The 461,373-nt window shown below is 42.3% G+C and carries 410 protein-coding genes, 1 tRNA gene, 12 pseudogenes, 4 riboswitches and 1 other annotated feature (2 of these 428 running past the window's edge); of the genes and pseudogenes, 352 read left to right on the top strand and 71 right to left on the bottom strand.

The genetic code is table 11. From position 1 onward, the window contains the following. From AC04Q4_RS12400 to dnaA, 14 genes are all read right to left on the bottom strand, one after another. A protein-coding gene (locus AC04Q4_RS12400; protein WP_173756251.1) for an isopeptide-forming domain-containing fimbrial protein crosses the window boundary here: on the bottom strand, positions 1-127 show its start. Its footprint begins 1,487 nt before the window's first position; 127 of the gene's 1,614 nt are visible here — the first part of the coding sequence; the start codon lies at positions 125-127; its stop codon lies off the left edge, out of view. Between the two features lie 72 nt (positions 128-199). Continuing rightward, positions 200-4,132: a SpaA isopeptide-forming pilin-related protein gene (locus AC04Q4_RS12395; protein WP_476389050.1), complete on the bottom strand. Its 3,933-nt coding sequence runs from the start codon at positions 4,130-4,132 to the stop codon at positions 200-202. Between the two features lie 170 nt (positions 4,133-4,302). Beyond that, complete coding sequence (locus AC04Q4_RS12390; protein WP_173738014.1) at positions 4,303-5,595, bottom strand: UDP-N-acetylglucosamine 1-carboxyvinyltransferase; 1,293 nt, start codon at positions 5,593-5,595, stop codon at positions 4,303-4,305. 185 nt (positions 5,596-5,780) lie between these two features. After that, on the bottom strand, positions 5,781-6,287 hold the full coding sequence (locus AC04Q4_RS12385; protein ID WP_195456352.1) for a shikimate kinase: 507 nt from the start codon (positions 6,285-6,287) through the stop codon (positions 5,781-5,783). Positions 6,288-6,346: 59 nt separating this feature from the next. Further along, positions 6,347-6,928, bottom strand: a complete 582-nt coding sequence (locus tag AC04Q4_RS12380) for a flavin reductase (protein WP_476389049.1) — start codon at positions 6,926-6,928, stop codon at positions 6,347-6,349. A 13-nt stretch (positions 6,929-6,941) separates the two neighbouring features. Next, complete coding sequence (locus tag AC04Q4_RS12375) at positions 6,942-8,612, bottom strand: putative manganese-dependent inorganic diphosphatase (RefSeq protein WP_173738011.1); 1,671 nt, start codon at positions 8,610-8,612, stop codon at positions 6,942-6,944. 53 nt (positions 8,613-8,665) lie between these two features. Continuing rightward, on the bottom strand, positions 8,666-9,571 hold the full coding sequence (locus tag AC04Q4_RS12370; RefSeq protein WP_476389048.1) for a S1 RNA-binding domain-containing protein: 906 nt from the start codon (positions 9,569-9,571) through the stop codon (positions 8,666-8,668). A 532-nt stretch (positions 9,572-10,103) separates the two neighbouring features. Beyond that, positions 10,104-10,571: a DUF1002 domain-containing protein gene (locus AC04Q4_RS12365; RefSeq protein WP_173738009.1), complete on the bottom strand. Its 468-nt coding sequence runs from the start codon at positions 10,569-10,571 to the stop codon at positions 10,104-10,106. 405 nt (positions 10,572-10,976) lie between these two features. Continuing rightward, positions 10,977-11,852 carry a 16S rRNA (adenine(1518)-N(6)/adenine(1519)-N(6))-dimethyltransferase RsmA gene (rsmA, locus tag AC04Q4_RS12360; RefSeq protein ID WP_195456354.1) on the bottom strand — a complete coding sequence of 292 codons (876 nt, stop codon included), beginning with the start codon at positions 11,850-11,852 and terminating at the stop codon, positions 10,977-10,979. A gap of 33 nt (positions 11,853-11,885) precedes the next feature. Then, positions 11,886-14,654 carry a tetratricopeptide repeat protein gene (locus AC04Q4_RS12355; protein ID WP_476389047.1) on the bottom strand — a complete coding sequence of 923 codons (2,769 nt, stop codon included), beginning with the start codon at positions 14,652-14,654 and terminating at the stop codon, positions 11,886-11,888. 55 nt (positions 14,655-14,709) lie between these two features. Continuing rightward, positions 14,710-15,801 carry a DNA replication/repair protein RecF gene (gene recF / locus AC04Q4_RS12350; RefSeq protein ID WP_173738007.1) on the bottom strand — a complete coding sequence of 364 codons (1,092 nt, stop codon included), beginning with the start codon at positions 15,799-15,801 and terminating at the stop codon, positions 14,710-14,712. A gap of 4 nt (positions 15,802-15,805) precedes the next feature. Beyond that, positions 15,806-16,012 (bottom strand): RNA-binding S4 domain-containing protein, encoded by a 207-nt coding sequence (locus AC04Q4_RS12345; RefSeq protein WP_021650164.1) that lies wholly within the window; start codon positions 16,010-16,012, stop codon positions 15,806-15,808. Between the two features lie 243 nt (positions 16,013-16,255). Next, positions 16,256-17,371: a DNA polymerase III subunit beta gene (gene dnaN / locus AC04Q4_RS12340; protein ID WP_173738006.1), complete on the bottom strand. Its 1,116-nt coding sequence runs from the start codon at positions 17,369-17,371 to the stop codon at positions 16,256-16,258. A 277-nt stretch (positions 17,372-17,648) separates the two neighbouring features. Further along, on the bottom strand, positions 17,649-19,016 hold the full coding sequence (dnaA, locus tag AC04Q4_RS12335) for a chromosomal replication initiator protein DnaA (protein WP_173738005.1): 1,368 nt from the start codon (positions 19,014-19,016) through the stop codon (positions 17,649-17,651). Positions 19,017-19,591: 575 nt separating this feature from the next. On the opposite strand from dnaA, the gene rpmH reads away from it, so the two are divergent. The 13 genes from rpmH to AC04Q4_RS12270 all read left to right on the top strand — a co-directional run bounded on the left by rpmH (position 19,592) and on the right by AC04Q4_RS12270 (position 33,445). After that, entirely contained in the window at positions 19,592-19,726 is a 135-nt protein-coding gene (gene rpmH, locus AC04Q4_RS12330) for a 50S ribosomal protein L34 (RefSeq protein ID WP_005423866.1), read from the top strand. 82 nt (positions 19,727-19,808) lie between these two features. Next, entirely contained in the window at positions 19,809-20,171 is a 363-nt protein-coding gene (rnpA, locus tag AC04Q4_RS12325; RefSeq protein ID WP_119240151.1) for a ribonuclease P protein component, read from the top strand. After that, the gene (yidD, locus tag AC04Q4_RS12320; RefSeq protein WP_173738004.1) at positions 20,149-20,361 is read left to right on the top strand and encodes a membrane protein insertion efficiency factor YidD; all 213 of its coding nucleotides are present in this window, start codon (positions 20,149-20,151) and stop codon (positions 20,359-20,361) included. Before rnpA ends, yidD begins: the two co-directional genes overlap by 23 nt. An 87-nt stretch (positions 20,362-20,448) precedes the next feature. Beyond that, the gene (locus AC04Q4_RS12315; protein ID WP_476389046.1) at positions 20,449-21,771 is read left to right on the top strand and encodes a membrane protein insertase YidC; all 1,323 of its coding nucleotides are present in this window, start codon (positions 20,449-20,451) and stop codon (positions 21,769-21,771) included. Between the two features lie 21 nt (positions 21,772-21,792). Further along, the gene (jag, locus tag AC04Q4_RS12310) at positions 21,793-22,803 is read left to right on the top strand and encodes an RNA-binding cell elongation regulator Jag/EloR (protein ID WP_476389045.1); all 1,011 of its coding nucleotides are present in this window, start codon (positions 21,793-21,795) and stop codon (positions 22,801-22,803) included. A gap of 170 nt (positions 22,804-22,973) precedes the next feature. Then, entirely contained in the window at positions 22,974-23,522 is a 549-nt protein-coding gene (locus AC04Q4_RS12305; RefSeq protein WP_195456370.1) for a hypothetical protein, read from the top strand. A gap of 399 nt (positions 23,523-23,921) precedes the next feature. Then, positions 23,922-25,298 (top strand): tRNA uridine-5-carboxymethylaminomethyl(34) synthesis GTPase MnmE, encoded by a 1,377-nt coding sequence (gene mnmE / locus AC04Q4_RS12300; protein WP_476389044.1) that lies wholly within the window; start codon positions 23,922-23,924, stop codon positions 25,296-25,298. Positions 25,299-25,398: 100 nt separating this feature from the next. After that, on the top strand, positions 25,399-27,285 hold the full coding sequence (gene mnmG / locus AC04Q4_RS12295) for a tRNA uridine-5-carboxymethylaminomethyl(34) synthesis enzyme MnmG (RefSeq protein WP_173738000.1): 1,887 nt from the start codon (positions 25,399-25,401) through the stop codon (positions 27,283-27,285). A gap of 58 nt (positions 27,286-27,343) precedes the next feature. After that, positions 27,344-28,063, top strand: coding sequence for a 16S rRNA (guanine(527)-N(7))-methyltransferase RsmG (gene rsmG, locus AC04Q4_RS12290; protein WP_119240157.1), 720 nt, complete (start codon positions 27,344-27,346; stop codon positions 28,061-28,063). A 292-nt stretch (positions 28,064-28,355) separates the two neighbouring features. Beyond that, on the top strand, positions 28,356-29,414 hold the full coding sequence (locus AC04Q4_RS12285; RefSeq protein ID WP_119240158.1) for an ABC transporter ATP-binding protein: 1,059 nt from the start codon (positions 28,356-28,358) through the stop codon (positions 29,412-29,414). Continuing rightward, positions 29,411-30,274, top strand: a complete 864-nt coding sequence (locus tag AC04Q4_RS12280; RefSeq protein ID WP_173737998.1) for an ABC transporter permease — start codon at positions 29,411-29,413, stop codon at positions 30,272-30,274. The genes AC04Q4_RS12285 and AC04Q4_RS12280 overlap by 4 nt, the downstream gene beginning before the upstream one ends. A gap of 13 nt (positions 30,275-30,287) precedes the next feature. Then, complete coding sequence (locus AC04Q4_RS12275) at positions 30,288-31,820, top strand: Gldg family protein (RefSeq protein ID WP_476389043.1); 1,533 nt, start codon at positions 30,288-30,290, stop codon at positions 31,818-31,820. Further along, complete coding sequence (locus tag AC04Q4_RS12270) at positions 31,820-33,445, top strand: DUF4340 domain-containing protein (protein WP_476389042.1); 1,626 nt, start codon at positions 31,820-31,822, stop codon at positions 33,443-33,445. Before AC04Q4_RS12275 ends, AC04Q4_RS12270 begins: the two co-directional genes overlap by 1 nt. A 157-nt stretch (positions 33,446-33,602) precedes the next feature. Here AC04Q4_RS12270 and AC04Q4_RS12265 read toward each other — a convergent pair whose 3' ends face one another. Beyond that, positions 33,603-37,352 (bottom strand): YhgE/Pip family protein, encoded by a 3,750-nt coding sequence (locus AC04Q4_RS12265; protein WP_476389041.1) that lies wholly within the window; start codon positions 37,350-37,352, stop codon positions 33,603-33,605. 447 nt (positions 37,353-37,799) lie between these two features. Between AC04Q4_RS12265 and AC04Q4_RS12260 the strand changes: the two genes are divergently transcribed. After that, entirely contained in the window at positions 37,800-38,390 is a 591-nt protein-coding gene (locus tag AC04Q4_RS12260; RefSeq protein ID WP_173737994.1) for a TetR-like C-terminal domain-containing protein, read from the top strand. Positions 38,391-38,826: 436 nt separating this feature from the next. On the opposite strand, the gene AC04Q4_RS12255 is transcribed toward AC04Q4_RS12260, so the two are convergent. Both AC04Q4_RS12255 and AC04Q4_RS12250 read right to left on the bottom strand, forming a co-directional pair. Continuing rightward, entirely contained in the window at positions 38,827-39,780 is a 954-nt protein-coding gene (locus AC04Q4_RS12255; protein WP_173737993.1) for an alpha/beta fold hydrolase, read from the bottom strand. Between the two features lie 685 nt (positions 39,781-40,465). Beyond that, positions 40,466-40,897: an SseB family protein gene (locus tag AC04Q4_RS12250; RefSeq protein WP_173737992.1), complete on the bottom strand. Its 432-nt coding sequence runs from the start codon at positions 40,895-40,897 to the stop codon at positions 40,466-40,468. Between the two features lie 3,180 nt (positions 40,898-44,077). Here AC04Q4_RS12250 and AC04Q4_RS12245 point away from each other — a divergent pair. From AC04Q4_RS12245 to AC04Q4_RS12170, 16 genes are all read left to right on the top strand, one after another. Further along, positions 44,078-44,845, top strand: coding sequence for a ParA family protein (locus tag AC04Q4_RS12245; protein WP_173737991.1), 768 nt, complete (start codon positions 44,078-44,080; stop codon positions 44,843-44,845). After that, a complete protein-coding gene (locus AC04Q4_RS12240; protein WP_173737990.1) occupies positions 44,845-45,774 on the top strand; it encodes a ParB/RepB/Spo0J family partition protein in 930 nt (309 codons plus the stop codon). Before AC04Q4_RS12245 ends, AC04Q4_RS12240 begins: the two co-directional genes overlap by 1 nt. A gap of 8 nt (positions 45,775-45,782) precedes the next feature. Then, the gene (locus AC04Q4_RS12235; protein WP_173757536.1) at positions 45,783-46,304 is read left to right on the top strand and encodes a DUF4446 family protein; all 522 of its coding nucleotides are present in this window, start codon (positions 45,783-45,785) and stop codon (positions 46,302-46,304) included. A gap of 45 nt (positions 46,305-46,349) precedes the next feature. Beyond that, on the top strand, positions 46,350-47,645 hold the full coding sequence (gene serS / locus AC04Q4_RS12230; protein WP_119240211.1) for a serine--tRNA ligase: 1,296 nt from the start codon (positions 46,350-46,352) through the stop codon (positions 47,643-47,645). A gap of 33 nt (positions 47,646-47,678) precedes the next feature. Continuing rightward, a complete protein-coding gene (locus AC04Q4_RS12225) occupies positions 47,679-48,551 on the top strand; it encodes a DUF3881 family protein (RefSeq protein WP_476389040.1) in 873 nt (290 codons plus the stop codon). Between the two features lie 438 nt (positions 48,552-48,989). Next, a tRNA-Arg gene (locus AC04Q4_RS12220) sits at positions 48,990-49,063 on the top strand. A 489-nt stretch (positions 49,064-49,552) separates the two neighbouring features. Beyond that, positions 49,553-49,849: a hypothetical protein gene (locus tag AC04Q4_RS12215; RefSeq protein WP_119240213.1), complete on the top strand. Its 297-nt coding sequence runs from the start codon at positions 49,553-49,555 to the stop codon at positions 49,847-49,849. A 7-nt stretch (positions 49,850-49,856) separates the two neighbouring features. Next, entirely contained in the window at positions 49,857-50,261 is a 405-nt protein-coding gene (locus AC04Q4_RS12210) for a hypothetical protein (RefSeq protein ID WP_173737989.1), read from the top strand. A gap of 134 nt (positions 50,262-50,395) precedes the next feature. After that, a complete protein-coding gene (gene bsh / locus AC04Q4_RS12205) occupies positions 50,396-51,373 on the top strand; it encodes a choloylglycine hydrolase (protein WP_005347230.1) in 978 nt (325 codons plus the stop codon). A 38-nt stretch (positions 51,374-51,411) separates the two neighbouring features. Beyond that, positions 51,412-52,092 (top strand): GTP pyrophosphokinase, encoded by a 681-nt coding sequence (locus AC04Q4_RS12200; protein WP_117525961.1) that lies wholly within the window; start codon positions 51,412-51,414, stop codon positions 52,090-52,092. Between the two features lie 35 nt (positions 52,093-52,127). Further along, positions 52,128-53,687, top strand: coding sequence for a cardiolipin synthase (cls, locus tag AC04Q4_RS12195; protein WP_014080824.1), 1,560 nt, complete (start codon positions 52,128-52,130; stop codon positions 53,685-53,687). 198 nt (positions 53,688-53,885) lie between these two features. Beyond that, positions 53,886-55,319, top strand: a complete 1,434-nt coding sequence (locus AC04Q4_RS12190; RefSeq protein WP_055249576.1) for a phospholipase D family protein — start codon at positions 53,886-53,888, stop codon at positions 55,317-55,319. Positions 55,320-55,337: 18 nt separating this feature from the next. Further along, on the top strand, positions 55,338-56,009 hold the full coding sequence (locus tag AC04Q4_RS12185; RefSeq protein ID WP_003698938.1) for a response regulator transcription factor: 672 nt from the start codon (positions 55,338-55,340) through the stop codon (positions 56,007-56,009). After that, positions 56,009-57,052, top strand: coding sequence for an ATP-binding protein (locus tag AC04Q4_RS12180; RefSeq protein ID WP_476389039.1), 1,044 nt, complete (start codon positions 56,009-56,011; stop codon positions 57,050-57,052). Before AC04Q4_RS12185 ends, AC04Q4_RS12180 begins: the two co-directional genes overlap by 1 nt. A 33-nt stretch (positions 57,053-57,085) precedes the next feature. Beyond that, positions 57,086-58,150, top strand: coding sequence for an FUSC family protein (locus AC04Q4_RS12175; RefSeq protein ID WP_173757517.1), 1,065 nt, complete (start codon positions 57,086-57,088; stop codon positions 58,148-58,150). Next, positions 58,140-58,712 carry a CDP-alcohol phosphatidyltransferase family protein gene (locus tag AC04Q4_RS12170; protein ID WP_055057096.1) on the top strand — a complete coding sequence of 191 codons (573 nt, stop codon included), beginning with the start codon at positions 58,140-58,142 and terminating at the stop codon, positions 58,710-58,712. Before AC04Q4_RS12175 ends, AC04Q4_RS12170 begins: the two co-directional genes overlap by 11 nt. Positions 58,713-58,889: 177 nt before the next feature. On the opposite strand, the gene AC04Q4_RS12165 is transcribed toward AC04Q4_RS12170, so the two are convergent. Further along, a complete protein-coding gene (locus tag AC04Q4_RS12165; RefSeq protein WP_226815871.1) occupies positions 58,890-59,063 on the bottom strand; it encodes a hypothetical protein in 174 nt (57 codons plus the stop codon). Continuing rightward, positions 59,056-59,763, bottom strand: a complete 708-nt coding sequence (locus tag AC04Q4_RS12160) for a S24 family peptidase (protein WP_044924547.1) — start codon at positions 59,761-59,763, stop codon at positions 59,056-59,058. The genes AC04Q4_RS12165 and AC04Q4_RS12160 overlap by 8 nt, the downstream gene beginning before the upstream one ends. 184 nt (positions 59,764-59,947) lie before the next feature. Between AC04Q4_RS12160 and dinB the strand changes: the two genes are divergently transcribed. The 3 genes from dinB (at position 59,948) to AC04Q4_RS12145 (ending at position 62,249) form a co-directional block, all read left to right on the top strand. Continuing rightward, positions 59,948-61,198 carry a DNA polymerase IV gene (gene dinB, locus AC04Q4_RS12155; RefSeq protein ID WP_173737985.1) on the top strand — a complete coding sequence of 417 codons (1,251 nt, stop codon included), beginning with the start codon at positions 59,948-59,950 and terminating at the stop codon, positions 61,196-61,198. A 5-nt stretch (positions 61,199-61,203) separates the two neighbouring features. After that, positions 61,204-61,449, top strand: coding sequence for a hypothetical protein (locus AC04Q4_RS12150; protein WP_330594857.1), 246 nt, complete (start codon positions 61,204-61,206; stop codon positions 61,447-61,449). 236 nt (positions 61,450-61,685) lie between these two features. After that, positions 61,686-62,249, top strand: a complete 564-nt coding sequence (locus AC04Q4_RS12145; protein ID WP_005421571.1) for an ArpU family phage packaging/lysis transcriptional regulator — start codon at positions 61,686-61,688, stop codon at positions 62,247-62,249. Between the two features lie 74 nt (positions 62,250-62,323). Here AC04Q4_RS12145 and AC04Q4_RS12140 read toward each other — a convergent pair whose 3' ends face one another. The 3 genes from AC04Q4_RS12140 to AC04Q4_RS12130 form a co-directional block, all read right to left on the bottom strand. Beyond that, positions 62,324-62,533, bottom strand: coding sequence for a DUF6219 family protein (locus AC04Q4_RS12140; protein WP_005421572.1), 210 nt, complete (start codon positions 62,531-62,533; stop codon positions 62,324-62,326). Positions 62,534-62,718: 185 nt separating this feature from the next. Beyond that, positions 62,719-64,014 carry a tyrosine-type recombinase/integrase gene (locus AC04Q4_RS12135; protein ID WP_008400148.1) on the bottom strand — a complete coding sequence of 432 codons (1,296 nt, stop codon included), beginning with the start codon at positions 64,012-64,014 and terminating at the stop codon, positions 62,719-62,721. 86 nt (positions 64,015-64,100) lie between these two features. Further along, positions 64,101-64,730: a helix-turn-helix domain-containing protein gene (locus AC04Q4_RS12130; protein ID WP_118280429.1), complete on the bottom strand. Its 630-nt coding sequence runs from the start codon at positions 64,728-64,730 to the stop codon at positions 64,101-64,103. 171 nt (positions 64,731-64,901) lie between these two features. Between AC04Q4_RS12130 and AC04Q4_RS12125 the strand changes: the two genes are divergently transcribed. The 4 genes from AC04Q4_RS12125 (at position 64,902) to AC04Q4_RS12110 (ending at position 68,321) form a co-directional block, all read left to right on the top strand. Further along, on the top strand, positions 64,902-65,132 hold the full coding sequence (locus tag AC04Q4_RS12125; protein WP_004843519.1) for a helix-turn-helix domain-containing protein: 231 nt from the start codon (positions 64,902-64,904) through the stop codon (positions 65,130-65,132). 140 nt (positions 65,133-65,272) lie between these two features. After that, on the top strand, positions 65,273-65,587 hold the full coding sequence (locus AC04Q4_RS12120) for a hypothetical protein (RefSeq protein WP_006859028.1): 315 nt from the start codon (positions 65,273-65,275) through the stop codon (positions 65,585-65,587). Positions 65,588-65,914: 327 nt separating this feature from the next. Continuing rightward, entirely contained in the window at positions 65,915-67,636 is a 1,722-nt protein-coding gene (locus AC04Q4_RS12115) for a MobA/MobL family protein (RefSeq protein ID WP_373219539.1), read from the top strand. After that, the gene (locus AC04Q4_RS12110) at positions 67,614-68,321 is read left to right on the top strand and encodes a DUF6040 family protein (RefSeq protein WP_118178320.1); all 708 of its coding nucleotides are present in this window, start codon (positions 67,614-67,616) and stop codon (positions 68,319-68,321) included. Before AC04Q4_RS12115 ends, AC04Q4_RS12110 begins: the two co-directional genes overlap by 23 nt. Positions 68,322-68,396: 75 nt before the next feature. Here the strand turns inward: AC04Q4_RS12110 and AC04Q4_RS12105 are convergent, their stop codons facing one another. After that, positions 68,397-68,723, bottom strand: a complete 327-nt coding sequence (locus AC04Q4_RS12105) for a helix-turn-helix transcriptional regulator (protein WP_118178321.1) — start codon at positions 68,721-68,723, stop codon at positions 68,397-68,399. A gap of 197 nt (positions 68,724-68,920) precedes the next feature. On the opposite strand from AC04Q4_RS12105, the gene AC04Q4_RS12100 reads away from it, so the two are divergent. The 4 genes from AC04Q4_RS12100 (at position 68,921) to AC04Q4_RS12085 (ending at position 72,283) form a co-directional block, all read left to right on the top strand. After that, entirely contained in the window at positions 68,921-69,604 is a 684-nt protein-coding gene (locus AC04Q4_RS12100; protein WP_118178322.1) for a response regulator transcription factor, read from the top strand. Between the two features lie 79 nt (positions 69,605-69,683). After that, on the top strand, positions 69,684-70,598 hold the full coding sequence (locus AC04Q4_RS12095; protein WP_476389038.1) for an ATP-binding cassette domain-containing protein: 915 nt from the start codon (positions 69,684-69,686) through the stop codon (positions 70,596-70,598). Beyond that, positions 70,591-71,346, top strand: a complete 756-nt coding sequence (locus AC04Q4_RS12090) for an ABC transporter permease (protein WP_118178324.1) — start codon at positions 70,591-70,593, stop codon at positions 71,344-71,346. The genes AC04Q4_RS12095 and AC04Q4_RS12090 overlap by 8 nt, the downstream gene beginning before the upstream one ends. 19 nt (positions 71,347-71,365) lie before the next feature. Continuing rightward, a complete protein-coding gene (locus tag AC04Q4_RS12085) occupies positions 71,366-72,283 on the top strand; it encodes a sensor histidine kinase (RefSeq protein WP_118178325.1) in 918 nt (305 codons plus the stop codon). A gap of 265 nt (positions 72,284-72,548) precedes the next feature. Here AC04Q4_RS12085 and AC04Q4_RS12080 read toward each other — a convergent pair whose 3' ends face one another. Further along, entirely contained in the window at positions 72,549-72,785 is a 237-nt protein-coding gene (locus AC04Q4_RS12080) for a DUF6061 family protein (RefSeq protein WP_118178326.1), read from the bottom strand. A 304-nt stretch (positions 72,786-73,089) separates the two neighbouring features. After that, positions 73,090-73,692, bottom strand: coding sequence for a Type 1 glutamine amidotransferase-like domain-containing protein (locus AC04Q4_RS12075; protein WP_173737984.1), 603 nt, complete (start codon positions 73,690-73,692; stop codon positions 73,090-73,092). 332 nt (positions 73,693-74,024) lie between these two features. Between AC04Q4_RS12075 and AC04Q4_RS12070 the strand changes: the two genes are divergently transcribed. From AC04Q4_RS12070 to AC04Q4_RS12005, 14 genes and pseudogenes are all read left to right on the top strand, one after another. Beyond that, on the top strand, positions 74,025-74,396 hold the full coding sequence (locus AC04Q4_RS12070; protein WP_118050740.1) for a hypothetical protein: 372 nt from the start codon (positions 74,025-74,027) through the stop codon (positions 74,394-74,396). 276 nt (positions 74,397-74,672) lie between these two features. Beyond that, a complete protein-coding gene (gene rd, locus AC04Q4_RS12065; RefSeq protein WP_173737983.1) occupies positions 74,673-74,837 on the top strand; it encodes a rubredoxin in 165 nt (54 codons plus the stop codon). A 76-nt stretch (positions 74,838-74,913) separates the two neighbouring features. Continuing rightward, positions 74,914-75,348 carry a bacteriohemerythrin gene (locus AC04Q4_RS12060; protein WP_106492463.1) on the top strand — a complete coding sequence of 145 codons (435 nt, stop codon included), beginning with the start codon at positions 74,914-74,916 and terminating at the stop codon, positions 75,346-75,348. Positions 75,349-75,609: 261 nt separating this feature from the next. Next, positions 75,610-75,759 (top strand): hypothetical protein, encoded by a 150-nt coding sequence (locus tag AC04Q4_RS12055; RefSeq protein ID WP_173684846.1) that lies wholly within the window; start codon positions 75,610-75,612, stop codon positions 75,757-75,759. Positions 75,760-75,938: 179 nt separating this feature from the next. Beyond that, positions 75,939-76,151, top strand: a complete 213-nt coding sequence (locus AC04Q4_RS12050; protein ID WP_005421604.1) for a DUF6219 family protein — start codon at positions 75,939-75,941, stop codon at positions 76,149-76,151. A gap of 3 nt (positions 76,152-76,154) precedes the next feature. After that, positions 76,155-76,610 (top strand): thioredoxin-dependent thiol peroxidase, encoded by a 456-nt coding sequence (gene bcp, locus AC04Q4_RS12045; RefSeq protein ID WP_476389037.1) that lies wholly within the window; start codon positions 76,155-76,157, stop codon positions 76,608-76,610. Then, positions 76,610-77,356 carry a peroxide stress protein YaaA gene (gene yaaA / locus AC04Q4_RS12040; RefSeq protein ID WP_055066634.1) on the top strand — a complete coding sequence of 249 codons (747 nt, stop codon included), beginning with the start codon at positions 76,610-76,612 and terminating at the stop codon, positions 77,354-77,356. The genes bcp and yaaA overlap by 1 nt, the downstream gene beginning before the upstream one ends. 89 nt (positions 77,357-77,445) lie before the next feature. Continuing rightward, positions 77,446-77,646, top strand: a pseudogene (locus tag AC04Q4_RS12035) (rubrerythrin family protein); the annotation flags it as partial. A 184-nt stretch (positions 77,647-77,830) separates the two neighbouring features. Continuing rightward, positions 77,831-78,205, top strand: coding sequence for a desulfoferrodoxin family protein (locus AC04Q4_RS12030; protein ID WP_476389036.1), 375 nt, complete (start codon positions 77,831-77,833; stop codon positions 78,203-78,205). 94 nt (positions 78,206-78,299) lie between these two features. Continuing rightward, a complete protein-coding gene (locus AC04Q4_RS12025) occupies positions 78,300-78,458 on the top strand; it encodes a rubredoxin (RefSeq protein ID WP_005339874.1) in 159 nt (52 codons plus the stop codon). A 160-nt stretch (positions 78,459-78,618) separates the two neighbouring features. After that, positions 78,619-79,365, top strand: a complete 747-nt coding sequence (locus tag AC04Q4_RS12020) for an SDR family NAD(P)-dependent oxidoreductase (protein WP_005421611.1) — start codon at positions 78,619-78,621, stop codon at positions 79,363-79,365. A gap of 92 nt (positions 79,366-79,457) precedes the next feature. Next, complete coding sequence (gene trxA / locus AC04Q4_RS12015; protein WP_118062274.1) at positions 79,458-79,763, top strand: thioredoxin; 306 nt, start codon at positions 79,458-79,460, stop codon at positions 79,761-79,763. Positions 79,764-79,774: 11 nt separating this feature from the next. After that, positions 79,775-80,095 (top strand): rhodanese-like domain-containing protein, encoded by a 321-nt coding sequence (locus AC04Q4_RS12010; RefSeq protein WP_005421613.1) that lies wholly within the window; start codon positions 79,775-79,777, stop codon positions 80,093-80,095. 1 nt (position 80,096) lies between these two features. Further along, on the top strand, positions 80,097-81,788 hold the full coding sequence (locus tag AC04Q4_RS12005; protein ID WP_476389035.1) for an FAD-dependent oxidoreductase: 1,692 nt from the start codon (positions 80,097-80,099) through the stop codon (positions 81,786-81,788). A gap of 120 nt (positions 81,789-81,908) precedes the next feature. Here the strand turns inward: AC04Q4_RS12005 and AC04Q4_RS12000 are convergent, their stop codons facing one another. Next, positions 81,909-82,592 (bottom strand): Crp/Fnr family transcriptional regulator, encoded by a 684-nt coding sequence (locus AC04Q4_RS12000; RefSeq protein ID WP_044924567.1) that lies wholly within the window; start codon positions 82,590-82,592, stop codon positions 81,909-81,911. 166 nt (positions 82,593-82,758) lie between these two features. On the opposite strand from AC04Q4_RS12000, the gene AC04Q4_RS11995 reads away from it, so the two are divergent. From AC04Q4_RS11995 to AC04Q4_RS11900, 20 genes and pseudogenes are all read left to right on the top strand, one after another. After that, positions 82,759-83,082: a thioredoxin family protein gene (locus AC04Q4_RS11995; protein ID WP_055057012.1), complete on the top strand. Its 324-nt coding sequence runs from the start codon at positions 82,759-82,761 to the stop codon at positions 83,080-83,082. A gap of 15 nt (positions 83,083-83,097) precedes the next feature. Then, positions 83,098-84,021: a thioredoxin-disulfide reductase gene (trxB, locus tag AC04Q4_RS11990; protein ID WP_005421617.1), complete on the top strand. Its 924-nt coding sequence runs from the start codon at positions 83,098-83,100 to the stop codon at positions 84,019-84,021. A gap of 134 nt (positions 84,022-84,155) precedes the next feature. Then, positions 84,156-84,542 (top strand): annotated as a pseudogene (locus AC04Q4_RS11985) (YaaA family protein); the annotation flags it as partial. 132 nt (positions 84,543-84,674) lie between these two features. Further along, positions 84,675-85,082: a Fur family transcriptional regulator gene (locus AC04Q4_RS11980; protein WP_117450067.1), complete on the top strand. Its 408-nt coding sequence runs from the start codon at positions 84,675-84,677 to the stop codon at positions 85,080-85,082. Further along, positions 85,075-85,733, top strand: a pseudogene (locus tag AC04Q4_RS11975) (flavin reductase). Before AC04Q4_RS11980 ends, AC04Q4_RS11975 begins: the two are co-directional and overlap by 8 nt. Positions 85,734-85,792: 59 nt before the next feature. Then, a complete protein-coding gene (locus tag AC04Q4_RS11970; RefSeq protein WP_118062272.1) occupies positions 85,793-87,334 on the top strand; it encodes an ASKHA domain-containing protein in 1,542 nt (513 codons plus the stop codon). Between the two features lie 80 nt (positions 87,335-87,414). Further along, on the top strand, positions 87,415-87,645 hold the full coding sequence (locus AC04Q4_RS11965; RefSeq protein WP_173719879.1) for a hypothetical protein: 231 nt from the start codon (positions 87,415-87,417) through the stop codon (positions 87,643-87,645). A 92-nt stretch (positions 87,646-87,737) separates the two neighbouring features. Further along, positions 87,738-88,328, top strand: coding sequence for an HD domain-containing phosphohydrolase (locus tag AC04Q4_RS11960; protein WP_476389034.1), 591 nt, complete (start codon positions 87,738-87,740; stop codon positions 88,326-88,328). Between the two features lie 202 nt (positions 88,329-88,530). Then, positions 88,531-88,695 (top strand): type II toxin-antitoxin system antitoxin, encoded by a 165-nt coding sequence (locus AC04Q4_RS11955; RefSeq protein ID WP_118062271.1) that lies wholly within the window; start codon positions 88,531-88,533, stop codon positions 88,693-88,695. A 573-nt stretch (positions 88,696-89,268) separates the two neighbouring features. After that, on the top strand, positions 89,269-90,522 hold the full coding sequence (locus AC04Q4_RS11950; RefSeq protein WP_117606939.1) for an ATP-binding protein: 1,254 nt from the start codon (positions 89,269-89,271) through the stop codon (positions 90,520-90,522). A gap of 241 nt (positions 90,523-90,763) precedes the next feature. Then, positions 90,764-91,207, top strand: coding sequence for a GNAT family N-acetyltransferase (locus AC04Q4_RS11945; RefSeq protein ID WP_476389033.1), 444 nt, complete (start codon positions 90,764-90,766; stop codon positions 91,205-91,207). Positions 91,208-91,326: 119 nt separating this feature from the next. After that, a complete protein-coding gene (locus tag AC04Q4_RS11940) occupies positions 91,327-91,539 on the top strand; it encodes a PF20097 family protein (RefSeq protein ID WP_005360889.1) in 213 nt (70 codons plus the stop codon). 268 nt (positions 91,540-91,807) lie between these two features. After that, a complete protein-coding gene (locus tag AC04Q4_RS11935) occupies positions 91,808-93,148 on the top strand; it encodes an MATE family efflux transporter (RefSeq protein WP_476389032.1) in 1,341 nt (446 codons plus the stop codon). Positions 93,149-93,170: 22 nt separating this feature from the next. Then, positions 93,171-94,502 (top strand): MATE family efflux transporter, encoded by a 1,332-nt coding sequence (locus AC04Q4_RS11930; RefSeq protein WP_117854925.1) that lies wholly within the window; start codon positions 93,171-93,173, stop codon positions 94,500-94,502. Positions 94,503-94,515: 13 nt separating this feature from the next. Beyond that, a pseudogene (locus tag AC04Q4_RS11925) lies at positions 94,516-94,707 on the top strand (LysR family transcriptional regulator); the annotation flags it as partial. Positions 94,708-94,818: 111 nt separating this feature from the next. After that, positions 94,819-95,229, top strand: a complete 411-nt coding sequence (locus AC04Q4_RS11920) for a LysE family transporter (RefSeq protein ID WP_278286633.1) — start codon at positions 94,819-94,821, stop codon at positions 95,227-95,229. A gap of 286 nt (positions 95,230-95,515) precedes the next feature. Next, positions 95,516-95,692, top strand: coding sequence for a helix-turn-helix domain-containing protein (locus AC04Q4_RS11915; protein WP_005423637.1), 177 nt, complete (start codon positions 95,516-95,518; stop codon positions 95,690-95,692). Positions 95,693-95,811: 119 nt separating this feature from the next. After that, complete coding sequence (locus AC04Q4_RS11910; RefSeq protein ID WP_117529026.1) at positions 95,812-96,801, top strand: helix-turn-helix domain-containing protein; 990 nt, start codon at positions 95,812-95,814, stop codon at positions 96,799-96,801. A gap of 1 nt (position 96,802) precedes the next feature. Continuing rightward, positions 96,803-98,323 carry a tyrosine-type recombinase/integrase gene (locus AC04Q4_RS11905; RefSeq protein ID WP_476389031.1) on the top strand — a complete coding sequence of 507 codons (1,521 nt, stop codon included), beginning with the start codon at positions 96,803-96,805 and terminating at the stop codon, positions 98,321-98,323. A 72-nt stretch (positions 98,324-98,395) separates the two neighbouring features. Further along, entirely contained in the window at positions 98,396-99,151 is a 756-nt protein-coding gene (locus AC04Q4_RS11900; protein ID WP_476389030.1) for a 4Fe-4S binding protein, read from the top strand. A gap of 134 nt (positions 99,152-99,285) precedes the next feature. Here AC04Q4_RS11900 and AC04Q4_RS11895 read toward each other — a convergent pair whose 3' ends face one another. Then, positions 99,286-99,639 carry a cupin domain-containing protein gene (locus tag AC04Q4_RS11895; protein WP_004614173.1) on the bottom strand — a complete coding sequence of 118 codons (354 nt, stop codon included), beginning with the start codon at positions 99,637-99,639 and terminating at the stop codon, positions 99,286-99,288. A 634-nt stretch (positions 99,640-100,273) separates the two neighbouring features. Here AC04Q4_RS11895 and ltrA point away from each other — a divergent pair. The 9 genes from ltrA to AC04Q4_RS11850 all read left to right on the top strand — a co-directional run bounded on the left by ltrA (position 100,274) and on the right by AC04Q4_RS11850 (position 106,307). Further along, on the top strand, positions 100,274-101,539 hold the full coding sequence (ltrA, locus tag AC04Q4_RS11890; RefSeq protein ID WP_476389029.1) for a group II intron reverse transcriptase/maturase: 1,266 nt from the start codon (positions 100,274-100,276) through the stop codon (positions 101,537-101,539). A gap of 145 nt (positions 101,540-101,684) precedes the next feature. Continuing rightward, the gene (locus tag AC04Q4_RS11885; protein ID WP_008373705.1) at positions 101,685-102,017 is read left to right on the top strand and encodes a winged helix-turn-helix transcriptional regulator; all 333 of its coding nucleotides are present in this window, start codon (positions 101,685-101,687) and stop codon (positions 102,015-102,017) included. Positions 102,018-102,160: 143 nt separating this feature from the next. Further along, positions 102,161-102,598 carry a radical SAM mobile pair system MarR family transcriptional regulator gene (locus tag AC04Q4_RS11880; RefSeq protein ID WP_005608418.1) on the top strand — a complete coding sequence of 146 codons (438 nt, stop codon included), beginning with the start codon at positions 102,161-102,163 and terminating at the stop codon, positions 102,596-102,598. Continuing rightward, entirely contained in the window at positions 102,595-103,284 is a 690-nt protein-coding gene (locus tag AC04Q4_RS11875) for a radical SAM mobile pair protein A (protein ID WP_173756981.1), read from the top strand. The genes AC04Q4_RS11880 and AC04Q4_RS11875 overlap by 4 nt, the downstream gene beginning before the upstream one ends. After that, a complete protein-coding gene (locus tag AC04Q4_RS11870; RefSeq protein WP_173756983.1) occupies positions 103,272-104,180 on the top strand; it encodes a radical SAM mobile pair protein B in 909 nt (302 codons plus the stop codon). The genes AC04Q4_RS11875 and AC04Q4_RS11870 overlap by 13 nt, the downstream gene beginning before the upstream one ends. 274 nt (positions 104,181-104,454) lie before the next feature. Continuing rightward, positions 104,455-104,925 (top strand): LURP-one-related family protein, encoded by a 471-nt coding sequence (locus AC04Q4_RS11865; protein ID WP_476389028.1) that lies wholly within the window; start codon positions 104,455-104,457, stop codon positions 104,923-104,925. 45 nt (positions 104,926-104,970) lie between these two features. Next, a complete protein-coding gene (locus AC04Q4_RS11860; RefSeq protein ID WP_173738223.1) occupies positions 104,971-105,189 on the top strand; it encodes an aspartate dehydrogenase in 219 nt (72 codons plus the stop codon). A gap of 78 nt (positions 105,190-105,267) precedes the next feature. Further along, positions 105,268-105,954, top strand: a complete 687-nt coding sequence (locus AC04Q4_RS11855; protein WP_173738236.1) for an MBL fold metallo-hydrolase — start codon at positions 105,268-105,270, stop codon at positions 105,952-105,954. Continuing rightward, positions 105,951-106,307, top strand: a complete 357-nt coding sequence (locus tag AC04Q4_RS11850; protein WP_173738222.1) for a VOC family protein — start codon at positions 105,951-105,953, stop codon at positions 106,305-106,307. Before AC04Q4_RS11855 ends, AC04Q4_RS11850 begins: the two co-directional genes overlap by 4 nt. 139 nt (positions 106,308-106,446) lie before the next feature. Here the strand turns inward: AC04Q4_RS11850 and AC04Q4_RS11845 are convergent, their stop codons facing one another. Together AC04Q4_RS11845 and AC04Q4_RS11840 are read right to left on the bottom strand one after the other, a co-directional pair. Beyond that, complete coding sequence (locus tag AC04Q4_RS11845; protein ID WP_117944082.1) at positions 106,447-107,283, bottom strand: AIM24 family protein; 837 nt, start codon at positions 107,281-107,283, stop codon at positions 106,447-106,449. Between the two features lie 712 nt (positions 107,284-107,995). Beyond that, the gene (locus AC04Q4_RS11840) at positions 107,996-108,511 is read right to left on the bottom strand and encodes a helix-turn-helix domain-containing protein (RefSeq protein WP_117628015.1); all 516 of its coding nucleotides are present in this window, start codon (positions 108,509-108,511) and stop codon (positions 107,996-107,998) included. A 171-nt stretch (positions 108,512-108,682) separates the two neighbouring features. Between AC04Q4_RS11840 and AC04Q4_RS11835 the strand changes: the two genes are divergently transcribed. The 3 genes and pseudogenes from AC04Q4_RS11835 to AC04Q4_RS11825 form a co-directional block, all read left to right on the top strand. Further along, entirely contained in the window at positions 108,683-108,868 is a 186-nt protein-coding gene (locus tag AC04Q4_RS11835; protein WP_173738220.1) for a hypothetical protein, read from the top strand. Positions 108,869-109,272: 404 nt separating this feature from the next. Beyond that, the gene (locus AC04Q4_RS11830; protein WP_173773708.1) at positions 109,273-109,623 is read left to right on the top strand and encodes a hypothetical protein; all 351 of its coding nucleotides are present in this window, start codon (positions 109,273-109,275) and stop codon (positions 109,621-109,623) included. Positions 109,624-109,648: 25 nt separating this feature from the next. Then, positions 109,649-110,011, top strand: a pseudogene (locus AC04Q4_RS11825) (site-specific integrase); the annotation flags it as partial. Positions 110,012-110,046: 35 nt separating this feature from the next. Here AC04Q4_RS11825 and AC04Q4_RS11820 read toward each other — a convergent pair. Beyond that, a complete protein-coding gene (locus tag AC04Q4_RS11820) occupies positions 110,047-110,499 on the bottom strand; it encodes a hypothetical protein (RefSeq protein WP_173738218.1) in 453 nt (150 codons plus the stop codon). Next, the gene (locus AC04Q4_RS11815) at positions 110,480-110,650 is read right to left on the bottom strand and encodes a hypothetical protein (protein WP_173738217.1); all 171 of its coding nucleotides are present in this window, start codon (positions 110,648-110,650) and stop codon (positions 110,480-110,482) included. The genes AC04Q4_RS11820 and AC04Q4_RS11815 overlap by 20 nt, the downstream gene beginning before the upstream one ends. 92 nt (positions 110,651-110,742) lie before the next feature. Here AC04Q4_RS11815 and AC04Q4_RS11810 point away from each other — a divergent pair, with 92 nt between their 5' ends. The 18 genes from AC04Q4_RS11810 to AC04Q4_RS11725 all read left to right on the top strand — a co-directional run bounded on the left by AC04Q4_RS11810 (position 110,743) and on the right by AC04Q4_RS11725 (position 128,543). After that, entirely contained in the window at positions 110,743-111,891 is a 1,149-nt protein-coding gene (locus AC04Q4_RS11810) for an SLC13 family permease (RefSeq protein ID WP_118254229.1), read from the top strand. A gap of 289 nt (positions 111,892-112,180) precedes the next feature. Then, positions 112,181-112,834 carry a hypothetical protein gene (locus AC04Q4_RS11805; protein ID WP_476389027.1) on the top strand — a complete coding sequence of 218 codons (654 nt, stop codon included), beginning with the start codon at positions 112,181-112,183 and terminating at the stop codon, positions 112,832-112,834. 276 nt (positions 112,835-113,110) lie between these two features. Then, a complete protein-coding gene (locus AC04Q4_RS11800; RefSeq protein ID WP_476389026.1) occupies positions 113,111-113,536 on the top strand; it encodes a GNAT family N-acetyltransferase in 426 nt (141 codons plus the stop codon). Next, positions 113,499-113,882 (top strand): SDR family oxidoreductase, encoded by a 384-nt coding sequence (locus tag AC04Q4_RS11795; protein WP_476389025.1) that lies wholly within the window; start codon positions 113,499-113,501, stop codon positions 113,880-113,882. The genes AC04Q4_RS11800 and AC04Q4_RS11795 overlap by 38 nt, the downstream gene beginning before the upstream one ends. A 343-nt stretch (positions 113,883-114,225) precedes the next feature. After that, positions 114,226-114,690 carry a DUF4869 domain-containing protein gene (locus AC04Q4_RS11790; protein WP_476389024.1) on the top strand — a complete coding sequence of 155 codons (465 nt, stop codon included), beginning with the start codon at positions 114,226-114,228 and terminating at the stop codon, positions 114,688-114,690. Next, positions 114,668-115,648 (top strand): P-loop NTPase family protein, encoded by a 981-nt coding sequence (locus AC04Q4_RS11785; RefSeq protein ID WP_173738214.1) that lies wholly within the window; start codon positions 114,668-114,670, stop codon positions 115,646-115,648. Before AC04Q4_RS11790 ends, AC04Q4_RS11785 begins: the two co-directional genes overlap by 23 nt. 910 nt (positions 115,649-116,558) lie before the next feature. Beyond that, positions 116,559-117,455, top strand: a complete 897-nt coding sequence (locus tag AC04Q4_RS11780; RefSeq protein WP_476389023.1) for a ParB/RepB/Spo0J family partition protein — start codon at positions 116,559-116,561, stop codon at positions 117,453-117,455. A gap of 345 nt (positions 117,456-117,800) precedes the next feature. After that, positions 117,801-118,154 carry a helix-turn-helix domain-containing protein gene (locus AC04Q4_RS11775; protein ID WP_476389022.1) on the top strand — a complete coding sequence of 118 codons (354 nt, stop codon included), beginning with the start codon at positions 117,801-117,803 and terminating at the stop codon, positions 118,152-118,154. Continuing rightward, a complete protein-coding gene (locus tag AC04Q4_RS11770) occupies positions 118,154-119,716 on the top strand; it encodes a DNA cytosine methyltransferase (protein ID WP_476389021.1) in 1,563 nt (520 codons plus the stop codon). Before AC04Q4_RS11775 ends, AC04Q4_RS11770 begins: the two co-directional genes overlap by 1 nt. A gap of 205 nt (positions 119,717-119,921) precedes the next feature. After that, complete coding sequence (locus AC04Q4_RS11765) at positions 119,922-120,152, top strand: hypothetical protein (protein WP_476389020.1); 231 nt, start codon at positions 119,922-119,924, stop codon at positions 120,150-120,152. A 14-nt stretch (positions 120,153-120,166) separates the two neighbouring features. Next, positions 120,167-122,113, top strand: a complete 1,947-nt coding sequence (locus AC04Q4_RS11760) for a hypothetical protein (RefSeq protein ID WP_476389019.1) — start codon at positions 120,167-120,169, stop codon at positions 122,111-122,113. Then, complete coding sequence (locus AC04Q4_RS11755; protein ID WP_476389018.1) at positions 122,100-122,957, top strand: hypothetical protein; 858 nt, start codon at positions 122,100-122,102, stop codon at positions 122,955-122,957. The genes AC04Q4_RS11760 and AC04Q4_RS11755 overlap by 14 nt, the downstream gene beginning before the upstream one ends. A gap of 10 nt (positions 122,958-122,967) precedes the next feature. Continuing rightward, positions 122,968-123,951 carry a DUF6339 family protein gene (locus AC04Q4_RS11750; RefSeq protein WP_476389017.1) on the top strand — a complete coding sequence of 328 codons (984 nt, stop codon included), beginning with the start codon at positions 122,968-122,970 and terminating at the stop codon, positions 123,949-123,951. Positions 123,952-124,257: 306 nt separating this feature from the next. Continuing rightward, positions 124,258-125,022 (top strand): HNH endonuclease, encoded by a 765-nt coding sequence (locus tag AC04Q4_RS11745; protein ID WP_476389016.1) that lies wholly within the window; start codon positions 124,258-124,260, stop codon positions 125,020-125,022. 4 nt (positions 125,023-125,026) lie between these two features. Further along, entirely contained in the window at positions 125,027-125,482 is a 456-nt protein-coding gene (locus AC04Q4_RS11740; RefSeq protein ID WP_476389015.1) for a very short patch repair endonuclease, read from the top strand. Positions 125,483-125,497: 15 nt separating this feature from the next. Continuing rightward, complete coding sequence (locus AC04Q4_RS11735; RefSeq protein ID WP_476389014.1) at positions 125,498-126,469, top strand: WYL domain-containing protein; 972 nt, start codon at positions 125,498-125,500, stop codon at positions 126,467-126,469. Positions 126,470-126,526: 57 nt separating this feature from the next. Next, positions 126,527-127,369, top strand: coding sequence for a hypothetical protein (locus tag AC04Q4_RS11730; protein ID WP_476389013.1), 843 nt, complete (start codon positions 126,527-126,529; stop codon positions 127,367-127,369). A 19-nt stretch (positions 127,370-127,388) separates the two neighbouring features. Next, positions 127,389-128,543, top strand: a complete 1,155-nt coding sequence (locus tag AC04Q4_RS11725) for an AAA family ATPase (RefSeq protein ID WP_476389012.1) — start codon at positions 127,389-127,391, stop codon at positions 128,541-128,543. Between the two features lie 164 nt (positions 128,544-128,707). On the opposite strand, the pseudogene AC04Q4_RS11720 reads toward AC04Q4_RS11725, so the two are convergent. Then, a pseudogene (locus AC04Q4_RS11720) lies at positions 128,708-129,274 on the bottom strand (transposase); the annotation flags it as partial. Between the two features lie 125 nt (positions 129,275-129,399). On the opposite strand from AC04Q4_RS11720, the gene tnpA reads away from it, so the two are divergent. From tnpA to AC04Q4_RS11675, 9 genes are all read left to right on the top strand, one after another. Further along, complete coding sequence (gene tnpA, locus AC04Q4_RS11715) at positions 129,400-129,741, top strand: IS66 family insertion sequence element accessory protein TnpA (RefSeq protein ID WP_476389011.1); 342 nt, start codon at positions 129,400-129,402, stop codon at positions 129,739-129,741. 68 nt (positions 129,742-129,809) lie between these two features. Continuing rightward, on the top strand, positions 129,810-130,214 hold the full coding sequence (locus tag AC04Q4_RS11710; RefSeq protein ID WP_476389010.1) for a hypothetical protein: 405 nt from the start codon (positions 129,810-129,812) through the stop codon (positions 130,212-130,214). 31 nt (positions 130,215-130,245) lie between these two features. Beyond that, entirely contained in the window at positions 130,246-130,461 is a 216-nt protein-coding gene (locus tag AC04Q4_RS11705; protein WP_195456481.1) for a hypothetical protein, read from the top strand. A gap of 18 nt (positions 130,462-130,479) precedes the next feature. Continuing rightward, positions 130,480-130,890 carry a peptide deformylase gene (locus tag AC04Q4_RS11700; protein WP_119240895.1) on the top strand — a complete coding sequence of 137 codons (411 nt, stop codon included), beginning with the start codon at positions 130,480-130,482 and terminating at the stop codon, positions 130,888-130,890. A gap of 56 nt (positions 130,891-130,946) precedes the next feature. After that, on the top strand, positions 130,947-131,315 hold the full coding sequence (locus AC04Q4_RS11695; RefSeq protein WP_119240894.1) for a VOC family protein: 369 nt from the start codon (positions 130,947-130,949) through the stop codon (positions 131,313-131,315). A gap of 10 nt (positions 131,316-131,325) precedes the next feature. Continuing rightward, complete coding sequence (locus AC04Q4_RS11690) at positions 131,326-131,781, top strand: YaiI/YqxD family protein (RefSeq protein ID WP_119240893.1); 456 nt, start codon at positions 131,326-131,328, stop codon at positions 131,779-131,781. A gap of 1 nt (position 131,782) precedes the next feature. Further along, positions 131,783-132,124 carry an ArsC/Spx/MgsR family protein gene (locus tag AC04Q4_RS11685; RefSeq protein ID WP_476389009.1) on the top strand — a complete coding sequence of 114 codons (342 nt, stop codon included), beginning with the start codon at positions 131,783-131,785 and terminating at the stop codon, positions 132,122-132,124. Positions 132,125-132,524: 400 nt separating this feature from the next. After that, a complete protein-coding gene (locus AC04Q4_RS11680) occupies positions 132,525-132,752 on the top strand; it encodes a helix-turn-helix domain-containing protein (RefSeq protein ID WP_476389008.1) in 228 nt (75 codons plus the stop codon). Between the two features lie 16 nt (positions 132,753-132,768). Continuing rightward, complete coding sequence (locus tag AC04Q4_RS11675; protein ID WP_173738210.1) at positions 132,769-133,959, top strand: phosphopentomutase; 1,191 nt, start codon at positions 132,769-132,771, stop codon at positions 133,957-133,959. A gap of 319 nt (positions 133,960-134,278) precedes the next feature. Here AC04Q4_RS11675 and AC04Q4_RS11670 read toward each other — a convergent pair whose 3' ends face one another. Together AC04Q4_RS11670 and AC04Q4_RS11665 are read right to left on the bottom strand one after the other, a co-directional pair. Further along, positions 134,279-135,478: an MFS transporter gene (locus AC04Q4_RS11670; protein WP_476389007.1), complete on the bottom strand. Its 1,200-nt coding sequence runs from the start codon at positions 135,476-135,478 to the stop codon at positions 134,279-134,281. A gap of 72 nt (positions 135,479-135,550) precedes the next feature. Beyond that, a complete protein-coding gene (locus AC04Q4_RS11665; protein ID WP_476389006.1) occupies positions 135,551-135,685 on the bottom strand; it encodes a hypothetical protein in 135 nt (44 codons plus the stop codon). A 163-nt stretch (positions 135,686-135,848) separates the two neighbouring features. Between AC04Q4_RS11665 and AC04Q4_RS11660 the strand changes: the two genes are divergently transcribed. The 5 genes and pseudogenes from AC04Q4_RS11660 (at position 135,849) to AC04Q4_RS11640 (ending at position 141,479) form a co-directional block, all read left to right on the top strand. Further along, complete coding sequence (locus AC04Q4_RS11660; RefSeq protein ID WP_243097328.1) at positions 135,849-136,700, top strand: AraC family transcriptional regulator; 852 nt, start codon at positions 135,849-135,851, stop codon at positions 136,698-136,700. Positions 136,701-136,734: 34 nt separating this feature from the next. Then, positions 136,735-136,896, top strand: a pseudogene (locus AC04Q4_RS11655) (DUF6440 family protein); the annotation flags it as partial. Positions 136,897-137,190: 294 nt separating this feature from the next. Next, positions 137,191-137,934, top strand: coding sequence for an MBL fold metallo-hydrolase (locus tag AC04Q4_RS11650; protein ID WP_476389005.1), 744 nt, complete (start codon positions 137,191-137,193; stop codon positions 137,932-137,934). Further along, complete coding sequence (locus tag AC04Q4_RS11645) at positions 137,921-139,288, top strand: MATE family efflux transporter (RefSeq protein WP_119240418.1); 1,368 nt, start codon at positions 137,921-137,923, stop codon at positions 139,286-139,288. The genes AC04Q4_RS11650 and AC04Q4_RS11645 overlap by 14 nt, the downstream gene beginning before the upstream one ends. Before the next feature lie 172 nt (positions 139,289-139,460). Next, complete coding sequence (locus AC04Q4_RS11640) at positions 139,461-141,479, top strand: ATP-binding protein (RefSeq protein WP_476389004.1); 2,019 nt, start codon at positions 139,461-139,463, stop codon at positions 141,477-141,479. A gap of 81 nt (positions 141,480-141,560) precedes the next feature. Here the strand turns inward: AC04Q4_RS11640 and hcp are convergent, their stop codons facing one another. Further along, positions 141,561-143,141, bottom strand: coding sequence for a hydroxylamine reductase (hcp, locus tag AC04Q4_RS11635; protein WP_173738207.1), 1,581 nt, complete (start codon positions 143,139-143,141; stop codon positions 141,561-141,563). Positions 143,142-143,290: 149 nt separating this feature from the next. Here hcp and AC04Q4_RS11630 point away from each other — a divergent pair, with 149 nt between their 5' ends. The 16 genes and pseudogenes from AC04Q4_RS11630 to AC04Q4_RS11555 all read left to right on the top strand — a co-directional run bounded on the left by AC04Q4_RS11630 (position 143,291) and on the right by AC04Q4_RS11555 (position 159,507). Further along, complete coding sequence (locus tag AC04Q4_RS11630) at positions 143,291-143,983, top strand: Crp/Fnr family transcriptional regulator (RefSeq protein WP_173760561.1); 693 nt, start codon at positions 143,291-143,293, stop codon at positions 143,981-143,983. 109 nt (positions 143,984-144,092) lie between these two features. Next, the gene (locus tag AC04Q4_RS11625; RefSeq protein ID WP_173738205.1) at positions 144,093-144,782 is read left to right on the top strand and encodes a Crp/Fnr family transcriptional regulator; all 690 of its coding nucleotides are present in this window, start codon (positions 144,093-144,095) and stop codon (positions 144,780-144,782) included. 20 nt (positions 144,783-144,802) lie between these two features. Further along, the gene (asrA, locus tag AC04Q4_RS11620) at positions 144,803-145,801 is read left to right on the top strand and encodes an anaerobic sulfite reductase subunit AsrA (protein WP_173738204.1); all 999 of its coding nucleotides are present in this window, start codon (positions 144,803-144,805) and stop codon (positions 145,799-145,801) included. A 1-nt stretch (position 145,802) separates the two neighbouring features. After that, the gene (gene asrB / locus AC04Q4_RS11615) at positions 145,803-146,591 is read left to right on the top strand and encodes an anaerobic sulfite reductase subunit AsrB (RefSeq protein WP_173738203.1); all 789 of its coding nucleotides are present in this window, start codon (positions 145,803-145,805) and stop codon (positions 146,589-146,591) included. A 16-nt stretch (positions 146,592-146,607) separates the two neighbouring features. Continuing rightward, complete coding sequence (gene asrC / locus AC04Q4_RS11610) at positions 146,608-147,573, top strand: sulfite reductase subunit C (RefSeq protein WP_173738202.1); 966 nt, start codon at positions 146,608-146,610, stop codon at positions 147,571-147,573. A 318-nt stretch (positions 147,574-147,891) separates the two neighbouring features. Beyond that, complete coding sequence (locus AC04Q4_RS11605; protein ID WP_173738201.1) at positions 147,892-148,362, top strand: GNAT family N-acetyltransferase; 471 nt, start codon at positions 147,892-147,894, stop codon at positions 148,360-148,362. Positions 148,363-148,730: 368 nt separating this feature from the next. Next, positions 148,731-150,086, top strand: a complete 1,356-nt coding sequence (locus tag AC04Q4_RS11600; protein ID WP_173738200.1) for an MATE family efflux transporter — start codon at positions 148,731-148,733, stop codon at positions 150,084-150,086. Positions 150,087-150,230: 144 nt separating this feature from the next. Continuing rightward, positions 150,231-150,321: riboswitch (cyclic di-GMP riboswitch) on the top strand. 208 nt (positions 150,322-150,529) lie between these two features. Beyond that, entirely contained in the window at positions 150,530-153,724 is a 3,195-nt protein-coding gene (locus AC04Q4_RS11595) for a response regulator (protein WP_173738233.1), read from the top strand. A 352-nt stretch (positions 153,725-154,076) separates the two neighbouring features. Then, positions 154,077-154,214 (top strand): annotated as a pseudogene (locus AC04Q4_RS11590) (arsenate reductase family protein); the annotation flags it as partial. Between the two features lie 151 nt (positions 154,215-154,365). Next, a pseudogene (locus tag AC04Q4_RS11585) lies at positions 154,366-154,575 on the top strand (arsenate reductase family protein); the annotation flags it as partial. Between the two features lie 19 nt (positions 154,576-154,594). After that, a complete protein-coding gene (locus AC04Q4_RS11580) occupies positions 154,595-154,816 on the top strand; it encodes a hypothetical protein (protein ID WP_173738199.1) in 222 nt (73 codons plus the stop codon). A 232-nt stretch (positions 154,817-155,048) separates the two neighbouring features. Next, positions 155,049-155,564, top strand: a complete 516-nt coding sequence (locus tag AC04Q4_RS11575) for an O-acetyl-ADP-ribose deacetylase (RefSeq protein WP_173738198.1) — start codon at positions 155,049-155,051, stop codon at positions 155,562-155,564. A gap of 78 nt (positions 155,565-155,642) precedes the next feature. Then, positions 155,643-155,855: a hypothetical protein gene (locus tag AC04Q4_RS11570; protein ID WP_173738197.1), complete on the top strand. Its 213-nt coding sequence runs from the start codon at positions 155,643-155,645 to the stop codon at positions 155,853-155,855. A 168-nt stretch (positions 155,856-156,023) separates the two neighbouring features. After that, the gene (locus AC04Q4_RS11565; protein ID WP_173738196.1) at positions 156,024-156,746 is read left to right on the top strand and encodes an AzlC family ABC transporter permease; all 723 of its coding nucleotides are present in this window, start codon (positions 156,024-156,026) and stop codon (positions 156,744-156,746) included. Positions 156,747-156,782: 36 nt separating this feature from the next. Next, the gene (locus AC04Q4_RS11560; protein WP_173738195.1) at positions 156,783-157,106 is read left to right on the top strand and encodes a branched-chain amino acid transporter permease; all 324 of its coding nucleotides are present in this window, start codon (positions 156,783-156,785) and stop codon (positions 157,104-157,106) included. 883 nt (positions 157,107-157,989) lie between these two features. Then, positions 157,990-159,507 carry a CoA-acylating methylmalonate-semialdehyde dehydrogenase gene (locus tag AC04Q4_RS11555; RefSeq protein ID WP_173738194.1) on the top strand — a complete coding sequence of 506 codons (1,518 nt, stop codon included), beginning with the start codon at positions 157,990-157,992 and terminating at the stop codon, positions 159,505-159,507. A gap of 148 nt (positions 159,508-159,655) precedes the next feature. On the opposite strand, the gene AC04Q4_RS11550 is transcribed toward AC04Q4_RS11555, so the two are convergent. Further along, entirely contained in the window at positions 159,656-160,420 is a 765-nt protein-coding gene (locus tag AC04Q4_RS11550; protein WP_173738193.1) for a DeoR/GlpR family DNA-binding transcription regulator, read from the bottom strand. A 467-nt stretch (positions 160,421-160,887) separates the two neighbouring features. Here AC04Q4_RS11550 and AC04Q4_RS11545 point away from each other — a divergent pair, with 467 nt between their 5' ends. The 5 genes from AC04Q4_RS11545 (at position 160,888) to AC04Q4_RS11525 (ending at position 165,342) form a co-directional block, all read left to right on the top strand. Then, a complete protein-coding gene (locus AC04Q4_RS11545; RefSeq protein ID WP_173738192.1) occupies positions 160,888-161,304 on the top strand; it encodes a Fur family transcriptional regulator in 417 nt (138 codons plus the stop codon). Next, complete coding sequence (locus AC04Q4_RS11540; protein ID WP_173738191.1) at positions 161,304-162,254, top strand: metal ABC transporter substrate-binding protein; 951 nt, start codon at positions 161,304-161,306, stop codon at positions 162,252-162,254. Before AC04Q4_RS11545 ends, AC04Q4_RS11540 begins: the two co-directional genes overlap by 1 nt. Before the next feature lie 63 nt (positions 162,255-162,317). Next, positions 162,318-162,980, top strand: a complete 663-nt coding sequence (locus tag AC04Q4_RS11535) for a metal ABC transporter ATP-binding protein (protein ID WP_243251562.1) — start codon at positions 162,318-162,320, stop codon at positions 162,978-162,980. Further along, positions 162,977-163,774, top strand: a complete 798-nt coding sequence (locus tag AC04Q4_RS11530) for a metal ABC transporter permease (RefSeq protein WP_173738190.1) — start codon at positions 162,977-162,979, stop codon at positions 163,772-163,774. The genes AC04Q4_RS11535 and AC04Q4_RS11530 overlap by 4 nt, the downstream gene beginning before the upstream one ends. Positions 163,775-163,869: 95 nt before the next feature. Then, a complete protein-coding gene (locus tag AC04Q4_RS11525) occupies positions 163,870-165,342 on the top strand; it encodes a S1C family serine protease (protein ID WP_173738189.1) in 1,473 nt (490 codons plus the stop codon). Between the two features lie 81 nt (positions 165,343-165,423). Here the strand turns inward: AC04Q4_RS11525 and AC04Q4_RS11520 are convergent, their stop codons facing one another. After that, a complete protein-coding gene (locus tag AC04Q4_RS11520) occupies positions 165,424-166,182 on the bottom strand; it encodes a helix-turn-helix transcriptional regulator (RefSeq protein ID WP_173738188.1) in 759 nt (252 codons plus the stop codon). Positions 166,183-166,557: 375 nt separating this feature from the next. On the opposite strand from AC04Q4_RS11520, the gene AC04Q4_RS11515 reads away from it, so the two are divergent. The 6 genes from AC04Q4_RS11515 to AC04Q4_RS11490 all read left to right on the top strand — a co-directional run bounded on the left by AC04Q4_RS11515 (position 166,558) and on the right by AC04Q4_RS11490 (position 171,662). Continuing rightward, the gene (locus AC04Q4_RS11515; RefSeq protein WP_173738142.1) at positions 166,558-166,728 is read left to right on the top strand and encodes a hypothetical protein; all 171 of its coding nucleotides are present in this window, start codon (positions 166,558-166,560) and stop codon (positions 166,726-166,728) included. A 12-nt stretch (positions 166,729-166,740) separates the two neighbouring features. Beyond that, entirely contained in the window at positions 166,741-168,357 is a 1,617-nt protein-coding gene (locus tag AC04Q4_RS11510; RefSeq protein WP_476389003.1) for an amidohydrolase family protein, read from the top strand. 12 nt (positions 168,358-168,369) lie between these two features. Further along, entirely contained in the window at positions 168,370-169,851 is a 1,482-nt protein-coding gene (locus AC04Q4_RS11505) for an aldehyde dehydrogenase family protein (RefSeq protein ID WP_296048220.1), read from the top strand. A 27-nt stretch (positions 169,852-169,878) separates the two neighbouring features. Beyond that, positions 169,879-170,163, top strand: coding sequence for a cytidylate kinase family protein (locus tag AC04Q4_RS11500; RefSeq protein WP_178774444.1), 285 nt, complete (start codon positions 169,879-169,881; stop codon positions 170,161-170,163). A gap of 117 nt (positions 170,164-170,280) precedes the next feature. Beyond that, positions 170,281-170,490, top strand: a complete 210-nt coding sequence (locus AC04Q4_RS11495) for a carbon-nitrogen hydrolase family protein (protein WP_243251564.1) — start codon at positions 170,281-170,283, stop codon at positions 170,488-170,490. A 59-nt stretch (positions 170,491-170,549) separates the two neighbouring features. Then, positions 170,550-171,662 (top strand): 4-hydroxybutyrate dehydrogenase, encoded by a 1,113-nt coding sequence (locus AC04Q4_RS11490; RefSeq protein WP_119240513.1) that lies wholly within the window; start codon positions 170,550-170,552, stop codon positions 171,660-171,662. A 105-nt stretch (positions 171,663-171,767) separates the two neighbouring features. Here the strand turns inward: AC04Q4_RS11490 and AC04Q4_RS11485 are convergent, their stop codons facing one another. Next, complete coding sequence (locus tag AC04Q4_RS11485) at positions 171,768-172,775, bottom strand: LacI family DNA-binding transcriptional regulator (RefSeq protein WP_119240512.1); 1,008 nt, start codon at positions 172,773-172,775, stop codon at positions 171,768-171,770. Between the two features lie 248 nt (positions 172,776-173,023). On the opposite strand from AC04Q4_RS11485, the gene AC04Q4_RS11480 reads away from it, so the two are divergent. From AC04Q4_RS11480 to AC04Q4_RS11460, 5 genes are all read left to right on the top strand, one after another. After that, positions 173,024-174,424, top strand: a complete 1,401-nt coding sequence (locus tag AC04Q4_RS11480) for an L-fucose/L-arabinose isomerase family protein (RefSeq protein ID WP_119240511.1) — start codon at positions 173,024-173,026, stop codon at positions 174,422-174,424. Positions 174,425-174,522: 98 nt separating this feature from the next. Continuing rightward, complete coding sequence (locus tag AC04Q4_RS11475; protein ID WP_119240528.1) at positions 174,523-175,353, top strand: transketolase; 831 nt, start codon at positions 174,523-174,525, stop codon at positions 175,351-175,353. 2 nt (positions 175,354-175,355) lie between these two features. Continuing rightward, positions 175,356-176,288 (top strand): transketolase C-terminal domain-containing protein, encoded by a 933-nt coding sequence (locus tag AC04Q4_RS11470; protein ID WP_178774448.1) that lies wholly within the window; start codon positions 175,356-175,358, stop codon positions 176,286-176,288. Between the two features lie 10 nt (positions 176,289-176,298). Beyond that, positions 176,299-177,819, top strand: coding sequence for a glycerol kinase GlpK (locus AC04Q4_RS11465; protein WP_476389002.1), 1,521 nt, complete (start codon positions 176,299-176,301; stop codon positions 177,817-177,819). Between the two features lie 303 nt (positions 177,820-178,122). Beyond that, on the top strand, positions 178,123-178,680 hold the full coding sequence (locus tag AC04Q4_RS11460) for a TIGR00730 family Rossman fold protein (RefSeq protein WP_476389001.1): 558 nt from the start codon (positions 178,123-178,125) through the stop codon (positions 178,678-178,680). 138 nt (positions 178,681-178,818) lie between these two features. Here AC04Q4_RS11460 and AC04Q4_RS11455 read toward each other — a convergent pair whose 3' ends face one another. After that, positions 178,819-180,231 (bottom strand): alanine/glycine:cation symporter family protein, encoded by a 1,413-nt coding sequence (locus tag AC04Q4_RS11455; protein WP_178774450.1) that lies wholly within the window; start codon positions 180,229-180,231, stop codon positions 178,819-178,821. A 1-nt stretch (position 180,232) separates the two neighbouring features. Further along, a riboswitch (glycine riboswitch) is annotated at positions 180,233-180,340 on the bottom strand. Positions 180,341-180,726: 386 nt separating this feature from the next. Here AC04Q4_RS11455 and AC04Q4_RS11450 point away from each other — a divergent pair. The 4 genes from AC04Q4_RS11450 to AC04Q4_RS11435 all read left to right on the top strand — a co-directional run bounded on the left by AC04Q4_RS11450 (position 180,727) and on the right by AC04Q4_RS11435 (position 186,406). Then, positions 180,727-181,368 (top strand): YczE/YyaS/YitT family protein, encoded by a 642-nt coding sequence (locus tag AC04Q4_RS11450; RefSeq protein ID WP_173738180.1) that lies wholly within the window; start codon positions 180,727-180,729, stop codon positions 181,366-181,368. Positions 181,369-181,836: 468 nt separating this feature from the next. Beyond that, complete coding sequence (locus tag AC04Q4_RS11445; RefSeq protein WP_173738179.1) at positions 181,837-183,132, top strand: aminotransferase class V-fold PLP-dependent enzyme; 1,296 nt, start codon at positions 181,837-181,839, stop codon at positions 183,130-183,132. 216 nt (positions 183,133-183,348) lie between these two features. Next, positions 183,349-185,364 (top strand): beta-galactosidase, encoded by a 2,016-nt coding sequence (locus AC04Q4_RS11440; RefSeq protein ID WP_476389000.1) that lies wholly within the window; start codon positions 183,349-183,351, stop codon positions 185,362-185,364. 169 nt (positions 185,365-185,533) lie between these two features. Beyond that, on the top strand, positions 185,534-186,406 hold the full coding sequence (locus AC04Q4_RS11435) for an alpha/beta hydrolase (protein WP_173738177.1): 873 nt from the start codon (positions 185,534-185,536) through the stop codon (positions 186,404-186,406). A gap of 157 nt (positions 186,407-186,563) precedes the next feature. Here AC04Q4_RS11435 and AC04Q4_RS11430 read toward each other — a convergent pair whose 3' ends face one another. Continuing rightward, the gene (locus AC04Q4_RS11430) at positions 186,564-188,795 is read right to left on the bottom strand and encodes a hypothetical protein (protein WP_476388999.1); all 2,232 of its coding nucleotides are present in this window, start codon (positions 188,793-188,795) and stop codon (positions 186,564-186,566) included. A gap of 193 nt (positions 188,796-188,988) precedes the next feature. Here AC04Q4_RS11430 and AC04Q4_RS11425 point away from each other — a divergent pair, with 193 nt between their 5' ends. The 9 genes from AC04Q4_RS11425 to AC04Q4_RS11385 all read left to right on the top strand — a co-directional run bounded on the left by AC04Q4_RS11425 (position 188,989) and on the right by AC04Q4_RS11385 (position 197,671). Beyond that, the gene (locus tag AC04Q4_RS11425) at positions 188,989-189,324 is read left to right on the top strand and encodes a hypothetical protein (RefSeq protein WP_173738176.1); all 336 of its coding nucleotides are present in this window, start codon (positions 188,989-188,991) and stop codon (positions 189,322-189,324) included. Between the two features lie 25 nt (positions 189,325-189,349). Beyond that, a complete protein-coding gene (locus AC04Q4_RS11420) occupies positions 189,350-189,871 on the top strand; it encodes an isochorismatase family protein (RefSeq protein WP_476388998.1) in 522 nt (173 codons plus the stop codon). A gap of 451 nt (positions 189,872-190,322) precedes the next feature. Then, positions 190,323-190,802 (top strand): PTS glucose transporter subunit IIA, encoded by a 480-nt coding sequence (locus tag AC04Q4_RS11415; RefSeq protein ID WP_195456513.1) that lies wholly within the window; start codon positions 190,323-190,325, stop codon positions 190,800-190,802. 111 nt (positions 190,803-190,913) lie between these two features. Next, entirely contained in the window at positions 190,914-192,386 is a 1,473-nt protein-coding gene (locus AC04Q4_RS11410) for a PTS transporter subunit EIIC (protein ID WP_476388997.1), read from the top strand. Positions 192,387-192,580: 194 nt separating this feature from the next. Then, positions 192,581-193,681 (top strand): YibE/F family protein, encoded by a 1,101-nt coding sequence (locus AC04Q4_RS11405; protein WP_178773790.1) that lies wholly within the window; start codon positions 192,581-192,583, stop codon positions 193,679-193,681. Next, positions 193,678-194,457 carry a YibE/F family protein gene (locus tag AC04Q4_RS11400; RefSeq protein ID WP_173756682.1) on the top strand — a complete coding sequence of 260 codons (780 nt, stop codon included), beginning with the start codon at positions 193,678-193,680 and terminating at the stop codon, positions 194,455-194,457. Before AC04Q4_RS11405 ends, AC04Q4_RS11400 begins: the two co-directional genes overlap by 4 nt. A gap of 342 nt (positions 194,458-194,799) precedes the next feature. Next, on the top strand, positions 194,800-195,237 hold the full coding sequence (locus tag AC04Q4_RS11395; protein WP_476388996.1) for an Hsp20 family protein: 438 nt from the start codon (positions 194,800-194,802) through the stop codon (positions 195,235-195,237). A gap of 395 nt (positions 195,238-195,632) precedes the next feature. Beyond that, the gene (locus AC04Q4_RS11390) at positions 195,633-196,595 is read left to right on the top strand and encodes a nucleoside hydrolase (RefSeq protein ID WP_178645067.1); all 963 of its coding nucleotides are present in this window, start codon (positions 195,633-195,635) and stop codon (positions 196,593-196,595) included. 113 nt (positions 196,596-196,708) lie between these two features. After that, complete coding sequence (locus tag AC04Q4_RS11385) at positions 196,709-197,671, top strand: exonuclease domain-containing protein (protein WP_476388995.1); 963 nt, start codon at positions 196,709-196,711, stop codon at positions 197,669-197,671. Here AC04Q4_RS11385 and AC04Q4_RS11380 read toward each other — a convergent pair. After that, positions 197,642-198,946: a serine hydrolase gene (locus tag AC04Q4_RS11380; protein ID WP_476388994.1), complete on the bottom strand. Its 1,305-nt coding sequence runs from the start codon at positions 198,944-198,946 to the stop codon at positions 197,642-197,644. The genes AC04Q4_RS11385 and AC04Q4_RS11380 overlap by 30 nt on opposite strands. A gap of 685 nt (positions 198,947-199,631) precedes the next feature. Here AC04Q4_RS11380 and ileS point away from each other — a divergent pair. Then, complete coding sequence (gene ileS / locus AC04Q4_RS11375; protein WP_476389095.1) at positions 199,632-202,796, top strand: isoleucine--tRNA ligase; 3,165 nt, start codon at positions 199,632-199,634, stop codon at positions 202,794-202,796. Further along, positions 202,796-205,258: a glycogen/starch/alpha-glucan phosphorylase gene (locus AC04Q4_RS11370; protein WP_173738165.1), complete on the top strand. Its 2,463-nt coding sequence runs from the start codon at positions 202,796-202,798 to the stop codon at positions 205,256-205,258. The genes ileS and AC04Q4_RS11370 overlap by 1 nt, the downstream gene beginning before the upstream one ends. Before the next feature lie 99 nt (positions 205,259-205,357). On the opposite strand, the gene AC04Q4_RS11365 is transcribed toward AC04Q4_RS11370, so the two are convergent. Beyond that, positions 205,358-205,852, bottom strand: coding sequence for an HD domain-containing protein (locus AC04Q4_RS11365; protein ID WP_173756667.1), 495 nt, complete (start codon positions 205,850-205,852; stop codon positions 205,358-205,360). A 286-nt stretch (positions 205,853-206,138) separates the two neighbouring features. On the opposite strand from AC04Q4_RS11365, the gene AC04Q4_RS11360 reads away from it, so the two are divergent. Both AC04Q4_RS11360 and AC04Q4_RS11355 read left to right on the top strand, forming a co-directional pair. Then, positions 206,139-206,702, top strand: coding sequence for an HD domain-containing protein (locus tag AC04Q4_RS11360; protein ID WP_173756666.1), 564 nt, complete (start codon positions 206,139-206,141; stop codon positions 206,700-206,702). A gap of 251 nt (positions 206,703-206,953) precedes the next feature. Then, positions 206,954-210,220 (top strand): Ig-like domain-containing protein, encoded by a 3,267-nt coding sequence (locus AC04Q4_RS11355; RefSeq protein WP_476388993.1) that lies wholly within the window; start codon positions 206,954-206,956, stop codon positions 210,218-210,220. Between the two features lie 71 nt (positions 210,221-210,291). Here the strand turns inward: AC04Q4_RS11355 and AC04Q4_RS11350 are convergent, their stop codons facing one another. Further along, positions 210,292-210,837, bottom strand: coding sequence for an NADH peroxidase (locus tag AC04Q4_RS11350; protein WP_173738161.1), 546 nt, complete (start codon positions 210,835-210,837; stop codon positions 210,292-210,294). 106 nt (positions 210,838-210,943) lie between these two features. Beyond that, a complete protein-coding gene (locus AC04Q4_RS11345; RefSeq protein WP_173738160.1) occupies positions 210,944-211,348 on the bottom strand; it encodes a Fur family transcriptional regulator in 405 nt (134 codons plus the stop codon). A gap of 254 nt (positions 211,349-211,602) precedes the next feature. Between AC04Q4_RS11345 and AC04Q4_RS11340 the strand changes: the two genes are divergently transcribed. The 10 genes and pseudogenes from AC04Q4_RS11340 (at position 211,603) to AC04Q4_RS11295 (ending at position 220,226) form a co-directional block, all read left to right on the top strand. Continuing rightward, positions 211,603-212,196, top strand: a complete 594-nt coding sequence (locus AC04Q4_RS11340; RefSeq protein ID WP_173738159.1) for a DUF3793 family protein — start codon at positions 211,603-211,605, stop codon at positions 212,194-212,196. A gap of 30 nt (positions 212,197-212,226) precedes the next feature. Then, on the top strand, positions 212,227-212,652 hold the full coding sequence (locus AC04Q4_RS11335) for a flavodoxin (protein ID WP_110103074.1): 426 nt from the start codon (positions 212,227-212,229) through the stop codon (positions 212,650-212,652). A gap of 252 nt (positions 212,653-212,904) precedes the next feature. Then, positions 212,905-213,660 carry a threonine/serine exporter family protein gene (locus tag AC04Q4_RS11330; protein WP_173738157.1) on the top strand — a complete coding sequence of 252 codons (756 nt, stop codon included), beginning with the start codon at positions 212,905-212,907 and terminating at the stop codon, positions 213,658-213,660. A gap of 145 nt (positions 213,661-213,805) precedes the next feature. After that, positions 213,806-214,252, top strand: coding sequence for a threonine/serine exporter family protein (locus tag AC04Q4_RS11325; RefSeq protein WP_173738156.1), 447 nt, complete (start codon positions 213,806-213,808; stop codon positions 214,250-214,252). 381 nt (positions 214,253-214,633) lie between these two features. After that, entirely contained in the window at positions 214,634-216,649 is a 2,016-nt protein-coding gene (gene metG, locus AC04Q4_RS11320) for a methionine--tRNA ligase (protein WP_195456522.1), read from the top strand. Between the two features lie 2 nt (positions 216,650-216,651). Next, complete coding sequence (gene moaC / locus AC04Q4_RS11315; RefSeq protein WP_173738154.1) at positions 216,652-217,131, top strand: cyclic pyranopterin monophosphate synthase MoaC; 480 nt, start codon at positions 216,652-216,654, stop codon at positions 217,129-217,131. Continuing rightward, positions 217,128-218,117, top strand: a complete 990-nt coding sequence (moaA, locus tag AC04Q4_RS11310) for a GTP 3',8-cyclase MoaA (protein ID WP_476388992.1) — start codon at positions 217,128-217,130, stop codon at positions 218,115-218,117. The genes moaC and moaA overlap by 4 nt, the downstream gene beginning before the upstream one ends. A 6-nt stretch (positions 218,118-218,123) precedes the next feature. Beyond that, positions 218,124-218,612: a molybdenum cofactor synthesis domain-containing protein gene (locus AC04Q4_RS11305; RefSeq protein WP_476388991.1), complete on the top strand. Its 489-nt coding sequence runs from the start codon at positions 218,124-218,126 to the stop codon at positions 218,610-218,612. 405 nt (positions 218,613-219,017) lie between these two features. Then, positions 219,018-219,425 (top strand): annotated as a pseudogene (locus AC04Q4_RS11300) (MOSC domain-containing protein); the annotation flags it as partial. A gap of 24 nt (positions 219,426-219,449) precedes the next feature. Continuing rightward, positions 219,450-220,226: a TatD family hydrolase gene (locus AC04Q4_RS11295; protein WP_476389094.1), complete on the top strand. Its 777-nt coding sequence runs from the start codon at positions 219,450-219,452 to the stop codon at positions 220,224-220,226. An 86-nt stretch (positions 220,227-220,312) separates the two neighbouring features. Here the strand turns inward: AC04Q4_RS11295 and AC04Q4_RS11290 are convergent, their stop codons facing one another. From AC04Q4_RS11290 to AC04Q4_RS11260, 7 genes are all read right to left on the bottom strand, one after another. Continuing rightward, positions 220,313-221,536, bottom strand: coding sequence for a CDP-glycerol glycerophosphotransferase family protein (locus AC04Q4_RS11290; protein WP_173756654.1), 1,224 nt, complete (start codon positions 221,534-221,536; stop codon positions 220,313-220,315). Positions 221,537-221,539: 3 nt separating this feature from the next. Then, a complete protein-coding gene (locus AC04Q4_RS11285) occupies positions 221,540-222,565 on the bottom strand; it encodes a zinc-binding dehydrogenase (RefSeq protein WP_119240310.1) in 1,026 nt (341 codons plus the stop codon). Continuing rightward, complete coding sequence (locus tag AC04Q4_RS11280) at positions 222,566-223,279, bottom strand: IspD/TarI family cytidylyltransferase (protein ID WP_173738143.1); 714 nt, start codon at positions 223,277-223,279, stop codon at positions 222,566-222,568. A 177-nt stretch (positions 223,280-223,456) separates the two neighbouring features. Then, positions 223,457-224,620, bottom strand: a complete 1,164-nt coding sequence (locus AC04Q4_RS11275; protein ID WP_476388990.1) for an RNA-guided endonuclease TnpB family protein — start codon at positions 224,618-224,620, stop codon at positions 223,457-223,459. Further along, positions 224,583-225,227, bottom strand: coding sequence for an IS607 family transposase (locus AC04Q4_RS11270; protein WP_476389093.1), 645 nt, complete (start codon positions 225,225-225,227; stop codon positions 224,583-224,585). The genes AC04Q4_RS11275 and AC04Q4_RS11270 overlap by 38 nt, the downstream gene beginning before the upstream one ends. Before the next feature lie 99 nt (positions 225,228-225,326). After that, positions 225,327-226,454, bottom strand: a complete 1,128-nt coding sequence (locus AC04Q4_RS11265; protein WP_476388989.1) for a CDP-glycerol glycerophosphotransferase family protein — start codon at positions 226,452-226,454, stop codon at positions 225,327-225,329. A gap of 182 nt (positions 226,455-226,636) precedes the next feature. Beyond that, on the bottom strand, positions 226,637-227,725 hold the full coding sequence (locus AC04Q4_RS11260) for a pyridoxal phosphate-dependent aminotransferase (protein ID WP_173757398.1): 1,089 nt from the start codon (positions 227,723-227,725) through the stop codon (positions 226,637-226,639). 194 nt (positions 227,726-227,919) lie between these two features. Between AC04Q4_RS11260 and AC04Q4_RS11255 the strand changes: the two genes are divergently transcribed. The 12 genes from AC04Q4_RS11255 (at position 227,920) to tuf (ending at position 241,066) form a co-directional block, all read left to right on the top strand. Then, the gene (locus AC04Q4_RS11255; protein ID WP_173739073.1) at positions 227,920-228,864 is read left to right on the top strand and encodes a ketopantoate reductase family protein; all 945 of its coding nucleotides are present in this window, start codon (positions 227,920-227,922) and stop codon (positions 228,862-228,864) included. A gap of 194 nt (positions 228,865-229,058) precedes the next feature. Further along, positions 229,059-229,625 carry a LemA family protein gene (locus AC04Q4_RS11250; RefSeq protein ID WP_476388988.1) on the top strand — a complete coding sequence of 189 codons (567 nt, stop codon included), beginning with the start codon at positions 229,059-229,061 and terminating at the stop codon, positions 229,623-229,625. Beyond that, entirely contained in the window at positions 229,622-230,596 is a 975-nt protein-coding gene (locus tag AC04Q4_RS11245; RefSeq protein WP_476388987.1) for a TPM domain-containing protein, read from the top strand. Before AC04Q4_RS11250 ends, AC04Q4_RS11245 begins: the two co-directional genes overlap by 4 nt. Before the next feature lie 229 nt (positions 230,597-230,825). Next, positions 230,826-231,506, top strand: a complete 681-nt coding sequence (locus AC04Q4_RS11240) for a TMEM165/GDT1 family protein (RefSeq protein ID WP_476388986.1) — start codon at positions 230,826-230,828, stop codon at positions 231,504-231,506. Between the two features lie 108 nt (positions 231,507-231,614). Then, positions 231,615-231,869, top strand: coding sequence for a sporulation transcriptional regulator SpoIIID (spoIIID, locus tag AC04Q4_RS11235; RefSeq protein ID WP_178773248.1), 255 nt, complete (start codon positions 231,615-231,617; stop codon positions 231,867-231,869). A gap of 99 nt (positions 231,870-231,968) precedes the next feature. Further along, a complete protein-coding gene (locus AC04Q4_RS11230) occupies positions 231,969-232,373 on the top strand; it encodes an amino acid-binding protein (protein ID WP_476388985.1) in 405 nt (134 codons plus the stop codon). A 510-nt stretch (positions 232,374-232,883) separates the two neighbouring features. Continuing rightward, on the top strand, positions 232,884-235,421 hold the full coding sequence (locus tag AC04Q4_RS11225; RefSeq protein WP_476388984.1) for a YfhO family protein: 2,538 nt from the start codon (positions 232,884-232,886) through the stop codon (positions 235,419-235,421). 150 nt (positions 235,422-235,571) lie between these two features. Further along, complete coding sequence (locus tag AC04Q4_RS11220) at positions 235,572-236,201, top strand: hypothetical protein (RefSeq protein WP_476388983.1); 630 nt, start codon at positions 235,572-235,574, stop codon at positions 236,199-236,201. 284 nt (positions 236,202-236,485) lie between these two features. Then, positions 236,486-236,905 carry a 30S ribosomal protein S12 gene (gene rpsL / locus AC04Q4_RS11215; RefSeq protein ID WP_119240298.1) on the top strand — a complete coding sequence of 140 codons (420 nt, stop codon included), beginning with the start codon at positions 236,486-236,488 and terminating at the stop codon, positions 236,903-236,905. 229 nt (positions 236,906-237,134) lie between these two features. Further along, complete coding sequence (gene rpsG / locus AC04Q4_RS11210; RefSeq protein WP_207660371.1) at positions 237,135-237,605, top strand: 30S ribosomal protein S7; 471 nt, start codon at positions 237,135-237,137, stop codon at positions 237,603-237,605. A gap of 18 nt (positions 237,606-237,623) precedes the next feature. Continuing rightward, positions 237,624-239,747: an elongation factor G gene (gene fusA / locus AC04Q4_RS11205; RefSeq protein WP_274602634.1), complete on the top strand. Its 2,124-nt coding sequence runs from the start codon at positions 237,624-237,626 to the stop codon at positions 239,745-239,747. Positions 239,748-239,872: 125 nt separating this feature from the next. Further along, on the top strand, positions 239,873-241,066 hold the full coding sequence (gene tuf / locus AC04Q4_RS11200) for an elongation factor Tu (protein ID WP_118515188.1): 1,194 nt from the start codon (positions 239,873-239,875) through the stop codon (positions 241,064-241,066). Between the two features lie 258 nt (positions 241,067-241,324). Here the strand turns inward: tuf and AC04Q4_RS11195 are convergent, their stop codons facing one another. After that, positions 241,325-241,807 carry a helix-turn-helix domain-containing protein gene (locus AC04Q4_RS11195; RefSeq protein WP_015541737.1) on the bottom strand — a complete coding sequence of 161 codons (483 nt, stop codon included), beginning with the start codon at positions 241,805-241,807 and terminating at the stop codon, positions 241,325-241,327. A gap of 232 nt (positions 241,808-242,039) precedes the next feature. On the opposite strand from AC04Q4_RS11195, the gene AC04Q4_RS11190 reads away from it, so the two are divergent. From AC04Q4_RS11190 to AC04Q4_RS11125, 14 genes and pseudogenes are all read left to right on the top strand, one after another. Next, positions 242,040-242,234 (top strand): hypothetical protein, encoded by a 195-nt coding sequence (locus AC04Q4_RS11190; protein WP_055258613.1) that lies wholly within the window; start codon positions 242,040-242,042, stop codon positions 242,232-242,234. An 11-nt stretch (positions 242,235-242,245) separates the two neighbouring features. Further along, a complete protein-coding gene (locus AC04Q4_RS11185; protein ID WP_055258611.1) occupies positions 242,246-243,331 on the top strand; it encodes a site-specific integrase in 1,086 nt (361 codons plus the stop codon). 169 nt (positions 243,332-243,500) lie between these two features. Further along, a complete protein-coding gene (locus tag AC04Q4_RS11180) occupies positions 243,501-244,577 on the top strand; it encodes an AAA family ATPase (protein WP_055258609.1) in 1,077 nt (358 codons plus the stop codon). 67 nt (positions 244,578-244,644) lie between these two features. Continuing rightward, positions 244,645-244,884 (top strand): hypothetical protein, encoded by a 240-nt coding sequence (locus AC04Q4_RS11175; protein ID WP_055258607.1) that lies wholly within the window; start codon positions 244,645-244,647, stop codon positions 244,882-244,884. A 174-nt stretch (positions 244,885-245,058) separates the two neighbouring features. Further along, positions 245,059-245,286 carry a DUF5348 domain-containing protein gene (locus tag AC04Q4_RS11170; protein ID WP_055258605.1) on the top strand — a complete coding sequence of 76 codons (228 nt, stop codon included), beginning with the start codon at positions 245,059-245,061 and terminating at the stop codon, positions 245,284-245,286. 235 nt (positions 245,287-245,521) lie between these two features. Beyond that, positions 245,522-246,940 carry a plasmid recombination protein gene (locus AC04Q4_RS11165; RefSeq protein ID WP_117639954.1) on the top strand — a complete coding sequence of 473 codons (1,419 nt, stop codon included), beginning with the start codon at positions 245,522-245,524 and terminating at the stop codon, positions 246,938-246,940. Between the two features lie 4 nt (positions 246,941-246,944). Beyond that, complete coding sequence (locus AC04Q4_RS11160) at positions 246,945-247,319, top strand: TnpV protein (protein ID WP_055258600.1); 375 nt, start codon at positions 246,945-246,947, stop codon at positions 247,317-247,319. A 132-nt stretch (positions 247,320-247,451) separates the two neighbouring features. Beyond that, the gene (locus AC04Q4_RS11155) at positions 247,452-247,775 is read left to right on the top strand and encodes a PadR family transcriptional regulator (protein WP_055056227.1); all 324 of its coding nucleotides are present in this window, start codon (positions 247,452-247,454) and stop codon (positions 247,773-247,775) included. After that, positions 247,772-248,359 (top strand): DUF2812 domain-containing protein, encoded by a 588-nt coding sequence (locus AC04Q4_RS11150; RefSeq protein WP_055056226.1) that lies wholly within the window; start codon positions 247,772-247,774, stop codon positions 248,357-248,359. The genes AC04Q4_RS11155 and AC04Q4_RS11150 overlap by 4 nt, the downstream gene beginning before the upstream one ends. 220 nt (positions 248,360-248,579) lie before the next feature. Then, a pseudogene (locus AC04Q4_RS11145) lies at positions 248,580-248,699 on the top strand (helix-turn-helix domain-containing protein); the annotation flags it as partial. Positions 248,700-248,919: 220 nt separating this feature from the next. Further along, the gene (locus tag AC04Q4_RS11140; protein ID WP_476388982.1) at positions 248,920-249,612 is read left to right on the top strand and encodes a response regulator; all 693 of its coding nucleotides are present in this window, start codon (positions 248,920-248,922) and stop codon (positions 249,610-249,612) included. Beyond that, entirely contained in the window at positions 249,609-250,640 is a 1,032-nt protein-coding gene (locus tag AC04Q4_RS11135) for an ATP-binding protein (protein ID WP_476388981.1), read from the top strand. Before AC04Q4_RS11140 ends, AC04Q4_RS11135 begins: the two co-directional genes overlap by 4 nt. Positions 250,641-250,817: 177 nt before the next feature. Beyond that, complete coding sequence (locus tag AC04Q4_RS11130; RefSeq protein WP_476388980.1) at positions 250,818-251,483, top strand: ATP-binding cassette domain-containing protein; 666 nt, start codon at positions 250,818-250,820, stop codon at positions 251,481-251,483. Between the two features lie 14 nt (positions 251,484-251,497). After that, positions 251,498-253,876 carry an ABC transporter permease gene (locus tag AC04Q4_RS11125; protein ID WP_055201186.1) on the top strand — a complete coding sequence of 793 codons (2,379 nt, stop codon included), beginning with the start codon at positions 251,498-251,500 and terminating at the stop codon, positions 253,874-253,876. A gap of 224 nt (positions 253,877-254,100) precedes the next feature. Here the strand turns inward: AC04Q4_RS11125 and AC04Q4_RS11120 are convergent, their stop codons facing one another. Then, a complete protein-coding gene (locus AC04Q4_RS11120) occupies positions 254,101-255,141 on the bottom strand; it encodes a hypothetical protein (RefSeq protein WP_476388979.1) in 1,041 nt (346 codons plus the stop codon). A 302-nt stretch (positions 255,142-255,443) separates the two neighbouring features. Between AC04Q4_RS11120 and AC04Q4_RS11115 the strand changes: the two genes are divergently transcribed. The 12 genes from AC04Q4_RS11115 to AC04Q4_RS11060 all read left to right on the top strand — a co-directional run bounded on the left by AC04Q4_RS11115 (position 255,444) and on the right by AC04Q4_RS11060 (position 268,317). Next, positions 255,444-255,668, top strand: a complete 225-nt coding sequence (locus AC04Q4_RS11115) for a helix-turn-helix domain-containing protein (RefSeq protein WP_005362423.1) — start codon at positions 255,444-255,446, stop codon at positions 255,666-255,668. 145 nt (positions 255,669-255,813) lie between these two features. Continuing rightward, on the top strand, positions 255,814-256,017 hold the full coding sequence (locus AC04Q4_RS11110) for a hypothetical protein (protein WP_004614949.1): 204 nt from the start codon (positions 255,814-255,816) through the stop codon (positions 256,015-256,017). A gap of 284 nt (positions 256,018-256,301) precedes the next feature. Beyond that, positions 256,302-256,619, top strand: a complete 318-nt coding sequence (locus tag AC04Q4_RS11105) for a DUF3847 domain-containing protein (RefSeq protein ID WP_019162597.1) — start codon at positions 256,302-256,304, stop codon at positions 256,617-256,619. A 2-nt stretch (positions 256,620-256,621) separates the two neighbouring features. Next, positions 256,622-258,094: a MobQ family relaxase gene (gene mobQ, locus AC04Q4_RS11100; RefSeq protein WP_072850453.1), complete on the top strand. Its 1,473-nt coding sequence runs from the start codon at positions 256,622-256,624 to the stop codon at positions 258,092-258,094. Between the two features lie 47 nt (positions 258,095-258,141). Continuing rightward, the gene (locus AC04Q4_RS11095) at positions 258,142-258,882 is read left to right on the top strand and encodes a CHC2 zinc finger domain-containing protein (RefSeq protein ID WP_044997810.1); all 741 of its coding nucleotides are present in this window, start codon (positions 258,142-258,144) and stop codon (positions 258,880-258,882) included. Continuing rightward, the gene (locus tag AC04Q4_RS11090; RefSeq protein WP_117994939.1) at positions 258,767-260,107 is read left to right on the top strand and encodes a virulence-associated E family protein; all 1,341 of its coding nucleotides are present in this window, start codon (positions 258,767-258,769) and stop codon (positions 260,105-260,107) included. The genes AC04Q4_RS11095 and AC04Q4_RS11090 overlap by 116 nt, the downstream gene beginning before the upstream one ends. A gap of 270 nt (positions 260,108-260,377) precedes the next feature. Beyond that, positions 260,378-260,563 carry a hypothetical protein gene (locus AC04Q4_RS11085; protein ID WP_004849804.1) on the top strand — a complete coding sequence of 62 codons (186 nt, stop codon included), beginning with the start codon at positions 260,378-260,380 and terminating at the stop codon, positions 260,561-260,563. A gap of 107 nt (positions 260,564-260,670) precedes the next feature. After that, positions 260,671-262,293: a recombinase family protein gene (locus tag AC04Q4_RS11080; protein ID WP_476388978.1), complete on the top strand. Its 1,623-nt coding sequence runs from the start codon at positions 260,671-260,673 to the stop codon at positions 262,291-262,293. 102 nt (positions 262,294-262,395) lie between these two features. Continuing rightward, positions 262,396-263,280, top strand: coding sequence for an XRE family transcriptional regulator (locus tag AC04Q4_RS11075; RefSeq protein WP_250841508.1), 885 nt, complete (start codon positions 262,396-262,398; stop codon positions 263,278-263,280). Between the two features lie 961 nt (positions 263,281-264,241). Next, the gene (locus tag AC04Q4_RS11070; RefSeq protein WP_195456120.1) at positions 264,242-264,940 is read left to right on the top strand and encodes a hypothetical protein; all 699 of its coding nucleotides are present in this window, start codon (positions 264,242-264,244) and stop codon (positions 264,938-264,940) included. Between the two features lie 201 nt (positions 264,941-265,141). Beyond that, positions 265,142-266,608, top strand: a complete 1,467-nt coding sequence (locus tag AC04Q4_RS11065; protein ID WP_195456121.1) for a HEPN domain-containing protein — start codon at positions 265,142-265,144, stop codon at positions 266,606-266,608. A 263-nt stretch (positions 266,609-266,871) separates the two neighbouring features. Next, entirely contained in the window at positions 266,872-268,317 is a 1,446-nt protein-coding gene (locus AC04Q4_RS11060) for an ATP-binding protein (RefSeq protein WP_476388977.1), read from the top strand. A gap of 44 nt (positions 268,318-268,361) precedes the next feature. On the opposite strand, the gene AC04Q4_RS11055 is transcribed toward AC04Q4_RS11060, so the two are convergent. Further along, the gene (locus AC04Q4_RS11055; RefSeq protein WP_476388976.1) at positions 268,362-269,750 is read right to left on the bottom strand and encodes an ATP-binding protein; all 1,389 of its coding nucleotides are present in this window, start codon (positions 269,748-269,750) and stop codon (positions 268,362-268,364) included. Between the two features lies 1 nt (position 269,751). After that, on the bottom strand, positions 269,752-270,465 hold the full coding sequence (locus AC04Q4_RS11050) for a response regulator transcription factor (RefSeq protein ID WP_118608968.1): 714 nt from the start codon (positions 270,463-270,465) through the stop codon (positions 269,752-269,754). 334 nt (positions 270,466-270,799) lie between these two features. Between AC04Q4_RS11050 and AC04Q4_RS11045 the strand changes: the two genes are divergently transcribed. The 14 genes from AC04Q4_RS11045 to AC04Q4_RS10980 all read left to right on the top strand — a co-directional run bounded on the left by AC04Q4_RS11045 (position 270,800) and on the right by AC04Q4_RS10980 (position 282,875). Further along, complete coding sequence (locus tag AC04Q4_RS11045) at positions 270,800-271,729, top strand: ABC transporter ATP-binding protein (RefSeq protein ID WP_195456124.1); 930 nt, start codon at positions 270,800-270,802, stop codon at positions 271,727-271,729. Position 271,730: 1 nt separating this feature from the next. Next, entirely contained in the window at positions 271,731-272,483 is a 753-nt protein-coding gene (locus tag AC04Q4_RS11040) for an ABC transporter permease (RefSeq protein ID WP_195456125.1), read from the top strand. Between the two features lie 3 nt (positions 272,484-272,486). After that, entirely contained in the window at positions 272,487-273,221 is a 735-nt protein-coding gene (locus tag AC04Q4_RS11035) for an ABC transporter permease (RefSeq protein ID WP_195456127.1), read from the top strand. Between the two features lie 306 nt (positions 273,222-273,527). Then, complete coding sequence (locus AC04Q4_RS11030; RefSeq protein WP_347708324.1) at positions 273,528-273,824, top strand: hypothetical protein; 297 nt, start codon at positions 273,528-273,530, stop codon at positions 273,822-273,824. Positions 273,825-273,839: 15 nt separating this feature from the next. Then, a complete protein-coding gene (locus tag AC04Q4_RS11025) occupies positions 273,840-274,382 on the top strand; it encodes a hypothetical protein (RefSeq protein ID WP_476388975.1) in 543 nt (180 codons plus the stop codon). Between the two features lie 155 nt (positions 274,383-274,537). Further along, complete coding sequence (locus AC04Q4_RS11020; protein ID WP_195456129.1) at positions 274,538-275,233, top strand: DUF6198 family protein; 696 nt, start codon at positions 274,538-274,540, stop codon at positions 275,231-275,233. Positions 275,234-275,572: 339 nt separating this feature from the next. Beyond that, on the top strand, positions 275,573-276,361 hold the full coding sequence (locus AC04Q4_RS11015; RefSeq protein WP_476388974.1) for an electron transfer flavoprotein subunit beta/FixA family protein: 789 nt from the start codon (positions 275,573-275,575) through the stop codon (positions 276,359-276,361). 13 nt (positions 276,362-276,374) lie between these two features. Then, the gene (locus AC04Q4_RS11010; protein WP_476388973.1) at positions 276,375-277,565 is read left to right on the top strand and encodes an FAD-binding protein; all 1,191 of its coding nucleotides are present in this window, start codon (positions 276,375-276,377) and stop codon (positions 277,563-277,565) included. A gap of 3 nt (positions 277,566-277,568) precedes the next feature. Then, entirely contained in the window at positions 277,569-278,987 is a 1,419-nt protein-coding gene (locus AC04Q4_RS11005) for an FAD-binding oxidoreductase (RefSeq protein ID WP_021976221.1), read from the top strand. Positions 278,988-279,005: 18 nt separating this feature from the next. Beyond that, positions 279,006-280,175 (top strand): YkvI family membrane protein, encoded by a 1,170-nt coding sequence (locus AC04Q4_RS11000; protein ID WP_476388972.1) that lies wholly within the window; start codon positions 279,006-279,008, stop codon positions 280,173-280,175. Between the two features lie 170 nt (positions 280,176-280,345). Then, positions 280,346-280,870: a sigma-70 family RNA polymerase sigma factor gene (locus AC04Q4_RS10995; RefSeq protein WP_476388971.1), complete on the top strand. Its 525-nt coding sequence runs from the start codon at positions 280,346-280,348 to the stop codon at positions 280,868-280,870. Beyond that, positions 280,854-281,606, top strand: a complete 753-nt coding sequence (locus tag AC04Q4_RS10990) for a zf-HC2 domain-containing protein (RefSeq protein WP_476388970.1) — start codon at positions 280,854-280,856, stop codon at positions 281,604-281,606. The genes AC04Q4_RS10995 and AC04Q4_RS10990 overlap by 17 nt, the downstream gene beginning before the upstream one ends. A gap of 64 nt (positions 281,607-281,670) precedes the next feature. Continuing rightward, entirely contained in the window at positions 281,671-282,024 is a 354-nt protein-coding gene (locus AC04Q4_RS10985) for a Spx/MgsR family RNA polymerase-binding regulatory protein (protein ID WP_476388969.1), read from the top strand. Then, complete coding sequence (locus tag AC04Q4_RS10980) at positions 282,021-282,875, top strand: YitT family protein (RefSeq protein ID WP_173738329.1); 855 nt, start codon at positions 282,021-282,023, stop codon at positions 282,873-282,875. Before AC04Q4_RS10985 ends, AC04Q4_RS10980 begins: the two co-directional genes overlap by 4 nt. Before the next feature lie 62 nt (positions 282,876-282,937). Here the strand turns inward: AC04Q4_RS10980 and AC04Q4_RS10975 are convergent, their stop codons facing one another. Beyond that, positions 282,938-284,320 (bottom strand): NCS2 family permease, encoded by a 1,383-nt coding sequence (locus tag AC04Q4_RS10975; RefSeq protein WP_173738330.1) that lies wholly within the window; start codon positions 284,318-284,320, stop codon positions 282,938-282,940. 213 nt (positions 284,321-284,533) lie between these two features. On the opposite strand from AC04Q4_RS10975, the gene AC04Q4_RS10970 reads away from it, so the two are divergent. Both AC04Q4_RS10970 and AC04Q4_RS10965 read left to right on the top strand, forming a co-directional pair. Further along, the gene (locus tag AC04Q4_RS10970) at positions 284,534-285,022 is read left to right on the top strand and encodes a DUF1648 domain-containing protein (RefSeq protein WP_173738331.1); all 489 of its coding nucleotides are present in this window, start codon (positions 284,534-284,536) and stop codon (positions 285,020-285,022) included. Between the two features lie 145 nt (positions 285,023-285,167). Beyond that, positions 285,168-285,440: a hypothetical protein gene (locus tag AC04Q4_RS10965; protein ID WP_118512776.1), complete on the top strand. Its 273-nt coding sequence runs from the start codon at positions 285,168-285,170 to the stop codon at positions 285,438-285,440. Positions 285,441-285,550: 110 nt separating this feature from the next. On the opposite strand, the gene AC04Q4_RS10960 is transcribed toward AC04Q4_RS10965, so the two are convergent. Then, positions 285,551-286,576 (bottom strand): LacI family DNA-binding transcriptional regulator, encoded by a 1,026-nt coding sequence (locus tag AC04Q4_RS10960; RefSeq protein WP_173738332.1) that lies wholly within the window; start codon positions 286,574-286,576, stop codon positions 285,551-285,553. Positions 286,577-287,027: 451 nt separating this feature from the next. On the opposite strand from AC04Q4_RS10960, the gene AC04Q4_RS10955 reads away from it, so the two are divergent. From AC04Q4_RS10955 to AC04Q4_RS10890, 14 genes are all read left to right on the top strand, one after another. After that, positions 287,028-288,404, top strand: coding sequence for an extracellular solute-binding protein (locus AC04Q4_RS10955; protein WP_173738333.1), 1,377 nt, complete (start codon positions 287,028-287,030; stop codon positions 288,402-288,404). A gap of 110 nt (positions 288,405-288,514) precedes the next feature. After that, a complete protein-coding gene (locus AC04Q4_RS10950) occupies positions 288,515-289,393 on the top strand; it encodes a carbohydrate ABC transporter permease (RefSeq protein WP_118512744.1) in 879 nt (292 codons plus the stop codon). Between the two features lie 15 nt (positions 289,394-289,408). Next, the gene (locus AC04Q4_RS10945; protein ID WP_173738334.1) at positions 289,409-290,230 is read left to right on the top strand and encodes a carbohydrate ABC transporter permease; all 822 of its coding nucleotides are present in this window, start codon (positions 289,409-289,411) and stop codon (positions 290,228-290,230) included. Between the two features lie 31 nt (positions 290,231-290,261). After that, positions 290,262-292,646, top strand: coding sequence for a TIM-barrel domain-containing protein (locus AC04Q4_RS10940; protein WP_476388968.1), 2,385 nt, complete (start codon positions 290,262-290,264; stop codon positions 292,644-292,646). 64 nt (positions 292,647-292,710) lie between these two features. Next, positions 292,711-293,169: a spore coat protein gene (locus AC04Q4_RS10935; protein ID WP_476388967.1), complete on the top strand. Its 459-nt coding sequence runs from the start codon at positions 292,711-292,713 to the stop codon at positions 293,167-293,169. Positions 293,170-293,277: 108 nt separating this feature from the next. Continuing rightward, positions 293,278-293,457: a DUF6472 family protein gene (locus AC04Q4_RS10930; RefSeq protein ID WP_015526328.1), complete on the top strand. Its 180-nt coding sequence runs from the start codon at positions 293,278-293,280 to the stop codon at positions 293,455-293,457. A gap of 317 nt (positions 293,458-293,774) precedes the next feature. Continuing rightward, entirely contained in the window at positions 293,775-295,055 is a 1,281-nt protein-coding gene (locus AC04Q4_RS10925; RefSeq protein WP_476388966.1) for a 2-hydroxyacyl-CoA dehydratase, read from the top strand. Then, complete coding sequence (locus tag AC04Q4_RS10920) at positions 295,052-296,749, top strand: acyl-CoA dehydratase activase (RefSeq protein WP_476388965.1); 1,698 nt, start codon at positions 295,052-295,054, stop codon at positions 296,747-296,749. Before AC04Q4_RS10925 ends, AC04Q4_RS10920 begins: the two co-directional genes overlap by 4 nt. 136 nt (positions 296,750-296,885) lie before the next feature. After that, positions 296,886-298,391 carry an arabinosylfuranosidase ArfA gene (gene arfA / locus AC04Q4_RS10915; protein ID WP_476388964.1) on the top strand — a complete coding sequence of 502 codons (1,506 nt, stop codon included), beginning with the start codon at positions 296,886-296,888 and terminating at the stop codon, positions 298,389-298,391. Positions 298,392-298,460: 69 nt separating this feature from the next. Then, the gene (locus tag AC04Q4_RS10910) at positions 298,461-299,450 is read left to right on the top strand and encodes an aldo/keto reductase (RefSeq protein ID WP_476388963.1); all 990 of its coding nucleotides are present in this window, start codon (positions 298,461-298,463) and stop codon (positions 299,448-299,450) included. 89 nt (positions 299,451-299,539) lie between these two features. After that, positions 299,540-299,642, top strand: a riboswitch (TPP riboswitch). Between the two features lie 340 nt (positions 299,643-299,982). After that, positions 299,983-300,537 carry an energy coupling factor transporter S component ThiW gene (gene thiW, locus AC04Q4_RS10905; protein WP_015526323.1) on the top strand — a complete coding sequence of 185 codons (555 nt, stop codon included), beginning with the start codon at positions 299,983-299,985 and terminating at the stop codon, positions 300,535-300,537. Then, positions 300,500-301,402, top strand: a complete 903-nt coding sequence (thiM, locus tag AC04Q4_RS10900; RefSeq protein WP_173738341.1) for a hydroxyethylthiazole kinase — start codon at positions 300,500-300,502, stop codon at positions 301,400-301,402. The genes thiW and thiM overlap by 38 nt, the downstream gene beginning before the upstream one ends. 16 nt (positions 301,403-301,418) lie before the next feature. Beyond that, the gene (thiE, locus tag AC04Q4_RS10895) at positions 301,419-302,060 is read left to right on the top strand and encodes a thiamine phosphate synthase (RefSeq protein ID WP_173756093.1); all 642 of its coding nucleotides are present in this window, start codon (positions 301,419-301,421) and stop codon (positions 302,058-302,060) included. Positions 302,061-302,632: 572 nt separating this feature from the next. Next, positions 302,633-303,577 (top strand): hypothetical protein, encoded by a 945-nt coding sequence (locus AC04Q4_RS10890; protein WP_178775468.1) that lies wholly within the window; start codon positions 302,633-302,635, stop codon positions 303,575-303,577. A 16-nt stretch (positions 303,578-303,593) separates the two neighbouring features. Here the strand turns inward: AC04Q4_RS10890 and AC04Q4_RS10885 are convergent, their stop codons facing one another. Continuing rightward, positions 303,594-304,040, bottom strand: a complete 447-nt coding sequence (locus AC04Q4_RS10885; protein WP_173738344.1) for an Lrp/AsnC family transcriptional regulator — start codon at positions 304,038-304,040, stop codon at positions 303,594-303,596. Positions 304,041-304,382: 342 nt separating this feature from the next. Here AC04Q4_RS10885 and AC04Q4_RS10880 point away from each other — a divergent pair, with 342 nt between their 5' ends. The 8 genes from AC04Q4_RS10880 to AC04Q4_RS10845 all read left to right on the top strand — a co-directional run bounded on the left by AC04Q4_RS10880 (position 304,383) and on the right by AC04Q4_RS10845 (position 317,006). Further along, entirely contained in the window at positions 304,383-305,813 is a 1,431-nt protein-coding gene (locus AC04Q4_RS10880; RefSeq protein WP_476388962.1) for an aspartate ammonia-lyase, read from the top strand. Between the two features lie 212 nt (positions 305,814-306,025). Next, the gene (locus AC04Q4_RS10875; RefSeq protein ID WP_178775472.1) at positions 306,026-307,345 is read left to right on the top strand and encodes an extracellular solute-binding protein; all 1,320 of its coding nucleotides are present in this window, start codon (positions 306,026-306,028) and stop codon (positions 307,343-307,345) included. Positions 307,346-307,418: 73 nt separating this feature from the next. After that, positions 307,419-308,303 carry an ABC transporter permease subunit gene (locus AC04Q4_RS10870; protein WP_178643285.1) on the top strand — a complete coding sequence of 295 codons (885 nt, stop codon included), beginning with the start codon at positions 307,419-307,421 and terminating at the stop codon, positions 308,301-308,303. Beyond that, positions 308,304-309,116: a carbohydrate ABC transporter permease gene (locus AC04Q4_RS10865; RefSeq protein ID WP_119239492.1), complete on the top strand. Its 813-nt coding sequence runs from the start codon at positions 308,304-308,306 to the stop codon at positions 309,114-309,116. It begins immediately after the preceding gene. Positions 309,117-309,123: 7 nt separating this feature from the next. Then, positions 309,124-310,926 carry a histidine kinase gene (locus tag AC04Q4_RS10860; RefSeq protein ID WP_476388961.1) on the top strand — a complete coding sequence of 601 codons (1,803 nt, stop codon included), beginning with the start codon at positions 309,124-309,126 and terminating at the stop codon, positions 310,924-310,926. Positions 310,927-310,987: 61 nt separating this feature from the next. Beyond that, positions 310,988-312,442, top strand: a complete 1,455-nt coding sequence (locus AC04Q4_RS10855) for an AraC family transcriptional regulator (RefSeq protein WP_476388960.1) — start codon at positions 310,988-310,990, stop codon at positions 312,440-312,442. Beyond that, positions 312,345-313,496 carry a family 43 glycosylhydrolase gene (locus AC04Q4_RS10850; protein ID WP_476388959.1) on the top strand — a complete coding sequence of 384 codons (1,152 nt, stop codon included), beginning with the start codon at positions 312,345-312,347 and terminating at the stop codon, positions 313,494-313,496. Before AC04Q4_RS10855 ends, AC04Q4_RS10850 begins: the two co-directional genes overlap by 98 nt. Positions 313,497-313,634: 138 nt before the next feature. Next, positions 313,635-317,006, top strand: coding sequence for an SNF2-related protein (locus AC04Q4_RS10845; RefSeq protein ID WP_476388958.1), 3,372 nt, complete (start codon positions 313,635-313,637; stop codon positions 317,004-317,006). Positions 317,007-317,128: 122 nt separating this feature from the next. Here the strand turns inward: AC04Q4_RS10845 and AC04Q4_RS10840 are convergent, their stop codons facing one another. Further along, positions 317,129-318,502 carry a sodium-dependent transporter gene (locus AC04Q4_RS10840; RefSeq protein ID WP_476388957.1) on the bottom strand — a complete coding sequence of 458 codons (1,374 nt, stop codon included), beginning with the start codon at positions 318,500-318,502 and terminating at the stop codon, positions 317,129-317,131. Between the two features lie 386 nt (positions 318,503-318,888). Between AC04Q4_RS10840 and AC04Q4_RS10835 the strand changes: the two genes are divergently transcribed. Continuing rightward, the gene (locus AC04Q4_RS10835) at positions 318,889-319,140 is read left to right on the top strand and encodes a hypothetical protein (protein WP_044961921.1); all 252 of its coding nucleotides are present in this window, start codon (positions 318,889-318,891) and stop codon (positions 319,138-319,140) included. Positions 319,141-319,145: 5 nt separating this feature from the next. Here the strand turns inward: AC04Q4_RS10835 and AC04Q4_RS10830 are convergent, their stop codons facing one another. Further along, entirely contained in the window at positions 319,146-320,282 is a 1,137-nt protein-coding gene (locus AC04Q4_RS10830; RefSeq protein ID WP_476388956.1) for an FAD:protein FMN transferase, read from the bottom strand. Between the two features lie 212 nt (positions 320,283-320,494). On the opposite strand from AC04Q4_RS10830, the gene AC04Q4_RS10825 reads away from it, so the two are divergent. The 10 genes from AC04Q4_RS10825 (at position 320,495) to AC04Q4_RS10780 (ending at position 338,281) form a co-directional block, all read left to right on the top strand. Beyond that, a complete protein-coding gene (locus AC04Q4_RS10825) occupies positions 320,495-321,373 on the top strand; it encodes a Cof-type HAD-IIB family hydrolase (protein ID WP_178775485.1) in 879 nt (292 codons plus the stop codon). Between the two features lie 157 nt (positions 321,374-321,530). Then, on the top strand, positions 321,531-322,160 hold the full coding sequence (upp, locus tag AC04Q4_RS10820) for a uracil phosphoribosyltransferase (protein WP_173738390.1): 630 nt from the start codon (positions 321,531-321,533) through the stop codon (positions 322,158-322,160). Positions 322,161-322,213: 53 nt separating this feature from the next. Continuing rightward, positions 322,214-322,350, top strand: a sequence feature (ribosomal protein L10 leader region). A gap of 52 nt (positions 322,351-322,402) precedes the next feature. After that, a complete protein-coding gene (rplJ, locus tag AC04Q4_RS10815; RefSeq protein ID WP_021652200.1) occupies positions 322,403-322,912 on the top strand; it encodes a 50S ribosomal protein L10 in 510 nt (169 codons plus the stop codon). 75 nt (positions 322,913-322,987) lie between these two features. Next, entirely contained in the window at positions 322,988-323,362 is a 375-nt protein-coding gene (gene rplL / locus AC04Q4_RS10810; protein ID WP_015526302.1) for a 50S ribosomal protein L7/L12, read from the top strand. Positions 323,363-323,498: 136 nt separating this feature from the next. Further along, on the top strand, positions 323,499-326,246 hold the full coding sequence (locus AC04Q4_RS10805) for a right-handed parallel beta-helix repeat-containing protein (RefSeq protein ID WP_195456180.1): 2,748 nt from the start codon (positions 323,499-323,501) through the stop codon (positions 326,244-326,246). Positions 326,247-326,472: 226 nt separating this feature from the next. Further along, entirely contained in the window at positions 326,473-330,330 is a 3,858-nt protein-coding gene (gene rpoB / locus AC04Q4_RS10800) for a DNA-directed RNA polymerase subunit beta (RefSeq protein WP_173738351.1), read from the top strand. A gap of 17 nt (positions 330,331-330,347) precedes the next feature. Continuing rightward, positions 330,348-334,046: a DNA-directed RNA polymerase subunit beta' gene (gene rpoC / locus AC04Q4_RS10795; RefSeq protein WP_173738352.1), complete on the top strand. Its 3,699-nt coding sequence runs from the start codon at positions 330,348-330,350 to the stop codon at positions 334,044-334,046. Positions 334,047-334,148: 102 nt separating this feature from the next. Further along, positions 334,149-336,149: a protein kinase domain-containing protein gene (locus AC04Q4_RS10790; protein WP_476388955.1), complete on the top strand. Its 2,001-nt coding sequence runs from the start codon at positions 334,149-334,151 to the stop codon at positions 336,147-336,149. A gap of 32 nt (positions 336,150-336,181) precedes the next feature. Next, positions 336,182-336,997, top strand: coding sequence for a PP2C family protein-serine/threonine phosphatase (locus tag AC04Q4_RS10785; RefSeq protein WP_173738354.1), 816 nt, complete (start codon positions 336,182-336,184; stop codon positions 336,995-336,997). Between the two features lie 57 nt (positions 336,998-337,054). Beyond that, positions 337,055-338,281, top strand: a complete 1,227-nt coding sequence (locus tag AC04Q4_RS10780) for a hypothetical protein (protein ID WP_173738355.1) — start codon at positions 337,055-337,057, stop codon at positions 338,279-338,281. A gap of 70 nt (positions 338,282-338,351) precedes the next feature. On the opposite strand, the gene AC04Q4_RS10775 is transcribed toward AC04Q4_RS10780, so the two are convergent. Then, a complete protein-coding gene (locus AC04Q4_RS10775; RefSeq protein ID WP_476388954.1) occupies positions 338,352-339,533 on the bottom strand; it encodes a serine hydrolase in 1,182 nt (393 codons plus the stop codon). Between the two features lie 18 nt (positions 339,534-339,551). Further along, positions 339,552-340,580: an N-acetylmuramoyl-L-alanine amidase gene (locus AC04Q4_RS10770; protein ID WP_243251491.1), complete on the bottom strand. Its 1,029-nt coding sequence runs from the start codon at positions 340,578-340,580 to the stop codon at positions 339,552-339,554. A 176-nt stretch (positions 340,581-340,756) separates the two neighbouring features. On the opposite strand from AC04Q4_RS10770, the gene AC04Q4_RS10765 reads away from it, so the two are divergent. From AC04Q4_RS10765 to AC04Q4_RS10675, 19 genes are all read left to right on the top strand, one after another. Continuing rightward, positions 340,757-341,077, top strand: a complete 321-nt coding sequence (locus tag AC04Q4_RS10765) for a PadR family transcriptional regulator (protein ID WP_173738357.1) — start codon at positions 340,757-340,759, stop codon at positions 341,075-341,077. Further along, positions 341,074-341,787 carry a DUF1700 domain-containing protein gene (locus tag AC04Q4_RS10760; RefSeq protein ID WP_173738358.1) on the top strand — a complete coding sequence of 238 codons (714 nt, stop codon included), beginning with the start codon at positions 341,074-341,076 and terminating at the stop codon, positions 341,785-341,787. The genes AC04Q4_RS10765 and AC04Q4_RS10760 overlap by 4 nt, the downstream gene beginning before the upstream one ends. After that, positions 341,780-342,790: a DUF4097 family beta strand repeat-containing protein gene (locus tag AC04Q4_RS10755; protein ID WP_173738359.1), complete on the top strand. Its 1,011-nt coding sequence runs from the start codon at positions 341,780-341,782 to the stop codon at positions 342,788-342,790. Before AC04Q4_RS10760 ends, AC04Q4_RS10755 begins: the two co-directional genes overlap by 8 nt. A 167-nt stretch (positions 342,791-342,957) precedes the next feature. Beyond that, complete coding sequence (cysK, locus tag AC04Q4_RS10750) at positions 342,958-343,890, top strand: cysteine synthase A (protein ID WP_015526291.1); 933 nt, start codon at positions 342,958-342,960, stop codon at positions 343,888-343,890. Between the two features lie 424 nt (positions 343,891-344,314). After that, entirely contained in the window at positions 344,315-344,749 is a 435-nt protein-coding gene (locus tag AC04Q4_RS10745; protein WP_021977005.1) for an RrF2 family transcriptional regulator, read from the top strand. Positions 344,750-344,904: 155 nt separating this feature from the next. Next, complete coding sequence (locus AC04Q4_RS10740) at positions 344,905-345,768, top strand: substrate-binding domain-containing protein (RefSeq protein WP_476388953.1); 864 nt, start codon at positions 344,905-344,907, stop codon at positions 345,766-345,768. 123 nt (positions 345,769-345,891) lie between these two features. Beyond that, complete coding sequence (pstC, locus tag AC04Q4_RS10735) at positions 345,892-346,749, top strand: phosphate ABC transporter permease subunit PstC (protein ID WP_173738361.1); 858 nt, start codon at positions 345,892-345,894, stop codon at positions 346,747-346,749. Then, positions 346,739-347,653: a phosphate ABC transporter permease PstA gene (gene pstA / locus AC04Q4_RS10730; RefSeq protein ID WP_173738362.1), complete on the top strand. Its 915-nt coding sequence runs from the start codon at positions 346,739-346,741 to the stop codon at positions 347,651-347,653. The genes pstC and pstA overlap by 11 nt, the downstream gene beginning before the upstream one ends. Positions 347,654-347,662: 9 nt before the next feature. After that, a complete protein-coding gene (gene pstB / locus AC04Q4_RS10725) occupies positions 347,663-348,421 on the top strand; it encodes a phosphate ABC transporter ATP-binding protein PstB (protein WP_119239473.1) in 759 nt (252 codons plus the stop codon). Between the two features lie 4 nt (positions 348,422-348,425). Then, positions 348,426-349,109 carry a phosphate signaling complex protein PhoU gene (phoU, locus tag AC04Q4_RS10720; protein ID WP_265190844.1) on the top strand — a complete coding sequence of 228 codons (684 nt, stop codon included), beginning with the start codon at positions 348,426-348,428 and terminating at the stop codon, positions 349,107-349,109. A 34-nt stretch (positions 349,110-349,143) separates the two neighbouring features. Continuing rightward, on the top strand, positions 349,144-350,826 hold the full coding sequence (locus AC04Q4_RS10715) for a sensor histidine kinase (RefSeq protein WP_330594762.1): 1,683 nt from the start codon (positions 349,144-349,146) through the stop codon (positions 350,824-350,826). A 262-nt stretch (positions 350,827-351,088) separates the two neighbouring features. Then, positions 351,089-352,417, top strand: coding sequence for a hemolysin family protein (locus AC04Q4_RS10710; protein WP_243873826.1), 1,329 nt, complete (start codon positions 351,089-351,091; stop codon positions 352,415-352,417). Between the two features lie 155 nt (positions 352,418-352,572). Continuing rightward, positions 352,573-353,133 carry a TetR/AcrR family transcriptional regulator C-terminal domain-containing protein gene (locus tag AC04Q4_RS10705; RefSeq protein WP_173738365.1) on the top strand — a complete coding sequence of 187 codons (561 nt, stop codon included), beginning with the start codon at positions 352,573-352,575 and terminating at the stop codon, positions 353,131-353,133. 198 nt (positions 353,134-353,331) lie between these two features. Continuing rightward, positions 353,332-353,886: an HdeD family acid-resistance protein gene (locus AC04Q4_RS10700; protein ID WP_173738366.1), complete on the top strand. Its 555-nt coding sequence runs from the start codon at positions 353,332-353,334 to the stop codon at positions 353,884-353,886. 56 nt (positions 353,887-353,942) lie between these two features. Then, positions 353,943-355,319, top strand: coding sequence for a radical SAM/SPASM domain-containing protein (locus AC04Q4_RS10695; RefSeq protein WP_173738367.1), 1,377 nt, complete (start codon positions 353,943-353,945; stop codon positions 355,317-355,319). Between the two features lie 207 nt (positions 355,320-355,526). Further along, positions 355,527-356,975: a uracil-xanthine permease family protein gene (locus AC04Q4_RS10690; protein ID WP_118752848.1), complete on the top strand. Its 1,449-nt coding sequence runs from the start codon at positions 355,527-355,529 to the stop codon at positions 356,973-356,975. A gap of 517 nt (positions 356,976-357,492) precedes the next feature. Then, positions 357,493-357,978, top strand: a complete 486-nt coding sequence (locus AC04Q4_RS10685; RefSeq protein WP_173738368.1) for a DUF3990 domain-containing protein — start codon at positions 357,493-357,495, stop codon at positions 357,976-357,978. Beyond that, positions 357,959-358,408, top strand: coding sequence for a hypothetical protein (locus tag AC04Q4_RS10680; protein ID WP_173738369.1), 450 nt, complete (start codon positions 357,959-357,961; stop codon positions 358,406-358,408). The genes AC04Q4_RS10685 and AC04Q4_RS10680 overlap by 20 nt, the downstream gene beginning before the upstream one ends. 83 nt (positions 358,409-358,491) lie before the next feature. Further along, entirely contained in the window at positions 358,492-358,620 is a 129-nt protein-coding gene (locus AC04Q4_RS10675) for a DUF3990 domain-containing protein (RefSeq protein WP_416385779.1), read from the top strand. A 48-nt stretch (positions 358,621-358,668) separates the two neighbouring features. Here AC04Q4_RS10675 and AC04Q4_RS10670 read toward each other — a convergent pair whose 3' ends face one another. Then, positions 358,669-358,857, bottom strand: a complete 189-nt coding sequence (locus AC04Q4_RS10670) for a hypothetical protein (protein ID WP_110103587.1) — start codon at positions 358,855-358,857, stop codon at positions 358,669-358,671. 141 nt (positions 358,858-358,998) lie between these two features. Beyond that, entirely contained in the window at positions 358,999-359,862 is an 864-nt protein-coding gene (locus AC04Q4_RS10665; RefSeq protein ID WP_173738370.1) for a class I SAM-dependent methyltransferase, read from the bottom strand. A 442-nt stretch (positions 359,863-360,304) separates the two neighbouring features. Here AC04Q4_RS10665 and AC04Q4_RS10660 point away from each other — a divergent pair, with 442 nt between their 5' ends. From AC04Q4_RS10660 to AC04Q4_RS10640, 5 genes are all read left to right on the top strand, one after another. Beyond that, the gene (locus AC04Q4_RS10660) at positions 360,305-361,588 is read left to right on the top strand and encodes an aspartate aminotransferase type Ic (RefSeq protein WP_173738371.1); all 1,284 of its coding nucleotides are present in this window, start codon (positions 360,305-360,307) and stop codon (positions 361,586-361,588) included. A gap of 92 nt (positions 361,589-361,680) precedes the next feature. After that, complete coding sequence (locus AC04Q4_RS10655; protein ID WP_195456225.1) at positions 361,681-363,081, top strand: L,D-transpeptidase family protein; 1,401 nt, start codon at positions 361,681-361,683, stop codon at positions 363,079-363,081. Positions 363,082-363,148: 67 nt separating this feature from the next. After that, complete coding sequence (locus AC04Q4_RS10650) at positions 363,149-364,189, top strand: D-alanine--D-alanine ligase family protein (protein WP_119239516.1); 1,041 nt, start codon at positions 363,149-363,151, stop codon at positions 364,187-364,189. Between the two features lie 60 nt (positions 364,190-364,249). Beyond that, the gene (locus AC04Q4_RS10645; RefSeq protein WP_476388952.1) at positions 364,250-365,635 is read left to right on the top strand and encodes a UDP-N-acetylmuramoyl-tripeptide--D-alanyl-D-alanine ligase; all 1,386 of its coding nucleotides are present in this window, start codon (positions 364,250-364,252) and stop codon (positions 365,633-365,635) included. Positions 365,636-365,823: 188 nt separating this feature from the next. Further along, a complete protein-coding gene (locus AC04Q4_RS10640; RefSeq protein ID WP_173756052.1) occupies positions 365,824-366,423 on the top strand; it encodes a hypothetical protein in 600 nt (199 codons plus the stop codon). A gap of 385 nt (positions 366,424-366,808) precedes the next feature. On the opposite strand, the gene AC04Q4_RS10635 is transcribed toward AC04Q4_RS10640, so the two are convergent. Continuing rightward, positions 366,809-368,077, bottom strand: a complete 1,269-nt coding sequence (locus AC04Q4_RS10635) for a Glu/Leu/Phe/Val dehydrogenase dimerization domain-containing protein (RefSeq protein ID WP_476388951.1) — start codon at positions 368,075-368,077, stop codon at positions 366,809-366,811. A gap of 232 nt (positions 368,078-368,309) precedes the next feature. Between AC04Q4_RS10635 and AC04Q4_RS10630 the strand changes: the two genes are divergently transcribed. Continuing rightward, on the top strand, positions 368,310-369,173 hold the full coding sequence (locus AC04Q4_RS10630; protein ID WP_119239464.1) for a MurR/RpiR family transcriptional regulator: 864 nt from the start codon (positions 368,310-368,312) through the stop codon (positions 369,171-369,173). Positions 369,174-369,244: 71 nt separating this feature from the next. On the opposite strand, the gene AC04Q4_RS10625 is transcribed toward AC04Q4_RS10630, so the two are convergent. Continuing rightward, entirely contained in the window at positions 369,245-369,511 is a 267-nt protein-coding gene (locus AC04Q4_RS10625; RefSeq protein ID WP_173738377.1) for a hypothetical protein, read from the bottom strand. Between the two features lie 227 nt (positions 369,512-369,738). On the opposite strand from AC04Q4_RS10625, the gene AC04Q4_RS10620 reads away from it, so the two are divergent. The 9 genes from AC04Q4_RS10620 (at position 369,739) to AC04Q4_RS10580 (ending at position 394,945) form a co-directional block, all read left to right on the top strand. Next, a complete protein-coding gene (locus AC04Q4_RS10620; RefSeq protein WP_476388950.1) occupies positions 369,739-371,997 on the top strand; it encodes a hydratase in 2,259 nt (752 codons plus the stop codon). Between the two features lie 227 nt (positions 371,998-372,224). Beyond that, complete coding sequence (locus AC04Q4_RS10615) at positions 372,225-373,157, top strand: hypothetical protein (protein ID WP_476388949.1); 933 nt, start codon at positions 372,225-372,227, stop codon at positions 373,155-373,157. A gap of 406 nt (positions 373,158-373,563) precedes the next feature. After that, positions 373,564-373,669, top strand: a riboswitch (cyclic di-GMP riboswitch). Positions 373,670-373,781: 112 nt separating this feature from the next. Further along, on the top strand, positions 373,782-376,988 hold the full coding sequence (locus AC04Q4_RS10610) for a response regulator (RefSeq protein ID WP_476389092.1): 3,207 nt from the start codon (positions 373,782-373,784) through the stop codon (positions 376,986-376,988). 58 nt (positions 376,989-377,046) lie between these two features. Beyond that, positions 377,047-378,891, top strand: coding sequence for an extracellular solute-binding protein (locus AC04Q4_RS10605; RefSeq protein WP_476388948.1), 1,845 nt, complete (start codon positions 377,047-377,049; stop codon positions 378,889-378,891). A gap of 146 nt (positions 378,892-379,037) precedes the next feature. Then, a complete protein-coding gene (locus AC04Q4_RS10600; RefSeq protein WP_173738381.1) occupies positions 379,038-381,188 on the top strand; it encodes an ATP-binding protein in 2,151 nt (716 codons plus the stop codon). Between the two features lie 327 nt (positions 381,189-381,515). Further along, positions 381,516-382,523 (top strand): hypothetical protein, encoded by a 1,008-nt coding sequence (locus tag AC04Q4_RS10595; RefSeq protein ID WP_476388947.1) that lies wholly within the window; start codon positions 381,516-381,518, stop codon positions 382,521-382,523. A gap of 11 nt (positions 382,524-382,534) precedes the next feature. Then, positions 382,535-393,112: a hypothetical protein gene (locus AC04Q4_RS10590; protein ID WP_476388946.1), complete on the top strand. Its 10,578-nt coding sequence runs from the start codon at positions 382,535-382,537 to the stop codon at positions 393,110-393,112. A gap of 11 nt (positions 393,113-393,123) precedes the next feature. Continuing rightward, positions 393,124-394,254: a hypothetical protein gene (locus AC04Q4_RS10585; protein WP_476388945.1), complete on the top strand. Its 1,131-nt coding sequence runs from the start codon at positions 393,124-393,126 to the stop codon at positions 394,252-394,254. Positions 394,255-394,282: 28 nt separating this feature from the next. Next, entirely contained in the window at positions 394,283-394,945 is a 663-nt protein-coding gene (locus tag AC04Q4_RS10580; protein WP_476388944.1) for a hypothetical protein, read from the top strand. Positions 394,946-395,217: 272 nt separating this feature from the next. On the opposite strand, the gene AC04Q4_RS10575 is transcribed toward AC04Q4_RS10580, so the two are convergent. Next, complete coding sequence (locus AC04Q4_RS10575) at positions 395,218-395,985, bottom strand: hypothetical protein (RefSeq protein WP_476388943.1); 768 nt, start codon at positions 395,983-395,985, stop codon at positions 395,218-395,220. Between the two features lie 358 nt (positions 395,986-396,343). Here AC04Q4_RS10575 and AC04Q4_RS10570 point away from each other — a divergent pair, with 358 nt between their 5' ends. The 18 genes and pseudogenes from AC04Q4_RS10570 to AC04Q4_RS10485 all read left to right on the top strand — a co-directional run bounded on the left by AC04Q4_RS10570 (position 396,344) and on the right by AC04Q4_RS10485 (position 413,787). After that, the gene (locus tag AC04Q4_RS10570) at positions 396,344-396,655 is read left to right on the top strand and encodes a hypothetical protein (RefSeq protein ID WP_476388942.1); all 312 of its coding nucleotides are present in this window, start codon (positions 396,344-396,346) and stop codon (positions 396,653-396,655) included. Then, positions 396,621-397,100 (top strand): annotated as a pseudogene (locus tag AC04Q4_RS10565) (IS607 family transposase); the annotation flags it as partial. The gene AC04Q4_RS10570 and the pseudogene AC04Q4_RS10565, both read left to right, overlap by 35 nt. A gap of 187 nt (positions 397,101-397,287) precedes the next feature. Then, the gene (locus AC04Q4_RS10560) at positions 397,288-397,446 is read left to right on the top strand and encodes a hypothetical protein (protein WP_476388941.1); all 159 of its coding nucleotides are present in this window, start codon (positions 397,288-397,290) and stop codon (positions 397,444-397,446) included. 1,367 nt (positions 397,447-398,813) lie between these two features. Beyond that, positions 398,814-399,512, top strand: a complete 699-nt coding sequence (locus AC04Q4_RS10555; protein ID WP_476388940.1) for a pseudouridine synthase — start codon at positions 398,814-398,816, stop codon at positions 399,510-399,512. 140 nt (positions 399,513-399,652) lie between these two features. Beyond that, positions 399,653-400,750, top strand: coding sequence for a substrate-binding domain-containing protein (locus AC04Q4_RS10550; protein ID WP_173738382.1), 1,098 nt, complete (start codon positions 399,653-399,655; stop codon positions 400,748-400,750). A gap of 270 nt (positions 400,751-401,020) precedes the next feature. After that, complete coding sequence (locus AC04Q4_RS10545; protein WP_173738383.1) at positions 401,021-401,329, top strand: hypothetical protein; 309 nt, start codon at positions 401,021-401,023, stop codon at positions 401,327-401,329. Between the two features lie 16 nt (positions 401,330-401,345). Then, positions 401,346-403,352, top strand: a complete 2,007-nt coding sequence (locus tag AC04Q4_RS10540; protein WP_476388939.1) for a V-type ATPase 116kDa subunit family protein — start codon at positions 401,346-401,348, stop codon at positions 403,350-403,352. Between the two features lie 4 nt (positions 403,353-403,356). Then, positions 403,357-403,827 carry a V-type ATP synthase subunit K gene (locus AC04Q4_RS10535; protein ID WP_015526259.1) on the top strand — a complete coding sequence of 157 codons (471 nt, stop codon included), beginning with the start codon at positions 403,357-403,359 and terminating at the stop codon, positions 403,825-403,827. Between the two features lie 20 nt (positions 403,828-403,847). Next, positions 403,848-404,441: a V-type ATP synthase subunit E gene (locus tag AC04Q4_RS10530; RefSeq protein WP_173738385.1), complete on the top strand. Its 594-nt coding sequence runs from the start codon at positions 403,848-403,850 to the stop codon at positions 404,439-404,441. Between the two features lie 30 nt (positions 404,442-404,471). Beyond that, on the top strand, positions 404,472-405,443 hold the full coding sequence (locus AC04Q4_RS10525; RefSeq protein WP_173738386.1) for a V0D/AC39 family V-type ATPase subunit: 972 nt from the start codon (positions 404,472-404,474) through the stop codon (positions 405,441-405,443). Continuing rightward, positions 405,436-405,756 (top strand): V-type ATP synthase subunit F, encoded by a 321-nt coding sequence (locus tag AC04Q4_RS10520; protein WP_119240455.1) that lies wholly within the window; start codon positions 405,436-405,438, stop codon positions 405,754-405,756. The genes AC04Q4_RS10525 and AC04Q4_RS10520 overlap by 8 nt, the downstream gene beginning before the upstream one ends. Before the next feature lie 24 nt (positions 405,757-405,780). Further along, positions 405,781-407,550, top strand: a complete 1,770-nt coding sequence (locus tag AC04Q4_RS10515) for a V-type ATP synthase subunit A (RefSeq protein WP_476388938.1) — start codon at positions 405,781-405,783, stop codon at positions 407,548-407,550. Position 407,551: 1 nt separating this feature from the next. After that, entirely contained in the window at positions 407,552-408,925 is a 1,374-nt protein-coding gene (locus tag AC04Q4_RS10510) for a V-type ATP synthase subunit B (RefSeq protein ID WP_118061791.1), read from the top strand. Positions 408,926-408,939: 14 nt separating this feature from the next. After that, the gene (locus tag AC04Q4_RS10505; RefSeq protein WP_119240458.1) at positions 408,940-409,614 is read left to right on the top strand and encodes a V-type ATP synthase subunit D; all 675 of its coding nucleotides are present in this window, start codon (positions 408,940-408,942) and stop codon (positions 409,612-409,614) included. Positions 409,615-409,881: 267 nt separating this feature from the next. Further along, positions 409,882-410,430, top strand: coding sequence for a phosphatase PAP2 family protein (locus AC04Q4_RS10500; RefSeq protein WP_476388937.1), 549 nt, complete (start codon positions 409,882-409,884; stop codon positions 410,428-410,430). 223 nt (positions 410,431-410,653) lie between these two features. Further along, entirely contained in the window at positions 410,654-411,310 is a 657-nt protein-coding gene (locus tag AC04Q4_RS10495) for an IS607 family transposase (protein WP_178774460.1), read from the top strand. Further along, positions 411,240-412,403 (top strand): RNA-guided endonuclease InsQ/TnpB family protein, encoded by a 1,164-nt coding sequence (locus AC04Q4_RS10490; protein ID WP_173772930.1) that lies wholly within the window; start codon positions 411,240-411,242, stop codon positions 412,401-412,403. The genes AC04Q4_RS10495 and AC04Q4_RS10490 overlap by 71 nt, the downstream gene beginning before the upstream one ends. A gap of 193 nt (positions 412,404-412,596) precedes the next feature. Then, the gene (locus AC04Q4_RS10485) at positions 412,597-413,787 is read left to right on the top strand and encodes a pyridoxal phosphate-dependent aminotransferase (RefSeq protein ID WP_476388936.1); all 1,191 of its coding nucleotides are present in this window, start codon (positions 412,597-412,599) and stop codon (positions 413,785-413,787) included. An 85-nt stretch (positions 413,788-413,872) separates the two neighbouring features. On the opposite strand, the gene adhE is transcribed toward AC04Q4_RS10485, so the two are convergent. Together adhE and typA are read right to left on the bottom strand one after the other, a co-directional pair. Then, entirely contained in the window at positions 413,873-416,509 is a 2,637-nt protein-coding gene (adhE, locus tag AC04Q4_RS10480) for a bifunctional acetaldehyde-CoA/alcohol dehydrogenase (protein ID WP_476388935.1), read from the bottom strand. A gap of 817 nt (positions 416,510-417,326) precedes the next feature. Further along, positions 417,327-419,159, bottom strand: coding sequence for a translational GTPase TypA (gene typA / locus AC04Q4_RS10475; RefSeq protein ID WP_119240476.1), 1,833 nt, complete (start codon positions 419,157-419,159; stop codon positions 417,327-417,329). Between the two features lie 206 nt (positions 419,160-419,365). Between typA and AC04Q4_RS10470 the strand changes: the two genes are divergently transcribed. The 16 genes from AC04Q4_RS10470 (at position 419,366) to AC04Q4_RS10395 (ending at position 436,872) form a co-directional block, all read left to right on the top strand. Next, positions 419,366-419,992: a single-stranded DNA-binding protein gene (locus AC04Q4_RS10470; protein WP_173738767.1), complete on the top strand. Its 627-nt coding sequence runs from the start codon at positions 419,366-419,368 to the stop codon at positions 419,990-419,992. Between the two features lie 132 nt (positions 419,993-420,124). Next, positions 420,125-420,631, top strand: coding sequence for a cob(I)yrinic acid a,c-diamide adenosyltransferase (locus tag AC04Q4_RS10465; RefSeq protein WP_173738768.1), 507 nt, complete (start codon positions 420,125-420,127; stop codon positions 420,629-420,631). A 35-nt stretch (positions 420,632-420,666) separates the two neighbouring features. Further along, positions 420,667-421,563: a 4-hydroxy-tetrahydrodipicolinate synthase gene (gene dapA, locus AC04Q4_RS10460; RefSeq protein ID WP_119240464.1), complete on the top strand. Its 897-nt coding sequence runs from the start codon at positions 420,667-420,669 to the stop codon at positions 421,561-421,563. Positions 421,564-421,599: 36 nt separating this feature from the next. Beyond that, positions 421,600-422,355: a 4-hydroxy-tetrahydrodipicolinate reductase gene (dapB, locus tag AC04Q4_RS10455; protein ID WP_173738769.1), complete on the top strand. Its 756-nt coding sequence runs from the start codon at positions 421,600-421,602 to the stop codon at positions 422,353-422,355. Between the two features lie 182 nt (positions 422,356-422,537). Beyond that, a complete protein-coding gene (locus AC04Q4_RS10450; protein ID WP_476388934.1) occupies positions 422,538-423,014 on the top strand; it encodes a hypothetical protein in 477 nt (158 codons plus the stop codon). A gap of 129 nt (positions 423,015-423,143) precedes the next feature. Continuing rightward, the gene (hisA, locus tag AC04Q4_RS10445; protein ID WP_173738771.1) at positions 423,144-423,914 is read left to right on the top strand and encodes a phosphoribosylformimino-5-aminoimidazole carboxamide ribotide isomerase; all 771 of its coding nucleotides are present in this window, start codon (positions 423,144-423,146) and stop codon (positions 423,912-423,914) included. Positions 423,915-424,105: 191 nt separating this feature from the next. After that, positions 424,106-424,633, top strand: a complete 528-nt coding sequence (hpf, locus tag AC04Q4_RS10440; RefSeq protein ID WP_173738772.1) for a ribosome hibernation-promoting factor, HPF/YfiA family — start codon at positions 424,106-424,108, stop codon at positions 424,631-424,633. A 162-nt stretch (positions 424,634-424,795) separates the two neighbouring features. Then, positions 424,796-427,693 carry a transglutaminase domain-containing protein gene (locus AC04Q4_RS10435; RefSeq protein WP_476388933.1) on the top strand — a complete coding sequence of 966 codons (2,898 nt, stop codon included), beginning with the start codon at positions 424,796-424,798 and terminating at the stop codon, positions 427,691-427,693. A 118-nt stretch (positions 427,694-427,811) separates the two neighbouring features. Further along, entirely contained in the window at positions 427,812-427,964 is a 153-nt protein-coding gene (locus AC04Q4_RS10430) for a hypothetical protein (RefSeq protein WP_476388932.1), read from the top strand. A 220-nt stretch (positions 427,965-428,184) separates the two neighbouring features. Further along, complete coding sequence (gene secA, locus AC04Q4_RS10425; RefSeq protein ID WP_476388931.1) at positions 428,185-430,764, top strand: preprotein translocase subunit SecA; 2,580 nt, start codon at positions 428,185-428,187, stop codon at positions 430,762-430,764. A gap of 111 nt (positions 430,765-430,875) precedes the next feature. Continuing rightward, on the top strand, positions 430,876-431,706 hold the full coding sequence (locus AC04Q4_RS10420) for a nitrilase-related carbon-nitrogen hydrolase (protein ID WP_476388930.1): 831 nt from the start codon (positions 430,876-430,878) through the stop codon (positions 431,704-431,706). 101 nt (positions 431,707-431,807) lie between these two features. Next, a protein-coding gene (gene prfB, locus AC04Q4_RS10415; RefSeq protein ID WP_118061801.1) for a peptide chain release factor 2 occupies positions 431,808-432,927 on the top strand; the annotation gives its coding sequence in 2 pieces (ribosomal slippage) (positions 431,808-431,882 and positions 431,884-432,927; 1,119 coding nt in all). Positions 432,928-433,099: 172 nt separating this feature from the next. Further along, positions 433,100-433,552, top strand: a complete 453-nt coding sequence (locus AC04Q4_RS10410) for an ACT domain-containing protein (RefSeq protein ID WP_173738776.1) — start codon at positions 433,100-433,102, stop codon at positions 433,550-433,552. Between the two features lie 4 nt (positions 433,553-433,556). Continuing rightward, positions 433,557-434,768 carry a homoserine dehydrogenase gene (locus AC04Q4_RS10405; RefSeq protein ID WP_476388929.1) on the top strand — a complete coding sequence of 404 codons (1,212 nt, stop codon included), beginning with the start codon at positions 433,557-433,559 and terminating at the stop codon, positions 434,766-434,768. Between the two features lie 22 nt (positions 434,769-434,790). Beyond that, positions 434,791-435,999 carry an aspartate kinase gene (locus tag AC04Q4_RS10400; protein WP_476388928.1) on the top strand — a complete coding sequence of 403 codons (1,209 nt, stop codon included), beginning with the start codon at positions 434,791-434,793 and terminating at the stop codon, positions 435,997-435,999. A gap of 93 nt (positions 436,000-436,092) precedes the next feature. Further along, positions 436,093-436,872, top strand: a complete 780-nt coding sequence (locus tag AC04Q4_RS10395; RefSeq protein ID WP_178774242.1) for a DUF975 family protein — start codon at positions 436,093-436,095, stop codon at positions 436,870-436,872. Positions 436,873-437,496: 624 nt separating this feature from the next. Here AC04Q4_RS10395 and AC04Q4_RS10390 read toward each other — a convergent pair. Beyond that, on the bottom strand, positions 437,497-437,985 hold the full coding sequence (locus AC04Q4_RS10390; RefSeq protein WP_476388927.1) for a Gx transporter family protein: 489 nt from the start codon (positions 437,983-437,985) through the stop codon (positions 437,497-437,499). 4 nt (positions 437,986-437,989) lie between these two features. Next, entirely contained in the window at positions 437,990-438,364 is a 375-nt protein-coding gene (locus tag AC04Q4_RS10385; RefSeq protein WP_476388926.1) for a NusG domain II-containing protein, read from the bottom strand. Positions 438,365-438,810: 446 nt separating this feature from the next. On the opposite strand from AC04Q4_RS10385, the gene AC04Q4_RS10380 reads away from it, so the two are divergent. The 19 genes from AC04Q4_RS10380 to AC04Q4_RS10290 all read left to right on the top strand — a co-directional run. After that, on the top strand, positions 438,811-439,398 hold the full coding sequence (locus tag AC04Q4_RS10380; protein WP_476388925.1) for an FMN-binding protein: 588 nt from the start codon (positions 438,811-438,813) through the stop codon (positions 439,396-439,398). Next, positions 439,395-440,168 carry a 4Fe-4S binding protein gene (locus AC04Q4_RS10375; protein WP_476388924.1) on the top strand — a complete coding sequence of 258 codons (774 nt, stop codon included), beginning with the start codon at positions 439,395-439,397 and terminating at the stop codon, positions 440,166-440,168. The genes AC04Q4_RS10380 and AC04Q4_RS10375 overlap by 4 nt, the downstream gene beginning before the upstream one ends. 3 nt (positions 440,169-440,171) lie before the next feature. Further along, a complete protein-coding gene (locus tag AC04Q4_RS10370; protein ID WP_173738784.1) occupies positions 440,172-441,236 on the top strand; it encodes an FAD:protein FMN transferase in 1,065 nt (354 codons plus the stop codon). Between the two features lie 127 nt (positions 441,237-441,363). After that, positions 441,364-443,574 carry a penicillin-binding Tp47 domain A-containing protein gene (locus AC04Q4_RS10365; RefSeq protein ID WP_476388923.1) on the top strand — a complete coding sequence of 737 codons (2,211 nt, stop codon included), beginning with the start codon at positions 441,364-441,366 and terminating at the stop codon, positions 443,572-443,574. 115 nt (positions 443,575-443,689) lie between these two features. Next, positions 443,690-444,097 (top strand): hypothetical protein, encoded by a 408-nt coding sequence (locus tag AC04Q4_RS10360; protein WP_476388922.1) that lies wholly within the window; start codon positions 443,690-443,692, stop codon positions 444,095-444,097. Beyond that, a complete protein-coding gene (locus AC04Q4_RS10355) occupies positions 443,980-445,263 on the top strand; it encodes an FMN-binding protein (protein ID WP_476389091.1) in 1,284 nt (427 codons plus the stop codon). The genes AC04Q4_RS10360 and AC04Q4_RS10355 overlap by 118 nt, the downstream gene beginning before the upstream one ends. Positions 445,264-445,675: 412 nt before the next feature. Then, positions 445,676-446,623 (top strand): L-lactate dehydrogenase, encoded by a 948-nt coding sequence (locus tag AC04Q4_RS10350; protein WP_173738787.1) that lies wholly within the window; start codon positions 445,676-445,678, stop codon positions 446,621-446,623. Between the two features lie 72 nt (positions 446,624-446,695). After that, on the top strand, positions 446,696-448,852 hold the full coding sequence (locus tag AC04Q4_RS10345) for a Tex family protein (RefSeq protein WP_173757131.1): 2,157 nt from the start codon (positions 446,696-446,698) through the stop codon (positions 448,850-448,852). A 217-nt stretch (positions 448,853-449,069) separates the two neighbouring features. Then, positions 449,070-449,933, top strand: a complete 864-nt coding sequence (locus AC04Q4_RS10340) for a mechanosensitive ion channel family protein (RefSeq protein WP_347521500.1) — start codon at positions 449,070-449,072, stop codon at positions 449,931-449,933. Between the two features lie 348 nt (positions 449,934-450,281). After that, a complete protein-coding gene (gene panD / locus AC04Q4_RS10335) occupies positions 450,282-450,674 on the top strand; it encodes an aspartate 1-decarboxylase (protein WP_021652727.1) in 393 nt (130 codons plus the stop codon). A gap of 158 nt (positions 450,675-450,832) precedes the next feature. Then, a complete protein-coding gene (panC, locus tag AC04Q4_RS10330; protein ID WP_173738789.1) occupies positions 450,833-451,672 on the top strand; it encodes a pantoate--beta-alanine ligase in 840 nt (279 codons plus the stop codon). A 3-nt stretch (positions 451,673-451,675) separates the two neighbouring features. Next, complete coding sequence (locus tag AC04Q4_RS10325; RefSeq protein WP_476388921.1) at positions 451,676-452,662, top strand: bile acid:sodium symporter; 987 nt, start codon at positions 451,676-451,678, stop codon at positions 452,660-452,662. 201 nt (positions 452,663-452,863) lie between these two features. Further along, on the top strand, positions 452,864-453,892 hold the full coding sequence (locus tag AC04Q4_RS10320) for a helix-turn-helix domain-containing protein (protein WP_476388920.1): 1,029 nt from the start codon (positions 452,864-452,866) through the stop codon (positions 453,890-453,892). 105 nt (positions 453,893-453,997) lie between these two features. Then, positions 453,998-454,246 (top strand): hypothetical protein, encoded by a 249-nt coding sequence (locus AC04Q4_RS10315; RefSeq protein WP_476388919.1) that lies wholly within the window; start codon positions 453,998-454,000, stop codon positions 454,244-454,246. Between the two features lie 475 nt (positions 454,247-454,721). Then, on the top strand, positions 454,722-456,026 hold the full coding sequence (gene thiC, locus AC04Q4_RS10310; RefSeq protein ID WP_022426187.1) for a phosphomethylpyrimidine synthase ThiC: 1,305 nt from the start codon (positions 454,722-454,724) through the stop codon (positions 456,024-456,026). Positions 456,027-456,372: 346 nt separating this feature from the next. Continuing rightward, complete coding sequence (locus AC04Q4_RS10305) at positions 456,373-457,692, top strand: ABC transporter substrate-binding protein (RefSeq protein ID WP_173757138.1); 1,320 nt, start codon at positions 456,373-456,375, stop codon at positions 457,690-457,692. Between the two features lie 83 nt (positions 457,693-457,775). Continuing rightward, positions 457,776-458,636, top strand: coding sequence for a carbohydrate ABC transporter permease (locus tag AC04Q4_RS10300; RefSeq protein WP_119239679.1), 861 nt, complete (start codon positions 457,776-457,778; stop codon positions 458,634-458,636). Between the two features lies 1 nt (position 458,637). Further along, on the top strand, positions 458,638-459,468 hold the full coding sequence (locus AC04Q4_RS10295) for a carbohydrate ABC transporter permease (RefSeq protein ID WP_148445223.1): 831 nt from the start codon (positions 458,638-458,640) through the stop codon (positions 459,466-459,468). A gap of 199 nt (positions 459,469-459,667) precedes the next feature. After that, on the top strand, positions 459,668-461,373 hold the 5' portion of the coding sequence (locus AC04Q4_RS10290; protein ID WP_476388918.1) for a histidine kinase. The gene runs 109 nt beyond the window's last position; the window shows 1,706 of its 1,815 coding nt (coding positions 1-1,706); it begins with the start codon at positions 459,668-459,670; the stop codon falls past the right edge of the window.

Here is a 461,373-nt window from a genome sequence, read left to right as displayed (position 1 = left end):
TAACTGTGATAGTTGCTCTGTCAGCATCCGTAGGTTCCTGCCCATCTGCAAACGCTGCCGTACACAGCGACAGCACCATAACTGCCGCTACCAGTAATGCCCCAAGCTTCTTAAACAGATTCTTCATATGACTGCTCCTTTCTTTCTCTGCATTTTTTCTTTTCCATTCCTTCGTATTATCATATTTACAATTAATGGGTTACGACCTTTCAGCTTCTTCCTCCTTTCGTTTACTGTTTATAAACAACAGGAATGCAGTTGCAAGAATCGCTGCACCACTGATTGTAAACCCATAGATACCAGGGCCACCGGTACTTGGTAACGAATATAGTTTTGAATTTTTGATTGTCTGTACTACATCCAACAACTGACCTTCATCATTTCCAAGAGTTACCTGAATTACATTACCCGTAATAGAATACCCATCCGGAGCTTTAATCTCTGTAATTGTATAAATTCCCGGCTCCAGTCTGTCAAATTTCGCTCTGCCATTGGAATCAGTTGTTACTGTAATTACATCTCCAGATTCATCCTTTAGATCCTGTCCATCCTTCTGAAGTTTGAACTCTGCACCTTCAAGAAAGATTTTTTGATCTTCACTGTCAATCTTAATGATTGTTATGGATCCATACCTCTTATTTGTAATTGTAATATTTTTCTGTGTTGCATCACTTTCATCGACTGCCAGATCACTGTAGTTTACTTCATACTCGATATCTCCGATCATCATTGCTGAGTCAGTTTTTACATATCCTGTTTTATCTGTGCCGATAATAAAATCCGCTGTTTCCAGCTCTGCTGCCGGTCGAAGCTCTTTTACAACATATTCAATTGCAGGATCCAGTCTATCAAATATTCCGGAATACTTATTCGTTTCATTGAGTTCCAGATATTTATCAGTTACCGGTGTTAATATCTCTACGTCACCTTTTACTGTTTTCTGATACAGACCTGCATAAACAGGAACTGCTCCGGCTATTTCAGAAGATCCGGCCTTCCATATCTTATTCACTTTAATCTTGCTATATGGAGTATTCGTAACGGTCATCTCTGCATTGTAATACAGTTTAATAATTCCCTCATTTCCAACTGCAGAAGTTTCGTTTTGATGTCCTGTATCTCCTTCCATTACCTTATTTTTAATCTCATATGAAGGATCTTTATATTTATTCTGTGTATCAAGTTCTTCCTCTGTTACCCTGTAATAAGTGCCTGAAATAATTTCGGTAATTGCAACTGTATAATCTTTTCTGATTCCTGGAATAATTCCATTGTCAGTCGTTCCGCATACAGCAGGACTTTGTCCTTTATTTACAAGATCCTGATTCTCATCATAAGCATAATAATTTCCTGCCCTATCTCTCAGATAATATTCTCCTACATAAGGCTGTAAATGATCTTTATCAGGACCAAGCTCTATTTTGAAAGAAAACGTATCATCCGTGTTCACATCCGGATTCATCCTCTTGGTGATCCGAAGCTCTCGCCTGTTTGCTGCTGAACAGTTATTTGTGTAAACTACAACAGGTCTTTCACTGACCTGTTTCGTATCAGTCATAATATCTTTTACTTCACCTGTCTGTTCATTGTTTTCATCAAACTCTGTATAGCTGGTATTATTGATCGTAATCTGATCATACTCTTCCGATCTTACTCCAACCTCTTTTACATAATATTTTCGGTTGGCCTTCAGGCCTGTAAAAATTGCAGATTCATCGGGTTTTAAATAAAACACACCATCATACGTTTTTCCATTAACATTCTCTCCGTCAAAAAAATCAATCGGAGTTCCAGTCGGCTTACCCGCATTTCCTTTTACTGCACTCTTTAAAAGCTCATATTCACTATCTGAATATATCTCATTTCCATTTGTATTCGTGCTCAGAATTTTCTGCGCATATACCTGGAATGCAAACTTTACATTGCTGTATTTTTCCTTGTCAGTGTTGCTGAGCTCTTTTCTTACTTCAGCCTGTCCGCTCGGAATGACCTGAATGTTAAATTTCACATGAAGATTAGAAGCTCCTGCACCTCGCTCCATATAAAACATCTTGAATTTATGAGTCGTATAATCCTTAAATGTATTTCCTGTGAAATAATTTTTAACAAGATCATCATTCCAGTCTGTTCCATCCGGGAATACTCTCGCTGCCTGAAATATTGCTTTCAGTGTAGTCTCAGATGAAACAGGTGTCTGTCCGGTTTTACAGTCCTTCCAGCTTACAACACCTGTATTGAAATTAATCTTACCGGAATGAGCATCATGTACACCACCAATATCAAGAACCAGTACACCATCAATGTAAATCCACATATCATCATCGCCATTGAACTCATAAATCATGTCCTGCCTGGTTGCTCCATCCGGAAGCGTAGCTTTACCGTCTTTTGGCTGAAGAAAATTTGCTCCCATGTACATACCGAAATAATAATCATTTGTTCCCTGGGTCAGATAAAGTTCTTTACCTTTTGCCTGCTCTTTATTACTTAATGCCCGTCCATCTTCATCATATAAATTCGTATTAGTTGAAAAACCTCCGTTCGCGATTGCATTATATGGCATGAAATTTCCACGTTGATAAAAATACCTGTTTTCATTACTCGGGGTTCCAATTACATCATAAACCGTAAAGTCGGAATTATCTCCCAGATAAGCATAATTTCTGAAACTGCTGTACTCATAATATCCTGTCGCATCATAAACAGATTTCAAAAATAAATGATTCACTTCTTTTCCATTAAATAATGACTCCAGGCTTTTTCCATTCTTCACTGTTGTTGGATATTCAGATGATTTCGGTATTTTGTTATTCAATAAATTCTTTTTTATACTTCCATCACCATATGATCCCCCTATATCTATTAAGGAGTTCATGCTCTCACCTATTGCACGTACTTCTGAAATATTATCTCCTACCAGGTTTTTCATTCTCATTGTAATTCCATCCCCGGTATGATCCACTGTTTCAACTGTTTCCATATTCTTCGCATAAATGAAATATACGGTACCATTGACATTATTCCAGTTACCATTGGAATCTGCACTGTTGTATTGATTACTTCCACCGGAATAACGAAGTCTCTTGATTTCAGTTCCCTCATCCGTCGCTGTTGAGCTTATCTTTGCTTTATAAAAAGAATATCCTGTAACTGCCGGAGCTATTGAACTTACCTTAACCTCATTATTGCTTTTCAGGTTTTGGGATTGATTATTTCCGAGTGAAACTCCTGCCGTATTGATCAGTTGAATTCTCAATGTATTGGAACTGCTCTTCCATGTAATCGTAAATACAGAAAAGCTCTCCGTCTCAAACTCAGCTTTCTGAACTTCCCCCTCTGTATTAGCCTCCACATTTGCTGTTCCGTCCTGGGTCATGTCTACAACAGATTGTACATTTCCATTCTCATCTTCAACCAGATGCATTACTGCAATGTCAAATGCCTGCTGTGCTTCATTCACTTCCTCCGGTTCCGCTGATTCCTGATATTCCATCGAAATCTTAACTTTTCCATCTTCCGGATTGATCTTCTGTCCGTCGCTGCCTGCAAAATAGATATCATAAGCCAGAAATCCTGCGATGGAATACTCTTCGTTCTCAGCTTTGTTTTCAAGCTGTGCCGCTACTTCGGAATACTGTTCTGATTCTTTTTCAACCGATGTTACCACAAACTCTGCGTCTTCCGGAATGACTCCGCTGGCAGCAGTTGCTGTTACAATCACATTATCCACAGTCCTTGTATAAGTAACTGGTTCTTCCTGCTCCATATCCGTTGCTTCTTCAGCTAACTCTTCAACCTCCTCAGAATCCTGATAACTTTCTTCCTCTGCTTCATCAGGATCTTTCTCCAGATTCTCTGCTGCTTTTTCTTCTTCCCGCCTGTCCGGATTCTCCACCGGCTGCTCTTCCTGCTGCTCTGTTTCCCGACCTTCACTGTTTTTTACATCAGGTGTGATTTCTTCAGCGGTCCATACGGAAGTATCTTCATCATCTGAAAACAACTCCTCCGTCTCATCTCCCAATATTTCATCCGCGGAGATTGTGTATGCGCTTGGCATACAGGACACCATCAACGCCAAAGACACCATAAATGCCAGGATTTTTCTCATCTTAACATTCTTCAATCTCTTCATACCTTGCCCGCTTTCCTGTGTGTGCATTAACGTGTACTATATTCTTTATTACCTTCCTTCTTTTTTTATTCCTTTCTTTTTTAAGAACTTCCGTTGTATCAAAAAAAGAGCCTCCGGACCCTAAGGCCCAAAAGCTCTCTTCCAAATATTCACATATTCAGTTCAAAATCTCATCCAACACGAAGACGGAATTTCTGGATCTCTTTTTCACTGGAAACTCTCTCAATCTCAGCACCGAGACTTCTCAGCTTCTCCTCAAAATTCTCATATCCTCGCTGAATATAAACGATATCATCAACAACCGTTACACCCTCTGCTGCCAGGCCTGCAATAACAAGTGCAGCACCTGCGCGAAGATCCGGAGCACTGACACGCGCACCGGTAAGCTTCTTCACACCATCAATGATAGCAGAATTCCCCTCTACCTTGATATTTGCTCCCATACGGGAAAGCTCATCTGCATATTTGAAACGGTTCTCAAAAATACTCTCAGTAACAATACTTGTACCCTCAGCAAGTGCAAGGGTAACTGCGATCTGTGGCTGCATATCTGTAGGATATCCAGGATATGGCAGAGTTTTTACATGAGTACGATGAAGTGTATGTGGCGCACGTACACGAACTGCATCATCAAACTCCTCAACCTCACAGCCGATCTCCTCAAGCTTCGCTGTTGTAGCTTCAAGATGCTTCGGAATAACATTGCGTACTGTAACATCACCGCCTGTAGCTGCTGCTGCAAACATAAAAGTACCAGCCTCGATCTGATCCGGAATAATAGAATACTCTGTACGATGAAGAGTCTCAACACCACGGATGCGGATCACATCAGTACCTGCACCCTTGATATTAGCACCCATACTGTTCAGGAAATTGGCAACATCAACAACATGCGGCTCTCTTGCAGCATTCTCGATAATTGTACGGCCTGCTGCCATGGAAGCTGCCATCATGATATTGATAGTCGCACCGACAGAAACCACATCCAGGAAGATATGACTTCCATGAAGATTCTCAGCCCTGGCAACGATAGCACCATGGAGAATATCCACCTCAGCACCAAGAGCACGAAATCCTTTCAGATGCTGGTCGATCGGTCTGCTGCCGATATTACATCCGCCCGGAAGCGGAACTTCTGCATGTTTATACTTTCCGAGCAATGCACCCAGAAGATAATATGATGCGCGGATCTTCTTGATAAATTCATAATCCACACTGAGATTGCCGATGGTAGAACCGTTGATCTTTACAGTAGATTTATCTACACGTTCTACCTGAGCACCGATCTCAGAGATTGCTTCAAGAAGAACATTGATATCTCTTACGTCCGGCAGATTCTCAATTAATATAGTTTCATCAGTCATAATGGCTGCTGATAATATTGCAAGAGCAGCATTTTTCGCACCTGCAATATCCACTTCTCCAACAAGAGGATTGCCGCCTTTAATCACATACTGTTCCATAACACACCTCTATTATTTACTCCTCTATGAGCAGAAAATTTGCTGCTGTTCATTGTATGAGCAGCACTGAAATTTTCCCGCAACTTATAGTTATTTTCATCACTTAGTATAAATGGAAACACACGTTCCCTGAACCCGTCTTTTAGGTCAGTTGTATATTATAACACATATTTCGCATTTGTAAACTACTTCTCTCCCCGTTTCAGTGCCTGAAGCACCAGCTGAAGGCTTCCCTCCAGATCTTTATCCTCTTCATCAACAATGATATCTGCATACTTTTCATATAAAGATACACGTTCTTCATACAGACTTTCAAGCGTCTGTCCCTCTTTCAGGAGAACTCCACGTCCTTTAAGATCCCCAAGACGTTTAGACAGAAGCTTCAGTGAAATCTTGAGATAAACAACAACTCCCTCTGATTTCAGATGCTGCATTGCCTCATCACAGTACACCACACTTCCACCTGTGGCAATTACTGTATTCTCAACCTGAATGGACGCATTCACACGGTTCTCAACCGCCTTGAATCCCTCCGGTCCATCCTGTTCAATGATCTCACTTAATGTTCTCTTTTCTTCCTTCTGGATGATCAGATCAGAATCAATAAACTGGTATCCCAGTACCTTGGCAAGCACAACGCCGATGCTGCTTTTTCCAGCACCCGGCATTCCAATCAGCGTAATATTATTCATACTGTGTCCTTTCATTTTAGCATAACTGCAATTAAATCTCAACGATCGTCACTTTACCTTTATTTCTTCCGTTTATTCGTTTTCTTCTTCACACTGTAGCCGAAAGTTCCGACTTTCCGGCCACCTGCAAGATATTCCCCATGAGAATAAACCAGAAGCCCTGCATCGTTAAGATGAAATTTATTACTTTTATCCATGTATGCTTCGTCTGCATGAACCGCAAGTACATCTGCCAGAAACATGTCATGGGATCCCAGTTCTTTTATTTCCCGTACTCTGCACTCAATAGAAACCGGTGCTTCCCCGATCAGCGGTGCAGAAACATACTGTGCTTTCTCTTTTGTAAGATTCAGCTTCTGAAATTTGTCAACATCGCGTCCTGAACGCACTCCGCAGAAATCCGTTGCAAAAGCCAGTTTTTCTGTTGTCAGATTGATAACAAATTCTCCCGTTTTTTTGATCATGTCATATGAATAACGGGAGGGTCGGACTGAAATATAAGCCATGGCCGGATTCGTACACACAGTTCCTGTCCACGCAACTGTAATGATATTATCGTTGCCTTCACCATCTGTAACACTGACCATCACAGCCGGCAGCGGATAGATCATATTTCCCGGCTTCCAGATCTGTTTCGCCATTTCTCCGGCCTCCTTATGCGTAATCGCTGTTCATAAGCTGAGCAGCCTCCATCATAGCCGGGATCAGCTGTTTCTTTCTGGATACCACGCCTTTCAGGCAAAAAGTATCTCCATCCGGTTTCCGTTCAAAAGCGATCTCAGCCATCTGCTGGCTTCCCTCTCCATAGAAAAGAAGCTCTGTGGATTCTTCCAGGATATTAGTCAGCATAAAGTAAACTCTTGTGATATCATGGCGTCCGCATTCACTTACCATAAACGGCATCAGCTTCTCCTTGATTTCCTTCAGCTCCTCGCTATCCATGGAACTGATCTGTCCCACGCCAAAGGAAACATTGCCTTCACCGATAAATTTCTTATAATCCTGATAAAAGATCTCCTCAGGAGACTTATCTTTCAGATTACTTCCTGCTGAGAACATTTCTCTTGCAAATTTCTCAATGTTGATTCCTGCGATCAGGGCAAGCGCACTGGCAGCGATCTTATCCTTCTGCGTGCAGGTCGGTGAACGGAACATAAGCGTATCAGAAATGATCGCAGCGCAGAGAAGTCCGGCAATCTTTTCCGGAATCTCCAGTCTCTGCTCACCATAGATCTCATAAAGGATCGTTCCTGTGCATCCAACCGGCTCATTACGGAAAGCAACAGGTGTCATAGTCTGCAGAGTTCCAAGCTTATGATGATCGATGATCTCAAGAATTTCAGCCTTCTCAATATTATCAACTGCCTGATCCACCTCGTTATGATCAACAAGCACAACCTTCTTCTTGTGCATATCCAGGAAATTACGTCTGGAAATCGTTCCGATACATTTGCCATGAGGATTGATGACAGGAAATGCCCTGTGACGGTTTTTTATCATAACCTCCTGAATATCATCAGTGAAATCCTCAGTGTTAAATGTAACCATGTTATCACGTTTCATAACATAATTTACCGGAATACTCTGATTGATCAATCGCGCAATATTGAACGTATCATACGGTGAGCGGATGATCACGATACTTTTCTCATGTGCAAGCTTCACTACTTTCTCGGAAACTACAATATTCAGTCCTACAATAATACAGCTTACATTCTGGCTGATAGCCTGAAGATGATCTTCCTCACGGTCTCCCATGATGATCATATCATTCTCTTCAATATAGCCCTCCATCATCTTCGGATTGGCTGTTCCAACGAGAACTTTTCCCTTAACAAAATATCCGTGGCTGTTTCCCTCTACAACCTCGCCTCCTACAGTCTCAGCAATCCTCTGATACTGTGTCCTCGCATTGGAAAGGAGGTAGCTATCTGTTGTATCCATATAGGTCTTGGCAATATCTCCGATGGTCACAAGACCTTCCAGGCAACCATCTTTATCGCGGATCGGAAGAGATACGATGCTGTTCTCCTGCATCATATCCCAGGCATTCTTCAGAGACATGCTCTTATCTGCCGGTGGGCTGATACGGATATCCATATCTTTAACCTGGGTTCCGATATTTCCGAGATAAGCCGGAGGCTGTACGCCAAAACGGTTCAGCACATATCTTGTCTCTTCATTGATCTGGCCTGCTCTCTTCGGGATATATTTCTTGTTCTGTGTGGTTCTGTTTTTAATGTCAGCATAGGCAATGGCCGAACAAATGGAATCCGTATCCGGATTCTTATGTCCGATTACAAATATTCTCTCCTGATTTTTCATTCACATCCATCCTTTTTCATCCAAGTGTCGTTGCTATGTAGTGTGAACATTTCTCAGTCCAGCTTGATATTTGCAAAAAGTGAACCAAGGGATGTTGTTGCCTCTTCACCGGACTCAGGAAGCTCAAAAATCTCCTCCTCAACTTCCTTCGCCATCAGATCAGATGCTTCTTTAATGCTTAAGCTCAGTTTTCCGTCCTTGATGGCAATAACTTTAACTTTGACCTTGTCGCCTACATTTACTGCCTCTGAAGGCTTCTTAATCCTTTTTTCGCAGATCTGTGAAATATGCACCAGCCCGGAAATTCCATTTCCGAGATCAACGAAAGCACCATACGGTTGCAGACTCTCAACAGTTCCTTCTGTTACAAAACCAACCTCAATATTGGATATCTTGTTTCTGCGGTCCTCGTCCGCCTTCTCACGAAGAAGCTCTTTCGCAGAAAGCACAAGTCTCTTCTTCGCTTTATCAACATCAATAACCCGCACGGTAAGCGGTTTATTCAGATACTCTTCCGTATCCTCAACGTAGCTCAGAGCCAGCTTGGATGCCGGGATAAAACCACGTACGCCTTCCACATAGGCAATAGCTCCGCCGTTTACGATTCCCTTCACAACAACCTCCAGTGCTTCTCCTGATTTCTGAAGTTCAGCAAGTTTATCCCATGCCAGAACCTCTGCTGCCTCCGCTCTGGAAAGCAGGATATTGCCCTGGCCATCGTCTTTACGGAGAACAGTTGCCTGGATCTCCTCGCCCGGCTGTACTGCCTCTTTCAGATTAAACCCCGGCTCCCTGGAAAATTCCTCTGCCGGTATGAATCCCTCTGTATAATATTTAAGATCAAGAACAACACCTGTCTCATCAACACTTACAACTGTACCGGTGATAATGTCACCTTCATCAATTTTTTTAAAAGAAGCCTCGAGCTCCTGCTCAAAATCTTTCATAGACTCCGCCATTTCCTGACCTCCTGTTCACCTTTATCTATTTATCATTTACTGCCAGCCGACGCTTTATGCCTGCTGCCGATTTTATCCTCATCTTAGTTATTATAGCATGAGCCATCAGCCCGCGCCATGTTTTTTTAGTACATCATAAACCAAAAAAGCCCCTGCATTCCTGCAGAAGCTTATTTTTTTAATATTTAAAGTATTTTTTTCCATAAAACGAGGAGTGCCCCGGTAGTGGCTTACCGGGGCGATTATTATGAAAAAAATTGTATGTGTAATGATACAGATACACACCATTACAGCGTCTTTCGTAGTGTTCTTTCGAACTGTTATTATAGTAGCAGACAAATATGAACATTTTATGAACAGCTCGTGAACTTTTAGCTTATTTGCACAATTTTCTTCGTCATTTTCCTCTTTTTTTATAAAAACGCCACATTCATGTTTCTATCTCAAGTCCTAAATATTGTACATTTTGTACATTTTGTATAAAACCAGTAATAATAGTCCTAATAAAAGTGACATTTAAAACACCTGCCTCTTACTGACGGGAAAGCATTCCCTTAACAAACTGAATTGCTTTCTGGAAAATATTCTTCACATCTGATTTTGTGACACCCATATCTTTCAGAGTGCTGTATGCATCATTTACATATTTCTTGATCTGGTCATCGCTGACATCAATTCCGCGGAACTTGCTGATTATATTTACCAGTGAGCTCTTATCATCATCGGAAAGTGACACTCCATAATAATCTGCTGCTTCATCGATTCCCTGTGAGATCTCATCGTCTGTGATCTGATTGGAATCAAAAAGTCCTTTCACATAAACAATGATATCGCTTACTTTGTCCGGGTCAGCTGCAAGAGATTCAACTTCGTTATTTTTAAGAATTTCCTCAGCCTGGCTCATAACTGAACCGGAATCAGATGCCATAACCATCATCGGTGAAGTACAGGAGATAATACCTGCAACAACCAGTGCTGTGATCCTGTTCATTTTTTTCATAATATTCATCCTCCATATAGGCATCTGCCTGTATACCTAAACTATAACTATTCTCTGTTTCAATAAATTTGTTTCCTTTTGACGCTCCCCAGTATAACACACCTCCCCCACACCTTGTAAAGCCAGCTTTTCCTTTTTTCACAATTTCCAGGTCAGACTTTATGTTGTGCCGGAAAATATATTCACAATATTTTCATATTTCCAACAAACTTTCCTAACATTTCTTTCTTATAATAAATATTGTAAATTTTTCATTACTTACTTGTGTCTGACAGATCAGGCACAACCTCCTTTCTATGACAAGTTATATATGTGCGTATGGATTCCTCTCCAACGTCCATACGCACCACGCAAAAAGAACCCGGAACAGCTGCCCGGGTTCTTTTTGTATCTTAAAACGTTTGTTTATTTTTTCATTTCATAAATACAGTTGGCAAGCATTGCAAACTGTTCCAGAGTCAGTGCCTCTCCTCTGATATTCAGCGGAAGTCCGCACTTTTCGAACACATTCTCAATTTCTTCCTTACTCAGGGCAAAATCTCCGGAATTTTTGATTCCGTTTACAAGAGTCTTTCTTCTCTGGTTAAAAGATGCGCGGATCAGCCTGAACATGAGACGTTCATCATAAACATCCACCGGCGGCTTCTCATAACGCGTCAGTTTAATAACTGCACTCCCAACCTTAGGACGTGGCATGAAACAATTCGGCGGCACATTGGCCACGATCTCCGGTTTCGCATAATATTGCACAGCCAGCGAAAGTGCTCCATAATCCTTGGTGCCAGGTCCAACCTGCATACGGTCTGCAACCTCTTTCTGCACCATAACAGTGATGGAATCCACCGGAACATTCTTCTCAAAAAGTCCCATGATGATCGGAGTTGTAATGTAATACGGCAGATTCGCCACTACTTTTACCGGTTTACCGCCATTCTTTTCATCTGCGATCTTTTTAATATCCGTCTTAAGGATATCATTATTGATCACAGTTACATTATCCCAATCCTTCAAAGTATCTTCAAGGATCGGAATCAGGGAACTGTCGATCTCTACAGCAGCAACCTCTCTTGCTGCTTCCGCAAGATACTGGGTCATGGTTCCGATTCCGGGACCGATCTCCAGTATAAAATCATCCTTCGTGATTCCTGAAGAATCTATGATCTTCTCCAGAACATGTTCATCGATCAGAAAGTTCTGACCAAACCTTTTCTGGAAAACAAAATGATACTTTTGAAGGACTTCAATGGTATATTTCGGGTTGCCCAGATAAGGTCTGGTCATATTTCTTTACCTCTGCTTTTCTGTTTATTATTATCAGCTGAAATCCTTTTCAAGAAGTACAGTATAACCATCACGGTCCACTCTCTTCTTGGATCGTTTAAATAATCCGCCCTGTGCTTTTGCCATTGCGTTATCAAGCATTGTCTTCACGGTTCCGATGCACATCGGCTGGTCTTCTTTCTGGTTGATTCCAATCAGATTGTACAGCGCAAGCATGCCCATCTGGTCAATTCGGAATCCGTTTTCCATTGTATAGACCTTCGCAAAATTAACAAGCTCATCATTTGTAAATACAGGTATATTGATCATGGATGTAAACTTCTTCGCAAGCTTCGGATATCTTGCGATCAGCTTACGCATTCCGATCTTTTCATCCTCAAGAATAACGATCATACCCTTCGTATTTCCGTTCATCACTTCATCAAGCTCATCTGCTGTTTCCTGGGAAAGCTGGTTTGCATTCTCAATAACAAGAAAACCTCCTGCAAGCTTGGATACAATATCTGACATGCTTTTGCCGTTAAGATCTTCTGCGAATATATAAGCAACCTTGGATGCCTCAATATTCAGTTCTTTACAGATTGCCGGGATCAGACTTGAGATCAGCCTTGTTTTTCCTGTTTCCCTGCCACCCATAATGATCACATTACCTGTCTGGGAAGTCTTATCAGCAGCACCCTTCTGTACATCACAGAGCACATCAAGCAGCTGCTCTTTCATTCCTGGAACTGCTACAAAATATGTGAAAAGCTGCTTTTCTTCATCAGTGAGCTGTTTCTTTCTGGAAATGATCTTATTCGGATCCCTCTCCGGCTGGATGGTCTCGATGAATTTCTCAAGCTGCTCTTCCTCGCTGAGTTCTTCTTCCTCATCATCCTCTTCCATAGCTCTGTTATCCAGAAGGCTGGCAATGAAATCATCTTCTTCATCTTCATCGTCCTCGTCTTCCGGCTCTGCTTCAAATTTATCCGCAGAACTGAAATCCTCTGCACTGTATTCCTCTTCCTCATCAAGAGGAGTTTCTTCCTCCGTAACAATTGCTGTATCGTCTGTGATACCATTTTCTGCTGCAATTCCCGGTGCTTCTTCAGTTTCATCTTCTTCTAATTCCAGAGAAGGGATCTCATCGAATCCATCATCCTCTTCATCCAGATCTGCATCTGGCTCGTCCGGCTTCTGCACTCCGGCCGGTCCATTGAGAAATTCAGCCTCTGCAGCCTGCAGATCCTCCTCTGTAACAGGCTCTTCGTCCTCATCAAACACAACATCCGGAACACGGTTAAGTGTATGTTCTTCCGTATCTGCTTCCTGCTGTGCGGAAATCTGCGCCATGATATCCTCGATATCTGCTGCATCCGGCTCCTCCGGAACAAATGGATCCTCTGCAAGGTCAAGATCATTCTCTTCCTCAGCAGATGTAACTTCTGCAGTCTGTGCATCCTGAGTTACATCTTCTTTTGGAATTTTGATTCCCTGCTCTGTTGCAGCTGCAAGAATCGTATCTTCCAGATTAAATCCTTTATCAGAATCTTTTTTCTCGCCTACTGAAGCAGCAATATCATCAATGTTTCCAAAAATTCCTGACGCATCCGGAATATCAGCAGCACTGCTTGCATTCTCCGGATCTACATTTATCATAGATTTCGGAATCTTCAGCTCAGGCATGCGCATTGTAGCGGAGAAATCCGGCTGGTCTTTCTCTGCCTTCTCTTCTTCTTTATCCTGCAGTTCTTCCGTCTTAAGCTGTACCGTTCCCCCTGACAGATTATCAATACCCGATACCAGCATTTCCTCACCGTCTGCGATTTCCGGCTCTTCCTCGGACGCCTCTTCCGAATCCTCCTCAATTTCTGCCTTTTCAGTTTCTTCTGCGGCAGCAGCCTCAGCTTCCGGTGTATCTTCTTCTGTATCCGAATCCGAAACATTCAGATCCTGCTCATTCTCTTTTTCTTCATCTGCAGTATTTTCTTCCAGTTCCTCAGATTCTTCGGACTTCTTATGTCCACCGAAAATATCCCGGAAACCTTTTGAAATTTTTTCCTGTAATGTCTCTGCACTGCTCAGATCACGCTCATCATCCACCTGAATCGTATCTGTGACCGGTCTGGCCTCTTCATATTCTGTATCAGCAGCTGCTGTTTCCTTACTCTCCCTGATCTCCTGGGCTTTTTCCGGCGGAATCAATTTCGGAATAAACTGCTGCTCATATTTCTCTTTCTCCTCACCAGTAAGAACACCCATTCTCTGCTTCAGGTCAAGAGCCTTCATCACATAATTGCCATCATTAAACCAGAGAACCATCTCATTGCATAGATCCAGACATTTCTGCTTGTCTCCTGCTTTATAATAAAGCTTAGCCAGCTCATATGACCAGCGTTCTGTGAATTCCTTCTCCTTGTATTCCTCAAGAATACGGATCTGCTCATTCAGAGATGCGTTCTTCGCTCTGGCAATCTTATATTTCAGTATATACTGGCTGTTGTCACTGCCTGCCACTTCTCTGTATTCATCAAAGAATTCTGTGGCTTCACTGATCTGTCCCATCTTAAGTGAAACTTCTATCAGACGGTAAAGAATATTCTTACCGATCGGTGCTCTGTGATACGCAAGAAGAAAAATTTCCTTGCTCTCCTCATAGCGCTTGTTGGCAGCGTAAATCTCGCCTACAACGCAAAGGGTACGGACATTCTTCACACGACGCCATTCAATGCTGTCAACAATCTGCATGGCACCTTTGTAATCCTGGGCTTCAACCAGTTTATTAATCTGACCCAGCTTGACGCGAAACTCCTCTTTATCCAAAATATTCACCAACTTTCCATATTCAGAATCAGTTTAACATATGCCTACGGCCTTGTCAAAACCCTTTAGGCATATAAACGTGCCCTTTTACCACCTGAAAAACCTTGTTGATCTCAAACTGATGACTGACAAAATCATCCAGACCTGTACAGGTGATAAGTGTCTGTATATCATGTATACTTTCCAGAAGATATGTCTGCCTGTTACTATCCAGTTCCGAGAGCACATCATCCAGCAGAAGCACCGGCGTATCCCTGATCTTTTTTTTGACCAGATATATCTCCGAGAGCTTCAGTGAAAGTGCTGCTGTCCTCTGCTGTCCCTGCGAACCATACTTCCGGATATCAATACCATTTACCTTCACGCAGAAATCATCTCTGTGCGGTCCCACGGAAGTAAGCTTCATCCTCAGATCCCGGTCTCTGTTCTGCACAAGCTTCTGCTCAAAATCTCCTGCTGTCACACTTGGCTCATACAGGATCTCAAGCTCCTCCAAACCTCCTGTCAGACCCTTGTGGAGGCCTTTTGCAATCTCATTAAGTTCTTCAACGAATTCCTCTCGTTTCTCAATGATCTTCCTTCCATAACCAAGCATCTGTGTATCCCAGATATCTAGTGTATCTTTCAGTCCCGGATTTGCATAACAGTCTTTGAGAAGACGGTTTCTCTGGTTCACAATGTGATTGTAGCTGGCCAGCTCCGTGATATAAACACCATCCAGCTGACAGAGCTCCGAATCCAGAAAACGTCTTCTCTCTCCCGGTCCATTCTTGATAATATTAAGATCCTCCGGAGAAAAAAACACAAGGTTTACCACTCCCAGAAGCTCCCTTGCCTTACGGATCGGCAGCCCGTTGATGGCAACTCCTTTCGCTTTGTTTTTCCGGAGGTGCATGTCTATTTTGTATGAAAGATCGCCCTTTTTCACCATCATTCGGATGTGGGATTCCTCATTCTCGAAGCGGATCATCTCCCGGTCCTTGCTCCCCTTATGGGATTTACTTGTCCCGGCCAGATAAACAGCTTCCAGAATATTTGTTTTTCCCTGGGCATTATCGCCATAGAGAATATTGGTCCCCTGATCAAAATTCATCTCCAGCAATTCATAATTCCTGAAATTATTCAGTCTGATGGATTCAATGTACATTCCTTCACCCAATCACATAAATATCTTTTCCATCGTAGGAAATGGTATCTCCCGGATGGATCTTGCGGCCGCGGCGGTTTTCAACCTCGCCGTTTACCAGAACAAGGCCGTCATTGATAGCATATTTCGCCTCAACACCGTCTTCCACAACCCCCGCCAGCTTCAGTGCCTGACCAAGCTTAATAAATTCATCTTTAATTCTGATTTCCACTTCTTTTTCCTCTCAAAATATCAGGCAGATTTTAAATATCTGCCCTGCAATAAATTACCGCCAGTAAAAAATCCTCTATATTGATCAGATTTGGGGGCAGTTTTAACTACCACCTTCAGACTTTTTTCAAAAAGGGGTAGTTTTAAAATACCACCTGGCAGCTATATTTTCAGTTACATATGCTTCAATAATGCTGTTTGCGTGTACGTGTCACGCGGACATATACATTATAATGCACAATTACTATCTTCCCTGATTCTGGTTGATGTTTACCGGAAGGATCAGATAAGTATAATTCTCCTCATCATCACGGATAAAGCAAGGTGCTTTCGGGTTTACAAGGTAAATTGTAACGGTCTCATCATCAATAACACGAAGAGCATCGATCAGGAATTTCGGGTTAAAGCCGATCATAATATCTTTACCCTCTTTCTCAATATCGATCTCCTCATTCATGGAACCCATTGCAGAATCAATACGCAGCTCCATATCATCATCTGTGATGTTGATAATGATTGGTTTTTTATCAACCTCGCGGACAAGAAGTGTCGCACGATCGATACAATCCAGGAACTCTTTTTTGTTAATTTTCAGTTTTGTTTCATAATCACTGGAAAGCATCTGATCAATTCTGAAATATTCGCCCTCAATCAGTCTGGAAACTACCATAGTCTGATCAAATTCAAAGAGAATGTGGTTTTTTGTAAAGTAAATACTTACCTGATCATCCACTTCTCCGGACAGGATCTTGCTTACTTCACTTAAAGTTTTTCCCGGAACTACCACTTTCCGGTCAGAATACTCTTTTTTAAGTGGCATTTTTCGGATCGCAATACGGTGGCCATCCAGAGAAACTACTTTCAAACAGTTATCCTTGATCTCAAAAAGTTCACCTGTCATCAGCTTGTTGTTTTCATTCACAGCAATAGAAAAAATGGTCTGTCTGATCATTTCTTTCAACGTATACTGAGAAATTGTAAGTGGTTCATCCTTCTCGATCATTGGTAAATAGGCAAAATCTTCTCCGGATTTTCCTGGAATATTGAATTTTGCTTTTTCACAGGTGATGGTTGCTGTATATTTATCATCAGTTTTAATAGTAATATCATTATCTGGAAGTCGTCTGATGATTTCATAAAAAATCTTTGCATCAAGAGCGACCATTCCTTTTTCTTCAATAATACCATCAACGATAGTTTCAATTCCCAGTTCCATATCATTGGTGGTAAATTTAATTTGATTTGTTGTTGCATCCATAAGGATACATTCAAGTATTGGCATGGTGGTTTTTGATGGAACTGCTTTGAGTGCGATACTTACACTTTTTAACAGACTTGATTTGGAGCAGATAATTTTCATAATGTGTATAACTCCTTTTTTGGATAAATTGTGGTTTTTATAAATATATTTATAGAAAAAATCCGCCGTAACCGCCGTAGGGGGACAGATTTTGTGAAAAACTCCCGTAAGGCTGATGTTTTCAAGGGTTTTCAGGTGGGATAACTTTGTGTAAAAGTGGTAGTTTCGGATGTGAATAAACCGGGGATAAAATTACCGCCGCTTTTTTGCAAAAAAGTTGTACACATCCTTCCACATACAATCAACACGTTATACACCAGTAATGTGGAAAACTTTCCTAACCTTGTGGATTAATCTTCTTTTTCAATATATCTATGGTATTTTTTAAGTTATCGTCGTTCTGCAATTCGTTTTCGATCTTTTCAATGCCGTGCATAACTGTTGTATGGTCACGGTTTCCAAGTGCTTTTCCGATATTTTTCAGTGGTGTGGAAATAATTTCACGGCAAAGATACATGGCAACCTGGCGAGGCATGACGATTTTTGAGTTTCGTTTGTTTCCGCTTAAGTCTGCTGGTGTTACTCCGTAATGTTCGGAGACAACAGAGATAATATATTCCGGTGTGATCACTTTTTTCTCATCTGGAGAAATAATATCTTTCAGTGCCTGCTCGGCAAGTTCAAGAGTGACCTCTTTTTTCTCAAGTTTAGCTCCGGCCATAACCTTATTGAAGGCACCTTCCAGCTCTCGAATGTTGGATTTGATGTTGGTTGCAATGTATTTGATGACATCTTCACTGATGTTGTAACCGTTCATCTCCTCATTTTTATGAAGAATTGCCATTCGTGTTTCATAATCCGGCAGTGTAATGTCTGCGATCAGACCCCATTCGAATCTTGAACGGAATCTTTCTTCCAGAATCTCCATATCTTTCGGTGGTTTATCTGAAGATATGATGATCTGCTTCTTGGCACTGTGGAGACTGTTGAAAGTATGGAAAAATTCCTCCTGTGTGGATTCCTTTCCTATAATAAACTGAATATCATCGACGAGAAGAACATCAATATTTCTGTATTTTTCACGGAATTTACTCATTGCAGTATTGTTTCCGTTTCGAATGGTTTCGATCAGTTCGTTGGTAAATTCCTCACTGGTTACATAGAGAACCCGGCTGTTCTGGTCGTGTTCCAGTATGAAATGAGCGATGGAATGCATAAGATGAGTCTTTCCAAGTCCGGCTCCTCCGTAAATAAAGAGCGGATTGTAAGTATCTCCCGGTGATTCCGCAACTGCCAGAGCTGCTGCCTGAGCGAATTTGTTGTTGCTTCCTACAACGAATGTGTCGAAAGTGTATTTTGGATTTAAATGTGCTTCTTCGTAACGTGTATCCTGAACCTGTTTATCATAGGAAGTATTTTTTTCGTTTTTCTTGGGGAGATCTTTTTCCAGGACGAAGCGAACCTCGCATTCTTCCATGCCTGTGAGTACACAGATCGTAACCTGAAGTGGTATTTTATAACGTTTACTGATGTAATTAACACCGATGCCTGCCTGCTCAGAGGGAACAATGACTGTTATCAGATTTCCGTCAACCTCATAGACTTTCAGCGGTTTAAGCCAGGTATTAAAAGGGACATCAGTCACCTCATATTCAGATTTGACAGTGTTAAGGATCTCCTCCCATTTTTCAATAACAGTGTTCATTTTTTCCTCCCATGAGTATTATAATAACCCCAGCCTGTGGCTGGAGACAGATATCCTTTTATATATTACACTGAAAATGGGGTTTTCGCAATGGAAAACGTTGAGATTTTGGGGAAAACATTGTGGATATCCTGGGGAAATTGATGTGGATTAGGGTGGAAAACTGTGGATAACAGGTGAATTGGTTTCCATAAGTAGAAACTGCGTGGATAATGTGGAAGAATTATGTGTATAAAATAATCCACTGTCAAAATACCGCATATAAAGGCTTTTTTTGACATCAAGGTGAAAAAATGTTTGAAAAAAGTGGATAGTTTTCCCGGTAATCCACTAGTTATCCACAAGTTATCCACAAAATGTGGATAATGTTACGTAAACCATATGCACTTTCCACATAAATGTAAAAATAAAAAACCGCGAGATGGTGGTAGTTATAAGAATGCCTGATTTTATAGGTTTTTTCGCATTTTTTACTTGACGAAAAGGAGGTTTATTTATATAATTGAAACGATGTTCTGAATGATAAGTTATTTCATAACAATTAATTAAGAATAGATAAAGGAGGTGCTTTACCTATGAAGATGACATTTCAGCCAAAAAAGAGATCCAGAGCTAAAGTTCACGGCTTCAGAGCTCGCATGAGCACAAAGGGCGGACGTAAAGTATTAGCTGCAAGAAGATTAAAAGGAAGAAAACAGTTATCAGCATAAGCTGCAAGACCGCATTTATGTGGTCTTTTCTTCTATCCGGAGAAATATCCGTGCAGACGGAATTTAATTAAGGAGGATTCGTTTGATCAGATCAGAGTCCTTAAAGAAGAATAAAGATTTTAAAATTGTATATCAGAACGGAACATCATACGCAAATCGGCTTCTGGTGATGTACGTGCTGAAGAATCAGCACAAGAAGAATCGTCTGGGAATATCTGTAAGTAAAAAAGTAGGGAATAGTGTGGTTCGCCACAGACTCACCAGACTGATAAGAGAAAGTTATCGTCTCAACGAAACAGATTTTGACAGTAACCTTGATATTGTAGTAGTAGCGAGAGCTTCTGCCAAGGGCAAAGGCTTTCACGAGATCGAGAGTGCTTTTCTGCATCTTGCAAGAAAGCATCACATAACAGGGAATGAACATGATAAAGAAATTTCTGATTAAGATGATAAGACTCTATCAAAAATATATATCGCCGATGAAGAGAACGAAATGTCCTTATATTCCCACATGTTCTCAATATGGTTTGGAAGCAATCGAAAAATATGGCGCATTCAGGGGAAGCCTTCTTGCGGCATGGAGGATTCTGCGATGCAATCCTTTTTCCCATGGAGGCTATGACCCTGTGCCATGAATTATTTTGGACTGCCTGGCCTCTTTTTCCCAGGGGTGGAGCAGTTACCATTGGACTTTTACAATTGAATAAGAAGTCTAGGAGGAAATGAATTTGGAACTGTTTTTAGCAACAAAAACCGGAACTCCTATTATCGGACAGATCGCGTCTGTGATGGGATGGATCATGGATGGCATATATAAGATGCTTGACGGCCTGTTCGGAATCCAGAACATTGGTCTTTGTATCATTATCTTCAGTATTCTTATCTTTGCCTTTATGACACCGCTGCAGATCAAGCAGCAGAAATTTTCCAAGTTAAGTGCGATCATGCAGCCTGAGATCCAGAAGGTCCAGAAGAAATATCAGGGTAAAAAAGATCAGGACTCCATGATGAAAATGAATGAAGAAACCCAGGCTGTTTATCAGAAATATGGTGTTTCTCCCACCGGTAGCTGTGTACAGTTAGCCATTCAGATGCCTATTCTGTTTGCACTGTATCAGGTTATCTACCGAATTCCTGCTTACGTTGGAAGTGTAAAGAGCATTTTTACTGGTGTAGTTGACAAGCTGGTAGCTGTAAACGGATACACGGATATCCTGCAGCAGTTTATTACAGATAATTCCATGACACGAGTACGTCTCGTTATGGACAGTGCCGGAAATGCTACAAGTAACTCTATTGTTGATTTTCTGTATGCACTTTCTCCTGAACAGTGGAAAGAGCTGGCCAAGATGGATCAGTTTTCAGGCTTTTCTGATATGATCACAAGTACTTCTCATGAGATTTCCAAGATGCAGGGATTCTGTGGACTGAATATCGCAGACCAGCCACTGTACTATATCATGGAGTTCCTCAAAAATCATGGTTCTCTGTTACTTGCGATCATAGCACTTCTGATCCCGGTTCTTGCATGGGCAACTCAGATGCTTAACCTGAAGCTTATGCCACAGGCAGCAACACAGCCGACAGACGGAAATGATCAGGCCAGTGCAATGGCAAGCTCCATGAAGACCATGAACATGGTTATGCCGCTGATGTCTGCATTCTTCTGCTTCACATTCCCGGTTGGTCTTGGTATCTACTGGATCGCCAGTGCTGTTGTACGAAGTGCTCAGCAGTTTGCGATCAACCGTCATCTTGATAAGATGAACATTGATGATCTGGTTAATGAGAATATGAAGAAGATCGAAGCGAAGCGTGCGAAGGAAGGACTTCCGCCTCAGAAGATCACAAATCAGGCTCATCAGTCCGCCAAGAATATCAATAAACCTGTAATTGATAAGGGTAACAGCGGAAACAATGGTGCTTCAGACAGAGCACGCAAGGTTGATGAAGCTTATGCGAAGTCAAGAAATGCAAAAGCAGGAAGCATCACAGCCAAAGCTAATCTCGTAAGAGACTTTGACGAGAGAAATAAGAAGAAATAATCAGGAACGGAGGGGTTCGTAATGGAGGATTACATTCAGTTTTCAGCAAAAACAAAGAATGAAGCTATCACAAAAGCGTGTCTTGAGCTTGGAACTTCCAGTGACCAGCTTGATATTCAGGTTATCAGTGAAGGCAGCTCCGGATTTTTCGGAATCGGCAGCAAACCTGCCGTGATCAAAGTTCGCAGAATCGAGCCAGTTTCTGATATGCAGGAAATCGATGCTCTGGTAGAGTCCGTGAAACTGGATGCTGTTAAGGATGAGAAGGAATTAGACAAGCCGTTTACTCCGAATGTTAAGAAAGAATCTGCACCGAAAGTAGCTCCTGTAAAGGAGAAGAAACCGGTGAAGACAGAAACTGTACAGATGGAGAAAACAGTTGAGAAAGCACCTGCAAAGGCTGCAGCACCGAAGGAAAAACCGGTAAGAGATTTCCAGGGCAAAGCCAAGCCTGTACGTGAGAAACAGCCAAGAGCTCCTAAGGAGCGTCAGCCAAAAGAAACACGTGAAAAGGCACCGAAGCAGGGAAGACCGGTGGAGATCCTTACAGATCCGCAGAAGATCAAAGAGGTTGAGGAGAGAGCAGTTGTATTTCTTCATGATGTATTTGGTTCCATGGATCTTGGAGAAGTGGAGATTACATCCAAATATAACACTGCAGATGGCTCTCTTGATGTAGATTTTGAAGGTGAGGATATGGGTATCCTCATTGGAAAAAGAGGACAGACACTGGATTCTCTTCAGTATCTGACAAGCCTTGTGGTAAACAAAGGAGAGTCTACTTATATCCGAGTAAAACTTGATACAGAAGATTACAGAAGACGCCGTAAAGAAACTCTGGAAAACCTTGCAAGAGGAATTGCTTTCAAGGTGAAGAAAACCAGAAAACCGGTAGTTCTGGAACCGATGAATCCGTACGAGAGAAGAATCATCCACGCATCTCTGCAGGGCAACCGCTATGTAGAGACAGTCAGTGAGGGTGAAGAACCTTACAGACATGTAGTGGTAAAACTGAAAAGAAATAATTACTGATTCAGTGGTAAAAAATATAAGCCGTAATCCGGAGCGAAAGCTCTGTGGATACGGCTTTTTTTACTGATAAACTGCGAAGTGGTTTATCGGTGCAGAGCCAGGTGGCGAATATGGATTGCGAATATCCGCTTGATTAGTGTGCCTGACGGGCACGAGAGAGGCAGGTCATCATTATGAAAATTGAAAAATTTGTAAAGCTTATGACGGGACATTTTGATAATAAAGAGCAATTTACAGAAATGAAAGAAGCCGGGAAAATATTTCCGTATGCACAACATGTAAATACAGTATGCAATGATAAAATAAAAAATATTCCTGAAGATTTTACTGGAATATTTATTGTAGAAGAAAGCTATTATGAGACGGCCGGAAGACGTCACGCATCACCACATCTATTTCTTATTACAGATAATAACGATAAAATTATGCTGTCTTCCTATGAAATTCCGGAAGGAGAAGATAAAAATACGTTTTCTTATAATTCTATGAAGATCGTAGATTATAGTGAACTCAGAAAATCTGTGAAGTTTACACCGGCATTATACCAGGAAAAGGATGGTTTTTGGGAAGGCGGCAGTGTGAGCCAATTTACTCCGGTTGTGACATTCAGACTGTGGGAAAAATTCTCAGATGCGTGTCTGGAGGTATCGGAAAGTATGGAAGTGAATGGAAAGAGAACCTTCGGATATGATGTTCCGATTATTTACAAAAGGGTATAACAGCTATTAAATCTCTTAAAACAGGTGAAAGCTTAATGGGAAATTAAAAATTATCATTGCAATCTCCACAGCAATTCTTTATAATCATTGAAGAGAAATAATAAAAAATATTTCGTTACTGTTTACATTGTTCTCAGTTTTTCTGTGACCTTTGCTTACGAAGAAAGATAGGGAAACATTATCAGTGAACAGTAACGATATTTCTGTATTTCTGCAGCGGACATCCGGAATGCAGAGATCACATTTATAAATATAGAAACTGACAGAAGATGTTATTCTAGGTGAAAGCGTGAATAATACGTGTTTTTTGCGTGTAAAAAGCTTTTCCGGAATAACTTTTTTTGTGCCGGGATTATGGAGCAATCCTGTTGGCAGGAACTTTTGAGAGGAGAGTGAATAATGGAAGAGACAACGATTGCTGCGATTTCCACAGCTATGAGTGCATCGGGAATCGGAATTGTCAGGATCAGCGGGCCGGAAGCTTTTGAGACTGCATCAAAAGTGTACCACTCCAAGGGTGGAAAAAAATCTCTGGAGAATGTCCCAAGCCATACGATTCATTACGGATATATATATGATGGCGAGGAAATGATAGACGAGGTATTGGTCATGGCCATGCGAGGTCCACGGACATATACAGGTGAAGATACAATAGAAATTGACTGTCATGGAGGCGTTCTGGCAATGAAAAAAGTACTGGAGACAGTACTGAAAAATGGTGCCCTAATTGCCGAACCAGGAGAATTTACCAAGCGAGCGTTTCTCAATGGAAGGATCGATCTGTCTCAGGCAGAAGCTGTTATGGATGTAATACAGTCCAAAAACGAGTACTCATTAAAAAATTCTGTAGGCCAATTAAAAGGCTCAGTCCGAAAAACAGTACAGAAAATCAGAGAGAAATTACTGTACCATATTGCGTACATTGAATCGGCATTAGATGACCCGGAACATTATGATCTGACAGGATATTCTGAAGAATTAGAGAAAATCGTGTCAGAAGAAAAAGAAAAAATACAGGGACTCCTGAAGACAGCAGAAGACGGAAAGATTATGCAGGAAGGTATCCGAACAGTGATACTGGGCAAGCCAAATGCAGGAAAGTCATCATTGCTGAATCTGCTTCTGGGAGAAGATAGAGCCATCGTAACAGATATTGCAGGAACCACCAGAGACGTACTGGAAGAGTATATAAACCTGAACGGAATCACATTAAAGATCGCAGACACAGCCGGTATTCGTCAGACAGAAGACATCGTGGAAAAGATCGGCGTATCCAAGGCAAAAGAAATGGCAGCAGATGCAGATCTGATACTTTATGTAGTAGATTCCTCAGTACCATTGGATGAAAACGATGAAGAGATCATAAAAATTTTGCAAGAGAAAAAGACAATTGTCCTCTACAGTAAGACAGATCTTAAATCGGCTATAGATATAGAATATTTAAAAAGTAAAATAGACCAGCCAGTGATACCGATTTCGGCAAAAGAAGAAACCGGAATTACAGACCTGGAAGAAAAAATCCGGGAAATGTTCTTCAGTGGAGAGATCAACTTCAATGATGAAGTTTATATCACAAATGAACGGCATAGGCAGGAGCTTTTAAAAGCTGTGGAAAGTCTTTCTCTGGTAGAAAATAGTATAGAAAGCGGAATGCCCGAAGATTTCTATTCCATAGATCTGACAGATGCCTATGAGAGTTTGGGAAGGATCCTTGGAGAATCACTGGGGGAAGATCTTGTTAATGAGATATTCTCTAAATTTTGTATGGGAAAATAGTGTCCATATAAAAAAATAAGCATCCTGTCAGGGGAAAATAAACTAATCAAATTTATAAAGAAATAAAGAAAAAATAAAAATATATACGAGGAGAAAAAGCATGAAAAATCTGGAACAGTTTTTCGACATCATAGTAGTAGGCGCAGGCCACGCCGGCTGCGAGGCTGCATTAGCAAGTGCCCGTTTGGGTCTGCAAACCGTTATGTTCACAGTCAGCGTAGACAGCATTGCTTTAATGCCTTGCAACCCCAACGTAGGAGGCAGCTCCAAAGGTCATCTTGTCCGTGAGCTGGATGCTCTCGGCGGTGAAATGGGCAAAAATATAGACAAAACATTTATTCAGTCCAAAATGCTCAATCAGTCTAAAGGACCGGCAGTTCATTCTCTCCGTGCACAGGCAGACAAACAGGCCTACAGCACAGAAATGAGAAAAACGCTGGAAAACACAGAGAATTTAACCATTCGCCAGGGCGAAGTAACCGAACTTCTGGCAGAAGACGGACACATCACGGGCGTAAAAACCTTTTCAGGAGCTACTTATCATGCAAAGGCAGTCGTTCTCTGTACAGGAACCTACCTCAAAGCCCGCTGCATCTACGGCGATGTAAGCAACTATACGGGACCAAACGGACTTCAGGCAGCCAATTATCTCACTGATTCCCTGAAAAAACTGGGAATCGAAATGTTCCGTTTCAAAACAGGAACACCGGCCCGAATCGCCGGAAACACCATTGATTATTCCAAGATGGAAGAACAGTTCGGAGACAAAAAGGTAGTTCCGTTCTCCTTCTCAACAGACCCGGAATCCGTACAGATCGAGCAGAAATCCTGCTGGCTGACCTATACAAACGAAAAAACACACGAAATCATCCGTGCAAATCTGGACAGATCCCCGCTGTACTCCGGTATGATTGAAGGAACCGGCCCAAGATACTGTCCGTCCATTGAGGATAAAGTAGTACGTTTTGCAGATAAAAAACGTCATCAGGTATTCATCGAGCCGGAAGGTCTTTACACTAATGAAATGTACATTGGTGGAATGTCAAGTTCCCTTCCGGAAGATGTTCAGTATGAAATGTACCATTCTGTACCAGGACTGGAACATGCCAGGATCGTAAAAAATGCCTATGCTATCGAGTATGACTGCATCAATCCACGCCAGCTCTATCCAACACTGGAGTTCAAAAAGATCAAAGGACTTTTCAGCGGCGGACAGTTTAACGGAAGCTCCGGATACGAAGAAGCAGCCGCTCAGGGCCTTATCGCAGGAATTAATGCAGCAATGGAAGTAAAAGGAAAAGAACAGCTCATTCTGGATCGTTCAGAAGCATATATCGGTGTTCTTATCGATGACCTTGTAACAAAGGAAAATCATGAGCCATACAGAATGATGACAAGCCGTGCAGAGTACCGTCTGCTTCTTCGCCAGGATAATGCAGATCTCCGTCTCCGCAAAAAAGGCTGGGAGGTAGGCCTGATCGACGATGAAACCTATCATAAATTACAGGAAAAAGAGCGTATGATCCGGGAAGAGATCGAGAGGGTAGAACATACAACTGTAGGTGGTTCTGCAGAAGTACAGAGTCTTCTGGAATCTCAGGGAAGCACACTTCTGAAATCCGGAACTACTATTGCAGAACTGATCCGCAGACCTGAGCTTAATTATCATGTACTTGCGCCAATTGATAAAGAAAGGCCGGAACTTCCGGAAGATGTATGCGAGCAGGTAGAAATTAACATCAAGTATGACGGTTACATTCGCCGTCAGATGAAGCAGGTAGAACAGTTCAAAAAACTGGAGCAGAAAAAAATTCCGGAAGATATTGATTATGAAGATGTAGGAAGTCTTCGTATCGAAGCCCGTCAGAAACTGGAATCTTACAGACCGATCTCCATTGGACAGGCATCCCGAATCTCAGGTGTATCCCCTGCTGATATCTCCGTACTTCTTGTATATCTGGAAAGCAGATCAGGACATAAGCATTAAGAACAAAGATATATCTTATCAGAACAACAAAAACATAAAGAAATAGAGAGGAAACTACATGTACAATTTAGAAATCCTGGAAAAAGGCTGTGAAGAACTTGGAATTACTCTAAATGACACACAGAAACACCAGTTTATCCGGTTTTACGAATATCTGATAGAAAAAAATAAAGTCATGAATTTAACCGGAATCACAGAATTTGATGAGGTTCTCGTGAAACATTTCCTGGACAGCCTCTGCTGTGTCAAGGCTGTAGATATGAGCCAGGTAAAAACTGTCATGGACATTGGAACAGGAGCAGGATTCCCGGGTGTTCCATTGAAGATCGCTTTTCCGGAGGTGGAAGCCTGCCTTCTGGATTCCCTGAACAAACGGGTAAAATTCCTGGAGGAAACCTTCGAACTTCTCGGACTTAACGGAATTTCCGCCATCCACGGAAGAGCAGAAGAATATGCCAAAAACAAATCCTACAGAGAAAAATATGATCTCTGCGTATCCAGAGCAGTATCCGGCCTGGCAACCTTATCCGAATACTGTCTCCCATATGTAAAAGTCGGAGGAGTTTTTGTGTCCTATAAATCCGGTTCCGTAAAGGAAGAAGCAGAAGCAGCAGAGAAAGCAATAAAGATTCTCGGCGGAAAGATTCGTGACATCCGGTACTTTGACCTTCCGGGCTCCGAGATCAGCCGCTCTCTGGTAATTATCGAAAAAGTAAAGAATACACCTGGCAAATATCCAAGAAAAGCCGGTACACCGCTCAGAGAGCCACTTGCATGATCGCTGAGTTCAGATGAATATATACAAGTCGAATTTGCTATGCAGTTCTGTACCGAATAACTGCAAGGAATTATTCGGTTAAATTGAAATCTCCTGTCGAACAACAATGAAATTTGTACGACAGGAGATTTTTTTGTCCAGCAGTTTCACAAAATTATCACAAAGTTATCCTACTTTTATCACAAATTACTTTTACACTATACAATGATAGAGATGCCCCTGGATTCCCCCATTCTCTGTTTCATCCAGGGGCATTTTCTATTGAAAAAGATGTTTAAAGGAGGAGAGTAAAGTGATTGAAGTAAGTAATCTGGTCAAAAAGTATGGCGACCATACCGCTGTTGACCACCTTTCCTTTCAAATCGAAAAGGGGAAAATTTACGGATTTCTGGGTCCCAACGGAGCAGGAAAATCAACAACAATGAACATGATCACAGGATACATTGCATCCACAGAAGGAAAAGTAATGATCGATGGTCATGATATTCTGGAAGAACCGGAAGCAGCTAAGAAATGTATCGGCTATCTGCCGGAAATGCCGCCACTCTATTTTGATATGACAGTTCTTGAATATATGAAATTTGCGGCTGATCTGAAAAAAATCCCAAGAAACCAGAAAGAAAAACAGATTAAAGAAGTCATGGATATGGTAAAGATCACAGACATGAAAGACCGTCTGATCAAAAATCTTTCCAAAGGTTATCGTCAGCGAGTAGGTCTTGCACAGGCGATCCTGGGCTATCCTGAAGTTATTATCCTGGATGAGCCGACAGTTGGACTTGACCCGAAACAGATCATTGAGATTCGTGACCTGATCAAGAGTCTGAAGAAAAAACATACCGTTATCTTAAGCTCCCACATTCTTTCCGAGGTTAGAGCCGTATGTGATTACGTCCTCATTATTTCCCATGGAAAACTGGTGGCCAGCGATACACCGGACAATCTGGAACGTCTGGCAGCAGGTTCAAACAGCCTTCTTATGAAAGTAAAAGGCGAAAAAGATACGATCCGCAAAAATCTGGAAACCATTGAAGGTGTTACAGGTGTGGAAATGTCCTGCGACACAGATGAGGAACTGTGGAAAACAAAGGTCTCCATTGAAGAAAATGTGGATATCAGGGAAGAAGTATTCTATGCCATGGCGAAAGCAGACTGTCCGATCTACGAGATGCAGGTTAAGAGAGTATCTCTTGAGGATGTCTTCCTTGAACTCACTGAAGGTGAAAAGAAATCTTCAGCGAGCAAGAAGAAATCTCAATGGAAGCCGATAGAAGACGAACATAAAGACGAAGAAACAAAATCTGAGGAAACGGAGAAAGCTTCAGACGAGAAAGAGGGGGATCAGTCATGACAGCGATTTTTAAAAGAGAACTGAAAAGCTATCTGACCTCCATGGTTGGATATCTCTTTATATTTTTTGTCCTGGTGCTGACGGGAATTTATTTTTCCGCATATCAGCTTTCAGGCGGCTACTCAAAATTTGAATATACGTTAAGTGCACTGACATTTGTGTTCCTGATCGGTGTGCCGATCCTTTCCATGCGTGTACTTGCAGAAGAACGCAAGCAAAAAACAGATCAGCTTCTTCTAACCGCACCGGTATCTGTATGGGATATCGTATTGGGAAAATATTTTGCACTGGTTGCAGTATTTGCAATCCCGGTTGTGATCATGTGTTTTTATCCACTGATCATGAGTAAATTCGGAACAGTTTCCTTTGCTTCAGCATACACCGGAATCCTGGGATTTTTCCTTTTGGGATGCGCCAATCTGGCCATCGGTGTATTTATGTCAGCACTTACAGAAAGCCAGGTAATTGCAGCAGTACTTACGTTTGTATTTCTGTTTGCTTTTTATATGATGAACGGAATTTCTTCATTCTTTTCACAGACATCCATGTCAACAGCAGTTGCATTCGGACTTCTGATCGTGGCTGTTGCGATTATCATTTATACCATGATAAAAAATATTCTGATCTCTGCAGTGATCGGAGCAGCAGGAGAAATTGCCCTTGTTATCGTATACGTTGTGAAATCCAGTATTTTCCAGGGAGGAATCCAGAAAGTGCTGAATGTATTCAATCTGAGCGGACATTATGACAACTTTACAAACGGCGTGTTTGACGTGACAGGAATTGTTTATTTTATTTCTGTTGTTGCGATCTGCCTGTTCCTTACTATGCAGTCCATTCAGAAGAGACGCTGGAACTAGGGGGTGAATGGAAATGAAATTCAGTGATAAATTCAAGAAAAATAAAGGTGAGGCAGCAATAAATGAAGCTGCACAGGAAGAATCTGAAAAGAAAAAACATAAACCAGATCCGAAAAAACTGGTAGGAACCATCAGTAAAAAACATATCAAAAACGGCTCCTACAGCATGGCAATGGCAGCGATCTTTATTGTGATCGTAGTTGTGATCAATATGATCGTAGGTGCGATCCCATCCAAATATTCACAGCTTGATGTAAGCTCATCCAAGCTTTACACTATTGGCGATGAAACAAAAAAAGTGCTGAAGGCACTGGATAAAGATGTTACTATCTACCAGATTGCACAGAGCGGTTCTGAGGATGACACCATTTCAAATCTTCTGAAACGATATAAAGATGAATCTAAACATATCAAAGTTGAAGTAAAAGATCCGGTTGTAAATCCGAAATTTGCTTCGGAATATACAACAGATGATCTTGCAGCAAACAGTCTGATCGTAGTTTGCGGAGACCGGAACAAGGTTATCAGCTATAATGACATGTATTCTACTTCTGTAGATTACAATACCTGGCAGCAGACAACAACAGGTTTTGACGGTGAAGGACAGATTACAAGTGCCATCGGATATGTAACTTCCGAGGATCTTCCGATCATGTACACCTTATCCGGACACGGTGAGAAAGATCTGGATTCCAGCTTCAAGGAAGACATCCAGAAAGCCAACATTGATATCAAAGAGCTGAATCTTCTCACAGAAGGAAAAGTACCGGATGATGCAGACTGCCTGATGATCGTATCCCCGACAAGTGATATTTCCGAAGAGGAAAAAACAGAGATCCTGGATTATCTGGAAGCTGGTGGAAAGGCAATGATCTTCTCTGACTACACACAGGATGATCTGCCGAATTTTGATGCTGTTCTTGCCAGCTATGGCGTTAAACGTGCAGAAGGAATCGTATTTGAGGGTGACAGCCAGCATTACGGAATGCAGATGCCATATTATCTGGTACCGACTGTAAACAGCACAGATGCAAGCTCTGAGACAGCTTCAGCAGGATCTTATGTACTTGCACCGTATGCACAGGGAATCCAGAAAACAGACGATGTAAGAGATACAGTAACTATTGACAGTATCCTGACAACTTCTGACCAGGCTTACTCTAAGACTAACATGCAGAGCAGTCAGATTGAAAAAGAGGACGATGATGTTAATGGACCGTTTGATCTTGGCGTAGCTATCACTGAAAAACTGGATGATGACAAAGAAACACAGATCGTTTATTATTCCACAGCAAACCTGATGGAAAGCCAGGTAAATCAGATGGTATCCGGTGGAAATGAGAAACTTCTTCTGGAGTCTTTAAGCTGGATGACCAGCACAGATGAAAGCAGCTCTGTTTCTATTTCATCCAAGAGTCTGCAGTCTACAAGCCTGACAGTTACTGATTATGATGCGGCATTCTGGAAGATCTGCACCATTGGTCTGATTCCTGGCGTATTCCTTGTTGCAGGATTCCTGATCTGGCTCAGAAGGAGAAAAGCATAATGAAAAAATCGACAAAACTTGTTTCGGCAGTTGTTGTTCTTGCAGTTCTTGGAGGTGTTTACGTAGGATTAAACACCTACGTGACAAAAGAAGAGAGCACAGAGAGCAGCAGTGAAGAGGGAAGCAAAACAGAAGTGTATTCTGCGAAAACGGATGATATCAAATCCCTGGAATTTATCATAGACAAGAAGGATACGGTCTTTGAGAAAAAAGATGACTCCTGGGTAAAAAAAGATGAGACTGCTTTCCCTGTAAATCAGACAACGCTTGATTCCGCAGCCTCCGCTCTGGAAAAGGTGGAGGCAGACAGAGTTCTTGAAAACGTGGATGACCTCACGGAATATGGATTGGATTCTCCGTCCAATTCCGTGACTGTTACAACAGATGACGGAACAACGAAATTCAACATCGGAGATGAAAATACTTCTACGAATCAGTATTACATTGCAAAGGATGATGAAGACAGTACCGTTTATGTGGTAAGTTCAAGTACAGTAACGCCGTTTATGAATTCTCTTTATGACTATGCACAGGGAGAAGATTTCCCAACCATTGATTCTTCTACAGTGAAGAAAGTACAGGTCAGCCAGGATGAAGATTCTTATATCCTTGAGGAAAATTCTGATGGAGCTACCTGGGATGTTTCTACAGATGGCAGCGATAAAGAAACAGCAGATACAACTGCAGCCGGAAATGTAACATCCGGACTTGGAAGCCTGGCATATGATCAGTTTACAGACTACAATGCCGAAGATCTTTCCAGGTATGGCCTCGATAAGCCGTATGCGACCATTACAGTGGATTATCAGGAAGAGGCGGAGAACGACAGCAGTGATGAGTCTGAAAGCGATTCTGAGGCGTCTGAGAGCGTTACAGAGGACAATACAGATTCCGCTGAAGATAATTCCGGTGACAGCATTGACAGTACAGCATCTGATGATAGCAGTTCCGGTGATAGTTCTGAAAGTGAAGATGCTGCGGACAGTTCAGATACTGGAGACTCCACTGAGACAACAACAGTAGATAAACAGCTTGTGATCTGCGTAGGTGACAATGCAGATGATGGCAGCAGGTATGTAACAATAGATAACAAACAGGTTTACACAATGTCTACCGACACATTAAGTGCAATAATTGACAAAAAAGCTTCCGACCTCTGGTCACTGATTGTAAATTATCAGTCAGTAAAAACTCTGGATCAGCTCCAGGTTACTTACGCAGGTGATACACACACTGTAAATGTTTCACGTGAAACATCAACAGACGATGGTGGAAATGAAACAGAGACAACAACCTATAAGCTTGATGGAAATGAGGTTGACAGCACAACATTTACAACTTTCTACAACAAGCTTGTAAACATGGCGGGTCAGAAACGTTTGACTGAAAGCTATACACCGGCTGCAGACGCAGAAATGAAAGTTGTTTTCACAGATACAGATAACAACCAGACAACCGTTACCTTCTACTCATATGACACAAACTATTATGCAGCTGTCGTTGACAACAAAGTATTCCTTGTAAATAAAATGACAGTAAAAGAAATGTTCACAGCATACGAAACTCTGGTAAACGGTAACGCGGAAGCAACGGAAACACCAACCACAACTGCTGAGGCAGAATAAAAGAAATAATAAAAAAGCATTACCGATGGAAACGATAATACGTACTGTTGGTAGTGCTTTTTTATGGATAAAAAACCTGTACAGTGGCTTTCACCACCATACAGGTTTTGTTATATCTAACAGAAGGTTCGGGGGAGCTTCTGTCAGTTACATGTTATTAAGCAAGACCTCTTTCTTCAAGCCAGTCGAAAAGAACAACTTTGTTTTCTTTCTTTCTCTTGGCCATGTGATTGAACTGGAGGATTGTCAGGATCGTGAAGATCACAAACAGTACAGCCAGAACAACAACGGAAGTGGTAATGCTTCTGCCACCGCTGATCGTTGCACGGAATGCATCAACAGTGTAAGTGAATGGCAGGTATGCGTGGATCTTGGAAACAAATTCGGGAGAAATCTCAACCGGATAAGTTCCGGCAGAACCAGCAAGCTGAACTACCATGAATACCAGCATCAGGAAACTTCCTACCTTGCCAAATGTAATGTTGAAGAAGTACATCATAGATGTAAATGTCATTGCTGCCAGGCAGGCGAAGAGAATTGTATTTCCCATCTCAGCCGGCGTAAATCCGTTAAACTGATGTAACAGAAGGATCAGACAAATTGCCTGAAGGATTGCAACCGGATAAAGTACGGAGGCTTTGCTTGCCCACCATGCAAAACCGGATTTCAGCTTACCTTTATACTGAGCCAGAGGATACATCAGGCAGAATGCCAGAGCACCAACCCAAAGACCTACAGACATCATATAAGGAGCCATTGCGTGTCCGTTGTTCGGAACATCAGTAAGTTTTGTTTCATCGCTTACAACCGGAGTTGCAAACATCTTAATTGTGTCAGAGCTTGCAGTATTGTCTTTTACTGTCTGAGCTCCATCACTAAGACTTGTTGATAATGTTTCAGAACCATCCTGAAGTTCTTTCATGCCGTTTCCAAGTTTCTTGGAACCATCATAGAGCTGTGAAGAACCGCTCTGGATCTGAGAAGCACCATCTGCCAGTTTCTTGGCACCATCGTTCAGAGTGGTGTTGTTGCTTACAAGCTTTTCTGTACCACTGAGAAGAGTAGAGGTACCGTTTGCTAATGTCTTAGTTCCGTTTGCAAGAGTAGTAGCACCACTCGCAAGAGATTTAGCTCCGGAAGAGAGCTGGCTGGTACCACTTGTAAGAGCGGAGCTGTTTGATGCAAGTTTTGCAACACCATCAGTGTATGTTGTGATTCCTGCTGTCAGTGAGCTGGAACCGTTTGCTAATGCCTTAGTACCATTTGCAAGAGTAGTAGCACCACTTGCAAGAGATTTAGCTCCAGAAGAGAGCTGGCTGGTACCGTTTGTAAGAGCGGAGCTGTTTGCAGCAAGTGTTGCAATACCGTCGGTATATGTTTTGATTCCGTCTGTCAGTGTTTCAGTACCTTCTGCCAGCTGGCTTGCACCAGATTTAACCTGCGGAAGTGCACCGGAGATCTGTTTACCGGCTGTTTTCAGGCTCTTAGCACCTGAAGTAAGTTTCTCATCGTTAGCAGTTAATGTATCAAATCCTGTATTCAGTGCCTTGATTCCGGCTGCTGCCTGCGGGAAAGAAGCTGTATTTGTTTCCAGAGTCTGCAGACCGGCAGAAACCTGTTTTGTTCCGTTGTTTACTGCTTTAGCACCTTCATAAAGCTGATTTACACCAGTAGAAAGCTGTGTGAGCAGATCAGAAGGAACATCTGGAATCTGGCTTGAACCTGCGTTCATTTTTTCAGCACCTGCGTTCATCGCGGTTGCACCATCTGTCATGGACTTAGCACCGGCGGAAAGTGTATCAGCACCTGTATTCAGGTTCTTAGCACCTTCAGTCAGACCAGCGGAAATTTGTCCAAGACCAGCGGAAATTTTGTTCAGTCCATCAGTTGCTGCAGTAATTTCGGAAACTTTGCTGTTAAGTGTGGCCTGTGTATCAGAAAGGCTCTGATTTACACCAGCTGCAACCTGTGAAACCTGATCAGAATAACTGCTCATGTATGTACCATCTACAGCAGTCATTCCACCGGCAGCACCGTTCAGTGTGTTGATAACATCATTCAGGCTTTCTGCAGAAATTGTTCCATCTTCAGATGCGCTCTGCTGAATAGCCTGAAGAGCAGCTGCGGCATTGGTCATAGTGCTCTGTGCTGTAGCGATCTTTGTGTTGGCATCTGTAAGTCTTTCACCAGTAGTTTCACCGTATCCGGAAAGAATCGTACTGATCTGCTGGCTTACAGTTGAGAACTGATCGCCGACCTGCTGTACAGCAGCAGGAAGCTCAGTGGAAAGACCATTGCTTACCTGAGTCATGATACCGGCAGCCTGATCAATGTAATTGCTTGCGCCAGGTGTATCTGCAGTGCCGGAGATGGTTGTGGCCGCTTTGTTGATACCTTCAGCTGCACTGTTGATACCGGCAGCGGCATTTGTCATTCCGGTAGCTGCACTTGTCATTCCGTCAGAAGCGTCTGTCATACCTTTTTTGGCTGTTGAAAGACCAGCAGCCAGTTTCTTGATAGATTCTTCTGTAGTGCTGTCTTTTAAAGAAGAAACTGTATTGTTCAGTGTTTTCAGTCCATCCTCAAGCTGCTGAGTTCCATCTACAAGAGAAGTGGATTTATCAGAGCCGTTTGTAACTGCCTGATTCAGCTGGGAAATACCGTTGGAAACATCTCCAAGTTTCCCCAGTCCGGAGAGCTGTTTTGCGCCAGCTGCTAACTGCTCAGCACCTTTTACATAAGCTGCTGTTCCATCAGCAAGAGAGTCGGCACCACTTACATACTGGGTCGCTCCGTCGGAAAGATTATTAATACCTTCACTTAATGCCTTAGCACCGGATTCCAGACTGCTTGCACCGGATTTCAGTGCATCAGAGTTCTCATTGAGCTGATCCACACCTGCAGTATACTGCTGGATACCTTTGTCCAGAGTATCAATACCGGATGTTAGCTCCGGAACTTTTGAAGTGAGAGTGGAAACGCCGTTGTTAAGCTGTTTAGCACCGGATTCCAGGCTGCCTGCACCGGATTTCAGTGTATCAGAGTTCTCATTAAGCTGATCCACGCCTGCGGTATATTGCTGAACGCCTTCATCCAGAGAATTGATGCCAGATGTCAGCTCCGGAACTTTTGCAGTAAGAGTAGAAACACCACTGTCAAGCTGTTTAGCACCGTCATCAAGAGATTTGGCACCGTCATTTACCTGCGCAACACCATCGGTATATGTCTTAAGACCTTCGGTGAGGCTTTCAGCACCACTTACAAAAGTAAGAGTACTGGAGGAAAGTTTCTTCAGGTTTTTGGTGATTGTTTTGTTTCCGTCAGCGGCTGAATCAAGTCCATCTTTGATCTTTCCGGATCCGTCAGCAGCTTCCTGCATTCCGTCTCCGGCTTCTGTAATAGAATCAAAAACGGTTTCAGTATAGGTTTCAGTAACCTGAGCTGCGATGCTATCGCGAAGTTTCAGGATTGCTGTTTCACTGAGCTTGGAAGCAATATAGTTGGTTCCGGGGTTGGTCTGATAGGCTAATTCCATCTGCTTTGGATTTTTGTCCATTACAGTAGCTGCATTTGCGGAAAAATCCTTAGGAATGGTGATAACCATGTAATAGGTTCCATTTGCCAGTCCATCCTCTGCTGTCTTGCTGTCTACAATGTTGAATGCCATTGAGTCGTTGTCTTTCAGCTCATCCGCCATATCCTTACCTATACTTAGCGTCTTGCCATTGTATTCAACTGGTTTGTCTTCGTTTACCACGGCCACCGGCAGGTTATCCACGCTTCCGTAAGGATCCCACATGGATTTCAGAAACAGGCCTGCATAGATGATCGGGATAACGATAATGGCGATTACTACGACAAGCATAAGCTTATTACGAAGTAAGCTCTTCCATTCGTTCTTGATCATAATACCTATCCCTTTCTTTATTAAGTTTTATATATAAAGATTAGTTGACTAATCAAACCTTGTTCCAGTAATGGGTGTGGAATCTATTAATCATTTTAGATTTGTTTAATAGCTTTTAAATCCATTATCAAACAAAGTGTTGATTTTCTTTACGTGATGTATTATACTAAACACATACCACAGATACAACCATTAAATATTTGCAGTATGTACATTAATAGACAAGAAATGTGAGAAATGTCTATGAAATATAAACTGTATTATAAATAAAAAAAGGGTTTTGATTTTATTTTTAAGTGCAGATGACAAGGAAGATAATCAGGCAGAGGAAGTGTTAATCTGCTTGTTTCTGCCTGTTAGAAACTATTTTATGTCATGTGAGAATTCTTTGTAATATTTTTTATATTCTGATGGCATAAATCATTTTAATGATTGGGGGAAATTGAAATGGCGGAAAAAGTTGATAGAAGAGTACGAAAAACTAAGGCACAGCTTCGTGCAGGTCTGGCTCGGTTAATGCAGAAAAAGAGTATTAAAGAAATCACGGTGAAAGAACTGGTAGAGGAGGTTGATATCAACCGCTCAACATTTTATCTTCATTATACCGATATTTATCAGATGCTGGAATCTATAGAGGGAGAACTGATGGATGAGGTTTCACATTTAGTTGATGATTATCCATTAGATCCTATTAATAATAAAGAGAGTTCTTACCCGTTTATCGAGCAGATTTTTACGATCCTGGATAATAATAAGGATATTTGTATTGCATTGCTTGGAAAAAATGGTGATATGGCGTTTGTTAGTAGAATTGAGAAGTTAATCGCTGAAACAGTGCTGCATCGTCTGTCCAGCAGAATGCCTAAGGATAACAGAGATATTGAGTATGCCTATGCCTTCTGTCTTAATGGATGCGTAGGAATGATTAAAACCTGGTTGTCCTCTGATAACCAGGAGTCCACACAGCATATGGCAGAACTGACACATAAATTGATCGATAACACTACGCATATGTATTTGGAACAGGCACTGAAATGAATTACGAATACCTGTTGGATGAAATGTTTCACGTGAAACAAAGAATGATAGAGTTTGTCTCAAAGTATTTTATATTTCATAGCTGAGATATAAATATAAAGATATCAAGACAGAACAGAAGAATATGTAAGCTAGGAAAAGCAGACATTCAATGCAAAAAAAATGAGTGTCTGCTTTTTTAAATAAATGAAGTTTTAATAAAGTCTAGCAAGAATTCTCTCCTGCTTCTTCAGGTAGTGAGATGAATTGCGAATCTGAGCATATCTGCTCAAGATAATTTCTGCATTTGCTAAGTAGTTCTATACTGAATTGAATAACTGATTTACAGCTTATCAGGAGGAGTACAGGAAAGCGAAAGTCCTCACTCGCTGCTTATTATTTTGGTGATTGAGACAGTGGGTGGGGACTTCCTGAATTTTGTTAAAAGAGCTATGTTTTACATGAAAATGGATACTTGCTCTAGGAAAAGTTCCGGATTTTCAAGGTGAGGAAGGTGCTTTGCTTCGGGAATTGCTGCAACTTCGATAGAAGAATTCAATTTCTGATATTCTTCGGATATCAGAGCATAACAGCTTTCTTTTTCACCGGAAACAATATAGATGCAGGCATCAGAGGAAGCAACTGCATTGTTAATACTGATATTAAGGTATTTTCCAATATAGCTGGAATACAGATATTTGGCACTGGAACCACCCTTGTGAGCTGCTTCGTAATAAGTATCTACAAGAGTATCTGTCACGTGGAACGGATTATAAAACATTTTCTCCATAAATAAACTGCTGATAGATTCTCGTGCGGATACCATATGATAGATCAGTGTTCCGAAAATTGGAAGTTCAATAATATGTTTAAATAACTTGTTATCTTCGCAAGGGGCCTGTTTTAGTGAACTGAGACTTGGTGGATTTACAAGCATGATCTTGCGGAAGTAATCGGAATTATTTCGGTATGCCATAATTGCAAAAGAACCGGAAAAGCCACTGGCAATTATATCAGTTTCTTCTTTAATAACATTCTTGGCAAAATCACAGAGCAGCTGCGCAAATACAAAATTGGTATAAGTAATATCTGGCTTTTCAGAACGTCCGCAGCCTAAGAGGTCAATAGTATAAACAGTATGCTCTGTTGCCAGCTGTTTTTCTACAGCGTTCCATTCATAACCAGATGCACCTGGCATAATATCATGAATAAGGAGAAGTGGGGAGCCCTGTCCTTGTTTGGTGTAATGAATTCTTCCAAAACGCCATTCATATGTCTTGCTGTGTAGCTGTTCCAGCATATCTTTAAGCTGGGATGTGGCATCTATGAAACGGTTGGCAATATGAATAACTCCTGCAGCTGTGCCTAATAAAGCAGCAAGGGTGAGTAATCTGTGTCCATTTTTTTTCATTGAAAACCTCCTGAAATCGTAACAAAATTTCTGAATATTCTAGGCTTTATTATACGCTATTAGATTAAAATTTACAATGTTTTTGTAAGCGCGGAACAGCTATGAATAGTGGCTGTGTTACTGTGCGTCTCGAAGAGTGTTACTGAGAACGGAACAAACAGTAATGTGGTCTGGTATGAGGTACTTTTTTGAATCGAAGGTGGAGAAAAATGAGAATTAATCGATCCAGGGAGCTCATTACTATAATTGCAAATATAATAAGCAGTAGTGGAGGGATTTGCAAATCAAACACTATTTTATATGCTGTGTGTAAAAAGAGTATGGTACATTGTGATGTGCGTGTTACTGACTAATGAGAAAACAGTAATATGCTGGTTGAAAAAGCGAATAAACAGCGAATAAACAGATAGTTAACAGATATGTTTCACGTGAAACAAAGTTAAGCGGATAAAATCATCCGCAGTTGCTACACTGTTCTACACAGGATAACTGCTTCGTAGTTTATCGGGAGGAGTACAAGATTCTCCTGATACAAGCAAGTTGCTACTCATTGTTTATTTTTCGTAATTGAAGCAGTGACTTCTCTGATTCGGTAAAAATACAGTAACAGTTTGTATAAGGACAAGAACAGTTATTACGTTTTTGTGCTGTTGTGCCATTATATTTCACGTGAAACATGGGAATATTACACAGGATTTCCAAGGATAATATTGATTAAGGATTTGTTTAACATGATGGTGCGGTTCCATGGATTGATAATAACACCTTCAATAGATGGTTCCTGTAATGCAGTGAGAAAAATCTTGTCAATTTCGGCAGTAAAAGTAGACATGATCTTGTCACTACCTTTGAGCTCTTCGTCAAAGCTGGTGAATGCAGCCAACCATTGTTTACCATCGTTAGTCCGGATAGTCTGAAGATTGATCTTGCCATCACCTTTGGGAGGCTCTACAGCAATAATCAGTTGTTTATTTTCCTTCATACTGCGACGGATTATAGTAAGAACGTGAGCAAGCATTTCCTCAGTGGTTTCCTGCTGAAGTGCAGCAATAGCAGTTTCAATTTTTTCATTTCCCTGAAGAGATTCATTTGTAAGGTCTTTATTATTTGGATTCATGTATGAAAATTCCTTTCAAATTAAGTGTATAAGTTTAAGTGTGTTAGTTTAACTAAATCAGGAAAGTCCCCTGTGAGAGGCTAAAAGTAATAAACGGTGAGAGGAAGCTTGTCTGTATCAGGAAGAACTGTGTGACGAATACGGATAATTTTATCAGTTTAACACTGTATAAATTAATTATAGAAGTTATATGAATGATATAAGCTCTTCTATATGTTTTTATATGGTGCATATGTACATATTGTACTAAAACACTAGCGCGGCGGACAGATCTAAGCACGTGAAACGACGGATTTTTCCTGAAATTCTATTTTTTCTTAAATAAAAGCAGCAGTTTATATATATGTTTTATTGTTGAATCATCAAAAGACAACCTAAAACAATACAAGAAAACTGCTATGCTTATGTTATCATGGATTTTTTAACTCAACAACCGCATATTTCAATTTTATATATTTTTTTATCGTTTTCCGTCTGCAAATGGTTTTGATTTCATTTTATAGCAATTCCAGGAATTAATGTATCGAAAGAAAGTTGGGAAGGCATAAAGTGCAAGAAAAATGACTACAGACAAACGTATGTTTGTATAAAATGTCTAACGCAGCGATTCATGTTCTACATAGCTGAATTTGATGTAGTAATTTCCTGAAACACTATAATATGTCATTCGATTTCGGGAGGTTCCATTATGGACGATTATTTAAAATAATAACGTGAGACGATCTTTTTCCGCGATCTTACTGACTATATTATTACGGATTATTCTGCTGATATTTTAGTTTCCATGAAAATGAACCAGGATGGAATGCCGCTTTATCTGCCGTACTTTCCGGCATGCATTTATTACTTATCATTACAAGGACGGAACGGATCAGATATGATTATTTTAAAAGTCTTTATGAGACATAAAAACATCAATTCCACTGCAATCTATGTTCACCTTTCTTGGGGGCTTTTTCTTCTATTTCAAGCTCCAGCTTGAAAAGATAAGAGGGATTCTGGATGAATAACTGAATAACCGAAAGATCAGAAGCGTCCGAGAAAACTTCTATCAGGATTTACTGAACCGGACTCCTCTCCCTCTTTTGTACAGCAGAAAATTTCCCGGGCTATCCTGAATTGCAAATCCGGAAAGCTGGATATCATCAGAAACACCTTCAACTCGTTTCTGCTTATAACAATTTCGCCAGATGAAAAGAATACTTACCCCATGTACATCCCGGATATCAGTCCATGGCTTGGTGTTAAATCAAGAAATGTAAGCAGCCAAATGTTGTTTGCAGCATAGTGGATAACTATTAGCTGGAAACCCCTGAAAGTTTTTTATCATTCAAGATTCGAATTATTTGCGAAATAACTGTGTTGACACAGAAAAATCTGTAATCCGCGTAAGCAGATGGCAGGGCTCGCAGAAAATCATTGACCTGTAGGTAAGGAGCAATCTCAATCCACGTAGTAGAGAGGATAAAGTAGAGGGCTAATATGTCTGAAGACATTTCATGTGGGTTAGGTGAAAACTAATAAGTTTGTAGTGATTTTTTCTAAATTTGCCTTGTGACAAGAGTTATTACATATCAGTTATTCGGTTATGAGCAAGTGATAAGTGTGGAAGATTTTATCTGCCTGACAAAGTACAATATATAGTACTTTTGTTGAAATGTATATCAGATCAAACATAAATAAGCGCGAAATAAGGATTACGAATACATGAGTGAACATGACGAAAGAGAAAATACATAAGTTTGAAAACAATAAAATAAATTAATCAAAAAAATATAAAGTACTATTTATAGTACTGAATATAAGAAAAGTACAATATACAGTACCTTTATAGAAAAAGACAAAAATGGCTTAAATACAATAATGTGCACATGCACGCAAAAGCGAAATGCGCGAAACACCGGAATATAGCACATATCAATGCAAAACGGCAGGTAAATACCCATTTGTGAGAAAAACATGTGAAAAACGGGCCTGAAAATACACACAACAGAATTCTGATTTCGCTCCAAATAGTTTAAAACAGTCTCTGAGAATATAAATATACGCTGAAACGGATAGTTTTATGCCAAACTAAAACATTACGCAGCACTTTTTATATGTTTTGCATACGCTGGAATAGCTGATTTTGCGCCAAGAGCTGACTTTTTTACAGAGAAAACAGTGATTTGCGTATTGCGATCAGCTTAGCTGAAGAAAAGCCGACTATCGAACATGGTGAAAAGGCCTGATTATATAAAATAATCCCTGGAATGGGATGGAATATGCCTTTTAAACACAAATTACGAGATGATTACATCAGGGAGTCTGTAAGAAAACAGAATACAGGAATATGTTTTGCTAGAACTTAAGCATATATATCTAATCTAATATTACAAAATGAAACCGGGACAGAGAGAAGGGGAGTTCACTGTAAATTGAAAAAAGAATGATATACACATAAAAATGGTTGTAAAATAAGGAAAAATAGCACGATATAGTTTCCAAATATTATATATATTTACAAAAAACGTCAATCCTCTCACTTTTCGATATAACCTAAAAAATGAGAGTTTCCATTTACTATATCTACTGTTTTTGCCGTATTATAAGGAATCTGACAAATTTTTATAGAAAAATAATCTTTACGGAATATGTTTTCCATTGTTTATTGCTTTTCGCAATTGCAGTAGGGGATTTTCCTGATTTGGCTAAGAATAGAGAGAATGTTATGAATAGCTGTTAAGGAATATTTATAGCACTTCCAGAAATTACTGCATCTACTGCCGCAAGTTCAGCTGCGTAGATCATAAATTGCTGCGTTAGATATTTTCGATGTCCGTTTGTATGTCTGAGAATATCTTTCTTGCACTTCATGGCCTGTCTAACTTCTTTTCGAGGCATTAATCAAAAAATGCTATAGCACGTTAATTTGAAAAACTAAATGTTTTTACTGAATACGGATAATTTTATCTATTTGCTTCCAATTAATAAATCCTTTGTAGGGGAGTAAAAAGTACTAAGCAATACCTGACGTTTAAGCTTCCTGAACTTTGGGTATACTACACAATAAATAAAATAATTCAAAACCCATTTTCTATTGTTTCACGTGAAACATTATGTGGCGGTTTAAAAATAAAAGTGTTATAATGGTATCCAATGAGTAAAAATCCCTTAAAAAACAACAAAAGGAGGGGTAAAATGGGACGAATCATTGCAGTTGCCAATCAGAAAGGCGGGGTTGGAAAATCAACAACGGCAATCAATCTCTCGGCCTGTCTTGCTGAGAAAGGGAAAAAGGTTCTTGCGATTGACATAGATCCGCAGGGAAACACAACAAGTGGACTTGGCGCAGACAAGAATGCAGTGGAAAATACCCTTTACGAGCTGCTGCTTGGAGAAGCGGAGACCAAAGATACCATTATAAAAAACGTAGTAGATAATGTAGATCTGATACCATCGAATATGAATCTTTCCGGTGCAGAAATCGAACTGGTAGATCTTGAAGATAAAGAGTACATTTTGAAAAAGATCACAGACAAACTTCGCAGGAAATATGATTACATAATCATGGATTGTCCGCCCTCACTGAGCATGCTGACGATCAATGCTCTGACAGCAGCAACATCCGTACTGGTTCCGATTCAGTGTGAATATTATGCACTGGAAGGTTTGTCACAGCTGATACATACAATCGAACTGGTAAGAGACCGATTGAATAAACGGTTGAAGATCGAAGGTGTAGTCTTTACCATGTATGATGCCAGAACAAATCTGTCACTTCAGGTCGTAGAGAATGTAAAAGAAAACCTGGATCAGAATATATACAAAACGATCATTCCGAGAAATGTTCGTCTTGCAGAAGCACCTAGTTATGGAAAACCTATTAATCTGTATGACTCAAGATCAACAGGAGCTGAGAGCTATCGTCTCCTGGCAGAAGAAGTTATTAACAGGGAGGGTGAATAATGGCTGCAAGAAGAACAGGAGGTCTTGGTAAAGGTCTGGATGCACTGATTCCTAATAAAGTCGGTGGAGCGGCAAATGAAACATCAAAAAAGACAAGATCTGCAGTAAAAAAAGACAAAACGGTATCGGAGAAGAAACCGGCTGCAGAACGTCTTGTGAAAATTTCCAGTGTAGAACCGAATCTGAAACAGCCACGAAGACATTTTGATGAGGATGCTTTGCTGGAACTTTCTGAATCGATCAAACAGTATGGAGTACTTCAGCCACTGCTTGTATCAGATAAGAAAGATTACTTTGAGATCATAGCAGGTGAACGTCGCTGGAGAGCTGCCAAGATGGCAGGACTTAAAGAAGTTCCTGTTGTGGTAAAAGAGTTCACGGAGCAGGAAATTGTAGAAATCTCTTTGATTGAGAATATTCAGCGGGAAGATCTGAACCCCATAGAGGAAGCAATGGCTTATAAGCGTCTGATGGAAGAGTTTCACCTGAAACAGGATGAAATTGCAGAGCGTGTAGCCAAAAGCAGAACGGCAGTTACCAACTCCATGAGACTTCTGAAACTTACAGTTAAAGTTCAGGAAATGGTCATTGCAGATATGATTTCAGCGGGGCATGCCAGAGCACTGCTTGGTATTTCGGATGAAAGTCTTCAGGAAAATACAGCTATGAAGGTTTTTGACGAAAAACTCAGTGTCCGTGAGACAGAAAAACTTGTAAAAAACCTGGTTTCTCCTGCGAAAAAAGCAAAAACAGAGAGAAATACAGCGGAAGATGCCATCTATGAAAGCTTGGAAGAAAAAATGAAAGGTATTATGGGAACAAAGGTATCTATTCAGCGGAAGAAAAACAATAAAGGAAAAATCGAAATTGAATATTATTCCAGAGATGAACTGGAGAGGATCATTGATCTGTTCGAGTCTATTAAATAGGAGGCAGAATGAGCGGGATTTTTGAAAGTATGGGAATTGATTCAGGGATTGTGATCATTATTTTGCTGATCCTCACCATTATTCTTCTGATCAATGTGGTGAGCAGCAATATGCGTCTGAGCCGTCTGGAACGGAAGTACAAGCTGTTTATGAGAGGTGGAGATGCACAGTCGCTGGAAAAAGTTTTTGTAAGAAAATTTGCACAGATCGACCGGCTGTATGAGGCAAAGGAAGATCATGATCATGACATCAGCTTTATTAAAAAAAATCTGAATGTAATGTTCAGTAAATACGGTATTGAGAAGTATGATGCTTTTGATGATGTAGGAGGAAAACTCAGTTTTGCGCTGGCTCTTCTTGATAAGAACAACACAGGACTGATCCTGAATGCGGTTCACAGCCGTGACAACTGTTTCCTTTATTTAAAGGAAATCGTAAAGGGAGAATCTTACGTTGTACTTAGTCAGGAAGAAGTTGAGGCACTGAGAAAGGCAGTAAACTTCGGACTTGGCGAGATCGAGAAGGAATAATTAAATTTATAAAAATAAGAATATTTTTAATACAGGAGGAATATCATGTTAGACATTAAGTTTGTGAGAGAGAATCCGGAGGTTGTAAAACAGAACATCCGCAATAAGTTCCAGGACAGTAAACTGGAGCTGGTTGACAAGGTTCTCGAACTTGATAAAGAGAACAGAGAAATCAAACAGGAGGTTGAGGCTCTCCGTGCAGAGAGAAACAAGATCTCCAAACAGATCGGTGCTCTTATGGGTCAGGGAAAAAGAGAAGAGGCTGAAGAGGTTAAGAAACAGGTTGCTGCATCCGGAACCCGCATCGAGGAGCTTTCCCAGAGAGAAAAAGAGGTTGAGGAAGAGCTTCTGAAGGATATGATGGTTATCCCGAACATCATTGATCCTTCTGTACCGATTGGTAAAGATGACAGTCAGAACGTAGAGATCGAGAAATTCGGTGAGCCGGTTGTTCCGGATTTCGAAGTTCCGTATCACACAGATATCATGGAGAATTTTGACGGAATCGATCTTGACAGCGCAAGACGTGTTGCAGGTAATGGATTCTATTATCTGATGGGAGACATTGCACGTCTTCATTCAGCAGTAATTTCCTACGCAAGAGATTTCATGATCAACCGTGGATTTACTTACTGCGTACCGCCTTTCATGATCAGAAGCAACGTTGTTACAGGCGTTATGAGCTTTGCTGAGATGGACGCTATGATGTACAAGATCGAGGGTGAGGATCTTTACCTGATCGGTACAAGTGAGCATTCCATGATTGGAAAATTCATCGATCAGATCATTCCGGAGGAGGAGCTTCCGAAAACACTTACAAGCTATTCTCCATGCTTCCGTAAAGAGAAGGGAGCTCACGGACTTGAGGAGAGAGGTGTTTATCGTATCCATCAGTTCGAGAAACAGGAGATGATCGTTGTCTGCAAGCCGGAGGAGAGCAAAATGTGGTTTGACAAACTGTGGCAGAACACAGTAGACCTGTTCCGTTCTCTTGACATTCCGGTTCGTACACTCGAGTGCTGCTCCGGTGATCTTGCTGATCTTAAAGTAAAATCTCTCGATGTTGAGGCATGGTCCCCACGTCAGAAGAAATACTTTGAGGTAGGAAGCTGCTCTAACCTTGGTGATGCACAGGCTCGTCGTCTTAAGATCCGTGTAAATGGCAAAGATGGTAAGAAATATCTTGCACATACATTAAACAATACAGTAGTAGCACCTCCGAGAATGCTTATTGCTTTCCTGGAGAATAACCTGAATGCAGACGGTTCTGTAAGCATTCCGAAAGCTCTGCAGCCATACATGGGCGGTATGACCAAGATTGAGAAAAAGACACGCGCGTAAGAAAGATGCAGGCTTTTTCAGGGAGGTGTTCTTGTGCACAGTTATTTAAAGGCAGTTGGCTTTTCACAGATTACCAGAAGAAGTGAAATAAAAGAGATCATCCGTGATGTGATCGCGAACTATGACGAGAAAGTTTGTGTGGAGAATCATCCGGAAGGGATATTTGTACAGTTTTCAAAGAATTACGGCTGCGACTGTGGAATCAGCGTTTGCGGGCAGTATGACGAGAACGGTGAGTTTCACGTGGAATATTATTTCCCGTTTTTCAGGGGAACAGGGATCACATCCAGGGAAAAAGTTACTGTTGAACGTCATGCTGAGAAGGAATCCTATGCAGGTGCATGCGACGATCTGCGAATTGGTGTGACAATGATCTTTTATCTGCAGAATCCGGCAGAATATATGAAGGGGAAATGCAGGGGGATGGATTCCGGAGACAGACCAGTTACTGTTTCAGGGCTGGCGTCAGAAGGAAAGATCCTTTTTCCGCTTCAGAAGGATAAGGAAGCTGTAAAGGTAGAGCGCGAGCTTGCAAAAAACAGAACCAATCTGATTGCAGCAGCACGTAATGGCGATGAGGAGGCTATGGAGAGCCTTACAATGGAGGATATGGATACTTATTCTATGATCTCCCAGAGAATCGTTACAGACGATGTTCTAACGATTGTAGACTCCTATTTCATGCCATATGGAATCGAATGTGATCAGTATAATGTACTTGGTGAGATTCTTGATATTATGAAATTTAAGAATATCCTGACAGGTGAAGAAATTTGCCAGATGACTATTGAAAGCAATGATATGCAGTTTGATGTCTGCATTAACAGCAAAGATCTCCTCGGTGAGCCTGTAGTTGGCCGCCGCTTCAAAGGAACGATCTGGCTGCAGGGACAGCTGCACTATTAAAAACGAAACTGTTTGAGATAATGATTCCGTAAAGTACTGGGATTTTTGGGCATCGTAACAGCAGTTCAATGTCTTAGAATTAATTCTTGTAATTTCAAAACAAATATAGTAAAATAATGGTTGTGAAACTTCTCGATATGTTCGAGTGTGTTTCACAACCATATATGTTTATATAGCTCAGTTGGATAGAGTATTCGACTCCTAAGAGAAAGCCGAGGCATTCCCCAAAGGGAAAAAATGAAAAACAACTTTCAGTTCGAATCTATTCTGAAAAATGCTAATGGTGACAACAAAGCATTCACCAAATTGGGGAACGTTCTAATGTTACCAAATCAAAAAAATCTGTGGATTGACAACTCGAAAAAGAGTTGATAATCTTATATATGGCCGAAGGAAAAAATCCCAGAAACCCAGTAAAATCAAGGGTTTGCGGCATGTGTCGTCATAGCTCAGCTGGATAGAGCACTCGCCTCCTAAGCGAGGGGTCGGAGGTTCAAATCCTCTTGGCGACGGGCTTCAAAGCGTTCGAAAATGTTAGCTGGATTAGCTGACAACGAACGCTTTTGTTATTTTCAAATCACGTTCGTGACACAAAATTCCATTCAAAATGATCAATTTCCAGCTAACGCAATCTGATTTTTGTTAGCTGACAGCTAATCAAAATTACCGGTTTGCAAGCATGGGTTTTAGGAAGTCCAGCTAACATTTGGGTTCCGCTCCGTTGTCACCCCTTATTCGGGGATGTAAATCAGAGAAAAGGCGGGAAAAGAAACAATCTCTCCCAAATCTGCAAACATAAATTAGCTGAAACAGTATTCAATTCTATTAGCTACAGCTAATAGTCAAACAGCAATGTCTGTTTGGAACTTTACTATCTATAAAAGTTACAGGCAGGCATTTTTTAGTTCCTGAATCCTGGAGGAAAGGAGTCAAGATGACTGAGCCAAACAGACAATCAGGAGAACCATGATATGCCAGGACTGGTAAGATAGGAGGTGCACATGTTTATTTTAAAACTTGCTGGGAAGATATTATTACTGCCGGTATGGCTGATCCTTTTTGTGATCGGCCTGGCAGTAAAGATGACAGTACAGACTTATGCGGTTGTCAGAGGAATCCTTGGATTTATATTCACTTTGTTGATTATAGCAACTGCATACTGTTACCATGACTGGGTACAGGTTGCATTCCTGTTTGCGCTGAGTGTTATTCTGTATCTGATCCTGTTTGCAGGAGTGTTCGTAGATACTGTACTGGACATGACAAGAGAATGTATTATTGATTTTATTATATCGTGAGGAGGATATGAAAATGAGCGAAAACAATGATTATATTCAGCTACCACCACTTAAAAAAGACACACCAGCCGATGTGGTAGCATTTATGTGGGAATACATGAAAGTACCGGAGGATTCAAGAGAAAAAGTTAAGAATCTGCTTAAAGATGCAAATGAAAATGGAGTAAAAATAAGTCATCAGGCACCAACACTGTATGATGTTGTTCCGAAAGAAGAAATTGCTGAATTTGAAGAGCTTATGCGCCAAACCATAGCTGACATTGTATCAGAAGCCAGTAGCGTTGCCTGTTGGGTGTATGTGCAGAAATATGTGAAGCACAAAACCCTAAACGAAATGCTGCAAGAATTGCCAGACGTAAGTCAATTCATCCTAGCTATGGATACCTGGTTTGAAAAACTGATGGAGAAATAATCTAGGAAAATAGTTTAAAGTTTACATGTTATGATCATGTATGAAGTTGGAACAAAATAAAAGAATTGTGCTATAATATTGTTCAAGAAAAAACTCATTGACATATTTCAATCTATTTAGGAGGATAAACGATCATGTGTACAGCAGCAACTTATAAAACAAAAGATTTTTACTTTGGACGAACCCTTGATTATGAATTCTCTTATGGTGATCAGATAGTAATTACACCACGTAATTATGCGTTTAATTTTCGCCATGTTGGCGATATGAAAAATCATTATGCAATTATTGGAATGGCTCATGTTGCAGAAGATTATCCTTTGTATTATGATGCTATGAATGAAAAAGGAGTGGCAATGGCAGGACTGAATTTTGTCGGAAATGCTGTTTATGCCGCGATTAAGCCAGATGTGGAAAATATTGCACAGTTTGAATTTATTCCGTGGATTTTAAGTCAGTGTTCTTCTTTAGTTGAAGTTCGCGAGCTTCTTGAACGAATTAATATTGTTAATACTCCTTTCAGCGAGCAATTACCATTAGCACAATTACACTGGATCATTTCTGATGAGAATGAGTCAATTACGGTAGAATCTATGTCAGATGGTTTGCATATTTATGACAATCCAGTAGGAGTGCTTACGAATAATCCGCCATTTCCACAGCAGATGTTTCAACTAAATAATTATATGTATTTATCTCCTAAACAGCCCAGAAATACTTTCTGCGAAAATTTGGCTCTTGATGCATATAGTAGAGGTATGGGAGGATTAGGTCTTCCGGGAGATCTCTCATCTTCCTCTCGCTTTGTACGTGTAGCTTTTACAAAGGTAAATGCAATTTCAGGTGAATCAGAGGAAGAAAGCGTTAGCCAATTCTTCCACATTCTCGGATCTGTGGATCAGCAACGAGGATGTTGCGAAGTAGCGGATGGAAAATATGAAATCACATTGTATACGTCGTGTTGTAATGTTACAAAAGGTATTTATTATTACAATACTTATGAAAACCATCAGATCAGTGCAGTAGATATGCATGTAGAAAATCTGGATAGTGATAAAATGATTTGTTATCCAGTAATTCAAGGAGAACGAATCAACTATCAAAATAAATAATGTTTTGAAATCAGGGATGAGGTAGAAAGGAAAGTTTCATGACAAAAGATGAAGTAAAAAAACTCAGGATGGCTAGTCCGGAATCACTACAGTTTTTAAATAATGCTACAAAATTTTATAATTTAATGATGATGTATCGTTGTGCTATTCGGGAGATACAAACTAAACTTGAGGTTTTGGATGATGAATTTTCAGTTGAGAACAATCGAAATCCTATTTCTTTTATAAAAACAAGAATTAAGCAGCCCAATAGTATTTACGATAAACTGCAGAAGATGGGATATGAATTTACAACAGAAAATATACAGACATATCTCAATGATGTAGCAGGCGTTCGAATAGTTTGTGCGTTTATTGACGATATTTATATGATATCAGATTTGATTACCCAACAGGATGATATTAAAGTTATTGAAATAAAAGATTATATAAAAAATCCAAAATCGAATGGTTATCGAAGCTATCATATGATTGTTGAAATACCAGTATTTTTTGCTAAGGGTAAAACACCTATGCGTGTAGAATTACAGATTCGAACCAATGGTATGGATTTCTGGGCAACATTGGAACATCAACTTCGCTATAAAAAAGGAATTGAAGAAATGCCTGGCTATGATGAGATAAGTGAAGAATTACTTCATTCTGCAAGAGCTATCATTGAAGCAGATAATGAAATGCAGAGAATAAAAGACAAAATTGGTATGTTCCACGAAATTTAGGGAGAAAACTGAGCAAATAGGAAGGTGGAATATATATGAAACAAGATACTTTAGAGGGCAAAGCAAAAACAAAAAATGGGGTAAAACGGCTGTGTTTTTCCATAATCTGCATTCTTCTAGAAGTGATTTTTATTATTACTATCGTAACACGCTTGAATGAATATGCAGAAATCATAAATTTATTTACAAGGATTTTGAGTGGGATCTTGGTTTTGGGATTGTACGCATCAAATAAGACATCCTCTATGAAAATGCCTTGGGTCATCTTAATTCTAATTTTCCCAATTATGGGTGTAGGCCTGTATTTGTTGATTGGTTTGAATGGTGGCACACATAAAATGCGTGAGCGATATGCAGAAATTGATAGCAAATTGTTACCAATGCTTCCGGACAGTCAGGAGTGTTTGAGCAGAATAAAAGAAACAATTCCGAAAGCAGGAAATATAGCAAGTTACATACAAAGAAATTCGCAGTATCCAATCTATCAGAATACGGATATTGTGTATTTTGATGAAGCAGTGAAAGGATTAGAGGCACAGCTTAAGGATTTGGAGAAAGCACAGAAGTTTATCTTTATGGAATATCATGCGATAGAAGACGCTGAAGCATGGCATAAGATTCAAGATGTTCTGGAAGAGCGAGTAAAAGCAGGTGTGGAAGTTAGAGTATTCTACGATGATATGGGTTCTATAGGCTTTATTAACACAGATTTTGTGAAAAAGATGGAGGCAATAGGAATTCATTGCCGTGTATTCAATCCGTTTATGCCAGGTTTAAATCTGTTTTTGAACAATCGTGATCATAGAAAAATAACAGTTATTGATGGAAAAGTCGGATTTACAGGTGGATATAATCTAGCAAACGAATATTTTAATTACACACACCCGTATGGACAGTGGAAAGATACAGGTATTCGTTTAGAAGGAGATGCTGTTCAGTCGCTTACGGTGACATTTTTGGAAATGTGGAATGCAGTAAGTGATAAGGATGCTAATGATTCTGATTTTAGTAAATACCTTTTCCACTATGATTATGCGGCACAGCAAACTGGGTTTGTTCAACCTTATGCAGACAGCCCTATGGATAATGAGCAAGTAGGAGAAGAAGTTTATATCAGTATGATAAATAAAGCTGAAAAATACTGTTGGTTTATGACTCCATATCTAATCATAACAGATGAAATGACGCATGCGTTATGTCTGGCTGCTAAGCGAGGGGTAGACGTAAGAATTATCACACCTGGTATCCCTGATAAAAAATTTATTTATAATATAACTCGTTCTTTTTATCATGGATTAGTTAAACATGGTGTTCGTGTTTATGAGTGGACTCCTGGTTTCTGTCATGCAAAAATGAGTGTAGCAGATGACTGTATGGCAACTTGTGGAACAATTAATCTGGATTATCGAAGTTTATATCACCATTTTGAAAACGGCTGTTTTATGGCAGATTGTCAGGCAGTTGTGGAAATAAAAAATGATCTGATAAGAACGATGGGAGAATGTCGTGATGTGACAGACCAATATCAAACCGGACGAAGTGCATATTTGCGACTGGGACAATTATTTATGAGATTATTTGCTGGATTGCTATAAGAATCTGATGAAACGACCTTTCAAAAAACAGTTGATTTAGAAGTTAACTGTTTTTGAAAGGCCGTTTTTGCTATATCTAACAGTCTGTTGTACAAAGAAGATTTTGCATGGATGAAAAAAACAAACCTTGTTGAGGTTAAATTGAGATTGACTTTGTATTGTATAAGTATGAAATAAAAAGGAATCAGGTGATGTACAATGAAAAAGCATAAAATATGTAAAATCCTTCTTGTTATACTGGCAATTTTTTTATGTGTGGCTTTTTATGAATTGCTCGGAATCTGCGTTGCATATAAAAAGCAGCCGGAAGTGTCCAATACAACCAAAAAAGAAACAAAAAATGGGTCATGGAACGAATGCAGTGAAAATACAGAACGGGCAGTAATCATAGAGAAGAATCCAGAAGCGCTTTTACAAAGAGTGCGTTTGATCAAGAATGCAAAAAAGGAAATTATTCTTTCTACTTTTGCATTTCAATCCGATGAAAGTGGAAAATTGATTTTAGGAGCACTGCATGATGCGGCAGACAGAGGTGTACATATTCGTCTGTTAGTAGATGGAATGGAGAGTTGGATTGATATGGAAGGAAATCCGTATTTCTATGGATTATCTTCCCATGAGAATGTTGAAATTAAACTGTATAATAAGGCCAATCCGTTGAAACCGTGGAAAATGATGGGTAGAATGCATGATAAATATTTGATTGCAGATGGAAAGAGATATATTCTTGGGGGAAGAAATACATACAATTATTTCCTGGGTGATTTTCCGGGACATAAGAACTATGACAGAGACGTGTTAGTGGTTTGCGATGAACCTGAGAAAGAAAATTCAGTTAACCAGTTGTCAGAGTATTTTGAAACCATATGGAATCAGGAAGACAGTGGTTATTTTCATAACAATAAAAAACTGGCAAATAGAAAATCTGTAAAGAACGCAGTTTTAGAGCTGCAGAACAGCTATCAGAAATATTTTGAAGAGAATAAGGAAAGAATCTGCGAGACCGATTATACGGACGAAACTTTTGAGACAGAAAAGATTACATTAGTGTCAAATCCTATTCACACAGGTTCCAAAGAACCAGTAGTGTGGTATCAGTTGGGAGAATTGATGAAAAATGCAAAAAATCGTGTGAAGATCCACACGCCATATATTATCTGTAATGATATGATGTATAATACATGGGAGGAGATTGCAGAGAACGTTTCAGATTTTTCTATCATGACAAATTCAGTTGCGAATAATGGGAATCCATTTGGGTCTGCCGATTATGCGAAAAACAGAAATAGAATCTTAAGTACAGGAATTAATATCTGGGAATATGAAGGCGGTTATTCATACCACGGAAAAAGTATTCTGATTGACGATGATCTGTCTGTAATCGGTTCCTTTAATATGGACATGAGAAGTGCATATCTGGATACGGAACTGATGCTTGTAATTCGCAGTAAAGATATTAATAAACAGTTGGAAGAGGGCATGATGGAGTATGAAAAAGTGTCCCGCCAGATATTAGAAGGCGGAACTTATAATGATCCATATCATGTAGAGCCAATCGAATTAACAAAGAAACGTCAGAGAAAAATATTTTTGGTACAGCATCTGCTTGGATGGGCAAGGTATCTGTTTTAATTAAGGAGGAAGGAAAACGTGTTTCAAATATTGATTGTAGAAGATGATAAAGAATTAAGCCAGCTATTCCAAAAAGTGCTTGAGAAGAATGGATATCAAGTCAAAAGTGCATCGGATGGAGCACAGGCATTAGAAGTATTGGATAAGGAATATATTGATCTGATCATTTCTGATATTATGATGCCGGTTATGGATGGCTATGAACTGGTGTCAGAACTTCGTTCAGCAGGATATCAGATACCAGTGCTTATGATCACTGCGAAAGGTTCCTTTGATGATATGCGCCAGGGATTTCTTTCGGGAAGTGACGATTATATGGTAAAACCGGTAAATGTGAATGAAATGGTTTTAAGAGTCGGAGCACTGCTTCGCCGTGCACAGATACTGAATGAACACAAAATTGTGATCGGTTCAACAGAGTTTGATTATGATGCAATGACGGTTACAACTGATAAGGAAAGTCTTGTTTTGCCTAAAAAAGAATTCCTGCTTTTATATAAGCTTGCAGCTTCGCCAGGCAGAACATTTACAAAACAACAGTTGATGGATGAAGTATGGGGATACGAGACGGAGGCAGACCCACATACGATAGAGGTACATATAGGAAGAATCAGAGAGCGTTTTAAAGATAACCCTGATTTTGAAATCGTAACAATGCGTGGAATTGGATACAAGGTGGTGAAAAAATAATGGAACAAAAGAAAGAAAAAGGATTGCGGATCCGATCCTGTCTGACTGGTGCAATCTGGCTGGCACTTGTATTTTCAACAGTCATATCTGCTTTATTATTTGCTTTTTTGAATCATTTTTTTAATCTGCCGGGCAGCATACCTGTGCTTGGCTGGCTTTTGATTTTCAATACATTGATTGCAGGGCTGATCACTTCCTTTATCAATGCAAAGTTACTGGAACCAATTACCAGACTTAGTAAAGCAATGAAGGAAGTTTCTCAGGGAGATTTTGAACAGCATTTGGAAACGAACAGCCGTATAGCAGAAGTTGGAGAATCTTATCAAAGTTTTAACGTTATGACAAAAGAACTTCGTGCAACAGAGGTGCTGCAGATGGATTTTGTATCTAATGTTTCTCATGAGTTTAAGACCCCGATTAATGCCATTGAAGGATATACAATGCTGCTTCAGGGAGAAGAACTGTCTCCGGATCAAGAGGAATATGTAGAAAAAATCTTATTTAACACCCAAAGACTTTCTGGATTGGTTGGTAATATTTTGCTGTTATCCAAGTTAGAGAATCAGAATATACCAATGAAAAAAACAGAATATCGTCTGGATGAACAGATCCGCCAGGCATTTCTTTCATTGGAAACAAAATGGACAGAAAAAGAAATTGGTTTTCAGGTAGAATTGGAGAAAGTTAAATATACTGGGAATGAAGGACTTTTTATGCATATCTGGATAAATCTTTTGGATAATGCGATTAAGTTCAGCCCTTCAAAGGGGACAATTACGATGTTTCTGAAACAAGAACAGGATTCTGTTAAGTTCATTCTGGAAGATGAAGGACCAGGAATAGAGGATGATGTAAAATCCAGAATATTTGACAAGTTCTATCAGGTAGATGGATCTCATAAAGCAGAAGGAAATGGCCTAGGTCTTACACTTGTAAAACGGATTGTAGATAGTGCCGGAGGGACAATCAAAGCAGAAAACCGTGAATATGGTGGATGCAGATTTGTTATAGAGCTGCCAAAGCAGAAAGATGAGATTATATAGTTTTAAGATAAATTAGAAGATGGGAGGATTTATATGACATTTTATCAGGAGTTGCAGTTAAATCAGGCAGGTTCTAAAAACCTGTTGAAAAAGAGTGAAACACTAAAAGAAAAATTATATCATATGTGGGTATATCTGGTGAAGGTAGCTGTTACAATGGCATTTTGTTTTTTCTTTGTTAGTATTTTCAGCATCCTATTTGGAAAGGAGAACAGCATTGTAGGTGTAGTAGTCTTATTATGTCTCATGGTGTTTAGAAATGCGGATCTGGGGATCCACATCGGACAATCTACGATGCTTTTGGCTTTGTTCTTTGTAATTATGACTGTATGTCCGCATTTAGCAAATCAGTTTTCACCGGTATTGGGAATGCTGTTAAATATTGCGGCACTGGCTGTGTTGATTCTGTTCGGATGCCATAATCCATTCATGTTTAATCAATCTACATTGGTTCTTGGGTATCTGCTGCTATATGGTTATGATGTTACGGGAAAAAGCTATCAGATGCGATTAGTCGGAATGGCTTTAGGTGCAGCACTTACCTGCTTCGTATTTTATCGAAATCATAAAAACAGAACTTATAAAAGAAATCTGAAAGATCTGATACAAGAATTTGATATCACTTCTTCCAGAACAAAATGGCAGATATGTCAGATTTTATGCGTACCGATTGTCCTTTGCATTGCAGAACTTTGTAATATGCCACGTGCAATGTGGGCTGGTATTGCGGCCATGTCCGCGATTTTGCCGTTTATGGAAGATATGCACTACAGAGTCCGTAAAAGGATTGTCGGAAATATTGCAGGTGTTATATGTTTTACAGTATTATATTTTCTGCTTCCTTCGTCAATCTATGCATATATAGGAATCCTTGGTGGAATCGGTGTAGGATTTTCAGCACAATATGGCTGGCAGGCAGTATTTAACACATTTGGTGCTTTAGCCATTGCTGCAGAGACTTATGGACTACAAGGAGCGGTTAGTCTTAGAGTGATTCAAAATGTTTTTGGTGTTGTGTTTGCTTTAGCATTTTGTGTTATATTTTATTGGTTTATGTCTAAAAAAAAGGAAAGTGAGATGACCGTACATGCAGAGTGAAGTGAATCAGGAAGAAAATTTGAATAGAATTATTACGGTTCCTAATCTTCTTTCTTTTTTTCGGCTTTGTCTGATTCCGGTAATTATATGGAGTTATTGTGTAAAGAAAAATCCTCTGTTAGCTGGTGAAATCTTATTGCTGTCTGGTCTTACGGATCTTGCTGATGGATATATCGCAAGAAGATTCCATAGGATTAGTAATTTAGGAAAAATACTTGATCCGGTGGCTGATAAGCTGACACAGGCAGCGATGTTAATCTGTCTGTTTACTCGTTTTCCGCATGTGCTTCTTTTAATCGTAATAATGGCAGGTAAGGAGCTGTATATGGTAGTCAGTGGATGTCTTGTGATACGAAAGACAGGAAAAGTACATGGTGCAGACTGGCATGGAAAGATAGTAACCTTTTTATTATATGGAACTGCAGCGGTGCATATTATATGGTTCCACATTACACCGATGGTATCAGATCTGTTGATTGGTTTGTGCGCTATAATGATGGTCATATCGGTCGCTCTGTATATTATCCAGAATACCAGGACTCTTAAGGAAGAGACTGTATAAGCAATTTTATATTGCAATGACTAGAAAAATATTTAGGAGAAGATAGATATAAACAGTAAGTCAAACACACAAACTATGGAGTCTTTAGTCGGTTTAATAAAATTTTAGATAGAAAATAAATCATTATAAAAAGATCCTGTTCATACTATGATATATAGAACAGGATCTTTATTTACTTTATTTCGCCAGGAAATTGCTCTGAATCTCCATCGGCATATGATAAGCCTGGCCTCGTTTTGTCAGGCTGTATAATTTAAAGCTCATTAGTTCCGGAGTCGCATTCAATGAACTGCAGAGTCCGAAATAATCCAGGTCCTCGTTCTGAACCATCAGCCTTTTAAAATTAGCCAACTACTTTTCCAAAAGTTTTTAAGGTGGATCCGGAAGTGACTTGGATAGGGGCATATTTTTTATTTAGAGAAATAAGCTGAATACCGGAATCGGATTGATGATATTTCTTTACATAAGCATCACCATCAAGGAAGAAGACACCGATTTCTCCTTCTTCAAGTGTTTCTTGTTTATGAATCCAGATGATCTGTCCATCCAGATAGAGAGGCTCCATGCTGTCACCACATACCCGGACACCGAAGTCAGCACTGGAAGATACTTCATCACCAACTTCAATTTCGGAAAAACGGTCGGAATCAAGGAATTGTCCTGTTCCAGCTGAAACCGGGAGATCATAGAGACTGAGAGTTCTTCGTGGAAATTGATAAATGATTGGTTCTTCTCGAATGTATTCCCCACTTTTCATTAATAGGTTCATGTAGTCAAGAACTTTGGCTTGTCCTTCGTCATTTAATTTGGAGAAAAGTTTCTCATCCGTTCCAATCTGGAATGTTCTATTTATATCGGAAATCTCAAGAATCTCACAGAGGGCAAAAAATTGTAAAACATTTGGCAGGTTTACATTTTTTTCCCATTTACTGATAGAATGAGCTTTTACATCTAAGCCTCTTTCACACAGAAGAGCTGCCAGTTGTGGTTGAGACAGTTTTCGGTATTTTCTTTTATTAGCAATAATGGATCCAAAATCTTTCTTTATCATCATACACCTCCATATGCAGGTATTTATTCCCTATATATACTATAACCCATAACAGATAAAAAATCAACAATAATAGCGTTAAAATCCAGAAAATCAACATATTTGCTACTTTACAAAGATTTAAAAACGATATATAATGCCTGTATAGAAAAAAGAACACATGTTCTAAAAGGGAGGTGAAAATGTGGAAAAAGTAGTATTGCACAGTGATGCCAACTGTTTTTATGCTAGTGTGGAAATGCTATATCATCCAGAATATGTTGGTAAGCCATTAGCTGTAGGAGGAGATCCTGAAGCGAGGCATGGAATTGTATTGACAGCGAATTATATTGCGAAGAGAAGCGGCGTTAAGACTGGCATGGCATTGTGGCAGGCAAAGCAGGTTTGCCCGGATTTGATATTTGTGCCTCCGAGGATGGATTTATATTTGAAGTTTTCCTCAATGTTGCGAGAAATATATTCGGAATATACGAATCAAATTGAACCGTATGGATGTGATGAAGCCTGGCTTGATGTAACTGACAGTTCTTTACTGAAAGGTAATGGAAGAAAAATTGCAGAAGAAATTAACAGAAGGGTAAAGAAAGAACTGGGTATTACGGTAAGCATTGGAATTTCCTGGAATAAAATTTTTGCAAAACTTGGAAGCGATTATAAGAAGCCTGATGGAATTACAGAATTTAATCGGACGAATTACCGTGAACTAATCTGGAAACTTCCGGTATCAGATCTTCTATATGTAGGAAGATCAACGAATAGAACTCTACAGAAATATGGTATTCGCACGATTGGAGAATTGGCAAGAACAGATCCAAATTTTCTGGAACGGCAGCTTGGAAAAATGGGACTTGTGATATTTTCATTTGCAAACGGATGGGATGATTCGCCGGTTACAGCAGAATCATATCATGCTCCGATCAAATCTATTGGTAACAGTACGACAACACCGAGAGATCTGGAATGTGATCAAGATGTACAGATTATTCTGATGGCATTGACAGAAAGTGTTGCAGCCAGATTGCGGAAACATGGTTTTAAATGTAATGAAGTTTCAATTTCTATCCGGGACAATGATCTGTATCATTTTTCGCGACAGAAAAAAATTCAAGAACCCACTGACATTACAGATGAGATTATGAAAGCAGCTTATCAGCTATTCAAGGAAAATTATCATTGGTCACGTCCGATCAGAAGCCTTGGCATTCGTGCTGATGATCTGGTAATGGGAACAGTACCGGTGCAGTTAGATTTATTTATGAATGAACAACGTCGAGAAAAACAGGAGAAGCTAGACAGAGCAGTAGATGAAATCAGACGACGGTTTGGTTATCACAGTGTCCAGAGAGCATTTATGTATCAGGATAAAGTCTTATCAAGTTTGGATGCACAGAAATCCCACACTGTACATCCAGTAGGATATTTTAATGGGAGGTAAGTTCTTTGGAAAGTTATAAAGTATATGTTGAAGTAACCGTAAAATTTAGTACCGATGGTGTTATGATGCCCGTAGAATTTATCTGGGAAGATGGAACGAAGTACATCATTGATAAAGTAAAATCAAAAGAACGATGTGCGAGCCGTAAGGCAGGGGGTACTGGAATCATGTATACGGTATTGGTAGATGGTAAGGAATGCCATTTATATTATGAATTTGATAAGTGGTTTATGGAACGCAAGAGTGCGTAAAGATTTAAGAAAGAAAACAGGATCTGCAGAAGAGCTGACCTTTCCCTTTTGCTCTTTTCAGATTGACATATAAGGGCATTACATTTATGTCCATGAAACAATATACCCACTATATTGTCTATGCAGATGTGGCCCTGCTCAAGAATAATTCTTATTGAGCTTTCGTCAAAATCACAGGGATGGGAGTGTAGAACGTCAGAGAAAGACGATTCAATACGAAAAAGGAGATTTTGATAATGACAGAAAGAGATTATGCGATCAGATCGTTTAAAGAAGTAACCTTAAATGCAGCACGCCATACAGAAGAAAGAATGAACCTGTACTATGGAAAAATCAAGGAACTGATGAACAATTATCAGGACTTGATTTTGGAAAATCAGATGGTTCTGGATGAATTAGAGCAGGAGTGTCAGGAAAAGATCAATGAGAACATGGCTTATGCTCTTCAGTATATGGATTCTTACGATTACCGCATGAATTTAGGAAAACTGAAAAAAGAAGTAAACAATATCATTCTAATCTATGGACTTTGCGATATGGTCAACCGGGCAATGACATTGGTAAAATATTTTACCCCGAATTTTGGAACCGAATATTATGATGTGCTTTATGGCTGCTTCTGCAGACATAGAAAAATGACAGATATGGAAATTATGCTTGAACTGGGGATGAGCCGGGCAAGTTTTTACCGGAAGAAAAAAGTAGCTCTCCGGTATCTGGGATATTATTTTTTTGAAATCGTAGTGCCACAATCTGCAAACAAACGATATAAGCCGTCTTTTCCAGAAACGGAAGAGTAGATCTGAAAGAGCCTGATGGAATCTCCCCTTTCCATCAGGCTTATATATAATGGAATACTCCCCTATTCCTCTTATTATTCTGCAGATTCTTCAGCTGCAGCTTCTTTCTTTTTTCTGGATTTGCCAGAAATCATTTTATGACCTGAGTAAATGGCCATAGCCATGCAGATCAGTGAACTGAATGCAAAATATTTATGTGCTGATTTCATATCCTTATAGCCGGTGTAGCAAGTTCCGATCATGGAAACCAGCGCACCGATGGACCAGTATTTATGTGATTTCATTTGAACCTCCTGAGCTTTTTTATATCATACATCTTTTTAAGAAATATGCAAACTGGAATTTATATAATTATCCCTCTAACTTTCCCATTTTACAGGCTTTCCCGCCTGTCCATTAGTAAAATGATATGTAGTTTCCCTTGTTTTTGCCCTTATGAGATAATCACAAGGGAAATAAGGGAAATTTTTTAGTCATTGCCCACCACTTTATCAAGAAGCCGAACCGATTTTCGTTTCGCATCTCTTGTGGAGTGAGCATAGACGTTCATTGTGGTACTGACATCTGAGTGTCCCAACAATTCCTGCACATCTTTTGGGGCAGCTCCATTTGCTAAAAGGTTGCTTGTATAGGTGTGACGTAACTGGTGGAAATGAAAGCCTTCAAATCCCTCTAATGTTTTTGCTACCTTTCTGCATACCGTTCCCAAAGTAGTCGGAAGTTCCAGACAGCCATCAGGTCTTAAGCAGACGAAAGAAATTTCTTTATAATCTGCCGGGACTTCCTCTGTTCTGTCTAAGCAATAATACTCGTAGTACACTCTGTTTTTCTCTTTGACCTCTTTGTAGTAGTTCGTGTGATAAAGTTCTCCATACTGCATTCGATTTTTTAACTGCTCTTTCCGGGCATTACGGAAAATCTCTACCAGCGTATCTCCAAAATCAACAATCCTCACTTTTTTCCGCTTAGTTGGTCCGATGATATATTTGCGCTTTGAGCCATCATATCGGATGCTGCGTCTTATGGTAAGGCATTGTTCTTCCAGATTTACGTCCTGCCATGCCAAACCACAAGCTTCTCCAATACGAAGCCCGGCATAATAGGCTATCTGGATTGGAAGTATTGCGGCTGGGTTCTTTTTTTGAAGATACGCAAGCAGTCTTTCATAATCTTCTCGTGAAATTGGTTGGATATTTCCGTCCATGTCCTCATCCGAAAACAAATCAACTTCGTCCGTCTGATACCGCAGTTTAATATACTGCATGGGATTGAACGTAATATACTGTTTTGGAAATACTGCAAAGCGGAAGGACTGCTGCATGACTGCGGAAAAAGAATGGATGTAATCTTTGCTGTAACCCTTTCTCTCTTTTCCATCGGGATGAACTCCCCCAAAGGAAAGCAAATCAAAGAAGGATTGCAAATGCTCAGAGGTTACATTTTTTAATTTCCGTTCTGCCAATGGGTGTTTCTTAATATTTCGGATTGTTCCGAGGTAATTCTCCACAGTACCATTGCTGAGCGTACCTGTTTTTAATTCCTCCTCTGCCCACACATCCAGAAGTTGTCCGACTGTGAGATTTTCCGCTTTGGCAACAAATTTCTTTTTCTCATAATCATCCATTGCCTGACGGAGCAGCTTTTCAGTTTCACTTTTGCTTTCTGTTCCAACGCATTCTTTCTGAACAAGATTGCCGCTTGCGTCCTCTACATAGAAGCGGTAGTACCATTTCTTTCCTTTTTTTCTTACAGATCCTTTTGCCATAATCGTATATCTCCTTTCGATATTAGACAATCGGAACTGATGAAATGCTTCGTGCGTGTAAGTATATCATAACTCCGGTTGTCTTACTATACCGATTCGGAATCTTCGTATAAGACTTCTGATAAAAGATTTGCAAGCCTTTGTTCTGCTGTTTTTGGTTTCTTGGAATAGAGCCTTACAACGTCCGCCATCTCATTAAGAGCATTGATGGTAGGAGTGATTTCCCTTAAGAACATAATCTCATTATATTCCTCATTCGATTCAAACCCTATTGTTTTGGCAATATCCGTCTGACCTGCATTTCCCTTGAAGTTTTTGCAGGCGAACTGGAAGGAATCCAAAAACAGACCATATTGTTTTAACATCAGCAGTAATAAATCTTTTGAAAAAGCATCTTCTTCTTTGGTAAGGGCAAGCGGTAACTGTTCCAGAATATCTCCCATCGCATCACGAATCTGTAACTCTCTCTTATCCGTAATGTCGGTTTCATATTCATCTGTTTCCCCTTTGAGCCATTCCACAGATACATGGAGTGCTTCCGAAAGACCTTCCAGCACCATTTTTTTCGTATTGTCAATCGAACCATTCTCATAACGCAGGATTGTAGAAGCAGTAACACCCATCTTTTCTGCGACATAAGGCTGTGTCAGATTCAATTCCAGACGGCGCTGTTTTATTCTGCTGCCTATCAGCTTGCGTAATTCTTTATCTTTCATGCTGACTGCCTCCTTTTTCGGTATGTATGAATTATAGCATTGTTTTTCCAAAATTGCAATATGCAATACAAAGTTTGTTTTTAATATTTCGTAACGCTTGACAAAAAGATATGAAAAGGATATACTTACATCACAAGAATTGCATAATGCAATTTATAAGGAGGTGATTATATGACGCAAAGAAAAATTGCATTATCCATCGAAGAAGCTGCTGACTATACGGGAATCGGCAGAAATACCTTAAGACAGCTTGTAGAATGGAAGAAACTTCCAGTATTAAAGGTTGGTCGCAAAGTCCTGATTAAAACCGATATTCTGGAAATGTTTATGGAAGCGAATGAAGGTCGTGATTTGAGGGATAGAGGAAATGTAAAAGCCGTAACAAGAACTGCGGCAAATTAAAAAGGCGGCTTCCAAAGAAACCGCCAAAGGTTCTATCAGACCGAAGCCATGATATACCTACACGCAAGAAGATTATACCATGTGCTTCTTCTGATACGCAACCAAGAACTTATGTTTGCAAAAGAAAGGGGAATGTAATAATGGCAAAATCAACAAAAAGTTATGAAGAACGAATGCTTGAAATGGAAAAGAAGGAACAGGAAAGCCTTGAAAAAGCAAAACGATATGCAGCACAGAAGAAAGAACTTCTGAAACGAAAGAAAGCCGAAGAAAGTAAAAAACGAACCCATAGGCTCTGTCAGGTTGGCGGTGCGGTGGAATCCGTTCTTGGTGCGCCTATTGAGGAGGAAGACATCCCAAAGCTGATTGGTTTTCTGAAAAAGCAGGAAGCCAATGGAAAATTTTTCTCAAAGGCAATGCAGAAAGAAACAAATACCGATATGGAGGAAGTGTAATGACGGAGGGGATGAGTTTTTCATTCCCTTCATTGCTTTTTCATGAAGGGCGCACTTATGGACAACCAGAGGTCGTCCAAATAAGTTTGCCACAAGTGGCAACCGGTCTGCGCTCACGCTTGCCGGGCTCGTTCCGTCGGCGGGGCTTTCAGCCAGACCTGCTCATGCCGCAGGAGGCACTCTTCGCCAGAGGGGCGCATTCCATGCAGGCTGTTATGCGCAGGGCACTCTTACGCAGAGGGCGTTCCGTCAATGCTGCTTTTTCTAAAACTGAAAGCAATGTTGCCGGAAATCTATGCCGGATGTGCAGAAAGGAGGAATCCAGACATGGCGATTTTTCATTACACAGTCAAAATAGTCGGACGAAGTAAAGGGAAATCTATTATCTCCGCTTCCGCATATCTCAATGGGGATGTGATGAAAAATGAGGAAACCGGGCGAATCAGTTATTACACATCTAAAAAAGAAGTGGTCTACACCCGACTGATGATGTGCGAAAACGCACCTCCTGAATGGCAGATAGTACCAGAAGAAAATATAAAACGCTTTCAAAAATCTGTCCGATACAAAAGGTCAGAAGATAAAGAAGCTGCCTTAAAAAAATTCAAAATCACATTTCAGAAACAAAGGTTATGGAATGAGGTATTGAAGATTGAAAAAAGTGCAGATGCCCAACTTGGTAGGTCATTTGAATTTGCCCTCCCAAAAGAATGGAGCAGACAGGAACAGATTCAATACACAGCCGACTATATCCAAAAAACATTTGTGGATAAGGGAATGTGTGCTGATTGGAGTATCCACGATAAAGGGGATGGCAACCCCCATGTCCATCTGCTTCTGACTATGCGCCCTTTTAACCCGGATCATTCTTGGGGAAAGAAAGAAGTCAAGGATTGGGATTTTGTCAGAGATAAAAACGGAAATATCGTGATTGATGAATCCCATCCGAACTGGTGGCAGGATAAGAAAAACCCTGACCGTCATGGAATCCGTATCCCTGTATTAGACGAAAACGGAATTCAGAAGATTGGAGCAAGAAACCGCCTGCAATGGAAACGGGTGCTGACCGATGCTACTGGATGGAACAATCCAAAAAACTGTGAACTGTGGCGGAGTGAATGGGCAAAGGTGTGTAACGAACATCTGCCTTTGCATAATCAGGTTGATCACCGTTCTTATGAAAAGCAGGGAAAACTCCAGATTCCTACCATCCATGAAGGAGCTGACGCAAGAAAGATTGAACAAAAGTTTCTTGCCGGGCAGGAAATAAAAGGCTCGTGGAAAGTAGCGGAAAATCAAATCATAAAACAACAAAACACGTTATTGCAAAGGATACTGGACACCTTTGGAAAAGTATCGGGTGCATTATCATTATGGAAGGAGCGATTAAATGACATTAGAAGAAAGCCGGGAAATTATACCCTTAATGGAATCCATGATTGGTCAAATCGAAGAACAGCAGAACCTAATGGCAGAAATGATTCTGGAAATGCAGAACCGGGACATCCAGCTCTCTCTTATGCAGGAACAGAATCAGAAATTGCAAAAATTAAACAGCGAGTTATCCGAGCTGCTCAACATTTTGCCAAATACCGAGGAACTGCTTTCCAAGATGGAAGAACAGAAAACAAAGATAGAACTTTTGGAAAACGAAAATCAGCAATGGCAGAAATTGGCACAAAATCTGAACAGCGAAAACAGTTTATTACTGAAACAGAACACCGAATTGCTGAACTGGAACAGCAAATAAGGAAAGGACGTGATATAGATGAACGAATCCAGAGAATCAAAGAACGCAGAACAGTTGGAAGAACTTCTGCTCTTGACCGAGGAGATACAAGAAGAACTAGAACAGAAAGAACAGCTTATCGTGGAACTGAAGACGCAGCTCAGCGAATCTCTGACCTTGAACGAGAAATTAAACAAAGAGAACAGAGCCGGGAATATTCAAGCATTAAAGAACGACTTGAAGCTGGCAGACAGAGCATTGCGGATCGAGAAAGAGAAGTTGCGAAGCGCAAACGTCATGATAGAGGAATGTCAAGATAAAATATGCTATTTAACACAGGAACGGGATTATGCCCGGACACATCAGAAAATCGTAGAAATACCGGTAGAAAAGCCGGTACTCTATGAAAAATGTGAAGCCTGTAACCGGACAGCCTATCAGAATGCAAAAGCAAAATACGAAACACAAAAAGAGCGACTTGCAGGACAGTATAAAGCAAAAACGGTAATGTTCCAAACAACCTTGTTCCTTCTTGCATGGTATTCGTTGACAACCACTCTTTTTCAGGCAGTACAGTCAGATATGTTCCTTGTCGATTGTAAATTATTTTTCAACGATTTAACATCATTCATACAGACTTTTATCGGATGGACGATTGATGCTGGGCAATCTGCGGCACAGATCAGCACAAAAATTCCAAATGAGATTATAGCCGGAATCATATATTGGTTATTGCTAATATTGATTGTAGGAATATGTGTGGCAGGGACAGGGATACTGGCGATACTGATAGAAATAAAGGTTATAGAATTATATAAGAAAAACTGTTGGGATGTTATTACCCTACTGATGATACTGACGAGTGCTTCTGTCATTATTTTTTTTGGAGAATCAATCAAAAAAATAATGTCAATAAATCTTCTATTGCTTTTTATACTTTTGCAGGGAGTATATGTTGGACTTAGATGTTATTTGAAAAATCAGTTAGATACCAAGCTATATTGATGAAAATATGATAAAAAACGTATACGAGCAGGGGATAAAACACACATCGTCCCCTGCTATTATACTCTCTCCTTTTCAATTTATATTAGGATATGTCTGTTTCATTGTTTCAGCAATGTAAATAATATTGGAAACTAACATAATGTGCTTTCTGCAACTGTGTTCGTCCCGCTGTTCTTCCCGGTAGAAAAACTGGTCTACGGAAATATCGAACATGGTAACGAGTTTGAAAAATAAATTGAAGCTGGGATGTTGTCCCTTGTTTTCAATATTCATAATCGTGCGGTCTGTCTTGCTGACTAGCTCCGCCACATAGGCCTGTGTCCAGCCTCTTTCTTCTCTAGCTTGTTTGATTGCCAGCCCGAGCCCATGAAAGTCAAACCTGATTTCATCTTGGTTCATTCTCATATCACCCTATATCATTGTACATTTCGGGTTGAATTATGAGAATGTAGTGAAATTTGATGTTAAATAGTATTTTATTTCACTATCAAATAGCCACATGATTGAATATGGCAAACGATTGTGATAAAGTTGATACGAATATGCCATAAAATTATATTCTGCAAATTGATCAATGTTAAAGAAAGGTATTTTATATGAATTACACAATTCTAATAGTTGATGACGATATGGCCATCAATGATATGCTTGTTAAATATCTTCGGAAAAATGGTTATATAACATATTCTGCTTATTCAGGAACAGAAGCCCTTCTTTTTCTTGAAAAGCAAAAAGTTAATCTGATTATTTTGGATTTAATGCTTCCCGGTCTTTCTGGTGAACAAGTTTTAGCAGAAATAAAGAAAACAAAAAATGTACCTGTAATCGGTCTATCTGCAAAAGAAGATTCTAAAAGTAAAATTTTCTTATTGAAAAACGGTGCTGATGATTATGTAACGAAACCCTTCGATATAGAAGAACTACTTGCAAGGATTGAAACGATTTTACGACGGATTTATGAAAATCAATATACATCAAATTCCTTGTTATGTTGTGGCGATTTAAATTTAGATACAATAGGAATGGAGGCCACTCTAAAAAATCAAAAATTGCCCCTTACAAAAAATGAGTTTGCTATATTGAAAATGCTTATGGGACATCCGCAACAAGTATTTACGAAAGATATGATTTATGAGCAATTATGGAATGAAGCTTTAGAGGGAACTGAAAATGCTATCAATGTTCATATCAGCAACTTACGCAAAAAAATTGCTGCAATAGATAATAGTAAATCGTATATTAAAACGGTTTGGGGAATTGGGTTTAAGATGGACATATAATCTTTATGAAATCCTTAGATTTAGAAAATAATTTACTTAAACTTATCCCTTACACTAAAATCACAAGGAGGGATATATCATGGAATATATACTAAGAACGAACACAGTATCTAAAAAATACACAAATTATTATGCTGTTGATAAAGTATCCATTTCTATTCAAAAAGGCGAAATATATGGCTTGATTGGAGAAAATGGTGCTGGTAAGTCTACTTTAATGAAAATGATTGCAGGTTTGGTCGAACCATCAGAAGGTTCTATTGAACTATTTGGAAATTTTGTTCCTCAAACCGAGCGTTATCGTATGGGTTGCGTAGTTGAATCTCCGGCACTTTATACAGAATTAACCGCAAAACAAAATTTGGAAGTATTTAGAAAAGCATATGGACTGTCAAGCAAAGAATCTGTACAACAAATTTTAAAGCAGGTGGGTTTGTCACAATATGAAAATAAAATTGTCAAAAAATTTTCGTTAGGTATGAAACAGCGTTTAGCCATTGGCGTTGCCTTGCTGGGAAATCCTGATTTTCTGATTCTTGATGAACCTATCAATGGCTTAGATCCGACTGGAATACAAGATATGAGGAATTTCTTATTAAAACTAAATAGGGAAGAACATATTACCATTATGATTTCCAGTCATATCTTGGGGGAATTGTCAAAAATTGCAACGAAATACGGCATTATTAAAAATGGCAAGCTGATTGAAGAAATTACTGCAAAAGAATTAAATGAAAAATGTCAATGTTGTTTAAAAATTAAGGCATCAGATACTGCACAGGCCGCTATTTTAATAGAGAAAAATCTCCATACTAAAAACTACGAAATTCTTTCCGATAATAATATTCGGATTTTTGAATATGTAGACAATCCCGGAATTGTAAACTCCTTACTGGTTAATCATGGAATTTCTGTTGATGAATGTACTGTAACAAAGGAGTCACTGGAAGATTACTTTAATGAAAAAATGAGAGGAGGCATAGTCAATGCTTAATTTAATTAGAGCTGATTTTTATAAAACAATACATGGAAAAGTCTTGAAAGTATGTTTTCTTATGATGACAGGATGGATATTCTTATGTGCTTATGCACAAAAAGCAACAATTGGCATGAGGGAATATTTGGTAGGTACAAAAGTTTCTGCAAATTACTGGGATTCTTTTTTTAATTATTACCCGGTTGTATTCCCTTTGATTATTTTTTGCAGCTACTATTTCTCAAATGATTTTCGTCAAGGGACTGTAAAACATTATATAGAAAAAGGTCTGTCACGATGGAGTTACTTCTTCTCAAAATTGGTAATTGGCTGGATTGTATCATCCTTTTTTTTGGTGTCTGCCTTTTTAATTGGTTTGTTATGTAATAAAATTTTTTTTGGAATAAGCGGTTTTACTTTTACAAACATTAGCAATATAGTGTCCTACATATTCTGTGAGGCATTATATCATATGGCTGTATCAACGCTCGCAATTTCACTTGTTTTTCTCATAAGAAACAGTTCAGTTAGCATGGCAGTTAATGCTTTGCTTATATTTTTTGGTTATCTGGTTCTTCATGGATTGGAAAGTATTTTGGGCTTAGGATATAACATCACAATTTTTTGGGCAATTAGTAATATCAATAAAACAAGAATAGATATGGCAGTTCAATGGCTTCCAACCGCAATTATCATTTTCTTCGCCTATATGATTATATTTGGTGGAGTTATAGGAACAATTTTCAAGAAAAGAGATATTACATAATGCAGGGAGGGATAATGTTATGAGTGTGGTACTTCAAATATATGCTATCATTGTGACACTATCTCTTATTATTGTTTTATCATTTTACTTGTTTCATCGTAGGGAGGTAACCCGGTTAAGCCAGAAATTGCAAACACTTTTACATTCATTTACCCATGCGGAATTGACATTAGATTTTCCTTCTTCCGATATAACCGATCTTGTAAATGCTTTAAATGAATTGCTTCGAGTTTACCACAAACAAGTATATTCATTACAAAAAAAGGATGAGGCAATCAAAGAAACAATTACAAATTTAGCCCATGATCTTAGAACACCTGTGACTGCTATTCAAGGCTATACACAAATGCTTCTACAATCACCTGAGTTGTCCGAGGAAGATTTAGATGCAGCAGTTATTATAAACGAAAGATTGAATGTTTTAAATCAGTTACTAAATCAGTTGTTTGAATTTGCACGAATAGAGGCTGATGAAATGGATTTTTCTTATACTACATTTAATTTAAATGCTGTTTTACGCTCTGTTGCAGTTTCCTTTTTTAAATCTTTTGAGGAACGCAAAATCATTCCAGTATTAAGTATTGCAGAGATTTCTTTTCCATTTTATGGAGATGAAAAAGCAGTAACCAGAATTTTTGAAAATATCATTTCTAATGCCTTGTCACATGGGAAAAGTGATTATCATTTTTCATCTTATGATGATAATGAAAATTACCATTTTTCTTTTCAGAATTTTACAGACAGCATAAATGAATCTGATATAGACAAAATATTTAATCGTTTTTATACAACAGATTTATCCCGTTCCCGCAAAACAACCGGTTTGGGTCTCACAATAGCAAAGAATTTAACAGTAAAAATGGGCGGTTCTATCAGTGCTTCTCTAAATAATAATGTTTTTGAAATTGTAGTGTGCTTTCCTAAACAAAAAGGATAAAAAACTTGATGGCGGTTTCAAATCCGCCATTTTTCGTGCAAATAATATTCTAAAACAAACATGGTGGCGTAGGAGGATACTCGTTCAAAGGAATAATATCAATAAATGAATTATGAATGGTCCTACTAAGAAGAAAAGCGGCAGAGATTTCTCCCCTGCCACTTTGATTATGTAAAAAATATCTGTGTTAACGAGTCTCTTGCCTTGTTTGCATCTCGTTCATTTTTCCAATCAAAAATCAGATATAAACTTTTGTTTAAATTGCCTATAATTCAAGTGAATCTTCTGCATCCACCCACATCTGTAAATTACCATTAAGATATAATCTCGCATATTCCAAAGGTTCATCCACAGCCAATGAAGTAAGCGCACATTCTGATCCATATGTGATTTTTAAATCTTTTTCAGCTTCCCAGCAATCAATGCGAAGCATATATCCAGCACTTGTGTAAACATCAATACTATCGTGGTTTATGTTGTATTCTGCATAAATTGTTCTCATCGTATCTTATCTCCATTTTCTTTTAATCATCAGTTACAGAGTTAAATATCGAAAACATTTCAATCAGTTCACCATGTCATTATTGTTATATGTTATACTGTGTTATGAAATTTTCTTTCCCTTAATTTTTCCCATATTAAGGTTCATGAAAGCCAATGGGAGAATATAACGCAAGGGAAAGAGTAAGGGAAAGTTCACTTGCTACAAACTTAGTATTTTCAAGGGTTTATGAGGAATTTGATAATCAAATATAACAGTTATTAAATATCCTAAAATAAGTGAAATATCAACTGGAATTTTCAAATTAGTCTTTGCAAATAACCTTTGAACCTTCACCATCAATTACAATTCCCTGACGGTTGTTAATTGGGCATAGATTCAAATCCGAAAACTCAGTCATTATTTTCTCGGTAACTTTCTTAAATGGTGCTGTAAGATAATGCGGAAGAACATAGAAATCAATCAAATCAAGCCCTGCATCATCTTCTTGTGAGTAGTCCTCTGGCTTTTCATCCATTTGCTCGATATATTGGATGCTTGGAGCGCATATAATTGCGCCTGCCGACTCGCCGATCATCAATTTTCCATTTGCCAATTCCTTTTTCAGTAGCCCATCAGTTCCCGTTTTACGGAGCCGGTCCATAAGAAAAAAAGAATTTCCGCCGGTAAAATATATCACATCTGCATCTTCAAAAACAGACTGTATCGTTGAATAAGCCTCCGTTGAAATATCAATTTCAGTTACGATTGCTCCCAACTTTTTGAATAATTTTCGAGCCGAGCCGACATAACCGGTGTAGCCTTCACGCAGCGAAGCTGTTGGAATAAATGCGACTTTCTTATTTTCAATTTCTTCCTTTATCAGACTTCCTACACTTGAAAAATGCGAACATAAAAATAGTTTCATCAATATTCTCCTTTATAAATTCCGATTTATCTTTGCCTTATGTTATCATAATTCGGTTTAAATTGCTATAAATAGTCTTATCCCAATAATAGAAAACCCCAGAAATCATTAAGATTCCGAGGCCTTATGTTTGAACATATTTACCTTTTAATTTATGTAAGACAGATGTGGAAGTACAGCAGGAGCTAGGAATAGGCAGGACTTCTTTTTATAAAATGAAGAAGCAGGCACTTGGATATTTAGGATTTTATTTTTATGAGATCGTGGTACCGCAGGCAAAGGATAAAAGATTTAAACCGTCACTGGGTGTTGAGGAAGAGTAGGTGAGTAATATGAGATACGAAGATTCGATGAAAGGTGTAGCTGATCAGATAATCAAAGAACAGCAGCGAGTCAGTAAAATTAAAAACAATCCAGAAGAGTTCCATTGGCATGACGAATATGCAACGTTGAATTTCTTTCGGTTTATCTGCAAAAATATCGGTAACTTGAGAAATGGAGAAATTGAAAAAATGGTCACACGTTTAAAGAACATAGATCAGAAAGCAGTGGAAAACCATGTGAATGGTGCTGTTTGGGCATTTGATTATGATAAGATGTTCTGTGTATTGATGGAAAATGAAATTTGCCGAAAAGTGTGTGAAAAGAATAAATATAACAGTTGGATGAATCTGATTGGAAAGTATTGTGTTTCAAGGACTTAAAGACGAAGAAAGTTGTTGTAGAGAAATAATTTCCAGCAACTCTGTCTTTAATGAATAGAGTTCATTTTTTTATTCAACTATTCCCATGATATATACAATATGTAAATGTGCAATTCAAATATAAGTTTATGCTAAGTGTAAAAATGATAATAATTACTATTATTGACAAAAGAATAATTATCATGTATAATACAGATATACAAGAAACAAAGTGTTAGAAAAATTGCTAGAAACTTGGTAACAAAAATAAATCGACATTGAAAAGGGAAAATGACTATGAAAAAATATGAATGTGAACCATGTGGATATATTTATGATCCGGCAGTAGGAGATCCAGACGCTGGTATCGATCCAGAAACTGCATTTGAGGATATTCCAGATGACTGGACATGCCCAATCTGCGGATTAGGAAAAGATGTTTTCGTTCCTGTAGAAGACTAAGCAGAAAATGCAGGTACGAAACTGTCAGACATTAAAAGATCCTAAGAGAACATATAAAAGAAATGGAGGTCAAATTATGACTTACGATTTAAACATTACCTTTGATGACAATTTAGTAACAGGAAATGAAACAATTGATACCCAGCATAAAGAATTGATCGACCGTATCCAGAACTTTGTAACTGCCTGTCAAAATGGCGACAGCAAAGTAAAAGCAATCAAAATGCTGGATTATCTGGATGAATATACTGACTTTCATTTCAAAGAAGAGGAAAAGCTTCAGGAAAAATCCGGTTATCCAGAGCGTGAAAAACATTATGAAAAACATGAAGAGTTTAAAAAGACAATTCAGGAACTGTATGAATACCTTCAGGAGTATGAAGGACCAACAGATCAGTTCAGTGAACTTGTACAGAAAAATGTAATCGACTGGCTGTTTGGACACATTAAAACATACGACCGCTCTGTGGCAAAATTTATCTTTATGAAACAAAATCCAGATCGATGCTAAAATAAACCAGGGAATGAGTTCACTCAGAATGTAGACAACATGATGAAGTAAACTAGGGGCTGTCACAATGCAGTCCCTTTCCTGTTATAGCGATATTCTAGGTAATATATTGCGCTGGCATGACATATTATTTTACTACTACTATATGGGAAGAGCAAGCAGCTCTTCTTTTTTTGTCCTTTTTATCCAATTTTAAGTTGTAAAGTCTCTTTTCATTCGACAAAATTCTCCACAGACAGAGGATATGCGACGAGCATTGATATGAACATCTATTTATGGAAAGAGGATATTGAAGACGGGGAATCGGTAATGACAGCCGAATATAGACCTGTAGAATACGGAAAGGACTATGATGTTGTCAATAATCCTGATAAATTTCAACTATATATAGATGGAAATGAGATTAAATAGTAATCTCCTGAAAGCAAGCTTTTTGTCAATTATTTCAAAGAAAAATTAAAGGATAACAATACATAGTTTTGACAATGATATTTTGAAAAATTTTATAGGAATGCTCTATTATCAAATTGACATAGGAATATGGTAGCGTATAATTAGAATTGAATACACTGAAAAAATGGAGGAATTACATGAAAGCACATAAATATTGGTCAGTAGGAGCATTGATCACAATGCTTGGGACTTTTTACACTGGATATAAAAAGCAAAAATCAAGTCACAAATACTTTGCTTTAAGTTCTATGTTATGTATGGTAATGGCGATATATACAGGTCATAAAATGATTACCGGGAATAGGAAGAAAAAGGCGAATAAAGAGAAAGATACAGAAAGGGAGGGATAAATAATGTTGGAAGTAGGGGTTAAGGCACCGGATTTTGAGTTGCCAGATCAAAATGGGAAAATACATAGATTATCGGATTATACAGGAAAAAAAGTGATTTTATATTTCTATCCCAAGGATAATACAGCGGGATGCACGAAACAGGCATGTGGGTTTTCTGAGCGATACCCTCAGTTTACCGAAAAAGGAGCAGTTATTCTTGGAGTCAGTAAGGATTCTGTATCCTCTCATAAGAGATTTGAGGAAAAATATGGATTGACATTTACACTTTTAGCAGATCCAGAGCGGAAAGTTATTGAAGCATATGATGTATGGAAAGAAAAGAAAAATTATGGCAAAGTCTCTATGGGAGTAGTAAGAACCACATATCTTATTGATGAACAGGGGATTATTGTAAAGGCAAATGATAAAGTCAAGGCTGCAGATGATCCTGAAAATATGCTCAAGGAATTAGATTAATGAAGATAATATTATCCCCTGCTAAAAAGATGATTACAGATACTGACAGCATAGCGCCGGATGGATTGCCTGAATTTATTGAAAAGACGACAGAGATACAAAGTTGGTTGAAAAGTAAGTCAAAAGAAGAACTGAAGACTATCTGGAAATGTAATGACAAAATTACAGAACAGAACTTCAATAGATTGGAAAACATGGATCTTTATCATTTACTTACCCCAGCTGTCTTATCATATGAAGGAATTGCTTTTCAATATATGGCTCCATCCGTGTTTGAGGACAGTCAGTTCGAGTATGTACAAAATCATTTGAGAATAATATCTGCATTTTATGGTGTGCTAAAACCAAGGGATGGTGTGACACCTTATCGTTTGGAAATGCAGGCGAAGGTTGGAATAGGAGAAACAAAAAATCTGTATGAGTACTGGGGAGAGTTATTATACCGCTCAGTGATTGATAACAGCAGGATTATAATCAATCTGGCATCGAAAGAATACTCTAAGTGCATAGAAAAATATCTGACACGACAGGATAGATACATTACGATTACATTTTGTGAGTTATCAGGAGATAAACTGGTGACAAAAGGTACATATGCTAAGATGGCCCGTGGTGAAATGGTTAGGTTCATGGCTGAAAACAGAATTGAAAATCCTGAGGATATTAAGAAATTTGATAGACTAGGCTATTCATTCCGCTCTGATTTATCATCAGATGCAGAATATGTTTTTGAACGGAAAAAATGATGATTGAATGATTATTTTAAATGAAATGTAATCAGTAATATTGATTATTATAATAATAGTAATTATTACTATTATTTATTGACAATAAACAGATTGAGAAGCACCACGAAGAGAGATATCGTGCACTTCTTAAGAATATTGAAACTGCACAGGTGTTTGAAAAGAGTGAAGTTAAGGTATGGGAATGCCGTAACTGTGGACATGTTGTGGTAGGAACAAAGGCACCTGAGATATGTCCAGTATGTAACCATCCACAGAGTTATTTCGAAGTACGTGAAGAGAACTATTAAAGAGAAGGAGATTATTACAAAGAAGAAAGTGATTATTAAAAAAAGCAGTAATGATAGGCTGTGGCTTTGTTGGTTCCGCATCAGTTGGTAAAGAAGCATTAAAGTTTAAGAAATCGGCGGATGCTTTGAAAAAAGTTATAGAAACAATTGGATTTTAAATTTTAAACATAGGAAGATAAAAAAGATGGAAGTAAAATATTCTGTATGCAATCATTGTGGAAACATTATTGAAATGGTAAAGAATCAAGGCGTACCAGTAATGTGCTGCGGAGAGGCTATGCATGAGTTAAAAGCTGGAGTGACAGATGCTGCTGTTGAGAAGCATGTACCTGTATATACAGTGGACAAACAGCATGTACATGTTGTGGTCGGTGAAACAAAACATCCAATGCTTGATAATCATTTCATTGAATGGATTACACTAAATACAAATCAGGGTATTTATAGAAAACAGCTAATTCCAGGACAGGAACCTATTGCGGATTTCTGCCTCTGTGATGGAGAGTATGTAGAAGAAGTATACGCATACTGCAATCTTCATGGACTCTGGAAATGCTAAAAACACTTGACTTTCGTGCTAAGATTACAAAATAATTCAGATACAACAGTAATATATGCTTTGTATTAATATATTTATAAGGAGGAACAAACTAATGAAATATGTATGTGACGTTTGCGGATGGGAATATGATGAAGAGGAAGGTTATCCTGAAGGTGGTATTGCACCAGGAACAAAGTGGGAGGACGTTCCAGAAGATTTTGAATGCCCATTATGTAATGTTGGAAAAGATCAGTTTTCAGAAGTTGAATAAAATTCTGATTATTTAAATACGGATAGATAAACAAAAACCCTGGTGCGTGTGAGCAACAGGGCTTTTTTATTGCGATAGTTTGTGATTGTGATGATATCACAGAAAATGATTTACCTTTTGCTTATAATGTAACTACAAACAAAGTAAGGAGGTAGTCTAAATGAGATTAAAAGATAAAGTTGCAATCATTACGGGTGGAAGCCGTGGTATAGGATTTGCTACAGCTGATAAATTCTTGAAGGAAGGTGCTTCAGTTGTGTTGGCAGCAAGTTCACAGGAATCGGCAGATGTTGCTGTAGATAAATTAAAAGAAAAATATCCCAATGCAATAGTTGCTGGAATTAGTCCAAATCTGGCAAGCATGGAGTCTGTCAGAAAGGCTTTTAAAGAGGCAACTGAAAAATATGGATGTGTCGACATACTGGTAAATAATGCAGGGATTTCAGAAAACACCTCATTTATGGATTATACAGAGGAGACTTTTGATAAAGTCATGGATCTAAATGTAAAAGGAGTATTTAATACTACTCGTGTAGCAGCAGAATGTATGGTGGCAAGAGGCAAGGGGGTCATTCTCTCAACTTCTTCCATGGTGAGTATTTCGGGACAGCCAAGTGGGTTTGCTTATCCGGCATCGAAGTTTGCAGTAAACGGATTGACTGTATCATTAGCAAGAGAACTAGGACCTAAAGGTATTCGTGTTAATGCTGTTGCACCTGGGATTACAGAAACTGATATGATGAAGGCCGTGCCAAAGGAAGTTATCGAACCTATGATTGAAAGAATTCCATTGCGTCGTCTTGGACAGCCAGAAGATATTGCCAATGCGTTTGTGTTTCTTGCTTCAGATGAGGCGAGTTACATTACAGGTGTTATATTAAGTGTAGATGGTATGGCAAGAAGTTAAGTTAATGAGGTATGGTGATGTAATCACGGAAAATAAATGAAATTAAGACCATAATAAATCTACAAAAAGAAAAAGATAAGGAGGACTGTAAAATGTCTGCTATTAATATCAATAAAAATAATTTTCAGAACGAAGTACTGAGTTCCGATAAACCCGTTCTTTTAGATTTTTGGGCATCTTGGTGTGCGCCTTGCCGTATGGTAGTACCTATTGTAGAGGAGATTGCAAGTGAGCGTAGAGATATTAAAGTTGGAAAGATTAATGTAGATGAAGAGCCTGAACTGGCAAATAAGTTCAGTATTATGAGCATTCCAACTTTAGTGGTTATGAAGAATGGGAAGATTGTACAGCAGGTTTCAGGGGCGAGACCTAAGAATGCGATTTTAGAAATGCTTTAGGGGGTGTTCTAATGGGATTTTTTGATCTCTTTAAACAGTCGAATATTAATCAAGGCATAGAAGAATATAAAAGGACTGATGATGCAGTTCTGCTGGATGTACGTACACCGCAGGAATATCAGGAAGGACATATACCAGAAAGTAAAAATGTGCCGTTGCAGCAACTTGACAATATTGCTTCTGTAGCGAAGAATAAGGATATCCCACTGTTTGTATACTGTTATTCCGGTTCACGAAGCCGCCAGGCAACTGGGATACTGCAACGAATGGGATATTCTAAAGTAAATAATATCGGTGGCATTGCAGCTTACTCAGGAAAGGTGGAAAAATAAGATGAAGGTAATAATTGTAGGAGGTGTAGCCGGAGGAGCTACAGCCGCAGCAAGAATACGCAGACTGAATGAACATGCTGAAATTACTGTGTTTGAAAGATCCGGATACATATCCTATGCAAATTGTGGACTTCCATATTATATTGGAGACGTGATCACAGACCCGGAAGAACTTACACTACAGACACCAGAGAGTTTTTTTAAACGCTTCCGTATTAACATGAAAATTCATCATGAAGTTATCTCCATACATCCGGAACGTAAAACGGTTTCAGTGAAAAATTTAGAGAATGGTGAGATATTTGAAGAAAAATATGATAAGCTGATCCTCTCTCCAGGTGCAAAGCCAACACAGCCGAGACTTCCAGGAGTAGGTATTGATAAACTTTTTACACTTCGTACTGTAGAAGACACTTTTCGGATAAAGGAATATATAAATAAGAATCATCCAAAATCGGCTGTATTGGCAGGTGGCGGTTTTATTGGTCTGGAACTGGCAGAAAATTTGAGGGAGCTTGGCATGGATGTTACGATTGTCCAGCGGCCTAAGCAGCTGATGAACCCTTTTGACCCGGATATGGCATCCATGATCCATAATGAAATGAGAAAGCATGGGATAAAACTGGTACTGGGCTATACAGTAGAAGGATTTAAAGAAAAAGACAACGGAGTGGAGGTCCTGTTGAAAGATAATCCATCCCTTCAGGCTGATATGGTAGTTCTGGCAATCGGAGTCACACCAGACACAGTATTAGCAAAAGAAGCCGGTCTGGAACTTGGCATCAAGGAAAGTATTGTAGTGAATGACAGAATGGAAACCTCTGTACCGGATATTTATGCTGCAGGTGATGCAGTTCAGGTAAAACATTATGTTACGGGTAATGATGCGCTGATTTCTTTGGCAGGACCAGCCAATAAACAGGGCAGAATCATCGCTGATAATATTTGTGGCGGTGATAGTCGTTACCTGGGCAGTCAGGGAAGCTCCGTTATAAAAGTGTTTGATATGACAGCAGCCACTACAGGTATCAATGAAACCAATGCCAAAAAGTCAGGGTTAGATGTAGATACAGTAATTCTTTCTCCTATGAGTCATGCCGGTTACTATCCTGGTGGAAAAGTGATGACCATGAAGGTGGTTTTTGAAAAAGAGAGCTATCGTTTGCTTGGTGCTCAGATTATTGGATATGAAGGAGTTGATAAACGTATTGATGTGCTGGCAACAGCAATCCATGCAGGGCTGAAGGCAACCCAGCTGAAGGATTTGGATCTCGCATATGCACCGCCTTATTCCTCTGCCAAGGATCCTGTAAATATGGCAGGATTCATGATAGACAATATAGCAAAAGGTACCTTAAAACAATGGCATCTGGAAGATATGGATAAGATTTCTAGAGATAAAAGTGTTGTGTTGCTGGATGTGAGAACTGTAGGTGAATTTAACAGGGGGCATATGGATGGATTCAAAAACATTCCTGTAGATGAACTAAGGGAACGTATCAATGAAATTGAGAAGGGAAAGCCTGTTTACCTGATATGCCAGAGTGGGCTGCGAAGTTATATTGCCAGTCGTATTCTGGAAGGAAATGGATATGAAACATACAACTTCTCCGGCGGATTCCGCTTCTATGATGCAGTTGTCAATGACCGTGCGCTGATTGAAAAGGCATATGCATGTGGTATGGATTATTAAAAATAATCATAATATTTTTATAATTTTCTCGTTATATAAAAAGATCCCCCATTTATTAGAATGACTTTCATAATTCTGATAAATGGAGGATTCTTCTTTATATGTTACAGAAAAACAATTTTATGACCTTTGGAGTGTTTCCAGTCTTTTTGGATCAAGGATTGTGATTTTGCCACGGGAGAGTTTGACGAGACCCTCGCCTTGAAAGTATCGAAGCATTCGAGTGATAACTTCCCTGTGGGAACCAAGATGGTTTGCGATAGTTTCGTGAGTGATTTTCAGTTCATTTGTTCCTTCAATGGATGTTTCTTCTAAAAGAAATGAAGCAACACGCTTATCCAAACTCTTCCACATAATCTGTTCAATCAGCCACATGACATCAGAAAAACGGGTAGCCATTAACTCATTGGTATAATTTGCGACAGGAGCAGATTCTTTCATGATGCCCTTATAGATTTCAGCAGGGATGATCCAAAGATCCGTATCTTTTTCTGCTTCAATGGTTACTTCAAATTGAATAGACCGCATGATACATGAGGCGGATAAAAGACACATATCCATATCGAACAGACGGTAAAGTGTAATCTCCCGTCCTTCATCTGAAAGTATGTAAGTTCGAAGCTGCCCGGATTTAACCAGTAATAATCCAGTACAATCCAGGTTTCCATTGTGAATGATTGTCCCTTTTTTTACATACTGTGTGATTAAATTGTCTGAAATTATTTTTTTCTGTGCTGTATTTAAGTCATTCCATAGTGGAAAACAATTTTCGAAGTTCATAACCGTTATCTCCTTTACGAACATAGTATACTTGCTTTTTTTAGATGCGTCAATTATATAACTGGCATATGCCATAAATAGAAATAAAAAGAAGTGTAATAAAGTAAATTATCTTTTCTGTGATATCATCACGGAAGCAAGCACTTATTTGGGGTATATTAAGTTCAAATAGGAGAAGGAGTTGAAAAATATGACATCTATAAATATAAATAAAGAAAAGTTTGGACAATTAATTCATAAGGAAAAACCGGTTTTGGTTGATTTCTGGGCACCTTGGTGTGGTTATTGCCGTAGAATTGGAGCGGCTTATGAAAAAATAAGTGAAGAATACAGCGATATTCTTATTGCTGGAAAAGTGAATATTGATGAAGAACCACAGATTGCAGAAGCTGAAAAGATTGAGGTGATTCCTACGCTGGTTTTATATCGAAATGGAAAGGCAATAGATTCTATTGTTGCACCTGAATCAAAAATAATGATAGAGAATTTTATTAATGAAGCATTGGAAAAATAAAAGGAGGACTGCTGTATGAATGAAAATCATGTTTACGATATGATTATCGTGGGGGGAGGACCTGGAGGGTATACTTCAGCATTATACGCAGCCAGAGCAGGATTTGATACCATTGTTTTAGAAAAATTATCTGCAGGTGGTCAGATGTCATTGACCTGGCAGATTGATAACTATCCTGGTTTTGAAAATGGAATTGACGGATTTTCATTGGCAGAGAAAATGCAAAAACAGGCGGAAAAATTTGGCGCTAAAAGTGAATATGCTGAAGTTTTTAATATGGATTTAACAGGAAAGCTTAAGAGAGTAGAAACTAGTTCGGGAATTTATATTGGGAAAACAGTAGTGATTGCTACTGGAGCAAATCCAAGAGAACTTGGTCTCGCTAAAGAAAAAGAATTGATAGGTCATGGGGTTGCTTATTGTGCCTCCTGTGATGGTATGTTTTATAAAGATAAGATCGTGGTGGTTGTTGGTGGTGGAAATTCTGCTGTATCAGATGCTGTTCTTTTAAGTCGAATTGCTAAGAAAGTCATCATTGTTCATCGAAGAGATACATTACGTGCAACGAAAATCTACCATGACCAGCTGATGAAAACTGAAAATATAGAGTTTCGATGGAACAATACAGTAAATGAACTGATTTATGGAGAACGATTGACTGGTGTGCGGTTGAAAGATACAGTTACAGGAGAAGAAAACATTATAGAATGTGACGGCCTGTTTGTGAGTATAGGAAGAAAACCGACAACAGATTTTTTAGATAATCAGATAGAACTGGATAATAAAGGATATATTGTGGCAGGTGAAAACACTGAAACGAGTATTCCGGGTGTTTATGCTGTAGGAGATGTCAGAACAAAGTTACTTCGTCAGATAGTAACAGCAGTGGCAGATGGTGCTATGGCAGTACATATGGCAGAAGAGTATGTGGAGAAATAATAATCAGAATTTGAATGGTGAACTTTTCATACTGAAATATGTACAATTTCAATAATGACATGAACTTATGGGAATGTATTGCGGATACTTTGTGAACTTTATCCTGATACAATGATTATGCTGATGAAAGAAGGCATCGCCTGGAGATGAAGGCGAAAGCTGAAATAGAAGATACCAAAAATCTATATGACTATTGGGGTGAAAGATTATATCGTTCAGTGCTTGATGACAGCAGGATTATCATTAATCTTGTATCAAAAGAATACTCGAAATGTATAGAAAAATATTTATCAGATAAAGACAAATATATTACGGTTACGTTTTGTGAACAATCAGGGGATAAACTGGTAACAAAAGGTACATATGCTAAGATGGCTCGTGGTGAGATGGTCAGATATATGGCAGAAAAAGAAATTGAAAATCCTGCAGACGTACAAACGTTTGACAGACTTGGATACAATTTTAGAAGAGATTTATCATCTGAAATAGAATATGTTTTTGAACGAAAAATTATGGAATAAGATTGTGCGAAAAAGGGACATTTACAAAGTGCTATTATTTCAATAATAGTAATTATTACTAATTTTATATTGACATTTTAAAACTTCTGATATATACTTCTAATTAAGAATAAATCCTAATAAGGAGGGCAAATGACTAATAGAAGAAATACAATTCAGAAAGATCTTGTGAAAAATGCTGTATATGAAATGAAAAGGCATGTTACAGCAAATGAAGTATATGAATTTCTAAAAAAAGAATATCCTACCATTGGAAAAGGAACAGTATATAGAAATCTTGATATACTGTCAGAAGAAGGTGCTCTGAGAAAGGTTGAAGTGCCAGATGGAGCAAATCGGTTCGATATCACATTGAAAAATCATTATCATGTGAGATGTATAAAATGTGGTGAGGTATCGGATGTAGATATGGAGGAAATACCGGATTTAATGAAAAGAATTCATGATACGCATGGAATTGATTTTTTGGAATATGATATTTCCTTTAAAGGCATTTGTCCGAGATGCAGGGAGAAGATGAAGGAGGAGCAGAATGGATAAAAAAGCGATGTATAAGCTGAGTTACGGATTATTTGTACTGCCTGCAGAGAAGCCCAAGAGGATAATGGCTGTATCATTAACACTGCAATCCAGGCGGCATCAGAACCTAATCAATTAAGTATCTGTGTAAATAAAGCAAATTATACACATGAAATGATCCAAAGAACCGGAAAATTCACAGTGTCAGTATTAAGCCAGAGTGCCCAGTTTGAATTATTTAAACATTTTGGTTTTCAATCCGGGCGGGATATGAATAAGTTTGAAAAATTTGAAAAATGTGCAAGGGGCGAAAATGGAATTTACTATATCACAGAAGGAACAAATGCGTATATTTCTGTAAGTGTTAATAAAACAGAAGATTTGGGTTCCCATACGATGTTTATTGGTGAAATAACAGACATGGAAGTCTTAAGTGATATCCCTTCTGTAACATACGAGTACTATCAGAATCACATAAAACCTAAGCCACAGGCAGTAGGAAAAACAGAAGATGGTCAGACAATATGGCGTTGCAGGATCTGTGGATATGAGTATGTAGGAGAAGAATTACCGGATGATTTTGTATGTCCTTTGTGCAAACATCCGGCATCAGATTTTGAAAAAGTGATAAAGAAAGCGGAGGTAAGGAAGGATGTCAAGTATGTGATATAACGGATGACCTTCTTTTTTTACAGAATAAAAAATGCACAAATTGTAGGGAGATGAATACTATGAGAGGGCTTAGCCGAAAATTATATCTTGATCTTTCTGTTCCAACCGAAGAGGATCAGCGTTCAGACCAGCAGCGCATTCTGGAAGCTTTATCCGCGGAGGGCGTGAAAGAGGAGGTTCATATTCCGGTTCGCATGTTGAGACAACTATATCCATTACTTGATCGTGCAGGTTGGAAAATAACCGTTTCGCTTTCCTGGAATGGAGAAAAATGGGAGCTGGTTGATATAGAAAGCGGAGATACAGCCAGACAGCATTATGGGCTGGCTGTGGATCTTGGAAGTACAACGGTAGTGGTGAGACTTTTAGATTGTAATAGTGGTGAGATATTGGGAGAAGAGAGCTGCTTTAATAAACAGATTCAGTGGGGAACCGATATTTTATCACGTATTTTTTTCTGCAAAGATGACAGGAAAAAACTGGAAGAGATACGGCTTGCTACAGTTGAGTCTATTATAGAGTGCATGGATAAGCTGGATGTAAAGCATCCGGTGTCACGAAAATGTCTGTCTATGGTAGTAGCAGGCAATACCACCATGATCCACTTTCTTTTGGGAATAGATGCTTTCTGTGTCTTTTATACGCCACATGCTGTTCATGCAGACCGTCCGGGATTCCAGCCGGCAAAAGATCTGGACATTCCGCTGAATGGTTATGTATATTGTTATCCGGCGAAGTCTAATTATCTGGGTGGTGACATCATCAGTGGAATGATTGAAACGGAATTATATAAAAAGGATGGAATCAGTGTTTTCTTTGACATTGGAACCAACGGTGAACTTGTGATAGGAAATAAAGATTTTCTTCTTTGCGGCGCCGGTGCGGCGGGGCCTGCATTGGAAGGCGGTGTAGTACACACCGGGATGAGGGCAGATGCCGGAGCAGTGGACAGCGTGAGGATAAGAGGTGGAAAAATCCATGTTCATGTAATTGGTAACTCTTCAGGAAAAATTAGCCCTAAGGGTATCTGCGGTTCCGGTATTGTCGATCTGATTGCGGAACTTTTTTTAGAAGGCTGGATAGATATTCGTGGTAAGTTTTTTCCTGAAAAAACGAATCTTATTCAGAAACGAGAAGGTCAGCTTTGCATAGAATATGCTCCGGGTCTGTATTTTTATCAGAAAGATATCGACGAATTTATTCTTACCAAAGCCGCAGCACATATAATGGTTGAGATCATGCTCCGGGAATCTGGACTTGAACTGAATCAGGCAGATCGATTTTATGTAGCCGGCTCTTTTGGAAAATATGTATCTGTGGAATCAGCCATTACCATTGGGATGTATCCTGACATGGAACGGGAGAAGATGATCAATGCTGGAAATTCTTCGCTGGAAGGAGCACAAAAGCTTTTGCTGAACAAAGAACTTCTTGCAGATATTGATCAGATACTGGAAGAAATGACTTATATACAATTTGCGGAAGTGGATGATTTTCTGGAACAGATGGTAGCTGCCCAGGCCTTACCTCACACAGATTATAAAAAATATCCAACGGTCATGGAAAAATTAAAGAAAAGACAAAACATATGCTTTTATTGATCCGAGGTTGAGAAATTTGTCATGGTAAGCATATTCCAGATTTCTCAGAAAACAGAACAAAGGAGGAGACAAGATCAAAAATGAAATTTGATGTGCTGGGGTTATTAGCAGCCTGCTCATATGCATTGGACTGTGTAGAGGCAGAGCTGATTAAAGTAACAAACAATCATTCTAAACGTGTGGCATATATGGCGGTTTGTACTGCTGAAAAAAATGGGTATACAGGGTCAAAGCCTGCAGGATCTGGCAGAGTGTGCATTGCTGCACGACAATGCAGTGGCACAATATATTCAGGAAGAGCTTCAAAATGACGCTTTACGTAACGGGGTGACGAAGCTGGGAAGGCATTGTACCATAGGAGAAAAAATTCTGAAAAATATACCGTTTCATAATGATGTATCTAATGTCATACTGTACCCCCCCCCATGAAAACGCTGATGGAAGTGAACCTTTTGGAAAACAATGGAATGAAGTACCGTTTTTTGCAAGGATTATCCATATGTGTGATACGATAGATATATTTTGCCGATCTATGAAATCAGATTCGGATGAGTGGAAAAGAACAGAAGAATTTGTAATAAAGTCAAAAGATAAATTGTTTGATTCCTTCTGCGTGGAAGTTTTTTTTAATGCTTTTTCAGATGAAAAAATTCATATGATTGATAATGAAACCCTGGATACTATGTTGTGGAAGAAAGTACCCAGAATAAAGCTGGAACTTAATTTTGCACAGATTAAAGCTATTGCAGATCTTTTTGCCCATATTGTGGACTATAAATCACCCTTTACAAGTAACCACTCAATGGGTGTTGCGGAAGGTGCGGAAAAAATATCAAGGTTCATGGGATTTGATGAGGATATCTGTCAGAAAATGTATATTGCCGGAGCTTTACATGACATAGGAAAGGTCGCAATCGGGAATGAGATTCTGGAAAAACCAGAAAAATTAACCGATGAAGAATTTAAAACGATGAAACATCATGCAGTATTATGACTGCCAGAATGGAAAGCCAGAAATAATCCATTCGGATTTGATAATATCGCTTTTCTTTCTTCATATTTTTGATGCTCTCCCCTAATAATAAAATATAGAGTACTTAAAACAAGTTCATTTAAACCATTTTACCATGTTTTGTACTTAAAATGTACTTGTATTATGAACTTATTTTGTACTTATCAAATGGAGAGGAAGCCATATGGAAAAAGATAAACATCTTGGTCTTCGGATTGATTCTGAGACGCACGGAAAACTGAAAAGTCTTGCTGAATTTGAGGGGCGTTCTATCAATGGAGAAGTGCTGTATCTGATTCGTCAGGCAATTGCTCAACATGAGAAAGATCATGGCACATTAAATAAATAGAAAGATCATACATCGGGCTGGTGAGTTCCGGTGTATTTTTATGTCAATTTAAAAAGTATCAAATGATGATACTTTTATAGGAATCAGTGATACTTTACGGCAGGTATTTGAGATACCCCTGATACTTTGAACTGTTATACTGATTATGCTGGAAATAAAAACGTACTATTGTTTATATTGAAGCGAATGTTACTATGAGGAGCCGTATGCGGGAAAGCCGCACGTACGGATCTATGAGGGGCTAAGATTGAGAGGTCTTAGTCTACTCGACTGTTGAACTGAATCCGAAAAGTATTAGGGCGCAGAGGAGATATAATCCTTTGCGTAAAAGACTAACGAACATATTTAATGAAACATCGGAACCATCTTCTTTTTGTTGTTTACCTATAATAACGATTGGAGTAGTCGATTATAGACACTGCAATCAAAAAAATCTGAAAATATATTTATTAACATTACATAAAAGTGTGTAGATGCACATAAAATGGGAATACATATTGAAATTCAGGTCGTTCTGTGATAGAATTTCATTACTAAAAAGTGTGTAGATGCACGGAAATGGGGAGTGCAACGATGGAGATTAAAAGAGACGCTTACCTACAGCAGCTGATCGAGCGAAAAGATAATGGAATGATAAAGGTGATTACCGGCATTCGTAGATGTGGCAAATCCTTTTTGCTGTTTACCATCTTTAAGAGATACTTACTGGAGAACGGCGTTGATGTTGATCATATTATTGAAATTGCATTGGATGGTATTGAGAACGAGGAATTAAGAGATCCCAAGGTATGCTTCAAGTACATCAAGGATGCCATGAAAGACGACGGGAAGTATTATCTCCTTTTGGATGAAGTGCAGTTCATGCCACGATTTGAGGAAGTGCTGAACAGCCTGCTCCGCATGAGCAATATTGATGTGTATGTCACCGGAAGTAATTCCAAGTTCCTGTCCAGCGACATTGTGACCGAATTCCGTGGCAGAGGTGATGAGATTAGAATCTACCCTCTCTCCTTTGCAGAGTTTTATTCTGTCTATGACGGCGATTATGATGATGCCTGGGATGACTACATGATCTACGGAGGATTGCCGCAGATCGTAAGTTTCCAGAGCGAACAACAGAAAGCGGACTATCTGAAGAACATCTTTGCAAATGTCTATCTGAAGGATGTTATTGAAAGAAATAAGATTCAGAACGTGGATGAGATTGGGATTCTGGTTGATGTGCTTGCATCTGCAATCGGCGCACCGACCAACCCTTCGAAGATTGCCAATACCTTTGCCAGTGAGCGCCAGATGACTTATGCTAATAAAACCATCTCCAAGCATATCGACCATTTGACAGATGCCTTTTTGATTTCCAAGGCAAGCCGATACGATATTAAGGGCAGAAAGTATATCGGTGCAAATCTGAAATACTACTTTACTGATCTGGGACTGAGAAATGCACGTCTGAATTTCAGACAGCAGGAGCCTACTCATATCATGGAGAACATTGTTTATAACGAGCTGCTGATCCGTGGCTACAATGTTGATGTGGGTGTCGTGGATATCTTCGATAAGGATAAAGAGGGCAAACGTGTTCGCAAGCAGTTGGAGGTTGACTTTGTGGTGAATCAAGGAAATCAGAGATACTATATCCAGGTTGCATATGACATGACTTCGGAAGAAAAACAGACGCAGGAGTTCAATTCTCTGCGTAATATCCCGGACTCTTTCAAGAAGATCGTCATTGTAAATGGCAGCAAAAAGCCTTGGAGAAATGATGAAGGTTTTGTCATCATGGGAATGAAGTATTTCTTGCTGAATGCGAATAGTCTGGAATTTTAAGTCGATTTGAGTTGTTGCTGTGGTGTTGTTCTATTTCAAAAAAGAGTGAAATGATATAAATAAGGCCACGGCTGATTTCATGTTGGAACAGCCGTGGCTCAGTTTATTTTTTTATCCGTATAAACGAGACTGTTCCGCAGATTATGTAGAACAGACAGAGTACGATTCCGATAGTGAGAACATACGAGAATAAAGATGAACTTAAGAACGAAATAAACAAAAGTTTGACGGAGTAATAAATATGAAAATCCGAGAAGTGAATGAGAATAAAAAGCAATTTATAGCATTATTGTTATTAGCTGATGCGCAGGAAAATATGATTGATCACTATCTTGAAAAAGGTACTATGTATGTACTTGAAGATGGTAATGTAAAAGCTGAATGTGTCGTTACTGATGAAGATAATGGAATACTTGAAATTAAAAATATTGCAGTTGATCCTCAGAATCAAGGACAGGGCTATGGGAAAGCATTGATTGACTTCCTTGCAAGTAAATATGCAGATGAATATTCTATTTTGCAGGTTGGAACAGGTGACAGCCCGTTGACCGTACCGTTTTATGAAAAATGCGGATTTGTCCGATCTCACAATATTCCGAATTTCTTTACGGACAATTATGACCACCCAATTTATGAGTGTGGTGTACAGTTAATAGATATGGTATATTTGCAAAGATGTTTATAACTTCAAGTTTACAGAACTGAATCAAAAGAGCTCGAAGGAGCTCTTTTTCCTTTTTTATAATAGTATCATTATGGTATAATAGAGACATTAAAATCGGAATTTATAGGAGGTAAAGCAGCATGAAATGTCCATATTGTGGTGAAGAAATGATAAGAGGATACCTGATGAGCTCACGAGACATTACTTTTGCAGTTGATAATGTGACAAAAGTTTTTCGTATTAAACAATCGGACGATTTGGAATTGAGTAAAGGTTCAGGCGGAATCCCTCATTGTGAAGCTTATCGTTGCAGTAGTTGCAAAAAGATTTTGATTGATTATGCGAATAGATAAATTCAAGTTTGCAGAACTAATAGAGAAATAACATATAAAACAATAAATATGGCGCCACAATTCCGTAATGATTAATGCTTGAAAGTCTCCTGAAAGAATGCTATAATACTGAGCGTAAAATTTGAGTGGACTTTTCCGGATTCGGTCATCTTTTTGCCACACAGCTATCTTGTGATAGCCGTGTGGCTTTTTTGTTGTCTGCATACTGGAAAATCTGGCAGAACGGAGGATGGAAGCTGCCGGACACTTTGTGGAGAGGAGGGAAAGTATGCAGACCAATAATAAAATGGCGGTCGCTCCTGTTGGAAAGCTCATCTGGCAAATGTCGATACCGCCGCTGATTTCCATGTTCCTGCAATATTCCTATAACCTGATAGACAGCGCGTTTGTGGCGCGGTTGAGTGAGAATGCATTGACCGCTGTTTCTCTGTCATTCCCGATTACAACATTGATGAATGCAGCGTCTATCTGGATCGGTGTCGGTGTGAATGTGCTGATAGCAGGGTATCTTGGACAGAAAAAGCAGGATGAGGCAAATGCAACTGTCACACATGGATTGTTACTGGCTTTTGGAATAGGTGCTTTGCTCAACCTTATGTCATTACTGATTATGAAACCCTATTTTCGGGCATTCACCAATAATGAAGAAATTTATCAGCTGAGCATCGCCTATATGAGTGTGTGCTCCTTCATGCAAATTCCCAATATGGTGCATATCGCCATCCAGAAGATGATACAGGCCACCGGGAACATGGTCGCTCCCATGTGGTTCCAGATTGCGGGCGTGGTCGTTAACTTCGTGTTCGACCCCATTCTGATTTTTGGGATTGGTATTTTCCCGGCTATGGGAATCCGCGGCGCTGCGGTAGCTACCGTTGCAGGCTATCTGCTGTCCATGATTTTGGCATTTGCTTTACTGCTGGGCAAAAAGCAGAAAGTGCAGGTAAAAATCAAAGGCTTTCATTTGAAAAAGCAGATGATCTACCGTATTTTTGCCTTTGGCCTGCCATCTTTTATCATGAACGCCCTCAGTTCGTTTGTGGTGACCTTTGTCAATCTGTTTTTGGTGGCGTATTCCGATACGGCGATCGCTTTCTTCGGCGCATATTTTAAGGTGCAGCAGTTGATTGTTATGACGGTAAACGGCTTGATTCAAGGCTGTTTGCCTGTCATGCGGTTTAACTACGGCGCAGGCAACAGCGAACGGCTGCATTCAGCTTTCCGATATGGAACTGTTTTGGTCACCGGCATGATGATACTGGGGACGTTGGCTGTCCTCCTCTTTCCGGCGCAGATTCTGGGATTGTTTATGGCGTCGGAAGCCATGCGCTCCTTTGGAATCTCCGCCATGCGGATCATGGCGGCAAGCTATCTGTTTTGCGGCCTTTCTACGATGATTTCCACCTATTTTCAGACCACAGAAAAAGTAGGGTCCAGCATGGCAATCCAATTATGCAGGCAAATGCTTTTCCTTGTGCCTGCCCTGTGGTGTCTGGACAAATTGTTCCAGCTGAACGGAATCTGGCTTGCATTTCCGTTTGCGGAAACCGCCACTTTGCTCGTTGCACTTGTGATGATGGCATGGCATCGACGCAAAAATATCTCATAACGTGTTTTGCGAAGGAGGAATTATGAACGACACTTTCATGAAAGAGAAACCGATATTGCCGCTGATTTTATCCATGTCCCTGCCGATGGTGTTATCCATGCTGGTCAACTCCCTCTACAACATTGTGGACAGCTTTTTTGTCGCGCAGATCAGCGAGGAGGCTATGACGGCATTATCATTGGTTTACCCGGTTCAAAATTTTATCAATGCTGCCGGAATTGGATTTGGCGTTGGGATCAATGCAGTGATCGCCTTGTATCTGGGCGCGGGGGATCACAGAAAAGCGGATCAGGCAGCCACGCAGGGACTTGTGCTTGCCGTGATTCATGGCGTTGTTATGACAGTCTGCTGTATTACGATCATGCCGGTTTTCCTGCGGATGTTCACTTCATCCGAAGCGGTCATTGAACTTGGCGTCCGCTATTCTGTCGTTGCGTTCGCCTTTACACTCATTGTTACCGTCAGCATGACGTTTGAGAAATTGTTCCAGGCAGTAGGAAACATGAAAACGACCATGATAAGCCTGATGTGCGGGTGCATCACAAACATTGTCTTAGATCCCGTTCTGATTTTTGGCTATGGACCATTCCCGGAAATGGGAATCGAAGGCGCTGCGCTGGCGACCGGCATCGGACAGGCTCTGACGCTGACGATTTACCTTGTAGTCTATCTTGCGCGGCCAATTCGCGTGCATATCCGCAGGCAGTACATTCTCCCCAGCAAAAAGATGGTAATAAAGCTGTACTCCATTGGCATTCCCGCAACCCTGAATCTCGCGCTTCCGTCTCTTTTGATTTCGGCGCTCAATGCGATTCTGGCGGCATATTCCGAAGTGTATATTCTGGTTTTGGGAATCTATTACAAATTGCAGACATTTGTCTATCTTCCAGCGAATGGCATTGTGCAGGGGATGCGCCCCCTGATCGGCTATAACTACGGCGCGGGGGAACACCAACGGGTCAGCCAGATCTTTAAGATCGTTTTGTGCATGAGTGGTATCATTATGGTGTTTGGGACAGTAATATGTCTGCTGATCCCCGGACAGTTGATGGGGCTGTTTACCCACACAGAAGCGACGATTCAGGCCGGGGAAACCGCCTTACGCATCATCGGGGCTGGGTTTATCGTCTCGGCGGTTTCTGTTACATCTTCCGGCGCATTGGAGGGACTTGGGAAAGGAACTCCCTCCTTACTGATTTCCCTTTGCCGGTATGTAGTGGTCATCATCCCGGCTGCGTTTTTACTCAGCAGGTTTTTCGGAGCGGTTGGCGTCTGGAATGCGTTTTGGATCACGGAAGCGATTACTGCGATCATTTCCCTTGTCATTTACCGCAAGGCAATCACAGGCCCGTGACGGCGGCCCGAAAGGAATGAATGCCTATACTATTTCAAGTGGCATTTTCCCGAAATATTTGAATGGAGAAAATATCATCTCCGTTCCGCTTGCAGAAAATGAAACAATGCATATTGGATATGTGCTGAATGAAAATCAGGAATTAAATGAACTTGGAAAAAGCTATCTGGAAGAATTATGGAAATATGCTCCAGCCAATCCATAGTCGTATGCTATGGATAATCATATAAAATAGGTGTTATGTATGTACCGCTGTTTGCTGATATAATAACAGCAGAAAGGTGGTTGATGATTATGCCTATGGCGGTACTGCGCAATTTTTGTATATGGGGTTAATTCTTTGCTTCTAAATGTAATGGAAGTGCTGAAGTACATCGGAGCAGCCTATATCCTGTGGCTTGCGATTCATATTGCTTTCAGTAAGCCGTCAACAGAAAACGCAGAGCAATCGGCATCGTTTCTGAAAGGCTTCATGCTGCAATTTGTCAATGTGAAGATCTATATGTTCGGAGTTACCGCACTAACGGGTTATGTTGTAGGATATATGTCCTCTTTTCCGGCTTTGCTGTTTTTTGAGCTGGTTATTGCAACAATCGGAACGATCGCAACCTGTACTTGGACTGGCTTGGGCGCACTGATTCAGAAGTTTTATCTACGGCATTTCCGTGTTATTAACATTATCCTTGCACTAACATTACTGGAGTGTATTTGGGGAATGTTAAGATAATTGTTGCTTTGAGAGCAATTCTAATTAACAAATTCAAGTTTGTTGAATTAAAAATGAAATAAAGTTTCAGTAATCATAGAGTGTATGGATTCAATTCCATATGCTCTTTTTCTTTACTTAATTTCATGAAAAATGTAAAAATCTAATGTTACGAGTTGCATTAAAGAAAACTCGTAAGAAAAAAGTAAAAAAATTTGCTTTTGACCACTGTAAAACAACCTCTGAGCGTTTCGTTATATGAAGGAATAATTTTTCTTTCATATTTCAAAGAAAAGAGGATAAAGAAATGTTAGAGAAAAGATGTTATACAGTACAAGAGTTACAGGAAATCTTAGGAGTCAGCAGACCTACTATTTATAACCTTTTAAAGAAAAAAGAATTCCGGTGGATCCAGTTGGATGGCGGAAAGTATCGCATCTCTAAGAAGAGTTTTGACGACTGGCTCGATAACTTGGAGCAGTAAAAAACAGGGTGTTGATCAGACAGATTTTGTCTACATCGACATCCTAAATTTTTATCTGGATTTGAGATATGATATAAGAAAAAACACTAACACTAAAAAAGACAGGAAGTGAAGAATAAATGGCAACAGCAATTATGAAACAAAAAGGAATTCCGGAAATGGACGATGTGGAAGAAATCATTTCGAAGATTTCAGAAGAAAGTCCTTACAAACGGCGTCCAACACAAAAGAGAACCTGGATGACCGTGCCGGAAATGGGAAAGCTGCTGGGATTAAAAAAGACAGATCGATACTGGCTGGTACATAAAAATGTTTTTGAATCTAAAGAGATTGCCGGAAAGATACGAATCAATATTGCCAGCTTTGAAAAATGGTACGCCAATCAGATTAAATATCATAAAGTTACTGGAGAAGAGCCAGGGAAAGAATTGAAATCCTGGTCCTATTCTGTTAAGGAAGTCGCGGATTTGTTGGGCGTTGATGATTATCTTGTTTATGATTTACTCAAGAAAAATCAAATGGAAGCTGTTATTGTCGATTACTGGAAACGAATACCAAAAGAATCTTTTCAGAACTGGTATAAAAGCCAGTCCCGGTATCGAACAAAGGAAGACAGAGAAAAAGACGCTCTTCTGGAAGATGCAACAATTACAATGCCTGAGATGGCACAGCTACTTGGAACAACCAGAAGCGCAGTATATACAATTCTTGATAATCCGAAGTATAGTCATTTTTTTGAATTCATTGTGATTGCAGAAAAGAAAAGGATCACAAAAGAGAGTTTTCAAAAATTCCTGGAAGGTCAGGATCGGTATAAGCTGGATCCATCGAATGATTATGAAGAACTTGCACAGGAACAAAATATTGCCCTGGCCAATTTCCGGCGGAAGAAATTATCACAGACCGGAATACGAGGAAGCAATGGAAATATAAAGTATCTTACTTTTGATGAAGCTTCCTATCTGGCAAAGGTCAGCAGAAGCATGATCAACAAGTGGGCGGATAAAGGAAAGTTCACAGTAATAAAAGTTGGCAGTCGAGTTAGGATCCTTCGGGATGAATTTGAGGACTGGATGGAACAAAGAGATTTGGAAAGGAGCATGCAATAATATGGCATCAATAAGAGAACGAAACGGAAAATTCAATGTAATCTATTCTTATACGAATGAAAAAGGCGAGAGAAAACAGAAATGGGAAACCTATGAAACAAAAGCCGAAGCAAAGAGAAGAAAAAAAGAAATTGAATATAAAAAAGAGATGGGATCATTTGTCGTCCGTAAATGCAAAACACTGGATGAGCTTATTACAGAATATGTTGCACTTTATGGCAAAGAAAACTGGGCGCTTTCTACATATGAAGGAAATGTCTCTCTTATCAATAACTATATTCTTCCGATCATTGGTGATACGAAACTCTCAGAGATCAATACCAGATTCATCGAAAGATATTATCAGAGTCTTTTGAAGAGGCGTGCCGTTATCAATCCATTAAATAAAACCAGTCGAAATGAATTTGTATCGTCCAGTACGGTCAGGGATGTTAATAAGCTGCTCAGGAACTGTTTTGAACAGGCAGTGAAATGGGAACTGATGGAGAAGAATCCCTGTACTCATGCGATTGTACCAAAACATAAATCACAAAAAAGAGACATCTGGACAGCGGATACATTGATGTATGCGCTCAGTGTCTGTGAAGATGAACGATTAAAGCTCGCAATTAATCTATCTTTTTCATGTTCCCTGCGACTTGGTGAGCTGCTTGGTCTTACCTGGGATTGTGTAGATATTTCTCCTGAGGCAATTGAAGAAAACCGTGCATATGTCTTCATTAACAAAGAATCACAGCGTATAAGAAAAGAATCGTTGAATGCATTGGATGGAAAAGATGTGTTGTTGGTATTCCCGACAAATCATAAGAAGAATTCTACGGTCCGTATTCTGAAAACACCAAAGACAGAAAGCAGTGTGCGTAAGATATTCTTACCAAAGAGTGTCGCTAATATGTTGGTAGACTGGAAAGCGGAACAGGATGAAATGAAAGAAATCCTTGGTGATGAATATATGGACTATAACCTGGTTATGGCAAGTACCTTTGGTCTTCCTCTCGGAGATGGAGCAATCCGTGGTCCTTTAAAGAAACTGATCGAGGACTATAATCTCCCACCGGTTGTATTTCACAGCTTTCGTCATAGCAGCGTTACTTATAAGCTGACAGCAGTGGAGATCTGGCTTCTGAAAAGAATGGAACCAGTATATGCACATTACCCATGGAAGTTGCTTTTGAAATCCGGAACTGAGGGAGTTGCAACTTCTGATTATGGCAGAAACCTGATGAAGGAAATGATGCTGGTCTATGATGGTGATCAACATCGTTATGCCCAAATTGCCGGGCATGGATTTCGTATTCTGGCAGAGGCAATGGAAAAGGATCTGCCATATGAAATTAAATGTCCTTCCCTGTTGATATGTGGTACAAAGGATCATGCCGGTTCATGTATAAGGTATAACAGAGAATGGCATCGAAAAACGAAAATTCCTTTAAAGTGGATTGAAGGGGCCGGTCATAATTCTAATACAGATAAACCGGAGATGATAAATAGTTTGATAGAAGAATTCCTTTCAAACATATAAAGACTATTGAAAACAATTTGTCAACCGTTATAAAAGGACAATAAACAAATCGGAATCAGTAGGAGGATCATTATGAGATTTTATAACATATTTTTCAGCCCGACAGGGGGTACAGAGAAAGTAGCAGATATTGTTGCGAAAGGGACGAAGCTGGATGCTGAAGAAATCGACCTAATTAAGGAACCAGATAAACTCATGAAGGTGAAATTTGAAAAAAAGGATCTATGTTTGGTTGCTGTACCGTCTTATGGTGGACGTATTCCATCAGTTGTAACGGATATGTTCCGCAAAGTAAAGGCAGATGGTACGAAAGCAATTCTTGTGGCAGTATTTGGAAACCGTATGATTGATGATACTCTATTGGAACTACAGGATGTTCTGGAGGCATCAGGATTTGTATGTATCGCAGGAATGGAGGCTGTCGCAGAGCATTCCCTGATGCACCAATTTGGAACCGGACGCCCGGATCAGCAGGATGAAAAGGAATTGCTGGAATTTGCCGCAAAGATTATGCAAAACAGCGAAGCACAAAGTACACCTGCATTTCCGGGAAACAGACCATATCGAGAATATGGTGGTGTTCCGCTCAAACCTGTTGCAAATGGAAAATGCACTTCCTGCGGTCTGTGCGCAAAAGAATGCCCGGCAGGTGCCATTGCATTGGACAATCCGAAGATGACCGATAAGGATAAGTGCATTTCTTGTATGCACTGTGTAGCAGTCTGTCCGAAGAAAGCAAGAAATTACAGTAAGCTTGTCAGTTTTATCGCCGGACTGAAAATGAAGAAAGTTTGTTCCGGTAGGAAGGAAAATAAATTGTATTTATAATAGGGCGAGCAATACAATGAGAAACATGTAAATTCTTGTTTGAAAAATTGAGAAAACGTAATATTGAACAAAAAAGAAATGCACAGTTCTTAGCTTATCGGGAACTGTGCATTTTTGTAAATAAATACTTTTAATTAGCCGATTACGGCATCCTCTGCTGTAAAATGTTCCAGAGAATTTTCTTTTACCTGAATGCAGATATAAGTAATTCCAGAAATATCGGATGCAAAAAACTGACGCTTTGCAGCAGGTGCGATTTTTAGCCAGTCTCCAGTTGAAAGGCTAATTTCTTCTCCATCAATTATGGCTTTGCCGTTACCTGAAAGAATTCCATAGATTTCTTCATTTTCTTTATGAGAATGAACAAATGGGACATTTGCTCCTGCAGGTAGTTCGTTTAAACTGATTTCTGCACCTGTTAAAGACAACTTTTCATGCAACTCAATTCGGTTTTCCTTTCCAATAGTTGTTTTTGTGTAATTTGCCATAATAATACCTCCATAGTTAATTCGTAGTTTCTGGTTGCTTGGTATTAGTATAGTGTGAGACACATACAAAAACAAGTACGCACCTTTTTGTAACTGTACACTCAAAAATGAATGTGTTACAATAGACTTGGAGGTGTGCGCCAGTTCGGTGCCAAATATATAACTGGTGGGAATCCAGTCTGGTAAGACTTAGCAAGTCGCCAGTACCGAGTCCTTGGAACGCCAAAGGCTAACAATGGTGTTTAAGCGTAGGGCAGGGAACAGGAAAGCCGTAATGCGTAAGCGTGAAGTGATTGAGCTTCGTTAGAAATATCAATTGTGTGGGGTGGTCTGCTACCTCCTTGGGTCACCAACAAGGATTAGTCGTTAAAGCGAGACTATGAAAACACACCGGAGTCCTAGAGCATGGCATACCTGATATCGTTATATTTGACATACCTGGGAGACCTGGATGGTTCTGTACATGAGACAGTAGGGAATATCGACCAATGCAATGGTGAGTATGAACGAAGACCATCGAGGAGTCGGATTCGTCCATAGTACTGATGAAAGCAGTAATGACGCTGGAGGGAAGGGACGGACAATAAGTTGCTTTTGCAATCAAAACATAGAGAGCACAGGAGGCATAAAATCTATGGAAAAAGAGAAAGCAGAAATAGCCAGTCTCGTAGAAAGATATGGCAGAGTTCAGTCGCTAATGAAATATGTCAACAGTGACACACTCAAAGAGTCCTACAGCAAACAACCCAAAGGGAAAGCAGTAGGAGTGGATGGAATAACCAAGGAGCAATATGGAGAGAACTTAGAAGAAAACATAGAGAGCCTGCTTGTCAGAATGAAGAAGTTTTCTTATAAGCCATATCCCGTGCGCAGAGCTTATATCCCAAAAGGTAGTGGCAAGATGCGAGGACTCGGCATTCCGTCATTTGAGGATAAAGTCGTTCAAGGCGTCTTTAAAGAGATACTGGAAGCGATTTACGAGCCTAAGTTCAAGGAGTTTTCATTTGGGTTTCGTCCAAACAGAAGTTGTCACGATGCCATTCAAAGAGTAAACAAACACATCATGGCAGACAAGGTCAATTACATTTTAGATGCAGACATCAAGGGATTCTTTGATAACCTAGACCATGAGTGGATGATAAAATTTCTTGAGCATGACATAGCAGATAAGAACTTTATCAGATATATCAAGAGATTTCTGATAGGGGGAGTTATGGAGGATGGTAAGCGACTGGATACAGAAGCTGGAACAGTACAGGGCGGTCTGATTTCGCCAGTGCTGGCAAATGTGTATCTGCACTATACCTTAGATACATGGTTTGATTATGTGAAAAAGCATGAGTTTAAGGGAGAAATGTACATGGTACGCTACGCAGATGATTTTGTATGTCTGTTCCAATACGAGAATGAAGCACAAAGGTTTTATCAGCTTCTGATAGAAAGACTGCGTAAATTCGGTCTTGAAATTGCAGAGGATAAAAGCAGAATTCTACCATTTGGCAGATACAAGGGAACAAAGGAATTCTTTGACTTTCTCGGCTTTACACACTACAATGCGACAAGTCACTGGGGCAAGTACTGTGTACTGCATAGAACAAGCAGGAAGAAGCTGAAAATGAAAAGAGAAGCAGTCAAGAAATGGTTATGGGAGCATATGCACGAAAGCATAGCCGATACCATAGAAGCGTTGAATGTGAAACTGACGGGGCATTACAGATACTATGGAATCTATGGGAACTACATAGGTTTGCAAAAGTATTACAAATATGTGAGACAGGAGTTATGGAAAAGCAAGAGACGCAGAGACCAAACGTATTGGCTGACGTGGAAGAAATATATGAATATCCTAAAGATACATCCAATGGAGTATCCAAGGATATATCTGAAAAGTGCTTATTAGGTAAATGTCTTATTGAAGAGCCGTATGCCTTAATAGGGCACGTGCGGTTCTGTGAGGGGCTTTTGAGACTTGAACCTCTCATCGCAAAACAATATATGGTGAAAGGATGTGAAAAAGTCGAGACAAAGTCTACTCGACGAGAATTATGCGAGCAAAAGAAGAATTACCGGAATGCCCAGTTGCAACAGCAGTATCTCTTATCGGAGGAAAATGGAAACTGCTGATTTTGCGTAACTTGAAAGAGCGTCCATGGAGATTCAATGAGCTACAACGAAGTATAGATGGTATTTCACAAAAGGTTTTGACAGATAGTTTAAGACAAATGATGAGTGATGGGCTGGCATATCGCCACGATTACCATGAGCAGCCACCGAGAGTTGAATACGGCTTAACAGAACTCGGAACAAAAATGCTTCCAATTGTTAATTCACTTGCTGACTTTGGTAACTACTATAAATCAATTATTGAACAAAATTAAGGACGTTAGTATTTGAAAAACTCGAACAATTCAAGTTTGGAGAATTGAAAAAAATGGAATTTACCTATTAAGACATATAAACTCTTGACAATAAAGCTCCTATATAGTATGTTTTTGATAAACTACTATATAGGAGATTTTGTATGGAAATGAATGGAGGATTTCTTGTCACCAAAATAAAACAGCTTGGAGACCGGATTTTTGAGAAGATTCTCAGTGAAAAGAATATTGATGCGTTTAATGGAGCCCAGGGACGTATTCTTTATGTGTTGTGGCAGGAGGATGGTATCTCAATCAGGTCACTCTCGACTAAATGCGGATTAGCGATAACATCTCTTACTACGATGCTGGAAAGAATGGAAAATCAAGGGCTGATAAGCCGTGTTCAGTCTGAAACGGACAAAAGGAAAACACTCCTGTTTCTGACTGAGAAAGCACATACCTTAAAGGGCGAGTACGATTCTGTATCTGATGAGATGGGCAGTATTTACTACAAAGGTTTTTCAGAGGAAGAAATTACCCGGTTTGAGGAATGCCTCGACCGCATCAGAAAGAATCTTGAGGAGTGGCAGAAGTCATGAGTATTTGTATCAAAGATCAGATTCAGAACATGAATATCGTCATTGGCTGCACAGTGGGGTGTACATATTGCTATGCCCGCAACAACGTGAAACGCTGGCATATGATTGATGATTTCGCTGACCCTGAATTCTTTCCGGGTAAGCTCAAGATGATGGAAAAGAAACGTTCGCAGAACTTTCTTCTTACCGGCATGAGCGATTTCTCTGGATGGAAGCCGGAATGGAGAGACGAGGTATTTGCAAAGATCCGTGAAAATCCACAGCATCAGTTCCTGTTCCTTACCAAGCGACCTGATTTGCTGGATTTTGATACCGATCTGGAAAACGCATGGTTTGGCGTTACGGTGACGAGGAAAGCAGAACGGTGGCGTATCGACGCCCTTCGGAAAAATGTCAGAGCAAAACATTACCATGTTACCTTTGAGCCGTTATTCGATGATCCCGGCACAGTTGACCTTTCCGGAATCAATTGGATCGTTGTCGGCACCATGACCGGAGCTCAGAGCAGGAAGATTCATACGGAGCCGGAATGGGCATGGTCTCTGACGGACCAGGCACATAAGCTCGGCATTCCGGTGTTTATGAAGGAAGACCTTGTCCCTATCATAGGGGATGAAAATATGATTCAGGAAATGCCGGAAGAATTTAATAAAGTGTTAGAGGTACAGAAATCATGGAAGAAGTAATAAATGGAATCCTCATTCGTGAGGTGGAAACAAAGAACATCATGACTAAGTCTAGTCTGCCGGTAGGCGGTTACTCGGTCAATCCCTATGTGGGCTGTACACATGCCTGCAAGTATTGCTATGCTTCTTTTATGAAGCGCTTTACCGGGCACAAGGAGGAATGGGGCACTTTCCTTGATGTGAAGCATTGGCCGGAAATTAAAAATCCGAAGAAATATGCCGGACAGCGGGTGGTCATCGGTTCTGTGACAGATGGCTACAATCCACAGGAGGAGCAATTCGGGAATACCAGAAAACTTCTGGAGCAGCTGATCGGCAGTGACGCAGATATTCTGATCTGCACAAAGTCGGATCTTGTGTTACGGGATATTGATCTGTTGAAGAAGCTTGGACGTGTAACCGTTTCATGGTCGATCAACACACTAGATGAAAATTTCAAGAACGATATGGATTCTGCTTCGAGCATTGAGCACCGTATCGCTGCTATGAAGCAGGTATATAAGGCAGGTATCCGTACAGTCTGTTTCGTATCCCCGGTATTCCCCGGTATCACGGATTTTGAAGCAATCTTTGAGCGGGTAAAGGATCAGTGCGATCTGTTCTGGCTCGAAAATCTCAATCTTCGAGGCGGTTTCAAAAAGACAATTATGGATTATATCGCCGGAAAATATCCTGATCTTGTACCACTTTACGACGAGATCTATAACAAGCATAACCGCAGCTACTTTGAGGCACTTGAAGTAAAAGCTGAGAAAATGGCTAAGAAGTATGATTGTGCCTTTGTGGATAATGAAATGCCTTATGGCAGAGTCCCGCAGGGACATCCGGTGATCGTAGATTATTTCTATCATGAGGAAATCCGTGGGACAGAGAATACCGGAAAAAGAAATCGCTAACTTCGAGTTTGCAGGGATGACAATCGGCTCAGTATGATATTTAATTAAATATTGCAATGAAAAGATCATTTACCGTAAACAAGCAGTAGATGGTCTTTTTTATATCTTTTTGTGAACAAGTAGAGGTTTATAGCTGGTAATATGTGTTTTATCATAATCCGTGAAATAAGATGGGTTAATTCTTCGATTTACATATTTTTTAAGGTGTTCCGGTATGGTATTATGATACTTATAAAGAACCAATTATATCTGTTGGAGAGAGCGGTGAAAAGTTATGAAGTTATTGTTTAAACAAAGGCTGTTTTCATGGTTTGACAGCTATGATATCTATGATGAAGCAGGCCACACTGTTTATGTAATAAAAGGCCAGTTGTCCTGGGGACATAAACTTGTAATTTATGATGCCTATGGAAATGAAGTAGGAATGGTTGTTCAGAAAGTACTTACTTTTCTTCCTAAATTTGAAATTTATAAAAACGGCAGTTATATTGGATGCCTGAGCAAAGAATTCTCATTCCTGACGCCACATTATAATATTGATTACAATGGATGGCATATTGATGGAACCTTTATGGAATGGGACTATAGCATTCTTGATCGAAGCGGTTATTCAATTGCACGGGTTAGTAAAGAACTGTTTCATATGACTGATACATATGTTATTGATGTGCAGGATCCAGGAAATGCATTGGATGCGCTGATGTTTGTACTGGCAATCGATGCAGAAAAATGTTCCAGGAATTAGATAGTTGATCTTGTTGTCGAAGATATTCGGAGATTGGGAGGTAGCATGGGATTATTCAAAAAGAAAATCGTGAAAAAAACATATGACAGAGAACATATGAAACCAGTTATTCGTGCAAGCATTTGTACTGGAGAAGAAGTAGCAGGGTTCAAAGACATACGGACCGGAAAAATCGAAGAAATCATGCTGATCAGATCTCCGGAGGAGCTAGAAAAATTCAAAGAGATATATGAGATAACAGAGGAAATTGCAAAAGAATATTAGACATCTTCTGGGTCGTGGATGAACGCCAGGTATTCGTCTGTAAGCTTATAGGGAAAAAGGAGTTATTTTATAAAGGTGATGAAAATTACTTACATTAACCACAGTGGATTTTTAATTGAAACTAAAGATTGCTACTATATTTTTGACTATTATAAGGGTGAATTACCACTTCTTGACAAGAAAAAAGAAGTAATTGTTTTTTGCAGTCATTTTCATAAGGATCATTTTAATCCTGTGATTTTTGAGATCCTTGATGATATGGGCATGACATATCAGGCAATTTTGGCGAAAGATATACGCAAAAGAAAACACTTGTCAGATATGAAGATCACATATGTTTATCATGATCAGACTTATAATCTGGATAATGGCACCCAAGTCGATACATTGCTATCTAACGATAGTGGTGTAGCATTTATTGTCAAAACAAAGGAAGGCACCATTTATCATGCCGGTGACTTAAATGACTGGTATTGGGATGGTGAGCCAAAAGCTGATAACCAGAGACTTACTTCAGCATATCGTGCGGAGATCAGGAAAATCAAGGGTATGCATTTTGATGCTGCATTTGTCCCTTTAGATCCGAGACAGGGAAATCACTATGCCGACGGGATCCTGTATTTCCTTAAAAATGTAGATTGCAATGTCATTTTTCCAATGCATTACTGGAATGATGCCAATGTAATTAAGCGGTTTATTACGGAATATCCGCAATATAAATCACGTATTAAAAACACAGAATGTGCAAAAGGAGAAGAATTATGAAGTTTAAGATGATTCACGAAAACTACAATGTATCAGACCTGGACCGATCTATTAAATTTTACAACGAGGCCCTTGATCTGCACGAAGTGAGAAGAAAGACTACCGATGATTTTATCATTGTGTATTTGAGCAATGATGTAAGTGATTTTGAGTTGGAACTTACCTGGCTTAAAGATCATCCACAGCCATATAATCTGGGTGAATGCGAATTCCACCTGGCATTCCAGGCAGAGGATTACGAGGCAGCGCATAAGAAGCATGAAGAGATGGGATGCATTTGTTTCGAAAATGAAACAATGGGAATCTATTTCATTATAGATCCAGATGGATACTGGCTTGAGATACTGCCGTAAAGCTGGTGTATATTGGGAATTTTAAAATCACCTTCAGACTATAAAAAAATAGTCTGAAGGTGATTTTTTCAAATATCTTTAAATGTTGTTTCTCTTTGGAAGTGATTGTTTGTTGTTTACGTGAGAATGTATTTTATGCTTATTTTCCAAATGTATTACTGGATTTAGCAGCAGCTTTAGCTGCCATGGTGTTGGTGGACTCAAACAAGGAAGTTGTCGGTGCGACCGGACACATCAGTACCCGTCCTGTTCCGCGGTAAACATTTACCAGACCCTCTCCGCTAACTGCAGATCCGACAAGTGTTTTTGTAGATCTTTCTACGGTAAATTCAAGATTTGATGACCAGCATACAGCAAGGTTTCCATCGATTTTCAGTTCATCATTTTCCAATATGACTTCAATCAATTCATCTTCGGGAACATTAGACTCCAGTGCAGCTACACCATTTCCTTGCAAACTCAGATTAAACAGGCCTTCGCTACCTAATACTGCTGATGAAAGGTTCTTTCTGGCTACAACTTTACTTTTTACATTTGCATCACAAGCCAGGAACATGCCATCTTCAATTGTCATTCCGGCCGAACCCCATTTTCCAATGTCTGCAAGAATAATGTATTTATATGTTGGTTCCAGTACCAGACAGCCTTCGCCAACATATTCCGGTTTAACTGCGGTTTCTTTTGTAACCGCACCCTTGAGTGCCTTTCCAAGGAAATCTCCGATGCCTTTTACACCAGATGTGGCTTGTACATTACCACCCATCCACTGCATGGAACCAGCCTGGATAACAGCTGAATGGTCTTTATCAATATCAATAACAACCTGTCTTCTTCTGACATTCATTTTACTCATAAAATACTCATTCATTGCATTCATAGGTGAAACGCTGGCATCCTGCACATATTCAAGCACATGGAAGTTTCCGATGCTTTTTGCATATTTTCTGTTTTCATTTTGTAAATTTTCAATTCGCATATTACTACTGACTCCTTTACCTTTAATAATAATTCATAGTGTTACTCGGATATGTTTATTATAATAGAAACAACATAGATAGATATATACTTTGTATAGAGAATTATAAAGAGAGAATTCTCAAAATTTGAGAAATATAAAGATGCAATTCCTCATGGTGGATGTGTATTGTGAAAAATAAATTTGTTATAGTAACAATATCAACAAAAAAGCAGAATGTAAATGGGGTGATCAGATGGAAGCAGCACAGAGAATTCGATTAATCCGGATAATAGAAAAGATGGAGAAAAATCTGACGTTCAGCAATAAACTTGGTATAAAGAACACATCTGAATATTTAGCAGAAAAAGAACAGAAAAAATGAAAGACACATGTCAGAAGGAGTAAAAAATGTTATCGTTATTATTCACAATTTGTATAATTTGGTTTGTTGGAAAATTTTTTATATTTGGATTAAAAGCGTCCTGGGGAATTATGAAACTACTTTGTACAGTTATTTTCTTTCCGGTGATATTGATTGGTATGGTTATAGGTGGACTGATGTACATTGCTTTTCCATTATTGATTATTGGTGGCATTATAGCATTGGTGACGTCACATTTATAATCGATCAGGAGGAAGAAAACAGAAAGTATCGTCAATTAATTACAGCGTATGTAAAGGAAAAGGCAATGAGTCAGAAATGGTTCATTGCCTTTCTTGGCGTTATGGATTATTTCAATTTTTCTCTCTCGGCATTTAGGAGCTCAAGATTAAGCCCCTGTTCTCCGGCGGTCTTATCCACCCAAAGATTCAAAGAGTCTATGGCTAAAGAAATTTCATCAAGTTTTTTACTGATATAAGCAAAATCTTTCATTTCATCATCGCTGATCTTACCGTCACGGGCAATCTGGATCAGACGACCAGTAAGAGGATTGATTTCATTCAAACTGGCAATTGTCTCCAAAATGATATTTGACAGATCAGTCATTTCTACTTCTGGAACATAACGATGGCCGATCTCGCATTTGTGAGAGCAATAATAATTGCAAAGCTCTGGTCTTTTATAGGCATCTGCCATCTGGAGGATATCATAAGGCGTAGGTTCTTGTGTTTCATATTCAAATTTTTCAATTTTTGAATCAGAGACAGCATCCATTTTTTCGCTGGCCTCTGCTCTTGTAAGTCCTGCCGCTTCTCGGCAAAGCTGGTAAATTGTTTTGTTTTCCCTGGTGGATTGCTTACCCATGAGAATTTCCTCCCCGTATATCGCTAAACATGGGGATTATCAATATTTAAGTCCTCATGCAAGACGTGTATTTCTCGTATAGAGTTTATTATACTTGAATTATCAATTAACAACAAGCTCAATAATGAACATGAAGTCAAAAAGAGTGAAAGAGGAAAGAGAGGGTACAGAATGAACACTATGAACAAACAGGAAATCAACGAATTTATTGAAAAAATGGAAGAGGTAGGTGATGTTTGGACGGAAGAGCAGGTAAATGATGTGTATGGTGACAGTAGCTTTGAGGAGGCATTAGCTGATAGACAATCCAGTCTTGACCATATGTCCGACATCATAAGTAAAGTTATCGACAAATAATAAAAGAAAAAATCAATAGTATTTGTAAGGGCGTCAGTGGAGTATTCCACTGACGTTTTTGTTTTTTCTAATCTTTTTTCATTTCTCCCTAAACTTTCCCAAACTTTTTTGTATTTAGAAGTTGAGAAGGCTACAGATCAGAAATTCGGATCGAAAAGCCGACTCAAGACTTTGAAAATTGAATGAGCTTGCCAGTCCGCCGGAGTCCTGCCAGATAGGATTCCGGATAAGTCCAAGGACAATCGGTCCGAGGATGAAGAGAAACAGAGGTTTGCATTGAAACATTGCTACGGCGATGGCTTTCTGAGCAAAGCGGCGAATTAATAATGATACTTCCGAATGATGTCGGCCAGGAGGAGTGAGGATCCTGGAGACCATACACGATATGGTTGAGGCTGCCTGCGATGGCGCTAACGGACTGGGTGTTCCCTGAGATGGGATACACGTGTGAACAAGACAAACGAGCACTGTATGAAAAAAAGATTGCCCCGGTATATTCCGGGGTAACTGACAATAGAAGTCGTGTGGCAGAGGGGAACTTCTGCCATACCCTTGTGTTGCCAGTAAAAATAAGTGGCAAACGGAAAGGGGATAAACAGATGAAGCCATATTTAAAAGCAGAAGAAATCCGAAAAGAGATCAGAGAACAGTTACCGGTGATTGATGAGGAAACCTTCAGAGAGCATTATTGTTCAGAATGTATGTATTATGCAGGCAGAATTAACAAAAAGGCCCGTTGCATGGAAAAGATGTGATTCTGGTATTTCCGGAGGAGAGCAGAAAGAGCATAATCTTCCACCGGTTGTGTTTCACAGCCTTCGCCATACAAGTGTCACTTATAAGCTGAAGTTAAATGGCGGAGATATCAAGGCTGTACAGGGAGATTCCGGTCATTCACAGATCAATATGGTTACGGATGTGTATTCTCATATTATTGATGACGACCGCAGGAAGAATGCAGAGCTCTTTGAAGAAGCTTTTTACGAGAAAAAAGATCTGGATCCGAGTATGCATGCCCATGCTGCCGGCAAGACTGTTGAACTTCCAACGGATGTTGATGCGGAATTATTAGCCAAGGTTCTTTCCAATCCGGAAATGGCAGCACTTTTATCTACCTTGGCTAAATCCTTGGAGAAAAAATAGAGAGATTTCTGTATAATAAACACCAGTTTACAACTTTATAAATGATAGACTTGTTGATGAATCAGCTGTTTTAAGGCCTTTGTCATGGCACAGTAACTGATGTTAATCAGATTGACCAGCATTTCAATCCCTTTGCAGCTTCGCACCATATAGTTACAAAAAGGCCAGAACGTTTTCTGTTCATAGTAGCTTGTTTCAATATTCCAGCGTAACGAATATAGCAACAGTGGAATGTATTTCATACGGTCACTTCCGGTCTGGTTCAATGGTGCTTTTTTCTGCCATGCACAGAAAATCTGCAGATCTTCCGGGAAAATGGTATTGAAAAACAGTCGTTTTGTACCATGTTCTTTTTCTGTGGCAGTGACATAGGCAAGTACTTCCCTATTGCCAAAGATCTTAGCGAGAACCCGGCGGACACCGGTATAATAATCACCAATCTTTTCATTGGAAAACGTAAAATCTGTTTCAATAGAAAGATGTATCATACATGACAGAATCAATCCTTGCATTGCCAATCAGATCCAGATTCGGATATTCATCAACGATGGATACCAGATTCTGTTTTGTGTACCAGCTGTCACAAAGGATGATGATATGATCTTTGATGTGAAATTCAGGCATAACCTGCCGGATCATGGAGGCTGCCAGTTCCAGTTTAGATTCTTTTTTTTCTGGATGTTTCTGTGATATACTTATACGCGGTCGTATCAGACCGGAAAGGAAATATTATGTTACAAAAATTATATGTTTTTTTCAGGAAAGAAACCGTTTTGTCAATTGCAGTGATCCTGGCGCTTCTTTCTATGTTCTGGGTCAGACCGGATAAGGCTTATTTTACTTATATCGATTTCAGGACTCTCGGGCTCCTCTTCTGTTTGATGGCAATTGTAGCTGGTTTGAAGGCTGTTGGTGTTTTTGATATACTCGCCAAAAAATTGCTGATGGGAACATCGGGAACTGTGGGTGTGATCAGGCTGTTGGTACTCTTATGTTTCTTCCTGTCAATGGTGATCACCAATGATGTGGCATTGATTACTTTTGTTCCTCTTGCACTGATCATTGTGCATAAACTGCCAAAGGAACTGGGCAATTACTGGCTTCTTAAAATAGTAGCCATGCAGACAATCGCTGCTAATCTCGGAAGCATGCTCACACCAATCGGAAATCCGCAGAACCTTTATCTATATGCCAGAGCAGGGATGTCCGCGGCAGAATTAATAACCCTGATGCTTCCCTATTCCGCCACAGCACTTATCCTTCTTCTGATATGGATACAGGTAGCCGCTGCCAAAGCACCTCACGTATGCGGTTCCGAAAAAGATAAAACTCTTTTGGGATTCTCTGACAGAAAAGAACTTAACATGGAATACCTGGCCGCTTACCTGATCTTATTTACAATCTGCCTGCTCACTGTTGCACGTATCATTCCATACCAGATTCCTCTTGTATTGGTTCTTATATATATGCTGCTAAGAAACAGGGAAAATATAAGCAGGGTGGATTACTCCCTGCTTGCCACCTTTATCGCATTATTTATTTTTATCGGCAACCTTGGAAGGATTCCGCAATTCAGCAGTTTTCTGGAAAGAATCATGGCAGGAAGGGAAACACTTACTGCTGTTCTTGCCAGTCAGATTATGAGCAATGTTCCCGCTGCGCTTCTTTTATCCGGCTTTACAGATAATTATCGGGCTTTAATTGTCGGAACCAATATTGGAGGTCTCGGCACTCTGATTGCATCCATGGCAAGCCTGATAAGTTTCAAATATATTGCAAAAGAAAACAGGAATCTGAGAGGGAAGTATTTGGGAATATTCACAGCCTCCAATATTATATTCATGATATTCATGTTAATATTGTATTTTTTTCTTAGATAAAGGTTTTCCCGGAATTACAAAAGCTATAGCAATTCTTTCTTCGCAAAAAATTCTCCGCGGCACTCTCCCATCCTGGAAGAAAAGCTGCGGAGAAATAAATATATTTTCGGTGCCAATACAAAGATCATTAATCTTTACACCACTTTACAACTTTTTCATAAAAAATATCGTACAGGGCTTTCTGATGTATAATGAGTTTGCTCCAACAGCAGATACTTTGTTTTTACTCGTTTTATCAATACTAACATTGGAATCTGTACATTCCATTCGATTTTTATATCAGCACTTTTTGTCTGGGATTACCACAAAATCCCTCAATACCTTTTACCACGCATGTTCCTATGCAAAAGTTGATTATTCCCACTTTATGAATATCACAGCTAAAGTTGCTTTGAGAATGATACCGGATTCACTGGCAACACAGCCAATATTTCTTTGTGTGGATGATACCATGGTAGCAAAGGCCGGAACTCGGTTTGAGAATGTTTCAAAACTCTTTGACCATGCTGCACATAATGGTTCCAATTATCTGAATGGACACTGCTTTGTAAATATTATGCTTTGCATACCTGTATGGAAGAATGACAGGATGAAATATATTCCGCTGTTTTTGTACTTGTTCCGGTGGAATATTGAAACAAGCTACTATGAGCAGAAAACCTTCTGGTCACTTTGCAGTTATATGGTACGAAGCTGCAAGGGTATTGAAATGCTGGTAAATCTGATCAATATCTGTTATTGTGCAATGAAGATCTTACCCTATCAGGATGAGCAGTTTTCCGAATACCGTACAAAAAGTGTACAGGAGTTTCGTTTTGAATTAAGTCAGGGCATTCGCAGCCAGATATTTTTGACCAATTTCGTTAGAAACATCGAAACACATATAAAATCAAATGTTATCATAAAGGCTTTAAAACAGCTGATTCGTCAGCAAGTCTATTAATTATAAAGTTGTAAACTGGTGTAATAAACAGAATCAAAAAAAATTCGTCTAAAGAGAATAAGATATAAAAACAGAATATAAAGCGTAAGAGCATGTAGAATCTATCTATGTGCTCTATTTTTTATATTTTTTCAAGAAAAGGGACTAACAGTCCGGCAGAAAGGAAATGGAAGCGATATTGCTTGGGTATAAAAGATGGACTGAGCCTAAAAAGTACGGTAAAATCAGTATTAGAAATGAAGCTCTGAAATCGGGAGCTGATGGAGGATAATCGTTATGATCAGAAAGATGCAGAATACAGATATTAATAGAGTTGCTGACATATGGTTAAAGACCAATTTAAAAGCACATGATTTTATTCCTGAGCAATATTGGACAAGTAATTATGAATTAGTGAAAGAAACGATGTCACAAGCGGAAGTCTATGTGTATGAAGATAATAAAATGATTCAGGGATTTGTAGGACTAAGTAACGAATACATTGAAGGGATTTTTGTTTCTAATGAAATGCAGTCATGTGGTATAGGTAAACTTTTATTAGACTATATCAAGAATAAAAAAATTAGGTTACGATTAAACGTATACCAGAAGAATGCCAGAGCCATCTCTTTTTACCAAAGAGAAGGGTTCGATATTCAATGTGAAGGTTTAGATGAAGCTACTGGTGAAAAAGAATACACAATGTTGTGGCAACAGAAATAGAAAGCGGATTTTGGGGGAGAATTTTATATGGAGTTACACTGCAGCCAAGGGTGGGATTTCAGCATTAACTCATGCGTTGGCAGTCAGTCTTGCAGGAAGAGTACGAGTCAATTCAATCTCTCCGGGATGGATAGATACTGACTTTACCGAATATACAGGAGCAGATGCAGTGCAGCAGCCGGTTCATCGTGTCGGAAATCCTATGGATATTGCCAATATGGTACTGTTTCTTTGCTCTGAAAAAGCAGGCTTTATCACAGGTGAAAACATCTGTATTGATGGTGGCATGACAAAACAAATGATTTACCATGATGATTGTGGTTGGAGATTTGACATGAAGATTTAAAAAGCAGAATATGAAGATATATAATGCAATATCAGAAATAAAATTACGGAAACAGGTATATAAAACATAAAAATTGGAAATATCTGCTGGAGAAATCTAAGCCAATCTCCAGTGTAGTCAAAGATAAAATCTGGAGAATTAGACTTTTCATGAAAGATAAAAATCGTTATAATTAGAATATGTGTAAGGGACAGAATTGGCTTGAATATACATCAATAATGGTGCGTAAACAGTTATATATTTAACTAAAGGATAAAACGCGCAGATTTCAAAAGTGAGTAAAATCAATTATAGAGATAGATATTGATAAAGAATATATTAAGAACAGAGAGGTCGTGATAGGATGTTAAAAATATGGTACTATGCCAATATCGAATACATGAAAGATGCACCTTCGTATTTTGATAATGTATATGAAGATGAATGGATTGAAGATAGTTTTGTAAAAGAAATGATTCAGGATGTGGATCATTGCACAGTTATCAGTTCACATGTTATTGACAGTCCTATACTGGGAGCCATAACGCCACGCGAGTTGTCTGGTGGTGTGAAAGTTTTGATTCTTATGTTGAAGGATGATTCTTTTATTTACAACATGTCTAATTGTGGAGATAACTGCGCAAAGTGGATTTTAAAGATTGCAGAGAAAAAGGATCTGATAGTATATTTGCAACATATAATGCGGTTTGAAGGTGAATTTAAAATTCAAATTATGAATACAGGGAAGATTGTATGCAATTCTGCAGAATATGTAGAAGGATTATTGGAAGCAGAGGAGATGGAAGATGAAAGGAAGTTACTGGTTTAAGGCTAAGAGTAAAAAAGTATTATTTGAATTTTCCATTAGAAGAAATATTACCATTATAAAAGGTGACAGTGCAACAGGAAAGACTACTCTTTTACGTATTTTATATGAATACTTGAGAATTGGAAGGCAGTCAGGATATGCTGTTTCTACAAATGCATCATATTATGTATATATTCGAGATGAAGTGGGACGTGATTGGAAGGATGCATTATATCCGTTAAAAAATACAGTTATTTTTATTGAAGAAAATAATGAATTTGTATTTACAAAGGAATTTGCCAGTTATGTAAAAGAATCTGGAAATTATTTTGTTTTTGTAACTCGTGCACCATTGAAGATGCTGCCTTATAGCATTCACGAAATTTATGAAATTATTACGGATGGAAAGCGTACAGATATAAAAGAATCCTATCATGAATTCAAAGAGATCTATAGCAATTATCCTATTATAGAAAATAACAAAATTCAGAATGTTGTTACAGAGGATAGTAATTCAGGATATCAGTTCTGGATGCACGCATTTAAGAATAGTAATGTTACCAGTTCTAATGGAAATGGGAATCTCATTAAATGTGTAAAAGAACTGGGATTAGGAGATACATTGGTAATAGCTGATGGGGCTGCTTTTGGCTCTTTAATTGAAACTTGCATAAGTTCATTTCAGATACAAACAGAACGAAGAATTTCATTATGGCTTCCAGAATCATTTGAATATTTGATTTTGAAATCTGGTATTCTTAAGTCCGAAAAATTAATTCAGATTTTAGATAATATTCCTGAATATGTCGAATGTGAAAAATATGAAAGTTGGGAAAAGTTTTTTACAGAGATTTTGATTACGTTGACTGCGGATGGCGTTGAGAAGTATTCTAAGAACATACTGAATAGTTACTATTTGCAAGATTGGGTAGTTGATAAGATAAAAGAACAATTGCCTATAGAAGTTATAAACAAATAGGTGCCAACTTGCCTACCAACTCAGTACTTATGTAAGTTGTCTGCTGAGCGCTTACGAAATAGCCAGGCATCAGCGTTATAGACCAAATAGTATTCCATTGACGTAAAATTTATATACACAACGCCTCAGTTTTGCTGTATAATATAGAAGTAGACCATTTATAACAGATGAAAATTTAATAGAGTTACCAATTCCGCGAAAGTACGGAGTCGGTAGCCGATAGATTGATTGGCGCAGGATTTGAGCGCCGTCTACACAGTGACTGGCAATCCGGTACTGAGAACTTTATTAGCTCATGCCAACAAAATGCCAACATTTATGCTTGAAACGGGAGCTTTCAAGGACGATATAAAAGCTGACAGCGAAGTGCCCACGAGAGCTAAGAAAGCCCGTAAATCAGGGGTTTTCAAAGACAGTATAAAACATAAATAGTCCCAGAGGAAGATGCCGAGTGCCTTGCTCCTAAGCTCTAGCTGTGGGTTCGATTCCCGCAGGGGGCACTTTAATGCGCTAAAGTGGAAATGGATAGCAGATAATGCTGGACCATCTCCACTTTTTTTCTTGGTCAAAAACTTCTGTTAACTAAATTCGCTGATCTGTTAGCAAGTTGCTAACGGAATCCGGTACCCTGCTAACATCACTTAAAATAGGGGAAAGATTTGGAGTTCGATTTGCTAACGCCCACAAAAGGGAAAGCTATGCTAATCGTTGGGGAAAGCCTGGGTTCGTTAGAGTCCAAAATGGAAATGAAAAATAACATATCCGGATCATTCCGGGAGCAGATATGAAGCTCGTTTGGGTTAAATTATGAAAAATCAACCTGAACGAGCTTTTTTGCCATAGCATATCAGCCAAAAGGTCCAGTGGACCTTTTGATGATTCGTTTAGGACACAGACAGGAGGAAAAAACATGTCAGAACAGACTACACAGGAACAGATTGTGGAAATGGATATCAATCTATTACGCACATTCAAGGACCATCCATTCAAGGTGACAGCAGATTATCCAATGATCCAGTTAAAGGAAAGCATTGAAAACTGTGGAATCCTCACACCATTGCTGGTGAGACCATTAAAGGATGGCAGTTATGAGATCATCTCCGGACACAGGAGAAAACATGCTGCCCAGATGCTGGGATTAAAAATAGTTCCGGTCATTATAAGGAAGATGGGATATGACGATGCCATTGTAACTATGGTAGATGCCAATCTTCAGAGAGACATCATCTTGCCAAGTGAAAAAGCATTTGCTTATAAGATGAAGTACGAGGCGATGCGAAGAAATATAAAAAAGAAGAAGCTCCATCCAGAAGATGAAGAAGATGAGTACAGCAATTCTTTAATAGGAAAGAGAACAGTCGAGATTCTCAGCGAAGAAGGATTCGACAGTCCAAAGCAGATTCAGAGATACCTGAAGATTGCAGATATGATACCCGAGATGCTTGAAAAACTGGATTATGGATTGATTTCATTCCATCCAGCTTTTGAAATCGCATTTTTGAAACCAAATGAGCAGAGAATGTTGCTGGATGCCATGGATTATGCGCAGTCTGCACCTTCTGTATCTCAGGCCCAAAGGATCAAGAAGTTCAGTCAGATGAATAAGCTTACGCTTGAAGCTATGCAGAATATATTGAGTGAAGTAAAGAAGGGAGATCTTGAACGTGTAGCATTCAAATCAGGGCAGCTTCGTCAGTTCTTTCCAAGAGATTGGACAGTGGATCAGATGACGCAGGAAATCCTGAAAATTTTAAATGAACATATGGAACAGGAATATTCTGATTGCAACTTCCTGGATCTTTGTTAAAGCAGTGGTTTCTATTTACAGCTTTGCAAGAGGATTTGTGGTATTTGGATTAGGTGTATTGATGATTGGAACTGTGATTTGTTACCATGACTGGAAGCAGTTTTTTTTATGTTGATTGCTGGAATATCATTGTTGTTGCTTTTGTTTGGAACTTTTATAGAGGTAGTTTTCGAAACAATGAAAAAAATAGTGGGTAATATTATTTTCACATTGTGATACTTGAAAATAATGTTGAGAAAAAGGAGAAGGGGATTGTAACAAAAAATCCTCTTCTTTATTCTTGTATTGTTAGAAAAAAGCTGCTATACTAAATAAGTATACTTACTTATTTATAAAGGTGTTGTTATGTTTGGAGATTATTTTAAAGAACTAAGAAAATCAAAAGATGTAACACAAAAACAGATTGCAGATGCCATAGGTAAATCTACTATGTTGATTAGTGGTATAGAGACCGGAAAAAACGGTCCTTTTACAGAAGCAGATTTGGAATCTGTTTCTGAGGTGTTATCTCTTTCTGAAGTAGAAAAGAAACAATTATTTATAGAAGCGGCAAAAGCCAAAGGGACCCTACCGATACATTTGCTCGATTATGTAATAAAGCATGATGAAGTTTTCTGTTTATTAGAGATTCTGGCTCAGAGAAAGCTGGAAGGTACATCCCTTACAGAAATTGTTAGATATGCAAAGGAGATCGAGTAATGATGTATAAAACAGTAGATTTATTCGCAGGTGCAGGTGGCCTTAGTTATGGCTTTGAAATGACCGGCAAATTTCTTGTAGTTGCAGCTGCAGAAAATAATAGGAACGCACAGAAAACATATAAGGCCAATCATCTTAACCCTAAACTTGATATGATAGATGATGTTAGAAAATGTGATTTTAAAAAATTAGCAGAAAAGTTTGATGGAATTGACGTAATCATTGGAGGTCCTCCTTGTCAGGGCTTTTCAAATGCGAATAGGCAAAAAAATCATATTGTGAGTATGAATAATTCGCTAGTTAAAGAATATTTTCGTGCTGTTAAAGAAATTAAGCCTAAAGCATTCATAATGGAAAATGTTGCTATGCTTGCATCAAAAACACACAAGTTTTATGATTCTCAAAAAGATCATGACGAAGTGGTCAGTCTTGGAATCGAAATGAAACAAGATGAATTAGTTTTGTCCGATGAAATGTATAAAGAATTTGATCTGCTGACTATTATAAATGAAAATGATGAATCAGCTTATCAAGTGTCGGATGAATTGTTTCAACTTCTTAATGTCTTGTATAAAAACAGAAAGAATCAAGAAAAGTTAGAAAAATATATAAAAAAGAACGCTAAGGTTTTAATAAAAGAGATAGAAGAATTTTTGAATGAGGATACATGCTCATTTGATATTTTAACAGTGATTAAGGATTCTATTTGCAATGGTTTAAGTATGGGATGGTTTGAAGAATTAGGTAGATTTTTAAAATTCCAAAAATCATTTAAATTGAAAAAAGAATTAGATGATAATGAAATTTTATATGAGTTAACAAGGAATCCTATAACAGGGAAGATATCTGCTTTTGTAAATTCTTATACAGTTTATGAGTATGTGAATAAAATATTAGGGGATAAATACATTAAAAATTCTGGAGTAGTAAATTCTCTTTGGTTTGGAGTTCCGCAGGAACGAAGAAGATTCATTATGATTGGAATAAATAAAGACTTTATAAAAGAACCATCTATAGATATGCCAGTTGACCAGAATCTTCCAATTATCACTGTAGGAGAGGCCATTATGGACTTGATGCCATATCAGACAAGTGACACAGTAACTGAAGAAGATGTTCAAGAATATAAGGAATCAGGGAATATTTCCGAATATGCAAAACTTATGAGATTAGGTTCTGTAGGTGTAAAAAACCATATTGTTCCTAAAACAAGAGAAAAATCGCTTGAAAGATTTGTTGCATTACAGGAAGGTGAGAATTTTCATAAATTATCTACTGAATTAAAAGATAATTATGCTGATCCGTCGAGAACTCAGAATAGTATATATTTAAGACTGGATAGTACTAAGCCGAGTGGTACAGTAATAAATGTTCGTAAATCAATGTGGATTCACCCACAACTTAATAGAGCTATTAGTGTTAGGGAGGCAGCAAGACTTCAATCGTTTCCAGATAAATTTATTTTTAAAGGTCCTAAAGATGCACAATATCAACAAATTGGAAATGCTGTACCACCATTAATGGCGAAAGGCATAGCGGAACATCTTTTAAAATATATATAATAATAAAACAGGATGATCATATGATCATCCTGTTTTGCTATTATTTGAGAAATAATATTTATGTAAAAAATATTATTGACAAATTTTGATGATTGTTATTTTTGAAATAATTATAAAATAATATAAATAATACATTGACTATATATAATAAAAATATTATTATTAATACAATATATTTTGAAATTATTTTTCGCGGAGGTATATCATGGGTAACGAAACAAAACGAGAAAAATTTGTAAGAATTGCAGAAGCTCGTACAAATAAGATTATTGATATGATTCAATTATTAGGAAATTGCTCAAATCAGAATCAGTATGAGTATACTCAAAAAGATGTAAATAAAATTTTTAATGCAATCCAAGCTGAATTAGATGAAGCAAAAAAAAGATATAGCAAACAGGATAGTCAAAAAGGTAGCAAATTTACACTTGAGTAATTGGGGGATTATACATGTATCAGTGGAAAAATAATTATAAATGGATATTTTCAGATTTAGGTGCGGCCGATAAAGTTGGTGTAAATGAATCGGGTATAGGTATTTTTAAAAGACAACCTTATAAAGGTTTAGCAAAGGAAATACTTCAAAATGTAACAGATGCAAAAAATCCTGGTTTGCCTGAAGATAGTCCGGTACGTACTAGATTTGAACTGATTTATATTGATCGTGACGATATACCTGATGTAACTAGGTTAAATGATGTGATTCACAAATGTTATCAGTATTATCCAGATGGCGATGATGGAGAAAAGCTGAAGAGAATTCAAGTCGCAGCTGACAAATATCTTTTGACATCGGGTAAAGTGCCAGTTTTAAAAATCAGTGATTATAACACGACTGGTTTAAGAGGAGTAAAAGAAGAAAAAGGAAGCAACTGGACAGGATTGGTCAGAGAGCGTAGTGCTACAAATAAATCTAATGGATCTAGTGGAGCGTTTGGTGTAGGTAAATTTGCACCATATAATTTTTCATCTTTAAGAACGGTATTATATTCCACCAAGACTATTAATAATGAGATAGCCTTTCAGGGAAAAGCTCTTTTAACGACATTTAAAGAAGAAGGTAAATTAAAACAAAATATTGGATTATTTGCAGATGTAAATAGTGATAATTATGATGCTATTTTTTCTGCAGATGAAATTGCTCCAGTGTTTAGAAGAAAAACAGAGGGAACGGATATTTTTGTTTTGGGTTTTGAAAAAGAAAACGACTGGATTGAACAATCTGCCATTAGTGTGATTGAATATTTCTTCTATTCCATTTACAGAGGGAATCTTGAGGTGGAAATCGTTGAAGGCGATAAAATAGTTGCAATTAACCAAGATAATCTGGGAAAGATGATTTCTTATTACGACGATTACTGTAAGAAATATATGAGTGATGATACATCATTTAGATTTACCGCACCTTCTTACTGGAAACTGCTCTCTGGTCCGCATAAGTTAATCAAAGAGAACTTTACTTTTAACGGAAAAAGCATGGGTGAATATGAATTATATCTGCTTACAGGAGATGACGTTTCTGAAAAAAAAGTATTGGAAATGCGACAAGCAGGCATGAAAATTCGTGAAGATTCTGCATTTAGAATACCAATGAATTTTACAGGAATCTTTATTGCTACAGGTGCAGGTGCTGCATCTGATGATCCTAAAGATAACATCAGCAGTTTTCTTAGAAAATGTGAAAATCAAGCGCATGATGACTGGGCAGCCGATGAATATAAAGAGGAAAAGACCAAAGCAAAAGGAATAATCAATAGAGTACATTCTATTATTCTTGATGCAGTTAAGAAAGAAATGCCTGATTTTGGGGATGAAGCTGTTGATGCTTTTGGTTTGAGTGAATTTCTTCCAAATGAAGAAGCGGATGACGATAATAAGGAAGAAAAAGCTTTTGCTGATTTTAGGCCATTATCATTTGAAATTCAGAGTGTCAAAAGTGGAAAAAGACGAAGAATGGCTGATATAAGTATGAAAAAGAATGGCGGTTCTAAACATAAGGATAAAGATAAAGACAAGGACAAAGACAGAGATAAAGATAAGGACAGAGAAAAGAAGCATAGGGATAATAAGCGCGGAAATGGAACTGGCAAAGCAACAGAAATTTTTATATCTCGTGTAAAAACGCCGTATGACACCAGTACCGGCGAATATAAAATTTCTTTTGTCTTAGATGAAAAAGCAGATAATCTTATTCTTGGAATTCGTCTTGGAAGTGATGATGATAATTTTTCAAAGGCAGAAATTGCAAAAGCAACTATGGATGGAAAATCATTAGAGATTAAAAATGGAATGATAGAAATGGGAGTTGCTAAAAAGGGCGAGAAAAAAATCTTGCGGGTAAAACTATTAGAAACGGCACGCAAAACATTGGAGGTTCGTGCGTATGTTAAACGTTAATATTAATTATCCATATCCAGTAATTAGAGAATATGAAGAAGATTATAAGAGCACCTCGTTTACCGGCGAGCTAGCAGTTTGTCTCGAACCGGATGGGTATGCTATTCATCCATCATTTGATGTTGAAAATGATGAAATACGAACTCTTGTGGAGGAGGGAGTGTTAACTTATGCGATTGAGGTGCAATGTGTATCGACTTGGTTTAGAAAGCTGTACAGGATTGTCGATAATAAAGTTGTGAGATTAAATCCTGAAGAAATACATGAAAGAGTTGAACTTACTCCATGTATTATTGCAGCAAAAAGCTTTCAAGGATTTACAAATGCTGACTTTGAAGAAGAATATCAAGGTATGACATTTGAAATAAATGCAGGTGATATTATTGGTATTGGTCAGAAAAGGACATTTGATGCTCTTTATAAGAATGACATTATTAAAAATGGGTCTTCAATTGTAAATATTGGAGGAAGTGATAAGATTAAGGAAATCACGTGTGATTTCAATGGAAGCATTATACAGATAACGCTTCCTAAAGATCAGTATAGTGATTATATGGATTGCGGTTATAACAGAATAAAATACAAGTCATTGAATGCAATTTTAACAATACCTGCATTGGTTGAAGCAATCATGACTATTGCAAATGATGAACGAAATCCGGATGAAACAAGTGGCTTTGAGTCAAAAACTTGGTACAAAACAATTGTTGTAAACTTAAAAAGATGTGCTGAAAATGATGAAAACAAGTATAAACAATTATTAGATAAGCCGTTTGCATCGGCCGAATTGCTATTAGGTAACAATTCAGCAGCAGCTCTTAAGTTTTTGAGCCAAATAGATTAAGGTGGATGTTATGAAATTATACTTCTTAAAACAAAAATCTCTGGATGTACTTGAAAAAGAAATTTCACAGAATTTAGAAAAATATGAAAGTACAGATAGCTGGGTTGATCAGTATTTCATTTCAAAAGAGACCCCTAATTATTATTTTGATAGCAAAATTGAAGTTTCAGATTACCAGCTGGTTCTCGGAGAATCTGATACGGATTTTCAAAATGCTAAAATAATATATGAAGCATTCAAAGGAAAACTCAATCCTGTACAAGCTAGTGATCTACGTCTATGGGCTTATCTTGCACATGTACAGCACTGGGACTATATGTGTAAAAGATGGAAGATAGATGTTCCTGATGAAGAAGATCAGGAGAATGATTCAAAGAAATCTCCACGCGATAAGGCTGTTGATAGAGTTGGATCAAGATACTTCTTCAAGGCATCAAAAGGAAAAGCGTTTGTTAGACATGGCATTGCGCGATTGTATTGGAGTTCTTATCTTACATATGACGAGGATAATGAAAATGGGAATCCATATGAATATACAGAGTTTTTCTTTAGTAAACAGGACATATTCACTTCCATCACAGAACGATCTTATGCCCGTAACAAAATACTAGTGCTGGCAGCGTTAAAAGAGTTGAAAAAGTATCCAGATATGTCAAGAGAAGAAATACGTTTGTTTTTAGCTAAACTAAATCAATCTGGAGCTATTACTGTTTTAGATTTCCTTGATAAAGGACAGGCTGAAGAACTTTGCCATAATGTAATGAGTGAAGTACATGATGCGGCATCTCTCGAAAATGGATATAAATTTAAACTTATTAATAATCTTACAGGTAAGTCATATGGACCTGAATTCACTTTACAGGATGGATTTGCCACTGTCTTAGGAAAAAGAATATCCACAAAGCCTCGTAATTTGTCAGGTAAAAGAGAAGGGGCAAAGGTGACCATTTCAGGGAAACAATATATTATTAAAGATATAAAAAATAATAAATAGTTTTTGTGGTGTATATACTGACCGGTCAGAGCACACTGCACGGAGTTTCAGCGCATCCCTTCCGCTAGTTCAGTGCACACTTTCCGGAAAGCAGAGCAATCCTTTAATCTGCTTGATTATGAAAGGCCATATATCAAAAACTGTGTCAATGGGGCATTTATGCCGCCACAGACCATGCCATTGACTCGGATTTTGATATATGAACGCATATTATCGTCATGCTCTGTTCACCGGAACGAATGCACTCATTGACCGTGCAGTATGCACTGTTTTATCGGTATTTACATGTGGAGAGGCGGTGATTCTATGAAAAATAGAAATGGGGTCAAATGGTCTCGAGAAGAAACTATTTTGGCTTTTGATTTATATTGTCGAACTCCGTTTGGAAAAATTAGCCAAAACAATCCAGCTATTATAGAGTTGGCTAATCTGTTAGGCAGAACGCCAGGGTCAGTAGGTTTAAAAATGCATAATTTAGCTCATTATGATCCAGAACTTCAAAAAAGAAATGTTATGGCAATGTCACATGGAAGCAAGCTTGATGGAGAAATATTTACAGAAGAATTAGCTTACCAAGCTCAGAAAATAAAAGCCAAGATGCAACATATTAGTATTCAAGAAATCATTGACTTAGGGGATATTGATGAATTGCCACCTGGTGAGTACAAGGAACAACTTTTGAAATCTCGTGTAGGTCAGTATTTCTTTAGAATGGCGGTTTTGAATTCATATAGTAATAGATGTTGCATTACTGGTATGAGTAAGCCCGAGTTGTTAATAGCAAGTCATATTAAGCCTTGGAGTGTATGTGATAAACATACTGAACGTACAAATCCTAGTAATGGATTATGTTTAAATTCTTTGCATGATCAAGCCTTTGATAGAGGATTAATAACATTAGATAAATCATATGGTATAATTATATCGAAACAGTTAAAGGATGTTGACATGGATCAACGAACTAGAGAATGGTTTTTTGGATATGAAGGAAAACAGATTCTCTTACCAGATAAGTTTCTTCCAGGTAAAGACTTCATTGAATATCATAACGATGTGGTCTTCTTAGGGTGATTATATGGATAATCTTACTCCAGAACAAAGAACTAAAAATATGAAAAGTATTCGATCAGAAAATACATCTATAGAAGTTTTACTTCGAAAAAAATTATGGGAAAATGGGTATCGTTATCGCAAAAACTTTAAAGAACTACCCGGTACGCCAGATATCGTGTTAACCAAGTATAAAATTGCTATTTTTTGCGACAGTGAGTTTTTTCATGGTAAAGATTGGGAGGTATTAAAGCCAAGATTAAGTGCTGGATCTAATAGTGAATACTGGATAAGTAAGATTTCACGAAATATTAATCGGGATGACGAAGTAAATAAAAAATTGTTATATCTTGGATGGACGGTTATTAGATTTTGGGGAAAAGATATAAAAAAACATCCTGATGAGTGTCTCTCTGTAATCGAAGAAGCTGTATTTGATTCGAAAATGGCAATGCACGATGAATTTGAAACCGATATATAGATAGAGAGGATTGTTATGGCAGACAATAACCGAAACAGACTTCTTCTGCTTTTAAAGTATTTACAAAAGAATACAGACGATGAGCATGTAGCTTCTGTTGCGGACATAACAGAGATGCTTGAGAATAGAGGAATCAACGGCAATCGAAATACCATTAGAGATGATGTAAAAGCTCTCAATGATGCAGGCTATGAAATCCTTGCCAATATAGGTCCAAGCAATTCTAAGCTGTATCATTATGGTGCCCGTCCGTTTGATGAGCCGGAATTAAAGCTTCTTATCGATGCTGTGTCTTCTTCTCAATTTATTGGAGTGAAACAGAGTCAGGATCTGATTGATAAGATTTGTGAGTTGACAAGCAAATACGAAGCGGAGAAGTTAGTTGCTCGAGTTTATACATCAGAGAGAATCAAAACAGAAAATTCCAAATTACTCTATGTGGTAGATATGATCAACGAGGCTATTGAATCTGGAAAGAAGATCCGATTCCAGTATATGGAATACAATGCTGATAAAGAGCTCGTATGTACAAATAATGGAGAGTGGTATGAGAACTCTCCGTATGCAATGTTATGGAATGATGATCGTTATTATCTTCTTGGATATTCTAAGAAGCATAATAAAGTGGTTACTTTCCGTATTGATCGCATGTGTGTACCGCAAATTATGGATGAAGCATGCACACCGATGCCGGAAGGTTTCAGTGTTCCGGAATATGCCAATAAATCTTTTAAGATGTTCGATGGAGAGTTGCAGCAAGTTGTACTGGACTGCCCGAATCATCTGATGAAAAAGATTGTAGATAAGTTTGGTGAAGACTTTGATGTAGAGCATATTTCAAAGGATCGTTTTCAGACTACGGTCTTAGCAAATGTCATCAAGACCTTTTTTGGTTGGGTATTTACATATGCTGGAGAAATACAAATAGTTGGTCCAGAAGGTGTGTGCAAAGAATATCGGAAGCAGTTGAGAAAAGCACTTAAATAATCGATACATGAAAGTTTTTTAGTAAGATAAAAGTCTTGGACAAATGAAAGGCTGAAAATGTTTAATATATACTACATAAATTATGAAAAGGCATATCAGATTGCCATGCTTATTGACAATAAAATCATTGAAACAAAACAAAAAGAGAAAGAGGGAAAGTTCAATACTACAGGTAATGGAAATAGCTCTTTAGGTTCTTTTGATGAAATACCATTTATTGGAAAATATATGCCAAAAATTGAGATAAAAGGTGAGATGGCAGGAAGTAAATCTCATAAAGTAATTGATACTGTAAAGGTTATTTCTACCAAATCAACAATTCTTAGAACAATATATTCAAAAGCTAAAGAAATAAAAAAGTTGAATGATAAAACCATAGGTAGTTTGGTTCGCATGAAAGATATATCCTTAAATATCACAAACGAAGATGAAGTGTTAGGGATAAAAACTATGATTAGCGGGGCAATTGGAAAAGTACCTGTTGAAGGAATGGGAGATATTGATATAACAGCATTATTATCAGTAATGTTAAAGGATGCTGCATATATATTGGAAGGAGAATTGCCAGAGGAAAAGTTCGGAAAAAAACAACGTTTGGTTATTAAAATACCTATGCAGACGGGTAATGAATTGGAAAACCAATATAGTCTGAGTGATCTTGAGATAGGAAAAGTAACGTTGATGGGCATTTATCGAGGTGCGTTTGAAAAAATAGATTTAATGCGTAAATTGAATCGCTTTTCAGGGAATACTCAGGTACAGGATCAAAAGGACTATTCGACTATTATTGAAAATGATTCTGGTGGAGCGTTTAGCGAGTCAACAGATAAAAATGATGGGCTGGATTACATTTATCACTATTTAGATGTGATTGCTGTTGTACAGGATATATCCTTTTAGATGATAGGGGTGTGAATGCTTGAAACAATTTTATATTTATGAATATGATCAGAGGAATCGATATCTATTTTTTGAAGCAGCAGAGGAAAAAGGATTAACTTTTTTAACATTACACTTTGATGAACAGTTAAAACAAGATTTAGAAGAAGTTCATAACTCTGGTGTCATTTTTGATATCACTCCATATTTTAGGGATGATGAAAAAGCTCAGAGCTTCTCTCTGATAATAGAAAGCATAGTGAATAAATTTCAAGAGGATTGGCCAGTCTATTTTGTGATTGATAAAAGATATACATACATCATAAAAGATACAATGTTTTATCTTGTGAAAGGCGTAAAGCCTTTTGAAACAGAATTGAGTATAGAGATTGAGAAAAGTCAAAGTCTTATAGATTTGTCAGAAGAAGAATTTGAAAAATTGACTACTAATATTCAAGAGAATCTGATTGGCAATTTGAAGTTTAAAAGTAGATTACAAGAAGAACTCCGAAAATATCGTGTATTCAATAAATTAGGATATCAACCTATTTTCTCTGCATTATTATGTGGAAGTTCTGGGATCGGAAAAACAGAAGTTGCAAGAATACTTCATAAAACATTATCACCGGGCGAGAGTTTTATAAAAATTAATTTTGGAAACTATAGCGATCAGAATGCACTTAGTAGTTTGATTGGAAGCCCTCGTGGATATATAGGAAGTAGCAAAGGGGAGTTATCGGAGAAACTAAATAATAGCAAATCTAGGGTAATACTTATTGACGAGTTTGAAAAATGTGATAAACAAGTACAAAATTTTTTTCTACAGTTATTAGAGGACGGTATCTTTACAGATTCTTTAGGACGTGACTATGATTTGGATAAATATATAATTATTTTCACAGCCAACTTACCGGCAGAGGATGTTTCGAAAAAGTTGTCTAGAGAGTTGATATCGAGATTTAACCTTAAGTATTCTTTGTCAAAGTTAACGGAAGAAGAAAAAAAGCTCTATGTGAAAAAAAGAGCGACGTCTATTGTAGAAGATGTTTATACAAAATTTGGATTAAATATAAAAACAGAAACAGAAACCGTTATAGAGCAAATAGATGTAGCGAATTATGATAATATGCGTGATATCAATAATATTATCATGAATAAGATTAGTGAATTGTTGTATCCGCATATATATAAATAATCCTGAATTATTCATGGAACAATTTCTAACCTAAAACTTGCACCATGAATTGAAAAAATGATCCATGCAGCCATAACTTCTCTCAATTTGTCAGAAAAAGGGCATAAAATCCCTATGACGAGTTTTTGAGCAATTATCACGCTGTCAAGGTTCGTTGACAGTTGCTATTCCAGCTGTACATTCAGCTTACCTATTGCAGAAAGGGTGTCATAAAACTCTTCTTTATATGGGCAGCTGCTACACAGCTTGAATGTGATATATCTTGCTGAATTAATTACTTTTGTAGCAATCTTCAGCAGTTTTAAACGGACGGTATCAATGCGTTGTTTCCGCATTTTTGCTGATAATACCAATCGTCTAAACCAATTAAATATGTTGTAGGCAAGAGCATGTACCTGGACTCTGTTTGCATTAACGATTCTGTTGTGACTGCTCACCGCAGAAAAATCAAAACCAGATTTGCTTTCTTTGATGACGTTTTCCATCAGACCTCTTTTGCAGTAAAATTTGATGAGATATTCCGGTGAGGAATCCACGTTTGTGACGATAAAGGTATACATGTAAACCATTTGGTTTTCTGGCGTCTCAACCTTGCACACAATGCGTCTTTCATAAGGCCATGGATCAGCTTTGTACATGAATTCACCGTAAACCACAGCGTAATCTACCTTGTTATTTTGAGTCCGACTGGTAAGTTCATCTGCAAGAAACGACGCTTTTTCACGGAGAATCGTAAGCGCTTAAATCTTGGGTAGCTTTACTGTCTACGTTTTTAAACTCATAATGATAGTAAATAGATTTTTACTACACTCCGCTTGATAGGAGATAGAAATTTACTACATTTGGAGGTTTCATTATGAGTAAGAAACGTGCTCCAGGGCGTTCCCTGGACGAATGGATGGAACTGGTAACCGAATGCAGACAAAGTGGCCCGACAGATGCTGCATGGTGTAATGAGCATGGGATATCTCCCAGCTGTTTTTACAATGCAGTTACCCGTCTCCGCAAAAAAGCCTGTCAGATACCGGATCCAGTTGGAAAAGCCAGCACTCTTGACCTTACATCCCATAAACAGGATGTAGTCCAGATTGCTATAGAACCGGAGTCTTCTCCAGCAGGACTGATCCCAGATAATGGGAACAGACCTATGCACCTTGCTACGAGTTTTATTTTCGTAGCAAGGTGCTCCGGCTACTGAAAAGTAGTCGGGGATTTTTCTATCATACCTAAAAATTAAGCGCTTACATTGGAAGAGAGTTTCTGCAGTTGATTGAAACAACGGATATGAAGAAAGTGTATAAGATGCCGATCCTGTACGGTTTCTATAACGAGGGAGACGTACGGCTGGCTGTTACAAATGCTGAGGTAGTGGAGAGCTGGAAAAAGTTCTTTGATCGAGGAACGAATTGGAAGGATTTTCCAAAAGTAACCTCATACGAAGAGTATCGGAAGATAACAGACAAACAGCATTTAAGCAAAGCCAAAAGTATGCCGATTAAGTTTTTAAAAGCTTCGTGTAAAGGATTTTTTATAGATAAGGACGGCTATGCACTGGGAATACGAGATGAATTGGCAGATGTAATTAAAGTTGATGCATTTAAGAAGCAGATGAAAGATATTATTGAGTATCGTACGATGGAATATTATCGGAGAAGGTATGTAGAAAACTGATTCTTAATATTATCTCCAGAGGAATTGAGTTATGATGTACACAGTAAAACGAATCGATGAAGACCTGAATTTTGGTTGTGAAGAACGACCGGATGATGCATCAGTCATGGCAATAGTGACTCTTGTGGATTCTTCAGGAAAAGAAGTGACAGTAAAAGCGGAGGACGCCAGGCTCTATGAGCGTAATATCAATGAAGGAGACAAAGTTTGTCTCGATGTAAATAATAAATTGGAAAAAGTAGAATGAAAGCTACAGGGAGAAAAAATGGTAAAGCAAATTGTAAGAGACATTTTCTTTTTAGGCCAGCCATCTGAACCAGCCACGAAAGCAGATATTCAGGTTGGGAAGGATCTGCAGGACACACTGCAGGCGAACCGGGAGCGATGCGTTGGTATGGCTGCCAATATGATTGGTGTAAAGAAGAATATCATCATTGTGAATATGGGATTCATGGATGTTGTGATGTTCAATCCGGTGATTGTTTCAAAGCGTGATATGTATGAGACAGAAGAAGGCTGTCTGTCTCTGGATGGTGTTCGTAAGACGACCAGATACCAGGAAATTGAAGTAGAATATTATGACTTCAACTGGAAAAAACAGCGCCAGAAATTGTCAGGATGGACAGCACAGATTTGCCAGCATGAAATTGATCATTTGTCTGGAAAGATTATTTAACCGCATGCGGATTGCGAATATTCGCTTGACTCAAAGCGGATTGTGAGGTGACGGATATGCTGAAAAACGTACTGATCGTGGTGGATGATATAGAAAAATCCATAGAGTTTTATAAGGACTTATTTGGACTGCAAGTGATTCTTAAGAATGAAGGTAATGTGATCTTATCGGAGGGACTTGTTTTGCAGGATGCCGACGTATGGGGGAAAACATTGAATGAAACTTCTACGCCATTCAATAACATGATGGAACTGTATTTCGAGGACTTTGATATAGATGGATTGCTTGCGAAATATGAATCTGGTAAGTATTTCGTTCGATATGCCACAGAACTGACAGAACTTGCAGGCGGGCAGATGCTTGTAAGACTCTATGATCCCAGTGGTAATCTTATTGAGGTTCGTACGCCATTTAGTTACAATTAAAGGAGAAAATATGCAGATTTTTGTTGATGCAGATGCCTGTCCGGTAGTTGGTATTGTAGAAAAAGTTGCAAAAGAGCATAGTGTCCCGGTAACGTTGTTGTGTGATACCAATCATGTGTTAGCATCTGATTACAGTGAAGTGATCGTAGTTGGAGCCGGAGCAGATGCAGTGGATTATAAACTGATCAGCATTTGCCATAAAGGCGATATTGTTGTATCACAGGATTATGGAGTTGCGGCAATGGCACTTGGAAAGGGCGCATATGCGATTCATCAATCCGGGAAATGGTATACCAATGAGAATATTGACCAGATGCTTATGGAGCGTCACTTAAATAAGAAAGCACGAAGGGCATCCGGAAAGAATCACTTAAAAGGCCCAAGAAAACGAACATCGGAGGATGATGAGCATTTCAGAGAATCCTTCGAGAAAATGATACATATGGCGATGGATAAGGAGAACTGATTTGAATATACAGATTTTTGGGACAAAGAAGTGCAATGATACAAAGAAAGCAGAACGTTTCTTTAAGGAACGTGGGATCAAGTTTCAGTTTATTGATATGAAAGAAAAGGGCATGAGTAAGGGCGAATTTAATTCAGTTGCTCAGGCAAATGGTGGACTGGAAAATATGATCAACTGGGAGGGCAAGGATAAGGATCTGCTTGCGCTCATTAAGTACATTGCAGAGGAAGATAAACTTGAGAAGGTACTGGAAAACCCGCAGGTAATTAAGTCACCGGTGGTTCGTAATGGAAAACAATCCACTCTTGGATATCAGCCGGATATCTGGAAGACGTGGAAGTAAGAGTGCCGGTAGATTTTTGACCAGGATAAAACAAATGATTCAACTGAAAGGCAAGGTACGTGGTGGAGCCATGCAAGATATCCTGAGCGAGAGACACCTAAAAATTTCAACATTCCGGAGACGGAAACCCGGTGTCCAGCCTTTTTGGCAGCTTCCGTCTTCTCAGACACTTCAAGATAAATGGCTTCCGTCATTTTCCCAGAATGTTGATTGCTTTTTTTAACACATCAAGTGCATCTTGGGCATCACGTAATTCACGTCTGAGACGGGCAATTTCCTTCTGCTCATACAGCATGATGAAAATGTACTTCTTCTGCGGACGAAAAACGTGATGTCAACCCTGACATCTGAAAGCGTAAATCACCGTAAATATATATTCATGAGCTGTAAGGAACGTCTGATGAAGTATCTTTTAGAGTCCTACGCATGTAAAAAAGAAATAAATACTTGCATATTGCGGCTGAACAAGACACAGATGGAGCTGTCCGACAGAGTTGGATTCAATGTGAGAAGTGTTCAGAGAAGTATTGCAGCCTTGGAAAAAGAGAATCTGATCACCCTGGAAAACGGAAAGATTACCGTATCTCAAGAGCAGTTCGTGAAAATGAGCAGATATCTGGAAGAATAGGAAGGAGATAAAAGCCATGAAGAAATATAAGAGAATATTTACTATTGTAATAGACTCCTTTGGGGCAGGAGAAATGCCGGATGCAGCCCAGTACGGGGATGAAGGAACAGATACTATGGGACATATTTCCCAGAATGTAGATGAATTTACGATTCCAAACCTTCAGAAGCTTGGAATTGCAAATCTTCATCCGTTGAAACAGGTTGCAGCAGTAGAGCGACCAATGGGTTATTATACATTTTTAGAAGAAGCCAGTACCGGAAAAGATACTATGACAGGACACTGGGAAATGATGGGACTTCACATCACAAAACCGTTTAAGACTTTTACAGAGACCGGATTTCCAAAAGAGCTGATCGATGAGCTTGAGAAGAGAACGGGACATAAAGTAATTGGAAACAAGAGCTCCAGTGGAACAGAGATCCTTGATGAACTGGCTGAGGAAGAAATCGCTACCGGTCATATGATCGTTTACACATCTGCTGATTCTGTATTACAGATCTGCGGAAACGAGGAGACATTCGGACTGGATGAACTGTATCGCTGCTGTGAGATCGCTCGTGATATCACTATGAGGGATGAGTGGAAAGTCGGACGTGTTATTGCAAGACCTTACCTTGGCAAGAAAAAAGGTGAGTTCAAACGTACCAGCAACCGCCATGATTATGCACTGAAGCCCTACGGGAAAACTGCGCTTAATGCATTGAAGGATGCAGGTTATGATGTGATCTCCGTTGGAAAGATTTTTGATATTTTTGACGGTGAGGGACTGACAGAGTCCAATAAGTCAAAAAGCTCTGTTCATGGAATGGAGCAGACAATTGACATTGCAAAAAGAGAGTTTGAGGGGCTTTGTTTTGTAAATCTTGTAGATTTCGATGCTCTTTGGGGACATCGACGCAATGTAAAGGGATATGCAGAGGAACTTGAAAGATTTGATGTAAAACTTGGTGAACTTCTTGATGAACTTCGTGAGGATGACCTTCTGATCATTACAGCTGACCACGGAAATGATCCGACACATACAGGAACTGATCACACAAGAGAAAAAGTACCATTTTTTGCTTATTCCCCATCTATGGAGGGATATGGAAAGCTGGAAGATCAGAATACTTTTGCAGTAATCGGTGCAACAATCGCAGATAATTTTGAGGTTAAGATGCCAGAAGGAACAATTGGAAGTTCTCTTCTGAGTGAACTGAAGTAAAAGGAACGGGAAAGAGGAAACTGGTATGAAACCCTTATTAAATGTGGTTGGGATTTTGTGAAGAAAACGGTGTGTATGTAAAAGAACTATAAAAATACATTAGGTAATCGATATAAAATGATTCGTGCGAACCAATAACTAAAAGACAGGTCTAGATACATTGAAATGATTTCAGTGTGTCCAGACCTGTTTTTTTTACAGCTTCAGGTAGTTCAGATGCAATACAGATTTTTCTCTTTCTGAGAATGAATTTCATTTTTGACCACATTTTTTCAATAGGGTTTAAATCCAGGCTGTTTTATGTTTACTTTATACAGTACTATTTCTGATTGCACTGATTTTTTCGATATAGAAGAAACAGCATAAATAATAGAATTACCGGAAAAATAAGTCCGCATCCCATGCCAATCCGGATATTATTTCCAGCATTCTGGGTAATACGACCAACGATTCCAGGTCCAATACTGCCGCCTAAATCTCCAGCCATGGCAAGAAGAGAGAACATAGCCGTTCCGCCTGTTGGAAAAGTTTTTGAGGAAATACTGATTGTTCCAGGCCACATGATTCCAACTGAAAATCCACATGCAATACAACCGATAAGTCCGATAATCGGGTTGGATGATAAAGCAGTAAGTAGATAACAGACAACGCATAATATGCCTGAACCACTCATAAACTTGATTAAATCTAACTGTTCTCCATATTTCCCAAAAATTATACGGCTGATTCCCATTGTTATTGCAAACATACATGGACCTGCTAAATCCCCCAGTGTTTTTGATAATCCAAGTGCTGATTCTGCATAAGCAGATGCCCATTGAGCCATTGCAAGTTCAGAAGCTCCGGAACAGATCATCAGACATATTGCAACCCAGAAAAATGGTTTGGAAAACAGATTCTTAATTCCCATTCCAGAACCATTGTCAACCAGAGGTTCAATAGGACAGGTCATGAAGTTATAAGTATTAACTGCAGGAATGATTGCCCATATTACGGCGAGCCATTTCCAGTTGTCTATTCCAAATATCAGGAAAAATAAGCTGGAAATCAAAATTGTCCCAACAGCTCCCCAACAGTAAAACGAATGGAGCAGACTCATAGTTGCTTCTTTGTTTTCAAACGGACAGGCCTCGATAATAGGACTGCAAAGTACTTCTATTAAACCGCTTCCGATGGCATAAACAATAACACTACATATAATTCCAATAAAAGGATCAGGTAAAAAATCAGGTAAAAATGCCAGTCCAAGCAGACCCAGTGCAGCAAATATTTCTGATGCAACAATGCACACACGATATCCGATATGATCTACGAATTTGGCACAGAACAGGTCAACCAGAAGCTGTGTGAAAAAGAAGAAAGTGGATATCAGAGCAATGTTACCGAGAGAAATATGGTAGTCACTGTGAAATTTCAAAAAAAGAAGCGGTGCGAAGTTTGCCGCAATAGCCTGTGTGATAAAGCCCATATAACAGGCAATTTTTGTCTTATGGTAGTCAGTTTTTTTAATAGCATTCATTTTTTATTTTCCACTCCGAATGTTTTTAACAGTTTTATGTTCGATAGAAAGATGCTCATAACAACATTTTGCCTAGTGACTGACATCTGCCATTACCATTACAGAAGCAGAATCATAGGTCTCTTTAAAATCATGAGATACTTTTACTTTAAGGATAAAGTCGCCTTCAATGCTGATCTCACTTTCATTCATCCATTTAAAAATCATAAGAATACCTCTTTCCTTTTTTTTACTTGATTATATAGCAAATATTAGATATATACATTGAATTAAATTGTAGAAATACTGTATAATATCGTAAAAGAAAGAATGTGATATGAAGATGGATTATAATAAAACATATAATAAGATACTTACAGACGAGGAGTTCATGGAAATTAAACAGCATGGAAGCAGTGCTTATCCATTCCAGTATTATTATGATAATCTGGAATTGTTTGATTTTCATTGTATTGAATGGCACTGGCACAGGGAATTTGAGTTTTTATATGTCGAGTCTGGACAAGTTACATGTGGGATAGGCGAAAAAAAGATTATATTGTCAGAAGGAGAAGCGATTTTTATCAATTCTAAAATATTACATCAGTTTTATGCATCATCTGATGGTGTTATTCCTAATTTTGTATGTATGCCCGAATTTATTGCGCCAGAGAACAGTTTGATCTATAAAAAATATATTTTACCAATCATTTCATCGAATATATCCTTTCAATGTTTTCGAATTAATGAATCATGGCAGGTAAAAATTATACAAATTATGATAAAAATAATGGAAATACAGGAGAATGAGAAAATAAGAGAGCTTGCTACTTTGGCATTGTTGCAGAATTTATGGCTGATTTTTTATGAAAATGTAAAGTTATCTGGTAAAGAAGAGGTGCAAACAGTTGATGAGGCTGCACAGAAAAGAGTACAGTTAATGATGCAATATATACATGAAAATTATAATCATGGGTTGTCGCTGGATGAAATAGCTTCACATATAGGAGTAAGCAAAAGTACAGCACTTAATTTGTTTCGACGATTTTTACATACTACGCCGGTTGCTTATCTGATAGGATATCGTTTACAGGCAGCTTCCTGGTTATTGAAAAATACGAATAAAAAAGTAAAAACAATTGCTTATGAAAGCGGATTCCATAATGTAGATTATTTTTGTAGATTGTTTAAAAGGCGTTATCATTTAACACCATCAGAATATCGTTGCATATGCTTAAAATAGTATAATTTATGAACAATAAAAAGATTCTGCATATGAAGGAATTCGTCAAATTTTTGTAGATAAGGAGACGGGAGTTAATTACCTTTGTTGGACATCTGGAAATGGAGCCGGTATTACACCTCTTCTGGATTCTGAAGAGTTTGATAAGAGTTTTACTTACAAAGAGAAACTCAAGCTCCCAGGACAACTTTTCTAAACGGAAATTAATCTGATGATGGTGGGGAGATTTACTTCTCCCCGCTTGAAATCGACAAATTTATAACCAGGAAGTCGCTGGGGAATAGATATGGAAGTAAGATCTGGTTGATTTTTATGGAATCAGTGCACAGATGAAGACTTTTATTGACCGTACTTATCCAATCTGGCAGCATCTTGGTAAAAAAGAGGTTTACTATATTATATCGGCTGGTCTGGGTGAGGACATTATTTAAAGTAAGGGGATGTGTTGATTTGCTATCCGGTACCGGCGTTAATTTATACAGGTGATATTATGAAAATTACTTACATTAATCACAGTGGATTTTTACTTGAAACAAGAGACTGCTACTATATTTTTGATTATTACAAGGGTGAATTACCGAATCTTGACAAGGAAAAAGAAGTGATCGTCTTTTGCAGTCACTTCCATAAGGATCATTTTAACCCACAAATCTTTGGGATCCTTGATGATATGGGTATGACTTATCAGGCAGTTCTGGCGAATGATATACGAAAAAGGAACCATTTGTCGGGTATGAAGATCACATATGTTTATCATGATCAAACTTATAATCTGGATAATGGAACCCAAGTCGATACATTATTATCTAACGATAGTGGTGTTGCATTTATTGTTAAAACAAAGGAAGGCATCATTTACCATGCCGGTGACTTAAACGACTGGTATTGGGATGGTGAGCCGAAAACTGATAATCAGAGACTTACTTCAGCATATCGTGCGGAGATCAGGAAAATCAAGGGTATGTATTTTGACGCTGCATTTGTTCCCCTGGATCCGAGACAGGGAGATCATTATGCCGACGGGATCCTGTATTTCCTTAAAAATGTAGATTGCAATGTCATTTTTCCAATGCATTACTGGAATGATGCCAATGTAATTAAGCGGTTTATTACTGAATATCCGCAATATAAGTCACGCATTAGAAACACAGAATGTACAAAACTAATTTTGATGAAAGGAAGAATAAGTGAAATTATGAAACCTGTGGGGGAATATGATAATGTCAAAAGATGAGTATTTAATCACAGATGCGCCTCTTAAAGCACTGACGTTTTTTGCAATGCCAATGATTCTGGGCAGTTTTTTTCAGCAAATATATAATATGGCTGACTCCATCATCGTCGGTCAGTTTGTTGGCTCCTCCGCACTTGCAGCTGTTGGTGCCTGTGCAGCACTGACCAACGTTTTCATTTGTGTGGCACTGGGCGCCGGGGTCGGTGCAGGTGTGCTCGTGAGCCGCTATTTCGGTGCCAGGGAGTATGGAAAAATGAAAACCATCGTGTCAACATCCTTGTTTAGCTTTTTAATTCTAAGCATAGTCCTTGGTGTTTTCGGCTTTTGCTTTTCCCACTGGATGATGAGTGTGTTGCAAACCCCTGGAGATATACTGAATGATGCAGTGTTATATCTGCGGGTATATTTCGTGGGATTTCCTTTTTTGTTTATGTATAACATTCTTTCCAATATGTTTACTTCCATAGGCGAATCAAAAATCCCACTGGGGCTTTTGATATTTTCGTCAATCTTAAATATTTTTATGGATCTTTGGATGGTGGCCGGACTTGGTCTCGGCGTGTTTGGCGCAGCTCTTGCGACTCTTATAGCACAGGGAATTTCTGCGGTGTTTTCACTCTTGCTTTTCCTTAGCAGGATGCGTCGATATAAAAGTCACTTTGACTGGTTTGACAGGCAGGAGTTACATTCCATGCTTCAAATTGCTGTACCCTCGGTTCTTCAGCAGTCTACGGTGTCCATCGGTATGATGATCGTACAGGCAGTTGTAAATCCCTTCGGTACACAGGCACTCGCGGGGTATGCTGCGACGATGCGGGTAGAGAATGTTTTTTCATTGATTTTTGTATCGATCGGCAATGCGGTTTCCCCATATGTTTCCCAGAATCTTGGTGCAAAGAAAATTGAACGGATCAAAAAAGGATATCACGCAGCACTGGTGTTAGATATATGTTTTGCAGTTCTTGCTTTTATAGTCATTGAAACATTACATACTCAGATTTCCTCGCTATTTCTTGGTAAAGATGGAACTGCCTTGGCTTACCAGGTATCCGAGGGTTATATGAGATGGCTCGGTTACTTCTTCATCTTTATGGGAATCAAAATGGCAACAGATGGGGTCCTTCGTGGTCTCGGAATCATGCGCCCGTTCCTCATTGCAAACATGGTGAACCTGGCGATTCGCCTGTCTGTTGCTTTGATCTGTGCACCGCGTTTTGGCATTGTATTTGTCTGGCTCGCTGTACCAGCTGGTTGGTTTGCGAACTTTTTAATATCCTATGTGGCTCTCAGAAGATCATGGCCGCCTGTTGAAGTGGTGTCACAATTGCCAGGGACACCTGGCTTGAAAAACTGATGGCATAACAATATGATGCTATGCTATAATAAAGTAAACGATGTGAAATATAAATTCAGAAATTCAGAAATTCAGAAATTCAGAAATTCGGGAAGAAAATGGCAAATGGAGAAACTTGGAATTAGGCAGAAAACCAAAAATCATTTTGGATTTTCAGGCGGGGGAAAAGAGTATGGATGATTTCAAAAAACTCACAGAGCAGCTTTTGAAAATATATATTAACGCTGATTCAGCAAATGATCTGGGTATCGAAAATTACTTTGACGAAAATATCAGTCTGATTGGAACCGGGAAACATGAGCTTTACAGGAATCTGCAGGAGTTTTTAGAATCATTTAAATTGGATGTAAAACGGAGAGGTAAAATCAGAATTGAAGTGCGAAATTTACATCAGGAAGAAGAAAGACTTGATGATGACCATGTTCTTGCATATGGGACAGTAGATTTTGTGGGTCTGTTTAAGGATGGTTCAAGCTGTTTTGAAATGGAGACAAGATTTACCGTTATCTATAAGCGGGCGAATGGGAAATGGCTGGTTCAGCATCTGCATCAATCAGCACCAGATCTGGAACAGATGGACGGCGAAGAGTTTCCTCTCACATTGGGAAAGCAGGTCAAAAAAACTCGGCAGGCACTTCAGGGATTAGGCACTGCCTATTATCACATCTCAAGGCTGAATTTAAAAACAAAGAAGGTTGAACTTGTCAAAAGATCTCGAAAAATGGATTTGGATATAAAAGATAATATTGCAGATTGGGATCCTCAGTTTAAGATTATTGAAGGTGTGATAGCAGAACCGTTTGTACAGAAGTATATAGATTTTTTTGATTTACAAACCATGGCGGCACGGCTCCATAATAAAGAATCTATGTCTTCCGAATTCAAAAAAAAGGATGGAGCATGGTTTCTTTCCATGGTTGTTCCTCAGAGCTATGATAAAAATGGAAAGGTTACATCAGTTCTGATTGCAAATCGAGATGTGACAGAAGAAAAACTGCGGGAATTAAGACAAGAGGAAGAATTGCGGGAAGCTAAATTAAAAGCAGAATGTGCAAATAAAGCAAAATCATCATTCCTGTTCAATATGTCTCATGACATCAGGACTCCTATGAATGCAATTATTGGTTATGCAGATCTGGCATCCAGACATTTGAAAGAAACAGAAAAACTTGGCAGATATCTTGAAACAATACAAATATGCGGAGAAAGACTTTTGTCGTTACTCAGTAATGTTCTGGATCTTGCAAGGATTGAAAATAATAAGATCGAAATGGAATATGATGTTTCGGATGTCCATGAAAACTTTGAAAATTGTGTCGCTATGTTCCAACAGCTGGCAGAAAGTAAAAATCAGACAATCTCTCTGACGGAACAAATTATGTATCCGTATGTATATATGGATGCACCACACTTATCAGAAATCTGTTTCAACATTATAAGCAATGCTATAAAGTATACAAATACAGGAGGTACGATATCCTGTGATGTTGTACAGAAATCCTGTGAAAAAGATGACTGGTGCAATATGATCATCACCATTACCGATAATGGAATTGGTATGTCTGAAGATTTTCAAAAGCACATTTTTGAAATTTTTGAAAGAGAACGTAACTCTACAGTCAGTCATATTGAGGGCAGCGGCATCGGAATGGGTATTACGAAAAAGCTTGTAGATCTCATGGATGGCACAATAGAAGTGAAAAGCAAGCAGGGTGAGGGATCCATATTTACAGTGACTGTTCCTTGCAGAAAAGCGTCAAAAGAAGATTCTATGATGAAGAAAAAAAGTAATCTGCGTAATAAGAATTGCCTGAACGGCGTTCGGATTTTATTAGTCGAAGATAATGAGATCAACGCAGAAATCGCAACGGAGCTATTGACGGAAGAAGGCTGTATTGTTGAGACTGCAAATGATGGTGTTGCATGCATTGACATGATTGAAAAGGCTGATGCTGATTATTACAAGATGATCCTTATGGATATTCAGATGCCGGTTATGAATGGATATGATGCCACATTAGCCATTCGAAAGATGAAGGATACTAAAAAAGCCGGGATTCCAATTATTGCGATGACTGCCAATGCCTTCGCGGAAGATACACAAAAGATTCTTTCTGTTGGAATGAATGCTCATATTGCAAAGCCTGTTGATATGAATATTCTTGTTCCAACAATGATGAAATATTTATAAAGAACATAAAGAAACAACATACCGCTAAGGCTCTTATGAAATGGTAGAAGCCCCCACTATTTTGTGGGGGCTTTGAAAAATTTATTTATTATGCTTCACCAGTGCTTTGAGGTCTTCTTCCGGTGTGGTAATAGGTGCAATACCATAATTTTCTACCAGAAAATTCAAAATATTAGGAGAAAGGAATGCCGGAAGAGAAGGACCAAGACGGATATTTTTGATACCCAGATGCAGGAGGGTTAACAGGATACAGACTGCTTTCTGTTCATACCAGGAGAGTACGAAGGAAAGCGGAAGCTCATTTACAGAACATCCAAATGCATCTGCAAGTGCCACAGCAACCTGGATCGCACCATAAGCATCATTACACTGTCCCATATCCATCAGTCGTGGCAGACCACCGATCTCTCCCAGATCGAGATCATTGAAACGGAATTTTCCACATGCCAGGGTGAGGACAATACTGTCAGAAGGTGTCTGCTTCACAAATTCCGTATAATAGTTTCGACCTGGCTTGGCACCGTCACAGCCGGCAACCAGGAAGAAATGGCGGATCGCGCCTGATTTTACAGCTTCTACCACAGTACCTGCATGGGACAGGATAGCTGCATGACCAAAACCGGTTGTCACTTTTTTACCACCGTTGATACCGGAGAACATCTGATCTTCTTTGTAACCACCCAGCTCCAGTGCTTTTTCAATAAGCGGTGTGAAATCTTTCTTCTCGTCAATATGGACAGCTCCTGGGAAGGCAACTACTTCTGTTGTAAATACTCTGTCAGCGTAGCTGCTTTTTGGAGGCATCAGACAGTTGGTAGTGTAGAGGATCGGGGCCGGAAGATGGTCAAATTCTTTCTGCTGATTCTGCCATGCAGTTCCGAAATTGCCTTTCAGGTGAGAGTATTTCTTTAAGAATGGATAGGCATGGGCAGGGAGCATTTCACCATGTGTATAGATATTGATTCCTTTTCCCTCAGTCTGTTCAAGCAAAAGCTGCAAATCTTTCAGATCATGTCCGGTCACGACAATAAAAGGCCCTTTTTCTACCGTAAGTGTAACATCAGTTGGCTCTGGTGTTCCATAGGTTTCTGTATTTGCCTTATCAAGAAGTGCCATGCACTTCAGATTGATCTCTCCTGTTTTGAGTACTGTGGAAAGCAGTGCTTCTGTGCTTTCTTCATAACCGATCTTAGATAATGCCTCGCAGAAGAACTGATTCACTTCGGCATCTTCATAATTCAGAACATTTGCATGATAGGCATAGGCAGCCATTCCGCGGATACCAAAGAGAATAAGAGATTTCAAGGAGCGGATATCTTCATTGGCATTCCACAGCTGCTGAAGATCATATTCCTTTGTTCTGCAGTCAGGAGCCAGCCTTTCTTTTTCAGCTCTGACTTTTTGTATCATATTTTCGATTGCTGCATTGTCAAAACTTACATTTGTAACTGTAGTAAACAGTCCTTCGATTATGATCTGTCCGGTCCTTTTTGAAATAGTTTCCGTGCTGTCGGCAGCTTTAGCCAGACTGATCAACGCACCTGTCAGTTCGTCCTGTAATTTCGCTGTATCTGCTTTTTTTCCGCAGACACCGGCATTTCCTGTACAGCCGGTACATCCGACTGTCTGTTCACACTGAAAACAAAACATTTTTTTATCCATTATTGTATTCTCCTTTTATTCTGTGATTTTTCCGAAGGATCTTTCTTATTATTTTATCCTCGGCCAGTAGTATTTATCCTTGGTTTCTGTTAGGAGTATAGTATAATAATTACAACGTGTATGTTTGATTTCCAACAGGAGGATTAATTTTGAAAAAATATTTATCCATTCTAAGAACGAGCCCTTTCTTTAAAGGTCTTACTGATAATGAGATATTATCCATACTGCATTGTGTAAATGCAGCAACGATCTCCAGAAAACGGGATTCTTATATTTTCAGAGCCGGAGACTCTACTGAAGTAATGGGACTTGTGGTGTCAGGCTGTGTTCTTGTTATTCAGGAAGACCTGTGGGGACATCGGAATATTCTGTCAAAATGTCATGCAGGAGATTTTTTTGGTGAACCATATGCAGCAAGTCCGGGAGCTGTTCTGAATGTCAGTGTGGTAGCAGACGAGGATTGTGAGATTATTTTATTAAATGTTCAAAGGCTTCTGGTTTCCTGCCCAACAGTATGTGACCATCATCAGAAGCTGATCCGTAACCTGGTCGGGGTCCTGGCAAATAAGATCCTGATCCTCAACGATAAGATCACACATGTTGGCAAGCGAACGACAAGGGATAAGCTGCTGTCCTATCTGTCGTCGGTATCTATCAGACAGGCATCGTTATCCTTTGATATTCCTTTTGACCGGCAGCAGCTGGCAGATTATCTTTGCATTGACCGTGCGGCAATGTCTTCGGAGATATCAAAGCTGCAAAAAGAAGGGCTTATAAAAACAAACAGAAACCATTTTGAGCTGACTGTCTGTAATGATACGGATTCAGGAATAAAAATGTGATATACATCACGGAAAACGATAAACTTTTTCATTATAATACAAAAGGAAAGCGAGACAAGAGTAGTTTATTATCAGAAACTGCAAAAGCTATACCAGTGAGGTTGATACAATGGGACAGATAACACTCAGGGAACTGGAGAAGATGGATTTTTTTAAAGAAATCCCAAAGGATATTCTGCAGAACCTGCTTAATGAAAGTAAAGTTGTTTCTTATAAGAAAAAAGAAGTGATTTTTCATTCACGCAGCAGAACCAAAACAGTATATTTTGTGTATTCCGGCGAAGTGATGCTTTATAATCTGACCAAGCATGGAAATCGAAAGGTGATTTTTATCCTGGGAAAAGGACGGCTTTTAAATCAGAGCATTGTAAGCAAAAAGCCGAATGCACTTTTTTGTGAGGCTGCCTGTCCGGTGCAGGTGATAGAAATTGCAGAAAAACAGTTTCTTCAGCTTATGGAACAGAGCCATGCTTTGACAAGATCTGTTCTGAGAGAGTATGAGAGAAATCTCTGGCGAATGGGGCACCAGCTAAAGAATACGACCGGAAACATGCAGATGGAGCGAAAAATAGCTGCAAAATTATGGAAGCTCGGTCGTGATTTTGGCGTAGATACGGAAGACGGGGTGATGATAGATATTGATCTTACCATTACCCTGATGGCTGATCTGGTTGGTGCACCAAGGGAAAATGTATCTCGTGCCTGTAAGGTTCTTACGGACAGAGGTCTGATCTGTTATGGCAATAAGCGATTTATTCTGATAGATTTTGATGGTCTTGCAAAATTTTATAAAATGTGATTATGAGAAAGGGGTATCTGATGGGAAAACGAGTCAGCAGTGATGAGATGCAGAATATTTTTAAAATTTTGCAGAAATCCTATGATGTGTATGGACCGAAAATTTACCAGGGGACAGGATGCTTTTCAGATACAGATGTAGTTCGTTATGGTCTGCTGAACAGCTGGGAAGAGATTGTCTGGAATCAGAAGTCGGATTACAGCTTTAAGGAGGTACTGCTTCCGATTTCTGAGACGATTCTTTATTTTACGGAGAATGAGATGAAAACAGCAGACGGAGCAGCAAGACAGCGGTTGATTTTCTTAAAAAGCTGTGATTTTCATGCCCTGAAACGCCTGGACGACATGTATTTGAAAAATGGTGCAGAGGATTATTATTACAGAAGAATGCGGGAAAATACAGTTTTTGCTGTGATGGGGTGTAAGGAATCCGGAAAAAATTGTTTTTGCGTAAGTATGGGAACGAATCGTTGTGAAGAATATGATATGTATATTTTTCAGGATGAAAATGGATGTTACATGGAGCTGAAATGCAGAGAACTGGAAGAATTATTATGGGATTATGGACAGAATGTTCAGGAGAAACCGATTTTTGTGGAAAATAATGAGGTTCATGTAGAGGTTCCGGAAAAACTTCCAAATATAATTCACCAGGATTCCATGTGGCAGGAATATGGCAGTCGATGTATTGGCTGTGGACGCTGTAATTTTGTCTGTCCTACGTGTACCTGTTTTACTATGCAGGATATTTTTTATAAAGATAATCCAAAGGCCGGAGAGCGTCGTCGTGTATGGGCTTCCTGCCAGGTAGATGGATATTCTGATATTGCCGGAGGACACAGCTTCCGCCAAAGTCAGGGTGAAAGAATGCGTTTTAAGGTATTACATAAAATTTCAGATCATAAGAAAAGATTCGGATATCATATGTGCGTCGGCTGCGGACGTTGTGAAAATGTCTGTCCGGAGTATATTTCCTATATTGCATGTCTTCAGAAACTGAAAGAAAAGGAGGGAAAGTGAGATGACGAATGAATATATTCCTTTCTTATCTAAGATAAAAGAAATCGTGAAGCATACAGAGACAGAATATACATTCCGTATGACATATGTGGGTGAAGTAAGACCGGGACAGTTTTTTGAAGTTTCTATTCCTAAATATGGTGAGGCACCGATTTCTGTCAGTGGCATAGGAGAAGATTATGTCGACCTGACCATACGTAAGGTTGGTAAGGTGACCGGAGAGATTTTTGAATTGAATGAGGGAAGCAGTTTTTTTATGCGTGGCCCGTATGGAAATGGTTTTGAGAAGGAGAATTATCAGGGAAAAGAACTGATCGTGGTAGCTGGTGGAACAGGAGTATCTCCTGTGAGAGGAGTGATCAGTTACTTCGGTGAGCATCCGGATGAAGTGAAAAAATTACACACGATCCTTGGGTTTAAATCGCCGTCAGATATTTTGTTCCGTGAGGATCTGAAGATCTGGGAACAGCAGATGGAGCTGATCCTGACAGTGGATTCCGCTGATGACGATTCTTATAGGACAGGACTTGTTACAAAATATATTCCGGAACTTGAGCTTGATAATATCCATGAGACTGCAGCTATTGTTGTCGGACCACCGGTCATGATGAAATTTGCAGTAGCAGAGCTTTTAAAGCTGGGAATGAAGGAAGAACAGATCTGGATATCTCAGGAGAGAAAAATGTGCTGTGGACTTGGTAAATGCGGACATTGTCGAATGAATGATACATATATTTGTCTGGATGGTCCGGTATTCTGTTATTCAGAAGGCAAAAAACTGTTTGATTAGGGGGGAGGAAATTGTAATGGATATCAATACAAAGAAACTGAAGAAAAATGCCTTCCGTGTATCAAAGGTCCGTGGGCTTACGGCTTCCAGAGTGCGTGTTCCGGGAGGGTGCTGTAATGCAGATGTTATGCAGCAGGTGGTGGATATTGCCAGAAAATATGGAAACGGACAGATCCATGTTACCACCCGTCAGGGATTCGAAATTGAAGGAATCCATATGGAAGATATGGATAAAGTTAATGAGATGCTTCAACCGATCATTGATAATCTTCAGATCAATCAAAATGAGGCAGGTACCGGGTATTCAGCATCAGGAACCAGAAATGTCTGTGCATGTATCGGAAACAGAGTCTGTCCTTTTGGAAATTATAATACAGCAGCTTTTGCGAAGAGAATCGAAAAGGCTATATTTCCTAATGATCTTCATTTTAAAATTGCACTTACAGGTTGTGCCAATGACTGTATCAAAGCAAGAATGCACGATTTTGGAATTATTGGTATGACAGAGCCACAATATGACCCTGATCGTTGTGTATCCTGTGGCGCCTGTGTAAAAGGCTGTGATAAGCTTTCGGTGGATGCGTTAAAGATGGATAATTACAGAATCGTGCGCAATGAAGAAAAATGCGTAGGCTGTGGAGTATGTGTGACAAAATGTCCGACCAGAGCATGGACCAGAAGCGAAAAGAAATATTATCGTCTGACACTTATGGGACGAACAGGAAAGAAAAATCCACGCCTGGGAGAAGATTTTTTGATCTGGGCAGATGAAGACACCATCATCAAAGTTATCCTGAACACCTATAAATTTGTAAAAAAATATATTGATCCAAGTGCGCCTGGTGGCAAGGAACATGTGGGATATATTATTGACCGTGTAGGGTTTGCAGAATATAAAAGGTGGGCATTGGATGGTGTAGTGCTTCCGAAGGAAACGATAGTGAAAGATAATATTTACTGGAGCGGAATACATTACAGATAATTATAAATAAGATAATTCCAATATAAGGAATTTTGCAAAAGAAGGTTGAACGGAAAAAAATTGCCTGTCTAAAATGATGCTATTGTTATAAGCTTTCTTAAGTGATATACCGAATATACACAGGGAAAGAAACCATGTGAAATTACAGTTTTGTTTTCACATGGTTTCTTTTATATACAGAGGTTAGTTTACACTAACAGAAGAGGGCGGATTGCTTTTGCAACCGTCGATTTTTCTTTACCAGGAATCCACACGATGGTATTATGGTATGTATAAAGAACCTATAAAATCAGTTGTTGAGAAACAGGGAGGATAAAAATGATCATTAGAAAAGCAGAAGAAAAAGATATTCCGAGAATCCTGGAATTGTTAGGGCAGGTGCTGCAGATTCATGCAGATATAAGGCCTGATATTTTTATTCCAGCCACAACAAAATATAAGACAGACGAATTAGCAGAGCTTCTGAAAAACGAAGAAAAGCCAATATATGTTGCAGCAGATGAGGCTGATGTTTGTGTGGGATATGCATTCTGTCAATTACAGGAGCAGCCTTTTTCAAACAATATGGTGCCGTTTAAGTCTCTTTTTATAGATGATCTGTGTGTCGATCAGGAGGCACGAGGTCAGCATATTGGGGAAAGCCTGTTTGAATATGTAAAAAACGAAGCAAAGCAGCTGGGATGCTATGAAGTAACATTGAATGTATGGGCAGGTAATATTTCAGCAGAAAAATTTTATGAGAAAATGGGAATGCGGACAAAAGAAAGGCAGCTGGAATATATATTATAAGGCGGTTCGCTTGTTCAGGGAAAATTTGTTTCATAAAGTGCGGCATCTGCATAGCACATGAGCTGTGAACGGCTGGATGCAAATGGGATCATGTTAGGGAGAATACTGAAAAAACCTCGCGGTTTTGTAAGGTATATGATATACTGTTCTCTATAAGTAAATAGCTTATAGGAATTCACTGAGGACCTGAGTAGTGCTGCAAAACCGGTCCTGGACAGATGAGAATTTCCTTCCACTCAATGACAGGATGGAGCTGTATTTTGAGGACTTCGATATGGACGGATTGCCTGCGAAAGATGAGTCAGTCAGGCATTTTGTCAGATATGCCACAGGATTATAAATTCTAAGAACTAAGGAAGAACTGTTGTATGTTAAATAAAAAAGATTTCTTGAAATATGCATCAAAATTAGCATTTCCGATCATGATTCAAAATCTGATCGGAACACTGGTAAATGTTGCTGATACCGTAATGCTGGGATATGTAAGCCAGACTGCCATGTCGGCTTCGTCCCTTGCCAACCAGTATACATTTATTCTTTTCTGTTTATATTACGGCATGGCCACAGGTACCTCGGTTTTATGTGCCCAGTACTGGGGAAAGGGGGATAAAAAGACAGTAGAAAAGATTCTCGGCCTGGCAGAGAGAATCTCGCTGATCGTTTCTCTTGTATTTTTCGTTATCTCCTTTTCCATGCCGACTACGATTATGAAGATTTTCACAAACAGTCCGGATACTATTGCTGCCGGCAGTGAATATTTGAAGGTAATCTCATTTTCCTTTATGTTTATGGGATTCTCTCAGGTTTTTATGAGTGCTCTTCGAAGTGTCGGAAAAATAATGATACCTTCTGTTACATACATTGTATCTCTTTGTGTCAATGTGCTTTGTAATGCCTCCTTTATCTTTGGATTGTTTGGACTTCCAAAGCTTGGCGTTACAGGTGTTGCTCTTGGTACTGTTATTGCCAGAATCGCAGAGGTATTGATTTGTCTCATCTATTCATTAAACAGCTCCGATGTCAGATTCCGGATAAAATATTTCTTTGCAAAATCTGGTATTCTGTTTCGGGACTTTATGAAAATTGCCTCTCCGGCTGTAATAAATGATGTTGTCTGGAGCTTTGCCAGCTCAGCATTTGCAGCGATTCTTGGCCACATTGGTGATGATATGGTTGCCGCAAATGCCGTTGCTGTTATGGTGGTAAATATTGGTGCTATCGCCTGTCGCGGCTTTGCCAACGCTACTACCATTATTATCAGCCAGGAGCTTGGTAAAGACCATAAGGATACAGCAAGAGAATATGGGAAACGTATGCTGATAATAACAATTATTGTAAGTCTGATCGGATGTGCCATTATTTTGGCAGTCCGTCCTATGATACTTGATTTCTACCGGGATAAACTGACAGAGACAGCCATTTATTATCTTGGCATTTTTATAGTTATGACCACCTGGCGTCTTGTGGGAGAGGGTATCAATACCTGTCTTATATGCGGCTGTTTCAGAGGCGGTGGTGATTCCAGGTTTGGAATGATCGTGGATTCCATATTTATGTGGCTTGTTGCAGTTCCTCTTACTTTCCTTGCAGCATATGTTTTAAAACTGCCGCCTGTCTGGGTATATTTTATAATGACTCTGGATGAGTTCGAAAAAATGCCTGTGGTATTCATCCACTATTTCAGAAATAAGTGGCTTACGAACATTACCAGAGATTTTGACTGATCATGTGGCTGCAGCTATCAGAACTGTATAGATCAACGGAGACTTACCGGACGATGAGAGAAGAAATACTTGGAATTTTAATAAAATTTAAAGGGATATATTGACGTGGTAAACTTATGGTATTATTCTTATCAAAGAAAATAAAATAATAAAGAGCAAAACGGTTGAAAAGCCGTGACGCAAAGCCAAATGGGACTAAAGTCAGAGAAATTGACCATGTCAGCCGGTTGCCACTGTTTTTATATGAATAAAGATGTGATAAAGAGAAATGCCAGCATTTTTTATGCTATATAAATATGTGATGATTTAGAAAAAACATAGCAAGGGCACCTGCAGACTTATCTGACAGGTGCCTTTTTTTCGTGGCTGGAATTAATGAAAAGCAGAATGGATCAGGATAGCAATAGCATAAGATGGGGGAGAATTTCTAAGAAATGAGTTGTATAAGGAACTATGAAGATAAAATATATTCTTCAAACATGACAGCACTTGGAGATAATGTATTTGAGGCACTTCAGAAAACAATAGTAAATAATGGTGGAGTAGGCACGATCACGGGCTATTTTGATTCAGAGCTGACTATTTTGTCAGTAAGTGAACTGTTGTTATATAATATTGGTTATACATATGAGTCTTTTATGAAGCAGACAAAAGGTTCCCTTAAGAATCTTTTTTACGGTGAAAATGTCAGCTTTCTGGATGAAGAACGTTTCCCCTTTATCAAAGGGAGAGGAGAAGGGCGGATTCTTACAGCAGACGGATCTCCGATCAATGTGTATCTTTATAAGGAGAATACAACAGATAAGAATGGTCAGGAAATCTGGGCGATGTCTGTACAGGTTAACTGGGAATATGAGAATCTGACCCTGATAAACGGAGCAATCTGTTCCGGACACTGGTATTTTGATTGTGACGAAAACGGCAAAATCGTTGATGTAAGCTGGAGTCATGCTTTTCGAAGAATGCTGGGCTATCAAGATATTCTGGATTTTCCGAATAAACTTGATTCCTGGTCAGAGCTTTTGCACCCGCAGGATAAAGAAAGGGTGATGAATCAGCTTTATTCAGCGATTGCAGATAGGACCAATCAGATAAAATATAATGTAGAATACCGTCTCAGAATGAAGGATAACAGATATCAGTGGTTTCGTGCATCAGCAGAAGTGATACGCCGCGTGGATGGTACGGCCAACAGGATTGCGGGAATTTTTGTTAATATCGATACAGAGAAAAAAAGAATTATACAGGAACAGAAGTTAGCTGCCCTTCACCGTGCTTTTACAAAGTCGAATTTATGCGAATATTATGTAAATCTGGAAAAAAATTCTTTTGATACCTTTAAGGTGGAAGCTTCTTTGATGACTGCATTTGAAAAAAGCCATACCTGGGATGAACTTATCAGTCATTTTGTAGAATATTATGTTATAGATGAGAACAAAAAGGCAGTAACAGATTTCTATAATCGTTCTTATATCGCAGAAAAATTAAAGGGTCTGGAGACGGAGCTGAGTTTGGAATGCCGTATCATACTGAACGGAAAAGAACGCTGGGTACGCAATGTGATCATGCGTGGTGAAATAGAAGATTCTGAATATGCCATGATTTTCCTCAGAGATATTACAGAGGCAAAGGAAGAAAATATAAAGCTGCAAAAAATGGCTTCTGATAATGCTAACAAGGAACAGCTGATCCAGAGTATGGTGCGTCTGGTTGACCGTTTTGCTGTCTGTGATCTGAAAAATGACAGGTACAGATTTTATAATCTGAAGGGGCAGATGATCTATAAACCGCTGGGCAGATACAGTGAGTTTCAGGAGCAGCTTCTTGTAAATTATAAAACTATGAAACCACTGGAACCAATGGATATGCTGCTTTCACCGGAAAATATCTGTAAAAATCTGACCGGAGAAAATGATATTTATAAATTTGAATATTGTTCCCGAAATGAAGATGTTTATAAAATCGCTTCCTTTATCCCATTGGAATGGGAGGCTGAAAAGCCGGTAAAGGTATTGTGGGTTTCCATGGATGTATCTCAGGAGAAAAAGGCAGAGATTGAATCTCACAAAGCTCTGAAGGATGCATACAAGGCAGCAGAAAATGCCAGCCGTGCGAAGTCAGAGTTCCTTTCTAATATGTCTCATGATATCCGGACTCCGATGAATGCCATTGTCGGACTGACTGCGATCGCAGGTGCGAATATTGATAATAAGGCCAGAGTGATGGAATGTCTGTGTAAGATCACGAAATCAAGCCGCCATTTGCTGGGGCTGGTAAATGAAGTACTGGATATGGCACGCATTGAAAGCGGAAGGATGTCACTGTCAGAGGAAGATTTCAGTCTGCCTGAACTGGTAGATAATCTTGTTACACTTACAAAACCGAGTATAGACGAGCATAAGCATGCTCTGGAAGTGCATGTCAGACACATTGAACATGAGGCTGTTTGCGGTGACAGTCTGAAAATCCAGCAGCTGTTTGTAAACCTGTTGAGTAATGCTATCAAATATACTCCGGATGGAGGAAATATTACGTTTTCCATTGAGGAAATACCAAATGGATTTTCGGAGCTTGGCTGTTATGAGTTTATCATCGAGGATAACGGGATCGGTATGTCACCTGAATTTCAGAAGATCATGTTTGAGCCCTTCAGCCGTGCAGACGATCAGAGAACTACCAGGATTCAGGGAACAGGTCTTGGTATGGCAATTACCAGAAATATTGTGAATCTGATGAATGGCAGCATCAAGGTTGACAGTGCACTGAACCGGGGAACAAAGATAACAGTAACTATTTTTCTGAAGCTTCAGGAAAGTGAAAAAGAGCAGGAAAAGGAACTGGCCGAACTTCCGGTTCTGGTTGTGGATGATGATAAAATCTGTTGTGAAAGTACAGTGGCAACTTTGAGTGAAATAGGAATTGCCGGTGAATGGGTGCTTTCCGGGAAAGAAGCGGTACAAAGATGTTATGAGCACCACGAAAAAAAAGAAGATTATTTTGCCATAATCCTGGACTGGAAGATGCCGGAGATGGATGGAATTGAAACCGCCCGCCAGATCAGAAAACGTATTGGAAGTGATATTACGATCATTCTCCTGTCTTCTTTTGAATTCAGTGAGATTGAGGAGGAGGCAAAGGCAGCAGGTGTAGATGCTTTTATAGCAAAACCGCTGTTTCGATCCAGGCTGACTGCTACACTGAGACGATTTGTTTCAGAAAAAAAAGAAAAGACAGCAAGGGATTATCTGGAAAGCGCAGATTACAGCGGAAAACGAATTTTACTGGTGGAAGATAATGAATTAAACAGAGAAATTACTTCTGAGATTCTGCAGATGACAGGTGTTGAAGTCGAATATGCCGAAAATGGAAAGATCGCAGTGGAAAAGGTTCTGAATGCTCCTGCAAACAGGTATGATCTTGCATTTATGGATATTCAGATGCCCGTTATGAACGGCTATGAGGCAACAGCTGCTATCCGTGGGTTATCGGGTGAACGAGGACAGCTGCCGATTGTTGCCATGACTGCAAACGCCTTTGCTGAAGATGTACAGATGGCAAAAAATGCAGGAATGAATGGGCATATCGCGAAACCACTGGATGTAAAGAAGCTGAGCGAAATTTTGAAAAAATGGCTGTAAATTATTATATAAAATATCGGAGCTGCTGACAGGCAGAAAACGAAATAAAGTACTTGATTTTGATAGCGTGCTTGCTACCGATGACGGAATTGCAGTCATTGCGGTTAAATATGCAAAGCATGATTTCTGTGCATCGCGAAGCGCGTTGCTGGTCACGGAGTGAATAGTAACTGTTGTTGAGAAAACAGGAAAAAGAGTTTCACAGTTCTGATGGAACAGCATACGTGCATGTGGTACAATAAAAATAAAGACGAACAGTTTTGTCAGATGAATACAGATAAGTGTATAACAAAGAGGTTATGAACAGGATATAGATGCTTATTTTGCTGTAGGAAGGTGGGATTATAGTTGTATGAACATACAGATTTTTGGAACAAAGAAGAGTTTTGACAGTAAGAAAGCAGAACGTTATTTCAAGGAACGGGGAATTAAATATCAGTTTGTGGATATGAAGGAAAAAGGCCTGAGCAAAGGTGAATTTAACCGAATCAAGTAAGTCCCTGCTTCAATTGCGAGGAGCAATAAGCAGTGGGTGGGACTTACTTGTATCAGGAGGGGTACAAGCCCCTCCTGATAAACTGCGGAGCAGTTATTCGGTTATGAGCAAGTAGCGAAAGCGGATTGCGAATATCCGATTGACTTCTGTATGCCAGGCTGTGGGCGGTTATGAGAAACTGATCGATGAGAACTGCAAGGATAAAGATCTGCTGGCACTGATCAAATATATTGCAGAGGAAGACCGTGCAGAAAAAATTCTTGAAAATCAGAAAGTGCTGAAACTTCCCATCGTCAGAAACGGAAAACAGGCCACGGTGGGATATCAGCCGGATGTATGGAAAAACTGGAAGTAAGGAAAGAGAGGAAAAGAAAATGAGTAAAATCGTAAATATTACATCAAAAGAGGATAAAGAGCAGAAGCTGCAGGATATTGCAAATTCCCTGCAGGAATTGAAAGAAGTTATGGCAGAGGTGATCGAGGCCTACGAAGAAGAAAATGCAGATAACAGAAAAATGGATACACTGACAGAAGCACTGGATGCGTTGGAGGATGCTTACGATGCAGTTAGTGATGTGATGCTGGACGAGCTGTAAAGAAACAGAGAGAAGATATAAGCTGCAGAGCGGTTATCCGGTGTGCTTTGTGGTGTATGGAAGTAATAAGCTGGAAGAGCGTATGCAGCTACGGCTGGAAGTGATAAAAAGTTTGCGGAGGAAAGTTCCGGGACAGAATTTGCTGCCGCAGAAATCCTGCAAAGAGTGTCATGATGGAATGTCTGGTTGACCAATAGAAAAGATGTTGGAATGATTTTCAGGAGGTAAGAACATGGGAGCTTTGATCGAGACAGTAATGGGCGATATTACAAAGGTTACAGATGTTGAAGCGATTGTTAATGCTGCGAACAACAGTCTTCTTGGCGGAGGTGGTGTAGACGGCGCAATTCACCATGCAGCAGGACCGGAATTGCTGAAAGAGTGTGCAGGCCTGCATGGATGTAAAACAGGTCAGGCGAAGCTTACAGGGGCTTACAGGCTGCCATGTAAATACGTGATCCATACAGTGGGGCCAATCTGGCATGGAGGAGACAGTGGAGAACCGGAAGATTTGAGAAATGCCTATCATAATTCTCTACAGGTGGCATCAGATCATGGAATCCGCAGGATCGCATTTCCGTCCATATCCACAGGAGTATATCACTATCCTTTAGAAAAAGCAGCCCGTATTGCTGTAAAAACAGTAAAAGAATTCTGTGAAGCAAATCCCGGCCAGTTTGATGTTGTACGATTTGTTCTGTTCAATGAGAGAACGTTGAAAGCATATGAGGATGTTTTATCTGCCTGATGAAAGCTTGTCTGAATACAAATGAATGTCTTACTGAAAATGTTTTGCTGAAGTGGACAGGATGGAGGAACTTTAATAGTGAAATGTAAAGTGCTGAGGATAGAAGAAGATATCGATTTTGGCTGTGAAGAACGGCAGCCAGGGGCAGAACTTATGTCGGTAGTTCTTCTGGAAAATGAGGATGGACAGGAGATCAGTCTGCGGCACAACGACAGGCTGCTGTATGAGGGAGATATTAATGAAGGTGATACGGTCATGCTGGATGAGAACCGTGAATTAAAAAAAGTGTAATTGTAATATCTGACCGCTATGTGTTTCACGTGAAACATATGGCGGCTTTTATATACGCTTTTATAGTGAAAACGATTGCAAAAAAAGCTCAGTACACATTCTTGACAGTCACAGACAGAAAAAGTAAAGTATAACGTGAAAATAAAAGAAAGGAAATCCATCTGAGGTATGAAGAAAAAAGCATTTAAAGCAGCTTTGCCATACACTCTGCCTATTTGTGTGGGGTTTCTGTTTCTGGGCATGTCCTATGGTTTTATGATGCGAAGCAAGGGCTTTTCTTTTGTATATCCGTTGTGCATGAGCTTTTTTATTTACGCAGGATCTATGGAGTTTGTTACGGCGAATCTACTTTTATCAGCGTTTAATCCGGTATATGCGTTCTTTCTTACGTTAATGGTAAATGCGAGACATCTGTTCTATGGTATTTCCATGCTGGAAAAGTACAAAAATACAGGCTGGAAGAAGTTTTATCTTATCTTTGGCATGTGTGATGAGTCATTTACTGTTAACTGTACTGTAGACCCGCCGGAAGATGTGGACAGAGGCTGGTTTATGTTTTTTGTTAATGCACTGAATCAGTTTTACTGGGTGACTGGAGCGACAGCAGGGGCACTTCTGGGGTATGTGATCCATTTCAATACAACTGGTATTGAATTCGTTATGACTGCATTGTTTGTGGTTATGTTCATCAATCAATGGGAAGAAGCAAAGGATCATAAGTCGGCACTGGTAGGAGTGGCATGCTCGGTGATATGCCTGATGATTTTCGGAAGTGATAATTTTATACTTCCGGCTATGGCATCTATTATTCTGTGTTTTGTGGGAATGAAAAAACATGATGAGAATAAAAGAAAAGAGAGACTGGGAAAGGCTGAGAAGACGATATCATAGCAATAAAGCAGACTGCATGACGAAAGGAAATATAAAATGACAATAACACAACAGATTGTAACTATCGCAGTGGTCGTTCTGGGTACGATGACAACACGTTTTCTGCCGTTTCTTATCTTTCCGGAAGGAAAAGAACCGCCTGCAGTGATCACATATCTCGGCACTGTGTTGCCGTATGCAGTGATCGGACTGCTGGTAGTGTACTGTATGAAGGATGTTCCGGGAAGCGGCCATTATGGTGTTCCGGAGCTGATCACAATTGTATTTATTGCAATACTGCATAAGTGGAAGAGGAGTACGCTGCTTAGTATTGGGGGTGGAACTGTGCTGTATATGCTGCTTGTACAGATGGTATTTTAACCGAATCAAGTAAGTCCCCTGCTTCAATTGCGAGGAGCAATAAGCAGTGGGTGGGACTTACTTGTATCAGGAGGGGTACAAGCCCCTCCTGATAAACTGCGGAGCAGTTATTCGGTTATGAGCAAGTAGCGAAAGCGGATTGCGAATATCCGATTGACTCGAATCGAGGAAGTTTCTGTGAGACTGTGAAAGGTAATAATAATTTCTGGGAGCACTATAATAAGCAGTAGATGGAGACTTACCTTTATCAGGATAAGCAAGCAGTGGATGTGGATGATTTTATCGGATGCCTGACAGAAATCAATCAATAGTCTTTTGCCTGACTGTGAAAAACAGTCAGCAGAGGACTTTTTTTATGCGTTAAGTGCATTTCGGCATAAATTCTATGGGAAAACAATGATGTCCGTAATATACGCACAAATGTATTTCTTTCTTGCTGCAAAAATATTGAAATATAAGGGGTGAAATCTCAAAAATGGATGTATCTCGGGAGCTTATGGGAGTAATTCTTATAGTTTATAGTCCCTCTTTTATATATTCTCTCTATGAATCAGCCGGTTTTTCTGCCTTAATCTGTGATTGTCTGTTATGGAAATAACGAAAATGAGTATCTTTTGAGCTGATATTGAATGAAAAACAACAACATAATATGCGAAATTTTAAACAAAAATCAGCTAATACAAGACTTCCTAATGTAAATTAAAAAAGGATAGAAAGTGTGAATAAATTAACATGTATTTTTAAACAACATACTCAAGATATAACCATGACATATTGACAAAAATTAAAATAAATGATAATATGTGACCATAACAAAGAAAAACGACACAATATAAATATAACCATGAAACAAAATCAAAAAATGAAAGGGGTATTGTTAAAAATGGCTGAAATTAAAAAAATGGGTTACTGTGTAAACGGTGAGTGGAAAGAGTCCAAAGCAGAGAAATATATGGATGTAACAGATTCCAGTACAGGCGAGGTGATTGCACAGGTTCCCTGCTGTACACCAGATGAGGTGGAGGAGGCGATTGCATCTGCACAGGCTGCATATCCGGAATGGTCAGCACTTTCACTGGCTAAGAGACAGCAGTACATGTTTAAATGGAGAGATATCCTTTATGCACATAAAGAAGAGCTTTCCGTGCTTTGTGCGAAAGAACTCGGAAAGAATATTAAAGAAGCAAGAGGAGATGTTCAGAAAGCGATCGAGCCTACAGAAGAGGCCTGTGCACTTCCGACCATGATCCAGGGTGATGCTGCAATGCAGGTAACAACAGGCTATGATACAGCTACATATCGTAAACCACTTGGAGTAACTGCTGGTATTGTTCCGATGAACTTCCCTGCAATGATCCCCTGGGGCTGGATGGTTCCGCTTTCCATCGCATGCGGAAATACAGTCGTACTGAAAGCGAGCTCCCAGACACCGCTTACATCTATGAGAATCATGGAGCTCTTTTACAAAGAAGGTGGATTCCCGAAGGGAGTTGTAAACCTTGTAACCTGCAGCCGTGTAGAGGCCGATATCCTTCTTACAGATGAGAGGGTAAAAGCTGTCACATTCGTAGGAACAACAGGTGTTGGTAAACAGGTATATTCCAAAGCAGCAGCTCATGGTAAACGTGTTCAGGCTCAGTGTGAAGCTAAGAACCATGCACTTGTTCTTGAGGACTGTAACCTTGAGGCAACTGTAAATGCTATCATCAACTCTACATATGGATGTGCCGGTATGAGATGTATGGCTCTTCCGGTTGTATGCGTACAGGAGAGTATCGCAGACGAGTTCGTTGCACTTCTTAAGAAGAAAGCAGAAGCTATGAAACTTGGATGTGCTTACGATGAAGATACAGACCTTGGCCCGGTTGTAAACGCCGGACATAAAGAGAAAATCTGCAGCTGGATCCAGAAAGGTATTGATGAGGGTGCAGAGCTTGTTCTTGACGGACGTAATGTAGTAGTTCCGGGATATGAGAACGGATTCTTTGTAGGGCCGACAATCCTTGATCATGTAACATCGGAAATGACAGTAGGAAACCGAGAGATCTTCGGACCTGTTACATGTATCAAACGTGTGAAAGATTATGAAGAGGGAATCAGGGTCATGAATGCTAACCCGTTTGCAAATGGTTCCTGTATCTTTACACAGAGCGGATACTACAGCCGTAAATTTGCTATGGAAACAGACGGCGGTATGGTAGGAATCAACGTTGGTATTCCGGTTCCGACAGCATACTTCCCATTCTCCGGAAATAAAGATTCTTTCTTCGGTGATCTTCATGTTCTCGGAAGAGATGGATATCGTTTCTTCACAAGAGCAAAAACAGTTACAACTCACTGGTTCGACGAGGCTGCCGGAAAGAGAAAAGTCGGCACATGGGAAGGAAGTACTGAGGCATAATACAGACCTCGTGAATAAATCTATGTTAATACAGAGCGGATTATAAAGATCCGCTCACAAGATAAAATCCTCTGATGAAATAAGCATATTCAAAAATAATGCACCTGCTGAATTCTTGGCAGGTGCATTATTTTTTGATAAAAGCTGATCAGTCGATAGTCATAACCCGGATTCCGTGATCCTGACAGAAGCTGTCGTATTCTTCGGGCAGGGTCTGGTCTGTAACAATACCATCCAGTTTTTCCATTGGAGAGTAAGTCATAAGTGAGATCCGGCCGAATTTGGAATGGTCGGCAAGAAGGATCAGGCTGTTGGCATTCTCTGCAATGGCTTTCTTGGTGATGTATTCTTCTGCACTGGCATTGGTGAGACCGCTCTTTATAGTAACGCCTGTACAGGCCATAAATGCCATGGAAATGTTGTAAGTCTTCAGATAATCATTGATATCCGGGCCTGTGAAGGACAGAGTTTTACGATTCAGTCTTCCGGGAACGGAGATGATATCCAGGTTAGGATAAGATGCTGCTTTGTTGAAGATAAGAAGACTGTTTGTAAGGATGGTGCAATGTTTGTCTGCAATATAATCGACCAGGTTCAGGCAGGTTGTGCCGGTATCAATATAGATGGTGTCGTCTTCAGCCACAAGCTCTGCGGCGCGGCGGCAGATTTCTTTCTTTTCTTCAGGGAAACGGCCGCCCCGTTCTTCGTAGGACAGAAGAGGAAGTGTCTGAGGGGTCTCAAGTGCGGCAACACCGCCGTATACCTTCATAATACTGCCACGTTTCAGAAGGATATCGACATCTCTTCTGATGGTGTTTTTTGATACGTTGAATGTTTCACATAATGTATCAAGAGAAGCGTTCTTGTGTTCCAACACATATTCTTCGATCATATCAAGTCGCTGTGATTTCATAGAGGTCTGCCTTCTTTCTGTTGGTTAAGTCTTGGTTATATTTTATCATAAAAAAAGGTGGAGATAAAGTGCTTTTATGCGAACATACCAGTTTTTTTGACTGCGAAATGAAGAATCAGAAAATCAGTGACATATGTTACGAAAAAACGGCTTGACGAAAAATTTTTTTGAATGTAATATGAAAACGGTTTTCAAATTCAAATTTTAACCGAATCAAGTAAGTCCCCTGCTTCAATTGCGAGGAGCAATAAGCAGTGGGTGGGACTTACTTGTATCAGGAGGGGTACAAGCCCCTCCTGATAAACTGCGGAGCAGTTATTCGGTTATGAGCAAGTAGCGAAAGCGGATTGCGAATATCCGATTGACGATTGAGTGATTATAGTACTCCCGGAAATTACTGCATCAGGTTCAGCTGTGCAGAACATGAATTGTCGGAATTGCTATAGTTGAAAGAGAGTGGCAGATATATGGAAGAAAAAATTAAATACAGTACCAGGCAGCAGAAATTGATTCTGGAATGTCTGCAGGAGCATGGAGATATTTTTTATACGATTGATCAGTTTATGGATATTCTTCGCGGAAAGGATATCCATATAGGAAGGACGACGGTGTACAGGGGGCTTGAGCGGCTGCAGAAAGAAGGTGCGGTGCTGAAGGTTCCGTCTGTGGAAGGAGCAGCGGCTCAGTACCGTTTTGTCCGGGACGAAGAGCGGAAAAATTATGGAAAGCTTGTGTGCCTGGAATGCGGACATACGATTCCGCTGCAGTGCGGCTGTATTGATCATTTCGTTGGGCATGTGCTGGATGAGCATGGGTTTGAAATCGATCAGAGCCGGACGGTATTTTATGGATATTGTGATGGATGCCGGAGGAAGAGAAGATAATGAGTTCTAACAAAAATAAGATCGGGGCGGCAGCAGTTCTGGCAGCAACGATCCTTATCGTTGGCAGTGTGGTTGGATATGGACTGCACAGAGCCGGAACTGTGGGGAAGCCTTTTTCGGATGACGGGCAGATTAAGGTTATGGCGAGTTTTTATCCCATGTACGACTTCGCGCAGAAAGTTGGCGGAGATAAGGTTGAGGTGAAAGACATGGTTCCGGCGGGAACGGAGCCTCATGACTGGGAACCTGCAGCTACGGATATCCGTAATCTTGAGGATGCGGATGTTTTTGTATATAACGGTGCAGATCTGGAGCACTGGGCTGAGGATGTGCTGGCCACGCTGGAGAATCAGGATCTGATCGCAGCTGAGGCATCGGATGGTGTGGAACTTCTGGATGGTGAGGGGGATCATGCTCATGGAGATAACGGGAAAGATCCTCATGTCTGGCTGGATCCTCTGAGGGCAAAGCAGGAGATGAAAAATATTCGAGATGCTTTTTGCCAGGCAGATCCGGAGAACCGGGATTATTATGAAGCAAACTACGAGAAGTATGCGGGGGAGTTTGATGAATTGGATCAGGAATTCCGGGAAGGGCTGGCAGATATAAAGAGCAGGGATATCATTGTGGCTCATGAAGCTTTCGGGTATCTGTGTAATGCTTATGATCTGAAGCAGCTGGCCATTGAAGGTTTGACACCGGATTCGGAACCGGATCCTGCGAAGATGCAGGAAGTGATTGAATATGCGAAAGAGTTTGATATCCATACCATTTTCTTTGAGGAGCTGGCAAGCCCCAAGGTGGCGAAAACGGTGGCAAAGGAAGTGGATGCGGTTACGGCTGTGCTGAATCCTATTGAGGGATTAAGTGAGGAGGATATTCAGGACGGAGAGGATTATTTTTCTGTGATGAGAAAGAATCTGGCAGCATTGAAGATGGCGTTAAACTAAGGGATTGATGGTCATGGCTGAACAGCTGTGCTGCATGGCATGAAATAGAAAGCAGGTGAGATGATGGGAATTTCAATAGAGAATCTTTCGTTTCATTATACTGGGACGCCTGTGCTGGATCAGGTGAATCTGGAGGTGAAGGATGGCGATTATGCGATTCTTACCGGTGAGAACGGAAGTGGAAAAAGTACATTTCTGAAGCTTCTTCTTGGTGAGCTGAAAGCTCAGGAGGGAAGTATTAAAGTAAATGGAAAAGATATCTCCGCAACATTCGGAAAGGGAGATCTGGGATATGTTCCGCAAAACAGTATCAGCAGGAACCAGAATTTTCCGGCTACTGTGGAGGAGATTATGATGACGGGAATCTATTCCTCATCATGGAGGGCGCGTTTTCGGGCGAAAAAGGAGATCCCCCGGCTGAAAGCTGTTCTTGCGGAAATGGAGATGGAAGAATACTGGAAAAGGCGGATCGGTGAGCTTTCCGGCGGGCAGCAGCAGAGAGTCATGCTGGCACGTGCACTGGTGGGAAATCCGAAAATCCTGATCCTGGATGAGCCGACAACGGGAATGGATACAGTTTCTGTGAAAACACTTGCCCGGGTTTTGAAGAAGCGTAATGAAGAACAGGGGCTTACGATCCTTATGGTGACACATGGAAACTCCAGTGAATTTAAAGGAGCCAACCGTTTTTTCAGAGCAGAAGAAGGGAGAATTGACGAGGTATGAGTATTTTACAATATGGATTTATGCAGAGGGCTTTTCTCGTGGGAATCCTTCTGGCTGTGATCACTCCCTGTATCGGAATAACGATCGTACTGAAGAGAATGTCCATGATCGGAGATGCACTTTCCCATTCGTCCCTGGCAGGAGTGGTGCTGGGACTGATCCTTGGGATAAATCCTGTGGCTGGTGCTGTGGTAATGTGTATTGTTGCGGCACTTGGGATTGAAGCCATCCGGAAAAAAATCCCGCGGTATTCGGAGGTGGCGATCTCGATCGTTATGTCTGCCGGGATCGGACTGGCAGGTGTTTTGTCCGGATTCGTGGAAAACGGTGCCAGTCTGAACAGCTTCTTATTCGGAAGTATTGTGTCTATCAGTGAGGGAGAGCTTGCACTGGTAGTTGTGATCAGTGTACTGGTTCTGGCTGCGGTACTGTTTTTTTACAGGGAGCTTTTTTATATTGGGTTTGATGAGAATGCAGCAAGGATCTCAGGGGTTTCTGTGCGGAATATTAATTTTATGTTTACGATCCTGACTGCGTTGACTGTCTCTGTTGCATCCCGTACAGTGGGAACGCTGATCGTTTCTTCCATGCTGGTCGTGCCGGTGGCCTGCGGCATGCAGATGGCAAAAAGCTATAAGGGGACACTGATCTGTGCGGTTCTTGTAGCTGTCTGCACTACCATTGCGGGACTTTTTCTTTCCTATTATGCCGGGCTGAAGCCGGGTGGAATGATCGTACTTCTTGAGGTTGCATGGTTTGTAATTGTGATGTCCGTGAAAAGTTTTAACAAATAAAACACATTTTTCCCACAAAGTAAACACAATTGGATCATATACTTTGAAGCATCAAAAGGAAACAGAGAGAACTTTTTCCAGGGAGGGACTTAATCATGAACAATAACAGAAAATTAAAAATAAAGAAACTTGTTAAAAAAGGTGCAACCATCAGCCTGTGTGCAGTGCTTGCTGGTGGTATTGGTGTCGGAGCTTACGAGGGTATTAACTATTTCTCAGGTGCACAGTCTGTACAGGCAGCAACAGATAGCTCTGAGAAGCTTACACTTATGAAATCCGAGAAGAAAGCTGATGAAGAAACAGAAGATACCAGTGATACAAAAGCTTCTGATACAAAAGGCAGTCTGGATGTATCCGATGTTGCTGAGGAAGCAATGCCTTCCGTTGTAGCGATCACAACAAAATCTGTTCAGGAGGTTCAGAATTACTACAGCATGTTCGGCTCTCAGTATGCACCGAGCCAGGAGCAGGAAGTAGAGGGAAGTGGTTCCGGTATTATCATCGGAAAAACAAAATCCGAGCTTCTGATCGCAACAAACTATCATGTAGTTGACGGAGCAGATACATTATCTGTTGCTTTTGCAGACGGCAGTGCTTATGAGGCAACTGTAAAAGGATTTGATGAAAATGAGGATCTGGCAGTTGTATCTGTTGATACAAAAGACGTTTCTGATGATACAATGGATGCTATTTCCGTTGCAAAGATCGGAAGCTCTGATGATCTGAAGATCGGTGAGCAGATTGTTGCCATTGGTAATGCACTTGGCTATGGACAGTCTGTTACTACAGGTATTGTCAGTGCAAAGAACCGTAAGATCGATTCTTCAGGTCAGGTTGAGTCGGATGATTCTTCTGATAACAGCAGCAGCCTGAATAAGGGCGTTAACCTGATCCAGACAGATGCGGCTATCAATCCTGGTAACAGTGGCGGTGCGCTTCTGAATATGGATGGTGAGGTTGTTGGTATTAACTCTTCCAAGCTTGCTTCTACTGAGGTTGAGGGTATGGGTTATGCCATTGCGATTTCTGATGTTGCAGATTCTCTTGAGAATATGATGAATGCGAAAGCCAGAGATAAGGTTGATAATCATGGTATTCTTGGAATCACAGGCAGTACAGTCAGTGATGAGGCTGTTCAGATCTATGGTATCCCGCAGGGTGTATTTGTTTCAAAGGTAACTGAGGATGGTCCTGCTGATGATGCTGGTATTACCAAGAATATGGTTATCACAGAGTTTGATGGTAAGACGATCACAAGTATTGATCAGTTGGTTGAACTGCTTCAGTATTATGAGCCGAAGGAAAAAATTGATGTGACAGTTGCTGTTCAGGATGGCAATGAGTATAAAGAGAAGACTTTTACTGTGAAGCTTGGTAAGGATGACAGTTCCGATAAGGATAGTAAGGACAGCTCTGAGGAGAGTGCGGCACAGGATAGTCAGGATTCCCAGGATGCGGATATCCAGGGTGGACAGGATGGTTCTAAGCAGGATGATGCAGATGTGTTTGCTGATGATGGTGAGGCCAGTATGTTCAGGGATTTTGAGCAGAATGGATTGTATGACTAACTGTATATAATGAGAAAGGCTCTGTGGCTGACCCGGGATCGGGTGGCTGCGGAGCCTTTTTCGGATAACCTTTTGACATTATTACTGCATGCGTAATCGGAGGAGTTCCCACCGGGAGGTTACATTGGTTTTGCGGAAGATATTCTGCAGGTGTTTCTGGAGGGTGTTTTCACGGATGCCGAGGGACTGGGCGATCTCGTCGTTGTTGCGGTACTGGAAGATCTGTTCGGCGATCTGAAGTTCTCTGGCAGTGAGATGGTTGTTGGTTTTCAGGTGGCCGAGGGTTTGCTTAAGGCTGTTGGTCTGAGGCTGCTGGTGGGCAATCTGGTAGAGGACTGCGTTTAAGTGCATGCCGATGGCCTGAAGGTAGAACATGTCTTCATTGGTGAAGGGACCGTCCTTTTCAGTGCGGAAGAGGGTGAGGACACCCAGGAGCTCCTGCTGGTAGACGCTGGCGTACTGCATGGAATCAAATATATGAAATTTGCGGTAGCAGTGGACATAGAGTGGAGAGTTAAGGCGCTGCTGATCCTCCAGGAGGTCGCTTTCACGGACAAGACGAGGCTCGCGGGAGTGGAGGAGCCAGAGGAGATGATCTTCATCGGCTACTTTCATGTATTCGTTTTCGGCTTCGATGAAGGCTTCCGGGATACAAATGGGACTGGTGAGACGGATGGTGTCGGGATCTTCGGTATTTTCATGGAGAAGGATGCTGGCGTAGCTGTAAGGGATCACCATTTTCAGGCGATGCAGAAATTTAGCCTTGATCTCGTTGAGACTGGTGCAGGAATAGAGATCGTAGATTATGTCGTTGATCATCAGGAAGGTATTTTTTTCCATGAGGGTTCTCCTTTTCTTATGCAGATTGCGAATAACACTTGACAATAAGTATACTGCTACATATACTTGAAATCAAGTAGATATAATTAAAAAGAATTAATTCAACTCCCGAAATTAAGCATTGTATCAGAAACGGAAAAAGAATAGTATATCAATATCAAAAAAGAAAAACACGAAACATATGAAACATACAATGGTGTATTTATTGCGATAGAGCAGTAAATGCGCCGTTTTTTGTTTCGGGAAAAAAGAGCTGTTTTATGCGAAGGGGCATATCCGTTGATCGGGTATGTCCTTTTTCGTTTGGCAGAAAGAAAGGGGAGAAAAAAATGAACACTGGATTGATTGCAATTTTTATTCTTCTGGTTATTATTGTTGGAGCTATCGCAACCAGAAGATGCGTGGTTTTATACAGATGCAACACTTCTTTCTTCACAGAGTGCAGGAATTGACAATATGGAGCACGCACTGACACAGCTTCCATACGTCATCATTGCAAGTGTACTTTCCGTTGTGGGATTTCTGATCTGCGGTTTCGTGATGTAGGAGGAAGGGCTTATGGGAAAATTTATTTTAAGAAGCAGAAATGTTTTTACAGGGCTTGAAGATTTCCCAAGACCGGCTGCGATTGCAGTTGAGGATAAAAAGATCCGGGCAGTTCTTCCATGGGATTACCACAGAGATAAGGATTATGCGGACTGGTCTCTTTATGATTACGGAGAAAAAATGATCATGTCATCTTTTCTGGATGCACATACACATCTTTTTTCCGGAGCCGTTGACGGAAGCAGATATGTGTGTTCAGATCTGGGAAGGGGACGTTCTCAGGCAGAATGTGTAAAGATCATAAAAGAATTTGCGGATGCACATCCGGATTATAAAAGAATTCGAGGTTCTGGATGGTTTATTACAAACTGGGGTGACGAACCACTTCCGGATAAGAGACTTCTGGATGAAGCTATTCCTGACAGACCGGTATATCTTACCTGTGCCGACTGCCACAGCATGTGGCTGAATTCCAGAGCACTGGAAGAGGCGGGGATCGATCCGGACCGGAAAATGGATAACGGTGTGAATGTAAAATTTGAGAATGGTGAGCTCAGCGGTCTTCTCCTGGAACCGGCAGCCTGCGAACCTGCACAGAAAAAATATATGGAGTTTTCAGAGGAAGAAATGCTGGAAATCCATCGGAATTTTCAGGATGTGCTGGCAGATCACGGAATTGCCGCTGCAAGCGAAATGTTTGCAGATGACTATACAGAAGATACCATGAAAAAATATGAGATTCTGAAAAAACTGGATGAGGAAGAGGGACTGAAAGCGCAGATTTTTTCCTACATGAAGCTTTTCGGATATACAGAATTTTCCAGGTATTTCAGATTTCAGAAACATTTTGATTCGCCTCATTTTCATATTGCAGGAGTGAAGGGATTTATTGATGGTGTGACAGAAACATATACGGGACTTCTGCTGGAGCCTTATACAGACAAGCCGGAAACCTGCGGCGAGGGGCTTCCGCTGTGGCCTGAGAAAAAAATGCAGAAGGAGATCATCGCAGCGAATAAGGCAGGAATACAGGTAAGGCTTCACTGTATTGCGGATGGTTCGGTGCGGATGGCACTGGATCTTTTTGAAAAGTCGGCAGAAGTGAACGGAGAGCACAGGCTTCGAAATACGATAGAGCATATCGAAAATATCCATCCAGATGATCTGGATCGTTTTGCAGAGCTGGATGTGATCCCTTCGATTCAGCCTTATCATGTAACACTTGCAGCTAATGGAAAGGTGAACCAGATCGGAGAAAAACGGGCAAGGCTTCAGTGGCCGTTCCGGACATTGCTGGAGCATGAAGGTGCGCTGGCACTTGGAACCGATTATCCGGTTGTGACCATAGATCCCTTTACAACGATCTATGCAGCAGTTACAAGAAGAGATGATGAGGGAAAACTTACATCGACCAACCCGTGGGAAAAAATCTCCATGGCAGATACACTGAAAGCTTACACCATTGGCGCGGCTCGTGTTTATCATGTGGAGGATTCAATGGGAACGCTGGAGCCGGGGAAAATGGCAGATATCATTGTTTTGAGCGGTGATCTTTTTGAGGTGAATAAGGACGAGATCCGGGGAATGAAAGTGGAAGCGAATTATTTTGAAGGTGAAAAGATCAGATAAAGGAGGACGATTATGGAGCTTCAGAAAATGTTTATTGACGGTGAATGGGTAGAAGGCAGCACAGGAAAATCTGTTCCTACATTAAATCCTGCAAATGGTGAGGTTCTTGCCATGGTAACAGAAGGTAATGCCACGGATGTTGATAAAGCGATCGCAGCAGCAAAGAAATCTTTTTATGTGACAAGGGAATGGCGTGATATGGACAGCCAGACAAGGGCAGATATCCTTCTTAAGATTGCAGATGCTATTGATGCAGAAAGAGATGATTTTGCGAAGCTGGACTGTATGGATCATGGAAAGCCTTTAAGAGAGGCGGAGGCAGATGTGGATGACGCCATCCATTGTTTCCGTTATTATGCCGGAATCTTAAAAATGCCTCATGGCGGTGTTTATGAAGTAAATGAGGGGTTCGGAAAAATGCATTCCTATACCGTTCATGAGCCGGTTGGTGTGTGTGGGCTGATCACTCCGTGGAACTATCCGCTCCTGATGGGCGTGTGGAAGCTGGCTCCTGCACTGGCGGCAGGAAACAGCGTTGTGTTTAAACCAAGCTCCAACTGTGTGCTTTCCTGCGTGAAGCTGTTTGGGATCTTTGAAAAGATCGGAATGCCGAAGGGCAGTGTGAACCTGATCCTGGGTCCCGGTGGAATTACAGGAAACCGTATTGCAGAGAGTAAGGATGTGGATATGGTTACTTTTACCGGAAGTACAGAGGTTGGACAGAGTATTATGCGTGCGGCAGCAGGTAATGTGAAAAAGATCGGCCTCGAGCTTGGCGGAAAATCCCCGAATGTGATCTTTGCAGATGCAGATCTGGATGGTGCAGTGGAGTGGGCTATGATCGGTGTTTTCCTGAATCAGGGAGAGGTGTGCTCTGCAGGCTCCAGAATTATCATTGAGGAAAGCATTAAGGATGAATTTGTGAAACGTCTTGCAAAGAAAGCAAATGCAATCACCATTGGAAATCCTATGGAAAATCCGGATATGGGCCCGTTGGTGTCTGAAAGCCATATGAATAAAGTTCTGGGTTACATTAAGAAGGGTGTTGAGGAAGGTGCTGTTCTTGTGTGCGGTGGTGAACGCTATACAGAGGGAGAGTGTGCGAAGGGCTTTTATGTAAGACCAACCATATTTGATAACTGTACTCCTGATATGACCATTGTCCGGGAGGAGATTTTCGGACCGGTCGTGACTGTCCAGACGTTTAAAACAGAGCAGGAGGCCATTGATATGGCAAACGATACGGAGTATGGTCTGGCCGGAGCAGTATTTACCGCCGATGGTTCCAGAGCACTCAGGGTGATCAAAGAGATCCGTGCAGGTATTACCTGGGTCAACTGTTACAACCCGACATTTAACGAAGCTCCGTGGGGCGGCTACAAGAAATCCGGAATCGGCCGTGATCTTGGTGTTCAGGGACTTGAGGAATATCAGGAGATCAAACAGATCAATATCAATCTGAATCCTGGAATCGTTGGATGGTATGAACATTAAAAACATCAAATCGGGAGGAACTTTTATATGGGAAAAAGTAAATATGTAGTTACGATCACCAGGCAGTTCGGCAGCATGGGCCGTCCCATTGCAAAAAAAATGGCCGAAAAGCTTGGTATTGAATATTATGACAGGGATATCGTGGACCAGGCAGCCAGAAAACTGAATCTTCCGGTTTCTGTAGTGGATGAAGCAGAGGAGACGGCAAAAAAAGTCAAGGTAAGTCCTTTTTCCAGGATGATGTTTCCTCTTGGAAAAGGAACCAGCAATACCCAGGATAAGATTTTTGAGGCACAGCGGATTTCCTGGTAGATGCTGTTAAGAGAAAATTTCAGCTGTAGAATGTCAGAGATAGGATTTGCAGAGACGGGCAGTGAAGCGATGGATTGTTTGAACGTATGAAAAAAAACAGAAGGGATTTGGTGGATTATGCGGAAAGTTGTAGTGGCAGCTACGCAGATGGCATGCAGCTGGGACAGAGAGGCGACACTTGCGAAGGCAGAAAAACTGGTACGGGAGGCAGCTGCAAAAGAGCTGGACATTGTGATTCCGGTAAGTTTTTTTGAGCGTACGGGAAATGTGGCATTTAATTCCGTTGTGATAATTGATGCGGATGGCTGCCTGCCTGTGTTATTATAGCTGTATAAAATTTTTATAGAAAGCTTCTTTGAAATGTGGGGCTGACAGGAGGAAAAATTATGCAGGAACTGATGATCAGGCCGACGATTTACAGCTTTGATAATTGCCGGCAGTTTGCGGAGGAATTTAAGCTTGGTGAGGGAGATCTGCTGTTTACCAATAAGAGATTGTTTAAGAAATTTTTTGAGCCGCTTGGTCTTGGCTGTGATGTGATCTTCCGTGAGGATTATGGTAAGGGTGAGCCTACGGATGTGATGGCAGAGGCGATCTGGAAGGATGTGCCGAAGGATGCGAAGCGAGTGGTTTCTGTTGGCGGCGGCAGTATTCTGGATCTTTCCAAGCTGTTTGCACTGGAGAATATTTCTCCGGTTACGGATCTTTATGACGGGCTTCTTCCGATCGTGAAGAATAAGGAGCTGGTGCTTGTTCCCACTACCTGTGGTACGGGTTCTGAGGTGACGAATATCTCGATCCTTGCGCTGACTACGAAGGGTACGAAGAAGGGGCTGGCTGTGGAGCAGCTTTACGGTGATTCTGCCGTGCTGATCCCGGAGCTTCTGGAGGATCTGCCGTTTCAGTTTTTTGCGACAAGTTCTATTGACGCGCTGGTTCATTCTGTGGAGTCCAGTCTTTCTCCTAAGGGAAATGAGACAACCAGAATGTTTGGATATAAGGCTATCGAGATGATCCTGAAGGGATATATGGAGATCAGGGATCATGGACAGGAAGCCAGAATTCCGCTGATGAAGGATTTCCTGATGGCTGCCAATTATGCAGGTATTGCCTTTGGTAATGCCGGGTGCGCAGCTGTTCATGCGCTGAGCTATCCTCTGGGTGCCAAGTATCACGTTGCTCATGGTGAGTCCAATTATGCAATGTTTACCGGTGTGCTCAATAATTATATGGAGATCAAGAGTGACGGAGAGATTGCACGCCTGAATAAATTTATGGCAGAAATTCTTGGATGCGATGTAGATGTTGTTTATGCAGAGCTGGAGAAGCTGCTTAATGTGATGATTCCGAAGAAGGCTCTGCATGAGTATGGTGTGACTGAGGCGGAGCTTGAGGAGTTTACGGATTCTGTGCTGGAGAACCAGGGCAGGTTGATGGCAAATAATTTCGTGGAATTGGATCGGGAGAGGGTTTATAAGATTTATCGGGAGTGCTTTTGAGTATGTTGCAGAGCAGAATGTGAAAAGCAGATTTTACAGTTGAATGATATGGATGAACCGGGCATAGGTTTTGGATCTGCCCGGTTCATTTTTTTGTACAAAAAATCAAACAGAAAACCGTTTGATCAGTGTAGTGGACACTTCAATCTTTACGGAATGCGGCACAGGTGTTTTGAGTTCACGGATGAGCTGTGCGGCGGCTGTCTGCCCCATGAATTTTCGTGGGACATCAATGGTGGTGAGAGCCGGATCGATAACGCGTCCTTCGGAGATATTGTCGAAGCCTGCGATGGCAATGTCTTCGGGGACTTTGTAGCCGCGAAGTTTCAAAGCTTTAATCGCTCCGATGGCAATGAGGTCATTGTCCGCAAAGTACGCGCCGGCGAGAGGAGTTCCGCTGTCTATGATCTCCAGCATGTCAGAGAATGCGCCCTCAATAGATGGAGAGAGTTCGTGAATGATGGATTTTGCAGTGGACATCCCGTGTTCGCGCACCGCCCGGTGAAAACCGTGTGTCCGTTCGCGAAAGTTAGTGATTCTGTAGGAAGAGCAGAGATGTCCCGGCTGGCGGCCGCAGCGGTCGATGAGATAACCGGTGGCCAGATAAGCACCCTGCGCATTGTTGCTCAGTACACAGCTGCAGTCAGCAGAATCGAAATAGGAATCCAGAAGAACTACAGGAACTGAAAGCTGAAGAAATTCCCTGCATACAGAAGCAGAAACTTCTGTACCAAGGAGAATAACACCTGCACACTGAGAAATGCGAAGCTCCTCAATGTATTTCTGAAGATCATCTGCTTTTTCATAAAGCTGAAAGGTTTTCAGATGATAGCCGTTTTTTCGGCACTCCTGTTCAATACCTTCTGTGAGCTCTGAGAAGATCGGCGTATAATTTAAGATCGCATTATGAGCCCGGCAGATAATGCAGTAAATATCTCCGGTCACATTTTTTTTCATGGAAAGCCGGCTGAAATCGTAGCCGGCTTTTTCTGCTTCCCGGATAACAAGAGCTCTGGTTTCTGTGCTTACGCCGGGTTTCCCGTTCAGAGCCATGGAAACGGCTGTGGCGGAGAGATTTAATCTGGCAGCAAGTTCTTTTGCTGTGATACTCATATATGTCATTCCTCCAGTCTGATAAAGTAAATATATCATCTGTATAGATTTCCCAAACTGTTTTAATTATAGAATGTTTTCCGGCCATTTACAACAATAAAGCTGGAAATAAAGTAGAAATCACTTTATTTTTTATAGAAATAAAGTAAAGATCAAGATATTATACAGATAACAAAAACGAACATAAAAAACGAATCACATATAAACAAATAAAACCGAAGACATGGATTTATGAAAGGAGTTCAAAAATGGACAAGATCAAAATTGGTTACGCACCAACCAGAAGAAGTATTTTCAGCGCACCGGATGCAGTGAAATATCGTGGACTTACTGCTAAGAGACTTGAGGAGCTTGGTGTTGATTTCGTAGATATCACAGACATTAACGATGAGGGGCTTCTCTACAACGATGAGGGACTTGAGAAGATCATTGCCAAATTCAAAAAAGAGAAGGTTGACGGACTTTTCCTTCCACACTGCAACTTTGGTACAGAGTATGAGTGTGCAAGACTTGCAAAAGCTCTTGATGTCCCGGTTCTTCTCTGGGGACCGCTGGATGAGAGACCGGAGCCGGACGGAACAAGACTTCGTGATACACAGTGCGGACTTTTTGCAACAGGTAAGGTTTTAAGAAGATTCCGCGTTCCGTTTACATACATGACAAACTGCAGACTGAATGATCCGGTATTCGAAAGAGGGATCAAAGATTTCCTTGCTGTCTGTAATGTAGTAAAAACATTCAAAAATATCCGTATCCTTCAGATCTCCACAAGACCGTTCGATTTCTGGACAACCATGTGCAACGAGGGCGAGCTTCTTGAGAAATTCAATATCCAGCTTGCACCGATCCCGATGCCGGAGCTTACTGATGAAGTAAAGAAAGCAAAAGCAGAGCAGACAGAGGTTCAGGAAGTTATGCAGTACTGCCGTGACAACATGGAGATCTGCATCAAAGAGGATGAGCTTGAGAACGTAGCAGCTCTTAAGGTTGCCATGAAACATCTGGCAGAGAAATATGGCTGCAAAGCAATCGCGATCCAGTGCTGGAATCAGCTTCAGAGCGAGCTTGGAATCATGCCATGTGCAGCAAATTCCCTGTTAAATGATGAGGGAATCCCGACTGTATGTGAGACAGATATCCACGGTGCGATCACAGCACTTATGGTAGAGGCAGCAGGTATGGGCGAGACAAGAAGCTTCTTTGCTGACTGGACAATCCGTCATCCTGATGTAGAGAACGGCGAGCTTCTTCAGCACTGCGGACCATGGCCGATCTCCATCGCAAAAGAAACTCCGAAGCTTACTTACCCGCTGGCATTCGAGCATCCGGGAAGCATCACAGCTGAGGCAAAACACGGCGATGTTTCTCTGGTACGTTTTGACGGAGACAACGGAGAGTATTCACTTCTTCTCGGAAATGCAAAAGGTATCGACGGACCGAAAGGTATGGGAACTTACCTCTGGGTTGAGGTTGAGAACATTAAACGTCTTGAGGCTAAACTGGTTGAGGGACCATACATTCATCACTGTGTCGGTATCCACAAGAATGTTGTTCCGGTACTTTACGAGGCATGTAAATATATCGGTGTAACACCGGATCTTTATGACCCGATCGAGGAAGATGTAAAGGCTTATCTCCGCGGAGAATGATAAACAGGAAACACAGCGGCACGTTTTTTCCAGGATAAAAAACGTGCCGGGCTGTGAATATGAAATATAGATTGAAAAAAGAAAGGACAGGAATCAGCATGGATTTTAGAGAATTAAGCAAACTTGCGTATGATCTCAGAAAAGACACAGTAGATATGATCGTTGCCGGAAAAGGCGGACATATCGGTGGTGATATGAGTGTTATGGAGACTCTGGTTACACTGTATTTTGACCAGATGAATATTTCCCCGGAGAATATGAATGATCCGGACAGAGACCTTTTTGTTATGAGTAAAGGACATTCTGTAGAAGCTTATTATGCAGTACTTGCAAAGAAAGGCTTCCTTGATATCAAAGAAGTAAACGAGAAATTCAGCAAATTCGGAACACAGTATATCGGACATCCGAACAACAAGCTTCCGGGAATCGAGATGAACTCCGGTTCTCTGGGACATGGACTTCCGGTTTGCGTAGGCATGGCACTTGCAGGAAAAATGAACAAGAAAAATTACCGTGTATACACAGTAATGGGTGATGGTGAGCTTGCAGAGGGTTCTGTATGGGAAGCTGCTATGGCAGGACATCAGTACAAACTGGATAATCTTTGTGCAATCGTTGACCGTAACAGACTTCAGATCTCCGGAAATACAGAGGACGTTATGGGACATGACGATCTTCATGAGAGATTCAAAAGCTTTGGATGGCATGTGATCGATGTTGCTGACGGAAACAGCATTGAGCAGCTTCATGCAGCATTTGAGGAAGCGAAACAGACAAAAGGCCAGCCGACAGTCCTGATCGCAAATACTGTTAAAGGTAAAGGCTCCGCAGTTATGGAAGATAAGGCAGCATGGCATCATCATGTACCGACTCAGGAAGAGTATGAGCAGATCATGAAAGATTTTGAAGAGAGAAAGGAGCAGCTGTAATTATGAATAAGATTCCAAACCGTAAAGCAATTTGTGACGTACTTTTAAAAGAAGCGGAAACCGATAAAGATATCGTTGTTCTTTGCAGTGACTCCAGAGGTTCTGCATCCTTAGCACCTTTTGCAGATGCATATCCGGAGCAGTTCGTTGAGATGGGAATCGCTGAGCAGGATCTTGTCAGCGTATCAGCAGGCCTTGCACACTGTGGTAAAAAAGCTTTCGCAGCTTCTCCAGCATGCTTCCTTTCCACAAGAAGCTATGAGCAGTGCAAGATCGATGTTGCATACTCCAACACAAATGTAAAACTTATCGGAATCAGTGGTGGAATCAGCTATGGTGCTCTTGGAATGAGCCATCATTCCGCACAGGATATTGCAGCTATGTCCGCAATCCCGAACATGAGAGTTTACCTTCCAAGTGACCGTTTCCAGACTGCAAAACTGGTTGAAGCACTTCTGAAAGATGAGAAACCGGCATACATCCGTGTAGGAAGAAACCCGGTCGAGGATATTTATACAGAGGATAACTGCCCGTTCGAAATGGACAAGGCAACTGTTCTTACAGAAGGAACAGACGCAGCGATCATCGCATGCGGCGAGATGGTCCGCCCGGCACTTGAGGCTGCAAAGCTTCTTGAGAAAGACGGCATCCACGCAACAGTTCTTGATATGTATTGCGTAAAACCTCTTGATAAAGATGCAATCGTAAAAGCAGCATCCAATGCAAAAGTTGTTGTAACTGCTGAGGAGCATGCACCATTCGGCGGACTTGGTTCTATGGTAAGCCAGGTTGTTGGTGCTGAGTGCCCGCGTAAAGTTCTGAATATTGCACTTCCGGATGCACCGGTTGTAAGCGGAACCTCCCAGGAAGTATTTGATTACTACGGAATGAACGCAGAAGGAATTGCAAAAACTGTAAAAGATGCGCTGAAATAAGGTGAAAATTATGGAAAAAAAATATGTTCTTGCGGTTGATCAGAGTACCCAGGGAACGAAAGCGATCCTGTTCGATGTGAACGGTGATCTGGTCTGCAGAACAGACCTTCCTCACAGACAGCTGATCAACGAAAAAGGATGGGTTTCCCATGATCTTTCCGAGATCTACAGCAATACGATCCAGGTTGTAAAGAACCTTGTAGAGAAAGCCGGGATCCAGAAAGAAGAGATCGCGTGTCTTGGAATCAGTAATCAGAGAGAGACATCCGCAGCGTGGAGCCGCAGCACAGGCGAGCCTCTGGCACCTGCCATTGTATGGCAGTGCTCCAGAGCTTCCGAAATCTGTGAGCGTATTAAAACAAACGTGATGATCGATCCTGACCGTGAGCAGAAGAAAAACGGTGGTGTTGCAGAGATCATCCGCCAGAAGACAGGAATGCACCTTTCCCCGTATTTCCCGGCAGCGAAATTTGCATGGCTTCAGGAGAACGTAGAAGAGGTAAAACAGGCAAAAAGAGACAACGATCTCTGCCTGGGAACCATTGACACCTGGCTTCTGTTTAAACTGACAAAAGGCGAGGTTTATGCAACGGATTATTCCAATGCATCCAGAACCCAGCTTTTCAATATCCATAACCTGAAATGGGATAAAGAGATCTGCACCTGGTTTGGCATTAATGCAGATATGCTTCCGGAAGTGTGCGATTCCAGCATGCAGTACGGAACAACTGATTTTGAGGGATATTTCCAGACTCCAATCCCGATCTGCGGTGTGATCGGAGATTCCCAGGGAGCACTGTTCGGACAGGGCTGTATCGAAAAGGGAATGGTCAAGGCTACATATGGGACAGGTTCCTCTGTTATGATGAACGCAGGAACAGAACCGATCATGTCAGATCTTGGTCTTGTAACTTCTCTTGCATGGGGGCTTAACGGCAAAGTTACCTATGTACTGGAAGGAAATATTAACTACACAGGCGCAGTTATCACATGGCTGAAAGATGACATGGGACTGATAACTTCTCCGGGAGAGACTCAGGAAATGTCAGAGCAGGCAAACAAAAACGATACTACATATCTGGTTCCTGCATTTTCCGGTCTGGGAGCACCTTACTGGAAATCCGATGCAAAAGCCATTATCTATGGAATGAGCAGGACAACCGGAAAGAAAGAGGTTGTAAAAGCAGCCCTGGAATCTATTGCTTATCAGATCACAGATATCGTTGAGATGATGAAGGCAGAAGATGGAATGACTGTAAAAGAGCTCTGTGTAGACGGCGGTCCTACAAGAAACCAGTATCTGATGAAGTTCCAGAGTGATATCTTAGGAACAACAGTAAGCCTTCCGAGATGTGAGGAGTCTTCCGCATTCGGAGCTGGCCTGATGGCCGGATTAAGCTGCGGACTTTATAAGATGGAGAGCATTTTTGAGGTGAAGAACCGAAATCAGTTTATTCCATCTATGAATCAGCAGGAAAGAAACCAGAAATACAGCGGCTGGAAAAACGCAGTAGAAAAAGTTCTCGTATAATTATAAAAAATTTCTCAGTATAAAAATGGGAGTTCAGGCAGCGGCATTTGCTTGACCCCATGTGTATGTCAGATTATAATAAAATAACAGGCATTTCCGGATACACTCCAGATGTATCGGAAATGACGGAAAGCCGGTCTTTGTCAGTATCATATGCAGAGGCCGGCAAAAGTTATATTCAGAGATAAATGATCATCCATTTGCAGTGGCAGTGCAGTGGCATCCGGAGATGATGTATGATTCTTCGGAGCAGCTGAAGCTTCTTCGGGCATTTGTGGAGGCAGCAGGGAAGGAGACAGAAGCATGAATATTTGTATATATGGAGCATCCAGTGCAGAGCTGAAAAAGATTTATTATGAGAAGACAGAGGACCTGGGACGGCTGATGGGAAAGCGTGGCCATGGACTTGTTTTCGGCGGCGGAAAAGAAGGTCTGATGGGTGCGGCAGCCAGGGGCGTTGACAGAGAGAATGGTTATATTCTGGGAATTGCGCCGAGATTTTTTGACCAGCCGGGAGTTCTGTATGAGCATTGTACAGAGTTTATTTTTACTGAGAACATGAGAGAAAGAAAGCATCTGCTGGAAAGCCGATCTGATGCAACTATTGTGGTACCTGGGGGAATTGGTACTTATGAGGAGTTTTTTGAGATCCTGACATTGAAGAGTCTGGGACGAATCGACAGGCCGATCGTGCTTTATAATATTCAGGGGTATTATGACAGTATGAGGGCACTTCTGGAGTATACGGCCGGTGAGAAATTCATGTCCAGAGATGTTGTGGGTATGTGCCGGTTCATGAAAGACCCGGAGGAGATTCTGGATTATATTGAGAATTACCGGAATTATGGTGGAAAGTTATAAAGAAAATAAAGTGAAGAGGATCATAAAAAAGACGCGGCCTTTTATCGGAGGATAAAAAGGTACGCGTCTTTTTTCAGTATGATATTAGGGGATTATTATGGGTTTGTGCGTGCTTACATTTGATTACGATATTTGGGATCAGAATTCGTAATTTTTATGTCTTTTGAAGAAATCCTTAGTTTCCTTCACAACCACACCGCTCAGGGCAAGAAGAGCGATCAGGTTCGGGAATGCCATCAGGGCATTGAAGATATCTGCGATGTTCCATACAGCTGCTACAGTCATATATGGTCCGATGAATACGCAGATGATGTACAGCCAGCGGTATGTTGTAACTGCGGCTTTGTTTCTGTTGAACAGGTATTCCAGACATCTTTCACCGTAGTAATCCCATCCGAGGATTGTTGTGAATGCGAAGAATACCAGGCACAGCATCAGTGAGAAGGATGCTACAACCGGCGGGAAAGGAAGTCCTTTCTGGAATGCGGCTGTTGTGATGGCAACACCCTCAAGACCTGTGTTCCATGTTTCTGTAATGACGATGGAAAGACCTGTCATTGTACAGATAACGATAGTATCAATGAATGTACCTGTCATGGATACAAGACCCTGACGTACCGGCTCCTTTGTCTGAGCTGCAGCGGCTGCGATCGGGGCACTACCAAGACCGGACTCATTGGAGAAGATACCGCGGGCGATACCCTTCTGCATAGCTACGACCATGGTTCCCATTGCGCCACCTGCAAGTGCGCTTCCTGTGAAAGCAGATTTTACGATAGTTACGATCGCTGCAGGAACTGCAGTGATGTTTGTGATCACGATGATCAGTGCCAGTACAACATAGAGAACTGCCATAAACGGTACAACGACCTGGGATACCTTTGCGATCCTCTTGATTCCGCCGAGAACGACAAGTCCTACACATACGGTAAGTATCAGACATGCGACTACAGTTGCCCAGGAATATGTATTTCCGAAAAGTGCTACTGTGTATGCTTTATCCGGGTCAAAGAAATTGGTAACTGCAGATGCGATACCGTTTACCTGTGTGAAGGTTCCGATACCGAAAAGTCCCACACCTGCTCCGAAAAATGCGAAGATCTTGGCAAGCCATCTCCACTGTTTTCCCATACCGTTTTCGATGTAGTAGAAAGGTCCGCCGAGAACGTGGCCCTCTTTGTCAATGGTACGGTACTTGATAGCCAGAAGTCCTTCTGCGTATTTGGTTGCCATTCCGAAGAATGCGGCTACGATCATCCAGAAAAGTGCTCCTGGTCCGCCGGCTGCGATAGCAGTTGCGACACCTACGATATTTCCGGTTCCGATGGTTGCTGAAAGCGCAGTACACAGAGCTCCGAAGCTTGTGACCTCACCATCGCCGCCTTCTTCATTTTTTACCATGAATTTCAGCGCCTTTCCGAGGTGCCTTACCTGTAAAAGACCTAACCGAGAGGTTAACAGAATTCCTGTGAACAGGATCAGAATGATCAGCGGAAGTCCCCAAACGACTCCGTCAAACCATGTGATAAAGTTGTTGATTTGTGTAAACATTACTCTTTCCTCCATCCTTTTGCCTGAGAGATTTACAGCATTTTGTGTGCTGCGTACACCTTCGGCGCTCTTCCCTTTTGATTTGAAGAGACTCTCCTGAGTTTTTTTATTTTTGAATGCTGCCAGAACCTTTTTTTGTGTGCGGTAGTGGCGGTCATTCGTTCTGTGTAGAAATACACTGTAACACAGGTTATCACATGAATTGATGGATTTCAATGGGTTTTTTAAAAAAATTGCATTTATTAGAAAAATTAATCGATATATAATCGGGATTTTGGGGTATTTATACCGACCTGATTTGCTAGATGCCTTTTCTTGTTGCTTTTTGTTGTTTCTTGGGGTTTTGTGTTTTACAGGGGTGAGGTGGTGTGATAGAATATAAGCGTTGCAGCAGGCTGGTTATTAAGGTATTATCTGGTATGGATCCTGCGCAGTGAAGGTGGATCGTGGATATCTGCCTGACAATATTTTCAGAGAGGATGAGGTAGAAGGTTTATGGGGGAGTATTTGAAGAACATTAACTGGAAGCATGTTCTGATCATGTGTATCGGAAATGTTTTTGCAGGTATGGGGATTGGAATTTTCAAGCTGGCCGGGCTTGGAACGGATCCGTTCAGTGGAATGAATATGGCGGTTGCAGATACGCTTGGTATGGCTTATGGTAACTTTCAGCTGATTGTAAATATCGTGTTATTGATCATTGAGATTGCTTTTGGCAGAAGATTCCTGGGAATTGGAACTATTGTGAATGCGGTGTGCCTGGCTTATATTACTACGTTCTTTTATAATATTTATACAGGTGTGTTTGGATTGGAGCTTGTGGCACTGCCGGTGCGTTTGGTGGCACTGTGTGTGGGTGTTGTGATCTGTTGTCTGGGCTTGTCTATGTATCAGATGCCGGATGAGGGAGTTGCACCTTATGATAGTCTTTCCCTGATCATGACAGAGAGATGGCCGAAGATTCCTTATTTCTGGCACAGGATGTCCAATGATGTGCTTTGTGCGCTGATCTGCTATCTGACTGGTGGTGTTGTGGGTATTGGTACACTGGTGACGGCTTTTGGGCTGGGACCGGTGATCCATTTCTTTAATAGGGTTTTTACCGGGAAGCTGCTTGCCTGGGTTGATGGTGAGTGAGTTTGTAGTTGTATGGGTTGAGCTGAACTGGCTGCGGGATGTGGCTGGTTCGGCTTTTTTTGGTGAAAAGGGACGCCTCACGGGCTGGCTTTTCAGGGCGGTAGGGTAGTGTGGCTGCTCGGGAGTTGGATGAGCTATCAGTGCTTCGCTGGATGCCTGGGATGACAGGTGGGGGATGTGATGAGATATAAGGAAACGATATGAAGAAGCAGACTTGTAATACTCGTGGTTATGTAAAAAGTGCATATTGCTTTTTGACGGTATTACAGAGTTGCTATGCTGTGTTAAAATATAAACAATATTAATATAATACAGTTATATTATTCATTTTATAACTATTTATAAATGTGTTATGCTATCTTCTGATGAGAGATATATAATGAACACGGTCGTATGAAATGAGAGTGTTCATGAATAGCTGGCTGTCCGGGTTGCCGGGGCTTATGTGATGAAGGAGAGGATATTATTATGGAATTTAATCATGGCGTTTTGTTTTCAGATACGTATCAGAAGAAGCTGAAGTCTCAGTTTTATTATGCAGATAAGGATCCACAGTATGGTGCGAGACTTTTCTTTGAGAACTCTGGTGGTTCTCTGAGACTTAAGAAAGCTGTTGAGGCTAAGGCTGCTATCGAGGAGTTTCCGGATTGTCCGGAGCGTGCCCGCGGCAGAGGTTTTGATCTGGCAGATTATGTTAAGAATGGTACTAAGGAGATCCTTGAGGTTGTTTTTGGTGCAAAGAGTGGTGCTCTTATCACTGAGCTGACTGCTTCCCAGACCATGTTCCATGCAGTTGGTACGATCATGGAAGGTGTTGACTGGGGTAAGAATGCGGTTACTTCTGCTCTGGAGCATCCGTCTGCTCATGATGCGGTTGAGTATTACTGTAAAAAGACCGGCAGAGAGTTCCGTGAGGTTCCGGCTAATAAGGTAACCGGTGGTCTTGATCCGGATGAGATCATGAAGTATGTGGATAAGGATACTGTTCTTCTCAGTATTATGGCTGCTTCCAATATTTCCGGTAATATCATGGATATCAAGGAGATCGCACGTCGTGCGAAAGAGATCAACCCGGATATTTATGTTGTCAGTGATGCAGTTCAGCATGCGCCTCATGCAGTGATTGATGTTGAGGACTGGGATGTGGATGTCTGCAACTTTGCACCATATAAGTTCTTTGGTGTTCGTGGCTGCGGTTATGCTTATGTTTCTGACCGTGTTGCTGTAATGCCACATATCAAACTGACCTGCAAGGATGATAATGTATGGGCTCTTGGTACACCGGCTCCGGCTAACTTTGCGGCTATGATGGCTGTTATTGAGTATGTTTGCAGCATCGGTAAGCATTTCCTGGGAGATTCTGCACAGAAATATAATAAGCGTGAGCTTTTTGTTGAGGGTATGAATCACATTCATCTTCAGGAGAGAGCACTTCTGTACCGTATGCTGGAAGGTACCGATAAGGTTCCGGGGCTTCGTCATATTCCGGGAGTTCAGGTTTATGTTGATATGGAGGATCTTACATACAAAGATCTTATCGTTGCTATGGGTATCGAGGGGATTGAGTACGCAGAGTGTGCAAGAAGATATCTGGAGCATGGTGTTACGCTGTTCGAGCGTGTTAAGAGCAGCCCATATTCCAAACGTATCGTAGAGACTCTTGGGCTTGAAGGTGCACTTCGTGTTTCCCCGCTTCACTGCCATGGAACAGATGATATTGATAAATTCCTGAAGATCACTAAGGATATTGCTGAAGGTAAATAAAACAGAATAAGTTTTTGTAAAAAATGAAACAGGAACCGCTCTTTTCTCATGTTTTGGCATGGAAGAAAAGGGTGGTTTTTTTATAAGGATATTGGGGATTTTTCAGGGCAAGTGATAATAATATGGGATAAATGATAATCATATTGAATAAATGATATTCTGTGCGGGAAATTTCTGCTAAGATAGGATTATTAAAATATACAGTGGGAGGCAGAGATGAAAGAACTTCTTTTTGGGGCGGCTTACTATGACGAATACATGCCGTATGACAGACTTGATAAAGATATAGAGATGATGAAAAAAGCGGGGATCAATACGGTGCGTATTGCGGAGTCTACGTGGAGTACCTGTGAGCCGCAGGAAGGTGTGTTTGATTTTTCTCATGTGGAGCGTGTGATGGATGTCATGGAGGAAGCCGGGATCAATGTGATCATCGGAACACCTACGTATGCAGTGCCTGCTTGGATGGTGCAAGCTCACCAGGATGTGATCGCCACAACGAAAAAAGGCGCAGGGATCTATGGTGCAAGACAGATCATGGATATTACCAATCCGGTGTATCTTTTTTATGCGGAGCGTGTGATCCGCAAGCTGATGGAGCTCAGTGCCCACAGGAAATGTGTCATTGGTTTCCAGATAGATAATGAGACAAAGTATTACGGCACAGCAGGAAAAAATGTGCAGCTGGCTTTTGTGAAATATTTAAGAGAAAAATTTCATGATGATCTGGATGCCATGAATCATGAATTCGGGCTGGATTACTGGAGCAACCGGGTCGATGCATGGGAGGATTTTCAGGATGTAAGAGGAACCATCAACGGCAGTCTGGGAGCAGAGTTTGAGAAATTCCAGAGGACTTTGGTGGATAAATTCTTAAGCTGGCAGGCTGGAATCGTCGGTGAGTATAAGAGAGAAGATCAGTTCATTACCAATAATCTGGATTTTGAATGGAGAGGTTATTCCTACGGGGTGCAGCCGGATGTGAACCATCTTCATGCATCACGGGCCCTGACTGTTGCTGCAACAGATATTTATCATCCGTCACAGGACGATCTGACAGGAGCGGAGATTGCTTTTGGCGGGGATATGATCCGCAGCCTGAAGCATGATAATTATCTGGTGATGGAGACCCAGGCGCAGGGATTTCCATGCTGGACACCGTATAAAGGACAGCTTCGGCTCTGTGCGTACAGCCATCTGGCATCGGGTGCAAACAGTGTGATGTACTGGCACTGGCATTCTATCCATAATTCATTTGAGACATACTGGAAGGGGCTTCTCAGCCATGATTTTGCGGAGAATGACACTTACCGGGAGGCTTGCATCATTGGAAAGGAATTTCAGGAAAAAGGCAGCCATCTGGTGAATCTTAAGAAGAAAAATGATGTGGCAGTGATGGTAAGCAATGAGGCTCTGACTGCGCTGAACTGGTTTGGTATCCAGGCGACGTCCGGGGATAATGGTGAGATCCGTTACAATGATGTTGTGCGCTGGATCTATGATGCGCTGTATCGGATGAATGTAGAGTGTGATTTTGTATGGCCGGAATCTGAGAATCTTTCTGAATATAAGGCGATTTTTGTACCTGCGCTTTATGCTGCACCTGACAGCACTTTGGAGAGGCTGAATCAATATGTGAAAGATGGCGGCACTCTGGTTGTGACGTTTAAGAGTGGTTTTGCCAATGAGAATGTGAAGGTTCATGCGGATGCACAGCCGCATATCCTTAAGGATGCGCTGGGTATCAGTTATAATCAGTTCACGTTTCCAAGGGAGGTGAAGCTGTCAGGAAAACTATATGGTACGGACTCGGCAGATGGTGAAGGAGCAAGGGTCTTTATGGAACTTCTCAAACCAGAAGGAGCAGAAGTGCTTGCAGGATATGATCATTACAACTGGAAGGATTATGCGGCTATAACCCGAAATAAATATGGTGAAGGTACTGCTTATTATCTGGGGTGTATGACAGATGATAATATTCTTTATAAAGTGATAAAAGGTGCTCTTGGAAGTGCAGGTGTTGAATTATCTGGTTACAGTTATCCGGTAATCGTACGTGAAGGAACAAATGATTTTGGAAAAACTGTCCGGTATTTCCTGAATTATTCTGCAGAGGAACAGGAAGTTACTTATAAGTACGATGATGGAGAAGATGTGATTTCCGGTGAGGAAATTAAATCTGGTGAAGAGCTGAAGATTTCTGCCTGGGATATGCGGATTGTTGAGGCATAGTAACAGTTAGCGTTTACAGGGAATATTTTGCGGGTTTTCCAGGGAGAAAGTCACAAATTGGACAGCAATTAATAATATTAGGAAAAGGGGGCGCAAGCTCCCTTTTTGTGTACATGATAGGGGTTTCTTGTGCTATACTGGAGTAAAAAAATGAAAGGGGTGTTATGGAATGGAAAAAATGAGCAGCATAATAAGGCGGGAATTCAAAAAAGGTGATGATATCCGCGATGCAGGTCTGACGGCTCCGGATGATGTGATCCGATATAAAGATATTGCTTATGGAAAAGATTCTGCCATGCAGGTACTGGATGTGTATCGTCCGAAGGATACAGAGGGAAGTCTTCCGGTGATTGTCAGCGTACATGGTGGCGGTTGGGTATATGGTGATAAAGAGCTGTATCAGTATTATTGCATGAGTCTTGCACAGAGAGGCTTTGCAGTGGTTAATTTCACTTATCGGCTGGCACCGGAGTATCAGTTTCCGGCACCTGTGGAAGATACGAACAGTGTTTTTGCATGGATTCTTGATAATAAAGATAAATATGGCATGGACGTGGAGAATCTTTTTGCAGTGGGCGATTCAGCTGGTGGACAGATCCTTTCGCTGTATGCAGATATCTGCACGAATGAGGAGTATGCAAAAGAATATGATTTCCAGGTACCTGAAGGCCTTAAGATAAAGGCTGTGGCCTTAAACTGCGGTCAGTATAACATGGAGGATACCAGTGATATGACCAGGCAGCTTATGGAGGAGTATCTTCCGGAAAAAGGAACTCCGGAAGAATTAAGAAGGATATCTTCTGATTTACATATAACAGAGAAATTCCCGCCTGCATATGTTATGACAGCAGAAGGCGACTTCCTCCGCGAACAGGCACCATATATGTATGAGAAACTGAAAGAGAAAAATGTGATCTGCGAACTTCACGAATACAGCAGCGCAGATGAGAAACTGATGCATGTTTTTCATCTTAATATGAAGTCTGAGGATGCGAAGAGATGCAATGATGATGAGTGTGAGTTTTTCAAGAAATTTATTTGATAGAATAAATCTGTAAGGAATATATATGCGGGAATGTGTTAAAGGCTTTGGAAATGTGCAGCTTAGGATTATCCGGTAAGGAAACAAAAACACCCTCATATATTACAGTACAATTAATATTGAGGGTGTTTTGTTTATGAATAGTTGTTTGTTTTATTTAAGAAAGAGTTATTTTAGCAAAATTTTCTGTATGAGAAAAGTCGATTTTGTTCACTTTTGCAACATATCCGGTTTCTGTAAGCGGGCACGCTGAGAAATATCGAGTTTCATTACCAATTGTTAATCGGGCGTTAGGATGCATATACGACCAATTTTCTGCATCGTAGTAGCAGTTATGAATATCGTCGAATCCACCGATTAATTTTGCAAAGTCGCAAAGAGCAGCTGGAGAGAGCATGGAATCCCAGTGGTAGGTAGTCCAGTATGGCTCATTTGGAGCTGCCGCTAGATCTAATATTTGTTTTCCGTCGTTTAACAGGTAATTAAACTTCATACGGAGGTATTGGCAAATGGCATCCATCTTTTCAAAAGGAGTCATTTCTTCTGTTGTAACTTTAGAAATAATATCTTTCATCCAGTTTGATTTTGCTGTATTGGAATCTTGTACATGAACAGTTGCTGTTCCGGCAACAGTATAACCATCTAAAGAAGATTCTCTGATTTCTAGTTTGGATGTACCAGATTTTGAAAATTCCCATCCTGTTACATAACCGCCTTCTACTTTCTGTAAACGGGAACTTTCATCACTTTTCAGTAAAAATGTGATGTCATCGTTAAAATCTCTCCAGTTACTTGCTCCGGAATAAGGAGAGCCGTTATCACTGGAAATAGAAATTGTGTCAGGATCAGGATTATCTGTTTTTATGTATACAATTCTGTTGTATCCGGTGTACAGATCTGATACATTTTTATCCAGATAATATAGTTCATATGAGTATTTAGGTTTTCTTGAAAGCTTTTGGCCAGAAGAAATATCGACTTGTTGTATAGCGGTCCAAGGACCTGTGATTTTTTTATTATTCTGAATTTTGTATGTACGGGTGCGAATATAATAGGTGGTGCCTTTTTTTTCATTAAAAGTTATATAAGTATATCCATATCGATATCTGTCATCATCAGCAAGATAGTTATTTGTGTGATCTTCTTTTATATGATATTTTGTTGCGAAATCTTTTTCTTTGCTGATTTGAACTTCACAACCCTCATAAGGATCTGTTATTTCAAAACTATTTGAAAAATAAACAGCAATACCATAAGAACCATAGCTGATTCGTTCTATTTCAGGAAGGGGAAGTGTAGAATCAGTACCTGTACTTGTTATAGTTACATCTCCTTTTCCTTTCTCCTCCATTTTTTGAGTTACCTGTACATTAGCCTGTATAGTTTGATCATAGCGATCTTTAAATGTGATGGTTACATTTCCTGGTTCAGAAGCATAAAAACTATAAAAATCAGAAGAGTATTTCTTATATAGCTGAATAGCATCGGTGTTTGAAATAGTCATTTCTTTAGCAGGAATAGAAGTCTGAATGGTAAAAAATCTTCCTGCATTAACAGACATACTCTCTGAACCTTCAATAAATTTAAAAACTGGTTTAGGGGTTGGAGTAGCGGTAGGTGTTGGTGTAGGTGTTGGTGTATTTGTCGGTACAGGAGTAGCGGTAGGTGTTGGTGTATTTGTCGGTACAGGAGTAGCGGTAGGTGCTGGAGTGTTTGTCGGTATAGGAGTAGCGGTAGGTGCTGGAGTGTTTGTCGGTATAGGAGTAGCGGTAGGTGCTGGAGTGTTTGTCGGTACAGAAGGTGGTGCAATTATAACTTTTTTTCTGGTTCGTCGGCTTTTTATGTGGGACCATATGGAGTAATATTTTTTTCCGTTTGTAATTATATATGTACGGACTTTAGTATAATAAACAGTGTTAAATTTTAATTTTGAGATTGACACTTTTGTTCGATTTTTAACGGTTAGTATTTTAGCATTTTTCATTTTAGAATTTGATGAATACGAAAGCTGATAATAGGTATTGGGGATAGCACTTTTTTTCCATGAAACAGACAATTCTGCGTTCTTTTTAGATGGAGTGATGCTTTGTATTTCTACGGATTTTGGATTAATTGTATAAAATTTGTGAATAGTTCCCCGGTAGGCACCGGTTCCAACAATGGTTAGTTCGTGTTTTCCGACTTTGGAAAAGTCACCTTTATATTTCAGGGCATAATCTTTTCCCTGTTTTAAAACACGATTTTTGTATTTGACGATTACTTTGGGTTTTTGCTTTTTTCCGGTGAATACAGTATTTTCTTTGGAGAGCTGAATATTTTTGCTGCTCAGAGGAAATTTGCTTGCTGCCTGAATGATATTTGTATTTTCAGGAAATATAAGAATTACCATAAGAAAAATACAAAGTAATTATTTCATCCAGTTTCTTTTTTTGTTTTTCATACGTAGTCACTCCTTTTGTGTAGTTTTTGATTTGCAGGTATAATCAGTATACCACGAAAAACTGAAAATAGACACAACGAAGGAAAGATCTTTCAGGTTATCGAAATATATATTCCTTCCACTTGACATCTTCCGTGAGAGTATGCACAATAAAGGTATCATAGATAAACTGGATGCATGGCCGACATTTTTAAGTATGGATTCATCGGAAGTGATCGTAGAACTAATTGAGAGGTATCCGGAGTTTAGAGCCATGTACGAGCACATATATAATATATGCCGGAATGTGGAAGGAATGATGGAAATGTATTCAGAAGAATTAAAGATTCTCGATCGGAACACAGTGAAGTATATGGTGGATCAGATGCAGGAGCAGATTGATAGTCAGAAGGAACTGATCGACAACCAGAAAGAACAACTTGTAGAGAAAGAAAAAGAAATACAGGAATTAAAACGAAAACTTGCAGAGCGGAAATAAATGATAAAAACAGAGGTGACAGGAAATGAAAAATATTCTTATCGTAGTAGACATGCAAAATGACTTTATTGACGGAGCACTTGGCACAAAAGAGGCTGTTGCCATTGTGCCAAAGGTGGAGGAGAAAATCCGAAATTTTGACGGAGAAGTATTTTTTACAAGGGATACCCATGAAACGTATTATCTGGAAACCCAGGAGGGGAAAAATCTTCCGGTTAAGCACTGTATCCGTGCCACAGAAGGCTGGCAGATCCGGAAAGAACTGAATGTTCTCAGGAAGACAGCTCCTGTTGATAAAGAAACCTTCGGCTCCACAGATCTTGCCGGGGAATTGACTATGATCGATGAAGATGAAGGAATTGGAAGTATTACTCTCGTGGGACTTTGCACAGATATCTGTGTGATCTCCAATGCTCTTCTGATCAAGGCATCCCTTCCGGAAGTCCCGATCTGTGTTGATGCCACATGCTGCGCAGGCGTAACACCGGAGAGTCATGAGAATGCACTGAAAGCCATGGAAGCGTGCCAGATTAAGATTATCAGATAAAAATATATCTGACGAAAAATAAATATTTTTTCAAAAAATAAAACTATCCTGAACAAATTGCAAAGTTGAGAAGCTTTGTACCTGGCAGGATAGTTTTATTTGCGTTAAAAGGCTGCGAAAAATATGTTGAAATATGGAAGTGATGAACGAACAGGATACGTGGGCAGATGAGATGAGTAAAAAAGAACAGCTGAAATATACAGAATATTCTTGCATAAGATACCACATTAATGTGCGAAAGCTAAATTTTTTTGAAAAATAACAATAAAAATGTGGACAAAACCAAAAATAATGGTTAATATATACACATGCTCAAAAAAGCAAATATAAAAATTATGCGAAATATATAATATAAATCCGCTATTGATAAAAAATATATAGATATATTTACAAAACAACATCGGGTATATCAATGCAGGAAGCAGAGGGGAAATAACGGGAGGGAGATATTATGTTGAAGTTCTTTAAAGGAAAAGATAAAGGAAATGTAATTTATGCACCCTGCAAGGGAAGAGTGGTTCCCCTTGCGGAGGTTCCGGACCCTGTCTTTGCGGATAAGGTACTGGGTGACGGTTTTGCCGTGATCCCGGCAGACGGCAGGATATATGCTCCGGCAGACGGTGAGGTGGCAATGGTATTTGATACTCTTCATGCAGTTACGCTGACAAGCACTCAGGGCGCGGAAATACTGATACATATCGGACTGGATACAGTCACACTTAAGGGCGAACCCTTTAAAGCCCATGTTGCAGCAGGCGATAAAGTCAAAAAAGGTGACCTTCTGATAGAAGCTGATCTGGACAAAATTGAGAAAGCCGGTTTAAACACAATTATCCCGGTTTTGATCTGCAACACAGATGATTACGGAAAGATAAGCCTCCAGAAGGAGGGGGATGTTTCGACAGATGAAGCAGTCCTCAAGCTTTCATGATCATCTGCATGCATCTGACAGGCTCATAACGGCCCGGAGATAGCAGCAATTTTCGGGGTGTTATAACCGGAGTGATCCGGTCAAATATATTTTTTAAGGGAGGGGAAATATATGAAATTTCTTCAAAAACTGGGAAAAGCGTTAATGCTTCCAGTGGCAGTACTGCCAATCTGTGGTATCCTCATGGGTATCGGATACTGGTTATGTCCGGCAACCATGCAGGGTGGAGACATTCACGGCGCAGCCAATCTGATCGGTCTGTTTTTGGTTAAGGCAGGCGGAGCTCTGATCGACAACATGGCGATCCTTTTTGCTATCGGTGTTGGTGTAGGTATGTCAGAAAAGAATGACGGAACCGGCGGAATCGCTGCACTTGCATCCTGGCTGATGCTCACAACACTTCTTTCTACAGGATTTGTTACAACCATCATGCCATCAATCGCTGACAATGCAACAAAAACTCTTGCATTTGACAAAATTGTGAATCCTTTTATCGGAATCCTTGCCGGTATCATCGGATCTACATGCTATAACAAATTCAAGAGCACCAAGCTTCCTGACTGGCTTTCATTCTTCAGCGGCAAGCGCTGCGTAGCGATCATCGCAGGAGTGGTTTCCATTATCGTATCTGTTGTATTACTGTTTGTATGGCCATTACTTTTCAGTGCACTTGTAGCATTAGGAAAAGCGATCGCAGGTATGGATGTTGTTGGTGCAGGTATCTATGCATTCCTGAACCGTCTGTTGATCCCTACCGGATTACATCACGCACTGAACAATGTATTCTGGTTTGACACCATCGGACTTGGTGATCTTCAGCACTTCTGGGCAGGTGAAACCTCTGCAGATGTATCCTGGAGCCTTGGAATGTACATGTCCGGATTCTTCCCATGTATGATGTTTGGTATTCCTGGTGCAGCACTTGCAATGGTTAAATGTGCGAAACCTGCAAAGAAAAAAGTTGCCATCGGTCTTGTTGCTTCCGCAGCGATCTGTGCATTTATCTGTGGTGTAACTGAGCCGTTCGAGTTTGGATTTATGTTCCTTGCTCCTGGCCTTTATGTAATCTATGCATTACTTTACGGTATCTTCACCATGATCACGGTTGCGCTTGGCTTCCGTGCAGGTTTCAGCTTCTCAGCCGGTGCGATGGATTTACTTTTCTCATCCTCACTTCCGGCAGCACAGAAGACATGGCTCATCCTTCCGCTTGGAATTGCAGCATTCATCGTATTCTATGTTGTATTCCTTTTTGCCATCAAGAAATTTGATCTGAAGACTCCGGGAAGAGAAGACGATGAGGATCTTGAGGCAGAGAAGAATATTGAGCTTGCAAATGATGATTATACTGCTATTGCCGCAAAAATCCTTGAAGGCTGTGGTGGAAAAGAGAATATCACAAGCATCGATAACTGCATCACAAGACTGAGACTTGAGGTTAAGGATATTACTGCTGTAAATGATAAGGTAATCAAATCTGCAGGTGTTGCAGGCGTGATCAAACCTGGAAAAACTTCTGTACAGGTTATCATCGGAACCAAGGTTCAGTTTGTTGCAGATGCATTTTCTGCGCTTTGTAAATAATGGCTTTTTTGGAGTCAGGTATTTGTTAAAATAATTATGGGGGCAGCAGCAGAACTGTGAAAACGGTTCTGCTGCTGTTTTTTGTATACCTTATATTGACCGATACTTTCAAAAAGCGTAAAATGTTATTTCGATAAAAAGCAACCGGTCAGTGCGTTTACGATTGCAATATTTCTACAGGGGGAATGAAATTAATGAAATCCAGCGTATTTCACAAAAAATATCTTTTAGCCGGCATATATATTATTTTTGTTCTGTTTACCTGCTGTAATTCCCGATTTTATAATACACCGCTGGCAAAAATATGTTCCGTGACAGAAAAACAGACTCTGAGCAGAGAAGGAACCAGAAATTCAAAAGAGTATTACTATACGCAGAAGATTACTGCACGTATATTGAATGGTGCACATAAGGGTGAAAAAATTACGATTTCCAATGAATATGCTTCTTCCCAGGTTCAATCCTGGAAATATCATAAAGGAGATACGGTTCTTCTGAGTGGCTCAAAAGATAATCCCGGAGGATCAATACGATCTGTAAAGAGAGATGGCTATCTGGCAATACTGGCAGGAGGGCTGTTTTGTCTGCTGATTTATATTACCGGAAAACAGGGACTTTATACCATCATATCAGTGATACTGAATACGGTGATCTTCATGTACGGATTCCGTGCTCTGTCAAATGGAAAAAATATTTTAAATATCTGTAATGTGATCGTACTTTTGTTTTCACTGACTACATTGATTTGCTTAAACGGGATTCACAGAAAAACGTTTGCTTCAATTTTTTCAACACTATGTGTACTGTTTCTGATCATGGGATTATTTGAATTTTCCATTTATATGTGTGGAGATCTGGATTACTCTAATCTGGAATATCTTGGAAGTATGGGGAATTCAGCAGATATATTCTGGACAGATATTATGCTGACAGGACTTGGTGCTATTATGGATGTAACCGTAACGATCAGTGCTGCAGCAGGAGAAATTGTCCGAAAAAATCCTTCAGTTTCTCTGAGAAAGCTGATACATTCCGGCCGTGAAATAGGGTATGATATTATGGGAACCATGATAAATGTGCTGCTGTTTGTTCTGGCAAGCAGTATGATTCCCATGTTCATACTAAAGATGAATAATGATATAAGCTTTATAACGATCGTGAAATATCACATTCCATATGACATTTGTCGATTTTTAATAGAAAGCATAGGGATAGTACTGGCAATACCGGTATCTGTGCTGAGTGCCTCGGTTATTATGAAGCTGCCATTACTGAAAAGGAGTGACAGGAAATGAATATTTTTCTTGCGTTGGTATTGCTTTTTCTGATGATCATAATTGGTGGAGAACGCGGTGCTGTTTCGATCATGGCACTTGCCGGCAACATCATCATTCTGTTTTTTTCAATTATACTGATGGCTGCCGGTTTCCCGTCACTTCTTCTGGTATTAGTGGCAGGAGCTGCTGTTTGTTATAATTCACTGTTTTATCAGAATGGAAATAATCCAAAGACACGGGCTGCTTTTTTCGCTACACTGCTTGTAATGCTACTTCTGATCCTTCCAATCTACATTATCACATGGAGAGCAGGAAGCTACGGATTAAATGAGCTGCAGATTTCGGAAGATGATTTTATGTATTATTACGATACGGATATCAGTATCAACATGCTTCATGTAGCAGTCTTTGTATGTGTTTTCAGTACCCTGGGAGCAGTTATTGATACTGCTTTGTCTGTAACATCCTCTGTATATGAAGTCTGGACGCATAAAAAGGAACTGACAGAAAAAGAGCTTATTTTTTCCGGCTATCAGGTTGGAAAAGAAATTATCGGTACAACGGTAAATACACTGCTTTTTGCCTATTTTGGAGGCTCTATTTTATTATTTTCCTATGTCCGGATCCAGCAATATAACCTGGAAATTATTCTTAATTCCAGGTTCCTTTTTCAGGATGTTGCAATTATGCTGTCCGGAGCCATTGCCTGCCTTATTACAGTTCCTGTATCAATCAGGTGTATCATCTGGCAGATCCATCATAATAAGACGGAAAAAAACGGAAGAAATTCGTAATTTACAATTACGGATTTTCTTTTTTTTCACAGTCCTGGTAAATTCCATGAAGCATATCTCCACTGCATTGAAGACGGAATCCGTGGTCCCGATACAGATGCTCTTTTAATTCATCCATAAAATCGGGGAATGTGAAAAGCGGTCACAAATTCTTCATAAAAAATTAGCACTCACCTCTTGACAGTGCTAATAATACGTGTTATAGTACATACAGAACAAAGGAAGAGAGAAAAAAGAAATCTTCCGGAGAAAGTTCTTACAGAATTTTTAGATGTTTTTTGAAACAGTAAATTAAAAATGGCTGCACAGCACGCAGCGAATATAGATCAGGAGGAATGAGTTATGTTAGTGCCAAGTATTTTCGGAGAAGATTTATTTGATGATTTTATGGGATATCCAATAGGCCGTCAGGCAGCTTCTAATGCTTATCCTCAGGTAAAGGATATGATGAAGACAGATATCCGTGACATAGATGGTAATTATGAATTGGAGATCGATCTTCCGGGCTTTAAGAAGGAGGATGTGAAGATCCAGCTGAAGAATGGTTATCTGAACATTCAGGCAACCAGAGAAGAGAAGAAGGACGAGAAGGATGATAAAGGTAAATATGTTCGCAGAGAACGTTATACAGGAACCTGCAACAGAAGCTTTTATGTAGGCTCGAGCATTAAGCATGAAGATATCCATGCGAAATATGAGAACGGAATCCTTCATGTAACCTTCCCGAAGGAAGAGACCAAGAAAGAAGCAGAAGAGAAGAAATTTGTTTCTATTGATTGATCAGCATTTACTTTGAAGACAATATCCGGAACAACCCAAACGGATAGAATATAACCCCCTTTTTTTTCCACCCCTTTGCCAATGCCCGGCAGAGGGGTTCTTTACGTTTCGGCCTGAAGTACAGAGGTGAATTCTGATTACTGTTTACTGGTAATATTCCGCGAGGTGTTTTGTGTGAGCGAAGGTCACAGAAAACCCGAGACATACCGCGCGAATTTATGCGATCAGCATAAATTCTGTGCATCGCGAAGCGTGTTGCTGAGAACGGAGTGAACAGTAACGAATTCTGATTAACTTTACACTACATCCTCACTCTGTTATACTTGGAACAGATAAACAGCGGAAATTCAGCAATACTATAAAATTGGGGAAAGAGTTTTTACAGAGGTGAATATATGGGAGACAGAATCAAGGTTATCATGGACTGTGATCCGGGAATCGATGATGGTATTGCGCTGGCATATGCGGCAGCGCATCAGGACGAACTGGAACTTCTTGCAGTGACAACATTTGCAGGAAATAATACCATTGATAAAGTGACAAAGAATGCACTGGAGCTGGTAGATTTTTACGGATTGAAGGTTCCGGTGGCAAGAGGCCAGGAACGTCCTCTTGTGAAAGAGGTACTTCATGCGGAAGAATTTCACGGAGAGACAGGGCTTGGCCATTGTGTGCTGCCGGAAGCAAAATCAGAGACTGCATCTGACAATGCAGTGCTTTTTAGCCGTGAGCTTCTGAACAGACTTCCGGAGGGTGAACAGGTAGTAATGATTGAAACTGCGCCAATGACTAATCTCGCACTTCTGTTGAAGGTTTTTCCTGAAATAAAGAATAAGATTGGAAAAATTGTATTTATGGGCGGCGCAGCAAAAGGCGGAAACATCACACCGGCAGCAGAATTCAATATTTATGCAGATCCGGAAGCTGCGAAGATCGTATTCGATTCCGGTATCCCACTGGTAATGTGCGGACTGGATGCTACCCTGAAATGCAATCTTACCAGAAACCAGATCATGAAATTATGTCAGTCCGGTGATCCGACAGCCAGAGCCTGTGGAGATATGGCTGGCTATATACTTGAAAATTCTTCCAAATATCGCTGCGTGGCAAGTATCCACGATGCAGTACCGTTTATGTATCTCCTTCATCCGGAGTTCTTCAAGACAGAAAAAGTGCTCCTGGATGTGGATTGCTCTGACGGTGCCGGACGGGGTGCCACATTATGCGATTTCCGCTGGTGGCTTCACGATGAAGAAAAAATAAAAGATATGATTCTGACAGACGCAGATACAGAGCGTTTTCAGCAGGAGCTGTTCGAAGCGATTTATTCTGTTTCTGAGTGCAGAACCGGGAAATAACCGGGATCAGACCATGAAGCAGCTGCGTTCATAAGATATAGAGGAGCAGAACACAGTGCCTGCTCTTCATAAAAATATCTGTGCACACTGTCAGATAAGAGGACAGAAAACCCATGAACTATATTGTATTTGACCTGGAATGGAACCAGAATCCGGACGGAAGAAGACATCCGGACAGCCGGCTCCCTTTTGAGATCATTGAGATCGGGGCAGTAAAATTAAATGAAGAAAGAGAGATCATCGACACCTTCCAGTGCCTGATCAAGCCCAAAGTGTACCACTGGATCCACGACAGCATCCATGAAGTGATCCATGTGGATTATCATGAGCTTGAGAATGGAATCCCGTTTCCAAGAGCTATCCGAAATTTTCTGGAATGGTGCGGAGAGGAGTACCGTTTTTTTACCTGGGGAAATCAGGATGTTATGGAACTTCAGCGGAATATGAAATATTATAATCTTCTGAAACTGATGCCCGGACCGGTACATTATTATGATGTGCAGAAGCTTTTCAGTGTGAAATTTGAAGATGGGATCGCCAGACGTTCTCTGGAATACGCCATTGACTATCTTGATCTTCCAAAGAACCGGGATTTTCACCGGGCACTGGCAGATGCCAGCTATACGGCAAGGATTCTTCTGGAGATTGACGAAGCCTGCATGATCCGTCATCCATCCCTGGATGTATACCAGAATCCGAAGTCAAAAGAGAAAGAAATCTATATTTCCTATACAGATCACGATAAGTTCGTATCCAGGGAATTTGTATCAAAAGAGCGATTAATGAAAGACCGTAATATGATCAGTACGATATGTCCTGTTTGTAAATGTCCTGCAAAGCGAAAGATCCGCTGGTTCAGCACCAATAATTCCAAGGTATATTATTGTCTTGCGCTCTGCCATGAACATGGTTCTGTTGCGGGAAAGATCCGTATCCGTAAAACAGACGAGGGAAAATATTTCGGAGTAAAAACCCTGAAAGTGAATGATACAGAAGCGGCGGATGAGACCCGCGAAAAGCATGAAGCTCTCCGCCGCAAGAAACTTTTAAGAAGAGGTCTGGAGAAGCAGGTCTGATACGACATTCCGTTCGTATTGCATTCCCCAGCCAACCAGATGTTTATTATAATAGTATTTGCTTTTCAGACGCAGCGGGCCGGCAGCATTCTGGAGAACGGCCTGGCGTTTGTTAAGTTCTGATTTCTTGATGCCTTTTGGCAAAGTCACATAAACTTTAGTCTTGTAATAAAACGGATAAGTATTTCCGTTATCCTTAAGGATATATTTGTCACATGGGAGTACCTTAAATGGGACTGGATCCATGGAAACTTTCATATCCACTTTTTCAAAATTTTCAAAACCATAATTAAAAAGTGAAGCAGTGTCGCTGTAGGCATTTGCAGCAGAAGTAGAATTCAGGATCACTGCAACCAGAGTCATGTTTCCGCGCTTGCAGTAGGTGACAAGAGTATTGCCGGAAGCATCTGTGTATCCTGTTTTTCCGCCAAGGACACCCTCGTAGTAGTATTCACCGTTCTTGATCATCTTGTGGTGATTAAGAAGCTGGCGGGCTTCTGCGAATTTATTGGTGGCCGGGATCTCATAATAGCGTCTGGTACAGAACTTACGGTAAAGCGGATTCAGCCAGGCGGATTTTGCAATTCTGGCCATATCAGAAGCTGTGGTGTAATGGTTCTCATCCGGAAGGCCATTCGGATTGTTGAAGTGGGTATTTTTGCACCCAAAAAGCTTTGCACGCCAGTTCATAAGTTCTGTGAATTTTTTTACAGAGCCGGAAACCTGCTCTGCAACTGCTACAGACATTTCGTTTGCAGACTGGAGCATAACAGCCATCAGTGCCTGGTCTCTGGTAAATACTTCACCGGGAGCTGCATAAATGCTGGAATCACCTGCTGATACGCTGGCAGATGCGCTTTCGGAAACAGTGATTTTCTGTTTGTAAGGAATATTTTCACAGGCCAGAAGCGTTGTCAGGATCTTGGTAATGCTGGCAGGATAAAGCTGGGTGTCGGCATTCTTGGAATAAAGAACTGCTTCTGTATTTACATCCATAAGAACTGCCGCCTGTGCTTCGATATTTGGGCCGGTTGGCCAGCCGTCAATGGAGTCGGTATCAGCTGCCTGGTTGTAGTAACTGGAATGGGCAGGTGTGACCTGTGTAGCCTGTCCGCTCTGGCTGTCAGGAACTGGTGTTGCGGTGACAATAGGATCACCGTACTCATCATATCCATAAGCAGCAGCTGCACATGGCTGTGCGCCTGTAATCAGGATTCCCATGCAGAGGATTCCGGCAAAGATCTGGCGCAGAGATCGTTTTTTCGTAATACTCATTTTAATAGACCTTTCAATAATAGTTGTATTTTACCCGTGAGATTCTGTAGTAGTATACCACTTTCCTTCTGGAAAAACTACTTTCAGTCTGTGAAAATTCTATTAAGATAGAATGAACATACATATAATAAGAGGAAAACCGCTGAAATCCGGCAAAAACACTTGACATATGGAATTTCCCCAACCTATAATATACAGCGTATATGAAAAAGCGAAGACGGAGACAGTAAGTCATATGGAAAGCTTTCAGCGAACCGGGAAGGGTGAGAGCCCGGGGCGAGTAAGTATGATAGAACATCACTCCTGAGCTTCAGTTCTGAAGTTGTCCGGTGCAGCCGGGAAGAGTATCTGAAATATAGATAATGATCAAGTAAGAACTGACGGATTTCCTCCGTTACAGGGAACATATATCGGCAGATACAGTAATGTCCGTCATGGGAAGACATGACACAGGAGCCTGCAGCAGAATCAATAAGAAACTGTAAAGAAAGACGCAGGAATCCGGACACAGGCCCGTATAATGTAACAGGTGGTACAGCGAATCAGACTTCGTCCTTTTACAGGATGGGGTCTTTTTTTATAAGTGCCCGAGGCATTGGCACGAACAGGTATCTGTGAAGAAGCAATCCGCTGTGGCCTCATAGATGAGGCAGCAGCCAGTAATCAGACACAGGAGGTAAATATTGTGTATCGTAAAGTTGACACGAATCTGAATTTTGTTGACCGTGAAAAAGAAGTCGAGAAATTTTGGAAAGACAACAAGATTTTCGAAAAGAGTATGGACAGCCGTAAAGAGGGCGAGACATACACATTCTATGACGGACCGCCTACCGCAAATGGTAAGCCACATATTGGACACGTTCTGACACGAGTTATCAAGGATATGATCCCGAGATACCGTACAATGAAGGGGTACATGGTTCCGAGAAAAGCAGGATGGGATACTCACGGACTTCCGGTTGAGCTTGAGGTTGAGAAGAAGCTTGGCCTTGACGGCAAGGAGCAGATCGAGGAGTACGGAATGGAGCCGTTCATTCAGCAGTGTAAGGAGAGCGTATGGAAATACAAGGGAATGTGGGAGGATTTCTCATCTACAGTTGGTTTCTGGGCTGACATGGAGCATCCTTATGTAACATACGACAATAACTTTATCGAGTCCGAGTGGTGGGCACTGAAAGAGATCTGGGAAAAAGGTCTTCTTTACAAAGGCTTCAAGATCGTTCCTTACTGCCCGCGTTGTGGAACTCCTCTTTCCGCACAGGAGGTTTCCCAGGGATACAAGACCGTTAAAGAGCGTTCTGCAATCGTTCGTTTTAAAGTTGTTGGTGAGGACGCATACTTCCTGGCATGGACAACAACACCGTGGACACTTCCATCCAACGTCGCACTTTGTGTAAACCCGGATGAGATCTACTGCAAGGTAAAAGCAGCGGACGGCTACACCTACTACATGGCAGAAGCACTTCTGGATAAGGTTCTCGGCAAGCTTGCAAAGGATGATGAGCCTGCATATGAGATCCTTGAGAAATATAAAGGAACAGATCTTGAGCGTAAGGAATATGAGCCGCTTTTTGCATGCACAGGCGAGGCAGCAGCAAAACAGCGCAAAAAAGCTCATTTTGTAACCTGTGATAACTACGTTACCATGAGTGATGGTACCGGTATCGTTCATATCGCACCTGCATTTGGTGAGGATGACAGCCGTGTGGGACGTGAGTATGACCTTCCGTTCGTACAGTTCGTAGACGGACAGGGTAACATGACCAAGGAGACACCGTATGCCGGTGTATTCGTAAAAAAAGCTGACCCGATGGTTCTCACAGACCTTGACAAAGAAGGCAAGCTTTTTGATGCGCCGAAATTCGAGCATGATTATCCGCATTGCTGGAGATGTGACACACCGCTTATCTACTATGCACGTGAGTCCTGGTTTATCAAGATGACAGCAGTAAAGGATGATCTGATCCGCAACAATAATACAATTAACTGGATTCCGGAGAGCATCGGTAAGGGACGTTTCGGTGACTGGCTTGAGAACGTTCAGGACTGGGGTATTTCCAGAAACCGTTACTGGGGAACACCACTGAACATCTGGCAGTGCGAGTGCGGACATATGGAATCCGTAGGAAGCCGTCAGGATCTCTATGAGAAGAGTGGTGATGAGCGTGCCAAGACTATTGAACTTCACCGCCCATACATTGATGATATCACCATGAAGTGCCCGGACTGCGGAAAGACCATGCATCGTGTACCGGAGGTAATTGACTGCTGGTTCGATTCAGGAGCAATGCCTTTTGCACAGCATCATTATCCATTTGAGAATAAAGACCTGTTTGAGCAGCAGTTCCCGGCAGACTTTATTTCAGAGGCTGTTGACCAGACAAGAGGATGGTTCTACTCCCTTCTTGCTGAGTCCACACTGCTTTTCAACAAGGCTCCGTATAAGAATGTAATCGTTCTGGGACATGTACAGGATGAGAACGGACAGAAGATGAGTAAGTCCAAGGGAAATGCAGTAGATCCGTTTGATGCACTGAACAAATACGGCGCAGATGCTATCCGCTGGTATTTCTACATCAACAGTGCTCCGTGGCTTCCAAACCGTTTCCACGGCAAGGCAGTTGTAGAAGGACAGAGAAAATTCATGAGCACTCTGTGGAACACCTACGCATTCTTCGTACTGTATGCGAACATTGACAATTTTGACGCAACTAAATATACTTTAAATTACGATAAGCTTCCGGTTATGGATAAATGGCTGCTCAGCAAGCTGAATACCATGGTGAAGACTGTCGATGAGGATCTTGGTTCCTATAAGATTCCGGAGGCTGCAAGAGCACTTCAGGAATTTGTTGACGATATGAGTAACTGGTATGTAAGAAGAAGCCGTGAGCGTTTCTGGGCAAAGGGCATGGAGCAGGATAAGATCAATGCTTACATGACACTTTACACAGCACTGGTAACTGTTGCCAAGGCTGCAGCTCCGATGATCCCGTTCATGACTGAGGATATCTACCAGAACCTTGTAAGAAGCATTGACACAGACGCTCCGGAGAGTATCCATCTCTGCGATTACCCGGAGGTAAATGAGGCATGGATCGACAAGGATCTTGAGGCAAACATGGAAGAGCTTCTTGAGATCGTTGTTCTTGGTCGTGCATGCAGAAATACTGCAAACATCAAGAACCGTCAGCCGATCGGAACCATGTATGTAAAGGCTGAGAAAGCTATGGATAAATTCTACACAGATATCATCGCAGATGAGCTCAATGTAAAAGAAGTGAAATTCGCAGATGATGTAGAGTCCTTCATTTCCTACAGCTTCAAGCCACAGCTCCGTACAGTAGGACCGAAATACGGCAAGCTTCTGAACGGCATCCGTATCGCACTCTCTGAGATCGACGGAACCGCAGCAATGAAAGAGCTGAGAGACAATGGTGTTCTCGTTCTTGACATTGACGGAAATAAGGTTGAGCTCGCAGAGGAAGACTTATTGATCGAAACAGCCCAGAGCGAGGGCTATGTTACAGAGACAGACGGTGAGACATCCGTTGTCCTTGATACAAATCTTACACCTGAATTGATCCAGGAGGGCTTTGTCCGCGAGATCATCAGTAAGGTGCAGACCATGCGTAAAGAGGCTGGTTTCGAAGTCATGGACAAGATTATTGTCTATGCAAAAGATAACGATAAGATCATGGATATCATGAAAGCAAACCAGGATGAGATCAAACGTGAAGTACTGGCAGAAAACATTGTTCTGGGAGATGCAGAGGGTTACACCAAAGAATGGAACATCAACAAAGAGGCTGTAACACTGGGAGTATCCAAAGTACAGGAGGAAAACTAATGATTGACAAGCAGTTTGAGAAAGAGGAATTCAAAAAAAGCGTAAAAGAAAACGTAAAATTCCTTTATCGAAAAACACTGGAAGAGGCTACACAGGAGCAGATTTTTCAGGCTGTAAGCTACACTGTGAAGGACGTGATCATTGACAACTGGCTCAAGAGCCAGAAGGCGTATGAAAAACAGGACCCGAAGATCGTATATTATATGTCCATGGAGTTCCTTATGGGCCGTGCCCTTGGAAACAATCTGATCAACCTTGGTGCATACGGCGAGGTTAAGGAGGCTCTTGAGGAGCTTGGACTTGACATTAACTGCATCGAAGACCAGGAGCCGGATCCGGCTCTTGGAAACGGTGGACTTGGAAGACTGGCAGCATGCTTCCTGGATTCTCTTGCAACTCTGAACTACTGTGCATACGGATGCGGAATCCGTTACCGTTATGGTATGTTTAAGCAGGAGATCCGTGACGGTTATCAGGTAGAGGCACCGGATAACTGGCTGAAGAACGGCTATCCTTTCGAACTCCGTCGTCCGGAGTATGCAAAAGAAGTTCATTTCGGCGGATATGTACGCGTTGAGTGGGATCCGGTGAAGAACGAGAACAAATTTATCCACGAGGGATATCAGGCAGTTAAGGCCGTTCCTTACGATATGCCGATCACAGGTTATAATAACGATGTTGTAAACACACTTCGTATCTGGGATGCAGAGCCGATCGTAGACTTCAACCTTGACTCCTTCGACAAGGGTGATTATCACAACGCAGTAGAGCAGGAGAACCTTGCACGTACTATCGTTGAGGTACTTTATCCGAATGATAATCATATGGCAGGTAAAGAGCTTCGTCTGAAACAGCAGTACTTCTTCGTATCTGCCAGCCTTCAGGCAGCGATTGCCAAATATAAGAAAACACACGATGACATCACAAAGCTTCATGAGAAGGTTGTATTCCAGATGAACGATACTCATCCGACTGTAGCAGTTGCGGAGCTGATGCGTCTTCTTATGGATCAGGAAGGTCTTGGCTGGGATCAGGCATGGGATATCACAACAAAATGCTGTGCTTACACCAACCACACCATCATGTCCGAGGCACTTGAGAAATGGCCGATCGAGCTGTTCTCCAGACTGCTTCCGCGTGTATACCAGATCATCGAGGAGATCAACCGTCGTTTCATTCTTGAGATCCAGCAGAAATATCCTGGAAACTTCGAGAAGGTTAAGAAGATGGCGATCATCTATGACGGACAGGTTAAGATGGCTCACCTTGCAATCGTTGCAGGCTACTCTGTAAACGGTGTTGCACGCCTTCATACAGAAATCCTCAAAAATCAGGAGCTGAAGGATTTCTATGAGATGATGCCTGAGAAGTTCAACAACAAGACAAACGGTATCACACAGAGACGTTTCCTTGCTCATGGAAACCCGCTTCTGGCTGACTGGGTAACAGATAAGATCGGACCGGACTGGATCACAGATCTTTCCCAGCTTTCCAAACTGAAGGTTTATGCAGACGATGAGAAAGCTCTTCAGGAGTTCATGACCATCAAGTTCAAGAACAAAGAGCGTCTTGCAAAATATATCCTGGAGCACAACGGTGTTGAGGTTGATCCGCACTCCATCTTTGATATTCAGGTTAAGAGACTTCATGAGTACAAGCGTCAGCTTCTCAACATCCTGCATGTGATCTATCTGTACAATCAGATCAAGGCACATCCGGAGATGGAGTTCTATCCGAGAACATTTATCTTTGGTGCAAAGGCTTCTGCAGCTTACGCACGTGCAAAGAAGATCATCAAGCTGATCAACTGTGTGGCAGATGTTGTAAACAATGATGCTTCCATCAACGGCAAGCTGAAGGTTGTATTCATCGAGAATTACCGTGTATCCAACGCTGAGATCATCTTTGCGGCAGCAGATGTTTCCGAGCAGATCTCCACAGCAAGTAAAGAGGCTTCCGGTACAGGTAACATGAAGTTCATGCTGAACGGTGCTCCGACACTGGGAACCATGGATGGTGCCAACGTTGAGATCGTACAGGAGGTTGGCGAGGAGAACGCATTTATCTTCGGTATGAGCTCCGACCAGATCATCAACTATGAGAATAACGGCGGTTATGATCCGGACTTCATTTACAACACAGATCCGGAGATCCGTCAGGTACTGATGCAGCTGATCAACGGAACCTTCTCCAGTGATACAGAGATGTTCCGTGACATCTACAATTCACTTCTCGACAAACGCAACATGCCGAGACCTGACCAGTACTTCATCCTTGGCGACTTCCGTTCCTATGCAGAAGCACAGAAACGTGTTGAGGAAGCATACAAAGATGAGAAACGCTGGGCTAAGATGGCACTTCTTAACACAGCATGCAGCGGTAAGTTCACATCCGACAGAACCATCCAGGAGTATGTAGATGATATCTGGCATCTGGATAAGGTTGTTGTGAAAGAGAACTAAGATATATAAAGTAATCTGCAAAGTATTACCATAAAATAAATTTCCACACAAAAACAGGGCTCGTCAGAAGTGGTGACGGCCCTGTTTTTTGTGTGAAAATTATGCCGGATTGATGACGATCCGGTTGCGTCTGGCCAGTGCAATGGCGATATGGCAGCCTTCCGCGATGGCGCAGGCTTTATCGGCAAAGCTGATGATCCAGGCTTCCTTGTTGCGTGGAAGAGGTCCCAGAGGGAACATATGTGAGAGTATCGCATCCAGTTCTCTGTCCGTGACATCAAAGTGTGAGGCACTGTTGTCGGCGGCAGCCTTCGGGTGATAAAACGCCTGATGCTCACCGGTCGGTGTCTCCGCCCTGAAGTCATAGGGACAGAAATCGTGGAGAAGCCCTGCCCTTGCGGCGGCTTTCTCGTCACATCCCAGCTTCCTGGCAATGAACCAGGAGAGGTAAGAAACATTGATACTGTGCATGAGCCGTGTGGTCCACTGGTGGTGGGTGTACAGGCTCAGCTTCAGGAACTCTCTGTTACAGAGGATGTTCTTCACAAGCTCATGATATTCCTGTGAGACCTCATCCGACACCGTGATATCCATCGGCAATCACCTTCTTTCTTTTGTTTATAATTTCATTATGACGATTATGGAGAAAAATGCAATATGGTTTATAGTTTTTTTAGAAATCAGGTGGGATAAATTTTTCAGGATGGAAAATGTCAGTGTGCAGAAGGAAGGAGAGTGCTTTTGTGTAGTCTGTTCTGTGGGAAATTATGGTATAGTAAATAAAAATGCTATAACGGTTTTATGGACAGCTATATAAGATAGGCTGAAAATAGCTGATATAGATGGTTGACATAATAAAAAGAAGAGGAGCGTAATATATATGAAACCAGAAAAACTGATCGAAGTACTTTCTGTTGCAGAACGATTGAAGGATGCAGTGCGCCACTGTTATACATCAGGCGGCAGGCGGGAGAGCGTGGCTGAACATTCCTGGCGGATCACACTGATGGCTTATTTTGTCAGCGATGAATTTCCTGAGGCTGATCTTCTGAAAATTATGAAAATGTGCCTTATCCATGATCTTGGAGAAGCTTTTACCGGGGATATCCCTGCTTTTGAAAAGACGGATAAAGATTCGAAGAAGGAGGCGGATGTACTGGGCGAATGGGTGAAAACCCTGCCGGAGCCATTCAGTAAAGAAATGTCAGAACTCTATCAGGAGATGGAAGAGCAGCAGACTCTGGAGGCCAGGATCTATAAAGCTCTGGACAAGCTAGAAGCCCTGATCCAGCACAATGAATCCGACATCAAAACATGGCTTTCTTTGGAATATGATCTGCAGATGACCTATGGAAACGAGCAGGTGAAATTCTCCGAGTATCTGACCGAATTGCGGAATCATGTGAGGGAAGACAGTGTGAGAAAGATAAAAAAGAGTAAGTAAGCTTCTTGACATATTTTTGGTATACCTTGATATGTCACCTCAACATAGAATGATATTTTGATCAGATCAGACAAGCAGCGAATTGAATTGCAGATATCTGCCTGATCTATATGTAAATTGTAAATGTTTTTCAGAAAATTCTCATTGAAAAATATATCGACAGATTTTGACGAATAAAGGAGAATATGATAGTCAGTCCTCCAATGAGTATAGTATAATTATAGTAGAAAAAACGAAAATGGGGGAATCATATGAAGAAAAAGAGGATTGCGATGCTTCTGGCTGCAGCACTTACGTTTTCACAGAGTATGGGTGCAGCCATACCGGTAGCAGCTGAGGAACTGACAGCAGATACCGGACAGGAAACTGCAGAGACAGAAGAATCAGTTCAGGAGAACGGTGGCTCGGAAATAACAGGGGAAACAGCTTCTGTGTCTGATCTGGAAGACGATGAGGAATTAAGTCTTCAGGATGATGCAGAAAATGCGGAAGAAGTAGCAGAAGAAGAAAACACATCAGAAATTGCGGAGATATCCGGGGATAACACCGAAAACCAGGAGGTCTTTAGTGACGGTTCAGAAGATGGAGAGTCTGCTACAGCAAATGAACAATATCAGCTTAATCTGATATACGAAGGTACCAGTGGGAGTCAGGACTTACTGCCGAACAGTCATGTCAGAATAAAAACCCGTCTGGTTGATACAACGGATTGGAGTGCTGTTTCCACATATGAACTGAAAGTTGCTCCGGTAACTGGTGGAAATGGTGTCAAAATGGCAAACGTATCATTAGATGGCCAGGATATTGTGCTGGATGTTTACAATAAAACCGGAGACGCCAGAATTTCTGCAACGGCATTCATAAATGGAACTGAAGTGGCTAAACGGGAATTTGGGGTTAACATCAGTGAATATGTAATATTGCCGGAAAAAACTATCAACCTTGAAGCTGGCCAGCAGCTGGATATAGCAAAAGACATGAAACCACAGCTTGTCCGTTACAAAGATGGAAAAGGAGATCCGATTCCGGTAACAGGGGACAATTACAAGATCGTCATGTCACAGACAGGGCCTGGAGGCGAAGAACTTCGTGATTATGATGCAGATGGTCTGAAATGGATAGCGGTTCCGGGACAGGATCTTCCAATCCTGGAGAGAACAACAGAGAATTCTACATGGTTTGCACTTCTGGCTATGGAGAGATCAGAAAATGGGGACTGGCATTATATTACCCGACATCATTATGCACTTGATCCTTTGATCAACAGTGATTATGACAATGGTCATAATGATGACAGCGAAGAGAAAAGTTCCTACAGCCTGATATATGATTATCAGGATACGACAGGAAACGGATCTATGCTGCCGAACAGTCAAATGACAGCTACCACTTATCTGGAGGACAAAACAAAGGATTATCAGAGGGTAGATGATTATAAACTGGAAATCCTGGAACAGTCTAAGCTGGCAGAAATTTCAGTTTCTGCAGATGGAAAAAAACTTGTTATTAAATCTGGTAATAAAACTGGTCAGGGCTGCTGTTACATATCTGTACAGATACCGGATGAAAAAGGCGGATACAGAGAAGCATTCAGAAAAGATATATGGTTCAGCGTCAGCGAGTATGTACTTTTACCGGAAAATATCACAGATGCAAATGGAAAGGTATTTATTCCTGAAGTAGGACAGCAGATAGACATTTTAAATAACATGAAGCCGCAGCTTGTCCGCTATAAAAAAGGAAAAGGAGATCCGATTCCGGTAACAGGAGATAATTACAAGATTGTGATATATTCAGAGACAGATGAAAGTACAGGCACAGTGCACCGTGATTATGATGCGGATGGCTGGAAATGGATTGATGTTCCAGGTCAGGAGCTCCCGATCCTTGAGAGAACATCAGGATATGGTACATGGTTTGCGCTTGTTGCAATGGAAAAAAGTGCAGATGGAAACTGGCACCAGATAGCAAGACGAATGTATGAACTGGATACCCTGCCTGGTTATAATGGCAACGACAGTGGAAGCTTCGGTGACAGTGGTCATGATAGTGATGATAGTGAGGAAAAAAGCTTTTATAATCTGACATACGATTTGGAAGGTACGGCAGGAAATGAAGCCATGCTACCGAACAATGAAACGACCGTTGTGACAGACATACTGGATAAAACCAGTGGCCAGCATCCGGTAAAGGATTATAAGCTGGAAATCATAGAACAGTCAAAACTGGCAGAAGCTGCAGTTTCTTCGGATGGAAAGAAGCTTATAATTAAATCCAACGATAAAACCGGTGTTGGCTGCTGTTACGTAGCAGTAAAACTTCTGGATAAAACCGGTAAATATAAAGAAGCCTTCAGAAAAGATATATGGTTTGAAGTCAGCGAATTTATGCTGATACCGGAGAATCTGACAGATAAGAATGGAAAGCTGCTTAATCCGGCTGTTGGAGAATCCATTAATCTCGCCAATTTAAAAGTAAAACTGATTCAGTATATAAACGGAAAAGGTGATCCCGTTGAGATTACAGGAAATGATATAAAAATCGTAGTGATGAGCTGGAGGGATACAGAGTCCGGTAAACTGCAATATGATTACGATGAGGAAGCATGGAATATGCAGAAAGTTTCCGGCCAGGAGCTTCCGATCATGACGAGAAAGTCCGATGATAATACAAGGCTTGCACTGTCTGCCATACGAAAAAACAAAAACGGAGAGTGGGAGCGGCTTGTAAGGAAACATTTTGAGATTGGAGAAAACAGTTCAAAACACAGCCACAGCTGGAAAGCAGTAAAAACTATTCAGGCAACCTGTACGTCAAAAGGAAGCAGAACCGATAAATGTACTTCCTGTGATGGTGTAAGAACAGTAACACTTCCGGCAAAACATACCGCTGTAAAAGATGCAGCAGTTGCAGCGACAGTATTTAAAGCAGGAAAGACGGAAGGAAGTCATTGCAAAGTATGTGGTAAAGTGCTCAGAAAACAAGCTTCAGTCGCCAAACTGAAACCGACGATTTCCCTGACTGCATCTTCCCTGAAAATGAAAGCAGGTCAGTCTACCACTGCATTTAAAGCAGCCGGACTGGCGAAAGGTGATTATGTTACAAAGGTGACATCCGGAAATACAGGAATCGTAAAAGTATCTTCTGTGACAAAGAAGGGAACTTTCAGACTGACAGCAGGTAAAAAGGCAGGAAGTACTACAGTTAAAGTTATTCTCGCAAGTAAAAAGTCAGCATCTTTCAAAGTTACCGTACAGAACGGGGCAGTAAAAACTTCGAAAATTACTGTGAGCACTAAATCAGTGACACTCAAAAAAGGAACTACTTACCGTAAACTGGCGTCTTCAGTTAAAGTCATTCCTGTAACCAGTCAGGAAAAAGTTACATACACATCATCCAACAAAAAAATCGCGACAGTAACATCCGGTGGTGTAATCAAAGGTCTGAAAAAAGGAACTGCAACAATCACAATCCGAAGCGGCTCAAAGAAGACAACCTGTAAAGTTACAGTTAAATAAAAATTGTACGAAAAAGGGGGAATCACGGAAGTGATTCCCCCTTAAAAAAATCCTTATTCTATGCGGATTTCTTATTTACCGAAATATCTCTTAAGCAGACCAGCGAATGCTTTTCCGTGTCTTGCTTCGTCCTTAGCCATCTCATGTACTGTGTCATGGATTGCGTCAAGGTCAGCTGCTTTCGCACGTTTAGCAAGGTCGAATTTACCTGCTGTAGCACCGTTCTCAGCGTCTACACGCATCTGAAGGTTCTTCTCTGTGCTGTCTGTTACAACTTCGCCAAGGAGCTCTGCAAATTTAGCTGCATGCTCTGCTTCCTCGTAAGCTGCCTTCTCATAGTACATTCCAACTTCCGGATATCCTTCTCTGTGAGCTACTCTAGCCATTGCAAGATACATACCAACCTCAGAGCACTCGCCCTCGAAGTTTGCTCTCAGGTCTGCAAGGATGTCCTCGCTAACGCCCTTAGCAACGCCTACAACATGCTCAGCTGCCCATGTGAGCTCGCCTTCCTGTTTGGAAAACTTGGAAGCTGGTGCTTTACATACTGGACAGGCCTCCGGTGCCTGCTCGCCTTCGTAAACATATCCACATACATTACATACCCATTTTGCCATAGTTGTGATCTCCTTTTCTTATAAAAAGTTATTTTGATTTTATGTTTCTTTTGAATTAATAATAGTAATTATTACTGTTTTATAGTAACATGTGATCTTATTTTTGTCAAGACTGTTTTTCTTCTTTTTCGAGGCATTCCTTGCAGATTCCATAGAAGCTTGCATCTACGTCAAAGACTTTTCCGTGGATAAATTCTGCAGCTGCCTGCTCAAGAATTCCGTTAAGGCTGTCTGACTGCATATCGATCACCCGGTTGCATCTGGTACACATGAAATGTGAATGCGGTGCGACCCTTCCATCGTAGCGGTCCGCGCTTCCGAAATTGGTCAGCTTCCGGATCTCGCCGATGTCACTGAGAAGAGAAAGATTACGGTAGACAGTTCCGAGACTGATGTTGGGGTAGATCTGTCGAAGATTCTCGTATACTGTGTCTGCCGTTGGATGATCTGTTCTGGATCTCAGAAATTCCTTGATAGATTCTCTCTGACGGCTGTATTTAAGTGCTGCCATAATGTTTCCTCCATATTGGTAATAGTAATTATTACTGATATTATAATACATGACAGAGAGAGATTTGTCAAGAGATTTTGATCTGATTATCCTGAAATATTTTTATTTTATAGAAATATTCTACCCTTAATGATGGGACTTTATCAGTAAAAAATAATGATGAGGATTAAAAAAAATAAGTTGACACAAACTAACTTAAGTGGTATATTTACGATAGTTAGATAAATCTAACTAAAGCGTAAAGGAGAATGCAAATGACTTGTGCAAAATTTGAATCTGTCATAGGTTATCATTGTTCCCCTGTATTAATGGGAATGAAACCGGCGAACCTTGTTTCCTTTTCCAAGGAAAAAATGCCGGAGCTGCCGGAGATCATTTCGGATTATAAGGAGAGTCTTGAACGGGAAGGCATCCGTATGGAGATCATCTGTGGATGCAGGAAGCATTATCTTCTTCTGGTGTACCGGCCGGATATGCTGCAGGAATATCTTAAGCAGGAAGAAGCCAGGAAGCTTTTGCTGCAGGATGGTTATAATATAGATGGTTCTCTGGATGAGATGATCGCCCGTCTGAAGGAGAGATTTTTTCATAAGACGGAGTTTCCTCATGAGATCGGTCTTTTTCTGGGTTATCCTATTGAAGATGTGAAGGGCTTTCGGAAGTTCGGAGGCAGTGACTGCAAGATGTGTGGTTACTGGAAGGTTTATGATGATGTGGAGCAGGCTCGCAGGATTTTTGACAGCTATGATAAGTGCCGGGAGTTTACTGCGGCGCAGATCCGTGCGGGGTATTCGATTTTACAGGTTGTTGGTATGAAGCATCTCTGTACATCTCAGATGTGCGTATAATATAAAGTTTAAAAACAGGAGGTTTTTAAGATGAGCAAGGTAGGAATTATTTACTGGTCTTCCACAGGTAACACAGAGGCAATGGCACAGGCTGTTGAGGAAGGCGCAAAAGCAGCTGGTGCGGATGTTGAGATCATGGAAGTTGCAGATGCAGACGTAGATAAAGCTCTCTCTTATGATGTTCTGGCACTTGGCTGTCCGGCAATGGGAGATGAGGAGCTTGAGGATGGTGAGTTCGAGCCATTCTTCTCTGATCTGGAAGGCAAACTTTCCGGTAAAAAAGTTGCACTTTTCGGTTCCTATGACTGGGGCGACGGAGAGTGGATGAGAACATGGTGCGGCAGAGCAAAAGACGCAGGTGCAGAGCTTGTTGAGGATGAAGGACTCATTGTAAACAACACACCTGATGATGAAGGACTTGCAGCTTGCCGTGAACTTGGCGGAAAACTTGCATAAGATCTATTAGATTTCAAATAAATAAAAACTGAGCAGAGCATTGGATTTTCAAACACCAACACCATCCGGACAGAAGAGATAGACATCTTTTTTGTCCAGGTGGTGTTTTATTTTGAACAAAAATATCTGCTTATTACTTTGAGGAAATATAGAAGAAATGAATATTAAGACAAAAAATCCTTGTTGATTTTAATATTTACGTGTCCTAAAATAGATAAAGATGAAATAAAGCAGGAAAGAGAGGGATGCCGGATGACGCGGGAGGAAGCGGAACAGTATTTATATTATGCGATGACAATTGGTGAACAGCTTCTTTGCTGCGGAGCAGAGGTTGGACGTGTGGAAGATACCATACGGCGGATCTGCCTGGCATATGGAGCCACCCGGGCGGATGTTTTTTCTATCACATCCAGTATTGTGACGACGATTTATGGAGAAGATTTTGGAATCTGCACCCAGACGCGGCGTGTGCCGGGAATGGCCAATGACCTGGGGCGGCTGGATGACCTGAACCAGCTTTCCAGATATATCTGTGAGTATCGGCCGAAGCCGGAGGAGATCCAGAAGGGGCTGGAAAAGATCCGGGATAAACAAGGATATTCTTTTAAAACGCAGATTTTGATCTATGCTGTAATTTCGGGTTCTTTTTCCGTGTTTTTCGGAGGAGATGTCAACGATATGATCGCTTCTGCGCTGATAGGTATCGCCCTGAAGCTGTTTGAGGCTTTTGTAAAAAAGGGCGCATTAAACTCGCTGCTGACAGTGCTTCTTTGCTGCGGAGCCGGCGGAGTACTTTCCAATCTTACAGTTCTGATCGGGCTTGGACATCATGCGGATCTGATCAGTATCGGAAATATCATGCTTCTGATACCGGGAATTGCATTTACCAATTCATTACGCGATATGTTTTCAGGAGATACCATTACAGGTTTGATCCGATGTATGGAGGCACTTTTGCTGGCACTGGTCGTGGGCCTTGGTTTTACGGTGGCGAATCTGTTGTTTTAACCGAATCAGGGAAATTCTCTTGAAGGTTGCGAAAAGCAATAAGCAGTGAATGAGTAATTCACATACTGTATCAATTGCGGAGTAGCGAAACGCAGCAGATAATGGGAGCATTTGAGAGTAGTTATGATTTATTCAGGAGGAAAATATGCGGGAAATCATACAGCTGGTCGTATCCTTCACAGGATCCCTCGGCTTTGCGGCATTATTTAATATCCATGGAAAAAAACTCTGGTTTGCGGCTGTAGGAGGCTGCCTGTCCTGGGCTGTATATCTGGCAGTGGAGTTCATAACGCCAAGTCCGTATGCGTGCGGCTTCTGGTCAACAGTAGCTATTACTTTGTATGCAGAATGTATGGCAAGAATTCATAAAACGCCGGTAACTGTATTTCTGGTTTCCGCGACAATTCCGCTGATTCCGGGAGCAGCACTTTACCGGACTATGAACTGGATGTTGATGAAGGACTGGGCGAAATTCCAGAAAGATGGAATCTATACGATCCTTTTTGCAGTGAGCATGGCAGCAGGAATGACGCTGACAACTATTGCGTTCCGGATGGCGTGGCGGTGGATGTACAGGCAGAGGAGAATGTAATACAGTAACGAAATTCCCCGTTTACAAACCATCAGAAATGTGTTACGATTTTCCCATATGGAAAACTCGTGGAAGAAGAGAGTACATGTGTACACCGTACTACAGGGAAATCCCCGGAGAACTTTTTATATAAGGAGTTCCGAGACTGAGAGGGATGTGCAGGCGCAGATGGAAGATGGCTTCGGAGAGGCATTGCTGAACCGGTTTGAACGTGATAAGCGAAATGTGAATGTCCCGTTTAATGGACACCGGCAGGTGATGACAGGACCGCCTGTTATAGCGGAAAGGTATAGAAACTGCTGTACCTGATGAGGTTTTTGCCGCGAGGCAGGAACGAAAAGAAGTGGTAACACGGGTAATAACTCGTCTTCTCATATCGTTATGGTATGGGAAGACGTTTTTTTATTTTTATTATGGAGGAAAGAAAAAATGGAAAAGCAGAGATATTATATCAGCACTGCCATTGCGTACACATCCGGTAAGCCGCATATCGGAAATACTTATGAGGTAGTTCTTGCGGATGCGATCGCACGTTTTAAAAGACAGCAGGGTTATGACGTATATTTTCAGACAGGAACTGACGAGCATGGTCAGAAGATCGAGCTGAAGGCTGAGGAAGCTGGCGTTACACCGAAGGAATTCGTAGATAACGTTTCCGGCGAGATCAAACGTATATGGGATCTGATGAATACATCCTATGACAAATTCATCCGTACAACAGATAAAGACCATGAAGAGCAGGTCAAAAAAATCTTCAAAAAAATGTATGCAAAGGGTGATATCTACAAGGGTCATTATGAAGGAATGTACTGTACACCATGTGAGTCTTTCTTTACAGAGTCCCAGCTTGTAGACGGCAAATGTCCGGACTGCGGACGTCCATGCGTACCGGCTAAGGAAGAGGCATATTTCTTCAAAATGAGTAAATATGCAGACAAGCTGATCGACTACATTAACACACATCCGGATTTCATCCAGCCGGAGTCACGTAAAAACGAAATGATGAACAACTTCCTTCTTCCGGGACTTCAGGATCTCTGTGTATCCAGAACATCTTTCAAATGGGGAATCCCGGTAGATTTCGATCCGAAGCACGTAGTATATGTATGGCTGGATGCCCTGACAAACTATATCACAGGTATCGGCTATGACTGCGACGGAAACAGCAGCGATCAATTCAACAAATACTGGCCTGCAGATCTTCACCTTATCGGAAAAGATATCATCCGTTTCCATACGATTTACTGGCCGATCTTCCTGATGTCTCTGGATCTTCCGCTTCCGAAACAGGTATTCGGACATCCGTGGCTGCTTCAGGGCGATGGAAAAATGAGTAAATCCAAAGGAAATGTAATCTACGCAGATGAGCTTGTTGAGTTCTTCGGTGTAGATGCTGTCCGTTATTTCGTACTCCATGAGATGCCATTTGAGAATGACGGTGTGATCACATGGGAGCTGATGGTTGAGAGACTGAATTCTGACCTTGCAAACACACTTGGAAATCTTGTAAACCGTACTATTTCCATGTCCAACAAATATTTTAACGGAGTTGTTGAGAATAAGAATGTAACTGAGCCGGTTGATGAGGATCTTAAGAACTTCATCCTTCAGGTTCCGAAAAACGTTTCCGCAAAAATGGATAAGCTTCGTGTTGCAGATGCCATCACTGAGGTATTCTCTCTGTTCAAACGCTGCAACAAATATATCGACGAGACAATGCCATGGGCACTTGCAAAGGATGAGACAAAGCAGGATCGTCTTGCAACAGTTCTCTACAACCTGGTTGAGGGAATCTGCATCGGCGCATCTCTTCTGAAATCCTTTATGCCGCGTACAACAGAGCGTATTCTTGTACAGCTCAACGCAAACGAGAGAACTCTTGAGGAGATGGATCAGTTTGGTCTTTATCCTTCAGGAAACCGCGTAACTGACAAACCGGAGATTCTTTTTGCGAGACTTGATCTGAAAGAGGTTCTTGAGAAGGTTGCGAAGCTTCATCCGAAGAAAGAAGAGCCGAAGGAAGAGGTAGAAGAGGAGAAAACAGAGGAGGTGATCGATATCGAGGCAAAGCCGGAGATCACTTTCGATGATTTTGAGAAGCTTCAGTTCCAGGTTGGTGAGATCATTGCCTGCGAGGAGGTTAAGAAATCCAGAAAACTTCTCTGCTCTCAGGTTAAGATCGGAAGCCAGGTTCGTCAGATCGTATCCGGAATCAAGGCTCACTATTCCGCAGAGGAAATGGTTGGCAAAAAGGTTATGGTCGTTACAAACCTGAAACCTGCCAAGCTTGCCGGAATTCTCAGCGAGGGTATGATCCTCTGTGCAGAGGATGCAGACGGAAATCTTTCCCTGATGGTACCGGAGAAAGAGATGCCAGCAGGTGCTGAGATCTGCTAAGTATGGGATTGAATCATTTTGATAAAAACGGCAATGCTGTTATGGTGGATGTGTCCGATAAACCGGTCACTCACCGTACAGCGACAGCTACCGGTTCCATTCAGGTAAGCCCGGAGATCATGGCTGCGGTAAAAAGCGGAAATGTGAAAAAGGGTGATGTACTTGGTGTGGCCCGTGTGGCAGGTATCATGGGGGTGAAGCGTACTTCTGAGCTGATCCCCATGTGCCATCCACTTCCCATCCAGAAGTGTTCTGTGGATTTTGAAACGGATGAGTATGCGGGAATGATCCGTGTATTTTGCACGGTAAAAACAGAGGGAAAAACAGGCGTGGAGATGGAGGCGCTGACAGGTGTTCAGGTGGCACTTCTGACTATTTATGACATGTGCAAGGCAATTGACAAGCACATGGTTATGTCTGATATCCATCTGGAAGAAAAAACAGGAGGCAAAAGCGGAGATTTCTGCTTTGAGGAAAAATGATAGACAGGTGCGGAAGAAATATTGATTATCTCAGGATTTCCGTAACTGACAGATGTAATTTGCGGTGTATTTATTGTATGCCGGAGGAGGGAGTGCAGCATGTGTCGCGCTCCCTTATTTTGCAGGAAGAGGAAATCTTGAGGATCTGCCGGGTGATGGCAGAGCTGGGTATCCGGAAGATCAAGCTTACCGGAGGGGAGCCTCTGGTTCGTTCCGGAATGCCTCAGCTTGTGGAAAAACTGAAAAATATGACGGGAATCGAGAAGGTGACTCTGACTACAAATGGTGTGCTTCTGAAGGAGCAGATGAAGGATTTTGCCCGGGCAGGGCTGGACGGATTGAATATCAGTTTGGATACGCTGGATGAGGCCTGCAGCAGGAGAATTACCCGGCGTGATGAATTGAATCGGACGCTTGAAGGGATCTCAGAGGCGTTGAAGTATCCGGAGATTTCTCTGAAGATCAACTGCGTGCCCCTTGGGATTCCGGAGCAGGATCTTTGCCGGGTGGCACTTCTTGCCAGGAATCACAGGGTGCATGTGCGGTTTATTGAGATGATGCCCATTGGGATGGGAAAAGAATTTCATGGGGTGTCGGAGGAGGAACTGCTTGGGATCCTTGGGGAAAAGCTACCACAGTTTTCGCCGTATGTTGGGGAGCCCCTTGGGAATGGACCGTGTCATTATTATGATGTGGACGGTTTTTCAGGGAAGATCGGGTTTATCAGTGCGGTGAGCCATAAATTCTGTGGGGAATGCAACCGGATCAGGCTGACTTCACAGGGGTTTTTGAAGACCTGTCTGCAGTATACAGCCGGGAGGGATCTTCGGGCGATGATCCGCAGCGGTGGTTCGGATGAGGAGCTGAAGGCGGTGATTCTGGAAGCGTTGTCGGAAAAGCCGGACGGGCATGCTTTTGGAGGCAGTCTGGAGAAACAGAAGGAAGATAAAACGGAGAAGCTTTGTATGGCTCAGATCGGAGGTTGAGTGTTTATGAAGAGAGTTGCAGTGATCACTTCCAGTGATAAGGGTTTCAGAGGGGAACGTGAGGATCTCAGCGGGCCGGCTGTGAAGGAAATCATGGAGGTGGCCGGGTATGAGGTTGTCTCTGTGGAGGTTTTGCCGGATGACCGTGGGATGCTGAGTGCACGGATGGCGGAGATTGCGGATATGGGTTTGGCTGAGCTGATTTTGACTACGGGTGGTACCGGGTTTTCCCAGAGGGATGTAACACCGGAGGCTACGGAGGATGTGATCGAGCGGCGTGTGCCGGGGATTCCGGAGGCTATGCGTGCGTTTAGTCTGACGATCACGAAGAGGGCGATGTTGAGCCGGGCTACGGCTGGAATTCGGAAGAAGACGCTGATCGTTAATCTGCCGGGGAGTCCTAAGGCTGTGAAGGAGTGTCTGGAGGTTATTGTGGATTCGCTGGGGCATGGGATTGAGATACTTGTTGGTGAGGCTGGGGAGTGTGGACGGTAGAACGTAGTGTATATTAACGAACGGACGCCCAACGGAGGCAGGGCCAGTACTGTGACACGCTGCGCGGCCTGTTCGGCTGCGTCGCTGGTTTGCTGCCATTCGTGCTAACTCACTACGCGCATAGCGCTCCGTTCAGACAGAGCACTCGGTGGCAGCAGCTATACTCGCCTCTCGACGGCGGCTCCGCTAACGTCACCGTACTGGCCCTGCCTCCGTTGGGCTGGTTGTTGAGAGTGGTGTAGGTTCTACCGGACATGTTGTTGGTAAGGGACGACTGTGACTGCGTGAGTCTGGTTGTTGAATTCAGTGAATTCTGAGGAATGTGTTGATAGTTGGAAATTAATATTGCTGGTGTGATATATAGGAATAAATTTTGTAGCGATGTGTAATTAATAGGAGTTTGTTATGGGAAAAGTACTTGCGGTTTGTATCAGTGAGAAGAAGGGGACGGAGAAGAGGAATGTCGGGTCTGCGGTTTTTGTGGAGGACTGGGGGCTTGAGGGGGATGCTCATGCCGGGAAGTGGCACCGGCAGGTGAGTCTTCTTTCAAATGAAAAGATAGAGGACTTTCGCGCCAGGGGCGCAGTAGTTGAGGATGGTGCTTTTGGCGAAAACCTGGTCGTGGAGGGGATTGATTTCGCGAAGCTTCCGGTTGGAACGAGATTCCGTTGTGGTGAGGTTGTACTGGAGCTGACTCAGATTGGAAAGGAATGCCACAATGGCTGTGCTATTTTCCAGAAGATGGGTGAGTGCATTATGCCCCGTGAAGGTGTGTTTACAAGAGTGCTGAAAGGTGGAAAAGTTTCTGTCGGTGACGAGATGACTGTGGATAAAGCCATGATTTTTGATACCCATGCACATTATGATGATGAGGCTTTTGACGAGGACCGTTATGCCATGCTGGATAGTATGCAGGAGAATGGAATCGGGCATATTGTGGATGTGTGTGCTTCTGTGGGACACTTTGACCGGGTTTATGATCTGGTGGAGAAGTATCCGTTTATTTATGGTGCAGTAGGTGTACATCCGGATGATGCAGATAAAGTGGATGCGGCAGTTTTGGATGAGATCCGCAGATATTGTGATAAGGAAAAGACAGTAGCCGTAGGTGAGATCGGTCTGGATTATTACTGGCATAAGGAGAAAGAAGCGCACCTTCTTCAGCAAAAAGTCTTCCGCCAGCAGATGGATATTGCCCGTGAGAAAAAACTCCCGTTTATGATTCACAGCCGTGATGCTGCCGAGGATACGCTGAATATTGTGAGAGAATATATGAAGAATGGAATGTATGGCGGAGTTATCCATTGTTTTTCTTATAGCAAGGAAATTGCAAGGGAGTATCTGAATATGGGACTTTATTTGGGAATTGGCGGAGTGGTGACATTTAAGAATTCCCGGAAACTGAAAGAAGTAGTAGAATACACACCCCTGAACCAGATCCTGCTTGAAACCGATTGCCCGTACATGGCACCTGTGCCAAACCGCGGAAAGAGGAACAGTTCCCTGTATCTGCCGGAGGTTGTAAAGACCATCGCGGAGATTAAGGGTGTTAGCTGCGAGGAGGTTGTGGCTGTGACGGAGAGTAATGCGGTGAAGGTGTTGGGAATGATGTAAAAAATTCTTTATAGTTTAAAAACAAATCCCGGATCACTGCCAATGCAGTATCCGGGATTACGACTATTATAATGTAAGCTAATCATCTAGCATTTCCGTACCAACTCCATAATCCTATCCGTAGCACAGCCATCACACGCGGACATAAATTTCTCTCTAAAGGCATGAACCTGTTCCTTATCGAACCGTGTGTCAAGATTCTGAATGTAATCAATGATCTCCTCAGTTTCAGTTACGACAGGGCCGGGGGTGAGGTCATCGTAGTTGTAGTAGAAACCTCTCCAGTCGAAGTAATCTTCCAGGTCGTAGGCGTAGAAGATCATTGGGCGTTCGAAAAGGGAGTATTCGAAGATCAGGGATGAGTAGTCGGAGATGCAGATATCGCTGACGCAGAGAAGTTTATCGATATCCAGATCTGTTGTTACATCCATTGCGAAATCTTTGCAGTCCTCGGGAATTTCCGGGCGTTTTTTTACGAACGGGTGGTGTTTTAGGAGAAGAATGTATTCATTTCCAAGGGCTTTTTTCATAGCCGGGATGTCGAGGCAGTCAGGGGTTTTGGCTTTTGCGACTCTTCCGCGGAAGGTAGGTGCGTACAGGATTACTTTTTTGGAACGGGCCTGGGGGAATACGGAGTAAACAGATTCCCTGGCATTTTCAATAAAATTTTTATCATAAAAAACATCTGTACGGCTGATTCCGGTTGCTACGATTTCGGTATCAGTACCTTTCAGGTTCATGGCTTCTTCGTAAGCCCAGCTGACTTCCGGACTGCTGACTGTAACGTAGGATAAGTTCCTGTAGTTGGGAAATTTTTCCTGAGTGCGGCGGTCGGCACCAAAGATCAGGTCAGCAGTGCTCATGCCGAATTTCTTAAAAGCACCGCAGGCGTGCCACACCTGAAAGATTCGGCTTCCTTTGCGCAGCGAAATACTGCTTGTGACATCGCAGGCATCATTGAGAAAGATATAATGTGCATCCGCGATATCTTTCAGCATATGCAGGCAGCGGCGGATATAAGCCGGATTATTTGATTTGATGTTCAGAAGATATTCTTCGTGGACCTCATAGCCTTCGTCTTTCATGCGTTTGTAAATAAGCTGAAAAGCATCTGTGATCTTGTCAAAACGTGCTTCAATAAAAACGACTTTATCAGGATTCATCTTTCGGGTAAGCGCGAAAAATTTATAAGTAAAGGGATAAACGACCCGAAAGATCAGAACTTTGCGGGCCATTCGATAGCACTTCTTAACTTTCGATGGCAGTGCCCGGTAGATTTTTTTTAAAACTTTTTTTAAAATCTTCTTCATGTGTTAATTCTCCCAGATCATAATGGTTTTTCCCATAATTTTGTGGATATCGATCTCAAAAGCGCGGGTGATATCCTGAATACTTCTTACATGAATCTCCGCTCCTACGATTTTTTCCAACTGATTGATCAGATCCGGATTTTGATTGTACAGTTTGATAAGACCAAGAAAATCCTCCCGGCCGCTGCGGCTGCTTCCAAAAAGACGAAGACCTTTTTCCAGGATCATGCGTGTGTTGATGGGGGCGAAATCCTCAGAGACCCCCATAATGGATATGGTTCCCTCTGGATTAATATAGTCAATGATCTGATTGATCGCTTTGGAAGAAGCGGCTCCACCCACACATTCGAAAGCATGATCCATGTGAAAATCTTCCGGAATATCTGAAATCAAATATACATCATCTGCAAAAGAAAAATCGTGAAGTTTATATTCGTTGACACCAAAAACGCAGACTTTGGTCTCAGGCAGGATAGCTTTAAGAAGAAGGGAAGTGATATATCCCAGATTTCCATCGCCCCAGACTCCGATCACATCCCTGCGGCTGTGGGAAAAGCGAAGGAATCGCTGGATCGTGTGGTAGCTGACGCTGACGATCTCTGTAAAAGCAGCTACGGACAGGTTGACATCTTCCGGCAAGGCAACAAGACGGTCAGGTTCCATGCTTACATATTCCTGCATAAAACCGTCAAAACCGCTGGCCCGAAACTGACTGCTTCTGAGATAATTTTCTGCAATGATGTCGTCCTTTTCAGTAGGAGTATTAGGAATCATTACAACAAGAGTTCCCTCTTCAAACTGGCCTGTGGGGTCGAAAGCAACCCGGCCGACTGCCTCATGGATGAGAGCCATTGGAAGCTTTTTGCGAAGGATATTTTCTGCGCGGAGACCCTGGTAATAACGTTGGTCAGCATTGCAGATAGACAGGCGGACAGGATGAACAATCACGTGAGATTTATCAAGGGTAATGTCATTAAAGACCAGTTCAAACTGACGTGGTCTGACTAAACGGTAAACAGATGTCAGCATTTATTTCCCTCCCATGATAGCTTCAGCCATGCGGATGTCGGAAGGATATGTGATTTTGATATTTGTAACATCGCCTTCCACAAGATGGACCTTTTCTCCTTTAAGAACAAGGATTTTGCAGGCATCCGTGAGAATTTCTTTTTCTGCGGAAGAAAGACCCGCATAAATATCCCGGAGTTTTTTTGCCCGGAAAGACTGCGGGGTCTGTCCCTGGTACATGGCAGAACGATCGGGAATGCTACTGATGAACTTATGATCCTGGCTTTCTACGATGGTATCTGACGCAGGGATCACAGTGTCGCAGGCACCGTATTCCACGGCTGCCTGGATATTCTCCTCGATCATGCGGTGAGATACAAAGGGACGTACGGAATCATGTGTTACAATGATCGTATCGTCATCAAGTCCGAAATTCTCTTCAATGTAGCGGATTGCGTTCATGATCGTCTCGTTTCTTGTTGAACCGCCTGGGATAACGATGATGTCGGAATGGTCAGGAATATATTTGCGGATGAGATCTTTTGTATGAGAGATCCATGCTTTCGGAGAAAGTACGATAATTCTGTCAAAAGCAGAATGGATCACGAATTTTTCAATGGTATGAACGATAATTGGCTTCCGGCCGATCTCCATAAACTGTTTCGGGCGTTCTGCATTGCCCATTCGTGTTCCCTGGCCGCCGGCCAGGATAATACCAAAAATATTGTTAGCCATAGATGCTTACCGTTACTGAAAACTTATAAAAAGTTATAAACTTCTATGTTTCATTCCTACTTCAACGAGTATGCTTTTGATGATATAAATATCTATCTACTCACAAGTTCTTGTACTCTCCATAGGCGTAAATTCCGGATTAACGTACCCGTACATATTTGCACTAACGTTTTAGTGCTAGCTTGCAAATCCTTCTCCATAAGCCTTGAGATTTATAGATGCCTGAAAATCTCTATCAATGACATTTCCACAATCACATTTATAAATCCTGTCAGATAATTTCAAGTCTTTTTTAATATTTCCACAACAACTGCAAATCTTTGATGATGGATAAAACCGATCAGCCACAATAAGCTGAATCCCTTTATCGCTGCACTTGTGTTCAAGCTGCTTTCTAAACTCAAAAAAGCCCTGATTCTGAACTGTTTTTGATAAATGTCTATTTTTCATCATTCCACTAACATTCAAATCTTCAATACAAATAAATCTTGGTTTTCGATTTACAATTTCAGATGTAGTCTGATTCAAATAGTTCTTACGGATATTTGTTAATCTGTGATTTCGTTTTAATAAAAGTTTTTCCTTTTTGATTACATTATTTGTTTTGCAGTAACTTTTTCCTTTCTTATTTTTCTCGTAAGAGCGAGAGATACTACGCTGTAATCTGCGTTTCTGTTTTTCTAGTTTCTTTACTTTCTGACTTTTATTGATGTTCTTATACTTAGCTCCATCAGAGCAAATAGCCAGATCTTTGATTCCTAGATCTATACCAATTCCATCATCATTAAGTTTTTCTATGCAATCAGGCAATTCCACACATACGCTGATCCACCAGTTCAATCCGTCAAAGGATATTCGCGGATTCATATATTTAGCATCTGTAGGAATACGACCATGCTCTGCAAGTCTTACCCAATTTAGTTTTTGTTTATTTCTTTTCCTGCCCGAAGAAAATCCTTCAAACTTAACATGAGTATTGCTGAATTGTATCTTAATATTATCCTGATAGAACTTCGGTGTTGATTTCTTTTTAGACTTAAACCTCGGATATTTTTGCAAACCTTTGAAAAAGTTTTTATAAGCAATACAGGCATCTTTGATTGCCTGTTTGGTTACATTATTTGAAATACTCAATAACCATGCGTATTCATCAGAATGTCTAAGCTTTGTAAATTCTTTTCTGAGTTCTGCATCTGAAATGAATTTTCCTCCTTTTTCATAGTTTTCTATTTCCCTTGCCAAAGCCCAGTTATAAGCAAATCTTGAAGCACCTGCGTACTGAAACATCTTAGTTTTCTGTATATTATTTGGTATCAACATTACTTTTATGGCTTTTACCATCTACTTCCTCCTGTATCAGTTCCCGGATAAGTTTCTTGGCTTTATTCGCTCGTTTTCCTTGTAATTTGCAACTGAATACTGTGATTATCTGAACCAGATCTTCAACAAGTTCCTGCTGTTCGGATTTTTCAGTATTATCAATAATCTCAATCTCACAATTATAAAGCGAGGCGATATATTCTATCAATTCAAAACCAAATCGCAATAGCCGATCTTTATATAAAACAACAACCTTTTCAACCTGATTTTGAGATATTCGCCTGATCAATTCCTGGAGTCCTTTTTTCTTATAATTAATTCCGGAACCGATATCACTTATTATCTCAAATGGCTGTCCTTTTACCAGAAGATATGTCTTAACATTATCAATCTGTCGTTCCAGATCATCTTTCTGTTTATGGCTGGAAACGCGACAATATCCAATTGTAATGCGATTTTTAGGCTTTACATTTATTACCTGGTTGAGTTGCTCGTCAGAGTAATATCTATAGCCGCTTACTGTAGTATGATGCGGATGAAGTTTTCCATTGGCATCCCAATTTCGTAATGTCTGGGCGGATACGCCTATAATTTTTGAAAATTCATGTATAGAATAATATTTACTCAAAGCATCAACTTCTTTCAATAATATTCTGCTCTAATATCTTATAAAACTCAACATGTACTTATATGATTTTATAATTTATATTTAACTGTTAATAACCTCCTAGTTATTCTGGGGTTTTGTGATGTAATCTATAATTCTCTGTGTGGAGTGTCCGTCGCAGGCGGCCATATACTGTTCAAAAAATTCGAAATAATGCTGATCAATGGAAGCGTCAAGAGCTGCTTCATCAGACAGCGTCTGAACGATATGTTCACTGTCGCGGACAAGTATGCCGGGTAGTGTAAAGTAATCCAGATAAAATCCCCGATTGTCCACGTATTCTTTAAGATCCGGTGCAAACAGAATGATCGGAAGTTTGTAGATCATTGCGTCGAAAAGGATAGAAGAATAATCTGTGATCACTACATCAGCAACAGGGAGCAGTTCCTCAGAAGGAATGCTGCAGTTGGTTCCCTGTGTATGAAGCTGGGAATGGGGATGCAGTTTAATGATAAAGTAATGAGTATCTCTGAGGCGTTCCTGCGCCTTGAGGACATCTTCCAGTCCGTAGACCTGGGCAGAACCAGGTTTTCCGCGGAAAGTAGGAGCCCAGAGTACGATTTTTTTGTCCTGTGCTTCAGGATGCTGCCGGAAAAACTGTTCGCGGCAGTGCTGGTTGAAACTGTTGTTGAAGTACATGTCCGTCCGGCTGACGCCTACAGGGAGGATGCGATCCTCCGGAAGTTTCATGGCACTGGCAAAAGGTTTCACGCAGATTTCTGAGCTGACAGTTGCGATATTGCAGTTGGCCATTACATTGCCAATATAGTAGGATGGAATATCTGCCTCCGTGTCATAACCGAATTTTTTGAAGGCTCCACATGCATGCCAAAGCTGTATTACCTGAGTTTCGCTGCGTTTTTTGCAGGAAGCTGCAGGCAGAAAATTGTCACATATGATCACTGTTTCTGCGGATGCATATTTTTTCATAAAAGAGGCCATATTCTGAAAAACCTTCAGAGGAGAATCGGAGTTATTGTTCCAGTACATTTCGGTGATCTGAAGCTCCGGATGGGTCAGAAGCTCCTCACGGATGGCCAGCATGCTGAATGGAATCTCGCTGTGATGTGCATCAGCCAGTATCACGGTTCCGGGTATAACCGGCTTCATGGCATGGACATTATAAACAGCCGGAAGAATAAGCTGCTGGAAAAGCATTTTTATTATTTGTTTTAGCCAAAATATCATTACATATCCTCCGGTTTTCTGTTTCTGATTTATATTGCTCCTCTGATATAGAATAGCCGATATCTGTTAAAGTATAACATAATTGTTTCAGAAGTTAGTTATTTCTGTTTTCCATATTTTGCATTGATTTAATAATACCTGTGAAGTATAACATATCCTATATGGAAGCACAACGCCGGATTTCATAAGGCTTTCAGCACATCTATAAGCCGTGAATTGTCCTTTGGCATCATAATACAGAATCTGATAAATTCGCCATCAAGACACTGGAATGAAGAGCAGTCACGGATCATAAGTCCCTGGCGGATGCAGGCCTCAAAAACATCATAGGAGGTCAGGCCTTCTTTCCGGATCCTGAGAAGGATGAAGTTGGCATAAGCCGGATAGACTTTGTAAGTTGGAACTTTTTTTAATTCGGAGATTATTCTGACACGTTCGGACAGGATCAGTTCTCTTGTGTTTCGGATGTATTCTTCATCCTGAAGCATGATTTCTCCTGCAAATGCACCAATACTATTTAATGACCATGGTGTCTGTTTCTCACGCATTTTTGCGAGGAAGTTCATGTTTCCGGTGATTCCGTAGCCAAGGCGCATTCCAGGTGCTGCGAAGAATTTTGATACACCGCGGAGTACCATGAGATTGGTGAATTCCTGTGTAAGGGGAACGGCTGTGATAGCATTGATATCTGGGGCAAATTCCACGTAAGTTTCATCAATCATTACGAAGATGTTTTTTTCCGCACAGAAACTTATGAGCTTGCGGAGATCTTCCTTTGAAATGGCAGAAGATGTTGGATTGTTGGGATTGCAGAGGATAAGAAAATCATAGCCCTGAGTAAGCTTTTTGCAGAGATCCGGAATATCCGGCCCGAAATCATTATTCTCCTGAAGATGATAATATTCCTGTGTACTTCCTGAGAAAGAGAGTTCTCTGGAATATTCGGAGTAGGTCGGGCCAAGGATCAAAGTGTGCTTTGGTGCTCTTTCTTCAATAAGAAGGGAGATCAGTTCACTGGAACCGTTTCCTGGAAGTATAAAATCAGCCGGGATCCCGCAGTAACGGGAAATCGTATTGCGAAGAGAAGTGTATTCTCTGTCCGGATAGGAAGAAAGAAGATCAACGTGTTCTGCAATTGCTTTGCTGGCTTTCGGAGATAATCCCAGAGGGTTTACGTTGGCTCCAAATTTGACGATGTCCTCTTTTTTTAAATTATAGTAGCTGCATATTTTTTCTATATCACTTCCGTGAAAAACGGGTTTTGTATCCATTGGCTGTCACCTCATTTGGTTATTTTTTCATTACAAAAATTAATTCCAGTATACACCAGAATGCTTTTCAAAAAAAGGCAGGATAGTAATTTTCTTTTGTATCTGATAAAATAAAATTATGAATAATTATGTGGAGATAATGGTTTTATAATCGCAGAAATACAGGATATCCGTGGGAAAAGGAGACAGATGATATGAAGGCAGAAGAGAAAAGAATTGCAGTGATCGGAATCGGCGGTGTTGGCGGATATGTGGCAGGAATGCTGGCGAAAGCATATCCTCATGTGACAATGGTGGCACGTGGAGCCAGAGCAGAGAGCATCCGGGAAAATGGTCTTGTGCTGCACAGTGATTATAAAGGTGAGATCATTGCAAGACCGGAACGAGTCGTTACAGTCCGCGATATGGGACAGCAGGATTATATTTTTATCTGTGTGAAAAATTACTCTCTTGCAGAGGTGTGCGAGAGTATCCGGGATATGGTTACGGATGATACGGTGATCATTCCGGTAATGAATGGTGTTGATCCGGGAGAAAATATCCGTGCCCTGATCGGAAAGGGAACGGTGGTAGACTCTCTGATCTATACAGTGGCTTTTGCAAATGAAGATTTTTCCATTTCTCAGCAGGATACATTTACATGGCTGTGCATAGGGATCAAAAATGCGGATGAGAAGCAGCGGGAGAAAGTTGCGGAAGTTGCAAAGATCTTGAAAGGTGCAGATATTGATTATAAAGATGAGGGGGATATTGAGGTAGAGATCTGGCGGAAATATATCCTTAATTGCGCGTTTAATGTGATGACTGCTTTTTATGACAATACCATCGGAGAACTGCGAAGTGATCAGGTGAAAGCACAGCAGTATGAGAGTCTTGTGTGGGAGGCTGCGAGTGTAGGACGTGCCAAGGGTGTGGCTTTGACAGATGAGCATATCAATGAGGTGATCCATAAATTCCGCCACGTGCATGCAGATAATGCCACAAGTTCTCTGCAGAGAGATTATCGAATCTGTAAGAAACAGACAGAGCTGGAGACTTTCAGCGGGTATATTGTGAAAGAGGCGAAACGGTTGGGCGTGGAGATTCCTTTATCTGAAAAAATGTATCAGGGACTGAAGGAGATTGCTGAGAAGTTCTAATGGAAAATCCGGGCTGCTGATTACAAATGAATCGTGACAAATCCAGATATATTTTCACCGTAAAATTGGAGTTTTTTATGGTGTATTTTTTGCGAGTTTGGTACAATGGAATCAAAGGAATATGGCTGGTGAATATCCGCACAGCTATTGTCCAGATATTTTACATTAAATATATTGGAAGGGGGGAAGCAGAAATGAAAAAAACTCTCGCAATCATTGTTGTCGTGATCCTTGTACTGGCAGGTGTACTGGCTGTCAGCTATAACGGACTGGCAGGAGACAGAGAATCGGTAGATACAGCGCAGGCCGATGTTGATACCATGTTGCAGAGGAGGGCAGATCTGATCCCGAATCTTGTCAGCACAGTAAAGAGTTATGCGAAACATGAGACGGAAGTTTTTGATAAGGTTCTGGAAGCCCGCAGCCAGTTGATGGATGCAGGTACTATGGAAGAGAAAGCGGAGGCAGATCAGCAGGTGGAGAGTGCACTGAATGGCCTTAGAGTTGTAGTGGAGAATTATCCTGAGCTGAAGAGTGATACAACTTATGTCAGCCTTATGGATGAGCTGTCCGGAAGTGAGAATCGTATTTCAGTAGCAAGAAAGGATTATAATGATGCTGTGAAATCTTATAATACGAAGCTCGTGAAGTTCCCGGGAAATATTCTGGGTTCAGCCTTGGGCTTTGAAAAGGCGGCATATTTTGAGGCCAGTGCTTCTGCCAGTGAGAACCCGGATGTAGGAGAACTGCTTGCTGAATGATAAGCTGTACTGCAATGGGGGAACAGCCTATGAAAAAAATGCGCAGATGGATGGCAGCACTTCTGTTTCTGGCGATGGTGCTGTCCGGAAATGTTCTGGCAGTTTACGGTGAGATTCCGTCTGCCACGAAAGAATTTTATGTGAATGATTATGCAGGTGTTTTCAGTGATACCTGGAAAGAAAATCTGTGTCAGGCTGGCGAAGAACTGGCAGCAGATACAACTGCACAGCTTGTTGTGCTTACTGTGGATTCCACAGATGGAGAAGACATCAGTGATTATGCAGTTGAAGTGGGGCGGAAATGGGGCATTGGATCGAAAGATAAGAATAATGGTGTCCTGATCGTGCTTTCTGTTTCTGATCGTAAAGTATGGGTGGCAGTTGGATATGGACTGGAAGGAAGGCTGCCGGATGCAAAAACAGGACGGCTTCTGGATGAGTATGCAGTCCCTTCTTATAAAGAAGATAAATTCGAGAAAGGTACTGTGGAACTTTATTATGCGCTGTTAAATGAGATCCGCGACGAGTATGGACTGGAAGCTGTGACAGTACCGGAATATAAGGAAGTGCAGGCAGAAGCAGATGAAGAAGATGACGGAAAACCATGGGAAATCGCACTTGGTCTTGTACTGATCGTTCTGCTTATGGCAGGGGCATATCTGGTATTTGTTACAATTCCTGTATTTATTTTTGTAAATATTGTATTACTTCTGAAAGGTCTTCTCCGGAAAAGCCAGGGTAAAGACATGTCTGAATACTGGAAAAAGAAGTTCAGTAAAATGGAGCTTCTGCATCGTTTATTTAATTCCCTGTTTCCGATCAGCTGGTTACTTAGCCGGGGCGGAAAAGGCAGCAGTGGTGGAAGCAGTACGGATAATAACGATGACTATGATTATGACAGCAGTTATGACAGCGGAGATTCCGGTGACGGAGGAAGCTTCGGAGGTGGCGGAGCAGGACGTGATTTCTGAATTGACAAAATTTCTCAACTTTGCTATAATGACGAAAATCAATTCCGTGAGGGAGTAATTCGCGTGTAAACGTGGTTTGTCAACATACTGGTGTGCGCACCTGGCAAATCTTAAAGAATGAGACTCATGTATATTTTATTTCTATTGTGGAGATAAGGTATACGTGGGTCTTTTTTTGTCATGAGAAATATCTTCTGACCGGATACATATGAAAAGGAGAAAAAGAGATATGTTGTTATTTATGAAGGTGCTCTTTACCCAGTTTATTGCGGAAATGGGCGACAAGACACAGCTGATGCTGGTGGCGATGACTTCCAAGTTCAAACTGAAAGACATTCTGCTTGGAACAGGTGTTGCGATCATCGTTCTTAACGGACTGGCAGTTCTGGCAGGTGGTCTTGCCAGTACAGTAGTTCCTACCTGGCTGATCCGACTGATCGCAGGTGTGGCGTTCCTGTTTTTTGCAGCAACTACTTTAAAGAGTGACGATGATGAGGAAGAGAATGTAAAAGACCGAAAAATCAAGTTCGCACCGCTTTCTGTGTTCTGTACATTTTTTGTTGCTGAGCTTGGCGATAAAACACAGCTCACAGCGATCACTTTTGGAGCAAATGAGGGATTAAGTGCTGCTGTTGTTGTATGGCTCGCCTGTTCCCTGGGACTTTTTGCTGCGGATGTGATCGGGCTTCTTATTGGTTATCTTTTGAAGAGCAAGGCACCGGAAGGAATCCTCAATACGGTTGCATTTTTTATTTTTTCCATCTTCGGAATCCTGACTCTGAGGCAGGGATTCGGTCTTCTGCTTGGTGCGGAATCATCCAGAATCCTGCCGCTGACTGTGACTGTTACCGTTGTGTTTGTGATTGTCTGTCTTGTGATTTATAAGAAGCGTAAGAAGGTTGAAGTGTAAAGAAGGATAGTAATAAAGTAATACGTAAATGTATAGAGATCATTTGTAAAGACATACCTTGAAATTCCCCGGCATACACTGTAAAAAAGCGTCTTCGGAGGCTTGGCAGTGAAGGATTATATAGAGGAACGTGCAGTTGAGATCGCAGGGTATATTATAGAAACAAAGGCTACGGTGAGGCAGGCGGCGAAGAAATTCGGAATCAGTAAGAGTACGGTACATAAGGACTGTGTGGAACGGTTGAAGGCGATCAATCCGGGGATGGCTGTGGAAGTGCGGAAGGTACTGGATGTGAATAAACAGGAGAGACATATCCGTGGAGGGCTTGCGACCCGGGAGAAGTATCTGCATGCGCGAAATTAAGTTGACATACCTGGTGAGTTGTGCGAAGATTTGTATATAAGTGCAATGGCTGCTTTGCCAGGCATTGAATACACCACGAACGAAAGAGAGGCTTTTATCATGCTGAAACAGTTATCCATATACGCAGAGAACAAGAAGGGCGTTATGCAGAACATCACAGGGATCCTGAAGGAACAGGACATTAACATTCTGGGATCTGTTACCAACGACAGTGCTGAGTACGGAATCGTAAGAATGGCAGTTTCTGATCCGGAAAAAGCGAAGGAGGCTCTGATCGGTGCCGGTTATCTCTGTCATGTTATTGAGGTGATCGGAGTAGAAGTAGAAGATAAAACAGGAAATCTCAATGATCTTCTTCTTACACTGAAGGACAGTAACGTAAGTGTGGATTATCTGTATCTTTCTTTTAATCGTGATTCCGGCAAGCCGATCATGGTATTCCATACAGAAGATATCATGGAAGTAAGAGAATGTCTGAAATCCAGAGGATACACTGTTTTATAAGAATAAAACAGTAATGTCCAATTATTAAAGAAGTCTATATTATAAAAACTAAATATTAATTTTACAAATAAACACGGTCATGCTATCATGTAACCATAATAGTTCTTAACCTGTATCAGCCACCTACGGATATGCGAATATCCGACATAAATACAGGGCAGAACTAAAAAACTCATCACATAAAGTTAATAATTACACCCATGAAGGATCCTGTGAATCAGCGTACACAGGTTACTTCAGAAAAAAAGCTGTTATATCGGCGGAGTTTTCTGTGTCTCCAATGGTATAGCAGCTTTTTTCTTTATGTAATATTCAGTCAAAAATTTCGCAGTATTTTCACAAACACGTGATACATTATAGGAAGTGTTATAATACATTTCGAATATAAATGAGCGTAGCGACTGCGTTTATGAGCAAGTGCGAAGTGGATTGCGAATATCCGCATAACCTGAATGCAGATGGTGAATATCTGCCTGACGACTGATAAGAATCGACGGAAGAGGAAATACGATGAAATTACTGAAAAAACGAAATCATAGAAGCGAAATCCCGGTCTGGGTCTATATCCTGGCATTTTTGTTTCCGGTAATCATATTTACAGCTGGTTTTTCCCTAAAAGGCGTGTATCCCTTTGGGGAGGCGTCAGCACTTGTTGTAGACGGTGTTCACCAGTATACAGCTTTTTATAAAGAGCTTGCCAGCCAGCTTGGAAAAGGTCTGGGATGGACTTATTCTTCACACGCCATGGGATACAATTTCTATGGCTTATTCTGTTATTATCTCTGCAGTCCATTCAGTTTGCTGGTTCTTCTGCTGATGAAATTCATGTACGTAAACGAAGCTGTGACAGCTGTGATCCTGGTCAAAGTGGGGCTTTGCAGCGTGTCCATGGCATGGTATTCCGGAAAAAAATATCCTGGCAGAAGCAGCATGGCAGTTTCTCTTGGCTGCATGTACGGCCTGTCTAATTTTATGCTGGGTTATTACAGCAATGTGATGTGGTTTGACTGTATTATGATGCTTCCGGTGCTGGCATATTTTATAGAACAGTTTGTACATACCGGAAGATGGAAAAGATATTGCCTGGTGCTGGGGTACTGTATTCTGACCAGCTATTATATGGGATTTATGCTGTGCGTATTTGCAGCACTTTATTATCTGGCCAATCTCATTATTATGGTGGCGACGAAGCCGGATCAGCGCGGAGCTAAGATTTTTTATTCACTGGGGACGTTCGCGGGAGCTTCCATTGCGGCAGCAGGCCTTGGGGGTATCACGCTGATCCCCGGAATCATCGCGGTTTCCAGAACAGCTGCAGCAACAGAGGCAGGAAGCGAACTGAACGGTGTTTACGGAGATCTCTGGAAGCAGCTTGGCGCGTTGATGGAAGATTCCCTGTCTTTTGTGAAATCAGGTGAGCAGGGAGATGTGAACCTTTACTGCGGCTGCGCGGTGCTGCTTTTTGCAGGAATGTATTTTTTTAACAAAGAGATCCGAATTGTGGAAAAAATCGTGCTGGGTTTGCTGATCGTTTTATATTTTGCAGGGTTTCATGTAACGATGTTGAATCTTCTTTTTCACGGGCTGCATAAGCCGGTGGGAATTCCCAACCGATTTGCTTTTGTTCTGGTGTTCCTGCTTCTAAGAGTGACCAGTGATGCCTGGGGAAAAATATCCGTACAGAGCAGAAAATGGCTTTTTGCAGGGCTGGCAGCAGCAGAAATATTTTGTGTAGCTGTAGGGATTCTGGGTGGGAAAAACAGAGAAATTTTATTCTCAGCCGGTGCTATTGCACTGATGTTTTTACCTGTGTGGACGGAATGTTTTATTTGTGGAAAACTTCCGGTAAACCACTTCGGACATGTGGAAATTCGAAAAATATGCAGCTGTATACTTATGCTGTTGATCCTTGCAGAAACCGGAATCCACGGGATTGTAAGCATTACAGATAACGGAACAGCCAGTCGTGATATTTATGTGGAAAGCGAGCAGGAAGTTAGTGAACTTATGGATTCTGTAAGTGCAGATCAGGTAAATTACAGAGCTGCTATTGTGAATCCGCTGGTGAGAAATGGGGAACTTCTGTATCAGCTTAATGGAATTTCAATGTATTCATCTACCAATACGGAAGAAATGTGGGATTTTGTGAAAACCATGGGTTTTGAAAATCTGGAGAACCGCTATCAATATGCAGGTGCAACAGAGGCAATGGATATGCTTCTGGGAATCCGTTATCTGATCTGTCGGAATACAAGGATATTGAACACATCCTATCAGAAGATGGGGGAAAGTTTGTCTTTTGACCTGTATGAAAATCCCCGTGCGCTGAAAGCCGGATATATGGTCAGTGATTCTGCAGTGGATTATGCAATGGCAGGCACTAATCCAATGGAAGTACAGAACCGGCTGCTCAGAGGCATTGCAGGGAAAAGACTTTATAATCTGAAGACAGTCAGCTCTGAGACAACACTTACCGGAATGGCAGCCTTCAATATCCGACTGAAAAAAGACGAACATGGGTATCTTTACATTCCGGGAACAGAGCCGGATACAGTTACGATCAATGGGCAGGAACAGAAGTCAGATTACTGGAATAATAATTTTCTGGATATTGGAACTTATGATACAGAAACAATGGTTCATATCACTGCAAATTCCGGTATACACGAAGCTGTTCTCGGAACTTATCAGGAGACGGATCTGGATGAAAGCTATGAAAAGCTTTCCTTACAGCAGATAGATATTGAAGGAGGAAAAGGGAACATAACTGTGCAAAGGGGCGGAATACTTATGATCAGCAGTTTTTATGATTCGGATATGCGGATCTATGTAGATGGAAAAAAAGCGGAAACACTGAACCTGCAGGGACTTACCGGGGTGAAGCTTTCGGCAGGAGCACATAAGATTGTTATGAAATATCATACACCTGGGCTTCGGTTGGGAGCAGTTCTTTCTATATTAATGGTATTTGTGCTGGGAATTATAGAGTATGCAGGAAGCAGAAAGCGGAAAAATTACGGGAGAAGGAGATTTTTTACCTGGATATAGTAGCTCAACAGAAAAAGACGTGATATACTTCCTGGAAGGAGCGGAGGCCATAGCGGAAAAATCAGCTGGTTCAGACTGTGCGGTGCTGAATGGTTGGGAACAGTCAGCAGACAGATAGAGAATGATCTGTCTGGAAGAAAGGGAAATATCATGGAAAAACTGTGGAAAAGACTGGAGACGCAGATGGTACAGTCTTACGAAGGTATGGTAAAGGAAGATTCCGATATGACGGTGTGGAACCGGGCGTTTGAGACGCTGGCAGAGATCGTTGAGCATGGCCGGAAAAAATACGGGGATTTCGCACCGGAGCTTTTTATCCTGGATGGAAGCACGGATTTTATGTTTGATCTGAAGATATGGCTGGATGATTACATGGAGTTTCTGGAACAGGAAGAGGAGCAGGAACAGCTGGAAAAAGTATGCAGAAAACTTTTGAAGCTTTTTGCGTGGGAAAAGGCATCGCCGTCTGATATACGGTTCCGTCTGGCATCATCTATGCTGTCTTTAAATAAGAAAAAAGAGGCAGGGGATTTCTGCGAGAGATGGTATGGAGAGGATGAGAATGATCCGGCTGCGGCAGCTGCGCTGATTTATGCCTGGATCGCAGACAGACGGTATAAAGATGCACAGAGGGTTGTGGATTTCTGGATGGATAAAGAAGGCGGTTATACAGAGGAAAATGCAGAGGTTTTTGGAGCAGCAGCCGTTTTGCAGAATGTTTTTCCGGGAAATGGGAAAGATATACAGGTACAGTACTGCAGTTCATGCAATAAATTATAAAGCAGTCTCTTCGGAAAAGATGGCGGAGATCGGGAAAGACAAGGTCCTGGAAGTAAAAGTGTCATTTTTGCAGGGTTGTGACATCTATGAAGAAAATTGCGCTGAACCCCTGTAAAATCAGCAAAAATTCTTTGTAAAACACCTTGACAAGCCGTATATTTACGGTCTATAATGAGCAAGCGTGCGAATGAAACGTTATATTTTCGCATGCCGTAATTTGTAAATAGCAACCGCAAGGCCCCATGGGATAACCCATGGAGAAATAAATCGGGAGGTGAAATGGAATGCCAACATTCAACCAGTTAGTAAGAAAGGGCCGTCAGACAGCTGTTAAGAAATCTACAGCACCGGCTCTGCAGAAAACATTTAACTCTTTAAGAAAGAAATCAGTTGATCAGGCTGCTCCACAGAAACGTGGTGTTTGTACAGCTGTTAAGACAGCTACTCCTAAAAAGCCTAACTCAGCTCTTAGAAAGATCGCCAGAGTTCGTCTTTCCAACGGTATCGAGGTAACAAGCTACATTCCAGGAGAGGGTCACAATCTTCAGGAGCATAGCGTTGTCCTTATCCGTGGAGGAAGAGTTAAGGACTTACCTGGTACAAGATACCACATCATCAGAGGTACTCTTGATACAGCAGGTGTTGCTAACAGAAAACAGGCTCGTTCCAAATACGGAGCTAAGAGACCTAAAGCTAAGAAATAATTTAAGTAGATCAGAAATCTACACCGCTTCCTGATTGCAGACGATCAGGAGGATTACAAAGATATTATTCATCTAATGTATTACAGCGGAAGACTATAAAGATTTGTACGGTATTCCATATACCCTGTCGGTTGCGGGTTAAATATAGGACCTTACCAGTGCGAACATGCAATAGTTTTACTGCGTGAGTACCGATGATATAATCAATATGATTAAGGAGGGAAGTAACGTGCCACGTAAAGGACATACTCAGAAAAGAGACGTTCTGGCTGACCCGATGTACAATAACAAAGTGGTTACCAAACTTATCAATAACATCATGTTAGACGGTAAGAAAGGTGTTGCTCAGAAAATTGTATACGGTGCATTTGCCAGAGTAGAGGAAAAAGCTGGTAAACCAGCAATTGAAGTATTTGAAGAGGCTATGAACAACATCATGCCAGTTCTCGAGGTAAAAGCAAGACGTATCGGTGGTGCTACTTATCAGGTTCCGATCGAGGTAAGAGCAGACAGACGTCAGGCACTTGCTCTTCGTTGGCTTACAATGTTCTCACGTAAGAGAGGCGAGAAGACAATGGAAGAAAGATTGGCTAATGAGCTTCTGGACGCAATGAACAACACAGGTGCATCCGTTAAGAGAAAAGAAGACATGCACAAGATGGCTGAGGCAAATAAAGCATTTGCTCACTATCGCTTCTAATTCGAGGAGGAAAATTCATTGGCTGGAAAAGAAGGAAGAGAATATCCATTAGAGAGAACCAGAAATATCGGTATCATGGCGCATATCGATGCTGGTAAAACAACTCTTACAGAGCGTATTCTTTATTATACAGGTGTTAACTACAAGATCGGTGATACTCATGAAGGTACAGCAACAATGGACTGGATGGAGCAGGAGCAGGAGCGTGGTATCACAATCACATCCGCTGCTACAACATGTCACTGGACTCTTGAGGAGAACTGCAAACCAAAGCCAGGTGCTCTTGAGCATCGTATCAACATCATTGATACACCAGGACACGTAGACTTCACTGTTGAGGTTGAGCGTTCCCTTCGTGTACTTGATGGTGCTGTCGGCGTTTTCTGTGCTAAGGGTGGTGTTGAGCCGCAGTCAGAGAACGTATGGCGTCAGGCTGATACCTACAATGTACCTCGTATGGCATTCATCAACAAGATGGATATCCTTGGTGCAAACTTCTACGGTGCAGTAGAGCAGATCAAGACTCGTCTTGGTAAAAACGCTATCTGTCTTCAGCTTCCAATCGGAAAAGAGGATGACTTCAAAGGAATCATCGATCTTTTCGAGATGAAAGCATACATCTACAACGATGAGAAGGGTGATGACATCTCCATTACTGATATCCCGGAGGATATGCAGGAAGATGCAGAACTTTATCATACAGAGCTGATCGAGAAGATCTGCGAGTTGGATGATGACCTCATGATGGAGTATCTTGAGGGAGATGAGCCTTCTGTAGACAAGCTGAAAGCTGTCCTCAGAAAAGCTACATGTGAGTGTACAGCAGTACCTGTTTGCTGCGGTTCCGCTTACAGAAACAAAGGTGTTCAGAAACTTCTGGATGCAATCCTTGAGTATATGCCGGCTCCTACAGATATCCCGGCTATCAAGGGTGTTGACCTTGACGGCAACGAAGTTGAGAGACATTCATCTGATGATGAGCCGTTCTCCGCTCTTGCATTCAAGATCATGACTGACCCATTCGTAGGAAAACTTGCTTATTTCCGTGTTTATTCAGGAACAATGAACTCCGGTTCTTATGTACTGAATGCCACAAAAGATAAAAAAGAGCGTGTTGGACGTATCCTTCAGATGCACGCTAACAAACGTATGGAGCTGGATAAGGTTTACTCCGGTGATATCGCTGCAGCGATCGGATTCAAATTCACTACAACAGGTGATACAATCTGTGACGAGCAGCATCCGGTAATCCTTGAGTCCATGGAGTTCCCGGAGCCGGTTATCGAGCTCGCGATCGAGCCTAAGACAAAAGCTGGACAGGGCAAACTTGGTGAGGCACTTGCTAAGCTTGCTGAGGAGGACCCGACATTCCGTGCTCATACAGATCAGGAAACTGGACAGACCATTATCGCTGGTATGGGTGAGCTTCACCTGGATATCATCGTTGACCGTCTTCTTCGTGAGTTCAAGGTTGAGGCTAACGTTGGTGCACCTCAGGTTGCTTACAAAGAGACAATCACCAAGCCTGTTGATGTAGACAGCAAGTATGCTAAACAGTCTGGTGGTCGTGGACAGTATGGTCACTGTAAAGTTAAATTCGAGCCTATGGATGCCAACGGAGAAGAGCTGTACAAGTTCGAGTCCACAGTTGTTGGTGGTGCTATTCCGAAGGAATACATCCCGGCAGTTGGCGAAGGTATCGAGGAAGCTATGAAAGCTGGTATCCTCGGAGGATTCCCGGTAGTTGGTGTACATGCAAATGTATACGATGGTTCTTACCATGAAGTCGATTCTTCTGAGATGGCATTCCACATTGCAGGTTCTCTTGCATTCAAGGATGCTATGCAGAAAGCAGCTCCGGTTCTTCTTGAGCCAATCATGAAGGTCGAAGTTACTACACCAGAGGATTACATGGGTGACGTTATCGGTGATATCAACTCCCGTCGTGGACGTATCGAGGGTATGGAAGATATCGGCGGCGGTAAGATGATCCGTGGATATGTTCCGCTTTCCGAGATGTTCGGATACGCTACAGACCTTCGTTCCAGAACACAGGGACGTGGTAACTACTCTATGTTCTTTGAGAAATATGAGCAGGTTCCGAAGTCTGTACAGGAGAAGATCCTTTCTAAGAAGGACTGATCCACTATAAATAAATAAAATGCTTGCAAATAACCTTGGTTTGCAATATAATCAAGGTTAGCAAGTTTAAATCTGAAAAAATGCTCTAATTACAGAGTGAAGTTTTTTAAGGAGGACATTTTAAAATGGCAAAGGCTAAGTTTGAGAGAACAAAACCGCATTGTAACATTGGTACCATCGGACACGTTGACCATGGTAAAACAACTTTAACAGCAGCTATCACAAAAGTTCTGTCTGAGAGAGTAGCAGGAAATACAGCTACAGATTTCGCTAACATCGATAAGGCTCCAGAGGAAAGAGAGCGTGGTATCACAATTTCTACAGCACACGTTGAGTATGAGACAGAGCATAGACACTATGCACACGTTGACTGCCCAGGACATGCTGACTACGTTAAGAACATGATCACAGGTGCAGCTCAGATGGATGGTGCTATCCTTGTTGTTGCTGCTACAGACGGTGTTATGGCTCAGACTAAAGAGCATATCCTTCTTTCCCGTCAGGTAGGTGTTCCTTACATCGTTGTATTCATGAACAAATGTGATATGGTAGACGATGAGGAGCTTCTTGAGCTCGTAGAGATGGAGATCCGTGAGCTTCTTTCCGAGTATGACTTCCCAGGAGATGACATCCCGGTTATCCAGGGTTCTGCTCTTAAAGCTCTTGAGGATCCGAGCAGCGAGTGGGGCGACAAGATCATGGAGCTTATGGATGCTGTTGACAGCTACATTCCAGACCCACAGCGTGACACAGATAAACCGTTCGTAATGCCTGTAGAGGACGTATTCTCCATCACAGGACGTGGTACAGTTGCAACTGGTAGAGTTGAGGCTGGTGTTCTTCACGTATCTGATGAGGTTGAGATCGTTGGTATCAAAGAGGAGACTCGTAAAGTTGTTGTAACTGGTATCGAGATGTTCCGTAAACTTCTTGATGAGGCTCAGGCTGGTGATAACATCGGAGCACTTCTTCGTGGTGTTCAGAGAAACGAGATCGAGCGTGGACAGGTTCTTGCTAAACCGGGAACACTTACATGCCATACAAAATTCACAGCTCAGGTTTACGTTCTGACTAAAGACGAGGGTGGCCGTCATACACCATTCTTCAACAACTATCGTCCGCAGTTCTACTTCAGAACAACAGACGTAACAGGTGTTTGCAACCTTCCAGAGGGAACAGAGATGTGCATGCCTGGAGATAACATCGAGATGACAATCGAGCTGATTCATCCGATCGCTATGAGCCAGGGTCTTACATTCGCTATCCGTGAAGGTGGACGTACTGTAGGATCAGGACGTGTTGCTACAATCATCGAGTAATACAATCTGAAAATAGATTTGTTATCGCAAGATAACTTGTGTCCAAACGTAAGATACCCCAGAAACCTTGTGTTTCTGGGGTTTTTCTGTACTCTAAGAAAAGAATTGTTTGTAAAATTATCAGATTAGAAACAGTGAAACGTTTATCAGAAAGATGAAATACGGATAAATTTAAAATTGAAAAATCAGTCTAGCGGTGCCAAAACGGTGCCAAAAAGAAACTCCTGCGAATATTTGCTATTCACAGGAGTAATTTTTTTACCAGCCTTTGATCTGTTTGATCTGTTCAGCACGTTCCGGATCACGATGATATTGCAGTTTCAGACGGATCGTTTCCACAACTTCCTGTCTGGCTTCATCATCAAGCTGATAGAACGATGTGAGCAGATTATCTACATCAGGCATACTGTTCTTACCGAAAAGATACATCAACGGGTACATAGAATTTTTTAAATAAGTCTTTACACGGCTTGCGTCTAATGCTCCGTTCAAACCGTCTGGAAGTGTAGGATAAATCTCTTCTTCCTTAATTGTGCCAGAAAATGGACTGGCAGAACATATCTCATTCACATCAATTTGTAATTCATTTGCAAGTCTTAAAGCAAAATCAAATCGAATATTGGAATCTTTTTGAATAATTGAATATAAGGTTGTGGCACTGATTCCGGTTGCCTTTGCAATTTTACGGACATTTGTGCCTTTTTCATCAAGATATTTCTTTAAATTTTTACCGTCACCCATAGAATCCTCCTTTTTCATATATTGCAAAATTACGAAAAACATAAATCTATAGAATATCATAGCACAGACCTGGAATAAAATAAAGAGAAAATAATATACGAAGTTCGTAAAAATATGTTTACGAAATATTGACAATGAAATAAATACATGATATTATCAATTTACGAAAATCGTACAGACATAGAAATACAGTAAACGTATTCTGTATCTGGAGAGGAAAGGAGGATGCAGTATGGCAAGCTACAATTATATGATGAGTGCTGATGAAGTGGCACAGGAATTAAACTGCTCAAAATCTTATGCTTATAAACTGGTGAAAGCTATGAATAAGGAACTGGCTGCACAGGGATATATTACGATGGCTGGAAGAATACCAAAGGCGTTTTGGGCAAAAAAGATGTATGGCTATGAAATAGCAGGAAATTAGGGAGGATTAATATGGCTTACAGAGAAAAAGACACAAAAAAATGGACAGCCCAGTGGTTTGAGACAAATGTTATGGGTGAGAAGAAAAAACGCAGAAAGCGTGGATTTGAAACAAAGCGAGAAGCATTGGAGTTTGAACGAAGTAAAAAGTTGAGCACTGAGCGAAGTATGGATATGAAACTGAGCGATTTTATTGAGATTTATTTTTCAGACAAACAGAATGACCTAAAAGATCGAACAATCAAAAATAAAAGATATATGATGCAACAGCATATCGTTCCATACTTTGGAAATCAGATGATGAGTGAGATCAAGGCTTCACAGATTATTCAGTGGCAGAATGAAATTCAGAAAAAAGGATATTCAGATTCTTATCTGAGAATGATTCAGAATCAGTTGACCAGTCTGTTTACACATGCAGCTAAAATATATGATTTGCCAGTTAATCCATGCAAGAAAGTGAAACGAATGGGAAATTCGGATTCGAGAAGTTTGAACTTCTGGACACTGGACGAGTACAAACAGTTTATACAGACAATGGAGCCGGGAACAAGATATTATCTTATATTTGAGATGCTGTTCTGGACTGGGTGCAGGATTGGGGAGCTGCTTGCGATTACAAAAGCTGATATCAATTTTGAAAAGAATCAGCTTAGTATCAATAAGACTTATTACCGAACAGGAATGCAGGATATTATCACAGAACCAAAAACAAAACAGTCATTTCGAACAATCGAAATTCCAGAATTTTTGAAAGAGGAAATTAAGGAATTTGTAGATGGTCACTACGGAATGCCGGATACAGAAAGATTGTTTCCAGTTGTTCAGGAAGCGGTACAGCATAAGATGAAACGGCAGATTGAACTGGCAGGAGTAAAGAAAATCCGAGTGCATGATCTCAGACACAGTCATGTGGCTTATCTCATTGAGAAAGGTGTAGAACCGTTACTGATCCGGGACAGATTGGGTCATAAAGATATTCGTATCACATTGAATACTTATGGACATCTTTATCCAAATCAGCAGAGGAAGATTGCAAATCTGCTGGATAATGAAAATGCAGTTACCGGATTGGGAGAAGAAAGAGATGAATGTTGAAAAGGCAAAAGAAAAAGCCCAGATAAATAATCTGAGCAAGTTCTCTGATAATCAGATTAACTGATATACCATCTTGGCAGATTCAGTATATCACGAATCGAGAAATACGACAATTCCCGAATATCTGTTCATCAGAGACTTGCCCGGAAGGGCAGGAGGAGATGATGGAATGAATATGAATGAAAAAAACAAAATTAAGAATTGCAGAATAGAACCAAAACTGAAACTGATCAATATGGATTCAGTAGAGGTGGAACAGGTAGAATGGCTGCTTTATCCGTTTATTCCTTATGGAAAAGTGACCATTATACAGGGAGATCCAGGAGAAGGAAAGACAACAATGGTACTTCAGATTATTGCAAAACTGACCAGAGGAGAGCCGATTCTTCCTGTTACTGATACAACAAAAGAAAAACGAAGTGATGAAGTCGGTAGTGAGAATGAAGATCTAGATGCCAAAGATAATATTCAGGAACAGTCTTCTATGTCACCTGTAAATGTGATTTATCAGACAGCGGAAGATGGTCTAGGAGATACTATCAAACCCAGATTACTTGCTGCAGGTGCAGATTGTTCGAGGGTGCTGGTGATTGATGACAGTGACCAGCCACTGACAATGGCAGATGCCAGATTAGAAGAAGCAATCGTGCAGACAAAAGCCAAAATGGTTGTTCTTGATCCGATTCAGGGATTCCTGGGAGCAGAGGTAGACATGCACAGGGCAAATGAGATCAGGCCATTGATGAAGCGTGTCGCAGTGCTGGCAGAAAAATATCATTGTGCAGTCATTTTAATCGGTCATATGAACAAAAACAGTAACGGCAAATCTTCTTATCGAGGACTTGGCTCCATTGATTTTCAGGCTGCTGCAAGAAGTGTCCTGATTGTCGGGCGAGTGAAAGATGAACCAGAAGTAAGAGTGGTATGTCATACGAAGAGTTCTCTTGCACCGGAAGGAACGTCCATTGCATTCAGACTGGATAAGAATAATGGCTTTGAATGGATTGGAGAATATGATATCAGTGCCGATGAACTTCTTAATGGAGACGGCAGAGGGCAGAAAAGTCGGAAAGCAAAAGAATTTCTCCTTGAAATACTGGCAAATGGAGGAATGACTCAAAAGAAAATTGCAGAAGAAGCCGAAACCAGAGGAATAAAAAGTAAAACGTTATGGAATGCCAAACGGGAACTTGAAATTGATTCTGTAAAACGTGGAAAGCAATGGTATTGGATGCTGCCAGAATAAAAATGGAAGATGGCAAGATTACCATTTCTTAAGAAGAGGGAATCTTGCCACCTTGAAAGGAGAACAGATGCAAAATAAAAATGTACAGATTCCATACGAGTTATTTTTTCAACTCCTGCAATATTTTTTGATGGATAACTACGATGGCGAAGAAATAATCCGGTTGGGATTGGAGAAAAAACTGGATGCAATGGTGAATCGTGAAGTGTATAGCAAATCCAAAACAGCACCAACGGAAGAAGAAAGGGAAAAGTTCCGGCAGGAATATCTGGACAGACGGGGAATACCGGAGAACTTTCGATGGTAAAGGTTCTTTCTGACTACTTTATTACAGGAGCGTGTCACGCACCTGTAGATAGCAGACAAGTAGAAAGCTGGTAAGATGTAGCCGGGAGTTTGTTGGTGGAGAAGAGAATTTTCAAAAGGGAGCCCTGATTCAGGGCGTCCCTGCGGAAACGCTAAATGAAAGGAGAATGGCATAATGCGAGAAGGAAGATTAGGATATAACAGTTATAACAAAAGATATGGATTATTATCATCAGATCTATGGATTGATACAGGATTTCACTGTGGAGAATGCCTGGAAGTGTTGCTTGATGATGAATGGGTTCAGACTAGAATGGAAATGAATCCTGCAAGAGAATGGTATCTTGTAGGAACACCGTATTGTGGTGATCTGGAATATATCCGGGCAAGGATACCGGGATAATTCAGCCATACAAGTAACGCAGGAGTGAACCGACCAACGGGAGGAATAGCCCCCGGCAGGGCGCAAGGGTACTTTTGATGGACGGTACGGCTGTCGAAAGTGCTTTTGCGTTACTTTTGACAAAAGTAACAAAACCGCCGTATCCGGCGAAAGTTTCTTAATATCGCTATTACTGGCGTGAATAAAAATTATGTGCCATATCTAGCACTTGATTAGAAAAGAGGTGAGAAACATTATGATAAAACGAACAATTAGCGGTATGATTGGGAAAGGTTCTCTGGCTCATAACAGGAGAGAGTTTTTCGCAGAGAATGTAGACCCAGACAGAGTACAATTAAATATTTGTTACCAGAATGAAAATCTGAAAGAAGTTTACAAAGAGTTATTTGATGATGCTGTGGAGAGATACAATACCGGGAAAAGAAAAGACCGGAAGATTACAAATTACTATGAAAAAATCCGGCAGGGAAAACAGGAAAAGTTGTTCCATGAAGTGATTTTCCAGATTGGAAACCGAGAAGATATGGCTGTTGGAACAGAAGCAGGAAATCTGGCTGTAAACGTACTGGATGAGTATGTAAAAGATTTCCAGAAACGGAATCTGACACTTCGGGTATTTAGTTGCTATTTGCATCAGGATGAGGCTACTCCACATCTTCATATTGACTTTATTCCTTATGTGACGGGCTGGAAAGGAAAAGGAATGGATACCAGAGTTTCGCTGAAACAGGCATTAAAAGGTCTTGGATTTCAAGGTGGAAATAAGCATGATACGGAGCTGAATCAGTGGATAAATCATGAAAAAGAAGTACTGGCAGAGATTGCAAGGCAGTATGGAATTGAATGGGAACAGAAAGGTACTCATGAGGAACATCTGGATGTCTATAACTTCAAGAAAAAAGAACGGAAAAAGGAAGTACAGGAATTGGAGCAGGAAAAAGAGCATCTAACTGCTGAAAAAGAAGAATTAACAGCACAAATTGCAGAATCCAGAGCAGATATCCAGAATTTAAAAGACGATAAGGAACAGGCAATCAAGGCGAAGCAAGAAGCAGAACAAAAGGCAGGGAGCGCAGAAAAAGAACTAAAAAGCCTGGAAGATCGCAGAGAACAGCTACAACCGATTATGGATAGTGTGAGCAAAGAAATCAAAGAATATGGAACAGTTAAAATGTTACTGCCGGAGGCGGGCACGCTAGAACGGGCAGTAACCTATCGAGACAAAAAAATTAAACCACTGTTTCTTCAAATAAAGAATAAGGTTGCTGTAATGGCGGCTCAGGTTAAAGAACTCACGAAAGAGGTGGAAGGGTGGAAGAAAAAATATCAAAAGGTGAAACAGAAATATAATGCTATTCAGAGAGAACTGGATGATATACGTAAAGACAATCAGAAATTGTCAGAAGAAAAAGATATATTACAAGGTGTTTCTGATAGGTATGATCGTGTTGTGCGTGTTCTTGGAATAGAAACTGTAGATACAGCAGTACAGCAGGATATTCAAAACGAGAAAGTCCTGGAAGAAAAGCGACGGATGGAGCAAATGCCGAAGGGAAATATTCATGAAAGATTGGCATGGGGAATGAAAAAAAGCGAGATGGAGAATCAGCAGCGTAAGAAAACTAAATCAAAAAACAGAGAAATGGAGAGATAAGATTATGGAAACACACATTTATGATGAAAAGAACGGATTAAGCTATACTTTGCATGGAGATTATTATTTGCCGAATTTGGTATTGAATGAAGAAAAACCGATATATGGGAAATATGGAATGCTGCGAAAACAGTTTCTGAAGGAACACAGATTAGCAAAATATCAATATTTGTTGTTGACTGGAAAGCTGACGGAACACCTGAATCAGATTGATCAGGAGAGCAGAGAACAGGTGGAAATGCTTATGGAACAGATGGCAGAAAAACAGGGTGTAACTGAAGAATTAAAGGTACAGAACCAGACGAAGTGGGTTAGGCTGATGAATAATATAAAAGCCAGTGCAGAAGAAATGGTGTTGAGAGAAATACTTTATATATAAGTATTGGTTGTAAAGGACTGAACAGGAAAAGTATAATACTATCCGGCTTATTAAGATTTATTTCACATCTCTTGATTTTTATTACGGTTACTGATATAGTTATTACAGTAACCGTAATAAAGAGGGGATGCTATGAGGGATAATGTGAAAAGTGGTGCACTCACAGAAGTGACATTCTATATTTTGCTTTCACTCTATTCACCTAAACACGGATATGCTGTCATGCAGTTCATTGAAGAAAAAACAGGTGGGCGGCTTTCATTGGGAGCAGGCACTTTATATGGTGCATTAAATTCAATGCAGGAAAAGGGATGGATTGAGCTTTTCGGAGATAGTGAAGGTAGAAAAAAAGAGTATCTTATCACTGTAAAAGGAAAGGAGATAGCTGAAAAAGAACTTATCAGACTTCGTGAACTTGTAGGTATTGCAAGCGGAATTGTAGGAGGTACATTATGAGCAAAAAGTGTTATCGTTTTTTTGGCGGGCTATTGACGGTACAGAAAAACTGGCTGAATAAGATGGCTGAAAAAGGTTATCGCCTTATTCGAACGGGAAAATTACTCTATGAATTTGAAAAATGTAAGCCAGGTCAAGTTCAATATTGCGTGGAGTTTATAGGACAAAAATCAAAAGCTAATGCTGAAGATTACCATGATTTCTTGGAAGAAATGGGATATTCCGTATTCTATAAAAATATCAATCTTAATTATTCTGTTGGTAAAGTTCGCTGGCGTCCGTGGGCTGAAATTGGCGGTCGTATTGCAACAAACACTACAACATTTAACAGGGAATTGCTGATTGTAGAAAAAGAAAATGATGGAAAACCTTTTGAACTTCATACGTCCTATGAAGATAGGGCAAATTATTACAGTAATTTGCGAAATCCCTGGCTTTTATTAATGCTTATGCTCGTGGCATTTGCTACCGTAAATCGGTCTGTTATTTTAGGCATAGTTGCTGTGATTTTTCTAATCCCTGTCATTATATACCAGTTGCAAATTATGAAAAATAGGCATGAAGCGAAGATGAAGGAGTGGTGATTCAGGATAACAAGGTTGGTTTAGCTGATGCAATGTAATGCACTGTCGTTTGAGGGTTAGTAGCCCGTTCTTAAATTTGTGGGCAGTTTGTTGCTGATGATATAAATATTAGAGAAAATTAATTGAAAGTTAAAAAAAGAAAGTAATAAGTAAACAAAGGCTCAATTGTAAACATGTATTGGGAACGCTATAATGGAAATAAGGACAGGAGGTGCGAACAATGCGTATTGGTGAGCAGATAAAAAACTATCGAAAAACTGAGGGATTAACACAAGAACAGGTGGCAAATTATCTGGGTGTTTCTACTCCTGCGGTAAATAAATGGGAAAAGGGAGTTTCCCATAGTTAAAGATACCACACCAAATATGATGAACCCACGCTTATACACTACCAGCTATAATAAACCGCAAGGACAGCAATTTGATGATACTGCTGTCCTTTCTTTTATAAAATTGCAGTACACAGAAAAAAGCTGTAAAATGATAAATATATTTGTCCTTGTAACATTTCACGGACATTTGCCTGTTATACTATCTGCAAAAAGCAAAGGAAGTGAGGATATGAAGCAGATTTTAATTGTCGAGGACGACAGTTTTTTGAATAAGATGTTGGCCTATAACCTGACCGCAGACGGCTACGGCGTGACTTCTGCCCTAAATGCCAGAACCGCAGCCGAAGCCATCCGCCAGCGGGAATTTGATTTAGTGCTGCTGGACATCAACCTGCCGGACGGGAACGGTTTTGAACTGTGCAAGCTGATAAAGCCCCAGCACCCGGACACCATCGTAATATTCCTGACCGCCAACGATCAGGAGAGCGACCAGATACGGGGCTATGAGGTGGGCGCGGTGGACTACATCACAAAGCCCTTTGTGATCGGGGCCTTGCAGCGAAAAATCAAAGCCATGTTCGCCATGCTGGAACACCACAAACCGGCCAAGGACATTTACGACGACGGGCGGTTGTTTCTGGACTTCTCGGAGCAGACGGCTTCCTTAAACGGCAAGCCCCTGACTCTATCCCCGATGGAGTACAAAATGCTGAACCTGTTTCGTAAAAATCCCCGGCAAGTGCTGACCCGTGGGCAGCTTTTGGAAAAGCTGTGGGATATAGACGAGCGGTTTGTGGACGAACACACCCTGACAACCTCCATCAGCCGTATTCGCAGCAAGATTGAAGCCGACGGCGGCGCACCCTACATCAAGACCGTTTACGGCATGGGGTATCAATGGACGGGAGGCGAGGTAAAATGAAGTTTCAAAACCTCTCGGTAAAGCGGCTGTTTGGCCGGGTGGCAATGGAGCTTGTCCTCTCCATGTCCGGGATCACCATAGCCCTGTTTCTTGTGACAAAACAGATTGCGGTGCTGCTGACAGGCGGGACGCTGCTGCTGTGCGCCCTTGTGGGGATTTTTGTACTGACGCAGGCGTTTGGAAAGCGGTTGTCGCAGTTTACCGCTGACCTGTGCCAGACCTTAGACCACATGATCGCCGGAAATGAAGCACCCCAGCGGCCAGAGGACAGCGAAACCCAGCTTGCCAGAATTGGACACCGGCTGGCAAGGCTTTACCAGATCATGCAGGAGAACCGCCGCCGGGTGGACGAGGAACGGCAGGAGTTACAGACCCTTGTATCGGATATTTCCCATCAGGTGAAAACGCCGGTAAGCAATCTGAAAATGGCGACGGACACGCTGCTGGAAAAGCCTATGACCGAGGCGGAGCGCACCGACTTTATCCGGGGAATCCGCAGCCAGACGGATAAGCTGGACTTTCTCTTTCAGGCCCTTGTGAAAACCTCCCGGCTGGAAACGGGCGTGATCCAGTTGGACAAGAAACCGGGCCGCCTTTTTGATACCGTGGCGCAGGCCATGAGTGGGATCGTGTATGCATCGGAGAAAAAGGAAATCGCCGTGTCTGTGGATTGCCCGGAGGATTTGACCGTTTCCCATGACAGCAAGTGGACATCCGAAGCCCTCTTTAACCTGCTGGACAATGCGGTGAAGTACACCCTGGCAGGCGGGAAAATCACGGTGTCGGTGGTGCTGTGGGAAATGTATGTGGAGATCAAAGTAACCGACACCGGCAAGGGCATTTCCGAAAGCAATCAGGCCGCCATCTTCCGGCGCTTCTATCGTGAGGAAGAAGTACACGAACAGCAGGGCGTGGGCATTGGCCTGTATCTGGCCCGCGAGATCGTAACGCGGCAGGGCGGCTATATCAAAGTGGTTTCGGAGCCGGGCAAGGGTTCGGAATTTTCCATTATGCTGCCGACTAAATAGAACGCGGCGGACGGCCATTTCCGGCTGCCCGCCGTAAATTTTTTTGAAATGTCCGAGCGTTGTAACATTTCACCCCGATTTTCAATGAAATTTTTTGGCCGCTGTAACATTTCGCGGACATTTGGGTTTTACAATGACCTTATCAACAGGTAGAAAGCCTTGAAAGGAGTTTTGAGTATGAGCATTTTACAGACGATTGATCTGAAAAAGTATTACGGCACAGAGCCGAACATCACCCGCGCCCTTGATGGAGTGAACTTCTCCGTAAATGACGGCGAATTTGTGGCCGTTGTGGGAACCTCCGGCAGCGGCAAATCCACCCTGCTTCACATGATGGGCGGGCTGGACACCCCTACTTCCGGCAATGTCATTGTCCGGGACAAAGAGCTTTCAAAAATGAACGACGAACAACTTACCATCTTCCGCCGCCGCAACATCGGCTTTATCTTCCAGAACTATAACCTTGTTCCTATCCTGAATGTGTATGAGAACATCGTCCTGCCGGTGGAGCTGGACGGGGACACGGTGGATCAGAAGTTTTTGGACGAGATCGTTCACCTGCTGGGGCTGGAAGATAAACTGAAAAATATGCCGAACAATCTTTCCGGCGGCCAGCAGCAGCGTGTGGCTATCGCACGCGCCCTGATTACCAAACCGGCTATTGTGCTGGCCGACGAGCCGACCGGCAACCTTGACAGCAAGACCAGCGCCGAGGTGCTGGGGCTTATCAAGCGCACCAGTGCAGAGTTCTGGCAAACTGTTGTGATGATTACCCACAATGACGACATAGCCCGTCTTGCAGATCGGATTGTCCGCATTGAGGACGGCAAGATTGTGGAGTAAGGAGGTGGCAGGCTATGACATGGCCTTTTGAGAATGATACCAGCGCCATTACAAAGAAGCTGGCAAAGAAAAGTTTGCAAAGCGAGAAGCGCCGGAATCTGATGGTGGTGATTGCCGTTGCGCTGGCGGCATTTCTGATCTGCTTTACGGGAATTGTGTCTACCTCCCTGACACAAATGCAGCGCAATCAGGTTGTCGATACTTATGAGGCGGTCTGGCTGGGCGTAGAGGAAAACGACATTGAAACCCTGAAAGGACTGCCGGAGTTTGAGCGCGTAGGCGGCTACTATATGCTGGGTGAGGAGCTTTCAGAACAGGGCTATCATGCGTCTTATGTGTATTGCGACGCGCAAATGATGGAGATTACCAAGGCGCAGATGGAGTTGTTAGAGGGCCGGGTTCCTGAAAAAGCAAATGAAGTTGTTGTAAGCGAATACTTTCTTTCCACCTATGGAAACAATGCCAAGATCGGGGACACTGTGACCTTAGATACAGAGAGTTTTCATGGTGATTATGTCGTTACCGGCATTATGGACAGCGTAAATGAAAAAGAAGCGAATACCTGCGCTATCATTCTTTCCAACGCTGCCCTGACAGGATGGAAAGGGTTTGACCCGACTGGCTATCGCGCCTATGTCCATTTCAAAAACAGCGACCAGTTGGGCGAAGAACTGATGACCTCTTATTGCAGGGAGATTGCGGAGGAATATCAGCTTCCTATGCCCAAAATGAACAGCAAGTATTTTGCCTATGCTTCTAAATCCTTTGATTTTGCACTGATGGCTGGCGTGATTGCCATTGTTCTGATCGGCGGCTATATTGTGATCCAGAGTATCTTCCGTATCTCCATCAATGACAAAATCAAGAGCTACGGGCAGCTTCGGACGATTGGTGCAACGCCAAAGCAAATCAAGCGGATTGTAAAGCGGGAGGGGCGTAAACTCGGCAGTATCGGGATTTTGATTGGTACAGTGCTGGGTGTATGCGGCGGTTTTCTTTTGTTTCCCAAGGGATTTAATGCTGTTTCCTATGTGGCAACGATTATTTTGACACTCATAAGCAGTTGGATCATGGTATCTGTTTCCATCCGTAAGCCGATAAAAATTGCGGCAGGGATTTCCCCGATTGAAGCCGTCCGTTTTACCCCGGCACAAAAGGACATCCGAAGCCGAAAAAAGAATATCAAGCTCAATCCTGTTTCAATGGGAATTGCGAATTTTAAGCGTGACCGAAAAAAGACCGTTGCTATTGTAGCCTCATTGAGTTTGGGCGGAATTATTCTGCTTGTGGTATCCTCCATTGTTTTGCTGCGTTCTCCAGAGGCGCTTGCAAGACGGTTTTTCCCGGACGGCGACTATAAAATTTATTTGGATTCTGAAATGACAGAAGAAAAGGTTATGGCAGCGGGAAATCCGTTGAATGAAGAATTAAAACAGGAAATCTTATCTATTGATGGTGTTACAGATATAATTCCAAGCAGACAATCTCTCTATGCAACCCTTAAGACGGACATTTACCAAAGCGGTGGTATGTGTGATATGCTGACCGACCAGAATTATGCAACAGTTGAAGCGGCTCTGACAGCAGGAACGATGCCAAAAGATTCCCGTAGTATTGTAATTGACTATAATGTGCTAAAGCAGAATGAGGATATGGGTGTTGGTTCAACAGTTGACTTTTATTTTGGAGAGGGGCAACCGCCTGTTTCCGTCACTGTATCAGGATTGTTTGATTCCAACAAGACGCCTTCCGGGCATGGAAAACTGGCCCTCGATGGAGTACTCTTTTTCGCACCAGAAGCATTGTTCCATGAACTGCACCCGGAAATCGCTTCTTTCGACTATTCATGGAGCATTGTAAACGATCCGAAAAAAACGGACTATGTGGGAGCTGAATTGAAAAATATTGTTGCCAGCCATAGTAATATTGCCTTAGATGAAATCAATACAGTGATTGAATATGAAGAAATGACAAATTCTTTTGCGTTTGGCAGTATGGAGATACTTTCATGGTTGGTATTTCTCTTTGGCGTTATCAACCTTATCAATACGACACTCTCTAACCAGATAGCCCGAAAGCAGGAAAACAGTATTCTGCGTTCTATCGGCCTAACACAAAAACAGCTATGTGAAATGAACATCTGTGAGGGGCTGTGCTATGCGCTCTTTGCAACATTGGCGACGCTGATCGTTGGGCTTCCGGCTTCCATCTTTGCTTGCAGAAAAATGAGTATAGGAGCTTTTGCCGGAAATGTAGTGCCTTACAAATTCCCGGTTTTGGAAATGGGACTGTTCATTCTGGTATTGTTCGGAATGGAACTGATCTTGTCTGTATGGACAATCCGCAGACAGAAAAAGCAATCCCTGATCGAACAAATGCGGGCGATGGAATAACCGTATGGGATCGGCGGGGCGGCGTGTGCTGCCCCGCTTTTTTCGCCATTTCTCAAAAAATTTTTGAAATGTCCGAGCTTTGTAACAATTCAGCCTGTTTTTTTGTCGAAATCAAAGGCACCTCGGACATTTATAGTTCTTCCAAAAGTTTGATGATAATATTACCATTCATGGAAGAAGCAATCTGTTATTGCAATAATGCGAAATTGACGATAGAAAGTTTTTCATATCTCGGTCAGCTCAACAATTACATTACTCTGCTGATACAGCCAGTCCGTAAATTCTTTCGGGCTGGCCGTTCCTGTTTTTACAGCCTTTTTTCTCTGTAAGGCTTCTTTCTTAAAGTCGGAAAAGGAAGCCTGTATTTTTTCCAGACGGTCAGCCGGAAAGCCTGCGGTATTTTTTACCCGGTTTATTTTGTTGCGCCAGTTCTGGCATTCATTTTTATAAAGCAGGTCATAGTTATTTTCTCTTGACCTCTCGTCAAATTCCCGCTTGTTTTGAAGCGCCTGTGCTTTTCGGCACTTGTCGCTGCACAGCTCATACCGCTGGCTCTTTGCCAGAAAATATTTTCCACAGACCTTGCACCGCCGGAAGCAAAGCCCCCAGTCATTCAGCCTGTTCAGATAATAGGTAATCAACGGGTAGAGGGACGCATAGGCAGACACACATTCTTCTGTGCGCCGGTTGTCCGGGAACCAGAGGTCAAGCCGGGTATCTTCTGACGGTGCGCCTTTGAAATAAAGGCTGCCAGCTTGAAAATGTTTCGGTTTTCCTGTCTCCCTGTCAAAGCTCATGGTTTCGTTATGGAATACACCGGTCAGGCTGCTCATTTTATCCATGAAGCGGTCACAGGCAGCGTTACGGTCACGGGGTTCTCTGGCAAGCAGATAGCTGTTCCAGATACGGAACGCCACATACATTTTCAGAGGGTCGTTGCTAAGATATTTCTCCCAAAGAAATTCGCTTGCCGCCTGCTCCAGCTCCGGCTGTTCCCATCGGTTGGAGTGGAGGGCTTGCCGCAGCGGAGAAAGCCCGTATAAGTTCCAGTCTCTGTCCGTGTCACGCTCAAAGTTTATCAAAAAAGTTCCCAGTGGGCGTGTCATATCACAAAGCACCTCTGCGTTTTGGCTCCCGTTCAAACGGAAGCGGATCTGCTGTTCTTCCCCAATCAAAATCCGTTCTTTCATTTTCTTCCTGTCCAGCGTCAGGACAAACAAAATCCTTTCAAAACATGGCTCATGCCGTATAAATTGATTCTCCATCCCTATCCCCTGCCTTTGTTTATGGTAATTATATAATTTAGTTATATCCATTACACTCATGGTATCGCAGAAGCATTGTTTTGTCAAGGATAGTCCGCTATGATGATTGCAGTTGGTAATTTCGTACCAAACAGTACTTTGACAAGTGAATGACCGTCCAAAAAGGATATGACCGGCAGGAGAAGTGACGCATCCGGCGCACCAATGCAGGGAAACACCGCAGGAATGGGGCAGGAAAACGGATTTTGGGGAGAACGGCAACAGGAAGCATTTTAACCTATTTGATTTATGGGAGGAACAGAATGAACGATAAAAAGAGATTGAACAGCTACGAGGATTTACCGCTGGTTCTGGATGTGGCGGACATCCAGCGGATTATGGGAATTTCAAGAGCGAGCGCCTATGAGCTGGTACACACCCCCGGCTTTCCGGCGTTCCGCAGGGGCAGGCTTATCAAGGTCAGCAAGATTGCTTTCTTTGAATGGATGGCAAAAGGCTCCGAAACCGTACCGGGAAGTGACAAATAAGCGTGAGGTATCATTCCCTGACTGCAATACTGCCGCACTTTCCAAAGGGGCATACAGAGGGAAAAACCTTAAAAATGATACCGAGACGCTACACCAAAACAGCCTATCTGCGTACATCAGATAGAAACGGAGAAAGGAGCCGGTTATGGCAAGAATGAGCAACAAGCGACGGCTGGAATGGTCTTTCTTCTTAAATGACCGCAGCCGTATCACTTACAACGAACTGTGCCGGAAATGCCAGCACGAATGTAAACAGAGCTTCCGGGCGGTTGTGGTTGACTGCCCGAAGTATCTTTCCAAGCGTTCCAAGAAAAAGGACAAGACTGCCGGAAACGGCAAAATCCCTTAGGAACTAAGGGCGCACTTCTATACATAGTCTAAAGACCATGTATCGTGCGTCCTGCGGAGCTTACCTCTGCCGCTGATAAAATCAGCAATCCGAGGTCTGCGTTCGCTTTGCTCCGACAAGGTGGCTACACCCCCTTGCGCCGCTAAAGCGGCTATCCCCTGTGTACCCGCCGCAAAGAGAAATCCGCTCTGTGGTTTTCCCTTTTCATCGGGCTTTATAGAAGCACTGACACAGACTGTCTGCGGATGGTCTTTCTTTATCTTATAAGCAAAGGATGTGAGAACATGGAAAAATCTTTGGAACAGTTAAAGCAGGAATATGAAAAAACCACTGTCCTGCTGGAACGGGAAAAACGGAAAATGCAGCGTTTGAAAAACCGGCAGGCGTATCTGGAAAGCGGTTCCCGGAAACAGAGGACGCACCGGCTGATTACCCGTGGGGCAGCCGTTGAGAGCATTGTGCCACAGACAAAGGAGCTGACCGAAACGGAATTTTATTCCCTCATGGAAAGCATTTTGAATCTGCCGCAGGCGGAGCCTTTCATCCGGTCTGCCGCAGAAAACCACGCCCGTATTTCCGGGCAGGAGAAAGGCGGTGACTAAGGATAGCACTTTATCATTTTTCAATCGCACAGATAAAGCGCAGCGCCGGTCAGAGCGCCATTGCCAGCGCAGCCTACCGAGCCGGGGAGCGTCTTTACAGCAGCTACTATGGAGAAGTCAGCGACTACACCAAAAAGGGCGGCGTGATCGCTTCGGAAATCATGCTGCCGCCCCATGCGCCGGAAATATATCTTGACCGGGCGACCCTCTGGAATGCTGTGGAGAACTGCGAGAAACATCCAAAAGCACAGCTTGCCTATTCATTTGATATTGCCATGCAGAATGAATTGACGCTGGAAGAAAACATGGAGCTGGCGAGGAAGTTCGTGCAGGAGCAGTTTGTGGCAAAAGGCATGATTGCCGATCTTGCTTTTCACAGTCCGGAGAAAGAGGACGGCGGTATCCCAAACCCGCATTTCCATGTGATGACAACAATGCGCCCTTTGAACCCGGATGGCACATGGGGACAAAAACAGCGGCGGGAATATCTTCTTGATGAAGATGGAAACCGAATCCGGGATAAAAATGGCGATTATATGTTTAATGCTGTCCACACAACAGACTGGCACGAGCCGGAAACACTGGAACACTGGCGGGAGCAGTGGGCGGCTGCCGTTAATACAAAATTTGAGGAAAAAGGACTGGATGTGCGTATCGACCACCGTTCCTATGTGCGGCAGGGGCTTGACCTGATACCTACTGTCCACGAGGGAGCTAATGTCCGGCAGATGGAAGCAAAGGGCATCCGCACCGAGAAAGGGGAACTGAACCGCTGGATTAAAGCCACCAACCGGCTCATGCAGGATGTGAGGAAGAAGATCAAAGCCCTGTTTGTCTGGATGGCAGAGGTAAAAGAAGAACTTTCCAAACCACAGACACCGAACCTTGCCGACCTGCTGATCGCTTATTACAACCAGCGCAACGCAGGGGCATGGAGCAATAAAGCCAGAACCGGAAACTTAAAGCAGTTTGCCGAAGCCGTCAATTATCTGACGGAAAACAAGCTGCTCACATTAGAGGATTTGCAGGAGCGTCTTTCCTCTGTCAGTGAAGAATTTGAAGCATTAAGCGGCTCCATGAAAAAGAAATCTGCCAGGATAAAGGAATTGCAGGAATTGATACGGGAGGGCGAGAATTACCAGCGGCTAAAACCTGTCCATACGGAATTGAACAATATCAAGTTTAAGAAACAGAGGGAGAAATTTGAAACATCCCACGATGCGGAGTTACGGCTGTTTTATGCCGCCCGCCGTATTCTGAAAGAAAAACTGGACGGAAAACCCATTGCCCTGAAAGCATGGAAACAGGAATACGCACAGTTAAAAACAGAGTATGCCGAACTGTCTCCGCAGCACAAGCCACTCCGGGAGGAAGTCATACGGCTGCGGCAGGTGCAGAACGCCGTAGATACCGCACTGCGCCGGAGGGAGCAGCCACAGGAAGTACAGAGAAAGAAACATGAGATGGAGCTATGATATAACCGGCAGCTTTACCGCTACCGGTATTTTTACGGAGGGAGCATTTGAATGTATTTGAAGCGGTGAAACAGTCTGTTACCACACGGCAGGCTGCTTCATTCTATGGAATCCGGGTGGGGAGAAACGGCATGGTCTGCTGTCCATTCCACAATGACCGCACGCCCAGCATGAAAGTGGACAGCCGCTTTTACTGCTTCGGCTGCGGGGCTTCCGGGGATGTGATCGACTTTGCCGCTTTGCTGCATGGATTGGGGAAACGGGAAGCTGCGGTCAGGCTTGCGGAGGACTTCGGCGTTTCCTATGAGAAATCCGGCAATGCGCCGCCAGATAGGAAGCGTCACAACAGGTCACAGCCCCGGCAAAAATCAGCGGAGCAGAGATTTCAGGAAACGGAACGGTATTGTTTCCGGGTGCTATGCGATTATCAGCGCCTGCTGGAGCATTGGAAAACAGCATACGCCCCACAGCCGCAGGATGCCATCTGGCATCCTCTTTTTGTGGAAGCGTTGCAGAGGATAAGCTACACAGAATACCTTTTGGATATTTTGTTATACGGAGAAATAGAAGAAAAAGCGGCATTGATCGCCGCACAGGGAAAGGAGGTGCTGCGGCTTGAACAGCGAATTTCAGAGCTTGCCGCCGGAAACGCAGGAAGCGGTCAAAAGGACGATGGACACAATGGAACCGGCGCAGACACCGGAAGAAATCCGGGAGACATTAGAGGGGACGCAGAAAGGCGGCGTGAAGAACAGCATCCGAAACTGCCTGACGGTGTTCCAGCGTGACCCGCTGTTTCGTGGGGCGCTGCGTCTGAACCTTTTGACGGAGCAGATTGACATTGTGAAGCCGCTAGGCTGGGAGCGCACCAGTACCACGCTGACCGACATGGACATGAACTACCTGCTTTTGTATCTGGAAGAAAATTACGGGCTTATCAGCGAGAAAAAGGTGCAGAGCGCCATCAAGATTGTTGCCAATGAAAACCGCTACCATCCGGTCAGGGATTACCTGAACAACCTGCAATGGGACGGCACAGAGCGCATCCGTTATGCCCTGCATCACTTTCTGGGAGCCGATACGGACGAATACACTTATGAAGCCTTGAAACTGTTCCTGATGGGAGCCATCCGGCGGGTATTCAGACCGGGGAGCAAGTTTGAGGTCATGCTCTGTCTGGTTGGTGGTCAGGGAGCCGGGAAATCTACCTTTTTCCGGCTGCTGGCAGGCAGGGACGAATGGTTTTCAGACGATTTGAAAAAGCTGGACGATGAAAATGTGTACCGCAAGCTGCAAGGGCATTGGATTATCGAGATGTCGGAGATGATTGCCACAGCCAACGCCAAGAGTATTGAGGAAATCAAGTCATTCTTAAGCCGCCAGAAAGAAACCTACAAAGTGCCGTATGAGACACATCCGGCAGACCGGCTGCGGCAATGTGTATTTGGAGGGACGACCAACCGGCAGGACTTTTTGCCCCGTGACCGCACCGGCAACCGGCGCTTTCTCCCCGTGACGGTGTACCCGGAACGGGCGGAGGTTCACATACTGGACGATGAAGCGGCGGCGAGGGCGTATATCGAACAGATGTGGGCGGAAGCCATGACGGTTTACCGCAGTGGGAAGTATAAGCTGTCATTCAGCATGGAAATGAACCGATACCTGAACGCCCATCAGCAGGACTTCATGCAGGAGGACACACAGGCTGGCATGATCTACGCCTATTTGGAGGACTACACCGGCGACAGGGTATGTTCCAAGCAGCTTTATGAGGAAGCGCTGGGGAACTTAAATTCCCCGGCAGACTGGGAGACACGGGCAATCTGCGAGATTATGAATACCGGCATTGCGGGCGGCATCATACAGGGCTGGGCAGCCTACAAAAGCCCGAAGCGGTATAAGAAATACGGTTCTCAAAAAGGCTGGGAGCGTGTCAACCAAGACCCGCCGGAGGGGGACGGTTTTCAGGAAATCACGGAAGAAGAAGCCCGGCAAATGGAACTTCCATTCTGAAAAGCCACCGGTTGACAGTTTGGTTAACGCTTCGGTTGACAGCCGGTTGACGGGGAAAAGCCTGATATTTGGGGCATTTCTCTCCTTTGTCAACCATGTCAACCAAGAAATCAAAGAAAAAGTAAAAAGTAATCATAGAGCGCCTATGGATTGTTTTCAAAGTCTTTTCTGCCGGTTGACACAGTTTGGTTGACATGGAGACAGTCTGCGGCTGTACATCTGCCTGACATTCCCTTGTCGGGCATATTTCATTTATGGAGGTAACTGCCTATGGCAAAAAGCAAAAACGAGAGCAATAACAAAAACAGCGGCACCCTGCTTACCGAAAAAGACGGCACCCAGTATTTTGTCATGGGGAAAGTCCGTATCAAGGTATCGGAGCATTTCGCACAGGATGGGAAGCCGCTTGACAGCCTGCTGGAAGATGTGATCCAGCACGCTGCCGCCGCTTCCTGAAAAAATACGGAATAACGACTGTCAATCAGCCCACGCTTATGATATACTTGTACCAGCGAGTATTGTATAAGCGTGGGTTGTTTCTTTTAGAAGGAGGATTTTTAACCGTGAAACAACCATACAATACAACGATTTATAACACTGCACTATATTTGAGATTGAGCCGTGACGATGAATTACAGGGGGAAAGCGGCAGTATCCAGACCCAGCGCATGATGCTTAGGCAGTATGCCGCAGAGCATGGGCTGACCGTTGTAGACGAGTACATTGACGACGGATGGAGTGGGACAAATTTCGAGCGTCCAAGTTTCCAAAGGATGATTGATGACATCGAAGACGGGAAAATCAACTGCGTTGTCACAAAGGACTTATCCCGTCTGGGAAGAAACTATATCCTGACCGGTCAGTACACGGAAATCTATTTCCCCAGCAAGGGAGTACGCTACATTGCCATCAATGACAATGTGGACACCATCAACGGAGAAAGCGAGCTTGCACCGTTCTTAAACATCCTGAATGAAATGCACGCCCGACAGACCAGCAAAAAGGTCAAGGCTGCCATGCACACAAGATTTGCCAATGGCGCACACTATGGAGCCTATGCACCGCTGGGCTATGTAAAAGACCCGGACAAAAAAGGTCATCTTCTGATCGACCCGGAAACACGCTGGATTGTAGAGAAGATTTTTGACCTTGCCGTACACGGGAGGGGTGCCGCCAGCATTACACGGATTCTGGTGGAAGAAAAAGTACCTACCCCCGGCTGGCTGAACTATGAAAGATATGGGACTTTCGCCAATATCTACGCCGGTGCGCCCGCAGAAAAAGCCTATGCGTGGACGATAGCACAGGTCAAGAGCATTTTGAAAGAGGAAACCTACATCGGTCACAGCGTTCACAACAAGCAGAGCAACATTTCATTCAAGAACAAGAAAAAGGTGCGGAAGCCGCAGGAAGAATGGTATCGTGTGGAAAATACCCACGAAGCCATCATTTCCGAAGAAGTGTTCCAAAAAGTTCAAGAGCTGATTGCAAGCAGACGCAGGAAACGCAGAAACGGTACGACACAGATTTTCGCAGGATTGATAAAATGTGCAGACTGCGGATGGTCTTTAGCCTATGGGGAAAACAAGCAGAATAAGAACCCATACGGGTACTACCATTGCAGCAAGAACGGGCAGGGATTACGCCAGTGTTCCATGCACTATATCCGCTATGATGTACTGTATGCCTATGTGCTTGCAAGACTGCAATACTGGTCTATGCTGGCACAGAAAGACGAGGACAATCTGCTGAAACGCCTGCTCAATGCCAGCGACAGGGAAAGAAACTCTGCGAAGAAAAAGCAGGCTGCGGAGCTGAAAAAGGCAGAGAAGCGTAAAGCCGAGGTTGACGGGCTGTTTGCTAAAATGTATGAGGACTGGTCTGCCGGACGCATAACCGAGTATAACTTCAATATGCTGTCCGAGAAGTACCAGAACGAGCAAAAGGAGCTTGAAACAAAAATAAGACAGCTTCACGAAACGATGGAAGCCGCCGTACAGACCGCAGCGGATGCTGAAAAGTGGATTGCCCTGATGAAACAGTATGTCAACCCTGTGGAGCTGACCGCCGAACTTCTGAACACTCTAATTGAAAAAATAACCGTCCACGAAGCTGTCAAGGGCGAGGACGGAAGCCGTGAGCAGGAAGTAGAAATCTACTACCGCTTCATCGGCAAAATCGACTGACCTTTCTTTTTTACCCAACAATATCTTTAATTAAGGGAGACGGGAAATACATATCCGGATATCTCATTACTTCCAGCTTTGGCACGATTATTGAAAATTGATATGAATGAATTGTTTTCGTTTCGTGAAGAATTGACCGAAAAAGAGATTGGACAATTTGTGAATGAACTTTCGGAAGTTTCATTGGACAGCTTTACAGAGGCTTTCGAGATGGCATCTCGTAAAATACAGGAGTATCCTCATTGCGACTTATTAATATATACGATCGCAACCGTTCTGAACGGATCTTTGACTTTGTCAGATCTTAATGGCGAAGAACGAATGGAATATAATACAGCTATTATTGAGTGGCTGGAACGAACAGCAGACAGTCAGGATGAAAGAGTGAGAAATTCAAGCGTTTTTATACTTGCAACAAAATATGTCCAAATGGAGAAATATGAAGAAGCAAATGCCCTTTTGAAAAAAATTCCTGATACTGTAATTGATGCAACGATTATGAAAACAAGTGTATTAGCACATCAGGAAGGAACAGACACTGCTGCGTTATTCCTGGAAGGGAAACTGCTACAGGCAGTTGTCAATATTCAAAGCTACTTGTATAAGTTAATTGAAATGGAAGAAGAAACAGGAAATCATGATAAAGCAGAGAGAATTGCTGAGATTACAGATCACATGATATCGTTGTTTGGACTATGGAATTACGGCAACACAGTGCCATATCTGCTGATTGCTGGATATCGAAAAGATGTAGAAAAATGTGTTCAGTTAATTAAGCAATTATTAAGTGAATCACAGAAGCCTTGGAATATGACACAATCCCCTTTGTATTACAGGTATGAAGATACTGCACAGGGAAAAGCCTTTTCGGGAGTTGGAAAAAATTTTGTTCGTGAATTGTATTCGGAAATTGAAAATAAGAAAGAGTATGAATTCTTGAGAGGGAATAAGGAACTCGAATTAATTTTTGAGGAACACTTGAAATAGGTTGTAAAAATGTATGGAAATAGATATAGTTGAGAAAGAAGAAAATTTTTGACATTTCCACGGATGCGTGCTAATATGATTATAGAAAAAGAGTGCTACCGATAGACGGTTAGTCCGTTTTACTATTTAGAATATCATCAAAGATAACCGCTTAGTTTACCAGACCAGGGCGGTTATTTTTGTGGTTTATGATTATCTTTGCCTAATGTATATCCGATACTAAAGCAGGTTAAGCCGAAGCTCACTACTGCTATGAAGTCAATAATACTCATTGGCTTAGCCCTCCTTTCCAATGGATTCCTTTACAGGTTTCTATGTAATCAGAGGGTCACAGTCCCTCTGGAGAAGGACTAACCGCCTACCGTTATGGTAGCACCCATGTTTCGATTATAACAGTTAAAAATTACCGGTGCAATATAAAGTTGGTAGAGAAGTATCTAGTATCTACAGAAGAAAATCGGTTTGAGTATTCTCCGGTGCCAAAACGGTGCCAAGAAATCAGGCAAATCAAAATAGGTGGTGCAATTCAGCCGTTTTTCACTGTATTTTGGAGAGAAAACCATAAAAAATATGAGGTAAAACGGGATTAAAGTATCGTGAAGGTGGACGTACTGTAGGATCAGGACGTGTTGCTACAATCATCGAGTAATACAATCTGAATATAGATTTGTTATCGTAAGATAACGTTGTGTCCAAACGTAAGATACCCGTAGAACTTCGGTTCTACGGGTTTTTCTGTTGGAAGGATAAATATTTTTCGCAAATCCAATAATAGAGAGAGTAGATTTACCTATGAAGCAGAAATGTGATTAAGGATTATGTCAGATTATACGTTTTAATGACATTATCTCAAGTTTCATGTCCTGCATTTGTCAAGGTATTTTGATTCCTATCATTTACATAAAGCTTTCTTTTACGAAAAGACAGATGATATAATGAAGATTGTTGAGGGAGAGAAAATATGAAAAAGCTAGAGGTTAGAGGTGGCGGAAGAGATGATTATATGGTGAAAAGACCACAGGAAAATATTCTGATATATTTTGGAAAAATGTATCGAAAGGTTTTTATTGTTGGAGTAGTAGCCATATTATATTGCGTGATATATTTAATATTCAAATGCAGCTCAATAATTAGTGCTTTCAATGTTGTAAATTGGTTGTGGGATGTGGGAGAATTTCTTTTTAATATAGCTATTTCTTTAATTGCTGCAGAAATATTTTTTATTTTTCAGGTTATCATACCAGAGTATAAAAAGGCTCCAGCAGTGAATGAGGCACTATGCCAGGAACTTTACCGATATGTTATAACACCATGTTTTAAACTAAGGGAAAATTATAATAATGATTTGGCTAAGGATTATGAGATAAAAGAAGAAATAATAAATTCTATTCAAAAAATTTTAGTTGTATATACAATTCAAGTTGACTTGTTTGATACATTAATGAATTTAAAAGGCTGTGGATATTTGGAAAGAGCAGCAATAGAAAATACAGAGGATTACATTATTGAATATCATAGAACAGGAAAGGAACTGTTAGAAGAATTTGATTCATATTGCATGATAATTTCTCAATATTGTAGAGAGCATCAGGAATGGATACGTGTTAGTTCAATAGAGTATAAAAAATTGATCAGTAGAAGAGTTGGGCGTAAAAAATGAAGAATAAAAAGATGATTATTAAGAAGACCCTCGGAACCGTAAGATTTCCGGGGTTTTTCTGTTCTATAAAATATGCTAAAATAAAAAAGTATATTTAAAAATCTAGGTAAAGAAGAGAATATTTATAATGTTTAATATTGTTTGGAGAGAATGCTGTTAAATATATTTGGTGCTAGAGAGTTTATATAACAGAGGGGTAATATGAGTATAAAATCAAAAACTGGCTTTTCAGGAAAGCTTCTTTATATAAATAAAGTAGAAATGGATAGTAGGGCAGAAATAAGTATTAATAAATTTTATCAAGGTATGATTACGCTTTACAGAGTTTCAAGAGATATTGTAAATTTGGTGAGAGAAGAAATAAACCAATATTTGGTAATTGAATTAGAAGAAGGAGAAATGATAACGGCAGTTGGATTGAATTTCAAATCAGCGTCAGGAGGAATGGATAATTGTTTTAAACTTGAACTGCAGGCAGATATATTGTTTAAGGGTGAAAGGGCTTATACAAATACATCTAAATTTCAAGAGATTCGCTTTGAAATAACGGAGGGAAATGAGTTAATTGGTTTATGCCCGTATGACATGAATAAAAATTATATGGATATTTTATTTTATCATAAAATTGATATACCAATTAATATAGAAAATAAAGTTGTGCAGTTAGAAAACGGGGAATTAACATTTTGTGTTTATCCGAGATATCAATATAGAAAAGAATCTTTTTCCATTGGATTTGCACATTATATTATATGGAAGTTTAATTCAGCTATAGATATGGAGGAGATAAAAAGAAATTTATATATAATAGTGGACTTTTTTTCGGTATTGGCAGGAGAAAATGTTACTGTTAATTCTTTAAATTGTACTGAAAGTAATAAAATGGTAGAAGTTATAGGAATTTGTAATTTTCCGAAAGAAAAGCTAAATGTATTGAAAAATGATACGATGGATTCTATATCTTTTAAAAGGAGTAGTTTATATAAGATAACAGATTTTCAAAATTTAGAGCAAGCAATGAAGTATTGGTTCTCTAATTATAGAAAAATATATAATGCACAGCAAGCGTATGGAAGAATTCTACTTGATGAAGATGTGAAAATTGTAACAATAAACAAATTTTTAGCTGCAATGCAATTGATTGAAGGGTATACTCAGGCATATACAGACGAGGAAAAAGAAATTAAAGAATTTGAAGAAAAGAAGAAAGAATTAATGAGTAAACTTGAAAATGAAGACGAAAAAGAATTGGTTGAAAAGGGGCTGGGATATTCAGGTATATCATTTAGAAAAGCGGTGAAAGATTATTTATATAGAGGTTGCAATTGTTTTATAGAAATATCTAAAACTAAATTTGTAGGGGAAAAGGAAAAACTTATAAATGATATTGTGAATGATAGGAATTTTTATACTCATTCTTCTAATAGAGTACCGGTGACAATGAAATTTGATGATTTATTGAATGTTGCCAGTCTGTGTAAGGAATTGTATAGAATCATAAGCTTAAGGGATATGGGACTCGATACAGAGAAAATTAAACAAAGATCACAAACTAATAGGATGTGTTCTTGGTTGATGAAAAGTATAATGAAAGTTGAGATTGAAAAAGATACTTTACAATGCGGAGAGTTTGATAATGCGATGCGTCTTTTTTCAGAAAGTAAATAGCATGAGAACAGGAAAAGAACTATGTGCATACCATACAATACATTAGTCTGGTTTTGCAAGGCAGGGGAAGTAGTATTATGAAATCCTAGTAGATAAAAAAAATTTGGCATGGATATATTATGCAATTCGAAAATAAATGCAGATAAGTATATAATAGGAACTTAAATGATTTGAGTTCCTATTTTAGTTTCTTGAATAATATTTGAGTTCCTTGAATAAACTTAAATATAATGTTAGAATATGAAAAAAATGGAGGAACTAAAATGACAAACGAAGAATTAATTGAAAAATTAGAATTGATTCAGAAATTTAAGTGTGAAACTCCTACATTAGAGATAAAAAGTGCAGAACAAGGGTGCCCCAAACATTTGTATGATTCATTGTCTAGTTTTTCCAATCAGGATGATGGAGGAATTATTATTTTTGGTGTGGATGAAAAGCAAAATTTTAAAGAAGTGGGAGTATATGATCCGCAAGATATCCAGAAGAAAATAAATGAGCAATGTTTGCAGATGGAACCAGTTGTTAGACCACAGCTTACAGTTGCAGAAAAAAATGGAAAATATTTTGTTTCTGCTGAAATACCTGGTACAGATATTTCAGATAGACCGGTTTTTTATCGTGGAAGGGGAAGAGTAAAGGGCTCGTTTATACGTGTAGGAGACAGTGACGAGCCTATGACAGAATATGAAGTATATAGTTATGAGGCTTATAGAAAAAAATATCAGGATGATATAAGGGTAATTGAGAGGGCTTCATTTGCTTCATTGGATCAGGTGCTATTAGCAGAATATATTGGATTATTGAAGAAAGGAAAAGCACGCTTGGCAGTTATACCAGACAATGAGATTTATGAGTTGATGAGTATAAAACGGAATGATGGGATTACATTAAGTTCTGTAATGAATTTCAGCCCATATCCCCAAGCTTATTTTCCTCAATTATGTATTATTGCAACAGTTATTCCAGGAAAAGAGATGGGAGAAATCGGTGAGCAAGGAGAGAGATTTTTAGATAATCAAAGAATAGAAGGAAATATATCGGACATGCTTGAGGGAGCAATGAAGTTTGTAAGTAGAAATATGCGAATGAAGACCATTATTAATCCTTTGACAGGAAAACGTGAGGATCGAACGGACTACCCAATTACAGCAATTAGAGAAGCAATATTAAATGCTTTAGTACACCGTGATTATAGTATTCATACAGAGGGCATGCCGATACAATTAATAATGTATGAGGATAGAATTGAAATCAAAAATCCAGGTGGATTGTATGGAAGAATACGAATTGATCAGTTGGGAAAAGTGCAACCAGATACCAGAAATCCAGTAATTGCCACGGAATTAGAGGTGATGAAAATTACAGAAAATCGATATTCTGGAATTCCAACAATTCGCAGAACGATGCAGGAGTACAATTTACCACAACCTGAATTTTTAGATGAAAGAGGTTGTTTTATTGTAAAACTGTATAAATATGGAGAAGAAAAAAATATTCCTGAATCAGTAGAAAATAGGGAATTAATTCTTTTTTGTAAAACGCCGCGAACAAGAAAAGAAATATGTAATTATTTAGGTTTAAGTTCTGTTACTTATGCAATTCAAACGCATATAATGCCTTTAGTTGATAAAGGAATAATAAAAATGAGTATACCAGATAAACCTAAAAGTCCTAAGCAGCTGTTTTATACGGAGCTGTTTGATTGAAAAATATATAGAAATAATGTTGGTATTGGTGGCGGCAACGGATGTTATTCCACCGGCAGCCACACAACCGCTTTCGCACCAGCAGGGACATTCTGGCAGAAGAGGGTCTTTCCACCGTGGGCTGTGGCAATCTGTTCTACGACGTGGAGCCCCAGAATGTGCGGTGTATTATCGGGTGTTTCGTCAGAATGAAGAGTTGCGAGAACTTCCGGAGGATAGCCTTTTCCGTTATCTGTTACTGTCAGGCGGAAAAGATTCTCTGCTATTTCTATCTCTGTGTGAACAGAAATTTCCACAAGACCAGAAATTTCTATAAGATCAGTATTATGCCGGATGCTGTTATTCAGAAGATTTTCCAGCAGGCGACTGAGAAGGGCGCGGTCTGCGGAAAGTTGTGCGTGTTCAGCAGCATCGGACTGTACCAGAGAAATTTCGCAGTTTTCAGCCAGAGGGGTGTCATAAAACTGTGCGATCAGATTACGGAATAATGGACCGGCAGCAAAAGCTTCTTTTCTGAGAGGCTGTGCGCCGTATTCCAGCTTGCTGGTCAGGTTCAGATCATCAATCAGGCTGCGTAATTTTTCGCACTGGGTGCGGATATCGGCAGCTTTCTGACGGGCGGCATCAGGGAGCGCAACATCATGCTCCAGCTGTTCTCCACATCCAAGGATCAGGGCCAGAGGTGTGCGGACATCGTGACTGACACCTGCGATCCACTGTGTTCTTGTATTGTCACGTCTTGTAAGCATTTCATTTCTTTTTTGCAGCTGCGCACTGGTCTGGTTTAATTTTTCAGCCAGTTCTCCGGTGAAGCCGTTCGTTGGCAGTTGTACTGTCTGTCCTTCTGCAAGGGAATCTAATCCCGTTGCCACAATTTTCAAGCGTTTTGTCCCGCGCCATCCAAGCCAGAGACAGAAGATCAGTCCCAAAAGCAGCAAGCTCAGAAACATCATAGGAACGTTATGGACTATATCGCGTAGGACTTCCGGAGAATTATAAAGACTGTATTTCCAGAGACTTCCTTTTGGAAGACCGATCACAAACAGTCCATAACTTTCCTTCCAGCAGAATACGGGATAATCATCCAGGTACCAGCGGGCGAAACTTGCAATATCACCGGAAGTATAGTGGTGGTTTAATTTGTCAGGCAGCAGATAATTCCATTTCACATAACCATAATCATCAATTACCATAGCCCAGGAGTAACCATCCATCCACTCTTGAGGAGTATGAGCAGAACCAAAGCTAAGCCCGTTCTTGTTTTCCGCCATGGAATCAGCGATTTTGCTGGCGGTATATTCCTGTTGTGGCAGACGGCTACCTTCCCGCCAGCTGATCCAGACGATCATCCCGATTCCAAGAAATAAAAACAGTAGAACAACAGCTATAGCAGTCAGTACATAGCGCCGGATCAGGCGGATAAAAGTTTTCATGTCAGACCTCCTTTGCCAGTTTGTAGCCAATGCCCCGTACTGTGATGAGATAATGAGGCTGGCTGGGGTTTTCTTCCAGCTTCTGGCGCAGGTGTCGGATATGTACGCCAAGGCTGTTTTCATAGCCATAATAATCGGCGCCCCAGACAGCGGAGCAAAGCGCGTCGTAAGTTACAATATGGCCGCGGTTTTCTGTCAGTTTACGCAGCAGAGAAAGCTCCGTGGCGGTCAACGCAGTGCGGCTTCCGTCCGGTAAAAAAACAAGAGCATCATTGAGATTTACACTTCGGTCGCCAAGTTTCAGCGTTATCATTTGGGCGGAAGAGAGTTCTGTGCGGTAAGAACGCTGAAGAATATGCTGGACACGAAGGAGGAGCTCCTGTATCAGAAATGGTTTGGTAAGGTAATCGTCTGCACCCAGACCAAGTCCGAATAAACGGTCTGCGTCTGCATCACGGGCGGAAAGAAATAATGCCGGAGTATCAGCTTTAGCCCGCAAAGTTCGAAATAAGGAAAAGCCATCGCCGTCCGGCAGGTTGATATCCAGGATCATCAGCTGAGGCTGTTCATTCAGGAAAGCAGCTTTTGCGGTTGCACAATTTGTGGCAGTTTGGATATGCTGGTAGCCTGCGCCGGATAGCTGTTCACAGAGCAGATGGAGAAGGTCTTGGTTGTCATCTACGATTAAAATTTGAGTTTCATATATAGTGTTCATTGTTGTGGTCCTCGTCTTTCCTGGTGGAATAAAATGCAAGTTAAAGAAAAACTGCGTATTGGCAAGCGGATATACCAGGAGGAGTACAAAATCTTCCTGATAAGCTCAAAATGGTTGTCTGATAAGAACTATGTAGTGAATGTAGATTGAGAATATCCAGTCATGTTGCTTTAATATGTACTGGTTTTACTATAACATACTTTATGATTAATACTATCTATCCCACAAAAACTTAAGCCAAATTTAAGCTAAGCAACAACTGAGATTAAGGCAACAGATATAAACTAAATTCATTCCAAAAAACAAAAACAATCAAAAAACAGGAGTGAACATTATGAAATCTGTTATTGAAACTCACAATCTCTGTAAAAGTTACAATGGCCGAATAGTCGTAGACCATCTGAATCTCTCCGTTTCACAGGGCTGTGTGTATGGCTTTCTGGGACCGAACGGTGCAGGGAAATCTACCACTATGAAGATGCTTCTTGGTCTGGCGCATCCTACCAGTGGAAGCGTTCAGTTGCTTGGAAAAACCATGGATCAGGAAAATCGTATAACATTATTGAAACAGACAGGAAGCCTGATCGAGTCTCCATCCGGATATCTACATCTCACAGCACGGGAAAATCTCTCTATTATTGCAGACCTGAAAGGAATCACCCACAAAGACATTGACCGGGTATTGGAAGTGGTTGATCTGACTTCTGATGCAAACCGGAAAGTCGGTCAGTATTCTCTTGGCATGAAACAGCGTCTTGGTATTGCAATGGCACTACTTGGAAAGCCAAAACTTCTGATCCTGGATGAACCAACCAACGGTCTTGATCCGGCAGGAATTCAGGAAATGCGAAGTCTGATTGCTTCCATGTCGGAGAGAACGGGAGCGACTGTCATGATCTCCAGTCATCTATTGGGGGAGATCGAGCAGATGGTCACACAGATCGGAATCTTAAATCATCATGGAAAAATGCTCTTTGAAGGCTCTCTGAAGGAACTTCAGAAGCACAGCCGGGGTGGTATTCTGCTTCGTGTTCTTGACGTCCAAAGAAGCATCACTATTTTGCAGAAGCAGGGAATCAAGGCAGTTACAGCAGAGCACCAGCCAGACGTTTTACAACTGCCACCTCTTTCTGACCAGGTTCTGGCAGCCCTTGTCAGCGTTCTGGCGCAAAGTGGCGCGGGAGTTGTGGGAGTAACTTCCCAGACAAAAAATCTGGAGGAAATTTTCCTCAGTCTGACGCAGGATCGTGGGGAGGTGGCGTGACATGACCAAAGCATTTCAGGTAGAACTTAAGAAAGCCCGCCACAGGCACGACCTTCTGCTTTGTCTGTTGGTGCCGGTGCTTATGATAATCTGGGTAGGCGGCCTGTCACCGTCCAGTCCGGAGGAACTGGCTAATGGATACAGCGCATTATTTTACAGCGTTCCTGTTATCAATACGATCATTTTGCCCGTCATGATGTCATTGCTGTCCAGCCGGTTGTGGGATATGGAGGTTAAGGGAAATACCACGAAACTGCTTTATACGCTGCAAAGCCGCAGAAGTTTATTTATGGGGAAAGCATTGTTCGGAATCCTGGAGATTCTGTTGATAACAACTCTGGAAATGGGAAGCGTAGTTTTTCTTGGAAAAATCCATGGATATACGGAAGTATTTCCTGTAGACCAGTTTCTTTATATGACAGTGTGTATCCTGGCAGTGAACCTGATGCTTTTTTTCTTGGAATTTCTTCTTATGTTAATATCTGGGAATCCGGTGCTGGCGCTTTGCGTTGGAATTGTGGGCGCATTGGTGGGACTGTTTTCTGCATTTATGCCGCAGATTGTTAGTTACTTTGTGCCGTGGGGATATTTTGTTCCGCTGGGGGCTTACGAAGTGGCAAACTGGGATAAAATTACTCATATGGTTACTTATGGTACACGGCCATTTAACTGGGGCCTGCTGATCTTTACCGTTGTGCTGGGAGCCGTGTTGTTTTATGTGGCATGGCGAAAAGTGCAGAAACAGGAGGTGTAGAAGATGTTAAAACGATGCATTGCAGCAGAAAACCGGAAACTTCACGCGTCCCCGATCTGGGCGATGTTTTTTCTCCTGCCGGTGATCTCTGCCGGATATGGAACTTTCAATTATTTGCAGAATCTGGAAATCCTCAAGGACGGATGGTACAGTCTGTGGACACAGCATACGTTGTTTTATTCCATGTTTTTCTTTCCAGCCATGGTTGCGGCCTATGCAGCATATCTGTGGCGGCTGGAACATCTTGGGCATAATTGGAATCTGATCATGGCAAGTCCGGTAAAGCCGCTGGACCTGTTCATAGCGAAATTTGCGGTGGTGGCAAAACTGGCTCTGCTTACACATATATTTGTATTTGTGCTGTATGTATTTTGTGGAAAAATCTTCGCACATCTGTCAGGCTGGCCATCAATGAGACTGCCATTTTTTCTTCTGAGAGGAGCTGTGGGAGCGCTGGCTGTTATTGCTGCACAGTTGGTTCTTGCTATGATGATCCGAAGCTTCGCAGTGCCGATCTTTCTGGGATTGGTGGGAGGTGTTACCGGCATGTTTGCAGGATCGAAAGGTTTTGCACTGGCCTGGCCGTATTGTCTGATGCAGGCTGGGATGAATGCGAATAAAAAAGAGGATGTGCTAAGCGACGGTTATGGACTGTTTGTTCTGAGCTGTGTTTTGTGGCTGATGGTGTTGTTTGTACTGGCCGGGTGGATCTTGAAGAAGAAGGATGTACGGGCGTGAGGATGTGCGTCAGGATTGCAAAAAGTCTCGAGATTATAAAAATTTCGGGGCTTTTTGTTTTTTCTGATGCACCGGCTATGCAACCATGTTACAATTATAGAAATCTGGGAAATTAACCGAACTAGGAAGGGTTACTGCTACAATTGTGAAGAAATATAAGCAATGGCTTAGGCGTACATATTTTTTATATAAACTGCGGAAAAGTTATTCGGTTATGAGCAAGCAGCGAATGCGGATGATTTTATCCGCTTATTGGAAAAATATGTTAAAAGAGTTATTAACAGATATAAAGAAAGCAGGTGAACCATGAACACAAAAGCAAAGAAAATCCTGAAAGTGATCGTCATTATCATTCTTGCGATCGTGCTGATCCTGGCGGTGTACATTATCTATCTTTATGCCAGCTACCACCGCATCGAGGACAACCAGGAACTGCAGGTTGAGACAATTTCAGACAACACATCATTAGGTGATGCCATTACAACCGGGGAAAAATACTCCGCACTTACATATAATATCGGTTTTGGTGCCTATACCCCGGATTTCAGCTTCTTTATATGGATGGCGAAAAATCCTCCTGGGCGAAAAGCAAGGACAGTGTAAAGGAAACGATCAAGGGTGCCGGTGGATAACGGAAAAGAACTGGTGATCTTTGAACTGCATATGTCTGCTTACGGAAACAGCGATGCTATCCGGGAAGGCCAGATCCGGATGCTCAGTGAAGATATGCAGAAAGAGTATGAGGCTGGGAATTATGTGATCTGCGGTGGGGATTTCAACCATGATCTGAAGGCTGCGGATACGCAATCTGCAGAATCGAAAGAATCAGATGAAGCCAACGAAAGCAGCGATACGCAGGCAGATACTGACGATTCAGAGGAAGCAGAACCTGAATCCTGGGCCTACCCATTTCCGCGGCCAGAACTCCCGGAGCATTTTTCCTTCTGTCTGGATCAGCTGTCCGAAGATGAAAAAAAAGATCTCTGGAACAGTGCCCGCAACGCAGATATGGAATATGTACCCGGTGAGACGTATACCGTGACGCTGGACGGATTTATTATTTCAGATAATGTGGAATGTACAAAATATGAAAATGTAAATACCGGATATTCCTATTCCGATCACGATCCTGTATACATGGAATTTTATCTGAAGAAATAAAAAATATTTTTTATGCAAAATAATATATGAGCCGGTGGCGAATGTAGATATTTTATCCGCATTTGTTGCCGGCTCATTGACTTTCCTGAAAAAAGTCTTAAATTATATGAGAAAAATAATCAAATATTTCACATAAAGAATGGAGGCTTTTTAAAATGTCTGGAGCAGCGGAGGACAGTCATTTACAAAGTAACAGAAAATTACCGGTGATCAGAGGAGAACTGGCGCTGGTAATCGTGATCCTGATCAACAGCCTGGGAGTAGTGCTTATGCTTTATTCCGGGTCGGGCATTTCAGCGATATCAAGTGTGCCTTATGCTTTTTCGGAAGTATTTCCACATGTTACACTTGGAACCTGGACGTATATTTTTCAGGGACTTCTGATCTTATCACTGATGATCACGCGGAAAAAATTTGTGGTACCATATTTGTTCAGTTTTGTTGTGGGATTTGCATTCAGCGAGATGCTGGATCTCTATGAATCGGAGATCAATATACTGCCGACGGCAATGGGATTCAGAGTGCTTTATTTTGTGATCAGCTATCTTCTGATCTGTTTTGGAATTGCTCTTTCCAACCGGTGCGGTCTGCCGATCATCCCAACCGATCTGTTTCCGAGAGAACTCTCGGATATCACGAAATTCAAATATTCCCAAATTAAGGTCAGCTTTGATGTTACCTGTCTTGCAGTAACCGGACTTATGACAGGCATTATCTTTGGTCATCTGGACGGACTTGGGATCGGTACGATCCTTGCGGCTTTTACTATGGGAAAAGTGATCGGATTAATAGGGGATGAGCTGGATCGTCATGTGAGATTTGTATCTTTTCTGACAAAGAAAACAGCCTGATAAGCGGGATGCTTATGTTAATAGAAAAATAAAACCGAAAAAAAGTCTGAACTTCAGCTTACGTAAAAGAAACGTAAGATGGAATTCAGACTTTTTTTATATATAAGTATCTCATTATTGAGCGCAAATAAACACCCATTTCAGATATTCCAATGTTTTATGGCCCAAAATCCGCTGGATTTAGCTATATCCGCCCACAAAATTGCTCGAATTATATATTTTTTTGTGAAAATCACCAAAACCCTCTCGACTTCACACTACGTTAATGCTATACTTATATAGTTGTTTAAAACTTTAAAGTGAAAAATAAAAGTGAAAATACAGGAAAGAAGATAGAAAATGAAGATCGTTGTATGTATGAAACAGGTACCGGCAACTTCCAAGGTTGATATCGATCCGGAAACAGGTGCCATGAAACGAATGTCCGGTGAAACAAGGACCAATCCATATGATCTGTTTGCACTGGAAACAGCTCTTGCGATCCGGGAAAAAACAGGCGGAACTGTAACAGTTCTGACCATGGGACCATCTCAGGCAGAAGAGATGATCCGGGATGCCTATACTATGGGAGCTGATGAAGGTGTGATCCTTTCAGACCGAAAATTTGCGGGAGCGGATGTTCTGGCAACCTCCTATGCACTGGCACAGGGAATCCAGGTGATCGGCGGTGCAGATCTGATCATTTGCGGAAGACAGACCACAGATGGAGATACAGCTCAGGTTGGACCGGCCATTGCAGAGCATCTGACCATTCCACATGCTGCATGGGTAGCAGAGATCATGGATGTCAATGAAAAAAGCATTCAGGTCCGTCAGGATCTTGTAAGTGTTTCCCAGGTTTCCGAGATCCCGTATCCATGTCTTTTAACCATTGACAAGGATACCTGCGTGCCACGTCTGCCGTCCTACTTATTAAAGAGAGCAACTGCAGACCGTCCGGTACGGATCTTAAGCTTTGAAGATATGCCGGATCAGGATCTGAGCCGTTACGGTCTGATCGGTTCCCCCACCTCTGTGGAAAAAATGTTTGCACCGGAGGAAAGCGAAAAACAGGTTTATCTGGAAGGAACTGCAAAGGAAAAAGCAGATAAGCTTGTTGCTCTCCTGACCGGAAAGAAGATCATATAGGGGGAAGCGGAACATGGAATTTTTAAAATTTGATATAAACAAATGCGTACTCTGCGGAGTATGCGTGGAGAAATGTCCTTTTGGGGCCCTCACCATAGAGGGAAATGGAATTGTTGTAGGCGATGCCTGTCGTATGTGTGGGCTTTGCGTTCGTAACTGCCCGGAGAAAGCCATCCGGTTTGAGCAGAAGGCAAAATCCTTTGACAAGGATAAATGGAAAAACTTTCTTATCTATGTGGAGCAGGAGAGAGGTGAGATCCATCCGGTTACCTTTGAGCTGATCGGGGAAGCCAGAAAGATGGCTGTCAAAGTCAGTTATCAGGTTAACTGTGTGATCGTCGGAGGCAGAGGAACAAAGGAAAATGCGGAAAAGCTACTTCCATATGGCGTGGACAATGTGTACGTATATGAGCATGAAGGTTTTGAGGGCTTCCGTGCAGACTGCTACACAGACGCAGTTGCAGACTGTATCGCAGCAAACAAGCCAAGCTCTGTGCTGATCGGAGCTACTGCGCTGGGACGTTCCCTTGCGCCGAGGCTTTCCACCAGATTCCATACGGGACTGACTGCAGACTGTACCACACTGGATATCCGTTCCAACACCGATATGATCCAGATCAGACCGGCTTTTGGCGGAAACATCATGGCTCAGATCGGAATCACCAAATCACGGCCACAGTTTGCCACTGTCCGTTATAAGGTTATGGACAAGGCAGAAAAGGTAAAAAATCCTCACGGTCAGGTGGTCGTATGTCCGGTAAATGAAAAAATGGCAGATTCCAGGATCAAAATTCTTTCATCAAGGGTTATTGATAAGGTAAAGAGCCTGGAGGAAGAGGATGTTCTGGTAGTAGCAGGCCGTGGTGTCCGGAATGAAAAGGATGTGGAAATGTGCCGGGAACTGGCAGAGGTTCTTGGCGGACAGCTTGCCTTCACCCGTCCTATGGTAGAAAACGGATTCGGAGATGTTGCACATCAGATCGGACTTTCAGGAAGAACTGTCCGTCCGAAGCTGATCATCACCTGCGGCGTATCCGGTGCCATCCAGTTTACCTCCTGCATGACAGGATCTGACTGTATCGTAGCGATCAACAATGATCCGGAAGCACAGATCTTTAATGTTGCAGATTACTGCATTGTGGACGATCTGTACCAGGTCGTACCGGAGCTGACAGAGCTGATAAAGAATCGGAAGGAGGATTAAGTCATGGCATATCCCTATAAAAAAATGACTTCAGAAGATTTTGACTACATCCGTTCTGTGACTGCTTCAGATCGTGTATGGGTCGGCGATGAGATCGCAAAAGAATATTATCGTGATGAGATGCCGGAGTACGGAGTTTTTCCTCCGGAGCTTTATGTGGAGGTTTTAAATAAAGAAGAGATTTCTGCCATCATGGCTTACGCATATAAAGAAAATATCCCGGTGGTATGCCGTGGCGCAGGAACCGGACTTGCAGGTGGAGCAACCTGTAAATATGGCGGTATCATGCTGTCTGTGATGCGCATGAACAAGATCTTTCCGATCGACAGAAAGAACCAGACCATCACAGCTGAGCCGGGAGCACTGCTCATTGATATCCAGGCGGCAGCAGCGGCAGGCGGACTTTTTTACCCGCCTGATCCAGGGGAAAAAACAGCTTCCATCGGCGGTAATGTTATCACAAATGCCGGAGGTATGAAGGCGGTACGATATGGACTGACCAGAGATTTTGTCCGCTGTATCGAGGCAGTTATGCCGGATGGTTCCATCATGAATTTTTCATCCAACGTTGTGAAGAACACAACAGGATATGATGTAAAAGATCTGGTGATCGGTTCGGAGGGGACCTTATGTATTCTGACTCAGGTAACACTGAAGCTTCTTCCTGCACCGACCTGCACCTGCACCCTTGTAATGCCGTTCAGGAGTCTTGAGGAATGTGCAGACATGGTCCCGAAGGTTCTGGAGCTGCCGTTTGTGCCAACAGCCATCGAGTTTCTGGAAAGAGAACTGATCGATATCGTAGAACGTAATCTGAACAAAATGTTCCCGGTAAAACAGGGCGAAGCAGTTCTGATCGTTATGTATGATGCTTCCAGCAAACAGGAGCTGGACAGTGCAGTAGAGGCAGCAGCAGAGGCGGCCCTTGCAAACGGAGCTCTGGACTGCTGTATTGCAGGAACGCCGGAACGTGCCGGAGCTGTATGGAGTGTCCGTGGCGGAATCCTGGAAGGTATGAAAGCAGATTCTGTAGCACAGGAAGAATGTGACGTAGTTGTTCCGCGTGCAAGAATCGCCGAGTATGTAAAAGCAGCCAAAAAGATCGCAAGTGCACATGGCATCCGTGTAGAGCCCTGCGGTCATTGCGGAGACGGAAACATCCACACAGAGATGCTCCGTGGACCGGAAATGAGCGATCAGGAGTGGAAGGAAGCCACTCACGCAAGTCTGGTAGAGCTTTATGCACTGTCCAAGGAACTGGGCGGACAGCTTTCCGGTGAGCATGGTATCGGAAACGGGCGTCTTGAATTCCTGGAAGAATTTGCGGGACCGAGAATGATCGCTCTTTATAAAGCCATCAAGCTGGCTTTTGATGACAAACTGATCCTGAATCCGGGAAAAGTCATCGAATATAATAAATAAAAAATGGGGGAAAGAGAGATGAGTCAGAATAAATCATTACAAAGCAAAATGCCTCTGGCCATGGGACTTGCGTTCGTAGCATTTACCACACAGTTCGGAGGCGGATTCGCATCAGGAGCGCAGATCTATCAGTACTTTATCAACTACGGTATCTGGTGTCTGATCCTGCCGGCAGTGACACAGGGATTGTATGCACTGTTTTTCTGGTATGGAATGCGCTATGCTTATAAACACAAAACCTACGATTACAGAAGCTTTTCCGACAGTCTTTACGGAAAAACGAAACCGGTTATGTCCAATCTCTATGAGATCTGTTACCTGATCATGATCGGAACTGCATCTGCAGCAGCCTTTGCAACCGGCGGTTCCACACTGCAGACATTGTTTGGGATACCATACTGGTTCTGTACACTGATCATTGCAGCATTTATCTTTGTGATCGCACTTTTCGGAACCAATGTTGTAAGAAAATGTGCTTCTACCTTAAGTGTGCTGATCATCATCGGTCTTGTACTGGTACTTGTTCCGAATATCATTGCACAGTGGGGAGATATCACAGCTTCCATCCATACTATGTCCTCCGGAGAAATGACTGTACTTTCCTCGGAGAGCGGAGCCTTTGGACCGGCTCTTTATTCAGCAGTCCTTTATTTCTTCTTCCAGCTGGCATCTGTTTCTGTTATGTACCAGCACATGGAGGATGTAACGGACGAAAAACAGATCAACAAAGCAGCGATCTGGATGTTTGTATGCAACTTCTGCGCAATGGAGCTTTCTATTCTGGGACTTCTTGCCATTGCATATGTAGGTGAGCTTGCATCTGCATCTGTACCGATGCTTGTACTTGTCCAGAACGGTGTAGGCGCCGGTATCCTGACACCGGTCATTTCTTTGCTGATCATCCTTGGAGCGATCTCCACGGCAGTAAATATGATCTCCGGTATTGTGACACGTTGTGTAAACGCAGTGGAGCGCCGTATGGACAGCCCGGCAAAAAAAGCTCAGGGACATCTTGGAAGAAACGCAGTTTTCACAGCGATTTTTACATTCCTGGCATTTGCTATTGCACAGTTTGGTTTGATGACAGTTGTCAAGAAGGGCTATGCATACCTTGGTTATGCGGCATTTATCACATTGTTTGTACCGTTTGTAGTACATGCGGTTGCGACAAAGGGAAAAGAAATCTGAGGCCGGGCAGTATAAAGCTTTATCAGAAGCTGAAAAAAGGGGATGTAAAAAAACTCAATCGAGTTTTTTTACATCCCCTTCGTTTACGATAAAAGAAATGCCGGAATAAAAATAACGGCAAAATTTTGAAAGATTTTCTGTAATGTTTTTAAAACAGGAGCGTCTTATAGATGAGAAGGGAGGAAAGAAGAAAACCGATGAACATAGAGGAACTTTACCGGACATATTTCGATATTGTATATCGGTATATTTGTTCTGTCTCACAGGATGGACCGCTGGCTGAGGAAGTGACTCAGGAGACGTTTTTTAAGGCACTGAAAAAAGCAGATCAGTTCCGTGGTGACTGTGATGTGCGGGTATGGCTCTGCCAGATCGCAAAGAATACGTTATACGACCATCTGAAAAAGCAGAAAAAGCAGCTTTCCGGAGATGAGCAGCTGGAAACAGCAGAAAGCCATGGAGGAGAAATTTTTGAAGAAAAACTGGCACAGCGAAGCCAGGCCATGGAGATCCATAAAGTTCTGCATGGTCTTTCGGAACCGTATAAAGAAGTTTTTTCCCTACGGACATTCGGAGAGCTTAAGTTTAGTGAGATTGGAATGCTTTTTGGAAAAAGTGAAAACTGGGCGAGGGTGACTTATTACCGCGCAAGAGTAAAGATCAGAGAGGAGCTGGAACATGAAGATCACATGTGACGTAATACAGGATCTGATGCCATCTTATATAGATGGGATTTTAAGCGAAGACAGCAAGGTACTGGTGGATGAACATATGAAAACCTGTCAGGAATGCAGAAAAATGTATGAGATCATGAAAGAGGAGCAGGGAAAAGAGCAGGACCGGATAAGATCATCTGTAGCCTCCATAACAGGAGGTGGAGCTGGTAGGACGGAAAATACTGAAAGTAATGCAAATACCGGAAGCATATCCGCACTGAAAAAAATCAGGAAAAAACTCCTGGTACGCAGAGTGCTGACAGCTGCAGTGGCAGTTATCCTGACACTCATCGCTGCGGCAGCAGGCTACGACCACTGGTATTTCAACGAAAAATACATGACCCTGGAAAATAGCGGAATGTACGTAAAAAATAACAGTTTGTATTCTTCCAATAATCTCATCAATCGAATGAAAGTACAGTACACAGAAGATGGAAAAACAGAGTTCGTCTACGCCATTGACGCGCCATATGCAGGAACTCTGGAACTGAAAGGCGATGACATGCTGCTTCAGGATTTTTCCAAAAAGACAGAGGAAGTATCACCGGAAGATGACAGCACGCCGGAGACTGTGAAAGAGGTATATTACATGAGCGCAGAGGCCGAAAAGAAGAGCCTGGAGTTGACAGAACTGGAAGCAAAAGGAGAACTGGAAGCGGCGGGGAAAATTACGGATGAGATGAAGCAGGAATCGAAGTTGCTCTGGGCAGAATAATAGGATAGAAAAATAGTATCATCTATGTTAGAATAAAATACAAATAAGACAGGGGGGACACAACATGTTATTTGTATGCTATCCGAAATGCAGTACCTGCAAAAAGGCCCGGAAATGGCTGGATGAGAGCGGCGTGGAATATACGTTGCGCGATATTAAGACTGACAATCCGACTGCAGAGGAACTGAAAACCTGGTGGAAAATAAGCGGTCTTCCGCTGAAGCGTTTTTTCAATACCAGTGGAAATATTTATAAAGAGATGAAACTGAAAGATAAACTTCCGGAAATGAGCGAGGAAGAGCAGCTTGCACTTCTTGCAACAGACGGGATGCTTGTGAAACGACCGATTCTTGTAGCGGAGGATAAAATTCTGGTGGGCGCAAAAGAAAAAGAGTGGGAAGAGTATCTGAAGCCATGAAAAAGAAACTGAATTATGTTGACATTGTGAAAGAAACGGTGATCCTGACTGTAGCAGTGGCGATCATCGCAGCAGCGGTATATTTTTTCCTGGTGCCAAGCCATACGTCGGTCAGCAGTATTTCCGGTCTTGGAATCGTGCTTTCCAACTTTGTGCCGCTGCAGCTGTCGGCTATTACCATGATTCTGAATGTGGTATTGCTGATCATTGGATTTTTTACCTGTGGAAGAGAGTTTGGAGTTAAGACGGTTTATACCAGTGTAATGCTGCCGTTGTTTCTGGGATTGTTTGAGATCATTTTTCCAAATTTCGGTTCTATGACAGATAGCCAGGAACTGGATGTTCTGTGTTATGTTCTGGTAGTGAGTGTGGGACTTAGCATTCTTTTTAACCGGAATGCATCCTCAGGCGGACTGGATATCGTAGCGAAGATCATGAATAAGTATCTCCACATGGAACTTGGAAAAGCCATGTCTCTTTCCGGTATGTGCGTGGCACTTTCTGCGGCTCTTGTCTATGATAAGAAGACGGTGGTGTTAAGTATTCTGGGAACGTATTTTAACGGGATCGTTCTGGATCATTTTATTTTTGACCATAACATCAAACGGCGTGTCTGCATTATCACGAAAAAGGAAGAGGAGCTGAGGCAGTTTATCATTCACGACCTGCACAGCGGTGCAACGATCTATGAGGCCATCGGTGCCTACAACATGGAAAAACGCCGTGAGATCATCACCATCGTAGATAAAGGTGAATATCAGAAGCTGATGAAGTTTATAAACCAGGAGGACCCGAAAGCGTTTATCACGGTTTATAATGTATCGAATATGCGGTATCAGCCGAAGAAATAAGAATATTTTGCTGGAATAAAAAAATCCCGGGACAAAACTCCCGGGAATTTTTTTGCCATATTTTACAGGAAAATATATTTCAGGACAAACAGCACTGCCAGTACATACATCAGAGCGCTGATCTTCTTTTCTTTTGCTTTACCTGTGATCAGGTTGATGGCTACGTATGTGATAACTCCCATGGAGATACCTTCGGAAATGCTGTAGAAGAACGGCATTGCGATGATACATACATAGCATGGGATCGCCTCGGACATATCACTGAAATCAATGCTAATAACATTGCTGAGCATGTACAATCCGACGATCACCAGAGCCGGAGCTGTGGCAAAGGACGGGATCGCCAGGAAGATTGGAGACAGGAACAGGGACAGGCCAAATAAGATGGCAGTTGTCACTGCGGTAAGTCCGGTTCTTCCGCCTTCGGATACACCGGAAGCACTTTCTACGAAGGTAGTGGTTGTGGATGTACCAAGAACTGCACCGGCAGTTGTTGCAACTGCATCTGCAAGAAGTGCGCCCTTGATGTTAGGAAGCTTGCCATTTTCATCCAGCATGCCTGCTTTAGAAGAGACACCAACGAGAGTTCCAAGAGTATCAAAAAGATCTACAAATAAAAATGCAAACAGGATAACAAGGAAATCCAGTGAGAAAACTCCGTCAAACTGCAGCTTCGCAAAGATCGGAGCAAGGCTCGGGATAGAGAGTCCGTTGCTGAAATCCGGGAGCAGGCTGTAGAAGCCAATCTCCGGGTTCGGAACATAAAGTCCGGCGAACTGACAGATGATTCCAAGTCCCCATGTGATCAGGATACCCCAGAGGATGTTTCCCTTTACATTCTTAACAACCAGGATACCGGTTACGATGATACCGATCAGAGCCAGGATAACGGTGATTCCCACATTGTTGAAGGAAGCCTCTACACCCTTGGCTGCGTTGTAGCCATCTACAGAGAAAAGCTGCAGCAGAGTGGAGCCGCCGATCACGATATTGGCATTCTGTAATCCTACAAATGCGATGAAAAGACCGATACCAACGCTGACTGCGGATTTCAGGTTCAGAGGGATCGCATTGAAGATCGCTTCACGTACATTGGTAAGTGAAAGAACAATAAATACGATACCTTCTGCAAAAACTGCAGTCAGTGCATACTCCCAGCTGTAGCCCATACCGATAACAACTGTATAGGCAAAGTATGCGTTCAAACCCATTCCGGGTGCCAGTGCGAACGGGTAGTTGGCGAAGATCGCCATCAGCAGCGTTCCAAGGAAGGCTGCCAGTGCGGTAGCTGTGAATACAGCTCCGGAATCCATGCCGGTTGCGGACAGGATGTTTGGGTTAACTGCCAGGATATACGCCATTGTCATGAAGGTGGTGATACCTGCCAGAACCTCTGTTTTGGCGTCCGTTTTGTTTGCGGACAGCTTGAAGATTTTTTCTAACATATTTCTTTCCCTTTCTTAAATATGTTTTTGGACAACATGTCTATTTTATCATATAAAAAATTTGTGTGCAATCGTTAATGCTTAACAGATATTGTTATGTAAGGTAATTTTTTGCAAAATACTTTTACAAGCAGGTAATTTGTGTGTAAAATACAGAAAAGAGAGTATTCGATTTACAGACGGGTTTATTTTGTGATGAAGGGAGAGTAGATAATGTCTGAGAAAAAACTTCGGAATATTACAGATGTGATCTGTTTTCTGATGATCCTAGTGTACGTGATGTATCTTGTAGCCACCTGGGGAAATCTGCCGGAGAGGGTGCCGATACATTTTAATGCGCATGGGATCCCGGACCGGTATGGGAAGAAGGGCAGCCTTCTTCTGGAGCCGATTTTGGGTCTGCTGATCCTGGCGCTTCTGATGTTCTGCCAGAGATTTCCGCAGTGGTGGAATTATCCGGTTGAGGTGACGGAGGAAAACAGAGAGCGTATTTTTGAGATCGCGTCCAAAATGATGTCTGTGATCAAGCTGTTATCCATTGGAGTATGTCTTTATGCCGGAATCAGCGGTAATCTGGGAACGGCACCTATGTGGCCGGTGTGGATACTGATCGCAGGGATTTTCGTAACATTGATCCTGGGGATCCGGGGAATATATAAGACTGATAAAGAAACTGGCATGGATGAGGATGATAAATCGTGAAGCGGTCGCGTTTGTGATCATGCAGCAGAGTGGAAGATAAATGTCCGATTTATTGTACTGAATATGGCTGGAACCAGTGAAAGTGGATCGCGAATATCCGCTTGATGAAATTATAATAAAAACAGGAAAGGAATCTCAGGAGCATATGGCAGATACAAGAACAGATGAGCTTTACAGAGCACTTCAGGACAAAGGCTATCCCGATGAACTGTGCCGGGAAATCGCCTATAAACATATGAATACCGATTACACAGCTACACGGATGCTGGGGTATTTATACAGGGTGACAAGTCCCAGAGTGGAGGATGTGATCGATGAGATGCTGGCGATTTTAAGTGACCGGGAAGCCATCATCCGGAAGAAAGAGCTGGAACACGCCCAGGCTACGATCAACAGCGTGTATCGGGAGGGTTTGTAACGGAAATCCCGGAGCTGTGCCAGTGCTGGCAGATTAGAAGCACTGCAGCAGTTCCGGGATTTTATGATTTGATCCTTGAATAAGAGATAGTCAGGATAAAATCACTGCACTTAATACAACGAGATCACTGACTGCCGATCCACGATCTCAACATCCAGGGCAGGCCGGCAGGAGGAGCTGACAGAGCCGGTGCGGATCTTTTCCAGGAGAAGACTGGTGGCAAGGAGTGCTTTCCGGGGGATGTTCTGGGAGACGGAGGTCAGCTTGGGCAGAGTGTACTGGCACAGTGTCAGGTTATCATATCCGATCACAGAGAGATCCACAGGAACGCGGTAGCCGCCCAGGCGGGCACCCTCCATAATTCCGATAGCACAGATATCCGCTGTAGTTACCGCAGCGGTAACTGGAGAGTTGCTGGATGCAATCTCACGGCCGGCCTGGATACCGCCCTCATAAGAAGGAGAGTACTCATAAACGTAATCCGGGTTAAAAGCAATATGGTTCTCCTCCAGCGCCCGTTTATAGCCATTGAAACGGCTGGTAAGAACGTGGTTGTTTTTGTAATCGGCCACAAAGGCAATGGCAGAATGACCGTGATTGATCATATATTTTGTGGAAAGGTAAAGACCCTTCTCATCATTGGAAGTGATATTGATAAGATTGGGGTGTTCCAGTTCACAGTCAAAAGTGGCGATGGGGCAGGTGGCAGAATCCATCAGCCTTGCCATGTATTCGCCGGCGGCAGGATAAAGAATGATGATTCCATCTACATTCCAGTTCTTCAGAAGGGAAATGATATCCGCATTTTTTGATACAGAGCGGATCATGGTGAAATATTCATTCTTCTGCAGTTCTTTTTCGATAGCACCGATCATAGTGCTGACATAAGGGTTCTCAAAATAGTTGGTTCCCAGGAGCACATCTTTTTCATCGAGGGAAATGATGATGCCGATGATATGGGATTTTTTATTGGATAAGCTCCGGGCATTCAGGTTGGGAACATATCCGTATTCTTCTATGATCGCATTGACCTTGTCTCTGGTTTTCTGGGAAACGCGGCTGGTTTTGCCGTTGATCACATTGGAGACGGTCATCATACTGACACCGGCCAGATCTGCGATATCTTTTAATGTCATACTACACACCTCTGTTCTTCCATAGCAGTTTCCGGGAAGGAAACTGCTGTCATACATATATATATTATATAAAAAATTCTGACACATTTCTCAGTTAAAAATAAAAATACAATGAAAAATCCAGAATTTATGTATCCTCTTATTACAGGTTTACAAGGTTTAAACACGAAATATAAATGTTCGAAAAAAACGGTTTATAAACTATATATATTATAGTCCAACATAGTGAAAAAATCAATGTATGATTGCGGGAAAATAAAAAAATGCAGCCTTGAAATATGAAAAATGCACAAAAATTCCATATAAATACTGGAAAAATCGACGAAATAATAAATTTATATTGACGAATCTCTATGCGCGTGATAGATTAACAATAGATTTAGCGCTAAACTAAAAGGAACGGAAAACGTAGTCAAAAAACAGGAAAATACCGGAAAGAAAGAGGTAATGCATGAAAAAGAGAGTTTTTGCAGCGGTAGTTGCTGCAGCAATGGTTGTAACTGCATTTACAGGATGTGGCAGTACAGGAAGTTCTGCCGGAAGTGACAGCAAATCCGAAGCTAAGGCAGAGGTACCTACAGAGCCTTTCGGAGATACGGTCAAATATGACCCCAGTGTGGAGCTCAATGACGGAAAAGACATCACCGTAGAGCTTTGGGAGTGGGGCAGTGACGAGTTGTTCCAGCAGATCATCGACGGATACACAGCGATCCATCCAAATGTAACGATCAATCTTGTTGATAACCCATGGGAGGATTACTGGACCAAGCTTCCTCTTGCACTGGATGGGAACAACGGACCGGCTATTTTCAACGTACATAACAGCTACCATGAGAACCTGATCAATTACATGGCTCCTCTTGATATCCCCACAGAGGATCTGGAGGCAGATTTCAACGGTGTAAGCGCCCATGTGATCGATGGAAAGGTTTACTATATTGATTACGGTATGATGACCGGATCTGTATACTACAACAAAGATATGTGGGAGAAAGCAGGTCTGACAGATGATGATATCCCGAAGACCTGGGACGAGATGATCGAGGTTGCCAAGAAGCTTACTATTAAAGACGGTGACAAGATCGTTCAGGCAGGTCTGAACTTCAACGATGATTTCCATCAGAATTACCTCCTTGGCCTGAATTATCAGCTGGGAGAAAACCTCTTCAAGGAAGACGGAGTTACTCCGAATGTAAACTCTGATGCAATGAAGAAGGTAATGCAGATGCTGGTAGATATGTATGATGTAGATGGCATCGGTTCCAAGGACTTCGGTGAGAAAGCAGCAGACAGCTTCGGACAGGGACAGTCAGCCATGGTCATCCAGTGGGGACACTACTACAACACTCTGAAAACAACATGGAGCAACATCGACTTTGGCGTATTTGAAATCCCGACCTTTGACGGCGAGCCATATGCTTACAACCGTTACAACGGTGAGTCTACCTTTGGCGTAAACAAAAACGCTCCGGCTGACCAGCAGGCAGTTGCACAGGACTTCGTAAAATATTTCCTGGCAAACGATGACGCACAGATCGCATTTAACCTGGCAATGAGTACCTTCCCGGCTAAGAAATCTCTGGCAGATAATGAGAAGATCCTTGAAAATCCTTCTCTGAAGGTTCTTTCCGAGCACATTGACCACTATATCTGGCCGGGCCCGATGCCTGCAACTGTGGAGACTTCTCTGAAAAAAGCAGGAGAGGATGTATTCTTCAACGGTGTTGACATTGATACTGCCCTGGACGAGGCAGAAGCCAACATCACAAAGGATATGAAGAACAGTACATTCAAATCTGTAGAAAACCTTTATGAGTATGCAAAATAAAAAGATGCCGTGAGCAATCCGCAGGTATCAGAGCAGAAAGGCGCACTTGGAAAAGGGTGCGCCTTTCTCAGCAAAAAGATGTGTATCGAAAAGATAAGGAGGATGCATCGATGTTTAAAAAAACAAATCCGCTGCAGAGCAAAAGCGAGATCATTTTGAGAAATATCGTTGTTCTGGCAATGGTGATCTTCTTTACGGTATTTCTGATCGTACCTATTGGAATCGCTTTTGCAGGAAGCTTTCATGAGTGGAACCCGTTGAGCGGTACTTACCGGTTCCTGGGTCTTGAGAATTATAAGGAAGTATTTACCAGTGCTCTGTTTGGAAAATCCATGCTGAACACAGTGATCTTCTCTGCTGTAGTTATTTTCTTTCGTGTAGGTCTTGGACTTGGAATCGCCTATGCGATCTATTCCACACTGATAAAATATAAAAGCTTTTTCAGAGCTGTATATTATATGCCGGTTGTAACTCCTATGGTAGCCGTAGCCTTTGTATGGAAATTCATGTACAATCCTCAGATCGGTACCATCAATCAGATCTTCGGACTGGATGTAAACTGGCTGATGAATCCGAAAACCGCTCTTCTTGCAATTATGATCATGACCATCTGGAAGGATTTCGGATACGCAGTTGTTATGTACATGGCAGGTCTCTATTCTCTTCCGACAGATGCTCTTGAGGCCGCAAAAGTAGATGGCGCCAACGCATGGCAGACGTTCCGTTACATCACACTTCCGCTGCTGAAGCCTATGACACTGTTCGTTATCATCACTTCTATTATTTCCTACCTTCAGGCATATGTTCAGATCCTGATCATGACGGAAGGTGGCCCCGGAACAGCAACTTACCTTGCATCCTACATCATCTATGATGAAGCGTTTGTAAAATACAACTTCGGATATGCATCTGCACTGTCCTTTGTATTGTTCGTTATCACAGCAGTATTTACCTGGTTATCATTCCGTGTTTCCGGAACAGAAGATTAAAGGAGGAAAACATTCATGAAAAGAAAAGTCAGTAGTATTGCTTTAAATGCACTCCTTCTGATCCTTGGAGTGGTTACCGTATATCCTTTTGTATGGATGATTTTTTCATCCTTCAAGGAAAATCAGGAGATCATGGCTCTGGAGCAGCATCTCCTTCCGCAGAAATTCATCATTGATAACTACATCAATATGAACGCACATTTTAATTTTGTCCGTTTCTTTTTAAACAGTATTGTTATTACGGTAGTGATCACTCTGATCGTAATTTATACAAGTACTATCTGTGGTTTTGTACTGAGTAAATACAAATTTAAAGGAAGAAATATTCTTTTCGGATTCGTACTTTCTACTATGATGATCCCGTGGTGTGTTACCATTATCCCGAAGTATTCCATGATCCAGGCATTTGGCTGGATGGACAGCTACAAAGCACTGATCATCCCGGCTATGTTCAGCGGCTTCGGAATCTTCATGATGAAGCAGCATATCTCCGCACTTCCGGACGAGATCCTGGAGGCGGCAAGAATTGACGGAGCCAATGAGTTTTATATTTTCCACAAGATCGTATTACCGATGTCAAAAAATGGAATCTTCAGTATTGCGATCTTCCAGTTCCTTTGGACATGGGAGGATTTCCTGTGGCCATACCTGGTAATTACAAACAAAGACAAACAGCTTCTTGCCGTTGGTCTTAAGATGTTTAACGGACAGTATTCCACAGATTATGGTGCACTGTTTGCGGCAACTGCCATTTCCATCATCCCGGTACTTCTGATCTATCTGTTCTTCCAGAAACAGTTTATCGCCGGAATCGCAGCATCTGCTGTAAAGGGCTGATGGCATACAGATAATAAACGGAGGGACATAAATGCAGGATATATATAAAGTAGAAACACATCCTCTGGCATTAAGCGAAAATATGATCACAGGGGATAAATACAGGATTACGTTTCTTACAGAGGGACTGATCCGTCTGGAGTATGATGAGGAGGGCGTATTTGAGGATCGCCCCACGCAGATGGTGTTTTTCAGGGATTTTCCGAAAACGGACTATCGTGTAGTGCGTACAGAGGATGGGATCGAGGTCCATACGAAAAGAATCCACCTTATTTACAATGAGAAGGAATTTACCAGCTGGGGATTAAGTATTCAGGTAAAAGGAAACCTAAGTGCCTATCACAGCATCTGGCACTATGGAGAAGAGATCCATGATCTGAAGGGAACTGCCAGAACATTGGATATGGTGAACGGAGCTACAGAGCTGGAGCATGGTATTCTTTCCAGGTTCGGATATTCTCTGGTGGACGACAGCAGGTCGCAGGTGCTTTTGCCGGACGGCTGGATCGAGCCAAGAAGAAAGGGCATCAAGGATCTGTACTTCTTCGGATACGGACATGACTACAAAGAAGCACTTCATGATTTTTACAGACTCTGCGGAAAAACACCGATGCTTCCAAGGTTTGCTCTCGGAAACTGGTGGAGCAGATATTATAAATATTCTGAAGAAAGCTACAATGAGCTGATGGATAAATTCCAGGAAAAAAATATCCCATTTACGGTTGCAGTCATTGATATGGACTGGCATGTGACCGATGTTGATCCGAAATACGGAAGTGGCTGGACCGGATATACCTGGAATAAAGAGCTCTTCCCGGACCCGAAGCGTTTTCTGGATGGTTTACATAAAAGAGGAATGCGTACCACATTAAATGTACATCCTGCAGACGGTGTACAGGGCTGTGAAGAAATGTATGAGGACATGGCAAAGGCCATGGGTGTGGATTATGAAAATGAGGACCCGGTAGTATGCGATCCGGCAAGTCCGAAATTTATAGAAGCCTATTTCAAATATCTTCATCATCCGAGAGAGGAAGAAGGTGTGGATTTCTGGTGGATCGACTGGCAGCAGGGAAGCAATTGTAAGATCGAGGGTCTTGATCCTCTTTGGATCTTCAATCACTTCCATTTCCTGGATAGCGCCAGAAACGGAAAACGTCCCATGACCTTTTCCAGATATGCAGGTCCCGGAAGCCACAGATATCCGATAGGCTTTTCCGGAGATACTCATATTACCTGGGATTCCCTTGATTTTCAGCCATACTTTACATCCACAGCCTCCAACATCGGTTATGGATGGTGGAGTCATGATATCGGTGGACATATGCTAGGATATAAGGATGACGAGATGACCGCCCGCTGGACACAGTACGGGATCTTTTCTCCGATCATGCGTCTCCACAGCTCATGCAGTGACTTCAACGGAAAAGAGCCGTGGCGTTTCAAAAAGGAGACAGAGGTTGTCATGGAAGAAGCTCTCCGTGAGCGCCACAGAATGATGCCGTATCTTTATACCATGAACTACAGAAGCTATCAGGAAGATATTCCTCTGGTGGAGCCGATGTATTACGAATATCCGGAAGCACCGGAGGCATATGCGGTAAAAAATCAGTACTTTTTCGGAGACCAGCTGATGGTAGCGGCTGTGACAACACCGAGAGTAAAGGGCCTTAATGTAGCAAAGACAGCAGTATGGCTGCCGGATGGGGTATGGTATGATATTTATACAGGTCTGCGCTATGAGGGTGGACGAATGGTGGATATGTACCGTACTCTGGACAGTATCCCGGTTCTTGCAAAAGCAGGCGGTATTCTGGTGATGACCGATGAGATCCGTGGAACAGAGGCGGAAAAGAATCCGGAAAGCCTGAATATCCGGGTATTCCCGGGTGCTGACGGAAGCTTCAGATTGTATGAGGATGACAACGAAACCTGTGCTTACGAAAATGGTGCCTGTGTATTTACAGAAATGGATTATAAGGAAAAGGATCAGGGAGTGTTTACCATTCATCCCGCACAGGGAAAAACAGAGCTGATCCCGGCAAAGAGAGCTTATACCGTGGAGTTCTGTAATTTTGCGAAAACAGGCTCAGATACTGTGAAGGTTCTGGTTAACGGAGCAGAGACTGAGGCTGCTGTAAAATATGAGGAGAAGCTTCAGAAGATCTGTGTGGAAGTGGCAGCAGACACAGCGGCAGAGGTGCAGATCATTCTTGCTGGCGAAGTGGCAGATAATCAGACAGAGAAACGTGTCTTTGATTTCCTGAACCAGGCAGAGATCGGTTTTGTACTGAAGGACAGATTATATCAGCTGGTTACAGCCGGAAAGAATCTGCCGGTTCTTTTATCTGAGCTTCAGTCCATGGAGCTGGACAAGGATCTTTATGGAGCACTGATGGAGATACTGACTGCGTAAAATATGAATAAAATCGCGTTTCCAAACCATACTATCATTATTATCAAAAGAAAGGATGATCATAATGATATTAAAGGAAAAAGAACGCACAGTGATCCAGGATCTTCAGACACAGGAAAAAAGCTGCATTGAAAAATACGGAAAATACGCACAGCAGGCCAGGGATCCGGAGCTTAAAAGCTTATTTCAGACTCTTCAGAAAAAAGAGCAGGAGCATTACGATTCCCTGAACCAGGTGCTTTCCGGTACAGTTCCACAGGTAAACTGCAATGACAGTGACGGCCGTGATTACCAGCCAAAGGCTACTTACACATCGGTGATGTCCTCAGAGGATAAGGAACACGATGCTTTTCTTGCAACAGACTGTATCGGAACAGAAAAGCTGATTTCCGGAGAATACAACTCGGAGGTTTTTGCTTTTGAAGACAGTGGTGTGAGGAAGCTTCTGGCTGATATCCAGGTGGAAGAGCAGAACCATGCGGAGATGCTTTACAAATATAAGACTGCGAACGGAATGTTCTGATATATAAAAAAAGGGGGGATTTCAGTAATGGAATTCTTCCTTTTTTTGTTATATAATCAGGAGAACAGCAGGGAGAAATACTTTCCTGCAAAGAGAGGAGAAATAAGCATGAAGGGAACCAGCTGCGAATACTGTGCAAACTATACATATGATGAAGAGTGTGACGAATATTACTGTGATGTCAATCTGGATGAGGATGAATATTATCGTTTTGTGAGCAGTGATTACAAGGAATGTCCGTATTATCGTTCAGGAGATGAATATAAGGTGGTACGTCATCAGATGTGACACAGAGCAACAGAAAAAACAGAGCAGAAAATAATGTGATAAGACAAATGCAGGTTTTCCACGAAAAGAGATGAGAGTTTTGTGGAAAATCTGCATTTTGATGTTTTAATATGTGTAAAAGGCTTCAGATTTGTAAAAATTGGCGTGTTTACATTTGAAAAAAATATCTTTATAATAAAAATATTGGTCTGACAGGTGGGACTTTATATCATCCAGGAGATGATAATGATACAGGATTTTGTCTGAAGACAAAAATTTCGGGTAAGCGCCTGACAGACTTATAATAGATTTTTTGACTTGACGGAGGGTGTGACAGATTGGATATTATAAAGAAATTCGGGGATATGGTGGGAGAGGAATCCATCAGGGACCCGGAAAAAGCACGAAAACTTCTTCTCACTGGCTACCGGCTTCAGGAAAAACGTCTGCAGCTTTTCCCTGACAGGAAGCTACCGGCTTCAGGACAGTATGTAGCCTGTGTAGTTATGCAGAATATCATCAAAGCTCTTGCAAAACCGGACGATACCGCTCTGGTGAGCATTTTTGTACCGGGAGAGCTTCTGACAGCAGCAGGGATCACTCCGTATTCCGTGGAGGCAATGTCCTGCTTTATCGCAGGAACCAGATGTGAGCAGGCATTTCTGGCACAGACGGAATCAGAGGGCTTTCCGGAAACCATGTGCTCCTATCACAGAGTTTTTCTGGGAGCGTCCATGACAGGATTGGTACCGAAGCCCAAATGTACCATCTACACAAACCTTGCCTGCGACGGAAATATGATGACGTTTCCTTATCTGAAACAGAAATATCAGATCCCGGGCTTTTATATTGACGTACCCTATGAAAAAAATCAGGATTCCATCCGCTACGTGGCAGATCAGCTTCGCGAGATGAAAAAATTCCTGGAAGATGTCACCGGCAAAAAGATTTCTGAGCAGGCGGTACAGCGTGCAGTTGCCAACAGCAATGAAGCGGCCTCCTATTACAGCCGCCAGCTTGCCCTCAGAAAGGATCACGATCCGGTGACTTCCCTGACAAATGAGCTGTATGCGATCTTTATGTGCCACCTTCTTGCGGGTTCAGAGGAATCCCTGAAATATACAAAAATTCTCCTTGAGGATGTGAAGAAGGCGCCAAAGGGGGAAGGCCTTCACATTTTGTGGATGCATATGATGCCGTTTTTGCAGGAGCCGGTAAAGGATGTATTTAATTACAGCCAGAACGTGCACATCAGTGCCTGTGATTTTGTTGCAGACGGTTTTCAGCGGATGCAGGCCTCGGATCCTTATGAGGCCCTTGCGGAAAAAATGGTCAACTGTATTTACAACGGAAGTGTGAAGCAGAGGATCCGGCGCGCCCAGGAGCTGGCGAACCTTACAGAGGTAGACGGAGGGATCCTTTTTGCACACTGGGGCTGCAAGGGAACCATCGGAGCTTCCAGCCTGATCAAAAATTCTCTGGAAAACGCAGGACTTCCAACCATGGTACTGGACGGTGACGGCTGTAACCCGGCCAATTCCAGTGATGGCCAGGTATCCACACGACTTCAGGCATATCTGGAAATGCTGTCAGAAGGTAAGGAGGGAAAGAGATCATGATACATTACGTCTGTAAATATACACCGCTGGAGCTTTTTAAGGGCTTTGGCGAGGAATGTGCGGTTCTTGAGGAAATGCCGGAGAATTTTGAGCTTTCGGACCAGATCGCACATGCCAACCTCTGCGGCTTCGGAAAATCCGTGATCCAGGCAGTGCTGGAGGGAAAAGTGGAGCAGCTTGTTCTTGTTAACTGCTGTGATTCCATGCGCCGTGTGTACGACATTGTGGAAAGCACCGGTAAATGTAAATTTCTGTACATGCTGGACATGCCGCATGAGGATAATGACTGTGAAAAGGTGAAGCTCGCCCAGGGTATCCACCGTCTTAAGAAAGCTTACGAAAAATTTTCGGGGAAAACCTTCGACAGAAGTGGATTTCTGAATGCTTTTTCCCATGAGACTGTGGATAACCAGCCGTATATCGGCGTTCTGGGTGTCCGTGTCAGCGGTGTCCTGGAAAAAATGATCCGGGATAACATCCGCATGGATGTGGAAAACCTGACCTGTACAGGTGGAAGACGTCTTGCAGTGATCCGTGAGGAACTGGAAAAAATGGATGACGATGCTATGTTCCTGGCTTATGCGGATGCACTTCTTTCCCAGATGCCCTGCTTCCGTATGAACAACAGCACCCGAAGAAACCGGCTGTATCTGGATCCGAACCTGAGGGGAATCATTTATCATACTATTAAATTCTGCGACTATTACGGATTTGAGTATGCAAGCATCAAGCGTGATATCAAGGTTCCGCTTCTGAAGATCGAGACAGATTTTACAAGCCAGAGTGCAGGACAGCTCCTTACCAGAGTACAGGCTTTTGCGGAGACTCTGGAAGGCTCTGAGGATATGGACCCATCAAAAGGAATCAGCGAGGAGATAAGGAAAAAAATGGAATCAGGAGTTTATTATGTGGCAGGGATCGACAGCGGTTCCACAAGTACGGATGTTGTGATCCTGGATAAAGACGGAAAAATTAAATCGACCATGATCATTCCCACAGGCGGCGGTGCTATGATGAGCGCAGAGAAGAGCCTGGAGATGGCAGTGGAAAAAGCAGGGATCAGGAAAGAAGATATCGTGCGTATCGTTACTACCGGATATGGACGTGCCTATATTGACAGTGGAGATGACAGTATCACAGAGATTACCTGTCACGCAAAGGGAGCCCATTATCTGAATCCGAATGTGCGTACAGTTATTGATATCGGTGGTCAGGATATCAAGGCCATTAGTATTGATGACAACGGTGCGGTAAAAAATTTCCTGATGAACGATAAATGTGCGGCAGGAACCGGACGCTTCCTGGAAATGATGGCCCGTACTCTTGGACTTTCCCTGGAGGAAATGAGTACCCGTGGACTGGAATGGAAGGAGAACGTGGTGATCTCAAGCATGTGTACTGTATTTGCAGAGTCCGAGGTAGTTTCCCTGGTTGCACAGAATAAAGATGTTGCAGATATCATCCACGGTCTGAATGTATCCGTTGCCTCCAAGGTAGGAGCTCTTGCAGCCCGCCTTGGCAAAAAGAATCCGGGTGAATACATGATGACCGGTGGTGTTGCCAGAAATAAAGGTATCATCCAGGCACTGGAGGATAAGCTGGGTGCGAAGCTTTATATCTGTGATGAGGCACAGCTTTGTGGTGCGCTAGGTGCGGCACTGTTTGCTTATGAGAAGTGTAATGCGGCACTGTAGTCAGAAGTGTGGAAATTTTTTGAAAAATCCTTATATTTCCTGAGAAAAGAAATGACATAAGCCTGATGGAATGATAGAATGATAGACAGAATAGTAGTTTTCTGAATGATAATTCTATCACAGGAGGGTTTTTACAATGAAAAAAGCGCAGATCATCGTGGACAAATATTTCCTCACCGGAAAAACAGACAAAAGAATCTTTGGTTCCTTTATAGAACATCTTGGACGTGCGGTTTATGAGGGTATTTATCAGGAAGGCAGTCCACTTTCTGATGAGCAGGGCTTCCGAAAGGATACCCTGGAGCTGGTAAGAGAGCTTCAGGTTCCGATTGTCCGTTATCCGGGCGGGAATTTTGTATCCGGATTCCGCTGGGAGGATAGTGTTGGACCGAAGAATCAGCGTCCGTCCAGACCGGAGCTGGCTTGGGGCGTGATCGAGACCAATCAGTTTGGTCTCAATGAGTTTGTGGACTGGTCAAAAAAAGCAGGCAGTGATGTGATGATGGCGGTGAACCTGGGAACAAGAGGACCGGAGGATGCAAAAAATCTTCTGGAATACTGTAACTTTAAGGGTGGTACCTATTACAGTGATCTTCGTAAGGCTCACGGCTATGAACAGCCGCATGATATCAAATTATGGTGTCTCGGAAACGAGATGGACGGTCCGTGGCAGATGGGACATAAAACTGCGACAGAGTACGGAAGAGTTGCAGCAGAGACTGCCCGCCTGATGAAATTTATGGATCCGGAGGTTGAGACTGTTGCATGCGGAAGCTCCAATCTGGAAATGCCTACCTTTGGCTCCTGGGAGTATACCGTTCTTGATGAGGCTTACGATCAGGTGGATTATCTTTCCCTGCATCAGTACTATGGAAATGCAGCGGGAGACACTGCCGATTTCCTGGCAAGCTCCAAGGGCATGGATGATTTTATCTCAGGAGTGGTTTCCATCTGCGATGCTGTAAAAGCAAAGAAGCATGGAAAAAAACAGATTAATCTTTCTTTCGACGAGTGGAACGTATGGTACCACAGCAATGAACAGGATAAGAAGCTGGAAAAATGGGTACAGGCACCCCATCAGCTAGAGGATGTTTATAACTTTGAGGATGCACTTCTTGTGGGAAGTATGCTGATCACTCTTCTCCGTCATGCAGACCGTGTAAAGATCGCCTGTATGGCACAGCTGGTAAATGTTATCGCACCGATCATGACCTCTGATACAGGCGCATGGCGTCAGACGATCTTTTATCCATATATGCTGACAAGTGTGTTTGGAAGAGGAACGGTACTGAATACACAGGTTCTCACACCGGTATATGAGAGCAGAACTTATGGTGAGGCTCCGTATCTGGATTCCGTTTGCGTTTGGGATGAGGAAAAGGATACACTGACGATCTTTGCGGTAAATAAGAGCCTGGATGAGGATATGGAAGTTTCCTGTGATTTAAGACAGTTTGAGAAATATAAGATCGTGGAGCATATTGTACTCAATAATGACGATCTTCAGGCAGTCAATACAGAGGCGCAGCCAGAGAATGTAGTTCCTGTAAAAGCCGGTGCAGAGTGCTCAAAGCTGGATGGCGGAAAACTGGAAGCAGTTTTTGCAAAACACAGCTGGAATATGATCCGTCTTGCGAAATAAGGGTCGGTGAAGTATAGTAAAGGCAGTTACAGAAAATGTAAATCATGCTACATTATGGGAGGTTTTTTTATGTACACACCTGCAAGGGAACGATACGAAACCATGGAGTACAACCGTTGCGGAGAAAGCGGCCTGATGCTTCCGAAGGTATCTCTTGGATTATGGCATAATTTCGGAGATACATCTGATTATGAAAATATGAAACAGCTGTGCTTCACAGCTTTTGACAATGGTATCACACAGTTTGATCTTGCCAATAATTACGGACCTGCCTACGGAAGTGCAGAGCGGAATTTCGGCAAGATCCTGGAAGAGGAACTGATGTCTTACCGTGATGAAATGATTATCACAACTAAGGCAGGCTATGATATGTGGGAGGGCCCTTATGGAAACTGGGGCAGCCGCAAGTACCTTCTGGCGAGCCTTGACCAGAGCCTGAAGCGCATGGGTCTGGAATATGTGGATATTTTTTACCATCACAGAATGGACCCTGAGACTCCGCTTGAGGAGACTATGGGGGCACTGGCAACAGCGGTTCAGCAGGGCAAGGCCCTCTATGTGGGACTTTCCAATTATGATGGAAAAACCTTAAGCCAGGCGGCAGCGATCCTGAAGGATCTGAAATGCCCCTTTGTGATCAACCAGAACCGGTATTCCATTTTTGACAGAACTGTGGAAAAAAACGGTCTCAAGAGAACTACCGGCATTTTGAAAAAAGGTCTGATTACCTTTAGCCCTCTTGCCCAGGGACAGCTGACAGACCGTTACCTGAACGGGATCCCGGAGGACAGCCGTATCCGCAAAGACGGAAGATTCCTTAAGGAAAGTGTGCTGACGCCGGAGCGTCTGGATCAGATCCGGCGACTGAACGATCTGGCAGCCCAGCGTGGAGAGAAGCTGGCTGATATGGCACTTGGCTGGCTGCTTCAGCATAAGGAAGTTACCAGTGTTCTGATCGGAGCTTCCAAGCCACAGCAGATCCTTGATAATGTGAAAGCGATCCACTGTGCACCGTTTACAGCTGAGGAGCTGCGTCTGATCGACGAGATTTCAAAATAAGATTTATTATGATAAATGCCTGGATTTTTTCGTCCGGGAAGAGAGGTTTGACAACGGGATAGGTGTGTGCTATATTGAAAAACAGAAAAAAAAGAGCCAGCGGGAGCTTGTGTGACAGGCTGAGAGGAAGATAGATCTTCGACCGTACCTGATTTGGGTAATGCCAACGGAGGGATTGTGATATAAGAGCGTGTCTCCGTGGATTTTTGCCAGAGGATGCGCTCTTTTTTGATGCAGAAATGGAACTGGGATGATCCGGTAATGTGTTGCGGATATGAAGGTGACAGAGATTGCATGTGGAGCTTCTGCGGAGAGCGGGCAGGAAGGGGAGCGCCTTAATGTCTGGCAGGGGAGTGATATTCCGGAGGATTTTTTCGGAAGGATCATGTAAGCGATGGGAATCCGTGTTTTCGGAGTGAGAGGAAGTAAGGGAACTTCGACCGCCAAAATCTAAGGGCAGACTGCAGCAGACGGGAAGTTTTTGCCCGGGATCTGACAGGGATCTGCCTGATATTTCAGGGAGGAAAACACAATGGAAAAACAAAGGATGCACACGCTTCGTATGGTAATGCTGGCAATGATGGTTGCGATCGGTGTCGTTATTTCACCGATTCTGAGGATTGAGGGAATGTGCCCCACGGCGCATCTTGTCAATATCGTATGCTCGGTTCTGATGGGACCGTGGTACTCACTTCTCTGCGCGACCATGATCGGCGTGATCCGTATGATGTTTATGGGAATCCCGCCACTTGCACTGACAGGTGCAGTATTTGGCGCGTTTCTTTCAGGTGTGTTCTACAGACTTTCCAAAGGTAAGATCATCTGCGCGGTGATCGGTGAGATCTTTGGAACGGGTATCATCGGGTCTATGGTTTCTTATCCGGTGATGGCATTCCTGATGGGAAGAGGCGGACTGACAGCATTTTATTATACGCCGATGTTCCTTGCAGCAACCACAATGGGAGGATGTGTTGCCTATATTTTCCTGAAGGCTCTGAGTAAAGCAGGTCTTTTGGTGAAATTCCAGGCAGCTTTGGGTTCAAAAACATATGAGACAAAGAATTTTACAACTGCGAAAGCTAATTAAAGAAGAAAAGCCGCTGATCCATTGCATCACCAATCCGATCTCGATCCATGATTGTGCCAACGTGATCCTTGCAGTGGGTGCAAGGCCGATCATGGCGGAGCATCCGGCAGAGGTGGCAGATATTACGGCATCGGCTGGTGCGCTGATGCTGAATCTCGGGAATATTACCGATGCCAGGATCGAGTCAATGAAGCGTTCTATGAGAACTGCGATGGAAAAAAAGATCCCGGTTCTTCTGGATCTGGTAGGGGTTGCATGCAGTGATCTCAGGCTGGATCTGGCGAGGGAGCTTTTAAGCATCGGCCATCCGGCGGTATTGAAGGGAAATATGTCAGAGCTTTTGGCTGTTTCCGGGCTGCCGTCCCATGCGATCGGGATCGATGCGGGTGTCGAGGATGCCCTGACTGAGGAAAATATCGATGGAGTCAGTGAGGTGCTTAAGGCTTTTTCCAGAAATAATCAGGCGATCGTGCTGGCAACCGGGAAACAGGATTTTGTTACGGATGGTGAACGGGTTGTTCTGGTGCAAAATGGCAGTGCGGCGCTGTCCGGGATCACAGGAACCGGTTGTATGGTTGGTGCACTGACTGCGGCATTTTTGCCGGGGCGCGAAGATAATATTGCAAAAGAGATGACGGATAGTATAGAGGCAGGTGTCTGGTCTGGCGGTGAGATAGGATTAAATGAGAGATCCGGGAATTATCTGGCTGCGGCAGTTCTTGGTACTGCACTTATGGGTATCGCTGGTGAGGAAGCGGAGAAGATTTCCCGCGGTCCGGGAAGTTTTCAGGTAAATCTGCTGGATGAGATTTATGGACTTTCGGATCGGCAGCTGCTGGATCTGTTGAAGATTGAAATGTACTGAAAAAGAGGGGATTAGGATGGATAGAAAAGATTTGGATGTAACGTTGTATCTGGTGACGGATAGTTCTTATCATACGGAGGAGTCCTTGCTCCGTACAGTTGAGGAGGCTTGTAAGGGTGGCGTGACTCTGGTCCAGCTTCGCGAGAAGAATAAGGGTGGACGGGAGTATCTGGATAAGGCTTTTAAGGTGAAGGAGATCACAGATCGTTACAATGTGCCGCTGATCATTGATGATCGTGTGGATGTGGCGCTGGCCTGTGATGCGGCTGGTGTGCATGTTGGAGCTTCTGATATTCCGGTTGCTGTGGCAAGGAAGCTGATGGGACCGGATAAGATCGTGGGGGCTACTGCCAAGACGGTGGAGGCTGCTGTGAAGGCTTATGAGGATGGAGCGGATTATCTTGGTGTAGGGGCGATTTATCCTACTACTACCAAGGTTGTGACGATCCTTACCAAGGTTTCTACATTGAAGGATATCTGTGAGGCGGTTCCGATTCCGGCGGTTGCGATCGGGGGATTGAATGCCGGGAATATGGATGTGCTTGAGGGTGCAGGCATGAGTGGTATGGCGGTTGTTTCTGCGATCATGAAGGCAGAGGATCCGAAGAAGAATGCGCAGGAGCTGAAGGAAAGAATTGTTGCTTTGATGGGAAAGTGATTTAGAAAGTGACTTAGAAAATGAGTGGAGAACAGTGGTGGATTTGAGGTTCATTGCTGTTCTTTTTTTGTTGAAATACGGACGCCTCACGGGCTGGTTTTTCAAGACGGCAGGGGAAGGTGGCTGCTCGGAAGTTTGGGCGTGAATGTTGGTTTGAGTGGTCTGCCGGGAATGAGATGTGAGGCACTTCGCTGTCGAATGTTGTTGAGATTTTTGGATGAAATTTGAGTGATTTTTATTATAGCATGTGGTATGGTTGTTATATCTTATAAGATCTTTTGTCTGTATGGACGTTCTTGGAGCTTCGAGTTCTGAAGCATTTTCCATTTTTGGTACTGTGAAAGTTGCTGTTCACTGGTAATATCCCGCGAGGTGTTTTTTGTGAGCGAAGGTCACAGAAAACCCGAGGCATACCGCGCGAATTTATGCAATCAGCATAAATTCTGTGCATCGCGAAGCGTGTTACTGAGAACGGAGTGAACAGTAACCTGTGAAATTTATGAAAGGCCGGTTTAGGGTGTTTTCATGTTTTATTTGTGTGGTATAATCTATATATATCAGTAGGAGTGTTAATGACTAACAATACTATATTTGATGATGTTTTCCGGACGATGGTGGAAAAGATGACGTATCTGATCGTTCCGCTGATCAATGAGGTGTTTCATACATCATATCCGGAAGATGTGAAGATCATGCACCTTAGGAATGAGCATCAGCTTGAGGATGGTGAACTGATCACGGATGCCCGACTTCTGATCGGGGATAAGGTGTATCATATTGAGTGTCAGAGTTCTGATGATACTATGATGGCGATCAGGATGTTTGAATATGATCTTGCAATTGCCTTGGAGAACAGACAGAGGATTGGAAGGAAGTTTTATGTAGAGTTCCCGAAATCTTGTGTGATATACTTGAGATCTACGAAGAATACGCCGGATGTTGAGGAAGTGGAGGTATTGTTTCCGGATGGACAGGTGTGTGTGTACCGGGTTCCGACAGTGAAGATGGAACTTTATACGAAGGATAGTATTTTCGAGAAGAATCTGTTGCTGTTGCTTCCATTTTACGTGATGAGGTATGAAAATGTAGCAGACACATTAGCTAAAGATTCGGAGAAGTTACAGGGATTGTTGATGGAATATGAAGATATAAGGATAAAACTTGAGAGAGAATTTTCAATTACTGGAAGAGCAGGTATGTATACAGATCTTAATAAATTGATCGTAAGAATATCGGATTATATTTTTCGAAAAGAAGAAAAAGTCAGGAAAGGAGTGGGTGAAGTTATGGGTGGAAAGGTTTTGCAGCTGGAGTCAGAGCGGCTTCGGGAGGAAGGTATGGCTATTGGAGAAGCCCGTGGGAAAGCCCGTGGAAAAGCGGAAGGAAAAGCAGAGGGAGAAGCAAGAATACGGGCTCTGATCAATTGTCTGATCTCGGATGGTCGTGTGGATGAGATACAGAAGATAGCTGACAGTGAGGATGTGTGTAAAGAATTGTACAGGGAATATGGTTTATAAAAAATGCCGGTGGGGATTACTCCACCGGAAGATCTCTGTGTTCTACGCTGGTGGAGAATACGATTTGTGTTTTGGTGCGGCCGAACTGCTGGAGTTCGTTGATGAAGTGGTCCAGTTCCATGGTGGAACGGAAGGCTACTTCGATGAGCATGGCGTAATCACCGGTGACGCAGTTGCATTCGATGACGTTGGGGATGGACTGGATGAAGGGGTAGAAGTCTTTTTTCTGGTAGGGTTCTACTTCCAGGTTAATAAATGCTTTTATATGATAACCGAGAAAAACCGGGTTGATCTGGGCGTGGTAGCCTGTGATCAGCCCGGTTTTTTCGAGGTGTTCGATCCTGGCGGAGACAGCTGGGGAGGAGAGGAAAACTTCCTTTGCGATTTCCTTTACCGGGATGCGGGCGTTTTTCTGAAGCATTTCGATGATCTTTCGGTCAATATTGTCAAGCTTGTGTTCCATGCGGACTGGCTCCTTTCAATGGTTTTTCTGTATTGATTATACTGCGTATGTTATCACAACACAAGAAACGACTTAATAAAAATAAGAAAAACAAATAAAATTCTTAAAAAAATTAATTTAAACTATTGGAAAACACGGATAATCATGGTTTTCCCTTAAAAGTATTTACAAGCCACAAAGAAAGTGTTAGTTTCTTAGGCATCAGAAAAACAGCTGCTGATAAAAATGAAAATAACAAAATGATTTGTAAACAGTAAATATCCGTCGGACTGCAAAAATAAGATCGGAGGGCGGAGCAAATCAGATGTGCACAGGATCAGAGGAAAGAAGAGGGATGACAAAATGACAACAGAAACAAGACTGGAAGCAGATTCAATCGGAACTATGGAAGTGCCTGCAGAGGCATATTACGGAGTACAGGCATTAAGAGCGAAACAAAACTTTCCGATCACAGGAACAAAACTTCATCCGGTATTTATCAAAAACCTGGCACAGGTCAAAAAAGCAGCAGCCATCACAAATAATAATGCAGAACTTCTTCCGAAGGAAAAAGCAGATGCTATCATCAAAGCCTGTGATGAAGTAATCGCAGGAAAATTGGCAGAGGAATTTATCGTGGATGCCATTCAGGGTGGTGCCGGAACCAGTGCAAACATGAACATGAATGAGGTGATCGCAAACAGAGCCGGTGAGCTCCTCGGATGTCCAAAGGGAAGCTATAAAATGGTTCACCCAAATGATCATGTAAACATGGCGCAGTCCACCAATGATGTGATCCCAACGGCCGGTAAGCTTACCGTTCTGGATCTTCTTGTACCTCTGGAAAGAGTGCTGGTAAGACTTGAAATTGAGCTTGCAAAAAAAGCAGAGGAATTTGATGATGTGATCACTATGGGACGTACACAGCTTCAGGATGCGGTTCCGATCCGCCTTGGACAGGTGTTCCATGGCTATGCGTCCATGGTTTCCAGAGACCGGAAACGTATCGAAAAAGCTCACAGGGAAATGTACACCGTAAACCTTGGAGGAACTGCAGTGGGAACTGCTATCAATGTTTCTGATTCTTATTTTTATAAAATTGTGCCAAATCTTGAAAAGCTTACAGGCTATCCGCTGAAACAGGCAGAAGATCTTTTTGACGCAACAGAAAATCTGGATGGCTTTGTTGCTGTATCCAGCGTGATAAAAACCTGTGCGGTGGATCTTTCCAAGATGTGCAACGATCTTCGCCTGATGTCCTCCGGTCCGAAAACCGGATTTGGTGAGATCAATCTTCCGGCGAAGCAGAATGGCTCTTCTATCATGCCTGGTAAGGTAAATCCGGTTATTCCGGAGGTGGTAAGTCAGGTTGCTTTCCATATCGTAGGACATGACACCACCATTACCATGGCAGCAGAAGCAGGTCAGCTGGAGCTGAATGCTTTTGAGCCGGTTGTATTCTGTAACCTGTTTGAATCCATCACAACTCTGGAAAAGGCAGTGGATACCCTGATCGTAAACTGTATCACAGGAATCACCGCAAACCGCAAACACTGCAAAGATCTGATGGAAAGCAGTGCGGGAATCGCAACAGCACTTTGCCCGTATATCGGATATAAGGCATCTGCAGCCATTGCAAAAACAGCTGTAAAAACAGGAAAATCCGTCAGAGAGCTTGTTATGGAGCAGGGATTCATGACGGAGAAAGAGCTGGAAGAGGTTCTTGATCCGTATCTGATGACAGAGGTCGGAGAAGAGAGGAAAGAGGATGAAGCAAGAAGGAAGGCCTGCTGAGAAAAATTAATATAGTAACAGCGAAACAGGGAGACTTGCCATATGGCAGGTCTTCTTTTATAATGGAAGACTTACTTATCAATACAATAAAGAGTGACGACAGAAGATAACAACAAAAGATTGTGTATCCCATTCAAAAATATGTGCATTTTTTTAAAAGTGACAGAATGATATACTCTTTATAAATAAAAAAGGAAAACGGAGGAAACAAAATGAAAAAGAGGGTTTTGTCACTGGTTCTGACTGGCTGTATGGTTGCTCTGGCGGCTACAGGCTGTGGAAGCTCGAACTCAGGAGCAAAAGATGAAACAGCAAGTAAAACGGCAGGTGATTCGAAAAAACTGACAATCATGATGAGCAATTCAGACAGCGGAAATAACGCTGTGGAAACGGTTATGAAAATGGCAGCAGACAAAATGGGAATCGAGATAGACTATGATGTTTATCCGGACGATCAGATGATGAGCGTGTTGAATACAAAGCTTGCAACAGGAAATGCCAGTGATGTGATCATGCATAACATCGGTATTGCAACATTGCCGGCAGATAAACTTGCAGTACTGGATGGTGACTGGAAAGATCATATTTCGGAGCAGTCTTACCCAATGACTGTAGACAGTAACGATAATGTACTGAAAGCACCATTTTCCTCTGCATCTGCTTTTGGACTTCTCTATAACAAGGAAGTACTTAAAAATGCAGGTGTAGAGCTTCCAATCAATAATTTTGCAGAGTTCAAAGCAGCATGTGACAAAATCCAGGCCAGCGGAGTGACTCCGGTCTATATGTCAAACAAAGAGAACTGGACAGCTCAGATCTGGCTTCTGGCAACAATTCAGCCAACACTGTTTGATGACCCGCAGTTTGCGATTGACATGTCACAGAACAAGGCAAAACCAAGTGACAATGAGAAACTGGTCAAACTGATGTCAAATCTTGAAGAACTGAGAAATGATGGATATCTGAATCAGGATTACATGTCCGCAACAAATACAATGGCAGAAAAGGCACTTATGGAAGGTCAGGCAGCTTTTTATGCAGGATTTTCCAAACTTAACGACTATTCCAGAGATGAGTACGAGCAGAAACTGGGTATGATGTGGATTCCTATCTGGGACGATGAAAGTGATCAGGTAGTTACAGTAGGCCAGGCAGGAAACTTCCTTTCTGTTCCGGCAGATAATCCTAATGCAGATCTTGCAAAAGAATTTGTAAATACATTGCTCAGCAAAGATGTTCTTCAGAAATATTATGAACTGCTTCCGGGAATCTCACCATATAAAGATCTTGGCTTTGATCTGGAGCAGGGCTCATTAGGAGATGAACTTTTGAGCTATGCTACAGACAATAATCTCTATTCCGATTATCAGAGCACCCTGGTAGATGGAAAGGCTGTTCTTAACGGATTTTACGGAAACTTTTCAGACAGAATCCAGGGACTGATTGCAGGAAAATCAGTGCAGGATACTCTGGATGACTGGTATAACGCATATGCGGAAGAAGCAAAAGCGAGAAATGCAGAAGGTTTCTAAAAGTTTATTGATTTATGGGTATCAGTTACAGCAGCCGGAAAAACGGCTGCTGTAACAGATTATAGGAGGAATTATGAAGAAAAAGAACACGCGGGATTTTTATTCCAAATGGTTTATTACACCAGCTGCGATATTATTTATCATATTTTTTGTAGTACCCAATCTCGCCTCATTTATATTGGGATTTACAGACTGGTCTTTGTATGATTTTAATAATATTAAATTTAATGGACTGGAAAATTTCCGGAGACTGTTCAGCGAGAAAACTTTTGCTATTGCTATAAAAAATACTTTTTATTTTGCAATCGTAACAGTTCTTATAAAGAATATATTCGGATTTCTGATGGCACTGATCGTAAAGAAAACCAGCAAATTTAATACATTGCTCAGAGCAGTTGTATTTTTACCTATGACAATCAGTGTTATGGTCGTTGCCATTATTTTTGTTTCTATTTACAATCCTACAAATGGAATTATCAATGAAGGACTCCGGGCAATCGGGCTGGACAGCCTTACCCGTGACTGGCTTTTTGATGCAAGATATTCTATGAATTCTATCTGCCTGATGGATATATGGCAGGGAACTGGATTTACAATGTGTGTAATGATTTCCGGACTTCAAGCGATTCCGACAGATTATTATGAGGCTGCAAAGATTGATGGAGCAGATAAATGGCAACAACTCAGATATGTTACCCTTCCGTTGCTGATCAGTTCTATTACAATAAGTCTTGTTTTTAATATCATATCAGGATTTAAGGTGTTTGCACAGGTTTATTCTACGACAAACGGAGGACCTGCCGACAGCACACATGTACTTGGAACTTTCCTGTTTAAGAGCTTTGGAAACGGATTCCTTGGTTACTCTGCCGCAGTAGGACTCTTTACAACGGTACTGATCGTGGCGCTTAGTATGACACTGCTTGCAATTCTGAGGAAAAGAGAGGTAGAATATTAAATGAAGAAGGGAAAAACATTTTTACGGTATGCAGTTGGGATCATATTCAGTTTGATCTATATAATGCCGATATGGATGGTTGTTGTTAATTCATTTAAAGAAAAAAAAGAAGCGAATCTGATGGGACTTGGCCTGCCAAAGACGTTTACGTTAGATAACTACATTCAGATTTTTGAAGGCGGTGGAATTGTCCGGGCCTTTTTCAACGGTCTTATACAGGCGGGAAGTTCAACCTTTATTGTACTTGTAGTAGGATCACTTGCGGCATTTGTAATCGCAAGATCAAGAAATAAGATCATTAGTAATCTGTATTATGTTTTTCTTCTTGGACTGGTAGTGCCGATCGCATACATTCCTACATATCTTGTACTGGATATACTTGGATTGATGAATACACATTTCGGATATGTATGTGTTCATGCGACTTACGGACTTCCGCTGGCAATTTTTCTGTATACAGCTGCAGTAAAGGGAATCCCGAGAGAACTGGATGAAGCTGCTATGATTGACGGAAGCAGCTGCTGGTATCTTTATCGAAAAATCATATTTCCACTTTTGAGAACCACAACGGCAACACTTTTTATTTTTAATTTTATGGGAGTATGGAATGATGCACAGTTACCGTTATTCCTTCTCAGTGGAGATAAATGGGCACTTCCTCTTACTATCAACAGTTTTTATGGTGCACATGGACAGGAGTGGAATCTTATCTTCGCGGATATTGTAATCACGATACTGCCTATTGCAGTTGTTTACATCTTTGCCCAGAAACATATTATGGCAGGAATGACTGCAGGAGCTGTTAAAGGATAAGAAAAGTATGAAAAAAATATCAGATAGGCTGTCGTATTCAAAAAGAATATTTATTGTATTTGCACTGTTGTGCAGCGTGTCAATTTTTCTGGTTGCAGGAACCTATTACGTGAGATTATATGCAGATAACAGGAAGTTGGCACAGAATGAATTCAAGGATATCAGTACTCGTACGGCACAGGCACTGGAACGCGAGATTGATATGATGGATATGATCAGCTGTCAGATATTTGGAAATAAAAAGATCCAGAAAGAGCTTTTTGATGCTACGGAAAACAGAAAAAAAGGAGTCAATTATTTCGAACAGAATCCGGATGCCCGAAATAATGTTCAGGAAGCACTGTGGAGTTTTAATTCCCCACGTAAAGTGGTTGCAAATTTATCTATCATTTATCCGGATATGTTTATAGGTCTTCTGGAGATTCCTGGCGTGGAAGAAGTAAATCGTATATGGAATCAGGGATTGTACGAAAACTGGGATGGATATTATAAAATTCTTCCTACTCATGAGGATCCGTTCTCCATTTCGGAAAAAAAGGACAGGGTTACAGTTTCTCTTCTCAGAAAAATGAATCTTAGCTTTTACAGTCAGGAAGATGTAGGAGTAATAGAAGTGCAGCAGAGTTATGAGAAGATAGAAGAAATTTGTAGCCAGAATTATGACAGAAATAATATGCAGCTTTATGTTGTAGATGAGGATGGGAACATTGTATATCCTTATGAAGATACAAAAAAGACCAGGGAAATGAAACGGGTTACAGAGACATTCGGTTCACAGCAGTGTGATGTGATTGTTTCCAGCAAGGAAATTTCCGGAATAGGGATGCAGCATCAGTTGTCAAATGCTCCATGGAAAGTGATCGTGTTTCAGCGTAATAAAGACTTTTTCGGACCAATCTTTCGGTCAGTACGATGGATACTGATCTTTGGTGGCGGGATGCTGATTTTTATGATCCTGGCAGTATTTTTTGCAACAAAAAGAATAATGAATCCTATTGTTACATTAAGAAAAACGGTAGAGAACAGCGATACGGGAGAAGCATTGGATTTTTCAGATCTAAAAACAGAAATTGATGAAATCGATCTTCTCCAAAGAGCGTTTACAAAGATGGTGAAGCATATCCGTGAATCAGCGGAACTTATGGGAGCAATGCGGGAAAAGGAACTGGAGCTTAAGATTGAGGTATTGCAGGCACAGATTAATCCTCATTTTCTATATAATTCCCTTGCAGCCATAAGTGCGGCAGGTATGGAAGATGGAAGCTTCCGGACTCAGATGATGTGCGTAGAGCTAAGCGAATTGCTTCGATATGCAGGAAGTGACACAGGAAAGCATATAGATATTCAGACGGAGCTGGAAAATCTGGAGAACTATCTGAAATGTATGAAGTGGAGATATGAAGATAATCTTGAATACAGAATAGAGGTTGAAGGAAAAACAAATGTAGACTTCATTCCTAAGCTTACATTCCAACCACTTGCCGAAAATTCATTTGCCCATGGATTTTCAAATACTCTGCCTCCGTATAAAATTCAGGTGAATTGCGCTGTGTCGGAAAATGGTTGGATATTTACTCTGAAAGATAACGGATGTGGAATAAGTGATGAACGTCTGTTGGAAATTCAGACGGCAATAGATAATGTGGACTTTATTTTTGAGGAAAGCAAAGCTTATACAGAGTTGAGAACAGAAAATATGGCCATATTGAACATTTACATGAGATTGAAACAGGAATACGGCAGGAAAGTATGTTTTACAGTAAAAAGTAAAGAAAACGGAACAGAGATAAAAATAGAGGTAACAAGATGATAAAAGTATTAATTGCAGATGATGAGCCATTATTATTGAGAAGTCTTAAAAAAGTATTGAGATGATGGATGGGGAATATAGTGTTATTGATACAGTGTCAGATGGGAAAAGCGCTTTGAAAAAAGCTGAAGCATTGAACCCGGATGTTATTTTTACAGATATCCGTATGCCGATTTTCGATGGTCTTGAATTTGTTGGAAAGCTGCGGGAAAAGGGTATTTCTGCAAAAATCGTGCTGATCAGCGGATATAAAGAATTTGAATATGCCAAAAAAGCTATTACGCTGGGAGTAGAAGATTATCTGGTAAAGCCTATCAATCCTTTGGTTCTTCAGAAGATTTTGCAAAAAATGAAAGCAGAATTGCAGGAGGATATTCACGAAAAACAGGAAGCATATCTTCAAGCCGTAATTCATGGTGGCAAAATAGAAATGGAAGACTGTTTTTTTGACGAAAAAACAGAAATTTGTGTACTATATCTGTGCTTTGGCACCTATATTTCCTATCGGAATATCCAATTTAAAATCAATGACGATAGCAGTTACAATAAGGAGATCATACAGATTTTAGACGCTCAGAATAAAAAATACTGGATTCTGGATGGAAAATATGATAATGAACGAATCGTCGTTATCGAAGCCGATAAAATAACAGGAGATCATTTAGGTAGAGAAATTTATCAGGCGGTGCAGGATAAATTAGTGGTAAATGTTACAGGTGTTTATAACAGTGGAATTAGAACAGCGGAACAGTTTCGTGAAAAAATGCTTGAAGCAGGAATTGTTTTGAGAAAAAAACTGATATTTTCAGAAGGCAGATATATTGAAGCACAAAAATATAGTGAAGAAAGATTAAAAAAGAAAGCATCAGAAGGACGGATTAGCGATTACGGATATTTTGAAAGAATGATAAAAGACAAAAAATATCAGGATATTGGTTTCTTTATAAAAAAACGGCTTAGGGAATGTCAGGAAGAGCATTGGACGCAGGAAGAACTTACGGAACTTTTACGAGGATGGCTTTTTACTGTGGAGCAGCAACTTCGAAAACATTTTGAGAGCAGTATGATTGATCTGACGGTGACAGTATCTCAGGATTATGATGAGCTGGAGAAGAATCTGGTGAATTTTTTTGAATCTGTCATCGATGAACAGGATGAAAATCCGTTGTCACAGGTATCTGTGCATACAATGGAAAGTGTTAAAGAGTATATAGATTATCATTATATAGAAAAACTCTCTATCATGGAGATCGCAGATAAATTTAATTTCAGCTATTCATATTTATGTACAAGCTTTAAACGATACTTTGGAGAAAGTCCCAATGACTATATCATCAAAAAAAGAATTTATAAGGCGAAATTGCTGTTTGATTCAGATCCTGTCCTCAGCATAAAAGAAACAGCGGCTATGGCGGGTTATGATAATCCTTATTATTTCAGCAGGATATTTAAGAATGTTACAGGAATCTCTCCGTCCCAATATAAAAAAAGGAGCAATGAAAAAAATGAAATATGACTCATTCAGACCAGGAAAAGAATGGAAAGATACAAATGGAAAACCGATACAGGCACATGGAGGTTCTGTCATATACATAGATGGGATATTCTACTGGTATGGAGAAAATAAAGAGAAAACAAAACCCGATAATGATATATGGCATTGGGGAGTGAGGTGTTACAGTTCTGTAGATCTTTATAATTGGAAAGATGAAGGAATCATTATTAAGCCGGTGACAGATGATCCGGAGTCTCCTTTATATCCATCAAAATGTATGGATCGGCCACATATTTTATATAACAAAAAAACTTTAAAATATGTCTGCTGGTTAAAAATTATGGAAAAAGATGGAACACAGGATATGACGGTTCTTACCGCAGATCATATTCTGGGACCGTATACCATGGTAAAAAAAGGATACCGTCCATATGATATGAGCTCAGGTGATTTTGACCTGGCAGTAGATGATCAGAGTGGAAAGGCATATTATTTTTTTGAGAAAGTACACAGTGAACTGATTTGTGCAGAGTTAGATGAAACATATACAGGAGTTAGTGAAATATATTCCGAACATTTTAAAAATGGACAGCCTCCTTATGTAAGAGAAGCACCAGCGTATTTTGAGAGAAACGGAAAGAAATATCTTATCACATCAGGTACAACGGGATATCATCCGAATCCTTCGGAAGCTGCAATGGCGGAAGAATGGCATGGACCATGGAAAGTATTGGGAGATCCTCACAGAAATGATAGAAGTATGACATCCTTTAATTCTCAGATTTCCTGTATATTTAAACATCCGGAAAAGGAAGACCTGTACATTGCAATGGCAGACAGGTGGCTTCCTAACCTTCCGGAAACGGAGGGAGATGGTTTTTATACTGGAGAGGCATACAGAAAGGTTGAACAGAGTTTTAAAGAGGAATTTTCCGGAATAGCTGATAAAAAAGAAAAAGATGAAGAAACAGATTACGGAAAAGATGATACTTCTATAGCCAGATATGTATGGCTGCCCATTCGCTTTGAAGGAGATGTCCCTTACATTGAATGGCAGAATGAGTGGAAAATCTGAGAAGTATTTGAAAATTTGAATATTAGGAATAGCGAAACAGGGAGACTTGCCATATGGCAGGTCTCCTTTTATAATGGAAGAAATGGAAAGGACATGGCAGTTTCGTAAATTACTGAGCCTGCCAGAAAGGAAAGAGAAATGCTTAAACGTACTGCCATCCGGGCACTTTGCAATACAACTTCATATCAGAGAGGGCTTGATATTTACAGGACCGGAAAAAGAATTCAGTCCCTGGATATTAAGACAGAAGGAGCTGTAGATAAGGTTTCTGCAACTGTGAAGGGAAGCGGTCGAAATGTATACAATACAGGCTTTCAGTATGATGCAGAGGCAGACCGGCTGAAAGAGGTATACTGCGACTGCCCTGCTTTTCGCAGCTATTCCGGGATCTGCAAGCATTGTGTGGCGGTACTTATGGAGTACGGGGACCGTAAGGCTTACGAACGCGTGGAGGCAAGAAAACAGGAGGAACAGGCGGGCGAAGCCGCTTTGCTGCCTGGAATATCAGGAACGGGAAACATCGCGACAAAGACAACAATAGAATTAAAAAGTCTTCTTAACCGTCAGCTTTATGATCGTATGCTGCCGTTTTCCGGGGATCCGTATTTCGGACGGGTGGAGATTGAGACCTGCCTGAAATTTAAAGCGGTCGGAAACTGTTTTGTGATTGAATTCCGTGTTGGCTGCGAGAAGAAATATATCGTAAAGGATGTTCTGGCGTTCGTCTGGAACGTAAAACACAATGAGAAATTTTCCTATGGAAAAAACCTTGAATTTATTCATTCTCCGGAAGCTTTTGCCGAGGAGTCCAGAGAGGTGCTTTCGTTTATCATGGAATGGGTAGAGAACCATTATGGTACATATATGGAGCGTTATGAACAGCTGCAGCATATAAGCACGGAAGTGAAGGTAAGGGAGCTTTCCGTTGATACAAGAGAGCTGGAAGAGCTGCTTCTTATACTTGATAAGAGCAGTTTTAAATTAAAAATGAACAATGATCCGGAAACCACCTGGCATTCTGTAAGGGAGATTCCTGACAGAACCCTTGTGATCCGGAAAGAGAAAAAAGGTCTTTCCCTGGAGATCACGCCGATCTACAGTGTAACAGGTGTGCGTTATCATATGTATTTTGATGATGCAAAGGTATATCTGGTTTCCAGACAGGAGCTTGGGGCTGTAGAAGAGTTTACCAGATGCCTAGAACGGCTTCCGGCGGGCCGGGCATTTATTGACGAACCGGATGTGCCGTCTTTTGTGCGGGAACTTCTGCCTTCCCTGAAAAGATTCTTCCACTGCGAACTGGAGGGCTTTTCGGAAGATACAGAGCTTGAATGCTACAATGCAAAGTACGAGATCTATCTGGATGCTCCGGAACGGGACTGGATCACCTGTAAGGCATTTGTGAGCTATGGAGAAGATAAATTTTCGATTTTTGACCGAAGCGTGTCCGCGCAGACCAGGGATATCCCGGGAGAATTAGGTGTGTTTGCGATGCTGTCGAAATATTTTAACGGATACGATGAGCAGAGAATGGAACTGGCACTGGATTGCCGTGCGGAAAAAGTTGAAGCTCTGCAGGTTGGAGAAGCTGGCGTTTCGGAACATCAGGAGCCTGAAGAAAAGCTTTACCGGCTTCTTACCGAAGGGATTCCGGCAATGCAGAAGCTGGGGACCGTCTACATTTCCCAGGCGATCAAACAGATGCGTGTAACAAAAATGCCGAATATCCGGCTGGGAATATCTCTGTCAGCCGGACTTCTGAATCTGGATATAGATGTGGAAGGCATGGATCAGGCACAGCTTTTTGACATTCTTTCCAGATATGACCGCAGGAAAAAATATTTCCGCCTGAAGGACGGAAGTTTTCTGGATATTTCCGATGGGCAGCTGCGGGAACTTTCTGAGCTGAAGGACGATCTTCAGATCAACGGTAAAGAGCTGAAAAAGGGAAGAACACAGGTACCGGCCTATCGAGCCATGTATCTGAACAGTCAGCTGAAGGGCGGCGATCTGATAAAGGTGGAAAAGGACAATGCCTTTCAGGCGCTGATCCGAAATATGCAGACAATGGAAGAACATAAATTTCAGGTTCCGCCTCAGCAGGAAAAAATCCTCCGGGGTTATCAGAAAGAGGGCTTTTACTGGATAAAAACCCTGAAACATAATCAGTTCGGCGGAATCCTTGCAGATGATATGGGTCTTGGAAAAACGATCCAGGTGATCGCGTTTCTCTGGTCGGAATTTCAGGAATCGGCCCCGGGAGAAAACAGACGTGCGCTGGTGGTAACGCCGGCTTCCCTGGTATTTAACTGGATGAGCGAGATCGAGCGCTTTGCACCGGGACTTCCTGCCACAGCTGTTACAGGAGATGTGCGGGAAAGAAAAGCCATGATCAAAAATGCGGGAGAACGGGAAGTTCTGATCACCTCATATGACCTTCTGAAGCGTGATCTGAAGGCTTATCAGAAGCTGGATTTTGCAGTGGAGATCATTGATGAGGCACAGTATATCAAAAATCACGGAACCCAGGCTGCGAAGGCAGTGAAGGAAATCCGCTCGGAGTTCCGGCTGGCACTGACCGGAACTCCGGTGGAGAACCGGCTCAGTGAGCTGTGGAGTATTTTTGACTTTCTGATGCCCGGTTTTCTTTATTCTTATGAGAAGTTCCGCAAGGAGATCGAGCTTCCGGCTGTGCAGTATGGTAATTCTGAAGCTATGGAGCGGCTGCAGAAGATGATCCGCCCGTTTGTGCTCCGGAGACTGAAAAAAGATGTTCTGAAAGATCTTCCGGATAAGCTGGAAAAAGATATGTTTTCTCCGTTGGAGAGTGAGCAGAAGGAGCTTTATGAGGCGCACACAGAGAGACTTCGCCTGATGCTGAGCATGCAGACAGATGCGGAATTTAAGACTTCAAAGCTGCAGATCCTTTCGGAGATCACAAGGCTTCGTCAGCTCTGCTGTTATCCGGGGCTTGTATATGAAAATTATAAGGGAAATTCCTCCAAGCTGGATATGTGTATGGAGCTGGTGCAGAATGCTGTGAACGGCGGACATAAGATCCTGTTGTTTTCCCAGTTTACAACAATGCTGGATGAGCTGGCAGCCCGTCTGAAAAAAGCGAAGATTTCTTTTTACATGCTGACGGGAGCTACCTCCAAGGAAAAACGTGCACAGCTTGTGAAGGCTTTTAATGAGGATGATACCTCTGTTTTCTGTATTTCCCTGAAAGCGGGAGGGACAGGACTGAACCTTACTGCGGCAGATATCGTGATCCATTATGATCCCTGGTGGAATCTTGCTGTGCAGAATCAGGCTACAGACCGTGCCCACCGCATCGGACAGCAGAACATTGTCAGTGTTTACCGGCTTTTTATGAAGGACACCATAGAAGAACGCATCCGCGCCCTGCAGGAAATGAAACGGGAACTGGCTGACGAGATCTTAAGCGGAGAGGGAATCGGACAGGCACTGATCAGCAGGGAGGAAGTGCTGGAGCTGCTGGGCCGGTAAACTTCTTAATCGAATGCTGACTGCGAATACCCGCCTGACTCAACAAAAACACCCCCGATGGAAAACCGCGTGTGTAAATCATATACGCTATCCGTCAGGGGTATTTTATTTAAAGCTTTATTTTATGCAAAAAACTTATCGTATAGACCAAAGAAGAAAATAAACAGAATGATCAGTGGCAGGATATAAGTGATATATCCATGCATCCATTTCTGAATCTTCAGACCTTTTCCGGTGTTGGCTTCTTCTGTGAAGTTCTTCCAGCCCCAGCCGCGTTTGGAAACGCAGAAAAGCAGGTACACAAGAGAACCAAGCGGAAGCAGAAGGTTGCTTACCAGGAAATCCTCGAAGTCGAGAACTGCACCTCCGAATATCTCGAATCCACTCCAGCTCCATACGTTGTAACCGAGAACGCATGGCAGGGAAAGAAGGATGATAGCAACTGCATTGATAAGACTGGATTTTTTGCGGCTCCAGCCGGTAAGCTCCATTCCACAGGAAATAATATTTTCAAATACAGCCAGGATGGTGGAGAATGCTGCAAATGACATAAAGATGAAGAACAGGCTTCCCCAGAGTCTTCCAAGCGGAATGTGGTTGAAAATATTCGGCAGTGTGATAAAAATCAGGCTCGGTCCGGAGGTCTGGTCAACATTGAATGTGAAACATGCCGGGAAAATAATAAGTCCGGAGGTGATCGCAACGAATGTATCCAGGATAGCAATGTTCACGGATTCCCCAAGCAGTGCGTGATCTTTTCCGATGTAGCTTCCAAAGATTGCCATAGCACCGATACCGAGGCTGAGAGTGAAGAATGCCTGGTTCATAGCACCGGTAATGGTAGAAATAATACCGATCTCTTTCATACGCTCGAAATCCGGGATCAGGTAGAATTTCAGTCCTTCTTTGGCACCATCCATGGTAAAACTGTTGATGGCAAGAACAACCATGATCACCAGAAGAGAGATCATCATAACCTTGGTAACTTTTTCAAGGCCGTTCTGAAGACCGCGGGAGCAGACAAAAACACCTGCAATAACAACAACGATCATCCAGAATCCCATAGTAACGGGCTGGCCAAGCATGTTGGTAAACTGTCCTGCAATACCGTCGGAATCAAGTCCCTGGAATTTACCGATGGCTGTCATATAGAAATAATTCAGCATCCAGCCTGTAACAGTGGTGTAAAACATCATCAGGAGATAACATCCGATCAGAGTGACATATCCGTGGATGTGCCATTTCTGCCCTGGTTTCTCCAGAGCGTAGTAAGCTTTGACAGGGCTTTTCTGGCTGGCGCGTCCAACTGAAAACTCCATAGTCATAACAGGAAGTCCAAGAAGAGCCAGGAAGATCAGGTAAAACAGTACAAATGCACCGCCACCGCCCTGTCCGGCCATGTAAGGAAACTTCCAGACATTTCCGATTCCGATGGCACAGCCTGCGGAAATCAGGATGAATCCCAGACGGGATCCGAGTTTCTCTCTTTCTTTCATAATTCACCTCATGTAAATATGTATAGATCAGAGGGTGTTTGAAAAATCATTCCTGCCTTACAGAAAGCTTTTTCAAACATGCTCTGGCAGTCGGTAATTTTAAGGAGTCTGACATACCGGTATTATCCGGCAGAAAAATTACTTCATGGCAGCAGGGCTTACCGATTTGCTCCACCCGTAACTGTCGCTGAGTTTCTTTCAAGTAATACGTTAAAGTCACGGAGCTAATTCTATCATATTTCATGATTTTGCACAATAAAAATAACTTGCCCCACGCCCTTTTCTTGTGGAAAAAAACGCTTCGTGGTATACTGGAATACAGACTGGCGGATTAGGATGTCCGCCAGAAAATACGAGAAGGATTTTTCCGGAAAGGATCGTGGAGTATGCGTTTACAGAAAGTACAGGATGCCCTGAATAAAAAAAACATTAAATTCGAATACACAGAGGAGGACGGCTGCGGAAGCCTGGATTTCATGTTCCGTGGACTGAAGTTCCATGTATGGGAATATGAGGATAACGGCTGGGGAGCCGAGACGAATATCTATGCGGCCGGAAGGAGTGAGGATATTGACGGAGATTATGAGGAAAAGATCTCCGCAGAGATCCTTTCCTGGCCGGATATGATAAATAATTGAATATTTCAGGATTCCACATCAGTAACCCTGATTTCATCCCGGAATCCGTCCGTATAATGCAGTTCATAATCTTCTGTGATAAAAACGGCCTGCACTCCTTTTTTCTCCGCAAATTTCAGGCCGCCCTCCAGACCGAGTGCGAAGCAGGTGGTGCTTAAGGCGTCTCCGTCCACAGACTGGTCGGAGATGATCGTCACAGAGATCAGACCGTTATCATAAGGATAGCCGGTTTTGGGATTCAGGATATGATGGTATAATTTTCCGTCCTGCTTAAAGCATCGTTCGTAAATTCCGGAGGATACAACGGATTTTCCGGTGATATCCATAACAGCTTCAGTTTCGTTGCGGTCTGCAAAGGGTTTCTGGATGCCTACTTTGAAAGGGGTACCATCGGGCTTTGAGCCGATGCAGAGGACATTGCCGCCAAGGTTGATGATAGCACTGTTTACGCCTTTTTTTACCAGAAAATCCTTCAGACGATCTGCGATATAGCCCTTGGCAATGGCACCGACATCGAACTGGATATCATCAGAGGGAAGAGTGATATCCTGACAGTTAATGGTTACGCCATCAGAGCTGCACAGAGGGAGAGCTTTCTGAATATCTGCATCATCCGGAGCCTTCGGGTCTTCTGCTGTGAAATCCCAGAGAGAGGTCAAAGGCGCAATAGCGATGTCAAAGGCACCGTCGGATTCCCTGGTGATATCGAGCCCTTCGGAAAGCAGAGAGGCAAGGTCTTCGGATATATGCCAGGTGCCTGCTGTGCCGCTGACCGGATATGGAGTAGTTTGCCCAACGGCATTGGAATCTTCATCAGATGTATCTTTGCGGTGATTTAATTTATAAAGCTCGCTGTTCTCGTTTGTCCGGCTGAAGATCAGCTCATATTTATCGCACAGTGCCAGACAGTCATCCAGGAGAGCTTTATCTCGGGAATCGTAAATGGTAATCTGTACGGCTGTATTCAATTTGATGCTGCTGATACTGATGGGCTCATTTTCGTTGTTGAAGCTATCTGTATCAGTGATATTTCCACAGCCTGTGAAAAGAAGCATTGGACAGACAAGAACTGTGCACAATATTAAATAGAAGAAACGGGAATGTGAGTGGCTTCTTTTGGAATGAAAAAAATAAGTTGACATAATATTCTCCTGCTTTTTGATTGACTGGCTTAACTGAAGATTTATTATACCATGTATTTCTGAAATCAGAAAGGAATATGCCTGCTGCAAAAATCATTGTATTTTGCAATAATATAAGATATAATTTCTCCGAAAAAAGAACATATTTGCTATGGATGATATGGATCAGGATGATTGAGTGGAATTTTTACAGATAAAAGGAGAAATTTTTTATGATAAAAGTAATTGCAAGTGATATGGACGGCACACTTCTTGGTGATGACCACAGGATTGCACCGGAAACCCTTGCAGCGATCAGGCGTGCCTGCGATGCAGGAATCCGTTTTATGGTTGCCACCGGTCGGAATTTTCCCGGCGCCATGGAGGAACTGAAGGGAACTGATCTGACCTGTGATTATGTGGTGAGCAGCGGTGCGGAAGTACGCAATCCGCAGCAGGAGGTTGTAAAGAGTACACCGATTTCTATCGAGCTGTGTGAGGAGGTTTACAAGACGGCAAAAAAATACCCGGTATCGGTGGCATTTTTTACAGACCGTTACGATTACCGTATTGGAACAAAGAAAGAAATTGAAGCTGGAATCATTCAGCAGATCCGTCTTTTCAATATGGACATAGATACCAGCGAGGAAATTGTCCGGAAATCACCCCAGTACCGCAGGATCGCTGGAAACACGAAAGGGATTTCCGACATCCGTTCTCTGGAGAGCAGCGGTGCTCCGGTATATAAGATTTTCATTTTTGCGGCAGATGTGGAGCAGCTGGAGAAACTCAGTGATGAGCTGAAAGAAAATCCAGCCGTTGCAGTGGCTTCTTCCTTTATATATAATCAGGAGATCACAGCAGTGGAGGCGCAGAAAGGCCCGGTGCTGAAAGAATATATCGAGTCTCTGGGATATACCATGGATGAGGTGATGGTCCTTGGTGACAGCCTTAATGATTATTCCATGATCTCCATGGATTTCGGAGCAACCGTTGCAATGGAAAACGCAGTTTCGGAGATCAAAAGGGCAGCAAAATATATCACAAAGAGCAACAATGAGTTTGGCGTGGCCTATGCGATTGATCAGGTTCTGGAACGCCAGGGAAAATAGTTTTTCCCCCTTTTGAAAAAGTGTCATATATATTATAATGTAGAAAGATGAATACAGAAAAGCGAAAGGCCTGCGTTCCGGTGTATGAAGCAGAGTGGAATGAGAAGTTTCGTTTTACAAAAAACACAGACAAAGAGAGGAAATCACGATGGAAAAAATGGAAAATGTTTATATTATGGATCACCCGCTGATCAAACACAAAATTTCAATGCTCCGTGATAAAAATACAGGAACAAACGAGTTCCGTAAACTGGTAGAGGAGATTGGTATCCTGATGGGATATGAGGCACTTCGCGATCTTCCTACAGAGGAAGTAGAAGTTGAGACACCGATCGAGACATGCAAGACACCGATGATCGCAGGTAAGAAGCTGGCTGTTATCCCTGTTCTCCGTGCAGGTCTTGGAATGGTAAACAGTATCCTGACACTGGTGCCATCTGCGAAAGTTGGCCATGTAGGACTGTACCGTGATCCGGTAACACACGAACCACACGAGTACTATTGTAAACTTCCGGAGTCCATCGATGAGCGTATCGCAGTAATCGTTGACCCGATGCTTGCAACAGGCGGTTCCGGAGAGGCTGCCATTGATTTTGTTAAAAAACAGGGTGGAAAGAATATCAAATTTATGTGCATCATTGCAGCACCGGAAGGACTGAAACGTCTTCACGAGGCACATCCGGATGTACAGATCTACTGCGGTTCCCTTGACAGAGAACTCAACGAGAACGCTTACATTTGCCCGGGACTTGGTGATGCAGGAGACAGAATTTTTGGTACTAAATAAAAAGTTCAAAAAACTTCAAAAAAATACTTGACACACCCGGCACTGTTATGGTATTGTACCTAAGAACGCTGCCGAAGACAGTAGGTGCCGTAAGGCATAAGGATTAAAACGCCTACCGAGGTCCAAGTATTCTGAGTTAAGATTACACAAGGCCTTATTGCGAAGCAGTAAGGTCTTTTTTTAAAACAGATTGACTTATTGCGACGGCGGTATACAAAATCTATAAGGAGGTGTACCATTTCATGGCAAAAGTAGAACTGAAACAACCAATCGTAGAAGAGATCTCTAACAGCATTAAAGACGCACAGTCTGTTGTACTTGTAAACTACAGCGGTCTTACAGTTGAGCAGGATACAATTCTTCGTAAAGAGTTAAGAGAAGCTGGTGTTCAGTACAAGGTATACAAAAATACCATGATGCGTCGTGCATTCGAGGGTACAGCATTTGAGAGCCTCAGTGATCATTTACATGGCACAAATGCGATCGCTATCTCCGAGACAGACGCAACTGCTCCGGCAAGAATCCTTGCTAAATATGCAAAACAGTTCCCGGCACTGGAGCTGATCGCAGGTGTAGTTGAAGGTAACTACAATGATCAGGCCGGAATTCAGGCACTGTCCACAATTCCTTCAAGAGAGGAACTTCTTGGAAAACTGCTTGGAAGCATGCAGTCTCCGATCGCAAACTTCGCTCGTGTGCTTAATCAGATCGCAGAGCAGAACGGCGGAGCTGACGCAGCAGCTGCTGAGTAATCCCAGCAACGTGCAATTGGCGGCATAACGACCGCATGATTATTAATTAAAATTTATAAATGGAGGGAAATTAAAATGGCAAAATTAACAACAGAAGAATTTATTGCAGCAATCAAAGAATTATCTGTATTAGAGTTAAATGACCTTGTAAAAGCTTGTGAGGAAGAGTTCGGCGTTTCCGCAGCAGCAGGTGTTGTTGTAGCAGCAGCAGGTGCAGCAGGCGAGGCAGCTGAGGAGAAAGATGAGTTTGACGTAGAGCTTACAGAGGTTGGCGCTAACAAAGTTAAAGTTATCAAAGTTGTTCGTGAGGTTACAGGTCTTGGACTTAAAGAGGCTAAAGCTATCGTTGATGGTGCTCCGAAGGTTGTTAAAGAGGGCGCATCCAAAGCTGAGGCTGAGGACATCAAAACTAAACTTGAGGCTGAGGGAGCTAAGGTTACACTTAAATAATCCAATCAGAATAAGAGTTTTTGAGGCTGTTGTGCCTGCCGGTTTACCGGCGGCACAGCAGCTTCTTTTTTGTCTCTTGCTTTTTGGGAACAAAAGAAGGATAATGGAAAAACAGAAAGAGGGATGAAATATAAATATGAAGAAGAAAATGTTGGCCGGTGTTCTGGCTGTGCTTCTGGGACTTGCAGAAGCTTCGTTTCCGGCTGCGGCACAGAGTACGGTTTCAGAAGAAAATATAAGCAGTGCAGAAATACGGGAAGCATATTCCGCAGAAAAACCGGTTAATGCGGAAATGCAGACTGAAGACCCGAAAAAAGCGATCCTTGCACAGGATGCAGCGATGGAGCAGCAGGAGGATCTTGAGGATGAAGAAAATATGCCTGCCCGGGAACCGGATCCGCTGGTTCTTGATGATGACGGAAGTGTGGTTCCTGCGTCTGTTGCAGCGTGGACAGATGAAGACGCTGAACCGGAAACAGAAACTGAACCGGCAGAAAAAACTGGAATACAGGACCCCGGGGAAAGTGCGGCACAGGAACCGGAAGAAGAGATTTTTTTCGACGGAAATACAGACGGGACGGTGGAAGAGGCCGGTGCGTCAGAGAATGAAGTGTCGGCTGCTGACGAGACAGCGGATGAAAATGAACAGGCTGATCCACTGGAAGAAATACAGGAAACCGCAGATTCAGAGACAGCAGGAACTTCCGGTGAAGAACTGGAACAGGAGCCTGAGCAGGCCGGTGTACAGGAAGACACACAGAGCTCAACTGATGCAGAAGCAGCTGGAATTTCCGGTGAAGAACTGATCCGGGAAGCGGATCCTGCCAATATATCAGATGCTTCATCAGATGACACATCATCGCAGGAAGCTTTCACCTCAGGAGAAGGCGGGAATGAAGAATTTTCAGATGGAGATACTGGTGAAGGGGAAGTTGATGGATACAGAGTGCGGACTCTGAAAATAAAAAACGGTCAGGATATCACTGCGCCACTGAATACTTTATTCCTGAAGCTGAAAGACAAGGCTACATCCGTCTCTCCGTACAAGATCATCATCCCACCGGGGGAATATGTGCTGACAGGTACACTCTGTATGTACAGCAATATGTATTTATATGCACAGGGAGCTACGATCACAAAAACGTCAGATACCAAGCATCTGATCCTCAGGCTTGGAAATACGAAAGAATCAAAAGGTGGATATTCCGGCTACAGCAACATTGTGATCGATGGAGGAAAATGGGATTTTAATTATAAATGTGTAAAAGGCAAAGATGAACCAGGTGGTTTTGTAGGCTTCTGTATAGGACATGCCAATAATGTGGTTATCAAAAATGCTACGTTCCTCAATAATCTGAAATCTCATTTTCTGGAATTTGGTGGCGTAAAAAATGCCACGGTCACGGGCTGTACATTCCGGGGATATTATAAAAATTATGTAAAAGGCGGCCAGGAATGCATTCAGATCGACTGCTGTACTGATGAGGATAATGTTTTTCCTCAGTATATGCCTTATGATGGCAGTACCTGTGAGGATTTTCTGATTGAGGGGAATACATTTGAGAATGTTTTTGCAGGAGTAGGCACGCACAGCATGATGACAGGAAAGACGTACAGGCGTATTTTTGTCCGGAATAATACCTTCCGAAATATCAGAAAACGCTGCGTTGAGTTTCTGAATTACGAAAACTCTGCAGCAGAAAATAATACGATGATCAATGTGGGGCTTGGCGTGGAAGTTTCTGCTGTGAACAAAAAAAACACCCATCTCATCAGAGGATATAAAGGCGGACCGGATGTGAATGCCGACAGAAAGATCCGGGTGACAGGAAATACGATCAGCCTTGCAAATACAACGAATATTGGCGGAACAGCCTGGATATGCAGTGGTATAAAAGTTTATGGTTACAGCATGAAAGAAACAGGGGGCGTGATTCCGAAAGGAATCTATCCGGTGAAAGGAGTTACGGTAAAAAACAACCAGGTTTCCGGCTATGGAAACGGCATCAGTATGAAGCTGACAAATACAGTCAATGCTTCCGGGAATCAGATCAAAATGAAAAGGACCTCTGCATTTTCCAATCTTGGGATTTATGCAGATGATTCCAGAGGTACCTGTGTTAAACAGAACACAGTATCAGGAACTGCGAATGCAGGAATTTATTTTGGCGACCATGTGTATGGTGTCGATTCGAAGCAGAAGAATTATATCAGTGGAAACAGCGTAGTTTCTGTTGGGGGAGACGGAATTTTTCTGCAGGCAACAGGTGCGGCATCAAGAGTGGAAAAAAACTCAGTGAGATCTTCAGGCTGTTCGGGTATCCGTGTGGATTATGGAAAAGTTGTGGGGATTTACAGGAACACTTCTTCGTTTAACCGAAATCAGGGGATCAGGATCGAGCATACAAAGGGAAAGATCTGGATCCGGGACAATCAGATTTTATCCAACAAAAAGAACGGAATACTGATCTGGAAAGCGAAGATATCAGAACTGAACCGGAATACTCTTGATAAAAACAGCGGAAATGGAATTTATCTTAATGAGTCACAGGTTCAGGATATAAGATCCAACGCCATATCCGGGAATGTGAAAAGTCAGGCCATATATGCAAGCGGCTGCAAAGGCTGGGCCAGTATCGGCCGTCCGGTCTGTAAAACTGTTACATCAAAGAGCACTGCGATAAAGGGAACAGCATCCGGCAGCCGCAGCGTTACGGTTTATGTGCAGAAAGCCGGAAAGCTCACAAAGCTTGGCACAGCATATGTAAATAAGAAGAAACAGTTTACGATCAAAATAAAAAAACAGAAAAAGAATACAGCTATGAAGCTTATCTCAAAAGATAAATATGGAAATACAGTAACCATCGGCTGTACTGTGAAATAAGAATGTGCGACAAGCAAAATATTCTGTTTCGGATATTCAGATATCGTCTGTATAAAAGGAACAGAATATTTTTTTGGAAAAATGTAAAAAAATCAAAAAAAGTTCTTGACACGCTTTTTTTCTTATGTTAAAGTGGAGGATGCTATATTATGGCTAGATATGCCTGCCTAAAGGTCAGGCGGGATCATGTTGTAATAAATAATAAAAAAACAGGGGTGAAACGTCAATGGAAAAAAACAGAATTCGTTCTGTAAAAACTGGAAAAAGCATGCGTATGAGCTACCAGAGGCAAAAAGAAGTCCTGGAAATGCCAAACCTGATCGAAGTTCAGAAAGATTCCTACCAGTGGTTTCTTGACGAAGGTTTAAAAGAAGTATTTGATGATATTTCTCCGATTGCAGATTACGGCGGAAAGCTCAGTCTGGAATTCATCGATTTCACATACGATGAAAAAGATGCAAAATATTCCATCGAGCAGTGTAAAGAACGTGACGTGACTTATGCCGCACCTTTGAAGGTTCGAGTAAGGCTGATCAATAAGGAAACAGAAGAGATCAACGAACACGAGATTTTCATGGGAGATTTACCGCTGATGACAGCTACAGGTACCTTTGTTATCAATGGTGCTGAGCGTGTTATTGTCAGCCAGTTAGTACGTTCCCCTGGAATCTACTATGCAATCGCTCATGATAAACTTGGTAAGAGACTGTTTTCCAGTACTGTAATTCCGAACAGAGGTGCATGGCTGGAGTACGAGACAGATTCAAATGATGTATTTTATGTACGTGTAGACAGAACAAGAAAGGTTCCGATCACTGTTCTGATCCGTGCACTGGGCATTGGAAGCAATGCTGAGATCATTGATCTGTTTGGTGAAGAGCCGAAGATCCTTGCCAGCTTTACAAAGGATACCTCCACAAACTATCAGGAAGGTCTCCTTGAGCTGTATAAGAAGATCCGTCCGGGCGAGCCGCTTGCAGTAGAGAGCGCAGAGAGCCTTATCATGGCAATGTTCTTTGATCCGAGAAGATATGACCTTGCCAAAGTAGGACGTTATAAATTTAATAAGAAGCTTCATTTCAATAAACGTATCGTAGGCCACAAGCTTTCTCAGGATGTTGTAGACACAACAACAGGAGAGATCCTTGCTGAGGCTGATACACTTGTTACAAAAGAGCTTGCAGATACACTGCAGAATTCCGCAGTTCCGTATGTGTGGATCCAGGGTGAGGAGAGAGAGATCAAGGTTCTTTCCAGCCTTATGGTTGATATCCGTCACTATCTGCCGGAGCTTGAGGATCCGAAGTCCCTGGGTGTTACAGAATTAGTATACTACCCGGTACTCGAAAAAATTCTGGAAGAAAATGACACATTTGAGGACAGATGTGATGCGATCAAACGTGATATCCACGACCTGATCCCGAAACACATCACCAAGGAAGATATCCTTGCGTCCATCAACTACAATATGCATCTGGAGTACGGCCTTGGAAACGATGATGATATCGACCACCTGGGCAACCGTCGTATCCGTGCTGTCGGTGAGCTGCTTCAGAACCAGTACCGCATCGGTCTTTCCAGACTTGAGCGTGTGGTACGTGAGAGAATGACAACACAGGATACAGAGAGTATTTCTCCGCAGTCCCTGATTAATATCAAACCTGTAACTGCAGCAGTGAAGGAGTTCTTCGGATCTTCCCAGCTGTCACAGTTCATGGACCAGAACAACCCTCTTGGAGAGCTGACTCATAAGAGAAGACTTTCTGCACTGGGACCTGGCGGTCTGTCACGAGACAGAGCCGGATTCGAGGTTCGAGATGTACATTACTCCCATTACGGAAGAATGTGCCCGATCGAGACTCCTGAGGGACCGAATATCGGTCTTATCAACTCCCTTGCATCTTATGCAAGAATCAATCAGTACGGTTTCGTAGAGGCTCCGTACAGAAAAATTGATAAAACAGATCCTTCCAACCCGCGTGTAACAGATGAAGTTGTATACATGACAGCGGACGAGGAAGATAATTATCATGTAGCACAGGCGAATGAGCCGTTGGACGAAGAGGGACATTTCCTTCATAAGAACGTTTCCGGTCGTTACCGTGAGGAGACACAGGAGTACGAGCAGCATATGTTCGATTACATGGACGTATCTCCGCGAATGGTATTCTCCGTTGCTACAGCCCTGATTCCGTTCCTGCAGAACGATGATGCGAACCGTGCTCTGATGGGATCGAACATGCAGCGCCAGGCCGTTCCGCTTCTTACAACAGAGGCTCCGGTTGTTGGTACTGGTATGGAGACCAAGACAGCCGTTGACTCCGGTGTATGTGTTGTTGCAAGAAAAGCAGGTACAGTACTTCGTTCCACATCTACAGATATTTCCATCAAGAATGATGACGGAACCAAGGATGATTACCATCTGACCAAATTTATGCGAAGCAACCAGAGCAACTGCTACAACCAGAGACCGATCGTGTTCCAGGGTGAGCATGTTGAGGCTGGACAGGTTATCGCTGATGGTCCGTCTACATCCAATGGTGAGCTTGCACTTGGTAAGAACCCGCTGATCGGATTTATGACCTGGGAAGGTTATAACTACGAGGATGCTGTTCTTCTCAGTGAGAGACTTGTACAGAACGATGTTTATACATCTGTCCATATCGAGGAGTATGAGGCAGAATCCCGTGATACCAAGCTGGGACCGGAAGAGATCACACGTGACGTTCCGGGTGTCGGCGATGACGCTCTGAAGGATCTGGATGAGCGTGGTATCATCCGTATCGGTGCTGAGGTACGTGCCGGTGATATCCTTGTTGGTAAGGTTACTCCTAAGGGAGAAACAGAGCTTACTGCTGAGGAGCGTCTCCTTCGTGCCATCTTTGGTGAGAAGGCAAGAGAGGTACGTGATACTTCTCTTAAGGTACCACACGGTGAATATGGTATTATCGTAGATGCCAAGGTATTTACAAGAGAGAACGGCGATGAGCTGAGCCCTGGAGTAAATCAGGCAGTACGTATTTATATTGCACAGAAGAGAAAGATCTCCGTTGGTGATAAGATGGCTGGTCGTCATGGTAACAAGGGTGTCGTTTCCCGTGTACTTCCGGTTGAGGATATGCCATTCCTTCCGAACGGACGTCCGCTCGATATCGTGCTGAACCCTCTGGGTGTACCTTCCCGAATGAATATCGGACAGGTCCTGGAGATCCACTTAAGCCTTGCTGCCAAAGCACTTGGCTTCAATATCGCAACACCGGTATTCGATGGCGCAAACGAGGTTGATATCCAGGATACTCTGGAGCTTGCCAATGATTACGTTAATACGGAAGACTTCGAGGAATTCCGTGAGAAATATAAAGATGTTCTTGCACCGGATGTTATGCAGTACCTTGATGAGAACAAAGCTCACAGAGCACTTTGGAAGGGCGTTCCTATTTCCAGAGACGGTAAGGTAAGACTTCGCGACGGACGTACAGGAGAGTACTTTGACAGTCCTGTAACAATCGGTCATATGCACTACCTGAAACTGCATCATCTGGTAGACGATAAGATCCACGCACGTTCCACAGGTCCATACTCCCTGGTAACACAGCAGCCTCTGGGTGGTAAAGCTCAGTTCGGTGGCCAGCGTTTCGGAGAGATGGAGGTTTGGGCACTGGAGGCATATGGTGCTTCCTATACACTGCAGGAGATCCTGACAGTGAAGTCTGATGATGTGATCGGACGTGTTAAGACCTATGAAGCAATCATCAAAGGCGACAACATTCCTGAGCCAGGTATTCCTGAGTCCTTTAAGGTTCTTCTTAAAGAGCTTCAGTCCCTTGGTCTGGATGTACGTGTGCTCAGCGAGGACGGATCAGAGGTACACATTATGGAGACTTCTGATTACGGAGATACAGATCTTCGTCATGTCATCGAGGGCGATTCCAGAGGACGCAGAGATGAGGAGTCCTTCGGTAAACACGGCTATACCAAGCAGGAGTTCAGCGGAGAAGAGCTTGTCAATGTAGAAGAAGATGAGGACATGGAAGACGAGGATGACATGATCGAGTTTGAAGAGTCCTTTGATGATGAGGAATAAGAAAGGGGAAAGAATACATGGCAGAAACAACGAACGCCAATGAAACATATCAGCCAATGACTTTCGATGCCATCAAGATTGGACTGGCGTCCCCTGAGAAGATCAGAGAGTGGTCACACGGTGAGGTTTTAAAACCTGAAACAATCAACTACAGAACCTTGAAACCTGAAAAGGACGGTCTTTTCTGCGAAAGAATTTTCGGACCGAGCAAGGACTGGGAGTGCCACTGTGGAAAGTATAAAAAAATTCGCTATAAAGGCGTTGTCTGCGACAGATGTGGTGTTGAAGTAACCAAATCTGCCGTTCGTAGAGAGCGTATGGGACACATCGAGCTTGCAGCTCCGGTGTCTCATATCTGGTACTTCAAAGGAATTCCGTCCCGTATGGGTCTGATCCTTGATATTTCTCCGAGAACACTGGAGAAAGTGCTTTACTTTGCCAACTATATCGTTCTGGATCCAGCAGACTCCGGACTTATGTACAAACAGGTACTCACCGAGCGTGAGTACCAGGAAGCACGTGAGTCTTACGGTGAAGGATTCCGTGTAGGTATGGGTGCTGAATCCATCATGGAGCTTCTGCAGGCTATTGATCTTGAAAAAGATTCCGAAGAGCTGAAAGCAGAGCTTGTAGATGCAACCGGCCAGAAACGTGCAAGAATCATCAAACGTCTTGAGGTTGTGGAGTCCTTCCGTGAGTCCGGCAACCGTCCTGAGTGGATGATCATGACTGTTATTCCGGTTATCCCGCCGGATCTTCGTCCTATGGTACAGCTGGACGGAGGACGTTTTGCAACATCTGACCTGAATGATCTTTACAGAAGGATCATCAACAGAAACAACCGTCTGAAAAGACTTCTGGAGCTTGGTGCTCCGGATATCATTGTCCGCAACGAGAAGCGTATGCTGCAGGAGGCTGTAGATGCCCTGATCGATAACGGACGCCGTGGACGTCCTGTAACAGGCCCTGGAAACAGAGCTCTGAAATCCCTTTCCGATATGCTGAAAGGTAAATCCGGACGTTTCCGTCAGAACCTTCTTGGTAAACGAGTTGACTACTCCGGACGTTCTGTAATCGTCGTAGGACCTGAGCTGAAGATTTATCAGTGTGGTCTTCCGAAAGAGATGGCTATCGAGCTGTTCAAACCATTCGTTATGAAAGAGCTTGTTGCCAACGGAACTTCCCACAACATCAAGAATGCCAAGAAAATGGTAGAGAAACTTGAGCCGGCAGTATGGGATGTCCTTGAGGAAGTTATCAAGGAGCATCCGGTTATGCTTAACCGAGCACCTACACTGCATCGTCTGGGTATCCAGGCGTTCGAGCCGATCCTTGTAGAAGGTAAGGCGATCAAGCTTCATCCGCTTGTTTGTACTGCGTTCAACGCTGACTTCGATGGTGACCAGATGGCCGTACATCTTCCGCTTTCCCAGGAAGCACAGGCAGAGTGCCGTTTCCTTCTGTTATCACCGAACAACCTTCTGAAACCGTCAGATGGTGGTCCTGTAGCCGTTCCTTCACAGGATATGGTTCTTGGTATCTACTACCTGACTCAGGAGAGACCTGGAAATAAGGGTGAAGGCAAGTTCTTCAAGAGTGTCAACGAGGCAATTCTTGCATACGAGAACAAGGTCATCACACTCCAGACAAAGATCATTGTCCATTGCCATAAGACAATGCCGGACGGAACTGTTTTAAGCGGTAATGTTCATTCTACACTGGGACGTTTCCTGTTTAACGAGATTCTTCCGCAGGATCTTGGATTCGTAGACAGAAGCGTACCTGGAAATGAACTGCTTCTTGAGGTTGATTTCCTTGTAGGTAAGAAACAGCTGAAGCAGATCCTTGAAAAGGTTATCAATACTCACGGTGCAACAAAGACAGCCGAGGTACTTGACTCCGTTAAGGCTATGGGTTACAAATACTCCACACGTGCAGCCATGACCGTATCTATTTCCGATATGACCGTGCCGCCGCAGAAGCCGGAGATGATCAAGCAGGCACAGGATACTGTTGACCGTATCACAAAGAACTACAAACGTGGTCTTATCACAGAGGAAGAGCGTTACAAAGAGGTTGTTGATACCTGGAAGAAGACTGATGATGAGCTTACAAAAGCACTTCTTACAGGTCTTGATAAGTACAACAACATCTTCATGATGGCTGACTCCGGAGCCCGTGGTTCCGATAAGCAGATCAAGCAGCTTGCCGGAATGCGTGGATTGATGGCTGATACAACCGGTCATACAATCGAGCTCCCGATCAAGTCAAACTTCCGTGAAGGTCTTGACGTACTGGAGTACTTCATGTCCGCTCATGGAGCCCGTAAAGGTCTTTCCGATACCGCTCTTCGTACAGCCGATTCAGGATACCTGACAAGACGACTTGTTGACGTATCCCAGGATCTGATCGTTCGTGAGGCAGACTGCTGTGAGAACAGAGCAGAGATCTCGGGTATGGTTGTTCGTGGATTCATGGACGGAAAAGAAGAGATCGAGAGCCTTCAGGAGCGTATCACAGGACGTTTCTCCTGTGAAACAGTTAAGAATAAAGACGGAGAAATCCTTGTTAAAGCAAACCACATGATCACACCGAAGCGTGCAGCCCGTATTATGAAAGAGGGCGTAAGCAACCAGACAGGCGGACCGATCGACAAACTGAAGATCCGTACCATCCTTTCCTGTAAGTGCAAGGTTGGTGTCTGCGCAAAATGTTATGGTGCAAACATGGCTACCGGTGAGCCGGTACAGGTTGGTGAGTCTGTTGGTATCATCGCAGCACAGTCTATCGGTGAGCCAGGTACACAGCTGACCATGCGTACATTCCATACCGGTGGTGTTGCCGGTGGAGATATCACACAGGGTCTTCCTCGTGTCGAGGAGCTTTTTGAGGCAAGAAAGCCAAAGGGTCTTGCGATCATCACAGAGATCCCGGGTGTTGCCACTATCAACGACACTAAGAAGAAACGTGAGATCATCGTAAACGATCCGGAGACAGGTGATTCCAAGACTTACCTGATCCCATACGGTTCCCGTATCAAAGTCCTTGACGGACAGGTTCTTGAGGCCGGTGACGAGCTGACAGAAGGTAGTGTAAATCCGCATGATATCCTGAGAATCAAGGGTGTTCGTGCAGTTCAGGATTACATGATCCGCGAGGTTCAGCGTGTATACCGTCTGCAGGGTGTTGAGATCAACGATAAGCATATCGAGGTTATCGTTCATCAGATGCTGAAGAAGATCCGTATCGAGGATAACGGAGATACAGAGTTCCTGCCGGGAACACTTGTTGATGTCCTTGACGTTGAGGAAGTTAACGAGAAGCTTGAGGCAGAGGGCAAACAGCCGGCAGAGGGCAAACAGGTTATGCTTGGTATTACAAAAGCATCTCTTGCAACCAACTCCTTCCTGTCAGCAGCATCCTTCCAGGAGACAACGAAAGTCCTGACAGAAGCTGCTATCAAGGGTAAGATCGATCCGCTGATCGGTCTGAAAGAGAACGTTATCATTGGTAAACTGATTCCTGCAGGTACAGGTATGAAGCGTTACAGTGAGATCAGTCTCGATACAGGAATGCCGGAAGTAAAGAATGCTTCTGAGGAGCCGGAGGATATTGAGGATATTTCCGTAGAGGAAGATGCGGCTGAGACTGCTCCGGAAGAAGAGACCGCTGCTGTTGAAGAGACAACAGAGGAAACTGCACCGGTAGAAGAATAAGTCGAATACCTTGCTAATATAAACATAATCTCCCCCCGGAATTCCGGAGGGAGATTTCTGTATATTGGGAGCATTTAACATTCTGAGAGAGGAGGGATTGCGATGGACAAGGAACTGCCAATTTCCCCGTGGCCTGAGTGGAAGATCATAAGCAAGATCGGGGAAGGATCTTTTGGAAGAGTATACAAAGCTCAGAGAACAGAGAAGGGACGTTCTTTTTACTCGGCAATTAAGATAATCACAATCCCCGCCAGTAAAGGGGAACTGGATAGTGTGCGCTCAGAATCCGGTGATGAGAAATCCGTTCGCGATTATTTCGAAAACCTGGTTGAGGAGTGCATTCAGGAAGTAAGCACCATGGAGTATTTCCGGGGGAATTCCCACATTGTATCTGTTGAAGATTACAAGGTTATGGAATACCTGGATGAAATCGGATGGGATATTTTTATCCGCATGGAATATCTCACAAGCTTTATGGAATATTATGCGGGAAAAAATCTCACAGAAAAAGAAGTGATGAAGCTCGGCATGGACCTTTGCAAAGCACTGGAATACTGCGGACAGCTTCACATCATTCACAGGGATATCAAACCTGAGAATATTTTTGTATCCAGGTTCGGGGATTTCAAACTGGGTGATTTTGGAATCGCCCGTGAGCTGGAAAAAACAATGAGTACCCTTTCCAAGAAGGGAACTTATTCTTATATGGCACCGGAGATGTACAGGGGAGAAAAGTACGATAACAGAGTGGACATCTACGCACTTGGACTGGTGCTTTACAAGTTAATGAACCATAACAGACTGCCGTTTCTTAACCTTGAGAAACAGCTGATCACATACCGGGATAAGGAGAATGCCCTGACGAGAAGAATGTCCGGGGAAAAGCCTCCGGCACCAGCAGATGCGGGAGATGCTTTGGGCGGAGTCATCCTGAAGGCCTGTGCCTATGACTCAGGAGAACGTTATCAGACGCCACGTGAGCTCCGGGAAGCATTGGAAGCCATCCGATATGGAACAAAAGTGCAAAAGGAAGCTGGCAAAACAGCGCAGCCGCTTCGGAAAGAAGCGAAAGAACGGTACGTTCCTGAATCAATGCCAAGGTTCCTTCAGGAGGGAGCGGTAAATCAGCTGGCAAGAACAAGCCAGATAAATACAGAAGCTGTTCGTGAGGCAAGGCGAAATTATGTACAGAAATCCAAAGCTGCCGGAACTGGTCAGTATAGTCAGCAGGATAATCCATCAGCAGGAATGTCAGACCGGAACAGGGCTTATGATAATGTACAGGATTCAGCGCAGAATACTGCACAGAGTTCATTTGCATATTCCCGGAAACCTGTTTCCGGAAGGACAACACCGGAAAACGAAAGCAGATCTGTTTCACAGTTAAAGAGTCAGGGACAGCAGAATTCCGGTATAAGAAGAACCGGAGCTGTGCAGCCAAAAGTTACCACAATAGAAGATCTGGAGAATAATCGGGACCAGGATCTGCGGGAATGGAAGAATCCGGTGTCTGACAGCACTGAAAAGGAACCGGACAGAAAGAATCGAAAAGGTTTTTTCAGGATGATCATAACTGCTGTTGTGGTCATCACCCTGATCGGAGGAATTCTTATAGCACGAAATGTTTTGGAATCTGCGGACAGCGGAAATCAGGCTTCTGCGGAAGCTGACGATTCTGATGCACTGAACAGTGGGAATTTCGGAACAACAGATAGTACTGACAAGAGTTTTACCCAGGCAATGGAAACCATACGTGAGCATGCAACAACCATAGAAGAGGCTCTGGACAGTTATAAACGTGAAGGCACAGAGGGGGAACGCCTGCGCTTTTATAATCCGTCAGGAGAGATTGCCAAAGTGCTTGTCTACCCGGATCAGTCCGCAGATGGTGTTTATGAGGAATATTTTTACTGGGGAGAGCAGATGTTTTATACCTATGTATGGAACGGTGATGAGAATCAGTATTTCTATTATCAGGACGGCCTTCTGATACGCTGGATCGATAAGGATGGAAAAGTCCATGATAAAGAAAGTGACAATGACAAATATGTAGAACTGGGAGACAAATACTGGAGCAATTCCGTTGTGGAGCTGCAGCAGTAATTGTTAAAAGGGTTTTTACGAAAGGAAAAAGAATGGCCTATCAGATTGATTATGCGTATACATGCCACACCGGGAAGGTAAGGGCTAATAATGAGGATAATTTCTGGTGCTGCGGTGTGCGCCTGCCGGTGCACAACCAGGGAGTTGATGGCATCCTGGCAGGTCATACACAGCACTGGCAGCTACCTGTACTTGCTGTTTTTGACGGCATGGGAGGAGAGAGCTGCGGTGAGATGGCAGCCTCTGCAGCAGTGGAAGCACTGGGTGGATTTTACGAGGAGAATCGGAGGAATCTTCGAAAGGAACCTGTGGATTTTCTTACAGGGGCCTGCGAAAATATGAATGAAGCAGTATGCCGCTACAGCAGAGATAACCGTATCAGCAGCATGGGAACTACAATGGCGCTGCTGTCCTTCAGTGAAAAGGCAATCTATGCCTGTAACCTGGGAGACAGCCGTATTTACCGCCATTTTCGGGGAAAACTCCAGCAGATTTCCACAGATCATGTGATCGGTGGGAAGATGCTGGGAAAAGCACCTCTGACGCAGTACCTTGGATTTCAGGAAGAGAATGTGGCACTGGAGCCGTCCATTGTGGAGATCGGTTATCAGGATGGAAGCAGCTATCTTATCTGTTCAGACGGAGTGACAGATATGCTTTCTGATGAGGAGATCCAGGCAGTTCTGGCTAAAAATTCCACAGCAGAAGAGAAGGTGGAAGAACTTCTTGGAGCAGCTCTGGAAAAAGGCGGTCGGGATAATGTGACAATGGTCCTGGCTCAGATCAGCGGCTATGAAGAAAAAAATCCTCTCAAAAGATGGGCAGAGCGGCATAGCACCGGGCGGTAACAATACCGGCCTGGCAGTTCTGCCGGGGAGTAATAAAAGGGATAAGGAGAATCTAAGATGAGAAATCGAATGCAGGATCTTGATTTTGAACAGACAGTTGCCTTCGATTCTGTGAAGGACTTTGAATTTACAAGAAAGGCGGCGCAGAAATTTCGCCAGGTTGTCAGTCTGGATTCCTTTGAGGATGAGGATGCTGACGTTATTTTTCATTATCTTTATAAAGAAATGGAGCTTGTATCCTTCGGTGACTATCTGAAGAGATATGTTTATGAGAGGGCAGAACTTGAGGAGCCTTTTTCTCAGGTGCCCCAGGAGGTCTATAAGGAGATCGTAGTGGAATCCTTCAAGGAAACTTACACACCGAAATCCATGTCCCCCACATCAGCCAAATTAAGTTCGCTGGTGAACAACTGGCTGACACAGGCTTCTGTGAAACGTGAGACTGTTTTTCTGCTGGGATTCGGTCTTCGCATGAGTACGGAGGATGTGTCGGACTTCCTCACAAGAGTGCTCCGTGAGCAGGATTTTGATTTCCATAATCCGGAGGAAGTAATCTACTGGTATTGCTATCAGAACCATCTGGGCTACTATAAAGCAGAGGAATACAGAGAAACCTACAAGAACCTTGCTCCTGTGGAAAAAAAGACCGGAGAAGTTGTTTACGGTACAGGCCTTTGTCTGGACAGCGAGGAGAAGCTTCTGGAATATCTGGCATTTTTAAAAGGCAGATGTGATGATCCTATGTCTGAGAAGAGCCAGGCGTTCCGGGAATTTATGGTTCTCCTGGAGCGTGCAAAGAAGATCATTGCAGCGATGTATCAGAAGGATGAAGAAGAGAACGGCGGCAAAAAGATATGGAAGCCTGAGAACATAAACGCTTCAGATCTTGAGAAGGTTATCTGCAGCGGAATCCCGATCAATAAGATGGGAAATCTTAAGAAGATGTCAGCTTCTATTCTGACAAAACATTTCAGCCAGAAGCGTTTCAGCCGCCAGAGGATCAATAATATCCTGAACCATAAATTTCCTGTGGAACGTTTTGATCTGATCACGCTGGAGTTTTTTGTGATCTCGCAGGAGATGGCAGATGATGATCCATATACCAGATACCGACATTTTCTGGATGAGATCCAGGGGATTCTGGCCCGCTGCGGAATGGGTGAAATTTACATAGTAAATCCATATGAATGTTTTATTCTCATGTGTCTGCTTACGGACTGTCCGCTGGCAGTATTCTCTGAAATCTGGGAGAAGTCCTACGAAGAGGGGGAAGAGAAGAATTAAAAAAATGATACGTCATAAAGGTTCTGTATGAACTCTGAATGGCGTATCATTTTTTTATGGGAAATATTATTTATTCGTTATAGTAACCGTAGATCGCGCGGCTGTCCTCGGCAATGGTACTCTGTGCAGCAGAGGTATCTTTGACATCCTGTGACATAAAGCAGATGACCAGATCAATTCCCTTGGCTGTGTCGTAGATAATACCAGCGTCATTCTCTACTGTGTCAAGCTCGCCGGTCTTATTGGCAACCTTTACGCCATCCGGCATCTGTGCAGGAATCTTGTTCTGTCTTGTCTGCATTTTGAGAAGATGGTACATGTATTCTGCACCTGCAAGGGTATCCTCAGTGGAAGTGCCTTTATCCTGCTGATAAACGGTCTTGAGAAATTTTCCGCAGTCTTTGACAGAAGTGTAATTATCTCCATTGGAGTTATCTGCAAGAAGGAGACGGCCCATGGAAGTACTGGTGTATCCGTGATCCTGACAGAACTTATTTACACGTGCCATTCCGGCTGCATCGTCGCCGCTTCCCAGATAATTCACAAGAGTATTGGCTGCATCGTTGTCGCTGACTGTGATCATGGAATTCAGATTGTTATCCAGACTGTCTTTTCCGTATGAGGCAGAAAGCTTGTCATAGTCTTCATATACAGCACCCATGATATAGAGCTTGATCAGGCTGGCTGCCTGCATCTGCTGGTTATTGATGGCACCTTCGGTATTTTTTGCAAGGTTGCATACATATACAGACCAGGTTCCGTTATCTGTTGGAAGAAGAGCCTGCACCTGATTCAATACATTGTCCATGCTGGAATCAGAATTATCGGTAAAAGTACTGCTTCCGCTGGAAGGGGAAAGAGTGCCTTCTTCCTGAGTTGCAGATGAGCTGTCTTTACTGTCTGCTGAAGCGGAATCCTGTGAAACGGAATCAGTGGAATCCTGTGAAGCGGAGTCTGTGGAATTCTGTGTGTCAGAATCAGAAGCATCGGAGGAAGCCTGGGAATCAGTCTGAGCATTTGCAGCGGCACTTGCAACAGTAGGATCATCCGGATAAAGTGCATCCAGCTGATCTGCCTTGCTGCTTAATTCAGCAGCAGAATCAGAAACTTCCTGAACATTTTTCTGCAGTTCATTTACTTTAGACTGGAGAGATGCAAGCTTGTCCAGAGTCCGGACATTTAGTGCACCGAGACCTGCCAGTGCAGTTACCAGCACTGCGATCACAATATACAGAAACGTATTTTTTTTCATATATAAGTAAACTCCTTTTTATTGTTGGAAATAAGCATCTATTCCATTGGCGATTCCCTCGGCCATTGTCTGCTGAAAGGAGGAATCCGCCATCTTCAGATCATCGTTCTGATTGGTCATAAATCCCATTTCCACGATTGTAACCGGTATGGTACTCCAGTTGATCCCTGTCATATTGTCTGTGTAGATAATGCCGCGGTTCTGAAAACCGGTAGCTGCACAGTAGGAATCAATGATGCACCGGGAAAGCCGATTGGAACTATCGTAAAGATCAGAAACATAGGGATTCTGCTGAGACGGGCACATGGTCAGTGCACCGGAAACGCCGGAAGAATCATCGCCGTTGGCATGGATCCGCACGCAGATCTCCGCGCCCTTTGATGCCACCAGTTCTGCACGTTCCTTATTGCTGATCGCAGTATCATTATCTGTTCGTGTCATAACAACCTGATAGCCACGCTGTTCCAGGATATCCCTGAGAAGAAGGGAAACGTTAAGATTCAGCTGATATTCAGGAAGACCGCTGAAGGAACCGCTGGTTCCTGTAGAAGCTTTTGCTTTCATTGTGGAAGAACCAGGTCCGTTGGGTTCCGTGGCACTCATGTCAACGCTTTCGCTCTGGTGTCCCGGATCAATGCCTACGATATGTCCGTTGGCAGCAGATGTGGAAGCAACGTCTGCATCGTCAGAGGCCTCTTTGCTGTCAACCTGGCTGAAAACAGAAGGTTTGGCAGTGGTTTGCGTATTCTCTGCTTCCGGTGCACGTTCATGTTCTCCGGTGTTGCTTTTGGCAGCTTTCTCTGTCTGAGATCTATGCTGCAGGTATTTGTCGGTTGCCTGTTTTTTTTCGATCTTTGCTGTATAAAGTTCAATGTCTTCTTTCAGGGCTGTCTGCTTTTGTTTAACCGGCTTGATTACAGATGCCATTTTCTGGTCAACAGCATCGATCTTCTGGTAAGTCTTGTAACTGAGGCCAAAAAGCAGTCCAATACAGATAAGACCCGTCAAAAACAGGACGATCGCCATCAGATGGGGCTTTTTTTCCATAAGCTCATGTCCTTTCTGGGTGGGTATTTTGTATTTGTAAATATTATAAAGAAGGAGTCTGGAAAAAGCAATTGCGAAATTGTGCTTGACAACAGGAAAAAGTGTGGTACTATATATATAAAATAATTATATATAAAAATTTTATATATAAAATAATTACATAAAGAGGTGTGCCTATGTATTATTATCCGGTGTCTGCAGTGCTGACGGAATGCCTGATCCTTTCTGTTGTAGAGCAGCAGGATTCTTACGGATATGAGATCAGCCAGACAGTGAAGATGGTAGCTTCTATCAAAGAATCCACATTGTATCCGATCCTTCGCAGACTGGAGACGGACGGTTATCTGACAACTTATTCAGAGGAATTTCAGGGACGGAAACGTAAATATTATTCCATCACAGAAGAAGGACGGAAGCAGCTGGAATATTTGAGGAAAGAGTGGAGAGAATACCGCGATACTATAGACGATATTGTGGAAGGGAGACTTCGAAAATGACAAGAAAAGAGTATATGGAGCAGCTGAAGAAATATCTGAAGCGGCTTCCAAAAGAAGATTATGACAATGCCATTGAGTATTTTTCAGAATACTTTGATGAGGCTGGACCTGAGAATGAACAGCAGGTTATGGAAGAACTGGGACAACCTAAAGAGGCGGCAAGGGAACTGCTCCTGAACCTTTTGCAGGAGAGTGTCGGTGACAGTAAGGACATCACCGGGGAAAAAACAGCAGCTTTGCCGGCAGCAGGTTCATATTCCGGAGAGAGCTCCCATGCACATGGGCGGACAGATTCAGGAAACCTGAGTACAACAGGGTACAGTACATCTGCAGGAAAGAAGCGTTCTCCCGGAAAGATCATTCTTCTCGCATTTCTGGTGATCTGTGCATCGCCGGTGAGTATTGCGCTGTTGTTTGCAGGCCTTGCAGTACTGGCAGCAGTGGTGCTTGTCATCGCAGCAGTGATTTTTTCCATGGCAGTTACAGGTGTATCAGCAATAGCCGGAGGTATTGTGCTTACAGGTTTTGGAGTGACATTGATCGCGAAATCTCTGGCAGCAGCCTGCATGATGGTCGGCAGTGGATTTCTGATGGCAGGTGCGGGAATCCTCGTTGGAGTACTTACCATATATATATGTAAATGGTGTGCAATGGGAATTGGCCGTCTGGTTAACAGACTTGCAAGAAAGAAGGTGCATAAAAATGAATAAGATTGCAAAAACAGTGCTGATGACAGGCACAGCACTCTGTGCAGCGGGAGTTGTTCTTTCCACAGCAGGATATTTTGCAGGGGGAAAAGATTTCACATATACTTCAGATCATATGTATGTATCCGGAGGAAATTCTTCCAGTCGTAAAAATCTTACAGTAATGAAAAAAGAACAGATCGATGATTTTACGAAGCTGAATGTGGATTTTGAGAATTTTGATCTGGATATCCGTACCTCAGATGATGACCATTATTATATGGAATATAAGCTTGAGAAAAACGGGAGGAAAAATCCTCTGACCTGGAAGGATAAGGATGGAGAGCTCACACTTGAGGAGTCTGCAGGCGGCAGTGGAAGCTATTATATAACCTATGATCTGGGGATATTCTCGACATATGCGGATCTGACAGAAAAGAAAGATGCATTGAATACGGTTATTCTTTACATTCCGGAGAAGGCACAGCTTTCCGAAGCGGAGCTTCAGCTTTCCGACGGGGATCTTACTGCCGATCAGCTTTTGTGTAAAGAAATGACCCTGGAACTTCTCAATGGAGATCTGATGCTGGATAAGGGCGAGTTCGAAAAATTTGATGCAAAGCTTTCCGACGGGGATCTGAATGTAAAAGAGCTTCAATGTACAGATAACATGCAGCTGAAATCCGGAAACGGAGATGTGACCATAAAAAAGGCAGAGCTTGCAGATGGACAGATAGCTCTCAGCGACGGAGATCTTCAGATAGACAACGGCAGCTTTAACGGAGATATGAAGATCAATAGCTCCTGCGGTGATGTTTCTGTAGAAATGAAAAACGGCAGTGTGGAGAAAACCAATATTTATCTGAAAGCTGCAGATGGAGATGTGGATACGGAGGGGCTTTCCAGGGGAAAATCCGACAATGAGGAAGACACCTCTGTTTATGAGAACAAGGCCAGTGCTTCAGCACCGACTTTAAATGTGAAATGCAGCGACGGAGATATTACATTAACAGAATCTGAAAAATAAAAAATATGAAGCGCAGGGGTTTTTCCGGAGAAAAATTCCTGCGTTTTTTGGCTGAAATGTATTGACAAATCCCTGTACTATGATATAATTCAATCAAATCACAGAAAACATATATAGTTACTAGGAAATAAGAAAATGGACATAAAGGAAACAAGGAGGATATCATCATGGGTAAAATTTACGGAAGCGCACTGGAACTGATCGGAAACACACCGCTTGTAGAGGTTAAGAATGTAGAGAAGTCTGAGGGACTTGAGGCTACAGTACTTGCCAAGCTCGAGTATTTCAACCCGGCAGGAAGCGTTAAGGACAGAATCGGCAAGGCAATGATCGAGGATGCAGAGCAGAAGGGCGTTCTGAAACCAGGCGCAACCATTATTGAGCCAACATCCGGCAATACAGGAATCGGACTTGCAGCCATTGCAGCTGCCAAGGGTTATAAGACGATCCTTACCATGCCGGAGACCATGAGTGTTGAGAGAAGAAACATCCTGAAAGCATATGGTGCAGAGGTAGTTCTCACAGACGGAGCCAAAGGAATGAAAGGGGCCATTGCCAAGGCAGAAGAGCTCGCCAAGGAGATTCCGGGAAGCTTCATCCCAGGACAGTTTGAGAACCCGGCTAACCCGAAGGCACATGCAGCAACAACAGGCCCTGAGATCTGGAATGACACAGACGGAAAGGTAGATATTTTTGTAGCAGGTGTTGGTACAGGCGGAACGATCACAGGTACAGGTGAGTATCTGAAGAGCCAGAACCCGAATGTGAAGGTAGTTGCTGTTGAGCCTGCAACTTCTCCTGTACTTTCCGAGGGAAAAGCAGGCCCGCATAAGATCCAGGGTATCGGCGCTGGTTTTGTTCCGGATACACTTGACACCAAGGTTTATGACGAGATCATTCCGGTAGAGAACGAGGATGCATTTGAGACATCCAAACTCCTTACCAAGAAAGAGGGAATCCTTACAGGTATTTCCTCCGGTGCAGCTCTCTATGCTGCGATCCAGCTTGCAAAACGCCCTGAGAACAAGGGGAAAGTGATCGTAGCACTTCTTCCGGACAGTGGAGACCGTTACTACTCCACACCACTGTTTACAAAATAATCGATCCGAAGACCGCTTCTTTTGCCCCGAAGCGTGATTCTGCGGGATTATTTACGGCGCTCCTGAATGCCTGTCCAAGCAGGCTGCCGGAGCGCCGGTTTTATTCTTATTTTTCACTGGATCAAGTAAGTCCCCTGTGGAGCTGCGAAAAACAATAAGCCGTGGGTGGGGACTTGCTTGTATCCTGTAGCTTTTTAGGGTATAATAGAGAAAACGAATAAAACCTATTAACAATATAAAGAATAAAGTCTGCAAAGCAGACACTGCTTCTTGTGTAAGATACAGGAAGCTGTTTGTGCATCACAGAGAAGGGTGCCGGTCATGGAATACAGAGGAATATTTCCGGCCGAACAGCTGCACAATAACAGAAAGAGCGAAAGGCTATAAATCAGAAGAATACTGAAATATTGGAGGTAAATATTACATGAGGATTTCTACAAGAGGAAGATATGCGCTGAGACTGATGTTGGATCTTGCTACAAATTATACAGGAAAACCGATCCGCCTGAAGGATGTGGCGAAGCGCCAGGAGATCTCAGATAAATATCTGGAGCAGATCATATCCATTCTGAACAAAGCAGGCTTTGTCCGCAGTGTCCGTGGCCCTCAGGGCGGCTATGCACTGCAGCAGACCCCGGATAAATACACGGTCGGAATGATCCTTCGTCTCACAGAAGGAAGCCTTTCCCCTGTGGAATGTCTGGACGACAACGGAGCCTTCTGTGAACGTGAGGAGAACTGTGTCACTCAGATCCTCTGGAAAAAGCTGGACGATGCTATCAAAGGTGTGGTGGATCATATAACACTGGAAGACCTGATGAACTGGCAATCTGTCAAGGCAGACGAATACATCATATAAAAAAAGCTGCGCGAGCAGCTTTTTTTTATATCACGTTTTTTAACCAACATTTTACAAAACCGCGATTTTATATTTTACCTTTCATTCCTATAATAACACCTGTACTTAAGCAGTAAGCAAGTAAGAATGATCATAGAAATGAGGAGAAAACAATCATGAAAAAAAGAATCGCAGGTATCTTAACAGCAGCACTTATCGGAACTACAGTAATGGGAACAGTTGTAATGGCAGCACCATCCGGAGCGATCGACGTAATTTCCCGTGAGGATGGATCCGGAACACGTGGAGCATTCGTAGAGCTGTTTGGAATCGAAGAAGAAAAAGACGGCGAGAAAGTAGATATGACAACACAGGAAGCAAGCATCACAAACAACACAGATGTAATGCTTACCACAGTAGCAGGCGATGAGAACTCCATCGGATACGTATCCCTTGGTTCCCTCAACGATACTGTAAAAGCAGTAAAGATCGATGGAGCAGAGGCAACAGCAGAGAATGTTGCAGACGATACATACAAGGTAGCACGTCCGTTCAACATCGTAACAGGCGACAAGCTCAGCGATGCAGCACAGGATTTCATCAACTACATCATGAGCTCTGACGGACAGGACATCATCGAAAAGAAAGGCTACATCAAAGTAGATGATAAAGCAGAGGCATATAAAGCAGGCGATGCAAAAGGTAAAGTCGTAGTTATGGGATCTTCTTCTGTAGGACCTGTAATGGAGAAGCTTGCAGAGGCATATCAGAAAACAAACAAAGACATCACAGTAGAGGTTCAGGTCAGCGACTCCACAACAGGAATCAACAGCGCAACAGAGGGTGTATGTGATATCGGAATGGCATCCCGTGACCTGAAGGACGAGGAAACAGAGAAAGGTGTTAAGGCTACAGAGATCGCAAAAGATGGTATTGCAGTCATCGTAAACAATGACAATGACCTTGAGGAGCTTTCAAGTGACCAGGTAAAATCCATCTTCACAGGTGATATCACAGACTGGGAAGACGTAACCAAATAAATTCCCGGGCAAAAAACGATTGAAGTATCTTACAAAGAGCGGCGATCATGACAAGGTCAGGAAAGCCGCTCCGTTATATATCAGCACAGTGGATATCCACTGTAACAGAGAGAAAGGTGTCTTATGAATCATTTAGGAGAAAAGGCCATGAAGGGCGTTTTCCTCATTGCAGCCTGTGCATCCGTACTCGCAGTATTTCTTATCTGCGTGTTCCTTTTTGCAAACGGTCTTCCTGCAATGGGAAAAATCGGTCCCTTAAAATTCCTCTTCGGAACGGAATGGAGACCAACAAACGATAAATTCGGAATCCTGCCAATGATCGTGGCAAGTATTTATGTAACTGCAGGAGCAATCCTTATCGGAGTACCGATCGCACTTTTTACATCCGTGTTCATGGCAAGATATTGTCCGAAAAAAATCTATAAACCACTGAAATCCGGTATTGAGCTTATGGCAGGCGTTCCATCCATCGTATATGGCTATTTTGGTCTGGTTCTCCTGGTACCGCTGATCCGTCAGCTGTTCGGAGGAACCGGAAGCAGTATGCTGGCAGCATGTATCCTTCTGGGAATCATGATCCTTCCAACGATCATCGGAGTTACGGAATCGGCAGTACGAAGCGTTCCGGAAAGCTACTATGAAGGCTCACTTGCACTTGGCGCAACAAAAGAAAGAAGCATTTTCTTTGTTATGCTTCCAGCAGCAAAATCCGGAATCCTGGCAGGCGTTGTCCTTGGAATCGGACGTGCCATCGGTGAGACCATGGCCGTGATCATGGTAGCCGGAAACCAGCCACGTATGCCGAAGGGACTTCTTCAGGGTGTACGTACCATGACTGCAAACATCGTAACAGAGATGGGATATGCATCAGGACTTCACAGAGAAGCATTGATCGCAACAGGAGTTGTACTCTTTGTATTTATCCTGATCATCAACTTAAGTCTTTCACTGCTGAACAGGAGGGCGGAGAATGCAAACTAATGTATCAGTAACCGCAGATCCTGCGGCAGAAACAACAATGAAAAAAAGAAATACACTTACCATAGGAGACCAGCTGAAGTCCTATGCGAAACATCCCGGCGCAGGAGTCCTGGCATTCCTCACACTGCTTGGAGCAGTGACTACTTTTGCACTGCTGTTCTTTCTCATTGGCTATGTGCTTGTAAAAGGTATTCCCTATCTGAACGCAAGTCTGTTCAGCTTTACCTATACTTCAGAGAACGTTTCCCTTCTCCCGTCACTGATCAATACCCTGATCATGACACTGGTATCTCTGGTGATTGCCGCTCCGGTAGGAATCTTTGCAGCGATCTTCCTTGTGGAATATGCAAAAAAAGGCAGCCGTTTTGTAAAGCTGATCCGTATTACCGCAGAGACACTTTCCGGTATTCCATCTATCGTATATGGTCTGTTCGGTATGCTGTTCTTTGTAACTGCACTGCACTGGGGTATGTCTCTTCTTTCCGGTGCGCTGACTATGGTGATCATGGTACTTCCTCTGATCATGCGTACCGCTGAGGAAGCACTGAAATCTGTTCCGGATTCTTACCGTGAGGCAAGCTTCGGACTTGGAGCAGGCAAGCTCCGTACTATTTTTACGATTGTACTTCCCTCCGCAGTTCCTGGAATCCTGGCAGGTGTGATCCTGGCCATCGGACGTGTGGTAGGTGAGACTGCAGCACTTCTTTATACCTCCGGTACTGTTGCGGCAGTTCCAAACAGCCTGATGGGTTCCGGACGTACCCTGGCACTTCACATGTATGTGCTTTCCAGTGAGGGACTTCATGTAAACCAGGCATCTGCAACAGCAGTAGTCATTCTGGCATTTGTACTTGTTATTAACGGACTGTCCGGTTTGGTAGCCAGAAAAATTGCGAAAGGATAATGATCGATCATGAGTGAAAATACAAAAATTTCAATTGATAATATGAATCTTCATTATGGAAGCTTTCATGCCCTGAAGGGAATCAATATGGAGATCCCGGAAAAAGAGATCACAGCATTTATCGGACCAAGCGGCTGCGGCAAATCCACACTTCTGAAATCCTTAAACCGTATGAATGACCTTGTGGAAGGCTGTACCATCACAGGAAAGGTAGAGCTTGACGGGGAAGATATTTACGGAGATATGGATGTGAATCTTCTGCGTAAACGTGTGGGTATGGTATTCCAGAAGCCCAATCCGTTCCCGATGAGCATCTATGATAATATTGCATATGGTCCGAGAACACACGGCATTCGTTCCAAGGCAAAGCTGGACGATATCGTGGAAAAATCTCTCCGTGATGCGGCCATCTGGGATGAGGTCAAGGACCGTCTGAAAAAAAGTGCTCTTGGAATGTCAGGCGGACAGCAGCAGCGTCTCTGCATTGCCCGCGCCCTTGCTGTACAGCCGGAGGTGCTCCTTATGGATGAGCCCACATCTGCCCTGGACCCGATCTCCACTTCCAAGATCGAGGATCTGGCAGTAGAGCTTAAAAAGGATTACACCATTGTCATGGTCACACATAACATGCAGCAGGCAACCCGTATCTCCGACAAGACAGCATTTTTCCTTCTTGGTGAGGTTGTGGAATTTGCGGATACAGACAAGCTGTTCTCCATGCCGGCAGATAAGCGTACAGAGGATTATATTACAGGAAGGTTTGGTTGATATTATGTCAGAACGTTTTGTAAGACAGCTGGAAGAGCTTCACGTGGAACTGATCACCATGGGAAGTCTCTGCGAAAAAGCAATTTCACTTTCTGCCAAAGCTATTCAGGGCGAAGGCGGGATGACTCTCATTGGCAAGATTTTTGAAACGGAAAAAGAGATCGATGCACAGGAAAGAGAGATCGAAAATCTCTGCATGAAGCTTCTTCTTCATGAGCATCCGGTAGCCGGAGATCTGCGATCCATTTCCGCAGCGCTGAAGATGATCTCCGATATGGAACGCATCGGTGACCAGGCAGCAGATATTGCGGATCTTTCCGAGCATATCGAGGACAAAGCAGTTACCGGAGATATCATTAATATCCGGAAGATGGCAGAGGATACTGTCCGGATGGTTACAGAAAGCATCGATGCCTTTGTAAAGGGTGATCTTGAGCTTTGCAGAAAGGTTATTGACGATGATGATAAGGTGGACGATGCCTTCAATGATATCAAGGAAAAGCTGGCCGAGGTTTTGAATAACGGAAAGCCGGATGCAAGTATCGGTCTGGATATCCTTATGGCTGCAAAATATTTCGAGCGTATCGGTGATCACGCTGTGAATATTGCAGAGTGGGTGGAATATTCCATCACAGGAAACCACAGAAGCGGTTCCAGCCATACAGATAACTATTTTGTTGAGGAATAGAAATAAGTAAGAGCAGATTGGAAAGGGCTGAGCTTTGAGTAAAAAAATATTCAAGTATATCATGCTGGTTTCATCACTGATCACAGTACTGGGACTGGCATTTGTCGTTGGGATCCTTTATCACTATTTTCAGGGACAGCTGATGGATGAACTGAAGAAAGAAGCCGTGTATATTTCCAGAGGTGTGGAAAGTGCAGGGGTGGATTATCTGCAGCAGCTGAATGATGAGGATTCCAGGATCACTTATGTGGATGAAAGTGGAAAAGTTATCTACGACAATGAGGCAAATGTGGAAAGCATGGATAATCACGGACATCGCAAGGAGATCCGTGAAGCAGAGATCAACGGAGAAGGTGCGGATGAAAGAATGTCATCCACGCTTTCCGAAAAAACAATGTATTATGCAGTACGCCTTGAAAATGGCAATGTGCTGAGAGTTTCCAGTAACCAGGCTTCTGTATGGATGTTGCTCCTGCAGCTGCTTCCGCCTTTTGCTGCAGTTCTGATACTTATGCTGCTCCTGTCTGGCGTATTTGCATCCAGGCTTTCCGGGAAGGTTGTGGAACCTCTTAATGGGCTTGATCTGGAGCATCCGGATGAGAATGATGCCTATGATGAGGTACAGCCGCTTCTCAGCAAGATTGGCAGACAGAGCCGGCAGATCCGTCTGCAGCTTGAGGCAGCCAGAAGACAGCAGAAAGAATTTTCTATTATCACGGAGAACATGCAGGAGGGACTTCTTGTGATCGACCGTTATACCATGGTACTTTCTGTTAACTCCAGTGTGGGAAAGCTTCTTAAGGTAAAGGAGATCAAAACAGGAGAAAGTGTATATCTTCTGAACCGCTCGGAGGAGTTTCGAGGTGTCGTTGGGCAGGTCCTTGAAGGAAAGCATGAGAACAAGATCCTTCGTCTGGATGGCAGTGAGATTCAGGTGATCGCCAATCCAGTCACAAGAGAAAACAAAACAGAGGGTGCGGTGATCCTTCTGGTGGATGTGACCGAAAAAGTAGAAAGGGAACAGCTGCGAAGAGAATTTTCCGCCAATGTTTCCCATGAACTGAAAACGCCGCTGACTTCCATTTCCGGATTTGCTGAGATTATGCAGGACGGGTTTGTGAAGGATGAGGATGTGAAGGTTTTTGCAGGACGCATCTATAAGGAAGCGCAGAGACTGATCCGTCTGGTTGGGGATGTGATCCGGATTTCCCGTTTGGATGAAGGCGGATTGCCGTATCAGTGGGAAAAACTGGATCTTTACAGTCTGACTCATGATATTTTTTCTACCTTACATGAAGCTGCCGAAAAGCAGGAAGTGCACATGTATATGGAAGGTGGAAGTACAGTGCTGGATACGGTACCGATGATCATGGAAGAGGTTCTCTATAATGTCTGCGATAATGCTGTCAAATATAACCGCCGGGGTGGAGAGGTCTTTGTGAGACTGAAGGATGGCGAGGATGCAGTTCGCGTGAATGTGCGGGATACAGGGATCGGTATTCCGAAGGAAGATCAGGAACGCATTTTTGAACGCTTTTATCGGGTGGACAAAAGCCATTCCAGGGAAATCGGCGGAACCGGTCTTGGCCTTTCCATTGTGAAGCACGGGGTAAAAACTCTGAACGGCAGGCTGTGGCTTAACAGTGAACCGGGACAGGGAACAGAGATCATTATGGAATTTCCGAAACATCATATGGAAAAGGAAGCAGCAGAGTGAACATAGGTCGTGCAGCGATGATGTTCATAGGCATGCAGCAGAGTGGAAGATGAAAGGCCGTTCTGTTGTATGTATCTGCTGCTTTTTGTATTATAGTATATTGCTGGTTGGAAGCGGATGGTTTGACAGACCGGAAGGGTTATGCTATCTTATGTAATAATAATCAGAATAAGCAACAGGAAAGCGGATGATAACGGTCCGCTTTCTGTATTATAATTGGTTCGGAATAATTCCGAACGACTATACTGAGGGGAATAAAAATATGATACAGGCAATTATTTTACTGGTATTCCTGATCTTTCTGAACTCTGTTTTCGCAGGTGCGGAAATGGCGATTCTGTCCATGAATGAAGCAAAGATGAGGGAGCTGGCGGAAGAGGGAGATCACCGGGCACAGATTTTGATAGAGTTCACAGAACAGCCGGCACATTTTATGACAGCGATCCGTGTAACGGTAACTACGGCAGGATTTCTGCAGAGCGCTTTTGCGGCAGAATATTTTGCACAGCCGATGACAGAGGCACTGATAAAGACAGGGATAGATGTACCACAGAATGTTCTGAAGATCGTATGCATGATCATTGTGACCATACTGCTTTCCTATGTAAGTCTTCTGTTCGGAGAACTGGTGCCAAGACGTCTGGGAATGAAAAATCCGGATGAGCTGTCTCTGCGTCTGGCAGGACTTCTTAAGATCGCGATGATCGCAGTCTGGCCGGCTACTGCACTTCTGACAGTAACTGCCAATGGTGTGCTGTATCTGATGGGGATCAAACCGGAAGAAAAAGAGGAGCAGGCCACAGAGGAAGAGATCCGTATGCTGCTTACAGAGGGAAATGAACAGGGCAGCATCCAGCAGGAAGAAAGCGAGATGATCCAGAATGTTTTTGACCTGGATGATACTGCGGCAGATGAGATCTGTACACACAGAAGAGATGTGGTTGTCCTCTATATGGAGGATTCAGATGAGGAATGGGAAAGGATCATCAGGGAAAACCGTCACACCTTTTATCCGGTATGTGGGGAAGATCAGGATGATATTATCCATATTTTGGATACCAGAGATTATTTCCGTCTGAATGACAGAACCAGAGCTGCTGTTTTGCATCATGCCTGTTATCCGCCGTTTTTTGTACCGGAATCCATGCGTGCCAACCTGATCTTCCGGGAAATGAGGGAGAAACGTGATTATTTTGCAGTAGTGCTGGATGAATATGGCTGCTTTGTAGGAATCGTCACCCTGCATGATCTGGTGGAGACACTGGTGGGAGACATTGACGACAGGACGGATCTGCCGAAGCCGGATGATATTGAGAAGACAGGAGAACATATCTGGAAAATACAGGGGGGAGCGATCCTGGATGATGTGGCAGAAGCTATAAATGTGGAGCTTCCTGTAGAAAAATATGATACCTTCAGCGGCTTTGTCTGTGGAGTTCTGGAACGTGTACCGGAGGATGGAGAACAGTTCCGATGCAGCTGGAAAAATCTGGATATTGTGGTAAATCAGGTCAGAAACCATACAGTTGTGGAGGGAATCGTTCATGTTCAGCCAGAGAAAAAAGTGCAGGAACAGAAAGAAGAGATCTGACAAAACCTTGTTCAGCCAGGTCAGGGGACAGTTATCGAGAGAAAGATCTCCGGGGATTTATCGACATTTTCGAACATGTTGTTGCTTGAAAGTATGTTATTTTTATGACATAATAAGGAAATAACCCGAGGGAAGCTTGTGATGGGGGAGAGGAAATGCCAGGTTTTACAAGACAGATCATACTGCATACACTGACGGAACTTATGAACGAAAAACCATTGTCCAAGATTACGGTAAAGGACATCGTGGAACGCTGTGGAGTAAACAGGAATACATTTTACTACCATTTCAGGGATATTCCGGATGCAGTGGAAGCAATGGTAAGGGAAGAGCTGAATGACATTCTGAAGGATCAGAAAGCACCGGAATCAGTCAGCGACTGTATGAGAATCCTTGTCAATGCAGTTCAGAAGAACAAAAAAGCCATGATACATCTGTACCGCTCGATCCAGAGGGATGTATTTGCCGATTATCTGGATCATGCCGCAGAGCGTGTGGTGGAGGGGCTGATCAACAGGGCGGTCGGAGACTTTGAAATGGATCAGGAGGATAGGCATCTTATAAGCCGGTATTATAAATGCGTATTTGTGGGAGTGATCCTGGACTGGCTGCGTCATGATATGGATTATGATATCCTGTCAGATATGCATAAGCTGGAGCATATTTACGAGAAGAGCCTTGAGAGTCAGTACAAAAATCTGAAAGGAAAGCTATGATTTCGACTAAATGAAGATTAAAAATATCCATTTAGCTGTAGAACGGGAATGTTCTCAAATATTAAGATATAGAAACGGTTAATTTTGAGCTGGTGTCTGAAATTTAGGCACTGGCTCTTTTTTGTCTGTTTTTTTAAACGACACGGTGATGTATAATTCAGTACAATAAATGAGAAAAAATTATCAAGGAGGGAACGTATGGATGACCTGAAACAGCTGAAGCTTGTAAAAAACATCTACATCGTCATGTCATTACTGTTCTGCGTGCTGGGTATTTTTCTGATGGCGAAGCCCAAAAGCTCTGTAAAAATGCTGTGCGTGCTCATGGGAATCATGCTGATCCTGTACGGAGCTATTAAGATCAGCGGATATTTCACAAGAGATGCTTTTTGTCTGGCATTTCAGTTTGATCTGGCTTTCGGGATCCTGCTGATGGCAGTGGGAGTGATCATGATAGCCAGAAAAAAATTCGCAGTGGATCTTATTTTTTCAGTGTTTGGAATCCTAATCCTGGCAGATGCCCTGTTTAAGATCCAGATGTCTGTAGATGCGAAGAGATTCGGTCTGGTACTGTGGTGGCAGATCCTGCTGATCGCACTGGTTACCGGAGTGATAGGATTTCTGGTTTTTATCAGACCATTTGAAGCAGCAGCCACGATGATGGCACTGGTAGGCTTTTCCATTTTACTGGAAGGGATCCTCAATCTATGGGTCGGAATTCTGACGATCAAGATCATCAAGAGTCGGCTTTAAACATAAACATAAAAATAACCAATCACTTTAGATAATAACATAGGAGGAAATAGAGTATGGGAATCGTAGACAAAGCAAAACAGGCAGCGATCGCAGCTACCGTAACAAAAGCACTGGATTATCTTGAGAAGAATCCGGAGACAAACATACCGAAGATCATGGAAATGGTTGATAAAGTAACACCAGATGGCTGGTATGCAGGACAGAGAAATGCTATCCGTCATTCCATCGAGGCAAAGGATAACTGGTATCAGCTGATCCTTCGTATGTATCAGCTGGATGCAGGTGTACGTCAGACATTTTTCCGTAACTTTATTGTAAATGCCAGTCTTAAGGGAAGCGCAACACAGGAAAAGGTATCAGAAGAGAATGACTGCAATGTACCGTGGGCAATTCTTCTTGACCCTACCAGCGCATGTAACCTTCACTGCACAGGATGCTGGGCAGCTGAGTATGGCCACAAGCTGAACCTGGATCTTGAGACGATTGATTCCATAGTTAAACAGGGTAAAGAACTGGGAACCTATATGTACATCTACACAGGCGGTGAGCCACTGGTCCGCAAAAAAGACCTGATCAGGATCTGCGAGATGAACCCTGACTGCGAGTTCCTTTCCTTCACAAACGGAACTCTTATTGACGAAGAATTCTGTCAGGAAATGCTCCGCGTGAAAAACTTTGTTCCGGCTATCAGCCTTGAGGGAACAGAGGCAACTACAGACGGACGTCGTGGAGATGGTGTATATCAGAAGGTTATGCACGCCATGGAGCTTCTGAAGAGTCACGGACTTCCGTTTGGCGTTTCAACATGCTACACATCCGCAAACGTAGATGCAGTAAGCAGTGAGGAGTATTTCGATCATCTGATCGAGTGCGGAGCTTATTTTGCATGGTTCTTCCACTATATGCCGGTTGGAAATGATGCAGCAGCAGATCTTCTTCCCACACCGGAGCAGAGGATCAAAATGTATGACAGCGTCCGAAAATTCCGTGCCACAAAATCTCTCTTCACTATGGACTTCCAGAACGATGCAGAGTATGTAGGCGGATGTATCGCAGGTGGCCGTCGTTACCTCCATATCAATGCAAACGGAGACGTGGATCCTTGTGTATTCATTCATTTTTCCAATGCGAACATTAAAGAATGTACACTCCTTGATGCACTGAAGAGTCCGATCTTTATGGAGTATCACAAGGGACAGCCGTTCAACAAGAACATGCTTCGTCCTTGTCCGATGCTTGAGAATCCGGAGCTTCTCCGCAAGATGGTTGAGCGTGCAGGAGCGAAATCTACAGATCTTCAGTCTCCGGAAACAGCTGAGCATCTCTGCGCAAAGTGTGATCACTATGCCGAGGTATGGAAGAAACAGGCAGATGAGCTCTGGCGTGAGAGCCAGGCAAAAAAAGCTGCAAAAAAATCAACAACTTGTTAATTAACACTTGATATAGATGTTGGGATACTGTATAATGAACCCGTTTTTCAGGAGTCTGAAATAACAGTTCAGATAAGAGTGTCGAAACAGAAGAGACACGATACGTGTACTGACAGATAACAGGGCGGTTATATTCAGCAGTGGGGTATAACTGCCTTCTTTTTTATGTTATCGTCAGGACATAGGGAAAGAAAGGATGGATTCATTATGGAAAAACAGGAGAAAAACACAGCCAGCCCTTATGAGCTGGACGGACGCCCGCCTCTTAAGGTGGCAATTCCCCTTGGACTGCAGCACGTGCTTGCTATGTTTGTGGGTAACCTTACCCCGCTTCTTATCATCACGGCAGCCTGCGGAATCGAAGCAGGAGGGGATCTTCAGGTTGCATTACTACAGAATGCAATGCTGATCGCAGGAATTGTTACACTTGTACAGGTCTTTACGATTGGACCGGTCGGTGGCAAGCTTCCTATCGTTATGGGAACAAGTTCAGGCTTCATCGGCGTATGTCAGAGTGTTGCCGGAGTCATGGGAAATGGTATCGTTGCCTATGGTTCGATCATGGCAGCCTGCTTTATCGGCGGTCTTTTTGAGACTGTTCTGGGAAGCTTTCTGAAGCCCCTAAGAAAATTTTTCCCATCTGTTGTAACAGGTACGGTTGTACTTTCTATCGGTCTTTCACTGATCGGTGTGGGAATCAGCTCTTTTGGTGGCGGAAGCTCCGCAAAGGATTACGGTTCTCTTGAAAACCTTTTCGTAGGTTTTGTAGTTCTGATCGTGATCATTGTACTGAAACACGGAACAAAAGGCTTCACAAGCTTTTCTTCAATCCTCATCGGTATTATCGTGGGATACATTCTGGTAAGTATCATGGCTATGGTACTTCCAACAACATTTACATATGTAGATGACACAGGTGCTACTGTGGAGGCTACAAAGGCCTGGGTTCTCAACTGGGACAAGGTTGCTCAGGCAAAATGGTTCGCGGTACCGGCACTGATGCCTGTAAAATGGGTATTTGACGCACGTGCGATCGTGCCGATCCTGATCATGTTTATTGTAACTGCAGTTGAAACAGTTGGTGATATCTCCGGAATCACAGAGGGTGGTCTTGGAAGAGAGGCTACAGATAAAGAGCTTTCCGGTGGTGTTATGTGTGACGGACTTGGATCTTCCTTCGCTGCACTGTTCGGTGTGCTTCCGAATACATCCTTCAGCCAGAATGTTGGTCTGGTTGCAATGAATAAGGTCGTGAACCGTTTCTGTATCGCTACAGGAGGAATCTTCCTAATCGCATGCGGACTGTTCCCGAAGCTTGCTGCACTGATCTCCATCATGCCACAGAGTGTTCTGGGCGGTGCTGCTGTTATGATGTTCTCATCTATTGTTGTCAGCGGTATCCAGTTAATTACCAAGTGGCCGATCGGACCGAGAAATGTTACGATCGTTTCCGTAGCACTTGGTCTTGGCTATGGACTTGGCTCCAATACAGCGATCCTGGTGCATCTGCCACAGGCGATCAGCCTGATCTTCGGTGGCTCCGGTATTGTTCCGGCGGCGGTATTTGCTATTATTCTTAATATTGTTCTTCCGAAGGATGAGAAGAGTGAGATTGAGAGAGCTGAGGAGATGCTGGAGAAAGTTAAGAATAAATAAGAAAGTGTAAGAATAAAAAGAGTTTTTTTCTTTTTTTGAGACTGTTGGACTTTATTGGTCTGACGGTCTCTTTTTTTATAATTTTTTATTTTGGGGATAAAGGTTCAGCCTTTTGGAAGGCGGTAATTTGCGAGAAGGGGAAGCACTCGGAGTTGCGAAGGCCGTCTCCCCTTCTCGCGCTCTTCCCCTCCTGGCCACGCCGCTGTTCTGCGTTGTGGAATGTGATTATGTATTGGCGGGATGATGGATTCTACTGTGTTGGATGTGAAGCGTTGTGCCGATCTGTTGGGTGGTGGACGGGAAGGCGGCCCGCTTGTGGGTCTGTTCACTGGGAATTGGATCGGTTAAAAATATGTGACGTAGTTTATCTGGTTATGGTATACTGTGTTATAGGATATGATTTTAAAAGGTGAAAAAAATACTATTGAAAATGCTTAATGAAATAAAAAAATATGGCTTAAGATGAAAGCAAATGATGGATAATAATGTATGAACTGCAAAGTATGGAGGGTGCAAAATGGAGCATGGTAAGGTAGAACTATATCATGGGAGTGGTCAGATTGTTGAATTTCCGGAAATCAGAAAAACCAAGTATACAAAAGATTTTTCATGGGGATTTTATTGCACGAAAAGTTATGAACAGGCCTATCGCTGGGCAGGGCGTAAACATGGTCAGGGAATTGTTAATGTATACTCTTATGTGGAAAATGAAAAACTTAACATAAAAAAATTTGAAAATATGTGCGATGAATGGCTGGATTTTATAGCGGAATGCCGGATTGGAAAAGTGCATGAATTTGATATTGTAGAAGGTCCAATGGCAGATGATACAATCTGGAATTTTGTAAATGATTTCTTGAATCATAATATCAGTCGAAGTGTGTTCTGGGAGTATGCAAAGTTCAAACATCCTACGCATCAGATAAGCTTTCATAGTATTCGTGCTTTGGAATGTCTGGAATATGAAAGGAGTGAATCTGTCAATGACGATACAATGGAATAAAGATGATTTATTTTATGTGTGCACAATGATTGAGTATGTTTCCAGAAAAACGCATAATAAAAGTAAAGATGTTGTAGTTCGAATGTCTGATAAAGCTCTGGCACATCAGCTGAAAGCTGCAGGCATTAATCATTGTCTTTCCTTCGAGCAGGTAGCTGATGAATGGATTGAAGATTATGGGATACCGAATGGGAATTATGATAATATTTCAAAATGCAGATATGAAGTACCGACTGTAACAGCAATAGGACGTGTATATCAGACATTGATATCAGAAGTAGCTTTTTTATATCAGGACATTGTTGAAGCGATAAAAATGGTTTACAGTTCTTTTATCAGCGATGAGATATCTGATTATAATTCCAATGTATATTACAGTAATCCAGACTATATTAGATGTTCTTATGAGGCAGGAAAATTATTGGATTAAGAAAATTATGATGTTGAGCATACACTGGATTTTGAAACAATATTAGAGGATCTGGGAATTCTGTGCAAAAATAACGGGGGTACATTATAAGATTATATTATGGGAGCAATATAGTGATTGATAATATAAATCTGGCAATGTGCAGATCATACAAGGATTTTGGACAGGGATTCTATCTGACAGATAAAGAAACTAATAAAAAGGATCTGTAAAAGGCGAGATTTTACAAATAGTTCTGCCTTTTTCAGATCCTTTTTTTGTTAGTAATTGTAGGCTCCCTCATAAGCATTGCATCGTTCCTTCCGATGTCCCTGCTCCACACAGGAGCTGCACCGGTCACAAAATTCCTGTTCATAGCAGGTGGAACAGACACACCCCTTACAGGCATCCCGGTTATAAGCCGGCGTGCAGGTAAAAGGAAGAGTATCCTTCGTAGTTTCCGTACTCATAAAGATCACGCTCCTTTTTTCTATATTATAGACCTATCAAAAAAGCGTTTCAATACAAATAATCAGAAAATACAAAGAAATACCTGATAAAAATCGGCACAACGCTTCACATCCAATACAGTAGAATCCAACTTCCCGGTTCTACCGGGAGGAACTCCACCGTCCGGATGCTCCGCAAGGCAGCACCAGACCACTCTCTGTAACAGGAAGTCCGATCTCCTGTGACTCCACATTACCCTTCCAGGGTTTCAGTTCGGTAGCCAGCATATAAGTCAGCACAGCCGGAGCAAGACCCGTAGTATAAGAATTTACAAGGAAAAATAACGGATCATCACTTAAGATCTTCGTACAAAGCTTGATCAGCGGATGGATCGCATCCTCGATCTTCCAGATCTCGCCTTTCGGTCCGCGGCCATAAGAAGGCGGGTCCATAATGATCGCATCATAATGATTACCTCTGCGGATCTCACGCTCTACGAACTTCACGCAGTCATCCACAAGCCAGCGGATCGGTGCACCGGAAAGTCCGGAAGCAGCAGCATTCTCTTTTGCCCAGTTGACCATACCCTTGGAAGCATCCACATGAGTAACAGAAGCACCGGCAGCAGCTGCAGCCAGAGTAGCACCGCCGGTATAGGCAAAAAGATTTAAGACCTTGATCGGGCGACCGGCATTTCTGATCTTTTCACCAAACCAGTCCCAGTTCACAGCCTGCTCCGGAAAAAGTCCTGTATGCTTGAAGCTGAAAGGCTTCAGATTAAAGGTAAGCTCCTTGTAATGGATATCCCACTGATGAGGCAGATCAAAGAACTCCCACTCACCGCCTCCGCGGCTGCTTCTGTGATAATGGCCGTTCATATGCTTCCAGCCACGGTTCTTACGCGGAGTATCCCAGATAACCTGTGGGTCAGGACGAACAAGGAGATAATCCCCCCAGCGTTCCAGCTTCTCTCCTTTAGATGTATCAATAACCTCGTAATCTTTCCAACCATCTGCAATCCACATGATGTTATATACCTCATTTCTTTCATATTTATATCAGATTTCAGCATCTTCCTGTGATATTTCCATAAAGTACCGGTTATAGTATCTTTACAGCTGCTGAGTATCATTACGGTTAGTTTTATGATCTCATTTTTACCAGTATAGAGGAAAAACACCCCTCGTGCAAGAGAAGTGCAGGATTTTCCACGAAAGATTTGACAACAGCGCTTTTCCATACTAAAATGTACGCAGAGATTTTCTGCCAGGGAAGATAAAGCCTGCTTCTGTGAAACAGTGGCTACATTTTGCAGAAGGATTTTTGTTAATGTTCAGCAGGAGATATTCCGCGAAGCGTGGAGTGAACAGTAACGGATTTTTGCAGACATTTCTTGAGGAAAAAACAGAAGGCGTGAACACAGCAACCGCAGATTAAACTGTGCGCAAAAAGAGGAGAAGCAAACATATGAAAAAATATTGTGAGATGAGCAGGGAAGAGTTGCTCGATTTAAAGAAAGAACTCGACCGTGAGTTTGATGAGATCAAAGCGCAGGGTCTGGCACTGGATATGTCCCGTGGTAAACCGGCACCAGATCAGCTTGACCTTTCCATGAAAATGATGGAAGTACTTGCGGGCGATGCAGATCTGAAATGTGAGACAGGAGTAGACTGCCGAAACTATGGTGTGATTGACGGTATTCCGGAAGCTAAGAGACTTCTTGGAGAGATGTCCGAAGTTGAGCCTGAGAACATCATTATCTATGGTAACTCCAGTCTGAACGTAATGTTCGACACCATCGCACGTTCCTATTCCCACGGAGTTATGGGAAATACACCGTGGTGCAAGCTTGACAAGGTGAAATTTCTCTGTCCGGTACCAGGATATGACCGCCATTTCAGAATCACAGAATTTTTCGGAATTGAGATGATCAATATCCCAATGTCTCCGGAAGGCCCGGACATGGACATGGTTGAGAAATATGTAAATGAAGACCCGGCAGTAAAAGGAATCTGGTGTGTTCCGAAATACTCCAATCCGCAGGGCTACACATATTCCGAAGAGACAGTTAAGCGTTTTGCACATCTGAAACCGGCAGCACCGGATTTCCGAATCTACTGGGATAACGCTTACAGCATTCATCATCTTTATGATGACAACCAGGACTTCCTTCTTGAGATCCTTGATGAGTGTGCGAAAGCAGGAAATCCGGACATTGTTTACAAATTTACTTCTACCTCAAAGGTAAGCTTCCCGGGTTCCGGTATTGCGGCAGTTGCAGCATCCAAGGCTAACCTGGATGATTTCCGCAAATACATGACAGTACAGACCATCGGACATGACAAGCTGAACCAGCTTCGTCACGTTCGTTTCTTCAAGGACATCAACGGACTTCATGAACACATGAGAAAACATGCAGACATCCTTCGTCCGAAGTTTGAGATGGTTCTTGCTACACTGGACAAAGAGCTTAACGGACTTGGAATCGGCGAGTGGACTAAACCACACGGCGGATATTTCATTTCCTTTGATGCAATGGAAGGCTGCGCAAAAGCAATCGTTGCCAAAGCAAAAGAGGCAGGTGTTGTTATGACAGGTGCCGGCGCAACCTATCCATATGGAAATGATCCGAAAGACAGCAACATCCGTATCGCACCAAGCTACCCAAGCATTGAGGAACTTGGAAAAGCTGCAGAGGTATTCGTTCTCTGCGTGAAGCTTGTGAGCGTGGAAAAACTTCTGGAGAAATAATCAGTAACCAAGAAAAAGATAACATCAGACTGCCCGGTATTTCTGTATATGTAATACCGGGCAGTCATAAACTATCGGAGAGAATCAATCTTATGGGTGAGGAAAAAGAAAAAATGAAAACCTGGAAAAAAGTGGTCATTGCACTGATCATTATCCTGCTGATACTTACGGCAGCAGCTTACGGATACGGTGTGCACTATTTTACAGACCATTTTCTGCCGGGATCACAGGTGAACGGTTTTAACTGCTCTTACAAAACAGCAGATGAGACAGAAGAACTCCTTGCAAAAGAAGTTCAGGCTTATGTTCTTACAGTAGAAACAAGAAACAATGGTAAAGAAAGCATCACTGCAAAAGAAGCAGGTCTTGTATACAAGCCGGATAACGGCGCAGCTAAACTGATCCGGAAACAGGATCGCTATAAATGGTTCCTGGCTTTCAATCAGCAGAAAAAATACAAGCTGAATACAGATACGGAATACGATGATGACAAGAAACTCACCAAAACAGTAAAAAGTCTGAAATGTATGCAGAAGGATAACATGGAGAAACCAATAGATGCCTGCATCAAAGACAACGGTGAGACTTATGAGATCCAGCCGGAAAAAGAAGGAACAACACTTGATACAAAGAAAGTACAGAAAGTGATCCGCGCGGCAGTTTCCGCAGGAGATACCACAGTCAATCTTGAAAAGAAAGACTGCTACAAGAAGCCTTCTGTATACAAAGATGATAAAACCCTCAAGAAAGACTGCGACCAGCTGAACAAGCTTACCAGCTGTGTGATCACCTATGATTTTTCTGACCGCTCCGAGCAGCTGGACCGCAATACCATCAAAGACTGGCTTACAAAAGACGAAAAAGGCAATTATACAATTGATAAGAACCAGGTAGCAGCCTATGTAAATAATCTTGGATATAAATATGATACTTTTGGATGTACAAGAACCTTTACCACATATGATGGCCGTCAGAAGACCATCAAAGGCGGTGATTACGGCTGGGCTATCGACCAGACAACAGAGACAGACTGGCTTTACAATGCGATCCTTGCAGGAACCACGGAAGTAAGACAGCCCGCCTATGCTTACAGCGGACTTTGCCGTGACACCAATGATATAGGAAATACATATGTAGAGATTGACCTGACCAACCAGAGAATGGTATTTTATAAAGATGGACAGCTTCTGGTAGATACACCTGTAGTAACCGGATGTATTAATAAAGGACATGGAACACCGTCGGGCTGTTTTGCCCTGGATGCCATGCGTTCCCCGGCTGTTCTGAAGGGAACGGGATATGCAGCACCTGTCACATACTGGATGCCTTTCTCCGGAGGTGTCGGAATCCACGATGCAACATGGAGATCCCAGTTCGGAGGCCAGATCTACATCACAAACGGTTCACATGGCTGTGTAAACACACCGAAGGACCAGGCAGCAATCATTTACAATAATATTAGCGTAGGAGTACCGATAGTAGTATATGAATAAGAGATTAAAAGAAATATTAAAAGAATACGAAACAAGAAAACACAAAATTATCAAGGGAGATGAAAGTATGAATATCGTTGTATTGGCAGGCGGAACCAGTACAGAGAGAGAAATCTCCATCGTAACAGGAACTGGTGTCTGCAAAGCACTTCGCCAGAAGGGCCACAATGCGATCCTGGTAGATATTTTCTGCGGACTGGAGCCTGTAGACTGGGATGAGCCGTTCGGAGATAAAGATTATGAAGTAGATTCTGCAGCAGAATATATGAGAAGCTTTGACGATGATATCGAGAACATCAAACGTACAAGAAGAAGCTTTTTCGGGCCGAATGTACTGGAGCTCTGCCAGGCTGCTGACATTGTATTTATGGGACTTCACGGTTCCAACGGAGAAGACGGAAAAGTTCAGGCAACTTTCGACCTTCTTGGAATCCGCTACACAGGAACCGGCTATTTAAGCAGTGCCCTTGCAATGGATAAAGGCCTCACCAAGAAGATTTTCCTTATGGATGAGGTACCTACACCGAAGGGTGTTTCCATGCTGAAAGAGAATTGCACAAGGGATATCCACGATCTCGGAATGGAATTTCCTGTTGTTGTAAAAACATGCTGCGGTGGTTCCAGCGTAGGCGTTTATATCGTAAACGACCAGAAAGAATATGAGGATGCCATTGACGGTGCATATTCCTATGAGGATGAAGTGGTTGTTGAGGAATATATCAAGGGCCGTGAGTTTTCTGTTGCAGTTGTAGATGGCAAGGCTTATCCGATCATCGAGATCGCACCGAAGCAGGGCTTTTATGACTACAAAAATAAATATCAGGCAGGCTCCACAGTAGAGACCTGTCCTGCTGAGATATCACCGGAACTTACCGAGAAGATGCAGCACTATGCAGAAGCTGGCGCAAAAGCTCTCTGCATTGAAGGCTACGCACGTTTTGACTTCATGATGAAGGAGAACGGCGACATGTACTGCCTGGAGGCTAACACACTTCCGGGAATGACACCAACCAGCCTGATCCCACAGGAAGCAAAAGTCCTGGGAATCGACTATCCGGATCTCTGCGAAGAACTGATCCGCATTTCACTTAAGAAATATAATAAATAAGGAATGACAGACTCCTTCCACAGACTTATATCATTTCAGAAAAAAGAAAGGCTTTTATCTATGAAAAATCTTACATTAGAGAATATCACCAAAGTCTGCGGCGGTACTTACCACGGACCACAGGAGAAGCTTCAGGAAGAAGTAACAGCGATCACAACAGACAGCCGCAAGGTGGAAAAAGGCGGTCTTTTTGTGCCGGTTGTTGGAGAGCGTGTGGATGCTCACCGTTTTATTCCGCAGGTAATGGAAACAGGTGCACTTGCAACGTTATCCGAGCGTGTCCTTGAGGGAGCGGATCATCCGTATATTCAGGTGGAATCTTCCCTTCAGGCAGTAAAAGACATTGCAGAATTTTATCTGGAGCAGCTGAACATCCCGGTAGTGGGAATCACAGGAAGCGTTGGAAAAACCAGCACAAAAGAAGTGATCGCTTCTGTACTGAAAGAGAAATACCGCACTCTCAAAACCCAGGGTAATTTTAACAATGAGCTTGGGCTTCCGCTGACTGTGTTCCGTCTTCGCGATGAGGATGAGATCGCAGTCCTGGAAATGGGAATCAGTGATTTCGGTGAGATGACCCGCCTCGCAAAAATCGCAAAGCCGGATACCTGCGTGATCACAAACATCGGAACCTGTCATCTGGAGAATCTGGGAGACAGAGACGGTGTTCTCAAGGCCAAGACAGAGATTTTTCGGTATGTGAAAAAGAATATCGTACTTAACGGTGATGACGATAAGCTCTCCACTGTAAAAGAATACAACGGAATCAGACCGGTATTTTTCGGAACAGGAGACAACTGTGCTGTTACCTGCGAAAACGTAGAAAGCCGTGGCCTGAAAGGGATGAGCTGTGATATCTGTATCAAAGGTGAGCTGGCAGAAGGCGGAGAAGAGTGTTTTCACGTAAACATTCCAATGCCTGGCCGTCATATGGTATCCAATGCACTGGCAGCAGCAGCCATTGGCAGGCTTTATGGCCTTACAGCCAAGGAGATCAAACAGGGAATCGAAAGCCTGGAGCCTGTAAGCGGCCGTTTCAACATGATCGAGACAGAGAAATTTATGATCGTAGATGACTGCTACAATGCAAACCCGATGTCCATGAAAGCATCTCTTGATGTTCTTCAGGACGGACTTGGCAGAAGAGTAGCTATCCTGGGAGACATGGGAGAGCTTGGAGCAGATGAAGTAGCACTTCATGAAGGTGTAGGCGTTCATGCCGGCCACTGTAAGATTGATGTCTGCATCTGTGTAGGCCCGCTCGCAGCCCACATCGCGGAAAAAGCTATTAAGACCAATCCGGACTTAACCGTGATCCGGGAGAAAGATCTGGAAAGCCTTCTTTCTAACTTAAACACTTATGTAAAACAGGGAGACACCATCCTTGTAAAAGCATCTCATTTCATGAAATTTGAAAATGTAGTCAAAGCACTGCAGGAAATGTAAAAAGACAGGGAACAGGGCGAGGATTTGACGAACGAAAATTGTTTCCAGATAAGCGATATAGAAGTATAATATTCCTAAACAATGAGCAATGTGAATGAGCAGTCATGGAGTGGATGCCTGAAACGGCATAGAATAAACGGAATGACACTCAGGCACTGTGGAGCAGTGTGTGGAAACGGGAGGGTATTATGCTGGAAACGATCATGCGGTTGGATATCCCACTTTACGTTATGACATCTTTGGGATGCATCGGCGGACTTGGGATGCTGGCAACGAACCTTACCTACAGAAGAATAATCCGAAATACACAGAGATTACAGAACCTGAAAGAAAAATGGCTGAACATGTGGAAATCAAGAGACAGGCTTCTTCACAGAATGAACCGTTTCGTGTGGTATCCGTCCCTGCTCAGCACCTTCCTTCTGGTTCTGTCTGTTTTTCTGAATAACAGACTCGGACATGCAGAAGGACTGCCCATGCTGTATCTTTATATAGGGGCAGCTGTGCCTGCAGTTCTTCTGCTTTTGAGACAGGCACTGGATTTTTCTTATAAAGAGGAGCTGGTGATGACATCACTGGCTGACTATGTGGAGCAGGTCCGCACCTGGGTGGAAGAAGTCCCTGTTCCGCAGAAAAACGATCCTGTTTTGCAGGAAGAGATCGTAGATAAGATCACCAGAAGCATCCGTCAGACAGCGGCAACAGGAAGCCACTTCAGCAAGATGCTTTCACCTGAGGAGGAAGAGATCATGAAGGAGATCATAAGAGAGTTTATGAATGCGGAGTGATCATAGATTTCAGAATATCTGAAAAAACACAGATATACGTACAAATATCTGCGGCAGCAATTCAGGTTCCGGATAAATAAATTCCGTGCAGCGATTTGCAAAAATGCTATAGATTAATGAATATATACTTATAAAAACTCTCCGGCAGATACGATTCTTTGGAATCAGCCGGAGAGTTTTTAACCGAATCAAGTAAGTCCCCTGTTTCAATTGCGAGGAGCAATAAGCAGTGGGTGGGACTTACTTGTATCAGGAGGGGTACAAGCCCCTCCTGATAAACTGCGGAGCAGTTATTCGGTTATGAGCAAGTAGCGAAAGCGGATTGCGAATATCCGATTGACTGTATATAATTGTGTAAGATAAGGAATTTATCAGTTATACAGCATCAACCCATGGAGATCGGGCCGCCACGAAGCTTACCGGCTGTGGTGATCCTCTTGATTGCAACCATGTAAGCTGCCATACGAAGAGTAACATTTTTCTCCTGACTTAATGCGTAAACTTCATTAAATGCAGTAAGCATGATCTTCTGAAGCATCTTGTTCACTTCATCAAGATCCCATGTAAGATTCTGGATGTTCTGAACCCACTCAAAATAAGAAACAACAACACCGCCTGCGTTGGAAAGGATATCCGGGCATACGATGATTCCTCTGGAATTCAGGATATCGTCAGCTTCAACAGAAGTCGGTCCGTTGGCAGCCTCGATGATCAGTTTCGCCTGGATGCGTCCGGCGTTATCTTCTGTGATCTGATTCTCAAGGGCAGCCGGGATCAGGACATCACATTTGCAGGTGATAAGACCGTCATTTGTAACGTGCTGAACGCCGTCCTGCTCATATTTATCGAGAGTATTTCCTTCAGAAATAAACTTGCGGATAGCCGGAATATCAAGTCCGTCCTCGCAGTAAAGTCCGCCTGTGTAATCACTGACAGCAACAACCTTCTGACCATTCTTATAAAAAATCTCAGCAGCAGTTCCGCCGACATTTCCCATACCCTGAACAGCGATAGCTACATTGGCAGGATCGATATTATTCTTTTCCATGCACTGATAAGCAATGATGGTAACTCCGCGTCCGGTAGCCTCTACACGGCCGACAGAACCGCCGATCTCGATCGGTTTACCGGTAACAACACCTGGAACTGTATGGCCTGTGAACATACTGTAAGTATCCATGATCCATGCCATAACCTCACCGTTTGTATTAACATCCGGAGCAGGGATATCTTTATCCGGGCCGATGATAGGAAGGATACGGGTTGTATAACGACGGGTCAGACGGATCAGCTCAGCTCTGGAAAGCTTGGAAGGATCGACCTTGATGCCTCCTTTGGCACCGCCGTAAGGAATATTTACAACAGCACATTTAAAGGACATCCATGCAGCAAGAGCCTTAACCTCGTCCATGTCGGAATTCTGATGGAAACGGATACCACCCTTGCACGGTCCACGTGCACTGGAATGCTGAACACGATATCCTTCAAATACCTTGATGGAGCCATCGTCCATACGGATCGGGATAGAAACCTTAAGCTCACGTTCCGGGTAGCAAAGTGTTGCGTAATCTTCATAACTGAGACCCAGTGCCTCTGCAGACTGTTTCAGGACAGAGAGCATATTGTCATATGGATTATACTTTTTTTCTGCCATTGTTACCACTCCTTTGAAAATAAATATTTTTTTCTTGATTATTAAGAATAATATTGTTCATCTGATGAACTGAGTATAGCACAACAGGTATGAATAGTAAATAATTATATTCATAAAAACATACACAAAAATATTTATATCTTTTTAGGCGTTTTTACATAACCGTATGTTAAAATAAAAACAGTGTATAAGATCACCAGATATAAAATCAGGAAGATCAGGAGGGTATTTCATGGAGAATCAGTTACAGAAGCTGATCATTTCAGCGCAGCTGACACCAAAGGAAAAAGAAGTTGCAGACTATGTTCTTGAGAATCTGCAGAAATGCTGTTTTATGACATCAACAGAGCTGGCAGGGGCGCTGAATGTGAGTTATTCCTCTGTGATCCGGCTTACCAAGACTCTTGGTTTTACCGGATATCCGGATTTTCAGAGCTTTCTGCGGGAAACCTATGCAGAGCAGTCCAGAGACGTGGACACAGGGATCCTCATTCCGGCAGAGCGAATTGAGGCAATTAAGAAAAAAGAGCACAAGGCGACTGTACAGGATACGGTATGCGCATATACTCTGAGTAATATTCAGAGTACCATTGTAAGCAACACAGAAGAACAGTACCGCAAGGCAAGCAGTATTCTCATTAACAGTGATGTGAAATATATTTTTTCCTCAAGGGGATCTACATGTGTGGGAGAATTTCTGAATACGATTCTCAGACAGACACTTCCCCATGTGTACAACTATGGAAGCCATGGACAGAACATGTTCGATTTCGCAAGCGACCTGAAAAAAGGAGACGCAGCAGTTTTTATTACCTATTCCAGATATTCAAGACTGATGTATCTCACTGCGGAGATGGTACATAAACAGGGAGCTTCCATTATCCTTCTGACAGATAAGCCTACCTGCGAAGCTGCCAAGTTTGCTGACGTAGTGCTGACTGCCAGAGGCGACAGCAGTGAATTCTATAATTCCTATGTAGCAGGAATGTTCGCAGCAGAGATGCTCTGCGCATATACATGCAGGGAAACGAATTATTCCAACCAGGAGCTGCTGGAACGTATCGATGAATATACTTCCCAGATCGGGAACTTCTGAGCATAAAAACAGGGAGAGCTGATACTATAAATGTATCAGTTCTCCCCGTCAATTTCCGGTATTCTGATATTCTAATCTTCCTCGATCACCTGGATCTCCAGGTAATCAAAGTCGATCTGCTCAATAAAATTATCCTGATAAAAACGTGCTTTATCATGCTTCTTAAAATCCTTTACAGTAGAATCCAGCCAGATAGGATTTCCAAGATCCATCTCATAACAGATCTCCTCAAGCCCATGAAAGATCTTATGTGTTCTTGTATCGTCACTGTCATCACAGACTACTGTATCTTGAAGCATATGATTATCCTTCCATATTTTTCCCCATAAACGAAACATATAAAATTTCCTTTCTGTATTGCCGTAAAAGTTATCGAATGGCTATAGTATACCGTCAGAGACATGGAAAGTAAAGTTGTAAAGATCCGGACTTTATAAGAATATCAGCCATTTTGTACAGGAAACAGTGCATCAGCCTAGCTCACTTTTATTGACTAATGTGTAAAAATCCTCTATAATAAACGAAATTATGAAAAAAAGAATCATTACAGATTGGAGGAACCTAAATGAAAATTTACGATACCGGTGTTTATCTTCAGAACGGACAGGATATCATTCCTGAGAACCAGGCGAACCTGCCAGTAGCGAAGGAAGAGGCTGCAAAGAATACCATCGCATATTCAATTCTCAAGGCTCACAATAAATCTGACAACATGGAGAAGCTTCAGATCAAATTCGATAAACTGACTTCCCATGATATCACATTTGTAGGAATCATCCAGACAGCAAGAGCTTCAGGACTTGAGAAATTCCCGGTACCATATGTACTGACCAACTGCCATAACTCTCTCTGTGCAGTAGGCGGAACCATCAACGAAGATGACCACATGTTTGGTCTCACCTGTGCAAAGAAATATGGTGGTGTTTACGTACCGCCTCATCAGGCAGTTATCCATCAGTTCGCAAGAGAAATGCTTGCAGGCGGCGGAAAAATGATCCTCGGTTCTGACAGTCATACAAGATACGGTGCTCTTGGAACCATGGCTATGGGTGAGGGCGGACCGGAGCTTGTAAAACAGCTTCTCTGTCAGACATATGACATCAACATGCCAGGAGTAGTTGCCATCTATCTGAAAGGCACTCCGCGCCCGGGCGTAGGACCGCAGGACGTTGCACTGGCTATCATCGGAGAAGTTTTTGCCAACGGCTATGTGAAGAATAAAGTTATGGAGTTCGTTGGACCAGGCGTTGCAAACTTAAGTGCTGACTTCCGTATCGGAATCGATGTTATGACAACAGAGACCACATGTCTTTCATCCATCTGGCAGACAGATGAGAAGATCGAGGAATTTTATGCGATCCACGGAAGACCGGAAGATTACAAAGAACTGAAACCAGGCAGTGTTGCATACTATGACGGCTGCGTTGAAATCGACCTTGGTGAGATCAAGCCAATGATCGCAATGCCGTTCCATCCAAGCAATACTTACACCATCGATGAGCTGAAAGCAAACCTGGACGACATCCTTGTAGATGTTGAGAAAAGAGCACAGGTAAGCCTTGATGGAAAAATTCCTTTCACATTAAGAGATAAGGTAGTTGACGGACAGCTTTATGTTGAGCAGGGAATCATTGCCGGATGTGCAGGCGGCGGATTCGAGAATATCTGTGCAGCAGCAGACATCCTCAAGGGCAAAAACATCGGCCACGATGCTTTCACATTAAGCGTTTACCCGGCAAGTACTCCGATCTACATGGAGCTGGCTAAGAACGGCGTTCTTGCAGAGCTGATCGGAACAGGTGCTGTTGTGAAAACTGCATTCTGCGGACCGTGCTTTGGTGCCGGAGATACACCAGCCAACAATGCGTTCAGTATCCGACACACAACCAGAAACTTCCCGAACCGTGAAGGCTCCAAGATCCAGAACGGTCAGATCTCTTCTGTTGCACTTATGGATGCACGTTCCATTGCTGCAACAGCTGCCAATAAGGGATTCCTTACATCAGCAGAGGAGTTTGAGGGAAGCTATTCCGAGCATAAATATTACTTCGATAAATCCATCTACGAGAACCGTGTATTTGACAGCAAGGGCGTAGCAGATCCAAGCGTTGAGATCCAGTTTGGCCCGAACATCAAGGACTGGCCGGAGATGGCTGCACTTGCAGACAACCTGATCCTGAAAGTTGTTTCCGAGATCCACGATCCGGTTACCACAACTGACGAGCTGATTCCATCCGGCGAGACATCTTCCTACCGTTCCAATCCGCTTGGACTTGCAGAGTTCACACTCTCCAGAAAAGACCCGGCTTACGTAGGCCGTGCAAAAGAGATCCAGGCAGCACAGAAGGCAATTCAGGCAGGTCAGTGCCCGGCTGAGGCAGTTCCGGAACTGAAACCGGTTATGGAAACCATCCATAAATCCTATCCGGATGTTGACAAGACAAACCTTGGTGTAGGAAGCACCATCTTTGCAGTGAAACCTGGCGATGGTTCCGCAAGAGAGCAGGCTGCATCCTGCCAGAAGGTACTTGGCGGCTGGGCAAACGTTGCCAATGAGTACGCAACCAAGAGATATCGTTCCAACCTGATCAACTGGGGTATGCTCCCATTCCTGATCCCGGCCGGAGACCTTCCGTTCAGGAACGGTGATTACCTGTTCTTCCCTGGAATCCGCAAGGCAGTTGAGGAAAAGGCAGACGTGATCAAAGGCTACACAGTAGACGGTGACTCCCTGAAAGAGTTCGACGTTACACTTGGTGAGCTGACAGACGATGAGAGAGAGATCATCCTCAAAGGCTGCCTGATCAACTACAACCGTAAATAAAATACAAAATAAATTCCAAAAGCAAAAGACCGGCGAGGTGAAAATCGCCGGTCTTTTCTGAACACTGAAAATACCGTCTTAACGGTCAGCCGAAGGTGAAAAACTGACGGAAACTGTAATAGAAACTTAAAAAAACAGCATCAATGATGAATTGATGAAAATAATGGAATATGGTATGATATTGTACAAAAGTGTATAATAAGAGACACTCTGACGATAAACAGAAAATGGAGGTGCCAATTATTTCTGATGAGATAAATAAATCAGATATTTCCAGCAGAAAAAAACTAGGAAACAGACTTACCACAGGTGCTTTTGCGTTGCTTATTGCACTGATCGCAGTGGTTTCAGCAACATACGCATGGTATATATACAACACAAGCCGTCATACAACAAAAGTCCGTATGGCAGCAGGAGCAGGCGTCAATCTGCAGATCAGCAATTCCTACAGCGGAACATATGGTTCGGCAGCAGTTCTGGACAGTTTTTCCGGAAGACTGAATCCTGTATCCACCAACCGGATCAGCGGCGGCTTCCAGAAAGTTCTGGGATTTACCAATGGAACCGAGAATCAGTCCAATCTGGTAGCAAGTCTCTTTGGAAAGGGAGATTACAGTGATTATTACAATACCAGCCTTTTTCTGAAAACAAACGGCGATCCTACCGATATTTACATAGCAGACATCGGCTTTGAGGACAGCGATTCGAAGAATCCAATCTCATCTGCGATCCGGGTCGGTTTTGTAGTACATAAAGTTGGAAAAAAACAGCCATCACAGGGTGAATACATTTTTGCCATAAGTGATAAGAAAAACCCGCAGGCAGAATACAATACAGCTAAAGGAAAAGAAGGTGATGTGCTGGATTGCACGAAGACAGACGGAAAATTAAAACCAGTAGCAGTGACTTATCCATATATTTATGCTACTACTTATACCGATCAGAATAGTCAAAACTGGATAGCCACGAAGGTTGGAAAGAACTATGAAGTTTCATCTGGCACACAAAAAATTGCTTCTTCCGTAGGGTATGATGGCGTAAAAATGCGTGTTTATATCTGGATGGAAGGTACCGATGCTGATTGTGTCAATAATGCAGCAGCAGAAGACCCGGCAACTTATAACGTAAATGTAAAACTGGCAGGTATTTCTGCTGAATAAGACAGCAAATATAAATTGAAAGGTCATGGCAGAGCCATGGCTTTTCTTTTATCCTAAATATGCGAAAAAAACAGGATATCATATGGGAGCAAAGTACGCTAATAACAAAGCAAATACAAGCAATAAAAATGGAATTCCCTAAACCAGAACTCCACTTTATATTATTTCTTCAATAATATCTTCATATAAAAAAATATCTCCCCTGGGGCACATCGTTGAGAGGTGCGGGGAGTCCTGTTAATATTACTATATGTATAACAGATAATAATATCAATGTGCAAAATAGCCAAAATTCATCCTAATCCCTGACAATGCAACCTGGCATACGCAAAATACACGGATTTTCTATCCAACATTATTGACGTATGAAAAACTTCATGGTATTTTATTTTTGATAAAAATGGAAATTATTTCAAGGCAAACCTGCTGAAAGGCAGGGCCGCAAAGCCAGAAGGGGCTAAAATCAGTGTGATGTTAAAGAAATATAGTAGGGACGCTGGCAGGTTTTGGAAGGTGTCCTTTTTTGTATGCAAAAATGGATAAGAAAACTGGCAGGGATAGGTTCTCTGTATATAGATAAAAGCAGGATAACGAAGCATGAAACAGAGTGAGGATTTTTATAAAATGGGAAATTATGAAGACAAAATATATTTTTTAAGTGAGACTGTACCGGGACAGACACAGGCCATGTCACAGGCAGTACAGAAAACACTGGAAAATAATGGCGGGGTAGGCATAATGACAGGATATTATGACCAAAACCTGTCTGTTTTATCTGTGAGCAATCTGCTGTTACATAGTACAGGATATACATTCGACTCTTTTATGAAGCAGACAAACGGCTCATTGAAAAATTTCTTTTATGGAGAGGAAGATATACTGGATCGAGATCGTTTTTTGCAGCTTCACGGAGCAGGGGAATCACAGATCCTTACAGCAGACGGTACAGTGAATAATGTACGGCTTTATAAAGAAGATGCGACAGATGAGGCGGGCAGACAGATCTGGGTTATGTCCGTACAGGTCAACTGGGATCATGTAAATCTGGCACTGCTCAATGAGGCTATCTGTTCCGGCTTCTGGTATTTTGACTGTGACGAAAACAGTGAGATTGTGAATGCAAACTGGAGTCATGAATTCCGAAAAATGCTTGGCTATCATGACACTCTGGACTTTCCGAATAAACTGGAATCCTGGTCAGATCTTCTGCATCCACAGGATAAAGAAAGAGTAATGGTGCAGCTTCAGGCGGCAATTAAGGATAAGACGAACCAGATAAAATACCAGGTAGAGTATCGTATGAGAATGAAGGATAATCAATACCAGTGGTTTCGGGCATCGGCAGAAGTAATACGCCGTCTGGATGGTTCTGCCAGCAGGATTGCCGGGATTTTTATTAACATTGATGGGGAGAAAAAAGAAATCATGCAGGCACAAAAATTTGCTGCTTTCCACCGAGCTTTTACGAAAGCAGATCTGTGCGAGTATTATGTGAATCTGGAAGCGAATACTTTTGATACCTTTAAGGTTGAAACATCCCTGATGACAGTCTTTGAACAGAGTCATACATGGGATGAATTGATCCGGCATTTTGTGGATTCCTATGTTGTGGAGAAAGATAAGAAGGCGGTATCCTCTTTTTACGACCGTGGTTATATTGCAGAAAGGCTGAAGGGTCTGGAAACCGAATTGGCTTTGGAGTGCCGTATCACTCTGAATGGAGAAGAACGATGGGTCCGTAATGTGATCATACGCGGCGAGATAGAGGATTCAGAATATGCCATGATCTTTCTGCGGGATATCACAGAGACAAAGGTGGAGAGTGCACGGCATCTGCAGATGGCAGCGGATAATGCTTCCATGGAGCAGCTGATCCAGAGTATTGTGCGTCTGGTTGACCGTTTTGTTGTCTGTGATCTGGAAAATGACAGATATGAATTCTACAATCTGAATGGACAGATGATATATAAACCTCTGGGATTTTATCATGATTTTCAGATGCAGGTTCTTGAAAAATATAAGACACTGGAACCATTGGAAGCTATAGATATCCTGATAGCCCCGGATAATATTCGGAAAAAACTGAAAAGTGAAAATGATATTTATAAGTTTGAGTATTGCAGCCAGGATGAAAAGACTTATAAGATCGCTTCTTACATACCCCTGGAATGGGAGGATGGAAAACTGGTAAAAGTATTGCTGGCATCCATGGATGTGACACAGGAGAAAAAAGCAGAGATTGAATCCCGTCAGGCACTGAAAGAGGCTTACTGTTCTGCAGAAAATGCTAATCGTGCGAAAACAGAATTCCTTTCCAATATGTCCCATGATATCAGGACACCGATGAACGCTATTGTCGGTCTGACAGCGATCGCAGGAGCAAATATTGAGAGTCAGGACAGAGTTATTGAATGTCTCAGCAAGATTACAGAATCAAGCCGCCATCTGCTGGGGCTGATCAATGAAGTGCTGGATATGGCACGTATCGAAAGCGGAAAAATGACGCTGGCACAGGAAGATTTCAATCTGTCAGAACTGGTGGATAATCTTATTACGCTTACGAAACCGGTGCTTGATGAACATAAACATAATTTTGATATACATATTAATCACATTGAACATGAGGATGTCTGCGGTGACAGTCTGAGGATTCAGCAGGTGTTTGTGAATCTGATGAGTAATGCGATCAAGTATACACCGGATGGTGGGAATATTATTTTTTCCATAGAGGAAAAGCCAAATGGATTTTCAGAGCTTGGATGCTATGAATTTACGATTGAGGATAATGGAATCGGTATGTCACCGGAATTCCAGAAAATCATGTTTGATCCTTTCAGTCGCGCAGATGATCACCGGACAACCAGAGTTCAGGGAACTGGTCTGGGAATGGCGATCAGCAGAAATATTGTTAATCTGATGAATGGTAATATTAAAGTGGAGAGCACCTTACATAAGGGAACCAGAATTACGGTAACGATTTACCTGGAGCTTCAGGAAAAAGAAAAAGCACAGGACAAAAATCTGATGAATCTTCCTGTTCTGGTTGTGGATGATGATAAGACATGCTGTGAAAGTACAGTTGCCACACTGAAAGAAATCGGTATTACAGGTGAATGGGTTCTCTCCGGCAGAGAAGCCGTTGAGCGTTGTTATGCACACCACGAGTTGAAGTGCGATTATTTTGCTGTTATTCTGGACTGGAAGATGCCGGATATGGATGGAATAGAAACTGCCAGACAGATCCGGAAGCGTATAGGTAAAGAGATTACCATCATTGTACTGACATCTTATGAATTCAGCGAGATTGAAGAAGAAGCAAAGGCTGCAGGTGTAGATGCTTTTATTGCAAAACCGCTGTTCCGTTCCAGGCTGACGGCAACATTGCGGCAGTTTACTTCGGACAGAAAAGAAAAAGCAGCAAGAAATTATCTGCAGAAGCTGTCAGAAGCAGATTATACAGGAAAAAGAATTCTGGTGGTTGATGATAATGAGTTAAACAGAGAAATTGCTGTTGAAATTTTACAGATGACAGGGGCAGAAGTGGAAACAGCAGAAAATGGAAAAGCTGCAGTTGAAAAAGTGGAAGTTTCTCCGAAAGGCTTGTATGATCTTGTTTTTATGGATATCCAAATGCCTGTCATGAATGGTTATGAGGCAACCGCAGCGATCAGGAGCCTTCCGGGTGAACAGGGAAAACTGCCGATCGTTGCCATGACTGCCAATGCTTTTGCAGAAGATGTACAGCTGGCAAAAAACACAGGCATGAATGGACATATCGCAAAACCGCTGGATATGAATAAGCTGAATGATGTCCTGGAAAGCTGGCTGTAATTGATTCCCGATTATTGAATTAATGATTTTAGCAGGAAAGAATGAGGAAAATACGAGTATGAAAAAGGCAAAACATTATCTGATAGCTTTATTGTCAGGGGTGCTTGTAGCAACTACTGTTTTGTCTGGCTGTGGACAATCTGAAAAAGCAGTATCTGAAAATGATGATCACCTTACTGTGTATCTGTGGGAAAATCGTTTAATGAAAAATATTGTACCCTATATCTATGAGCAGTTTCCGGATCAGGATATTGAGTTTATTACCGGCAACAATGATACCGATTTATACAGCTATTTTGAAGAACATGGTGAACTGCCGGATATCATAACTGTACGTCGATTCTCAGGAACAGATGCACAGGATCTGGAGCCGTATCTTATGGATTTTGCTTCTTATGATGTGGTTTCCAGATATTACTCTTATGCATTGCAATATTATAAAAACTCAAAAGATGAGATTCAGTGGCTTCCTATCTGCGGTATGCCGCAGACGATCATTGCCAACAAGACATTGTTTGAGCAGCTCGGGATCAAGATACCGGAAAATTATAAGGAATATGCACAGGCATGCCAGCAATTTTATGATAATGGTATAAAACCGTATTCCCTGGATCTTGCAGAAGACTGGTCTGCTCATGAGGTGATTCAGGCAGGTGCAATCGGTGAATTCATGAGTCTGGATGGAATCGAATGGAGAAGCTCAGCTGAAAGTGCATCAGGGGATATTGCGTTTGATGATGCGTTATGGAAACGTATTTTTTCAGAAACCAATACATTTTTGAAGGACTCACATTTTACAAGTGATGATATCAGCGTCGATATTAATACTGCAGCGCAGATGTTCCTTGAGGGAAAAGCAGCAATGTTTCATGGTTATCCGGCACTTATGCAGGAATATCAGGAACAGATGGGTGCAGAATTAACCCGTATACCGTTTTTTTCACAGATTTCGGATGAATCTTTTATAAATATGACCCCTTCTCTGAATATTGCATTCAACAAAGACCTGGAAAAAGATCAGGAAAAACTGGACCTGGCATTCGATGTCCTGGATCGTATGATTTCAAAAGAAGGACAAACGCTGATTGCAGAAGGAAAGGGTGTAATTTCATTAAATGTAGATGTTCCAAACATGATGGAAGATGTACCTGGCCTTGAAGATGAAATTAATAATAATTCTGTTTATATCCGATATTCTGCTCAAAAATCATTTGATGCCAGCCTTAAGGCTGTTCACGGATTATTGTCAGGGGAAATGGATGAAACACAGGCGTATGATGCTTTTCGCAGCACAATGAACAGTAAGGATTCAAAAGAAAAAAACACAGTAAATTTTGAAAATGAATATTCTATTTCACTAAATGATAAAAACGGTCGTGATGCGGCATCTTCTATTTTAACTACGATCAGAGAAGAAAATGATGCTCAGCTGGCTTTGGTACCATATTATTATTTTACTTCTTCCATTTACAAAGGGGAGTGCACCGGCAGCCGGGTTGCTTTGATGACAGCAAAGAGTTCAGATACACCATTATATCTGGCAAAAATCAATGGCAAAGAGGTTTATGAACTTGCGGAGAAATATCTTGCTGATTCTGATGAGAAATTTCATGTAACCAATAAATATGAATTACCAATTGCATCCGGTATGAAAATAATCGTCAGTCAGGAGGAAAACGGATTCTCATTACAGGACATAGAAGTAAATAAGAAAAAAACAGACAAAGACAAGGAGTACTCTATTCTTCTTACAGACACCACAATGTCTGTTTTGAAAAAAATAAATCCGGAATGTGAGATCAGGCAGCTTAAGGACACAACATTATCAAGTGCATGGACTGCAGCAATGGCAAACGGACAGCAACCGTCAGCACCGGAAGATTATATAGAGGTTGAAAAATAAAAGTGGGAAAAGAACAAGCGATAACAAAAAGAAAAAAGATCATAGTACCATTGTTTTTTTTAATTCTTATACTTTTAAGCTTAATTTTTGTAAAGCTCCTTTTGAACAGGATGAACAGCTATATCGCGGAAAACGGGAAAAGCAGTATGGGAGCTGTTGTTGAACAGATACAGCAGACCTATGATCTGCAGGTGAATGGATACTACAGCCAGCTGCATTTGCTTGAGGATTCTCTTATTCAAGAGGAAGTGAGATCTATTGAACTGGATAGAAACAAGAAGTTCTTTGAGGCATGGCAGAAAGAATCTGAAAGTACACTTATATTTCTCCAGGAAAATGGAAAGGCAATAACCACTGATGGAACAAAACTTCGGGTTGACATGCCAAGTAAACTTTTGTTGGATTTGAGGAACGGATATAATATTGGAAAATTGGTTTCTCTTGATTACAACCAGAAGAAAAAAGATGGTTATCTGGTTGCAATTCCATGTCAGGAATATACGATTAATGGGGAAACTTATACGGCAATTGGAACCTTGTATGATCATTCAAAATTAGATTCTATGTTAAGTGTGAAAAGCTATAACGGGAATGCGTATCTGTTTATGCTGGATAACGACGGAAATATTACTTATACAAATCAGAAAGAAGATAAATTTTTTAGAAACTATTTTTTGTTAAAGCATTTAAAAGGAGATCAGGCTATCGCTGAGGAAGAGGCTGATTCTCTTCAAAAAAAGCTGGATGGCAGAGAACAGGGGGTAGAACTTCTGGGAAGTGACAAACCTTACTATCTGGGATACTGTCCGATAGAAAATAATAACACCATGCTGATCTGTATTGTAGAAAAGAGTGTTGTAGATAATGTACTGAAAGATTATCAGAAAACAATAGGATTTACAACATTACTCATGGCAGGTTTTATACTTTTGCTTTTTGCCGGATTATTCTACAGTATTTCCAGACGCCGTCTTGCTGATCAAAAAGCTGAATATGAAAAAAGAAATAATGAGATTCAGATACAGGCATTGAGGGAAATGCAAGTCGCCAATAAAAAACTGAAAAAGGCAAAGGACATTGCAACGGAAGCCTTGCAGACAGCTGAAAATGCAAATAAGGCGAAAACAGATTTCCTGTCCAATATGTCACATGATATTCGTACACCAATGAATGCAATTATCGGTATGACGTCATTGATCAGACATGATGCAGGCAATAAAGCGAAAGTAATAGAGTATGCAGATAAAATAGACATTTCATCACAGCATCTGTTAGGAATCATCAATGATGTTCTGGATATGAGCAAAATTGAGGCAGGAAAAACAGTTTTTAAGTATATCGATTTTTCCATCTTGGATTTTATTACAGAACTCAATACCATATTCCATTCACAGATAGACGAAAAAAACCAGACTCTTACGATCATAAAAGAAAACATCCGGCACGAGTGGGTGAATGGTGACAAGGTTCATTTAATGCAGATTTTCAGCAACTTGGTTTCTAATGCAGTGAAATACACGCAGAAAGGTGGAAAAATTCAGTTTCTGGTAGAAGAATGTGAGACAAAGTCATCTGTCTACGCAAAGTACCGTTTCTTAGTCAGCGATAATGGAATAGGAATGTCGGCAGATTTCAAAGAGACGATCTTTGATGCTTTTACCCGGGCTGAAAGTTCTGTGACTAATAAGATACAGGGAACCGGTCTTGGAATGGCTATTACCAAAAATCTGGTTGAAGCAATGGGAGGCACCATTGATGTGGAGAGTGAACTGGGACAGGGAAGCTGTTTTGAGGTTCTCATAGATCTGAGAATTGCAGAGGACAGAAAGGTTGTTTTGACAGCACAGGAAGAAATAGATGAACCGGATAGTAATACCCTGAAAGGAATGAGGTTCCTGTGTGCAGAGGATAATGAGCTAAATGCAGAAATCCTAATGGAACTGTTAAAGATTGAGGGCGCAGAGTGTATCATCTGTGAAAATGGTGAAAGAGTTCTGGAGGCATTTGAGCAGTCTGCCCCAGGGGATTATGACATGATCCTGATGGATGTGCAGATGCCTGTTATGAATGGCTATGATGCAACGAGAGCAATCCGCAGGAGTACTCATGAATTGGCAAAGACGATTCCGATCATTGCTATGACCGCCAATGCATTTTCTGAGGACATTCAGCATTCTCTGGCAGCCGGTATGAATGCCCATATTTCAAAGCCGGTTGATATGAAGACGTTGGAAAAGACGATAAGAAGAATAAAAATCGGCGGGAGGGGCACCGAAACGCAGGCCATTGAACAGTGACAAATGGATATAAAAAGCAGAAAAACATATTTAACAGAAGCAGCCTGCCGGGTTTTATCTGAAAAGATGATTCCCAGGCAGGTTTTATTTTTTGTTATTTTTTCATACTGTTTTTCCAGCTCATCAAGTCATCCGCTAAACGAAAGACTTTTAAGCTACAGGCGAACATATGTTACTGCAAAACTGTGGAGATATAACAGATATCGAAAACGTAAGACCAGAGAATCGTGGGAGCATTCCTTGTGAAATAGCTACTTTCTCTGTCACTGACAGTATGTTATAATAAAGTGATTTTGAAATGGTTAAAAGAGAAGGACTGGTACAATAATGAAAGAAAAATTTTGGAGATGGATAAAGCGATACAGGCTGGCGGGCGCACTTTTTCTCATTGGCGCGCTCACGGTTGCAGTGTACGGAAGCTTTGCCGCATATACCAATTTCAATAGTGTGAAGCGTGTTGTCTCTACTAAAAGGCAGACCGATGATAACACTATGTTCAGTTCTAATTATTTATCGCTTATGTATCCAAATGACACCTGTCCGGTCAAGAGGATTTCCCTTGTGGAAAATGATGATAATTATACATTTACAGTGTTAGTGTGTAATTATGTATGGGGTGATGAATCTCTTTATAATCCCAAGTGTATTGACTACACGCTTACAGCTCAGCTTCTTTCTACGGATGGCGGCAGTCTTCCACAGGGGTGTACTGGCGAAAACGGAATAAAGCTGAATGAACTCGGGAACAGTACCGTGTTTCATATTTTTGAGGAAAATGGAACTTGCACTATTTCGGGTCAGGCCTTGAAATCAGGTAATGCAGATCAAAAGAGTTATCAATTTACAATGCCGAAAGCCTTGAAGGATAATGTGAAAATCCAGATCAAGGCAGAACCTACAAATGATTCGATGGCGGCCGTAAATTCGCAGATTTTGGGTGCTGTGCTTTCTTTTGCGGACTATCAGGTAAATAAAAACTGGACAGGACATTTTATTGATTCCCAAGAGAAAACGCCTGATCAGTACGATGCTTTCAATTATGAGATATCTGGAAACGGAGCGGGAACTGTAACTGTTACATGGTCTGATAAACTTTTGTTAAGCCAGTGGGCTATGAAATCCGAGCCGATTTATGATAATAAAACCTCTACATATTCTTACAATTTCACAGTGGATGATTTAACAACGGTAAAGCAATTTCAGTTTTACAGAAATCCGGAGAAATTATTAGATGGGAAAAACTGGTTAGAGATTGAAAACCTGGTTACAATTAGTTTTTCGGAACAAACACAAGAGCAGCAGAAATCAAGTACTGATTTTACCGGGACAGAATAGGATTGATGAGAATGAAAAAATCTGAAAATAAAAGTTGGACAAAGCGTATAACGGCAGTAGTGCTGGCGGCTTGTATGGTATTGACCACACCAGCCTCCCTGCTTGCTGATGATATGGCCGAGGAAGGTGAAGTTCAGGCCGCAGCAGAGGATGAGTTTACAAGCGGAGATATTGAGACAGAATCCTCTGATATCTCTGAGCAATCTAAAGAAGACGGGGAAAATGAAAATCAGACGACTAATGATGGCTTTATATCTGATGAAGGTAAGTCAGATGCTTCCAATACCGATAACCAGACAGACGACACAGCGAAGGAGAATCAGAAGATTCAGTTATCTTTGCAGCTGTTGTCTGATGAGAGCGGCGAAACCACCTATGACCAGAGCTCGACTTTAAGTCTTACGCAGGCAGACAATTTATCAGAGAAAATAACCGTTAAAGATGACGATAAGATCATTAAAGTAACTGACGGAGACGGCTTAATTCTTTTGTCGAATGTAAAACCGAAAGAATATCAAGACTATACTATAAAGTTAATCACCACAGCCGGCTGGGATCTTACAAGCTCAGTAACGGTGGGTGGAACCAATGAAAACGGTGGAACAGGTGCCGGGACTACAACCAGCTATGATTTCCTGGGCTTAGGAAGTGAGACAGATCCTTATCAGGGAACCTTTCAGTTAGATGAAGATACAGCCGCCAATCAATATTCCATATCCACATCAAGAGCATTATTTAACGCTCTTTCAACAAAGGCAACATTAAGTGGTACAATCCCGTTTGGCTTTTTTGAGAATGCAATTGGTACAAAAAAACCACTTCTGGCTGAAACAATAATAGCAGGAGATGATAAAACGCTGAAGGCTGACATTGCACTTAGAAATTTGAATGGGGATAAAATATCAGAGCCTACAATTGGAGGGTTGATTGGAACCCTTGGTGCTAACGCCAGCGCAAAGATAACCTTTACAAATCAGTTTCCTAATGAACTTATGGTAACTGCAGAGAACCATACAGGCTTATTCTGCAATACAATGAAAACAGGCTCCTCTTTGACTGCTGATCTTAAGCAAAAAACCGGGTCTGTTAAAGTTGCAGCAGCTGCCAGAGAGGCGGATGCCGGTGGTTTTGTTGGTTACATGGAAGCAAATTCCAGCTTAACTGTTGCCGGATGCTCTGTGAACCAGGTTTCTTCTGATTCAGGAAATGCCGGTGGCCTTGTTGGAAACTCCACAGATGGAACTCTTTGTGTTGCTTCTACAGAAGGAACAGTTATACCTTTTACCTTTGCTGATAAGTTGACGCTTAAAGCGGCAAGTGACAAAGCAGCAGGTGGACTGGTCGGAGCATATTCTGTTGAGAACACGCAAGAGAACTCAATCAGCTATGATCTTTCCCATTATACATTTAATAACTTTACGATTTCCAGCGGACAGAATGTGGGCGGCTTATTTGGTATGCTTAATAACACCAGTGCCACAGCCTTCCAAATTTCAATTAATTTAGGCAACACCGCTAATGCATCAAATTCTGTTAACACAGCAGTTTCTGATTCAGTTACGAACTTCGGCGGACTGATTGGCAATTATCAGTCTTCTCTTATGGCAAATACCCTAAGAATTAAAGGAAATTCAGGTTCGTCCATTCAAGCTGTCTCTACAGGTGGAACAAACATCAGCGATTCCTATGGCGGCATTGTAGGAACCATATCCGGAAGTAGTTATGTTGAAATTGAAAATGTGTCTGCCTCCACAGCAGATATGAAGAAGGATCCTAAAGCCAGCTTTGGCGGCCTGGTTGGAAAAATGAACGATGGTCTGCTCAACGTTGGGAATGTAACGTTAATAAGCAGCAATGACAGTGACCTGTCATCCGATGCCGACAATGTGGAAGGTCGGGGAGGCCTGGTGGGACATCTGGTAAAGGGTGTACTGCGTATACATGGGACAACAGATTTAAGTGGTCAGAGGATTACGACGGCATACCATCATGTGGGGCAGATTGTGGGAAATAATGATGATGGACTGGTATATGCACCAGGTAATGGCAATGGTCTGAATGCAGACGGAAGCGGATGGAGTCTTACCCGTTATACCGGTGCAGATAGAGGCGGTTCTGATATCGGAAACTGGGGTGAAGTAATACGCCTTGGCGATAAACTATCTGAAGGAAGCAATGGTGTATTTACATTTGATCAAGATGTACACACGGTTCAGGTGCATAATGGAACCGGATCAGAGCTTGGCAGTGCCAATGCATTTGCGGCATATGTGCTGGCATTTGATCTTTCGAAGGCATACACAGGAGGAAGCTCCGCGGCGCTGAGCTTTGCTACCCCAATAAATGCGGCAGCATCGCAGAAAGTGACACTTACCGGAGATATTGATCTTACCGGCACCGGTATTCTGGGTATTGGTAAAGATAACATTGAGAAAGGAGTTACTGCGCAGAAATTTGCTGGAACACTGGACGGAAGCAGTCATAAGATTACCCTGGATATCGGGACGACGTATGGTGCAAATGTTTCAGGTACGGAAGACAATGCAGCAGGGCAGCTTTACGCAAAGAGGAGTGATCAGAGAGATGCACATTATAGTCTGGCGCTGATTCCGTTCGCCGGTGATGTGATAATTCAGAATCTCACAATTGCGGGAACTGTTGCCTGCAGAGTTCCTCAGAATGTAAATGAGGAAGAAAAATCAGATGATATCAGATACCCGGCATTCGTCTCAGCGGCAATCGGTTTGGCAGGCGGGATTACAGCTTTTAAAAATGTGACTGTTAATACCAAAGTATCTGTTGCAGAAGAAGCTGTTGCCCAAAAGCTCCACGTCTGGCAGGCAGGTTTCCTGGGAAGATGTGAAGGTAAGGAATTGACCTTTCAGAATTGTACATGGGGAAGCGATTCCACACTTACGGATAAACGTACTACCGAGAATCAGAGAATTGGTGGTCTGGCAGCGGAAGTGATGGGAGGTTGTGTAGTGTCGGTTGACGCTTGTACATTAAGCGGTTCCATCATATCCAAATCTGCTTCCAATGCCAAAGTCGGTGGTCTGATCGCAGTCAGCAGGGGCGAAACACAGAATGGTACTACGTCAGCAGACACAACGATTAAGATATCAAATCTTCAGGTGAACGAAGAAAAAATTAATACTAATGGTGCAAATAAAACCAGTGGTGGACTTCTTGGCTATCAGTGGAAGAATACGAATGTAGTGTTTGCAGCATCTGCGGACAATACAGCCAGCAAAAGTGGAGTCACGATTTCTGGAGCCACATTGAATGCAAATGCTCAGTTTGGCGGTCTGGTATATCAGGCAACCGGATACTGGAATGCAACCGCTGCGAACAGCATCATATTTGAAAAAAAGGAAAGTACAACAACATTTACCGGAAAATCAACGCAGGATACGCCAAGCGGTCTGCTGGTGGGAACCGGTCTGATCAAAGTGACACAAAGTGGAAAGGAAGTAGTAGAGTCTGCACTGTATCTCGAGGCAGGTACATGGGGAGATGCTTCCGACGCTGCTTATAAGATTGGCAGTGGTGCGGTAACACTTGATATCGAAAACTCAGACTACTTCGATGAACTAGTCGGTACGACAAAGAAGGATGATGCAGGAAACAGCAATGCAGTAGTTTCTCTGGCAGTGCGTGCTGGGGATGGAACAGCAGAGCTTATTGATACAGAAGGTACAGGGAAAAATACCTATACCGGACAGTTAGGCAATTATAAAAATGGAAATACAAGATACTACTACAATCTGGACAGTTACAGGAAGAATAATCCGACTTTGAATTTGGATAGTGTCACATCACCGGAAGATATGGTGCTCTGGAGTGACGCACAGTATGCGGCAGTAAATATCAGAGGCTATTTCAGGCAGGGAGATCGGACAGATGTCACGATCACCGGTCCAATTGACCTGAAGGGATATTCCTACTATCCGGTGACACCGCTGGGAGCAGTGAATCTTGGAACGAATCAGACGCCGACCAGTCTGAATTTTGATTATGATGGCATGAATGCACAAGAGACGAAAAGTAAAAATAAACCACTGTCAGATTCTGACCATCAACATTATTTGATGCAGCATGGATTATTTTATCATACCACTCACAACATAGCGGTAAAGAGTACTTCTTTTTCAGGAACGGTAGGAAAGGAAAGTACAGCAGAGACCGGTTCCTACAGTTCCGGTGCATTGATTTATGGAAGCGTAATCGGTGATCCGGTCAGCAATATCGTTGAAATCAGCCTGAATAATGTGACACTGGCTGGAATTCGTGTGACAGAGATAACAAAAGATGGCGCAGCTTATGCACCGCTTCTGATTAATCGTATGGATCAGGCAGTCAAATTAACTGTAAATGCGCTTTCTACAGGAGAAGGTTATACGACAGGAGAAGGATCTGGTAAGACAACAGCTTATGCAGCAAGCAGTCTGATCGGTAAAGTCGGCAGTGCGACGGCAACGAAGCTGACTCTTTCATTTTCCAATATTGCACTGGATGGACGTCTGAAAGAGGATGCATCGAAGTCTACATCCGTTTATAACAATGGGAATGTGACGGTTGACTATCATACAACCCATACAATATTTACCAGGGCAACTCTTTTAGAATCCTTTATGTATTCTTCAGAAGGTACCGGTACGTATAATTTCAACAGTACGGATGATAAGGTCACTTACGGTGTAGAATTGACGAATACAGGAACGACCGGACGCAATCCGGATAAACAGTATCAATATTATGACGGTGACAGCTATATCACAGATGAACAGGGGAAAAATGCCAATGAAGCATATGTGAAATCAAGATATAGCAGCTCGAATTTTATTCGCTACGTCTATACACAGCAGAATATTACAGAGAGCAAGTATGAGCTGGATATTAATCAGAAGACAACCGGTCTTCTGAAAGGATGTGGAACGTATGGAGATCCGTATATTATTGAAGATGCACATCAGCTGAGTTCACTGGCAGCCTATATTCTGAATCCGGGCAGTGTTTCAAAATTCCAGGCAATTTTCAATTCAAAAGTATTGGAAAATCAGACACAGACTGCAGAAGGATATCATCTCCAAAATGGTGCGAACAGTGATGCAACAGGAACAGATATTACTTACACCTGGGAGAACGGAGCCTGGAAGAGCGAGAACGGGAATGCAGCTGATACGGAAAAAGCAACGAATTATCTGCTGAATGCATATTATAAGATTGATAAGGATATTACTTTGTCAGCAGAAAGCTTTGGCGGACTAGGTACGAAGGAGAAGCCGTTCAGCGGAGTCATTGTAGGTGCCTCTCAGAACACTACAGTTGCCTTGACAGGAACTAATGAGAATAAAGACAGCTTTGGAGGTCTGATTGCATATAGCCGGGGAAGTGTCGTAAAAGATCTGATCGTGGATTATTCACGGGCAACGATCACCATGCAGGCAGAAAGTCTTCCGGGGACCAGCAGAAATCCGTTTTTTGGCGGTGTAGTTGGTTACTGCATGGGCGGGGATACAATCATTGGTCATGTGTCAGTAAATTATGTTAAAAATTCCGTGACGTTCAGTGGAACTTATCCACAGACGATCGCAGCAGGCGGCTATGTAGGTCTGGTCGGCGGTGCAACCCATGTCACAGTCCCAGTCACAGAAAAAGACAATGACTACGAAAAGACCGGTGGCGGCGTGGTGTTCCGAAATATGGATGACACATCCAATACCTTTACGACAACGTGCGCAGATGCGGCAGCGGCCAATAAAACAGTGAATATGATAACTACTTCTGGCACAGCCGATGGAAAAACGACATCAGATGGTGGCAAGTATTTTTACCGTAATCCTTATGTAGGACGTGTACTGGATGGCTATGCCTGTGCGGAAGGATGCACGGTAAATAACACGGATAAAAACTATACCATTCCGACTTTGACAGCAGGAACAAGTGACCTTCAGGTAAGCGATGCAAGTGGAAGCCTGAATGTTACGGTAACCTCTGCCCAGGGATTGTGGCTACTTTCCGCGATTGTAAACAGCGGCGCAGGGGCGATGGACTCAGGTGGCAGTTACACCGATGTGGACAAAGTCGTAGATGCTTATCAATATGGTAAACCACGTACTGCATCCTATGAAGGAATTGGAACAGTGACAGGTGCTGCGAATCTTACGGATGAAGCTTATTGGGGCGGAGTTGCAAGTGCTGCAGGCAGCGATACGGCAAAGAATCGCGTGTCCTATCTGGTGAAGAATTATACCATAGGAACAACAGCGGCTCGTTTGGCTGGGAAAAGTACTTCGGCTGATACCAATATTCCGGTTATGCTCACATTTGCAACAGACAGCATAAATATGAGCAGCTACGGAAATGGTTTCCGGGGAATCGGTTCCAGCTATGGAAATAATAAGAATGTTTGGCATAGTGACTGCAGTATTCCTGAAGTATATCGCCGCAATCTGGTAATTAAGAGCATAAATGCTGATCGGAATGCAGACACGGTGATTACATTAAATATGAATCAGAATGATTATCATATGGAATACAGCAATGGTGCGTGGCGAAATCAGGGTGCCGGACTGTTTGTGGATTTTCACTTTACAGATGGATGTAAGGTAAATCATCTTAAGATATCAGGAAACATTAAGCTTGGATTATTTGATGAAAAGGGTACGTTAACGTATGTGAAAAAAGGAGACAAGGATATGCATATTGGTGTGGGCGGTTTTGCTGCAAGAACGGCCAATTCCGCTGGTACGGTATCCTTTGATGGTCTTCATCTGGAAGACATAAACGTGTATGGTGGGACTATGACGGGTGGAGCCATTGGTTATATCGATGGATATAGTGAAAAGAGAAGGAATGTATCCTTTATCAACAACTGGACGATTCAGAACGAAAATGTAACAAAATGGGTTAATTACGATGGAAGTACAGGTGGATTAGTAGGCTGGAATGTAGGGCATGGTCAGTTGACGATTACTGGAAATGAAGGCGGTTCTGAAAATGTGAAAAATGTGAATCAGTTATCGGTTACTACACATGCGCAAAGCTTTTCTACAGCTGCTGCTGGTGGTCTTGTGGGCGCAAATGATTTCAGTTCCGTAAAAGTAGAGAATGTAAGCGCACAGAATTTGAGTGTTTCAGGCAAGAATCTGCGAGATCTTGGTGGTTTGCTGGCATCAGGAAGAAGAGCTGGTACGTTCGAAGTGAATAAATGTTCCCTTACTTCTATGAAGATTACGCTAGAGATTAATTCCAACCAGAAATCTTCAAGTGCCTGCACGGGAGGAATTATTGGATATCACGAAAGACCACTGACGATTAAAGAAGTAGTGATTACGTCGGATTCGGTCATCAATGGTCAGCAATTTACTGGTGGTTTCGTAGGCTACTCAGCTGTCGATGTGACGATTCGTGACAGCAGTGAAGAGAATCTCAATATTAAGACAGATATGAACTGGATCGGTGGATTTATTGGATATGTCAACCCGAACAGAACAGCCACATTCCGAAATTGTCAGGAAAAAAATGTGAACATTCTTGGACGATATACAGGTGGTCTTGTCGGAGCTATGGATGGCAGTATACAGGCATCGAATATGGAATTTTATAACGTGACTGGAGTAACTTATAATAAGGATAATGGATACGCAGCATTGTTAGTTGGTAATACGGAAAACAATACTACGAATAAGTACAGTAACAAAGTCAATGGATATAATCTGTTAGCAAAGAATTGTAAATTTGGTTATAATAACAAAGCAAAGATAGACGAGTTATCGACTGCAAGTATCCAAACAATAAATACGTCAGGTTTTTGGATTGGTAAAGTCGGCGTAAATGGCAAAATCAATCTGGTAGCGGTTGCAGTTCAGGGGGATGTCTTTCCGCAGAATGATATCGGTATAAAAAATGGAACTGCTGCGATCATTTATGCAGATGCATTCGTGGACCAGACTTATAAGCCGATCAATTCCACAGACAAACCATCTTCATCTGCCAGCCCGTGGCTGGATGTTAATCCGAAGAGCGAGGTGCCTTTTGCGGACGGAACAGTTATGACAGGTAATGGTGTGGGAATTGTAGCTGATAGCACTACAACTGCCAAAAGTATATTAAACAATATAAATACGGCTGCTGCTGACCGTTATTGGAATTTACAGGAATCTGCGAATCAGACAGATCCTACATACAAAAGATTTTCACAGTTTTTAGATTCAAAAAACGATGCCTATGTGACGACGTACATGAGCGAGGAAAGTACAACCACAACAGTTGATAAAAACATTGATTTCCCGGTGCTTGTTGTAAATAATACAGCAGATGTGGATTCCCTTCTGTGGAATTACATAGCCGCAATGACAAATGTAAAAGACGGTGCTGAAGTCAAAACACAGATAAAAGGCATCACGGCAACCACTTATCGGTGGAACAATTCAGGCAAAACAGGCACCTTTCAAGCAAAGGATGATGCCAGCCTGCGCATAAGTACTGAAAAGAAAATATCCATCGTCCCCAATGCTTACGATAACCAGAACAGCCAGTTTACTTTGCTGGATGTAACTTATGCAAATCCTACAGATGAAAAGGCAACTCCCTTTCATCTGTACATTCCGGTATTGGTGAAAAAGGTTCTCTACATCAGCTTTAAAGCAAGATTTCTTGCCGGAACAGATTACTGTGTTTCTGATTATCCTATGAATGATACTTCTGCCAATCATTATGCTACAGCAGGCTTTGACGAACCACTGACTGCTTATCTGGAATACAGCTATGAAAAAGAAACAGACTGGCAGTCCATGGTGGATAACGGAGAGAATCTTTTGTGGTATTATGATAAGATTTTGGATCTGGCAGCAGGAAGCTCACAAGGTGAGCAAACGCTTCTTCCAGCGGGAACGCGTCTGACATTGCTTGACAGACAGACCATGCAGTATTATACCTGCACAATGACTGGAACTGAAAACATCCATAGTTTTAATCTTGCCAGTATGACAGTGCCAGACAGTGCATCCAAAACAGATGGCTCCGCAAAAGCGTTTACTCCGGTTTCCATCTGTGATCTGCTTGACTTAACTGCTTCTGCTACAGATTCTTCATCTAGCGATGGCAAGACCTGTTATGTGGAAGAAGCAGATCCCCAAAAGGCTACTGTAAAGGCTGCCCTTTCGACAGATAGCAAAGAAATCAAGTATTTCCGTGTAGCAGGGGATGGTGATACTGATGCTAAAAAATATCATATCACAGTTCCGGACTCTTCCAAAACGAAAGCTAGAACTGAAGGGTATTACCTGACGATTCAGGTACCTACAACCCAAGGCTATTCTGTTATAAACAACCGGTTAAACTATGGAACCTTTTCCCATAAAGAGGGAACCCTTCCGGCAGCCATTACATCTAGGGCAGAAGAAGCAGGCTCTAGCTATGTTGTGTATAATGGTGTTGAACAGACATCTTTCAAAATTACTACCAGCCGCATTCATAATGGCAAAGAAATGGGTGATACAATTATGGAAAGCGGTGACAGCATAAAGATACGTCTGGAAAGCAAGCTGAAGCTAACAGAAGCTGGAAAGGGAAGATTTAATACTCTTGGTCCTTCCCAATTCTATCATGAATTTGATATCAGCCTGAAGGAATATCTGAAAAATCAAACTGCATATGGCGCAATTGGTACGGAGCTAGTAAGCTATACATACACATTGTCAGGGAAAGGTTTGGATTATACAGAAAAGAAGGATACATTATCAAATGCAGCTGAGCTTGAAACCCTGACACTAAAATATGGAAGCATTGAGCTGAAAAAGGCATTAGAGACTGCAGAGAATGATTCTTCGGCAGTAACAGTTACCGCAGATATTACCCTTACTTATGCCGGAACCGATTATTTTCCGGCAAGAAATACATCAGATGATGCGGATAACAGTGGTATTACAGCTGTAGGTATATCACGGATTGCCAACACTTCGATTCAACTGCCTATCACAGGAAATAAGAAAGATATAGAAGATAAGAATCGCTATTATATTACCAATTTATCCAAAGCGATTCTGAAATATTCTACAGTAGACCAGACTGGCTCAAAGGATACCACCAAGCAGCTGGGAATCAACCCCAGTGATACGGCAAATAATCGCTCTGACATTATCTATACAAAGGCAGATTATGATTATTCCAACGTAGACGCTGCAATCCTTGAAAAGGCGACAAGCATTCGTTATAAAATGCAATTGTTCCAGAAGAACTCTGATGGAATTTACGATGAAACGGCTCTTTTACCAATTACATCTTATCTTCCTGTTATGTTTAAAGAAAATACACAGAAGTCTTCAGTAAATGAGGAAACGTCATATCAGTGGGAAGAGAGCTTTAACAGGAATGCTTCCGGACTTTTAAGCACACGTTTTCGTTTTTCTCCGCTTACCGGAGCGGAATTTGAAGAGAAAGGCTACACCTATGCAAACTATAGAGTGCGCCTGACAGTGGTGCTTCTGGATAAAGATGGAAAAGAAATTGCAGATACAACAGCTACAGATTATATCATCTATACAAATGCCCGGATTTATCAGGAAATTTTAAACAAAACATGAGGTGAAGCAGGATGCCAGGGAAAAAGAAAAAAGAGGAATTAACGCCTGAGGAATATAGACAAAAAGCCAGAAAGGAAATGCAGGATTTAAAAAATCAGTGGAAGATTTTTTTTAAAACCGGTTTCATTATGCTTGCAGCCTTAATTGCCATAATCGTTGCCAGTATTGCATGGTTTGTTTCCAATAATAAAGTAGATTCTACAGGGATGAATATCCGGGCAGCAGGCAGCGAGTTTGACCTCGCTGCCTCCATAAAAAATGCTGAAAGTACAAATGGTATTTATGATAATCTGCTATCGGTTCCAAATGGAGAGAAGAACAAGGAATATTCGGTCACTAGCGAAAGCCATACAGCTATCAGCTGGGCAATCACAGATGACAGCAATCTGAGAAATGAAAAAGACAAAAGCCTTGGAATCGAACCTGGCTCCAGCGGAAGTATAACCTTCTATATAATTCCTCATAAAAACGGGGCACTGAACGTATCCTTGACGCTTTCACTTACCGGATACACCTTAAAGAATACCGGAACAGAATTAACGTCAGAATCCTTGACTGATATTAAAGCAGATGCCCAGCAGTTGTTAGAGGGACATATTCTTTTGTTTGCCGGATACGATGAGAAAAAGAATTCCTATAAAGGATGGATATCCCAGGACGGGGATCCATGGAGCATGAGCCTAGATAATTCTTCGCTGTCCCAAAAGGAGAATGGAGAACTGATCTGGAGCATTAAGGATGCCAAAGCAGAGAACGCTTATCCGGTTACGGTTTACTGGATCTGGCCGGAGCTTCTGGAATCCTATTTGTTAAAAAAAGAGTCCTATACCGGAACCCGCCCGCTGCTTTTTCCGGCAGAAAAAGCTGAAAGTGCTTCCGACAGCAATCTGGAAGCTCTTCCATCAAAGCTGTTTGCTAAAATGTGTAAAGGATTAGATGAAAGTTCTGGCAATTCAGGTAATTCAAATCGCTATTTACGCTGGGAAACAGAAGAAGCTACTGTTACGGTAGATACTCTTAAACAGATAAGAAATAGGTATAACTCTGCTCTTTACGGAAATGTAGCTGCGTACTACGATTTGGCAGACCAGTATATTGGAAGTAATGTCCAGTATGTAAAGCTGACATTGAATGCCAGATGATAAAGATTAAGATTGAGGTGGTAATGATATGAAACAGAAAAACCGCGCTGTATTTGCTGCGGTGCTTGCGGCTCTTGCTCTTCTGGCAGTGCCTGTTCTGGCATGGCTTTATATGCAAAGAAGCATGGAAACGATCACAAAAATAAATATGCCCAATGCCCTTCTCATCGGAGCCGGAGATGCAAAGCCAATCCAGCAGCTGGAGCTTGGAAACATTGATGTTTCCGAAACCAGTAACTATAAAGATGTAGTTTTTTGTGTATACAGCGAAAAACCTGGTATAAAGTATTACCTTCAGCTGGCACATACCACAAATATAGGATTTAATTATGAAATATATAAAGCTGAATTATCACCACAAGATGAAGGACTTAGTTATCTTGGCAAAAATTATAAAAAGGGAAATCTTTTGGAAGGCGATTACTTAAATAAAGAACCTAACACCGGCTATGCCACAGATACGTATCATGCAATTACATATCCGGATAGCAACGGTAATCAAACCGGCTCCTATGACAAGGTCCAGACATCCGCAGAGCCTCTTTACTGGAAGTCAACTAATGAGGAAGTTCTTCCTAATGAAAAGGATGCCACCGGCTACTATGTAACGTATTATATTTTGCACATCAAATGGGATGAAAACGTCAAGAACAACAAAGAAACAGATATGATTTATATTATGGTGGGATAAGTATAATGTACTGGCTACTATTCAGAGGTATGTATAAGTCATTGTAAAAATGACGAAATTTATTTTGTGGATAACCATTTGCGGCAGGAAAAACTGTGTTTATACTTTTCCTCAAGAAAGAGAGGCTCACTTATGGATATTGATTTTAAAGAAGAGCTTAGAGAACGTGATGAACCTCTTGCTGGTTATCTCATGTCCGGCTAACCTCTGAATAGTAGCAGGAGTTTGTTTGATTCAGTTAGAAACCGCTGTACAAGACAGCGGTTTCTAAGTTAATTCAATTTAATTAAAAAGTTATACGTAATTCCCTGCTGCAATTCAAAATTATTTTCTGCGCAAACAGCTTCTTCACCATCAGCAGCATAATATATTGCAGCAATCGCTTTATCACAGTTCATAGCGTAACGACCTGTGATGCCCGGAACCGACCGGACCATAACCCACTTCTTTTGGTTTTCAAGTATTACAGAAGTCATTTCTGCTGTTTTTATCTCAATTGGGTCATTTTTTCCAAAATCAATGCTTCCATCAGCATTATATACCATTCCCGTAGAATTATCTTTTACTGTAATATGATAAGTCCGGTGTACAATCCCTTCTGTATCACTGGCATCTTCAAAACTGGCAGAAAAATCATAACAGGTATCTGTTTGATCCACTATTTTCTCTGTACCATCCGAGTATACAAGCATTACAGAATATATGTCAAGATCATTCACATAGTCTAAAAATTCAACTGGGATCGTTTCCGCATCCGGATCAATATTTAAGGCAACAGATGTAAGTGTTGGCGCTTCGCTTACTGTCTCACTGTCAGTTGCAGGTTCCTGAGTATTGATATCCTCTGTACTGATATCTTCTGTACTGTTCTGCCCTTCAGCATCTTCTGGCACTGCAGATGTAAACCCGTCATCACTTTCAAAAGTTGATAACTCTTTGGCAAAAACCACCTTATCCGAAATCTTGCTTCCCCAAGGTATGGCAGCAACACCAATGGACAATAAAGCCACTCCAAATCGAAGAACTGTCTTTCTTTTCACTGTCATTCAACTCCTAAAACTTGATAATTACGATGATAATAGCACTTTTTGATGTTTTTTGCAAGAAGCTTAACGGTGATAACAGGGACGGAGTTTCAGCTTTTTCAAACATCTATATCCAAATCCCCGATCAGGAGGAATGTCATTCAGACCAAATCTCTTGACCGGGGATTTTGTCGAAAAGAACAGGTTGAAGCTAGTTGCCGCACATGCTATCCTATAACCAGAAAGGAACCATTTTACATCACAAAAGATAAAAACGTTCTCACGTTAATCAGGATAAATCGGTACAATCCGACAGCGTACATCAGACAAGACCCGAAAGCAGGGAATTACATAAACTGGAGGATCTTAACCGATGCACGACAAATCAATCTCGGATAAAAAAATCCAGTGGCATCCGGGGTTCTACGCAGCAGCAGAGATCGAGCTGCGCCAGAACCGGGCTGATCTGGAATATCACCGGGAATACAACCTAAGCAAGAAACCCTTACAGATCGATCTCCTGGTAATAGAAAAATTAAAGGATGTGCAGATCCAAAATGAGATCGGAAAAATATTCCGGAGATATAATATCATTGAATACAAGTCACCGGACGATGGGCTGACAGTGGATGATTTTGTAAAAACATTGGGATGCCAAAGGTATTATTGTAGACCAGTGTATTGAAGATTATGGAAGTGGCCTTAATTACAATCGTAAAAAGTGGAACGAATTATTAGATGAAGTGATGGAACAAAAAATCAAAACCATAATCGTAACTCACAAAGATAGATTTATCAGATTTGGTTACGACTGGTTTGAAAAATTTTGTGCGAAATTCAATACGATCATCGTGTTAGTGAACAATGAAGAACTATCACCACAAGAAGAACTCGTGCAGGATATTGTTTCAATACTCCAGGTGTTCTCTTGCAGGTTGTACGGACTTCGTAAGTATAAAAAACAAATAGAAAGGGATCCATCATCTAAAACCTGTCACTGCTGTGGCGCTGTCAAAAAAGATTTAAAGCTTTCAGATAGAATATTCAAATGCAGTTGCGGTTATGTCGAAGACAGAGATTTCAATGCTGCACTTAATTTGAGAGATGCAATAACTTACGAAGTTGCATAACTAAAACGCAAACGTGAGTATGTACCGAAGGCTATTTTCGGGAATTTACGACTGTGGAGTGTACAAGAACCTGTGAGTAGATATGATTTCGGTCAATCAAAAACATACACGGTGAAGCAGTAAGTAGAACTCGTGAGAGTCTACGTTATCTCGATGCGAGTATATTTACACACATTTTGAGTGGCAGTTGGAAGATGCACATAAAGAAGGCGAGCGCAAGGGAGAGAACCGTCTTAATGTACTCTATAACCGCCTGGATCGGGATGGCCGAAAAGAAGACATATTCCGAGCAATGAAAAATCCGGAGATACTGCAGAAACTTTTCAAAGAATATGGAATGAAATAGTATAATCATAAATATCCGGGATATGTGGCTTTTAGAAGTTCATGGATTCCGGATATTTATATATAAATTAACAGAAAATAATAAAAAATACAAACAAATAGTAAAATATAAAAACATAAAACAAATAATAAACAAAAATATTAATATGAAAATACAAAAATGTATTGACAAAACAACACAACAGTGTTATTATAAGACCATCAAAAAGAACAAGAGATAAAACAAAATCAAAAAAATAAGAAATTCATTCAATTCATAGCATAGATGCACATGAAAGGATGAAGATAAGAAAGGAAAAGGTGATTCCAGTGGGAACATAATAAACAACTTCATCAATATGAGAGTGACAGGAACCGGATTTCCTGCAAGAAAGACCTGATACATATCACATAATGATATCCCTTAAGAAATACATCAGTTTCTCTCATAAGATATAAATAAGAACCTCTTAAATCTTACTTATATTTTAACATCAGTTAAAATGAGAGAAATCAGAAACATAAGGAATTCAGTATTTCAGGTATTATAGAATCGGTAACTCATATTGAACAACTGTCACACACCTGGTACAAAGATTTCAGGAAATATGTAAAGAAATATTTCCCGAAAGAGTAAAACCCTCAACTCACCGGTTTGTTGGAAAGAAGAGATTCCAGAAACAGAAGTGAAGATGAGAACGATACTTTGAAAAGCATATCAGCAACATCAGGATATGGTTTGAAGCTTTGCATCAGAAGAATATCTGATAGGATATTATAATAGAAGTAATCGGGAAGGAACTTTTTTCTCAGGATACTTTATCAGAACTGCAGAGGAGAAAATCCCAACAGGTCGATTTGAATCAGCAGATCATAAGGTACAGAGATGACAAATGGTTTTGAATTTAAGAAGTTAAGTTCAGAATTATTTAGGAAACAGAAAAAAGTGTAACCACCGCAATTCTTCAAAAAATAAAAAGGAAATCGAACCTCGGATTAATTGATTTCCAAATCTATAAAACTTTCTAAATAATCGAACAGATATAATTTATATATTGATCGTTTATGAGCAGGAAATAAATAATACGAAGGAATAGAAAAAGAAAAAATTATAAAAACTTAATACAGAGAATCGGAATTATTTTATCAGGTATATAAAATCATAGATTTCGATTATTAAATAAGAAATATAACCAGAAAACTCGATTCGAAAGAATGAAGAGGAAGAAAAATTGAATAACGAAGAGTGTTGAGACGGTCATCATTTTTTGAAACTGTTAAAGTAAAAAAAGTGATGACCGTCTCGTTGTGAATTTATAAAATATATTTACCGGTTGCCATTAAAATTATCATCAGTTATACTTCTGTGAGAAAGGAAGTAAGCTGTAAATGTATAATAATCAAATTGAAAAAAATATTTTGTATGAAGACAGAGATATTCTTGTCTGCAGAAAACCATCGGGAATGCCGGTACAGGCAGCGGGGATAGGAACCATGGATATGGAAAGTGCTTTGAAGAATTATCTTGCACAGAAGAATCCCGGAAAAATGCCGTATCTGGCGGTGATCCATCGCCTCGATCAGCCGGTAGAAGGAGTTCTTGTTTTTGCGAAAACATCCGGTGCAGCGGGAAATCTAAGCAAGCAGATTATGGCCGGGGGCGCAGGGAAGTATTATCTGGCAGTAACAGAAGGGAAGCCGGAGAAATCAGAGGGTACACTTACTGATTATCTGAAAAAGAACGGAAGGGCCAATATATCACAGATAGTACCTTCCAATACACCGGGGGCGAAGAAAGCAATTCTTCATTATAAAGTACTGGATCAGAAGGAAATCAATGGAAAGATCCGTACACTTCTTAAGATCAAACTGGAAACAGGCCGCCATCATCAGATCCGTGTGCAGCTTTCACATGCAGGAATGCCGCTTCTTGGTGACCGAAAGTACAATCCGTCAGGGGAGAGAGGTGTATCCCTGGGATTATGCTCTTGCGGCCTTGAGTTTAAGCATCCGAAAACAGGGAAGCAGATGAAGTTCGAAACAGAGCCTCAGGGCAGCGCATTTCTGGATTTTGTGAAAAAACTGTAAAAACTCTGGACGGAAATACGAAAAAGTGTATAATGTAAAAAGCGAGTAACCAAATGTAAGATTTTTGTAAAGTATACGTTACTGTGGACGGATAAGAGAGGCCATGAAGAACAGTAACCAGCGAGGAAGAGGAGATTACAATGAAAAGAGTTGCAGTAATGTCAGTGGCCTTGTTGGCTGCGGCGACTCTGCTGACAGGATGTCAGAAGGAAGAAGTAGAGAAGCTAGTTGCACCGCTTGTTGCAGATGTCCAGGAGACTCCTGAAGCACAGGAGATGGAAGAAGAGAAGAATCCGGCGATTCCTGAGATCGATGACAGCCTGTCGATTGAGGCAGGAGCGAGGATCGCAGTTGTGAGTAAGAGTACGAAGGGTGAATTCTGGGATAAAGTAAAAGAAGGAATGCAGGCTGCTGTCAAGGATGTGAACGCAGCTTATGGTTTTAAGAAAGATGACCAGATCACAATGACCTTTGAAGGACCGGACAATGAAGAGGACGTAGAGAGCCAGATCAATACACTTGATGCAGTTATTGCGGAGAATCCGTCCGTTGTATGCCTTTCTGCCGGGGATATGGAATCCTGCCAGGCACAGCTTGAGGCTGCCAGGGAGAACGGAATCCCGGTGATCGCTTTTGATTCCAATGTCAGCGATACGAAGCTGGTGAAGGCTTTTCGCGGAACAGATAATGTGCAGATCGGTAAATATGCAGCGTATAAATTGGGAAGTGCCATTGGAAAAATGGGAAATGTAGCTGTTTTTGCAGCACAGGAGAAGACTCAGAGCTCCCAGGAACGTGTACAGGGCTTTCTGGATAACATTGCGAACTACACAGATATCAAGGTTGTTGAGACAATTTATTCCGATCAGGTTGATGATATGAAAGCAGCCATGCAGGAAGTTCTTGATAAATACCCGGCACTGGATGGTGTTTTCTGCACCAATGCCGATGTATCGGAGATGTTCCTGTCTGTGAATAAAGATACAGGTGATAATAAGGTTGCCATGGTTGGCGTAGATGCAACCAGCAAGCAGCAGGAAGCGGTTAAGAGCGGAGACGAACTTGGCATTCTTTCACAGAATCCTTATGCAATGGGATATCAGACCATGTGGGCTGCGATCCAGGCAACAGCACCTAAGAAAGAAGTAAAAATTGAGAAAAAAGTTCTGCTTGACCCGGCGTGGATCGATGCAGAGAATATTGAAAGCGAAGATTACGCAAATTATATCTATAATTAAAAGATAACCGGAACAGCTACATAAAAGAGTCATCTGTCAGATAAAGACGCAGAAGAGGTTTTTATCTGGAAGATGATTCTTTTTTTATGTATAAAAATAAAAAACACGAACAGAATAAATAAACAAAAAGTCTCTGCAAAACGGCAAAAATATAACAAAATCGACGATATTTTAACGGAAAATAAATTATAAATATAACAATTGCATAAAAATATTGTTTTACAGATACAATTATGGTACAATTTGGATATGCAGAGAGGCGGTGATCAGATGATCCAGGAAACGATCAAGGCAGTGAAAGAAGCGGAGGCTAAAGCACAGCAGAAAATAAAAGATGCATCCGTTCGTGCACAGAGTATCGTCAGCGAGGCTGAGAAAGAGGCGGAGGAGATTATCAGAAAGGCGGAGACAACCGCTGCCGGACAAGCGGCATCTGATATGAAAGCTGCTGAGGAGCGTGCACACAGTACAGAGAACACTGTCGATGAACAGGTAAAGGAGGAACTTGCAGCTTTGAAAAAGAAAGCGGAGTCGAAGCGTGAGCAGGCGATCCAGGCAGTAATGGACAGTTTGTTCTGAGAGGGGGAATGCGAAAATGGCAGTATTGCAGATGCAGCGAATCAGTATCTGCGCAATGAAGAAGAACCGTAAGGCCATATTGGAAGAATTGCAGTCGCTTGGAGTTCTGGAGATCGATGCGGCAGAGCTGGATCCCGATCTTGAGACCATGGATACCATGAATGCCAGGCTGCTTTTCGAAAAGAATGCATCCCTATGTGACCAGGCAATTATGATTCTGGATGAATTTTCACAGGAGAAGGAATCTATGCTGGCTTCACTGGCCGGCAAGCCTCTGGTCGGGAGGAAGCAGGAGCAGGAAGTCATTGAGAATCAGGAAGAAATACTGAAGGCAGCCAGGGAGATCCTGGAATACAGGAAGCGTCTTACAGAGAACAGTGCAGCTGTTATTAAGATCGAGCAGCAGGAAGCTGCGCTGGCACCCTGGATCGCTCTGGATATTCCAATGAATTTTTCCGGAACAGAGTTGACAGCAGTACTGATTGGAAGTATCGACGGGAATGTGACACGTGACCAGGTATATACCCGGCTTGCAGCAGATGCACCTGATCTGGAAGCTTTTGATATTCAGGAGATTTCGTCAGATGCCGGAAAGCTTTGTCTGGCTGTTGTATGTCTTAAGTCTCAGGCACAGCAGATGGAAGAGGCTCTTCGTATGCAGGGATTTGCAAGACCTGCACAGCTGGTTTCCGAAGTACCTGCACAGGAACTTCAGAACCTGAAGGATGAAGTGGAACGTATCCATAAAGAAACAGGCAGGATACAGGAGAAGATCCGCAGCCTTCATACTCATAAGAATAACCTTCAGCTTGTTTCGGATTATTTTCGGATCCGTGCACAGAAGTACGAAGTATTGGGCCAGCTCCGCCAGTCAGCGAGCACTTTTTTTGTGACCGGATATATTCCGAAGAAACAGGTTCCGTCAATAGAGAAACGGCTTACGGAGAAATACGATATTGTTTTTGAAGCAGAAGATGCTGATGGAGAGGGTGTTCCGGTTGTCCTTAAGAATGGTAAATTCGGAGCAGCAGGAGAAGGAGTTCTGGCAGCTTTCGGTCTTCCAGGCAAAGGAGAGATCGATCCGTCAACGATCATGACAGCATGTTATGTATTCCTCTTCGGACTGATGTTATCAGATGCAGCGTATGGACTTATTGTTTTTGCAGTATGTCTGGGAGTGCTTCTGAAGTTCCCCAGAATGGAGAGCGGAATGCAGAAATCTATCAGGCTTTTCATGTACTGTGGATTGTCCACTTTGTTCTGGGGCGTGATGTTTGGCGGATATTTCGGAGATTTCATAGATGTATTTTCAAAAGTATATCTGCATAAACCGGTCACAGTGAAGCCGGTATGGTTTGCACCGCTGAATGAGCCGATGAGACTTCTGGTGTTCTCCATGCTTTTTGGACTGATCCATATGTTCCTTGGAATGGGGCTGAAGGGTTATATGCTGATCCGTGATAAAAAATATCTCGACTTTTTCTGTGATGTAGTGCTCTGGTTCATGCTTCTTATGGGACTGATCCTGATTTTTATTCCGAGCAGCATGTTCCGTTCTATCTCACAGATGGATCTGAATCTTCCGGCAGCAGTGGTACAGATCGGTAAATGGATGGCGATCATCGGTGCTGTTGGAATCCTTTTCATGTCAGGAAGAGATAAGAAGAATCCGTTTCTGAGACTGGCTCTTGGAGCCTACGATCTTTATAACATTACAGGCTGGGTAAGTGATATCCTTTCCTATTCCAGACTTCTGGCTCTGGGACTTGCCACCGGTGTTATCGCATCGGTTATGAACCAGATGGGAAGTATGCTGGGAGACAGTATTTTGGGATGGATCGTATTTATTCTTGTATTTGTGATTGGTCATATATTTAATCTTCTGATCAATCTTCTGGGTGCGTATGTGCACACCTGCCGATTACAGTACGTGGAATTTTTCGGCAAATTCTTTGAGGGCGGGGGAAAAGAGTTCCACCCATTCCGCGAAAATACAAAATATGTAGATATTAAGGAGGACTAATATTATGAGTGGTATCGTTTGGGCATTATTGGGAGCAGCAATTTCCGTGGCTCTTGCAGGTATAGGTTCTGCTATCGGTGTTGGTACAGCCGGCCGTGCAGCTGCTGGTGTTGTAACAGAAGATCCGGATAAATTCGCAAAAGTTCTTCTTCTGCAGCTTCTTCCCGGTACGCAGGGTATTTACGGACTTCTGGTTGCATTCCTTGCACTTTCCAAGGTTGGTATCCTGGGCGGCGGTGTTGCTGATATTTCCCTGGAAACCGGTCTTATGATCTTTGTGGCTTGTCTCCCGATCGCCATCGCAGGTCTTCTTTCTGCGATCCATCAGGGTAAGACCTCTGTAGCTTCCATCGGTATCGTTGCCAAGAAGCCTGAGCAGTTCGGTAAAGCGATGCTTTTCCCGGCAATGGTTGAGACATATGCGATTCTGGCTCTTCTGATCTCCATTCTTGCAGTCAGCGGAATTCAGGTTTGATTTATCAGGAGGGGCAGAGCATGACAGGATTAGAGAAGATGGTGAGCCAGATTCTTGAAGAGGCCGATGCTTCTGCAGCTGTTACGATCAGTGATGCGGAGAAAAAAGCCGCGGAGATCCTGGATGAAGCCGGAAAGAAAGCAGATGAGATCCGGCAGCAGCGGGAGGAACAGTCCAGGGCAAAGGTAAAAAGTTATGACGAGCGTACAGCTTCTGCGGCAGATATGAAGAGACGTACCGCAGTTCTTGCTGCCAGGCAGGAACTGATCGGAAGTGTGATCGCAGATGCCTGTGAACGTGTGAAGAATCTGGATGAAGAGAAATATTTTGAGATCCTTAAAAATATGGCTGGGAAATATCTTCTTCCTAAAGATGGGGAGATCTGTTTTTCCCGGAAGGATCTGGAACGGATGCCAGCAGATTTCCGTGAGGAGATCAGGAGCATGGCTGAGAAAAAGGGCGGCGCGCTGGAGTTTTCCGGTGAAGCCAGAAATATAGATGGAGGTTTCATCTTGGTATACGGCGGTATTGAGGAGAATTGTTCAATTGATGCTGTATTTGCTGAGAAACGGGATGAACTTCTGGATCAGGTAAGAAAGATTTTGTTTGCGTAAAACACCATCGCAAGAAGGAGGGCGTGAAATATGTTTGGTGAAGATTATGCCTATGCGGTGGCGCGGATACGTGTTCTGGAGACCGGACTTTTGAATCAGGCAGCGATCGAGCAGCTTCTGGCATGTCAGGATGAACAGCAGTGCCTGCAGCTTCTCACTGAGAAAGGCTGGGGAAATGGTGATCCTGCGGCAGGAGCAGATGCGATCCTTTCCAGGGAAAGGGAGAAGATATGGGAGATCATGGATTCTCTGGTAGCGGACAGATCTGTATTTTCCGTTCTTTCCTATCAGGATCTTTTCCATAACCTGAAGGCTGCAGTGAAAGCCAGTATTCTGGCTGGTGCAGTACCGAATATTTTTTTCAGTGATTGCGCTGTTGACGGGGAAGATATGGTAAAGTTCCTGAAAGATAAGGAATATGACCGTTTTCCGGAATATATGAGGGAAACAGCCAGAGAAGCGTATGAGACTTTTCTGTATACAAGAGACGGTCAGCTTGCGGATATTATTGTTGACAGGGCAGCACTGGATGCCATAAAAAAAGCCGGGGAACGGTCAAAAGAGGAGATCGTCCGGCAGTATGCGGAATCCACGGTAGCAGTAGCAGATATCCGGATCGCAGTACGTGCCTGCAAAACAGGAAAAAGTTCGGATTTTATGAAGAAAGCCATGGCAGAATGTGACACGCTGGATAAGGAGAGGCTGATCCATGCAGCAGTAAGCGGAATGGATCAGATCATGAGTTATCTGGCAGAAACGAAATATGTGGACGGGGCACAGGCACTGGCAGAGTCGGCATCAGCTTTTGAGAGATGGTGCGACAACCAGATCATGGAAACGATCCGTCCACAGCTGTACAATTCATTTTCACTGGGACCGCTGGTAGCTTATGTACTTGCCAGAGAAAATGAGATCAAGACGGTGCGGATCATTCTTACCGGAAAGCGCAGCGGCCTTCCGGAAGAGTTTATCCGGGAAAGGGCAAGGGAGATGTATGTATAAGATCGCAGTTTTAGGTGATTATAACAGCATTTACGGGTTTGCAGCTCTTGGCCTTGATACTTTTCCGGTGGAGGATCCCCAGGAGGGACGGGAGAAGCTTAACCGTCTGGCAGCTGATGAATATGCAGTTATTTATATTACGGAACAGTTGGCGGAACAGCTTTCCGCAGAGATCAGCAGATACAGTGAGACACTGATTCCGGCAATTATCCAGATTCCGGGAATTTCCGGGAATACAGGTGCCGGTATCGAAAATGTGAAGAAATCTGTGGAGACAGCAGTTGGTTCTGATATTCTTTTCAGTAATGAGTGACAAGAAAGCAGGTGATTGGTTCAGATGAGCAGAGGAACCATTAAAAAAGTAGCAGGCCCGCTGGTAATTGCCAGGGGTATGCGAGATGCGAATATGTACGACGTGGTCCGTGTAAGCGATCAGCGTCTGATCGGTGAGATCATTGAGATGCACGAAGATGAGGCTTCCATACAGGTATATGAGGAGACTTCAGGACTTCGTCCGGGAGAACCGGTAGAGTCAATGGAAGTTCCGCTTTCTGTAGAACTGGGACCTGGCCTTATCACAAGTATTTACGATGGAATCCAGCGTCCGCTGGACGATATCATGAAAGTAGCAGGCAGCAACAATCTGAAACGTGGTGTTGAGGTACCTGCACTGAAACGAGACAAAAAATGGAACTTTGTTCCGACAGCGAAAGTTGGAGATGAGCTGGAAGGCGGCGATGTTCTCGGAACTGTTCAGGAAACCATTGTTGTTACACAGAAGATCATGGTTCCTCCGAATATGAAGGGAACTTTGAAAGAAATTAAATCCGGCGAATTCACAGTGGATGAGACGATTGCGGTTCTTTCAACTGCAAATGGGGACAAGGAGCTGACACTGATGCAGCACTGGCCTGTACGACGTGGCCGCCCATATAAGAAAAAACTTCCGCCTGCAAAACCTCTGGTAACAGGACAGCGTGTTATTGATACCATGTTTCCAATCGCAAAAGGCGGCGTTGCAGCAGTTCCGGGACCTTTTGGAAGCGGTAAAACAGTTATCCAGCATCAGCTTGCAAAATGGGCTGAGGCAGATATTGTGGTTTATATCGGCTGTGGTGAGCGTGGAAATGAGATGACAGATGTTCTGAACGAGTTTCCGGAGCTTAAGGACCCGAAAACAGGACAGTCTCTGATGGAGCGTACTGTTCTGATCGCCAACACCTCAGACATGCCGGTTGCGGCACGTGAGGCTTCTATTTATACAGGTATCACCATTGCAGAGTATTTCCGTGATATGGGTTATTCCGTAGCTCTGATGGCAGATTCCACATCCAGATGGGCCGAGGCTCTCCGTGAGATGTCCGGACGACTGGAGGAGATGCCGGGTGAGGAAGGTTATCCGGCATATCTTGGCTCCCGTCTTGCACAGTTCTACGAACGTGCAGGTCATGTGATCTGCAGCGGAAAGGATGGAAGAGAGGGTGCGCTGACAGCCATTGGTGCTGTATCACCTCCTGGTGGTGATATTTCCGAGCCTGTTTCCCAGGCAACCCTTCGAATCGTAAAGGTATTCTGGGGACTGGATGCGAATCTTGCATACAAACGTCATTTCCCGGCTATTAACTGGCTGACCAGCTATTCTCTGTATCTGGACAGCGTAGGCGGCTGGTTTGATGAGAATGTGGCACCGGACTGGATGAAGCTTCGTCAGAAAATGATGACTCTTCTTCAGGAAGAAGCAGAACTTGAGGAAATCGTAAAGATGGTAGGTATGGATGCACTTTCACCTGGCGACCGCCTGAAAATGGAGGCAGCCCGTTCTATCCGTGAGGATTTCCTTCACCAGAACTCTTTCCATGAGATCGATACCTATACATCTCTGGAAAAACAGCACAATATGATGCGTCTGGTACTTGCGTTTTATGATGCTGGCGTGGATGCGCTGAAGCAGGGAGCTGATATCAACGACATCGTAAAACTGCCGGTTCGTGAGCAGATCGGCCGTTACAAATATACGAAAGAGGATGAGCTGGCAGCAGAATATGAAAAAGTAACACGTCAGCTTGCAGGAGAGATTGCAGAACTTCTGAGAAAGGAGGGCCTGTAAAATGCCAAAAGAATATAGAACCATACAGGAAGTTGCCGGCCCTTTGATGCTGGTACGTGGCGTTGAAGACGTGGCATTTGACGAGCTTGGTGAGATTGAGCTTGCCGATGGCGAAACAAGAAGATGCCGTGTTCTGGAGATCGACGGAAGCAATGCACTGGTGCAGCTGTTTGAGAGTTCCACAGGTATCAACCTTTCCAACAGTAAGGTACGTTTTCTGGGACGAAGCATGGAGCTTGGCGTATCCGGCGACATGCTGGGCCGTGTTTTTGACGGTCTGGGCCGACCGATCGATGATGGCCCTGAGATCCTTCCGGAAGAGAGAAGAGATATTAACGGACTTCCGATGAACCCTGCAGCCAGAAGTTATCCGGAGGAGTTTATCCAGACCGGTGTATCTGCGATCGACGGACTGAATACACTGGTTCGTGGACAGAAGCTTCCGATCTTCTCAGCATCCGGTCTTCCTCATGCACAGCTTGCGGCACAGATCGCAAGACAGGCGAAGGTTCGTGGAAAAGATGAGCAGTTTGCGGTTGTATTTGCTGCTATGGGTATTACTTTCGAGGAGTCAAACTTCTTTGTAGAGAGCTTTAAGGAAACCGGAGCGATAGACCGTACTGTTCTTTTCGTAAACCTGGCAAATGACCCTGCTGTTGAGCGTATCGCTACTCCACGAATGGCACTGACAGCAGCAGAGTATCTTGCCTTCGAAAAAGACATGCACGTACTGGTAATCCTTACAGATATTACAAACTATGCGGATGCTCTCCGTGAGGTTTCCGCAGCGCGTAAAGAGGTTCCTGGACGTCGTGGTTATCCCGGATACATGTACACGGACCTTGCTTCTCTTTATGAGCGCGCAGGCCGTCAGAAAGGAAAAGCAGGAAGTATCACCATGGTTCCGATCCTGACCATGCCTGAGGATGACAAGACTCATCCGATTCCTGACCTTACCGGCTACATCACAGAGGGACAGATCATCCTGAGCCGTGAGCTTTACCGCAAAGGAATCACACCGCCGATTGATGTTCTTCCGTCTCTGTCACGACTGAAGGATAAAGGTATCGGTGAAGGCAAAACAAGAGCGGATCATGCCAACACCATGAACCAGCTGTTTGCTGCATATGCCCGTGGTAAAGAGGCCAAAGAGCTGATGACCATTCTTGGCGAGGCTGCTCTCTCTGATATTGACCTTATTTATGCAAAATTTGCAGATGCTTTTGAAAAGGAATATGTTTCTCAGGGCTATCAGGCAAACCGTGATATTGAGGAGACACTGGCGATTGGCTGGAAGCTGCTTTCCATTCTTCCGAGAAGCGAGCTGAAACGTATCGATGACAAATTCCTTGACCAGTATTACGGAAAAGTATAAAGGGGGGATGATTTGTGGCATCAACACAGGTGAATCCTACCCGTATGGAGCTTACGAAGCAGAAAAAAAAGCTGGTGACTGCAGTGCGCGGACACAAGCTTCTGAAGGATAAGCGAGATGAGCTGATGAGACAGTTTCTGGACCTGGTACGCGAGAACATGGAGCTGCGTCAGAAGGTAGAGGCTGGTATCCGAAGTGCCAATACCAATTTTGTTATTGCAAAAGCCGGAATGTCGGAGGAAACTCTGAATACGGCACTGATGGCTCCCAAGCAGGAAGTTTATCTGGAAACCGGAAAAAAGAATGTCATGAGTGTGGATATTCCTGTTTTTGAATATAAAACAAGAACACCGGATGCTAACGATATCTATTCCTATGGTTTTGCTTTTACCTCCAGTGATCTGGACGGAGCGGTGAAATCCCTGGAGGATATACTTCCTGACATGCTTCGTCTGGCAGAAGTGGAAAAAGCCTGCCAGCTGATGGCTTCCGAGATCGAGAAGACCAGACGACGTGTAAATGCTCTGGAGCACGTAATTATACCGGAAGCTCAGGCAAACATCAAATACATCACCATGAAGCTGGATGAAAATGAGAGAAGTACGCAGATCCGACTGATGAAGGTGAAGGATATGATGCTTGAAGAGGCTCATCACTACAAAGAGCGGGAGGCAGAACGCGGAGCGTAAAGAACAGAAATTGTATCGGAAAAAGAAAAATTTATTATAGAAAGCTTGTAACTGTGAAGATACGGAACAGTTACGAAAGTTTTGAGTAACGGGAGGAAAGCGTCCTTGTGCTGTGATATTTTTGGCAGTGCAGGGGCGTTTTGTATAAGACAAATATTTGGGGCAGGCAGACGCAGATAACAACAGGAATAAAAAGGAATCGTCTGTATTGCCAGCAGGAAAATAAAGAGAGGAAGAGGTGAATGCTGGTTTAACAGCAAGGTATATATGAGTATTTTACATTCAATACAAAATCTGGACGGAGAGATTCTGCTTCTGATCCAGCAATATCTTCGGTCAGATATTCTTACACCGGTTATGAAAATGATCACATTTCTGGGAAACGGAGGCTGGTTCTGGATCCTGTGTGCAGTGATCCTTCTGGTGAGTCCGAAGACCAGAAAAGTGGGATGCGCAGCATCTTTATCAATTATATTTGGAGCTCTTGTCACCAATGTACTTCTTAAGAATCTGGTAGCAAGAGCAAGGCCTTTTGCAGTGATCGATGCTCTGACTCCGCTGATCGCAAAACCGACAGATTTTTCTTTCCCGTCAGGACATACGACAGCATCTTTTGCAGTTGCGTTGGTGATAGCGCGGATGTTTCCGAAGAAATACGGTGTTCCGGCAGTGATCCTGGCTGCACTTGTGGCTTTTTCCAGGCTGTATCTGGGGGTTCATTATCCTACGGATGTTCTTGCCGGATTCCTGGTGGCACTGGCGGGCAGTACGTTGTCTGTGTGGTTGGTAAGGAAAAAAGACCCTCATGCACTTTAACAAGATAAAGTATTGACACGTGGAAGTTGAACGAGGTACAATAAAACGCAAGGCAATAATTCCTGGAATTGCTATAGAAACAGAGTGTTCTGAGAGATCAATAATTACCTGGAACGTTATAAATCGGATAAAAGGAGGATGATATAAGCAACTAAATATATTGTAAAAAGATATTAAATGTGTTTAAATATACTTATGGAGGTATATTATGAACACATCAAATATCACAAATTATAAACCAAAAGATTTTGCTGAATTATTAGGTGTTTCTGTAAAAACGCTTCAGAGATGGGACAGAGAGGGAATCTTAAAAGCAAACCGAACTCCAACAGACAGGCGTTATTACACATATGACCAGTATCTTCAATTTAAAGGTATAAATATAGAATATGATAAACGAAAAGTTGTTATTTATGCAAGAGTATCTACAAAAAACCAAAGGGATGATCTTCAAAATCAGACAGCATTTCTGCGTCAGTTCTGTAATGCCAGAGGAATGATCGTAGACCAGTGCATTGAAGACTATGGAAGCGGACTTAATTATAACCGCAGGAAATGGAATGGATTACTGGACGAAGTCATGGAGCAGAAGGTCAAAACCATAGTGATCACGCATAAAGACAGATTTATCCGTTTTGGATACGACTGGTTTGAAAGATTCTGCATGAAATTCCACACAACGATACTGGTGGTGAACAATGAAGAACTGTCACCACAGGAAGAACTTGTACAGGATATTATTTCCATCCTTGATGTGTTTTCCTGTAGATTATATGGACTTCGTAAGTATAAAAAACAGATAGAAAAGGATGAGGAGATTGCTGAAGAGCTTCAAGACAGAGATCAATCCTACAGAAGAGCAGAAGATCAAAATACATAAGACAATCGGCACATGCAGATATATTTATAATTTCTACCTGTTTCATAATAAAGAACGTTATGATGCCGGTGAAAGATTTATGAGCGGCAAGTCGTTCAGTGTATGGCTGAACAATGAATACCTTCCAGGGCATCCGGAATATTTCTGGATCAGAGAAGTCAGTTCCAAATCGGTAAAGAATGCAATCGAAAATGCCTGTACCGCTTTTTCAAGATTTTTTCATCATCAGAGTAGTTTCCCGAGATATAAGAAAAAAGGAAGATCTGATGTAAAAATGTATTTTGTAAAGAATAATCCCAAAGACTGTCTCTGTGAACGTCACAGGATCAAGATCCCAACACTTGGCTGGGTAAGGCTGAAAGAAAAAGGTTACATTCCGGCTTCTAAAGATGGATATGTGATCCGAAGCGGGGCAGTTTCCATGAAAGCGGGCAGATATTATGTGTCTGCACTTGTCGATATACCTGCTCCGGAAGCAGATGGAAATTTCACTGATGGGATTGGAATTGATCTGGGGCTGAAAGACTTTGCAGTTGTGTCAAATGGAACTGTATACAGAAATATCAATAAAACAGCACGGATCAGAAAACTTGAGAAACAATTAAGACGGGCACAGCGAAAGCTTTCCCGTAAATATGAGACCTTAAAGAAAGGAGAGACCACTCAAAGAGCAAATATATGCAAACAAAAGCTTAAAGTACAGAAACTTCATCATCGGATAGAAAATATCCGTACAGATCATATCAACAAGGTAATATCTGAGATAGTGAAAACCAAGCCGTCTCATATAACGATTGAGGATCTGAACATATCCGGGATGATGAAGAACCGGCATCTCTCAAAAGCAGTTGCGTCCCAGAAATTCTATGAATTCCGGACAAAATTGAAAACAAAATGTGCTGAATATGGAATCGAACTGAGGGTAGTTGACCGATGGTATCCATCTTCCAGGATCTGCCACTGCTGCAGCTGTATTAAAAAAGATCTGAAACTTTCAGACAGGATCTACAGATGCACATGTGGATATATTGAGGACAGAGATCTCAATGCAGCACTGAATCTGAGAGATGCAGAGACTTACGAAGTTGCATGATTCCGCAAACGTAAGTATGTACCGAAGGCTATTTCGGGAATTAACGACTGTGGAGTGTACTTAGGATCTGTGAGTAGAGATAACTCCGGTTACTCAAAAGCATACACAAAGAAACAGTAAGCGGTATTCGTGAGAATCCGCATTATCTCGATGTGAGTATGTTTAATCACATTTTGAGTGGCAGAGAACCACCATGATATCAGAAAAAATGAAACCCTATGTAAAAAATAATTCTGCCATCCGTATGATGTTTGAAGAAGGCAACCGTCTCCGTGCGAAATACGGCGCAGATAAGGTATTTGACTTCAGCCTTGGAAACCCGAGTGTGCCGGCTCCGGATTGTGTACGCGAGGCGATCATTGAGCTTGTTAATGAGACAGATCCGACGGTTCTTCACGGATATATGAGCAATGCAGGTTTTGAGGATGTACGCCAGACTATCGCAGAATCCCTCAACAAGCGCTTTGATACGAAATTTTCTGCAAAGAACCTGATCATGACAGTTGGAGCAGCAAGCGGACTGAACGTGATTTTGAAGACAATCCTGAATCCGGGAGAAGAAGTGATCGTTTTTGCACCATATTTCCTGGAGTACGGTGCATATGTCCGCAATTATGATGGTGTCCTTGTGGAAATCTCTCCGGATACCACAACCTTCCAGCCGAATCTTGCTGAGTTTGAGAAAAAGATCACACCGAAGACAAAAGCTGTCATTGTAAATACACCTCATAATCCAACTGGAGTTGTATATTCAGAAGAAACAATCAGGAAACTTTCTGCAATTCTGGAAGCAAAGCAGAAGGAGTTCGGAACAGTGATCTATCTGATCTCTGACGAGCCGTATCGTGAACTTGCATATGATGGCGTTGAGGTTCCATACCTGACCAAATACTATGACAATACGGTTGTTGGATATTCCTACAGCAAATCTCTTTCTCTTCCGGGAGAGCGTATCGGATATCTGGTGATCCCGGATGAGGCAGATGGAAGCGAAGAGCTGATCTCAGCAGCAACCATCGCAAACCGTACACTTGGTTGTGTAAATGCACCGTCCCTGATCCAGAAAGTAGTTGCGAAATGTGTAGATGCAAAGACTGATCTTGCAGCTTATGATAAGAACCGTCAGGCACTTTACAATGGCCTGAAAGAGTGTGGATTTGAGTGTATCAAGCCACAGGGAGCTTTTTATCTGTTCGTGAAATCACCGGTAGCAGATGAAAAAGCTTTCTGCGAAGCAGGTAAGAAATACAATATCCTCATGGTACCGGGAAGCTCTTTTGCATGCCCTGGTTATGTGAGACTTGCGTATTGTGTATCTTATGAGACGATCGTCAATTCTCTTCCTGAGTTTAAGAAGCTTGCGGCAGAGTATGGCCTGAAATAAATGAACAACAAGAAAGAATAAACAAAGGAGACGCAGCCGGGAGTCAATCGCTCCCGGCTACGTCAATTAGAGGGGTGTTCCACATTTATTTGGCTTTTTTATCTTCTTTCTTTGGCGCTTCTCCGTAGTATGCTTTCAGATAGATATCTTTCAGCTCAGATACCAGTGGATATCTCGGGTTGGCACCGGTACACTGGTCGTTGAAGGCCTGCTCGGACATATCATCCAGAGTCTCAAGGAAGTATTTTTCATCTACACCGTAGTCACGGATTGTAGGAAGTATTTCAATAGTTCTCATAAGGTCATCCAGTTTAGCAAGAAGCTTCTCGAATACTTCTGCATCGTTCTTGCCTGTAAGACCTACAGAACGTCCGATCTCAGCATAGCGTGCAAGTGTCTTCGGATACTGATACTGTGGGAATGTACCCATCTTAGTCGGAACCTCGGCACTGTTGTAGCGCATAACATCCAGAAGAACAACCGCGTTTGCAATACCATGCGGCAGGTGGTGGAAAGCACCAAGCTTGTGAGCAAGGGAGTGGTTTACTCCAAGGAAGGCATTGGCAAATGCGAGACCTGCCATGCAGGAAGCGTTAGCCATATGATCTCTTGCTTCTACATCGTTGCCATCCTTGTATGCGCGTGGCAGATACTCGAATACCAGTTTGATCGCTTTCAGTGCGAGACCATCTGTGTAATCAGAAGCCATCATGGAAACATAAGCCTCGATGGCATGTGTCATAACGTCGATACCGGAAGCACGGGTAAGTCCCTTAGGTGCACTCATCATGTTATTGGTATCTACGATCGCCATATCCGGAAGGAGCTCGTAATCAGCCAGCGGCCACTTAACGCCGGTGTCCTGATCTGTGATAATGGCGAAGGGTGTAACCTCGGAACCTGTACCGGAAGATGTCGGGATCGCTACAAAGTAAGCTTTTTTACCCATCTTCGGGAAGGTGTAAACTCTCTTTCGGATATCCATGAAATCCATGGACATATCGGAGAAATCAGCGTCCGGATTCTCATAAAGCATCCACATAACTTTGCCGGCATCCATTGCAGAACCGCCACCAAGAGCGATGATGCAGTCCGGCTCGAATGCTGTCATAGCTTTGGCACCTGCTTTTGCGGAAGCAAGGGATGGGTCTGGTGCTACATCAGAGAAGCATGTGTGTACGATACCCATCTGATCCAGCTTGTCTTCGATCGGTTTGGTGTAGCCGTTCTTATAAAGGAAGGAGTCTGTTACGATGAAGCAGCGTTTCTTGCCCATAACAGTACCGAGCTCATCAAGAGCAACCGGCATACAGCCTTTCTTAAAGTAAACTTTTTCCGGTGTTCTCATCCAGAGCATATTCTCTCTCCTTTCAGCAACGGTCTTGGTATTGAGAAGATGTTTAACACCAACGTTCTCGGATACGGAGTTGCCGCCCCAGGAACCGCAGCCAAGAGTAAGGGATGGAGCAAGCTTGAAGTTGTAAAGGTCGCCGATACCACCCTGGGAAGAAGGTGTATTGATAAGGATACGGCAGGTCTTCATAGCTGCCTCGAATTTATCCATTTTCTCTATTTCATTTACGTTGATGTAGAGGGAAGAGGTATGGCCATAGCCGCCGTCTGCAACAAGACGCTCAGCTTTTGCGATAGCATCGTCAAAATTCTTAGCCTTGTACATTGCAAGTACAGGGGAAAGCTTCTCATGTGCGAATTCCTCGCTGATATCAACGGATTCAACCTCACCAATGAGAATCTTGGTCTGTGGCGGAACAGTAACGCCGGCCATCTCTGCGATAGTAGCTGCTTTCTGTCCTACGATCTTGGCATTCAGTGCGCCGTTGATAAGGATCGTCTTTCTGACTTTCTCGATCTCGTCTTTCTTGAGGAAATAGCATCCTCTGTAAAGGAATTCTTCTTTAACTTCTTTATAAATGCTTTCCAGAACAGTTACGGACTGCTCGGAAGCACAGATCATACCATTGTCAAATGTCTTGGAGTGAATGATGGAGTTAACTGCAAGACGGATATCTGCGCTGTCATCAATGATGGCAGGTGTATTTCCAGGTCCGACACCAACAGCCGGTTTACCTGAGGAGTAAGCTGCCTTAACCATTCCGGGACCACCGGTAGCGAGGATGATGTCTGCATTCTGCATTACCATGTTGGTAAGCTCAAGGCTCGGGATATCGATCCATCCGATGATTCCTTCCGGTGCGCCTGCAGCAACAGCTGCATCAAGAACAACCTTAGCGGCTGCGATAGTAGATCCTTTGGCACGCGGATGCGGGCTGATGATGATACCGTTACGTGTTTTCAGTGAAATAAGGGATTTATAGATTGCTGTGGAAGTCGGGTTGGTTGTCGGGATAACTGCGGCAATCAGTCCTACAGGCTCAAGGATCTTCTTAATCCCGTATGCCTTGTCTTCTTCTACAACACCACATGTCTGAGTGTTCTTATAAGCATTGTAAACATACTCTGCTGCGTAATGGTTCTTGATAACCTTGTCTTCCATGATTCCCATGCCGGTCTCTTCAACAGCCATTTTAGCCAGTGGAATACGCATCTTGTCGGCAGCAGTAGCAGCTGCCTTGAAAATCTTGTCAACCTGCTCCTGTGTGTAGGTGGAGAATATCTTCTGTGCTTCTTTCATTGCTGCCATTTTCGCGGTCAGGGCTTCTGGAGTGTCAATAATGGTAGGGATAGTATCTTTCTTTGCCATGTGGAATCCTCCTGTTTTCATATGATGATAGTCTGTGGTTCTGCGGTTGTCTTTTTTTGACCGGCAGATGCTGCAGAGTTTTTTTTGTAAGTCCCCGCGCTGCGTTCTCGTTTTTTGATTCAATCTGATTGAATTTTCTGTTTTGATACTGATATAGTATCAAAATTCAGAATAAAACGCAAATTCAGAATTTTGCCGCTATGTGCAAAATGACGAACTAAAAATTGTGGGAAAATACTGTAAATTTTACTTTGCAGCTGTCTGAATCTCTTGAAAAACCGTTTGTAAAAAAAATGAAATTCAGCATTGTGCACAAAATACATGTTAATTATTTGTCAGCACTGACAAAAAACATGCATACATATGAGGGGCGGGCAAAAGATAAAACGCTATAGAAGTTAAAAAAATAACGTTAAACTTTTGTCAATCGATCATGAAACCATTATAATTCAACGGATATAATACGTCAATAGCGGATGTGATAAAAAATTAACAAAGATATCTCGATATTTTGATAAATAATTCACAAAAACATAATATCGCGCTAAAGTGGAAAACCATAAGAGATAAAAAAATCTGAAATTTTTTGAGTTTTCAGAACAATTAAAAAATAATTTAGGGAAATATAAGGCAAAGTAAAGGGGGATTTCTGATGGTTTCTGGGAAAGCCAGGAGATTTTTTTCAAAAAAAACTGCCACACAGGAGAACACTCCCATATGGCAGTCGTATAAATTATGTCAAAGATATATCCGAATACCCTGTCACAGCAAAATACTGCCAGATTCCGGTAAATGATAAAATATCGTCAAAATCCTATCAGCTCTTGCGGAATGCAGCACGTTTTCTGTCTCTGGAATCCAGGATACGTTTACGGATACGAAGGCTTGTAGGTGTTACCTCAAGAAGCTCATCCTGGTCGATGAACTCGATGGCCTGCTCGAGACTTAAGATCTTAGGCGGAACAAGCTTCAGAGCATCATCAGCGGAAGAGGAACGTGTGTTGGTAAGGTGTTTTGTCTTGCAGACATTCAGCTCGATATCCTCAGCCTTTCCGTTCTGTCCGATGACCATACCGCTGTAAACTTTTTCTCCAGGTCCGACAAAGAGAGTACCACGCTCCTGAGCGGAGAAAAGTCCGTAAGTAACAGTCTCACCAGCTTCAAATGCGATGAGGGATCCCTGTTTACGGTACGGGAAATCTCCCTTGTAAGGTGCATATCCGTCAAACATGGTATTCAGGATACCGGTACCCTTGGTGGAGGTAAGGAATTCATTACGGAATCCGATCAGTCCACGGGAAGGGATGGAGAACTCAAGACGGACACTTCCGTCACTTGCTGTGCTCATACCCTGGAGCTCACCTTTACGCTCGCTGAGCTTCTGGATGATGGTACCGGAAAATTCCTCCGGAACGTCAACATATGCGATCTCGATCGGCTCGAGTTTACGTCCGCGCTCGTCTGTGTGGTAAAGAACCTCCGGCTTGCTGACTGCGAACTCGTATCCTTCACGACGCATGTTCTCGATAAGAACGGAGAGATGAAGCTCACCACGGCCGGAAACCTTGAAGCACTCTGTTGTGTCCGTATCTTCCACACGAAGGCTGACATCGGTGTTCAGCTCACGGTAGAGACGGTCACGGAGGTGACGGGAAGTGATGTATTTACCTTCCTGTCCTGCAAGAGGGCTGTCATTTACGAGGAAGTTCATGGAGAGTGTCGGCTCGGAGATCTTCTGGAATGGGATTGCTTCCGGATTGTCTCCTGCACAGAGAGTATCACCGATGTGGATGTCCGAAATACCGGAGATTGCAACGATAGCACCGATGGTAGCACTTTTAACCTCAACCTTGTTCAGACCATCAAACTCATACAGCTTGCTGATCTTTACACGCTCACGTTTGTCAGGGTCATGATGGTTCAGAAGCATCAGGTCCTGGTTTACGGAAATAGTTCCGCGCTCAACTTTACCGATACCGATACGTCCCACATATTCGTTGTAGTCGATGGTGCTGATAAGAACCTGTGTATCTCCGTCAGGATCTCCCTCCGGAGCAGGGATTGACTCAAGGATAGTCTCAAAAAGAGGAGCCATATTCTCTGGCTTGTCATCGAGGTTACGGACTGCATAGCCGGCTTTTGCGGAAGCATACAGGAACGGGCAGTCAAGCTGCTCATCAGATGCATCCAGATCCATAAGAAGCTCCAGAACTTCGTCAACAACCTCTTCCGGACGTGCTTCCGGACGGTCGATCTTGTTGATGCAGACAATAACATGCAGATCCAGTTCGAGAGCTTTACGAAGTACAAACTTAGTCTGAGGCATGGCACCCTCGAAGGCGTCCACAAGAAGAATAACGCCGTCTACCATCTTCAGCACACGCTCTACCTCGCCGCCGAAGTCCGCATGACCTGGAGTATCGATGATATTGATTTTCACATCCTTATAATGAACTGCGGTGTTTTTGGAGAGAATCGTAATGCCGCGCTCACGCTCAATATCGTTGGAGTCCATGACACGTTCCTGGACTTCCTGGTTCTCACGGAAAACACCGCTCTGTTTCAAAAGCTCGTCAACAAGTGTTGTTTTGCCGTGATCGACATGGGCAATAATGGCCACGTTACGAACATCTTCGCGCTTGGTCTTCATATAATCAAAATCCTTTCTTTCCATATAATATAAGTAATCTTTTTGTTAAAAATGATGTCCAAATTTATAGTCTATCACATTTTTTTCAGATTACAAGAGATAAAAAAATATTTTTAGTTTTTCATTTTTCAGACATATTACAGTATGAACGTACATACACTTCATGTATAAACGAAATATACGATAAGGAAGGGAGTTACTTAATTATGGCAGATAAAATCATTGAAAACAATCAGGTATCGGTTATGGGACGGATCGCAACGGGATTTACCTTCAGTCATCAGGTCTTTGGAGAAGGCTTTTATATGATGGATATCCTGGTAAAACGTCTCAGCGATTCAGAGGACAGGATTCCGGTCATGGTATCTGAACGCCTGATAGATATTACACAGGATTACGTGGGAGAATATATTGAGATCCACGGACAGTTCCGGTCCTATAACCGTCATGAGGAAAAAAGAAACAGGCTTGTGCTTTCTGTTTTTGCAAGGGAAGTGAAGTTTGTGGGGGAGGAAGATGATTCCATGCCTGTGAACCAGATCTTTCTGGACGGCTATATCTGCAAACCTCCTGTATACAGAAAAACACCTCTTGGAAGAGAAATCGCTGATCTTCTGATGGCAGTCAATCGCCCTTATGGAAAATCTGATTACATACCTTGCATATGCTGGGGAAGAAATGCCAGATATGCGTCTGCTTTTGAGGTGGGCGGCCATGTACTGATCTGGGGCAGAATACAGAGCAGGGAATATATGAAGCGGATCAATGAAAATGAGACAGAAAAAAGGATAGCCTATGAAGTTTCGGTTAGCAAATTGGAATATGTTGAGTAACATTGGAAATGTTATGGAATATTGCTGAGAACATTAAGGTACTACTTGCATTTCCGGCCAATCTGCGGTAATATAAAAAAAATTATTAAAAATGGGGAATTACCGGTTTCACTAACAGTAAGAGGAAGAATCATGGAAAGAGAAATAACAGAGGTTTATTGCGGGAACGGGAAAGGAAAGACAACACTGGCTCTTGGTCAGGGACTGCGTTTTGCCGCACAGGGAAAGAGTGTGATCATCATACAGTTTCTTAAGGGCAGGGAACGTAGAGAACTGGATTTTCTTGAGGAATTGGATAATCTTGATTTTAAGATTTTCCGTTTCGAAAAAATGGACACCTGCTATAATGACCTGAGCGAGCAGGAGAAGGCTGAGGAGAGGACGAACATTCTCAATGGTCTTAACTTTGCACGGAAGGTAATTGCTACCGGCGAGTGTGATTTTCTGCTGCTGGATGAGATCCTCGGGCTTATGGATAAAGGAATCGCTCCAGTTGAGACGATCATCGATATGCTTAAGCAGAAGGATGAAAGTATGCATATAATTATGACCGGACGCTGGTTTCCGGACGCTCTGAAGCCTTATGTGGATAGTATTACCACAATAACAACAGAGCTGACCGGCCAGGAACGGGAATAAGCAATATTTCACAGAAGAAAGAAGGAGGAAGACAAATGGCAATTTTTAAAGGGGCAGGCGTTGCAATCGTAACACCTATGCATGAAGACGGTAAGGTAAATTATGAGAAGCTTGAGGAGATTCTTGAGGATCAGATCGCGAACAGCACAGACGCCATCGTTATCTGCGGAACCACAGGAGAATCTTCTACTCTGACACACGGAGAGCACCTTCAGACGATCAAGTTCACTATCGATAAGGTTAACAAACGTGTGCCTGTAATCGCAGGAACAGGTTCCAATTGTACAGAGACAGCGATCATGATGTCCAAGGAAGCTGCTTCCTATGGCGCAGATGCTCTTCTTATCGTAACACCTTACTATAACAAGGCTACACAGAAGGGGCTTATCGCTCATTACACAGCAATTGCCAATGCAGTTCCGGAAACTCCGCTCATTATGTACAATGTACCGAGCCGTACAGGCTGCAATATCCAGCCGGCTACAGCAGCTTACCTTGCCAAGAATGTGAAGAACATTGTCGGAATCAAGGAAGCTACAGGAGATCTTTCCCAGATCGCCAAGATGATGTCTCTGGCTGACGGACAGCTTGAGCTTTACTCCGGAAATGATGACCAGATTCTCCCGATTCTTTCTCTGGGTGGACTTGGAGTAATCTCCGTACTGTCCAACGTTGCACCGAAGTATACACATGATATGGTTATGAAATATTTCGACGGTGATACAAAGGGTGCAGCTGAGGATCAGCTGAAGGCTATTCCGCTGATCAATGCTCTGTTCAGTGAGGTTAACCCGATCCCTGTTAAGACAGCTATGAATCTTATGGGAATGAATGTAGGACCACTTCGTATGCCACTTTGTGATATGGAAGACAACACAAAGGCAGCTCTTGCAAAAGAAATCGAGAAATTCGGTCTTAAGCTTGCTGAATAATCTGACTGTAAGCGGAAGGTAAAGGAGAAACATACTATGGTAAAAATTATCATGCACGGCTGCAACGGACATATGGGTCAGGTGATCAGCGACATCGTGGAGAAAGATCCGGATGCTGAGATCGTGGCAGGTATCGACATTGCAGACCAGGGAAAAAACAGCTATCCGGTATTTACCGATATTGACGCATGTCAGACAGAAGCAGATGCCATCATCGACTTCTCTTCTGCAAAAGCAACAGACAAGCTTCTTGAGTACAGCGCAGCACGTCAGATTCCGGTTGTTCTCTGCAGCACAGGCTTAAGCGAGGAGCAGCTTGCAAAGGTAGAGGAAACATCCAGGAAGGTTGCAGTGCTGAAATCTGCAAATATGTCTCTTGGTATCAACACACTTCTGAAACTGGTCCAGGATGCTGCCAGGGTTCTTGCAGCAGCAGGATTTGATATGGAGATCGTTGAGAAGCATCACCGCCTGAAGGTTGACGCACCAAGCGGTACAGCTCTTGCGCTGGCTGACAGTCTGAACGAGGCGATGGATAACAAGTATCACTATGTATATGACCGCAGCCAGAAACGTGAAAAACGTGACGATAAGGAGATCGGAATCTCTGCAGTCCGCGGCGGTACGATCGTAGGTGAGCATGAGGTGATCTTTGCAGGACAGGACGAGGTAATTGAGTTCAAGCACACAGCTTATTCCAAGGCTATTTTTGGAAAAGGTGCTGTGGAAGCAGCGAAATTCATTGCAGGCAAACCGGCAGGACGTTACGATATGAGTGACGTGATCGGCTGATCCTGATAAAAAATATAAGTGATGATAACGGGTTCTGTGTAAAAGCAGAACCCGTTTTGCGTGTTGTGAAGCGGAGTGCGAATGTTCGGTCTGCTGTTTTTTTGAAAAATTTCCCAGCATAGGAAATCAGGAAATGTGCCATATTATGAATACAGAAATTTTTCAAAAAAGGAGAAGATCATATGAAAAAATGGAAGGCAATTCTTTTCGGCACTTTGCTCACACTGTCTCTCTGTACATTTACAGCCTGCGGGACAGAGGTAAACAATGCAGATGAGACTGTGGATGATGCACAAAAAGATACAAAAGACAAAAATGATGCAGCAGATGATGAGATCATGGACAATGATGCTGATAATGATGGTGTGATGGATAATGGTGGAATCATTGAGGATTCTGGTACAGACAATAATGAGATGGCCGGCGGAAATCTTACTGTAACTCCAGGAGCAGGAACATCAGATACAGGAAATAACGGGAATGATGCAGCTATGACACCTGGAACAGAAGGGACTGGAGATAATGGGACCGGAAATAAAGGAAATGACGGAACCGTATCCGGTGAGCTTGGTGACAGCGTGAAGGATCTGGGCGATGGCGTTGGCAATGCAGTAGACGATATTGGCAATGCAGTTGGTAATGCAGTAGAAGGAAGATAGAGTTATTGTTAATTTCGGGATCAGCAGTGAAAAATAAATGGTTCCGGCAGATATTTTACCACAGCATTGCATAAAACTGTCTCAGATGCTATTATCAGTGCATGGAAAGAAGAACGGAGGATAAGGACTATGAAATTCAGACCATGCATTGATATACATAACGGCCAGGTGAAACAGATCGTGGGAGGGAGCCTGAAAGACCAGGGCGACCAGGCGGCAGAGAATTTTGTGTCAGAACAGGATGCTGCTTTTTATGCGGGATTATATAAGAAGGCAGGATTAAAGGGTGGACATGTGATCCTGCTGAACGGAAAGGATTCCCCATATTATGAGGCAACAAGAGAGCAGGCTGTGCTGGCACTTTCCGGCTATCCGGGTGGGCTTCAGATCGGCGGAGGTATCTGTCCGGAAAACGCGGCAGAATATCTGAATGCAGGTGCAAGTCATGTGATCGTAACTTCCTATGTTTTTAAGAACGGCGTGATCTCGTGGGAGAATCTGACGAAGATCCGAGATGTCGTAGGAAAGGAACGTCTTGTGCTGGATTTAAGCTGTCGCAAAAGAGATGGAGAATATTATATTGTCACAGACAGATGGCAGAGGTTCACAGAGGAGATCGTGACTTTGGAACTGATGGAGAAGCTTGGAAGCTACTGTGATGAGTTTCTGGTTCATGCTGTGGATGTGGAAGGCAAGGCCCACGGTGTGGAAAAAGATCTCGCAGAGCTTCTGGGACAGTATACGGAGCATCCGGTAACTTACGCAGGTGGAGTTGGCTCCATGGAGGATATTGAAGTTCTGCGTGAAGCAGGAAAAGGCCGTCTGGATGTGACGGTTGGCAGTGCATTGGATATTTTTGGCGGCAGCATACCGTTTGAAGTTCTGGCAGCAATGCACTAAAGGAAATTCTACAGCTGATTATTGATTTTGTTAAACTGCTCTAATAGTTGCGCATTCGCGACAAAAAAAACCTTTTGCAGAAATATATCAAATAATTTTAGAAAAAATTTGTGAAATTTTTGAAAAGTGATGTTAAAATTTAACTTTATGTGTTATAATGACAACATAAAACAGCAAAGGGGATGGAAGTCATGAAATTTATTATTAGTGGAAAGAATATAGCAGTAACAGAAGGACTTAAAACAGCTGTTGAGGACAAGCTTGGTAAACTTGAAAGGTATTTCACTCCTGAAACTGAAATTTCAGTAACCTTAAGCGTTGAGAAGGATCGCCAGAAGATCGAGGTAACAATTCCTGTGAAAGGCAACATTATCCGTTCCGAGCAGGTAAGCAATGATATGTATGTATCTATCGATCTGGTTGAAGAGGTAATTGAGCGTCAGCTTCGTAAATACAAGAATAAGATTGTTGACAGACAGCAGGAATCCACAAACTTCCAGAAGGCATATCTTGATAAGGATTATGAAGAGGATGAGGAAGTTAAGATCATCCGTACCAAGAAATTCGGAATTAAACCAATGTATCCGGAAGATGCATGCGTACAGATGGAGCTTCTTGGACATAACTTCTTTGTATTTTTCAATGCGGAGACAGAGCAGGTTAACGTAGTTTATAAACGTAAAGGTAATACTTACGGACTGATCGAGCCTGAATTCTGATTACTGCATAAAAACTGAATATTGAGCGTGAGGCTCCGGAGATCTGCGTGGAAAATCCGCAGGTCTCCGGAGCCTTTTTATAGTATAAAAGTCCACTTTACAGAACTGAAGCAGTAATTTATAATATAATGAAAATAACAAAATACGAAGGAGGACGTACGAATGAAAAAGAGGCTCGCAGCATTGGTTCTCAGCGCGGTATTGTGCGTGACTGCCATGCCTGTAACCGGTATGGCGGCTGAGTTCAGTGACGATACAACAGCGACAGAAAACACGTTAGAAGAACCCAACGAGACAGATGAACTTTCCGGGCAGGAGAATAAGGAAGCGGATATTTCCGATGATGCAGAAAATGTAGAGTATGAAGAACCGGAAGAATTGAGCATTGGAGAAGTGGAACAGGCTTACGGGGAGAGGAATGCAGAAGAGTTTTCTGATGCAGAAGAAGAGTTTTCGGATGGAGAGGTGCCGAAGAATGGGAATATTATTTTGTCCCACGAAGGTATTATCCAAGAAGGCGCCATTGGCCCGAAAAAAACTTCCGTAGTACTTAAAGAAGAATGGGAACAGGGACTTGTCGAGCTTGTGGAGAACAGCGGCGCTGTGCTGGACGTATCTGCGCTTGGAATCCCGGCAGATCAGATCTCAGATGTAGTAATGCTGTTTCTGAACCGCCATCCGGAATATTACTGGCTGTGCTTTGAGTCCTGTGATGTGGAGAATGGATTTGCAGTTACGCTTTATGAGGTTCAGATCCCATCCATGGGAAAGGATGGAAACTACATATATGGTTCTGATGCGGACAATCTGGAGCATGCGATCGATGAGGCACTGGCAGTGATCAAACCAGGGATGACGGATCTGGATAAAGCGCTGGCTCTCCATGATTATCTCGTATTGCATATTGCTTATGCGTACAAAGATTACATAAATGGCAGCCTGGGAGGAAATGTATACAATATATATGGTGCTCTGCAGGAAGGAAAAGCTGTATGCCAGGGGTATGCGTATGCATATTATATTCTTTTGAATAATGTTAATATTGAGAACAGAATGGTTGTCAGCAATAACATGAATCATGCCTGGAACATGCTGAAGATCGATGGAAAATGGTATCACGTTGATGTAACCTGGGATGATCCTGTCTGGGATATACTTGGAAGGGTCCGGCATGAATATTTCATGCTGAGTGATGCAGCAATCAAAGAAAAAGAGCATTATGACTGGTCAAGTTATGATCCGGAACAGGAAACACCGGTGGCTGACTCGGATAAGTATAAGGATTATTTCTGGGGAAATGTTAATGCTGCCATGTGGTATCAGGATGGCTACTGGTATTATATGGATAGTATAGACTATACAAAAGGGGCGATAAAACGCCGGACGCTTTCGGATTCTTCCGAAAAAGTGCTCAAAAATTTGGACATGAAATGGCCAACCTCAAGTGGTGGATGGTGGCTTGGAAATTATTCGAGAATGGTTCTTTATGATAATCAGCTTTATTATAACGGCCCGGATGCAGTGTACAGGATCAACCTGGACGGTTCCGGAAATGAGAAGCTGGCAGACCTGAAATATTCCAATGGATATGTGTATGGTTTTGCATATCTGAAAAATTCGTTCTGGATCACGGTTCATCCAAGCCCGAATCTCCAGGACGATGAAAAGTTTATCAAGATTAATCTTGGAGTAACACCAAAGCCAACTGCAAAGCCGACACCGAAACCAACTGCAAAGCCGACACCGAAACCGACCGCGATACCGACGCCGAAACCGACTGCGAAGCCGACACCGAAACCGACCGCGATACCGACGCCGAAACCGACTGCGAAGCCGACACCGAAACCAACCGCGAAGCCGACACCGAAACCGACCGCGATACCGACGCCGAAGCCGACTGCGAAGCCGACACCGAAACCGACCGCGATACCGACACCGAAACCAACAGCAACGCCAACACCGTCCGGAGATAAAACAGTTATTACAAAGGATACATTTAAGAACTGGGACAGAAGCAATGCCAACATTGATAAAAATGTAAAGAAGATCGAAGATGACATTTTAGCCGGAACACAGATATATTCTCTCTATTTCTATGGAAATGCTCCGGAAATGTCAGCAAATATGTTCCGCGGCAGGGCGCTGACTGCTTATTATCCGAAAAACGATCCAACCTGGACTGATGCTAAGCTGAAGGATTATGGCGGAACCTGGATAACCTGGTCTGCCTGGGATCCGGAGACCGGACATGTATACGGCGCAGATCTGGAGAAATACGGCGAACTGACGCTTCGATATACTACGATGCCATATACCGGAAAAGCGCAGAAGGTGAAGCTTTATGTGCGCGATAAGGCTTACAAGGGAGATTTTGGAGACCAGTTCCTTTTCGAAGATTCTGATTACAAAGTTACTTGGAAAAATAACGTAAATGTAGGAACTGCGACGGTAACGGTAACTGGAATAGAGGGCGCTTATCAGGGAACTCTGACGGCAACCTTTAAGATCGTTCCGGGCAGCAATAAAATTACAGCTTCCAATGTAAACAAAACCCAGAACACAAAGAAGCAGACCTTCTCTCTGGGAGCAAAGGATCTGTACAAGGCGAAGCTTACATATAAGTCCAGCAACAAGAGTGTTGCAGTTGATAAGAATGGAAAAGTAACAGTTGCGGCGAATTTTACAGGAACAGCTACGATCACCATCACATCAGCAGCATCCAAGAACTATAAGTCAGCGAAAAAAACTGTTACAGTAACCGTGAATCCTTCGGCGACATCATTCACGAAATGCAGCAACATAAAAACAAGAAAGCTGGATCTCCAGTGGAAGAAGAATAGCTATGCAACTGGTTACGAAGTTCAGTACTCCACAAACAAAACCTTCAAAAGCGGAGTAAAAACAAAAGCCATCACAAAAGCTTCCACAACAAAATATACAGCAACGAGCCTTGCAGGTAAAAAGACCTACTATGTAAGAGTTCGAACCTATAAAACCGCAGGTAAGAAGAAGCTGTATTCATCCTGGAGTGCCGTAAAAGCTGTAAAAATAACCAAATAATAAAAAAGAAGATATCTCTGCAGTATTACGCTGGATAAAGCTGTTTGCTGCAGAGATAGTTTTTAGTGCTACGCCTGTAACTGGTATGGCGGCAGAGTTCACTAATGATACTGTAGCTATGGAAATATCTGAGAAGGATATGAATGAGGAGTCGGAGGAGATTCCTGGACAGGTGGAAAAATATATTATAGTGCCTGGGGAAGTATCAAAATTGTTAAAGTCAGAAAGTGATACAGGCTCCGGTACAGATATACAGGACACGATTTATTAAATAATTGTTCATTGTTTTTATTACAGGAAAGTGGTAGAATATATACCATATGTGATCTGGATATCAACAGTGACCTGGAATGATCCTGAATCGGATAGATAAGAGGCTTAAAAGCCCTGTTTTGAACGTGAATCACGTCCTGAAATGTGGTTGCGTTTATGAATATGCAGCGGATCGGAATATGGATATCCGCATGAATTAAGATGATTGGAGCAGAAACATGAATGTTTTTTCAAAAGTATTTGGAACCCGCAGCCAGCGAGAAGTAAAGCGTATCATGCCGCTGGTTGAGAAAACTGAGAGCTATCAGTCTCAGATGCAGCAGCTTAGTGATGAGCAGTTACGAGAGAAGACAAGAGAATATAAGAAACGCCTGGCAGAAGGGGCAACACTGGATGACCTTCTTCCGGAAGCATTTGCAACAGTACGTGAGGCAGCGAAACGTGTACTTGGAATGGAGCATTACCGTGTACAGATCATCGGTGGTATTATTCTTCACCAGGGTCGTATCGCCGAGATGAAAACAGGTGAAGGTAAAACTCTTGTATCCACACTTCCTGCATACCTGAATGCCCTTGAGGGAAAGGGTGTTCATATTGTAACAGTCAATGACTACCTGGCTAAACGAGATGCTGAGTGGATGGGTAAGGTTCATGAGTTCCTTGGCCTGACAGTAGGCGTTGTACTCAACGACATGAAGCCGGAAGAGCGCCGTGCGGCATACGGATGCGATATCACATACGTAACCAACAACGAGCTTGGTTTTGATTACCTTCGTGACAACATGGTTATCTATAAAGAGCAGCTTGTTCAGAGAGACCTTCATTACTGCATCATCGATGAGATCGACTCCGTCCTGATCGATGAGGCACGTACACCTCTTATCATTTCCGGACAGAGCGGCAAGTCCACCAAGCTTTACGAAGTGTGCGATATCCTTGCACAGCAGCTGGAGCGTGGCGAGGCCAGCCACGAGATGACTAAGATGGCAGCCATCATGGGCGAGGAAGTTATTGAGACAGGTGACTTCGTTGTAAATGAGAAAGATAAGATCGTCAACCTTACTGAGCAGGGTATCAAGAAGGTTGAGAAATTCTTCAATATCGAGAACCTGGCAGATCCGGAGAACCTGGAAATCCAGCACAATATCATCCTTGCACTTCGCGCGCACAACCTGATGCATAAAGATCAGGATTACGTTGTAAAAGACGATGAGATCCTGATTGTTGATGAGTTTACCGGACGTATCATGCCGGGCCGCCGTTATTCCGATGGCCTTCATCAGGCAATCGAGGCGAAAGAGCATGTTAAGGTTAAAAGAGAGAGCAAAACTCTTGCAACCATCACCTTCCAGAACTTCTTCAACAAATATGACAAAAAAGGCGGTATGACCGGTACAGCCCTTACCGAGGAAAAAGAGTTCCGTGATATCTACGGAATGGACGTTGTAGAGATCCCGACCAACCGTGTAGTACAGCGTAAAGACCTTGACGATGCTGTTTACATGACAAAAAAAGAGAAATTCAATGCAGTTGTAGAATCTGTTAAAGAAGCACATGCGAAGCATCAGCCGGTGCTGGTTGGTACGATCACCATTGAGACTTCCGAGCTTCTCAGCAGGATGCTGAAGAGAGAAGGAATCCCGCACAACGTATTGAACGCCAAGTTCCATGAACTGGAGGCTGAGATCGTAGCACAGGCCGGACAGGCAGACGCTGTTACCATTGCAACCAACATGGCAGGACGTGGTACGGATATCAAGCTTGACGATGTGGCAAGAAAAGCCGGCGGTCTGAAGATCATCGGTACAGAACGTCATGAGTCAAGACGTATTGATAACCAGCTCCGTGGACGTTCAGGACGACAGGGAGATCCGGGTGAATCCCGTTTCTATATTTCTCTTGAGGATGACCTGATGCGTCTGTTCGGTTCCGAGAGACTGATGAAGGTTTTCACATCTCTTGGGGTTGAGGAGAATGAGCAGATCGAGCATAAGATGCTTTCCAACGCTATCGAGAAAGCTCAGGAGAAGATTGAGTTCAACAACTTTGGAATCCGTAAAAATCTTCTTGATTATGACCAGGTAAACAATGAGCAGAGAGAAATCATTTATGAGGAGCGTCGTCAGGTACTTGACGGTGAGAACATGCGTGATGCCATTTACAAGATGATCACAGATATCGTAGACAGCATGACAGATATGTGCTTCTCTGATGATATGGATTCCAGCGAGTGGGATCTTGATGAGTTCAATACAGCCATCACTCCGATCATTCCGATCAAACCGCTGACAGCTGAGAAGGTCAAAGGTCATAAGAAAGACGAGATCAAGCACATTGTGAAGGAAGAGGCTGTGAAGCTTTATGAAGCAAAAGAGGCTGAGTTCCAGGAGCCGGAGCAGCTTCGTGAGCTTGAGCGTGTTGTTCTTCTGAAATGTATCGACAGCAAGTGGATGGATCATATCGATGATATGGAGATGCTCCGTCAGGGTATCGGTCTGACTGCATATGGCCAGAGAGATCCGGTTGTTGAGTACAAGATGAACGCATTCGAAATGTTTAACAATATGATCACTTCCATCCAGGAAGATACCGTACGTATGCTGTATCATGTTCATGTAGAGCAGAAGATCGAGCGTGAGCAGGTTGCTAAAGTAACAGGCACAAACAAAGATGACAGCGCAGGCCCGAAGAAACCTGTTCAGAGAAAAGAAGATAAAGTATATCCGAACGATCCGTGCCCATGCGGAAGCGGCAAGAAATACAAACAGTGCTGCGGACGTAAGGCTGCTAAGATCTGAGAATGAAGATGAAAATAGTCTCACCCTGATGACGTGGTGGGGCTATTTTTGTATCGAGGCATATTAGAGATTATATTGATGATATAAAATCAGAGAGAGGATGTGATGGGTATGGCAATTATAAAAACAGCAATTCTCCAGACACATGTATACAAGGAAAAATCCCGCAGCATCACCCAGGCAGAAGAACTTCTCGCCGATCCGGAGCTCAAAGACATCGATCTGGCAGTCCTGCCCGAAATGTTCTGCTGTCCCTATGAGAATAAATACTTCCCGGAATATGCCGAGCCTGAGGGCGGAGATACATGGGAAAAATGTTCCTGGCTGGCAGCAGAGCATGGAATTTATCTCATAGCAGGAAGCGTGCCTGAGCGGGATGAGGCCGGACATATTTACAATACCTCCTATGTTTTTGACAGAAAGGGACATCAGATCGGAAAACACAGAAAAATGCATCTTTTTGATATTGATGTAAAAGGCGGCCAGTATTTTAAAGAATCCGATACACTCACACCAGGAGACCAGGTGACAGTTTTTGCTACGGAATTTGGTAGAATAGGACTTTGTATCTGCTACGATTTCCGCTTCCCGGAACTTGCCAGACTGATGGCAGATAAAGGAGCAGAAATCATCATCGTGCCGGCTGCTTTTAACATGACAACAGGCCCTCTCCACTGGGAACTGATGTTCCGGCAGAGAGCCGTAGACAACCAGGTATACACCATCGGAGCCGCACCAGCCAGGGACATGAACGCAGGGTATCATTCCTGGGGGCATTCCATTGCCGCAGATCCCTGGGGAAAAGTCCTCATGCAAATGGACGAGAAACCTGGAGTTAAGATCGTGGAGCTGGATCTGGATGAGGTGAAAAAAGTCCGTGAGCAGCTGCCGTTTCTGAAGCATCGCAGAGAGGATATCTATAAACTGTCACAGATAAAATAGAAATGCCTGAGCCACGTTTTCGTTGTAATTTTCATGTCCATATGGTATTGTATAAGACAGGCAGGATTTCCTGCATCAATATATAGAAAGAAGGTGAAGCTGTGGTTGAGTTAGATCAGTTCAAGAGTATTCTTGCAACATACACAGAGCCATTAGTGGAAGTGAGGGATTCACTTTGACCTCGCTAATAAAGAGCAGAAGGTCGAAGAATTAGAGCGCGAGATGGAAGCGCCTGATTTCTGGGATAATGCAGAAGTATCCCAGATGAAGATGAAACAGTTAAAGAGTCTCAAGGACGATATTGAGACATACCATAATCTGGAAACACAGATGGAAGATATGGAAACCATGATCGAGATGGGATATGAGGAGAATGATCCCGAGATCATCCCGGAGATCCAGGAGATGCTGGATGAATTCCAGGCAAGTTTTGACAGTATCCGTGTGAAGACACTGCTTTCCGGAGAATATGATGGAGAGAATGCCATTATCAAGCTGAATGCAGGAGCAGGCGGAACAGAAGCATGCGACTGGTGCGGAATGCTTTACCGTATGTACAGCAGATGGGCAGAGAAGAAAGGATTTGCGCTTGAGGTGCTGGATTACCTTGACGGTGATGAGGCCGGAGTGAAATCTGTAACTTTCCAGGTAAACGGAGAGAATGCCTACGGTTATCTGAAATCCGAGAAAGGTGTTCACCGTCTTGTACGTATTTCACCGTTCAACGCAGCAGGTAAGAGACAGACATCATTTGTATCCTGTGATGTTATGCCGGATATCAAGAAAGATCTGGACGTAGAGATTAATGATGATGATATCCGTATTGATACCTACCGAAGCAGCGGTGCCGGTGGACAGCATATTAATAAGACGTCTTCCGCGATTCGTATCACCCATTTTCCGACAGGAATCGTGGTACAGTGCCAGAATGAGCGTTCTCAGCACATGAACAAGGACAAGGCCATGCAGATGCTGAAGGCCAAGCTGTATCTTCTGAAGCAGCAGGAAGCTGAGGAGAAGCTTTCCGGCATTCGAGGCGAAGTGACAGATATCGGTTGGGGAAACCAGATCCGTTCTTATGTCCTGCAGCCATATACTATGGTGAAAGATCACCGTACCAACGAGGAAACCGGTAATGTTGACGCAGTTCTGGACGGCGGTATTGATATCTTTATCAATGCATACCTGAAATGGATCGCGCTGGCGAAAAAGAAAGAATAACATTACTGTCACGGAACCCTATAAAGATGACCAGGATTGCTGGCCAGGAAGCTGGCCACAGCAATACAAGGACTCCGCAGGCAAAAAAATGCTTGTGGAGTTTCTTTTATTATGATAATATATCTCTTGTACAAAAACAGTTGTCTTTATAGAACGGACAGAAGAGGTTGCTATGCAGAAACAGGTTGAGAAGAAAAAATACTATGTAGTAAGAGAGAGGGCAGTGCCGGAAGTGCTTCTGAAAGTTGTGGAAGCCAAGAGACTGATCGAATCAAAAAGGGTGGCAACTGTTCAGGAAGCAGCTGAAAAGACCGGGATCAGCCGCAGCTCTTTTTACAAATATAAGGACGATATTTTTCCTTTCCACGAGGAGACCAGGGGAAAGACCATCACCTTTATTATTCAGATGGACGACGAGCCGGGACTTTTATCAATGGTGCTGCAGACGATTGCCCGTTTTCACGGTAATATCCTGACCATACATCAGAGTATTCCTATTAACGGAGTTGCAACACTGACGCTGAGCGTTGATATCCTTCCAGGTGAAGGTGATGCAGAAGCTATGGTGGAGGATATTGAACAGAAAGACGGTATACACTATTTGAAAATTTTAGGCAGGGAGTAAGCATATGATAAACATAGCAGTATTAGGCTACGGTACAGTAGGAAGCGGAGTTGTCGAGGTTATCAACACAAACCATGAGAGCATTAACAAGAGAGCCGGAGATGAGATCAATATTAAATACGTGCTGGACTTAAGAGATTTCCCGGGAGATCCGGTTGAGAAAGTTCTGGTTCATGATTATGAAGTGATCGTAAACGATCCGGAGGTAGATATTGTCGTTGAAGTTATGGGTGGAATCGAGCCGGCATATACCTTTGTAAAAAGAGCACTCGAGGCCGGAAAGAGCGTAAGTACATCCAACAAGGCTCTGGTGGCCAAACATGGTTCCGAGCTTATGGAGATCGCCAAGGCGAAAGGTATCAATTTCCTTTTTGAGGCAAGCTGTGGCGGTGGAATCCCGATCATTCGTGCGCTGAATTCTTCACTGACAGCAGATGAGATCGATGAGATCACAGGTATCCTTAACGGAACCACCAACTATATGCTTTATAAAATGAGTACAGAGAACTGTGATTTTGATACAGTTCTGAAAGAAGCACAGGCGAAAGGCTATGCAGAAGCAGACCCGACAGCAGATGTAGAAGGTGCTGACGCATGCCGTAAGATCGCGATTCTTTCCTCACTTGCATATGGAAAATTCCTGAATTACGAGAATATTTATACAGAAGGAATTACAAAGATCACACCGGCAGATATGGAATATGCCAAAGAGCTTGGCATGACTATCAAGCTTCTTGCAACAAGCCGCAGGATCGGAGATTCTTTCTATGCAATGGTAGCTCCGTTCCTGGTAGGAAAGGAGAGTCCGCTTTACAGCGTAAATGATGTGTTCAATGCAGTATTTGTACACGGAAATGTTCTTGGAGATGCTATGTTCTATGGAAGCGGAGCAGGTAAGCTCCCGACAGCAAGTGCTGTTGTTGCTGATGTTGTGGATGAGGCGAAACATCTTCACAGAAATATCATGACAAACTGGAGCAGCCGTGTGCTGGAGCTTATGGATATGAACGAAGTTGAGGGCCGCTTTTTTGTTCGCGTATCTGATACAACTATGGATGAAGTGGAGAAAGCTTTCGGTGATGTACAGACTATCGAGCCGGATAATCTTCCGGAGGAGTTTGGATTTATCACACCGAAGATGAAGCAGGCTGATTACAAAGAGAAGATCAGCAAGCTTGACGGAAAAGTACTGGCAATGATCCGTGTAAAGGATTGATGCCTGAGGAGAAGAAAAGAACATGTTAATCGTAAAGAAATTCGGCGGTACATCTGTGGCTAACAAAGAGAGGATTTTCAATGTGGCTAAAAGATGTATCGAAGATTACAAAAAAGGAAACGACGTGGTGGTCGTGCTTTCAGCAATGGGTAAATATACAGATGAGCTGATCACCATGGCAAAGGATATCAATGAGAAACCTCCGAAACGTGAGATGGATATGCTTTTTACCATCGGAGAGCAGATGTCGGTAGCGCTGATGGCTATGGCTATGGACAGCATGGGAATCCCTGCTGTTTCCCTGAATGCTTTTCAGGTGGCCATGCATACTACAAGTGCTCATGGCAGTGCACGTCTGAAGAAGATCGATGCCGCACGTATCCGAAGAGAACTGGACAACCGCAGGATTGTTGTTGTCACAGGTTTTCAGGGGATAGACAAGTATAATGACTACACTACACTTGGGCGTGGCGGTTCTGATACCACGGCAGTTGCTCTTGCAGCTGCACTTCATGCAGATGCCTGTGAGATTTATACGGATGTAGATGGTGTTTACACAGCTGACCCGCGAAAGGTTCCGAAGGCCCGCAAGCTGAAGGAGATCACTTATGATGAGATGCTGGATCTGGCAACTCTGGGCGCAGGTGTACTTCACAACCGTTCCGTGGAGATGGCGAAGAAATATGGTGTACCGCTTGTGGTACGTTCCAGTCTCAACAACAGCGAAGGAACTGTGGTAAAGGAGGAAGTTACAGTGGAGAGAATGCTGATCAGCGGTGTTGCTCTGGATACAGATGCAGTACGTATTGCTGTGATCGGACTTAAAGATTCACCAGGAGTAGCATTTAAGCTTTTTGATACCCTGGCTAAGAAAAATATAAATGTAGATATGATCCTTCAGTCTATCGGCCGTGCAGGAACTAAGGATATTTCATTTACAGTTGACAAGAATGATCTGGATGATGCAATGAGTGTACTGGAGGCCAACCAGTCACGTATCGGTTACGTTGAGCTTCATGCGGAGAAAAATATCGCCAAGCTTTCCATCGTGGGAGCCGGTATGATGAGTAATCCGGGCGTTGCTGCGAAGATGTTTGAGAGCCTTTACAATGAGGGTGTGAATATCAACATGATCGCAACTTCTGAGATCCGTGTGACTGTTCTTATCAATGAAAAAGATGGTGCGCGTGCTATGAATGCAGTACATGATGCATTTAATCTGGCGGATTAAACAAAATAAGAAATGAATGACAGGGCGGAGGCTTGGTATAAGTCTCCGCTTTCTATAACGGAGCGATGTAATCGCTCATAAGGAGAGAATTTTATGAGAAAAAATCTGAAGGGCTGTAAGAGGCTTGCGAGGGAAACTCTGGTTGGGAATTTTACAGTTCCTGTGATTGGAAGTATTGCAGTTGCGGCGATGAGTGCGGTATCCGGTTATATTTCTACAGCACTTTTTCCGGGAGATTCCCTGTATGCGATCATTGGGGGAGAGGTATTCAGTTTTATCCTTTCACTGGTGATCTGTGTTTTTTCAGCGGGACTTTACAGGATTTATCTGAATATTTCCCGTCGGGAAAAATATTCTTTTGGTGATCTTCTGTACTTTTTCAGCCATCAGCCGGATCATGTGATCGTGGCATCATTTGTGCTGGCACTGATCAATCTGGTGACTTCACTTCCTATGGCGTGGTTTTCGTATACTACGGATATGGGAAGTACAGCAGATGCTCAGATGAACTGGGCGGTGAATTATCTGCTGTTTACGCTGCTGGGATTTTTGCTGAATCTTCTGATAGCGATGCCGTTTGCCATGACTTATTATATTCTGGCGGATAATCCGGAAATGAAGGGCGGACAGGCTTTGAAAGCCAGTGCGAAGCTTATGAAAGGGCATTTATGGGAGTACCTGAAGATGCTGCTCAGCTTTGTGCCGTGGATTATTTTTTCCATGTTTACACTTTATCTTGCGCTTATCTGGCTGGTACCTTATATAGAGACCTGCATGGCGGTTTTCTATCGGAATATATCCGGGGACTTCGATGAACCCCCGGTATCTCCTGTAACACCGATACCGCAGTTTCAGGATGAAACCGAGGCGTAGATGAATGTCTCTCGACGGGAGGGCCTGGATGCGACTGGCATGAATTGCACTTTCCTTTCCGGGGGACACTGTTGCGTGGGCAAGGTTACGAGGGGGAAAGGCGTTCGGAGTTGCGAAGCCCACTTTTCCCCCTTGAGCTCTCCCTTTCCGGGCACGCCGTTGCTGTATGAAAGTCTGAGCCGATTTTTGAGGGTGAGGGTGAGCCGTCAGAGTGATCACTCCCTCAGCCAGACAGAAGGCGGTCTGCATAGCAGACCTGTTCCTGGAACTGAATGTAGAAAGAGGAAGTTTTTCTCCGTATATTCAATAAACAGGAAACAGGCCTGCCGCGCAGGCCGCTTTTCCGTACCCATACGTAAAAAATGTCCCAATTGAGAAATGAAGAATTGGGCTAATAATATACGACCCAAAAAAATCGGCTCAACCTGTCATTTCCAAAACAGAAGCATACAGGATTAAGCCGATAAATTTACACTAATCAAAACGCATCACAGCGGCGTGGCCAGAAAGGAGGGGTGTGGGGAGGAAAAACGGCCTTCGCAACTATGAGTGCCTTTCCTCCCCACGGTTTTCCCCACTTTCACAAAGTAAAACTAATAAATCCAAAAAGCAAAACATACAAAACTAAGGATTCAAAGGAACTCTCCCCAGAACTTCCTTTACCAACACACCTATGGTAATTCCGGCGAGCACACCTGCAACAAGCAGTGCCGGTGCATACACCATCAGACTGATGTTGCTGACCACGATCATGGCGACGATCAGCTGCCCGATATTGTGGGTAACGCCTCCGGCTACACTGATTCCGATCAGACTGAAGTCCGAATGCTTTTTCAGAAAATTCATCACAGTCAGGCTGAGTGCTGCACCGGCAAGACTATATACAATACTGAACAGGTTTCCAAACATAAATCCAATTACAAGTATGCGGACAACCGATACAAGTGCAGCTTCCCGCCAGGAATACCGATCCAGTATAAAAAGTACCGCCAGGTTAGCCAGTCCTATTTTTACACCGGGAATTCCGGCGAAGACGGGGATCAGCGATTCTACATATCCCAATATAATGGCAACCGCAGCAAACAATCCAAGATAAGCTGTTTTTCGTTTCATAATCTTATGTCACTGCATCGATCTTCGGTGAATCATCAGATTCCGAAGGCTCTGCAGAATCCTTTCCTTCTATTACAACTTTATTCGGCAGACAGATAATAGAACCGCCGTGTTCGTCAACTGCCTTCTGTTTCATACAGTAATGATCCGGGCAGGTGGCTTTGATCATGGTGACTTTTCCATCTTTGATCTCACAGACATTGGTATCTCCGATATGGATCACCTGATCCTTGCTCAGTGAGTACGTCCCGAATTCTTTTCCATCAACAGTAATGCGGATCGTATTATGGGAACGCTGCCCCGAAATCCGGAAACCAAGCCCCAGAATCCCGGCGATCACCAGCATGGACGCAATAAAAATCGTTTCTTTTTTCTTCAAAATAAATCTCCATTTCTATCACAGATTCGTAAAAATAATATCATACTCCCATTCAAAAGGCAAATGCAAGTTAAATATATCTAACTATAAAAATGTTATTCGCTCCATAACCAGAAAAATTGAAATCATTCATTCAGGCAGATAAAATCCCCAATAAAAAAAGTTACAAGATACTAACAAAAAGTATGGACAAGGAAAAAAATCGATGATATAATACCTACCTGTAAGTTAGAAGTATCTAATTCATAAAATAAGATTAAATACGACTAAGTTAAATATGTAAATGAATAATATATAACTTTGCGAGCTCCCACGGAACTAAGGAATCTATAGTCATTTCAGGGAGTGCCATATCTGGCATTTTACAATGTAATTGAAATAAAGGATATTTGCTTGACGGATTATTTTGCTTTACTCGTTATAAATAAAAACAGGGGAGAAAAGAGATGAAAAACCAGAATTTTTACATGAGAGTGATCTCCGTTCTTCTGGTGATCATGGCTGTGCTTTTTTACAACAGCAGTATGAAGGCTGAGGAGAATGAGAAAGAGATCGCAGCTCTGACCGATAAAGTGGACACTCTTCAGAATCAGCAGAGTGAGCTTTTAAGCGCACTGGAGACAATCTACACCAGCCGGGTTCAGAATCAGACAGCATCCGAAGCAGATACTGCGGCAGGCAGCGATACAACAGATAGTGTATCAACAGACAGTGCATCAGCAGACAACACCACAGACGACACAACAACAGATTCTGATTACGTATATAAAGATGGTACCTACACAGGTGAAGCTGAGGGATACGGCGGAACGATCCAGGTTGAGGTGACACTGGCCGGTGATGAGATCACATCCATCAATGTAGTCAGCGCACCCGGCGAGGACAGCGCATATCTTTCACAGGCAGAAAGCGTGATAAATTCCGTTATCAGTGCACAGAGCACAGATGTGGACACTGTATCAGGAGCAACCTTCAGTTCAACAGGAATCCTGAATGCTGTTGATGAAGCACTTGGAAAGGCGGAAAACGAATGAAAAAAAGACAGCGGGATGTAAGGCTGAAACGTGCAGGGATTCAGCTGGCGTTTTTCATAGCGGCCCCGTCTCTGTTTTCCACAGCCTTTGCAGGAATCAAATCGATTTTTCTCGCCATTGCAGCCGGACAGCCGGTGGAGTGGAATTCTTTTCTGACCGTAACAGCAGTACTTCTGATCTTCACATGCTTTTTCGGAAGACATTTCTGCGGATATGCCTGTGCATTCGGATCTTTTGGAGATGTCATATATGAAGGCTTTGCCTGGATCTGGACGAAATGTTTTCATAAAAAAAAGAAACCAGCCCTTTCTGAAAAACTGGTTCACAGACTTCAGAAAGTGAAATATATCGTACTGGCTCTGATCCTGCTTTCCTGCCTCACAGGCGTATACGGAAAGCTTACAGGAACCAGCCCATGGGATGTTTTTTCCATGCTCACAGCCGGAAGGCTTCCAAACAGTACATATCTGGTGGGAATCATCCTTTTGATTTTGATCATGGTGGGAATGTGTACACAGGAGCGTTTTTTCTGCCAGTTTCTCTGCCCGATGGGAGCGGTTTTCGCATTGATGCCGATCCTGCCCGGAGCACTTTTTAAGAGAAACCGAGAGAAATGCCCTCCGAAATGCGGACTTTGTAAAAAAAGATGCCCTGCACATCTGGACATTGACGGTGACACAGCAATGTCCGGCGAATGTCTTTGCTGTCATGCCTGTGCGGCAACATGCCCCAGAAAAAACATTCACATAGGAACAACAGAGGAAAAATAATCTATGAAATTTCATGCTCTGAAAAAGAAAGCTTTTCTGGCAGCAGCAGTATTTACGGGAACAACAATGGTGATTCCATCCATGTGCCTGGCTGCATCAGATAAAGATATACAGACATATACAGATACAGATTTTGCTATGGATACTGTGGTATCCGAAACACTTTATACCACAGGAGACGATATAAACAGTAAGCTGACATCCGTGCTGACGGATGTGGAAACGAACCTTCTTTCCTGGACGAATGAGGACTCGCAGATCTGCAAGGTGAACGCATCTGACGGAAAAGATATGGAGATTTCCGGAGAACTTTCCGGTTATCTGGAGCGGATACTTAAAATTGCCAGAGACTCTGACGGAGCTTTTGATCCGACGATCGGGAAACTGATCCGGCTGTGGGATATTGGAGGGGAAGATCAGAGGATTCCGGGCGAGGATGAGATCAGGAAAGTTCTGAAGGATTCCGGCTACGAAAAAGTTTCGCTAGCAGGAAACAACATCAGTATGGATGAAGGATGTTCCCTTGATCTTGGTGCAGCCGGAAAAGGTATCGGATGTGACTCTGTTCTGGAATATGTGGAAACTCAGAAGGATGTAACAGCAGCACTGATGAATCTTGGTGGAAGCAGTGTCATGACTTACGGAAGCAAACCGGACGGTTCTTCCTGGAACGTGGCAGTGACAGATCCGCGGGCTGAAAATGACGAAGAGTATCTTGGAGTGGTTGCCTTAAACGGCACAGAGTTTCTTTCCACATCAGGAGATTATGAGAAATATTTTATCGAAGATGGTGTGAGATATCACCACATTATGGATCCGTCTACCGGATATCCGGCAAAAAGCGGAGTAACCGGAGTGACCGTTGTATGCGATACAGGACTGGAAGCAGATGCACTTTCCACAGCATGCTTTGTATTAGGTGTGGAAAAAGGCTCCGAATTGTTGAAAAAGTACAACGCAGATGGACTTTTTGTGGATGAAGACCATCATGTGTACCTCACCGATGGAATGAAGGAGCGATTCAGCCTTCTTCAGGATTCCTACAGCGTGGAGGATATCACACAATAAAAGCGATAGTAAAGCCTGTAGCAATTCCTGAAATTTCGTCATCAGGTTCTCGACCGAAAACAGGGAGAGTCGGAATTGTTATGGAAGGTTTTCTATAAATATTTCATATTTTTAGGAGGAATAAGTAATGCAGAAGTGGAATCTACTGAAAAAAACAGCTCCATGCATCCTGAGTCTTGCAGTGGCAGCAACAACTTTCCCGACAGCTGTAATGGCAACAGATTTTGATACGGCAGTCGTTTCCGAGGCAGAAGCTCAGGAAGCAGATGTTGAGGACTTTGGCGCAGAAGAGGTTGAAGCTGCTGAGGATACAACACAAGAGATGACAGAGGATATTCAGCAGGACGAAGCAGCGGATGATCTTGAAATCCAGGAAGATGCTGCAGCTGAGGAAGCAGATCCTGTTTCCGATGGAGAAGATGAGTTTTCTGCAGGCGATGATACAGAGGAAGCTTTCTCCGATGAGAGCCAGCTGAAAGGTGAGTATCAGTATGTATATGCAGGACTTACATGGGGTGAGTACTGGGCTGCTGAAGGCGTTTATAATGCAGGAAACACAAGCTCCAGTAATGAGCCTGACCTTAAAGGTGAGGCTGATAAAGGTGCTTTTGATACAGTAACAAGAGCAACTGCTAATCACGGACTTCACAGAGGAAGCTATCAGACAGAAGCTACAATTGTTGCAGAAGATGGAACAAGATTTGATGTTTCCTACTGGAAAGACGGTGGAAAAACAATCGTACTTACAGATGGTTCTGAGGCTGCATGGAACAGAGGAACTGTTACAAAAGACGGAAAAGATTATGAAATGAATCATTACGAAGTGTATGGCCTTAAATATGTTCCGGTAGCAGTTAAAACAGCAGATTTTGCAGATTTTTGCAAAAAATATAATGTTGTACAGGCTGGCGGAACTATTTCCGGTGGATATGGCGAGATGAATCTTCAGTCCTATGTTGGTCTTGTAGCTGATGTAACTGCTGACACCAATGGTCTGAAATATGCTGAGAAGAACGGTGACAGTTTTACATTTACAGCAAGAAAGTCTGATGGAACAGCATCCGGTATTAAAGATCAGGCTCTGAAAACAGCTACAGGTATTGAACCGCAGGTGAAAGCTGCAAGTGGAAGCTATGGTGAGTTCCTTCGTGTAGACCTTCTTGGAAATTACGGAGATCTTGGTGCGAACATGCAGGCTGTACGCTGGGATTACTATGGAGATGATTCTACATATACCAAACTCCTTGCTTCTTACGGAACCAAGTTTGCTGCAGATAACTGGATGCATAAATCTATGGGAATCCAGCTTGGACTGACTCATTCCAAGCGTTGCAAGCTTCCGGGAGGAACAGACGGAACAGGTTACTGGAAACTGACTGTATACGCACTTGGATACAATGATTATACATATAAATTCCAGGCAACAGCAGAGAATATTGTAGAGCCGCAGGTAGAGCCGACAGACTTTACAGATCTCAAAGCTGAGGTTGAGACTGCAAAAGCACTGAAACAGGCAGATTACACTGTTGCAACATGGAAATCTTTTGCAGGTGAGCTTGCTGAGGCAGAGGAAGTTATTGCAAAGACAGATGCAAGCCAGGCAGAGGTTAACGAAGCACTTTCACATCTTCAGGCAGCAGAGAAAGAACTTGTCAAAGTAACTGCAGCTTTGGATAAAAAGACAGCAGCTGTATACACAGGAAAGACTGTAACCCTGAAAGCAACAAGCAACGATAAAGATGCAAAAGCAACATTTACAAGCAGCAATACAAAAGTAGCAACAGTAAGCAGCACAGGTGTTGTAAAAGGTGTGAAAGCCGGAACAGCAACAATCACAGCTTCTTATGGAAATGCAAAAGCTACATGCAAGGTAACAGTAAAAGCTCCATCTGTTAAATTTGCAAAGAAGACAGCAACTGTTTACAAAGGAAAAACAGCAACAGTAAAAGCAACACTGACAGGCGTTTCCTCTGTAAAATATACAAGCAGCAATAAGAAAGTAGCAACAGTAAACAGCAAGACAGGTGCAGTAAAAGGTTTGAAAGCCGGAACAGTAACAATCACAGCAACAAGCGGAAAACTGAAAGCAACATACAAGCTGACAGTTAAGAACCCGACATTCAGCCTTACAAAATCCTCTGCAACAATCAAAAAAGGCAAAACAACAATAATCAAATCCAAAGCAGCACCTGCCGGCAAAGTTACATACACAAGCAGCAACAAGAAAGTTGCAACTGTAACAAGCAAAGGCGTTGTTAAAGGAATCAAAAAAGGTAAAGCAACAATCACAGTTAAATGCAACGGCATTACAAAGAAATTTGTGGTAACTGTTAAATAAATACCTGGTAAGTACCTCTGCCGCAGAGCATTTTATGTATCTGCGGCAGAAGTCTGCCTATCGGCACGGAAATAAATGCCTGGCAGAAGCCGCATAAAGAGGGGAGAAAGCATTCATGGAAAAAGATCTGAAAGAAAAAAAGCCATCCGAAAATAATGATCCGAAGATACCCTGGCCAAAACTGATCCCTGCTGCAGCTGTGATCGCGGCACTTGCATTTTCAGGTATCAAGGCTCAGGGCTCTGATGAAAACACAGAAACTCTTCAGAAGCCAGATACGACCGTAATGTCTGCTTCTGAGCTGGAAAAATATCTTGGTTATGAGGAAGAAGATAATTCAGTTTCCGAAACCGGTACAACAGCAGATAAGAAAAGCACATCCAATAAAAGCACTTCAAAAAAGACATCAAAAAAATCTGCAAAAAAACAGCAGCAAAAAAGAGCTCCGGAAAAAGAACTGTATCTGAATCTGCAAAAAACAATGCCGGCGCAGCAGGACAGGGTTCCACTCAGACACCAGTAGCCAATGTTCCGGCAGGCGGCTATAAAGACGGAACATACGAAGGATCAGGAACCGGATTCGGCGGTACGATCACTGTACGCGTGACAGTAAGCGGCGGAAAGATCGCAGCTATTGATATTTTGGACGCTTCCGGAGAAACCGGATCGTATTTTGCGTCAGCGAAAGGTGTTATCAGCAAAATGATCGCCGGAAACACACCGAATGTAGATGCGGTCAGCGGAGCAACCTATTCTTCCAACGGAATCATCCAGGCAGTCCAGAATGCTTTATCCCAGGCAGCAGCAGATGGAAGCACAAGTCAGCCAACCCCTTCACCGACACCGACTTCCACACCAACGCCAACTCCGACAAAAAAGCCGAAGCCGACCAAAAAACCTGATCCGAATAGTCCGAGCCAGTACCTGAACGGAACCTATAAAGCTTCTGCAAAAGGCTACAGCGGAGATGTAAAAGTAACTATCACTATCAAAAATGACGTGATCACATCTGTAAAACAGGAGAATACAGATACTCCGATGTTTTTTGAAAAAGCGTGGAGTGCCCTGAAAGAGCAGATCGTAGGCTCAGATTCCGTGGATGATATTGACACAGTCAGCGGAGCAACTTATTCTTCAAAGGGAATTCTGGAAGCTGTAAAAAAAGCCCTGAAGGAAGCGAAAAATCCAGAATATGGAAAAAAAGTGACCCCGACTCCAACGAAGAAGCCAACTCCGAAACCAACTGCCACACCGAAACCGACAGCAACGCCTGAGCCAACTGCCACACCGGAACCAACGGCAGTGCCTGATGATCCAAATGTAACACCGACACCGGATAATCCGAACGCAACACCTGTTCCGAATGATCCCAATGTAACGCCGGAGCCGACCGAAGCACCTGAGCCAACCCCTGCAGGCCTGTACAGAGACGGAACATATGAAGCAGCTGCTTTCGGATATGGCGGAAAAACAAGACTGACAGTGACTATCAGCGGAGGTCAGATCGTGTCCATCACACAGACCAACAACGATACGCCGGAATTTTTTGATCCGGCATGGGAAACTATCTATGCCCAGATCATGGCGAATCAGTCAGCAGACGGAATTGATACAGTCAGCGGCGCAACCTTCTCCTCAGCGGGAATCATCGGAGCAGCACAGAAAGCATTAAACCAGGCGAAAAACTGATTTTAACCGAAACTGCGGAGCAGTTATTCGGTTATGAGCAAGTAGCGAAAGCGGATTGCGAATATCCGATTGACTAAAAGACCCCCCTGAATTCCAGAAAAAAATATTCTGGAATTCAGGGGTTTTTCCGTATTAGAAAAAATTTAACCGAATCAGGGAAGTTTTCAGCAGGATTGCAAATATCCGTTCAAGAGGTTATTTCGATAAAAAAATAACATGGAAATATACAGAATAATATAAAAAACGTCAGAATATACATTGAAAATAATTGAAAAATATCGCGAATTAATGGCGCGTAACTTAAGAAGTATAGTTATAATTTTATTGCACGGATCTTGATTTTATGATATGTTTTAGTGTGTGTACTTATAATTGTTATTTATATGACAAACAACGCTGAAAGGAGAATAACATGAGTAGTAAAATTACGATCATCGGAGCAGGAAGTGTAGGAGCAACCATCGCTTACACATTATCACAGAGGAGCATTGCCTCAGAAATCGTACTGATCGATATCAACAAGCAGAAAGCAGAAGGAGAGGTCATGGATATTGAACAGGGAACCAGTTTCCGTGAACCGATCTCCATTGTGGCGGGAGATTATCCGGATGCTGCGGACTCAGATATTGTAATCATCACTTCCGGTATTGCCAGAAAACCAGGACAGACACGAATTGAACTGACACAGACTAACGTTAATATTATGAAGAGCATCACTCCGGAGATCGTAAAAGTGGCTCCTAAAGCACTTTATATTATCGTAAGCAATCCGTGTGATATTATGACATACGCTTTTGCGAAGCTTTCCGGACTTCCGGAGAGCCAGATTTTAGGCTCCGGTACAGCTCTGGATACTGCACGTCTCCGCTGCAGACTTTCCAGGCATTATGGAGTTTCTGAGAAAAATATCCACGCTTATGTATTTGGCGAGCATGGAGATACTTCTTTTGTACCATGGTCAAGAGCATTTGTGGCAGGTGCAACTCTGGATGAATTTGATAAGATTGCTCATGAGGATCAGAAGGATATGCCGCCACTTGACAAGGAAGAGGTTCTGGAGTATGTTCATACTTCAGGGTCAACTGTTATTGCCAAAAAAGGTGCAACTTTTTATGCAGTAGCAGTATCTGTGTGCAGACTTTGCTCGCTTCTTCTTGCAGCATCTGATACAATTGTCAGTGTGTCAACTATGCTTCACGGAGAGTACGGCATTGAGGATGTATGTCTTAGTACAATGGCATCTATCGGACCGGAAGGTGTGAAGAGTATCGTACGCGTTCCTCTTACTGAAGAGGAGACTGAGAAACTTCATGCAAGTGCCAATGCACTGAAAAACGTGATCGCACAGATTGACCTTTAATAAATGTCTGAAGCTGTGTAAAAAGGGGAATGCAGCCCAAGACAAATCTGTAACAACGGGAGAAAGATAAAAATGGATATTATTCAGGTAATTACCAGAGAATTGAACGTTGAGAAATGGCAGGTAGAAGCAGCAGTCAGGCTGATCGATGAAGGCTGCACCATTCCTTTTATTTCCAGATACCGTAAAGAAGCAACCGGTACATTAAACGATGAACAGCTTCGTAATCTTAATGAGAGACTTACCTATTTAAGAAACCTTGAGGACAAAAAAGCTCAGGTCCTTGGCAGTATTGAGGAGCAGGGCAAGCTGACACCGGAACTGAAAAAGCAGATCGAAGCGGCACAGACTCTTGTAGTAGTGGAGGATCTTTACCGCCCATATCGTCCGAAACGCCGTACGCGTGCTATTATTGCAAAGGAGAAGGGGCTCGGGCCGCTGGCAGATATCATTCTTCTTCAGATGACAAAGAAACCGCTGGAAGAAGAGGCGAAGGCTTTTCTTTCAGAGGAAAAAGAAGTTAAAACAACGGCAGATGCTATCAATGGAGCCAAAGATATTATCGCAGAGCATATTTCCGATGAGGCAGACTACCGTATCTATATCCGTAAGAAAACAATGGATAAAGGAACTATCTGTTCCACTGCGAGAGATGAGAAAGAGCAGTCTGTTTACGAAATGTACTATGATTTCGAGGAGCCTGTGAAGAAACTGGCAGGCCATCGTGTCCTTGCACTGAACCGTGGTGAGAAGGAGAAATTCCTCACAGTGAAGATCGTGGCACCGGAGGAAGATATCATCCGCTATCTTGAGAAACAGGTGATCGTCCGTGACAATCCGAATACAACCCTGGTTCTGAAGGAAGTGGTGGAGGACAGCTACAAGCGTCTGATCGGCCCGGCCATTGAGCGTGAGATCAGAAGTGCATTAACGGAAGGAGCAGAGGACGGAGCCATTCACGTATTTGGCAAAAATCTGGAGCAGCTTCTTATGCAGCCTCCAATTGCAGGACAGGTAGTTCTTGGCTGGGATCCGGCATTTCGTACAGGATGTAAGCTGGCAGTGATAGACCCGACCGGAAAAGTTCTGGATACCACTGTGATCTATCCGACAGCGCCTACCAATGAGACCAAGATCCGTGCAGCCAAAGAAACCCTCAAAAAACTCATCAGCAAATATCACGTAACCCTGATCTCCGTAGGAAACGGAACCGCATCCAGAGAGTCAGAGCAGATTATCGTGGAACTCCTTAAGGAAATCCCGGAAAAAGTTCAGTACGTGATCACCAACGAGGCAGGTGCTTCCGTATATTCCGCAAGCAAGCTTGCAACGGAAGAATTCCCGAATTTTGATGTGGGACAGCGTAGTGCCACATCTATCGCAAGACGTGTCCAGGACCCGCTGGCAGAGCTTGTAAAGATAGACCCCAAATCCATTGGTGTCGGTCAGTACCAGCATGACATGAACCAGAAGAAACTGGGCGAGGCACTGAACGGAGTTGTTGAGGACTGCGTGAACAAAGTCGGCGTAGATCTCAATACAGCATCTGCTTCCCTTCTGGAATATATTTCCGGAATCAGCAAAGCTATCGCAAAGAATATCGTAGCTTACCGTGAGGAGAACGGCCGTTTCCAGACAAGACGGGAACTTCTCAAAGTTGCGAAACTTGGCCCGAAAGCCTTTGAGCAGTGTGCAGGTTTCACACGGATCACAGGGGGCAAAAATCCTCTGGATGCAACAAGTGTTCATCCTGAGAGCTACGACGCGGCAAAAAAACTCCTGGAAAAACTTGGCTATACACCACAAGACGTGGCAGAGCGTAAACTTACCGGCATTTCCAGACAGATCCGCGATTACGGAAAACTGGCCAAAGAACTGGAAATCGGTGAGCCGACACTTCGGGATATCGTAAAAGAGCTGGAGAAACCGGCAAGAGATCCTCGTGATGAGATGCCGAAGCCGATTCTCCGCACAGATGTCCTTGATATGAAGGATCTGAAAGAAGGCATGGTTCTTAAAGGAACTGTCCGCAATGTAATTGATTTCGGAGCTTTTGTAGATATCGGTGTACATCAGGACGGACTGGTTCATATTTCAGAGATGAGCGAGAAATTCATCAAACATCCGCTGGAAGCAGTCAGCGTTGGTGATATTGTGGATGTGCGTGTTCTTGGTGTGGATATGAAGAAGAAGCGGATCAGCCTTTCCATGAAGGGGATCAGTAAATAAAAAGAAATATTCAGTAAAGTGAAGCAGCCGGGAATGTTTTGCATTACATTACCGGATAGAAATACAACAGAATTATGATACAGTTACAGCAGCGATTATAACTTATTCCTTACAGAGCCGGAGAAATCGGTTTTACAGGAAAAAATCGCTGCTGTATTATTATATTACAGGATGCGGACAATAGAGTTTGACTATATCAGACGGGAGGAAAATTAATTTGGACAGTACAGTACAGACCGTTCAGGAGGTAGGAAATCAGGTAAACCAGTACAAGCAGATGTTTGAAAATTATATTCCGGATATTACCAAATTCGGAATCAAGGTTGTCCTGGCCATCGTGGCTTTCTGGGTAGGAAGCACCGTTATTAAAGGGATCGTAAAGTTTGTCAGAAAATCACTGACAAAATCCAGACTGGACACAGGTGTTGCTCAGTTTATGTCATCCCTGGTCAAGATCGTGCTTTATATACTTCTGATTTTTAACATATCCACAAGCTTCGGAGTGAAGGAATCATCTCTGGCAGCACTTCTTGGAACCGCCGGCGTTACTTTGGGTCTTGCCCTGCAGGGTGGACTTTCCAACCTGGCAGGAGGAATGATGCTTCTTTTATTCAAGCCATTCCAGGTAGGAGATTACATTGTTGTCAACGGACAGAACGGAAGCGAAGGAACAGTATCCAAGGTAGAAATCTGTTATACAACACTTCTTTCCATTGACAACAAGCATATTGTGATCCCCAACGGTACGCTTTCCAACTCAACTATCACCAACGTAACGGCAAGGGATCAGCGAAGACTGGAGATCAAAGTAGGAATTTCCTACAACGCAGACATCCAGAGAGCCAAGGAGATTCTGGAAGACATCCTGACAGACGATCCGGACACAAGAGAAGACGAAGAGATGGTAGTATTTGTAGACGAGCTGGCAGAAAGTGCTGTGATCATGGGCTTCCGTGTCTGGGTAGATACAGACCGCTACTGGGACACCAGATGGAGACTGAACCAGCGGATCAAAGAAGACTTTGATTATTATGGAATTGAGATTCCTTATAATCAGCTGGATGTGCATTTACATAAGTAAAAACTCGGATTAAGTTTCAGTTATTGACAAATAACTATCACAATGTCATAATACCCCACAGAGATAGTATTTGGACTCAAAACTATACTCTGGCTGAAATCACTGGAATCTTATATAAATAACCAGCCGGAACCCGGGAAATGGGAACGGACGGATATATGAATTATAAAAGATAAGAGCCTGTATTGATGGCAGGGAAAGCATCACGGCAGAAAATTCTGTGAATGTTCTTTCATGTACAAAAAACAGGACTCAGTATACAGGGAGTCAATCAGAAGCGTTTCAGGGTCGAGGTATACCCTGAGATGCTTTTTTTTGCACCTCCCTGCAGGAAAGGACTTATATAAGATGACAATAGAAATGTTAAAAGGAAAGATCCACAGAGCAACTGTTGTCCAGGCAGAACTGGATTATGTGGGAAGTATCACTGTGGATGAGGAACTGCTGGAAGCTGCCGGAATACTGGAATATGAAAAAGTTCAGATTGTAGATGTGAACAACGGCAGCCGTTTCGAGACATACACCATTTGCGGAGAACGCGGAAGCGGTATGATCTGCCTGAACGGAGCAGCAGCAAGATGCGTGAGCACAGGTGACAAGATCATCATCATGGCTTACGCACAGTACGAGCAGGAAGAAGCCCGTACACATAAGCCTGCAGTAGTATTTGTAGATGAAGAAAACAAGATCAGCAGAGTGACCAATTATGAGAAACACGGACTGCTGAAAGATATGGCCTGAAAAAATCCGTAATAGAGGAAACTCAGATTACAGATTAGGTATGTGTCCAATGTGGACATAACGCCTTATAAAATAAGAGGAAAGTGAATTCAGAAAAGAGGCTATCTCGAAATCTATAAAAAATCCCAGTTCCCGTGACTGAGAAAGAGGAGAGAACAATGCAGGTAACAAAAACAGTAGAAGAAACAAGAAAACAGATCAAAGCGTGGAAAAAAGAAGGCAAAACAGTAGGACTTGTCCCGACCATGGGATTTCTCCATGAAGGACACGCAAGCCTGATAAAAAAATGCAGAGAGCAGAACGACATCGTAGTAGTATCTGATTTCGTCAATCCGACACAGTTTGGACCGACCGAAGATTTGGAAGCATATCCAAGAGATTTTGAGCGTGACAGCAAACTCTGCGAAAGCCTGGGAGCAGACCTGATCTTCTGCCCGGAGCCTTCCGAAATGTATCATGATCCCCACGCATTTGTAAGCATAGATACCTTATCCGAAACACTCTGCGGAAAAACACGCCCTATTCATTTTAAGGGTGTATGCACAGTAGTGTCCAAATTGTTCCACATCGTAGCACCGGACAGAGCATATTTCGGACAGAAAGACGCACAGCAGCTGGCTATCATCCGCAAGATGGTGCAGGATCTGAATTTTGATATTGAGATCATTGGCTGCCCCATCGTCCGTGAGGAGGACGGACTTGCAAAATCCTCCAGAAATACATATTTAAGCCCTGAAGAAAGAAAAGCAGCTCTCTGCCTGTCAAAAGCAGTAAAAGCCGGACAGGAAGCTATCCGCACAGGAATCCCGGCAGAAGAGCTCCTTGGAAGAATGCGCGCAGTGATCGAAGAAGAACCTCTGGCAAAGATCGATTATGTATCCATGGTAGACGCACTTACCATGCAGCCGGTGGAAAAAGCTGACCGCAGCGTTCTCGTAGCAATGGCTGTTTACATCGGAAAAACAAGACTGATCGACAACTTCAGCTACGAGGTATAATATATGGAAAAAATCTTAAATAAAATCGCAAAGATCAGCAGCCTTGCATCCAGATATATCGGGATCATTATCATCGCTTTTTCCTGCGTGGCTTTTTTCTGGAGGGACGGTTTTGCCTGGATGACCAATTACACTTCTGTATTCCTTGGGGTTATCATGTTCGGAATGGGACTGACCATAAAGATGGAAGACTTCCGGATTGTTTTTTCCAGACCTAAAGAAGTGGTGATCGGAGCAGTGGCACAGTATACCATCATGCCTGTAGTGGCCTGGATACTGTGCAAGGTGATGAATCTTCCGGCTGACCTGGCCCTGGGAGTGATCCTGGTAGGCTGCTGCCCGGGGGGAACAGCCAGCAATGTGATCACCTATATTGCAGGCGGTGACGTGGCATTATCTGTAGGAATGACAATCGTTTCCACGCTGGCAGCACCCCTTGCCACACCGTTTCTTGTATATGTTCTGGCAGGAGCCTGGGTGGAAGTATCTTTCTGGGCTATGGTGCTCTCTGTGATAAAAGTGATCCTGGTTCCGGTACTTCTGGGAATCATTTTACGGAGTCTTGCAGGAGAACACGTAGACAAAGTATCCAACGTGATGCCGCTGATCTCAGTGATCGCTATCGCTATGATCATCGGAGGAATCGTGGCAGTAAATGCAGACAAGATCTTAAACTGTGGAGTTCTGGTGCTTGGAGTGGTGGCTATCCATAACTTCTGCGGCATGATGTTAGGTCTCCTTGCAGCAAAAATCTTCCACGTGGAATATTCCAGAACAACAGCCATAGCTATAGAAGTAGGCATGCAGAACAGCGGTCTTGCAGTTTCGCTGGCAGCAGCTAATTTTGCAGCCAATCCTCTGGCAACACTGCCAGGAGCAATCTTCAGCGTATGGCACAATATCGCAGGTTCCATATTCGCCGGAATCCGCCGTGCAGGAGCAGAACGCCAGACAGAACCGGGGAGCGGTAAGCTGGTGGAAGAAAGCTAAAAAGACAGAAGAACACTGAGGGAGTTCGGAATATCGTTTTTATAAAGAAACCCGACAGCGTATAGATTGATCTGTATGCTGTCGGGTTTTGCGTTGTGGATTTGGAAATCGCATGTTAAACTGGAAACATAAAACACAGATATAAGACAGGTTCAGGAAAGAAGCCTGTGAACATTAAACATTGTAAAAGAGGACACTGCAATGAAATATGATGATCTGATACAGGAATTGAATACATGGGAGTATGATGAGAAGATTTTCCGGGAATATTATTTTATGGAAAAAATTCCGAAGAATATTTCGGGATTTGCAGCAAGACATTCGGACCATAAAAAAGAAGTTGAGTGGGTACAGAATCCGAAAAAAGTAAATGCGCATTCCAGAGAGGATGCGTTTATCCCGCAGGGATATAATGTGAATCTGGTAAAACACCCGAGATATTTTCCATTGTTTTATCATGAACATGATTTTTTTGAAATCATATATGTTCTGTCAGGAACCTGTACTAATTCCTTCCGGGATTCCACAGAGAAACTGACAGCAGGAGACCTGTGCCTGATCGCACCTGATGTCAGACATGGAATCCTGGCAGTGGAGGACGACAGCGTAATTCTGAATATCTTGATCCGCCGCAGCACATTTATGGATATCTTTTACAATACAGTCCGTGATAAGACCCAGATTTCCGGTTTCTTTGTAGGGAACCTATATTCCAGAGAAAAAATACGCTACCTTCTTTTCCGTACGAAGAATGATACAGTTATCCGTAATTACATTCTGGACATGTACAGGGAACAGAAAACCAGCGACAGTTTTTCAGACAGGATCATCTGCAGCATCCTTACATTGTTTTTTGTGGAGCTGACCAGACGTCATGGGAAAAATGTAAGCATACCGGATAACAGAAGAGAACGGACGGAGCAGGAATCCGAAATGCTTGCTTATATGATGGGACACTGCAGTACAGTAACATTAAATGAACTTGCAGAGAAATTTCATTTCTCTGTACCATACTGTTCGAAACTGATCAAATCTATCTCAGGAAAAACTTTCTCCAATCTTCTCACAGAGATCCGCCTGCAGCATGGCGAACAGCTTCTTCTCTACAGCCAGCTCAGTGTAGAAGATATCAGTGACAGGGTAGGGTATAAAAATCCGGAAAGTTTTATCCGTGCATTTCGCCGCTTATACAATGATACACCAAGTCAATACAGAAGAAAGAATAAATAAAGTCAATTAAATTGATTATTTCAAACCATGGAAGCAGTTCCGACATTCCGCTATGATGTAAGCAAATAAAAAACATCAATGCAGAATAAAAAGGAGGAAGCCAGTATGAAATATAATGATACTTATTCCATGATCGGAGCTATGCTTAACCTGGGATTTGAAGTTGAGTTTAAGAAAAAACGGGAGAAAAAAGAAAAACGTCGCAGATTTTTACGGAAATTGATTGTCATGATATCCCGGTTAAAGAAGAGTTCGGGAAATATTACAGAGAATATGTCCAGCAGTGCCGGTAAATGTAGATGTGACGCACATACGATATGTGCATGTGCTGTCGATTGTGGAGACAGAGTGTGATAATCTGTTACAACAAATCGACACAAGTCACATTCTGTCGAAAGAAAAAGTCATAAAATGCAGAAATGCGGTTTACAAATTTTTTCTCTTATACTATAATAAGACCATGGACGACAAAAGTCCCCAACATATGAAAACAGGGGGGCCCGCTGAAGCGAGCTGAGAGTAGACTGTAAATGTCTTGACCCATAACCTGATTTGGATAATGCCAACGTAGGGACATATGCACGAAGGATTCTTAAAGACACAGAAGATCAGAGAGTACAGAAGATTTTTATTAAGTACGTAAGATTAAGAGCCGGTTGCCGTGATGCGTATGCGTTGCAGCGACCGGCTTTTTGTTGTATAAACATAAAGAATTTACAGAAGGATACCCTATATCTGACGGGAACAGAGCTTGTACAGCAGACCGGAATTCCGACAGCAGTGACAGATTTTCCAGATTCGGATACAAAATGAAAGGAGATTTTTTTACATGAGAAATTACAGTACACAGATGGAGGCTGCCCGTAAAGGCATCATCACACCTGAACTTGAGATTGTAGCTAAGAAAGAACGCATGACAACAGAGGAGCTGCTTCCGCTGGTAGCCTCCGGTAAGGTGGCAATCTGTGCAAATAAAAATCATAAATGTATCGATCCGGAGGGTGTAGGCTCCATGCTCCGCACTAAGATTAACGTAAACCTTGGTGTATCCAGAGACTGCAAGGACTATGATGTAGAGATGCAGAAAGTAATGGAAGCTGTCAACATGGGAGCACACGCTATCATGGATCTTTCTTCCCACGGAAATACCATTCCGTTTCGCCGTAAGCTGACAAGTGAGTGTCCGGCTATGATCGGAACAGTTCCTGTTTATGATTCAGTTATCCACTATCAGAGAGACCTTGACACACTGACAGCTAAGGATTTCATTGATGTGGTAAGACTTCACGCACAGGATGGAGTAGATTTTGTAACTCTTCACTGCGGAATCACAAGAAAGACTATCGATCAGATCCGTAACCACAAGAGAAAAATGAACATTGTTTCCAGAGGAGGTTCTCTTGTATTTGCATGGATGTGCATGACCGGCGAGGAGAATCCGTTCTATGAATATTACGACGAGATCCTGGATATCTGCCGTGAGTATGATGTGACCATCTCCCTTGGCGATGCCTGCCGTCCGGGATGTCTGGCTGATGCAACAGACGTATGCCAGATCGAGGAGCTTGTACGTCTTGGCGAGCTGACCAAGCGTGCATGGGAAAAAGATGTCCAGGTTATGGTTGAGGGACCGGGACACGTTCCGCTTGATCAGGTAGAGGCAAACATGAAAGTACAGCAGTCCATCTGCCAGGGTGCACCATTCTATGTATTAGGACCGATCGTAACTGACGTTGCACCGGGATATGACCACATTACATCTGCAATCGGCGGCGCAGTAGCAGCTATGTCCGGAGCTGCATTCCTCTGCTATGTAACACCGGCCGAGCACCTTGCCCTTCCGAACCTTGAGGACGTGAAACAGGGAATCATGGCATCCAAGATCGCAGCTCATGCAGCAGACATTGCCAAAGGTGTCCGCGGTGCCCGTGAGATCGATGACAAGATGGCTGATGCCAGAAGAAAGCTTGACTGGGAAGCGCAGTGGGAGTGTGCAATGGATCCGGAAACAGCGAAACGTATCTGGAACGAGCGCAAACCGGAGCATGATGATACCTGCTCCATGTGCGGTAAATTCTGCGCAGTGCGAAGCATGAACAAGGCACTTGCAGGAGAGCATATCGATATTCTGTAGTATATAGGCAGCCGGCAGCATAACATACCTGTTTTCGGGATATGCAGCAGCCAGCCAGAGCACTGACGGGATATATTGTTTAGCTGCAATATAATAGAAGAAAACGGAATATCAGAGTCGTCCATGTTTGTGGTAAAATATCACAACAGGGCGGCTCTTTTTCTGTGCATAAAATAAAAATATACATGCAAAATGTCGTCTATATGACGAAAAAATACATGTTCCATATACAAAGTGCTCAATAATCCATGTAGAAGGATTGGATAATCCATGTATTTTTTGTGTCCAAATTGTTAAAATAGCATCATCAAATAACGGAGAACGTCAAAATAAAGGAGGACGAAACATGAAAAGAAAGATGCTCAGCGTTCTGCTCTGTGCAGCGATGATGGGAACAACACTGGCAGGTGCAACAAGCGTGCTTGCAGCTGACGACAAAGATTCAGACAGCAAATGGGAGTACAAGGAGGCTACTCTTACATTTCTGATCGATCCGGATACAGCGTCATCTGGATATCAGGCAGTATTTGATCTCTGCGAGAAAGAGACAGGTATCCACATTGAGACAGAGCTTCGTGCATCAGGCGGTGACGGAGACAACCAGGTAAAAACAAGACTTGCTTCCGGCGAGATGACAGATCTTTGCGGATACAATTCAGGAGCTAAGCTCAACGAGCTTGATCCGGAGAGCAACTTTATCGACATTTCCGGCGAAGAGTGGGCAAGCCGTCTGGACGATACATTTGCATCTGCAGTAAGCGCAGGTTCTGATTCCGCAGTATACGGTGTTCCGCTTACAGCTACAAACCTCGGATGTATCCTTTATAATAAAGACCTCTATGAGAAATATGATCTTGAGGTTCCAGATACATGGGAAGATTTCCTTAAAAACTGTGATACACTGAAAGATGCTGGTGAGACAGCAGTTATCGGATCTCTTGGAGATTCCTGGACAATTCAGGTTCCATACCTTGGAGATCACTATAATGTACTTGCAGCAGAGCCGGATTTCTCAGAGAAATTCGAAGCTGGTGAAGCTAAATATGCTACAACAGAGGCTGGTCTTAAGAGCTTCCAGAAACTCGCTGACCTTCAGCCATACTTTAACGAGGATTACACAGCAACTACATACGCAGATGCATGCGATAAGCTTGTAAACGGCGAGGGTGCTCACTGGTTCATCCTTTCCCAGGCACTTTCCAGCATCTATGAGCTCTACGGAGACGATGTAAACAAAATCGGTGTTATGGGTGTTCCGGGAGATGACGCTGACAACCATGGCCTTACAGTTTGGGAGCCAACAGCTATTTACGGAAACGCTAACAGCGACAAAAAAGATGATATCTTAAGATTTATGGAGTTCTATACATCTGATGAGGCACTTGACGCTTTCACAGAAGCACAGAAACCAGACGGCCCATATTGTATTAAAGGATATGAGCTTCCGGATGACGCATATGACGGAGTTAAAGAGGCTCAGGAGAAATACTTTGACACAGGAAAAACAAATGTTGCAATGGAGTTCCAGACATCTGTAAAAGGAACAAACTGCGAGTATATCTGCTCTGAGGTTGCAACAGGACAGTCTACAGCAGAGGAAGCTGCAAAGGCTTACGATGAGGACTGCAAGAAACAGGCAACACAGCTTGGACTTGACTGGAAATAAGTAAATGTATGTCGGCCGCCTGTGTTTCAGGCGGCCGGCTTTAATGTCAGCCAGACATCTGGAAATCGGAAAGGAAATGAAGCATGAACAAAAAGAAAATATACAGTTTATGGTTTCTTCTTCCGGCAGTACTGATTTTTGTGATCTTCTTCATCATCCCGATGGTGACATCACTGTTTTTCAGCTTAACTGTATGGGATCTGAAATCATTTACATTCTGCGGCCTTGATAACTATAAAACATTCTTCAGTGAAAACTCCTTAAGTATATCTGTAAAAAATACGTTGATCTATGCAGTCCTTACAAGTGGACTGAAAGTAATCATTGCATTCTTTATCGCATTGTTCCTGACAAGTAAGATCAAGACAAAAGATTTCTTAAGATCTCTTGTGTTTTTCCCAAACCTTGTCAGTGCAGTAGCAATCGGTATTATTTTTAAGGCACTGATGCATCCGAGCAAGGGACTTTTCAACACAGTTCTTGCAGCTATTGGAATTTCCGGACCGAACTGGCTGGGTGATACACATCTTGCCCTGTTTTCCGTAATTGCGGTTGATGTATGGAAAGGTGTCAGTATTTCCACAGTAATCTTTATTGCCGGTATCACATCTATTGATTCCAGCTATTATGAAGCTGCTTCTATCGACGGTGCAACCCGTTGGCAGACTATTCGAAACATCGTAATGCCACTGGTTCGTTCTTCAACAAATACCATTATCACACTTTCCCTGATCGGCGGACTTCGCTGCTTTGACCTGATCTGGGCTATGACAAAGGGTGGTCCTGGATTTGCAACAGACGTACTTGCATCCGTTGTTTACAAACAGTACGCAGCAGGATTCTTCGGTCTGTCTACAGCAGGAAACGTTATCATGTTTGCGGTAATTGCAATCATCGCATTCCCGCTTCAGAAATTCCTCAACAGCAGGGAGGTGTACAACTAAAATGAAAAAACAGAAAAGACTTACATTATTAGGAGACATCCTTGGATGTGTTTTCGGTATTCTCATTTTTGCAGTACCGTTTCTCTTCATGCTGATCAATGCACTGAAGGACAGAAAAGAAGCAAACCTTCTGAGACTTTCCCTTCCGACTGAGTGGATGTGGAGCAACTTCAAAGAAGTATTTTCCGCAAATAATTATCAGATCATCACAGCATTTAAGAACAGTATTATCCTTACGATAGGATCCCTGATCGTGCTTATCATTGTAGGATCCATGGCAGGCTATGTTCTTCAGAGAAGATCTGACAGACCTGTAAAGATCGTGGATACACTTGTTATGACAGGTCTTATGATTCCTCCTGCAATCCTTCCTACAATCTGGATTATGCAGGGACTTCACATTTACAAAACCATGTTTGGTATGATCATGGTTGAGACAGCACTTCAGATTCCGTTTACCATCATGCTTTACAAAGGTTTTATGAATACAATTCCTGTAGAGCTTGAGGAGGCAGGATACATCGACGGATGTACAAGAAGCAATCTGTTTGTAAAGATTATTTTCCCTCTTCTGAAACCGGTTACATCCACAATTATCATCCTGAATGCGGTAACAATTTTCAACGATTTTACTAACCCGCTGTACTTCCTTCCGGGAAATGATAATGTAACAGTTCAGCTTACTCTTTATAACTTTATGGGCAGATACTCCAGTTCTTATAACCTGCTGTTTGCAGATGTACTGATAATCACTATCCCGATGCTGATTCTCTTCCTGTTTTTCAACAAGAAGATCGTAGACGGTATGGTAGCCGGAGCTGTCAAAGGCTGATGCCAAATATGCAAAATCGGATTTGTGTGGTATTATCATAATTGAATCAACTGCGAAGCAGTTATTCGGTTATGATAAGCAAGCAGTGGATAAGGATGGTTTTATCCGCCTGACATGCCATGCAGATAAAAGAAAACAGATACTCTGCTGTGACGGCAGGGTATCTGTTTTGGCAAATAAAAATATATGAGGTGTGTTTATGAAATTTCGCACAAAACTGATTTTGGGTTTTTCCATTGTAATATTTTTTATATCGGCAATCCTGGGTATAGTCTGCTATAACTATAATTCAAAAAGGCTATCTGAAAAAGCAGCTCAAAGCCTGAAATTCTATTCCAGGCAGACAGCTGCTAATGTTGATTTTACAGTAGATTCCATGAAGCATGTGACAGATTATATCCTGTCAGAACAGGATATGCTCAATGCAATGAAAACATTGCCGAAATATTATGAAAAAGACAATTACGGACTTGGGAAAACGATAAAACACAATGATCTTTTGGATACCTTAAATACAGGACTCGCCATGTACTATATCAACAGTAATTTTTACAGGGTGATCATTTTTAATGAGTTCGGAGATGTGGCATCCAGTACAAATACCGGTTCCAAGCTTACCAATAAGGCAAGGAATACATCCGACATCAAATGGCTGAATTCAGCAACCAGAATGCATGGTAAACCGATCCTGATAGCACCACATATGGATGGCTGGGGAATCAGGGAAAGCGAGGAAGTTTTTTCCCTAGCAAGAAAAGTTCAGGGTGGAGATTTCGGATATATTGAAGTTCAGTATGCTACGGATGAACTGAAGGATATATTTGAGATTCCGGATTCCGATATTAAAGTTGTGGCATTTCTTCCGGGAGGAGAAATCCTGTATCAGTCCGAGGGCCTGACCGATGATCTGGTAAGCTATATAAAAAAACATCCGGAAGTAACAAAAATGGATTCTATTACCGTTTCTTCAGACACAAGCATGTGGGCATCAGCATCAGAGATATCCGATAATTATGGGATTCGTGTGGTTGCCCTGGAGGAAAAAACAGAGATCATTGCGGGGATGAAAGAGGCTGTGATGATCGCTCTGGGAATGGCTATAGGCTGCTTTGTGATCTCCATGGGAGTGGTAATCTTTATTGCCAGCAAGCTTTCCAGGCCGTTGACTGTGTTAAAGGATCAGATGGAAAATACAGGAATCGAGAATATGGATGCAGAGCTTGTGGTACCGAATACAGATGATGAGGTTCAGGCAGTAGGAATCGCATACCAGAATCTGATGCACAGATTGAACGAATCCATTGTAAAAGAAAGACGAATGTCATTGCTTCAGCTTCAGGCACAGTTCGATACCCTGCAGGCGCAGGTCAATCCACATTTTCTTTACAATGTGCTCAATGTAATATCAAGCAGAGGCATTATGGACGGTGATGAGGAAATCTGCGAGATCTGCGGCTGTCTGGCAGCTATGCTCAGGTATTCCACGAACACAAAGGAGAGATATGCAACAGTAGAAAAGGAGCTGGAGTATCTTGAACGTTATATTTTTCTGCTGAAATCCAGATATGAACATCGGTTGGAAGTGGAAGTGGATTGTGAGGAATCCGTAAAACAGGAGCAGCTTCCCAAAATTGTGCTGCAGCAGCTGGTAGAGAACAGCATACAGCACGGATATAATAACAGCAAAAATATCATGAAAATTTACGTACATGGCTGGAGAGATGAAACAGGCTGGTACTTTGAAGTCCGGGATAACGGACAGGGTACCACGGAAGAAGTGCGTGAAGAGTTAAACAAAAAAATGAGAAAAATCCGGAAAAAGATCATGTCCAGAGGAAGCAGTATAGAATTGGAAATCGGAGGTATGGGGCTGGCGAATACCTATGCAAGAATGTTCCTTGTGTA

The organism is Blautia sp. HA8986, from assembly GCF_056504635.1.
The sequence above is the reverse complement of the archived record's forward strand: the minus strand, read 5'-3'. Positions and strand labels throughout refer to the sequence as shown.

Bases quoted from the DNA above. Each gene is read 5' to 3' on its own strand.
- AC04Q4_RS12395 (WP_476389050.1), bottom strand. From the start codon at position 4,132: ATGAAGAGATTGAAGAATGTTAAGATGAGAAAAATCCTGGCATTTATG.
- AC04Q4_RS12390 (WP_173738014.1), bottom strand. From the start codon at position 5,595: ATGGAACAGTATGTGATTAAAGGCGGCAATCCTCTTGTTGGAGAAGTG.
- AC04Q4_RS12385 (WP_195456352.1), bottom strand. From the start codon at position 6,287: ATGAATAATATTACGCTGATTGGAATGCCGGGTGCTGGAAAAAGCAGC.
- AC04Q4_RS12380 (WP_476389049.1), bottom strand. From the start codon at position 6,928: ATGGCGAAACAGATCTGGAAGCCGGGAAATATGATCTATCCGCTGCCG.
- AC04Q4_RS12375 (WP_173738011.1), bottom strand. From the start codon at position 8,612: ATGAAAAATCAGGAGAGAATATTTGTAATCGGACATAAGAATCCGGAT.
- AC04Q4_RS12370 (WP_476389048.1), bottom strand. From the start codon at position 9,571: ATGGCGGAGTCTATGAAAGATTTTGAGCAGGAGCTCGAGGCTTCTTTT.
- AC04Q4_RS12365 (WP_173738009.1), bottom strand. From the start codon at position 10,571: ATGAAAAAAATGAACAGGATCACAGCACTGGTTGTTGCAGGTATTATC.
- rsmA (WP_195456354.1), bottom strand. From the start codon at position 11,852: ATGACCAGACCTTATCTGGGCAACCCGAAATATACCATTGAAGTCCTT.
- recF (WP_173738007.1), bottom strand. From the start codon at position 15,801: ATGTACATTGAATCCATCAGACTGAATAATTTCAGGAATTATGAATTG.
- dnaN (WP_173738006.1), bottom strand. From the start codon at position 17,371: ATGAAAATTATCTGCTCCAAATCAAGTCTGTTAAAAAGTGTAAGTATC.
- dnaA (WP_173738005.1), bottom strand. From the start codon at position 19,016: ATGAACACTGTTATTGAAAAATGGGAGGAGATCCTTAACACTGTCAAA.
- rpmH (WP_005423866.1), top strand. From the start codon at position 19,592: ATGAAGATGACATTTCAGCCAAAAAAGAGATCCAGAGCTAAAGTTCAC.
- yidD (WP_173738004.1), top strand. From the start codon at position 20,149: ATGATAAAGAAATTTCTGATTAAGATGATAAGACTCTATCAAAAATAT.
- AC04Q4_RS12315 (WP_476389046.1), top strand. From the start codon at position 20,449: ATGAATTTGGAACTGTTTTTAGCAACAAAAACCGGAACTCCTATTATC.
- jag (WP_476389045.1), top strand. From the start codon at position 21,793: ATGGAGGATTACATTCAGTTTTCAGCAAAAACAAAGAATGAAGCTATC.
- mnmE (WP_476389044.1), top strand. From the start codon at position 23,922: ATGGAAGAGACAACGATTGCTGCGATTTCCACAGCTATGAGTGCATCG.
- mnmG (WP_173738000.1), top strand. From the start codon at position 25,399: ATGAAAAATCTGGAACAGTTTTTCGACATCATAGTAGTAGGCGCAGGC.
- rsmG (WP_119240157.1), top strand. From the start codon at position 27,344: ATGTACAATTTAGAAATCCTGGAAAAAGGCTGTGAAGAACTTGGAATT.
- AC04Q4_RS12280 (WP_173737998.1), top strand. From the start codon at position 29,411: ATGACAGCGATTTTTAAAAGAGAACTGAAAAGCTATCTGACCTCCATG.
- AC04Q4_RS12275 (WP_476389043.1), top strand. From the start codon at position 30,288: ATGAAATTCAGTGATAAATTCAAGAAAAATAAAGGTGAGGCAGCAATA.
- AC04Q4_RS12270 (WP_476389042.1), top strand. From the start codon at position 31,820: ATGAAAAAATCGACAAAACTTGTTTCGGCAGTTGTTGTTCTTGCAGTT.
- AC04Q4_RS12265 (WP_476389041.1), bottom strand. From the start codon at position 37,352: ATGATCAAGAACGAATGGAAGAGCTTACTTCGTAATAAGCTTATGCTT.
- AC04Q4_RS12260 (WP_173737994.1), top strand. From the start codon at position 37,800: ATGGCGGAAAAAGTTGATAGAAGAGTACGAAAAACTAAGGCACAGCTT.
- AC04Q4_RS12255 (WP_173737993.1), bottom strand. From the start codon at position 39,780: ATGAAAAAAAATGGACACAGATTACTCACCCTTGCTGCTTTATTAGGC.
- AC04Q4_RS12250 (WP_173737992.1), bottom strand. From the start codon at position 40,897: ATGAATCCAAATAATAAAGACCTTACAAATGAATCTCTTCAGGGAAAT.
- AC04Q4_RS12245 (WP_173737991.1), top strand. From the start codon at position 44,078: ATGGGACGAATCATTGCAGTTGCCAATCAGAAAGGCGGGGTTGGAAAA.
- AC04Q4_RS12240 (WP_173737990.1), top strand. From the start codon at position 44,845: ATGGCTGCAAGAAGAACAGGAGGTCTTGGTAAAGGTCTGGATGCACTG.
- AC04Q4_RS12235 (WP_173757536.1), top strand. From the start codon at position 45,783: ATGAGCGGGATTTTTGAAAGTATGGGAATTGATTCAGGGATTGTGATC.
- serS (WP_119240211.1), top strand. From the start codon at position 46,350: ATGTTAGACATTAAGTTTGTGAGAGAGAATCCGGAGGTTGTAAAACAG.
- AC04Q4_RS12215 (WP_119240213.1), top strand. From the start codon at position 49,553: ATGTTTATTTTAAAACTTGCTGGGAAGATATTATTACTGCCGGTATGG.
- AC04Q4_RS12210 (WP_173737989.1), top strand. From the start codon at position 49,857: ATGAAAATGAGCGAAAACAATGATTATATTCAGCTACCACCACTTAAA.
- bsh (WP_005347230.1), top strand. From the start codon at position 50,396: ATGTGTACAGCAGCAACTTATAAAACAAAAGATTTTTACTTTGGACGA.
- AC04Q4_RS12200 (WP_117525961.1), top strand. From the start codon at position 51,412: ATGACAAAAGATGAAGTAAAAAAACTCAGGATGGCTAGTCCGGAATCA.
- cls (WP_014080824.1), top strand. From the start codon at position 52,128: ATGAAACAAGATACTTTAGAGGGCAAAGCAAAAACAAAAAATGGGGTA.
- AC04Q4_RS12190 (WP_055249576.1), top strand. From the start codon at position 53,886: ATGAAAAAGCATAAAATATGTAAAATCCTTCTTGTTATACTGGCAATT.
- AC04Q4_RS12180 (WP_476389039.1), top strand. From the start codon at position 56,009: ATGGAACAAAAGAAAGAAAAAGGATTGCGGATCCGATCCTGTCTGACT.
- AC04Q4_RS12175 (WP_173757517.1), top strand. From the start codon at position 57,086: ATGACATTTTATCAGGAGTTGCAGTTAAATCAGGCAGGTTCTAAAAAC.
- AC04Q4_RS12170 (WP_055057096.1), top strand. From the start codon at position 58,140: ATGCAGAGTGAAGTGAATCAGGAAGAAAATTTGAATAGAATTATTACG.
- AC04Q4_RS12160 (WP_044924547.1), bottom strand. From the start codon at position 59,763: ATGATAAAGAAAGATTTTGGATCCATTATTGCTAATAAAAGAAAATAC.
- AC04Q4_RS12145 (WP_005421571.1), top strand. From the start codon at position 61,686: ATGACAGAAAGAGATTATGCGATCAGATCGTTTAAAGAAGTAACCTTA.
- AC04Q4_RS12140 (WP_005421572.1), bottom strand. From the start codon at position 62,533: ATGAAATCACATAAATACTGGTCCATCGGTGCGCTGGTTTCCATGATC.
- AC04Q4_RS12135 (WP_008400148.1), bottom strand. From the start codon at position 64,014: ATGGCAAAAGGATCTGTAAGAAAAAAAGGAAAGAAATGGTACTACCGC.
- AC04Q4_RS12130 (WP_118280429.1), bottom strand. From the start codon at position 64,730: ATGAAAGATAAAGAATTACGCAAGCTGATAGGCAGCAGAATAAAACAG.
- AC04Q4_RS12125 (WP_004843519.1), top strand. From the start codon at position 64,902: ATGACGCAAAGAAAAATTGCATTATCCATCGAAGAAGCTGCTGACTAT.
- AC04Q4_RS12120 (WP_006859028.1), top strand. From the start codon at position 65,273: ATGGCAAAATCAACAAAAAGTTATGAAGAACGAATGCTTGAAATGGAA.
- AC04Q4_RS12115 (WP_373219539.1), top strand. From the start codon at position 65,915: ATGGCGATTTTTCATTACACAGTCAAAATAGTCGGACGAAGTAAAGGG.
- AC04Q4_RS12110 (WP_118178320.1), top strand. From the start codon at position 67,614: ATGATAGAGGAATGTCAAGATAAAATATGCTATTTAACACAGGAACGG.
- AC04Q4_RS12105 (WP_118178321.1), bottom strand. From the start codon at position 68,723: ATGAACCAAGATGAAATCAGGTTTGACTTTCATGGGCTCGGGCTGGCA.
- AC04Q4_RS12100 (WP_118178322.1), top strand. From the start codon at position 68,921: ATGAATTACACAATTCTAATAGTTGATGACGATATGGCCATCAATGAT.
- AC04Q4_RS12095 (WP_476389038.1), top strand. From the start codon at position 69,684: ATGGAATATATACTAAGAACGAACACAGTATCTAAAAAATACACAAAT.
- AC04Q4_RS12090 (WP_118178324.1), top strand. From the start codon at position 70,591: ATGCTTAATTTAATTAGAGCTGATTTTTATAAAACAATACATGGAAAA.
- AC04Q4_RS12085 (WP_118178325.1), top strand. From the start codon at position 71,366: ATGAGTGTGGTACTTCAAATATATGCTATCATTGTGACACTATCTCTT.
- AC04Q4_RS12080 (WP_118178326.1), bottom strand. From the start codon at position 72,785: ATGAGAACAATTTATGCAGAATACAACATAAACCACGATAGTATTGAT.
- AC04Q4_RS12075 (WP_173737984.1), bottom strand. From the start codon at position 73,692: ATGAAACTATTTTTATGTTCGCATTTTTCAAGTGTAGGAAGTCTGATA.
- AC04Q4_RS12070 (WP_118050740.1), top strand. From the start codon at position 74,025: ATGAGATACGAAGATTCGATGAAAGGTGTAGCTGATCAGATAATCAAA.
- rd (WP_173737983.1), top strand. From the start codon at position 74,673: ATGAAAAAATATGAATGTGAACCATGTGGATATATTTATGATCCGGCA.
- AC04Q4_RS12060 (WP_106492463.1), top strand. From the start codon at position 74,914: ATGACTTACGATTTAAACATTACCTTTGATGACAATTTAGTAACAGGA.
- AC04Q4_RS12055 (WP_173684846.1), top strand. From the start codon at position 75,610: ATGAACATCTATTTATGGAAAGAGGATATTGAAGACGGGGAATCGGTA.
- AC04Q4_RS12050 (WP_005421604.1), top strand. From the start codon at position 75,939: ATGAAAGCACATAAATATTGGTCAGTAGGAGCATTGATCACAATGCTT.
- bcp (WP_476389037.1), top strand. From the start codon at position 76,155: ATGTTGGAAGTAGGGGTTAAGGCACCGGATTTTGAGTTGCCAGATCAA.
- yaaA (WP_055066634.1), top strand. From the start codon at position 76,610: ATGAAGATAATATTATCCCCTGCTAAAAAGATGATTACAGATACTGAC.
- AC04Q4_RS12030 (WP_476389036.1), top strand. From the start codon at position 77,831: ATGGAAGTAAAATATTCTGTATGCAATCATTGTGGAAACATTATTGAA.
- AC04Q4_RS12025 (WP_005339874.1), top strand. From the start codon at position 78,300: ATGAAATATGTATGTGACGTTTGCGGATGGGAATATGATGAAGAGGAA.
- AC04Q4_RS12020 (WP_005421611.1), top strand. From the start codon at position 78,619: ATGAGATTAAAAGATAAAGTTGCAATCATTACGGGTGGAAGCCGTGGT.
- trxA (WP_118062274.1), top strand. From the start codon at position 79,458: ATGTCTGCTATTAATATCAATAAAAATAATTTTCAGAACGAAGTACTG.
- AC04Q4_RS12010 (WP_005421613.1), top strand. From the start codon at position 79,775: ATGGGATTTTTTGATCTCTTTAAACAGTCGAATATTAATCAAGGCATA.
- AC04Q4_RS12005 (WP_476389035.1), top strand. From the start codon at position 80,097: ATGAAGGTAATAATTGTAGGAGGTGTAGCCGGAGGAGCTACAGCCGCA.
- AC04Q4_RS12000 (WP_044924567.1), bottom strand. From the start codon at position 82,592: ATGTTCGTAAAGGAGATAACGGTTATGAACTTCGAAAATTGTTTTCCA.
- AC04Q4_RS11995 (WP_055057012.1), top strand. From the start codon at position 82,759: ATGACATCTATAAATATAAATAAAGAAAAGTTTGGACAATTAATTCAT.
- trxB (WP_005421617.1), top strand. From the start codon at position 83,098: ATGAATGAAAATCATGTTTACGATATGATTATCGTGGGGGGAGGACCT.
- AC04Q4_RS11980 (WP_117450067.1), top strand. From the start codon at position 84,675: ATGACTAATAGAAGAAATACAATTCAGAAAGATCTTGTGAAAAATGCT.
- AC04Q4_RS11970 (WP_118062272.1), top strand. From the start codon at position 85,793: ATGAGAGGGCTTAGCCGAAAATTATATCTTGATCTTTCTGTTCCAACC.
- AC04Q4_RS11965 (WP_173719879.1), top strand. From the start codon at position 87,415: ATGAAATTTGATGTGCTGGGGTTATTAGCAGCCTGCTCATATGCATTG.
- AC04Q4_RS11960 (WP_476389034.1), top strand. From the start codon at position 87,738: ATGTCATACTGTACCCCCCCCCATGAAAACGCTGATGGAAGTGAACCT.
- AC04Q4_RS11955 (WP_118062271.1), top strand. From the start codon at position 88,531: ATGGAAAAAGATAAACATCTTGGTCTTCGGATTGATTCTGAGACGCAC.
- AC04Q4_RS11950 (WP_117606939.1), top strand. From the start codon at position 89,269: ATGGAGATTAAAAGAGACGCTTACCTACAGCAGCTGATCGAGCGAAAA.
- AC04Q4_RS11945 (WP_476389033.1), top strand. From the start codon at position 90,764: ATGAAAATCCGAGAAGTGAATGAGAATAAAAAGCAATTTATAGCATTA.
- AC04Q4_RS11940 (WP_005360889.1), top strand. From the start codon at position 91,327: ATGAAATGTCCATATTGTGGTGAAGAAATGATAAGAGGATACCTGATG.
- AC04Q4_RS11935 (WP_476389032.1), top strand. From the start codon at position 91,808: ATGCAGACCAATAATAAAATGGCGGTCGCTCCTGTTGGAAAGCTCATC.
- AC04Q4_RS11930 (WP_117854925.1), top strand. From the start codon at position 93,171: ATGAACGACACTTTCATGAAAGAGAAACCGATATTGCCGCTGATTTTA.
- AC04Q4_RS11915 (WP_005423637.1), top strand. From the start codon at position 95,516: ATGTTAGAGAAAAGATGTTATACAGTACAAGAGTTACAGGAAATCTTA.
- AC04Q4_RS11910 (WP_117529026.1), top strand. From the start codon at position 95,812: ATGGCAACAGCAATTATGAAACAAAAAGGAATTCCGGAAATGGACGAT.
- AC04Q4_RS11905 (WP_476389031.1), top strand. From the start codon at position 96,803: ATGGCATCAATAAGAGAACGAAACGGAAAATTCAATGTAATCTATTCT.
- AC04Q4_RS11900 (WP_476389030.1), top strand. From the start codon at position 98,396: ATGAGATTTTATAACATATTTTTCAGCCCGACAGGGGGTACAGAGAAA.
- AC04Q4_RS11895 (WP_004614173.1), bottom strand. From the start codon at position 99,639: ATGGCAAATTACACAAAAACAACTATTGGAAAGGAAAACCGAATTGAG.
- ltrA (WP_476389029.1), top strand. From the start codon at position 100,274: ATGGAAAAAGAGAAAGCAGAAATAGCCAGTCTCGTAGAAAGATATGGC.
- AC04Q4_RS11885 (WP_008373705.1), top strand. From the start codon at position 101,685: ATGCGAGCAAAAGAAGAATTACCGGAATGCCCAGTTGCAACAGCAGTA.
- AC04Q4_RS11880 (WP_005608418.1), top strand. From the start codon at position 102,161: ATGGAAATGAATGGAGGATTTCTTGTCACCAAAATAAAACAGCTTGGA.
- AC04Q4_RS11875 (WP_173756981.1), top strand. From the start codon at position 102,595: ATGAGTATTTGTATCAAAGATCAGATTCAGAACATGAATATCGTCATT.
- AC04Q4_RS11870 (WP_173756983.1), top strand. From the start codon at position 103,272: ATGGAAGAAGTAATAAATGGAATCCTCATTCGTGAGGTGGAAACAAAG.
- AC04Q4_RS11865 (WP_476389028.1), top strand. From the start codon at position 104,455: ATGAAGTTATTGTTTAAACAAAGGCTGTTTTCATGGTTTGACAGCTAT.
- AC04Q4_RS11860 (WP_173738223.1), top strand. From the start codon at position 104,971: ATGGGATTATTCAAAAAGAAAATCGTGAAAAAAACATATGACAGAGAA.
- AC04Q4_RS11855 (WP_173738236.1), top strand. From the start codon at position 105,268: ATGAAAATTACTTACATTAACCACAGTGGATTTTTAATTGAAACTAAA.
- AC04Q4_RS11850 (WP_173738222.1), top strand. From the start codon at position 105,951: ATGAAGTTTAAGATGATTCACGAAAACTACAATGTATCAGACCTGGAC.
- AC04Q4_RS11845 (WP_117944082.1), bottom strand. From the start codon at position 107,283: ATGCGAATTGAAAATTTACAAAATGAAAACAGAAAATATGCAAAAAGC.
- AC04Q4_RS11840 (WP_117628015.1), bottom strand. From the start codon at position 108,511: ATGGGTAAGCAATCCACCAGGGAAAACAAAACAATTTACCAGCTTTGC.
- AC04Q4_RS11835 (WP_173738220.1), top strand. From the start codon at position 108,683: ATGAACACTATGAACAAACAGGAAATCAACGAATTTATTGAAAAAATG.
- AC04Q4_RS11830 (WP_173773708.1), top strand. From the start codon at position 109,273: ATGGCGCTAACGGACTGGGTGTTCCCTGAGATGGGATACACGTGTGAA.
- AC04Q4_RS11820 (WP_173738218.1), bottom strand. From the start codon at position 110,499: ATGATACATCTTTCTATTGAAACAGATTTTACGTTTTCCAATGAAAAG.
- AC04Q4_RS11815 (WP_173738217.1), bottom strand. From the start codon at position 110,650: ATGATCCGGCAGGTTATGCCTGAATTTCACATCAAAGATCATATCATC.
- AC04Q4_RS11810 (WP_118254229.1), top strand. From the start codon at position 110,743: ATGTTACAAAAATTATATGTTTTTTTCAGGAAAGAAACCGTTTTGTCA.
- AC04Q4_RS11800 (WP_476389026.1), top strand. From the start codon at position 113,111: ATGATCAGAAAGATGCAGAATACAGATATTAATAGAGTTGCTGACATA.
- AC04Q4_RS11790 (WP_476389024.1), top strand. From the start codon at position 114,226: ATGTTAAAAATATGGTACTATGCCAATATCGAATACATGAAAGATGCA.
- AC04Q4_RS11785 (WP_173738214.1), top strand. From the start codon at position 114,668: ATGAAAGGAAGTTACTGGTTTAAGGCTAAGAGTAAAAAAGTATTATTT.
- AC04Q4_RS11780 (WP_476389023.1), top strand. From the start codon at position 116,559: ATGTCAGAACAGACTACACAGGAACAGATTGTGGAAATGGATATCAAT.
- AC04Q4_RS11775 (WP_476389022.1), top strand. From the start codon at position 117,801: ATGTTTGGAGATTATTTTAAAGAACTAAGAAAATCAAAAGATGTAACA.
- AC04Q4_RS11770 (WP_476389021.1), top strand. From the start codon at position 118,154: ATGATGTATAAAACAGTAGATTTATTCGCAGGTGCAGGTGGCCTTAGT.
- AC04Q4_RS11765 (WP_476389020.1), top strand. From the start codon at position 119,922: ATGGGTAACGAAACAAAACGAGAAAAATTTGTAAGAATTGCAGAAGCT.
- AC04Q4_RS11760 (WP_476389019.1), top strand. From the start codon at position 120,167: ATGTATCAGTGGAAAAATAATTATAAATGGATATTTTCAGATTTAGGT.
- AC04Q4_RS11755 (WP_476389018.1), top strand. From the start codon at position 122,100: ATGTTAAACGTTAATATTAATTATCCATATCCAGTAATTAGAGAATAT.
- AC04Q4_RS11750 (WP_476389017.1), top strand. From the start codon at position 122,968: ATGAAATTATACTTCTTAAAACAAAAATCTCTGGATGTACTTGAAAAA.
- AC04Q4_RS11745 (WP_476389016.1), top strand. From the start codon at position 124,258: ATGAAAAATAGAAATGGGGTCAAATGGTCTCGAGAAGAAACTATTTTG.
- AC04Q4_RS11740 (WP_476389015.1), top strand. From the start codon at position 125,027: ATGGATAATCTTACTCCAGAACAAAGAACTAAAAATATGAAAAGTATT.
- AC04Q4_RS11735 (WP_476389014.1), top strand. From the start codon at position 125,498: ATGGCAGACAATAACCGAAACAGACTTCTTCTGCTTTTAAAGTATTTA.
- AC04Q4_RS11730 (WP_476389013.1), top strand. From the start codon at position 126,527: ATGTTTAATATATACTACATAAATTATGAAAAGGCATATCAGATTGCC.
- tnpA (WP_476389011.1), top strand. From the start codon at position 129,400: ATGAGTAAGAAACGTGCTCCAGGGCGTTCCCTGGACGAATGGATGGAA.
- AC04Q4_RS11705 (WP_195456481.1), top strand. From the start codon at position 130,246: ATGATGTACACAGTAAAACGAATCGATGAAGACCTGAATTTTGGTTGT.
- AC04Q4_RS11700 (WP_119240895.1), top strand. From the start codon at position 130,480: ATGGTAAAGCAAATTGTAAGAGACATTTTCTTTTTAGGCCAGCCATCT.
- AC04Q4_RS11695 (WP_119240894.1), top strand. From the start codon at position 130,947: ATGCTGAAAAACGTACTGATCGTGGTGGATGATATAGAAAAATCCATA.
- AC04Q4_RS11690 (WP_119240893.1), top strand. From the start codon at position 131,326: ATGCAGATTTTTGTTGATGCAGATGCCTGTCCGGTAGTTGGTATTGTA.
- AC04Q4_RS11680 (WP_476389008.1), top strand. From the start codon at position 132,525: ATGAAGTATCTTTTAGAGTCCTACGCATGTAAAAAAGAAATAAATACT.
- AC04Q4_RS11675 (WP_173738210.1), top strand. From the start codon at position 132,769: ATGAAGAAATATAAGAGAATATTTACTATTGTAATAGACTCCTTTGGG.
- AC04Q4_RS11670 (WP_476389007.1), bottom strand. From the start codon at position 135,478: ATGAATGCTATTAAAAAAACTGACTACCATAAGACAAAAATTGCCTGT.
- AC04Q4_RS11665 (WP_476389006.1), bottom strand. From the start codon at position 135,685: ATGATTTTTAAATGGATGAATGAAAGTGAGATCAGCATTGAAGGCGAC.
- AC04Q4_RS11660 (WP_243097328.1), top strand. From the start codon at position 135,849: ATGGAAATTAAACAGCATGGAAGCAGTGCTTATCCATTCCAGTATTAT.
- AC04Q4_RS11650 (WP_476389005.1), top strand. From the start codon at position 137,191: ATGAAAATTACTTACATTAATCACAGTGGATTTTTACTTGAAACAAGA.
- AC04Q4_RS11645 (WP_119240418.1), top strand. From the start codon at position 137,921: ATGTCAAAAGATGAGTATTTAATCACAGATGCGCCTCTTAAAGCACTG.
- AC04Q4_RS11640 (WP_476389004.1), top strand. From the start codon at position 139,461: ATGGATGATTTCAAAAAACTCACAGAGCAGCTTTTGAAAATATATATT.
- hcp (WP_173738207.1), bottom strand. From the start codon at position 143,141: ATGGATAAAAAAATGTTTTGTTTTCAGTGTGAACAGACAGTCGGATGT.
- AC04Q4_RS11625 (WP_173738205.1), top strand. From the start codon at position 144,093: ATGGGACAGATAACACTCAGGGAACTGGAGAAGATGGATTTTTTTAAA.
- asrA (WP_173738204.1), top strand. From the start codon at position 144,803: ATGGGAAAACGAGTCAGCAGTGATGAGATGCAGAATATTTTTAAAATT.
- asrB (WP_173738203.1), top strand. From the start codon at position 145,803: ATGACGAATGAATATATTCCTTTCTTATCTAAGATAAAAGAAATCGTG.
- asrC (WP_173738202.1), top strand. From the start codon at position 146,608: ATGGATATCAATACAAAGAAACTGAAGAAAAATGCCTTCCGTGTATCA.
- AC04Q4_RS11605 (WP_173738201.1), top strand. From the start codon at position 147,892: ATGATCATTAGAAAAGCAGAAGAAAAAGATATTCCGAGAATCCTGGAA.
- AC04Q4_RS11600 (WP_173738200.1), top strand. From the start codon at position 148,731: ATGTTAAATAAAAAAGATTTCTTGAAATATGCATCAAAATTAGCATTT.
- AC04Q4_RS11580 (WP_173738199.1), top strand. From the start codon at position 154,595: ATGAGTAAAATCGTAAATATTACATCAAAAGAGGATAAAGAGCAGAAG.
- AC04Q4_RS11575 (WP_173738198.1), top strand. From the start codon at position 155,049: ATGGGAGCTTTGATCGAGACAGTAATGGGCGATATTACAAAGGTTACA.
- AC04Q4_RS11565 (WP_173738196.1), top strand. From the start codon at position 156,024: ATGAAGAAAAAAGCATTTAAAGCAGCTTTGCCATACACTCTGCCTATT.
- AC04Q4_RS11560 (WP_173738195.1), top strand. From the start codon at position 156,783: ATGACAATAACACAACAGATTGTAACTATCGCAGTGGTCGTTCTGGGT.
- AC04Q4_RS11555 (WP_173738194.1), top strand. From the start codon at position 157,990: ATGGCTGAAATTAAAAAAATGGGTTACTGTGTAAACGGTGAGTGGAAA.
- AC04Q4_RS11550 (WP_173738193.1), bottom strand. From the start codon at position 160,420: ATGAAATCACAGCGACTTGATATGATCGAAGAATATGTGTTGGAACAC.
- AC04Q4_RS11545 (WP_173738192.1), top strand. From the start codon at position 160,888: ATGGAAGAAAAAATTAAATACAGTACCAGGCAGCAGAAATTGATTCTG.
- AC04Q4_RS11540 (WP_173738191.1), top strand. From the start codon at position 161,304: ATGAGTTCTAACAAAAATAAGATCGGGGCGGCAGCAGTTCTGGCAGCA.
- AC04Q4_RS11535 (WP_243251562.1), top strand. From the start codon at position 162,318: ATGGGAATTTCAATAGAGAATCTTTCGTTTCATTATACTGGGACGCCT.
- AC04Q4_RS11530 (WP_173738190.1), top strand. From the start codon at position 162,977: ATGAGTATTTTACAATATGGATTTATGCAGAGGGCTTTTCTCGTGGGA.
- AC04Q4_RS11525 (WP_173738189.1), top strand. From the start codon at position 163,870: ATGAACAATAACAGAAAATTAAAAATAAAGAAACTTGTTAAAAAAGGT.
- AC04Q4_RS11520 (WP_173738188.1), bottom strand. From the start codon at position 166,182: ATGGAAAAAAATACCTTCCTGATGATCAACGACATAATCTACGATCTC.
- AC04Q4_RS11510 (WP_476389003.1), top strand. From the start codon at position 166,741: ATGGGAAAATTTATTTTAAGAAGCAGAAATGTTTTTACAGGGCTTGAA.
- AC04Q4_RS11505 (WP_296048220.1), top strand. From the start codon at position 168,370: ATGGAGCTTCAGAAAATGTTTATTGACGGTGAATGGGTAGAAGGCAGC.
- AC04Q4_RS11500 (WP_178774444.1), top strand. From the start codon at position 169,879: ATGGGAAAAAGTAAATATGTAGTTACGATCACCAGGCAGTTCGGCAGC.
- AC04Q4_RS11495 (WP_243251564.1), top strand. From the start codon at position 170,281: ATGCGGAAAGTTGTAGTGGCAGCTACGCAGATGGCATGCAGCTGGGAC.
- AC04Q4_RS11490 (WP_119240513.1), top strand. From the start codon at position 170,550: ATGCAGGAACTGATGATCAGGCCGACGATTTACAGCTTTGATAATTGC.
- AC04Q4_RS11485 (WP_119240512.1), bottom strand. From the start codon at position 172,775: ATGAGTATCACAGCAAAAGAACTTGCTGCCAGATTAAATCTCTCCGCC.
- AC04Q4_RS11480 (WP_119240511.1), top strand. From the start codon at position 173,024: ATGGACAAGATCAAAATTGGTTACGCACCAACCAGAAGAAGTATTTTC.
- AC04Q4_RS11475 (WP_119240528.1), top strand. From the start codon at position 174,523: ATGGATTTTAGAGAATTAAGCAAACTTGCGTATGATCTCAGAAAAGAC.
- AC04Q4_RS11470 (WP_178774448.1), top strand. From the start codon at position 175,356: ATGAATAAGATTCCAAACCGTAAAGCAATTTGTGACGTACTTTTAAAA.
- AC04Q4_RS11465 (WP_476389002.1), top strand. From the start codon at position 176,299: ATGGAAAAAAAATATGTTCTTGCGGTTGATCAGAGTACCCAGGGAACG.
- AC04Q4_RS11460 (WP_476389001.1), top strand. From the start codon at position 178,123: ATGAATATTTGTATATATGGAGCATCCAGTGCAGAGCTGAAAAAGATT.
- AC04Q4_RS11455 (WP_178774450.1), bottom strand. From the start codon at position 180,231: ATGTTTACACAAATCAACAACTTTATCACATGGTTTGACGGAGTCGTT.
- AC04Q4_RS11450 (WP_173738180.1), top strand. From the start codon at position 180,727: ATGGGGGAGTATTTGAAGAACATTAACTGGAAGCATGTTCTGATCATG.
- AC04Q4_RS11445 (WP_173738179.1), top strand. From the start codon at position 181,837: ATGGAATTTAATCATGGCGTTTTGTTTTCAGATACGTATCAGAAGAAG.
- AC04Q4_RS11440 (WP_476389000.1), top strand. From the start codon at position 183,349: ATGAAAGAACTTCTTTTTGGGGCGGCTTACTATGACGAATACATGCCG.
- AC04Q4_RS11435 (WP_173738177.1), top strand. From the start codon at position 185,534: ATGGAAAAAATGAGCAGCATAATAAGGCGGGAATTCAAAAAAGGTGAT.
- AC04Q4_RS11430 (WP_476388999.1), bottom strand. From the start codon at position 188,795: ATGGTAATTCTTATATTTCCTGAAAATACAAATATCATTCAGGCAGCA.
- AC04Q4_RS11425 (WP_173738176.1), top strand. From the start codon at position 188,989: ATGCACAATAAAGGTATCATAGATAAACTGGATGCATGGCCGACATTT.
- AC04Q4_RS11420 (WP_476388998.1), top strand. From the start codon at position 189,350: ATGAAAAATATTCTTATCGTAGTAGACATGCAAAATGACTTTATTGAC.
- AC04Q4_RS11415 (WP_195456513.1), top strand. From the start codon at position 190,323: ATGTTGAAGTTCTTTAAAGGAAAAGATAAAGGAAATGTAATTTATGCA.
- AC04Q4_RS11410 (WP_476388997.1), top strand. From the start codon at position 190,914: ATGAAATTTCTTCAAAAACTGGGAAAAGCGTTAATGCTTCCAGTGGCA.
- AC04Q4_RS11405 (WP_178773790.1), top strand. From the start codon at position 192,581: ATGAAATCCAGCGTATTTCACAAAAAATATCTTTTAGCCGGCATATAT.
- AC04Q4_RS11400 (WP_173756682.1), top strand. From the start codon at position 193,678: ATGAATATTTTTCTTGCGTTGGTATTGCTTTTTCTGATGATCATAATT.
- AC04Q4_RS11395 (WP_476388996.1), top strand. From the start codon at position 194,800: ATGTTAGTGCCAAGTATTTTCGGAGAAGATTTATTTGATGATTTTATG.
- AC04Q4_RS11390 (WP_178645067.1), top strand. From the start codon at position 195,633: ATGGGAGACAGAATCAAGGTTATCATGGACTGTGATCCGGGAATCGAT.
- AC04Q4_RS11385 (WP_476388995.1), top strand. From the start codon at position 196,709: ATGAACTATATTGTATTTGACCTGGAATGGAACCAGAATCCGGACGGA.
- AC04Q4_RS11380 (WP_476388994.1), bottom strand. From the start codon at position 198,946: ATGAGTATTACGAAAAAACGATCTCTGCGCCAGATCTTTGCCGGAATC.
- AC04Q4_RS11370 (WP_173738165.1), top strand. From the start codon at position 202,796: ATGATTGACAAGCAGTTTGAGAAAGAGGAATTCAAAAAAAGCGTAAAA.
- AC04Q4_RS11365 (WP_173756667.1), bottom strand. From the start codon at position 205,852: ATGGATATCACGGTGTCGGATGAGGTCTCACAGGAATATCATGAGCTT.
- AC04Q4_RS11360 (WP_173756666.1), top strand. From the start codon at position 206,139: ATGAAACCAGAAAAACTGATCGAAGTACTTTCTGTTGCAGAACGATTG.
- AC04Q4_RS11355 (WP_476388993.1), top strand. From the start codon at position 206,954: ATGAAGAAAAAGAGGATTGCGATGCTTCTGGCTGCAGCACTTACGTTT.
- AC04Q4_RS11350 (WP_173738161.1), bottom strand. From the start codon at position 210,837: ATGGCAAAATGGGTATGTAATGTATGTGGATATGTTTACGAAGGCGAG.
- AC04Q4_RS11345 (WP_173738160.1), bottom strand. From the start codon at position 211,348: ATGGCAGCACTTAAATACAGCCGTCAGAGAGAATCTATCAAGGAATTT.
- AC04Q4_RS11340 (WP_173738159.1), top strand. From the start codon at position 211,603: ATGACTTGTGCAAAATTTGAATCTGTCATAGGTTATCATTGTTCCCCT.
- AC04Q4_RS11335 (WP_110103074.1), top strand. From the start codon at position 212,227: ATGAGCAAGGTAGGAATTATTTACTGGTCTTCCACAGGTAACACAGAG.
- AC04Q4_RS11330 (WP_173738157.1), top strand. From the start codon at position 212,905: ATGACGCGGGAGGAAGCGGAACAGTATTTATATTATGCGATGACAATT.
- AC04Q4_RS11325 (WP_173738156.1), top strand. From the start codon at position 213,806: ATGCGGGAAATCATACAGCTGGTCGTATCCTTCACAGGATCCCTCGGC.
- metG (WP_195456522.1), top strand. From the start codon at position 214,634: ATGGTATGGGAAGACGTTTTTTTATTTTTATTATGGAGGAAAGAAAAA.
- moaC (WP_173738154.1), top strand. From the start codon at position 216,652: ATGGGATTGAATCATTTTGATAAAAACGGCAATGCTGTTATGGTGGAT.
- moaA (WP_476388992.1), top strand. From the start codon at position 217,128: ATGATAGACAGGTGCGGAAGAAATATTGATTATCTCAGGATTTCCGTA.
- AC04Q4_RS11305 (WP_476388991.1), top strand. From the start codon at position 218,124: ATGAAGAGAGTTGCAGTGATCACTTCCAGTGATAAGGGTTTCAGAGGG.
- AC04Q4_RS11295 (WP_476389094.1), top strand. From the start codon at position 219,450: ATGATTTTTGATACCCATGCACATTATGATGATGAGGCTTTTGACGAG.
- AC04Q4_RS11290 (WP_173756654.1), bottom strand. From the start codon at position 221,536: ATGAAGAAGATTTTAAAAAAAGTTTTAAAAAAAATCTACCGGGCACTG.
- AC04Q4_RS11285 (WP_119240310.1), bottom strand. From the start codon at position 222,565: ATGCTGACATCTGTTTACCGTTTAGTCAGACCACGTCAGTTTGAACTG.
- AC04Q4_RS11280 (WP_173738143.1), bottom strand. From the start codon at position 223,279: ATGGCTAACAATATTTTTGGTATTATCCTGGCCGGCGGCCAGGGAACA.
- AC04Q4_RS11275 (WP_476388990.1), bottom strand. From the start codon at position 224,620: ATGGTAAAAGCCATAAAAGTAATGTTGATACCAAATAATATACAGAAA.
- AC04Q4_RS11265 (WP_476388989.1), bottom strand. From the start codon at position 226,454: ATGATATTTTGGCTAAAACAAATAATAAAAATGCTTTTCCAGCAGCTT.
- AC04Q4_RS11260 (WP_173757398.1), bottom strand. From the start codon at position 227,725: ATGGATACAAAACCCGTTTTTCACGGAAGTGATATAGAAAAAATATGC.
- AC04Q4_RS11255 (WP_173739073.1), top strand. From the start codon at position 227,920: ATGAAGGCAGAAGAGAAAAGAATTGCAGTGATCGGAATCGGCGGTGTT.
- AC04Q4_RS11250 (WP_476388988.1), top strand. From the start codon at position 229,059: ATGAAAAAAACTCTCGCAATCATTGTTGTCGTGATCCTTGTACTGGCA.
- AC04Q4_RS11245 (WP_476388987.1), top strand. From the start codon at position 229,622: ATGATAAGCTGTACTGCAATGGGGGAACAGCCTATGAAAAAAATGCGC.
- AC04Q4_RS11240 (WP_476388986.1), top strand. From the start codon at position 230,826: ATGTTGTTATTTATGAAGGTGCTCTTTACCCAGTTTATTGCGGAAATG.
- AC04Q4_RS11230 (WP_476388985.1), top strand. From the start codon at position 231,969: ATGCTGAAACAGTTATCCATATACGCAGAGAACAAGAAGGGCGTTATG.
- AC04Q4_RS11225 (WP_476388984.1), top strand. From the start codon at position 232,884: ATGAAATTACTGAAAAAACGAAATCATAGAAGCGAAATCCCGGTCTGG.
- AC04Q4_RS11220 (WP_476388983.1), top strand. From the start codon at position 235,572: ATGGAAAAACTGTGGAAAAGACTGGAGACGCAGATGGTACAGTCTTAC.
- rpsL (WP_119240298.1), top strand. From the start codon at position 236,486: ATGCCAACATTCAACCAGTTAGTAAGAAAGGGCCGTCAGACAGCTGTT.
- tuf (WP_118515188.1), top strand. From the start codon at position 239,873: ATGGCAAAGGCTAAGTTTGAGAGAACAAAACCGCATTGTAACATTGGT.
- AC04Q4_RS11195 (WP_015541737.1), bottom strand. From the start codon at position 241,807: ATGGGTGACGGTAAAAATTTAAAGAAATATCTTGATGAAAAAGGCACA.
- AC04Q4_RS11190 (WP_055258613.1), top strand. From the start codon at position 242,040: ATGGCAAGCTACAATTATATGATGAGTGCTGATGAAGTGGCACAGGAA.
- AC04Q4_RS11185 (WP_055258611.1), top strand. From the start codon at position 242,246: ATGGCTTACAGAGAAAAAGACACAAAAAAATGGACAGCCCAGTGGTTT.
- AC04Q4_RS11180 (WP_055258609.1), top strand. From the start codon at position 243,501: ATGAATATGAATGAAAAAAACAAAATTAAGAATTGCAGAATAGAACCA.
- AC04Q4_RS11175 (WP_055258607.1), top strand. From the start codon at position 244,645: ATGCAAAATAAAAATGTACAGATTCCATACGAGTTATTTTTTCAACTC.
- AC04Q4_RS11170 (WP_055258605.1), top strand. From the start codon at position 245,059: ATGCGAGAAGGAAGATTAGGATATAACAGTTATAACAAAAGATATGGA.
- AC04Q4_RS11165 (WP_117639954.1), top strand. From the start codon at position 245,522: ATGATAAAACGAACAATTAGCGGTATGATTGGGAAAGGTTCTCTGGCT.
- AC04Q4_RS11160 (WP_055258600.1), top strand. From the start codon at position 246,945: ATGGAAACACACATTTATGATGAAAAGAACGGATTAAGCTATACTTTG.
- AC04Q4_RS11155 (WP_055056227.1), top strand. From the start codon at position 247,452: ATGAGGGATAATGTGAAAAGTGGTGCACTCACAGAAGTGACATTCTAT.
- AC04Q4_RS11150 (WP_055056226.1), top strand. From the start codon at position 247,772: ATGAGCAAAAAGTGTTATCGTTTTTTTGGCGGGCTATTGACGGTACAG.
- AC04Q4_RS11140 (WP_476388982.1), top strand. From the start codon at position 248,920: ATGAAGCAGATTTTAATTGTCGAGGACGACAGTTTTTTGAATAAGATG.
- AC04Q4_RS11135 (WP_476388981.1), top strand. From the start codon at position 249,609: ATGAAGTTTCAAAACCTCTCGGTAAAGCGGCTGTTTGGCCGGGTGGCA.
- AC04Q4_RS11130 (WP_476388980.1), top strand. From the start codon at position 250,818: ATGAGCATTTTACAGACGATTGATCTGAAAAAGTATTACGGCACAGAG.
- AC04Q4_RS11125 (WP_055201186.1), top strand. From the start codon at position 251,498: ATGACATGGCCTTTTGAGAATGATACCAGCGCCATTACAAAGAAGCTG.
- AC04Q4_RS11120 (WP_476388979.1), bottom strand. From the start codon at position 255,141: ATGGAGAATCAATTTATACGGCATGAGCCATGTTTTGAAAGGATTTTG.
- AC04Q4_RS11115 (WP_005362423.1), top strand. From the start codon at position 255,444: ATGAACGATAAAAAGAGATTGAACAGCTACGAGGATTTACCGCTGGTT.
- AC04Q4_RS11110 (WP_004614949.1), top strand. From the start codon at position 255,814: ATGGCAAGAATGAGCAACAAGCGACGGCTGGAATGGTCTTTCTTCTTA.
- AC04Q4_RS11105 (WP_019162597.1), top strand. From the start codon at position 256,302: ATGGAAAAATCTTTGGAACAGTTAAAGCAGGAATATGAAAAAACCACT.
- AC04Q4_RS11090 (WP_117994939.1), top strand. From the start codon at position 258,767: ATGGACACAATGGAACCGGCGCAGACACCGGAAGAAATCCGGGAGACA.
- AC04Q4_RS11085 (WP_004849804.1), top strand. From the start codon at position 260,378: ATGGCAAAAAGCAAAAACGAGAGCAATAACAAAAACAGCGGCACCCTG.
- AC04Q4_RS11075 (WP_250841508.1), top strand. From the start codon at position 262,396: ATGAATGAATTGTTTTCGTTTCGTGAAGAATTGACCGAAAAAGAGATT.
- AC04Q4_RS11070 (WP_195456120.1), top strand. From the start codon at position 264,242: ATGAAAAAGCTAGAGGTTAGAGGTGGCGGAAGAGATGATTATATGGTG.
- AC04Q4_RS11065 (WP_195456121.1), top strand. From the start codon at position 265,142: ATGAGTATAAAATCAAAAACTGGCTTTTCAGGAAAGCTTCTTTATATA.
- AC04Q4_RS11060 (WP_476388977.1), top strand. From the start codon at position 266,872: ATGACAAACGAAGAATTAATTGAAAAATTAGAATTGATTCAGAAATTT.
- AC04Q4_RS11055 (WP_476388976.1), bottom strand. From the start codon at position 269,750: ATGAAAACTTTTATCCGCCTGATCCGGCGCTATGTACTGACTGCTATA.
- AC04Q4_RS11050 (WP_118608968.1), bottom strand. From the start codon at position 270,465: ATGAACACTATATATGAAACTCAAATTTTAATCGTAGATGACAACCAA.
- AC04Q4_RS11045 (WP_195456124.1), top strand. From the start codon at position 270,800: ATGAAATCTGTTATTGAAACTCACAATCTCTGTAAAAGTTACAATGGC.
- AC04Q4_RS11040 (WP_195456125.1), top strand. From the start codon at position 271,731: ATGACCAAAGCATTTCAGGTAGAACTTAAGAAAGCCCGCCACAGGCAC.
- AC04Q4_RS11035 (WP_195456127.1), top strand. From the start codon at position 272,487: ATGTTAAAACGATGCATTGCAGCAGAAAACCGGAAACTTCACGCGTCC.
- AC04Q4_RS11030 (WP_347708324.1), top strand. From the start codon at position 273,528: ATGAACACAAAAGCAAAGAAAATCCTGAAAGTGATCGTCATTATCATT.
- AC04Q4_RS11020 (WP_195456129.1), top strand. From the start codon at position 274,538: ATGTCTGGAGCAGCGGAGGACAGTCATTTACAAAGTAACAGAAAATTA.
- AC04Q4_RS11015 (WP_476388974.1), top strand. From the start codon at position 275,573: ATGAAGATCGTTGTATGTATGAAACAGGTACCGGCAACTTCCAAGGTT.
- AC04Q4_RS11010 (WP_476388973.1), top strand. From the start codon at position 276,375: ATGGAATTTTTAAAATTTGATATAAACAAATGCGTACTCTGCGGAGTA.
- AC04Q4_RS11005 (WP_021976221.1), top strand. From the start codon at position 277,569: ATGGCATATCCCTATAAAAAAATGACTTCAGAAGATTTTGACTACATC.
- AC04Q4_RS11000 (WP_476388972.1), top strand. From the start codon at position 279,006: ATGAGTCAGAATAAATCATTACAAAGCAAAATGCCTCTGGCCATGGGA.
- AC04Q4_RS10995 (WP_476388971.1), top strand. From the start codon at position 280,346: ATGAGAAGGGAGGAAAGAAGAAAACCGATGAACATAGAGGAACTTTAC.
- AC04Q4_RS10990 (WP_476388970.1), top strand. From the start codon at position 280,854: ATGAAGATCACATGTGACGTAATACAGGATCTGATGCCATCTTATATA.
- AC04Q4_RS10985 (WP_476388969.1), top strand. From the start codon at position 281,671: ATGTTATTTGTATGCTATCCGAAATGCAGTACCTGCAAAAAGGCCCGG.
- AC04Q4_RS10980 (WP_173738329.1), top strand. From the start codon at position 282,021: ATGAAAAAGAAACTGAATTATGTTGACATTGTGAAAGAAACGGTGATC.
- AC04Q4_RS10975 (WP_173738330.1), bottom strand. From the start codon at position 284,320: ATGTTAGAAAAAATCTTCAAGCTGTCCGCAAACAAAACGGACGCCAAA.
- AC04Q4_RS10970 (WP_173738331.1), top strand. From the start codon at position 284,534: ATGTCTGAGAAAAAACTTCGGAATATTACAGATGTGATCTGTTTTCTG.
- AC04Q4_RS10965 (WP_118512776.1), top strand. From the start codon at position 285,168: ATGGCAGATACAAGAACAGATGAGCTTTACAGAGCACTTCAGGACAAA.
- AC04Q4_RS10960 (WP_173738332.1), bottom strand. From the start codon at position 286,576: ATGACATTAAAAGATATCGCAGATCTGGCCGGTGTCAGTATGATGACC.
- AC04Q4_RS10955 (WP_173738333.1), top strand. From the start codon at position 287,028: ATGAAAAAGAGAGTTTTTGCAGCGGTAGTTGCTGCAGCAATGGTTGTA.
- AC04Q4_RS10950 (WP_118512744.1), top strand. From the start codon at position 288,515: ATGTTTAAAAAAACAAATCCGCTGCAGAGCAAAAGCGAGATCATTTTG.
- AC04Q4_RS10945 (WP_173738334.1), top strand. From the start codon at position 289,409: ATGAAAAGAAAAGTCAGTAGTATTGCTTTAAATGCACTCCTTCTGATC.
- AC04Q4_RS10940 (WP_476388968.1), top strand. From the start codon at position 290,262: ATGCAGGATATATATAAAGTAGAAACACATCCTCTGGCATTAAGCGAA.
- AC04Q4_RS10935 (WP_476388967.1), top strand. From the start codon at position 292,711: ATGATATTAAAGGAAAAAGAACGCACAGTGATCCAGGATCTTCAGACA.
- AC04Q4_RS10930 (WP_015526328.1), top strand. From the start codon at position 293,278: ATGAAGGGAACCAGCTGCGAATACTGTGCAAACTATACATATGATGAA.
- AC04Q4_RS10920 (WP_476388965.1), top strand. From the start codon at position 295,052: ATGATACATTACGTCTGTAAATATACACCGCTGGAGCTTTTTAAGGGC.
- arfA (WP_476388964.1), top strand. From the start codon at position 296,886: ATGAAAAAAGCGCAGATCATCGTGGACAAATATTTCCTCACCGGAAAA.
- AC04Q4_RS10910 (WP_476388963.1), top strand. From the start codon at position 298,461: ATGTACACACCTGCAAGGGAACGATACGAAACCATGGAGTACAACCGT.
- thiW (WP_015526323.1), top strand. From the start codon at position 299,983: ATGGAAAAACAAAGGATGCACACGCTTCGTATGGTAATGCTGGCAATG.
- thiM (WP_173738341.1), top strand. From the start codon at position 300,500: ATGAGACAAAGAATTTTACAACTGCGAAAGCTAATTAAAGAAGAAAAG.
- thiE (WP_173756093.1), top strand. From the start codon at position 301,419: ATGGATAGAAAAGATTTGGATGTAACGTTGTATCTGGTGACGGATAGT.
- AC04Q4_RS10890 (WP_178775468.1), top strand. From the start codon at position 302,633: ATGACTAACAATACTATATTTGATGATGTTTTCCGGACGATGGTGGAA.
- AC04Q4_RS10885 (WP_173738344.1), bottom strand. From the start codon at position 304,040: ATGGAACACAAGCTTGACAATATTGACCGAAAGATCATCGAAATGCTT.
- AC04Q4_RS10880 (WP_476388962.1), top strand. From the start codon at position 304,383: ATGACAACAGAAACAAGACTGGAAGCAGATTCAATCGGAACTATGGAA.
- AC04Q4_RS10875 (WP_178775472.1), top strand. From the start codon at position 306,026: ATGAAAAAGAGGGTTTTGTCACTGGTTCTGACTGGCTGTATGGTTGCT.
- AC04Q4_RS10870 (WP_178643285.1), top strand. From the start codon at position 307,419: ATGAAGAAAAAGAACACGCGGGATTTTTATTCCAAATGGTTTATTACA.
- AC04Q4_RS10865 (WP_119239492.1), top strand. From the start codon at position 308,304: ATGAAGAAGGGAAAAACATTTTTACGGTATGCAGTTGGGATCATATTC.
- AC04Q4_RS10860 (WP_476388961.1), top strand. From the start codon at position 309,124: ATGAAAAAAATATCAGATAGGCTGTCGTATTCAAAAAGAATATTTATT.
- AC04Q4_RS10855 (WP_476388960.1), top strand. From the start codon at position 310,988: ATGATGGATGGGGAATATAGTGTTATTGATACAGTGTCAGATGGGAAA.
- AC04Q4_RS10850 (WP_476388959.1), top strand. From the start codon at position 312,345: ATGATAATCCTTATTATTTCAGCAGGATATTTAAGAATGTTACAGGAA.
- AC04Q4_RS10845 (WP_476388958.1), top strand. From the start codon at position 313,635: ATGCTTAAACGTACTGCCATCCGGGCACTTTGCAATACAACTTCATAT.
- AC04Q4_RS10840 (WP_476388957.1), bottom strand. From the start codon at position 318,502: ATGAAAGAAAGAGAGAAACTCGGATCCCGTCTGGGATTCATCCTGATT.
- AC04Q4_RS10835 (WP_044961921.1), top strand. From the start codon at position 318,889: ATGCGTTTACAGAAAGTACAGGATGCCCTGAATAAAAAAAACATTAAA.
- AC04Q4_RS10830 (WP_476388956.1), bottom strand. From the start codon at position 320,282: ATGTCAACTTATTTTTTTCATTCCAAAAGAAGCCACTCACATTCCCGT.
- AC04Q4_RS10825 (WP_178775485.1), top strand. From the start codon at position 320,495: ATGATAAAAGTAATTGCAAGTGATATGGACGGCACACTTCTTGGTGAT.
- upp (WP_173738390.1), top strand. From the start codon at position 321,531: ATGGAAAATGTTTATATTATGGATCACCCGCTGATCAAACACAAAATT.
- rplJ (WP_021652200.1), top strand. From the start codon at position 322,403: ATGGCAAAAGTAGAACTGAAACAACCAATCGTAGAAGAGATCTCTAAC.
- rplL (WP_015526302.1), top strand. From the start codon at position 322,988: ATGGCAAAATTAACAACAGAAGAATTTATTGCAGCAATCAAAGAATTA.
- AC04Q4_RS10805 (WP_195456180.1), top strand. From the start codon at position 323,499: ATGAAGAAGAAAATGTTGGCCGGTGTTCTGGCTGTGCTTCTGGGACTT.
- rpoB (WP_173738351.1), top strand. From the start codon at position 326,473: ATGGAAAAAAACAGAATTCGTTCTGTAAAAACTGGAAAAAGCATGCGT.
- rpoC (WP_173738352.1), top strand. From the start codon at position 330,348: ATGGCAGAAACAACGAACGCCAATGAAACATATCAGCCAATGACTTTC.
- AC04Q4_RS10790 (WP_476388955.1), top strand. From the start codon at position 334,149: ATGGACAAGGAACTGCCAATTTCCCCGTGGCCTGAGTGGAAGATCATA.
- AC04Q4_RS10785 (WP_173738354.1), top strand. From the start codon at position 336,182: ATGGCCTATCAGATTGATTATGCGTATACATGCCACACCGGGAAGGTA.
- AC04Q4_RS10780 (WP_173738355.1), top strand. From the start codon at position 337,055: ATGAGAAATCGAATGCAGGATCTTGATTTTGAACAGACAGTTGCCTTC.
- AC04Q4_RS10775 (WP_476388954.1), bottom strand. From the start codon at position 339,533: ATGAAAAAAAATACGTTTCTGTATATTGTGATCGCAGTGCTGGTAACT.
- AC04Q4_RS10770 (WP_243251491.1), bottom strand. From the start codon at position 340,580: ATGGAAAAAAAGCCCCATCTGATGGCGATCGTCCTGTTTTTGACGGGT.
- AC04Q4_RS10765 (WP_173738357.1), top strand. From the start codon at position 340,757: ATGTATTATTATCCGGTGTCTGCAGTGCTGACGGAATGCCTGATCCTT.
- AC04Q4_RS10760 (WP_173738358.1), top strand. From the start codon at position 341,074: ATGACAAGAAAAGAGTATATGGAGCAGCTGAAGAAATATCTGAAGCGG.
- AC04Q4_RS10755 (WP_173738359.1), top strand. From the start codon at position 341,780: ATGAATAAGATTGCAAAAACAGTGCTGATGACAGGCACAGCACTCTGT.
- cysK (WP_015526291.1), top strand. From the start codon at position 342,958: ATGGGTAAAATTTACGGAAGCGCACTGGAACTGATCGGAAACACACCG.
- AC04Q4_RS10745 (WP_021977005.1), top strand. From the start codon at position 344,315: ATGAGGATTTCTACAAGAGGAAGATATGCGCTGAGACTGATGTTGGAT.
- AC04Q4_RS10740 (WP_476388953.1), top strand. From the start codon at position 344,905: ATGAAAAAAAGAATCGCAGGTATCTTAACAGCAGCACTTATCGGAACT.
- pstC (WP_173738361.1), top strand. From the start codon at position 345,892: ATGAATCATTTAGGAGAAAAGGCCATGAAGGGCGTTTTCCTCATTGCA.
- pstA (WP_173738362.1), top strand. From the start codon at position 346,739: ATGCAAACTAATGTATCAGTAACCGCAGATCCTGCGGCAGAAACAACA.
- pstB (WP_119239473.1), top strand. From the start codon at position 347,663: ATGAGTGAAAATACAAAAATTTCAATTGATAATATGAATCTTCATTAT.
- phoU (WP_265190844.1), top strand. From the start codon at position 348,426: ATGTCAGAACGTTTTGTAAGACAGCTGGAAGAGCTTCACGTGGAACTG.
- AC04Q4_RS10710 (WP_243873826.1), top strand. From the start codon at position 351,089: ATGATACAGGCAATTATTTTACTGGTATTCCTGATCTTTCTGAACTCT.
- AC04Q4_RS10705 (WP_173738365.1), top strand. From the start codon at position 352,573: ATGCCAGGTTTTACAAGACAGATCATACTGCATACACTGACGGAACTT.
- AC04Q4_RS10700 (WP_173738366.1), top strand. From the start codon at position 353,332: ATGGATGACCTGAAACAGCTGAAGCTTGTAAAAAACATCTACATCGTC.
- AC04Q4_RS10695 (WP_173738367.1), top strand. From the start codon at position 353,943: ATGGGAATCGTAGACAAAGCAAAACAGGCAGCGATCGCAGCTACCGTA.
- AC04Q4_RS10690 (WP_118752848.1), top strand. From the start codon at position 355,527: ATGGAAAAACAGGAGAAAAACACAGCCAGCCCTTATGAGCTGGACGGA.
- AC04Q4_RS10685 (WP_173738368.1), top strand. From the start codon at position 357,493: ATGGAGCATGGTAAGGTAGAACTATATCATGGGAGTGGTCAGATTGTT.
- AC04Q4_RS10680 (WP_173738369.1), top strand. From the start codon at position 357,959: ATGACGATACAATGGAATAAAGATGATTTATTTTATGTGTGCACAATG.
- AC04Q4_RS10670 (WP_110103587.1), bottom strand. From the start codon at position 358,857: ATGAGTACGGAAACTACGAAGGATACTCTTCCTTTTACCTGCACGCCG.
- AC04Q4_RS10665 (WP_173738370.1), bottom strand. From the start codon at position 359,862: ATGTGGATTGCAGATGGTTGGAAAGATTACGAGGTTATTGATACATCT.
- AC04Q4_RS10660 (WP_173738371.1), top strand. From the start codon at position 360,305: ATGAAAAAATATTGTGAGATGAGCAGGGAAGAGTTGCTCGATTTAAAG.
- AC04Q4_RS10655 (WP_195456225.1), top strand. From the start codon at position 361,681: ATGGGTGAGGAAAAAGAAAAAATGAAAACCTGGAAAAAAGTGGTCATT.
- AC04Q4_RS10650 (WP_119239516.1), top strand. From the start codon at position 363,149: ATGAATATCGTTGTATTGGCAGGCGGAACCAGTACAGAGAGAGAAATC.
- AC04Q4_RS10645 (WP_476388952.1), top strand. From the start codon at position 364,250: ATGAAAAATCTTACATTAGAGAATATCACCAAAGTCTGCGGCGGTACT.
- AC04Q4_RS10640 (WP_173756052.1), top strand. From the start codon at position 365,824: ATGCTGGAAACGATCATGCGGTTGGATATCCCACTTTACGTTATGACA.
- AC04Q4_RS10635 (WP_476388951.1), bottom strand. From the start codon at position 368,077: ATGGCAGAAAAAAAGTATAATCCATATGACAATATGCTCTCTGTCCTG.
- AC04Q4_RS10630 (WP_119239464.1), top strand. From the start codon at position 368,310: ATGGAGAATCAGTTACAGAAGCTGATCATTTCAGCGCAGCTGACACCA.
- AC04Q4_RS10625 (WP_173738377.1), bottom strand. From the start codon at position 369,511: ATGTTTCGTTTATGGGGAAAAATATGGAAGGATAATCATATGCTTCAA.
- AC04Q4_RS10620 (WP_476388950.1), top strand. From the start codon at position 369,739: ATGAAAATTTACGATACCGGTGTTTATCTTCAGAACGGACAGGATATC.
- AC04Q4_RS10615 (WP_476388949.1), top strand. From the start codon at position 372,225: ATGGAGGTGCCAATTATTTCTGATGAGATAAATAAATCAGATATTTCC.
- AC04Q4_RS10610 (WP_476389092.1), top strand. From the start codon at position 373,782: ATGGGAAATTATGAAGACAAAATATATTTTTTAAGTGAGACTGTACCG.
- AC04Q4_RS10605 (WP_476388948.1), top strand. From the start codon at position 377,047: ATGAAAAAGGCAAAACATTATCTGATAGCTTTATTGTCAGGGGTGCTT.
- AC04Q4_RS10600 (WP_173738381.1), top strand. From the start codon at position 379,038: ATGGGAGCTGTTGTTGAACAGATACAGCAGACCTATGATCTGCAGGTG.
- AC04Q4_RS10595 (WP_476388947.1), top strand. From the start codon at position 381,516: ATGAAAGAAAAATTTTGGAGATGGATAAAGCGATACAGGCTGGCGGGC.
- AC04Q4_RS10590 (WP_476388946.1), top strand. From the start codon at position 382,535: ATGAAAAAATCTGAAAATAAAAGTTGGACAAAGCGTATAACGGCAGTA.
- AC04Q4_RS10585 (WP_476388945.1), top strand. From the start codon at position 393,124: ATGCCAGGGAAAAAGAAAAAAGAGGAATTAACGCCTGAGGAATATAGA.
- AC04Q4_RS10580 (WP_476388944.1), top strand. From the start codon at position 394,283: ATGAAACAGAAAAACCGCGCTGTATTTGCTGCGGTGCTTGCGGCTCTT.
- AC04Q4_RS10570 (WP_476388942.1), top strand. From the start codon at position 396,344: ATGCACGACAAATCAATCTCGGATAAAAAAATCCAGTGGCATCCGGGG.
- AC04Q4_RS10555 (WP_476388940.1), top strand. From the start codon at position 398,814: ATGTATAATAATCAAATTGAAAAAAATATTTTGTATGAAGACAGAGAT.
- AC04Q4_RS10550 (WP_173738382.1), top strand. From the start codon at position 399,653: ATGAAAAGAGTTGCAGTAATGTCAGTGGCCTTGTTGGCTGCGGCGACT.
- AC04Q4_RS10545 (WP_173738383.1), top strand. From the start codon at position 401,021: ATGATCCAGGAAACGATCAAGGCAGTGAAAGAAGCGGAGGCTAAAGCA.
- AC04Q4_RS10540 (WP_476388939.1), top strand. From the start codon at position 401,346: ATGGCAGTATTGCAGATGCAGCGAATCAGTATCTGCGCAATGAAGAAG.
- AC04Q4_RS10535 (WP_015526259.1), top strand. From the start codon at position 403,357: ATGAGTGGTATCGTTTGGGCATTATTGGGAGCAGCAATTTCCGTGGCT.
- AC04Q4_RS10530 (WP_173738385.1), top strand. From the start codon at position 403,848: ATGACAGGATTAGAGAAGATGGTGAGCCAGATTCTTGAAGAGGCCGAT.
- AC04Q4_RS10525 (WP_173738386.1), top strand. From the start codon at position 404,472: ATGTTTGGTGAAGATTATGCCTATGCGGTGGCGCGGATACGTGTTCTG.
- AC04Q4_RS10520 (WP_119240455.1), top strand. From the start codon at position 405,436: ATGTATAAGATCGCAGTTTTAGGTGATTATAACAGCATTTACGGGTTT.
- AC04Q4_RS10515 (WP_476388938.1), top strand. From the start codon at position 405,781: ATGAGCAGAGGAACCATTAAAAAAGTAGCAGGCCCGCTGGTAATTGCC.
- AC04Q4_RS10510 (WP_118061791.1), top strand. From the start codon at position 407,552: ATGCCAAAAGAATATAGAACCATACAGGAAGTTGCCGGCCCTTTGATG.
- AC04Q4_RS10500 (WP_476388937.1), top strand. From the start codon at position 409,882: ATGAGTATTTTACATTCAATACAAAATCTGGACGGAGAGATTCTGCTT.
- AC04Q4_RS10490 (WP_173772930.1), top strand. From the start codon at position 411,240: ATGAGGAGATTGCTGAAGAGCTTCAAGACAGAGATCAATCCTACAGAA.
- AC04Q4_RS10485 (WP_476388936.1), top strand. From the start codon at position 412,597: ATGATATCAGAAAAAATGAAACCCTATGTAAAAAATAATTCTGCCATC.
- adhE (WP_476388935.1), bottom strand. From the start codon at position 416,509: ATGGCAAAGAAAGATACTATCCCTACCATTATTGACACTCCAGAAGCC.
- typA (WP_119240476.1), bottom strand. From the start codon at position 419,159: ATGAAGACCAAGCGCGAAGATGTTCGTAACGTGGCCATTATTGCCCAT.
- AC04Q4_RS10470 (WP_173738767.1), top strand. From the start codon at position 419,366: ATGGCAGATAAAATCATTGAAAACAATCAGGTATCGGTTATGGGACGG.
- AC04Q4_RS10465 (WP_173738768.1), top strand. From the start codon at position 420,125: ATGGAAAGAGAAATAACAGAGGTTTATTGCGGGAACGGGAAAGGAAAG.
- dapA (WP_119240464.1), top strand. From the start codon at position 420,667: ATGGCAATTTTTAAAGGGGCAGGCGTTGCAATCGTAACACCTATGCAT.
- dapB (WP_173738769.1), top strand. From the start codon at position 421,600: ATGGTAAAAATTATCATGCACGGCTGCAACGGACATATGGGTCAGGTG.
- AC04Q4_RS10450 (WP_476388934.1), top strand. From the start codon at position 422,538: ATGAAAAAATGGAAGGCAATTCTTTTCGGCACTTTGCTCACACTGTCT.
- hisA (WP_173738771.1), top strand. From the start codon at position 423,144: ATGAAATTCAGACCATGCATTGATATACATAACGGCCAGGTGAAACAG.
- hpf (WP_173738772.1), top strand. From the start codon at position 424,106: ATGAAATTTATTATTAGTGGAAAGAATATAGCAGTAACAGAAGGACTT.
- AC04Q4_RS10435 (WP_476388933.1), top strand. From the start codon at position 424,796: ATGAAAAAGAGGCTCGCAGCATTGGTTCTCAGCGCGGTATTGTGCGTG.
- AC04Q4_RS10430 (WP_476388932.1), top strand. From the start codon at position 427,812: ATGGAAATATCTGAGAAGGATATGAATGAGGAGTCGGAGGAGATTCCT.
- secA (WP_476388931.1), top strand. From the start codon at position 428,185: ATGAATGTTTTTTCAAAAGTATTTGGAACCCGCAGCCAGCGAGAAGTA.
- AC04Q4_RS10420 (WP_476388930.1), top strand. From the start codon at position 430,876: ATGGCAATTATAAAAACAGCAATTCTCCAGACACATGTATACAAGGAA.
- AC04Q4_RS10410 (WP_173738776.1), top strand. From the start codon at position 433,100: ATGCAGAAACAGGTTGAGAAGAAAAAATACTATGTAGTAAGAGAGAGG.
- AC04Q4_RS10405 (WP_476388929.1), top strand. From the start codon at position 433,557: ATGATAAACATAGCAGTATTAGGCTACGGTACAGTAGGAAGCGGAGTT.
- AC04Q4_RS10400 (WP_476388928.1), top strand. From the start codon at position 434,791: ATGTTAATCGTAAAGAAATTCGGCGGTACATCTGTGGCTAACAAAGAG.
- AC04Q4_RS10395 (WP_178774242.1), top strand. From the start codon at position 436,093: ATGAGAAAAAATCTGAAGGGCTGTAAGAGGCTTGCGAGGGAAACTCTG.
- AC04Q4_RS10390 (WP_476388927.1), bottom strand. From the start codon at position 437,985: ATGAAACGAAAAACAGCTTATCTTGGATTGTTTGCTGCGGTTGCCATT.
- AC04Q4_RS10380 (WP_476388925.1), top strand. From the start codon at position 438,811: ATGAAAAACCAGAATTTTTACATGAGAGTGATCTCCGTTCTTCTGGTG.
- AC04Q4_RS10375 (WP_476388924.1), top strand. From the start codon at position 439,395: ATGAAAAAAAGACAGCGGGATGTAAGGCTGAAACGTGCAGGGATTCAG.
- AC04Q4_RS10370 (WP_173738784.1), top strand. From the start codon at position 440,172: ATGAAATTTCATGCTCTGAAAAAGAAAGCTTTTCTGGCAGCAGCAGTA.
- AC04Q4_RS10365 (WP_476388923.1), top strand. From the start codon at position 441,364: ATGCAGAAGTGGAATCTACTGAAAAAAACAGCTCCATGCATCCTGAGT.
- AC04Q4_RS10360 (WP_476388922.1), top strand. From the start codon at position 443,690: ATGGAAAAAGATCTGAAAGAAAAAAAGCCATCCGAAAATAATGATCCG.
- AC04Q4_RS10350 (WP_173738787.1), top strand. From the start codon at position 445,676: ATGAGTAGTAAAATTACGATCATCGGAGCAGGAAGTGTAGGAGCAACC.
- AC04Q4_RS10345 (WP_173757131.1), top strand. From the start codon at position 446,696: ATGGATATTATTCAGGTAATTACCAGAGAATTGAACGTTGAGAAATGG.
- panD (WP_021652727.1), top strand. From the start codon at position 450,282: ATGACAATAGAAATGTTAAAAGGAAAGATCCACAGAGCAACTGTTGTC.
- panC (WP_173738789.1), top strand. From the start codon at position 450,833: ATGCAGGTAACAAAAACAGTAGAAGAAACAAGAAAACAGATCAAAGCG.
- AC04Q4_RS10325 (WP_476388921.1), top strand. From the start codon at position 451,676: ATGGAAAAAATCTTAAATAAAATCGCAAAGATCAGCAGCCTTGCATCC.
- AC04Q4_RS10320 (WP_476388920.1), top strand. From the start codon at position 452,864: ATGAAATATGATGATCTGATACAGGAATTGAATACATGGGAGTATGAT.
- AC04Q4_RS10315 (WP_476388919.1), top strand. From the start codon at position 453,998: ATGAAATATAATGATACTTATTCCATGATCGGAGCTATGCTTAACCTG.
- thiC (WP_022426187.1), top strand. From the start codon at position 454,722: ATGAGAAATTACAGTACACAGATGGAGGCTGCCCGTAAAGGCATCATC.
- AC04Q4_RS10305 (WP_173757138.1), top strand. From the start codon at position 456,373: ATGAAAAGAAAGATGCTCAGCGTTCTGCTCTGTGCAGCGATGATGGGA.
- AC04Q4_RS10300 (WP_119239679.1), top strand. From the start codon at position 457,776: ATGAACAAAAAGAAAATATACAGTTTATGGTTTCTTCTTCCGGCAGTA.
- AC04Q4_RS10295 (WP_148445223.1), top strand. From the start codon at position 458,638: ATGAAAAAACAGAAAAGACTTACATTATTAGGAGACATCCTTGGATGT.